The sequence below is a fragment of the Streptomyces sp. NPDC002896 genome, from assembly GCF_040295225.1.
Classification (GTDB): Bacteria; Actinomycetota; Actinomycetes; order Streptomycetales; family Streptomycetaceae; genus Streptomyces.
Genome location: NZ_JBEOVA010000002.1, coordinates 57,672 through 517,925, shown reverse-complemented (window position 1 = coordinate 517,925; position 460,254 = coordinate 57,672). Strand labels below are relative to the sequence as shown.

At 70.1% G+C, this 460,254-nt stretch carries 398 protein-coding genes and 11 pseudogenes (1 of these 409 cut by a window edge); 176 read left to right on the top strand and 233 right to left on the bottom strand.

Going from position 1 to position 460,254, the window contains the following annotated elements:
• Positions 1-115: 115 nt before the first annotated feature.
• From ABT009_RS04580 to ABT009_RS04550, 7 genes are all read right to left on the bottom strand, one after another.
• Complete coding sequence (locus ABT009_RS04580) at positions 116-1,441, bottom strand: MFS transporter (protein WP_351289441.1); 1,326 nt, start codon at positions 1,439-1,441, stop codon at positions 116-118.
• A 297-nt stretch (positions 1,442-1,738) separates the two neighbouring features.
• Positions 1,739-2,689 carry a catechol 2,3-dioxygenase gene (locus ABT009_RS04575; protein ID WP_351289439.1) on the bottom strand — a complete coding sequence of 317 codons (951 nt, stop codon included), beginning with the start codon at positions 2,687-2,689 and terminating at the stop codon, positions 1,739-1,741.
• Positions 2,686-3,771, bottom strand: a complete 1,086-nt coding sequence (locus ABT009_RS04570) for a 4-oxalomesaconate tautomerase (protein WP_351289560.1) — start codon at positions 3,769-3,771, stop codon at positions 2,686-2,688. The genes ABT009_RS04575 and ABT009_RS04570 overlap by 4 nt, the downstream gene beginning before the upstream one ends.
• A gap of 32 nt (positions 3,772-3,803) precedes the next feature.
• A complete protein-coding gene (locus ABT009_RS04565) occupies positions 3,804-4,508 on the bottom strand; it encodes a 4-carboxy-4-hydroxy-2-oxoadipate aldolase/oxaloacetate decarboxylase (RefSeq protein ID WP_351289437.1) in 705 nt (234 codons plus the stop codon).
• A 100-nt stretch (positions 4,509-4,608) separates the two neighbouring features.
• Complete coding sequence (locus ABT009_RS04560; RefSeq protein WP_351289435.1) at positions 4,609-5,358, bottom strand: PIG-L deacetylase family protein; 750 nt, start codon at positions 5,356-5,358, stop codon at positions 4,609-4,611.
• 77 nt (positions 5,359-5,435) lie between these two features.
• Positions 5,436-6,086: a GntR family transcriptional regulator gene (locus ABT009_RS04555; RefSeq protein ID WP_351289433.1), complete on the bottom strand. Its 651-nt coding sequence runs from the start codon at positions 6,084-6,086 to the stop codon at positions 5,436-5,438.
• Between the two features lie 108 nt (positions 6,087-6,194).
• Positions 6,195-7,118, bottom strand: coding sequence for an EamA family transporter (locus ABT009_RS04550; protein ID WP_351289431.1), 924 nt, complete (start codon positions 7,116-7,118; stop codon positions 6,195-6,197).
• Between the two features lie 68 nt (positions 7,119-7,186).
• Here ABT009_RS04550 and ABT009_RS04545 point away from each other — a divergent pair, with 68 nt between their 5' ends.
• Entirely contained in the window at positions 7,187-8,074 is an 888-nt protein-coding gene (locus tag ABT009_RS04545) for a LysR family transcriptional regulator (RefSeq protein WP_351289429.1), read from the top strand.
• 196 nt (positions 8,075-8,270) lie between these two features.
• Here ABT009_RS04545 and ABT009_RS04540 read toward each other — a convergent pair whose 3' ends face one another.
• Both ABT009_RS04540 and ABT009_RS04535 read right to left on the bottom strand, forming a co-directional pair.
• Entirely contained in the window at positions 8,271-9,719 is a 1,449-nt protein-coding gene (locus tag ABT009_RS04540) for a sensor histidine kinase (RefSeq protein ID WP_351289427.1), read from the bottom strand.
• Entirely contained in the window at positions 9,716-10,405 is a 690-nt protein-coding gene (locus ABT009_RS04535) for a response regulator transcription factor (protein WP_351289558.1), read from the bottom strand. Before ABT009_RS04535 ends, ABT009_RS04540 begins: the two co-directional genes overlap by 4 nt.
• Positions 10,406-10,580: 175 nt before the next feature.
• Here ABT009_RS04535 and ABT009_RS04530 point away from each other — a divergent pair, with 175 nt between their 5' ends.
• From ABT009_RS04530 to ABT009_RS04475, 12 genes are all read left to right on the top strand, one after another.
• Complete coding sequence (locus tag ABT009_RS04530) at positions 10,581-11,921, top strand: ferredoxin reductase family protein (RefSeq protein ID WP_351289556.1); 1,341 nt, start codon at positions 10,581-10,583, stop codon at positions 11,919-11,921.
• 10 nt (positions 11,922-11,931) lie between these two features.
• The gene (locus tag ABT009_RS04525) at positions 11,932-12,375 is read left to right on the top strand and encodes an FMN-binding protein (protein ID WP_351289425.1); all 444 of its coding nucleotides are present in this window, start codon (positions 11,932-11,934) and stop codon (positions 12,373-12,375) included.
• Position 12,376: 1 nt separating this feature from the next.
• Complete coding sequence (locus tag ABT009_RS04520) at positions 12,377-13,099, top strand: FAD:protein FMN transferase (RefSeq protein WP_351289423.1); 723 nt, start codon at positions 12,377-12,379, stop codon at positions 13,097-13,099.
• Positions 13,100-13,219: 120 nt separating this feature from the next.
• Positions 13,220-14,125: an aminoglycoside phosphotransferase family protein gene (locus ABT009_RS04515; RefSeq protein WP_351289421.1), complete on the top strand. Its 906-nt coding sequence runs from the start codon at positions 13,220-13,222 to the stop codon at positions 14,123-14,125.
• 231 nt (positions 14,126-14,356) lie between these two features.
• Entirely contained in the window at positions 14,357-15,112 is a 756-nt protein-coding gene (locus ABT009_RS04510) for an SDR family NAD(P)-dependent oxidoreductase (protein WP_351289419.1), read from the top strand.
• Positions 15,105-15,947: an SDR family oxidoreductase gene (locus ABT009_RS04505; RefSeq protein ID WP_351289417.1), complete on the top strand. Its 843-nt coding sequence runs from the start codon at positions 15,105-15,107 to the stop codon at positions 15,945-15,947. The genes ABT009_RS04510 and ABT009_RS04505 overlap by 8 nt, the downstream gene beginning before the upstream one ends.
• A gap of 265 nt (positions 15,948-16,212) precedes the next feature.
• Complete coding sequence (locus ABT009_RS04500) at positions 16,213-17,781, top strand: purine-cytosine permease family protein (RefSeq protein WP_351289415.1); 1,569 nt, start codon at positions 16,213-16,215, stop codon at positions 17,779-17,781.
• A 134-nt stretch (positions 17,782-17,915) separates the two neighbouring features.
• Positions 17,916-19,856 carry an oxidoreductase gene (locus ABT009_RS04495; RefSeq protein ID WP_351289413.1) on the top strand — a complete coding sequence of 647 codons (1,941 nt, stop codon included), beginning with the start codon at positions 17,916-17,918 and terminating at the stop codon, positions 19,854-19,856.
• A gap of 275 nt (positions 19,857-20,131) precedes the next feature.
• Positions 20,132-21,535: a glutamine synthetase family protein gene (locus tag ABT009_RS04490; RefSeq protein WP_351289411.1), complete on the top strand. Its 1,404-nt coding sequence runs from the start codon at positions 20,132-20,134 to the stop codon at positions 21,533-21,535.
• 4 nt (positions 21,536-21,539) lie between these two features.
• A complete protein-coding gene (locus ABT009_RS04485) occupies positions 21,540-22,790 on the top strand; it encodes an amidohydrolase family protein (RefSeq protein WP_351289409.1) in 1,251 nt (416 codons plus the stop codon).
• 193 nt (positions 22,791-22,983) lie between these two features.
• Positions 22,984-25,428, top strand: a complete 2,445-nt coding sequence (locus ABT009_RS04480; RefSeq protein WP_351289554.1) for a SpoIIE family protein phosphatase — start codon at positions 22,984-22,986, stop codon at positions 25,426-25,428.
• Between the two features lie 89 nt (positions 25,429-25,517).
• Positions 25,518-26,138: an L-threonylcarbamoyladenylate synthase gene (locus ABT009_RS04475; protein WP_351289407.1), complete on the top strand. Its 621-nt coding sequence runs from the start codon at positions 25,518-25,520 to the stop codon at positions 26,136-26,138.
• 18 nt (positions 26,139-26,156) lie between these two features.
• Here the strand turns inward: ABT009_RS04475 and ABT009_RS04470 are convergent, their stop codons facing one another.
• Both ABT009_RS04470 and ABT009_RS04465 read right to left on the bottom strand, forming a co-directional pair.
• Positions 26,157-28,367, bottom strand: coding sequence for a xanthine dehydrogenase family protein molybdopterin-binding subunit (locus tag ABT009_RS04470; protein ID WP_351289405.1), 2,211 nt, complete (start codon positions 28,365-28,367; stop codon positions 26,157-26,159).
• Positions 28,364-28,750, bottom strand: coding sequence for an FAD binding domain-containing protein (locus ABT009_RS04465; RefSeq protein WP_351289403.1), 387 nt, complete (start codon positions 28,748-28,750; stop codon positions 28,364-28,366). The genes ABT009_RS04470 and ABT009_RS04465 overlap by 4 nt, the downstream gene beginning before the upstream one ends.
• Before the next feature lie 86 nt (positions 28,751-28,836).
• Between ABT009_RS04465 and ABT009_RS04460 the strand changes: the two genes are divergently transcribed.
• Entirely contained in the window at positions 28,837-29,388 is a 552-nt protein-coding gene (locus ABT009_RS04460; RefSeq protein WP_351289401.1) for a hypothetical protein, read from the top strand.
• A 43-nt stretch (positions 29,389-29,431) separates the two neighbouring features.
• On the opposite strand, the gene ABT009_RS04455 is transcribed toward ABT009_RS04460, so the two are convergent.
• The 6 genes from ABT009_RS04455 to ABT009_RS04430 all read right to left on the bottom strand — a co-directional run bounded on the left by ABT009_RS04455 (position 29,432) and on the right by ABT009_RS04430 (position 36,707).
• Positions 29,432-30,418 carry a phosphotransferase family protein gene (locus tag ABT009_RS04455; protein WP_351289399.1) on the bottom strand — a complete coding sequence of 329 codons (987 nt, stop codon included), beginning with the start codon at positions 30,416-30,418 and terminating at the stop codon, positions 29,432-29,434.
• A gap of 372 nt (positions 30,419-30,790) precedes the next feature.
• Complete coding sequence (locus ABT009_RS04450; protein ID WP_351289552.1) at positions 30,791-32,629, bottom strand: ABC transporter permease subunit; 1,839 nt, start codon at positions 32,627-32,629, stop codon at positions 30,791-30,793.
• 68 nt (positions 32,630-32,697) lie between these two features.
• Entirely contained in the window at positions 32,698-34,203 is a 1,506-nt protein-coding gene (locus ABT009_RS04445) for an ABC transporter substrate-binding protein (RefSeq protein ID WP_351289397.1), read from the bottom strand.
• A 95-nt stretch (positions 34,204-34,298) separates the two neighbouring features.
• Positions 34,299-34,778 (bottom strand): GNAT family N-acetyltransferase, encoded by a 480-nt coding sequence (locus ABT009_RS04440; RefSeq protein WP_351289550.1) that lies wholly within the window; start codon positions 34,776-34,778, stop codon positions 34,299-34,301.
• A 109-nt stretch (positions 34,779-34,887) separates the two neighbouring features.
• Positions 34,888-35,625, bottom strand: coding sequence for a hypothetical protein (locus ABT009_RS04435; protein ID WP_351289395.1), 738 nt, complete (start codon positions 35,623-35,625; stop codon positions 34,888-34,890).
• 203 nt (positions 35,626-35,828) lie between these two features.
• Entirely contained in the window at positions 35,829-36,707 is an 879-nt protein-coding gene (locus tag ABT009_RS04430) for an LLM class flavin-dependent oxidoreductase (protein WP_351289548.1), read from the bottom strand.
• Positions 36,708-36,896: 189 nt separating this feature from the next.
• Between ABT009_RS04430 and ABT009_RS04425 the strand changes: the two genes are divergently transcribed.
• Positions 36,897-37,382 (top strand): MarR family winged helix-turn-helix transcriptional regulator, encoded by a 486-nt coding sequence (locus ABT009_RS04425; RefSeq protein WP_351289393.1) that lies wholly within the window; start codon positions 36,897-36,899, stop codon positions 37,380-37,382.
• A 55-nt stretch (positions 37,383-37,437) separates the two neighbouring features.
• Here ABT009_RS04425 and ABT009_RS04420 read toward each other — a convergent pair whose 3' ends face one another.
• The 3 genes from ABT009_RS04420 to ABT009_RS04410 all read right to left on the bottom strand — a co-directional run bounded on the left by ABT009_RS04420 (position 37,438) and on the right by ABT009_RS04410 (position 40,985).
• Positions 37,438-37,665 carry a GH32 C-terminal domain-containing protein gene (locus tag ABT009_RS04420; protein ID WP_351289391.1) on the bottom strand — a complete coding sequence of 76 codons (228 nt, stop codon included), beginning with the start codon at positions 37,663-37,665 and terminating at the stop codon, positions 37,438-37,440.
• 169 nt (positions 37,666-37,834) lie between these two features.
• Entirely contained in the window at positions 37,835-39,283 is a 1,449-nt protein-coding gene (locus tag ABT009_RS04415) for an FAD-dependent oxidoreductase (protein WP_351289389.1), read from the bottom strand.
• On the bottom strand, positions 39,261-40,985 hold the full coding sequence (locus ABT009_RS04410) for a polysaccharide pyruvyl transferase family protein (protein WP_502989812.1): 1,725 nt from the start codon (positions 40,983-40,985) through the stop codon (positions 39,261-39,263). The genes ABT009_RS04415 and ABT009_RS04410 overlap by 23 nt, the downstream gene beginning before the upstream one ends.
• A gap of 471 nt (positions 40,986-41,456) precedes the next feature.
• Here ABT009_RS04410 and ABT009_RS04405 point away from each other — a divergent pair, with 471 nt between their 5' ends.
• A complete protein-coding gene (locus ABT009_RS04405; RefSeq protein WP_351289387.1) occupies positions 41,457-42,428 on the top strand; it encodes a zinc-binding dehydrogenase in 972 nt (323 codons plus the stop codon).
• Between the two features lie 226 nt (positions 42,429-42,654).
• On the opposite strand, the gene ABT009_RS04400 is transcribed toward ABT009_RS04405, so the two are convergent.
• Positions 42,655-43,371, bottom strand: coding sequence for an SDR family oxidoreductase (locus tag ABT009_RS04400; protein WP_351289385.1), 717 nt, complete (start codon positions 43,369-43,371; stop codon positions 42,655-42,657).
• Between the two features lie 86 nt (positions 43,372-43,457).
• On the opposite strand from ABT009_RS04400, the gene ABT009_RS04395 reads away from it, so the two are divergent.
• Positions 43,458-44,270: a helix-turn-helix transcriptional regulator gene (locus tag ABT009_RS04395; RefSeq protein WP_351289383.1), complete on the top strand. Its 813-nt coding sequence runs from the start codon at positions 43,458-43,460 to the stop codon at positions 44,268-44,270.
• A gap of 155 nt (positions 44,271-44,425) precedes the next feature.
• Here the strand turns inward: ABT009_RS04395 and ABT009_RS04390 are convergent, their stop codons facing one another.
• The 3 genes from ABT009_RS04390 to ABT009_RS04380 all read right to left on the bottom strand — a co-directional run bounded on the left by ABT009_RS04390 (position 44,426) and on the right by ABT009_RS04380 (position 47,855).
• Positions 44,426-45,007: an RBBP9/YdeN family alpha/beta hydrolase gene (locus ABT009_RS04390; protein ID WP_351289381.1), complete on the bottom strand. Its 582-nt coding sequence runs from the start codon at positions 45,005-45,007 to the stop codon at positions 44,426-44,428.
• Between the two features lie 64 nt (positions 45,008-45,071).
• Entirely contained in the window at positions 45,072-46,301 is a 1,230-nt protein-coding gene (locus ABT009_RS04385) for a serine hydrolase domain-containing protein (RefSeq protein ID WP_502989811.1), read from the bottom strand.
• 465 nt (positions 46,302-46,766) lie between these two features.
• A complete protein-coding gene (locus ABT009_RS04380) occupies positions 46,767-47,855 on the bottom strand; it encodes a substrate-binding domain-containing protein (protein ID WP_351289377.1) in 1,089 nt (362 codons plus the stop codon).
• Between the two features lie 196 nt (positions 47,856-48,051).
• Here ABT009_RS04380 and ABT009_RS04375 point away from each other — a divergent pair, with 196 nt between their 5' ends.
• Positions 48,052-48,462, top strand: coding sequence for a hypothetical protein (locus tag ABT009_RS04375; protein WP_351289375.1), 411 nt, complete (start codon positions 48,052-48,054; stop codon positions 48,460-48,462).
• A gap of 15 nt (positions 48,463-48,477) precedes the next feature.
• Here ABT009_RS04375 and ABT009_RS04370 read toward each other — a convergent pair whose 3' ends face one another.
• The 8 genes from ABT009_RS04370 to ABT009_RS04335 all read right to left on the bottom strand — a co-directional run bounded on the left by ABT009_RS04370 (position 48,478) and on the right by ABT009_RS04335 (position 61,897).
• Positions 48,478-49,089, bottom strand: a complete 612-nt coding sequence (locus tag ABT009_RS04370; protein WP_351289373.1) for a sarcosine oxidase subunit gamma — start codon at positions 49,087-49,089, stop codon at positions 48,478-48,480.
• Positions 49,082-52,348 carry a sarcosine oxidase subunit alpha family protein gene (locus ABT009_RS04365; protein ID WP_351289371.1) on the bottom strand — a complete coding sequence of 1,089 codons (3,267 nt, stop codon included), beginning with the start codon at positions 52,346-52,348 and terminating at the stop codon, positions 49,082-49,084. The genes ABT009_RS04370 and ABT009_RS04365 overlap by 8 nt, the downstream gene beginning before the upstream one ends.
• A 12-nt stretch (positions 52,349-52,360) precedes the next feature.
• Entirely contained in the window at positions 52,361-53,593 is a 1,233-nt protein-coding gene (locus tag ABT009_RS04360) for a sarcosine oxidase subunit beta family protein (protein WP_351289369.1), read from the bottom strand.
• A gap of 127 nt (positions 53,594-53,720) precedes the next feature.
• Entirely contained in the window at positions 53,721-56,159 is a 2,439-nt protein-coding gene (locus tag ABT009_RS04355) for a GcvT family protein (RefSeq protein ID WP_351289367.1), read from the bottom strand.
• 202 nt (positions 56,160-56,361) lie between these two features.
• Positions 56,362-57,333: an ABC transporter substrate-binding protein gene (locus ABT009_RS04350; RefSeq protein WP_351289365.1), complete on the bottom strand. Its 972-nt coding sequence runs from the start codon at positions 57,331-57,333 to the stop codon at positions 56,362-56,364.
• A gap of 12 nt (positions 57,334-57,345) precedes the next feature.
• A complete protein-coding gene (locus ABT009_RS04345; RefSeq protein ID WP_351289363.1) occupies positions 57,346-59,319 on the bottom strand; it encodes an ABC transporter permease in 1,974 nt (657 codons plus the stop codon).
• A complete protein-coding gene (locus ABT009_RS04340; RefSeq protein WP_351289361.1) occupies positions 59,319-60,407 on the bottom strand; it encodes a quaternary amine ABC transporter ATP-binding protein in 1,089 nt (362 codons plus the stop codon). The genes ABT009_RS04345 and ABT009_RS04340 overlap by 1 nt, the downstream gene beginning before the upstream one ends.
• Positions 60,408-60,427: 20 nt before the next feature.
• The gene (locus ABT009_RS04335; protein WP_351289546.1) at positions 60,428-61,897 is read right to left on the bottom strand and encodes an aldehyde dehydrogenase family protein; all 1,470 of its coding nucleotides are present in this window, start codon (positions 61,895-61,897) and stop codon (positions 60,428-60,430) included.
• Between the two features lie 219 nt (positions 61,898-62,116).
• Between ABT009_RS04335 and purU the strand changes: the two genes are divergently transcribed.
• A complete protein-coding gene (purU, locus tag ABT009_RS04330; protein ID WP_351289359.1) occupies positions 62,117-62,989 on the top strand; it encodes a formyltetrahydrofolate deformylase in 873 nt (290 codons plus the stop codon).
• A 74-nt stretch (positions 62,990-63,063) separates the two neighbouring features.
• On the opposite strand, the gene ABT009_RS04325 is transcribed toward purU, so the two are convergent.
• Positions 63,064-63,900: a methylenetetrahydrofolate reductase gene (locus tag ABT009_RS04325; protein WP_351289357.1), complete on the bottom strand. Its 837-nt coding sequence runs from the start codon at positions 63,898-63,900 to the stop codon at positions 63,064-63,066.
• A gap of 3 nt (positions 63,901-63,903) precedes the next feature.
• The gene (gene betA, locus ABT009_RS04320; protein WP_351289355.1) at positions 63,904-65,589 is read right to left on the bottom strand and encodes a choline dehydrogenase; all 1,686 of its coding nucleotides are present in this window, start codon (positions 65,587-65,589) and stop codon (positions 63,904-63,906) included.
• Positions 65,590-65,791: 202 nt separating this feature from the next.
• On the opposite strand from betA, the gene ABT009_RS04315 reads away from it, so the two are divergent.
• On the top strand, positions 65,792-66,538 hold the full coding sequence (locus ABT009_RS04315; protein WP_351289353.1) for an IclR family transcriptional regulator: 747 nt from the start codon (positions 65,792-65,794) through the stop codon (positions 66,536-66,538).
• 30 nt (positions 66,539-66,568) lie between these two features.
• Here the strand turns inward: ABT009_RS04315 and ABT009_RS04310 are convergent, their stop codons facing one another.
• The 12 genes from ABT009_RS04310 to ABT009_RS04255 all read right to left on the bottom strand — a co-directional run bounded on the left by ABT009_RS04310 (position 66,569) and on the right by ABT009_RS04255 (position 77,085).
• Positions 66,569-67,702 carry an aromatic ring-hydroxylating oxygenase subunit alpha gene (locus ABT009_RS04310; protein WP_351289351.1) on the bottom strand — a complete coding sequence of 378 codons (1,134 nt, stop codon included), beginning with the start codon at positions 67,700-67,702 and terminating at the stop codon, positions 66,569-66,571.
• 169 nt (positions 67,703-67,871) lie between these two features.
• On the bottom strand, positions 67,872-69,035 hold the full coding sequence (locus ABT009_RS04305) for an NAD(P)/FAD-dependent oxidoreductase (protein ID WP_351289349.1): 1,164 nt from the start codon (positions 69,033-69,035) through the stop codon (positions 67,872-67,874).
• The gene (locus tag ABT009_RS04300; protein WP_351289347.1) at positions 69,032-69,394 is read right to left on the bottom strand and encodes a bifunctional 3-phenylpropionate/cinnamic acid dioxygenase ferredoxin subunit; all 363 of its coding nucleotides are present in this window, start codon (positions 69,392-69,394) and stop codon (positions 69,032-69,034) included. Before ABT009_RS04300 ends, ABT009_RS04305 begins: the two co-directional genes overlap by 4 nt.
• A gap of 218 nt (positions 69,395-69,612) precedes the next feature.
• Positions 69,613-70,245 (bottom strand): MBL fold metallo-hydrolase, encoded by a 633-nt coding sequence (locus tag ABT009_RS04295; RefSeq protein ID WP_351289345.1) that lies wholly within the window; start codon positions 70,243-70,245, stop codon positions 69,613-69,615.
• Complete coding sequence (locus tag ABT009_RS04290; RefSeq protein WP_351289343.1) at positions 70,245-71,330, bottom strand: S-(hydroxymethyl)mycothiol dehydrogenase; 1,086 nt, start codon at positions 71,328-71,330, stop codon at positions 70,245-70,247. Before ABT009_RS04290 ends, ABT009_RS04295 begins: the two co-directional genes overlap by 1 nt.
• 141 nt (positions 71,331-71,471) lie before the next feature.
• Entirely contained in the window at positions 71,472-72,692 is a 1,221-nt protein-coding gene (locus ABT009_RS04285) for a PQQ-like beta-propeller repeat protein (RefSeq protein WP_502989810.1), read from the bottom strand.
• A 37-nt stretch (positions 72,693-72,729) separates the two neighbouring features.
• Positions 72,730-73,146, bottom strand: a complete 417-nt coding sequence (locus ABT009_RS04280) for a YrdB family protein (RefSeq protein ID WP_351289341.1) — start codon at positions 73,144-73,146, stop codon at positions 72,730-72,732.
• 453 nt (positions 73,147-73,599) lie between these two features.
• A complete protein-coding gene (locus ABT009_RS04275) occupies positions 73,600-74,433 on the bottom strand; it encodes a class I SAM-dependent methyltransferase (protein WP_351289542.1) in 834 nt (277 codons plus the stop codon).
• 223 nt (positions 74,434-74,656) lie between these two features.
• Positions 74,657-74,932, bottom strand: coding sequence for a hypothetical protein (locus ABT009_RS04270; RefSeq protein ID WP_351289339.1), 276 nt, complete (start codon positions 74,930-74,932; stop codon positions 74,657-74,659).
• Between the two features lie 57 nt (positions 74,933-74,989).
• Positions 74,990-75,652, bottom strand: coding sequence for an HAD family hydrolase (locus tag ABT009_RS04265; RefSeq protein WP_351289337.1), 663 nt, complete (start codon positions 75,650-75,652; stop codon positions 74,990-74,992).
• A 58-nt stretch (positions 75,653-75,710) separates the two neighbouring features.
• Positions 75,711-76,427: an SDR family oxidoreductase gene (locus tag ABT009_RS04260; RefSeq protein WP_351289335.1), complete on the bottom strand. Its 717-nt coding sequence runs from the start codon at positions 76,425-76,427 to the stop codon at positions 75,711-75,713.
• Between the two features lie 280 nt (positions 76,428-76,707).
• A complete protein-coding gene (locus tag ABT009_RS04255; protein ID WP_351289333.1) occupies positions 76,708-77,085 on the bottom strand; it encodes a VOC family protein in 378 nt (125 codons plus the stop codon).
• Between the two features lie 55 nt (positions 77,086-77,140).
• Here ABT009_RS04255 and ABT009_RS04250 point away from each other — a divergent pair.
• The 3 genes and pseudogenes from ABT009_RS04250 to ABT009_RS04240 form a co-directional block, all read left to right on the top strand.
• A pseudogene (locus ABT009_RS04250) lies at positions 77,141-77,458 on the top strand (SDR family oxidoreductase); the annotation flags it as partial.
• A gap of 79 nt (positions 77,459-77,537) precedes the next feature.
• Positions 77,538-78,266, top strand: coding sequence for a YqjF family protein (locus ABT009_RS04245; protein WP_351289331.1), 729 nt, complete (start codon positions 77,538-77,540; stop codon positions 78,264-78,266).
• Positions 78,267-78,391: 125 nt separating this feature from the next.
• Complete coding sequence (locus ABT009_RS04240) at positions 78,392-78,796, top strand: ChaB family protein (protein WP_351289329.1); 405 nt, start codon at positions 78,392-78,394, stop codon at positions 78,794-78,796.
• A 139-nt stretch (positions 78,797-78,935) separates the two neighbouring features.
• Here the strand turns inward: ABT009_RS04240 and ABT009_RS04235 are convergent, their stop codons facing one another.
• The 11 genes and pseudogenes from ABT009_RS04235 to ABT009_RS04185 all read right to left on the bottom strand — a co-directional run bounded on the left by ABT009_RS04235 (position 78,936) and on the right by ABT009_RS04185 (position 86,226).
• On the bottom strand, positions 78,936-79,769 hold the full coding sequence (locus ABT009_RS04235; RefSeq protein ID WP_351289327.1) for an SDR family oxidoreductase: 834 nt from the start codon (positions 79,767-79,769) through the stop codon (positions 78,936-78,938).
• Positions 79,770-80,005: 236 nt separating this feature from the next.
• The gene (locus tag ABT009_RS04230) at positions 80,006-80,971 is read right to left on the bottom strand and encodes a glycosyltransferase (RefSeq protein ID WP_351289325.1); all 966 of its coding nucleotides are present in this window, start codon (positions 80,969-80,971) and stop codon (positions 80,006-80,008) included.
• Positions 80,972-80,975: 4 nt separating this feature from the next.
• Positions 80,976-81,182: pseudogene (locus ABT009_RS04225) on the bottom strand (glycosyltransferase family 9 protein); the annotation flags it as partial.
• A pseudogene (locus ABT009_RS04220) lies at positions 81,174-81,391 on the bottom strand (carbamoyltransferase N-terminal domain-containing protein); the annotation flags it as partial. The pseudogenes ABT009_RS04220 and ABT009_RS04225, both read right to left, overlap by 9 nt.
• A gap of 75 nt (positions 81,392-81,466) precedes the next feature.
• The gene (locus tag ABT009_RS04215) at positions 81,467-82,429 is read right to left on the bottom strand and encodes an NAD-dependent epimerase/dehydratase family protein (protein ID WP_351289323.1); all 963 of its coding nucleotides are present in this window, start codon (positions 82,427-82,429) and stop codon (positions 81,467-81,469) included.
• 25 nt (positions 82,430-82,454) lie between these two features.
• Positions 82,455-82,655, bottom strand: a complete 201-nt coding sequence (locus tag ABT009_RS04210; RefSeq protein WP_351289321.1) for a DUF2795 domain-containing protein — start codon at positions 82,653-82,655, stop codon at positions 82,455-82,457.
• A 123-nt stretch (positions 82,656-82,778) separates the two neighbouring features.
• Entirely contained in the window at positions 82,779-83,543 is a 765-nt protein-coding gene (locus ABT009_RS04205; RefSeq protein ID WP_351289319.1) for a metallophosphoesterase family protein, read from the bottom strand.
• Positions 83,540-83,830 (bottom strand): hypothetical protein, encoded by a 291-nt coding sequence (locus ABT009_RS04200; RefSeq protein ID WP_351289317.1) that lies wholly within the window; start codon positions 83,828-83,830, stop codon positions 83,540-83,542. The genes ABT009_RS04205 and ABT009_RS04200 overlap by 4 nt, the downstream gene beginning before the upstream one ends.
• On the bottom strand, positions 83,814-84,458 hold the full coding sequence (locus ABT009_RS04195; protein ID WP_351289315.1) for a nucleotidyltransferase family protein: 645 nt from the start codon (positions 84,456-84,458) through the stop codon (positions 83,814-83,816). Before ABT009_RS04195 ends, ABT009_RS04200 begins: the two co-directional genes overlap by 17 nt.
• A gap of 186 nt (positions 84,459-84,644) precedes the next feature.
• Positions 84,645-84,851 (bottom strand): hypothetical protein, encoded by a 207-nt coding sequence (locus tag ABT009_RS04190; RefSeq protein ID WP_351289313.1) that lies wholly within the window; start codon positions 84,849-84,851, stop codon positions 84,645-84,647.
• 589 nt (positions 84,852-85,440) lie between these two features.
• The gene (locus ABT009_RS04185) at positions 85,441-86,226 is read right to left on the bottom strand and encodes a MerR family transcriptional regulator (RefSeq protein ID WP_351289311.1); all 786 of its coding nucleotides are present in this window, start codon (positions 86,224-86,226) and stop codon (positions 85,441-85,443) included.
• Between the two features lie 161 nt (positions 86,227-86,387).
• Here ABT009_RS04185 and ABT009_RS04180 point away from each other — a divergent pair, with 161 nt between their 5' ends.
• Positions 86,388-86,726 carry a hypothetical protein gene (locus ABT009_RS04180; RefSeq protein ID WP_351289540.1) on the top strand — a complete coding sequence of 113 codons (339 nt, stop codon included), beginning with the start codon at positions 86,388-86,390 and terminating at the stop codon, positions 86,724-86,726.
• 27 nt (positions 86,727-86,753) lie between these two features.
• Here ABT009_RS04180 and ABT009_RS04175 read toward each other — a convergent pair whose 3' ends face one another.
• The 4 genes from ABT009_RS04175 to ABT009_RS04160 form a co-directional block, all read right to left on the bottom strand.
• Positions 86,754-87,128, bottom strand: a complete 375-nt coding sequence (locus tag ABT009_RS04175) for a roadblock/LC7 domain-containing protein (protein WP_351289309.1) — start codon at positions 87,126-87,128, stop codon at positions 86,754-86,756.
• Positions 87,129-87,212: 84 nt separating this feature from the next.
• Positions 87,213-87,743 carry a roadblock/LC7 domain-containing protein gene (locus tag ABT009_RS04170; RefSeq protein WP_351289307.1) on the bottom strand — a complete coding sequence of 177 codons (531 nt, stop codon included), beginning with the start codon at positions 87,741-87,743 and terminating at the stop codon, positions 87,213-87,215.
• Positions 87,744-87,781: 38 nt separating this feature from the next.
• Complete coding sequence (locus tag ABT009_RS04165; protein WP_351289306.1) at positions 87,782-88,525, bottom strand: transcriptional regulator; 744 nt, start codon at positions 88,523-88,525, stop codon at positions 87,782-87,784.
• A 95-nt stretch (positions 88,526-88,620) separates the two neighbouring features.
• Positions 88,621-89,019, bottom strand: coding sequence for a hypothetical protein (locus ABT009_RS04160; RefSeq protein WP_351289304.1), 399 nt, complete (start codon positions 89,017-89,019; stop codon positions 88,621-88,623).
• 358 nt (positions 89,020-89,377) lie between these two features.
• Between ABT009_RS04160 and ABT009_RS04155 the strand changes: the two genes are divergently transcribed.
• The 4 genes from ABT009_RS04155 to ABT009_RS04140 all read left to right on the top strand — a co-directional run bounded on the left by ABT009_RS04155 (position 89,378) and on the right by ABT009_RS04140 (position 93,244).
• Complete coding sequence (locus tag ABT009_RS04155) at positions 89,378-90,979, top strand: flavin monoamine oxidase family protein (protein ID WP_351289302.1); 1,602 nt, start codon at positions 89,378-89,380, stop codon at positions 90,977-90,979.
• Positions 90,976-91,617, top strand: a complete 642-nt coding sequence (locus ABT009_RS04150; RefSeq protein WP_351289300.1) for a Rid family hydrolase — start codon at positions 90,976-90,978, stop codon at positions 91,615-91,617. The genes ABT009_RS04155 and ABT009_RS04150 overlap by 4 nt, the downstream gene beginning before the upstream one ends.
• A 139-nt stretch (positions 91,618-91,756) precedes the next feature.
• Positions 91,757-92,653, top strand: coding sequence for a universal stress protein (locus ABT009_RS04145; RefSeq protein ID WP_351289538.1), 897 nt, complete (start codon positions 91,757-91,759; stop codon positions 92,651-92,653).
• Between the two features lie 24 nt (positions 92,654-92,677).
• Complete coding sequence (locus tag ABT009_RS04140; protein WP_351289298.1) at positions 92,678-93,244, top strand: Rv1733c family protein; 567 nt, start codon at positions 92,678-92,680, stop codon at positions 93,242-93,244.
• 31 nt (positions 93,245-93,275) lie between these two features.
• On the opposite strand, the gene ABT009_RS04135 is transcribed toward ABT009_RS04140, so the two are convergent.
• The 6 genes from ABT009_RS04135 to ABT009_RS04110 all read right to left on the bottom strand — a co-directional run bounded on the left by ABT009_RS04135 (position 93,276) and on the right by ABT009_RS04110 (position 102,667).
• Positions 93,276-94,268, bottom strand: a complete 993-nt coding sequence (locus ABT009_RS04135; protein WP_351289296.1) for a nucleotidyl transferase AbiEii/AbiGii toxin family protein — start codon at positions 94,266-94,268, stop codon at positions 93,276-93,278.
• Between the two features lie 146 nt (positions 94,269-94,414).
• Positions 94,415-95,989, bottom strand: a complete 1,575-nt coding sequence (locus tag ABT009_RS04130) for an alkaline phosphatase D family protein (RefSeq protein ID WP_351289294.1) — start codon at positions 95,987-95,989, stop codon at positions 94,415-94,417.
• Between the two features lie 213 nt (positions 95,990-96,202).
• On the bottom strand, positions 96,203-97,471 hold the full coding sequence (locus ABT009_RS04125; protein ID WP_351289292.1) for an alpha-L-fucosidase: 1,269 nt from the start codon (positions 97,469-97,471) through the stop codon (positions 96,203-96,205).
• Between the two features lie 3 nt (positions 97,472-97,474).
• Positions 97,475-100,537, bottom strand: coding sequence for an alpha-mannosidase (locus tag ABT009_RS04120; protein ID WP_351289290.1), 3,063 nt, complete (start codon positions 100,535-100,537; stop codon positions 97,475-97,477).
• Between the two features lie 10 nt (positions 100,538-100,547).
• Complete coding sequence (locus ABT009_RS04115) at positions 100,548-101,921, bottom strand: 6-phospho-beta-glucosidase (protein WP_351289288.1); 1,374 nt, start codon at positions 101,919-101,921, stop codon at positions 100,548-100,550.
• The gene (locus tag ABT009_RS04110) at positions 101,918-102,667 is read right to left on the bottom strand and encodes a DeoR/GlpR family DNA-binding transcription regulator (protein WP_351289286.1); all 750 of its coding nucleotides are present in this window, start codon (positions 102,665-102,667) and stop codon (positions 101,918-101,920) included. The genes ABT009_RS04115 and ABT009_RS04110 overlap by 4 nt, the downstream gene beginning before the upstream one ends.
• A gap of 214 nt (positions 102,668-102,881) precedes the next feature.
• On the opposite strand from ABT009_RS04110, the gene ABT009_RS04105 reads away from it, so the two are divergent.
• The 4 genes from ABT009_RS04105 (at position 102,882) to ABT009_RS04090 (ending at position 108,741) form a co-directional block, all read left to right on the top strand.
• Positions 102,882-103,859: a PfkB family carbohydrate kinase gene (locus ABT009_RS04105; RefSeq protein WP_351289536.1), complete on the top strand. Its 978-nt coding sequence runs from the start codon at positions 102,882-102,884 to the stop codon at positions 103,857-103,859.
• 204 nt (positions 103,860-104,063) lie between these two features.
• Positions 104,064-107,021 (top strand): glycoside hydrolase family 2 TIM barrel-domain containing protein, encoded by a 2,958-nt coding sequence (locus tag ABT009_RS04100; RefSeq protein WP_351289284.1) that lies wholly within the window; start codon positions 104,064-104,066, stop codon positions 107,019-107,021.
• A gap of 104 nt (positions 107,022-107,125) precedes the next feature.
• The gene (locus ABT009_RS04095) at positions 107,126-107,680 is read left to right on the top strand and encodes a hypothetical protein (RefSeq protein ID WP_351289282.1); all 555 of its coding nucleotides are present in this window, start codon (positions 107,126-107,128) and stop codon (positions 107,678-107,680) included.
• 5 nt (positions 107,681-107,685) lie between these two features.
• On the top strand, positions 107,686-108,741 hold the full coding sequence (locus ABT009_RS04090) for an SRPBCC family protein (protein ID WP_351289280.1): 1,056 nt from the start codon (positions 107,686-107,688) through the stop codon (positions 108,739-108,741).
• 90 nt (positions 108,742-108,831) lie between these two features.
• On the opposite strand, the gene ABT009_RS04085 is transcribed toward ABT009_RS04090, so the two are convergent.
• From ABT009_RS04085 to ABT009_RS04075, 3 genes are all read right to left on the bottom strand, one after another.
• Positions 108,832-109,800, bottom strand: coding sequence for an SDR family NAD(P)-dependent oxidoreductase (locus ABT009_RS04085; protein ID WP_351289278.1), 969 nt, complete (start codon positions 109,798-109,800; stop codon positions 108,832-108,834).
• Between the two features lie 119 nt (positions 109,801-109,919).
• The gene (locus ABT009_RS04080) at positions 109,920-111,578 is read right to left on the bottom strand and encodes an amidohydrolase (RefSeq protein ID WP_351289276.1); all 1,659 of its coding nucleotides are present in this window, start codon (positions 111,576-111,578) and stop codon (positions 109,920-109,922) included.
• Positions 111,579-111,774: 196 nt separating this feature from the next.
• The gene (locus tag ABT009_RS04075) at positions 111,775-113,286 is read right to left on the bottom strand and encodes an APC family permease (RefSeq protein WP_351289274.1); all 1,512 of its coding nucleotides are present in this window, start codon (positions 113,284-113,286) and stop codon (positions 111,775-111,777) included.
• A gap of 153 nt (positions 113,287-113,439) precedes the next feature.
• Here ABT009_RS04075 and ABT009_RS04070 point away from each other — a divergent pair, with 153 nt between their 5' ends.
• Entirely contained in the window at positions 113,440-114,138 is a 699-nt protein-coding gene (locus ABT009_RS04070) for a TetR/AcrR family transcriptional regulator (protein WP_351289272.1), read from the top strand.
• Positions 114,139-114,251: 113 nt separating this feature from the next.
• Positions 114,252-114,848, top strand: a complete 597-nt coding sequence (locus ABT009_RS04065) for a YdeI/OmpD-associated family protein (protein WP_351289270.1) — start codon at positions 114,252-114,254, stop codon at positions 114,846-114,848.
• 16 nt (positions 114,849-114,864) lie between these two features.
• Here the strand turns inward: ABT009_RS04065 and ABT009_RS04060 are convergent, their stop codons facing one another.
• Positions 114,865-119,196, bottom strand: a complete 4,332-nt coding sequence (locus tag ABT009_RS04060) for a cation-translocating P-type ATPase (RefSeq protein WP_351289268.1) — start codon at positions 119,194-119,196, stop codon at positions 114,865-114,867.
• A 221-nt stretch (positions 119,197-119,417) separates the two neighbouring features.
• On the opposite strand from ABT009_RS04060, the gene ABT009_RS04055 reads away from it, so the two are divergent.
• On the top strand, positions 119,418-119,897 hold the full coding sequence (locus tag ABT009_RS04055) for a hypothetical protein (protein WP_351289266.1): 480 nt from the start codon (positions 119,418-119,420) through the stop codon (positions 119,895-119,897).
• Positions 119,898-119,972: 75 nt separating this feature from the next.
• Here ABT009_RS04055 and ABT009_RS04050 read toward each other — a convergent pair whose 3' ends face one another.
• The 4 genes from ABT009_RS04050 to ABT009_RS04035 form a co-directional block, all read right to left on the bottom strand.
• Positions 119,973-120,110, bottom strand: coding sequence for a hypothetical protein (locus tag ABT009_RS04050; RefSeq protein WP_351289264.1), 138 nt, complete (start codon positions 120,108-120,110; stop codon positions 119,973-119,975).
• A 285-nt stretch (positions 120,111-120,395) separates the two neighbouring features.
• A complete protein-coding gene (locus ABT009_RS04045) occupies positions 120,396-120,782 on the bottom strand; it encodes a PPOX class F420-dependent oxidoreductase (protein ID WP_351289262.1) in 387 nt (128 codons plus the stop codon).
• A gap of 14 nt (positions 120,783-120,796) precedes the next feature.
• Positions 120,797-121,204: an SRPBCC family protein gene (locus ABT009_RS04040; RefSeq protein ID WP_351289260.1), complete on the bottom strand. Its 408-nt coding sequence runs from the start codon at positions 121,202-121,204 to the stop codon at positions 120,797-120,799.
• Entirely contained in the window at positions 121,201-121,515 is a 315-nt protein-coding gene (locus ABT009_RS04035) for an ArsR/SmtB family transcription factor (RefSeq protein ID WP_351289258.1), read from the bottom strand. Before ABT009_RS04035 ends, ABT009_RS04040 begins: the two co-directional genes overlap by 4 nt.
• Before the next feature lie 275 nt (positions 121,516-121,790).
• On the opposite strand from ABT009_RS04035, the gene ABT009_RS04030 reads away from it, so the two are divergent.
• The gene (locus tag ABT009_RS04030) at positions 121,791-122,207 is read left to right on the top strand and encodes an SHOCT domain-containing protein (protein WP_351289256.1); all 417 of its coding nucleotides are present in this window, start codon (positions 121,791-121,793) and stop codon (positions 122,205-122,207) included.
• 292 nt (positions 122,208-122,499) lie between these two features.
• Here ABT009_RS04030 and ABT009_RS04025 read toward each other — a convergent pair whose 3' ends face one another.
• Positions 122,500-123,228, bottom strand: coding sequence for a ribonuclease H family protein (locus ABT009_RS04025; protein ID WP_351289254.1), 729 nt, complete (start codon positions 123,226-123,228; stop codon positions 122,500-122,502).
• Between the two features lie 120 nt (positions 123,229-123,348).
• Here ABT009_RS04025 and ABT009_RS04020 point away from each other — a divergent pair.
• Positions 123,349-123,573, top strand: a pseudogene (locus tag ABT009_RS04020) (dihydrofolate reductase family protein); the annotation flags it as partial.
• 144 nt (positions 123,574-123,717) lie between these two features.
• Here ABT009_RS04020 and ABT009_RS04015 read toward each other — a convergent pair.
• Positions 123,718-125,148, bottom strand: a complete 1,431-nt coding sequence (locus ABT009_RS04015; RefSeq protein WP_351289252.1) for a purine-cytosine permease family protein — start codon at positions 125,146-125,148, stop codon at positions 123,718-123,720.
• Positions 125,149-125,194: 46 nt separating this feature from the next.
• Positions 125,195-126,127 (bottom strand): flavin reductase, encoded by a 933-nt coding sequence (locus ABT009_RS04010; RefSeq protein ID WP_351289250.1) that lies wholly within the window; start codon positions 126,125-126,127, stop codon positions 125,195-125,197.
• Positions 126,128-126,337: 210 nt separating this feature from the next.
• Between ABT009_RS04010 and ABT009_RS04005 the strand changes: the two genes are divergently transcribed.
• The 7 genes from ABT009_RS04005 to ABT009_RS03975 all read left to right on the top strand — a co-directional run bounded on the left by ABT009_RS04005 (position 126,338) and on the right by ABT009_RS03975 (position 133,726).
• Positions 126,338-127,462, top strand: a complete 1,125-nt coding sequence (locus tag ABT009_RS04005) for an LLM class flavin-dependent oxidoreductase (RefSeq protein WP_351289248.1) — start codon at positions 126,338-126,340, stop codon at positions 127,460-127,462.
• Complete coding sequence (locus ABT009_RS04000; protein ID WP_351289246.1) at positions 127,459-128,076, top strand: amino acid synthesis family protein; 618 nt, start codon at positions 127,459-127,461, stop codon at positions 128,074-128,076. Before ABT009_RS04005 ends, ABT009_RS04000 begins: the two co-directional genes overlap by 4 nt.
• Entirely contained in the window at positions 128,073-128,624 is a 552-nt protein-coding gene (locus ABT009_RS03995) for an amino acid synthesis family protein (protein WP_351289244.1), read from the top strand. The genes ABT009_RS04000 and ABT009_RS03995 overlap by 4 nt, the downstream gene beginning before the upstream one ends.
• 200 nt (positions 128,625-128,824) lie before the next feature.
• The gene (locus ABT009_RS03990; protein ID WP_351289242.1) at positions 128,825-129,589 is read left to right on the top strand and encodes an alpha/beta fold hydrolase; all 765 of its coding nucleotides are present in this window, start codon (positions 128,825-128,827) and stop codon (positions 129,587-129,589) included.
• A complete protein-coding gene (locus tag ABT009_RS03985; protein WP_351289240.1) occupies positions 129,586-131,076 on the top strand; it encodes an aldehyde dehydrogenase in 1,491 nt (496 codons plus the stop codon). Before ABT009_RS03990 ends, ABT009_RS03985 begins: the two co-directional genes overlap by 4 nt.
• Before the next feature lie 144 nt (positions 131,077-131,220).
• A complete protein-coding gene (locus ABT009_RS03980) occupies positions 131,221-131,910 on the top strand; it encodes a GntR family transcriptional regulator (RefSeq protein ID WP_351289238.1) in 690 nt (229 codons plus the stop codon).
• 160 nt (positions 131,911-132,070) lie between these two features.
• Complete coding sequence (locus ABT009_RS03975) at positions 132,071-133,726, top strand: protein kinase domain-containing protein (protein ID WP_351289236.1); 1,656 nt, start codon at positions 132,071-132,073, stop codon at positions 133,724-133,726.
• A 43-nt stretch (positions 133,727-133,769) separates the two neighbouring features.
• Here the strand turns inward: ABT009_RS03975 and ABT009_RS03970 are convergent, their stop codons facing one another.
• The 3 genes from ABT009_RS03970 to ABT009_RS03960 all read right to left on the bottom strand — a co-directional run bounded on the left by ABT009_RS03970 (position 133,770) and on the right by ABT009_RS03960 (position 136,743).
• The gene (locus tag ABT009_RS03970; RefSeq protein ID WP_351289234.1) at positions 133,770-135,350 is read right to left on the bottom strand and encodes an aspartate:alanine exchanger family transporter; all 1,581 of its coding nucleotides are present in this window, start codon (positions 135,348-135,350) and stop codon (positions 133,770-133,772) included.
• Positions 135,351-135,512: 162 nt separating this feature from the next.
• Positions 135,513-136,391, bottom strand: a complete 879-nt coding sequence (locus ABT009_RS03965; RefSeq protein ID WP_351289232.1) for a glutathione S-transferase C-terminal domain-containing protein — start codon at positions 136,389-136,391, stop codon at positions 135,513-135,515.
• A 232-nt stretch (positions 136,392-136,623) separates the two neighbouring features.
• Positions 136,624-136,743, bottom strand: a complete 120-nt coding sequence (locus ABT009_RS03960) for a putative leader peptide (RefSeq protein ID WP_351289230.1) — start codon at positions 136,741-136,743, stop codon at positions 136,624-136,626.
• Positions 136,744-136,957: 214 nt separating this feature from the next.
• Here ABT009_RS03960 and ABT009_RS03955 point away from each other — a divergent pair, with 214 nt between their 5' ends.
• Complete coding sequence (locus tag ABT009_RS03955) at positions 136,958-137,584, top strand: metallophosphoesterase family protein (protein WP_351289228.1); 627 nt, start codon at positions 136,958-136,960, stop codon at positions 137,582-137,584.
• Positions 137,585-137,710: 126 nt separating this feature from the next.
• Here ABT009_RS03955 and ABT009_RS03950 read toward each other — a convergent pair whose 3' ends face one another.
• The 3 genes from ABT009_RS03950 to ABT009_RS03940 form a co-directional block, all read right to left on the bottom strand.
• On the bottom strand, positions 137,711-138,169 hold the full coding sequence (locus ABT009_RS03950) for an RrF2 family transcriptional regulator (protein WP_351289226.1): 459 nt from the start codon (positions 138,167-138,169) through the stop codon (positions 137,711-137,713).
• A gap of 98 nt (positions 138,170-138,267) precedes the next feature.
• A complete protein-coding gene (locus ABT009_RS03945; protein WP_351289534.1) occupies positions 138,268-139,476 on the bottom strand; it encodes an acyl-CoA dehydrogenase family protein in 1,209 nt (402 codons plus the stop codon).
• A 384-nt stretch (positions 139,477-139,860) separates the two neighbouring features.
• A complete protein-coding gene (locus ABT009_RS03940; protein WP_351289224.1) occupies positions 139,861-139,956 on the bottom strand; it encodes a putative leader peptide in 96 nt (31 codons plus the stop codon).
• A 252-nt stretch (positions 139,957-140,208) separates the two neighbouring features.
• Here ABT009_RS03940 and ABT009_RS03935 point away from each other — a divergent pair, with 252 nt between their 5' ends.
• A complete protein-coding gene (locus tag ABT009_RS03935) occupies positions 140,209-142,206 on the top strand; it encodes an APC family permease (RefSeq protein ID WP_502989815.1) in 1,998 nt (665 codons plus the stop codon).
• Positions 142,207-142,240: 34 nt separating this feature from the next.
• Here the strand turns inward: ABT009_RS03935 and ABT009_RS03930 are convergent, their stop codons facing one another.
• The 8 genes from ABT009_RS03930 to ABT009_RS03895 form a co-directional block, all read right to left on the bottom strand.
• The gene (locus ABT009_RS03930; protein WP_351289220.1) at positions 142,241-143,320 is read right to left on the bottom strand and encodes an ABC transporter ATP-binding protein; all 1,080 of its coding nucleotides are present in this window, start codon (positions 143,318-143,320) and stop codon (positions 142,241-142,243) included.
• A complete protein-coding gene (locus ABT009_RS03925; RefSeq protein ID WP_351289218.1) occupies positions 143,317-144,237 on the bottom strand; it encodes an ABC transporter permease in 921 nt (306 codons plus the stop codon). Before ABT009_RS03925 ends, ABT009_RS03930 begins: the two co-directional genes overlap by 4 nt.
• Positions 144,234-145,079 (bottom strand): molybdate ABC transporter substrate-binding protein, encoded by an 846-nt coding sequence (modA, locus tag ABT009_RS03920; protein ID WP_351289216.1) that lies wholly within the window; start codon positions 145,077-145,079, stop codon positions 144,234-144,236. Before modA ends, ABT009_RS03925 begins: the two co-directional genes overlap by 4 nt.
• Positions 145,080-145,112: 33 nt before the next feature.
• Positions 145,113-145,499, bottom strand: a complete 387-nt coding sequence (locus ABT009_RS03915; RefSeq protein WP_351289214.1) for a TOBE domain-containing protein — start codon at positions 145,497-145,499, stop codon at positions 145,113-145,115.
• A gap of 93 nt (positions 145,500-145,592) precedes the next feature.
• Positions 145,593-149,654, bottom strand: coding sequence for a bifunctional nitrate reductase/sulfite reductase flavoprotein subunit alpha (locus ABT009_RS03910; RefSeq protein ID WP_502989814.1), 4,062 nt, complete (start codon positions 149,652-149,654; stop codon positions 145,593-145,595).
• 223 nt (positions 149,655-149,877) lie between these two features.
• Positions 149,878-150,447 carry a transcriptional regulator gene (locus tag ABT009_RS03905; RefSeq protein WP_351289210.1) on the bottom strand — a complete coding sequence of 190 codons (570 nt, stop codon included), beginning with the start codon at positions 150,445-150,447 and terminating at the stop codon, positions 149,878-149,880.
• The gene (locus ABT009_RS03900) at positions 150,440-152,137 is read right to left on the bottom strand and encodes a helix-turn-helix domain-containing protein (RefSeq protein ID WP_351289208.1); all 1,698 of its coding nucleotides are present in this window, start codon (positions 152,135-152,137) and stop codon (positions 150,440-150,442) included. The genes ABT009_RS03905 and ABT009_RS03900 overlap by 8 nt, the downstream gene beginning before the upstream one ends.
• The gene (locus tag ABT009_RS03895) at positions 152,134-152,454 is read right to left on the bottom strand and encodes a helix-turn-helix transcriptional regulator (RefSeq protein ID WP_351289206.1); all 321 of its coding nucleotides are present in this window, start codon (positions 152,452-152,454) and stop codon (positions 152,134-152,136) included. Before ABT009_RS03895 ends, ABT009_RS03900 begins: the two co-directional genes overlap by 4 nt.
• Before the next feature lie 451 nt (positions 152,455-152,905).
• On the opposite strand from ABT009_RS03895, the gene ABT009_RS03890 reads away from it, so the two are divergent.
• Positions 152,906-154,006, top strand: coding sequence for a baeRF3 domain-containing protein (locus ABT009_RS03890; RefSeq protein WP_351289204.1), 1,101 nt, complete (start codon positions 152,906-152,908; stop codon positions 154,004-154,006).
• A gap of 112 nt (positions 154,007-154,118) precedes the next feature.
• On the opposite strand, the gene ABT009_RS03885 is transcribed toward ABT009_RS03890, so the two are convergent.
• Both ABT009_RS03885 and ABT009_RS03880 read right to left on the bottom strand, forming a co-directional pair.
• Positions 154,119-156,482, bottom strand: coding sequence for a SpoIIE family protein phosphatase (locus ABT009_RS03885; protein ID WP_351289202.1), 2,364 nt, complete (start codon positions 156,480-156,482; stop codon positions 154,119-154,121).
• 248 nt (positions 156,483-156,730) lie between these two features.
• On the bottom strand, positions 156,731-157,090 hold the full coding sequence (locus ABT009_RS03880; protein ID WP_351289200.1) for an MFS transporter: 360 nt from the start codon (positions 157,088-157,090) through the stop codon (positions 156,731-156,733).
• A 227-nt stretch (positions 157,091-157,317) separates the two neighbouring features.
• On the opposite strand from ABT009_RS03880, the gene ABT009_RS03875 reads away from it, so the two are divergent.
• Entirely contained in the window at positions 157,318-157,809 is a 492-nt protein-coding gene (locus ABT009_RS03875) for an Lrp/AsnC family transcriptional regulator (RefSeq protein WP_351289198.1), read from the top strand.
• On the opposite strand, the gene ABT009_RS03870 is transcribed toward ABT009_RS03875, so the two are convergent.
• From ABT009_RS03870 to ABT009_RS03855, 4 genes are all read right to left on the bottom strand, one after another.
• Positions 157,790-158,815, bottom strand: coding sequence for a LacI family DNA-binding transcriptional regulator (locus tag ABT009_RS03870; RefSeq protein ID WP_351289196.1), 1,026 nt, complete (start codon positions 158,813-158,815; stop codon positions 157,790-157,792). The two genes, ABT009_RS03875 and ABT009_RS03870, sit on opposite strands and share 20 nt — an antisense overlap.
• 82 nt (positions 158,816-158,897) lie before the next feature.
• On the bottom strand, positions 158,898-159,803 hold the full coding sequence (locus ABT009_RS03865) for a carbohydrate ABC transporter permease (protein WP_351289194.1): 906 nt from the start codon (positions 159,801-159,803) through the stop codon (positions 158,898-158,900).
• Positions 159,800-160,723: a carbohydrate ABC transporter permease gene (locus ABT009_RS03860; RefSeq protein ID WP_351289192.1), complete on the bottom strand. Its 924-nt coding sequence runs from the start codon at positions 160,721-160,723 to the stop codon at positions 159,800-159,802. The genes ABT009_RS03865 and ABT009_RS03860 overlap by 4 nt, the downstream gene beginning before the upstream one ends.
• Positions 160,720-162,051: an extracellular solute-binding protein gene (locus tag ABT009_RS03855; RefSeq protein WP_351289190.1), complete on the bottom strand. Its 1,332-nt coding sequence runs from the start codon at positions 162,049-162,051 to the stop codon at positions 160,720-160,722. Before ABT009_RS03855 ends, ABT009_RS03860 begins: the two co-directional genes overlap by 4 nt.
• A 185-nt stretch (positions 162,052-162,236) precedes the next feature.
• Here ABT009_RS03855 and ABT009_RS03850 point away from each other — a divergent pair, with 185 nt between their 5' ends.
• The 3 genes from ABT009_RS03850 to ABT009_RS03840 all read left to right on the top strand — a co-directional run bounded on the left by ABT009_RS03850 (position 162,237) and on the right by ABT009_RS03840 (position 168,550).
• Complete coding sequence (locus ABT009_RS03850; RefSeq protein WP_351289188.1) at positions 162,237-164,312, top strand: beta-galactosidase; 2,076 nt, start codon at positions 162,237-162,239, stop codon at positions 164,310-164,312.
• Between the two features lie 222 nt (positions 164,313-164,534).
• Complete coding sequence (locus ABT009_RS03845; RefSeq protein ID WP_351289186.1) at positions 164,535-166,106, top strand: glycoside hydrolase family 53 protein; 1,572 nt, start codon at positions 164,535-164,537, stop codon at positions 166,104-166,106.
• A gap of 389 nt (positions 166,107-166,495) precedes the next feature.
• Positions 166,496-168,550: a GTP-binding protein gene (locus ABT009_RS03840; protein ID WP_351289184.1), complete on the top strand. Its 2,055-nt coding sequence runs from the start codon at positions 166,496-166,498 to the stop codon at positions 168,548-168,550.
• Between the two features lie 85 nt (positions 168,551-168,635).
• Here ABT009_RS03840 and ABT009_RS03835 read toward each other — a convergent pair whose 3' ends face one another.
• A complete protein-coding gene (locus tag ABT009_RS03835; RefSeq protein WP_351289182.1) occupies positions 168,636-169,046 on the bottom strand; it encodes a DUF3662 domain-containing protein in 411 nt (136 codons plus the stop codon).
• 195 nt (positions 169,047-169,241) lie between these two features.
• Here ABT009_RS03835 and ABT009_RS03830 point away from each other — a divergent pair, with 195 nt between their 5' ends.
• Entirely contained in the window at positions 169,242-169,541 is a 300-nt protein-coding gene (locus ABT009_RS03830) for a hypothetical protein (protein ID WP_351289180.1), read from the top strand.
• Positions 169,542-169,777: 236 nt separating this feature from the next.
• On the opposite strand, the gene ABT009_RS03825 is transcribed toward ABT009_RS03830, so the two are convergent.
• On the bottom strand, positions 169,778-170,143 hold the full coding sequence (locus ABT009_RS03825; RefSeq protein WP_351289178.1) for a hypothetical protein: 366 nt from the start codon (positions 170,141-170,143) through the stop codon (positions 169,778-169,780).
• 76 nt (positions 170,144-170,219) lie between these two features.
• Positions 170,220-171,191 carry a cation diffusion facilitator family transporter gene (locus tag ABT009_RS03820; RefSeq protein ID WP_351289176.1) on the bottom strand — a complete coding sequence of 324 codons (972 nt, stop codon included), beginning with the start codon at positions 171,189-171,191 and terminating at the stop codon, positions 170,220-170,222.
• Between the two features lie 297 nt (positions 171,192-171,488).
• Here ABT009_RS03820 and ABT009_RS03815 point away from each other — a divergent pair, with 297 nt between their 5' ends.
• From ABT009_RS03815 to ABT009_RS03805, 3 genes are all read left to right on the top strand, one after another.
• Positions 171,489-172,574: a glutathione S-transferase family protein gene (locus tag ABT009_RS03815; RefSeq protein ID WP_351289174.1), complete on the top strand. Its 1,086-nt coding sequence runs from the start codon at positions 171,489-171,491 to the stop codon at positions 172,572-172,574.
• A 28-nt stretch (positions 172,575-172,602) separates the two neighbouring features.
• Complete coding sequence (locus ABT009_RS03810; protein ID WP_351289172.1) at positions 172,603-172,908, top strand: DUF4235 domain-containing protein; 306 nt, start codon at positions 172,603-172,605, stop codon at positions 172,906-172,908.
• A gap of 226 nt (positions 172,909-173,134) precedes the next feature.
• Entirely contained in the window at positions 173,135-173,497 is a 363-nt protein-coding gene (locus tag ABT009_RS03805) for a four-helix bundle copper-binding protein (RefSeq protein WP_351289170.1), read from the top strand.
• Between the two features lie 97 nt (positions 173,498-173,594).
• Here the strand turns inward: ABT009_RS03805 and ABT009_RS03800 are convergent, their stop codons facing one another.
• Positions 173,595-174,119: a hypothetical protein gene (locus ABT009_RS03800; RefSeq protein WP_351289168.1), complete on the bottom strand. Its 525-nt coding sequence runs from the start codon at positions 174,117-174,119 to the stop codon at positions 173,595-173,597.
• 201 nt (positions 174,120-174,320) lie between these two features.
• The gene (locus ABT009_RS03795; RefSeq protein WP_351289166.1) at positions 174,321-174,701 is read right to left on the bottom strand and encodes a DNA topoisomerase IB-related protein; all 381 of its coding nucleotides are present in this window, start codon (positions 174,699-174,701) and stop codon (positions 174,321-174,323) included.
• A 187-nt stretch (positions 174,702-174,888) separates the two neighbouring features.
• Between ABT009_RS03795 and ABT009_RS03790 the strand changes: the two genes are divergently transcribed.
• From ABT009_RS03790 to qcrB, 4 genes are all read left to right on the top strand, one after another.
• Positions 174,889-175,950 (top strand): PHP domain-containing protein, encoded by a 1,062-nt coding sequence (locus tag ABT009_RS03790; RefSeq protein WP_351289164.1) that lies wholly within the window; start codon positions 174,889-174,891, stop codon positions 175,948-175,950.
• 174 nt (positions 175,951-176,124) lie between these two features.
• Complete coding sequence (locus ABT009_RS03785) at positions 176,125-176,640, top strand: SPW repeat protein (protein WP_502989809.1); 516 nt, start codon at positions 176,125-176,127, stop codon at positions 176,638-176,640.
• Between the two features lie 345 nt (positions 176,641-176,985).
• Positions 176,986-177,231: a DUF5133 domain-containing protein gene (locus ABT009_RS03780; RefSeq protein ID WP_351289162.1), complete on the top strand. Its 246-nt coding sequence runs from the start codon at positions 176,986-176,988 to the stop codon at positions 177,229-177,231.
• 207 nt (positions 177,232-177,438) lie between these two features.
• Complete coding sequence (gene qcrB / locus ABT009_RS03775; protein WP_351289160.1) at positions 177,439-179,073, top strand: cytochrome bc1 complex cytochrome b subunit; 1,635 nt, start codon at positions 177,439-177,441, stop codon at positions 179,071-179,073.
• 15 nt (positions 179,074-179,088) lie between these two features.
• Here the strand turns inward: qcrB and ctaF are convergent, their stop codons facing one another.
• From ctaF to ABT009_RS03755, 4 genes are all read right to left on the bottom strand, one after another.
• Positions 179,089-179,478: an aa3-type cytochrome oxidase subunit IV gene (gene ctaF / locus ABT009_RS03770; RefSeq protein ID WP_351289158.1), complete on the bottom strand. Its 390-nt coding sequence runs from the start codon at positions 179,476-179,478 to the stop codon at positions 179,089-179,091.
• Positions 179,475-181,217: an aa3-type cytochrome oxidase subunit I gene (ctaD, locus tag ABT009_RS03765; protein ID WP_351289156.1), complete on the bottom strand. Its 1,743-nt coding sequence runs from the start codon at positions 181,215-181,217 to the stop codon at positions 179,475-179,477. Before ctaD ends, ctaF begins: the two co-directional genes overlap by 4 nt.
• Positions 181,218-181,346: 129 nt before the next feature.
• Positions 181,347-182,180: a VOC family protein gene (locus tag ABT009_RS03760; RefSeq protein WP_351289154.1), complete on the bottom strand. Its 834-nt coding sequence runs from the start codon at positions 182,178-182,180 to the stop codon at positions 181,347-181,349.
• 255 nt (positions 182,181-182,435) lie between these two features.
• Positions 182,436-183,002 carry an ATP-binding protein gene (locus ABT009_RS03755; RefSeq protein ID WP_351289153.1) on the bottom strand — a complete coding sequence of 189 codons (567 nt, stop codon included), beginning with the start codon at positions 183,000-183,002 and terminating at the stop codon, positions 182,436-182,438.
• A 367-nt stretch (positions 183,003-183,369) separates the two neighbouring features.
• Here ABT009_RS03755 and ABT009_RS03750 point away from each other — a divergent pair, with 367 nt between their 5' ends.
• From ABT009_RS03750 to ABT009_RS03730, 5 genes are all read left to right on the top strand, one after another.
• Positions 183,370-184,854, top strand: a complete 1,485-nt coding sequence (locus ABT009_RS03750) for an aminotransferase class I/II-fold pyridoxal phosphate-dependent enzyme (RefSeq protein WP_351289151.1) — start codon at positions 183,370-183,372, stop codon at positions 184,852-184,854.
• A 128-nt stretch (positions 184,855-184,982) separates the two neighbouring features.
• Positions 184,983-185,669 (top strand): HemK2/MTQ2 family protein methyltransferase, encoded by a 687-nt coding sequence (locus ABT009_RS03745; RefSeq protein WP_351289149.1) that lies wholly within the window; start codon positions 184,983-184,985, stop codon positions 185,667-185,669.
• Positions 185,653-185,904, top strand: coding sequence for a CDGSH iron-sulfur domain-containing protein (locus ABT009_RS03740; RefSeq protein WP_351289147.1), 252 nt, complete (start codon positions 185,653-185,655; stop codon positions 185,902-185,904). The genes ABT009_RS03745 and ABT009_RS03740 overlap by 17 nt, the downstream gene beginning before the upstream one ends.
• Complete coding sequence (locus tag ABT009_RS03735; RefSeq protein ID WP_351289145.1) at positions 185,901-186,986, top strand: iron-containing redox enzyme family protein; 1,086 nt, start codon at positions 185,901-185,903, stop codon at positions 186,984-186,986. The genes ABT009_RS03740 and ABT009_RS03735 overlap by 4 nt, the downstream gene beginning before the upstream one ends.
• A gap of 119 nt (positions 186,987-187,105) precedes the next feature.
• Positions 187,106-187,552, top strand: coding sequence for a nitroreductase family deazaflavin-dependent oxidoreductase (locus ABT009_RS03730; protein ID WP_351289143.1), 447 nt, complete (start codon positions 187,106-187,108; stop codon positions 187,550-187,552).
• Here the strand turns inward: ABT009_RS03730 and ABT009_RS03725 are convergent.
• The 5 genes from ABT009_RS03725 to ABT009_RS03705 form a co-directional block, all read right to left on the bottom strand.
• On the bottom strand, positions 187,546-188,103 hold the full coding sequence (locus ABT009_RS03725) for a metallophosphoesterase family protein (RefSeq protein WP_351289532.1): 558 nt from the start codon (positions 188,101-188,103) through the stop codon (positions 187,546-187,548). The genes ABT009_RS03730 and ABT009_RS03725 overlap by 7 nt on opposite strands.
• 82 nt (positions 188,104-188,185) lie before the next feature.
• Complete coding sequence (locus tag ABT009_RS03720; protein ID WP_351289141.1) at positions 188,186-188,446, bottom strand: hypothetical protein; 261 nt, start codon at positions 188,444-188,446, stop codon at positions 188,186-188,188.
• A 141-nt stretch (positions 188,447-188,587) separates the two neighbouring features.
• Complete coding sequence (locus tag ABT009_RS03715; protein WP_502989808.1) at positions 188,588-191,191, bottom strand: SpoIIE family protein phosphatase; 2,604 nt, start codon at positions 191,189-191,191, stop codon at positions 188,588-188,590.
• A 187-nt stretch (positions 191,192-191,378) separates the two neighbouring features.
• Positions 191,379-192,398, bottom strand: a complete 1,020-nt coding sequence (locus ABT009_RS03710; RefSeq protein ID WP_351289137.1) for a zinc-dependent alcohol dehydrogenase family protein — start codon at positions 192,396-192,398, stop codon at positions 191,379-191,381.
• Positions 192,399-192,462: 64 nt separating this feature from the next.
• Positions 192,463-193,254: a maleylpyruvate isomerase family mycothiol-dependent enzyme gene (locus tag ABT009_RS03705; RefSeq protein ID WP_351289135.1), complete on the bottom strand. Its 792-nt coding sequence runs from the start codon at positions 193,252-193,254 to the stop codon at positions 192,463-192,465.
• A 179-nt stretch (positions 193,255-193,433) separates the two neighbouring features.
• Between ABT009_RS03705 and htpX the strand changes: the two genes are divergently transcribed.
• Both htpX and pspAB read left to right on the top strand, forming a co-directional pair.
• Positions 193,434-194,333 carry a zinc metalloprotease HtpX gene (htpX, locus tag ABT009_RS03700; protein ID WP_351289133.1) on the top strand — a complete coding sequence of 300 codons (900 nt, stop codon included), beginning with the start codon at positions 193,434-193,436 and terminating at the stop codon, positions 194,331-194,333.
• 110 nt (positions 194,334-194,443) lie between these two features.
• The gene (pspAB, locus tag ABT009_RS03695; RefSeq protein WP_351289131.1) at positions 194,444-195,022 is read left to right on the top strand and encodes a PspA-associated protein PspAB; all 579 of its coding nucleotides are present in this window, start codon (positions 194,444-194,446) and stop codon (positions 195,020-195,022) included.
• A 135-nt stretch (positions 195,023-195,157) separates the two neighbouring features.
• Here pspAB and ABT009_RS03690 read toward each other — a convergent pair whose 3' ends face one another.
• Positions 195,158-195,397, bottom strand: a complete 240-nt coding sequence (locus tag ABT009_RS03690) for a hypothetical protein (protein WP_351289129.1) — start codon at positions 195,395-195,397, stop codon at positions 195,158-195,160.
• A gap of 313 nt (positions 195,398-195,710) precedes the next feature.
• Here ABT009_RS03690 and ABT009_RS03685 point away from each other — a divergent pair, with 313 nt between their 5' ends.
• From ABT009_RS03685 to ABT009_RS03675, 3 genes are all read left to right on the top strand, one after another.
• Positions 195,711-196,190: a hypothetical protein gene (locus ABT009_RS03685; protein WP_351289127.1), complete on the top strand. Its 480-nt coding sequence runs from the start codon at positions 195,711-195,713 to the stop codon at positions 196,188-196,190.
• A gap of 65 nt (positions 196,191-196,255) precedes the next feature.
• Entirely contained in the window at positions 196,256-196,528 is a 273-nt protein-coding gene (locus ABT009_RS03680; protein ID WP_351289125.1) for a hypothetical protein, read from the top strand.
• Positions 196,529-196,979: 451 nt separating this feature from the next.
• The gene (locus ABT009_RS03675; RefSeq protein ID WP_351289123.1) at positions 196,980-198,665 is read left to right on the top strand and encodes an RICIN domain-containing protein; all 1,686 of its coding nucleotides are present in this window, start codon (positions 196,980-196,982) and stop codon (positions 198,663-198,665) included.
• On the opposite strand, the gene ABT009_RS03670 is transcribed toward ABT009_RS03675, so the two are convergent.
• Positions 198,662-198,898: a hypothetical protein gene (locus tag ABT009_RS03670; protein ID WP_351289121.1), complete on the bottom strand. Its 237-nt coding sequence runs from the start codon at positions 198,896-198,898 to the stop codon at positions 198,662-198,664. The genes ABT009_RS03675 and ABT009_RS03670 overlap by 4 nt on opposite strands.
• A 260-nt stretch (positions 198,899-199,158) precedes the next feature.
• On the opposite strand from ABT009_RS03670, the gene ABT009_RS03665 reads away from it, so the two are divergent.
• Positions 199,159-199,917 carry a hypothetical protein gene (locus ABT009_RS03665; protein ID WP_351289119.1) on the top strand — a complete coding sequence of 253 codons (759 nt, stop codon included), beginning with the start codon at positions 199,159-199,161 and terminating at the stop codon, positions 199,915-199,917.
• 152 nt (positions 199,918-200,069) lie between these two features.
• On the opposite strand, the gene ABT009_RS03660 is transcribed toward ABT009_RS03665, so the two are convergent.
• Positions 200,070-200,639 carry an SRPBCC family protein gene (locus ABT009_RS03660; protein WP_351289117.1) on the bottom strand — a complete coding sequence of 190 codons (570 nt, stop codon included), beginning with the start codon at positions 200,637-200,639 and terminating at the stop codon, positions 200,070-200,072.
• 171 nt (positions 200,640-200,810) lie between these two features.
• Here ABT009_RS03660 and ABT009_RS03655 point away from each other — a divergent pair, with 171 nt between their 5' ends.
• Positions 200,811-201,605 carry a class I SAM-dependent methyltransferase gene (locus tag ABT009_RS03655; RefSeq protein WP_351289115.1) on the top strand — a complete coding sequence of 265 codons (795 nt, stop codon included), beginning with the start codon at positions 200,811-200,813 and terminating at the stop codon, positions 201,603-201,605.
• Between the two features lie 44 nt (positions 201,606-201,649).
• Here the strand turns inward: ABT009_RS03655 and ABT009_RS03650 are convergent, their stop codons facing one another.
• The 5 genes from ABT009_RS03650 to ABT009_RS03630 all read right to left on the bottom strand — a co-directional run bounded on the left by ABT009_RS03650 (position 201,650) and on the right by ABT009_RS03630 (position 207,258).
• A complete protein-coding gene (locus ABT009_RS03650) occupies positions 201,650-202,426 on the bottom strand; it encodes an alpha/beta fold hydrolase (protein WP_351289113.1) in 777 nt (258 codons plus the stop codon).
• Positions 202,427-202,725: 299 nt separating this feature from the next.
• Positions 202,726-203,640 (bottom strand): YceI family protein, encoded by a 915-nt coding sequence (locus tag ABT009_RS03645; RefSeq protein ID WP_351289111.1) that lies wholly within the window; start codon positions 203,638-203,640, stop codon positions 202,726-202,728.
• A gap of 674 nt (positions 203,641-204,314) precedes the next feature.
• Positions 204,315-205,307, bottom strand: a complete 993-nt coding sequence (locus tag ABT009_RS03640) for an aldo/keto reductase (RefSeq protein WP_351289109.1) — start codon at positions 205,305-205,307, stop codon at positions 204,315-204,317.
• Positions 205,308-205,473: 166 nt separating this feature from the next.
• The gene (locus ABT009_RS03635; RefSeq protein WP_351289107.1) at positions 205,474-206,274 is read right to left on the bottom strand and encodes a VOC family protein; all 801 of its coding nucleotides are present in this window, start codon (positions 206,272-206,274) and stop codon (positions 205,474-205,476) included.
• A 234-nt stretch (positions 206,275-206,508) separates the two neighbouring features.
• Positions 206,509-207,258, bottom strand: a complete 750-nt coding sequence (locus ABT009_RS03630; RefSeq protein ID WP_351289105.1) for a chaplin — start codon at positions 207,256-207,258, stop codon at positions 206,509-206,511.
• Positions 207,259-207,595: 337 nt separating this feature from the next.
• Here ABT009_RS03630 and ABT009_RS03625 point away from each other — a divergent pair, with 337 nt between their 5' ends.
• From ABT009_RS03625 to ABT009_RS03615, 3 genes are all read left to right on the top strand, one after another.
• Complete coding sequence (locus ABT009_RS03625; protein ID WP_351289103.1) at positions 207,596-207,808, top strand: SRPBCC family protein; 213 nt, start codon at positions 207,596-207,598, stop codon at positions 207,806-207,808.
• Between the two features lies 1 nt (position 207,809).
• On the top strand, positions 207,810-208,040 hold the full coding sequence (locus tag ABT009_RS03620) for a hypothetical protein (RefSeq protein WP_351289101.1): 231 nt from the start codon (positions 207,810-207,812) through the stop codon (positions 208,038-208,040).
• A gap of 95 nt (positions 208,041-208,135) precedes the next feature.
• On the top strand, positions 208,136-209,659 hold the full coding sequence (locus tag ABT009_RS03615) for an MFS transporter (RefSeq protein ID WP_351289530.1): 1,524 nt from the start codon (positions 208,136-208,138) through the stop codon (positions 209,657-209,659).
• Positions 209,660-209,880: 221 nt separating this feature from the next.
• Here the strand turns inward: ABT009_RS03615 and ABT009_RS03610 are convergent, their stop codons facing one another.
• On the bottom strand, positions 209,881-210,351 hold the full coding sequence (locus tag ABT009_RS03610; protein WP_351289099.1) for a DUF5709 domain-containing protein: 471 nt from the start codon (positions 210,349-210,351) through the stop codon (positions 209,881-209,883).
• Positions 210,352-210,560: 209 nt separating this feature from the next.
• On the opposite strand from ABT009_RS03610, the gene ABT009_RS03605 reads away from it, so the two are divergent.
• Positions 210,561-211,829, top strand: a complete 1,269-nt coding sequence (locus ABT009_RS03605) for a DUF4032 domain-containing protein (RefSeq protein WP_351289097.1) — start codon at positions 210,561-210,563, stop codon at positions 211,827-211,829.
• A 750-nt stretch (positions 211,830-212,579) separates the two neighbouring features.
• Here ABT009_RS03605 and rocD read toward each other — a convergent pair.
• The 6 genes and pseudogenes from rocD to ABT009_RS03575 form a co-directional block, all read right to left on the bottom strand.
• Positions 212,580-213,827, bottom strand: a complete 1,248-nt coding sequence (gene rocD / locus ABT009_RS03600) for an ornithine--oxo-acid transaminase (protein ID WP_351289095.1) — start codon at positions 213,825-213,827, stop codon at positions 212,580-212,582.
• On the bottom strand, positions 213,824-214,669 hold the full coding sequence (gene ddaH, locus ABT009_RS03595) for a dimethylargininase (protein ID WP_351289093.1): 846 nt from the start codon (positions 214,667-214,669) through the stop codon (positions 213,824-213,826). The genes rocD and ddaH overlap by 4 nt, the downstream gene beginning before the upstream one ends.
• A 200-nt stretch (positions 214,670-214,869) precedes the next feature.
• Positions 214,870-215,508 (bottom strand): annotated as a pseudogene (locus tag ABT009_RS47395) (IS701 family transposase); the annotation flags it as partial.
• 94 nt (positions 215,509-215,602) lie between these two features.
• Positions 215,603-215,923: a GatB/YqeY domain-containing protein gene (locus tag ABT009_RS03585; protein WP_351289528.1), complete on the bottom strand. Its 321-nt coding sequence runs from the start codon at positions 215,921-215,923 to the stop codon at positions 215,603-215,605.
• Positions 215,924-216,082: 159 nt separating this feature from the next.
• The gene (locus tag ABT009_RS03580) at positions 216,083-216,682 is read right to left on the bottom strand and encodes an Lrp/AsnC family transcriptional regulator (protein ID WP_351289089.1); all 600 of its coding nucleotides are present in this window, start codon (positions 216,680-216,682) and stop codon (positions 216,083-216,085) included.
• A 27-nt stretch (positions 216,683-216,709) separates the two neighbouring features.
• The gene (locus tag ABT009_RS03575; RefSeq protein ID WP_351289087.1) at positions 216,710-217,615 is read right to left on the bottom strand and encodes a LysR family transcriptional regulator; all 906 of its coding nucleotides are present in this window, start codon (positions 217,613-217,615) and stop codon (positions 216,710-216,712) included.
• A gap of 136 nt (positions 217,616-217,751) precedes the next feature.
• Here ABT009_RS03575 and ABT009_RS03570 point away from each other — a divergent pair, with 136 nt between their 5' ends.
• Positions 217,752-217,991, top strand: a complete 240-nt coding sequence (locus tag ABT009_RS03570) for a hypothetical protein (protein WP_351289085.1) — start codon at positions 217,752-217,754, stop codon at positions 217,989-217,991.
• A gap of 131 nt (positions 217,992-218,122) precedes the next feature.
• Positions 218,123-219,259, top strand: coding sequence for a hypothetical protein (locus ABT009_RS03565; RefSeq protein WP_351289083.1), 1,137 nt, complete (start codon positions 218,123-218,125; stop codon positions 219,257-219,259).
• Positions 219,260-219,305: 46 nt separating this feature from the next.
• On the opposite strand, the gene ABT009_RS03560 is transcribed toward ABT009_RS03565, so the two are convergent.
• Positions 219,306-219,725: a TOBE domain-containing protein gene (locus ABT009_RS03560; RefSeq protein WP_351289081.1), complete on the bottom strand. Its 420-nt coding sequence runs from the start codon at positions 219,723-219,725 to the stop codon at positions 219,306-219,308.
• Positions 219,726-220,166: 441 nt separating this feature from the next.
• Here ABT009_RS03560 and ABT009_RS03555 point away from each other — a divergent pair, with 441 nt between their 5' ends.
• Complete coding sequence (locus tag ABT009_RS03555; RefSeq protein ID WP_351289079.1) at positions 220,167-221,591, top strand: PP2C family protein-serine/threonine phosphatase; 1,425 nt, start codon at positions 220,167-220,169, stop codon at positions 221,589-221,591.
• 164 nt (positions 221,592-221,755) lie between these two features.
• On the opposite strand, the gene ABT009_RS03550 is transcribed toward ABT009_RS03555, so the two are convergent.
• Positions 221,756-223,255, bottom strand: a complete 1,500-nt coding sequence (locus ABT009_RS03550; RefSeq protein WP_351289077.1) for a DNA-binding protein NsdB — start codon at positions 223,253-223,255, stop codon at positions 221,756-221,758.
• Positions 223,256-223,491: 236 nt separating this feature from the next.
• Here ABT009_RS03550 and ABT009_RS03545 point away from each other — a divergent pair, with 236 nt between their 5' ends.
• Positions 223,492-224,664 carry an aminoglycoside phosphotransferase family protein gene (locus ABT009_RS03545; protein ID WP_351289075.1) on the top strand — a complete coding sequence of 391 codons (1,173 nt, stop codon included), beginning with the start codon at positions 223,492-223,494 and terminating at the stop codon, positions 224,662-224,664.
• Positions 224,665-225,080: 416 nt separating this feature from the next.
• A complete protein-coding gene (locus ABT009_RS03540) occupies positions 225,081-227,069 on the top strand; it encodes an N-acetylmuramoyl-L-alanine amidase (protein WP_351289073.1) in 1,989 nt (662 codons plus the stop codon).
• 171 nt (positions 227,070-227,240) lie between these two features.
• On the opposite strand, the gene ABT009_RS03535 is transcribed toward ABT009_RS03540, so the two are convergent.
• The gene (locus ABT009_RS03535; RefSeq protein WP_351289071.1) at positions 227,241-227,741 is read right to left on the bottom strand and encodes a hypothetical protein; all 501 of its coding nucleotides are present in this window, start codon (positions 227,739-227,741) and stop codon (positions 227,241-227,243) included.
• 156 nt (positions 227,742-227,897) lie between these two features.
• On the opposite strand from ABT009_RS03535, the gene ABT009_RS03530 reads away from it, so the two are divergent.
• Entirely contained in the window at positions 227,898-228,647 is a 750-nt protein-coding gene (locus ABT009_RS03530) for a leucine-rich repeat domain-containing protein (RefSeq protein ID WP_351289069.1), read from the top strand.
• 95 nt (positions 228,648-228,742) lie between these two features.
• On the opposite strand, the gene ABT009_RS03525 is transcribed toward ABT009_RS03530, so the two are convergent.
• The 6 genes from ABT009_RS03525 to ABT009_RS03500 form a co-directional block, all read right to left on the bottom strand.
• Positions 228,743-229,657, bottom strand: coding sequence for a universal stress protein (locus tag ABT009_RS03525; protein WP_351289067.1), 915 nt, complete (start codon positions 229,655-229,657; stop codon positions 228,743-228,745).
• 229 nt (positions 229,658-229,886) lie between these two features.
• On the bottom strand, positions 229,887-230,132 hold the full coding sequence (locus tag ABT009_RS03520; RefSeq protein WP_351289065.1) for a DUF397 domain-containing protein: 246 nt from the start codon (positions 230,130-230,132) through the stop codon (positions 229,887-229,889).
• 105 nt (positions 230,133-230,237) lie between these two features.
• Complete coding sequence (locus ABT009_RS03515; protein ID WP_351289063.1) at positions 230,238-231,419, bottom strand: thiolase family protein; 1,182 nt, start codon at positions 231,417-231,419, stop codon at positions 230,238-230,240.
• A complete protein-coding gene (locus tag ABT009_RS03510; protein ID WP_351289061.1) occupies positions 231,416-232,480 on the bottom strand; it encodes a thiolase family protein in 1,065 nt (354 codons plus the stop codon). The genes ABT009_RS03515 and ABT009_RS03510 overlap by 4 nt, the downstream gene beginning before the upstream one ends.
• The gene (locus tag ABT009_RS03505; RefSeq protein WP_351289059.1) at positions 232,481-233,422 is read right to left on the bottom strand and encodes a Zn-ribbon domain-containing OB-fold protein; all 942 of its coding nucleotides are present in this window, start codon (positions 233,420-233,422) and stop codon (positions 232,481-232,483) included.
• A 41-nt stretch (positions 233,423-233,463) separates the two neighbouring features.
• Positions 233,464-234,264 (bottom strand): crotonase/enoyl-CoA hydratase family protein, encoded by an 801-nt coding sequence (locus tag ABT009_RS03500; protein WP_351289057.1) that lies wholly within the window; start codon positions 234,262-234,264, stop codon positions 233,464-233,466.
• A gap of 226 nt (positions 234,265-234,490) precedes the next feature.
• Between ABT009_RS03500 and ABT009_RS03495 the strand changes: the two genes are divergently transcribed.
• Both ABT009_RS03495 and ABT009_RS03490 read left to right on the top strand, forming a co-directional pair.
• Entirely contained in the window at positions 234,491-236,152 is a 1,662-nt protein-coding gene (locus ABT009_RS03495; protein WP_351289055.1) for an acyl-CoA synthetase, read from the top strand.
• Between the two features lie 226 nt (positions 236,153-236,378).
• Positions 236,379-237,743, top strand: coding sequence for an MBL fold metallo-hydrolase (locus ABT009_RS03490; protein WP_351289053.1), 1,365 nt, complete (start codon positions 236,379-236,381; stop codon positions 237,741-237,743).
• 117 nt (positions 237,744-237,860) lie between these two features.
• On the opposite strand, the gene ABT009_RS03485 is transcribed toward ABT009_RS03490, so the two are convergent.
• From ABT009_RS03485 to ABT009_RS03430, 12 genes and pseudogenes are all read right to left on the bottom strand, one after another.
• Complete coding sequence (locus ABT009_RS03485) at positions 237,861-238,565, bottom strand: alpha/beta fold hydrolase (RefSeq protein ID WP_351289051.1); 705 nt, start codon at positions 238,563-238,565, stop codon at positions 237,861-237,863.
• 154 nt (positions 238,566-238,719) lie between these two features.
• The gene (locus tag ABT009_RS03480) at positions 238,720-240,216 is read right to left on the bottom strand and encodes an acyl-CoA synthetase (protein ID WP_351289049.1); all 1,497 of its coding nucleotides are present in this window, start codon (positions 240,214-240,216) and stop codon (positions 238,720-238,722) included.
• Positions 240,217-240,298: 82 nt separating this feature from the next.
• The gene (locus ABT009_RS03475; RefSeq protein ID WP_351289047.1) at positions 240,299-241,567 is read right to left on the bottom strand and encodes a TerD family protein; all 1,269 of its coding nucleotides are present in this window, start codon (positions 241,565-241,567) and stop codon (positions 240,299-240,301) included.
• 252 nt (positions 241,568-241,819) lie between these two features.
• Positions 241,820-243,370: an acyl-CoA synthetase gene (locus ABT009_RS03470; protein ID WP_351289045.1), complete on the bottom strand. Its 1,551-nt coding sequence runs from the start codon at positions 243,368-243,370 to the stop codon at positions 241,820-241,822.
• Positions 243,367-244,476 (bottom strand): nitronate monooxygenase, encoded by a 1,110-nt coding sequence (locus tag ABT009_RS03465; RefSeq protein WP_351289043.1) that lies wholly within the window; start codon positions 244,474-244,476, stop codon positions 243,367-243,369. Before ABT009_RS03465 ends, ABT009_RS03470 begins: the two co-directional genes overlap by 4 nt.
• A 137-nt stretch (positions 244,477-244,613) precedes the next feature.
• Positions 244,614-246,176 carry a phytoene desaturase family protein gene (locus tag ABT009_RS03460; protein ID WP_351289041.1) on the bottom strand — a complete coding sequence of 521 codons (1,563 nt, stop codon included), beginning with the start codon at positions 246,174-246,176 and terminating at the stop codon, positions 244,614-244,616.
• Positions 246,177-246,434: 258 nt separating this feature from the next.
• Positions 246,435-248,759, bottom strand: coding sequence for a serine/threonine-protein kinase (locus tag ABT009_RS03455; RefSeq protein WP_351289039.1), 2,325 nt, complete (start codon positions 248,757-248,759; stop codon positions 246,435-246,437).
• A gap of 40 nt (positions 248,760-248,799) precedes the next feature.
• Entirely contained in the window at positions 248,800-249,687 is an 888-nt protein-coding gene (locus ABT009_RS03450; RefSeq protein WP_351289037.1) for an oxygenase MpaB family protein, read from the bottom strand.
• A gap of 289 nt (positions 249,688-249,976) precedes the next feature.
• Positions 249,977-250,634 (bottom strand): annotated as a pseudogene (locus ABT009_RS03445) (response regulator).
• Positions 250,631-251,284 (bottom strand): sensor histidine kinase, encoded by a 654-nt coding sequence (locus ABT009_RS03440; protein ID WP_351289526.1) that lies wholly within the window; start codon positions 251,282-251,284, stop codon positions 250,631-250,633. The pseudogene ABT009_RS03445 and the gene ABT009_RS03440 overlap by 4 nt, the downstream one beginning before the upstream one ends.
• Positions 251,285-251,293: 9 nt before the next feature.
• A complete protein-coding gene (locus ABT009_RS03435; RefSeq protein ID WP_351289035.1) occupies positions 251,294-251,605 on the bottom strand; it encodes a hypothetical protein in 312 nt (103 codons plus the stop codon).
• 247 nt (positions 251,606-251,852) lie between these two features.
• Positions 251,853-252,551: pseudogene (locus ABT009_RS03430) on the bottom strand (MMPL family transporter); the annotation flags it as partial.
• 599 nt (positions 252,552-253,150) lie between these two features.
• On the opposite strand from ABT009_RS03430, the gene ABT009_RS03425 reads away from it, so the two are divergent.
• From ABT009_RS03425 to ABT009_RS03415, 3 genes are all read left to right on the top strand, one after another.
• Positions 253,151-253,768 (top strand): Rv1733c family protein, encoded by a 618-nt coding sequence (locus ABT009_RS03425; protein WP_351289033.1) that lies wholly within the window; start codon positions 253,151-253,153, stop codon positions 253,766-253,768.
• Positions 253,769-253,879: 111 nt separating this feature from the next.
• Positions 253,880-254,143 (top strand): CBS domain-containing protein, encoded by a 264-nt coding sequence (locus ABT009_RS03420; protein ID WP_351289031.1) that lies wholly within the window; start codon positions 253,880-253,882, stop codon positions 254,141-254,143.
• Positions 254,122-254,997: a universal stress protein gene (locus ABT009_RS03415; protein ID WP_351289029.1), complete on the top strand. Its 876-nt coding sequence runs from the start codon at positions 254,122-254,124 to the stop codon at positions 254,995-254,997. Before ABT009_RS03420 ends, ABT009_RS03415 begins: the two co-directional genes overlap by 22 nt.
• A 148-nt stretch (positions 254,998-255,145) precedes the next feature.
• On the opposite strand, the gene ABT009_RS03410 is transcribed toward ABT009_RS03415, so the two are convergent.
• Together ABT009_RS03410 and ABT009_RS47390 are read right to left on the bottom strand one after the other, a co-directional pair.
• Positions 255,146-256,324, bottom strand: coding sequence for an acyl-CoA dehydrogenase family protein (locus tag ABT009_RS03410; RefSeq protein WP_351289027.1), 1,179 nt, complete (start codon positions 256,322-256,324; stop codon positions 255,146-255,148).
• Positions 256,325-256,421: 97 nt separating this feature from the next.
• Positions 256,422-257,417 carry a four-helix bundle copper-binding protein gene (locus ABT009_RS47390; RefSeq protein WP_502989807.1) on the bottom strand — a complete coding sequence of 332 codons (996 nt, stop codon included), beginning with the start codon at positions 257,415-257,417 and terminating at the stop codon, positions 256,422-256,424.
• Between the two features lie 171 nt (positions 257,418-257,588).
• Here ABT009_RS47390 and ABT009_RS03400 point away from each other — a divergent pair, with 171 nt between their 5' ends.
• Both ABT009_RS03400 and ABT009_RS03395 read left to right on the top strand, forming a co-directional pair.
• Entirely contained in the window at positions 257,589-258,275 is a 687-nt protein-coding gene (locus ABT009_RS03400) for a dienelactone hydrolase family protein (protein WP_351289026.1), read from the top strand.
• Positions 258,276-258,296: 21 nt separating this feature from the next.
• Positions 258,297-258,938 (top strand): phosphoribosyltransferase, encoded by a 642-nt coding sequence (locus ABT009_RS03395; protein ID WP_351289024.1) that lies wholly within the window; start codon positions 258,297-258,299, stop codon positions 258,936-258,938.
• Between the two features lie 131 nt (positions 258,939-259,069).
• Here ABT009_RS03395 and ABT009_RS03390 read toward each other — a convergent pair whose 3' ends face one another.
• The 6 genes from ABT009_RS03390 to ABT009_RS03365 form a co-directional block, all read right to left on the bottom strand.
• Positions 259,070-259,522, bottom strand: a complete 453-nt coding sequence (locus ABT009_RS03390; protein ID WP_351289022.1) for a YbhB/YbcL family Raf kinase inhibitor-like protein — start codon at positions 259,520-259,522, stop codon at positions 259,070-259,072.
• Positions 259,523-259,578: 56 nt separating this feature from the next.
• The gene (locus ABT009_RS03385) at positions 259,579-259,929 is read right to left on the bottom strand and encodes a DUF6479 family protein (protein WP_351289020.1); all 351 of its coding nucleotides are present in this window, start codon (positions 259,927-259,929) and stop codon (positions 259,579-259,581) included.
• 296 nt (positions 259,930-260,225) lie between these two features.
• On the bottom strand, positions 260,226-260,648 hold the full coding sequence (locus ABT009_RS03380; protein ID WP_351289018.1) for a DUF6479 family protein: 423 nt from the start codon (positions 260,646-260,648) through the stop codon (positions 260,226-260,228).
• A gap of 100 nt (positions 260,649-260,748) precedes the next feature.
• Positions 260,749-261,516 carry a cupin domain-containing protein gene (locus tag ABT009_RS03375; protein WP_351289016.1) on the bottom strand — a complete coding sequence of 256 codons (768 nt, stop codon included), beginning with the start codon at positions 261,514-261,516 and terminating at the stop codon, positions 260,749-260,751.
• Positions 261,510-262,457 carry a DUF6807 domain-containing protein gene (locus tag ABT009_RS03370; protein WP_351289014.1) on the bottom strand — a complete coding sequence of 316 codons (948 nt, stop codon included), beginning with the start codon at positions 262,455-262,457 and terminating at the stop codon, positions 261,510-261,512. Before ABT009_RS03370 ends, ABT009_RS03375 begins: the two co-directional genes overlap by 7 nt.
• Entirely contained in the window at positions 262,454-263,563 is a 1,110-nt protein-coding gene (locus ABT009_RS03365) for a Gfo/Idh/MocA family protein (protein ID WP_351289012.1), read from the bottom strand. The genes ABT009_RS03370 and ABT009_RS03365 overlap by 4 nt, the downstream gene beginning before the upstream one ends.
• A 265-nt stretch (positions 263,564-263,828) precedes the next feature.
• Here ABT009_RS03365 and ABT009_RS03360 point away from each other — a divergent pair, with 265 nt between their 5' ends.
• Positions 263,829-264,023, top strand: a complete 195-nt coding sequence (locus ABT009_RS03360; protein WP_351289010.1) for a hypothetical protein — start codon at positions 263,829-263,831, stop codon at positions 264,021-264,023.
• 56 nt (positions 264,024-264,079) lie between these two features.
• Positions 264,080-265,426, top strand: a complete 1,347-nt coding sequence (locus ABT009_RS03355) for an amidase (protein WP_351289008.1) — start codon at positions 264,080-264,082, stop codon at positions 265,424-265,426.
• A gap of 79 nt (positions 265,427-265,505) precedes the next feature.
• On the opposite strand, the gene ABT009_RS03350 is transcribed toward ABT009_RS03355, so the two are convergent.
• Together ABT009_RS03350 and ABT009_RS03345 are read right to left on the bottom strand one after the other, a co-directional pair.
• A complete protein-coding gene (locus ABT009_RS03350) occupies positions 265,506-266,048 on the bottom strand; it encodes a GNAT family N-acetyltransferase (RefSeq protein ID WP_351289006.1) in 543 nt (180 codons plus the stop codon).
• A 137-nt stretch (positions 266,049-266,185) separates the two neighbouring features.
• Positions 266,186-266,359 (bottom strand): hypothetical protein, encoded by a 174-nt coding sequence (locus ABT009_RS03345; protein WP_107441161.1) that lies wholly within the window; start codon positions 266,357-266,359, stop codon positions 266,186-266,188.
• Between the two features lie 580 nt (positions 266,360-266,939).
• On the opposite strand from ABT009_RS03345, the gene ABT009_RS03340 reads away from it, so the two are divergent.
• Entirely contained in the window at positions 266,940-267,530 is a 591-nt protein-coding gene (locus ABT009_RS03340) for an inositol oxygenase family protein (RefSeq protein WP_351289524.1), read from the top strand.
• A 97-nt stretch (positions 267,531-267,627) separates the two neighbouring features.
• Here the strand turns inward: ABT009_RS03340 and ABT009_RS03335 are convergent, their stop codons facing one another.
• The 4 genes from ABT009_RS03335 to glgA all read right to left on the bottom strand — a co-directional run bounded on the left by ABT009_RS03335 (position 267,628) and on the right by glgA (position 273,211).
• Complete coding sequence (locus ABT009_RS03335; protein ID WP_351289004.1) at positions 267,628-269,097, bottom strand: SDR family NAD(P)-dependent oxidoreductase; 1,470 nt, start codon at positions 269,095-269,097, stop codon at positions 267,628-267,630.
• An 84-nt stretch (positions 269,098-269,181) separates the two neighbouring features.
• Positions 269,182-270,564: a wax ester/triacylglycerol synthase family O-acyltransferase gene (locus ABT009_RS03330; protein WP_351289002.1), complete on the bottom strand. Its 1,383-nt coding sequence runs from the start codon at positions 270,562-270,564 to the stop codon at positions 269,182-269,184.
• Between the two features lie 239 nt (positions 270,565-270,803).
• Complete coding sequence (glgC, locus tag ABT009_RS03325; RefSeq protein WP_351289000.1) at positions 270,804-272,021, bottom strand: glucose-1-phosphate adenylyltransferase; 1,218 nt, start codon at positions 272,019-272,021, stop codon at positions 270,804-270,806.
• A 35-nt stretch (positions 272,022-272,056) separates the two neighbouring features.
• On the bottom strand, positions 272,057-273,211 hold the full coding sequence (gene glgA / locus ABT009_RS03320) for a glycogen synthase (protein WP_351289522.1): 1,155 nt from the start codon (positions 273,209-273,211) through the stop codon (positions 272,057-272,059).
• A 397-nt stretch (positions 273,212-273,608) separates the two neighbouring features.
• Between glgA and ABT009_RS03315 the strand changes: the two genes are divergently transcribed.
• The gene (locus tag ABT009_RS03315) at positions 273,609-274,694 is read left to right on the top strand and encodes a DMT family transporter (protein WP_351288998.1); all 1,086 of its coding nucleotides are present in this window, start codon (positions 273,609-273,611) and stop codon (positions 274,692-274,694) included.
• On the opposite strand, the gene ABT009_RS03310 is transcribed toward ABT009_RS03315, so the two are convergent.
• On the bottom strand, positions 274,684-275,910 hold the full coding sequence (locus ABT009_RS03310; RefSeq protein ID WP_351288996.1) for a transglycosylase family protein: 1,227 nt from the start codon (positions 275,908-275,910) through the stop codon (positions 274,684-274,686). The genes ABT009_RS03315 and ABT009_RS03310 overlap by 11 nt on opposite strands.
• A gap of 329 nt (positions 275,911-276,239) precedes the next feature.
• Here ABT009_RS03310 and gnd point away from each other — a divergent pair, with 329 nt between their 5' ends.
• Both gnd and ABT009_RS03300 read left to right on the top strand, forming a co-directional pair.
• Positions 276,240-277,679: an NADP-dependent phosphogluconate dehydrogenase gene (gene gnd / locus ABT009_RS03305; RefSeq protein WP_351288994.1), complete on the top strand. Its 1,440-nt coding sequence runs from the start codon at positions 276,240-276,242 to the stop codon at positions 277,677-277,679.
• Between the two features lie 787 nt (positions 277,680-278,466).
• Positions 278,467-278,613: a hypothetical protein gene (locus ABT009_RS03300; RefSeq protein WP_351288992.1), complete on the top strand. Its 147-nt coding sequence runs from the start codon at positions 278,467-278,469 to the stop codon at positions 278,611-278,613.
• Between the two features lie 15 nt (positions 278,614-278,628).
• Here ABT009_RS03300 and ABT009_RS03295 read toward each other — a convergent pair whose 3' ends face one another.
• From ABT009_RS03295 to ABT009_RS03285, 3 genes are all read right to left on the bottom strand, one after another.
• Positions 278,629-278,973, bottom strand: a complete 345-nt coding sequence (locus tag ABT009_RS03295; RefSeq protein WP_351288990.1) for a GNAT family N-acetyltransferase — start codon at positions 278,971-278,973, stop codon at positions 278,629-278,631.
• A gap of 46 nt (positions 278,974-279,019) precedes the next feature.
• Positions 279,020-279,469: an aspartate 1-decarboxylase gene (panD, locus tag ABT009_RS03290; RefSeq protein WP_351288988.1), complete on the bottom strand. Its 450-nt coding sequence runs from the start codon at positions 279,467-279,469 to the stop codon at positions 279,020-279,022.
• A gap of 323 nt (positions 279,470-279,792) precedes the next feature.
• Positions 279,793-280,353: an NAD(P)H-dependent oxidoreductase gene (locus ABT009_RS03285; protein WP_351288986.1), complete on the bottom strand. Its 561-nt coding sequence runs from the start codon at positions 280,351-280,353 to the stop codon at positions 279,793-279,795.
• A gap of 135 nt (positions 280,354-280,488) precedes the next feature.
• Here ABT009_RS03285 and ABT009_RS03280 point away from each other — a divergent pair, with 135 nt between their 5' ends.
• The gene (locus ABT009_RS03280; RefSeq protein ID WP_351288984.1) at positions 280,489-281,148 is read left to right on the top strand and encodes a TetR/AcrR family transcriptional regulator; all 660 of its coding nucleotides are present in this window, start codon (positions 280,489-280,491) and stop codon (positions 281,146-281,148) included.
• Positions 281,149-281,189: 41 nt separating this feature from the next.
• Here the strand turns inward: ABT009_RS03280 and ABT009_RS03275 are convergent, their stop codons facing one another.
• The 6 genes from ABT009_RS03275 to ABT009_RS03250 form a co-directional block, all read right to left on the bottom strand.
• Positions 281,190-282,263 carry a lactonase family protein gene (locus tag ABT009_RS03275; protein WP_351288982.1) on the bottom strand — a complete coding sequence of 358 codons (1,074 nt, stop codon included), beginning with the start codon at positions 282,261-282,263 and terminating at the stop codon, positions 281,190-281,192.
• 69 nt (positions 282,264-282,332) lie between these two features.
• Positions 282,333-283,292, bottom strand: coding sequence for a sugar kinase (locus ABT009_RS03270; protein ID WP_351288980.1), 960 nt, complete (start codon positions 283,290-283,292; stop codon positions 282,333-282,335).
• Positions 283,289-283,960 carry a bifunctional 4-hydroxy-2-oxoglutarate aldolase/2-dehydro-3-deoxy-phosphogluconate aldolase gene (locus tag ABT009_RS03265; RefSeq protein WP_351288978.1) on the bottom strand — a complete coding sequence of 224 codons (672 nt, stop codon included), beginning with the start codon at positions 283,958-283,960 and terminating at the stop codon, positions 283,289-283,291. Before ABT009_RS03265 ends, ABT009_RS03270 begins: the two co-directional genes overlap by 4 nt.
• Positions 283,961-284,173: 213 nt before the next feature.
• Positions 284,174-284,995, bottom strand: coding sequence for a carbohydrate ABC transporter permease (locus ABT009_RS03260; protein WP_351289520.1), 822 nt, complete (start codon positions 284,993-284,995; stop codon positions 284,174-284,176).
• Positions 284,995-286,023, bottom strand: a complete 1,029-nt coding sequence (locus ABT009_RS03255) for a carbohydrate ABC transporter permease (RefSeq protein WP_351288976.1) — start codon at positions 286,021-286,023, stop codon at positions 284,995-284,997. Before ABT009_RS03255 ends, ABT009_RS03260 begins: the two co-directional genes overlap by 1 nt.
• Positions 286,020-287,381, bottom strand: a complete 1,362-nt coding sequence (locus tag ABT009_RS03250) for an extracellular solute-binding protein (RefSeq protein ID WP_351288974.1) — start codon at positions 287,379-287,381, stop codon at positions 286,020-286,022. Before ABT009_RS03250 ends, ABT009_RS03255 begins: the two co-directional genes overlap by 4 nt.
• Before the next feature lie 865 nt (positions 287,382-288,246).
• On the opposite strand from ABT009_RS03250, the gene ABT009_RS03245 reads away from it, so the two are divergent.
• The 9 genes from ABT009_RS03245 (at position 288,247) to yjfF (ending at position 299,499) form a co-directional block, all read left to right on the top strand.
• On the top strand, positions 288,247-289,287 hold the full coding sequence (locus ABT009_RS03245) for a LacI family DNA-binding transcriptional regulator (RefSeq protein WP_351288972.1): 1,041 nt from the start codon (positions 288,247-288,249) through the stop codon (positions 289,285-289,287).
• Positions 289,284-290,048, top strand: coding sequence for an SDR family NAD(P)-dependent oxidoreductase (locus tag ABT009_RS03240; protein ID WP_351288970.1), 765 nt, complete (start codon positions 289,284-289,286; stop codon positions 290,046-290,048). Before ABT009_RS03245 ends, ABT009_RS03240 begins: the two co-directional genes overlap by 4 nt.
• Before the next feature lie 322 nt (positions 290,049-290,370).
• A complete protein-coding gene (dgoD, locus tag ABT009_RS03235) occupies positions 290,371-291,516 on the top strand; it encodes a galactonate dehydratase (protein WP_351288968.1) in 1,146 nt (381 codons plus the stop codon).
• A 214-nt stretch (positions 291,517-291,730) separates the two neighbouring features.
• Positions 291,731-292,768 carry a zinc-dependent alcohol dehydrogenase gene (locus ABT009_RS03230; protein WP_351288966.1) on the top strand — a complete coding sequence of 346 codons (1,038 nt, stop codon included), beginning with the start codon at positions 291,731-291,733 and terminating at the stop codon, positions 292,766-292,768.
• A gap of 723 nt (positions 292,769-293,491) precedes the next feature.
• The gene (locus tag ABT009_RS03225; RefSeq protein ID WP_351288964.1) at positions 293,492-294,520 is read left to right on the top strand and encodes a LacI family DNA-binding transcriptional regulator; all 1,029 of its coding nucleotides are present in this window, start codon (positions 293,492-293,494) and stop codon (positions 294,518-294,520) included.
• 157 nt (positions 294,521-294,677) lie between these two features.
• Complete coding sequence (locus tag ABT009_RS03220; RefSeq protein WP_351288962.1) at positions 294,678-295,685, top strand: ABC transporter substrate-binding protein; 1,008 nt, start codon at positions 294,678-294,680, stop codon at positions 295,683-295,685.
• 174 nt (positions 295,686-295,859) lie between these two features.
• Positions 295,860-297,395, top strand: a complete 1,536-nt coding sequence (locus tag ABT009_RS03215; RefSeq protein ID WP_351288960.1) for a sugar ABC transporter ATP-binding protein — start codon at positions 295,860-295,862, stop codon at positions 297,393-297,395.
• A complete protein-coding gene (locus ABT009_RS03210; protein ID WP_351288958.1) occupies positions 297,392-298,480 on the top strand; it encodes an ABC transporter permease in 1,089 nt (362 codons plus the stop codon). The genes ABT009_RS03215 and ABT009_RS03210 overlap by 4 nt, the downstream gene beginning before the upstream one ends.
• Positions 298,477-299,499 (top strand): galactofuranose ABC transporter, permease protein YjfF, encoded by a 1,023-nt coding sequence (yjfF, locus tag ABT009_RS03205; protein WP_351288956.1) that lies wholly within the window; start codon positions 298,477-298,479, stop codon positions 299,497-299,499. Before ABT009_RS03210 ends, yjfF begins: the two co-directional genes overlap by 4 nt.
• An 87-nt stretch (positions 299,500-299,586) precedes the next feature.
• Here yjfF and ABT009_RS03200 read toward each other — a convergent pair whose 3' ends face one another.
• The gene (locus ABT009_RS03200; protein ID WP_351288954.1) at positions 299,587-300,129 is read right to left on the bottom strand and encodes an MOSC domain-containing protein; all 543 of its coding nucleotides are present in this window, start codon (positions 300,127-300,129) and stop codon (positions 299,587-299,589) included.
• Positions 300,130-300,575: 446 nt separating this feature from the next.
• Positions 300,576-300,824: a hypothetical protein gene (locus ABT009_RS03195; RefSeq protein ID WP_351288952.1), complete on the bottom strand. Its 249-nt coding sequence runs from the start codon at positions 300,822-300,824 to the stop codon at positions 300,576-300,578.
• A 56-nt stretch (positions 300,825-300,880) separates the two neighbouring features.
• Between ABT009_RS03195 and ABT009_RS03190 the strand changes: the two genes are divergently transcribed.
• From ABT009_RS03190 to ABT009_RS03165, 6 genes and pseudogenes are all read left to right on the top strand, one after another.
• Positions 300,881-302,335, top strand: coding sequence for a family 43 glycosylhydrolase (locus tag ABT009_RS03190; RefSeq protein WP_351289518.1), 1,455 nt, complete (start codon positions 300,881-300,883; stop codon positions 302,333-302,335).
• Positions 302,336-302,388: 53 nt separating this feature from the next.
• The gene (locus tag ABT009_RS03185; protein WP_351288950.1) at positions 302,389-303,834 is read left to right on the top strand and encodes a family 43 glycosylhydrolase; all 1,446 of its coding nucleotides are present in this window, start codon (positions 302,389-302,391) and stop codon (positions 303,832-303,834) included.
• 36 nt (positions 303,835-303,870) lie between these two features.
• Positions 303,871-305,235: pseudogene (locus ABT009_RS03180) on the top strand (glycoside hydrolase family 43 protein).
• A gap of 241 nt (positions 305,236-305,476) precedes the next feature.
• Positions 305,477-307,693 carry an MMPL family transporter gene (locus ABT009_RS03175; RefSeq protein ID WP_351288948.1) on the top strand — a complete coding sequence of 739 codons (2,217 nt, stop codon included), beginning with the start codon at positions 305,477-305,479 and terminating at the stop codon, positions 307,691-307,693.
• A gap of 108 nt (positions 307,694-307,801) precedes the next feature.
• Complete coding sequence (locus ABT009_RS03170; RefSeq protein ID WP_351288946.1) at positions 307,802-309,013, top strand: sensor histidine kinase; 1,212 nt, start codon at positions 307,802-307,804, stop codon at positions 309,011-309,013.
• Positions 309,010-309,690: a response regulator transcription factor gene (locus ABT009_RS03165; protein WP_351288944.1), complete on the top strand. Its 681-nt coding sequence runs from the start codon at positions 309,010-309,012 to the stop codon at positions 309,688-309,690. The genes ABT009_RS03170 and ABT009_RS03165 overlap by 4 nt, the downstream gene beginning before the upstream one ends.
• 25 nt (positions 309,691-309,715) lie before the next feature.
• Here the strand turns inward: ABT009_RS03165 and ABT009_RS03160 are convergent, their stop codons facing one another.
• The 3 genes from ABT009_RS03160 to ABT009_RS03150 all read right to left on the bottom strand — a co-directional run bounded on the left by ABT009_RS03160 (position 309,716) and on the right by ABT009_RS03150 (position 314,117).
• Positions 309,716-311,377 (bottom strand): AMP-binding protein, encoded by a 1,662-nt coding sequence (locus ABT009_RS03160; protein ID WP_351288942.1) that lies wholly within the window; start codon positions 311,375-311,377, stop codon positions 309,716-309,718.
• An 85-nt stretch (positions 311,378-311,462) separates the two neighbouring features.
• The gene (gene paaI, locus ABT009_RS03155) at positions 311,463-311,915 is read right to left on the bottom strand and encodes a hydroxyphenylacetyl-CoA thioesterase PaaI (protein ID WP_351288940.1); all 453 of its coding nucleotides are present in this window, start codon (positions 311,913-311,915) and stop codon (positions 311,463-311,465) included.
• A gap of 246 nt (positions 311,916-312,161) precedes the next feature.
• Positions 312,162-314,117: an ABC transporter ATP-binding protein gene (locus ABT009_RS03150; protein ID WP_351289516.1), complete on the bottom strand. Its 1,956-nt coding sequence runs from the start codon at positions 314,115-314,117 to the stop codon at positions 312,162-312,164.
• A gap of 115 nt (positions 314,118-314,232) precedes the next feature.
• On the opposite strand from ABT009_RS03150, the gene ABT009_RS03145 reads away from it, so the two are divergent.
• A complete protein-coding gene (locus ABT009_RS03145) occupies positions 314,233-315,219 on the top strand; it encodes a lysylphosphatidylglycerol synthase transmembrane domain-containing protein (protein ID WP_351288938.1) in 987 nt (328 codons plus the stop codon).
• Between the two features lie 122 nt (positions 315,220-315,341).
• The gene (locus ABT009_RS03140; RefSeq protein WP_351288936.1) at positions 315,342-316,223 is read left to right on the top strand and encodes a universal stress protein; all 882 of its coding nucleotides are present in this window, start codon (positions 315,342-315,344) and stop codon (positions 316,221-316,223) included.
• A 68-nt stretch (positions 316,224-316,291) separates the two neighbouring features.
• Here the strand turns inward: ABT009_RS03140 and ABT009_RS03135 are convergent, their stop codons facing one another.
• A complete protein-coding gene (locus ABT009_RS03135; protein ID WP_351288934.1) occupies positions 316,292-316,984 on the bottom strand; it encodes a helix-turn-helix domain-containing protein in 693 nt (230 codons plus the stop codon).
• Between the two features lie 6 nt (positions 316,985-316,990).
• Positions 316,991-318,070 (bottom strand): zinc-dependent alcohol dehydrogenase family protein, encoded by a 1,080-nt coding sequence (locus ABT009_RS03130; protein ID WP_351288932.1) that lies wholly within the window; start codon positions 318,068-318,070, stop codon positions 316,991-316,993.
• 401 nt (positions 318,071-318,471) lie between these two features.
• Between ABT009_RS03130 and ABT009_RS03125 the strand changes: the two genes are divergently transcribed.
• The 5 genes and pseudogenes from ABT009_RS03125 (at position 318,472) to ABT009_RS03105 (ending at position 324,143) form a co-directional block, all read left to right on the top strand.
• Positions 318,472-318,906: a DUF7144 family membrane protein gene (locus tag ABT009_RS03125; protein ID WP_351288930.1), complete on the top strand. Its 435-nt coding sequence runs from the start codon at positions 318,472-318,474 to the stop codon at positions 318,904-318,906.
• 323 nt (positions 318,907-319,229) lie between these two features.
• Positions 319,230-321,083, top strand: a complete 1,854-nt coding sequence (locus tag ABT009_RS03120; RefSeq protein ID WP_351289514.1) for a glycoside hydrolase family 15 protein — start codon at positions 319,230-319,232, stop codon at positions 321,081-321,083.
• A gap of 219 nt (positions 321,084-321,302) precedes the next feature.
• Positions 321,303-322,301 carry an alpha/beta fold hydrolase gene (locus tag ABT009_RS03115; protein ID WP_351288928.1) on the top strand — a complete coding sequence of 333 codons (999 nt, stop codon included), beginning with the start codon at positions 321,303-321,305 and terminating at the stop codon, positions 322,299-322,301.
• A 315-nt stretch (positions 322,302-322,616) separates the two neighbouring features.
• Positions 322,617-322,760, top strand: a pseudogene (locus tag ABT009_RS03110) (Hsp20 family protein); the annotation flags it as partial.
• Positions 322,761-323,090: 330 nt separating this feature from the next.
• Positions 323,091-324,143 (top strand): hypothetical protein, encoded by a 1,053-nt coding sequence (locus ABT009_RS03105; RefSeq protein WP_351288926.1) that lies wholly within the window; start codon positions 323,091-323,093, stop codon positions 324,141-324,143.
• Between the two features lie 87 nt (positions 324,144-324,230).
• Here the strand turns inward: ABT009_RS03105 and ABT009_RS03100 are convergent, their stop codons facing one another.
• From ABT009_RS03100 to ABT009_RS03090, 3 genes are all read right to left on the bottom strand, one after another.
• The gene (locus ABT009_RS03100; protein WP_351288924.1) at positions 324,231-325,652 is read right to left on the bottom strand and encodes a hypothetical protein; all 1,422 of its coding nucleotides are present in this window, start codon (positions 325,650-325,652) and stop codon (positions 324,231-324,233) included.
• A 126-nt stretch (positions 325,653-325,778) separates the two neighbouring features.
• Complete coding sequence (locus ABT009_RS03095) at positions 325,779-327,848, bottom strand: pectinesterase family protein (RefSeq protein ID WP_351288922.1); 2,070 nt, start codon at positions 327,846-327,848, stop codon at positions 325,779-325,781.
• Between the two features lie 74 nt (positions 327,849-327,922).
• Positions 327,923-328,741 carry an esterase/lipase family protein gene (locus tag ABT009_RS03090; RefSeq protein WP_351288920.1) on the bottom strand — a complete coding sequence of 273 codons (819 nt, stop codon included), beginning with the start codon at positions 328,739-328,741 and terminating at the stop codon, positions 327,923-327,925.
• 593 nt (positions 328,742-329,334) lie between these two features.
• Here ABT009_RS03090 and ABT009_RS03085 point away from each other — a divergent pair.
• The 4 genes and pseudogenes from ABT009_RS03085 (at position 329,335) to ABT009_RS03070 (ending at position 332,483) form a co-directional block, all read left to right on the top strand.
• Complete coding sequence (locus ABT009_RS03085) at positions 329,335-330,897, top strand: hypothetical protein (protein WP_351288918.1); 1,563 nt, start codon at positions 329,335-329,337, stop codon at positions 330,895-330,897.
• 183 nt (positions 330,898-331,080) lie between these two features.
• Positions 331,081-331,257 (top strand): annotated as a pseudogene (locus tag ABT009_RS03080) (WGR domain-containing protein); the annotation flags it as partial.
• Positions 331,258-331,358: 101 nt separating this feature from the next.
• The gene (locus tag ABT009_RS03075) at positions 331,359-331,505 is read left to right on the top strand and encodes a hypothetical protein (protein WP_351289566.1); all 147 of its coding nucleotides are present in this window, start codon (positions 331,359-331,361) and stop codon (positions 331,503-331,505) included.
• A gap of 306 nt (positions 331,506-331,811) precedes the next feature.
• Positions 331,812-332,483, top strand: coding sequence for a YehQ C-terminal OB-fold domain-containing protein (locus tag ABT009_RS03070; RefSeq protein ID WP_351288916.1), 672 nt, complete (start codon positions 331,812-331,814; stop codon positions 332,481-332,483).
• 139 nt (positions 332,484-332,622) lie between these two features.
• Here the strand turns inward: ABT009_RS03070 and ABT009_RS03065 are convergent, their stop codons facing one another.
• The 3 genes from ABT009_RS03065 to ABT009_RS03055 are packed head-to-tail and all read right to left on the bottom strand — an operon-like array spanning position 332,623 to position 339,060.
• Positions 332,623-333,885, bottom strand: coding sequence for an alginate lyase family protein (locus tag ABT009_RS03065; protein WP_351288914.1), 1,263 nt, complete (start codon positions 333,883-333,885; stop codon positions 332,623-332,625).
• A gap of 30 nt (positions 333,886-333,915) precedes the next feature.
• Positions 333,916-337,245: a putative Ig domain-containing protein gene (locus tag ABT009_RS03060; RefSeq protein ID WP_351288912.1), complete on the bottom strand. Its 3,330-nt coding sequence runs from the start codon at positions 337,243-337,245 to the stop codon at positions 333,916-333,918.
• Positions 337,246-337,275: 30 nt separating this feature from the next.
• Positions 337,276-339,060, bottom strand: coding sequence for a glycosyl hydrolase family 28 protein (locus ABT009_RS03055; protein WP_351288910.1), 1,785 nt, complete (start codon positions 339,058-339,060; stop codon positions 337,276-337,278).
• 226 nt (positions 339,061-339,286) lie between these two features.
• Between ABT009_RS03055 and ABT009_RS03050 the strand changes: the two genes are divergently transcribed.
• The 9 genes from ABT009_RS03050 (at position 339,287) to ABT009_RS03010 (ending at position 350,747) form a co-directional block, all read left to right on the top strand.
• Positions 339,287-340,495, top strand: a complete 1,209-nt coding sequence (locus tag ABT009_RS03050) for an ROK family transcriptional regulator (protein ID WP_351288908.1) — start codon at positions 339,287-339,289, stop codon at positions 340,493-340,495.
• A gap of 380 nt (positions 340,496-340,875) precedes the next feature.
• Positions 340,876-341,889 carry a hydroxyacid dehydrogenase gene (locus tag ABT009_RS03045; RefSeq protein ID WP_351288906.1) on the top strand — a complete coding sequence of 338 codons (1,014 nt, stop codon included), beginning with the start codon at positions 340,876-340,878 and terminating at the stop codon, positions 341,887-341,889.
• Between the two features lie 120 nt (positions 341,890-342,009).
• A complete protein-coding gene (locus ABT009_RS03040) occupies positions 342,010-343,095 on the top strand; it encodes a LacI family DNA-binding transcriptional regulator (protein ID WP_351288904.1) in 1,086 nt (361 codons plus the stop codon).
• Positions 343,096-343,446: 351 nt separating this feature from the next.
• Entirely contained in the window at positions 343,447-344,790 is a 1,344-nt protein-coding gene (locus ABT009_RS03035) for an ABC transporter substrate-binding protein (protein WP_351288902.1), read from the top strand.
• Between the two features lie 10 nt (positions 344,791-344,800).
• A complete protein-coding gene (locus ABT009_RS03030; protein ID WP_351288900.1) occupies positions 344,801-345,685 on the top strand; it encodes a carbohydrate ABC transporter permease in 885 nt (294 codons plus the stop codon).
• Positions 345,685-346,623: a carbohydrate ABC transporter permease gene (locus ABT009_RS03025; protein WP_351288898.1), complete on the top strand. Its 939-nt coding sequence runs from the start codon at positions 345,685-345,687 to the stop codon at positions 346,621-346,623. The genes ABT009_RS03030 and ABT009_RS03025 overlap by 1 nt, the downstream gene beginning before the upstream one ends.
• A 235-nt stretch (positions 346,624-346,858) precedes the next feature.
• Positions 346,859-347,896 carry a LacI family DNA-binding transcriptional regulator gene (locus ABT009_RS03020; protein ID WP_351288896.1) on the top strand — a complete coding sequence of 346 codons (1,038 nt, stop codon included), beginning with the start codon at positions 346,859-346,861 and terminating at the stop codon, positions 347,894-347,896.
• Positions 347,897-348,159: 263 nt separating this feature from the next.
• Positions 348,160-349,749: a glycoside hydrolase family 43 protein gene (locus ABT009_RS03015; protein WP_351288894.1), complete on the top strand. Its 1,590-nt coding sequence runs from the start codon at positions 348,160-348,162 to the stop codon at positions 349,747-349,749.
• 59 nt (positions 349,750-349,808) lie between these two features.
• Entirely contained in the window at positions 349,809-350,747 is a 939-nt protein-coding gene (locus tag ABT009_RS03010) for a glycoside hydrolase family protein (protein ID WP_351288892.1), read from the top strand.
• A gap of 127 nt (positions 350,748-350,874) precedes the next feature.
• Here ABT009_RS03010 and ABT009_RS03005 read toward each other — a convergent pair whose 3' ends face one another.
• The 3 genes from ABT009_RS03005 to ABT009_RS02995 form a co-directional block, all read right to left on the bottom strand.
• Positions 350,875-351,651: an SDR family NAD(P)-dependent oxidoreductase gene (locus tag ABT009_RS03005; protein ID WP_351289512.1), complete on the bottom strand. Its 777-nt coding sequence runs from the start codon at positions 351,649-351,651 to the stop codon at positions 350,875-350,877.
• Positions 351,652-351,729: 78 nt separating this feature from the next.
• A complete protein-coding gene (locus ABT009_RS03000) occupies positions 351,730-352,770 on the bottom strand; it encodes an NAD(P)-dependent alcohol dehydrogenase (RefSeq protein WP_351288890.1) in 1,041 nt (346 codons plus the stop codon).
• Positions 352,767-353,492 carry a TetR/AcrR family transcriptional regulator gene (locus tag ABT009_RS02995; RefSeq protein ID WP_351288888.1) on the bottom strand — a complete coding sequence of 242 codons (726 nt, stop codon included), beginning with the start codon at positions 353,490-353,492 and terminating at the stop codon, positions 352,767-352,769. Before ABT009_RS02995 ends, ABT009_RS03000 begins: the two co-directional genes overlap by 4 nt.
• 122 nt (positions 353,493-353,614) lie before the next feature.
• Between ABT009_RS02995 and ABT009_RS02990 the strand changes: the two genes are divergently transcribed.
• A complete protein-coding gene (locus ABT009_RS02990) occupies positions 353,615-354,400 on the top strand; it encodes a glucose 1-dehydrogenase (protein ID WP_351288886.1) in 786 nt (261 codons plus the stop codon).
• Positions 354,401-354,424: 24 nt separating this feature from the next.
• On the opposite strand, the gene ABT009_RS02985 is transcribed toward ABT009_RS02990, so the two are convergent.
• Entirely contained in the window at positions 354,425-355,102 is a 678-nt protein-coding gene (locus ABT009_RS02985; protein ID WP_351288884.1) for a TetR/AcrR family transcriptional regulator, read from the bottom strand.
• Positions 355,103-355,236: 134 nt separating this feature from the next.
• Here ABT009_RS02985 and ABT009_RS02980 point away from each other — a divergent pair, with 134 nt between their 5' ends.
• Genes ABT009_RS02980 through ABT009_RS02970 form a run of 3 tightly spaced genes read left to right on the top strand, consistent with a single transcriptional unit; the run spans position 355,237 to position 358,249 of the window.
• Positions 355,237-356,439 (top strand): acyl-CoA dehydrogenase family protein, encoded by a 1,203-nt coding sequence (locus ABT009_RS02980; RefSeq protein WP_351288882.1) that lies wholly within the window; start codon positions 355,237-355,239, stop codon positions 356,437-356,439.
• Positions 356,436-357,458 (top strand): phosphotransferase family protein, encoded by a 1,023-nt coding sequence (locus ABT009_RS02975; RefSeq protein WP_351288880.1) that lies wholly within the window; start codon positions 356,436-356,438, stop codon positions 357,456-357,458. The genes ABT009_RS02980 and ABT009_RS02975 overlap by 4 nt, the downstream gene beginning before the upstream one ends.
• A 32-nt stretch (positions 357,459-357,490) precedes the next feature.
• The gene (locus ABT009_RS02970) at positions 357,491-358,249 is read left to right on the top strand and encodes an SDR family NAD(P)-dependent oxidoreductase (protein ID WP_351289510.1); all 759 of its coding nucleotides are present in this window, start codon (positions 357,491-357,493) and stop codon (positions 358,247-358,249) included.
• Between the two features lie 57 nt (positions 358,250-358,306).
• Here the strand turns inward: ABT009_RS02970 and ABT009_RS02965 are convergent, their stop codons facing one another.
• From ABT009_RS02965 to ABT009_RS02880, 18 genes are all read right to left on the bottom strand, one after another.
• Complete coding sequence (locus ABT009_RS02965; protein WP_351288878.1) at positions 358,307-359,347, bottom strand: MBL fold metallo-hydrolase; 1,041 nt, start codon at positions 359,345-359,347, stop codon at positions 358,307-358,309.
• A gap of 77 nt (positions 359,348-359,424) precedes the next feature.
• Entirely contained in the window at positions 359,425-360,927 is a 1,503-nt protein-coding gene (locus ABT009_RS02960) for a class I adenylate-forming enzyme family protein (protein ID WP_351288876.1), read from the bottom strand.
• A 113-nt stretch (positions 360,928-361,040) separates the two neighbouring features.
• Positions 361,041-361,361, bottom strand: coding sequence for an EthD domain-containing protein (locus ABT009_RS02955; RefSeq protein WP_351288874.1), 321 nt, complete (start codon positions 361,359-361,361; stop codon positions 361,041-361,043).
• A gap of 62 nt (positions 361,362-361,423) precedes the next feature.
• Complete coding sequence (locus ABT009_RS02950) at positions 361,424-361,807, bottom strand: hypothetical protein (protein ID WP_351288872.1); 384 nt, start codon at positions 361,805-361,807, stop codon at positions 361,424-361,426.
• 63 nt (positions 361,808-361,870) lie between these two features.
• On the bottom strand, positions 361,871-362,230 hold the full coding sequence (locus ABT009_RS02945; RefSeq protein WP_351288870.1) for a nuclear transport factor 2-like protein: 360 nt from the start codon (positions 362,228-362,230) through the stop codon (positions 361,871-361,873).
• Between the two features lie 50 nt (positions 362,231-362,280).
• Positions 362,281-363,474 carry an ABC transporter substrate-binding protein gene (locus ABT009_RS02940; RefSeq protein ID WP_351288868.1) on the bottom strand — a complete coding sequence of 398 codons (1,194 nt, stop codon included), beginning with the start codon at positions 363,472-363,474 and terminating at the stop codon, positions 362,281-362,283.
• A 182-nt stretch (positions 363,475-363,656) separates the two neighbouring features.
• Positions 363,657-364,277 (bottom strand): TetR/AcrR family transcriptional regulator, encoded by a 621-nt coding sequence (locus tag ABT009_RS02935; RefSeq protein WP_351288866.1) that lies wholly within the window; start codon positions 364,275-364,277, stop codon positions 363,657-363,659.
• A 77-nt stretch (positions 364,278-364,354) separates the two neighbouring features.
• Positions 364,355-365,503, bottom strand: a complete 1,149-nt coding sequence (locus ABT009_RS02930; protein WP_351288864.1) for an acetyl-CoA C-acetyltransferase — start codon at positions 365,501-365,503, stop codon at positions 364,355-364,357.
• Positions 365,504-365,534: 31 nt separating this feature from the next.
• Positions 365,535-366,341 (bottom strand): enoyl-CoA hydratase-related protein, encoded by an 807-nt coding sequence (locus tag ABT009_RS02925; RefSeq protein ID WP_351288862.1) that lies wholly within the window; start codon positions 366,339-366,341, stop codon positions 365,535-365,537.
• On the bottom strand, positions 366,326-367,099 hold the full coding sequence (locus ABT009_RS02920) for an SDR family NAD(P)-dependent oxidoreductase (RefSeq protein ID WP_351288860.1): 774 nt from the start codon (positions 367,097-367,099) through the stop codon (positions 366,326-366,328). The genes ABT009_RS02925 and ABT009_RS02920 overlap by 16 nt, the downstream gene beginning before the upstream one ends.
• The gene (locus ABT009_RS02915) at positions 367,096-367,872 is read right to left on the bottom strand and encodes an SDR family oxidoreductase (protein ID WP_351288858.1); all 777 of its coding nucleotides are present in this window, start codon (positions 367,870-367,872) and stop codon (positions 367,096-367,098) included. The genes ABT009_RS02920 and ABT009_RS02915 overlap by 4 nt, the downstream gene beginning before the upstream one ends.
• The gene (locus tag ABT009_RS02910) at positions 367,869-369,125 is read right to left on the bottom strand and encodes an acyl-CoA dehydrogenase family protein (RefSeq protein WP_351288856.1); all 1,257 of its coding nucleotides are present in this window, start codon (positions 369,123-369,125) and stop codon (positions 367,869-367,871) included. Before ABT009_RS02910 ends, ABT009_RS02915 begins: the two co-directional genes overlap by 4 nt.
• Before the next feature lie 129 nt (positions 369,126-369,254).
• Positions 369,255-370,229: a phosphotransferase family protein gene (locus ABT009_RS02905; RefSeq protein ID WP_351288855.1), complete on the bottom strand. Its 975-nt coding sequence runs from the start codon at positions 370,227-370,229 to the stop codon at positions 369,255-369,257.
• Positions 370,226-371,428, bottom strand: a complete 1,203-nt coding sequence (locus tag ABT009_RS02900; RefSeq protein WP_351288853.1) for an acyl-CoA dehydrogenase family protein — start codon at positions 371,426-371,428, stop codon at positions 370,226-370,228. The genes ABT009_RS02905 and ABT009_RS02900 overlap by 4 nt, the downstream gene beginning before the upstream one ends.
• A gap of 44 nt (positions 371,429-371,472) precedes the next feature.
• Complete coding sequence (locus ABT009_RS02895) at positions 371,473-372,618, bottom strand: thiolase family protein (protein WP_351288851.1); 1,146 nt, start codon at positions 372,616-372,618, stop codon at positions 371,473-371,475.
• Positions 372,615-372,995: a Zn-ribbon domain-containing OB-fold protein gene (locus tag ABT009_RS02890; RefSeq protein WP_351288849.1), complete on the bottom strand. Its 381-nt coding sequence runs from the start codon at positions 372,993-372,995 to the stop codon at positions 372,615-372,617. Before ABT009_RS02890 ends, ABT009_RS02895 begins: the two co-directional genes overlap by 4 nt.
• Positions 372,996-373,000: 5 nt before the next feature.
• The gene (locus tag ABT009_RS02885; protein WP_351288847.1) at positions 373,001-373,789 is read right to left on the bottom strand and encodes an enoyl-CoA hydratase/isomerase family protein; all 789 of its coding nucleotides are present in this window, start codon (positions 373,787-373,789) and stop codon (positions 373,001-373,003) included.
• A 122-nt stretch (positions 373,790-373,911) separates the two neighbouring features.
• Positions 373,912-374,967 (bottom strand): alcohol dehydrogenase catalytic domain-containing protein, encoded by a 1,056-nt coding sequence (locus ABT009_RS02880; protein WP_351288845.1) that lies wholly within the window; start codon positions 374,965-374,967, stop codon positions 373,912-373,914.
• 172 nt (positions 374,968-375,139) lie between these two features.
• Between ABT009_RS02880 and ABT009_RS02875 the strand changes: the two genes are divergently transcribed.
• Together ABT009_RS02875 and ABT009_RS02870 are read left to right on the top strand one after the other, a co-directional pair.
• Positions 375,140-376,003: a 3-hydroxybutyryl-CoA dehydrogenase gene (locus ABT009_RS02875; RefSeq protein WP_351288843.1), complete on the top strand. Its 864-nt coding sequence runs from the start codon at positions 375,140-375,142 to the stop codon at positions 376,001-376,003.
• A gap of 75 nt (positions 376,004-376,078) precedes the next feature.
• Positions 376,079-377,767 carry an AMP-binding protein gene (locus ABT009_RS02870; protein ID WP_351288841.1) on the top strand — a complete coding sequence of 563 codons (1,689 nt, stop codon included), beginning with the start codon at positions 376,079-376,081 and terminating at the stop codon, positions 377,765-377,767.
• 203 nt (positions 377,768-377,970) lie between these two features.
• Here the strand turns inward: ABT009_RS02870 and ABT009_RS02865 are convergent, their stop codons facing one another.
• The 4 genes from ABT009_RS02865 to ABT009_RS02850 form a co-directional block, all read right to left on the bottom strand.
• On the bottom strand, positions 377,971-379,917 hold the full coding sequence (locus ABT009_RS02865; RefSeq protein ID WP_351288839.1) for an oxidoreductase: 1,947 nt from the start codon (positions 379,915-379,917) through the stop codon (positions 377,971-377,973).
• 16 nt (positions 379,918-379,933) lie between these two features.
• Positions 379,934-381,067 carry an acyl-CoA dehydrogenase family protein gene (locus tag ABT009_RS02860; RefSeq protein WP_351288837.1) on the bottom strand — a complete coding sequence of 378 codons (1,134 nt, stop codon included), beginning with the start codon at positions 381,065-381,067 and terminating at the stop codon, positions 379,934-379,936.
• Positions 381,068-381,229: 162 nt separating this feature from the next.
• The gene (locus ABT009_RS02855) at positions 381,230-382,786 is read right to left on the bottom strand and encodes an aldehyde dehydrogenase (protein ID WP_351288835.1); all 1,557 of its coding nucleotides are present in this window, start codon (positions 382,784-382,786) and stop codon (positions 381,230-381,232) included.
• 42 nt (positions 382,787-382,828) lie between these two features.
• Positions 382,829-384,166 carry an FAD-dependent oxidoreductase gene (locus ABT009_RS02850; protein WP_351288833.1) on the bottom strand — a complete coding sequence of 446 codons (1,338 nt, stop codon included), beginning with the start codon at positions 384,164-384,166 and terminating at the stop codon, positions 382,829-382,831.
• Positions 384,167-384,503: 337 nt separating this feature from the next.
• Here ABT009_RS02850 and ABT009_RS02845 point away from each other — a divergent pair, with 337 nt between their 5' ends.
• On the top strand, positions 384,504-385,346 hold the full coding sequence (locus ABT009_RS02845) for a mycofactocin-coupled SDR family oxidoreductase (protein ID WP_351288831.1): 843 nt from the start codon (positions 384,504-384,506) through the stop codon (positions 385,344-385,346).
• Between the two features lie 99 nt (positions 385,347-385,445).
• Here ABT009_RS02845 and ABT009_RS02840 read toward each other — a convergent pair whose 3' ends face one another.
• The 3 genes from ABT009_RS02840 to ABT009_RS02830 form a co-directional block, all read right to left on the bottom strand.
• On the bottom strand, positions 385,446-387,947 hold the full coding sequence (locus ABT009_RS02840; RefSeq protein WP_351288829.1) for an ATP-binding cassette domain-containing protein: 2,502 nt from the start codon (positions 387,945-387,947) through the stop codon (positions 385,446-385,448).
• A gap of 11 nt (positions 387,948-387,958) precedes the next feature.
• Positions 387,959-388,828, bottom strand: coding sequence for a branched-chain amino acid ABC transporter permease (locus ABT009_RS02835; protein WP_351288827.1), 870 nt, complete (start codon positions 388,826-388,828; stop codon positions 387,959-387,961).
• A 154-nt stretch (positions 388,829-388,982) separates the two neighbouring features.
• Entirely contained in the window at positions 388,983-389,783 is an 801-nt protein-coding gene (locus tag ABT009_RS02830) for an SDR family NAD(P)-dependent oxidoreductase (protein WP_351288825.1), read from the bottom strand.
• A gap of 137 nt (positions 389,784-389,920) precedes the next feature.
• Between ABT009_RS02830 and ABT009_RS02825 the strand changes: the two genes are divergently transcribed.
• From ABT009_RS02825 to ABT009_RS02755, 15 genes are all read left to right on the top strand, one after another.
• Complete coding sequence (locus tag ABT009_RS02825; protein ID WP_351289508.1) at positions 389,921-390,961, top strand: NAD(P)-dependent alcohol dehydrogenase; 1,041 nt, start codon at positions 389,921-389,923, stop codon at positions 390,959-390,961.
• 514 nt (positions 390,962-391,475) lie between these two features.
• A complete protein-coding gene (locus ABT009_RS02820; RefSeq protein WP_351288823.1) occupies positions 391,476-394,100 on the top strand; it encodes a Pls/PosA family non-ribosomal peptide synthetase in 2,625 nt (874 codons plus the stop codon).
• A 147-nt stretch (positions 394,101-394,247) separates the two neighbouring features.
• The gene (locus tag ABT009_RS02815; RefSeq protein ID WP_351288821.1) at positions 394,248-397,535 is read left to right on the top strand and encodes a non-ribosomal peptide synthetase; all 3,288 of its coding nucleotides are present in this window, start codon (positions 394,248-394,250) and stop codon (positions 397,533-397,535) included.
• Between the two features lie 24 nt (positions 397,536-397,559).
• Entirely contained in the window at positions 397,560-398,564 is a 1,005-nt protein-coding gene (locus ABT009_RS02810; protein WP_351288819.1) for a TauD/TfdA family dioxygenase, read from the top strand.
• A gap of 35 nt (positions 398,565-398,599) precedes the next feature.
• Complete coding sequence (gene sbnB, locus ABT009_RS02805) at positions 398,600-399,634, top strand: 2,3-diaminopropionate biosynthesis protein SbnB (RefSeq protein ID WP_351289506.1); 1,035 nt, start codon at positions 398,600-398,602, stop codon at positions 399,632-399,634.
• A 177-nt stretch (positions 399,635-399,811) separates the two neighbouring features.
• Complete coding sequence (gene sbnA / locus ABT009_RS02800; RefSeq protein ID WP_351288817.1) at positions 399,812-400,891, top strand: 2,3-diaminopropionate biosynthesis protein SbnA; 1,080 nt, start codon at positions 399,812-399,814, stop codon at positions 400,889-400,891.
• Positions 400,892-401,017: 126 nt separating this feature from the next.
• On the top strand, positions 401,018-402,388 hold the full coding sequence (locus ABT009_RS02795; RefSeq protein ID WP_351288815.1) for an amidohydrolase: 1,371 nt from the start codon (positions 401,018-401,020) through the stop codon (positions 402,386-402,388).
• On the top strand, positions 402,378-403,424 hold the full coding sequence (locus ABT009_RS02790; protein WP_351288813.1) for a LacI family DNA-binding transcriptional regulator: 1,047 nt from the start codon (positions 402,378-402,380) through the stop codon (positions 403,422-403,424). Before ABT009_RS02795 ends, ABT009_RS02790 begins: the two co-directional genes overlap by 11 nt.
• 149 nt (positions 403,425-403,573) lie before the next feature.
• Positions 403,574-404,323 carry a glutamine amidotransferase gene (locus ABT009_RS02785; RefSeq protein ID WP_351288811.1) on the top strand — a complete coding sequence of 250 codons (750 nt, stop codon included), beginning with the start codon at positions 403,574-403,576 and terminating at the stop codon, positions 404,321-404,323.
• A complete protein-coding gene (deoD, locus tag ABT009_RS02780; protein ID WP_351288809.1) occupies positions 404,323-405,051 on the top strand; it encodes a purine-nucleoside phosphorylase in 729 nt (242 codons plus the stop codon). The genes ABT009_RS02785 and deoD overlap by 1 nt, the downstream gene beginning before the upstream one ends.
• Before the next feature lie 120 nt (positions 405,052-405,171).
• Positions 405,172-406,269 (top strand): BMP family lipoprotein, encoded by a 1,098-nt coding sequence (locus ABT009_RS02775; RefSeq protein WP_502989813.1) that lies wholly within the window; start codon positions 405,172-405,174, stop codon positions 406,267-406,269.
• A gap of 10 nt (positions 406,270-406,279) precedes the next feature.
• On the top strand, positions 406,280-407,860 hold the full coding sequence (locus ABT009_RS02770; RefSeq protein ID WP_351288805.1) for an ABC transporter ATP-binding protein: 1,581 nt from the start codon (positions 406,280-406,282) through the stop codon (positions 407,858-407,860).
• Entirely contained in the window at positions 407,857-408,969 is a 1,113-nt protein-coding gene (locus tag ABT009_RS02765) for an ABC transporter permease (RefSeq protein ID WP_351288803.1), read from the top strand. The genes ABT009_RS02770 and ABT009_RS02765 overlap by 4 nt, the downstream gene beginning before the upstream one ends.
• Positions 408,966-409,898: an ABC transporter permease gene (locus tag ABT009_RS02760; RefSeq protein ID WP_351288801.1), complete on the top strand. Its 933-nt coding sequence runs from the start codon at positions 408,966-408,968 to the stop codon at positions 409,896-409,898. Before ABT009_RS02765 ends, ABT009_RS02760 begins: the two co-directional genes overlap by 4 nt.
• A gap of 171 nt (positions 409,899-410,069) precedes the next feature.
• A complete protein-coding gene (locus ABT009_RS02755) occupies positions 410,070-413,048 on the top strand; it encodes an esterase-like activity of phytase family protein (protein ID WP_351288799.1) in 2,979 nt (992 codons plus the stop codon).
• Positions 413,049-413,194: 146 nt separating this feature from the next.
• On the opposite strand, the gene ABT009_RS02750 is transcribed toward ABT009_RS02755, so the two are convergent.
• Positions 413,195-413,770, bottom strand: coding sequence for a LuxR C-terminal-related transcriptional regulator (locus ABT009_RS02750; protein WP_351288797.1), 576 nt, complete (start codon positions 413,768-413,770; stop codon positions 413,195-413,197).
• 141 nt (positions 413,771-413,911) lie between these two features.
• Positions 413,912-414,430, bottom strand: coding sequence for a MarR family winged helix-turn-helix transcriptional regulator (locus ABT009_RS02745; RefSeq protein WP_351288795.1), 519 nt, complete (start codon positions 414,428-414,430; stop codon positions 413,912-413,914).
• Between the two features lie 182 nt (positions 414,431-414,612).
• On the opposite strand from ABT009_RS02745, the gene ABT009_RS02740 reads away from it, so the two are divergent.
• Positions 414,613-415,380 (top strand): SDR family NAD(P)-dependent oxidoreductase, encoded by a 768-nt coding sequence (locus ABT009_RS02740; protein WP_351288793.1) that lies wholly within the window; start codon positions 414,613-414,615, stop codon positions 415,378-415,380.
• A gap of 116 nt (positions 415,381-415,496) precedes the next feature.
• On the opposite strand, the gene ABT009_RS02735 is transcribed toward ABT009_RS02740, so the two are convergent.
• Both ABT009_RS02735 and ABT009_RS02730 read right to left on the bottom strand, forming a co-directional pair.
• On the bottom strand, positions 415,497-418,151 hold the full coding sequence (locus ABT009_RS02735; protein WP_351288791.1) for an ATP-binding protein: 2,655 nt from the start codon (positions 418,149-418,151) through the stop codon (positions 415,497-415,499).
• A 220-nt stretch (positions 418,152-418,371) separates the two neighbouring features.
• Entirely contained in the window at positions 418,372-419,361 is a 990-nt protein-coding gene (locus ABT009_RS02730; protein WP_351288789.1) for an acetylxylan esterase, read from the bottom strand.
• A gap of 352 nt (positions 419,362-419,713) precedes the next feature.
• Here ABT009_RS02730 and ABT009_RS02725 point away from each other — a divergent pair, with 352 nt between their 5' ends.
• From ABT009_RS02725 to ABT009_RS02680, 10 genes are all read left to right on the top strand, one after another.
• The gene (locus ABT009_RS02725; RefSeq protein WP_351288787.1) at positions 419,714-420,712 is read left to right on the top strand and encodes an ABC transporter permease; all 999 of its coding nucleotides are present in this window, start codon (positions 419,714-419,716) and stop codon (positions 420,710-420,712) included.
• 110 nt (positions 420,713-420,822) lie between these two features.
• On the top strand, positions 420,823-421,656 hold the full coding sequence (locus tag ABT009_RS02720) for a carbohydrate ABC transporter permease (protein WP_351289504.1): 834 nt from the start codon (positions 420,823-420,825) through the stop codon (positions 421,654-421,656).
• A 90-nt stretch (positions 421,657-421,746) separates the two neighbouring features.
• On the top strand, positions 421,747-423,405 hold the full coding sequence (locus tag ABT009_RS02715; protein WP_351288785.1) for an ABC transporter substrate-binding protein: 1,659 nt from the start codon (positions 421,747-421,749) through the stop codon (positions 423,403-423,405).
• Complete coding sequence (locus ABT009_RS02710) at positions 423,402-424,931, top strand: GH39 family glycosyl hydrolase (RefSeq protein WP_351288783.1); 1,530 nt, start codon at positions 423,402-423,404, stop codon at positions 424,929-424,931. The genes ABT009_RS02715 and ABT009_RS02710 overlap by 4 nt, the downstream gene beginning before the upstream one ends.
• On the top strand, positions 424,928-425,665 hold the full coding sequence (locus ABT009_RS02705; RefSeq protein ID WP_502989806.1) for a YesL family protein: 738 nt from the start codon (positions 424,928-424,930) through the stop codon (positions 425,663-425,665). Before ABT009_RS02710 ends, ABT009_RS02705 begins: the two co-directional genes overlap by 4 nt.
• On the top strand, positions 425,662-427,698 hold the full coding sequence (locus ABT009_RS02700) for a beta-galactosidase (protein ID WP_351288779.1): 2,037 nt from the start codon (positions 425,662-425,664) through the stop codon (positions 427,696-427,698). The genes ABT009_RS02705 and ABT009_RS02700 overlap by 4 nt, the downstream gene beginning before the upstream one ends.
• 89 nt (positions 427,699-427,787) lie before the next feature.
• Positions 427,788-429,818, top strand: a complete 2,031-nt coding sequence (locus ABT009_RS02695; RefSeq protein WP_351288777.1) for an alpha-glucuronidase — start codon at positions 427,788-427,790, stop codon at positions 429,816-429,818.
• A gap of 206 nt (positions 429,819-430,024) precedes the next feature.
• Positions 430,025-431,374: a TrkH family potassium uptake protein gene (locus ABT009_RS02690; RefSeq protein WP_351288776.1), complete on the top strand. Its 1,350-nt coding sequence runs from the start codon at positions 430,025-430,027 to the stop codon at positions 431,372-431,374.
• Positions 431,367-432,107 carry a potassium channel family protein gene (locus ABT009_RS02685; protein ID WP_351288774.1) on the top strand — a complete coding sequence of 247 codons (741 nt, stop codon included), beginning with the start codon at positions 431,367-431,369 and terminating at the stop codon, positions 432,105-432,107. Before ABT009_RS02690 ends, ABT009_RS02685 begins: the two co-directional genes overlap by 8 nt.
• Positions 432,108-432,261: 154 nt before the next feature.
• Positions 432,262-433,128, top strand: a complete 867-nt coding sequence (locus ABT009_RS02680) for a YhjD/YihY/BrkB family envelope integrity protein (RefSeq protein ID WP_351288772.1) — start codon at positions 432,262-432,264, stop codon at positions 433,126-433,128.
• A 75-nt stretch (positions 433,129-433,203) separates the two neighbouring features.
• Here the strand turns inward: ABT009_RS02680 and ABT009_RS02675 are convergent, their stop codons facing one another.
• The 9 genes from ABT009_RS02675 to ABT009_RS02635 all read right to left on the bottom strand — a co-directional run bounded on the left by ABT009_RS02675 (position 433,204) and on the right by ABT009_RS02635 (position 442,036).
• Entirely contained in the window at positions 433,204-434,475 is a 1,272-nt protein-coding gene (locus ABT009_RS02675; RefSeq protein WP_351288770.1) for an MFS transporter, read from the bottom strand.
• A gap of 37 nt (positions 434,476-434,512) precedes the next feature.
• Positions 434,513-434,983: a MarR family winged helix-turn-helix transcriptional regulator gene (locus tag ABT009_RS02670; protein ID WP_351288768.1), complete on the bottom strand. Its 471-nt coding sequence runs from the start codon at positions 434,981-434,983 to the stop codon at positions 434,513-434,515.
• 105 nt (positions 434,984-435,088) lie between these two features.
• Positions 435,089-435,883 (bottom strand): creatininase family protein, encoded by a 795-nt coding sequence (locus tag ABT009_RS02665; protein ID WP_351288766.1) that lies wholly within the window; start codon positions 435,881-435,883, stop codon positions 435,089-435,091.
• 21 nt (positions 435,884-435,904) lie between these two features.
• Positions 435,905-437,302, bottom strand: coding sequence for an FAD-binding oxidoreductase (locus tag ABT009_RS02660; RefSeq protein ID WP_351288764.1), 1,398 nt, complete (start codon positions 437,300-437,302; stop codon positions 435,905-435,907).
• Positions 437,302-438,441 carry a substrate-binding domain-containing protein gene (locus tag ABT009_RS02655; RefSeq protein WP_351288762.1) on the bottom strand — a complete coding sequence of 380 codons (1,140 nt, stop codon included), beginning with the start codon at positions 438,439-438,441 and terminating at the stop codon, positions 437,302-437,304. Before ABT009_RS02655 ends, ABT009_RS02660 begins: the two co-directional genes overlap by 1 nt.
• 58 nt (positions 438,442-438,499) lie before the next feature.
• A complete protein-coding gene (locus ABT009_RS02650) occupies positions 438,500-439,396 on the bottom strand; it encodes an ABC transporter permease (protein WP_351288760.1) in 897 nt (298 codons plus the stop codon).
• A complete protein-coding gene (locus ABT009_RS02645) occupies positions 439,393-440,139 on the bottom strand; it encodes an ABC transporter ATP-binding protein (RefSeq protein ID WP_351288758.1) in 747 nt (248 codons plus the stop codon). Before ABT009_RS02645 ends, ABT009_RS02650 begins: the two co-directional genes overlap by 4 nt.
• Positions 440,140-440,255: 116 nt before the next feature.
• Positions 440,256-441,452, bottom strand: a complete 1,197-nt coding sequence (locus ABT009_RS02640) for an amidohydrolase family protein (RefSeq protein WP_351288756.1) — start codon at positions 441,450-441,452, stop codon at positions 440,256-440,258.
• A gap of 71 nt (positions 441,453-441,523) precedes the next feature.
• The gene (locus ABT009_RS02635; RefSeq protein WP_351288754.1) at positions 441,524-442,036 is read right to left on the bottom strand and encodes a flavin reductase family protein; all 513 of its coding nucleotides are present in this window, start codon (positions 442,034-442,036) and stop codon (positions 441,524-441,526) included.
• 170 nt (positions 442,037-442,206) lie between these two features.
• On the opposite strand from ABT009_RS02635, the gene ABT009_RS02630 reads away from it, so the two are divergent.
• Together ABT009_RS02630 and ABT009_RS02625 are read left to right on the top strand one after the other, a co-directional pair.
• On the top strand, positions 442,207-442,881 hold the full coding sequence (locus ABT009_RS02630; protein WP_351288752.1) for a helix-turn-helix domain-containing protein: 675 nt from the start codon (positions 442,207-442,209) through the stop codon (positions 442,879-442,881).
• Between the two features lie 43 nt (positions 442,882-442,924).
• Positions 442,925-443,329, top strand: a complete 405-nt coding sequence (locus ABT009_RS02625) for a RidA family protein (protein ID WP_351288750.1) — start codon at positions 442,925-442,927, stop codon at positions 443,327-443,329.
• 66 nt (positions 443,330-443,395) lie between these two features.
• Here ABT009_RS02625 and ABT009_RS02620 read toward each other — a convergent pair whose 3' ends face one another.
• Together ABT009_RS02620 and ABT009_RS02615 are read right to left on the bottom strand one after the other, a co-directional pair.
• Positions 443,396-444,343 carry a quinone oxidoreductase family protein gene (locus tag ABT009_RS02620; RefSeq protein WP_351288748.1) on the bottom strand — a complete coding sequence of 316 codons (948 nt, stop codon included), beginning with the start codon at positions 444,341-444,343 and terminating at the stop codon, positions 443,396-443,398.
• A 106-nt stretch (positions 444,344-444,449) separates the two neighbouring features.
• Entirely contained in the window at positions 444,450-445,142 is a 693-nt protein-coding gene (locus ABT009_RS02615) for a FadR/GntR family transcriptional regulator (protein ID WP_351288746.1), read from the bottom strand.
• A gap of 176 nt (positions 445,143-445,318) precedes the next feature.
• Between ABT009_RS02615 and ABT009_RS02610 the strand changes: the two genes are divergently transcribed.
• The 7 genes from ABT009_RS02610 (at position 445,319) to ABT009_RS02580 (ending at position 452,331) form a co-directional block, all read left to right on the top strand.
• Positions 445,319-446,722, top strand: a complete 1,404-nt coding sequence (locus ABT009_RS02610) for an Nramp family divalent metal transporter (protein ID WP_351288744.1) — start codon at positions 445,319-445,321, stop codon at positions 446,720-446,722.
• Between the two features lie 64 nt (positions 446,723-446,786).
• The gene (locus ABT009_RS02605; RefSeq protein ID WP_351288742.1) at positions 446,787-448,523 is read left to right on the top strand and encodes an IlvD/Edd family dehydratase; all 1,737 of its coding nucleotides are present in this window, start codon (positions 446,787-446,789) and stop codon (positions 448,521-448,523) included.
• A gap of 56 nt (positions 448,524-448,579) precedes the next feature.
• A complete protein-coding gene (locus ABT009_RS02600) occupies positions 448,580-449,767 on the top strand; it encodes a fumarylacetoacetate hydrolase family protein (RefSeq protein WP_351288740.1) in 1,188 nt (395 codons plus the stop codon).
• Between the two features lie 92 nt (positions 449,768-449,859).
• Positions 449,860-451,263 (top strand): FAD-binding oxidoreductase, encoded by a 1,404-nt coding sequence (locus ABT009_RS02595; RefSeq protein ID WP_351288738.1) that lies wholly within the window; start codon positions 449,860-449,862, stop codon positions 451,261-451,263.
• 168 nt (positions 451,264-451,431) lie between these two features.
• A complete protein-coding gene (locus ABT009_RS02590) occupies positions 451,432-451,572 on the top strand; it encodes a hypothetical protein (RefSeq protein WP_351288736.1) in 141 nt (46 codons plus the stop codon).
• A gap of 26 nt (positions 451,573-451,598) precedes the next feature.
• Positions 451,599-451,889 carry a hypothetical protein gene (locus tag ABT009_RS02585; protein ID WP_351288735.1) on the top strand — a complete coding sequence of 97 codons (291 nt, stop codon included), beginning with the start codon at positions 451,599-451,601 and terminating at the stop codon, positions 451,887-451,889.
• Positions 451,890-452,157: 268 nt separating this feature from the next.
• Complete coding sequence (locus ABT009_RS02580; protein ID WP_351288733.1) at positions 452,158-452,331, top strand: hypothetical protein; 174 nt, start codon at positions 452,158-452,160, stop codon at positions 452,329-452,331.
• A gap of 385 nt (positions 452,332-452,716) precedes the next feature.
• Here the strand turns inward: ABT009_RS02580 and ABT009_RS02575 are convergent, their stop codons facing one another.
• Positions 452,717-453,151, bottom strand: a complete 435-nt coding sequence (locus ABT009_RS02575; RefSeq protein WP_351289502.1) for a TlpA family protein disulfide reductase — start codon at positions 453,149-453,151, stop codon at positions 452,717-452,719.
• A 240-nt stretch (positions 453,152-453,391) separates the two neighbouring features.
• Between ABT009_RS02575 and ABT009_RS02570 the strand changes: the two genes are divergently transcribed.
• Positions 453,392-453,802, top strand: coding sequence for a DUF4395 domain-containing protein (locus ABT009_RS02570; protein WP_351288731.1), 411 nt, complete (start codon positions 453,392-453,394; stop codon positions 453,800-453,802).
• A gap of 39 nt (positions 453,803-453,841) precedes the next feature.
• Here ABT009_RS02570 and ABT009_RS02565 read toward each other — a convergent pair.
• Together ABT009_RS02565 and ABT009_RS02560 are read right to left on the bottom strand one after the other, a co-directional pair.
• A pseudogene (locus tag ABT009_RS02565) lies at positions 453,842-454,075 on the bottom strand (LLM class flavin-dependent oxidoreductase); the annotation flags it as partial.
• Positions 454,076-454,497: 422 nt separating this feature from the next.
• Positions 454,498-455,109 (bottom strand): acyl-CoA-like ligand-binding transcription factor, encoded by a 612-nt coding sequence (locus ABT009_RS02560; protein ID WP_351288729.1) that lies wholly within the window; start codon positions 455,107-455,109, stop codon positions 454,498-454,500.
• A 153-nt stretch (positions 455,110-455,262) separates the two neighbouring features.
• Here ABT009_RS02560 and ABT009_RS02555 point away from each other — a divergent pair, with 153 nt between their 5' ends.
• From ABT009_RS02555 to ABT009_RS02545, 3 genes are all read left to right on the top strand, one after another.
• Positions 455,263-456,201 (top strand): zinc-binding dehydrogenase, encoded by a 939-nt coding sequence (locus tag ABT009_RS02555; protein ID WP_351288727.1) that lies wholly within the window; start codon positions 455,263-455,265, stop codon positions 456,199-456,201.
• 183 nt (positions 456,202-456,384) lie between these two features.
• Positions 456,385-458,406 (top strand): ATP-binding protein, encoded by a 2,022-nt coding sequence (locus ABT009_RS02550; RefSeq protein WP_351288725.1) that lies wholly within the window; start codon positions 456,385-456,387, stop codon positions 458,404-458,406.
• 2 nt (positions 458,407-458,408) lie between these two features.
• On the top strand, positions 458,409-459,941 hold the full coding sequence (locus ABT009_RS02545; RefSeq protein ID WP_351289500.1) for an ABC transporter substrate-binding protein: 1,533 nt from the start codon (positions 458,409-458,411) through the stop codon (positions 459,939-459,941).
• Between the two features lie 73 nt (positions 459,942-460,014).
• On the opposite strand, the gene ABT009_RS02540 is transcribed toward ABT009_RS02545, so the two are convergent.
• Positions 460,015-460,254, bottom strand: partial view of a hypothetical protein gene (locus ABT009_RS02540; RefSeq protein WP_351288724.1) — the 3' portion only. 147 nt of this gene lie beyond the right edge of the window; the window shows 240 of its 387 coding nt (coding positions 148-387); its start codon lies beyond the right edge, outside the window — the gene reads right to left on this strand; the stop codon is at positions 460,015-460,017.

Below are 460,254 nucleotides of genomic sequence, written 5' to 3'. Positions count from 1 at the left end.
CCCCTGCCCACACGCCGAACGCCGGCCCCCGCGTCTCGTGCGATGGCCGGTGTTCGTCCTTGCCCCCTGTGGTCCGCGGCCCCGGCAAGGGGCCGTCCGACGCAGGTCGGCCCGGTCAGTGTGTCGTGACCAGACCCTGCTGAGCGCCGCTCTGCGCGGCCGACTTCGAGGTGCGCAGGGCGGCGATGCCGATGAAGACCATGGAGGACACCCCGGCGATCGCGAAGGCGGTGAAGCCCCAGTCGCCGTGGCCCGCGGCGAGCAGCTGGCCGCCGAGCCACGGGCCGAAGACGGCACCGAAGCGGCCCATGCCGGAGGTCCAGCCGACGGCCGTGGCGCGGCTGTCGGGAGTGGAGCGGATCGACACCGTCGCGTAGATCATCGTCTGGGCGCTGTTGAGGAACACGCCGGTGAGGAAGACGACCAGGAAGGTCACGCCCAGCGGCATGTGGACGCTGAGCAGGAAGACACCGGCCGCCGTCAGCGCGAACCAGATCGCCGAGATGCGCGGGGCGCCGAAGCAGTCCGCGGCACGGCCGGCGACCAGCATGCCCACGATGCCGCCCAGGTTGAACAGCACGACAAAGGTCAGCGCCGAGCCGAGGTTGTAGCCCTCGCTGCGCATCAGGGTGGGCAGCCAGGTGGCAACGCCGTAGACGAGTAGCAGGCCGCCGAAGGAGGCCAGCCAGTACAGCAGGGTCTGCAGCCACTCGCCGCCGCGGAAGAGGTTGACAAGGGCGTTCCAGCGGTCGCCTGCGGCCTGCTTGCCGGACGCGGCCGGCAGCTCGACCTCGTAGCGGTCGGCCAGCGCTCGGGCCTCATCGGAGCGCCCCTTGGCGACCAGGAAGCTCAGCGACTCGGGCATGGCCTTGGCGAGCACCGGGACGAAGAGCAGCGGGGCCACGCAGACCCAGAAGGCGGCGCGCCAGCCGGCGGGTTCCACGAGCCACTTGGCGACGTAGGCGGAGAGGATGCCGCCGGCATGGTGGGCGGTCATCAGCACGCCGATGGTGAGGGCGCCGCGGCCGCGGCCGGCGTAGTCCGACACCATGCTGATCGCGGTCGGGAGCAGGCCGCCGAGGCCGACGCCGGCGAGGGTCCGGCCGAGTCCGAAGACCGACACGCTGCCCGCTATCGCGCACAGGCCGGAGGCCAGCGAGAAGAGCGTGACGCAGGCGACCATCAGCTTCTTGCGGCCGATCCGGTCGGCGACCGTCCCCGCGGTCAAAGCACCGACCAACATGCCGAAGGTGGCGTAACTGCCAAGGTCACCAGCCCGGTCCGGGGTGATGCCGAGAGCCTTGCTCTCCAGCATGTGGGGCAGCACCGAGCCGTAGATGAACATGTCGAGGCCGTCGAAGAGCACGGCCAGCCAGCACAGAACGACGACCAGTGCGGCCAATCTGCTGCCGCGGGCGGACAGCGCGGGGGAGGAGGACATCTTTGTTTTCCTCTCGTCCAAGGAGGCGGTTCCCTGGAGGGGATCAGTGAGGGGTCGACGCGGCTCGTGCGGCGGACCCGTTGGTGCTTGGTGCGCTAGACGCTAAGGACCCGTCCCCAAGAGTGTCAACGCTTTTGTCAACAATCTCATTCACGATCTGGCCGACACTGCCGGGACCGGCCGTGTGACCTGCCCGGAAGCTGGAGACGCGACCGGAGACACAGACCCGCAGCCGCGGGTACGGCAAGGGGGTGGGCGCGCACGGCTGTGCGCACCCACCCCCTTTGTGCGGTCCGGCTACGCGAGCGGCGGCGTGCCGTGCGTGTGGAAGGACTCGATGGTCTTCAGGCCCCACGCCTGCCCCTTGGCCCGCTCGGCCTCGGTCCAGGTGATCAGCGGCCAGTCGGGCGCCAGCACCAGACGCGTGAGCGGGTTGCACAGCTCGATGCGGTTGCCGCCCGGCTCGTAGACGTACAGGAAGAACGTCTGCTGGATGGCGTGCTTGTGCGGGCCGGTCTCGATGAACACACCGGCGTCGATGGCGAGGTCGGCGGCCCGCAGGATGTCCTCGCGGGTGTCGGTGGCGAAGGCGATGTGGTGCAGCCGCCCGCTGGAGCCGGTCCAGTCCGAGGTGTAGACGACGTCGTACGACTTGTTGGTGAAGGTCAGCCAACGCGCCGCGATCTTCCCGCTGTCGAGCCGGATCTGCTCGGTGGGCCTGGCCCCGAGGAGGTGTTCCTGGAACTCCGCGTTGGCGAGGACGTCGGAGGCGAGGAAGTTGATGTGGTCCAGGCGGCGCACGCCCACGCCTCGGTTGGGCTTGGCCTGCGGCTGGTTCTTCAGCGCGGGCTTCAGCTCGTCGGGCGCCTGGTAGTGCTCGCTCTCCCAGTACAGGGCGTGCTCATGGCCGTCCGGGTCGGTGGTGACATACAGCTTGCCGAGGCCGGGTTCGTCCTCGACCCACTGCCCGGTGCCGCCCGCCCCCTCGATCGCCTTCACCCGGCGATGGAGGGCCTCCTCGCTCGAGGTGCGCAGGGCGAGCCGGCCGAGGCCGGGCTGCTCACGGGCGGTGAGCACCAGGCTGTGGTGCTCGTAGTCGTCAAAGGTCCGCAGATAGACGGTGTCACCGTCCTGCCCGTTGACGGTGAGCCCCAGATAGTCGGTGAAGAAGGCGACACTGGCGTCCAGGTCCGGGGTGAACAGCTGCGTGTGGCCGATGTGGGCGATGTCGCCGAGCGGCGGAGTCATCGTTGACCTCCTGGGAGTTGGGGGGTTGTCGGTGCCGTCTCGGCGGACCTGGGGAACACGGTGCCGTCGAAGATCTTGCGGGCCGTACGGACCACAGCCGTGCGGCGCGCGGAGGGCAGCCCTTCGGCGGTGCTGCCGAGGCTGCTTTCGATGTCGAGGAATCCCGTGGGATGTTCGATACGGATTCGGTCGCTCTGGGCATTCGGGCCGGGAAGCTCGGCGAGCTCCGCACCGACTGCACCCTCGATTCGCAGACCAGCAGCGACACTCGCTGCGCCCAGGACACCGATCGAGGTGTGACAGCGCACTGGAATGAAGGTGCGGGTGGAGATCGCGCCGCCGTCGCGGGCCGCGGAGAGCAGGGTGAGCTTGGGCACGGTGGCGGCCGACACGTCACCGAGGCCCATCAGGCGGCCCGCCCCCAACCGGATCGTGCGCAGTCGATCGGCCAGTTCCTGGTCGGCCTCCAGCCCGGCGGGCGACTCGTACCCGGTCACCTTGAGCGAGGAGGCCGCGATCAGCACGGTCGGCATGCCGTTGTCCACGCAGGTCACCGGAGTGCCGTCGACCACGTCGCGGACGTTGCCGGTGGGCAGCAAGGGGCCGGCGCCGGGCGGGAACTCGATCACCACGGCAGCGGCCTTGCCTGGCACACCCGAGATCTCGGCGTCCCCGGTATACCGCACCCGACCGCCCGGGGTCGGGAAGGTCGCCGTGGCGTAGTCGCCGGAGTTGACCATCCGCATACGGACAGAGGTGCGCTCCTGCCCCGCCGTGACCAGACCGCGCTCGACGGCGAACGGTCCGACGCCGGCCAGGATGTTGCCGCAGTTCTGCCGATCGCTCACCTCGGGCTTGTCGACGACCACTTGGAGGAAGAGGTAGTCGACGTCGGCGCGCGGGTCGGACGACGGCGAGACCACGGCCACCTTGCTGGTGAGCGGGTGCGCGCCGCCCAGGCCGTCGATCTGCCGCTCGTCCGGGCTGCCCATGATGCGCAGCAGCAGCTCGTCGCGTACGGCCGGGTCGGCAGGCAGGTCCTCGGCCAGGAAGTAGGCGCCCTTGGAGGTGCCGCCCCGCATCAGCAGGCAGCGCACCTCCTCGGGCACGCGGGTCACGACCGCTCCCCCTCGTACTCCTCATACGTCTTGTACTCGACGCCGAGCCGCTTCAGCGTGTCCCTCAACCCATATCGGTCCAGGCCCAGTTCGCCGTCGAGGAAGGCGGCGCGGGACTTGGCCTCCTTGGCCTCGCGGGCCTCGGACGCCTCGACCGTGACACGGGCTCGCTCCCGGGGGACGACCACCACACCGTCGTCGTCGGCGAGGATCACGTCGCCGGGGCGGATCACCTGGCCGTCGATGGCGACCGGGACGTTCACGGAACCGCCGGTGGCCTTGACGGTGCCCTGCGCGGAGACGGCCCGGGACCAGGCCGGAAAGTCCATCTCGCGCAGCTCCTGGGTGTCCCGGATGCCCGCGTTGATGATCAGACCACGCACGCCGCGCCGGCGCAGCGCGGTGGCGAACAGCTCACCGAACAAGCCGTCGGTGGAGGGGGAGGTGGTGGTGACGACCAGGATGTCGCCCTCACCGCACTGCTCCACCGCGGCGTGGATCATGAGGTTGTCGCCGGGCCAGCTGAGCACGGTGACGGCGGTGCCGGCCGCCCGCACGCCCTGCTGGATGGGGCGGATCTCCGGACCGAGCAGACCGGTGCGGCCCATCGCCTCGCTGACGGTGGCCACGCCGAAGCCGGCCAGCGCCGCGACGTCATTCGCATCCGCCTTCGGCGGGTTGGTGACGATCACGCCGCTCATGCTTCCTCCTTCTGCAGAGCTCCGCTTCGGCTCCGCTGCGGCCGGGTACCCACTCCGCTTCGCTCCGCGGACCCCCAGCCTCCGCTGCACCTCAGCTCGCTCATGCCAGCTCCTTCGCGATCTGCGGGTAGGGGCGCATGTACGCCTCGGCCATGGTCTTGTGCGCGAGACCCAGGTTCGGGCCGGCGTTGCGCTTGAGCTGGACGCCGCGGCGGACGGCGAGGTCGGTGTAGTAGTCCCACAGGTGCTGCTGGGCGCCGAGGCACTCCATGGCCTTGCGCTTGGTCTCCCACTCCTCGGTGATGTCGAGCAGGACCTCGGGCTTGAAGCCGCTCATCTCCGGTTGGTGCGGCTCGAAGTAGAAGACCGGCGGGGCGCCGATGATCCCGCCGGGACCCGGGTAGCCGATGGCCTGGGCCAGCACGCGGGCCTCGAGCGCCATACGGTTGGCGGCCGGGTGGTCGCCGTTGTACGGGTCCTCGGTGGGGTGGGTGAGGACGACGTCCGGCTGGGTCTCGCGGTAGACCTCGACCAGCTTGTCGGTCAGCTCGGCCGTGGCGATCAGCGGGTAGTCGCCGGCGTCGAAGAAGCGGACCTCGGCACCGAGGGTGGCTGCGGCACGCTCCGCCTCGTCCCGGCGTATCGCCTTGATCTCCTCGAGCTTCTTGCCCTCGCGCCACGCCTTGGCGGACTCGCCGCGCTCGCCGAAGGTCAGGCACGCGATGGTGACCTTCTCGCCTCGCGATGCGGCCAGGGCGATGGCTCCCCCGGCCCGCCACACGAAGTCCCCGGCGTGCGCGGTGATGACGAGCGTCGATCGTGGGGTGGCGGGCGCGTTGCCGTGCGTCATTACTGCAATCTCCTTGGTGGACAGGTGTGCGCCCGCCTCGGCCTCGTCCGTCACACAGCGCGCCGCCGCGCAGTACGTCAGTCTCGCAGCGCTTCGATCACGCTGCCGAGGTGGGCGCGGACGGCCGCTTCGGCCGCCTGCGGGTCCCTGGCCCTGATCGCCTCGATCATGGCCAGGTGTTCACTCAGGGACTGCTGCGGACGACCCGGCCTGAGCGCCAACTGGAAACGGTGGCGCACCAGTTGGGCGTTGAGCCGCTCCAGGAGCTCCACGGCCACCTGCTGGTCGGAGAACTCCCTGATCCGGGCGTGGAGTTGCTGGTTGAGCTCCGAGTAGGTCACCGGCTCGCCGTCGGCCACTGCCTTGGACATCGCCGTGCCCAGATCAGCCAGCTCGGTCAGCTGCTCGTCGCCGGCCGCGACGGCCGCCTTGGCCGCGCACAGCCCTTCGAGGACCATGCGGCACTCGGTGATGGCGACCGCTTCCTCCACGGTCACCACCCGCACCCGCGAGCCGCGGTTGCGGATCCGCTCGACCAGTCCCTCCGACTCCAGCTCGATCAGCGCCGCCCGGACGCTGGCGCGCGTCACACCGAACTGCTCGGCGAGTTCGTTCTCCACCAGCCGCTGAGCCGGTGCCATCTCGCCGCGCAGAATCGCCTGCCGCAGCTGCGCCAGTGCATGCTGCTTGGCCTGCTCTCCGGTGCCTGGACGGGCTTCCTTCGGCATTCGTGCCCTCCCTGAGTGAGTGCCTGTCGAAGCTAAATCTAGGGCAACAGGATTGTCAACAATTTTGTTCTTCATGTTGCCGACGCGCTTCGGTTTCCACGGCCTTCCTCAGGTGCGCGACATGAGGATGCTGACGGCGTTGGCGGCGACCACGGCCGCGATGGCGGCCCACTCGATCCACCCCAGGCTCTGCCCAAGGACGATCCATCCGACCACGGCCGCGAGGACCGGGTTGACGCTCATGAAGAGCCCGAACGCCCGCGCCGGTACGCGGCGCAGGGTGAACAGGTCCGCGAGGTACGGCACGGCTGAGGAGAGAACGCCCGCGGCGACGGCGTACGCGGCGGCCCCGGCGGTAGGCGGGTGCTCGACGGCGACGAAGATTCCGACCGGCAGGAACATCAGGGCGGACAACCCGGCCGCGGCCGCCGATCCCTGTGCCCCGGGGATGCGTCGGCCGACGGTGCGGTTGAGCAGGATGTAGGACGCCCAGCAGACGGCGGCCAGCAGGCCCAGGCCCATCCCGAGGTAGTCGGCAGACGGTTGCGGGCGCATCAGGGTGACGACGCCTGCCGCGGCCATCACCGCGCAGCAGGCGTCCAGTCGGCGGCGTGAGGCGGCCAGGGCGATGGCGAGCGGGCCGAGGAACTCCAGGGTCACCGCCAGCCCGAGACCGATGCGGTCGATCGCGCTGTACAGGGACAGGTTCATCGTTCCGAACACCAGGGCCAGCAGCACCACAGGCCACCACTGCCGCCAGGTGAAGGTCCGCAGCCGAGGCCGTCCGACGGCGAACAGGACGATCGCGGCGACGTACTGGCGTACCGCTACGACACCGACTGGTCCGAGGACGGGGAAGGCGAGCGACCCGGTCGCGGCACCGATCTGGTTGGACAGGCCGCTGCCGACCATGGTGACGACACCGGCGAGGCGCTTTCCGCCGGGCTCCGGGGACGAAGGCTCCGGGGACGAAGGTGCCGAGGCAGAACGGTGCGCGGAAGCTGCTGCTGAGCGTGCGGATGCTGCATGCATGCCCGCATCGTGGGCCCACTTCATGCTTGCACAAAATGCATCATCGCGAGCATCTATACGCTTGCGTCATGGATGTGGAGCTGCGGCAGTTGCGCTGCCTCGTCGCGATCGTCGACGAGGGCGGTTTCACCGATGCCGCCATCGCGCTCGGGGTATCCCAGGCAGCCGTTTCCCGCACACTGGCTTCGCTCGAACGCAGCCTCGGGGTGCGGTTGTTGCGGCGGACCTCACGCGAGGTGACGCCGACCGGGACCGGGCTGCGCGTGGTCGCGCACGCCCGGCGTGTGCTCGGCGAGGTCGACGACCTGGTCCGGGAGGCGACGTCAGGCCATGTCCGGCTACGCGTCGGCTATGCGTGGTCGGCGATCGGCCGCCATACTCTCGCTTTTCAGCGTCGATGGGCGGACACACATCCCGAGACGGACCTGCAACTCGTCCGCGTCAACTCCGCCACGGCCGGGCTGGCGGAGGGTGCCTGCGATCTCGCGGTGGTACGCAGGCCGCTGGACGACCGCCGCTTCGGCTCTGCCATCGTGGGGCTGGAACGGCGCCTGTGCGCCATCGCCGCCGACGACCCGCTGGCCCGGCGCCGCTCGATCAGGCTGGCCGACATCAGCGGGCGCACGCTGCTGATTGACCGCAGGACCGGGACCACCACCACGGAACTGTGGCCCCCGGACGCCCGCCCGGCGACCGCGGAGACGCACGACGTCGACGACTGGCTCACCGTGATCTCCACGGGCCGCTGCGTCGGCATGACCGCCGAGTCCACCGCGAACCAGTACCCGCGCCCCGGCATCGTCTACCGGCCGGTGCGCGACGCCGAGCCGATCGCCGTACGGCTCGCCTGGTGGCGGGACGACCCGCACCCCGCAACGCAGGCCGCGATCGAACTGCTCACGGAGCTCTATCGCCAGGGCGCGGATCGGCTCTCAAGCGAGCGGAAGCGTCTCTGATTGGCTTAGTGAGCCTGAGCGTTGCTCAGCGTTGGGAGCCAATCGCCTTCGTGCCCTGGTACTGAACGGCAGGAGCCGTCAGCCCGCGTGACACGTCCCTCCGGACGCTGGTCGGTCAGGCCGCAGACCCAACCGAGGAGGGTGCCCGACGTCGCCTGGGCGCCGGGCGTGCGTGTAGCACTCTGCCACAGGTTCGCTACGTTTCGCTAATCCCGCTGGTGAGCCTGATGGTGAAGGCCGTGCAACCCGGCCGGCTGGTCAGCTCGACGGTGCCGCCGTGCGCCTGCACCAGTGACCGCGCGACCGCCAGGCCCAGGCCGCTGCCACCACGGTCGCGGCTGCGGGCCTTGTCCACGCGGTAGAAGCGGTCGAAGACCCGCTCCTGGTCGGCGGCCGGGATGCCCGGTCCGGTGTCGGCGACCCGCACCACCGCCGCGCCGGACGAGACGGACATCTCCAGGGACACCTTCGTGTCGGCCGGGGTGTGCACGGCGGCGTTGGTGAGCAGGTTGTCCAGCACCTGCCGGATACGCAGGGGGTCCAGTCGCAGCATCACGGGCTCGGGACCGGCCACCACCGACAAAGAGTGGTCCCGTCGGCCCGCGCAGAACGCGTCCGCCGCCTGACGCACCAGCTGCACCAGGTCCGCGTCCTCCAGCCGCAGCGGTGTCTCCACCTCCGCGGCGTCCAGGCGGGCGAGCAGCAGCAGGTCGTCAAGGAGCACGCCCATCCTGGCGGCCTCGGCGCGCAGCCGGGCCAGGTGCTTCTCCCGTTCCTCGGGCGCGTGGGCCGCTGCGTACTGGAACAGGTCCGCATAGCCGCGTACCGACATCAGGGGTGTGCGCAGCTCGTGCGACGCGTCCGCGACGAACCGGCGCAGCCGCTGTTCGGCCTCCGTGCGGACGGCGAGCGAGTCGTCGATGTGCTCCAGCATGGTGTTGAACGCGGTGCGCAGCTCCTCGACCTCCGGCCCGCCCCTCCCGCCGTCGGCACGCACCGGCAACCGCGCCGCCGAGTCGGTCAGGTCGTGCGAGGTGATGTCGTGGGCCGTGTGCGCCATGTCGCTGAGGGGCTTCAGGCCGCGCCGCAGCAGCGCCCGCCCGGCCAGTACGAGCCCCAGCAGCGCGAGCGCGAAGATGATCACCTGGACCGTGATCAGCTGCCGTACGGTCGCCTGGATGTCCGCCATGGGAGCGGCGCTGACCAGGACCACACCGGGCTCGACCTCGCAGGCGCGCAGCCGGTACACGCCCGCGCCCTTGAGGTCCTGGGTGCGTAGGACCTCGGTGCCCGCGGCGGTCTGCGCCCTGGCAACGTCGGTGAACTCGGCGACGTCCTTCGGCAGGTCGGTGGTGTCCTCGGGCTTGCGGAGTACGGGGGTGCCGTCGGTCACGTCGTACACGGCGTAGTACCAGCTGTAGTACTTCTTTCCCGCGAGGGTGCCCTGCTCCGCGATGCTCTTGGACTGGGCGACCTGGGCCAGCGTCAGCTGCTCGTTGAGCTGGGCCGACAGGTAGTCCCGCATGTACGTTGTCAGCGCCGTGCCGACCACGCCGAACACGACCAGCGCGAGCACGCCCAGGCCCAGGGCCAGCCGGGTGCCCAGGCGCAGCCTGCCGTAGGTCCCCCGCAGGCGCCTGATCACTCCGCGGCCTGCCGTATCACGTATCCGAATCCTCGGACGGTGTGGATCAACGGGGGGCCGCTGTCGTCGAGCTTGCGGCGCAGCCGGCTGACGACCAGCTCCACGACGTTCGAGCGGCCGCCGAAGCCGTACTCCCAGACGTGGTCGAGTATCTGCGCCTTGGTGAGCACGGTCGGCGACTTGCGCATCAGGTAGCGGAGCACCTCGTACTCGGTCGGGGTGAGTGTGAACAGCCGGTGGTCGCGGCGCACCTCGCGGGTGTCCTCGTCCATGGTCAGGTCGGCCACCTTCAGCACGGACCGCTGGAACCCGGGGCCCGTACTGCGCCGCAGCACGGTCCGCAGCCGGGCCATCAGCTCCTCCACCGCGAACGGCTTGACCAGGTAGTCGTCGCCGCCCCGCGTCAGGCCCGCGACCCGGTCGGCGACGCCGTCGCGCGCGGTGAGGAACACGACGGGCACCATCGTCCCGGCCCTGCGCAGCCGGTCGAGCACGCCGAACCCGTCGATGTCGGGCAGCATCAGGTCGAGCACCACGATGTCCGGACGGAACTCGGCGGCCAGGCGCAGCGCCTCCTCACCGGAGTACGCGGTGACCGCGTCCCAGCCCTCGTAGCGGGCGACCGTGGCGACGAGGTCGGCGATGGGCGGGTCGTCGTCCACGACGAGGAGTCGTACTTTTTCCACCCGCTCATAGTGCTTCACGCGGCTCCCGACGCCAGACCCGCCTGCCTGCCGGTTCCACATCGATACGTACTTGAAAGTCGGGCGACAGGAAAAAGACAGCTCCGGGCAGCGAAGCTCGGTGTCCAAGGACCAGATCAAGCTCGGTGTCCAGGACCCGATCAAGGAGTTGCCGGCCGTGACGACCGTCGAATCGCCACCTGCGCCGCCCGCGGCGATACGCCCCAGGGTGGTCGCCCGCACCGGCCTGTACGCCGTGCTGGCCGCGAACGCGGCCGCGGTGGCCGTGTTCTTCTTCCAGGCCGGGTTCGCCGGCTCGAACGCCCTCATCCTGCTGGGACGGCTGGCGGGGCTGTACGGCGCGCTCCTCATGGCCTTCCAGTTGCTGCTGGTCGCCAGGCTGCCGTGGCTCGACCGCCGCATCGGCATGGACCGGCTGACCTCCTGGCACCGCCGGGTCGGCTTCGGTCTGGTGTGGACGCTGATGACACACGCGGTGTTCATCACCTTCGGCTACGCGCAGCTGTCCTCGATGGGGCCGGTGGACGAGTTCGTGGAACTGGCCACGACCATCGAGGGCGTGCTGCGCGCGGTCGTCGCGTTGGTGCTGATCATGACGGTCGGCGCGGTGTCGGCGCGCTTCGCCCGGCGCCGGCTGGCGTACGAGACGTGGCACTTCATCCACCTCTACACCTACCTGGCGGTGCTGCTGGCGTTCACGCACCAGGTCACGGTGGGCACGACCTTCACCACGTCGCCCGCCGCCACCGCGTACTGGTGGGGCCTATGGGGCGTGGCGCTCGGCTCGGTGTTCCTCGGACGGGTGGCACTGCCGCTGTGGCGGAACCTGCGACACCAGCTGCGGGTCTCTGCCGTCGTACCCGAGTCCGACAACGTCGTGTCGATCTACGTCACGGGCCGCGACCTCGACCAACTGCCCGCGCGGGCAGGCCAGTTCTTCCTGTGGCGGTTCCTGACCAACGACCGGTGGTGGCAGGCCAACCCGTTCTCGCTGTCGGCCGCGCCGGACGGCAGGTCGCTGCGGCTGACCGCGAAGACCGCCGGAAACGGCACGGCGGCCCTGCGGCACATCCCGGTGGGCACGCGGGTGTTCGCGGAGGGCCCGTACGGCGCGTTCACCACCTTGCACCGCACCCGTCCCGACACCCTGCTCATCGCCGGCGGCGTCGGTATCACCCCCATCCGCGCCCTGCTGGAGGAGCTGCACGGCCACGCGGTGCTCATCTACCGGGTGGCCACCGACAGCGACGCGGTGCTCTACGGCGAACTGCTGGAACTCGCCGCCGCCAAGGGCGCCGAGCTGCACCTGGTCACCGGCCCGGCCACGCCGGACAAGCTGGGGGCGCAGGCGATCGCGCAGCTCGTGCCCGACGTGGGCGACCGGGACGTCTTCGTGTGCGGCCCGCCGGGGATGACCGGCGCGGTGCTGCGCACCCTGGGCGAGCTGGGCGTGCCCAAGCAGCAGATCCACTTCGAGCGCTTCAGCCTGGCGGGATGAGAGGGACATCGTGAAACGAGCACTGCCTGTCTTCCTCCTGACCGTCGCGGGCCTGATTCCGGTGTGGCGCTACGAACCGTCCACCGGCACGACGACCACGGAGGCCGCCGAGCCCGCCCCGTCGGCCTCATCGACTTCTTCGTCCTCTCCTTCGTCGTCGTCATCGGCCTCGTCGTCCGCGTCGGCCGCCGCCTCGCAGGTCGTCAAGGGCAGCACCGTCAACACGTCAAAGGGCGCCGTACAGGTGGAGGTGACCTTCGAAGGCGACAAGATCAGTTCCGTACGGATGGTCCAGCAGCCGAACCACCCGCAGACCACGGCCGCCGTGCCCAAACTGATCAAGGAGACGCTGAAGGCTCAGAGCGCCGACATCGACACGGTGTCCGGCGCCACGATCACCAGTGAGGGTTACGTCCAGTCGCTGCAGGCAGCCATCGACGCGAAGGTCGCCTGACGTGCGGCGCGTCGAGCACGTCATGGGGTTCCCGGTGTCACTGCGGATCGACGACGAGGACGTCCCCGAAGAGGCGGCGGACGCGCTGTTCGCGTGGCTGCGCGAGGTCGACGCACGGTTCAGCCCCTTCAAGCCCGACAGTGAGGTGTCCCGGCTGGACAAGGGCGAGCTCTCGGCCGACGACCTCAGCTCGGATCTGGTGGAGGTCCTCGGCCTCTGCGAGGAGTACCGGGTCGCGACCGGCGGCGCGTTCGACGCCCGGCTGCCCGGCCGGGGCCTCGACCCCTGCGCCGTGGTCAAGGGCTGGTCGGTGCAGCGGGCGGCGGAGCTGCTGACGGCCGCGGGGGCGACGCGGTTCTGCCTCAACGCCGGCGGTGACGTGGTCACGGCCGGCGGTCTGTGGCGGGTGGGCGTGCGGCACCCGGAGCGGGCCGACCGGCTGTGCACGGTCCTGGAGATCACCGACGGTGCGGTGGCCACCTCGGCTCAGTACGAACGGGGCGACCACATCCTCGACGGGCGCACCGGCCGCCCGGCGACCGAGCTGCTCAGCGTGACGGTCGTGGCGCGGTCGCTGACCGAGGCGGACGCGACCGCGACGGCGGCTTTCGCCATGGGCGCGGCGGGCATCGAGTGGGCCGCCGCGAGGGACGGGTGCGAGGTGTTCGCCGTGGATGCCGAACGCAGGGTTGTCCGCACCCCGGGGCTCCCCGTCGCGACCTGATCGCCTTAAGTCGCCTCGCGCCGCGGCCGGTGGGAGAAAACCGGTCGACAGGTGCGCCATGGACACACTGTGATGGTCCGGCTGTCCGCCACACGGAGCGGGCCGACGCAGGAGCTGCTCTTGGCGACCGAGACATCCGCGAACACCCGCCCGGCGATCGGTGCCGCACTGGTCAGGCGCCTGGTCGACACGCAGTTCCCGCAGTGGGCCCAGCTGCCCCTGGAGCTGCTCGACCCGGCCGGCTCGGACCATGTGATCTACCGCCTTGGCGAGGAGCTGTCCGTCCGGCTGCCCCGCCACGCCGGGGCCATCGCGCAGGCCCGGAAGGAGTCCGAGTGGCTGCCCCGACTCGCCCCGCACCTGCCGCTGGCCGTCCCGGTGCCGGTGGGGGTGGGTGAGCCCGACTTCGGCTATCCGTGGCAGTGGGCGGTGTCCCGCTGGTTGGACGGCGAGGTGGCGACCGTCGAGGCACTGGCCGAATCGACCGAGGCCGCCGTGGAACTGGCGGGGTTCCTGACCGCCTTGCAGCAGTTCGCCCCCGACGTCATTCCGGCCGTGGACGCCCGCGCCGACCTCACCGCCGGGCCACTGGCCGACCGGGACCGCTCGACGCGGGCCGCCATCACGGCCGTCGACGGTGCGTTCGACACCGCGGCCATGACGGAGCTGTGGGACGCGGCGCTGAGCGCCCCCGGATGGGATCGCCCTCCCGTCTGGTTCCACGGCGACTTCCACACCGGCAACCTGCTGACCGTCGTCGGCAGCCTCAGCGCTGTCATCGACTTCGGCAGCCTCGGCGTCGGCGACCCGGCCCCCGACCTGATGATCGCCTTCACCCTGATGTCGGCCGGGAGCCGGGCCGCCTTCCGTACCGCGCTCGGCGTGGACGACGCCACCTGGACCAGGGGCCGCGGCTGGGCGCTGACCACCGGCCTGAACGCCTACATCTCCTACGCGGCCGTCAGCCCCCGGATCGCCGCGCAGACCACGCGCCAGATCACGCAGGCCCTCATCGACCACGCCTGAGTCGTTGATGTGCTGGGCGCGTTGGGCGACCTGCGACGACGCCCAGCGGGATTTTTCGCAGTCGTAACACCCAAGGCGGTCCAGGGTGTTGCCCAACCCAGAAGTGCATGCAAAAGTGCACCCATTCTTGAGTGCACATTCGGAGGTCTCTGTGGGAGTACTTAACGGGCAGGTGGTGGCGTTCACCGGCGGCCGGGTCGGGCCGGGGGACTCGTCCGGCGGGGAGCGCCGATGACCGGCCCGGAGCTGTCCGGGCGCGTGGCGGTGGTCACCGGTGCCCGTCGGGGAATCGGCGCGGCGATCGCGGAGGTCCTGCTCGACCACGGTGCGACGGTGGTGACCAGCGGCCGAGACGAGGAGCAACTCGCCCTCCAGGCCGAGGTGTTGGGCAAGCGTGGACGTGTGATCCCCTGCGCTGGGGACCTGGGCACTGCGGAAGGACGGGCACGGCTGCTGGGGACGGCGGGCCCGGTGGACATCCTGGTCAACAACGCCGGAGGCTTCACCCACGCCTCGACCACGCTCGACTCGACCCCCGACGACTGGGGCCGGCAGATCGAGGTCAACCTGACCATCCCCTTCCTGCTGTGCCAGGCCGTGCTGCCGGGCATGGTCGAGCGGCAGTGGGGCCGCATTATCAACATCGGGTCGGTGGTCGCATCGGCCCCGCAGCTCGGCAACGCCATCGGGTACGTGGCGGCGAAGTCCGGGCTCGTCGGCTTCACCCGGCAGCTCGCCGCGGAGGTGGCCGGATCGGGTGTGACGGCCAACGTGCTCAATCCCGGGACGGTGAAGACGGAGCACCTTGAGGAGTACTTCGCCGCCTCGGACACCGTCTCGGAGCGGACGCTCAGCGCGGCCATTCCGGTCGGGCGGCTCGGGCGCCCCGACGAGATCGCCGCCCTCGTCCCGTACCTGGTCTCGGACGCGAGCGGTTTCCTCACCGGATCGGTGATCGACATCAACGGAGGAGCAATTCATGCGTAGTTCCACCCAGAGCGGCCCGCTGCCCCTGGCCGGGAAGGTCGCCCTGGTCACCGGGGGCGCGGCCGGTGTCGGACGGGCCGTGGTGCAGGGGTACGTGGAGGCGGGCGCGAAGGTCGCGGTGCTCGACCGCGACGCGGACCGCCTCGGCAAGCTGTGTGCGGAGTTCGGCCCTGACGTCCACGGCACGGTCGGCTCCGTCGAGAAGCTGGCCGACAACCAACGCGCCGTCAGCGAGGCGCTGGAGGCGTACGGCCGTCTCGACGTCTTCGTCGGCAACGCGGGCGTAGGAGCGGGCAACCTGCCTCTCGCCGAGGTGCCGGCCGACCGGCTGGAGGCGGCGATCGACGAGATCTTCGCGATCAACGTCAAGGGCTATCTGCTCGGCGCCCGCGCCGCCCTCGCCCCGCTGCTCCGGTCGAAGGGCAGCATGATCTTCTCCTGTTCCCTGGCCAGCTACCGCGCAGTCGACGACGGTGTCCTCTACGTCTCGACCAAGCACGCCAATCTCGGCATCGTGCGCCAACTGGCCTGGGAGTTCGCACCCCACGTACGGGTCAACGGCGTCGCGATCGGCGTGGCCCGCACCCGGATGGAGGGCCTGCGCAGCCTCGCCCAGGAGCCGGTCGACGCCGTCCTGCCGGGCGCCGAGCAGGTCATCCCGCAGGGCTTCATCCCCGAACCGGAGGACTACGCGGGCGCGTTCGTCTTCCTCGCATCGGACGCCGCCCGGGTCGCCACGGGTGAATGCCTGTGGGCCGACAGCGGGTTCGGCGTGCGCGGCATCGGCAGCCCGGCCGGGGGCAGGGAGTTGCGCGCCGACGCGGTGGAGCTGTGATCACGACCGCGGGAGCACCCGTCCACTGATCACCGACGCCCGCTGAGCTGCCCGGTCTCCCGATGCGCCGGGTAGCCCTTCGGCATGCCCTTACATCATCACTCCGGCGCAGGTTTTCCCAGGTCAGAGGCGTGTTTCCGCCAGGGAAATTCCTCTACACGATCATTGACGCGCCCCCCGGGGGATCACAGTATTCATTTGTGCATGCACTTCCGTGTGCACGCCAAGTCCGTCAACCGGACCCCACTTCCCTCTTGGAGCGGCCGTGTCGCTAGCCCAGGACGTCCCCCTTTCTCCACTGCGGATCAGCACCACTGACGATCCCGCCGTCGTGGCCGAGCAGCGCGCCGACGACTACAGCAACCATGTGGTTCCGCTGACCGCCCGTGTCGGGCGCTGGCAGCTGACGATGTCGTACTGGTCCCTGCTCAGCGCGATGGTCTGGCTGTTCTACGGAGCGCTGGCGGCCAGCCTGTACGGAACGGTCGACGCACTGATCGCCATCGGCGTCTCCGTCGTGAGCTACTCACTGATCAATGCCGTCTTCACCCGCTGGGGCCTGCGCAGCGGCCTGAACAGCACCCTGCTGTCGCGCCGCATGTTCGGGGTGCTCGGCGCCTCGCTCACAGCGCTGCTCATCGCGGCCAACACCACCTACTACGCGGTCTTCGAGAGCAGCACGCTCGCCGTCGCGTTCCACCACTACACCCCGGGCTGGGACATCCGCATCTGGTACGCGATCGTCGTGGTCGTGATGCTGCCGCTGATGCTCGGCGGTGTGCAGACCTGGATGGCGCGGCTCAACGGCGTCCTGCTGCCGCTCTACGTCATCGGCATCATCGCCGCGGTCGTGGCCGCCGCCGTCCGCTTCCCGGAGAGCTCGGACTGGCTCTCCTTCGGCGGTGTCGTCCCGGCCGAGGCGCGGGCTCTGCCGGGCTGGCTGCTGGGCGCGATCCTCTACATGGGCATCTACCTGTGCATGCCGACCACGGTGGACTTCGCGCGGTTCGCCAAGGTCGAGGACGACGGCTTCCACCGCAACATCACCTTCGGCTGGCTGTTCTACATCTGGCTCTTCGCCGCGAACGGCGCGGCAGGGATCTTCCTGGTCCGCGCGGCGATCCCGAACGAGCCCACCGCCGAGACGGGCGTGGTCCAGGCGATCCTGGCGAGCCTCGGCGTGGCCGGACTGATCCTGATCGTGGTGTCGCAGGCCCGGATCAACAGCCTGAACTACTACCAGGCGTCCGCGAACTGGGAGCGGCTGATCACCAACCTGACCGGCATTCGGCTCGGCCGCATCCTGCTGGTGGTCGCCACTTCCCTCGTCGTGTTCCTGCTCATGCTCACCGACGTCTTCAGCTACCTGCAGAACGCGCTGGCCTGGCAGGGCGTGTTCCTGGTCAGCTGGGTCGGGATCGCACTCACGCACTACGCGCTCGTACCCGAGGACCGCACCGCAGGGCCGGAGTTCCGCGCGCTGCGCCTGCCCAGGGTCACCTGGGGACTCGGCGCGTGGGTGCTCGCCTCCGCCGTCGGCATCTACCTCGTCGAGGCACCCGGGGTGCCCGCGGTTCTCGCCGGCGCTGCGCAGTTGGTCGCACTCGTGGTCAGCGCCGCACTGTACGCGGTCGTGGTGAAGCTGCGACCGGTGGCGGCGCCGGCCACCGCCGACCCGCGTGGCGAGGTGGCGGACCCGGCTGCCGCCTGGGCCGATTGCCACCGCTGCGAGAAGGCCTACGTGGTCCTGGAAATGGATCGCGAGCCGGCCGCGGGCGGCTCACCGGTCTGCGACGCCTGCGCCACGGCGAGTCTCGTCCCCGGACGTTCCTGACCTTCCCGAAGAGCTGTCCGACGACGTGCCCGAAGGCCCGGTCCAGGACTTGCCCAGACCTGTCCGACGACCTGCCAAGGACCCGTCCGACGACCTGCACGAAGATCTGCCCGAGTTCACAGGAGAGGTACCGAATGGCTTTCGACAGCCTGTTCCGCCCCGGCACCATCGGCGGCCTGACCGTGCGCAACCGTGTCGTCAAGTCACCCAACACGACCGCCACGTGCAACGCCGACGGCACGGTGAGCCGGCGCACGGTGAACCACTACCAGCGGCTCGGCGAGGGCGGTACCGGCCTCGTCATGGTCGAGTACACCTACGTCGACGACGACGCCAGCAAGTCCATCCACGGTCAGCCGGGGGCGAGCAACCAGAACCACGTCGCCGGGCTCGGCTGGCTCGCCGACGAGGTCCGCTCCACCGGCGCGGCGATCGGGTTGCAGCTGGTGCACGCCGGGCGGCAGCGCTTCCTGGGCACCAGCCCGATGAAGTCCGCGTCGTCCTCGTCCTGGGACGTGGCCGAGATGCCGTTCGGCGTCGTCCCCACGCCGCTCACGGTCGACGAGATCGCCGGCGTGGTCCGCAACTTCGGTGAGGCCGCAGCCCGCGCATACGCGGCGCGATTCGACCTGGTCGAGATCCACGCCGGCCACGGCTACATGATCACGAACTTCCTGTCCCCGCACACCAACGACCGCACGGACGACTACGGCGGCTCCTTCGAGAACCGCGCGCGGATCCTGCTGGAGATCGTCGACAGCGTCCGCGCACACGTGCCGCGAAGCTTCCCGCTGAGCGTGCGGCTCTCGGTGAGCGACTACGAGCCGGACGGCATCGTGATCGATGAGACAGTGGAACTGTGCCGGCTGCTGGAGCAGCACGGTGTGGACGTCATCCACGCCTCCGGCGGCCACCACGCCAAGCAGGAATGGGAGGCCAGCTCCTGGTACATGGCGCGGCAGCCGCACCGGTGGGGCTGGGAGAAGATCAAGCCCTCGGTGTCGATCCCGGTGATCGCTTCGGGCTCGCTGGTCACCCCTGAGATCGCCGATGACATCCTCAGTTCCGGCAGCGCCGACTTCGTCTCGCTCGGCCGCGCCATGCTGGCCGACCCCGACTGGGCCAACAAGGCGCGAGAGGGCCGGCAGCTGGAGATCGTGCCGTGCATCCGCTGCAACGACGGCTGTCTGGAGCGGGGGCTCGACCAGAAGCGCAGCGTGGGCTGCACCGTCAATCCCGAGGTGGCGGAGGAGGGCCGGTTCCCGCTCGGCACCGCCCCGGCCGCCAAGCGCGTGGCGGTCGCCGGAGGCGGCCCCGCCGGGCTGCGCGCGGCCGCTGCCCTGCATGACCGCGGACACACCGTCGTGCTCTTCGAACCCGGCGAGCTGGGCGGCGCGTTGAACCATGCCCGCGGGTCCACCGTGAAGCAGGATCTCGCCGGGCTGCGGGAACACCTGGTGCACGAGGTGACCCGCCGAGGAATCGAAGTCCGCCCGGTGGCCGCGGACACCGCCGCGGTCACCGACGGCTTCGACGAGGTCGTGGTCGCGACCGGAGCGCCGCAGCGCGCGTTCGACGGCCCCGTCGCCGAGGCGGCTCTCGTCCTGGAGCCCGGCGACATCTCGGCCAAGCGCGAGGACCTGGCGGGGCGCCGGGTCGTGGTGGTCGGCGGCGGCTTCCAGGGCTGCGAGTCGGCGCTGCGCCTGGCCGAACTGCCCGGCACCACCGTCCTCGTCCTCGAGCGCGGCGATCAGCTGATGTGCGGTGACGAGGTGAAGTACGACGCACTGGTGCTGCCCGGTCGGCTCGCGGAGGCGGGAGTAGAGGTGCGCACCGGTTGCGAGGTCGTCGCGGTCGAGGACAAGGGCGTGCGCGTGCGCGGTGCGGACGGCGCCGAGGAGGACGTCGAGACGGACGCGGTGGTGCTCGCGCTCGGCCGGGAGCCGTCGGCCGGCACCTTGGCGGACGAGGTGGGCGCGGCGGGCGTACCGGTCGTGACCATCGGTTCGGCGGCGGTGCCGGGCCGGGTCTACGACGCCCTGCACACGGCGTACTTCACGGCTCGCCGGATCTGACGGACCCGGTACCCGCAAGCAGTTGTCCGCCGGAACGCGCCTCCCGATGAGCGCGGCGGGCAGGCCCCGGCCCGGCTCGACCGGGCCGGGGCGGCGGCGCGCCACAGCCGTCCGCGGGAAACGCACTGATACCACCGAATCACGCACTCCCGGACGCCCGGCAGGAGACGATCGTCCTGGTACTCGGGCGGGTGCTTCCCGGGTGCAGCATGTACGTGAACCAGGACGGCCGGCCCGACGGCAGCCGTACTGCGGAACCTCGCCGAGGAGGACGTATGACCACCCTTGCCGACCCGGTTCCCGGCGGGCGTCCGGGCGACGTCGAACGGGCCACCGCGCTCAGCGCGGAGCTGTCCGGGCGGGGCGTGCACGGCATCGTGCTGGCCTACGTGGACACCGCGGGCATCGGCCGGGTGAAGACCGTCCCGACGGCCCGGCTCGCCTCGGCGGCCGCCTGGGGTGTCGGCATGTCACCGGTGTTCGACACCTTCCTGGCGAACGACTCCATCGTCTCCACCGACGTGCTCGGCTCGCCGGATGGCGATCTTCGCCTCTTCCCCGATCTCGACCAGTTGGTGGTGCTGGCCGGGCAGCCCGGCTGGGCGTGGGCCCCGGTCGACCGGGTCACGCAGGAGGGCGAGCGGCACCCGGGGTGCAGCCGCACGTTCCTGCGCCGGATCGTCGTGGACGCGGCCCGGCAACACGGGATCACGTTCAAGGCGGGCATCGAGGTCGAGTGGGCCGTCGGGCAGGGGTCGGCGCCCGGTGACGAGTTCGTCCCCGCGACCTCGGGCCCGGCCTACGGCACCACCCGGCAGATCGAAATGAGCGACTACACCGCCGAGTTGATGGAGGTTTTCGCGGCACAGGGCGTGGACGTCGACCAGATCCACCCCGAGTACGCGGCGGGTCAGTTCGAGGTCTCGGTGGGCCCGCTCGACCCGGTGGCCGCGGCGGACCGGAGCATGCTCGTGCGGCAGACGATCCGGGCGGTGTCGCAGCGCCACGCGCTGAAGGTCTCGTTCTCCCCCTCTGTCTTCGCCGAAGGCGTCGGTAACGGCGGCCACGTGCACATCTCGGCCTGGCGCGACGGGGTGAACCTGCACTCGGGTGGTGACCGCCGGTACGGCATGACGGCCGGGGCCGAGTCGTTCGCCGCGGGCGTGCTCGAACACTTGCCGGCTCTCACGGCGGTGACCGCCCCGAGCCCGGCAAGCTATCTGCGGCTCAAGCCCTCTCAGTGGGCCGGGGTGTTCACGGCCTGGGGCCGCGAGACGCGCGAGTCGGCGGTACGCGTCATCACCGGTACGGCGGGATGGCGGTACCAGGCGGCGAACCTCGAGGTGAAGCCGGTCGACCTGGCCGCCAACCCGTATCTCGCGGTCGGCTGCCTCATCGCCGCCGGGCTCGACGGAGTGGAATCGTCCGCGTCGCTGCCCGAGGAGATCACCGGGGATCCCGCGCGGTTCACCGCCGAGGATGCGGCGGCCCGGGGCGTGCGCCGCCTGCCGACGTCGCTGGACGAGGCCGTGGCGGAGTTCCGCAAGGACGAGCGGCTCCGAGCTGCGCTCGGACCTGTCCTGGCCGACGCCGTGATCGCCGTGCGCCTCGGTGAGATCGCGGCAGTGGCCGGCCTGGACGACGAGCTCATGGCAGCGGCCTACCGGTGGAAGTACTGACCCCGTGAGCAACCCATCACCCGTTTCCGGGCCGGTCCACGAGGCCCTCGCCGGCCTTGCGCTCGTGGATCACCACTGCCACGGCGTCGTCACCGCCGATCCGAGCCCGGAGAGGTTCGAGGCGCTGATCACCGAGAGCGAGGCATGGCCCGGCAGCGGGATCACGTCGTTCGACAGTCCCGTGGGCGTGGCCATCCGCCGGTACTGCGCTCCCGTGCTCGGCCTGCCGCGGCACACTCCCGCCGCTGAGTACCTGGCACGGCGGGCCGAGCTGGGCTGGCGCGAGGTGAACCGGAGGTTCGTCTCCGCGGCAGGAACAGGCGTGTTCTGCGTGGACACCGGCTACACGCCGGACCGCCTCACGACACCTGCGGAGCTCGCCGACTGCGCGGGCGGTGCGGCCACCGCGTACGGGGTCGTGCGCCTGGAGAGCGTCGCCGAGGCGGTGGCGGACGAGGGGGTGGAGCCGGGCGAGTACGCCGCCGTGTTCCGTGCGGCCGCACAGGCGGCCGTCGAGCGGCCGGGCACGGTGGCGGTGAAGTCGGTGGCCGCCTACCGCACCGGATTCGACCTGGACCCCGGCCGGCCTTCGGACTCGGACGTCACCGAAGCGGCCCGGCGCTGGCTGCGCACCGGGGAAGCCACCACGAAGACGCACAGGCCCAAGGAGGACGCACCTCGGCTGGACGACCCCGTGCTGATGCGGCACCTGCTCTGGACAGCAGTGGACCTGGGGCTCCCCCTCCAGCTCCACACCGGATTCGGGGACAACGACATCCGGATGCACCGGGTGGACCCCACCCATCTCACCGACTGGCTGCACCTGACCTCCGGCACGATTCCCGTGCTGCTGCTGCACTGCTGGCCCTATCAGCGCCAGGCCGCCTATCTGGCGACGGTCTTCGAGCAGGTGTACCTCGACGTGGGCCTCACCCTGCACTACGTCGGCCCGGCCCGCGCCCGGGCGATCCTGGAGGAGGCGCTCGAGATCACCCCGTTCCGCAAACTGCTCTACAGCTCCGACGCCTACGGGGTGGCGGAGTTCTACCAGCTCGGCGCGCTGGCCTTCCGCCAGGGCCTGGCCGGGCTGCTCCAGGACCGGGTGAACACCGACGATCTGAGCCTGGCCGACGCGCTCCGGATCGCCGCATGGACGGGGCGCGACAACGCCTTCCGCGTCTACGGACTCCCCGGACGCGATCCGGCCCCCGGCAACGACCGACCCGACCCGGCCCCTGACAGCGACCGCGGTTGAGCGGGAGCTGATGACCCGGTGTCGCGGGGGCCCTCATGGCCGCCCCAGCCAGTGCGCCGCGATAATACGTAATACAGGCATATAGCGACCTTTCGGGTGGCCGGCAGCGTACGGGTGTACGTGCCGTGCCCTGAGGGATGACGACCTCGACGGGCCTGAGGGCGAAGATCCCAACGAGAGCGAGATGGCTGCCATGGACCGGCGCATCACCGCCGACCGGGGAACGGGTCCCCTCGGAGACGTCGTGGGTGAGGCTCTGACCGCGCGCGTCACCGTCGACGGACACGGAACCGTGACCCGGTGGAACGGTGGTGCCGAGTCCCTGCTCGGGTACTCGGCGGCGCAGATCGTGGGACGTCCAGCGATCGCCCTCCTCGCCGATGAGGCCGCAGCGCGGGACCTGCCGCCGCTGGGCCGGCTGCCGAGGTGGCACGGCACGCTCGCGCTCAGGCACCGGGACGGCCACCGACTGGAGGCCCCGGTGCTGGCGCACCACAGGGCGCCGGACCGCGGGAGCCGTGAATGGCTGCTGGTCTCCCCGCTCACCGGGCGGCTGCCGCAGCCGGACGACGACACCCTCGTGAGCTGGAGCTTCACGCAGTCACCCTGCTGCGCGATGGCGCTGTACGACACGAGGCTCCGCCTGCGGCGGGCCAACGAGGCCATGGAGCGGTCCGTGGCCCTCTCCGAGGCGGAGATGCGCGGGTTGCGCGTACCGGAGATCGTGGACAACGAGGCGGGTGAGCTGGCCGAACAGGACATGCTGCAGGTGCTGGCGACCGGGGAGCCGCACTACCGCGAGAACTATCTGCGCGCCGCCGGTGAGACCCGCGAGCACGCCTGGTCGGTCTTCCTGGCGCCGCTGTGGGACCGGGACGGCCGGCTCCACGGCGTCTGCCTCTCCGCGCACGACAACACGGACCAGTACTGGGCCCGCAAACGGATCCAGCTGATAGCCGAGGCAGGCAAGCGCATCGGCAGCACCCTTGATGTGACGCGGACGGCGCAGGAGCTGGCCGACGTGGCGGTCCCGGAACTCGCCGACTTCATGAGCGTCGACCTGCTGGCCTCCCTCGAAGACCTGTACGAGTCGCCACCGGGAACGGTGACCACGAGCGGTCCCCTCGCGCTGCGGCGCATCGCCCACCAGTCCGTGTACCCGGGAGTCCCCGAAACGGTCGTCGCCCTCGGCGGGGTGGACGACTACCCGGAGCACTCCCCGCCTGCGGAGAGCCTGCGGGCGGGGCATGCCCTGCTGCACCAGGTGAGCGAGCCGGCGATCGCGGAATGGATCGCCCGGGACACGGTCCGGGCCGCCAGGGTCCGCGACTTCGGCATCCACTCGGTGATGACCGTGCCGCTGACGGCCCGCGGAACCACCCTGGGCGTCGCCGTGCTCTCCCGTTACCGGCAGCGGCACCCCGACCCGTTCCAGGAGGACGACCTGGTACTGGCCGAGGAACTGGCGGCCAGGGCGGCACTCTCCATCGACAACGCCCGGCGCTACACCCGTGAACGCAGCACTGCGGTGACCCTGCAGCGCAGTCTGCTGCCGCAGCGCCTGCCCGAGCAGGCCGCGGTGGAGGTCGCGTCCCGCTATCTTCCGGCCGGCGCGCAGGCCGGGGTCGGCGGGGACTGGTTCGACGTGATCCCGCTGTCCGGAGCCAGGGTGGCGCTGGTCGTGGGCGATGTCGTGGGCCGCGGCATCCATGCCTCCGCGACCATGGGACGGCTGCGTACGGCCGTACGCACCCTCGCCGACATCGATCTGCTCCCGGACGAGCTGCTCACCCACCTCGACGACCTGGTCGCCCGCCTGTCCACCGAGGCGGACGGCGCCGGGCGGGCCGCCGGGGAGGCGGAACCCGGAGACGTCGGAGCGACCTGTCTGTACGCCGTGTACGACCCGGTCACCCGCCGTTGCTCGCTCGCCCGCGCCGGGCATCCGCCGCCGGCCGTGGTGCGCCCGGACGGCACCGTGGAACTGCTCGACCTTCCGTCGGGACCCCCGCTGGGCCTGGGCGGACTGCCCTTCGAAGCGGTGGAGGCCGAACTGCCGGAGGGCAGCCTGCTCGCCCTCTACACCGACGGCCTGCTCGCATCGCGCGAGGGCGACATCGACGACGGTATCTCCCGGCTGCGCCAGGCCCTCGCCCGTCCCCCGGCCTCGCTGGACGCGCTGTGCGACACGGTTCTCGCCTCCGTGCTGCCCCAGCGGCCGGTCGACGACGTGGCCCTGCTCGTCGCACGCACCCGGTCACTCAAAGAGGACCAGGTCGCCACCTGGGACGTGGCCGCCGAGCCCGCAGCCGTCGCCCAGGCCCGCAAGAACGCCGTGGCACAACTGGTGGCCTGGAGCCTCGGCGACGCCGTCTTCGTCACCGAGCTGATCGTCAGCGAACTGGTCACCAACGCCATCCGGCACGCCGAGCCGCCCATCCAACTGCGTCTCATCCACGACAGGAACCTCATCTGCGAGGTCACGGACGCCAGCAGCACAGCCCCCCACATGCGCCGCGCCCGCACCTACGACGAGGGCGGCCGTGGACTGCTCCTGGTCGCACAGCTGACCCAGCACTGGGGCACCCGCCACACCGCCAAGGGCAAGACGATCTGGGCGGAGCAGACCCTGACGTGACGCCCTGGCATGACGTCGATCCCGCGGCACGTGCCCGCAACCGGCAGGATGAAGCCGTGAAGCCTCCGCTGCGGACCTAAGCTCAGCGCATGGCCAAGTACTTCGACGTGCATCCGGAGAATCCGCAGCGACGGACCATCAGTCAGGTGGCCGACATCATCCGCACGGGAGGTCTCGTCGTCTACCCGACGGACTCCTGTTTCGCACTCGGATGCCAGTTGGGCAACCGGGACGGACTCGACCGGATCCGCTCGATCCGCCAGCTCGACGAACGGCACCACTTCACGCTGATGTGCCAGGACTTCGCGCAGCTGGGCCAGTTCGTACGCCTCGACAACGCGGTGTTCCGCGAGGTCAAGGCGTTCACTCCCGGCAGCTACACCTTCATCCTGCCCGCGACGAAGGAGGCTCCGCGCAGGCTGCTGCACCCGAAGAAGAAGACCGTCGGCGTCAGGATTCCCGACCACGTCGTCGCGCAGGCCCTCCTCGCCGAACTCGGCGAGCCGCTGCTGTCCAGCACCCTGCTGCTGCCCGGGCAGGAGGAACCGCTCACCCAGGGCTGGGAGATCAAGGAGGAACTCGACCACGTGGTGGACGCGGTGATCGACTCCGGTGACTGCGGCACCGAACCGACGACCGTCGTCGACTTCTCCAGCGGGGAACCCGAAGTCGTCCGCCGAGGAGCGGGCGACCCGACACCATTCGAGTAGCACGGCCTCGGGCCGCGCCTACAGCAGCTTCTCGATGGTGATCGGCAGGGAACGGATGCGCCTGCCCGTCGCGTGGTACACCGCGTTGGCGATGGCCGCCGGAGCGCATGTGACGCCGACCTCGCCGATGCCCTTGGCGCCGATGGGGTTGTAGCGGTCGGGCTCGCCGACGAAGACGACGTCGAGGTCGGGGATGTCCGCGTTGACGGGGATCAGGTAGTCCCCGAACGTGGCGTTGGTGACGCGGCCGGTGGCCGGGTCGAACGCCGTCTCCTCGAACTGCGTCATGCCGATGGCCATGACCATGGCCCCGGCGACCTGGCTGCGGGCGGTCTTCTCGTTGAGGACCCGGCCCGCGTCGACCGCCGCCACCAGCCGTGTGACCTTCAGGATCCCGAGTTCCTCATGGACCCTGACCTCGGCGAATTGGGCGGCGAACGCCCCCGCGGGCGACATGGTCATGCCCTCGGCCTTCGGCGTGGGGTCCTTGTCGCCCTCGGCGGCGAGCTCGTCCATGCCGTGCCGCTGGAGGATGTCGGTGTACGGCTCTCCGACGCCGGGGTCGTCCGACAGCTGCAGACGCCCGTTCGTGGCGGTGACCGCGCCGGGGCTTCTTCCTCGGAGCGGCGACCGGTCGTCGTCGCGGACGAGGTCGAGGAAGGCCCGTACGAGGTTGGCGGCGGCGTCCTCGATGGCACCGCCGAGCGCGACCGCGAGGCCGGAGCCGCCCGACGCCGGGGCGAGCGGCAGGCCGCTGTCGCCGATCTCGACGTGCACCTGGCCGACCTCGAGGCCGAGCAGCTCGGCGACTATCTGTGCCGCGATCGTGTATGTGCCCGTGCCGATGTCCGTGGCCGCGGCGCGCAGGTGGGCGGTTCCGTCCCGGCGGAGGGACAGGGTGGCCCGGCAGTGCGCCGCCCACCAGCTGTAGGTGGCGCCCGCCATGCCGTGCCCGATCAGCCATTCGCCGTCCCGCGTGGATCCGGGTTCGGGGTTGCGGTGGTCCCAGCCGAAGCGTTCGGCGCCCGCCCGGTAGCACTCGCGCAGAGCGTTGCTCGACCAGGGCAGTCCTGTCTCGGGGCTGACTTCGGCGAAGTTGCGCAGCCGCAGTTCCAGTGGATCGATTCCCAGCCGATGGGACAGCTCGTCCATCGCCGACTCGAGCGCGAAGTTGCCCTCCGCGTGGCCGGGGGCGCGCATCGCCCCCGGGTTGGGGATGTTCAGGGCCACGAGGCGGTCGCGCGTGGCGAGGTTCGGACAGTCGTATGCCTCGCGGGTCACCGCCGTGATGGGTTCGATGTTGGGCTCTTCGGCTCCCGAAGTCGACGTGCCCTCATGGTCGATGGCCACCAGACGGCCGTCGGAGGTGGCGCCGATCCGCAGGCGCTGGACCGTCTGCGGCCGATGGCCGACGGACGTGAACATCTGGGGCCGCGGCACGACCAGCTTGACCGGGCGGTCCAGGATCCGCGCGGCGAGCGCGGTGAGCACCGTGTGCGGCCAGGTACGCAGTCCCGCCCCGAACCCGCCACCCAGGTACGGGACGAGAACCTGAACCGCCGACTCCTCGATCGAGAAGAGACCGGCGAGAACATGACGCTCCATCACGGGCCATTGGGTCGAACTGTGGATCAGCAACCTGCCGCCGTCCCAGCGGGCGACCGCGGCGAAGAGCCCGAGCGGACTGTTGGTGACCGGCACAGTGTGGAAGGTCTCGTCGTAGGCGACGTCGGCCGAGGCCAGGGCCGTGGTCACGTCGCCGCGCTCGGCGTCCGCCTTGTAGGGGTCCGTCGTAACCTGCGCCATGGGGTCGTCGATGTCCAGTACGGGCGCCGTTTCGTCGTACTCGACCCGCACGAGCCGGGAGGCCGCTCTGGCCTGTTCAGGGGTCTCCGCCACCACGACGGCGACGTGCTGCCCGTGGTGGACGATGCGGTCGTCCTTGAGCGGGAACCGGGGAGAGGGACCGAACGGCGTCATCACCTCGTAGACGAGCTCGGGGGCGTTCTCGTGGGTGATCACCGCGAGGACCCCGGGTGCGGCGAGCGCCTCCGCCGTGTCGATGGCGCGGATCGTGCCCGCGGCGATGGTCGACTGCACGAGCACGGCGTGCGCCATGTCCGGGTAGTCGACGTCCGACGGATAGCGGGCGCCTCCGGTGACCTTGGGCTGCGCGTCCACGCGGTCGACGGGCTCGCCGACGATCTTGTTGGGCGAGGGGGTGGTCATGCCTGCGCTCCCGAGACGTTCCGAAGTGCATGGACGATGACGCGCCGGGCCAGCTCCACCTTGAACTCGGTGCCGGGAACCGTGTACGGGTCCCGCAGCGGCACTTCGGCAGCCGCCCGGAAGTTCTCCTCGTCCGCCTGTCTCCCGCGCAGCAGGTCTTCCACTGCCCGGGCCCGCCACGGAACCGTCCCCACACCGCCCAGCGCGAGACGGGCCTCTCGGATCGCGCCCTCCTCGATGCGCAGCGCCGCCACCGCGGACACCAGGGCGAACTCGTACGAAGCCCGATCCCGGATCTTCACGTATCGGGCGCGCAGGCCCGCCGACGGCAACGGCACATCGACATGCGTAATCAACTCGCCATGCGTGAGTACGTTCTCCACGTCCGGCCGCTCGCCCGGCAGGACGTAGAACCACCTTCCAGCGTCTGCGGGTTCCCGCTGAGATCCGCGGAGCCTTCCTGCGCTCGGTGCTCACCGCGGGCTCCGGCTTCGCGGTCCTCGGCGTACTGGCCTCCATGACCGGGCTGTTCCTCACGGCCGAGCTGCACGTGCGCAACCACACCGTCGCCGGCGTCGTGGTCGCCCTCGCCTTCCTCGGTACCGGATCGGGTCAGCTCCTGGTCCGCGTTCTCAGCCCACGTAGCGCACTTCCGTGGGCGTGCACCGGCCTGATCGCCGCGGCGGCACTCCTCGCAGTCGCCATGCTCGCCACTCTCCTCGCCCCGTTGCTCGCCGCAGCCGTCCTCACCGGCCTGGCCACCGGAACCGCGGTCGGCGCCGGAGTCACCGGTATCGCCACCGGGGTGTCCCCCGAGCGGCGCGGCGCAGCATTCTCGACGTTCTTCGCGATCGTTTACGTGATGCTCGCCGTCCCGGCCGTCGGAGTCGGCGCCCTCGTCCTGGTGTGTGATCTGTCGACGGCCGGGACCGTCTTCGCCGGGCTGGTCGCCCTGCCGCCGATGGCCGTACTGGCCGGCCTCGTACGCCCAAGGACAACAGGAAGGGCCGGCAGCGCATGACCGGACCGTGGCTGGCGGATCGCTCGCTCCCGCACGTCAGGAGCTATGGGAGCAGGGCCAGCGCCTCCCGGAGATTGTGTTCGGCGATCCCCCGCATGGCCTTTCGGTCGGGGAAGTCCCCGTCCAGGAGGCAGAGAGGGCCGGCGACCAGGGAGAGACGCATGGCCAGCATGTAGAGGCCGAGGCGCTGCGGGTCGAGACCGGGCCGTGCGAGGGCCTCGTAGCGCTCGTTGAAACGAAGGTCGAGGAACACGTGCTCCCACTCGACGTCGAAGTACATCAGGTCCTCGATGTCGATGAGGACGGCACGCCCGTCAGGGTCCACCAAGACGTGGTCGGGGCCGAGTTCACCGTGGATCAGTCCGAATTCGTTGCGCGGGGTCACCAGCGCCGCCAGCTCCCGCAGACGCTCGTCTAGTCGGTTACGCGCCGCTTTGATCCTGGTGTCACGGCCCGCCGCCTCTTCCAGATGCCGGAGCGCGCGGTCGAGGACCAGCTGCTCGCAGGAGCTTCCTCGGGCGACGCCGCCCTTCTCCAGGAGGCCCACCTTCCCGTAATGCGGCGCTTGATGACGACCCATCAGATCGAGTGTCCGCGCCAGGTCGTCCAGGGTGGCGGCCGCGCGACCAGGGTCGGTTTCCAGCAGTGCTTCCAGCGTGCCACCGTCGATGTCCTCGACCACGGCGACGTCCGCCGCGAACCGCCGTCTGCTGTCATCTGCCAGCAGTACGCGGGGGACCCGCGCCCCGAGGCCGTCCAGCTTGCGCTGCGCGGTGAGGAAGTGCTCCAGGCCTGAGGCCGACGAGAACGGGTTCGCCGGATCGTGCACGGCGGCGCCAGGCCAGAAGTTCTCATCTTCCGCCCACCGGTAGACGATCACACTCGCCTCCGCGCTCCCGTCGAGGCGGACCCGGTACACCCCCTTCTTGCTTCCTCCGCGCAACCGGTCCACCCCGGTGATCCGGCATCCCGCCCCCAGCGCGTCGTGCACCACTGCTGGCAGGTCCTCGGTCTCGGCGAATCTACGCATCCGAGGAACGTACTGAAATCCGTGCCGATGCGCGCACTGTTATTCAGCGGGGCTGTGGACCTTTGCTCTGCTCGCTCCTGCGCGGCAGCAGTGCGATCGACGCTACGGCGACGGCCGCGAGTACGAACCAGGGCGCAGCGGGCGGGCGGCAGGCCGGTGTCGAGGAGCTATCCGGCGCCCGCACTGCCTGCCAGCACGATCAGGCCGGAGATCCTTGCGGCGCCAGGCGCGGCCGAAGCGTGAGCGGAGCCGGGCCTGGTAGACCAGCCGCAACGCACCGGCCTGGCCCGCGACCGGTGCGTTCGGGGTGGGCGTCGCCGCGGTCGGCCGTGTTCGGCCTGGGGCGGGCGGTGGCTCGGGAGGGCGGTTCGGTCATGAGGCGTTCCCGCGTACGGCTTCCTCACGGGGCGCCTGGGTCGCTTCGGCGAGGGGCTGTGCGGGCTCGGGGAGGGACCTGGGCGCGGCGCCGATGTCCGAGCAGCGGTCCCGGCGCGGCCTCGCCCGCCGGAAGGGCCCCGGCCACCGCACACCGTCCGCCGCCGTCACCGCCAGGGCCCCCAGCAGGGCGAGGACGGCGGCCGGGGCCAGGACCGCCCAGGGCGCGCGTTCGGCGTACGGCTGGTTCTCGGCGAGGAGCAGGCCCCACTCGGGGGACGGCGGCTGGGCGCCCAGGCCGAGGAAGCCCAGGGCGGCGAGGGCCAGGGCGGTTCCGGGAAGCCGGAGCAGGGCGTGGCGGGTGACGGGCGGCAGTACGGCGGGCAGCAGCTCGTACCGCAGGAGGTGCAGCGGGCGGGCGCCGAGGCCGCGGGTCGCGAGCAGGTGGGTGGTGGCGCGCTCCTGTCGCAACAGGGCGGAGGTGTGCGCGGCGAGTGGCGCCCAGGCGACGGCGGCAACGGCCAGGGCGGGCGTCGCGGAGCCGCTTCCCGCGACTGCGGTGACGAGGAGTGCGGCGAGTACGGGCGGAATCGCGTTGACGGTGTCGACGAGCGGCCCGGAGAAGCGGGGCAGGAAACCCAGGAGTACGCCGGTGAGCAGGGCGGCGCAGCTGATCGCGAGGGCGAGTATGAGGGTGTCGAGGGCGCCGTGGGCGATACGGGCCAGTACGTCGCGGCCCAGTGCGTCCGTGCCGAACGGGTGCTTCGGGGACGGGGGTTGGAGGCGCGCGATGGTGTCCAGGGCCAGCGGGTCGCGGGGCAGTCCGACCGCGATGACGGCGAGCAGAGCGGCGCCGTAGAGCAGAGGCTGCACCCGGCGCCCCGGCGGTGACGGGCGGTGGAGCGACTGGAGTGCGCCGTCCCGCAGCGCCGGGCCGATCAGGAGCCGCGCCGCGAGGCGGGCGAGTCCGGCTGCGGCAGCGGCGAGCACGACGAGGGCCAGGGTGCCGGCCTGGAGGACGGGCAGGTCCTGGGCGACGGCCGCCTGCAGGGTGGACCGCCCGAGCCCGGGGATGTCGAAGATCTGCTCCACGGCGACCGCGCCTCCGGTCAGGCCGACGACGAACAGCCCGAGGTTCGGCAGGAGCGCGGGGACACAGCGGCGCAGCGCGTGACGCGCGATGCTCCGGCCGGGCAGTCCGCGGGCGGCGGCGGCCAGGGCCCACGGCTCGGCGAAAGCGCCCGGCAGCAGGGCGTCGAGCATGCGTCCGATCACCGCCCCGGCGGGCAGTCCGAGCGAGAGCGCGGGCAGGACCATCCACTGCGGCCCGTACCAGCCGAGTGCGGGCAGCCAGCCGAGCTGGACCCCGACGACCGTGGCGAGCACGGACGCGGTCAGGAACTCCGGCAGCGCGGCCAGCAGAGCGGCTCCGCTCCCACCGGGTCGGCGCCCGGCGATCCGCCCCCGCGAGCCGAGCCACAGGGTGCGGGCGCACAGCGCGCCGACGGTGGCGCCCGCGACCGCCAGTGCCGCGGCCATCAGCGACAACGAGGCGCCGATGGCCTGGACGACGGAGGGCAGCACCTCTGCGCCGGAGATCCACGAGCGACCCGCGTCGCCGTGCAGCAGTCCGCCGAGCCACTGTCCGAGCAGCCGCAACGGCCCGGCGTCGAGGCCGAGTTCGTTCCGGATGGCCGTCAGCACCTCCGGCGTGGGGGCGCGATCCGCCGACCGGGCCTTGAGCACCGTGAGCGCCGGGTCGGTACGCGTCAGCCAGGGCAGCAGACCGATGCCGCACAGCACGAGAGCCACGAGGGCGACGCGCCAGATCACCACCGGCCCACCACTGCGGGCGAACACCCGCAGGGCCTTCCGTATGCCCGTGGTTTCGTCGCGTGCGCCGGTCACCGCCGCGTTCCGGTGCCGACGAGGGTGCGCTCGTACGGGTCGAGAAGCACGCCCTGCACGTTGGCGGCGACGCCGGTGATGATGCGCTGGTGGACGAGCGGAACGACCGCGTCGGTACGGAGAATCGCGGCCTCGGCCGCCATCGTCGCGTCCTGGCGTTTCGCGGTGTCGGCGACACTCTCGGCCCGGGCGACGGCCTGGTCGGCCTTCTCGTCGCACAGCAGCGCGAGGTTGTAGCTGCCGTCGCAGGAGTAGTCGGCGGCGAGGATCGAGACGGGATCGCCGGTGTCGAGCATGCTGTTGCGGGCGGAGACGAACGCGTCGAACTTCCCGGCCAACACGTCGCTTTCCAGGCGCGAGTACTCGCGGACCTCCAGCTTCACCGAGAAGCCCGCCTTCTCCAGCTGCTGCTTGAGCACTTGGGCGACCTCGGGCAGCTCGGGCCGGTTGTCGTACGTGGCCAGGGTGATCGAGGTGCCGTCGGGGTCCGTGGGCCGCGCGCGTACGGACGGCGTGACACGCTTGCCGTCCGCCCAGGTCAGGGCCGGTCCGAAGATGCCTTCGCCGGGGTCGGCGTGTCCCTCGTACACGCCCTTGGCGAGCGCGGAGGTGTCGACCGCCTCGCGCGCGGCGGCCCGCAGTTTCCCGTCGGAGAACGGGCCGGATTCGGTGTTGAGGAGCAGACTCGTGGTCCGCGTCGTGGCCGTCTCGCGGCCGGTGCCCTCGTCGAGGGACGCGGCCTGCGAGACCGGGACCGCCTCGACGATGTCCGCCTCGCCGGTGCGGAGCGCGTTCGTACGGGCGGTGCCGTCGGCTATGAACTTCGCGTCGATGCCGGCGGATTGGGCGCGGCCACCCCAGTAGTCGTCGAAGCGGTCGAGGGTGGCCCCGGTGGTGCCGTCGACCTCGGTGAGTTCGAAGGGTCCGGTGGCTGTGCCGACCGGGTCGGCGGCGCCCTTCGTCTCGTACGCCTTCTTCGACAGCACCGCCAGTCCGGGGCTGGACAGGCGTAGCGGCAGGACCGGGTCGGGCTCCGCGGTGGTGACCCGCACCTGCCGGCCGCCCGCGGCCTTGGCTGTGAGCGTGACACCGGCCAGCGCGGCGGGCGCGGGCTTCGCCCGAGTGGCATGGGTGAGGGAGGCGGCGACGGTGGAGGGCGTTACGTGGGTGCCGTCCTGGAACGCGGCCTCGCGCACGGTGAACAGCCAACTGCGGGCGTTCTCCCGCTTCCACGACTCGGCGAGTGCGGGCGCCGCGCTGCCGTTGGCGTCGAGCTTGGTCAGGCCCTCTGTGACGCCGAGTCGGCTGAGGAGGGTGGCGTCGGCGCCATACGGGGAGAAGCTCTCGGCGGGCGGGAAGGCGAGCGCCACGCGCATCCGCGTGCCGTCGGCGGAATCGGCATCGGAATCGGCTGACGAGGCGTCCCCGCCTGAAGCGAAGCAGCCGGAGAGAAGGGGCGAGAGCAGCAGGCCGGCGACGAGCCGACGGCGGACAGAGCGCATGGTCCTCGTTCTTCGCAGGGGGTGGTGGGGGTCGCGTCAGGGGGCGGGGCAGCTGACGCGCGAACAGCTTGGGAGCGCTGGGCGGTTGCTCGGTTTCAACCAGCGAGAGGGACCTCGGAGTGGACGACCCCGTTCCCGCGGCCGGGCTGCTCCTCCCGCTCGTCGCACACCACCTTGCCGAGCGATCGCCAGAAGGCCTCGGCGCCGGGCACAGCCGGATCCGTGTGCAGATACACAGCGCGGTAGCCACCGTCCGCGGCCGCGAAGTCCATCAGCTCACCGACCAGTTGGCGGGCAAGCCCGCGTCGCCGGTGCTCGGGGCGTACGTACACCCGCCGCAGTTGAGCGGTCTCCCCCGACGGGTAACGCTCGGCCAGCCACCGGGGGTTCGGCGGGTGGGCCGGCCCTCGGGAGTCCAGCGCAGCCGTCGCGACGACCGCGCCGTCCTGCTCGTCGACCGCGACGAGCAGGGTGTGCCGCGCAGGCGCGAGATAGGCGCTCTGCAGCTCGATGATGTCGCGGTGCCAGCGGGGCACGTATCCCGTACCGAACTCGCGGTAGACGGTGTCGAGCATCACGGCACGCGCGCCGTCGAGGTCGTCAGGGGTCGCGGTTCTAATGCGGATCACAGGCACCTGCACATCATATGCATTAAGGGCCGCGCCTCATCAGCGGCTGGCCTCGCTACTGCGGCCGCATCAGCTTCAGGTCCTCGCCCCATGCGTCCAGCACCGCGCCGTGCCCGGCGCCACGGGCCGCTGCCTCGACACGGGCGAAGAGGTTCCGCTGGAGGATTGGGTCGCCCGTTCCCGAGATCCGGTCCACGGCCTCCAGCAGCAGGCCGGTGTCCCAGCCCCGCAGTGGGTACCGGGCGAGCTCCCACTCCAGGTACTTGTTGTAGGGGCGGGGGCGACGGTCGAGCGCGAAGAGCAGCTCGAACAGAAAACGGATGCTGTCGGCGGCGTCGAGTCGGGCGGCGAGTGGCTGTCCGTCGCGGTCGTTCTTGAGGGAGCGGTACAGAGAGTTGGCGTAGGCATCGAGCCACTCATCGGCGTCGCGGAATGCTTCGTCGGCGTCGAGCCGCGCCTTCGCGGCCAGGACCTCAGCGATTTCTCCGCCGAGACGGTCCAGCACGAACCGGGCACGGGCGAGTGCGTAGCGCTCGAAGCCGGGCATTCCGGCTGCCCGGAATTCAGAGAGCGTGACGATGACCAGGTCGAGTTCGGCCGTGCGGTGGCCGGCGTATTGAGTCAGATTCGTCGTGGCGCCGTCGGCCAGGACTACATACAGGTCATGGTCGGAGTGGTCCGTGGTCATGCCCTCGTGGGCTTGGGAACCTTTGAGGACGAGACCGACGACGGCGGCGTCGGCGGTGGCGATTTCGACAAACCGGTCGTAGGTGAGGGGCCGCTGAGCAGTCATCGGAAATTCTCCGGTGGGACGAGGAAGGCGATGGGGTATGCCTGCCGGGCGGCCCCGTTTGACGGAGCCGCCCGCACGTCCGCGGCGGCACTCGGCCACCGCTCGGAGAATCAGCGCACGGGCGGACGATATCGTCCGGGCGGTGCACGAGCTACCGAGTTCTGAGGGCCTCGGGAGGAATTGAGGCCGCCGACCGTCGGCCTTCAGCCGCGTCGGGCTTCGTGCACGGGCGTGATGATCTCGTCGACGAGCCACTGCGCGATCTGTGGAGGGTGCGGCCTCCGCAGGCTGAGCACGATGTGCGTCAGGCCGGCGGCTATGAGATCCAGGATTGCCTTACGGTCACCGGCAGGGTCGTCGTAGGACACGATGTACTGCACGGAGCGGGTAATCGTCTTCGGGTCCCGTCCTATGGCCGCACAGTGGGTGTCGAGGACGCGGCTGCGTTCGGCGATGTAGTCGAGGGTGTTGTGCGGTGGGCCGGGGATGTTCCAGATGTCCGCCTGCTCGGCGACCAGACGCAGAGTCCTGGTTCCCCAGCCACCGACCAGCAGTGGTGGGCCGGGTCGCTGAACGGGTTTGGGCTCGTTGCGGTTGCCCTTGAGTGTGTAGTAGCGCCCGTGGAAGTCGAAGACCTCCTGCGTCCACATGTGCTTGAGGATGGTGATGGTCTCGGCCAGGCGCGCGACGCCCTCAGCCGGTGATACCAGGGTGAGGCCGTAGGCTTCGTACTCCGCGATGGCGGGGTTCTCGCCTGCGATACCCCCGGCGTTGGGCGGCTGATGCGTTCCTCCCACACCGAGGCCCATGACGAGGCGGCCTTGAGAGATCACGTCAACCGTTGTGGCGATCTTGCCCAGCACGGCGGGCTGACGGATCCGGTTGCTGGTGACCAGGAGCCCCAGCCGCAGTCGTTGCGTTTGTGCCGCGAGGGCGCTCAGGAGCGTCCAGCCTTCCAGGATCTGCCCGTCCTGTGGGCCTGCGATCGGCATCAGGTGGTCCCATAACCATGCGTCCGCGATCTGCGGCAGCGCGTCGGCCTCCTGCCACACGCGCAGGATCTCGTCGTAAGTGACATGCATCGGCGTGGTCTTGATGCCGAACGCCACCCGGCCCTCGTCCTCGTCCTCGTCCTCATCCTCGTGCTGGTGCTGGTGCTGGTGCTGGTGCTGGCCACTCATAGTGCACGCGCCCTTCGACTCGACGTGCTGCCACCAAGGTCGGCAACACTGTCACCCTAGCTGATCGTCAGCTCTGCTGACTATCAGTCCTTGGAATACGATGTCGACATGACGGGCGACGTAACCTCCAACCCCCTTGCTTCGCGATTGGGCTATCTGCTCAAGCACGCGCACCTGCAACTGATGGAGGCGTCTTCGCACGCGCTGGCGCCGTTCGAAATCGACGGCCGCGAACTGGCGGTCCTGGCCGTGCTGGCGACGGAGGTTCCGTTGTCCCAGTTGGAGGCGGCCCGCAGGCTGGGCGTCGACCGCACGACGATGGTGGCCCTCATTGACGCGCTGGAGGGCAAGGGCCACGTCGAACGCCGGCGCAGTGCGCAGGACCGGCGAAAGAACACGGTACGGCTGACGCCGGCAGGCCAGGACTGCCTGCACCGAGCCGAGCGCGCACGCGAGCAGACGGAACGTCAGTTCCTCGCGGCGCTCCCCGACGCGGACGCAGCCTGCTTGGTCCGCTCCCTGCAGGCCCTGGTCGTCACCCCGAAGATTTCTGGTGACGAGCAGGCATCGGCCTGACACACCTACTCGACAGTCAGCCTGGAACATAGCCCCGAATTCCCCTGGTCGTGGGTCAGGCGGTCACGGCCAGAGCGGCCGGCCCATTGGGGAGAACCGACGCCATCTTCCAGGCGTCGAACCGCTCCACGGTCACGTCACCGTCGGCTCCGATGCCGACACCGACGGCGTCGCCGGGGCGGGTGGGGTAGATGCGGGCGGCAAGCGGGCGCCCGTTCGCGAAGATCTCCAGTGCCGAGTGGTCGACGAGGACACGCAGGTCGACCCGGCCGTCCTCACCCAAAGGCACCTCTCCGCGGCTGGTCGAGATGGACACCGGCCACTGGCCGATGTTCGCGCAGCCGGGCGAACTGGCACGGATGCTGCATGGGGCGGTCGTGGAGTCCTGAGCCGGTTCCGCCGTTGCCTCGTGGCTCTCGGCGGAGCGCGCCGCTCGAGCCAGGTGGGCGTCCTCAGAGCAATGAGCCGATCTCCTCCCGGATGCCCTCGCGTACGTAGGCGCCCTGCTGGACCAGTTCACGCTGCACCAGCGCCGCGGGGACGTCGCGTGGGCTGCGGTTCATGCGCACCGCGAGGGCCGCGCACACGCCGGCGGCCTGTCCGGTGGCCATGGCGATGGGCATCACCCGGTACGAGGAGTGGGCCACATGCGTACCGGATATGCAGCGGCCGGCGACCAGGATCCGGTCGGTGTCGTGGGGCAGCAGGCAGCGCAGCGGTATGTCGTACATGCGACCGCGCGGCACACGCCGCAGCGTGGTGCCGGTGCCCCGCGGATTGTGGATGTCGACGGGGTAGGCGCCGTGGGCGATCGCGTCCGGGAAGGGCTTGGCGGCGAGGATGTCGTGGCCGGTGAGCTGGTAGTCGCCCCGGATGCGGCGGCTCTCGCGTACACCGATCTGAGTGCCGCTCTGCGCGATGTACGAGCGCTCGAAGCCCGGTACGTGGGTGCACAGGAAGCGGTCGATCTGCTCCATCTGGCGGCGCGCAACGTACTCGGCGCGGGTCAGATCCCAGACGCTCGTGCCGAACGCCCGGGTGAGGCGGGTGCTGTTGACGCTGACCTCGTGGGGGTGCGGTGTTGCGAAGAAGAGGATGTCCTCACGCGGCAAGACCAGTTCGCCGTGCTCCGTCGCCTCCTTGACGAGGTCCCACAGGCCATGGACGCCGCGCCACTGGTCGGGATGCTCGCGTACGTACGCGGCGAACTCCGGCTGCACGAAGTCCACGACGCGGAACATCAGCGTCATCGGCTGCACCAGGTGGTCCTCGGGCCGTCCGATCTCGTACCGGGCGCCGGCGGCCGCCGCGATGTCGCCGTCGCCGGTGCAGTCCACAACCACCTGTGCGTCGATCACGATGGGACCCGACTTGGTCTCGAAGACGACCCGGCGGCCCTCCGCCAGCGGCAGCACGGTGGACGCGAAGGCATGGAGCAGCAGCCGCACCCCCGCCTCGTCCAGCAGGTCCAGAGCGACGAGTTTGAAGATCTCGGGGTCGAACGGCACGGTGTAGCCCGTTTCGAGCGACGGCGGGATGGCGCCGCCGCGCTCGGTCAGCCGGTCGAGGAGCAGCGACACGACCCCGCCGACCACGGGATCTCCCCGGCCGTGGTCGGTGGGCAGCAGGCGGGTGGAGTCCCTCTCTACCTCTACGGCCTGCTGCATCTCGTTGTGGAACGACATCAGCGGCATGACGAGGGCCGCGGTCGCGTTGCCGCCGAGGAAGCCGTAGCGCTCGACGAGGATCACGTCGGCCCCGGCGTCCGCGGCGGCGAGCGCCGCGCCGATGCCGGACGGGCCGCCGCCGACGACGAGGACGTCGGCCGTGCCCCCGTGCGTGGCCTCGCGCGGCGGCAGGACGACGGTGCGCGGCCGCTCAGGTGGCTTCAGGACCGGCATCGGCCTCTCCTTCCGCCGGGGCCGGAGAGGCGGCGCCCGGGTCGGACATGGGCGCGTGGGGCACCGCCAGGGGCGGAGTTAGCGGAGTTACTGGAGCGACCGGCGCACCGTCGCCCGGCCTGTACATGTCCGCGCCGACGCCCGGCCCCCGCATCTCCGCACCGGACACGACCGGCGCGGGAGCCCCGGCGCTCAACTCGGGCTCGTCCGGGCCGACCGGTGGCCACCCACCCGAGGCGACTACGGACCGCTGACCTGGGTCGGCCAGAGACCGCTCACCCGAACCCATCGCCGACCGCTCCCCCAGGCTCTCCACCGGGCGTCCGCCCGAACCGACACCGACCACCGGCCGCTCACCCAGCGCGGCCGACGACTGCTGCCCCGGGCCGGCCACCCACCGCTCACCCACCGCGGCCGACGATGGTCCGCCCGAGCCTCCCACCGACCGTTCGCCAAGACCCGCCGGAGGCCGCTCGCCAAAACCCGCCAGCGGACGCTCGGCCAGACCTGCCGACGGCCCCTCGTCAGGCCCGGGCAAAGGCCATGACCCGGCCGCGTCGATGTCCGCCAGCAGTGCCGCGCAGCGGCCGCACGTCACCCTGGACAGCTCGCGCAGCTCCGCGACCCGCGCTCGGACATGGTCACGCTGTTTCGGATACTCGTCCCACAGCCGGTCCACCTCCGCGATCAGCAGGCCCGCTTGCTCCCTCGCCACCCCGACCAGCGCCGGAGCACCCAGCCTGCGGGCGAAGTCGAAGACCTTCCCCGCGTACGGAAGCGGCAGAAACGGCACACCGGACAGCGCCGCGAAGATCAGGAAGTGCAGCCGCATCCCTACGGCCAGGTCCACGTGCCGCATGAACCCCAGAAACTGCGCGGGACTGTACTGGCCGTGGAGGATGCGCCCCCGGTCCGGCGCTGTCATGTGCGAAAGGACCGCATGCGCATGGCGTACGTCCTGCCGCTCCATCGGCATGAAGACCACGTACGCCTCCAGACGGCGCACCAGGAAGTCGGCGACATCGGCGAGCAGCGCGTGATAGTCGCTCACGTCCAGATGCTCGGCCGCCCGGCCCGGCTCCCGTACGGACATCGCCACCAGGCGGGCACCGTCCGGAATGCCCTCGTACCGCAGCATCCGCTCGCTGAACTCTTCCGGCGCGAGCATCATCGCCGGGTCCGCGGTGACCGCGATGTCCCGCTGGACACCCGCCTCCTCCAGGACCAGCCGGGACTCGTCGTCACGCACCACCACGTCGTCCATCCGGGCCAGAGCGGTGCGTACGGCCTTTCGGTCTTCGGGCTCGCGCAGCGGTCCGGCGCCGACGGCGTAGGCGAAGGTGCGTACGCCCAGGTCCTGCGCGGCGCTCACGAGCCGCAGATAGCGGCGGGCCTCACTGTCGTACAGGACACCGCCGCCGCCGAGAACCAGCAGGTCCAGGCCGGACAGCGACTGACGCATCTGCTGCTGGCTGATCCCCTCCCAGCACGTCACGGCATCCGCGGAGGTGTGATGGGCCCTGGTGTGGTCGGGGTTCCGGCTGAAGACGACCAGCCGCGAGTCCGGACGGCAGGCGCGCAGGCACCCGAGCACGCAGGCCAGGATGGATTCGTCGCCGATGTTGATGCCGCCGTACGAGCCGAGCACCCCGATGGCGGGTGCCCGTGCGCCGGCTGCCCCTGTGCCCTGGTTCCCGGTCATCCGTACCTCCGACACGTGGCTCTGTGGTGGTGGGTGGACGGCTCCCTGACGCCTCCTGCCTTGCTGGTCAGCTGGTCGGTTTCAGCTGCTGAGCTGCTGGGCTGCTCTGCGCGGGCATCGTCCTGCGGCGATGGATGGCTGGAGGGGCAGCGGCCTGCACAGTGGCCCGCTGCTCGGGGAGAGCGGGTCCGCAGCGTGAGGAGGAGCGGGCCCACTGCGCCCTCATCGTGATCCTCAGCTACGGACCGACACCCGACGGCTGCCCCGTCGACGCACTCGGAAACAGGGTGGGAAGGGATGAACCGTCCGACGGCCGGTCCGTCCATGGCGCACGCCCGGCGGCCGGGCCCCTCAGCGGCGCACACGGCCCCCACACCACGCCTTGACCTCAAGTTGGGTCGAGGTTTGAGACTGGCACCCTGACCGAGCGGCCGTGCCGCCGGCACGGCCGAGACGAGGGGCGTGAACCGCATGCGTGCGATACGAGTGGCCGAATACGGAGGCCCCGAGGTCCTGGTACCGGTGGAGGTGCCGGACCCGGTGCCCGGGGAGGGAGAGGTCGTCGTACGCGCTGAGGCCGTCGACACCATCAACGTCGAGACGCAGATCCGCCGCGGACACTGGGGCGAGGCGTTCGGCATCACCCCGCCCTATGTGCCGGGCGGCGCGGCCGCAGGGACCGTCGTCTCGGTCGGCCCGAGCGTCGACCCGTCGTGGATCGGCCGTCGGGTCGTCGCCGGGGCCGGCACGAAGGGTGCGTACGCCGAGCTCGTCCGTACCGGCGTCGACCGGCTGGTGCCCGTACCGGAGGGCCTCGGGTCCCGGGAGGCGGCCGCCCTCGCGCACGACGGCGTGACCGGCATCGGCATCACGGAAGGCATCGCGATCAAGCCGGGCGAGCGGGTGCTGATTCTGGGGGCCGCGGGCGGCATGGGCACGCTGCTGGTCCAGCTCGCGCACGCGGTCGGCGCTCAGGTCGTCGGGGCCGCGCGAGGACCGCAGAAGCTGGCGCTGGTCAGGCGGTTGGGCGCCGACGCCGTCGTCGACTACACGGAGGACGACTGGACGCAGCAGGTACGGAACGTCTTTGGCGGACTGCCCGTGGACGTGCTGCTGGACGGGGTCGGCGGCGAACTCGGCACGCGGGCCTTCGAGTTGGTGGCGGACGGCGGGCGCGTATCCGCCCACGGCGCGCCGAGCGGCGGCTTCGCCGAACTCGACCAGGAGAGCGCAGGGAGGCGCGGCATCGCCCTGCGGGGCATCGCAGACGTGCAGTTCGAGACGCCGGAGATCGTACGGCTGGCCACGAAGGCACTCGCGGAGGCGGCAGCGGGGCGACTGCACCCGGTGATCGCACAGGAGTTCCCCCTGTCCCGGGCTGCCGACGCCCACCGCGCGATCGAGGCCCGCTCGGTCCCGGGCAAGGCCCTGCTCATCCCGTAACCGGCCCTGGCGGAGGCCCAGGTCTTTCTTTCGGATCGCGTAGCAGGCCTTCGTGTCGACGGCTGGACGGATCACGCAGCCGGCCTTCGTGTCGACGGCTGGACCAGCCACCGTCCGGTGATCCCGACGAAACCGCGGCACTGCTGTGGCGGCGACAGCCAGATGGTCGTGCGACGCGTCGGCCATGTGCCCGGTGGCGGCTGACCTGTCCCCGACGTCTGCGCGCTCACCACGGCACGGGCGTTCCGTCCCAGGAGAAGAACGCACCGGTGGGGCCTTCGTCCGGCAAGAGGGCCAGTCGGACAGCTCCCCGGGCGGCCTCGGCCGGGTCCCCGCCGGCGGCGGCCGCCCGGGGGTTGAGGTCGGTGGCTCGCAGGCCGGGGGCGAGGGCGTTGACCTTGAAGCCCTCATCGGCCAACGTCTGGGCGTAGAAGACGGTCAGGGCGTTGAGTGCGGCCTTCGACGATCGGTAGGCGGCGGCGCCACCGCTTCCGGGGGAGAACTGAGGGTTGGGGTTCGTGCTCCAGGTCAGCGATCCGGTGCCGCTGGAGATGTTGACGATGCGGGGGTGCGGAGATCGGCGCAGGACGGGCAGAAAGGCGTTGGTGACCGCGACAACCGCGAACACATTGGTCTCGTACGTGCGCCGGAAGTCCTCGACGCCGGCCTCGGTCGGCGGCGTGGAGGACGGGGAGATACCCGCGTTGTTGACCAGGACGTCCAGGCGGTCCACCAAGGCCGCGGCCTTGATGATGCTGTCGGGGTCCGTCAGGTCGAGGACCAGCAGGCGGGCGTCGCCGCCGATCTCCTTGACGGCCCGCTGCCCGCGCCCGGCGTCGCGGGAGGCCACGTACACGGTGAAGCCCTCTGCGGCGAGCTGGTTGGCGATGTGCTTGCCGATGCCCTTGTTGGCACCGGTGACCAAAGCTGTGCGATCGTTCATGACAGCTACGGTCCCCTGGCCCAGGGTGCCCCTGCCAGGGACAACCTGTACCAGGCAGTGGGACAGGCAAAGCGGGAGGAGGCAGCATGCCGCGGCAGGAGCTGGCCCGCTTCCTACGGGAGCACCGGGCGGGATTGCATCCGCATGAGGTCGGTCTGCCGACCAACACCCCTCGCCGTACACCGGGCCTACGCCGCGAAGAGGTGGCGGAACTGGCCCACATGTCGGTCGACTACTACACCCGGCTGGAACAGGCTCGCGGACCGCGGCCTTCGGCCCGGATCCTGGACGCGCTCGTCGGGGCCCTGCGGCTCACCCCAGTCGAACGCAGCCACTTGTTCCGCCTGGCGGGATCGAGCGCGCCGCCCGGCACCAACGCCGTGCGGAGGGTGCGCCCGCAGGTGACCCGGATGCTGCAGCGGCTGCCGGAGACCGGCGCGATCGTCACCGACGCGTCCTACGGCGTCGTCGCCTGGAACCCCCTGGCGCAGGCTCTGCTGGGCGGTGATCTCGGACGCCGGACGACGAACCTCGCCCGACGCCGCTTTCTCGGCCAGGGACGCATGTACGAGAGCGCCGGCGCCGAGGAATTCGGGCACATCGTGGTGGCGCGGCTGCGCCGGGCCGCCGACCGCTACCCGCACGACGCGCAGCTCGCCGCCCTGCTGGCCGAACTGCGCGCCGGCAGCGAGGAGTTCCGGCAGATCTGGGAGACGCGTCCGGTCCATGCTCCCGGGCACCGCATCAAGACCCTCGACCACCCGGTGGCGGGCAGACTGCGGCTGAACTGCGATGTACTGCTCGTGCCCGAGGACGACCAGGAAGTCGTCCTGATCACGGCGGATCCCGGAACCCCTTCGGCGCGGATCCTGCGGGGGCTCGCCGCACGGGCAGCCTGACGTGGCCGCGAGGCTGTCCGGCTGGTTGCGAGGCCGCCCGGCCCGATCCGCGGGACGCGGCACTTCTCTCAGCACCGCCTGGAACTGCGTGCAGTCCGCCCGCACGGGAGGAACGACCCCGACATAAGGCAGTCACATGATGGGACGGGCAAGTCCTAGTTGACCGTCAGTCGGGTGCCGGGATCCAGGCACCAGTCCAGTGCCGACGGCCAGGGACCGTATCCGTCCGGGATGGCCAGATGCCCGGCGCCCGTCAGGAGGTCGACGTCGCAGCCCAGCGGCCGACCGAAGACCTCGGCGGCGCCCTCCGGGCAGTACGGGTCGTTGTCGGAGCACACCAGCCGGGGCGTGGCCACGGCGAGCTTCAGCCGGGACAGGTCGAGGGGCTCGGGCGTGAACCCGGCGATGGCGTCCCAGGAGAACGCGCTCGGTCCGGGCGGGCCCACCAGGAGCACGCGGTCGGCGGCGGGCGTGTCGCCGCGCCTCGCCGAGACGTGGAACCATGCCGCGCATCCCAGGCTGTGGCACACGACGATGCGCTCACCGCGCATCATCCCCAGTTCGGCCTCGATCGCGTCGCCCCAGGCGTCGAGTGCCGGCTGGTCGGGATCGGGCAGTTGCGGATAGAAGACCTGCTCCCCGTGTTCCCTGAGCCGCAGCGCGAGGTCGTACTGCCAGTGCTCGGCCGGACGCCGGTTCTCGACGCCGTGGAGTATCAGAAAACTACGGTTCCACATGGGCGCACTCTACGGCAGGCACCGAACGTGTCCGGCACAGCCGTGTTCGGCAGGAAGTGACGGTTCACGGCGACGGCGACGCCGAGGAGGCCGACGTGGGCGGCACGTCGTAGACATTGCCGGGCGTCACGATGCCGGTGACGGCCTTCGCGAAGAGAGTGCTGTTCTCGTTGTTCTCGTAGGAGGTGTCGGTGTTGGTGAGGATCACCAGCGTCGCCTCGGCCGAGGGCAGATAGACCGTCACCGACTGGTAGCCGGGCAGCGAACCGTTGTGCCCGATCCAGCCGTGGCTGTTGAAGATGCCGAGGCCGTAGCTGGCCCCGGGGAAGCCGGTGGGCAGGGTCCGCAGTCGCTGTGCCTGCGTGGCGGGCTTGAGCAGCGTGCCCGTCGCGGCGATACGGGCCCATTCGCGGAGGTCGGACAGGTCCGAGATCATCGCTCCGGCGGCCCAGGCCCAGGACGGGTCCCAGTTCGTCGCGTCGGCGACCTCTCCGCCCAGCGTCTGGGTGGTGTAGCCGCGCGCGTGCGGCTGGGGGAACTCGGTTCCGGTGGGGAAGAGCGTGTGGTCCAGGTGGCTCGGCTCCAGGACGTGCTGCTGCAGATAGTCGCCGAAGCTCTGGCCACTCGCCTTCTCCACCACCAGGCCGAGCAGGATCGCGTTCGTGTTGGAGTACTGGAACTTCTGCCCCGGCTCGAAACCCACGGGGTGCTTGAAGGCGTAGTCGAGCAGTTGCTGCGGCGTGAACCTCCGGTCGGGATCGGAGAGGAAGGCCTTGCCGAAGTCCGGGTCGTCGGTGTACGGGTACAGCCCGCTGCGCATGTCGGCGAGTTGGCGCAGGGTGATGCGGTCCCCGTTGGGCACGCCCTCCACGTATTTCGACACCGGGTCGTCGAGACCGACCTTGCCCTCGTCGACCAGCCGCAGGATCGCGGTCACGGTGAAGGTCTTCGTCTCGCTGCCGATCCGCATCCGCAGCCCGTCGGACATGGGGGCGCCGCTGCTCTTGTCGGCGACGCCGAACGCACGGACGTAGCTGCCCTTTCCGGGAATCCACACCCCCACGATGACGCCGGGCACGCCCGCCTGATGCAGCGTCTGGGTGACGGCTTTGTCGAGTTGTTCCGCCACCGCGGGGGTCAGGGCGCGGACCGTGGCGCCGGGAGACTCGGGCGTCGCGACCGCCGCAGCCCGCGGGACCGACGTCGGCGTACCGGAGCACGCCGCGGATGTCAGCAGCGCACCAGCGGCCAGCGCTGCCGCAGCGATCCTGCCGTGTCTGCGCATGCGTACCATCCCAGGGTGTTTCTTCCGGCCTTGTTGTCTGCGGGCCGACGCGCGCACCGGAAGCCGGAGGAGGCCGCAGCGAACAGACGCCTGCCAGGCACAACGTACGTCGGGGGTAGGCGCCCCACGGCTCGACCGGGCCCGGGAACTGACCCGTTCGGCTGCACGGCCACCACCGACGCCCGGCCCGAGCGGCTCCGCCGAACGGAGTCTTCGCCGGGCGCGTCTCCCGGCGAGGACTTGGCATTCCACGTATGTTGATCTCAGACGCCTCCGGGAAACGGCGCCGCCTCGCGTTGGTGGTCCAAAGCAAGACGCTCCGCCCCCGGCGGGGAGATGCAGGTGCAAGACCTGCCCAACGCTCCACAGCCCTATAACCCAGAGGGTCCCGGGATTTCGCATCCCGGGACCTTCTGGTGTCCCGCTGTTTCGACGGCGGCCGCGGGCTCGGCCTGGGTGGCGCGGCTCGTCGGGTTACTTGGTCAGCCCGGCCGCGTCGCAGGCGGACCGGTACTCCGAGGCGCAGATCTCTTCGAGCGTGTACATGCCGTCCTTGAGGATGGTGTCCCTGATGTTGTCGACGGTCACGGACACCGGAGTGAGCAGGACGGCCGGGATGTCCTTGTCAGTGGCGCTGTCGACGGTGGTCTTGGCGATGCCGTCGATGTCCTCCCCGCGGCCCAGGGCGACGGCCATGGCGGCGGCGGCGTCGGCCTCGGGCTTGAAGGGCTTGTAGACGGTCATGTACTGGTCGCCGGTGATGATGCGCTGTACGGCCGCGAGATCGGCGTCCTGCCCGGTGACGGGCGGAAGGGGCGTGACCTCGGCGGCCTTGAGAGCGGCGATGACACCGGAGGCGATGCGGTCGTTGGCGGCGTAGACGCCGTCGATGCCGTCGACGCCCAGGGCGGCGATGGCACCGGACATGTTGGCGTGGGCGTTCTCCTCCCGCCACTCCACGGTGTCGTACATCTTGGCGATCTTCACCTTGTCGTCGAGGACGGACAGCGCGCCCCTCTTGAACCAGCCCGAATTGGGGTCGGTGACGGCGCCGTTCATCATCACGATCCGGCCGCCGTTCGCCTTGTCACCCATGGCGTCCAGGAGCGCTTCGGCCTGGATCTCGCCGACCTGCGCGCCGTCGAAGGTGACGTAGCCCGAGATCGGGCCCTCGGCGAGGCGGTCGTAGGCGACGATCGGGATGCCGGCCTCCTTCATGTCCTCGACGGAGGAACGGAGCGCCGTGGGGTCGACGGCATCGAGGATCAGGACCTTGACCCCCTTGTTGATCATGGAGTCCATCTGCTGGCGCTGGATCGCCACATCCGCCCTGGCGTTGGCGTATTCCACCGTGCAGTTGCCGCACAGCTCCTTGATCTTCTGCTCGATCAGGGGCTCGTCGAAATGCCCGAAGCGGGAGGTCCCGTTCGTCGGGAGCATCAGGCCGATGGCGAAGCCTCCGTTGTCGGAGCCCGAGCCGTCACTGCCGCCACAGGCGGCGACGCCGACCGCCAACGACAGCACGGTCATGACGACAGCAGCACGACCCGGCCAGCCGTTCATGCGAGGCACCTCCCTGAGGTCGTCTCACCGCTAACCAGACACTCCTACCGCTATCCAGACAATAGACCCATAACGGAATGGGTCAGCGGTGCTGTGGCCTCCGGTGGGCTGATGCGAGGGGCGCCTATGAGGCCAGCGGGACTGATGGTGGTGGGTGGTCTGCGCGGACGGGTTCCACGATGTGCGGGTAACCCGGGTGCCACGGCCGGCGCCGCACGCGCGGCGGTCGGAGTTTGTACGGATCGCTCCGGGCGACGCGGCGAAGTACGGGTACCTCCCTCCGCCGCCCTCCACGTCGTGGGCGCCCCAGGGCAAGGGGCGCAACATCGGCGGCTCGCCGGAAGAGGGCGCGGCTGCCACCGGCAAGGACATGGGCGTCGGCATCACGAAGGCGAACGGCAAGCCGCTGCTGAAGGGCGGCTGCGCGGCTGAGGCCGTGCGGCGGCCGTCCCCCGGCACGCCGCCCGAGTCCGCCCGGGCGCCGCAGGACGGTTCCCTCGAGCTGGCGACGTCCTTGGCGAAGAAGGGCATCGACGACAGGTTCGACATCTCGAGCGTCATGGACGCCGCCAACGCGGGAAAGGTCGTCGCCGAGCACGAGGGCTGAGAACCCGCGCACGTCTCAGTCCGGTCGGGCGTACTCCGTCGCCGCATCCAGCAGCCAGTCCGTCAGATATCCGGCGAAGGACGAGCGGACCAGCACCCAGAAGCCATGCTCGGGCTGTTCCCGGGCGACCAGCACGACCTGTGTGCGGGCCAGCGTGGTCTGGGCGCAGCGTCCGGCGCGGAAGGCGCGCGGGTGCAGGTCCAGCGGGCAGCCGTGGGCCAGCAGGTCACGGGCGCGCGGGCCGGAGACGAGCAGGGTGGTGCGCTGGGCCGAGACGTCGGTGACGGCTGCGGGCTCGTCGCCGGTGGCGGCGCGGATACGGCCCTCCAGGTCGCTCTGGCCGCCGGGCGGGCCCACGACGAGCCACTCGTCGGGGCCCAGCCAGAGCGCGGCCAGGTCCCCGGCGCGTACGACCGTGTTGGGTTCGATGGGCAGGTCGAGGCCCAGAGCGAGCCCGACGGCGTCCGCGGCCGCTCCCTTGGGGTCGAGGCGGACGTTGATCTGGGTGACGAAGGGGACCTCGGCCAGCCGTACGGCGCCGCCGGAGGCGCGGGTGGCGGCGGCGAGCCGGCCGGCGGCGCCGGACAGGGGGCTGCGGCGGGGGGTGCGACGTGCGGTGTCAGCCATCGCGGCGGGCTCCCTCGGGGTCGTAGAGGACGGGGCTTGCGACGGTCACCGGGACCAGTTGGTCGCCCACGGGCGCGTAGAGGCGCTCGCCGATGCGGTCGCGGCCGCCCTTGACCAGGGCGAGGGCGAAGGTCCGGCCGAGGGCCGCGCTGCGGTAGCTGGAGGTGACATGGCCGAGCATCGGCACCGGCGGTTGGGGCAGCACACTGTCGGCGACCAGGTGGGTGCCCTCGGGGAGGAAGGTGCCCGGGTCCTCGGGGAGCAGGCCGACGAGGTGCTTGCGGTCGGGGCGGACGGTGTCGGCCCGGGCGTAGGAGCGCTTGCCGATGAAGTCGGGCTTCTTCTTCGACACCGCCCAGCTCATGCCCAGGTCCTGGGGGGTGACGGTGCCGTCGGTATCCTGCCCGATGATCGGGTAGCCCTTCTCGGCGCGCAGGACGTGCATCGTCTCGGTGCCGTACGGGGTGATGCCGAGCGGGCCGCCCGCCTCGTACAACGCCTCCCAGAGGGCGAGGGCCTCCCACGGCGACACATTGATCTCGTACGCCAACTCGCCGGAGAAGCTGATCCGGCAGACGCGCGCCGGGATGTCGGCGACGGTCGTCTCGCGCCAGGCCATGAACGGGAAGCTGTCGTTGTCCACGGCGAGGTCCGGCGCGAGGGTGCCGAGCAGTTCGCGGGAGCGGGGGCCGACCAGGGCGACGGTGGCCCACTGCTCGGTCACGGAGGTGCAGTGGACGCGCAACTCTGGCCACTCGGTCTGCAGCCACTCCTCCATCCAGTCCAGCACGGTGGCCGCGTTGCCGGTCGTGGTGGTGACGAGGAAGCGGTCATCGGCGAGGCGGATGACAGTACCGTCGTCGAACACCATGCCGTCGAGACGGCACATCACGCCGTAGCGGATCATGCCGACCTTGAGGGTGCTCATCATGTTGGTGTAGAGCCGGTCGAGGAACACGGCGGCGTCTGGGCCCTGCACGTCGATCTTGCCGAGCGTGGAGGCGTCCATGAAGGCCACGCCCTCGCGGGCGGCGCGGCACTCGCGCAGCACGGCCGTCTCCATGTCCTCGCCGTCCTGCGGGTAGTACCAGGGACGCTTCCACTGGCCGACGTTCTCGAAGAGCGCGCCGTGGGCGGTATGCCAGTCGTGCAGGGCGGTGACGCGGACCGGGTCGTGGAGTACGCCCCGGTCGCGGCCCGCGAGGGTGGCGAAGGAGACGGGCGTGTACGGCGGGCGGAAGGTCGTGGTGCCGAGGGCGGAGATGTCGACGCCGAGGAGGTGGGCCACGGTGCCGCTGGCGAGTACGCCGGAGGTCTTGCCCTGGTCGTTGGCGGTTCCCGCGGTGGTGTAGCGCTTGGTGTGCTCCACCGAGCGCATTCCCGCGCCGGTCGCCCGGGCCAGGTCGTCGACGGTGACGTCTCGCTGGAGGTCCACGAAATGGGGTCCGGCGGCAGCGCCCGGGACGACGAAGACGTGCATGGGCGAGGACTGCGGGTCGGCGGTCACGTCGGGGAGCCGGGGCGCCTCGGCGGCGTAGCCCTCGGCCTCGATGGCGCGGGCGCCGGCCGTCGCGCCCTGGGCGAGTACGGAGGGCAGGTCGAAGACGCCGTTCGCGGAGCCCGCCACCTCTACCGCCTGGCGGCAGGTGTCGGGGACGAAGGTGCCGAGCGCCTCGTCGTAGCGCAGCTTTCCGCCCGCCTGGCTGAACAGGTGCGCTACGGGGTTCCAGCCGCCGGAGACGAGGAGGAGGTCGACGGCGAACTGGCGGTGTCCTGCCGGCTCTCCGTACGGGGCTGCGGTCACCGCGGTGAGGCGCGCCCCGCCTTCGGTGCCCACGACCGCGTGCCCGGTCAGCACCTCGATCCCGGCGGCCTGGGCGCGGCGCGCCCACTCCCCCGGTTCGGGGCGGGTGTCGATGATCGCTGCAACGTCCACGCCCGCTGCGGCCAGGTCGAGCGCGGCTGCGTAGGCGCTGTCGTTGGTGGTGAAGACGGCGGCGTGGCGGCCCGGGAGGACGCCGTAGCGGTTGACATACGTGCGGGCCGCGGCGGCCAGCATGATGCCCGGGCGGTCGTTGTCGGGGAACGCCAGCGAGCGCTCGTGGGCGCCGGTGGCGAGGACGACGCGGCGGGCGCGGATGCGCCAGACGCGTTCGCGGGAGACGTGCTCGGGGGCCTGGGCGCCGAGGTGGTTGGTGCGGCGCTCGACGGCGAGGAGGTGATTGTCGTCGTAGTAGCCGAAGACCGTGGTGCGGCGCAGCACGCGCACCTCGGGCTCGGCGTCCAGCAGTGCGGCGATCTCCTCGGTCCAGTCCGCGAGTTCGCCCGTGCCGAGAATGCTGCCGCCCAGCTCGGGCTGGTCGTCGGCGAGGATGACGCGTGCGCCGCTGCGCGCTGCGGCCGCCGCGGCGGCGAGGCCTGCCGGGCCCGCGCCGACGACCAGGAGGTCGCAGTGGGCGTGGACGGCGTCGTAGCGGGCGGGGTCGGGCTCGGTGGCGAGGCGGCCCTGGCCGGGGAGGCTGGTGGCTACGAGGCCGTCGTACAGCTCGACGGTCGTCGCCGGCAGCATCGGCTCGGGGAAGGGGGCCTCGATCTGAATGACGGCGTTGGGTTCTTCTACGCCGGCGGAGAAGATGCCGCGGGGGCGGCCGAGTCTGATGCTGGTGCCGGTCTGGATGACGCCGTTCGCCAGGAGGGCGGAGGCGAGGGTGTCGCCTCGGTGGCCCTCGTACGGGGTGCCGTCGAAGACGAAGGTGAGGGGTTCGTTGCGGTGGACTCGGCCGCCGGTGGGGAGGCGGAACGGCTGGGTACGCGTATCTGTGGCTGGAGCAGCGGTTTCTTCCCCTACGCCGCCCCTTCCCGCTGCATCCGATATGCGGCTGCCGCCGCGTGGCACGGGGCCAGCCCCCTGGACCCCCGCCGGGGGCTCCGCCACCAGACCCCCGGATCGCCCTTCGGGCTCGTCCTCAAACGCCGGACGGGCTGAAACTGCCGGGCGCGGCTCGCCCGTGCGGTAAACGGCGAGGATCTCGTTCGTCGCCGTGTCCCGTACCGCGTTGAACCAGCGGCGGCAGCCCGCCGAGTGGCTCCAGCGTTCCGCGAACGGGCCCTTGGAGTTGTCGCGGAAGAAGAGGTAGCGCGCCCACTCCTCGTCGGTCAAAGACGCGGGGTCCTCGGGGTAGGGGACGTGCGCCTGGCCGCCGTAGTGGAACTCGGCCTCGTCACGGGGCCCGCACCAGGGGCATGGGATGAGCAGCATCTGTTCGGCTCCTCAGTGGGCCACCGCGGCCGCGCCGTGCTCGTCGACGAGCGCGCCGGTGGTGAAACGGTCGAGCGAGAAGGGGGCGTTGAGCGGGTGGGGCGTGTCGTGGGCGATGGTGTGGGCGTAGACCCAGCCGACGCCGGGGGTTGCCTTGAATCCGCCGGTCCCCCAGCCGCAGTTGAGGTAGAGGTTGTCGACCGGGGTGAGTCCGATGATCGGTGACGCGTCGGGGCTGACGTCGACGATGCCGCCCCAGGTGCGCAGCACATGGGCGCGGGCGAAGACCGGGAAGAGCTCCAGGGCGGCGGACATCTGCTCTTCGATGATGTGGAAGGCGCCGCGCTGGGTGTAGGAGTTGTACGCGTCGATGCCCGCGCCCATCACCAGCTCGCCCTTGTGCGCCTGGCTGACGTACACGTGCACCGCGTTGGACATGACGACCGTCGGGTGCACCGGTTCAAGGAGTTCGGAGACCAGCGCCTGCAACGGGTGGCTCTGTAGGGGCAGTTCGATACCGGCCATGGCGGCGAGGACCGACGTGTGTCCGGCCGAGCAGAGCGCCACCTTCCCCGCCCCGATCGGGCCGAGCGTCGTCTGCACACCGACGACCCGGCCGCCGACGATGTCGAGGCCGGTGACCTCGCAGTTCTGGATGATGTCGATCCCAGCCGCGTCGGCGGAACGGGCGAGGCCCCAGGCGACGTGGTCGTGCTTGGCGATGCCGGCCCGCGGCTGGTAGGTGCCGCCCATCACCGGATAGCGCACGTCCGGTGAGATGTTGACGATCGGGCAGACGTCCTTGACCTGCTGCGGGTCGAGCCACTCGGCGTCGACGCCGTTGAGCCGGTTGGCCTCGACGCGGCGGACGCTGTCGCGGACGTCCTGCAGGCTGTGGGCGAGGTTCAGCACACCGCGCTGGGAGAAGAGGATCGGGTAGTCGAGCTCCTCCGCCAGTCCCTCCCACAGCTTGAGCGCGTGCTCGTAGATACCGGCGCTCTCGTCCCACAGGTAGTTGGAGCGGATGATGGTCGTGTTGCGGGCCATGTTGCCGCCCGCGAGCCAGCCCTTCTCCAGTACGGCGACGTTGGTGATGCCGTGGTTCTTCGCCAGGTAGTGCGCGGTGGCGAGTCCGTGACCGCCGCCGCCCACGATCACCACGTCGTACGACGCCCTGGGCTCGGGGGTGCGCCACAGCCAGTCGGGGTGCTCGGGGAGGTCGGCACCCGGGGTGCGGGGGCTCATCGGGCGTCTCCTGAGGGGTGCGGAGGGAGCGGGTGCTTGGCCGCCACCGCCTGCTGCGTACATGTGCACAGCTCCCTGATCTTGTCGGGAGCCGGACGGAGAGCGAGGGAAAGCAAGACCCAGCCTCCTAGCCGCGCAGTCGGGACATCGACGGGTCGAACAGAGGCTCGTCGGCGACGACTGCCGTGATGCGCTGGTCGAAGTAGCCGATGTGCACGGTGCGTCCGGTGGTCGCGAGGTCGGCGGGCAGCCACGCGTACGCGATGCCCTTGCCGATCGTGTAGCCGTACGCGGCGCTGGTGACGTAGCCGACGGGGCGGTCGCCGTCGTACACCGGCTCCTTGCCCATGACGACGGCCGCCGGGTCATCGATGGTGAGGCAGGTCAGCCGGCGCCGTACATCGGCCTTCCGCCGCTGAAGTGCGGCCTTGCCGATGAAGTCGTCCTTGTCGAGCTTCACCGCGAAGCCGACACCGGCCTCGTAGGGGTCGTGCTCGTACGTCATGTCGGTGCCGAAGGAACGGTAGCCCTTCTCCAGGCGGAGGCTGTTGAAGGCGCCGCGGCCGGCGGCGACACCGCCCAGCGGCCGGGCCGCCTGCCACAGCGTGTCCCACAGCTTCAGGCCCATGTCGGCGGTGGTGTACAGCTCCCAGCCGAGTTCGCCGACGTACGACAGGCGCATCGCGGTGACGGGGACGGAGCCGATGTGGGCGCGCTTGGCGCGGAAGTACTTCAGGCCGTCGCCCGAGAAGTCGGATTCGGTGAGCGGCTGCAGGACCTGGCGGGCCAGCGGGCCCCACAGTCCGATGCAGCAGGTGCCTGCCGTGATGTCGCGGACGGCGACCGACCCGTCGGCGGGCAGGTGGCGGGTGAACCAGTCGAGGTCCAGGTTGCCGTTGGCGCCGACCTGGAAGAGGTCGCGGGCGAGCCGGGCGACGGTGATGTCGCTGCGGATGCCGCCGTCCTCGTCGAGCAGCAGCGTGTACGTGACGGAGCCGACCGACTTGTCGACCTTGCCGGTGGACATCCGCTCCAGGAAGGCGGCGGCGCCGGGCCCGCCGACCTCGAGGCGCTTGAGGGCCGTCATGTCGTACATGGCCACGGTCTCGCGTGTCGCCTGCGCCTCGGCGCCGACGATCGGGGACCAGTATTGCGCCGCCCAGTCGTTGGGAGTCGGGATCGAACGGCCTTCTACCAGGCCCGCGTTGTCCTCGTACCACTGGGGGCGTTCCCAGCCCGTCGCCTCCAGAAAGAACGCGCCGAGCTCCTGCTGCCGGGCGTAGAACGGGCTGGTGCGGATCGGGCGCGGGTGCCCCGACGGCTGGAGGGGGTGGAGGATGTCGTAGACCTCGACGAAGTTCTGGCAGTCGCGGGCGAGGACGTACTCCGGCGAGAGCTGGTGCGGCTCGAAGCGGTTGACGTCGCACTCGTGCAGGTCGAAGGACGAGCAGTAGCCGTCGACCAGCCATTCGGCGACGGCCCGCCCCACGCCCGCGGAGTGCGTGACCCACACGGCCTCGGCGACCCAGAAGCCCTTGACGTCCGGTGACTCGCCGAGGAGCGGCAGGCCGTCCGTGGTGAAGGAGAACAGGCCGTTGATGCCCTCCTCGACCTTGGCCTCCCGGGTGGCGGGGAGGAGAGACTGGGTCTCGGTCCAGGCGTCCTCGAAGTCCTCCTCGGTGAACTTCAGCACCGACGGCATCGCGTCGGCCTCGTCCACGGAGAGGATGTCGTCTGCGGAGAGCGGCATGGGGCGGTGTCCGTAGTAGCCGATACCGAGGCCGTCGAAGCGGTCGCGGTAGTACAGGTCGGCGTCCTGGTGGCGCAGGATCGGGCGGACGGCTTCCTGCGTCTGGCCCGCCAGGGCCGGTACGGGGCCGGTCCACGCCAGCTGGTGGGCGAGCGGTGTGAGCGGCAGATTCATGCCGACCATACGGGCGATCTTCGGACCCCAGATGCCGGCGCAGCAGACGACGATGTCGGCGGGGATCTCGCCCTGATCGGTGAGGACGCCGGTGACGCGGCCGTCGCTCTGCCGCACGTCGAGGACTTCGTGGCGGGCGAGGAAGCGTACGCCGCGCTCGGTGGCGCGGCGGATCTGTGCCTCGACGGCGAGGACAGCCTTGGCGAGGCCGTCCGTCGGTACGAGCAGGCCACCGAGGATCTTGTCCTGGTCCACCAGCGGGTGCTGCTCGACGCATTCCTCCGGGCTGAGGATGCGGGCCTCGATCCCCCAGGCGGTGATCCAGCCGTGACGGCGGTGGATCTCGGCGAGGCGCTCGGGCGTGGTGGCCACTTCCAGGCCGCCCACCTGCAGGAAGCAGGGCTGGCCGTCGACGTCGAGCGAGCAGAGCTTCTCGACGGTGTAGCGGGCCAGCTCGGTCATCGTCTTGGAGGAGTTCGTCTGGAAGACCAGGCCCGGGGCGTGCGACGACGATCCCCCGGTGGCGGGGAGCGGGCCCTGGTCGACCACCGTCACTTCGGTCCAGCCGCGTGCGGAGATCTCGTCTGCCAGCGCCGCACCCACGACGCCTGCTCCGATGATCACCACTCGGGGTCCCGCCATCGCCGCACCTCCGAATTGAAACCAATCCAGTTGCTGTCTGCGCAACATGCTTCAGGTTGCGCAACTCAATGTGCCCGCCGTGGAGGTGGGTGTCAAGGGCTCCGTGACGTCGGAAAACAGCCCGCAACACGGCGATGCCCGGCGGGCCGTGCGCACAGTTGCGCACGGCCCGCCGGGCACGTCAGAAGCTTCCGGTCCGGTCCTACTTGAGCCAGGCGTCGACCTTGTCCTTGTTCGCCTCGACCCACTTCTTCGCCGCCGCCTCGGGCGACATCTTGTCCACCGCGATGTACTTGGCGACTACGTTCTGGTCGTCGTTCGTCCAGTTGAAGTTCTTCACCAGGTCATAGGCGGGGCTGCCGGACTTGGCGAACTTCGCGCTGACGATCTTGTCCAGGTTGTAGACGGGGTAGTCGCACGCGATCTTCGCCGCGTCGGCGTCACAGCCCGCCGTGTACTTCGGCAGGTCGACCTTGACCAGCGGCACCTCGGACAGGAACCACTGCGGCTCGTAGAAGTAGCCGATCACCCATTCCTTGTTCTTCTCGGCCTTGCGGTACGCCTGGATGAGCGCGGTCTCGCTGCCCGCGTACACCACCTTGAAGTCCAGCTTCAGGTTCTTCACCAGCGCCTCGTCGTTGGTGACGTACGACGGGTCGCCGTCGAGCAGCTGGCCCTTGCCGCCCGACTCCGAGGTCTTGAACTTGTCCGCGTACTTGTTGAGGTTCTTCCAGTCGGTGATGTCGGGGTGCGCCTTGGCGAGCCACGGCGGCACGTACCAGCCGATGATGCCTTTGTTGCCGGTCTGGCCGGCGTCGACGGCGGTCTTCTGCTGGGTGATGTACTTCTTCTTCAGGTCGTCGTGGCCCCAGTTCTCCAGGACGGCGTCGACCTCGCCCGTCCCGAACCCCTGCCAGGCGATCTCTTCCTTCAGGTCCTTCTTGTTGACCGTACAGCCGAGCTCGTGCTCGGCGACGTACGCGACGACCGCCGCGTCCGCCTCGTAGCCGACCCACGGGTTGACCGCCAGGTTGAAGGTGCCGCACTTGCCCGAGCTGCCCGAACTCGCGGAGCTGTCGTCGCCGACCTTCGCACCGCCGCAGGCGGTGAGGGTGAGGCCGAGGACCGCCATACCGGCCGCGCCGACTCTCCACTGTCTTGCTTGCCTTGCCATGGTCCGTGCTCCTTATGCCCTAGTGCGTCGCGCCGCAGCCTGAGTGATCCGGTCGAACATGACTCCGAGCAGTACGATGGCGAGCCCCGCCGCCAGCCCCTTGCCGTACAGCTCGCCCTGCGAGAATCCGGCCACGACGTCGTAGCCGAGGGCGCCGGCACCTACCAGGCCGCCCACAACAACCATCGACAGCACATAGATCAGGCCCTGGTTGGTCGCGAGGGTCAGGGCGCTGCGTGCCATCGGCAGTTGGACCTTGGTGATGATCTGCCAGGTGTTGCACCCGGCAGAGGTCGCCGCCTCGACCGTGGTCTCGGGCACGGTCCGCACCCCGTCCGCGATGATCTTCATCGCGACGGGCGCGGCGTAGACGACGGCGGCGACGATCGCCGTGAAGCGTGTCGCGCCGAACAGTGCGAGGAACGGCACGAGATAGACGAACGGCGGCATGACCTGGGCGGCGTCGAGGGTGGGCCGCATGATCCGGTCCACGAGTGCGCTGCGCCCCATCCACACCCCGAAGACGATGCCGAGCAGCATCACCAGGACCGTCGCCACGACGGTGGAGGCGAGCGTCGTCATGCTGTCCGACCACAGGCCCGTGCCGACCAGGAGGCCGACGCAGACGGCCGTCGTGACGCCGGCGCGCCAGCCGCCGAGGACCGTGCCGAGCCCGATCAGGGCCGCGCCGACCAGCCACCACGGGGAGTCGGTGAGCAGCGACTGGAAGGGGTTGAGCAGGCCGTTGGTGATGGCGTCGCGGAAGGCGTTGGTGATGCCGGAAAGGTTGTCCTGGGCCCAGGTGGTCGCGCTGTCCGCCGCGCTCGCGATGGCGCTGCCGGTGCCGCCCTCGCCGGGGAACTCCGCCGCCCATACGTAGGTGTGTGACAGGTAGGCGAGGACCGCTGCGGCGATTCCGCCCGCGCCCAGCAACGGCCGCCGCCACTTGGCGAATCGATTCCCCGAGCGCCGGGCAGCCTCAGCCCGTGCGCTGGCCGCGGTGGTGACCCGGTCCAGGACGATGGCCATGACGACGATGGCAAGACCCGCATTGAAGGCCGTGCCGACGTCCAGTGACTGCAGGGCCTGGACGACGGTCTTGCCGAGGCCGGGGGCGTCGATCAGGGCCGCGATGGTGACCATGGCCAGGGCGGCCATGATGGTCTGGTTGACGCCCATCACCACGGTCCGCTTGGACATCGGAAGCAGCACCTTCAGCAGTGCCTGCCGCCGCGTCGAGCCCAGTGAGTCGGCCGCCTCGACCGTCGTCTCCGGCACGGACCGGATGGCGTGCGCGGTGATACGGATGGCGGGCGGCGCCGCGTAGATCAGCGTGGCGATCGTGGCGGAGGCCGGGCCGATGAGGAAGAACAGGGTGAGCGGTGCCAGGTAGACGAAGGTCGGCATCGTCTGCATGAAGTCCAGGAAGGGCGTCATGATCCGGTTGACCCGGTCGGAGAGACCGGCCCACACGCCCAGCGGAATCCCGATCAGCAGCGCGACGAAGACCGCCGAGACGGTCAGCGCGAGGGTGTCCATGCTCTCCTGCCACAGGCCCTGCAGCCCGAGGAAGGTGAAGCCAGCCACGGCCAGGAGTGCGACGCGCCAGTTGCCGACGGCCCAGGAGACGTAGCCGACGAGGCCGACGACGCCGAGCCAGCCGACCTGCGGGACGGGGCGGCCGGCTGAGGGCTGGGAGATCAGCGCCTGGATGAAGGTCACCAGGTTGTCGATGACAAGGCGGATCTCGTTGAAGAAGTAGAGGAAGAGCGGGTTGGAGTTGCGGTTGGCGCCGATCGTGTCGTTGACGTCGTTGAACCAGCGGTGCAGATCGGTGAGGTCGGCCGCCGCGAGGGACAGGGTCTGCTTGCCGCGCAGCACGGCGAAGAGCAGCAGCCAGGCAACGAGGATCGCGGCCACCACCATGCGGCGGCTGACCTTGGCCACGCCCGCGACCGGCGCGGTCTTCTCTACGGCGACTGCCATCACATGTCGCCTTCCTGCCCGGCGACGACCGCGAGGATCTCTTCGTCGCCGACGATGCCGAGCAGCTTGCCGTTCTCGACGACCTTGACGGGCTTCTCGGCGGCCAGCACGGCGCGCGTGGCCTCCCGCACGACCACGTCCGGGCCCAACTCGGGGCCGTCGAGGGCGTCTTCGGGCTCCGCGGGGCGCATGATCCAGCGGAGGGTCAGTACGTCGCCGCGCGGCACGTCCTTGACGAATTCGCGTACGTAGTCGTCGGCGGGGGCGCCGACCAGTTCGTCGCCGGTGCCGCACTGGACCATCTTGCCGTCGCGCATGATGAGGATGCGGTCGCCGAGTTTGAGCGCCTCGGAGAGGTCGTGGGTGATGAACACCATGGTCTTGCCGACCTCGTGGTGCAGGCGGATGACCTCGTTCTGCATGTCGCGGCGGATCAGCGGGTCGAGCGCAGAGAACGGCTCGTCGAAGAAGAGCACGTCGGGGTCGCCGGCGAGCGCACGGGCAAGGCCGACGCGCTGCTGCATACCACCGGAGAGCTGGTCGGGGTAGGAGTTCTCGTATCCGGCGAGGCCGACCAGTTCGACGACTTCCAGGGCCCGCTTGGTGCGCTCCGCCTTGCTCATGCCGCGGATCTCCAGGCCGAACGCCACGTTGTCGACGACCTTGCGGTGAGGCAGCAGCCCGAAGTGCTGGAAGACCATGGAGAACTTGCGGCGCCGCAGGTCGCGCAGGCGTTTCGCGTCGGCGCCGCGGATGTCCTCGCCCTCGAAGACGATCTCGCCCGCGGTGGGTTCGATCAGCCGGGTGAGACATCGCACCAGCGTGGACTTGCCGGAGCCGGACAGGCCCATGACGACGAAGACCTCGCCGGGCGACACCTCGAAGTCGACGTCCCGTACGGCGGCGGTGCATCCGGTGCGGTCCATGAGCTCGCGGCGGGTGAGCCCGCACAGCTCGTCGGAGCCCGGGACCTGGTCGGCCTTCGGCCCGAACACCTTCCACAGCCTGCGCACGGATATGACCGGAGTGGGGGCCGAGTCCTGGGGTGTGCCGCGCCGCTGCGGCACCTCGGTCTGTGCTGGGGTCACGATCGACCTCTTTTCGGCGTTCAGCCGCGGAACCAGTGCTGCGGCCGGGGTTGGATGTTCTGCCAGATGTGCTTGGGCTCTCGGTACTCGTCCAGGCCGGTCGGTCCCAGCTCTCGGCCCACTCCGGAGTGCCCGAAGCCACCCCATTCCGCTTGCGGCACATAGGGGTGGTAGTCGTTGATCCACACGGTGCCGTGGCGCAGCCGCCGCGCGACCCGCTGGGCCTTGCCCGCGTCCTGCGTCCATACGGCTCCGGCGAGTCCGTACTCGGTGTCGTTGGCGATACGGACGGCGTCGTCCTCGTCGGTGAAGCGCTCGACGGTGAGCACCGGGCCGAAGGACTCTTCGTGAACCACACGCATGTCCTGCCGGCACTCGTCGAGGACGGTGGGCGGGTAGTAGTAGCCGCCCGAGAGCGCGGGGTCAGCGGGGCGTTCGCCGCCGCAGCGCAGTACAGCGCCTTCGGCGATGCCCGCCGCGACATACGCCTCGACCTTCTCGCGGTGCTGTGCGGAGATCAGCGGTCCGGTCTCGGCCTCGGGGTCGAAGGGCCCGCCTAGGCGGATCTGCCGTGCTCGGCGCACGAGTTCGTCGACGAAGGCGTCGTGCAGGGAGTCCTCGACGATCAGCCGGGCGCCGGCCGAGCAGACCTGCCCGGAGTGCAGGAAGACGGCCGTGAGGGCGAAGTCCACGGCCGTCTCGAAGTCGGCGTCGGCGAAGACGACGTTGGGGTTCTTGCCGCCGAGCTCCAGCGCGACCTTCTTCACGGTCGCCGCGGCCGTGGCCATGATCCTCTTGCCGGTCTCCAGGCCTCCGGTGAAGGAGACCATGTCGACGGCCGGGTCCTCGGAGAGCGGTGCGCCCACCTCCGGGCCGGTGCCCAGGACGAGGTTGGCGGCACCCGCCGGGAGCCCGGCCTCCTCCAGCGCCCGCATCAGCAGGATCGAGGTGGAGGGGGTGAGCTCGCTCGGCTTGAGGACGATCGTGTTGCCCGCGAGGAGGGCGGGTGCGACCTTCCAAGAAGCCTGCAGCAGCGGGTAGTTCCAGGGGGTGATCAGCCCGCACACGCCGACCGGTTCGTAGGTGACGCGACTGAGGGCGTCGTCGCGACCGGTGTCGACGACGCGGCCTGCGCTGGTGCCGGCGATGCCGCCGTAGTAGCGGAAGCAGGAGACGACGTCGGCGATGTCGTACTCGCTCTCCACCAGCCGCTTTCCGGTGTCCAGCGACTCGGCGCGGGCGAATTCCTTGGCGTCGCGCTCGAGGATGTCGGCGGTGCGCAGCAGCAGCGCGCCGCGCTCACGCTCGGGGGTGCGGGGCCAGGGCCCCTCGTCGAAGGCCCGGCGGGCGGCAGCGATGGCTGCCTCGGTGTCGGCGCGCGTCCCTTCGGATACGGTCGCAGTGAGCGTGCCGTCCGCGGGGCAGCGGATTTCCCGGCGGCCTCCGGCCACGGGCTCGCGCCATTCTCCGTCTGCATACAGGTCTGCCACGCGGGAGCCCTTCGACCAGAATTCGTTGCGCATCGTGCACTGAATTGCTCGTGGTGGAACACCTTGGCCGAATGAACAGACATACGTCAAGGGGTCAGAGGATGACGATTTCGGCATGGGAGCACTTGTCCGGCAACTCTTGACCGCGAGCCGCACGGAGCCCAACCATGTTGCGTATCGCTCACCATGTTGTGCAATACGCACCGACGGAGGCTGCACATGTCCCCTCGACCGCAACCTGGCCGTGAGTACGTCCTCACCCTCTCCTGTCCGGACACCGCAGGACTGGTCCACGCCGTGAGCGGCTTCCTCGTCAGGAATTCCGGCAACATCCTGGAGAGCCAGCAGTTCGATGATCGACTCCAGGGCCGTTTCTTCATGAGGGTCCACTTCGACGTGTCCGACCCGGACGCCGATTTGAAAAATCTGCGTTACCGATTCGGTCCCGTCGCCGAGGCCTACGGGATTTCCTGGACCATCCGCGACGCCTCCACGCCGACCCGGGCGCTCATCATGGTGTCCAAGTTCGGCCACTGCCTGAACGATCTGCTCTTCCGCCGGCGCACCGGCGCGCTCAACATCGAGATCCCCGCGATCGTCTCCAATCACCGGGACTTCGAGGGGCTGGCGGAGACCTACGGCGTCCCCTTCCACCACATCCCGGTCACCAAGGACACCAAGGCCGACGCCGAGGCGCGGCTGATGGAGCTGGTGCGCGAGCTGGACATCGACCTGGTGGTGCTGGCCCGCTACATGCAGGTCCTCTCCGACGACCTGTGCAAGGAGTTGGAGGGCCGCGCGATCAACATCCACCACTCCTTCCTGCCGAGCTTCAAGGGAGCGCGTCCCTACCAGCAGGCGTACGAGCGCGGCGTGAAGCTCGTCGGCGCGACGGCGCACTACGTGACGCCCGAGCTGGACGAGGGGCAGATCATCGAGCAGGACGTGGTGCGCGTCGACCACTCCCTCGACCCGGACGAGCTGGTCACGGTCGGGCGGGACGTGGAGGCGCAGGTGCTGGCGCACGCGGTGAAGTGGCACAGCGAGAGCCGCGTGATGGTGGAAGGGAACCGCACGATCGTCTTCCGCTGAGCGCTTGGTCGTACACAATTCGCGGGGCGGGCCGGATTCCGGCCCGCCCCGCGAATTGTGTACGGCTATGCGGGCTACCCACCGAGGCGGTCGAGCATGGAGCGGCGCCACCGCTCGGTCTCCGCGATCTGGTTGAAGGTGAACAGGTGCAGGCCCGCCACCCCCGCTGAGGGCGCGGTGAGCGCCGCGGCACTTCGGTCCAGCAGCCGCTCGGGCGAGTAACCGCCGGGTGCCGCGAACCGCAGGAACCACGAGGCGTGCTTGGTGAGAAAGCGCGTCGACTCCCCCACGCCGATCTTCGCCGCCATCGACAGCAGTTTCGCCCGCTGCACGGGCCCCGCGACGCCCACATGGACGGGCAGGGTGACGTCACGGCACCGTATCCGCGCCACCCAGTCCCCCAGCACGCGCGGGTCGAAGCACAGATTGCTGACGATGTACGTGGCGTGCGCGCGCTTGTCCCACATCGCCTGGATGGTGACGTCGTCGTGGATGAGCGGATGGCTCTCTGGATAGCCGGTGATGCCGACATGCGTGAAGGGGCCCCCGAACTCGCTCAGCCTGCGCAGCACGGGCAGGGCCCCGTCGTACGCCCCGGCCGGCGGGTCGGCGTCACCCGCCGGCACGAAGACGTCGTCGACGCCCACCGCACGCAGCCGATCGACGACGTCCTTCAGGTGCGCGTCGTCCCGCAGCAGCCGCGCGGGCACATGCGGGACGACGCGGTAGCCGTGCCCCGCGAGCCGGGTGGTGAGGTCGAGGGTCGGCTCCAGGCCCTTGACCGGCGACGCGGTCACGGTGACCACTATGTCGCGCGGGACATGGGCGAGGACCTTGTCCTCCGTCGACTTCGCGGGCAGCACCTCGTAGCGGACGCTGTCGAGCAGCGCACGGAAGCTTTCGGCGCCCAACGACTACCCGGCCTGCGTCGGGGCGCCGGCCTGCTTCTCGGCGTCGCGGTGCCGGTAGTACGCGGCCTTGGAGGGCGGCAGCGGCTCCTTGCCGAGGATGAGGTCGGCCGCCTTCTCGGCGACCATCATCACCGGCGCGTAGATGTTGCCGTTGGTGACGTACGGCATCACCGACGCGTCGACGACGCGCAGCCCCTCCACGCCGTGCACGCGCATGTTCGTGGGGTCGACGACGGACATCTCGTCGGTGCCCATCTTGCAGGTGCAGGACGGGTGGAGGGCGGTCTCGCCCTCCTTCGCCACCCAGGCGAGGATGTCCTCGTCCGTCTCGACGGACGGCCCGGGCGAGACCTCACCGTCGTTGTACGGGGCGAGAGCGGGCTGGTTGAGGAGCTTGCGGGCGACGCGGATCGCCTCGACCCACTCGCGGCGGTCCTGTTCGGTGGAGAGGTAGTTGAAGCGGAGCGCCGGGTGCTCCTCCGGGTCGCTGCTCTTGATCTTCACCGAGCCGATGGCGTCGGAGTACATGGGCCCGACGTGCACCTGGTAGCCGTGCCCGCCGGACGGCGAGGAGCCGTCGTAGCGGACCGCGATGGGCAGGAAGTGGAACATCAGGTTGGGGTAGTCCACGTCGTCGTTGCTGCGCGCGAAGCCGCCCGCCTCGAAGTGGTTGGTCGAGGCCGGGCCCTTGCGGAAGAGCCACTGCAGGCCGATGAAGGGAGCACGCCACTTCGCCATGTACGGCTGCATCGAGACGGGCTGCCTGCAGGCGTACTGGACGTACACCTCCAGGTGGTCCTGCATGTTCTCGCCGACGCCCGGAAGGTCGTGGACGACGTCGATGCCGAGCGCGCTCAGCTCCTCGGCGTTACCGACGCCGGAGAGCTGCAGCAACTGCGGGGAGTTGATAGCGCCGCCGCTCAGGATGACCTCTCCGGCGCGCACCTGCTGCGTCTTGCCCCCGCGCCGGTACTCGACGCCGACGGCACGCTTGCCCTCGAAGAGGACGCGGGTGACCAGGGCGCGGGTGGTGATGGTGAGGTTCGGCCGCTTCTTCGCGGGCTTGAGGTACGCCTTGGAGGCGGAGAGGCGGCGTCCCCGGTGGACGTTGCGGTCGAAGGGCGCGAAGCCCTCCTGCCGGTAGCCGTTGACGTCGTCGGTGCGTGCGTACCCGGCCTCCTGGACGGCCTCGAGGAAGGCGGAGAACAACGGGTTGGAGGCGGGGCCGCGCTCGAGGACGAGGGGGCCGTCGTGGCCGCGGAACTCGTCGTCGGGATCGGCCGCGAGACAGTTCTCCATGCGCCTGAAGTACGGCAGGCAGTGCGCGTAGTCCCAGGTGTCCATGCCGGGGTCGGCGGCCCAGCGCTCGTAGTCCATGGGGTTGCCGCGCTGGAAGATCATGCCGTTGATGCTGCTGGAGCCGCCCAGCACCTTGCCGCGGGCGTGGTAGACGCGCCGGCCGCCCATGTGCGGCTCGGGCTCGGACTCGTACTTCCAGTCGTAGAAGCGGCTGCCGATGGGATACGTCAGCGCCGCGGGCATGTGGATGAAGACGTCCCACGGGTAGTCGGGCCGGCCGGCCTCCAGTACCAGCACGCGGTTGCCCGGGTCGGCGGAGAGCCGGTTCGCCAGTGCGCTGCCGGCCGATCCACCGCCGACGATGACGAAGTCGTAGTGCAGGGGAGCCATGGTGCCTCGTCTCGCTCGCGCCGTCGATGTGCGCCGCATGCTAGTACGGGTAGCGCTATACGCACCAGGTTGCGAGAGGCGCAACTTGCAAGATCTGGGTTTCGCTCTCGTTACTTGCGCCGCTGTTGTTTACTGCGCGTATAGTTTCGCTGTGAGCAACTTCAGTTCAGATACCGAGACGACCAGTTCAGGGAGCGGCGGCGTGCAGTCCGTCGACCGCGCCATCAGCGTCCTGGAGATCCTGGCCCAGCGCGGCGAGGCGGGCGTCAGCGAGGTGGCTGCCGAGATCGATGTTCACAAGTCCACCGCGTTCCGCCTGCTCGGCGCCCTGGAGGCTCGCGGCCTGGTGGAGCAGGCGGGCGAGCGCGGCAAGTACCGGCTCGGGTTCGGCATCGTACGCCTGGCCGGCGCGGTCACGGGACGCATCGACATCACCCAGCAGGGGCGCCCGGTCTGCGAGCGCCTCGCGGAGGAGATCGGCGAGACCGTCAACATCGCCGTGATGCAGGAGCAGTACGCGATCAACCTGTACCAGGTGCGCGGTCCTGCGGCGGTCACCGCGCACAACTGGGTCGGCCAGCTGACCCCGTTGCACGCCACCTCCAGCGGCAAGATCCTGCTGGCCCATCTGCCCGCCAAGGAACGCGCCGCGCTGCTGTCCGACGCCGGCCTCGAGAAGCTGACCCCGCGCACGCTGACCTCGAAGACGAAGCTCGAGAAGAACCTCGCCGAGGCCCGGGAGCGCGGCTACGCGTACACCCTGGAGGAGCTGGAGATCGGGCTGCACGCCATGGCCGCCCCTGTCCGCAACCGGGACGGAGAGGTCATCGCGTCGCTCAGCGCCTCCGGCCCCTCGTACCGCTTCACCGAGGAGCGCATGCACGAGCTCTCTCCCGTGCTGCTCAAGGGCGCGGAGGAGATCAGCCACCGGATGGGCTTCCTGGGCTGATCCCCCACGCCGTGTCCTGCACGGCCGTCGCTACTCGGGCTGCCGGGTGCCGAGGCGCTCGTGGATCCAGTCGTGGAACGCGCCGATGTGGTGCTCGCTGGGCACGAGGACGCCGCCCTTGGCGTAGAGGCGGGAGCTCATCGCGGGCTGGCAGCGCTCGCAGGCGTCGAAGTCCTGGCGGTTGACGCGGTCGAAGAGCTCCACGGACCGGCTGACGTCCTTGCCGCTGTCCACGACGTGCTTCAGGTAGAGCCAGTCGCACTCGACGATGGTGCGGTCGGCGGCGACCGGGTACATCCGGTGGAAGATCACGTGGTCGGGGACGAGGTTGATGAACACCTGCGGCCTGACGGTGATCGCGTAGTAGCGGCGGTCCTGGTCCTCGGAGACGCCCGGAATGCGGTCCAGACCCTCGGAGCCGTCGACCGTGAAGCCCTTGACCTCCGCGCCGAACTCGGCTCCGTGGCCGACGTAGTACTGGGCGGCGTAGCCGTCGGCGAACTCCGGGAGCACCTCGGTGAGTTCGGGGTGGATCGTGGCGCAGTGGTAGCACTCCATGAAGTTCTCGATGATCAGCTTCCAGTTCGCCTTTACGTCGTAGACGATCCGCTTGCCGACCTCGAGGTTGTCTATGTCGTAGCGCTCGATGGACTCGGTGTCGCCGAGGCGCGTGATGACCTCTCCGATCACCTGCTCCTCGAAGGAGGGCGGGTTCTCCGCGAGGCAGACCCACACATAGCCGAGCCATTCGCGGGTCGCCACGTTCACCAGGCCGTACTCGGTGCGGCCGACGTCGGGCATCTTGGTGAGGTTGGGCGCCGCGACGAGCTTGCCCGTCAGGTCGTACGTCCAGGCGTGGTACGGGCACTGGAAGGCCCGCTTGACCTCGCCGCTCTCCTCCGTGCAGAGCTTGGCTCCGCGGTGCCGGCACACGTTGAAGAAGGCGCGGATCGAGTTGTCCCTGGCGCGGGTGACCAGGATGCTCTCGCGACCCACCTCGATGGTCCGGAACGCTCCAGGCTTGGCCAGCTCGGAGGAGCGCACGACGCAGAACCACATGTTCTCGAAGATCCGCTCCTGCTCCTGGGCGAAGATCGCGGGATCTGTGTAGTAGGAGCCGGGGAGAGTGGCGATCAGGCTGTCCGGCAGGCTGGTCGAGGTCACAGTGCACTCCTCGCGGGGAACGTCGTGGATCGGTCGTGAACGCGCCGGTGAAGAGCAAGACCGGACGGTGTGGTGCTGAGAGAAGAGCAGCATTCGCGTGCGCGTGTTGTGTATTGAGCAACGCTGCGTGTGATACGCAACTGCAGCATCCGATGCCGCACCGGTGGTGTCAAGACGTGGCGGCTGCGAGCTGCTTGCGCCAGCGGGTGAAGAGCCGCGGCTGGTTCATTCCGAGCACCGCGACGGGATGTCCGGCGCGGCGGTAGACGGCCAGGAAGCTCCGGCTGTCCGGGGAGCCCTCCTCGACCGTCACGCTGTCGGCCCCGGCGGAGTGCCCGGCGAACTGGATCTTCACGCCGTACTGGTCGGACCAGAAGTACGGCGGCTTGGGCACGCCCGGTTCCGCCGCGCCCCCGGAGAGCAGTGTGGCCACGGCCGCGTCGGGGCGCTCGCGGGCGCCGGTCCAGTGCTCGACGCGGCGATGGACTCCCGCGACCGGGTCGTACCAGTTGGCGCAGTCGCCGACCGCGACCACACCGGCGAGACTGGTACGGCCGTCCGCGCCGCACTTCACGCCGTTCTCGAGCACGACGCCCGAGCCCTCCAGCCAGTCGACGCAGGGGCGGGCACCCACTCCGACGACGACGATGTCGGCGGGCAGCGTGCGGCCGTCCTCGAGCAGGACCGCGTTGACGCGGGTCTCCCCGCTCAGCCCCTTGACGCCCACCCCGCACAACAGCCGTACGGCGTGGTCCGCGTGGAGCGCGGAGACGACGCCGCCCATGGTCTCGCCGAGCGGACCGGCCAGCGGTGTGGGTGCCGCCTCGACGACCGTCACGTCAAGGCCCATGCCGTAGGCGGTGGATGCCACCTCGGCGCCGATGAACCCGCCGCCGATGACGACGAGCCGCCCGCCCAGGGCGAGTTCGTCGCGCAGGGCGCGGGCGTCGTCCAGTGTGCGCAGCGTGTGCACTCCGGCGAGACCGTCCGTGCCCGGCAGCGCCCGCGCGGCCGCGCCGGTCGCGATGACGATGCCGTCGGCCCGTAGGGAGCGGCCGTCGGCGAGCTTCACCGAGCGGGTCTCGCGGTCGAGTCCGGTGGCCCGGACCCCGAACAGCCATTCCGCCTGCAGATCCTCGTCGTCCGTCTCCAGCGCGAGGTCCGCTTCGCCCATGTCGCCGGCGAGGAACTCCTTGGACAGCGGCGGCCTGTCGTAGGGGCGGTGCGGCTCGTCGCCGAGGACGACGAGCCGGCCGTCGTACCCCCGTTTCCGCAGTGAGCGCACCGCCGACAACCCGGCCAGCGAGGCGCCCACCACGGCCACCGTCCTCACGCGGCTCCTCCGGCGAGGCGGGAGGCGACGCAGGGCGGCAGGTTCGGCGCGTCGGTGGACGGCTGGACATAGACCATGCCGTCCTCGACCAGGACCTGGTGGGTGCGCACGGGCAGCTTCGCCGGCGGCGCGTCGACTGAGCCGGTCCGGAGGTCGAACTTCGAGGCGTGCAGCGGGCATTCGACCTCGCAGCCCTCCAGCCAGCCGTCGGCAAGCGAGGCGTCCTGGTGGGTGCAGGTGTCGTCTATCGCGAAGACCTCGCCGTCGTCGGTGTGGAACACCGATATCGGCGGGTCGATGTCGAGCCGGAAGGCCTCGCCTCGCGGCAGATCTGCGAGACGGCACGCGGGAATCATCATGACACCTCGGTGCGTATAGCGAAACGGATTGCGGTAAGCGCAACAACAGTCTGAGGTGCCCCCAAACCCTTGTCAAGGAGTTCCGGAGGCACTTCGAGCACAGCTCGACGCGCACGCGAAAACGCCGACGGCGGCCTCGCCGTGGGCGTCGTCGAGCGCCATTGCAGGCGTCGTCGAACGCTGGCGAGACCGCCGTTCCGTCCGTGATGCGGGTCTGGTCAGAAGCCTCGGTCGATCCACTCCTGCAGATGCGGGACCTCGGCGGCGATGGTGGTCGTCTCCCCGTGTCCCGTGTGCACGACGGTGTCCCCCGGCAGGGACAGCAGCCGGTCCCGGATGGAGTCGATGATGGTGCCGAAGTGGCTGTACGACCTTCCCGTCGCCCCCGGTCCGCCGGAGAAGAGGGTGTCACCGCTGAACAGCGCTTTCAGTTCCGGCGCGTACAGGCAGACCGCGCCAGGGGCGTGGCCCGGAGTGTGCAGCACGGTGAGATCGACGCCCGCCACCGTGACGACCTGGCCGTCGGACAGCGCGCCATCGGGCGAGCGGTCGGGATGGGTCTGCTTCCACAGCACCATGTCGTCGGCATGCAGCAGGATGGGCGCGCCCGTATGCGCTGCCAGTTCGGGTGCCGCGTCGATGTGGTCGTTGTGGGCGTGGGTGCACACGATGGCCCGCAGGGTGCGCTCGCCGACGGCTTCGGCGATGGCGTCGGCGTCATGGGCGGCGTCGATGACGATCGCCTCGCTGTCGTCGCCGATGATCCAGACATTGTTGTCGACGTCCCACGTGCCGCCGTCAAGCGAGAACGTGCCCGAGGTGACAAGGTGTTCGATGCGGGCGCCGGCCATCAGAAGACCACCACCGAGCGCAGCACATCGCCGCCGTGCATCCGCTCGAAGGCCTTCTCGACCTCGTCCAGGGCGATGGTCTCGGTGACGAACGCGTCCAGGTCCAGGCGGCCCTGCAGATAGAGATCGATGAGCATGGGGAAGTCCCGGGAGGGCAGGCAGTCGCCGTACCAGCTCGACTTCAGCGCACCGCCGCGGCCGAAGACGTCAAGCAGCGGCAGTTCGAGCTTCATCTCCGGGGTCGGTACGCCGACGAGGACGACCGTGCCCGCGAGGTCGCGGGCGTAGAAGGCCTGCTTGTACGTCTCGGGACGGCCGACCGCCTCGATGACGACGTCGGCGCCGAAGCCGCCGGTCAGGTTCTGGATCGCCTCGACCGCGTCGGTCTGCCTGGAGTTGACGGTGTGCGTCGCGCCGATCTTCTTCGCGGTCTCGAGCTTCCGGTCGTCGACGTCGACGGCGATGATCTTCGCCGCTCCGGCGAGCCGGGCGCCGGCGATCGCCGCGTCCCCGACACCTCCGCAGCCGATGACCGCCACGCTGTCGCCGCGCCCCACGTTGCCGGTGTTGATGGCGGCACCGATGCCGGCCATCACGCCGCAGCCGAGGAGACCGGCGGCCGCCGGGGACGCGGCCCGGTCGACCTTCGTACACTGTCCCGCCGCCACCAGCGTCTTCTCCGCGAACGCACCGATGCCCAGCGCCGGGGACAGCTCCGTGCCGTCGGCCAGGGTCATCTTCTGCTTCGCGTTGTGGGTGTTGAAGCAGTACCACGGCCGTCCGCGCAGACAGGCCCTGCACTGCCCGCACACGGCACGCCAATTCAGGATCACGAAGTCGCCCGGGGCGACGTCGGTGACGCCCTCCCCCACCGACTCCACGACGCCCGCGGCCTCGTGGCCCAGCAGGAACGGGAAGTCGTCGTTGATGCCGCCCTCCCGGTAGTGCAGATCGGTGTGGCAGACCCCACAGGCCTCGACCTTCACCAGCGCCTCGCCCGGACCGGGGTCGGGCACGTTGATCGTTTCCAGGCTGACGGGGGCGCCCTTCCCTCGCGCGACGACTGCACGGACCTGGTGAGCCATGGCCACTCCTCGACTGGTACGAAACCTGGTGGTACGAAACGTGGGCTGATGTTGCTCATTACGGTACTGATCTCACGTTCCGCAACAGTGCCCAGCATCGTGGAGGTCCGATCAGCGGTCAAGGATCGGTGGGCACGCTGCTCAGGAAAGCCGGCGGCCGGTTTCCGCCTCCGCGCAGTGCAGCCGGTCCCGCCTCGCTTTCCGGTTCGCGGACCGGAACAGCACACGGTCGGCGCCCAGCGGGACCGGCGGGTTGCCCCATACGTCCGTGGCCGCCACCCACAGCACCCGGCCGTCGCGGATCGCCGCCACCGAGTCCCGGTCGCTGACGAACAGATGCTCCGGCCCGGCCGCGATCTCGTTCGGCTCCCGCACGACCCGGCCGTCGGGGGCGACCACGGACAGCCGCCGCAGGCGTCGCCGCCCGCCGATCTCGGCCGCGTGGAGCCGATGGCGCCAGGTGAGGGCGTACACCCAGTCGCCGACGCACACCGCAGGATCGGAGAACGAGGTGAAGCGCAACCGGCTCAGCCGAGGACGTCCCAGCGACTCGGCCCGGTCCACACCCGCACAGGCGAAAACCCGGACGCGGCGGCCGAAGGTCTCGGAGAACAGGACACGGCCACCGTCGACGAGGGCGGGCGGCCTGGAGAAATGCTTCAGCGCCCGCTGGGGGAAACGGGTCGTGGACAGTGCCTTCCCGGTGTCGTACGCACGCACGGACAGTGTGGCAAGGCCACCGCCGCTCCAACTGTGGAAGAGGGCCGCATCACCCGTCGTCCCGTCCTGACCCAGGAGGTCGCCGTACCCCTCGTCCCAGACCTCTTCACCGGTGCGAGCGTCCAGGGCGCGGAAGCCCCCGGCGTCCAGGATCACCCGCTCCCCGCGCACGAGCACGCCCCATATCCGCTTGAACCCGTCCTCCCACAGGGTCTCCCCGGTCAGCGCGTCGACACCGGCGATCTCTCCCCGTTCCTCCCTGGTGTCGTTCCACAGCACCACGGTCGAACCGGCGGCCGCCATCCGGTCCAGCTCGCTCTTGCGGCGCGTCCACAGCACCTTCCCGGTCGCCGCGTCCAGAGCGGTGAATCCGCCGGGGTCGCGGTCCCGCAGCACGGGCACCACGACTGCACCGCCCGCGCACACCAGCCGTTCGGGCGCCGGCTTGGTGAGCGCCTCGCTGCACCAGCGGATCCGGCCCTCGTGCGCGTCGACGGCCGCGATCCGGTCGCCCGACACAGGTACGTAGACAGTGCCGCCGACGACGACCGGCTGCCCCAGCGTTCCGGTCGGCGCGCTCAGCGTCCACAGGCCCTTCCCGGCGGACGCCGTGATCGTCAATGGTGGTCTGTCGTCTACCACTTGGGCTCCTTCGGGCGAGATGGTCGGCGCACGGAGCTTAAGCCCTGCCGTCGAACTCCTGGCCGACCTGGGGCGGCCTGCGGCGCGAGATCTCGGCCACCGCTGTGTTCGCGACCATCACCGCAGCCAGGACCACGGCCGCGACAGGGTGGCCCACCCCGTACAGGCCGGCCGCGCCCCCGCCCAGAACCACCGCTTTGACCAGCAGCACCACCGCGAGCGGTGGCCGCAGCCTCGCCTTCGGAGCGGCGAACAGCGCCCACAGCACGACGGCGAGGAGCGGGGTGCCGAGGCCGAGCGCAATCCGGCCGAGTACGTTGCCGCCGGTGGCGAAGCCCCACCAGCCCAGCAGCGCCAGCGCGGTCAATTCGAGCAGGAACGCCAGCACCTCGTTGGCGGTGAACCAGGGCCGCCCACCCCACTCGACCACGGCGGTGCCGGAATCGCGCGCCATCGAGCCCTCCCCCCGCTCGGCTGTTCGACCCGGACCGCAGCATGGCACGAAACGTCCTGCGACGGCTGCCCGCCCCCGATACCGCAGGGAACCGCGGGCTGCCCCTGGGCAGCGGGCTGGCCGCACTGCGCCGCGCCTGCGCCACGCTCCCTCCGTCCGCACTGTCGGAGCCGAAGCACATCATCGACCGAGCCCTGCAACTGCTCGACGTACCCGGACGCGTCGATGACGACACGGCCCTGCTCGCCGCGTCGGTGGCGCCGGTCACTTTGCGCATGTCGGCGTTGTCGTCGACGAGCAGCATGCGGGCGCGGCGGGGCTGCCCGGCGCCGGGGCCGGGCGCAGTCACGCCGCAGACGCACCGTTCATCTCAAATATGCTCTACGTCCGGCCGGGGGTCGACCCAGGCGAGAACGGCAGCTCGTCGGCTTCCGGCGGCTGCGCATACCCGGGTCATTTCCAACAGACGAGGACCTCGGTGCTCGGCAGGCGTTCGGAGAACCGGCCCGACCGGGAGGCCTCCCGCAGCAGGCGATACAGGTCTGCTTGGAAGTCGTCGCGGCGCGCCGCGAAGAGGTGCGGAGCCGAGAACGACATCGAGAACACCCCCGCGACGACGTCGTCACACGTGCGTTCCAGCGCCTGCCCGCCGGGCACGATATGGCGCTGGGGACCGGAGAATCCCGCCCGGGTGAACACCGCCGCCTCATTTCCGGGCGTTCCGTGCCGCAGCACCCCCTGCCCGGCTCGTCGGACCGGTCCCAGGTACTGCCTGACCAGCTCCTCCACTGCCCCATAGGGCACCGCCGGATACGGAAGACAGTCGACGTTCCGGACCTCCGTCTTCAGGTCCGCGATGTGCACCAGCGCCCCGCCGGGCCGGAGCATGTCCATGACGGTTGCCGCCACCAGGTCGCGGTCCATCCAGTGGAAGGACTGGCCGAAGGTCGCGACGGTGAACGTGCCGAGATCTGCGGGCAGGTCCTCGGCCCGTGCCTGCACCCACTGGGACTTCCCGGTGACTCCTGCCTCGGCGGCCCCGCGCCTGGCTTCGGCGATCATCCCGCTGTCCGGGTCCACGCCGACGATCTCGCTGAACAGATGCGCAAGACTCAGGGCAACGGTGCCCGGTCCACACCCCACGTCGACGAGGCGCCCTCGCCCGTCGAGCTTCAGCACCTCGGCGAGCTCGTCCGCCAGCCCGGGGGCGTAAGGCAGCCTCCCGCGCTGGTAATAGGCGGCCGCGCCCGAGAACAACGTGTCGTCCCACTCCCAGCCGACAACCACATCCACCCACCACCTTCGTACGGCGCGCATCCGCGGTGGCGGTGCGGCACCGCCCAGCGTTGCTCAAGCCCTGCCGATCGCCTGCTGAATCGCTGCCAGCATCTCATCGCGATGCGGGCCGTTGTTGCGCGACCACACTGGCGTCCGCCAGCTCGCGGCCACCCCGAAATTGCGGCGCTTGCCGTCCTCAGTGGTGACACGGAGTGACGATCTGCCGACCGAGTCAACGGAAAGCGATGTTCTGAAGCGCCACGGCCCGCGCCTTGTTCGACCAGTCGACTATCAGGTCGATTGCCGTATCGGATCCTGTCGGCCCGGCCACGTTGGCCATCACACTGAGCAACCGGCCTGCGAGGCGCGTGTCCAACGGCCCTTGGTACAGGCGCTGGTTGGTGAGGACGAGCAGACCGCCGATCAACGCGAAGGGAGTCCCAGGGACGTTGACCGAACCGGTCTTCACGCACAGAACCAGTTCTCCAGGCTCCGGCGGCAACGTCACCCACAGCCTGATCCACGGTCTCCGCTCGAGACGAACCCGCTCAACTTACTGCGGCTGTCAACGACTGGCTGTGACCAGTCGGCTGAGAACGGGAAGCACGCTCCGCAGGTCGTCGCCGTCCACCGTGACCGTCGCTGCTGCCCGTGCTCCTGCCGAGGCGTTGAACGCCACGCTCAACCCCACGGACGCGAACAGCGGCAAGTCGGACCTGCTGTCTCCGACGGCCGCGCATGCATGGGGTGCCAGCCCGAGGTCTCGCACTTGCGCGAGGGCGAAGTCTCGCTTGTCGTACTCGTCGAAGTGCCGGGCGACGCGACCTGTGAACCGGCCGTCGGCTGTCTCCAGCCGAGGGCCGCTGAAGGCGTGGAAGCCGAAGCGGTTCGACAGGCAACTGCCGACCGTTTCCCAGGCCAGGGTTGCCAGCACAGGCACCAGCCCGTTCTGCCGGCACCAGTCGACGGCCTCCGTGATGCCCGAGACCAGGGGAAGCCCGCCGAGCCAGTCAGCGACCAGCTCTTGGCGCACACCCGCCCAGCCCGCCGCATCCAGTTCGGAGACTTGCCGATTGTCCAGGGCGCCGGCGGCATAGCCGTCCTCTGCCTTGGCCAACTCGTCCCGATGGCCAAGGAAATCGGCCAGGAAGACCGCCGAACTCGTGCGTGGCACAAGGGTGCCGTCGACGTCGAAGAACACAGCGCCTACATGATCGGAAGAGGACACCGCCCAAGAATGCCACCGCCATGCGAAACGCCGCACCAGGGCGTGTACGTGCTTTCGGTCAGCCGAAATCCGAGGTCGTCGGCATCACCACGACGTCTCGTACGCAGACACGCTGCGGTTGCTTCCAGCAGAACAGGATGATGTCGGCGAGCTGGTCCGCGCCGATGAAGTCGGGGTTGCCGAGCCGCTCGCAGTACTCCTCGAAGCTGATGCCCATCTCGGCGTGGATGTCGGTCCTGACGAATCCCGGCGCGACATTGATGACCCGGATGTTGTTCGCGGCCTGGCTCTTCTGCAGCGAGCCCGCGAGTGAGCGCAGCGCCGCTTTGCAGGCGTGGTAGACCTCGCCGTCCGGGCCGGGCACTCGGTCGCCGATCGAGCTCACATTGATGATCGTGCCGCTCTTGCGCGCCTTCATGGTGCCGAGAACCACGCGGATGCCGTTGAGTACGCCCTTGAGGAGCACGTCGACCTCGTAGGACACATCCGCCGGGGCCCGGGTCTCCAGCGGGCCGATCCTCAGGAATCCCGCGCAGTTGACGATGCATTCGGTCGGCCCGTAGCGGGCTTCCGCCGCCTGGACCGCCGCTTCGAGCGCGGCGTAGTCGGCGACGTCGACCGCCGCAGGCATGATCTGATCGGAGTGCGGCCCGTCGAGTGGCGTGGGATGCCGCGACACCAGCAGCAGGGGATGCTGCTCCGCCGCGAAGGCCGCCGCCACGGCCCGGCCGATACCGTGGCTGGCACCGGTCACCACGACGAGTGGTTTCGACATCAGACCCTCCGCGCGGGGGTGCAGTCCGTGACTGGGCAGTCTCACACGCCCGGGCCAAGGACATCGGCGCCGCGCCACAGTCCGCGTGAGACTTCAGCCATACCGCCGGACGACGGCGTATCCGCGGCAGCTCGGCGGCGAACGCCGTCCTGATCGGCCACGGCTCCCCGACGGACCGGCGCACGTGCCGGTCGCCGCCCACGACCGCCCGTCGCCCAGGCCCACCCGTGGCCCACGCCCGCCCGTCGCCCACGCGGCGATCCGCGCGCACACCCGCCGCTCATCCATCGGCTCCGCGACTGGTGTCGATGACGCAGAAGCGATTGCCGTCGGGGTCGGCGAGTACGACGAAATCGGGGTCGTCCGGATAGAGGTCCCAGTCCACACGCCGCGCGCCCAGCGACAGCAGCCGCTCGACCTCGGCGCTCTGGTCGGCCGCGTCCCCGGCGTACAGGTCCAGATGGACGCGCGGATGTTCCTGTACCGGCGTCTCGCTGAAGCCGAGCGACAGCTGAGGGCCGGGCCCCTCCGCCGGCACCAGCACCACCCAGTCGTCCTCCATCTCATCGCGCGGGACGTACCCCAGAGCCTCCATCCAGAACGCGGCCGCGCGCGGCACATCCGAGACGCCCAGCACCACGGATCCGATTCTCAGCATGAACCGATTCTCAGCATGAACCGATTCTGGCGAACGAAAGCATCATCAACAGCACGTGCAGGCGTACAAGCCGAAGCCGCATCTGCTCGACTACGCCACCACCAAGGGCGCCATCGTCACGTTCACCCAGGGCCTCGCCGCCCAGCTGGCTCCCCGGGGCATCCGCGTCAACGCCGTGGCGCCCGGCCCGGTATGGACGCCGCTCATCCCCGCGACGCTGCCCGACACCAGCGAGTTCGGGAAGCAGTCCCCGCTCCAGCGCCCGGCGCAGCCCGCGGAGATGGCGCCCGCCTATGTCTTCCTCGCGTCCGATGAGGCGAGCTACATCACGGCCGAGATCCTCAACGCCACGGGCATTGTCCCGCTGCCGTAGTGCGGCCTGCCGTAGTCCGGCGCCCGCCTCGCACTGCCGTACGAGGTTCGCCGCCGACGGGGCAGGGCACTCGTGCGCCGTGGTATCCACGGCGCCGGATCACCGCATCCGTCTCCCCGTCCTGCGAGCCGCACTGCTCAGACAGACGTTCGTTCACTGGCGTTTCCCGCCGGACGAAGTTCAGAGGCTGCTGCCCGACGGCCTCGTCGTGGACGAGTGGGACGGCGCGGCCTGGGTCAGTCTCACGCCGTTCCTCATGGCGGGGGTACGGCCGGCGTACGTCCCTCTGGCACCGGCCCTGGCCGCTTTCCCTGCGACCAACCTGCGCACCTATGTGCGGTGGCTGGGCGGGCGGGACGGGGTGTGGTTCCTGTCCAGCGAGGTCGCCAACCCCGTGATGCTGGCCGCCCGCCTGGTCGGCGCGCCGTACCACTTCGCCGACCTCAGTGTGACCACGGCGGATGACACCATGTCCTACGTGGGCACCCGGCGGGGCGGCAGCCCCTTCTACCGCCTGGTCGTCCGCCCCGGTCCGCGGATCAGCCCGTCGGAGCTCGACATCTGGCTCTGCGGGCGCTGGCGCGCCTACACCTGGCGACTGGGGACGGTCTTCGAGATTCCGATCCGGCACGACCCGTGGGCGCTGAGCAGCGCCACTCTGGAGGACCTGACCGAGAACCTGATCACCGCAGCGGGCCTGCCGCCGCCCGGCGGTGAGCCGCTCGTCCACTATTCCCGGGCCGTGGGAAACGTCCGCCTGGGGCCGGCGCGCCCGGCCTGGTTGCAGGACCTCATGTCCAGTACGTGACACCGGATGCCCGGAAAGTGGTACCCGACCTCGTCCCAGGGCCCCCGAGGCGGCGACGGACGCTCCGATTCGGCAGCAGACCGGCAGGGAACCCGGACCCCGTTCGGAGAAGGTAGGTGATCCCCGTGCCAGGCCGTGAAGAGCTCCCTTCGACGCTGCGGCGCTCGCCCGAGGACGCGCAGCGCACCTGGATCAAGGCGCACGATTCCGCCGTGGAGACGTACGGGGAAGGCGAGCGGTCCCACCGCGTGGCTTTCAGCGCGCTGAAGCACAAGTACGAGAACGTCGACGATCACTGGGAGCGGAAGGAGAAGGGCCGCAAGGGCCCGTCCGATCCCCGTGCCGCAACGCCCAGCGGGCAGAAGGCCCGCAGCGGTGAGGGTGTCGACGAACAGGCGTCGAAGCAGCGGCTGTACGAGGTGGCCGGCAAGCTGGACATCGAGGGCCGGTCCCGTATGAGCAGGGAAGAGCTGCTGGACGCCATTCGCAAGGAGAACCGCTCGCGGACACGCAAGGCGCGCGAGCGCTGACACAACTGACCGCGCTGACACCGGTGAAGGCCCGTGGCCCGGGCTGCTGGGCCGGCGGCCCGGGCCACGCTCCAACCACCAGCGAGGAACCTGCCAACCGAACCACGAACCGAGCCGACGAACCGGGCCGCAGACGCCGTCAGGGCCGGCGCCAGGAGTCGTTCTCCAGGTGGGACCCGGCCTGCGGGCCCATGCGGAGCATGCCGCCGTCCACGACCCAGGACGCGCCGGTGACATAGCTCGCAGCATCGCTCGCCAGGAAGGCGATCACGGCGGCGACCTCGCGGGCGTCGCCGGGCCGTCCGAGAGGTACGCCCGGCCGCCGCTCCGTCCGGACGTCCGTGTCCTCCTGACCCGTCATCGGCGTGGCGATCTCACCAGGTGCCACGGCGTTGGCGCGGATGCCGTGTTCGGCCAGTTCCAGCGCCATGACCTGGGTGAGCAGTCCGAGCCCGCCCTTCGCTGCGCAGTACGGCGCGGCGCCGACGCGCGGCTGATGCTCGTGGACGCTGGTCACGTTGACGACGGCGCCGCCGCTCCCCTGACGGATCATGCGGCGGGCCGCTCGCTGCGCGCACAGGAAGGGGCCGACGAGGTCGACGTCGATGACCTGCTGCACGGTGGCGTGGTCGAGGTCCAGGAACGGGGTCATGGTGCCGGTGCCCGCGTTGTTGACCAGCACGTCGATGCGGCCGAGTCGGTCGGCGAGACGGTCGACGGCCTCGGCCGCATCGGGTAGCTGGGTGAGGTCCATCTGTTCGAGTTCGGCGCGGCGGCCGAGTTCGCGTACCTCGGTGGCCGTTCGTTCCGCGCCTGCCAGGTCGCGGTGCCAGGTGATGCCGATGTCCATGCCGTGCGCCGCGAGGCGGACGGCGGTGGCGCGGCCGATTCCGGAGTCCGCGCCGGTGACCACCGCGACCCGGGTCACGGCTTCGCCAGTGGCCTCCGGCGGGCTCGTGTCGCTGGGGCTCATCCTTCCACTCCCGTCGCATGGTGCGGCGCACCCACGGGTTTGAACGTCGGGCGGCGCCCCGGCGAGTTGGGCGACGTGGACGGTCTGGCCGCCCGCGGTTCACACCGCCGAGGCCCGCGAGTGGGCTGGCGTGCTCCGAGACGAGCGCGATGGACAGGCCGCCGGCCCGGTCGTTGGGCGGACATTCCTCAGGTCGTTACGCAGGTGGTCGTTATGCAGGTCGTCATTGCGCGTCATCAGCGGGTCACCTCCTCCATCAGCCGCTCCCAGTCGTTCAGGAAGCGCTTCAGTCCGTACCGGTCGAGGGCCGCGCGGCGAGCCCGCGCTCCGGCCTCGGCCGCGGCTTGGGGATCGTGCAGATAGGTCCGGGCGGCCTGGGCGAGGACGTCCGGGCGCGTCGACAGCACGCCGGCGCCGGGCGGCACCGCATCGACCGCTTCGGTCGTGGCGAGGGCCACGACGGGCATCCCGAGGTGCATGGCCTCGAGGAGGGAGAGTCCGAGCGAGGTCCAGCGCACGGGGTGCAGGTAGAGGCGGCGCTGCGCCATGGCCGTGTGCAGCTGCGACTGCGGGAGGTCCTGAGCACGGCAGCGGTCGGGGGGCAGTCCGAGATGTCCGGCCAGCCCTTCGGTCCGCATGCCGAACACGTCGAGGGGCGCCGCCTCGCTGAGGGCGGGCAGCAGGTCGGTGCCGGTGTAACGACCGCGCCGTACGGGTTCGTTGACGACGACGGCGGCGCGCTCGAGCCGCCCCGTGTACTGGTGGCCGGGGTCGACGATGCCGTGTTCGATGACGGCGGTGCGGGTGCGGCCGTTGTCCCAGAAGAGACGGTTGAAGTGGGTGACGTGCACGAGGACGAGGTCGTCGCGCTCGGCGCAGGGGTGGCGGGTCTCGGGGACGTTCCGGTCCGGTGCGTCGTGCTCTAGGTAGATGGCCGGCACGTCGCGTCCCGGGCGGCGGCCGCCGAGCCAGCGCTCGGCCAGGGCGGCCTCGTGCGGCCGTTGCAGGATGACCAGGTCGACAGGCGTGTCGCGCAGTTGTTCCGGGGCGATTTCAACGGCGGAGGAGGGCCAGGAGAACGTACGGGCCCGGCCGCGGCCTTCCGGCCCGCGGTCTGGCAGGACCGGCAGCAGGTAGGTGTGCGGGCCCTGGACGAACGCCGTCGTCCAGGAGGCGCGCACATGCCAGATCAGGATGTTCATGCGGTCACCTCCGGATGGCTGCCGGACCGCCTTCCGCCGCCACCAGCGAGGTGACGGCATCGAGCACGTCCGCATCGGTCACCGAGTCGAAGCAGGCGTGTTCCGGTACCGGGCAGACGCGGGCGCGGGTGCCGGCGCACGGCGCGTCCTGCCGGCCCAGCAGGACGTGTGGTACGCGTTCGGCCGGTACGACGGGCGCGAAGTACGCGACGGCGTCCGGGTCCTCGGGCCTGAGGCCGGCCTGGCGCAGACACCACGAAGCCGCTTCTCCGGAAGTTCCCAGGCGGAGAACGGCACGGGTCGCTTGCCCTGCTTGCGCCGCATGAACCGCTCCTCCTCCGCGGCTGCGACGGTGTGCTGGTCGATGACCAGTGCGGCGGCCGGGTCGTGGAAGAGAGCGTTGATGCCGAGAACGCGCATAGGGGTGCCCTTTCGGCGGCCCGGTGGCCGCGGTCAGTCACTGACGGCGTGAGGGGCGGCGGGCGGCTCGGCGGATCAGCCGACCGTCTGCCCGCGGTACCAGCCGATGGTCCGGGCAAGGCCCTCGTCCGCGGAGATCCGCGGCTGCCACTGGAGCTTGTCGCGGGCGAGCGTGATGTCCGGGCAGCGCACGGCCGGATCGTCCGCGGGGCGCTCGATGAAGCGGATGGTGGAGTCCGATCCCGCCAGTTCGATGATCTTGTACGCCAGGTCGAGCATGGTGATCTCGTCCGGGTTGCCGATGTTGACGGGTCCGGGCAGATCGGATGCGGCCATGGCGAGGATGCCGCGCACGGTGTCGTCGACGTAGGCGAGGGAGCGGGTCTGCCCCCCGTCGCCGGTGACGGTGAGTGGCTCGCCGGCCAGGGCCTGGCGGACGAAGGTGGGCACCGCGCGGCCGTCGTACCCGCGCATGCGCGGGCCGTAGGTGTTGAACAGCCGCACGATGCCCGTTGCGGTGCCGTGCACCCCCGCCTCAGCTGTGGTGAGCGCCTCGCCGAAGCGCTTGGCCTCGTCGTACACGCTGCGCGGACCGACCGGGTTGACGTTGCCCCAGTAACTCTCACTCTGCGGATGCTGTCGCGGATCGCCGTACGCCCCTGATGTGGAGGCCAGCACGAAGCGCGCTCCGTGGCGGCGGGCGAGCCGCAGTGCGTTGCGGGTGCCGAGACTGCCGGTCTCGAGCGTGTGCAGCGGCAGGCGCAGATAGTCGGCGGGCGAGGCCGGGGACGCGAAGTGCAGGACGAGGTCGGTGTGCCGTGCGATGTCGAACGGCTCGGTGACGTCGGCCCGCAGCAGGCTGAACTCCGGTCGGCCCGCGAGATGGGCCACGTTCTCGGGCGTGCCGGTGCAGAAGTCGTCGACGCAGGTCACAGCGGTTCCCTCGGCGATCAGTGCCGTGCACAGGTGCGAGCCGACAAAGCCTGCTCCACCGGTGACCACGGCGTGTTCCCAGCGAGGCGAGGGTGCAGCAGCCATGGAATCTCCCTCCGGCGACGGTGACTCAGGTGCCCTTGCCCTTGAAGATGGCCTGCTGGACCTTGTCCGGTCCGTCGAACTCCTTCTCCCGCAGATGGGAGATCGTGTCGACGACCTTCTGGTCGGCCTTGTTCTTCCTCGCGAGTTCGGTCAGGTGTTCCCGGTCAGTGGGGTAGCTGGCGCCTTTCAGGGCTTTCTGCAGCTCGGTGGGGTTGATCTCGGCCATGACGTGCCTCCGAGAGTGCGGATGGTGCGCCGAGCGGAGCCGTGAGGTTCCGCTACGCGCTGTTGCGTTCCGCCGAGTACCCCCGCCTCTGTCATGAAATCACGCTTCTGCCACTTCTACCCCTTAGGCCACTTTTGCCCCTTTTTCCAGGGAGTTTTCGTGCGGGTGTTCGTGGAGGTGGTAGACGGCGAAGGCCCGCCGGATGACGGGCTGGGCGACGTTGCGGACCCGTATGCCGCCGCTGGTGATGCCATGCTCCGTGCCCTGGTGGGCATGCCCGTGGACGGCCAGGTCGGCCCCCGCCTCGTCCATCGCCTCGGCAAGCAGATAGCTGCCGAGGAAGGGGTAGATCTCCAGTGGCTCGCCAGCCAGGGTGTCCGGCACAGGCGAGAAGTGCGTGAGTGCGATGCGGAAGGCGCAGCCCGCCTGCTCGAGCTGTTCGAGGGCGGTGCGAAGACCGTCCGCGCAGCTTCGGGTGCGGCGCACGAAGGACTTCATCTCCGGCTCGCCGAACTCGCTGCCGCAGCGCCCGGCGAAGCCTCCGCCGAACCCCTTGGTTCCGGCAACGCCGACCAGTGCGCCGCCCACCTTGAAGACGGCGCCTTCGCCTTCAAGGACGGTCACGCCCGCGTTGCGCAGGATGGCCGTGACCTCCTCCGGTCGCTCGTCGTGGTGGTCGTGGTTGCCCAGCACGGCGACCACCGGCACCGGCAGCCCGGCCACCTCGTCGGCGACGACCTGCGCCTCGTCTGGCTTGCCGTGGCGGGTGAGGTCTCCGGCGAGCAGCAGCAGGTCCGCGCACTCGTGCAGGGTGTCGAAGGCCGGGCGGAACAGTCCGCGGCTGTCCTGCCCCATGTGGATGTCCCCGACGGCCGCGACCCGGATCATGAGATCTCCTCGGTGTGGTCTGGAGCAGAGGCGTCGGCCAGCCCGATGTCGGCCCGTACCGGCAGGTCCGGCAGCTCTTCGGCGGCGAGGCGGAGGATCGCCTCGCGTTCGTCCGCGGTGGGCGCGGTGCCGGTGATGTGGATGGCGTCGCCCCGGGCCTCGATGCGCATGCCGAGCTCGGCCAGCTCCTCTCCGACGAGCCGCTCCTGAAGGTGGGCGATGCGGTACTCGGTGTTCCGCGCCGTCGCGCCGGGCTTGCCGGCAGCGGCGTCAGGTCCGGTCGCCATGGCCGTCCTCCTCCGGCTCGATCACGTTCAGGCGTTCCAGCAGATACAGGAAGGCGTCGGGCATGGGTTCGTCGCGGCACTCGCTCCGTATCCGCGACCAGTCGATCTTCTCCCGCAGGGTCCGGGCGATCGGCAGCACGGCACCGAAGTCGCAGTGGTGCTCGGTGAACGCCTTGAGCCGCCCGAGGAGCATGTCGGTCGCGGTCAGGACGGGCATGCGGACGGACTCCACCATCAGCTCCTCGGCCCTGTTCAGCAGTTCACGGCTCACCGGATGGCGCGCCATCTGGAAGATCAGGTCGATGTGCTGGCCCCGGCAGCGGGCCTTGAGCAGCCAGTCCTCCGGCGGTTGGAAGACCTCCAGGCCGGCCTTGCGGAGCGTGGCGGCGACGGCCTCGGCATCCTCCGGCAGCACGCAGAAGTCGACGTCGTGCTGGAGCGTCGCCGGGCCGCCGTGGGCGTACGCCGCGACGCCGCCCGCCAGCGCGAAGGGGTGCTCGCCCGCCTTCAGGAGGCTCGCGACCTCCTTGGCCGCCTCGAGGATGGCCTGCGTGCGGTCCGGGGGCAGCTCGTCGACGTCCGGGCCGGCGTTGTCGCCGCCTGCACGGCCTGCGTCCCGTACCTTCATGGCGTCACTCCCGTACATCGATCGTGACTTCCGTGGCTCGGGTCCATGTCGTTGCGGTGTCCGGGTTTCAGGGCCAGGACAGTTCGCTCCGCGGAACCACCACGAGCTCCGGCACCTGCAGCTTCGAGGTGTCCGCGTCGGGAAAGCGCCCTTTCTCCGCCTCGTCCCGGCGGACGTCCGCCACCGTCACGGCCGCGCCGGCTGCCGCCAGGCACCGGGTGATGAACGCGCCGAGGCCGCGGGCACCGCCGGTGACCAGCGCATGACGGCCGCCGAGACCGGGCCGCTCTCCGCTCCCGAGTGGGCGCCGGGCTCCTGCTGGCTCCGCGCCCGCTCCCGCGCGCGAGCGCCCGGACGGGGCTCCTTCGGGTCCTTCGAGGACTTACGGCTCATGGCGTGCTCCTCACGTACGACGCGTACGACCGGCACGCAGCACGTACGAACGGCCGGTACGACCAGCCGTCGAGTTGCCCGCGGGCCGGTCTTGAAACGGGACACAGGCAGGCCGGCGCCTGACCCGTCCCTCACCATCTGTCGGCCCGGAGAATCCGGGCCCGGATACTGCAGGCATGGGGTTCGTCGTCTTCATGACCCTGCCCGGGCTGGTCATCCTCCTGACCTTGCCGGCCTTCGCCGACCAGTTGCTGCTACGCGCCGGACGGGCGGGCCTCCTGCCGTGACGGAACGGCGCGCGGCAGGGCCGATCTCGGCGACGGGTTCGAGCAGCTGCACGTCCGGGAAGCAGAACGAGCTCAAAGAGCGGCAGTCGGCGCTGGTCATGCGGGACGACGAGGAGGACGGGCACCGCCGAACCGGACGACGGTCGACCTGGAGCGCGGGACGGCGGTCGCTGCTCGAACACAGCACCATGGACCCGGCGTTCGGCGACCACGCCGAGCGCAGTCCGCAGCGGCAGGTGATCGCGCACCCGGTGATGAGCAGCGACGAGGTCTGTTCGGCACGGCGGGCTGCCGCCCGCCGACTACGCGTGGCGCTGTCCGCTCTGCCGGGCCCGCTCCACGTAGCCGACCAGTTCGCGCATGCCCTCCGCGGGCCACGGCAGGCTCCGGCTGATCTCGTCGCTGTTCTGCCGCCACATCGTCCGCGCAGCGGCCTTCGTCCCCTCACCCATGCCGCCGGCGGCATGGAACCGGTTGCCCAGTGCCTCCCAGCGGCCGGCCAGCGCCTGCACCTGCGGGTCGTCGACAGGCGTGTCGTCCTGTACGTGCCGGAGGAGTTCCTCCACGAGCGCGGCCCATTCCCTCTTGGCCGCTTCGACGCCCTCGGGGCCGAGTCCGGCCCTCCGCTCTGCCAGTTGCTCCCGCTGCTCGGGCGTGAACGAGGTCTCGAACACCGACATCACCTCCAAGGTCGTCATGAAATGGTCCGGATCAGGAATCGACGCGTCGTCGATCCGGCCCAGCAGCCCGTGGATCTGATGCTGAAGCTGCCGAATCCGCTCGGCGTGCGCCTCCAGCCCGCGCAGCTGGGCCGACAGCAACTCGCGCATCGCCACCAGATCGTCCGCCGGGTCCGCGAGCACGTCGGCGATCTCCTCCAGTGACAGCCCGAGGGCACGCAGCGCGCGTATCCGGTAGAGCCGACGCAGATCGGACTCGGTGTAGCGGCGGTGCCCCGAAGCGGTGCGTCGGCTCGCGCGCAGCAGGCCGATCTCGTCGTAGTGGTACAGCGCGCGTACGGTCAGCCCGCTTGCCTGTGCCAGCTCGCCGATGCTCCACCGGCGCCCGGTTCCGTTACTCCCGATCACGTCGGCAACGCTAGAACCTCCCGTCGCGGCAGGTTCAAGAGAGCACCGGATGGCGGCGCCGATGTCCGCCGCCATCCGATGATGCGGAATTGCAGGCTCCAATGAGGTTTCGCGCGGTCGCGCCGGGCAAGAAGCGGGCCGTGAACAATACCCATGGCCCCATGCCCGTAAGCGATCCCTACGGAAGCGGAAGCGGGCACCCCCATCGCCCCGAGAGAGACGGCACCGGAGCAAACCGGGCAGCCCTGATCATCCATACCATCGCAGACATCGCCGCAGCATTCCTGGTCCTGTGGATCCTGCTGTATCTGCTCGACGCCAACGGTGCGAACGTGTTCGTCAGCTTCGTCCACGATGTGGCGGATTTCCTGGCCGGATGGTCCCAGGACATCTTCACCATGGAGACCGAAGGACTGCGGGTGCTGCTCAACTACGGCCTGCCCGCTGTGATTTACCTGCTGATCGGGCACGGCCTGGCCGCGCGCCTCCGTCGCATGTGAGGCGTGGAAACTCCTGCCGCCGTCCTGTCAGACCTCCAGGTCCGCCTCGATCTTCTTCAGCTGGTGCCGGGCCATCGCCAGGTTCGCGCGGCCGGAGTCCAGCACCAGGTAGAGAAAGAGGCCGTTGCCGCCACGCCCCTTGAGCAGCCGGATCAGGTGGTACTGGCTGCCAAGGGTGATCAGGATGTCCTCGATCTCGTCCTGCAGACCGAGGTGCTCCATGGTGCGCAGCTTGGCGCGTACGACGTCGGTGTTGCCGGCTGCCGCGACATTGAGGTCGAAGCTCTTGCCGCCTCCGATCGTGCCCAGTGCCATTCCGCTCGTGTAGTCGACGAGTGCGGCTCCGGTCGCTCCCTCGATCGATGCCAGCGCGTCCTTCAGGGCGGTCTCGGTGTTGGCCATGAGAAATGGGTTCCTTTCAGCGGTTATTCAGCAGTTCTTGCCGTTTGGCTCGGTGGTGTCCCGGCCGCAGGAGGACCTGGGCGGTCATCCGGCCGGAGGTCCTTCGGTCGTCGGTCGTTTGGTGGCCGCGACCCGGCCGGAGGAAGTCCTTGCCGGGAGGGCCCGGCCGGAGGCGGCCCGGGCCGAATCCGTCGGTTCCCCGCCCGCCGCGGCCGTACGGGGGCGTTGGGGTTCGGCCCGGTCCATCGCCGCATCGACCAGCTCCCCGATCCGGATGCCGGCCCGGCGCCCCTCCAGATGCAGTCGGCCGACGTTCACACGGTCGTCGGCCAGCAGCGTCAGTACGGCGGACGAGCCCGCCGCGTACGTCGCCACGTAGCCGTTCACACCGCGGATGAGGAGCTCCCGGAAGTCGCCCCGCCCGGTGGCGTCGGCCATCCGCAGGGCCACCCCCAGCGCGGCCGCGGTGAGCGCGGCAACACCCCCGGGCTCGGCTCCCGGGGTGTCCTGTGCCAATACGAGGCCATCGACGCTGGCCGCGAGTGCGCCGGTCAGCTGGGGCACGCGGGATCTCAACCGGTGCAGTTCGTCGAGGACTTCGGCCTCGGCCGCCATGAGTTGTCTCCTCTCGGCACGCTGTCGCAGCGCGCGGATCACAGGGCCTCCAGTGCGTCTCTGAGGCGGCGCAGCAGGGCGATGTCGGGGTCCCCCTGCGCCTCCACGGGCCAGGCGGCCGCGGTGGCGACCCCCGGCTCCGGCTCCCGGCGAGCGGCCGTCGTCACGATTCCCGCAGCGGCGAGACGGCGGAGGTCGACGAGGGTGTGGAACGCGGGCCGGCCGATGACGGCGGAGATGTCCGACGCCGTGCGCGCCCCGTCCACGTGGTCCAGGACGGTGCGCTGGCGCCGCGGGACGGCCACATCGAGGGGACGCCCGGTCCGTACGAGCGGTTGGGTGTCCGTCGCCGGTTCGGGCCAGATGCGGTGCAGCAGCTCGCGGCGGCGCAGCGTCTCGCGCTCCACCGCGTCGACGGGCACCGGGTGGATGGTGCCGAGCCAGTGCGCGGCTCCGTACCGGAAGCGCCCGGGAGCGCTGGTGGGTCCGAGCGTGAAGAACGCCGCGTCGTACAGCGCCCCGAGGTGGCACAGTTCCAGCGCACCCCGGGGCACGCGGCCGCTGTCCACCAGGAACCGGCCCACGTGCCGCCCCGGCCCCGCCTCCGTCACGGCCTCCCACCAGCTTTCGGGGCGCAGGGCGCCATGGGCGGTGAGCAGGACGTCGAGCCCGGGTGCGGCGGGGCTCTCGGCGTGCACCACCTGACCGTCGGAGAGGAAGAGCGTGCCGCGTTCGCGCATCAGGACGCCGGTCGCCCGCTCGGCGGCGAGCCGGCTGAGCATGGGCGAGACCGCGCGCTGCGCGCCGTCGCGGGCTCTCGCTCGGGTGGCCGGACTCCGCGCGGGCAGGCGGTTGGGAGGAGGTGTCCGCACCGACGTCATCCCAGTACCAGTCGTTCCGCGATCTCACCCAGCCGTATGCGGGCGAGCGCGAGGTTGCCGTCCGCACGGCCCAACCACAGGTGCAGGAAGACGCTGCTGTCGAAGGTCGTACGGACGAAACGCAGGACGTGGTAGCTGTCGCGGTTGCTGACGATCAGGTCCTCGACCGGCGTTTCGCCGTCGGACCAGTCGGAGCCTTCGGCGGGGGCGAAGGCGACGTTCTCCGCCGCGGTCCGGGCGAGCTCCGCCGCCTCCGCCGCCGTGGCCTCGTGGTCTCCGTTGGGCGACTCCCCGACCGTGCCCAGAGCCAGCCCGCTGGTCCAGTCGACCACCGTGGCGCCCCGCGCGCCGGGCAGTCTCATGGCCTCCAGCAGGCACTCGTCGATTCCGGGCACGCCTCGGCTCCCTCCCAACTCAGTGATGTGGATGAGTAATGCAGAAACTACGGAACGTGTGGGCTCTGCGGGGGGATTCTGGCAAATTCCCTTGGAACATGCGGCAGTTGACTAAAGTTGATCGGTTTCCCTAAGGCCTCGGCCGCTCGGACTGTCCGGCGGCGACAGAGGCGAGCCGCTTGGCGTGCGCACGCCACATCAATGGATACGTCACTGGCATGACCCTGTAACACTCCTGACCGAAGCTCGTGGGGCACTTCCGGTCCCACCAGCAACTCACCCCCCACGTGGCCGGGTTGACAGAACCGACGCGCCCCGGCCGCCCCCGAGCCGCGGGCTGCGGGTGAGGAGAAATCTGATGGCTCAACAGGCATCCCGCCGCGACTTCCTGAGATCCGTCGGGGTCGCGGGCGGCGCCGGAGTGCTCTACTCGGCGATGGGCGCCCTGGGTCTGGCGCCGGTCCCCGATGTACGGGCGGAGGAGTACCGGGCGCCCCAGCGGGGCGACTTCGCACTGACGGGACGGAGCGGCAAGAAGGTCCTCATACTCGGCGGCGGCATAGCCGGCCTCGCGACGGCCTACGAGCTGGGCAAGGCGGGCTACGACTGCAGGATCCTGGAGGCGAAGGACCGCCCGGGCGGCCGCAACTGGACGGTACGCGGCGGCACCACGCTGACCGACCTGGACGGGCGCACCCAGACGGCGTCGTTCTCCAAGGGCCAGTACATGAACGCGGGCCCGGCCCGGCTGCCGCAGTCGCACGTCACGCTCGAGTACTGCCGTGAACTCGACGTACCACTCGAGGTGTTCACCAACCAGAACGCCAACGCGTACATCTACCACGACAACAGCGCCGCCCTCGCGGGCGAGGCGATCCGCTGGCGCACCGCGAAGGCCGACGTCTACGGCTACGTCTCCGAGCTGCTCGCCAAGGCCACCGACCGGGGCGCACTGGACCAGGAGCTCACCGCCGACGACAAGGAACGGCTGATCACGTTCCTGCGGAACTTCGGTGCCATCAAGGGCAAGGCCGACGGCTACGCCTACACGGGCTCCGATCGGCGCGGCTACTCGGTCGAGCCGGGTGCGGCCTTCGAGGAGGGCACGGTGCTCGGCCCGGTGCCGTCGCTGTCGGACGTCATCGCGAGCGGTGTCGGCCAGCGCTTCTCGTTCGAGTTCGGCTACGACCAGGCCATGCTGATGTTCCAGCCGGTGGGCGGGATGGACGCGATCCCGTACGCGCTGGCGAAGGCGATCGGCCAGGACCGGATCACGTACGGCGCCAAGGCGCTCGAGGTGAACGACCTCCAGGACGGGGCCGAGGTCACCTACGAGGACGCCCAGGGCCGCACGCGCACCCAGCGCGCCGACTTCGTCGTGGCGGCGGTCCCTCCCATGGTCATGGCCCGGATCAAGCACAACCTGGGCACGGACATCACCGCGGCGCTGAAGTACCCCGTCCCCAACCCCGTCGGCAAGATCGGACTCGAGTACCGCAGCCGCTGGTGGGAGACCGACCAGCACATCTACGGCGGCATCACGCCGACGGACATGGACCTGGCCACCATCTGGTACCCCTCGTACGGCTACCAGGGCCGCCGTGGCACGCTCATCGGCTACTACAACTTCGGGGCCAACGCCGTCGCGTACAGCGACCTGCCGCATGCGGAGCGGCTGGAGCGGGCGCTGAGCCGGGGCGTGAAGATCCACGGCGAGAAGTACCGCACCGAGCTCGACCAGTCCTTCAGCGTGGCCTGGCACCGCACGCCCCACATCGAGGCCGGCTGGGTGGGCTGGCCCTCGCAGAGCGGCCCGGAGTACGCGGTGCTCAACAAGCCCGCGGGCCATGTCTACTTCGCCGGCGACTGGCTCAGCCATGTCATCGCCTGGCAGCACGGCGCGTTCACCTCGGCCCGCAAGGTCGTGACGGACATCCACGAGAGGGTGATGGCTGCGTGAAGCGGTCTTCGAAGGTGCTGATCGGTGCGGCCCTGACCGGTTCGCTCCTCACGGGCGGCACCGCGCTGGCGGGCGCCCAGGGCTGGTGGCCCGGCCCGAAGGAGGTACGGGTCATGCTGCCCGACGGCCAGTCCAACCCGGCGATCGCGAACGGTGTGGCGACCGGCGGTGAGGTCGCCGTCTACCAGAGCAGCGGCCTTGGGCCGTCCGCGCTCAACCCGTCCGCGCCGGAGGGCACGCCCGAGCGCTACACCGACCCCTCCCTCACCGAGGGCGCCCAGGGCGTCACGGTCACCGAGGCGCAGGCGCTCGTGGTGCTGCGCAACATCAAGACGAACCTCGAGGCCGCGGGCCTGACACCGGCCGACGTCATCACGATGAAGTGCTACCTGATGAAGCCGCCGGGAGCCGACAGTGCGGACTACGCGGGCTGGAACCGCGCGTACCGGCAGTACTTCGCCAACGTCGACCTGACGTCGGACGAGGTGGTCCCGGTACCCATGGGCACCTCGCCCGCGAAGCCCCCGCTGCTCGCCAACAAGGCCCGCCCGGCCCGGGCCACGATGGAGGTCGCCTCACTCGCCGTGAAGGGGTGGCTGGTGGAGGTCGAGGTGACGGCGACGTACAAGAAGCGCTGATCAGCGCAGTCCCCTGCGGGGCGGAGCCCATGATCGGGCCCCGCCCCGCACGGGCGCGTTTGCGCATGTGCAGGGTTCCAATAGGGTGCTGGTGGGAACTCGTGTCGACGTCACCATGAGGGCGAAGGTGGTGGGCACGATGGAGTTGCCGCTGGTAGTAGGCGTCGACGGATCGGACTCCAGCCTCCGTGCCACGGACTGGGCCGTCGATCACGCGTTGCGCCATGGACTGCCGCTGCGCCTGGTCAACGCCTCCCTCTGGGAGCGCTACGAGATCGCGGCCGCGCAGGACAGCGGGAAGCGTCCGTCCGGGCAGGTGCTCGCCGAGAACATCGTCGCGGCCACCGCCGAACGCGCCCGGTACCGCAATCGCGATCTGAAGATATCGACCGAGGTGGTGCGCGAGGATCCGGTGCATGCGCTGCTGCAGGCAGGGGAGGACGCGTCCGCGCTGGTCCTCGGCTCGCACGGGCGCGGCGAGGTCGCCGACCTGCTGCTCGGCTCGGTCGGCCTGGCGGTGGCGGCGCGCGCACACTGCCCGGTGATCATCGTGCGCGGCGACGACTTCAGCGTGCACTCCGGGCACGGGCACATCCTTCTCGGTGTCGGTGACCGCTCCGCACCGGCGGCCGTGCAGTTCGCCTTCCGCGAGGCCGAGGCGCGCCGCTGCACCCTCGACGCAGTACGTGCCTGGCGCACCCCGGCCCTCGAGACGCTGGAACACCCCCTCGAGGCAGCTGCCGGTCACCCTCGCCTTGCCGCCGAGCACGACCGCCTCCACGAGAGCCAGGCGTCGGCCCGGCTCGACGAGGCGCTACGGGAGGCCGCCCGGGAGCATCCGGGGGTGCGGGTGCGCCGCGCCACCGTCGAAGGCCCGGCCCGCAAGGTGCTGGTGCGCCGCTCGGCAGCGGCGGACCTCCTGATCGTCGGGGCCCAGCGCCGCCCGGGGCATCTGGGTCTCCAGCTCGGTGTGGTCGGCCATGCGGTGCTGCACCACGCCGAGTGCCCGGTCGCCGTCGTACCTCAGCCGGCGTGACGCCTCCGAGAAGGGAATGCGGCCATGCGACAGAGCGGGACGGTCGGGTTCTGGCGGTGGCGGCGCAATCCGCTCAAACGCCGCTCCGACGTCGTCGAGGCATGGGTGGTCCTCATCGTCGCCGTGCTGATGGTGTTCGGCCTGCCTCTGATCGGTGTACTGGCCGGTCTGCGCGTCGACAGCGAACTGCAGCACCAGCGTGTGGAACGGCAGCACACCACCGCGGTGCTGGCCGAGGACGCGAGCGCGTGGCAGGCGGGCAGGTACGTACGCTTCCAGGCGACCGTGCGGTGGAGGGCACCGGACGGCTCGGAGCACACGGCGAAGGCGGACGTCGGGCCGGAGAGCCGGGCCGGTTCCACGATCTCGATATGGACCGACGGGAAGGGCGGACTCACCGGCGAGCCGCCCACCGAGGCCCAGGCCGCGAGCGCCTCCGCCCTGGCCGGAGTGCTGACGGTGGCCGGGGCGGGCGCGCTGGTGCTGGGTGCGCGCTGCATCATGCAGATGTGCATCGACCGGCACCGCGCCGTCGCGTGGGAGCAGGAATGGGCCCGTGTCGGACCGCAGTGGGGCACGCGGCGCGCCTGAGAGCACGACCGCCCGGCGGCAGAGGCGGCCGTCAGAGCCCGGCGAACACAGGTGCCAGAGCCATGCTGAGTCGCTGAAGCCAATCCTCTGCCGATCCCTGCACCCCGGGGTGGTCTGCACGAAACGCCGCCCAGTCGGTCTCCTCGAACTGCACCGTGTCCAGGCGGAGATCATCCGGTCCGGTGTGTACGGCGGGGTGGCGGAGAACCTTCCGCAGGAGCCGTGGCGAGAGCTTCGTGTGATCGTCCTCGGCCAGAAGGACGGCATCGTAGAGGTCCTTGCACTGCGCCGTGTCTCCGGCTGCGCCGTCGGCGTGCAACCACAGGATCTTCCAGGCCAGTGAGAGTTCCCGGCTCGCTGTCCGGACGACCGGCGGCGGGCCACCGTCCCCTCGGGGCACCCTCGTCCACACCGGGGGCTGGGGAAGCCTTTCGTCCAGCGCGAAATCGAGCTGCACCTCACCGGGAGACAGTGCCTCCGCCTGCCAGGGAATGACGACGCGGATCCCGGCGGTGTCGTACCCGCTGTAGGCGTACGCCCAGTTGCCGTCCTGCCGGGCGGCGTCCGCGTCGAGCACCACTCCCGGTGCCGCTTCCGGTTGCCGCCGCACCAAGTCGATCAGGTCGTCATACGCAGGGACCGACTCCATCGGGTCCGGGGCGATGTCCCAGCGGAGCCCCTCCGGTGGAACACGCGGCCGCGTTCCCTGGGTCTCGAATTCTTCCTCGCCGTCCTTCCAGATCTCGTACTGCGCTGCGCCGTCGGCGGCTTCCGGCCACTGCTGTATGACATCCATCCGCTCCAGATGCGGATAGGGATGCAGAGGATCGATGGGTATGGCCAGTTCCGGCAGGACCACGAAGTCGAGGTCGCCGGGCTCGCGTGCCGCGCTCCCCGCCCACGCGGACATGACCATGCTGCCGCGCAGTACCAGACTGTCGCTCCACGGAGCATCCGCGATGAGGCTCAGCACATGGTCAAGGGCGGCGCGGCGCGCTGTTCGCCGGCGGACTGCACTCTCCACGTCGGGGAAGTCTCGCACGGCTGCTCCGGTTGCCGTGCCCCGGGAGTCCGTCCGCCGGCCGTCCGCCGCGGGGGCGACGACCGGCGGCTCCGGACGACGCCCCACGGCAAACAGCAAGCCGGGTCAGCGGGCTCCGGAAGCGGATGTCAGACCTGCACGCCCGGTACGCCGTCCTCGACCACGACACTGGCCCGCGTGCTGATGGGCGCGCCGGGCCTGGTGACGTACGGCAACACCCGGAAGTCGCTGGTCCAGCGCTCCCGGTCGACGTGGACGCGCACATAGCCGCGCTGGCTGTTGAAGAGCTTCATGTGCGGGTTGGCCGCCAGGAACTGCTCGCCCTGGGGCGTCATGTCGGACCCGTCACCGCCGCTGGTGACGGACGTGCCGACGAACTCGCTGCCCACGGTGCGGGATTCGGGGTCCGCGAAGTCCCTCTTGAGGTCCACGGCGTAGTTCTGGTGGCGGTCGCCGGTGATGGCGACGAGGTTGCGTACGCCGCGTGCGTCGGCCTCGGCGAGCAGCCGGTTGCGCTCGGCGACATAGCCGTCCCAGGGGTCGAGCCAGACGAGGGTGTCGGGGCCCGGGTCGTGGTCGGTCTGCCCCATCGGGGCCTGGTTGCCGAGGATCTGCCAGCGGGCGGGTGAGTGGCTGAACCCCTTGAGCACCCAGTCGCGCTGGCGCCCGCCGAGGAGGGTGCGGTCGGGGTCGAAGCGGTCGGTGCAGGTCGCGGACATGCCGTCGCCGCAGGGCTGGTCGTCGCGGTACTGGCGGGTGTCGAGCATCGTGAAGTCGGCGAGCCGGCCGTAGGCAAGCCTGCGGTACATCTGCACGTCGGGACCCTGCGGCAGCTGGGTGTGGCGCAGCGGAGCGTGCTCGTACATGGCCTGGAAGGCGGCGGCCCTCCGCTGCATGAAGGTTTCGGGGTTCTCGTTGTTCTCGGAGATCTCGTCGGCCCAGTTGTTCTCGACCTCGTGGTCGTCGAACGTCATGATCCACGGGAAGCGGGCATGCGCCAGCTGGAGCGGCGCTTCGGACTTGTAAAGGCCGTACTGGAGGCGGTAGCGGGCGCGATCGACGGTCTCCGTGTGGAACTTGGGATCGGTGGTCACGCCGCGCTTGTTGGTCTTGACCCCGTACTCGTAGATGTAGTCGCCCAGGTGCACGACGAGGTCCAGGTCCTCGTCGGCCATGTGCTCGTAGGCGGTGAAGTAACCGTCCTGCCAGGCCTGGCAGGAGGCGAAGGCGAACTTCAGCTCGCGGGGATCGGAGCCGGCGGCGGGGGTGGTTCTGGTACGGCCTACGGGCGAGACCTCGCCGCCCACGCGGAAGCGGTAGTAGTACTCGCGGTCAGGCTCCAGGCCGCCGATCTCCGGGTGCACGGAGTGGGCGAGTTCGGGCGTGGCGACGGCGCTCCCCCGGCGCACCACCCGACGGAACCGCTCGTCCGCGGCCACCTCGTAGTGGACGCGCACGGGCGTGGCGGGCATGCCGCCCATGCCGTCCTCCGCGAACGGGTCGGGCGCCAGGCGCGTCCACAGCACCACGCCGTCGGGCAGCGGATCACCCGACGCAACGCCGAGCGTGAAGGGGTTGCCGGTCAGCGCCGGGGCGGCGTACGCGGAACCCGCGCCCCACGCACCCGTACCGAGCATCAGGGCGGCGGCACCCGCACCGCCGTAGCCGAATATCTGCCGCCGGGACACAGGACGTACGACCACAGGGTCCTCCTTGGCTGTTCGTTGCGAACCGCCAGAACCCTCGTGTCCGTTGATGTCATGTGCACGCCTGAGGCGTGACCGATTGCGGAGGAATACATGAACAGGACAGCTATCCCGGGGACAGCTGTCCCGCCCGGCTGCAGGTGCTTCCGCGGCCGTGGCGGCCGCTCGGGAGCGCTCAGTTCAGGGGCGCTTGGTTCAGCAGCGCTCAGTTCAGGAGCGGCCGCCTCCGCGGTAGAGGTCGAGTTCGCCGTCGAGTTCCACGGCGAGTACCGTCGCGTGCTCGTCCAGGTCGGCGGCGGCCGGAGCATCGATCCACAGCACGCCGGGCGCCTCGTGGAGGCCACCGATGACCTCGTGGCCGAGTTCGGTGCCGGTGCCGAGCACGTTCACGCGCCGTACGGGCGTGCGCAGGCCGCGTACGCCGATGGGGCCGCGCGGGATGTCGAAGACCGTCAGGTAGAGGGTGCGGCCGTCGGCCGACAGGGTGCTGGGGCCGTAGTGGTGCCCGGCGGGCAGGCCGCGGACCGTGCCGTACACCGCGTCCGCGTGCCTGGCGATCCAGGCGCCCAGGCCATCGAGGCGCTCGGCCTGTTCGGCCGGGATGGTGCCGTCCTCCTTGGGCCCTACGTCGAGGAGCAGGTTGCCGCCCGCCCCGATCGTTTCGGTGAAGTAGCGGATCAGCTGGCCGGTGGACTTGTGGTTGTGGTCGTGATGCTGGTAGCCCCACGAGTCGTTGATCGTCAGGCACAGTTCCCACGGGCCTTCCGGGGGCACGATCGGCACGCCCTGCTCGGGTGTCGCGTAGTCGCCGTAGCTGAGCATCCGTGCGTTCAGTACGCAGTCGGGAACCTCGGAGCGGATGAGCTCGGCCAGCTCGCGTATGCGCCACTGCTCCTCGGTGCGCTCCCACTCACCGTCGAACCAGAGGAGGTCGGGACGGTAGCGGGTGCAGAGTTCACGGACCTGTCCGTCGCGGTAGTCGAGGTAGCGCGACCAGGCCTCGAGGTCCTCCTGTTCCTTGGGGACTTCGGCGTACGGGTTGTTCTCCTGCTCGGGTGGCCGGCCCTCGTAGCGGGTGGAGGCGTAGTCGGGGTGGTTCCAGTCGCTGTGGGAGTAGTAGAGGCCGACCTTGAGGCCCTGCTCGCGCAGGGCCTCTGCGTAGGGGCCGACCAGGTCGCGGCCCGCCGGTGTGTGGCGGACGACGTTCAGGTCTCCCAGGGCGGTGTCCCACAGGGCGACGCCGTCGTGGTGACGGCTCGTCAGCACGGCGTAGCGGGCTCCGGCGCGCGCGAACAGCTCGGCCCACTCCCGCGGGTCGTACTTGGCAGCCGTGAAGCCGTCGAGCTGCGCCATGTACTGGTCGTGCGGGACGTCGCCCTCGAAGAACGACCACGACTCCTGTACGCCGTCGACGGCGTAGATGCCCCAGTGGATGAAGATCCCGAGCTTCGCGTCGGGGAACCACGGCTCCATGGGCATGCGTCAGCCCTTCCTGAAACGCAGTGTGAGGACCTGGAACGGGCGCAGGCTGACCGTGACGGTGCCGTCGCTGCCGGTCGTCAGCGGCTGCGCGTCGGCGAGCGGGCGCTCCAGCAGGTCGGTGACCGTGGCGCCGGTGTGCGGGAAACCGGGGCGCACCGTGGTGCGGGTACGGCCGCCGAGCGATTCGTAGAGGCGCACGATCACGTCTCCGGAGCGGTCGTCGGCGAGCTTGACCGCTTCGACCACGGCGGCCGGGCCGTCCGCGGTGACGAGCGGTTCCACGGCCGTACCGCTCTCGGCGACGCGCAGCGGCAGGTTGAGCGCGTACCCCTCGGCGATGGCGTCCTCGACCGTCGCGCCGGGCAGCAGGGCGTACGTGAAGCGGTGCTTGCCCTGGTCGGCCTCGGGGTCGGGAACGCGCGGGGCACGCACCAGGCTGAGGCGGACCGTCGTCGTCGTGCCGCCGTCCTCGCGGGTGGTGCGGCTGACGTCGTGCCCGTAGGTGGAGTCGTTGATGATCGCTACGCCGTAGCCGGGCTCGGCGACGTGCACCCAGCGGTGGCCGTAGACCTCGAAACGGGCTGATTCCCAGCTGGTGTTGGTGTGGGTCGGGCGGTGGACGTGGCCGAACTGGATCTCGGCCGTGGACCGGTCGGCGTGGATGTCGATCGGGAAGGCCGCCTTGAGGATCTTCTCGGCCTCGTGCCAGTCGATCTCGGTCTCGACGTCGATACGGCGGCTGCCGGCGCGGACCGTGACGGTCTGCACGATGCGGGAGCCCTTGCCGAAGGCGCGCTCCACGCGTACGGCGCCGAGCAGCGGGCCGTTCTCGGTGACGGTGACCGACTCGGCGTCGAGGAGGTCGGTGAAGCGGTGCTTGTAGTGCTTGTCGATGTCCCAGGCGTCCCAGTAGTTGGGGAGGTCGGTGTGGAGGCGGAGGAGGTTGCCTGCCGCGCCCGGGGGCAGGACCTCGCGGTCTGCGACGAGGTCTCGTACGGAGGCGAGGGTGCCGTTTTCGGCGAACTCGACTCGGACGAGTCCGTTGTCGAGGACTCCGTCCTCGGTCACCGTCACCTTCTGGGGCGGCTCGGAGTTTCCCAGCGGTGCGGTGCCGCTGCCTGGGACCTCTACGTACGTCGTGGTGCCCTCTGGTGTGCGGATGACCTCGGCGCGGCCGAAGGGGCTGGTGTTGTACGCAATGGCACCCGCCGTCGTGGGCACAGCGTGTACAGCGTCCTCAGTCAGCTGCTCCAGTTCCCGCGCCACGCGCGCGTACTCCGCCTCCGCCTCCCTGTGCACCCACGCGATCGACGAGCCCGGCAGGATGTCGTGGAACTGCAGGAGGAGGACCGTCTTCCACAGGCGGTCCAGTTTCTCGTACGGGTAGGCGTAGTCCGGCGCGTGAAGCGCCGCCGCCGTCGCCCACAGTTCGGCCTCGCGCAGCAGGTGTTCGCTGCGGCGGTTGCCCTGCTTGGTGCGGGCCTGCGAGGTGTACGTGGCCCGGTGCAGCTCCAGGTACAGCTCGCCCGACCAGACCGGCGCGTCCGGGTACTCGGCGCGGGCGGCGGCGAAGAAGTCGTCGGGGTGCTCGACGACGACCTTCGCCGAGCCCTCCAGGTTCGCGAGGCGGCGGGCGCGTTCCATCATCTCGCGGGTTGGGCCGCCACCGCCGTCGCCGTGCCCGAACGGCGCCAGAGAGCGCGTTCCGCGGCCCTTGTCGGCGTAGTTGCGGACGGCGTGCGCCATCTCCCTGCCGGAGAACTCGGCGTTGTAGGTGTCCACCGGCGGGAAGTGGGTGAAGATCCGGGTGCCGTCGATGCCCTCCCACCAGAAGGTGTGGTGGGGCAGCTTGTTGGTCTGGTTCCAGGACAGCTTCTGGGTCAGGAACCACTCGTTTCCGGCGAGCTTCGCGAGCTGCGGGTAGCAGGCGTTGTAGCCGAAGGAGTCCGGTACCCACACGCCCTTGGTCTCGATGCCGAACTCGTCCATGAAGAACCGCTTGCCGTGGACGAATTGGCGCGCGAGTGCCTCGCCGCCGGGCAGGTTGCCGTCGGCCTCCACCCACATGCCGCCGACGGGCGCCCACTGGCCGTTCTTCACGGCCTCCTGAATGCGCTCCCAGACCTTCGGGTAGTTGTCGCGGACCCATTCGTACTGCTGAGCCTGCGAGCAGGCGAAGATGAACTCCGGGTACTCCTTGGCCAGCGCGGTGACGTTGGAGAAGGTCCGGGACGTCTTGCGCTTGGTCTCGCGGATGGGCCAGAGCCAGGCGCTGTCGATGTGCGCGTGGCCGACGGCCGACATGGTGTGGGCGCTGGCGTGCGCGGGCCGCTCCAGGACGCCCTTCAGCAGCTCCCGTACGTCCGCGGCCGTGCCCGATACGTCGTCCAGGTCCAGCGCGTCGAGGGCACGGTCGAGGGCGTGCATGATCTCGTGGCGTCGCGGGTCGTGCTCGCCGAGCTCCAGCATCAGTTCGCGCAGCACCTGGAGGTCCAGGGAGAGGTGCCAGACGTTCTCGTCGAGGACGGCGAGGTCGGCGCGGGCGAAGGTGTAGAGCGGCTTGCGGCCGGCGGTGGTCTTGTCGCCGAGCGGGGTGGGACGGAACCCGTTGGCGAGGATGTCGGGGTTGGAGGCGGCCTCGATGAGGAAGTCGACCTGCTCGCCGCCGGCCGCAGGGTGCGCGATCGGTACGTACTGGTTCTGCGGGTTGACCGCCTTGAGGGGGCTGCCGTCGGGGGTGTGGACGAGGGCCTCGGCCTGGTTGCCCGGCCAGTCGCCCACGAATCCGAGGTCGAAGACGGCCTCGACCCGCTTGCCCGCCCACTCGGCGGGTACTTCGCCGCGGACCTTGAACCAGGTGGTGCCCCAGGGCGGGCCCCACGGGGTCCCCATGGCGAAGGGCTCATACGTCGCGGACTGCGCCTCGGTGAAGGGCACCGGCTCGTCCGGGACCTCCCACGCCTCGACCTCGAAGGGGACGGAAGCGGCGTGGACGGCGGGCTTGATGCGCTGGTCGAGGAGGCGCTCCACGCGCTCTTCTATACGCCGGCGTTCGTCGTGCATGAGGGGGCTCCTACTTCCGGTTCAGGTAGGCGAGACCAGGGTGCTCGCGCGTGTAGCGGTCGACGAGACGGCGGGCGACGGTGACGGAGTCGACGAGCGGGTGCAGGGCGAAGGCCTTGACCGCGGTGGTGCGGGAAGCACTCTCAGCGGCGGCCATGACCTCGCGCTCGACGGCCTTGACGCTGCACACGAGGCCGGTGGCGTGGTCCGGCAGGGGCGCCACCGAGACCGGGTGGGCACCGCCGGCGTCGACGAAGCACGGCACCTCGATGACGGCGTCCGAGTCGAGAGCAGACAGCGTGGTGCGGTTGCGGACGTTGAGGATGAGGGAGGTGCGCTCGTTCCTGGCGATGGCGCGCATCAGTGAGAGCGCGACCTGCTCGTACCCGCCGGACTCCAGGTCGCAGGCGTCCCGCTCGCCGACGCCCGCGACCTCGCGGTTCTCCGCCATGTATGTGGCTTCGCGCTCGGCGCGGGTCCGGTCCCAGGTGGCGAGGGCGGGGGCCGCTGGGTCCTTCATCTCCTCGTAGAACCGCGACTGCTGCTCGTGGAGGAAGGCGCCGCGAGTCTGGTCGGCGTGCTGGTAGGCGCTGACGGCTTCCCGGTTGAAGTAGTAGTAGTGCAGGTACTCGTTCGGGATCATGCCGAGGGACTGCAGCCACTCGGTGCCGAAGAGCTTGCCCTCCTCGAAGGACTCGAGGAGCGCCGGGTCGGCGAGCAGGCGGGGCAGCTCGTCGCGGCCGTCGATGGACAGGCCGCGCACCCAGCCGAGGTGGTTGAGGCCGACGTAGTCGATCCACGCCTTGTCCGGGTCGCCGCCAAGGACGCGCGCGATGCGGCGGCCGAGACCGACGGGCGAGTCGCAGATGCCGATGACGCGGTCGCCGAGGTACCGGGACATGGCCTCGGTGACCAGCCCGGCCGGGTTGGTGAAGTTGATGACCCAGGCGTCGGGCGCGAGACGGGCCACTCGCTGGGCGATGTCGACGGCGACGGGCACCGTGCGCAGGCCGTACGCGATGCCGCCCGCGCCGACCGTCTCCTGGCCCAGGACGCCCTCGGCCAGGGCCACGTGCTCGTCGGCCGCCCGCCCTGCCAGGCCGCCGACGCGGATCGCGGAGAAGACGAAGTCGGCGCCGGTGAGCGCCTCGTCGAGGTCGGTGGTGACGGTGACCTCAGGGGCTCCCCCATCCTCCGGCCGGGAGGTGCCCCCAGGGCTGCGTGCGGCCTGCTCGGCCAGCACCCGGGCGACGGCCGCGAGGCGTCCGGCGTCCAGGTCGTGGAGGGTGACATGCGTGACGCGGCCCTCGGCGTGATCGCCGAGCAGCGCCCCGTAGACCAGCGGCACCCGGAATCCACCGCCGCCGAGAATCGTCAGCCTCATGCCTGAACCACCTTTACGCCGGCCTCCTCGAACGCGGCGCAGGTGGCCGCGTCCGCGGAGGCGTTGGTCACTACTACGTTCAGCTCCTCGGGCCCGCAGACCTTCGCCATCCCCGTACCGGGGAACTTCCCCGCGTCGGCGAGGAGCACCACCTTCTCGCCGGCCTTGATCATCGCCCGCTTGACCGGTACCTCGACCACCGTGGTGTCCATGACCTGGCCGCCTGGGCGAACTCCGCTGGTGCCCATGAAGAGCCAGTCCGCGTGCAGCTGGCGGAGGTTGTCCTCGGTGAGGAAGCCGACGAGGGAGCGGTACTCGCGGCGGACCATGCCGCCGAGCAGCACCAGCTCGATGGCGGTGTCGTCGGCCAGTTCCTCGTACACCACGAGGTTGGACGTGATCACCGTCAGCCTGCGGCCGTGCAGCCGGCGGGCGAGGCGGAAGGCGGTGGTGCCGATGTCGAGGAGCACCGACTGGCCGTCCTCGATCATGTCCGCGGCGCGCGCCGCTACCGCGTCCTTCTCGGACACGCGGATCTCGGCGACCTCGGCGAAGGGCTGGTCGCCCTCCTCGACGACCGCACCGCCGTGGACACGGGTGAGGAGCCCCATCTCCTCCAGCTTCACCAGGTCGCGCCGCACGGTGGCGGGGCTGACCCCCAGTCGCTCGGAGAGATCCGCGACGGCCGCCGGGCCGCCGGATCGCAGGGCACGCAGGATCAGTTGGTGTCGTCGCTCAGCCAGCACGCGATGAACACTACTCGTCAATCCCAATCATTTCTATGCGCATGTTCGCTCAACTCTTGCCAAGCAGGCGTGCAGGGCGCACGATCCTGTGCACGCACTTGCAGATAGTTGACGAGAGGATGCGCTCGTGCATGAGCCGCCCCTGCTTTCGGACCGGGCCGAGGAGACCCGGCCGGACGTCCTTCTCACCGGGCTGCTCTTCTACGACGTCGTCATGACGGGACTGCCGAAGCAGCCGACCCCGGGCGAGGAGATCTGGACGGGCGGCATGGGCTCCGGCCCCGGCGGCATAGCCAATCTCGCGGTGGCCGCCGCCCGTTACGGCCTGACCACCTCGCTGGCCACCGTGTTCGGCGACGACTTCTACGGGACGTACTGCCGGAACATCCTCGCCGAACAAGAGGGCATCGACCTGTCCCTGTCCCGTACGGCACCGGGCTGGAACACACCCGTCACCTTCTCCCTGGCACAGGGCCACGACCGCGCCCTGGTCACACACGGCCAGGAACCCCCGTACTCCCAGGACCAGTTGATGCAGGGCATGCCGACCGCCCGGACCGCGATCGTGCACATCGACTCCGAGCCGCAGGAGTGGATCGCGAAGGCCTCGGCCGCCGGGACCCGGATCTTCGCGGACGTCGGCTGGGACCCCACCCAGCAGTGGTCCACCGGCATCCTGGACCAGCTCTCCCTCTGCCACGCCTTCATGCCCAACGACGGCGAGGCGATGGCCTACACACGCACGGACACCCCGGGCGCGGCACTCCGCCGGCTCGCCGAGCTCGTGCCGGTGGCGGTGGTCACCTGCGGGCGCGACGGAGCCCTCGCCATGGACCAGACGACGGGCGAGTTCGCGCAGGTCCGGGCCCTGGACATCGACGTCCTGGACGCCACGGGCGCCGGCGACGTCTTCGGTGCGAGCTTCGTCGCCGCCACCCTGGGCGGCTGGCCGCTCGCCGACCGGCTGCGCTTCGCGGGCCTCGCGGCGAGCCTGTCCGTACGGCACCACGGCGGAGCGCTCGCCGCGCCCGGCTGGTACGGCATCGACCAATGGTGGCGGACCACCGGCAGCAACGACCCCGAACTGTCCCGCGCCTACGGGTTCCTCGCCGACCGCATCCCGGCGGACCCCGGCGCGCCCGTGGGCCATGCACCTGTCACACCCCACTCCCCCAGAGACTCCGTCTCGTAGAGATCCAGCGCACACCCGAAAGGCGGTGGGAGCAGTGCACCTCCCGGCCTCGCACCGGCACGGCCTCGCCAAGGGGGCCGTCCGCTGATGGATGGGCAGCCGCCGACGCACAGACGCACTGGGGAACCACCCTCATGGACATCACAGCCCTGGGGGTTGCGCCCTTGGGAATCACCCGAGACCACCGGGTGGCAGCGGCTGCCCATGCACGCGGTGGACCGCAGGTCCGGCAGCCTCTCGCTGGATGGCAGATGGCGCTTCCAGCTGCTGCCATCGCCCGATGCGCCGCTCACCGGGGACTGGTCGGAGCTGGTGGTGCCGGGCTGCTGGACCATGCAGGACCCGCGCGATCTGCCGCAGTACACCAATGTCCAGATGCCCTGGCCGGAGTATCCGCCGTCCGTACCGGCCGCCAATCCGACAGGAGTGCATGAGAGGGATTTCGACGTCCCTGCCGACTGGGCGGGCCGCCGTATCGTGCTGCAGGTCGGCGCCGCTGAGAGCGTTCTCGTCGCCGAGGTGAACGGTCGGGCGGTGGGCATCGGCAAGGACTCGCATCTGGCGAGCGACTTCGACGTCACCGACGCAGTACGGCCCGGTGAGCGCAACACCGTACGGCTGACCGTGGTCAAGTGGTCCGACGCCTCGCACATCGAGGACCAGGATCACTGGTGGCACGGCGGCATCACCCGCTCCGTGCTCCTGTACACCACGGATCCGCTGTACCTCGCGGACGTGAGGGTGCAGGCGGAACAGGCCGGGGCGCTGCGGGTCGACTGCCAGGTGCGCGACGCACGGGGCCCGCTCCCCCAGGGCTGGTACCTCACCGGTGATCTGGACGGCATCACGCTGGCCCAGAACGCGGAACTCGACCGCGTCAACGAAGAGACCGAGCGGGTCTCGGACTTCCTCGGCGAGGCCCAGCTCTGCGCGCGCATCACGGATGTCAGGCCCTGGTCGGCCGAGTCACCCACCCTGTACGGCCTGACGGTACGGCTGCACCGCGCGGACGGGGGCGTCGCCGACACCTCGTACCACCGCATCGGCTTCCGTACGGTCGAGATCCGCGGCCGTGATCTGCTCGTCAACGGCGAGAGGGTGTTCATCCGGGGCGTCAACCGGCACGACTTCCACCCGCTCACCGGCCGCACGGTCACCCCCGCCGACATGCGGGCGGACCTGGAGACCATAAAGCGCTTCGGCTTCAACGCCGTCCGCACCTCGCACTATCCCAACGATCCGGCCCTCCTCGACCTGGCCGACGAGCTCGGCCTGTACGTCGTGGACGAGGCGAACATCGAAAGCCACGACCACGCCCATGAGATCGCCGACGACCCGCGCTATCTGCCGGCCTTCGTGGACCGGGTCTCCCGCATGGTGCTGCGCGACAAGAACCATCCGAGCGTCGTGATCTGGTCGCTGGGCAATGAGAGCGATTACGGCGCGAACCACGACGCGGCCGCGGGCTGGGTGCGCCGCCACGATCCGACGCGCCCCATCCAGTACGAGGGAGCGGCCAAGACCGACTGGTCGTCGCGCGACATAGCGAGCGACATCGTCTGCCCGATGTACGCCTCGATCGACGAGATCGTCGCCCACGCCACCTCCGGCGAGCAGACCAAGCCGCTGATCCTCTGCGAGTACTCGCACGCCATGGGCAACAGCAACGGCAGCCTCGCCGACTACTGGGAGGCCATCGAGTCCACTCCAGGGCTGCAGGGCGGCTTCGTCTGGGAGTTCTGGGACCACGGCATACTGCAGGACCTGTCCAACGGGCTCCCCGCAGGGCCGGGCACGGTCGGCGCTGGGAGGGCTTTCAGCGAAGGGGTCGCCGCTCCCGGCTACCGCTGGGCGTACGGCGGCGACTTCGGCGACACACCCAACGACGGCGTCTTCTGCGCGGACGGCATGGTCTTCCCCGACCGCACTCCGAAGCCCGCGATGTACGAACACCGTGAACTCGCCGCGCCCGTACGGCTGTCGTACGACGGCGGGCAGCTGCGGATCCACAACCGCCAGCACTTCCGCGACCTGTCCTGGCTGACCGCCGAGTGGGTGTTCTCCGCCGAGGCAGCGGGCACGCGGACCGCACCGGCCGAACTGCCGCATGTGCCGCCGGGTGAGTCCGCCGTCGTCGAGCCGCCCGCGGAGTTCCGAGCGGACCCCGGTGGCCATGGCGATGGCGAGGCCTGGCTGACGCTTCGCGTGACGACGGCGGGCGATGAGCCGTGGGCGCGACGCGGCACGGAAGTGTGCACTCCGCAGGTCCGGTTGCGGGAGCGGCCCGCGGCGCAGCCGCCGGTTCGGGTTGCGGCTCCGGCTCTGCCTGACGTAGACGTCCCGGCCGCGGCTCGGCAGATCTCCGTCACCGCACCGGTTTCCGCCGTCTCCCGCCCGGCGCTCGAGATCGATACGGACGGCCTGCTCGTCCATCCGCTGCTCACCGCGGCCCCCGTACTGAGCCTGTGGCGCGCGCCCACCGACAACGACCTGCTGGGAGGAGTCGCACAGCGCTGGCAGGAGCTGGGGCTCGACAGACTCGTACGCAAGCCGGTCTCGGCAGAGGGCCGGGCTGACCGCGTCACGGTGCTCGGCGCATACCCGACCGCCGCGGGCACGGTCGAGCACGAGCAAGTCTTCAGCCTGCTCCCCGACGGCGGACTTCTCATCGAGGAGACCGCCGTCCTCCCCGACGCGCTGACCGATGTCGCGCGGGTCGGCACGGTCTTCGAGACGGTGGAGGGCCTCGACCGGATGGAGTGGTACGGGCAGGGCCCTTGGGAGTCGTACCCGGACCGCAGAGCGGGCGCTCCCGTCGGTCACCACAGCTCCCGTGTGGACGCTCTCTTCACCCCGTATCTGCGGCCGCAGGAAAGCGGCGGACGGTGCGGCGTACGCCAGTTCTCCCTGCTGTCCGAGACGGGCGGCGGGCTCTCCGTACGGCTGGACGCCCCGCGGCAGGTCTCGGTCACCCGCTACCGGGCCGCTGATCTAGCCTCCGCCGCGCACCACGACGAGCTCGTGCCACTGCCCCGCTCCGTGGTCCACCTCGACGCGGCGCACCGCGGCCTCGGCACCGCGTCGTGCGGACCGGACACCCTTCCCAGCTACCAGGTAGGGCCCGGCGTCCACCGCTGGGCGTGGGTGCTTCGCTCACTGTGAAGATCGGCGCCTTGAACAGGTGACCCCGGACAGGAATGAAATGCGCATACTGGGACATAGAGAAATATCCCGCGTTCGTCTTTGACAAGAGTGAGGCGGCGATCATGAACAACGGCCAGGTGGCTCTGGCCTTCACCAGTGGCTATCTCTTCGGGCGCAACCACAGGACGCGATGGGCACTCGCCCTTGCCGGCGCAGCGGCAGGCAGGCGCCTCATGTCGGGCCACAGCCCGCTGGACACCAAGAAGCTGATGTCCTCTGAGGTCGGCAAGCTGACCGAGGACCTCCGCAGCCAGTTGATGTCCGCGGGCAAGTCGGCCGCTGTGGCTGCGGCCAGCCAGCGCATGGAAGCGCTGAGTGACCGACTGGAAGAGCGGACCTCGACGCTGCGCTCCCACGGGGCCGGCGAGAAGGCCGAGAAATCGAAGGGGCAAGGCACGGACCAAGCGGAAAAGTCAGGGCCTGAGCAGGTAGCGAAGTCCGGGGTCGAGCAAGTGAAGAAGACGGTACGCGGGCAGGCGGAGAAGGCGCGGCCCGCGGAACAGGCCAGGAGCGAGAAGAGCTCCGTCGGCAGCAAGCCGAGGAAGGCGGCCGACCGTCCTCCGAGGCCAACCAAGAAGGCCGCCACCGAAGACGCGCAGCAGCGAAGCCAGGGGTGAGGACCATGGCTGACCAATCGGACGGACAGCGCGCGGTCGGCGGGCTCGGCACCCTTGCCAAGGAACTGCCCACCGAGCGCCTGATCCACGACACGCAGGACCTGCTCGCCGCGATGAGCGGGCGAGCCGTGAGCAAACTGACCGAGCGTGTGACGGGCGGCACGTTGGCGGGCAAGGCGCTACTGAAGCCGCTCCTCAAAGCCGGCGTGCGCAAGGCCGCGGATAAGGCCAAGGAGGCCGTATCGGGCGCCCTGCCAGGTCGCAGCGACAAGAGCATATTCAAGGCCAGCAACATCGTCGAACAGATCGATGTCGGCGTGCCGATCTCCGTCGCCTACAACCAATGGACGGATTTCGAGCAGTTCCCTTCCTTCATGAAGAAGGTCCAGAAGGTCGAGGAGACCTCCGACACGGAACTCGAATGGAAGGCCAGGGTCTTCCTCTCCACCCGCGAATGGCATTCCGAGATCATCGAGCAGGTGCCTGACAAGCGGATCGTATGGCGCTCGAAGGCGGTTAAGGGATATGTGGACGGTGCGGTCACCTTCCACGAAGTAGCCCCCGAGCTCACGAGGATCCTGCTGGTTCTCGAGTACCACCCCAAGGGACTGTTCGAGCACACCGGAAACCTCTGGCGAGCCCCGGGGCGCCGGGCGCGTCTCGAGATGAAGCACTACCGCCGTCACGTCATGACCCGGACCCTGCTGCACCCCGAGAAGGTCGAGGGCCGGCGGGGCGAGGTGCACGAGGGAAAGGTCGTGCGCCGGGCCGAGGAGGCACGCGAGGAGCAGGAACCCGCGAAGGATCACGAGGAAGAAGCGGAAGAACAGGAAGAGGAGCCCGAGGAGACGCGAGCCGAAGGAGCGCCGGAGCCCGAGGAAGAGGAAGAGCCGGAGCGCGACTACGGAGAAGAGCCGGGCGACGAATACGAAGAGGAGCCTGAGGGCGAGGCGGAGGAAGGCGAGTACGAGGAGGAAGAGGGCGAGGGCGAAGCACAGCCGGAGGACGAGTACCCCGAGGAAGAGGACGAAGAGGACTACGTCGGGGAGGAGCGCCGGTAATGGAGAGCCGGCGCCGTGCTGGGCAGGTGGCCACCTCCTGCCCAGCACTTCGCCGATCGGCAGTTGGGCCGTCGTCCCGCATTCGCGGTGTCAGTCGGCCGCGGCGAACGCGTCCACTCCGGTGAGCTCGGCGGACAGTGCCCAAAGGCGCGCGGCCTGCTCGGGGTCGGTCGCGTAGTCCCGTACGCCGACCCGCTCGCCGTCGACCGGGGCGGGCTCGGCGATGTCGCAGTCCTCGCAGTACACGCCGCCCATGCCCTGCAGTTGCGGGGACGTCGCCGCCCACACCTGCGTCGCGGCTCCCTGCTGCGGCGTCTTGAACGCCGTCGGGTCGACCGGTTCGCCGGTCTCGTCGATCCAGCCGCGGTCGATCATTTCCTGCTTGTCGAGGTGACGCTGCAGTGGCGTGAGGATGCCGCCCGGATGCAGCGCGAACGCCCGCACACCGACGTCCCGGCCGAGGGTGTCGAGATGCACGGCGAACAGCACGTTGGCCGTCTTCGCCTGTCCGTATGCCTGCCACTTGTCGTAGCCGCGCTCGAAGTGGATGTCGTCCCAGCGGATGCCCGAGAAGTGGTGGCCTGCGGAGGAGACTGCGACGACGCGGGCCCCGCCCGGCACGATCGCCGGCCAGAGCCGGTTGACGAGCGCGTAGTGGCCCAGGTGGTTGGTCGCGAACTGGGCCTCCCAGCCGGGGCCGACCCGGGTCTCGGGACAGGCCATGACCCCGGCGTTGTCGATGACGATGTCGATCGTGCGGCCGGAGGCCAGAAAACGGTCGGAGAAGGCACGCACGCTGTCGAGGTCGGCGAGGTCCAGCTCGTCGACCTCCGCCCCCTCGATGTCCGCAACCGCATCACGGGCGGTCTCCGGCCGACGGGCCGGTACGACGACATGGGCGCCGGCGCGGGTGAGCGCACGCGTGGTCTCCAGCCCGAGGCCCGAGTAACCGCCGGTGACGACCGCGAGCTTCCCGGAGAGTTCGATTCCCTGCAGGACGTCGTCGGCGGTGCACCGCGCGCCGAATCCCGATCCGATCTTGTGCTGAGGAGTTGCCATGCCCCGGATGCTACGAATGTGAGTGCACTCCAGGGCAAGCCGACACCGCGGCACTGGCGACGCGACGCGGCACCGTCACGCGACGCGGCGCCGGACCCTCGATCAGCGCGCCAGGCCCCCTACGCGTCATCCGCCGCGTACACCCGGCGGCCCTCGACGAATGTCTGCAGGACCCGGGCCGTCGCGATCTCCTCGGGCGGCCCGGCGAAGGGGTCGCGGTCCAGGACGACGAGGTCGGCGAGCTTGCCGACGGCGATGCTGCCGGTGGTGTCGTCCAGGTGGTTCACATAGGCGCTGCCCGCCGTGTACGCGGCGATGGCGGCCCCGAGGTCGATGCGCTGCTCGGGCAGGAACACCCCGGTGCCGTCGGGCGCGGTGGGCGCGATCCGGTTGACGGCGACGTGGATGGCTGCCAGCGGGTCGGGGCTGCTGACCGGCCAGTCGCTGCCCGCCGCGAGGGTGGCGCCGGCGCGCAGCAGGTCGCCGAACGGATACTGCCACGTGCCGCGTTCGGCGCCGAGGAAGGGCAGGGTGAGCTCGTCCATCTGCGGTTCGTGGGCGGCCCAGAGCGCCTGGATGTTGGCGGTGGCGCACAGGGCGCGGAAGCGTGGGACGTCGTCGGGATGGACGACCTGGAGATGTGCCAGGTGGTGCCGCGTGTCGCGCCATCCGTTGGCGGCGCGGGCGGCCTCGACTGCGTCGAGTGCCTCGCGCACGGCGCGGTCACCGAGGGCGTGGAAGTGGACCTGGAAGCCGAGGGCGTCGAGTTCGGTGACGTACTTCCTCAGCTCGGCCGGCTCGACGAAGCTGATGCCGCTGTTGTCGGAGGCGCAGCCGCAGCCGGTGAGGTACGGATCCAGCATGGCGGCGGTGTGGTTCTCGGCGATGCCATCCTGCATGATCTTGACGGTGGTGGCCTGGAACCGGCCGCGGCTCAACTCCTTCCGCAGGGCGGCGAGTTCGGGGATCTGCTCGGCGCCCCGGCCGCGGTCCCACCACAGGGCGCCGACCACCCGGGCCGTGAGCAGCCCGTCCGCGAGGGCCGCGTGGTAAGCGGGGGCGGGGTCGGTCATGTTGGTGTAGGTGCCGATGATGGCGTCCTGCCATGCGGTGACCCCGTACGAGTGGAGTACGGCCTGAGCGCGCAGCAGTGCGGCGGTCTGTTCCTCAAGCGTGGGGTCGGGCACCAGCCGGCCCACGACGTTGGCCGCGCCTTCCTGGAGCATGCCGGTGGGGTTGCCGTCGGTGTCGCGTTCGATACGGCCGTCGGCGGGGTCCGGGGTGCGGGCATCGATGCCCGCCCGTTCCAGGGCTCGGGTGTTGACCCAGGCGCCGTGGTGGTCGCGGTTGGGCAGGAAGACGGGCCGGTCGGGGACGATCGCGTCGAGCAGGGCGGCGGTGGGGGTGCCGCCGGGGAATGCCTCCATGGACCAGCCGCCGCCGGTGATCCACTCGACGTCCGGGTGCTCGTCGGCGTATGCCTTGATGCGCCGCAGGTACTCCGCCGGGTCGACGGTGTCGCCGAGGTGGCACAGCCCCAGTTCGAGGCCCGCGCCCTGGGGGTGGACATGCGCGTCCTGGAAGCCGGGCAGCAGCAGCTTTCCGGCCAGGTCGACGACCTCGGTGCTGGGGCCGATCAGCTCGTGGACCTCGTCGTGGCCCACGGCTGCGATCCGCCCGCCGCGCACGGCCACTGCGGTGGCGCGGCTGCGGGCGGGATCGACGGTGTGGACGGGTCCGCCGGTGAGAACCAGATCGGCGGCCTGGGGGTGCGACATGAAGGTGAACTCCAGGTGGGTGCGGGTCGGACGGCCGTAGGGCCATGGGCAGGGTCGGACGGCCGCATGGTGCCATGGTCGAGGCGCGCGCCATACGGCCGTACGGTCCAAGGGCGGGACGGTAGTTGGACGACCGCACGGCGCCAAGGGCAGGACGGCGGTTGAACGACCGCACGGTGCTATGGGCTGGTCGGCGTCAGACGGCCGTACGGTCCATGGGCAGCGTGAGGGCGTCGGCGTCGGTGCCGCGTCCGGTGGTGAAGTACGGCGAGCGGCGGGCGTACTTGGCGACGGCGGCCATGACGAGTCCGGTGAAAACGATGGTGGCGGGCAGCGAGAACATGAACCAGCCGTTGTCGGGGCTGAGCTCGAAGTGGTCGCTCATGGTGAGGTACGAGTATCCGAGGTAGACGCCGAGGCCGAGCAGGACCAAGCCGGAGGCGGCAGGGACGCCGACCGCGAGCAGTGCCTCACGGAGTCCGTCGCGGCGGGCGGCGCGGAAGCGGACGGCACAGGCGAGGGCTGTGAGGCCGTAGTAGAGGGCGACGACGAGGCCGATGGCGTTGACGGCGGCCAGCAGCATGTCGCTGAGCTTGGGGATGGCCACGGCCAGCAGGGCGATTCCGGCAGCGATCGACATCACGATGACGGTTCCGGCGGCGGGGGTGCCGTACCTGGGATGGACGCGGGTCCAGACCGGGCCCAGGGTGCGGTCGCGGCCCATGGCCAGCAGCCCGCGGGCGGTGGGGATCACGGCTGCCTGAACGGAGGCGACGGCCGAGAACATCAGCGCGAGCAGGGGCAGGCTCGCCCACGGTTCGGCGGCCAGCTTGGCGCCGAGGTACGGGAGGGCCTGGGGGCCGTTCTTGATGAGTTCGGGCAGGCTCATCTCCCGCTGGAAGGCGATGGAGGCGAAGAGGAACAGGCCGAGCATGGCGAACAGGGCGATGAAACCGCCGCGGGCCGAGTCGCCGGGGCTCTTGGTCTCCTCGGTGACGCTGAAGGCCGCGTCCCAGCCCCAGAAGAAGAACACCGCGAGGACCAGGCCCTGAGCGAACGCCGTGCCGCTGGTCATCTCGAACGGGTTGAACCACGACAGCGAGAACTCCTGCGAGCCCGTGACCAGTGCCCACGTACAGAAGCCCAGCAGCACGGCGTACTCGAAGATCAGGAGGCCGAACTGCAGCCGGGTTGCGCTGCGCACCCCGGTCACGGCCAGGACCGTGACGGCCGTCAGGGTCACCAGTCCGACGCCGGTGCTGACGGCGGTGGACGTCGGGTCGAGAGCGATACCGGCGAGGCTGTCCAGGCCCGCCTTGTTGGCGAAGATCAGCACGACCGAGCCGGTGACCGCGCTGGTGTAGGCGAGGAAGATGATCGAGCCGACCAGGTTGACCCAGCCGGTCAGGAAGCCGGGCCAGGGGCCGAGGGACTTGCCGACCCATACGTAGCCGTTACCGCAGTTGGGTTCCGAGCGGTTGAGGCGGGCGTAGGCGGTGGCGATGCCGAGCACGGGCAGGAACGCCAGCAGCAGGAGGGCGGGGCCCTGGAGCCCCACGGTGGCGGCGATGGTGCCCATGCCGATGGCGATGCTGGTGGTGGCCGCCGTGCTGGAGGCGGCGATGGCGACGCCGTCGACGACGCCGAGGGAGCGGCGCAGTGGTGTGGGAGACGCCGGCGGGGCTGGTCTGGCTGCGTTGTGGGACATCAGGGGCTCCTCGCGAGGACGGGGACGGGCGGGGGAAGAGCCGTACGGGGATGTGATGGAACAACGGGGGCACACTTTGCGTCAACGGTGTTGACATAAGCGTTTACCGGGCCGTTCACTGCACCTGGCCGCCACAGAGCGAGAGGAGCTGCTATGCCCACCCGTGTCCCCAAGGAGAGCAGACGCCGTCGCCCCACCCGTTCGGGAGTGCTCCTGTCCCAGGACCTGATCGTGGGGACCGCGCTGCGGCTCATCGGCGAGCACGGCCCGGAGGCACTGAGCGTACGTCGTCTGGGCAGCGCCCTGGGATGCGACCCGAGCGCGCTCTACCGTTACTTCCGCAACACCGACGACCTGCTGCTGGCCGTCGCCGACCGGATCATCGGGGACTCCATGGAGGGGTTCACGCCCGGCCCCGACTGGGTCGCCTCGCTCCGCGAGATGGCGCTGCGGGTGCGCGCCGGATACCTCGCCCATCCGCGTGCGGCCGCCATGGCCTCGTACCGTGTGACCCGCCGCGAGAACGAGTTCCGTGCCGTGGAGACCGGCGTGGGCCTGCTGCTGTCGGCGGGCTTCGCCCCTGATCGCGCTGTCCGTCTCTACCTGGCGTTCATCGACACCGTCATCAGCCACGCGGCCATGGACGCCGCCTGCCTGGCGCTCCCCCGGCAACAGCGTGAAGCCGACGAGCAGGCATGGACGGAGGTCTACCAGGCCGCGGCCCCGGAGGCGTACCCGGCCCTGAGCACGGTACGTGGCGAGCTGCACGCCATGGCGGAGAGCTCGTTCGAGGAGGCGGTGGACCTGCTGCTGGCCGCCCTAGCCGCTCGTGCGCCGGCGGGGCACCGCTGACGGATCTCGTGCACCGACTGGGCACCGCTGACGGATCGGCAACGGCTTCGCACACGCGCGGCCCGGCAGCAACGTCGTTGCGCGACCCGCCCGTCTCCGCTTGGATTCCGCCCATGACGCCAGCGGAGCACGCCGGACCCGGACCCCAGCCCACCCACCGCTTCGCCGACCAGGAGGCCTGGACGGTGTGGCTGGAGGAGTACCACGACCAGAGCAGCGGCGTGTGGCTGCGCATAGCGAAGAAGGGCACGGGCGAGACGACGGTCACCGTTACCGAGGCCCTCGACATGGCCCTGTGCTTCGGGTGGATCGACGGGCAGCGCAAGCGGGAGGACGACACGTACTTCCTGCAGCGGTACTGCCCGCGCCGCCCGCGCAGCACGTGGTCGCAGATCAACCGGGAGAAGGTGCGGGTCCTCACCGAGCGGGGTCTGATGCGGCCGGCGGGGCTGCGCGAGGTGGAGCGGGCGAAGACGGACGGCCGCTGGGAGGCCGCGTACGCAGGTCAGGCCGCGGCGACCGTACCCGAGGACCTGCAGGCCGCGCTGGACGCCGACCCCGTGGCGGCCGCGTTCTATGCCGGCCTCGACAGCCGCAACCGCTACGCCCTGTACCACCGCCTGCAGACCGCGAAGCGTGCCGAGACGCGGGCCCGGCGCCTGGCGCAGTTCGTGGAGATGCTGCGCGAAGGGCGGAAGTTCTACGAGTAGTGCGCCCGTTGGCCCTTCAGAGCGCTGCGCGGACCCTGCTTACTACCTCCGGGGCCCTCCTGACCGCCGCCGGGAGAACGAGCGAGCTCGCGGTCGCGCCCGCCGCTGCGGACAGGGCGATGGCCCAACCGATCGGGCCGAGTGGGGTGCATCCGAAGAAGTGGCTGAGGCCGGGGGTCTGGACGACGGCCGCGAGTGCGGCCATGGAGCCGAGGGACGCGGCGACGATCGTCCGGCTGCGGCCGCCGGCCAGCAGCGTCTGCCCCAGTTGCGTGCCCACGAGCGCGACCAGGGCGACGGTGCGGGCGCGGGCGGCGCGGCCCGTGAATCGGGCGGCGAGCCAGCCGGCGGTGGCGCCCAGAGTGGTGGCCACGGCGCGTACGACGGTCTCCTCGGTGAGGGCCGAGCCGAGGGACGCCTCGGGCCCTTCGTGGAGCATGCGCTCGGCCGCCTCGGGGTGCGGCGGGCGCAGCGCGACGGCCATGGCCGGGGCGAGGTCGGTGAAGAGGTTGACCAGCAGGAGTTGACGGGCCGTCAGTGGAGAGGTGCCGGTGGCCGCCGCACCCAGCAGCGTGAAGGCGATCTCACCGAGGTTGCCGCCGACGAGGATCGCCAGGGCCTGGCGTACGGACGCCCACATGGCGCGGCCCTCCACGAGTGCGGCGAGGACCGTCTCCAGCTGGTTGTCGGTCACGACGAGGTCGGCGGCCGCGCGTGCGGCCGGGGTGGCCCGCTTCCCGAAGGCGATGCCGACGTCGGCGAGCCGGATGGCGGGGGCGTCGTTGGCGCCGTCGCCGGTCATGGCGACCGTCCGGCCGAGGCGCTGGAACGCCCGCACCACGCGGACCTTGTGGACCGGTGTGCCGCGGGCGACGACGCCGACCTCGGGCAGCAGCCTGTCCAGGGCGCGGTCGTCGAGCTCGTCGAGTTCGGCACCGGTCACCATCCGGCGGCCGTCCAGGACGCCGAGGTCCCTGGCCATGGCCTCGGCGGTGCCGGGGTGGTCGCCGGTGATCATCACGATGTGCACGCCGGCGTCAACGAGTCGGCGTACCGCGTCGGCGGCGGTGCCGCGCACGCGGTCGGCGAAGGGGAGGAAGCCGAGGAAGTCCAGTCCGGTGACCGCTTCGTCGGTGAGTTCGCCGTCGGTGGTGTCCCTCAACTCCGCTACGGCGAGGATGCGGTGGCCCTCGGCGGCCAGTTTCTCGCCGGCCGCCAGGATGGCGTCCCTGCCCTGCTGGTCCAGGGGCTTGCCGCCTCGGGTGGCGCATCGCTCCACAACCTCTTCCGGCGCTCCCTTCACCGACAGCATCCACCTCCCGCCGCAGCGGCCCAGGGTGGCGTGGAAGCCGCGGCTCGGCTCGAACGGCAGGCTGGCGGAACGCCGCCAGCCCGGCGCGGCGGTCGTGCGGCTCACGCCCGCCTCCTCGGCGCCCGCGACGACCGCGCCATCGGTGGCGTGTTCGAGGCCGTGGTCGCCGTGCGCGCGCGGCGTGGCCCGCAGCGCGGCGGCGAGTACGGCGCGCTGCGGTTCCGCCAGATCCTCGAGCGGGCGGCTGTCGCCGTCCGACGAGACGGCGACCAGCGAGATCCGGCCATGCGTGAGGGTGCCGGTCTTGTCGAAGCACAGCACGTCGGTGCGCCCGGCCGCCTCGATCGTACGGGGGTCGCGCACCAGGGCGCCTCGTGCGGACAGCCTGCGGGCGGCGGCGAGTTGGGCGGCCGACACGAGGAACGGCAGCCCTTCCGGCACGCTCGCCACCGCAAGCCCCACGCCCGCCCCGATGGTGTCGCGCGGGGGCCGGCCGCGCAGCAGGCCCGCGGCCATCACGGCCCCGGCCGAACCGAGCGCCACCGGCATCGTGGTGCGGGTGATATCGGCCAGGCGGCGTTCGACGCCGACGGACGGTGCTGCGCGCCGATCGCCCACCGTGGCACGGCCCGCCTCCGTGGCGGTACCGGTGGCGACGACCAGGGCCCGGCCTCGTCCGGCGGCCACGGTGGTGCCCTCGTAGACCATGGAGGTACGGTCCGCCACGGCCGATGCCAGCACGGGGGCTGGATCCTTGGCGACCGGCAGGGACTCGCCGGTGAGCGCGGACTCGTCAGCCTCGAAGTGGTGGGCCTCCAGAAGGCGGGAGTCAGCGGGTACGACATCGCCGGCGTTCAGGATCACCACGTCTCCCACGGCCAGTTCGTCGGCCGGGACGCTGATCTCCTGCCCGTCGCGTACCACTGTGGCCATGACCGCCGACTCACGGCGCAGCCGGGCGACGGCCCGGTCTGTCGAGTGGCGCTGGAGCGCTCCGATAAGCCCGGACAGGGCGGTGACGGCGATGATCAGCCCGGCGTCGAGGACCGCACCGACCGCCGCTGACAGGGCCGCTCCGGCTCCGAGGATCGGCGTGAGCGGGTTGGCCATTTCCGTGAGATAGGCCCTGAACAGCGAGGAGGCAGGGGCCTGTTCGCCCGTCGGGGCGGCGCGCGCTTCAGCTTCCTCGGCCGTAAGTCCGGTGTCCCGCGCGCCAGTTCGGGCAAGCACGGTGGCCGGGTCCATTGCATGCCAGGGGTGCCGACTGGTGGCTGGCGGGGCGGGGCGCCTCAACAGCCGCACGGCCGACCAGACGCCGGTCGCGATGCCGAGGGCGGCGGCTCCGTTGAAGGCCGTCATGCTGTTGGCGGCCGTACGCCGGGAGCGTCCGGCCATGGCCGTGGCCGCGCCTATGGCGGCCGACGCCTGTGCGAGCCGGACGCCGCGGTGTGCGGCTTCGCGTGCGGCGCGGCATGCTTCCACGACCACGACGGCCGCGGCGGGATCGGCGTCGACGTACAGGTCGGCGCCCCAGGGCGGCGCGCCGTCCGGGCCGGTCACCCCCACGCCGACGTCGGCGGCCTGTAGCGCGGCCCGGTGCCGGGAGATGACGAGCACGCCGGTGCCGTCCCGCTGCAGGGCCCGTACGGAGTCGGGCAGCCGGTCGCCGCCGTCCATCACGCCGTCGGCCTCGCGTACGGCCGCATCGGACGTGTGCTCGCCCGCGGCCAGGACGGTGAGCCCGGCTGCCTGGGCGGCGGGGACGAGAGCGCTCGCGGTGTCGTGGACCTCTGGTGTCACGCTGATGACGGCCATCAGACGCCGTTCGTGCGCCAGGCCCAGTACGAAGTGCGCGCCGCCGCGCCGGAGTCTGTTGCGGGCCTGGGCGCCCGTGCGTCCCTGGAGCGGCAGGCGCTCGATGGGCCCCAGCGACCAGGCGCCGTCCCGGTGGATCTGGTCGGGGGCGGAGCGGTCGAAGAGCCGGTGCGCCGTCGCGGCGAGTTCTCCGGGGGGCGCGTCCTCGTCGAGGGGCACCAGGTCGGCAAGGAGATACGCGCCCGTGCCCAGGATGTCCGTGTCGAGCAGGACGGGGCCGATCCGGTCCAGTTTCCGAAGCGCGTCCGGCCGCGCAATGACGGTGCCCTGGCGGGCCAGTCCCCGGCCCAGAACGCAGGCGAAGCCTTCGCGGGCCACCACCGGTGCTTTGGGGATCGCTGAGAGCGCTCCCGCCGCCGCTCGGGCGGGGCGCCGGGTCACGAGCAGCGAACCGGCGAAGGAGGCTGCCGCGACGGCTGCCGCCTGGTCCGCGTAGCGCTCGACCGGCCCGTCGTTCAGGGGCACTTCGCGTGGCGGGGGCGTTCCCGTCGCCCCGGTAGCGTCGGCTCCCTGCGGGGCACCCATGAGGCGGGACTCTGCCGCGGTCCAGGCCTCGCGCTCGGCGTCGGCTTCGAGCACGCGCAGGGCATGCCGGACGGTGTCCACGCCGATTCCGAAGAAACCGCCGGTGCCGGCCTGGAAGAGGGCGGCCGCGCCCGTCATCACCATGTTGGCGTGCCGGGCGCCGAGAGCGCTCTCCACGAGGCGCCGCAACCGGGGCTGGTAGTCGACCAGCGGGACGAGCGCCGCGACCCCGGCCGGGATGGGCGTGCGGCGGGTGAACCGTACCGCGGTGGCCAAGGGTGCGGCGGCGAGATGCAGGGCCATGGCGCCCACCGCGCGCCGGACCGGCCCTCCCGACTGCGGGTGCTCGGGCAGCGGCCCCTCGACGCCGTGCTTCTCCTCGACCGCCTCGACCGCGTCGATCAGTGCCTCCACGATCGCCTCGGCCTCGGCCTCGCCGTCGGTGGTGACGACGGCCTGCTCCAGGACGGTGTTCACCACGGCCCAGCGCACGGAGGGCACGGCGGAGAGCGCTTCCTCAAGGTCCCGCGCGAGCAGCGCCGCGTCGGCCTCACTGCGGTCACGCAGCCCGCGTACCGCGACGTGCATCCGCTCCTCGAAGGGCCGCACCCGCGGCTCGGTGGCGCCACTCAGCACACCGGCAGCGGACGACGCGACAGCGCGCAGTAGTCCGCTTGCCGGAATACCCACTGTGCGTCACCCGCTTTCTGGGCTTGGCGTGTCTCATTCGCCGTCACACGGGTAGCCGGGAATCACAGCTTCAATCGACGCGCTTTCGGTGGCGCTGTGCGTCCGAGAGCGCGCCAGAATTGAAAGTGGCGAATGACGCACCGGTCTCGGACGAAAGGAGGAGACGGATGCCCAGGACAGCCACGCGGAAGACTACGGCGTCGAAGACCACGACGCCGCGAGCCGCGCCGCGCAAGAGGGCCGAAGCGACGCAGGTGGAGGCGAAAGCGACGCGGGCCCAGGACAAGCAGACCGAAAGGAGCGAGGAGACCCAGGTTCACCAGGGGCCGGGGGGTCTGACGCTGCACACGCACACGTATCACCCTCCGATGCCGGTTCCGTATCTCACCCGGAAGGACCTGGCCGCCACCGCCCGAGCGGCTACGTCGATGCTGCCCGGCATGGCGGGACGGCCGCAGGGCAAGGACCTTCTCTTCTACGGCGGCCTGGGAGCGATGACCGTGGCCGGCGCCCTCGAGTGGCCGGTCGCCCTTGCCGTCGGCGGAGCCACCTGGCTGGTGCGCAGCAAGAGAAAGGAAGAGCGTAGGGCAGGCATGGAGTCGCGGGAGGAAAGCGGCTCCCGCAGGCCCGCCGGCAGGGCTGCCTGATCGATGTCACGTTCCGGCGCGCGGCGGCGTGGGCCTCGTCGTGCGCCGGGGAATTCAGACGGCGGCTGTGAGGAATCAGGCGGCGGCCATTACCGGTGCCGTGCGCAGTGACCGCGAGTACGCCGTCCACAGCTGCCACAGAACGCGAAGGATGATCGCCTCGGCAAGCGCGGCGCCGGCCTTCGCGAGTACTGCTACAAGAAACTCGCCCATGATGCTGTCTTTCTGTGTTCGGAATGCGGGTGTCCGCTTTCTGAATGTGGCTGCTTTGATGATCTCAGGGCCGTCATTCAGCCGTATGGCCGATGGCGCTTAGGTGAACGGAAGGTGTTTGCGGGTGCCCCGCGGCGGTGCGTGCCGCGGCAGGTACTGAGAGCTCACCTCGCAGGCACTGAGAGCTCACCCGGCACGCACTGAGAGCGCTCCCGGCGGGCACTGAAAGCGGCACTCGGCGTGGAATGAGAGCGCTTCCGGCAGGCACCGAGAGCGCTCCCGCCGTCACTCCGCGAGCGAGATACGGATACCGACCGTCCCGTTCACGCCGCGTCGCAGTCGGCTGCCAAGCAGCGTCAACCGGCCGATGAGGCCGTATTTCCGAGCGATCAGGCCCCGATAGCGGGCCGTGGCGGCCTGGTCGCAGATCTCAGCGGTGGCCGGGATCTGATCGCCGGTCGGATTCCCCCGCAGATCGCATGGGCCCACCAGCACATCGGCGCGGTGGCGGATCCGCTTCACCTTCCAGGAGTCCGCGGCCGTCCACACGCCGAGGGCGGTGCCGTCCCGGACCACCCATACGGGCGTGGACACGGGAGTGCCGTTCCTGCGGTAGCTGGTGACCAGAAGGTACTTACCGCTTGCGAGCCGTGTCGGCAGTGTCTCGTCCATGGCCGCCTGGCATATCACATACCGGCGAGTACGGGACCCATGCCGGCGAGCAGGCCAGGCCAGCCCTGCCCCATGCCGTCGAACGCCGCCTTGCCCATCGGCGAGTCGAGATCGAACCCGGCGTGCTCGAGGAACAGCCGGGTGCCGTTCCCCTCGGGTTCCAGGCGCCAGGTGATCGTGGTGTCGAGCGACCCCTCGGCGAAGGTGTAGCTGATCATGCGTTCCGGTTCGACGGCGATCACTTCGCACGGCTGCGAGCCCCACGGGCCCATGTCCAGGGTGAAGCGGTGCCCGACGACGGGCCGTACGTCTCCCTCGGCCCACCACCGTGCATGCAGCTGCGGATCGGTCAGGACCTGCCACACCTTCGCCGGAGGGTGGGCCAGGAACTGGTCGCATCGGATCACTGAGGGTTCGGTCATGGGTTTTCCTCGTCGAGCAGGTCACGGAGCGAGCGCATCCGTGCACGCCAGTAGTGTTCGAAGGGGTGGAGCCACTCGCGGACTTCGTCCAGCGGCTGCGGCTCGAGGTGGTAGTAGCGCTGCCGACCTCTGGGCTCCTCCCTCACCAGGTTGGCCTGGCGTAGGACCTGAAGGTGCTCCGAGACGGCAGGCCGGCTCAGCTCGAACTCGCTCACGAGGTCGTTGACCGCGCGCGGACCGTCGCGCAGCGCGTCGAGCAGCCGACGGCGCACCGGGTTGGCCAGTGCGCTGAAGACGTCGTGTGTCGCCACCCCCAGAAAATACGTCGGAAATCTCCGACACGTCAAACGCCGGCCGGCCCTGCCCAGGGCGACGTGGACGTTCGTCGCAGCTGCCCGTGGCTCGCGTAGCGATCACCGACCGGTCACGTGACCATGGGGGTGGGCCTCGGCACGCCCGGCCCACGCAGAGGCCGGCCCACCCGGGGCCCGGTGCAGCCCGGACCCGGCACATCCGGTGTCGCGGACGATCCGACCGGGTCGCGGACCATCCGACCGGTGGGGGATGGCGTGGACAGGAGAAAGCAATGGACGGCTACACGCACCTCGCGTACGACTACCCGGTACTGGGCGCGTTCTGGACGATGATGTGGATCTTCCTGTGGGTCATGTGGCTCTTCCTGCTCTTCCGGATCGTCTTCGACATCTTCCGCGACGACAGCATGAACGGGTGGGCGAAGGCGGGGTGGCTCCTTTTCGTACTGGTCCTCCCGTTCCTCGGCTGCTTCGTGTACCTCCTCGCCCGCGGCAAGGACATGGGCAAGCGTGAGATAGAGCAGGCACGGGCCCAGCAGAAGGCGTTCGACAGCTACATCCGCGAGACCGCGGCAGGCGCGGGCAAGCCGAGCGAGGTCGAGGAACTCGCGAGGCTGTCGGAGATCAAGGCCAGGGGCCACCTCTCGGAAGAGGAGTTCCAGCGGGCCAAGGAGAAGATCCTGCACTGAACCCGCAGGGCGTCCGCCGCACCACGTGCTCGGGGTGCGAGGAGCCGGGAGCGTGCGTCACCGCGATCGCCCAGGCCTCGCGGTCGGAGACGGCGGCGATGTCGAGCGCCCTGAAGGCCAGTTCCAGCCCGCCCTCGCCGTGACTCCGAAAGGCGGGGAACAGGACTCGATTCCCTCACGCGGACCACCCCTTGATCACAACCAAGAACGCGCCCTAGTGGCAGGGCGGTTCCCCGCTCCGCCTGCCGCCCGGGCACGGCACCCCGTGGTACGGCGAACACCCGCCGCCCGCCTATGCCGTACGGCACTCCGGGTGGCCCCACCCCTGCGCGTTCTTGGCGATGGACTCGCCCGCCGCGTACGAGCGGCCGCAGACGCACCGGCCCGGGAACTTCGCCTTGATCGTCCGCGAACCCCCCGAGCCGCGCTGCCGCGGCGCAGCGCTCGGCTGCGCCGGGCCGCTCGAGGAACCGCGGCGCGCACCACCCGAGCGCCCACCACCGGACGGGGCGACGTCGGGTGCGGTCGGCGGCTCCGGCGAGTCGTACTCGCTGCCCGCAGGTTGCTGGACGAGCGCTGCCTGGCTTGCGGCCCGGTCGGCGAAGTCGTTGAGCCTGTCGCCGTCGACCTGGTGCGCCGGGACGTAGCGGAACTCCACGGAGCGGCCGTCGAGCAGCGCGTCGATGCGCTCGACGAGCTCCTGGTTGGCGACCGGCTTGCCCGCGGCGGTCTTCCAGCCCTTGCGCTTCCAGCCGGGCAGCCATGTCGTGACGGCCTTCATCGCGTACTGGGAGTCCATCCGGATCTCCATCGGCACGGACGGGTCGACCGCCGCCAACAGGCGCTCCAGCGCGGTGAGTTCCGCGACGTTGTTCGTCGCCTTGCCCAGCGGGCCGGCCTCCCACCGGTCAGGGATCTCCTCGGCCCCGGCGATGACCCAGGCCCAGCCTGCGGGCCCCGGATTCCCCTTCGAGGCTCCGTCGCACGCGGCGACAACACGTTCCACCATGTCTCCGATCATGCCAGTACCGTGAGGGTGGCCCGGCCACATGGGCCGGACGCCGCCCGCCCCGACCGCCTCGTCGACTTCCGTGAGGACCGCGATGAGAAAGATCGTCCTGATGATGTCGGTGTCCCTCTGGCGCAGCCGGGCGGCGATCTGGCGCTGGGCGGTGCCGAGCTCGCCGCGGCCTTCATGGAGCACGATCTGATCGACGAGTACCGCATCTACGTCCATCCGGTCCTGATCGGGCGGGGCAGACCCCTGTTCCCGGAGACGGACGCCGTGACCCGTCTCCGCCTCGTCGAGACCCGGACTTTCGGCAACGGGGTCGTCCTGCTCCGCTACCAGCGCCCCGATGCCTGACAGGCGGCCTGGCGGGGCGGCCTCTCAGGAGACAGAGAAGTGGCCTGGTTCACCGCCGCACCGGAGCCGCGGTCAGCAGCAGCCGCATGCAGTCATGCCGACGGGCGGCACCGCTGCCATGGCACCGCCCGCCCGTCAAGCCCGTCAGAGCCCGGTGGCCACCGCCTCGCCCTGCTCCGTGTGCTGCCCGGCCACGCTCCCGTCGCCCCGCACCCACAGCGGCTTCAGCCGGTACGTCAGCAGATACAGCACCACGCCCGCACCGGCAGCGACGAACATACTCAGGTCGCCTGCTCCCGGGAACGCCACCGAGAACGGCCCGGTGTAGAAGCTGGACTGCCAGAACGGCACCGATGCCGCGACGCCGCCCGCCCAGGCCACGAAGCCCCAGCCCAACACCCGCCCCCGGTCGTACAGTTCGGCGATCCGACTCGGGTCGGATCGCCCCCCGAGGTAGAAGTCGAGGAGCAGCACGGCGGCGAAGGGTGCGATGAAGTACGCGGTGAGGTTCAGGAAGACCTTGAACTTGTCCTCCGTACCCGACTCGCCCCACAGGCTGATGGCGTAGGCCAGCAGACAGATGACGGTGACCGCCTGGGAGCGGGTGACCGGCACCTTCAGCGTCTGGACGGAGATCGCGCCGCCGTAGACGTTGAGGAAGTTCTGCGCGAGCGCCGACAGGCCGATGGCGAGCAGCGCGGGGACCGCGAACGGCCCGGCCAGCTCGTGCAGCGCGGTGATGGAGTCCGTACTGGTGGCGCTGCCGCCGACCACGACGCCCAGGATCCCGAGCCAGCAGATGGTGACGAAGTTGCCGAGGCCGGTGTACCAGGCGGTGCGGGTGACGACCTCGGGTGTGTCCGGCAGATAGCGCGAGTAGTCCGATGCGAAGGGCGCCCAAGCGACGAGGAACGACAGGAACCAGCCGCCGAAGGTGACCAGGCCGCCGGTGTCGCCGATGTACCCGTCCGCGTGCGGGTCGGCTCCGAAGACGCTTCCGCCGCGCACCACGGCCACCACCGTGATCAGGACGAAGAGCGGGGTGAGGACGTACGTCAGCACCTTCTGGAGGTAGTTGATCATGTTGTAGCCGTAGATGGACACCACCAGCTCGACCGCGGTGAGCAGCCCTGCGCAGAGCCAGAACGGCAGATGGGTCAGTTCGGCGAACGCCTTGCCGCCGAGGATGACGGTGACCGCGGCCCAGCCGATGCCGGCGAAGACGTTGATGTAGGCGACGGGCAGGAAGTTGCCGAAGAAGCCGAGCGGGCCGCGGGCCTGGATCTGCTGGGGCACGCCGAGCCGTACGCCCATGCGGGACATCACGGCCATCAGCAGTGAGCCGAGCGCCGCTCCGACGACGATGGCGATGACCGCGGCGGTGAAGCTCAGCCCGAACCATGCAGCGCTGAAGCCGAGCAGGATGATGGGGAAGTTGAGTCCGGCGGCGAACCAGACGAAGAACTGCGAGCTGGGCTTGCCGTGCCGCTCGTTGTCGGGGATGTGGTCGACCCCGAAGGGTTCGACCTTGGTGACCGCGCTGCCGTACACCGGCGCCGGGCCGTCGTGGGTCATGGCGTGCTCCTGGGGACGGAGGAGAGGGCGTGGTGGTGCGTGGGTCTCACCACGGCAGCGGTGCCGTGTGCGAGATGTCGAAGAATCCGCCGCCGCTGTAGACCAGCGGCGCCAGGTCGTCGTGGTGGGCGGAGACGACACGGCCGGTGAAGACGGTGTGGCTGCCGGCCTCCAGGCGCTCCCCGATCTCCACCTCCAGCTGGGCGCACGCCCCGTCGATCAGCGGAGCACCGTGGGCACCTGGGGTCCAGGACAGGCCGGCGAACTTGTCTCCGCCCTTGGAGGCGAAGATCTTAGCCACGTCGAGCTGGTCGGCGGCCAGGATGCTGATGCCGAGGTGGCTCGCCCGGTGCAGCGCGGGATGGGTGGTGGAGCTGCGCTGCACGCAGACCAGGACCATCGGCGGATCGAGCGAGATGCTGGAGAAGGCGTTGACGGCCAGGCCCTTGGGGGTGCCGTCGTCGTCCGTGGTCACGACCGTCACGCCGGTGATGAACTTGCGGTGCACACCGCGTACGAGGTCCGGGTCCACGGCTGCCCGCTGGGTCGTGGTGACGATCCCGAGCGCCTCAAGGAGCTGCCGGGAATCGAAGGTCACCCACTCCTCCGCCACCGCGCGGCCGTCGAAGCGGGCGAAGGTCGCGCCGGACACCTCGACCGGCTTACCGGTGGGCGGCACACCGAGGAAGGTCCCTGTGTGGCGGCCGGTGCTGCGCCAGCGGATGGCCATCCGGTCGCCGTCCGAGTCCTCGACGATCTCCTCGATCTCCGTGCGCAGATCGGGGAACGCCTCGCGGACGGCGCGGATCGAGTCCTTGAGGGTCTCCCGGTCCTGTGGAGTGGCAGCGGGGCCGCGGCGGCGTACGTAGGACGGGCTGAGCAGGTCGTCGAGCGCCTCGACCTGTCCGTGGTCCCAGGCGGCTCCCCAGGCGGAGCGGATACGGGCGGTGCGGTCGGCGCGGTCAAGAGTGTGGGTCATGGCGTTTCCCTCAATCAGCTCTTGTATGGCAGAGGACGGTAGGGAGGGCGCAGGTCGGTGTCAACACTTCGACGAAAAGAGCGTCAGAACCGCTGGTCAAGCGATCAAATACACAGGTCAAGCGTGTTTCGTCGGGGTTAACCCTTGACGGGCCCTATCCGGACTCCTAGCCTCGCTGCCATGGCACAGCGAGAGCGGGAAGGACACGGGATGCGATTCTCGATATTCCACAACCTCGGAGCGCCCGGACGGCTCGGCGAGTACGCCGAAGTCATGGACGAAGCCCGGGAGTTCGCGATCGCCGCGGAACAGGCGGGCTTCTGGTCCACCTGGTACACCGAGCACCACTTCGGGCACGAGGCCATCGAGATCACCCCGAACCCGGTCCTCATGGGCGCCGACATCGCCGCGCGCACCGAGCGGATCAGGATCGGCCAGGCCGCGAGCATCGCCACCTTCTGGCACCCGCTGCGGCTCGCCGAGGACATCGCGATGCTCGACCAGCTCTCCGGCGGCCGCGTCGAGGTCGGCCTCGGCCGCGGGCTCTACGGCCGCGAGGCGCTGAACCTCAACGCCCTCGCCGACCCGCGCGACCAGGAGCAGAACCGCGCTCTGTACGACGAGACGGTGGAGATCCTGCGCAAGGCGTGGAGCGGCGAGTTCTTCGCGCACAAGGGACGCTTCTACGAGTTCCCGGCCCCCGGCGTGAAGTGGAACCACCCGCTCTCGCCCGCGACGGACGAGTACACAGAGGCCGGCGTCATCACGAAGATGCAGGTCACGCCCGCTCCGCTGCAGCGCCCGCATCCTCCTCTGTGGCAGGTCATCGACAGTCCCCGGTCCATCCAGGCCGCCGCGGCGGATGGTGTCCAGGGCATGTTCTGGCTGCCCCCGGTCTCCGCGCTCAAGGAGCGTTTCGAGCTGTACCGCTCCACGGCGAGCGAGGCCTCGGGCCGTCCGTACGCGCTCGGCGAGGGCATCGGCCTCGTGCGCGACGTCTATGTCGCCGACACCATGGAGCAGGCGCGCGCCGACTTCGAGGAGGCGCTGATGACGACGTACCGGTGGATCATGCACTGGCGGGGCCTGAGCAACCTGATGGAGGCGGGCGAGGAACTCACCGACGCGCACGAGCTGTCCTTCGACTTCCTGCACTCCCGCAACCTGCTGGTCGGCACGCCCGAATACGTCGCCGAGAAGATCGCCGAACTGCGCGACGAGGTAGGCCTGGAGCACCTGCTGCTGTGGACCACCCACCCGGGGCTCGAGCACCGCAAGGCCATGCGCAGCCTGGAGCTGTTCGCCGAGAAGGTCATGCCGGAGTTCACCGCATGACGGGCGTGGGGTTTCACTTGACGGGCGTACGGAAGGTCGTGACCGTCGTCGACGAGGTGCTCCTGGAACTGGGCCGCCCGGTGGCGGTGCCAGTGCGCCGGGTCGCCGCGGCCGCGGTGATCCGTAACCCCTGGGCCGGACGCGGCTTCGTCGCCGACCTCCAGCCCGAGGTCGAGGCCGTGGCACCGGGCCTGGCCCGGCTGCTGACCGACCGGCTCACCGAAACGCTCGGCGGTACGGACCGGATCGAGTCCTTCGGCAAGGCGGCCATCGTGGGGCTCGACGGCGAGATCGAGCACGGCGGCGCGCTGATCCACACCCCGTTCTTCGGCAATGTGTTCCGTGAGCTGGCCGAGGGCACCTCGATCATCGTCTTCAGCGACGACCGACTGCCGGCCGGCGAGCAGCTCACCGTGCCGCTGTGGCACAAGACGGCCGCCGCCACCCGCTCCCACTACCAGACGTGCCACATCCGGATCCCCGACGCGCCGCGCCCCGACGAGATCGTCATCGTCGCGGCCGCAGCCTCCGGCCCCCGCCCCAACGCCCGGATCGGGGACCGCCTGACCGATCCCGTCGTCCGCCTCGCAGACCTGGAGACCGCCCGCTCATGAACATCCGCAAGATCATCACCTTCACTGAGGACATCCACTCCGAGGGCGGACGCCCGGTCGACCCGCCCGCCCGCACGGCAGTGGTGCTCGCGGTGGTCGAGAACCCCTGGGCGGGTCAGGGCTTCGTCGAGGACCTGCTGCCCGGGATCGACGAAGTCGCCCCGAAGCTCGGCGAGTTGCTGGCGCCGCGGGTCGTCGAGGCGCTCGGCGCACCGGTGGAGGCGTATGGAAAGGCCGCGATCGTGGGCCTGGACGGGGAGATCGAGCACGGCTCGGCGCTGATCCACACGCTCAAGTTCGGTGACCACTTCCGCAAGGCGGCGAACGCGACCACCCTGCTCCCCGCGGTGGAGAAGCGGGCGGCCGCTGGCACGGTCTTCGACATCCCGCTCAAGCACATCACGGACGCGACGATCCGCTCCCACCACCAGAGCATCGAGGCCCGGGTGCCGGACGGACCCCGCGCGGACGAGATCGTCATCGGCCTGGCCGCCGCGGCGCAGGGCCGGCCGCAGGCCCGGCTGGCGCCGCTGTCGACGGAGCGCTGACCGCGATGGGCGGGGCTGGAGCGGGTCCGGACGCGAGGCGCGAGTCGGGTGTGCGGCCCGGGCGCCCCGGCGCGGCGGCAGCGCGGCCGGAGCCTCTCGATCCCGCGCTCAGGGCGGACGGCCCTCCCTGCCCGTCCCGAGCGCGACCCGACGCGCCTGCGACGCTGAGCCACGAGAGCCACGGCAGTGGGCCCCCTCTCGTGCTGCTGCACGGCGTGGGACTGGACCGGGCCATGTGGGAACGGTGCCTGCCGTCGCTGGCGGCGCGGCACCGCGTCACGCTCGTCGACCTTCGCGGGCACGGCGCGTCGCCGGCAGCGGCGGCCGGTGTGTCCCTCGGCGAACTGACTGAGGACGTGGCCCAGTTGGTCGACGGCTGCTCGGGTCCTGGGGGGCCCTCGCACATCGTCGGCTTCTCACTGGGCGCTCTCGTCGCCCAGCAACTGGCGCTTGTAAGGCCGGAGTTGACGGCCTCGCTCACGCTTGTCAGTTCGGTCGCCGGTCGGTCCGGCGAGGAGCGCGCGGCGGTGGCCAGGCGCAGGGAGCGCGCCGCCGAGGACTTCGAGGCCTCCGCGCGGGCCGCCGTCGACCGCTGGTTCGCGCCGGAGTGGCTGGCCGAGGAGCCCGATCTGGCGACGGCCGTCCTGGACGCGCTGCTGCACAACGACCGCACCTCCTACCTCGCCTGCTACGACGTGTTCGCCACCGCCGACGCCGCCCTGTGGCCGCTGCTGCCGCGGATCACCGCACCCACCCTGGCGGTCACCGGCGCGAACGACCCCGGATCCACCCCGGCGATGACCCGCCTCCTGGCCGACCGGATACCCGGCGGCCGGGCGCTGATCGTCCCCGGCGGGCGCCATCTGCTGCCATTGGAGCGCCCGGACGACCTCACCGACGCGATCCTCACGCACACGGGAATGCACACCGGAACGCCCACCGGACAGGAGTGTCACCCCTCATGAACGCCCTGCCGCGCCACCAGCACTACATCGCCGGCGAGTGGACCGCCCCCGCCACCGGCGAGTACTTCCAGAGCCTCAACTCGACGACCGCTCTGCCGTGGTACGAGGCCGCGAACGGCACGGCCGCGGACATCGACCGGGCCGTCACCGCCGCCCGCACCGCCTTCGAGGACCCCCGCTGGCGCGACCTGAGCCAGACGCGGCGCGGCCGTCTGCTGCGGAACCTGGCGGACCTGATCGGCGAGCACGCCGAGGAACTGGCCCGCACCGAGACCCTCGACAACGGCAAGCTGCTGCGCGAGATGCGGGCCCAACTGGCCGGACTGCCCGAGTACTTCCACTACTACGCCGGGCTCGCCGACAAGATCCACGGCGAGGTCATCCCGGGCGCGAGCCGCGAACTGCTGAACTACACACTGCGCGAGCCGGTCGGCGTGGTCGGCGCCATCACCCCGTGGAACTCCCCACTGCTGCTGACCGCCACCAAACTCGCCCCGGCCCTGGCTGCCGGGAACACGGTGGTGGTCAAGCCGTCCGAGCACACCTCGGCCTCGCTGCTGGCGCTCGCCCCGCTGTTCGAGGAGGCGGGTTTCCCGCCGGGCGTGGTCAACGTGGTCACCGGCTTCGGTGCCACCGCGGGAGCGCCGCTGACCGAGCACGCGACCGTCGCGAAGGTGACGTTCACCGGTTCCACGGAGACCGGCCGCCGTATCGCCCGCACCTGCGCCGACCGCTTCGTACGCTGCACCCTGGAGCTCGGCGGGAAGTCGCCCAACATCGTCTTCCCGGACGCCGACCTCGGATCGGCCTCCATGGGTGTCATCGCGGGGATCTTCGCGGCCGCGGGCCAGACCTGCGTGGCGGGCAGCCGGGTGCTGGTGCACCGCGACGTGTACGACGAGGTTCTGGAGCGCGTGACGGCGCGGGCCGCGACCATCCGGATCGGCGACCCGCTGGACGAGGCCACCGAACTGGGACCGCTCGCCATAGCCGACCAGCTGGCGAAGGTCGAGTCGTACGTGGAACTGGGGCTGTCAGAGGGCGGCAAGGTGGTGTGCGGCGGGGCGCGGCCCGACACCGGCGACCTGGGCGGCTACTTCTACTCCCCCACCGTCTTCACGGGTACCGACAACTCGATGCGCATCTGCCAGGAGGAGATCTTCGGCCCGGTCGCCACGGTCATGCCGTTCGACTCCGAGGAGGAGGCACTAGCCATCGCCAACGACTCGGCGTACGGCCTGGCGGCGGGGGTCTGGACACGTGACGTGAACCGGGTGCACCGGATGGCCGCCCGGCTGGAGGCGGGCACGGTGTGGGCCAATACCTACCGGTCGATGTCACCGATGTCGCCACGGGCGGGGTTCAAGAGCAGCGGCTCCGGCACCGAGCACGGAACGGAGGTCATCCGGGAGTACACGCGGCTGAAGAGCGTATGGATCAACACGAGCGAGGAGCCGGCCGGTGATCCTTTCATCCTCCGGTCGTGACGATTGCCCTCCCCCGGTAGCGACGATCGCCGTCCTCCCGTCGTGACGACGGCGGCAGGGGCATACGGGCCGCTTGCATGGCAGAGGTTTGGGCGTGCGACGCCGGTTGACGTGAAGCGGAGGCCACACCTACTGTCACGTACCATGCAACGACCCACAGGACAGTCGGGGAAACGACTCGCGGGGACCAGCATGCAGGCGCGGGTCGCCGAGGAACTGCGGCAGATGATCATCAGCGGTGAGCTGCCGCCCCGCTCCAGCCTGTCGGAGATGGCCCTGTCGGAGACCTTCGGGGTCAGCCGCACCCCCATCCGCGAGGCCCTCAAGCAGCTGCAGATCGAGGGACTGGTGGAGGTGCGGCCGCGGGTCGGCACCTTCGTCGCCGTGCCGTCCCGACGAGAACTGACCGAGCTGTTCCAGATGAAGGAACTGCTGGAGGGCGCCGCCGCCCGCCTGCTCGCGTTCCGCGGACACGTCCCCGAGGTGGAGCGCCTCGAGGCCAACATGCGGGCGGCGGACGAGGCTGTGCGCGACGGCGACGCGGAGCGGTACGCGGAGCTGGTCCACGAGTTCCACGACCTGATCGTCGCAGGCGCGGACAACAGCAAGCTGGAGGCGCACTACCGCACGCTGATGAACCAGCTGGCCTACGCCCGCCTGGTCCGGACCTCGCTGTCCCAGCCGGGCCGTCTCAGCGAGTCCGACAACGAGCACCACCGCGTACTGGGCCTCATACTCGCCAAGGACGGCGACGGCGCGGAGCGGGTGATGCGTGAGCATGTCCGCCGCAGTCACCAGGCCCTCATGGCGGGCATCGACGAACGGCAGAACTGAGTCCTGGCGCCTCCGAAAGAGCCTGCTCCGTACAAGCACCTCAATATGCGGAAACGCACCGCCTGGCAGCGCAAGGTAACGCTTCGACCCTTGCTGATCGCCCCCACGATCACGCGTATATCGTGTCGCAACGAATCAAGCGCAGGTGGAGGGGTGTGCTGTGTCGGACGAGGGGCGGCTGGTCGCCGGGCGGTACCGGCTGACCGAACAGATCGGCCGTGGCGGCATGGGCACCGTGTGGCGTGCCCAGGACGAGCTGCTCGGCCGTCAGGTCGCGCTCAAGCGGCTGCATGTGCAGCCGCATCTCGCCGACGACGAGCTCATCACGCTCTATGAACGCACCCGCCGCGAGGCGCGCAGCGCCGCCCGCATCACTCACCCCAACGTGGTCGTCGTCCACGACGTCGTCGAGGACGACGGACTGCCGTGCATCGTCATGGAGTACGTGCCCTCGACCACCCTCGGCACGCTGCTCAAGGGCGGCAGGACCATCGCGCCCACGGAGGCGGCCCGTATCGGGCGCGGCATGATCGCCGCGCTCAGGGCCGCACACGCGGCCGGAGTACTGCACCGCGACGTCAAACCCGGCAACGTGCTGCTGGGCGCCGACGGCCGAATAGTCCTCACCGACTTCGGTATCGCCATGGCGACCGGAACCTCGACGCTCACGAAGCCCGGCGAGGTCGTCGGGTCCATCGACTTCATCGCGCCGGAGCGGATCAGGGGCAGGACGCCCGGTCCCGCCTCGGACCTGTGGGCGCTGGGTGCCACGCTGTACCAGGCGGTGGAGGGGCGGCCCCCGTTCCGCAAGGACACGGCGGTGGAGACGGCGTACGCGATCGCCGTCGACCCGGCGCAGCCCATGAAGCAGGCAGGTCCGCTGGAGCCGCTGATCGAGGCGCTGCTGGCCAAGGACCCGGACGAACGGCCTTCGGCGGAGGAGGTCGAGCGGGTGCTGCGGGCGCCCGAGTCGCAGGCGGCGACGGTGCTGCTGCCGGTCAGGACCCCGGTCTCGCAGCAGAACACCTCGGAGCGGGGAGCCTCGAGCCTGACGTGGGACGGCGTGACCGTCGCGGACGAGGCGGCCTCGGGCCGGCTCTCGTATGCGGCAGCGGGCCCGACGTCGGGCGGGAACGCGGCAATACCCGAGCCCGTACGGGGCGGTGGCGACGGCAGGAGCCGCCGCGATCGCCGGAGCCGTGCCCCGCTGTGGACCGGCGTGGCGGTGGTGGTCGTGGCCGCGGCCGTGGCGGGTGGGCTCTACGGAGCATCGCGCAGCCCGTCCGCCAATACGCACAGCTCATCCGGCAAGGGCACAGCGACGACCGCCGCGGCGACAACCCCCGCCGGCACACCGACGTCGTACGCACCCTCGCCCGTCCCGCAGGGCTACCACCTGATCGAGGAGCCGAAGCTCGGGGTCGCCTTCCCCGTACCGGACGACTGGAGGCCCGGCAAGCGGACGGCCGAGCAGGTCAACTACATCGACAGTTCAGGCCTGGTCGGCATCACGATCGGCGTCGTGGACCCCGCGGGCTCGGACCCCTTGGCGCACTTCGAGGACATCGAGGCGAACACGAAGATCAACTATTCCGTGTACCGGAGGCTGTACCTTCAGCACGCCACGTTCCGGGGGCAGCGCGCGGCGGTGTGGGCGTTCACGTTCCAGGGGCGGGTACGCGGGTTCCGCGCCGTCGAGCTCGGGTTCACGCAGGACGGCAAGGAGTACGACATCTATCTCTCGGCCCCCGAGAACGCGTGGGACACGTACCAGCCGGTCTTCGACAAGGTCAAGGACGGCTTCCGGGTGAGCTGAGTCCGTCCGCCGGCCCGCCCGTCCCGGCTGCCGGGAGAGCACTTCAAAGGCCGACGATGAGCTGGATGCAGACGATCTTCACCAGGATGGCGAGGGCGAACAGCGTCGAGTAGCCGGTGTTGACGCGGCTGTCGGTGACCCGGCTGTTGGCGTATGCGGTGATCGCCGGATTGCCGACGTACCCCGCGAGCAGGCCCATCGTGCGCTCGCGGCTCTGCCCGAGCAGTCGGCACGCCGCGACCAGCAGTGCGTAGCTGACGATGGCCCCGATCAGCAGAACGACCAGCAGTTTCAGACCGAACAGCGAGAAGGCGTCCCGTCTGAAGGAGTAGCCGGAGGTCAGGCCGACGCAGGCGAGGAAGACCAGCAGGCCGATCTGTCGCAAGGTCAGGTTGGCGCGGGTGGGCAGCGTCCACACCAGCGGGCCGGTACGGCGCCGCCAGCCCAGGACCATCGCCACGAGCAGCGGGCCGGCGGCGGTGCCGAGGGACAGCGTGGTGCCGCCGATCGTGAGGCTGGGGATGCCGATCAGGAAGCCCAGGGCGAGTCCGAGGCCGAGGCTCACGGCGCTGACCTCGCTGACCTTCGCCTCGGTGTCGCCGAGCAGTTCCGTCACCTCGGCGGCCTTGTCGCGCGGCATGACCACGCGTACGCGGTCGTCGAGTTGCAGCAGCAGCCCGTCGTGCGCCAGCAGGTCCACGTCACCGCGCCGCACCCGTGACGCCATGGCGCCGAAGCGGCCCTCGAGGTCCAGTTCGCCGACGGTGCGCCCGGCGAGGTCGGGGTTGGTGAGCAGCACTCGCCGGTAGTCGACGGTGTCGCGCCGGTCGAGGAGGTGGTCGGGCGCGTACTCGCCGAGGGCCTTGGCCCCCGCTTCGACCTCGTCGGGCCCGCCCACCAGCACCAGTTGGTCGCCGACGGCCAGGTGGTCGAGGCGGTGGGCGACCCTGGTGGTCCTTTCGCGGGGGCGGATGGCGCTGGCCCGCAGTCGCTTCTCTGCCACCCCGGGTACCTCGGCCCACTCGGTGGGTCGCGTCACGAGGACCGTTCGGGTGACGAGCCGGTCGGGCAGGCCCTCACCGGGATCGCGGCGGGCGGGCCAGTTGCGCCGTCCGGCGATCGCGGCGACGAACATGATGGTGACGATCACGGCCAGGGGGTAGCCGATCGCGTATCCGGTGGCGGGCTCGGTCGGGTCAGCCGAGGCGGCCTGGGCGGCGGCCAGGCCGGGTGTGGTGGTGCCGATGCCCGCGTAGCCGCCCGCGAGGAAGGGGCCGCTGATCCCGAACACCGAGTTGCCCAGCAGTCCTACCGCCAGGGCGGTGACGACGAGGGCCGCCACCGCGCCGATCATCACGACCAGTTGGGGCCTCAGTTCGCGGAAGAAGGCCGGCCCGGACTCCAATCCCACGGTGTACACGTACAGCGCCAGTCCGAACACCGACAGCCCCGCCGGTACCGCCGGACCGACGTCCGGATCCAGCGCCCCCACCAGCAGGCCGACGAACAGGACCCCCGCCGCCCCCAGCTTCACCGGCCCGAAACGCACCATGCCGAAGAGCGACCCCAAGGTGATCACTACGAAGAGCGTCTCCCAGGGATTGTCCGCGAAAAACTGCCACATACGCACACTCAGCCACACCGCCGGACGCTTCGCACGTCCACCCGGGCAGCCGAACGACGCGCGGGCCGCGGGCGTGCGGCGCACGTGCGCACCGCGGGTGCGCACTGCTCGCCGTGCCGTCCATCGAGCGCAACCGTCGCTACGGCCGCCTGGCCCCCTCCGTCAGCCCGCCTGCTCCCCGGCCGTCGCGGCCTCCCCCGATGCGTATGCCGCCGCCCAGTCCACGATCTGCACCGCCGCACCGGCGGACTCCAGGCCCTGGCAGTGTGCGTCGTGCCGGCGGTCGATGCCGTCCAGGTCGAGGTGGGAGCCGAAGGCGGGGAGTGATGCCAGGCGGCGGGCGTACGCCCACAGCCGGGGATGGCCGGCGATGCGGTGCACCGCTGCGACGTCCAAGTGGCGGCGGTGCACGGTGTCCAGCTGCAGCAGCGTGACCCACACCTGCACGTCGGCGGTGGTCAGTTCGCTGCCCAGGACGTGGTCCTGGAACGCGAGCCGCCGCTCCAGCTCGTCCAGCGCGCCGAAGAGGGTGCCCAGGGCGGCGTCGCGCGCCGTGCAGTCGATACCCGGCTGCCCGGCGCGCTGCGCGGCTTCGTTGATGCCCCGCTCGCAGAGGCGTCCGATGGCGTCGATCTCGTCCTCCGTGCCGTACGGCTGCAGCTCCGGGCCGCGGTCGCCGAACTGCCGGGCCAGGTCTCGCAGGATGTCCGGGGTGTGCGTACTCACGATCCGTCCGGTCCATCCGTCGCTGAGCACCGGTGGCGCGGCGGTTCCGGGGTACTGGTGCGCGCTGGCCTCGTACAGCGGGCGCAGGGCGGCGTGGCTGCCGTCGGGTCCGTCCGGCACGGACGGCAGCAGCGTGACGGGGAGCGCGTCGCCGAGGCCGAGCAGGCTGTGGGTGATGGCGATCTGGAGACAGTACGGGCAGGTGAGCGAGAGATGGAGGCGGTAGCGGTGCGGTGCGGCGTAGTAGCCGCTGCGTGTGTCGCAGCCGATCCTTCCGCGGAAGGGCGGCGTGGCTGTCGAAGGTGCGGCGAGCATGGGTCTCCCTCGGTCCGGTCCGGGTTGCGGCACGCGGCTCGTGGTGGGCGGTCTGCTGCGTCGGGTTCGGTACGCAGACATGCGGCAGGCATGGGGCGCGGCGGCGTCGGCGCGCGCCCATGCACCTGGGAATGCGGAGATCGCGATGAGAGGTGAGAGGGGTGAGGTGGCGCGGACGCGGTCGGGACGAGGCTGCATCTGCCCCACCGAAGCCGCCGCTGGCGCTACCGCCTCACGCGAGGGAACTTGCCGCGCTGCAGACGCGCAGCAGATCGACGTGGCGACGGGAGGTCAGCAACGGCAGCTGGAGCGCGCGTACCGCGCTGATGGTGTCCAGCTCCGAACGCCCCATGATCTCCTGCCCGTTCACTCGCCTTCTGCCCTGGAGTGTCGAACGGCTGGCGGCCCCCGTCAAGAGAGCCAACTCCTCCACTGATGCTCGCGGGGCCGTGACAGTGCGCTACTTCGCGGGCGGCTGGTGGCCGAATCGGGCGTCCGCCCAGGGGAGTCCGGCCACCTCGGGGTCGGGCCGCCGTTGCGCAGCGATGCGCGGAGGTGCGGGCTCGATGACGGCCTCGTCCTCGCCGGCGCGCTCCAGCCAGGCCCGAGCCGGGGACGTTCCGGACGGCACCGCGCGGCAGGGCGCCGTTCACCTTCACCAGTTTCGGGGACCAGGGAACACCGACGGTGGGTGGCTGCCGCTGTTCGACCAATACGGTGTCGACGTGGTCGTCTGCGGTCACGAACACCACTACGAGCGATCGCACCCCATTCGCGGGCATCAGCCCAACGACACGATGACGCCGGATCCGGCGGCCACCCGTACCGACCTCGTCGACACCACCGCAGGCACCGTCCACCTCGTCATCGGCGGAGGCGGCACCTCGATTCCGTCCATGGACGTGCTGTTCGACACCCCGCAGTGCAACGTCATCACCGGCGTCGGCCCCACCGGCTCGAACGGAAAGAAGCAGCCCGTCTACGTGACGGAAGCGGCACCGTGGTCGGCGTTCCGCGACCGCGTCAACCCCTACGGCTTCGTCGCCTTCTCCGTCGCCCCCGGCACGCACGCAGGCGGAATCACGAGCATGGCGGTCACTTATTACGCCGTAACCGGTCTGTACGGCCCGATCGAGCCGGTCGACACCTTCACACTGCGCCGCACCCGAAGCGACGGGGCCGGCAACGGCTGAGCTTGCCGGGATGCCCCGCAGTGGTTTCAGCAGGACGCGACATGGCCGGTCGGTGCCCGGGCCCGGTGCAGAGCCGGCCGCTCAGCTTGATCCTCGACCTCAGGCCTCGAACGGCGTCCCGTCCAGCTACGGGTTCGTCCAGGCCTCCGGGTCCTCGGCAAGGCCCAGTACCTCGTCGGGCAGCTTGGCCGCCGCCACCTCGGCGAGGGTGACCTCGCCGAGGATCTTGCGCACATTGGCGCGTACCGCGATCCACAGCGGCAGGAGTGCCTCCGCCGGCCCGCTGTACGAGAGCTCCGGCGGGCGCACGCCCCGCACGGACACCAGCGGGCCGTCCACGACGCGGATCACGTCGGCGATGGCGATCGAGTCCGCCGGGCGGGCCAGCCGGTAGCCGCCCTTGCCGCCGCGCTGGCTGGCCACCAGTCCGCCCCGGCGCATGTCGCCCAGGATGCCTTCGAGGAACTTGTGCGGGATGCCCTGCGCCGTGGCGATCGCCTCGGCCTTGACCGAGGTGTCATCGCCTGCCGCGGCCAGCTCCAACGCAGCCCGCACCGCATAGTCCGCCCTCGCAGAGATCCGCATGCCGCGATTATCCGACACCGGTGCGCGGGCGGATCGCGGGGCACGCGTGCGTGGCGGAGGCGGTGGTCCGGCGGGCACGAACACGTGGGTGCATGTGGTCAGGAGGGCAGGACGAAGGGAGGGTGTGAACCATTGAGGAAGTAGTCCCCGACCTCACGGAGTCTGTGGGCGACGGGCTCGTACAGGGTGTGTGTGCGGGCGTTGCGCCAGAAGCGGTCGAGGCCGTGGCGCGAGGAGGCGGAGCCGGCGCCGATGACGTCCAGGGCGCGTGCGGTGATCTGCTGGGCGGCCCGGGATGCGGCGGCCTCTGCCGCGGCGGCGAGTACGGCGATCTCGGCGCACTCGTCGTCGTTGAGGTCCTCTCCGCGCCCGAGCCCCTGGTCGAGGGCGTCCAGGGCCTGGTCGGCGAGGGCGGACGCGGCGCGCGCGGCCACGGCGAGCTCTCCGTAGGCGGTGAGCACGTAGGGGTCCTGGGGTGGGCTGTAGGGCTGGGCGGCTGAGTTGACCGGCCTGCTGTACTCACGGGCTTCGGCCAGTACGCCCTCGGCGATGCCGAGGCAGAGCTGGACGGAGACCAGACGTGCGGCCGGTGCGGCGAGGCCGGCGAAGGGCGGCAGAACGCCCTCGTCCGGGGAAAGGGAACCGAACACGTCGCCGTCCGCCACCGGCACGGAGTCGAACTCCACGCTGCCGCCGGCCGCCAGCCGCTGCCCGAACGTCTCCCCGTCGTCGCCGCATACGACGCCCGGGTGCGCGGGGTCCACGAGGACGGCCAGGGGCTCGCCGGTGTCGGACCGGACGGCACGGACCGCAAGCCGGTCAGCGACCCTGGCTCCGGTGGGATAGCTCTGGTGGCCGTCCAGCAGATAGCCGCCCCCGGTCGCCGTGAGGGTCAGATGCGGCTCGCCGGGGGCGAGGCCGCCTCCCCAGCACCACTGGCCGGCCGCGGACTCCCGCTCGACACGGGCGGACAGGGCGGGGCCGGCGAAGAACCGGGCGCTGGACGACAGGAAGTAGTGGCAGCCGAGCAGTTGGCCGATCGCGCCGTCGGCCGTGGCGATGCGCCGGACGACGGCGTAGGCCGTGCGCCAGTCCGCGCCTCCTCCGCCGTGTTCGCTCGGTATCAGCAGCGTCAGCAGTCCTGCCTCCCGCAACCTGGCCACCTCGTCGAACGGTGTTTTCCCGGCCTGTTCTCGGGCAACCGCGTCCATGGCCAGGTCGTCCGCCGCCTCACGGGCGATGTGCAGCCACCGTGCGGGGTCGGATGCCTCGTCCGCTGCCGGCTGCTCCACTGCCGTTTCCGTCATCGTCACGCCCGCTCTCCCGTGGTGAGGCGGCGTCGGCTCGTACAGCAGCCGTGGGCTCGGACCTCGCGGCTCCGGCGCGGGTGCGCCGTGTCGGCACAGGAGGGCGGCGCAGCAACGCCGGATGGAGCTGGGGCAGTGCCCACTGAGGCCTCCAAGACTGTTGGCAGGGGTGTGAATACGGCGGTCCGGTAGCTCGAACTCACCGGATTCGGGGACGGACGGCTCGGCCGTTGTCCGGCCTCCGTGCGTCTGCGCGCACGCCGCGCCGTGCCGATGCGGACGATGTCTCATCGCCCCCGGAACCCCGGAACCGCGGAACCGTGGAGCCCGCCTTGGGCGGTGCCGGACGGGGCAGGCCGGAGACGAGCGGCGCGCGGGAACGCTTCAGCCGCGGCTCGGCACGCAACAGCAGGCGGCGCTGGCGACGCGACAGAGGTCGACATGCCTGCGGCGAACGAGCGGCTGCTGCGTGTGGGGCATGCACCCATCCTGCTCAGCCCGCAGTCCCGCGTCAATGTTTCCCTAGTAAATCGATAGGAAAACTGGGAATCAGAACCAGCCAGGGGCACAACCAGCGCTTTTGCGCTGAATGATGGAATTCCGCGAAATCCTAACGGTGCCTTAACGCCCGTTTGCCCGCTCACTATTACGCCCGATGCCCATCTGCCGACTTACGCTCGCGCCGTGTTCAACGTGACGGCTGTCCTGAAACGTCTGGTGATCGGCCGGGCCATGCGCAGCGACGAGCTGCACGAGACGCTCCTGCCGAAGCGGCTCGCCCTGCCGATCTTCGCGTCCGACCCGCTGTCATCGGTGGCGTACGCGACCCAGGAGATCCTGCTGGTGCTGACGCTGGGCGGGCTGGCGTATCTGCACTTCACGCCGTGGATCGCGGCGGCCGTGGTGGCTCTGATGGCGGTCGTGGTGCTGTCCTACCGGCAGGTGGTGCACGCCTACCCCAGCGGCGGCGGGTCCTACGAGGTCGTCTCCACGAATCTCGGCCCGTCGGCCGGACTGGTGGTCGCCGCCTCGCTGCTGGTCGACTACGTGATGACGGTGGCCGTGTCGGTCGCCTCGGGCGTGGACAACATCATCTCGGCGCTGCCCGCGCTCGCCGAGCACCGCGTGGCCATGGCCATCGGCTTCGTCGCCCTGCTGACCGCCGTGAACCTGCGTGGCGTCCGCGAGTCCGGCCGGGCCTTCGCCGCACCCACGTACCTGTTCATCGGCGGCATCCTGATCATGGTCGTCACCGGCCTGATCCGCTACCTCCTCGGGGACGCGCCCGTCGCTGAGAGCGCTCACTACGGCATCGCGCCCGATCCCGCGGAGGCCCATCTCACCGGCCTGGCGCTGCTGATGCTGGTGCTGCGCGCCTTCTCCAGCGGCTGCACCGCGCTGACCGGCGTCGAGGCGATCTCCAACGGCGTACCGGCCTTCCGCAAGCCCAAGTCGGAGAACGCGGCCGCGACGATGACCGCGATGGGCGTCATCGCCATCACGATGTTCGCCGGCGTCACGGTGCTCGCACTCATCTCCAAGGTGCACATCACCGACGACGCATGCCGGCTGACGGGGCTGCGGGGCGACTGCGAGAGTTACACGCAGCGCACTGTCATCGCCCAGCTCGCCGCCTCGGTCTTCGGCGGCGAACACAGCGTCGGGTTCTTCTTCGTCCAGGCCGCCACCGCGCTGGTACTGGTCTTCGCCGCGAACACCGCCTTCAACGGCTTCCCGCTGCTCGCCTCGATCCTGGCCCAGCACCGCTATCTGCCCCGCCAGATGCACAGCCGCGGCGACCGGCTGGCGTTCTCCAACGGCATCCTGGCGCTCGCCGTCGTCGCCGCACTGCTGCTGTGGGGCTACCACGCCAACGTCACCAGCCTCATCCACCTGTACATCCTGGGCGTGTTCACCGCCTTCACCCTCTCCCAGCTGGGCATGGTGCGGCACTGGAACCGGGAGCTGCGCACCGAACGGGACCCCGCCGTGCGCCGCCGGTACCACTTCGCCCGCGTCATCAACGGGGTCGGCTCCCTCGTCACCGGACTCGTCCTGGTCATCGTGCTGGCCACCAAGTTCACCGAGGGAGCCTGGCTGGCGGTGCTCGCCGCGATCGTGCTGTGGGTGATGATGCGCGGCATCCGCCGCCACTACGACGCCATCGCCGCCGAGCTCGCCGTCACCGACCCCCACGGCGAACTCGTCGCCCCCTCCCGGGTGCTGGGCATCGTCCTCGTCTCCACCCTCCACAAACCGACCCTGCGCGCCCTCGCCTACGCCCGCGCCTTCCACCCCGACCAGCTCGAGGCCCTGACCGTGTCGGTCGACCGCGACGAGGCTGCCGCACTGCGCCGGCAGTGGGAGGAGTACGGCATCGAGGTGCCGTTGAAGGTCATCGACTCGCCCTACCGCGAGGTGACCCGGCCGGTCGTCGAATACGTACGCTCCATCCGTCGCGAGAGCCCACGCGACGTAGTCGCCGTGTTCATCCCCGAGTACGTCGTGGGCCGCTGGTGGGAGAACCTGCTGCACAACCAGTCCGCGCTGTGGCTCAAGAGCCGCCTGCTGTTCACCCCCGGCGTGATGGTCATCAGTGTCCCCTGGCAACTGACCTCCTCCGCCAGGGCCGACCACCCTGCCGCCCGGGCCCCCGGCTCGGTGCGCCGCGGCGAACCGCCGACCAGGGCCGCCCACGAGCACCACCGGGTCCGGTCGAGACAGCCGTAGACGGCGCGGCCGGCGCCGCGTGACGCATCACGCTTCAGGCCGGATAGGCGTGCGTCTGGGTCGCTTTGACGGTGGCCCAGACGTCGGCACCGGGATGGAGGCCGAGTTCCGCGGCGGCGACGGTGGTGAGGTCGGCGGCGAGGGGAAGGTCGCCGGTGAGGTCGGCGCGGATCTGGTCGCCGTGGGACTCGAGGCCCGCGACGTTGCACTGCCAGAGGTTGCGGGCGCTGGAGCCGGTGGGGCGGTCGCGGTGGAGGGTGACGGCGCTGGGCGGGAAGGCCACGAACGCCGGGCCCTTGAGCTCCTCGGTGGTGGTGATGACCGGACCGCTGTCGAGCCGGACGGTGTGACCGTCGGCCTGGCCGCGGTAGAGGTTGAGGCCGACCAGATGGGCGATGTAGTCGGTGCGCGGGTGGCGGGCGATGTCCGCGGGGGTTCCGTCCTGCACGGCGCGTCCGTGTTCGATCACGACGAGGCGGTCGGCGAGCACCATGGCGTCGAGCGGGTCGTGGGTGACCAGGATGGCGACTGCTTCGAAGTCGGCCAGGTGGTGGCGGAGTCGGGCTCGTACGTCGAGGCGGGTGCGGGCGTCGAGGGCGGCGAGCGGTTCGTCGAGCAGCAGCAGGCGCGGGCGGGTCGCCAGGGCGCGGGCGAGGGCGACGCGCTGCGCCTGGCCGCCCGACAGCCGCCGCGGCTTCGACGTCGCCTGGCCGGCCAGGCCCATCCTCTCCAGCCACTCGGCGGCCTGGGCGCGGGCCTCGGCCTTGGGCAGGCCGTGGCAGCGGGGCCCGAAGGCGATGTTGTCGAGGGCGGTGAGGTGTGGGAAGAGCAGGTAGTCCTGGAAGACGACGCCGACGGGGCGGGTTTCGGGCGGCGTACGGTCCAGGTCGCTTCCGTCCAGCCGCAGATGGCCGCCGGTGAGCGGGGTGAGTCCCGCCAGCGCCCGCAGGGCGGTGGTCTTGCCGGCGCCGTTGGGCCCGAGGAGGGCGACGACCTCGCCGGGTGCGGCGGTCAGTGCCACGTCCAGGTGGAACGTACCGCGGTCGACGACGAGGCGTGCGTCCAGGCCTTCGTCCAGGCTTTTGTTCAGGCCTTCGCTGGTGCGCATGGTCATGGGGCGGTCATCCATCGGTCGCGCAGTCCGGCGAGGACCGCGATGGACACGGCGAGCAGGACCAGGCTCAGCGTGATCGCCGCGGCCGGGTCGCTCTGCAGGGCGAGGTAGACGGCCAGCGGCATCGTCTGCGTACGGCCGGGGAAGTTGCCCGCGAAGGTGATGGTGGCGCCGAACTCGCCCAGCGCCCGGGCCCAGGCCAGTACGGCGCCGGCCGCGATGCCCGGCGCGATCAGCGGCAGGGTGACGCGGCGGAAGGCGGTGAACCGGGAGGCGCCGAGCGTCGTCGCGGCCTCCTCGTAACGGGGATCGGCCGCCCGCAGCGTGCCCTCGACGCTGATCACGAGGAACGGCATCGCCACGAACGCCTCCGCCACGACGACCCCCGCCGTCGTGAACGGCAGGGTCACGCCGAACCATGCCTCCAGCCACCGGCCGACGACGCCGTTGCGGCCCAGCGCCAGCAGCAGCGCCACACCGCCCACCACCGGGGGCAGGACGAGAGGGAGCGTCACCAGGGCCCGTACGAGACCGCGGCCCGGGAACTCGGTGCGGGCCAGCAGCCAGGCGAGCGGAACGCCCAGCACGATGCTCACGGCGGTGGCGGCCGTGGCCGTGACCAGGGACAACCGCAGGGCCTGCCAGACGCCTGGAGCGGCCAGCTGTTCGGGCAGGCTGCTCCACGGCGTGCGCAGCACCAACGCGATCAGCGGCAGAAGAAGGAAGGCGAGGCCCAGCAGCGCGGGCAGCAGCAGCGGCAAAGGGGTCCGGCCCCTGGCGCCGGACCGACCCCCTGCGCGTCGGCGGTAGGGGCGCTGCGGGCCGCCCGTGAGGGTGTCGGCCGAGGCGCCTGTACCGCCGGCATCGGCCGTGGTACGGCGGCCGACTGCAGTGCCGGGCTGATCCGGGCCGGTCATGGCTTGAGGAAACCCGCCGCGCTGAGAACCCGCTGCCCGTCGCCGGACCTCACAAGCGCGATGAACTGCTTGGCGGCGGCGGCGTTGGGCGCGTGCTTGAGCAGGACGATCGGGTAGCTGTTGATGGCCTCTGCCGACTCCGGGAACTCCACGCCCTCGACCTTGCCGCCCGCCGCCTTCACATCCGTCTTGTACACGACGGCCGCATCGACCTCCTTCAGCTCCACCTTCGTCAGGGCGCTCTTGACGTCCTGCTCGTAGCTGACGGGAGTGAGCTTCAGTCCGGCGGCGTCAAGGGCCTTCTGAGCGGCTGCACCGCACGGCACCTCCTTGTCGCACAGCGCGACCTTCAGCTTGGAGTCGGTGAGGTCCTTCAGCGAGGTGACCTTCTCCGGGTTGCCGGGCAGGGTGGCGATCTCCAGCTGGTTGCGTACGAAGGGCGCGGGCGTGCCCGAGGCGTCGCCGGCGTCCGTCACGGTCTTCATCGTCTTGTCGCTGGCGGCGGCGAAGACGTCGGCCGGGGCACCCGAGGTGATCGAGGCGGCAAGGGTGTCGCTGCCGCCGAAGTTGAAGGTGACCTTGGTACCCGGATGGGCCTTCTCGAACTCCTTGCCCAGGGTGGTGAAGCTCTCCTTCAGCGAGGCGGCCGCGAAGACGGTCACGGTGCCGGACAGCTTCGCCGACGAGGACGACGAACCGGAAGGACCAGTGGAGGACGAGGCGGAGGAAGAGCAGCCGCTGAGCGCCAGCAGCACGGCGGCACCTCCGCCTGCCAGCTGCAGCGTCCGTCGATTCCGAAGAGTCACGCGGGTGCGACGGGTGCGGCGTACGGAACGGTTCATCACGGGTCTGCTCCCCCAGGTTCTCTGCGGCCTCTACGGCCGCTCGACGACCACGTTGGTCGACTTGATCACGGCCACCGCCGGAACGCCCGGCTCGAGCCGCAGCTCCTCGGCCGACTCACGGCTGATGATCGACACCACCCGGAACGGCCCGGCCTGGATCTCGATCTGCGCCGACACGTCCCCGAGGATCACGTCGGTGACGATGCCCGAGAAGCGGTTGCGCGCCGATGAGCCGGTGTTCTCGCGCTCCATGCGGTGCAACTCCCGGGCGAACGCCGCCAGATCCGCTCCGCGGATGATGCGGCGGTCCTGCTCGTCGCGCTCGGCCGGCAGCCTCCCGCTGTCGACCCAGCGCCTGAGGGTGTCGGCGCTGACGCCCATCAGGGCGGCCGCGTCTCCGATCCGGTAGCTGTGCATGCGAGGATCATACTGCCGCAGATGCAAGCATGAAATCCATGAGGGATTCGCATGAGCCAGGCACTTCACACGTAAGCGCTGGCATGTGCGAGGTCAGTAAACGTCGCGGACGTATCGCTTGTCGGCGGCAAGCTGCTTGAGGTACGCCGCGGCGCCGTCCTCGTCCAGGCCGCCATGGGCGACGGCGATGTCCCGCAGCGCCCGGTCGACGTCCTTCGCCATACGGGACGCGTCGCCGCAGATGTAGAAGTGGGCGCCGTCCTGGAGCCAGGACCACAGCTGGGGGCCGTGCTCGCGCATCCGGTCCTGTACGTAGACCTTGGCGCGCTGGTCGCGGGAGAAGGCGGTGTCGAGGCGGGTGAGGGTGCCGTCGTCGAGCAGGGCCGTGAGCTCGTCCTCGTAGTAGAAGTCGGTGGCGCGGTGCTGCTCGCCGAAGAAGAGCCAGTTGCGGCCGCGGTGGCCGAGGTCGCGCCGCTCGTCGAGGAACCCGATGAAGGGGGCGACGCCGGTGCCGGGGCCCACCATCACCATCGGCGTCGCGGGGTCGACGGGCGGCCGGAAGTGCGGGGAGCGCTGGACGAAGACGGGCACCGGCGTGCCCGGCTCGGCGTCGGCGAGGAAGGGCGAGCAGACGCCCTGCCGAAGACGACCGCCCAGGTTCTCGTAGCGGACGACGGAGACCGTCAGCGAGACGAGGTTCGGGTCGACGAGCGGGCTGGACGATATGGAGTACAGGCGCGGCTGCAGCCGCTTGAAGACCCCGGCCCACTCCTGGGCGGGGGCCCGGACGGCGTACTCGGCGACGACGTCGACGGCCTGGCGGCCCCAGCACCACTGTGCGAGTCCGTCCTTGTTGTCCGGGCGGAGCAGCCTCTTCAGGTCGCGCGGGTCATGGGTGCGTTCGCTGACGAAGCGCAGCAGGTCGGGGGTGATCCTGGTGATGTCCAGGTGCTGGTGCAGTGCCTCGCCGAGGGGGATCTCGCCGACGCCGTTCACCTCCACGGCGGTGGCGGCGTCGAGGCCGGTGACGGCGAGCCACTCGGTCACGAGGTCTGGGTGGTTGACCGGTCGTACGCCGAGTGCGTCCCCGGCCGCATAGGTCAGCGGGGTCTCGCTGTCGCGGGTGTCGAAGGTGAAGCGCCGGACCTCCTTGCCCGCGCCGGGGAGGCTGAGCAGGCGGTTGCCGGTGAGACGGGCGGTGACGGGGACGGGCTTCCTGGAACTGGGAGTGGAGGACGGGGCGAGGACGGGGGTCGACCCCAGGCCCGGAGCAGAGGTGCCCGGAGCCGGAGCCGCCGGTGATCCGGTCAGAGCGGTGAGGATCTGATCGAGCCAGGCCTCGGCTGAGGGTTCGTAGTCGGGTTCGCAGTCGGTACGCGGGGCGAGACGCACGGCACCCAGCTCGTCCAAGCGCTGGTCCAGGCGTCGGCCGTGGCCGCAGAAGTCGTCGTACGAGGAGTCGCCGAAGGCGAGTACCGCGTACCGCAGGCCGTCGAGGCGCGGGGTGTCGGGCGCGGCCAGGGTGTCCCAGAAGCCGGCGCCGTTGTCGGGGGCGTCTCCGTCGCCGAAGGTGCTGGTGATCAGGAGGACGTCGGCGCCGGGTGGGAGGGCGCGCAGGTCGGTGTCGTCCATGCCGGCCAGGGTCGTCTTGTGGCCGGTCGCGGCGAGCCGCTCGGCGGTGGCCGCCGCGAAGTCCTCGGCGTTGCCGGTCTGCGAGGCCCACAGGACGACGACTTCCCGTACGGGAGTGTGGGGCGCTGCGGTCGTCGACGGGGTGGTGATGCGGGAGTACATCCCGGCCAGCACGCCGTTCACCCACAGCGCGTGTTCCGGGCTGAAGGGCGCCCCGGGCGGAAGCACGGGCACGCCGGGACTGCCGGAGCCGATTCCGGCGAGGAAACCGACCAGGTACTGGCGCTCCTGCGCGGTCAGCACGGGCGGCGGGCCGGGCTCCAGGCCGAAGACCCCCGCCGCCGCGCCGGGGGTGACGGCGGTGGGTATGACGGCCGCCGGGGTGACCGCGGAAGGTGCGACGGTGTCGGCCGTGACCGGATCCGCGGCGGCAGGCGCCGGCGCCGAGGCCACCTTCGTGAGCGACACCGCGCACACCTTCAGCTCCGGCTGGAAGGAGAGCGGGTCGACGGCGTCGCTGGTGACGGCGTTGACGCTCAGGTACTCCCCGAAGAGGTCGTTCCAGTGGAAGGGCGCGAAACAGCACCCGGGCTGCACCCGGTCGGTCAGCACCGCGGGCAGTACGGCCCGGCCGCGCCGCGAGGCGACCTCCACCGAGTCCCCCTCCGCGATGCCGAGCGCCTCGGCGTCCTGCGGATGCAGCTCGACGAACGGCCCGGGGTTGAGCTTGTTGAGCTTCGCGACCTTTCCCGTCTTGGTGAGGGTGTGCCACTGGTGCTGGAGCCGTCCGGTGTTCAGGACGTACGGGTAGTCGTCATCCGGCATCTCGGCGGCGGGGATGTGCGGCCTGGCGTAGAACACTGCCCGTCCGCTCGCCGTGGGAAAGACCGGCCCTCCGTCGCCGTCCACGTACCGGATGGGGTTGCGGTCCGGCCCGTCCTCGTCGGGGGCGGGCCACTGCACGGACGTGTCCCGAAGCCGTTCGTAGGTGACACCGCGCAGGTCGTAGCCGGTCTTGGGGTTCCAGGCGCGCTTGATCTCCTCGAAGATCTGCTCAGCGCTGTCGTACGAGAATCCCTTCTCGTAGCCCATCTCGCGGGCGACGGCCGCGATGATCCGCCAGTCCGCCAGTGCATCGCCCGGCGCGTCCGCCGCAGGCTGGGCGAGGGTGAGGTTGCGCTCGCTGTTGATCAGGACGCCCTCGGTCTCGGTCCAGAGGGCGCCGGGCAGTACGACGTCGGCGTACGCGTTCGTCTCGGTGTCGGCGAAGACGTCCTGTGCGACGACGAACTCGGCGGCCTCAAGGCCTTCGATGACCGTCCTGCGGTTGGCGACGGAGGCGACGGGGTTGGTGCAGATGATCCAGCACGCCTTGATGCGGCCGTCCGCCATCTGCTGGAACATCTCGACGGTGCCCTTGCCGACGCCGTCCTTCCTGATCGTCCCCGGAGGCAGCTCCCACAGGTCCTCGACGAAGGCACGCTCGTCGTCGACCAGCACTGATCGCTGGCCGGGGAGTCCGGGGCCCATGTAGCCCATTTCGCGGCCGCCCATGGCGTTGGGCTGGCCGGTCAGCGAGAACGGCCCGCTTCCCGGGCGGCAGATCGCACCGGTGGCGAGGTGGAGGTTGACCAGGGCGTTGGTGTTCCAGGTGCCGTGCGTTGACTGGTTGAGGCCCATGGTCCAGCAGCTCATCCAGTCCCCGGCCTCGCCGATCAGCTGGGCTGCCGCGCGGATGTGCTGCTCCGGGATTCCGGTGATCTCGGCGACGGCGGCGGGTGGGTAGTCGGCAAGGAACTCCGGCATCGCCTCCCAGCCCTCGGTGTGCTCGGCGATGAACGCCTCGTCCGTGTGCCCGTTCTCGTACAGCAGGTACAGCAGGCCGTTGAGCAGTGCCAGGTCGGTCCCCGGCTTGATCTGCAGAAACAGGTCGGCTTTGTCGGCGGTCGCAGTGCGTCGCGGGTCGACGACGATCAGCTTGGCGCCGGCCTTGACCCGGTCCATCATCCGCAGGAAGAGGATCGGGTGGCAGTCGGCCATGTTGGAGCCGATGACGAAGAAGACGTCGGCGTGATCGAAGTCCTGGTACGAGCCGGGCGGACCGTCCGCGCCCAGCGAGAGCTTGTAGCCGGTGCCGGCGCTGGCCATACACAGGCGCGAGTTCGACTCGATCTGGTTGGTGCGTACGAAGCCCTTGGCCAGCTTGTTCGCCAGGTACTGGGCCTCCAGGCTCATCTGCCCGGAGACGTAGAAGGCGACGGCGTCCGGCCCGTGCTCGTCGATGATCGCCCGGAACCGCCGCGCCGTCTCGCTGATCGCCGCGTCGACTGGAGTGGGCACGGGCTCCTCGTCGCGCCGTGCCCGCACGAGCGCGCCGCCAAGGCGTCCGGGGGCGGTGAGCATGTCGGCCGTGGTGGCGCCCTTCGTGCACAGCCGCCCGAAGTTCGCGGGGTGCGCCTTGTCGCCGTACGCCTTGAGGACCTTACGCCGCCCGTCAGGGCCCATGCCGATGTCGAGGACCATTCCGCAGCCCACGCCGCAGTACGAGCAGACCGTTCTCACCTGGTCGGTGGTCTCGGTCACGGGCGGCCCCTCTCGTGCGGTTTCTGCAGGTCGAGCGTACGAAATGCCCGTTACGCCGATGTGACACGAGTGGATCATGAGCGGTTACGCCGTCTGCACAGCGGGGGGCCAGGGTGTGTGAGCGGCGTGCGTCTTCGGGCCCCGGAAGCCCCGGAAACCGTACCTACGCCGCGAAGCCGACGTTCGTGACGAACTCGTACTGGCCCCACTCGGAGCCCAGGTCGACGATCTGGTCGGTCCATGCGTCGTCGAGTGCCTGCGCGTCGCCTGCCACCCAGGCCTCGACGATGCGGTCCCAGTGGCGGATGTTGAGGCTGCGGAACTCGACGACCCGCTGGCGTGTGCGGATGACCTGGGACTGGTTGAGGGGGTGCAGTTCGACGCGGGTGCCGCCGCGGGCGTTGAGGCGGGCCAGGAGATAGCGGGCGACGTTGCGGCGGCGCACCGCGCGGTAGGCGGTGTCGATCGTCTCCAGGTTCTTCTTCGTGGGGCTGCGTCTGCCCTCGAGCCATGCCTTGAGCGTGCGGTCCGTCACCGTCAGGCCCGCCTCGCGGGCCGCGGCGCGGGCGTGGTCGGACCTGGTGAGGTAGTGCAGACGGGCCAGCAGACCGCGACGGCTGGTGACGGGGGTGGCGACGAAGCCGGCGAGAGCGTCGAGCTGCCGGGCCACGGCCTCGCTGCCCTTGATGCCGCGGGCACCGTACTTGCCGAACTCGATGGTGCGCTCAGGCACGTGCGGTTCCTTCCGTCGCCCCGGTGTCGGTGTGCTCGTCGTCGGCGGACGCTGTCGCCGGGTCGGGGTCCGTGCCGACGGTGTAGACGTCCTTCACCTTCACCTCGGCGACGCCGCGGCCCTCGGCGAAGACACGCCGCCAGTCACCGATGACGTGCAGCTCGTCGGTGCCCATCGCGCGCACCACGGTGAGTCCTTCGCCGTGGGCCTTGTACGCCTTCATCCACAGGTTGGCGAAGGCCTGGGAGCGGATGAGGTGCATCCAGTCGGGCCGGTACAGCTCCCGGTTGAAGTTCGACTCCCCCATCGTCGCGACGAACTTGGAGTACATCGCCTTCACATACTCCAGCGTCACCTCGTCCTCGTCGGCGATCGCCCCGTCCCGGGCGTCCTTGAGCGCGACACGGAACTTCTCCAGCAGGTTCTCCGTCGCGCCGGAGGTGAACGACTCGTGGATCACCGGCGGTTCGCACAAGCCGTACTCTGGGCCGGACAGGCGCAGCAGCAGGCGCAGGGTGGGTTCCGTGACCCACAGCGGGCCGGGTTCGTCGCGGTTGCCCAGCGGGTTGGGCAGGACCGCTTCGTGCTCCCATTCGGGCGGCGTGATCAGGTGCACGCCGGCGCGGCGGCGGTCGTGGTCGAAGCCGGTGGAGTGCTCGAGCTGGCCGATCGGCAGATGGGTCTTGAGCGCCGAGAGGTACGCGCCGTTGATGTCCAGCGCGGTCACCTCATGGTGACCGGCGGGCAGTTCGGGCCGCGCCCACTTGGGACGGGCCTCCCAGATCTGATCGGCTCCGCGGGACGTCTGCTTGCGCAGGATGTCCGGGATCCAGGGGTACGCCACGATGTCGTACCGCCCGCCCTTTCGCGTCTCGTCCAACAGCGCCATCGCGTCCGGGATGGCGCGCTTCACCAGAGCGCCGGTCGCCGCCTCCACGTCACCGGCGTGCTGGGCGAGCGCCGCAGCGACCGCCTCGCCGATCACGTCCCGCGTCTCGGACGCCTCCTGCATCCGGCGGCCGACGGGCACCACCCTCACCGGCCGGTGCCCGGCTCGGTCGCCTCCATCACTTCGATGTGTCCGGTCGGCTTGATCCGTTCGGTCTGGTCGGTCCGCCCTCTCGGCCAGGTCCGTTCGGCCGGGATCGACTGATCCTGCGGTCGGCGATGCGGCAGCCCGGCCGACCGCTCCCACGGGCGGCGTCGAAGCGGTCTGCTCGGTGGCTCCGGCGCATTCGGCCGGGTCGAGGTGCTGAGCGAATCCGGCGACCTGATGGGCGGCGGGCTGCCCGCACAGTACGCACGGCTGGGGCACCCCCAGCGTCTCGACCTCGTCGGCTCCCGCCGACGCCACTACCTCGTCGGGTTCGTGCTCGTCGTTGGTGGCGCCATGAGCCGCTTCGTGCTCATCCTCGGTGGCATCATGAGCCGCCGATGCCGCCGCCTCGGCGTCCAGCTTGGCCTGCGCGCCCTGCAGGAAGTACGCGTATTTCTCGCGTGCTTCACCGCTGGGGTCACGGCCCGCCTCCCAGCCGCCCACCGTCGACGGGCTCACCCCGAGGGCCTGCGCCACCTGCGTGCGCGACAGCCCCAGCGCGTCCCGCAGCGCGCGCCGCCGCTCGGGCGCGGGCAGCTCGGCCTCCTGCCGGACGCCGGCCAGCAGTGCGTCGATCGCCTGGAAGTCCGTCACCGTGCAGCCGCCCCCTTCGTCGCGCCCACATGACGCCGACGGCCCGGCATCGTACGCGCAGAGCTGCGCCGACGCCTGACGGGGAGGGCTTCACAGGCCCGCGTGGGGCCGGCCAGCAGGTCGAGCACGTCGATCCCGTAGTGCGCGGCCAGCGCGTCACAGTCGTCCAGGCTCCATGCGGCACTGCCCGTCTGACGGCGGCTCACCTGCGTCTGGTTCACGCCGAGTGCGGCGGCGAGCCCCGCCTGGGACTCGCCGGTGATCTGCATCAGGGCCGCCACGGTGGCCCGCACTCGCTCGCCAAGAGACATTCCCACGGCACAGACTTTAGCAAGTGACATGCGAAAAACGCCTGAATATCGCGTACTGAGCATCGTTTTCTCGGTGCGGGGAATCAGCCGCCGACCAGTGACGGTCCGTACCGCCGCACGACGGGCGGCCAGCGCCTCGAACCCGGTCGGACCGTGGCGGGCAGCGCACCGCAGGCATGATCACCGAATCAGACATATGGTGCATATTGGCTAGTCGGTAGCGCGGGAGGCACCATGTCAGAACCCATCGTGATCAGCTCTCGTCAAGCCCGGCACCACAGCCAGGAACTCGCCGCCCAGCTCACCGGCGCGGACCGCTGAGGAACGCAGGCCGCGGGCGGGCCCTCCGCCCACCAGGGCCCGAGCCAACCCGCCGAACACGGCGCGCGCCACACACGGCGCGCGTCCAGCGCCCCCGGCCATGCGTCACCGACCCTCTGAACCCGGAAGGAGCGTCATGCAGCCCGCTCTCAGCCCCTCCGCCCTTGCCCGACTGCGCCAGCCGCGGCCGTATCCGGCGGTGTCCCTGCTGATGCCGACACACCGCCGGGAGCCGGACAACGCCCAGGACCCCGTCCGCCTGCGCAACCTGCTGGCCGAGGCGAAGAAGCAGCTGGACGCCGACCCCGCCGTCACCCGGGACCGGCGAAACGACGTCATCCAGCAGCTCGAGAGGGCCACGGCCGACATCGACCTGGTCCATGCCGAGGACGGCCTGGTCATCTTCGCCGCTCCCGGAGAGCACGAGGTCTGGTACCTGGCCCGCTCCGTGCCCGAGCGGGTCGTGCTCTCCGACACGTACCTGACCCGCAACCTCGTCGCCGCTCGGGCCTCCGAGCGCACGTTCTGGCTGCTGGCCGTCTCGGCCGGCCGCGTCACCCTCTGGAACGGCGGCCCGGACCGCGTCGTCGAGGAGCGCAGGGGCGGCTTCCCGCTGACCCGGAGCCTCCAGGATCCGGACGCCGAGCCGCGGGGCCAGCAGCAGATCGGCGACGTGCCGAGCACGTTCCGTGACGAGGCGTCGCGCCTGTTCCTGCGGGACGCCGACAACGCGCTCGGCCGCATCCTCGAAGCCGAGCCGCGCCCCCTGTACATCACCGGCGAAACGGCGGCGCTCTCCCTCCTCCGCGAGGCCGGCACGGCAGCCAAGAACGCGACCCCCATCCCGCACGGCGGGCTCGCACACCGCACTCCCGAAGCGGTGTGGCAGGCGATCCAACCCGTCATCGCCGCCGAGGAGAAGAAGGAGGTCGCCTCCGTACTTGAGGACCTGGGGAAGGCCCGCGGCCGGAAGGAGTTCGCCGCCGGCGTCGACGAGGTCTGGCAGGAGGCGAACGCCGGCCGGCTCCGCCTGCTCGCCGTCGAGGAGAACTACCGCCTCACGGTCCGCGACGACGGTGACCATCTGGTCCCTGCCGAGAGCACGGACCTGGACGCCCGCGACGACATCATCGACGAGATCGTCGAACAGGCCCTGGAGACCGGCGCCGATGTCCGCTTCGTCCCGGACGGCACGCTCGACGAGACACAGCACATCGCAGGCGCCCTGCGGTACTGACCTCCAGCGGCACCCACCTGGGCCATGCCCGGCGAGAGCGCACGACGGCGCGAGGCGCCCCACCCCGACTAGGGGCAGGGCGCCTCAGCACATCAGCAAAGAGTCGGCGACGTCAGTAGTCGGTGAGGCTCTGCTCAGCCCAGATCGTCTTGCCCGCGGACGTCTGGCGCGTCCCCCACGCCTGGGTGAGCTGCGCGACCAGCAGCAGGCCGCGCCCGCCCTCGTCGAAGACCCGGGCGCGGCGCAGGTGCGGAGCGGCGCTGTTGGCGTCCGACACCTCGCAGATCAGCGTGCGGTCGTGGATCAGGCGCAGCTGGATGGGCGAGCTGCCGTAGCGGATGGCGTTGGTGACGAGTTCGCTGACCACCAGCTCGGTGACGTACGCCGCCGCCTCGCCGAGGCCCCATGTCGCCAGCTGACTCGCGACGAGCGAGCGTGCCTCGGAGACCACGGCAGGCTCGGAGGGGAGCGTCCAGGTGGCGACCTGGTCCGCGGTCAGGGCCCGGGTACGGACGGTGAGCAGGGCGACGTCGTCAGAGGGGCGGTCGGACAGCAGGGCCTTGAGCGCCGACTCGCAGGTGGCCTCGAGGGACGGAGCCGGTTCCGCGAGGGCGTGCAGCAGTTCGTTCAGGCGGGCACCGAGGTCGCCGTCCCGTGACTCGATGAGCCCGTCCGTGTAGAGCGCCAGCAGACTCCCCTCGGCCAGTTCGATCTCCGTGGATTCGAAGGGGATGCCGCCGAGCCCCAGGGGCGGGCCCGCGGGCATACGGATATAGCGGGCCGTTCCGTCCGGTGTGACGAGGGCGGGTTCGGGGTGGCCCGCACGGGCGAGGGTGCAGCGGCGGGAGATCGGGTCGTAGACCGCGTACAGGCAGGAGGCGCCGATGTCGCCGCGGGTGCCACCCGGCTCCTGTTCGGCGTTGAGGCGGCTGACCACGTCGTCCAGGTGGGTGAGGAGCTCGTCCGGCGGCAGGTCGACGTCGGCGAGGGTGCGTACGGCGGTGCGCAGCAGGCCCATCGTCGCGGAGGCGTGGATGCCGTGGCCCACCACGTCGCCGACGACGAGGGCGACCCGGGTGCCCGACAGCGGGATGACGTCGAACCAGTCGCCGCCGACGCCGATCTGGGGCCCAGCGGGCAGGTAGCGGGACGCGACCTCGACGGCCGCCTGGGGCGGCAGGTGGCCTGGCAGCAGGCTGCGCTGGAGCGTGACGGCCGTACTGCGCTCACGCGTGTAGCGACGGGCGTTGTCGATGCAGACGGCGGCTCGCGCGGCGACCTCCTCGGCGAGGAACAGGTCGTCGTCGTCGAAGGGGAGCGGCTGCTCGTGGCGCATGAACAGCAGGAGCCCGAGGGTCGTGCCGCGTGCCCGCAGCGGCACGCTCATCATCGAGTGGATCCCGTACCGGCGCACGCTCGCCTCGCGCTGCGGACTGGCGTGGAGCCAGGCGTGGATCTCGGGATCACCCACGTAGTGGCGTGTGGCGCGGCCGGTGACCAGGCAGCGGGCGAGCGGTGAGATGGCAGGGTACTCGTCCGCCTCTCCCGACGCGACCACCGATTCGGGGTATCCCTCGAGGACCGACTCCTGGGCCATGCGGATCAGCGTGACCGAGCCGTCCGGCGGAGGCACCGCGCCCGGGGGCTCCAGCTCATGTTCGAGCAGGTCGACGGTCGCGAAGTCGGCGAGCATCGGCACCACCAGCTGCACCGTCTCCTCGGCCGTGCGGTGCACGTCCAGCACTCCGCCGATTCGGGTGCTGGCCTCGTTGAGCACCGTGAGCCGCCGGCGGGCCCGGTACTGCTCGGTGACGTCGAACAGTGCGGTGCAGGCGGCGCGCACCTTTCCGGTCGGGTCCTTCAGTGGCGAGATCACCGTGGTCCACGCCCGCACCTGGGTCTCCGGCGGCACGCGGTCCAGGATCTCCTCCATGGAGGGCTCGCCCGTCCGCAGCGCGAGTTCGATGGCCCGGTCGAGGCGCGTGGCGGTGCGGGTCGCCGGGGCGATGTCCGGGGCTCTCAGGCCGCGCATCTGCTCCTCGGAGCGGCCCAGGATCCGTGTCATCTCACTGTTCGCCCGGATCATCCGCCGTTCACCGTCGTGCAGGGTCATGGCGATCGGGGACTGGTTGAAGACCCATTCCAGGAGCTCGGCGACATCGTCGCACGTGGCCGGCTGCGCCGGCTGCCGCAGGGAGAGGAACCACTGCGGCCGGCCCTCGCCGTCCAGCAGCTGCACACCCCGCAGGCACACATCCAGACGGCGGCCGTTGCGGTGCACCAAGGTGACCGCATCGGTCCACTCGCCCGCCTGCCCGGCCGCCGGGAACCCCGCCATCGCGGCCTCGCGGCCCTCCGCGTCGATCAGTCCGGCCAGCGGGCGGCCCACGACGTCCGCCGGTGCATGACCCAGCAGTCGCTGGGCCCCGGCGCTCCAGGCCGTGACGTTCCCCTGCGCATCGACTGCGACGGACACAGGTTCCGGACCGGCCGTCCGCTCTCCCACGTTGTCCCGCCCTGTCATACGAGGGCCCATCTCGTATCGCCGATCTTTCCTCGATGTGCTCCGGTCCAGGCACCAACCACGCGCCACCAACACCAACACTCGGCACTAACCATGCTGCCTCGCCACCGCCGGATCGGCCGCTCGGCGGCTGCTGCGGACGGCGTCCGGGCGCGGCACGGCGGCGCGCGCACGGCGGCGCGCGCCCGCCTCGGATCAACTCAACGTGGAGTCGAAGGTCCGCCGAAGTCGCCTTCCGCTTGCAGGTGGCGGCCCAGCATGAGGGACGCGGTCATCGTGGTGGCGGCGAGAAGCCCGGCTGCCAGCCAGAAGGCGACCTGGGCGGCGTGGACTACGCCGGCCGCGCGGACCGCACCGACGCCGATGGTGCGGAGGAAAGCAGTACCGAGGACGGCGGTCCCGAGCGTCGCACCCAGTTGCTGGACGGCGTTGAGCAGACCGGCGGCGGAGCCGGTCTCGTGGGGCCGGACACGGGACAGGGCTGTGGTGAACAGTCTGTTGCCGGTCCCAACGGCAGTGAGAGGTGCCAGGCCGTGCGGTGTGGTACATGGCGCTGGCACCGTCCAGGCCCACGAGCATGACGGCCAGCCCGGCAAACATCATCCGTGGTCCGTAGTGAGGCACCAAATACGCACCCGAGACCACGATGCGATGGCCCTCCTGCCGTCCACGGCAGGAGGGCGAGCCCGGCGATCAGGGCCTGCTGCACACATACCTGGGCGGGCCCACAGCATGGCATGGCCGCCTTCAGACACTCAGCCGCCGCCAGCAAGAACAGCTCCGCCCGGTGCTCCCGACCCCGGCCGGCCATGGACCGCTGACCAGCGCGGACCATGCGCTCATCGACGCCCTGCGCCATGACGGCCGCGCCTCGTACGCTCAACTGGCCGCAGCCACCGGCTGGTCACAGGCCACGGTTGCCCGGCGCCTGAGTGATCTACGCGCCCGCGGCACCGTCTTCCTCGACGTGGAGATCGACGTCGCCGCATACGGCGTCAGAACGCAGGCGCTCCTCTGGATGGCCGTCGCACCCGCGGAGCTCGACCATGTCGCGACCACGCTCGCCACCCACCACGAACTCGCCGTGGTCGTCGCCACCACCGGGCCGACCAACCTCCTCGCCCAGGCATTGTGCTCCGACCCCGCCGACCTGCACCGCTACCTGACCCGCCGGCTCGGCACCCTCGACGGGATCCGCACCCTCGAGAGCGCCCCCGTCCTCCGCACGCTCAAGGCCGCCGGCCACGTCACCCTCACCGTCAGGCCGACTCCCGCTTGACCAGCTCGGTCGGGAGTATCACCGCGGACGGGTCCTCGCCGCCGATCTGCGCGAGCAGCACCCGTACCATCTCGGCGCTGATGCGGTCCCACGGCTGGCGGATCGTGGTGAGGGCCGGGCTGGCCGCGGTGGCCGCAGGCGAGTCGTCGAAGCCGCCGACCGCGACGTCCTCCGGCACGCGCCGGCCCGCCCGCTGCAGCGCGCTCAGCGCACCCTGGGCCATGAGGTCGGAGGCGACGAACAGTGCGTCCAGGTCCGGTACGCGGGCGAGGAGTTCGGCCGCTCCGGCCTCTCCCCCGGCGCGGCTGTAGTCGCCGGGGACGATGAGGCGTTCGTCGACCTCGACGCCCGCCTCGCCGAGCACCTCGCGGTAGCCCGCGAGGCGTTCGACGCCGCCCGGGGTGTCGAGCGGACCGGTGATCATGCCGATGCGCCGACGGCCCAGCGACAGCAGGTGCCGGACCATGTCGCGGGCGCCGTCCCGGTCGTCAGCGGCGACGTAACTCACCTTGGACGCCTGCCCGATGGGCTTGCCGCAGGCCACCAGCGGGACCCCGGCGTCGCGCAGTTCGGCGGCGACCGGGTCGCCGGAGTGGCTGGAGACCAGCAGTACTCCGTCGACGTGGCCGGCGGTGATGTACCGGCTGATCCGCCGGCGTTCGTCCTCCGTTCCCGCGATCATGAGCAGCAGCGGGATGTCGTGTGCGGCCAGCGCCTGCGTGCATCCCCGCAGCAGCACGTTGAAGTTGGGGTCCTCGAAGAACTTCTCCTGCGGCTCCGTGAGCAGGAAGCCCACGGAGTCCGAACGGCCCGTGATCAGCGACCGGGCGTGCCGGTTGACGACGTACCCGGTCTTGCGGATCGCGGCGTTGACCGCTTCCTGCGCGGCGGGGCTGACGTAGTGCCCGCCGTTGAGGACACGGGACACCGTGCCCCGCGAGACTCCGGCCTCGCGGGCCACGTCATGGATCGTCGGCGGCTTGCGCCTGCCCCCCGTCTGGGTCACAGGGAATCACCTCTTGTGGGCGCGCCGAGTGCGCCTTTCCGGCCGGGGGTCCGGGGGGTGTCCCCCAGGGGATGCAGCATGGTCACGACTTTACGGCCCCGGACAGCAGGTCCAGGCTCCAGAACCGCTGGATGACCAGGAACAGCGCGATGAGCGGGACGACCGCAAGCAGGGCACCGGTGATGACCAGGGTGTACAGCACCGGGGTGTTGGAGCCCTGTTCGAGGAGCGTGAACAGCCCGAGGGTGATCGGGAACTTCTCGTCGTCGCTGAGCATGATGTACGGCAGCAGGAAGTTGTTCCAGATGGCTACGAACTGGAACAGGAAGACCGTCACCAGTCCGGGGATCATCATCGGCAGCGCGATCCTGGTGAAGATCCGCCACTCGCTCGCGTTGTCCATCCGGCCCGCCTCGACCACATCGCTGGGTACGGCCGCGGCGGCGTAGATCCGCGCGAGATACACCCCGTACGGGGAGAGGATGAGCGGAAGGAGCACCGACGCGTAGGAGTCGGTGAGGTCCACCTTGGCGAGCAGCAGATACTGGGGCACGGCGAGGATCACCGGCGGCATCAGCACCCCGGCGAGCAGGATGTTGAAGATGGTCTCGCGGCCGCGGAAGCGGTAGATGGCGAGGGCGTAGCCGCTGACGGCCGAGACGGCCGTGGACAGCAGGGCGCCGAGGCCCGCGTACAGAGCGGAGTTGCCCATCCACTCCCAGTAGATGCCGTCGCGGTACGCCGACAGGTCCTTGACGTTGTCGGCGAATCCGGTGCCCGGCAGGAACGTGAAGGTGGAGAACAACTCACGGCCCGACTTGGTGGAGGCGACCACCACCCACGCGACGGGCAGCAGGCAGTAGAGCGCTCCGAGAAACAGGGTGACGGTCGGGACCAGGGCGATACGGCGGCGCCGCGGCGGCCCCTGGGCGGTGCCGGGCGTCGTGCCGGCGGCCGGTGCGGCCTTGCGCAGGGCGACAGAGCTCATCGTGTTTCCTCCTGCTTGTTGCGGGAGTTCGCGGCGCGCAGGAAGCCGAAGGACAGGACGAGCGTGACGACGGCGATGATCACGGCGGTGGCGGCCGCCGAGTACGTGTCGCCCTTGCCGAAGGCGTCCTGGTACACCTTCATGAGCGGACTCCAGGTGGTGGAGAGGGAGTTGGTGAGGGGTCGGAGGGTGGTCGGCTCGCTGAAGACCTGCAGCGTCGCGATGATCGAGAAGAAGAAGGTCAGCACCAGCGAGGGCGCCACCATCGGGATCTTGATCCGCAGCGCGATCTGCAGCTGCGAGCAGCCGTCCAGCTTGGCCGCCTCGTACACCTCGGCGGGTATCGCCCGCAGCGAGGTGTAGATGACGATCATGTTGAAGCCGGTGCCGCCCCAGACCGCGATGTTCGACAGGGAGAGGTACAGCGGCCCGCCGTCCAGCAGGTCCGGCTGCGGCAGCCCCAGCTTGTCGAGGACGAAGTGGAAGGGGCTGAGGTCCGGGAGGTAGAGGAAGCCCCACAGGAGTGCTGCGATGACACCGGGGATGGCGTAGGGCAGGAAGATCGCGAGTCGGCTGAACGGTGCGAGCCGTACCCGGTCGGTGTCGAGCATCAGCGCGAAGAGCAGGGCGAGGCCGAGCATCACCGGGACCACGATCGCGCCGTAGCCGAGGACGCGCAGGGCGCCGTCGAGGAGTTCGGGGTCGGAGAGCGCGTCGGCGTAGTTGCCGAAGCCCGCCCAGGCCTCGTGACGGGCGCCCTTGCCCAAGCCGAGGCCCTTGACCTCGATCTTGTGCAGGCTGAGCCACAGCGCGTACCCGATGGGGAGCGCGAAGAACAGGGCGAAGAGCAGGGTTGCCGGGACGAGGAAGAGGTACGGGGCGCCCTTCACCCCGTACGTCTTCCGGCGTGCGCTGGTCACTCAGCGACCTCGAAGCCCTGCTTCTTGAGGTCCGCGACGGTGGCGTCCTGCATGGTCGTCAGGGCGGCACCGAAGTCGGACTTGTTCTTGGCGGCCTTGCCGAAGGCGTCCTTGAAGGAGGTGTAGGCGACGTTCACGTTGGGACCCCAGGCCGCGGGCGCCGTGTTCTTCGCGATCTCGGCGGCCTCGGTGTAGAAGTCGGGCTGGTTCGAGAAGAACTCGGGGGCCTGGGACAGCGCGTCACCGGTCTGGGCGGCGGTAGCGGCCGGGTAGATGCCGCTCTCCTTCACCAGCGCTGCGAGCGCCTCGGGGGAGGTGTTGAGCCAGGTGGAGAACTTGGCGGCGGCGTCCTTGTGCTTGCTGTCGTTGGTGACGGCGATGGTGGATCCGCCCCAGCTGCCGGTCACCGACTCGCCCTCGGTCCACTGCGGGAGCGGCGCCATGGCCCACTTGCCCTTGGTGTCGGGGGCCGCGGTGGTGAGGGTGCCGGGCGCCCAGACCGCGCTCACCCAGGCGATCTGCTTGCCGGTGTTGAGCGCCTTGTTCCAGGCCGGGGTGTACATCGGCTGGTTGTCGATGACGTCGTCCTTGACGAGGCCGCCCCAGAAGTCGGCGACCTTCTGCGTCGCGGTGTCGTCGATGCCGACCTTCCACTTCTCGCCGTCGATGGTCCACCACTTCGCGCCGGCCTGCTGGGAGAGTCCGGCGAACAGACCGGAGTCGTTGGCGGAGAACGTGGTGAGGTCCTTGTCCGGGGCCTTCTTCTTCAGCTTGCGCGCGGTCTCGGCGAACTCGTCCCAGGTCTTCGGGACCTCGAGGCCGTACTTCTTGAAGAGGTCCTCGCGGTAGTAGAAGGCCATCGGTGCGGAGTCCTGCGGGATCGCGTAGACGGCGTCCGAGCCGAGCGTGACCTGCTGCCAGATGCCGGGGGCGAACTTCTTGTCGACCCCCTTGACCTCGCCGGATATGTCGGCGAGCACGTCGTTGCTGACGAGGGTCGCCAGCGCCTGGTACTCGGCCTGGACCAGGTCGGGGGCCTTGTGGGCCTTGGCCGCGGTCAGGATCTTGGTGACGAGCGTGTCACCGGACGCCTGCTTCTTCACCACGACCTTGATCTGCGCCTTCTTGCCCGGACCCTTGTTCCAGATGTCCGCGACCTTGTCCATCCCCGGCGCCCAGGTCCAGTACGTGAGCGAGACCGGCCCCGACTGGGCCTCGTCGCTGTCGTCGTCGGACGAGCCGCAGGCGGCGAGCGTGGAAGCGCCGAGAGCGACGGCGACGGCGGTGGCGGCTGCTTGACGGAGCCGACGGTGCGACGTGAACGGCATGGATGTATCTCCCCTGACCTGGGTCTCCGCCTGCTGCGGAGACCTGCCATGCTTCTGTGAGCGTTCACAGTAGAGAAACATCCAGGACACTTGTCAATGGTTGTTGCTGTGCGGTTATGTTTGGCTGACGTCGCCACCGCCGTGTGTGCACGTTCCCAATTGATCGATAATTTCAGGAGACATCCATGCCGGACGGCTCGGAAGCGGCGCAGACCGCGAAGTCGGCTTCCCCTGCGGTCGCGGGGGCCGCAGCACCCAAGGGCCTCACCCGGCTGGCCTTCGGCGGGGACTACAACCCCGAGCAGTGGCCGGAGAGCGTCTGGCACGAGGACGTCGCGCTGATGCGTGAGGCCGGCGTGACCATGGTCAGCGTCGGGATCTTCTCCTGGGCCCTGCTGGAGCCCGAACCGGGCGTCCACGACTTCGGCTGGCTCGACCGCCTCCTGGACCTGCTGCACGAGAACGGCATCCGCGCCGACCTCGGCACGCCCACCGTCTGCCCGCCGGCCTGGTTCTACCGGTCCCACCCCGACGCGCTGCCGGTGACCCGCGAGGGCGTCCGCCTCGCGTTCGGCTCACGCGGCGCGATCTGCCACAGCAACCCGGCCTACCGCGACGCGGCGGCCGGCATCACCACGCAGCTGGCCCAGCGCTACGGAGCGCATCCGGCCGTCGCCATGTGGCACGTCCACAACGAGTACGGCGTTCCCGTCTCGGCCTGCTACTGCGACACCTGCGCGGAACACTTCCGCCGCTGGCTGGACACCACGTACGGATCGGTCGAGGCGGTCAACGAGGCCTGGGGAACGACATTCTGGGGCCAGCGCTACACCGCCTTCGACCAGATCGACCCGCCCCGGCTGACGCCCACCGCGGCCAACCCGGCCCAGCAGCTGGACTACCGCCGCTTCGCCGACGCCACGATGCGCGAGAACTTCGTACGAGAGCGCGACATCCTGCACCGCCTCTCCCCCGGCGTCCCGGTCACGACCAACTTCATGACGGCGCTCAGCCAGTGCGACTCCGTCGACTACTGGGCGTGGGGCCGCGAGGTCGACATCGTCACCAACGACCACTACCTGATCACCGACGGCCGCCGTACGCACGTCAACCTCGCGATGGCCGCCGACATCACCCGCTCCGTGGGCGGCGGCGCCCCGTGGCTGCTCCTGGAGCACTCCACGTCCGGCGTCAACTGGCAGCCGCGCAACCCGGCCAAGGCGCCCGGCCAGATGGCCCGCAACTCCCTCACGCATGTCGCGCGCGGCTCCGACGGCGCGATGTTCTTCCAGTGGCGGCAGTCCCGGCGCGGCGCCGAGAAGTTCCACTCGGCGATGCTGCCGCACGCGGGTACCGACTCGCGGGTGTGGCGCGAGGTGGTCCGACTGGGTGCGGATGTCGATGCGTTGGGCTCGCTGCGCGGTACGCGCACGGTCGCCGACGTCGCGATGGTGTGGGACTGGCAGTCCTGGTGGGCGCAGTCCCTGGAGTGGCGGCCCAGCGAAGACCATGACGCGCGCGAGCGCGCCGACGCGTTCTACGAGGCGCTGTACGACCGGCACCTCACGGTCGACTTCGCCCACCCGGAAAGCGACTTGTCGGCGTATCCCCTTGTCGTCGTCCCGGCGCTCTACCTGGCCACCGAGGCCGCGGGCCGGAACCTCCGCGCGTACGTGGAGAACGGCGGCACCCTCGTCGTCTCGTACTTCTCCGGCATCGTCGACGAGCACGACGCCGTCCACGAGGGCCCGTACCCGGGCGTCCTGCGGGACGTACTCGGCCTGACCGTCGAGGAGTTCTCACCGCTCCTCCAGGGAGAGCAGGTACGGATCACGGCGGCGGACGGTTCCGAGCTCTCGGGTGACGTCTGGACGGAGTTCGTCACCCCGCGCGGCGCCGACACCGTATGGACGTACGCGGACGGGCTCGCCGCCGGAGGCCCGGCCGTCACCCGCAACCGCCTCGGCGAGGGCACGGCCTGGTACGTCTCCACGCGTCTCGCGCCCCGCGACCTCGACGTCCTTCTGGGCTGGGCCTGCGAGGACGCCCGGATCGCGCCGCGCGCCGACCTCCCGCGCGACGTGGAGGTGGTGACCCGCTCAGGCGAGTCCGGCCGCTACCTCTTCGTGATCAACCACACCGCGTCGGACGCCAAGGTGCCACTGGAGGCTCACGGCACCGAGCTGCTGACGGGCGAGCGCGCCGCGGGCCGTCTCGCGGTGCCCGCGGGCGCCGTACGGGTCGTACGCCTCGACGGCTGACCGCACGGGATGTGCGCCTCGACGGCTGACCGTCGAGGCGCACGCCGCAAGGGCCGACCGCAGCGGTTCGTACGCGCTCGGGCGGCCGCCCCCTTTGATCGCCGGCCGGGACCGTGGGGGGATCCCCGGCCGGTACGTGCGGCGTCTTGTCCGGCTCCGGGCAGGACGCCGCCACTCCAACCCACCCCCCGCCTCAATTGAATCTCGTCGAAGGGACCAACGATGTTCCATCCGAGACGCACCCTGCGGGCCCTGCTCCTCCCGCTGGCAGCCGGCCTCGCCTTCACGGCACTTCCCGCAACCGCCGCCCACGCGGCATCCACGCTCACCAACGGCGGCTTCGAGTCGAACGGCACCGGTACGGCAACCCCGACCGGCTGGTCGACCTACTCCGCGGCCGGCCAGAACTCCGCCTCCTTCACCGAAGCCGGCGGCCACAGCGGCAGCTACCGCCTCACCCACTGGTCGTCGTCCGCGTACAAGGTGGAGACGTACCAGTACCTGTCCGGGCTGACCAACGGGAACTACACCCTCACGGCGTGGGTGCGTTCGGGCGGCGGCCAGAACTCCGCGTACATCGCGCTGAAGAACTGCGGAAGTTCGGAACAGCGCACGGACCTGCCGGTCTCCTCGAGCGGCTGGATACGGATCGTCACCTCCATCGCGGTGACGAACACCCAGTGCACGATCAGCATCAATTCCGACGCCAACGCGGGCAACTGGATCAACGTGGACGACCTGACGTTCACGTCGGGCAAGACCGGCCTGTCCATCAAGGGCTCCGACGTCTCGTCACTCGCGAAGAGCGAGGCCCTCGGCGGTGCCTACAAGACCAGCTCCGGCACGACCGGCGACGCGCTCGCCATCCTGAAGTCCGCCGGTCAGAACTACGCCCGCCTCAAGGTATGGGTGAACCCGGCCGACGGCTACAACAACAAGACGCGCGTGCTGGCGATGGCCAAGCGCATCAAGACGCAGGGCATGAAGTTGCTCGTCGACTTCCACTACTCGGACACCTGGGCCGACCCGGGCGCGCAGACCAAGCCGGCCGCCTGGTCCGGGCACTCGTACAGCCAGCTGAAGACGGACGTCTACAACCACACGTACGACGTCCTGAACGCTCTCAAGGCCCAGGGCACGACGGCCGACATGGTGCAGGTCGGCAACGAGATCAACGGCGGCATGCTGTGGTCCGAGGGCTCCACCGACAATTGGTCGCAGCTCGCCGGTCTGCTCAACTCGGGCTACGACGCGGTCAAGGCGGTCAGCTCGTCCACGACCGTGGCGCTGCACCTCGCCAAGGGCGGTGACCTGTCGGGCACCCGCTGGTGGTTCGACAACGCGGTCGCCAACGGCGTGAAGTTCGACGCCATCGGCCTGTCGTACTACGGCTACTGGCACGGTTCGCTCTACGACTTCCAGACCACGCTGGACGACGCTGCGTCCCGTTACGGGAAGCCCGTCTTCGTCGCCGAGACGGCCTACCCGTTCCGGCTGGACAGCGAGGACTCGCACGAGAACATCATCGACACGACCGGTGAGCTGGTGTCCGGGTACGCGGCCTCGACGGCCGGCCAGTCCGCCTGGCTGCGGGACATCATGAACATCGTGGAGGCCGTCCCGAACGGCCGCGGCCTCGGTGTCTTCTACTGGGAGTCCACCTGGACCGCGGTCACCGGCAATGGCTGGGACCCGACGGACTCGACCTCCGGCAACGGCTGGGAGAACCAGGCGCTGTTCGGCTACGACGACAAGGCGCTTCCGGCGATGTCCTGGTTCGGGGCGCACCGGTAATAACCCGACAGGCGGCTGCCGTCCGCTGTCCCGAGCCGGATCCGAGCCGGGCGGGCGACGGCCGCCGCTGAGCCGGAATCCACTGTCCGGGTGCGTCGTGGGCGCGCCCGGACAGCGGCGTCCGAGACCGCTCTCAGGGCCCGGTCGACCTCAGGGCCCAGCCAGCTGGAAATGCCAGATGATCATGATCACCGGCGTGACGGTAGCGACGTCATCCCCCACAACGCCACCGAATTGGAGCGGAACAATTCGGTTGCCCGCCGGTGGGCCCGTCTGCTGCACTACCGAAGACCGAACTACCGGCTGACCCACCAAGGAGCAGTAGATGCGCACTGCGTTCATGTCCACGAAGAACGGAATCGTCACGCATCCGAAGGACATGGCACGCAGTGAAAACACTGAACTTGGGAATTCTCGCGCACGTCGACGCCGGTAAGACGAGCCTGACCGAGCGGCTGCTGCACGCCGCCGGTGTCATCGACGAGATCGGCAGCGTCGACCAGGGCAGCACTCAGACGGATTCCCTGGCCCTGGAACGGCAACGCGGCATCACGATCAAGTCCGCCGTCGTCTCCTTCGCCATCGACGACATCACGGTGAATCTGATCGACACCCCCGGCCACCCGGATTTCATCGCCGAGGTGGAGCGGGTACTCAATGTGCTCGACGGTGCGGTGCTCGTCGTCTCCGCTGTGGAAGGCGTACAGGCGCAGACCCGCGTACTGATGCGGACGCTGCAGCGGTTGCGCATTCCCACGCTCGTTTTCGTGAACAAGATCGACCGCAGCGGCGCACAATACGACCGCGTGCTGCGGCATATCTCCGAGAAACTCGCCCCGTCGTCGGTCCCGATGGGCTCGACGGACGGGCTCGGCACCCGCGACGCCCGGTACACACCCTATGCCGCCGACGACAAGGAATTCAGGTCCCTGCTGGTAGACGTGCTCGCCGATCAGGACGACGCGCTCCTTGCCGCGTATGTCGAGGACGAGACGACCCTTTCGTACGAACGGCTCCGGGACCAGCTGGCGGCACAGACCCGGCAGGCGTTCGTCCACCCGGTGTTCTTCGGCTCGGCCATCACCGGCGCGGGTGTGGGTGCGCTGATGGACGGCATCAGGGAACTGCTGCCTGCGGCGCAGGGCGATGTGGACGGGCCTGTCTCCGGCACCGTGTTCAAGGTCGAGCGCGGTCCGGCCGGGGAGAAGATCGCGTACGTGCGGATGCTCTCCGGAACCGTGCGCACGCGGGACAGGCTGAACTTCCGCAGCGACCACGGGAAACACGACGGCGATCTCGGAAACCCACATGAATGGAACCCGGTGGGAAACCGGACTGACGAGGCGGCGAAAGTCACCGCGATCAGTGTGTTCGAGCACGGCTCGGCCGTCCGGCGATCGTCCGTCACCGCTGGGCAGATCGGGAAACTCTGGGGACTCGGCGACATCCGAATCGGCGACGAGATCGGTATGCCGCGAAAGACACCCGCGGAGGGCGGCCATTTCGCTCCGCCGACTCTCGAAACGGTCGTGATTCCCGGCCACCCCACCGACAAGGGTGCGTTGCATACCGCACTGGCCCAGCTCGCCGAGCAGGATCCGCTGATCAATCTGCGGCAGGACGACATGCGGCAAGAGGTGTCTGTCTCGCTCTACGGCGAAGTGCAGAAAGAGGTCATCCAGGCGACGCTGGCGAACGACTTCGGCCTGGACGTCTCTTTCCGCGAGTCGACGACCATCTGCATCGAACGGCCGACGGGTACGGGTTCTGCTGCCGAGATGATCGGCAAGCAGCCAAATCCGTTTCTCGCCACGGTCGGGCTCCGGATCGATCCGGCACCCATCGGCTCCGGGATCGCCTTCCGCTTGGAGGTCGAACTCGGCTCCATGCCGTTCTCGTTCATCAAGGCGGTGGAGGAAACCGTCCACGACACCCTGCGCGAGGGAATTCACGGCTGGCACGTGACCGACTGCACGGTCACCATGACGCACTCCGGTTACTGGGCGCGGCAGAGCCATTCACACGGCGTCTTCGACAAGAGCATGTCGAGTACGGCCGGTGACTTCCGCAATCTGACACCGCTCGTCCTGATGACCGCCCTGCGGCAGGCCGGCACCACGGTGTACGAACCTATGCACCGGTTCCGGCTCGAGATCCCAGCCGACCTGTTCGGACCGCTGCTGCCAGTACTGGCTCGGCTGCGTGCCTTCCCACGTACACCTTCCACCCACGGGACGACCACCGCGCTGGAGGGCGACATCCCCGCGGCCCGGGTGCACGAACTGGAGCAGCTGCTGCCGGGCCTGACGCGCGGTGAGGGCGTACTGGAATGCGCCTTCGACCGCTACGAACCGGTCCGGGGCACTCCACCGACACGCCCGCGCACCGACCACAACCCGCTCAACCGCAAGGAATACCTGATCCATGTGGTGCGCCGGGTCTGACTGCCAAGCGGCACGGGTGGGCGCAGCGGCACCGGGGCGCTCCACCGCCGCACCACACACCATCTGCCGCTGCGCCAAACCCGCTTCAAGCCCCCGGGTGCACGGCACCGGTGTGCGCGGGCGCGATGCCGTGACTCCTGGCATTGCTCACCACGCGGTACCGGCCGTTGGGCGGACGACGGACCCTGGTCACGTGGACGGTGAGCGGACCCGCCCATTCATAGCCGTTCGTGTCAGCGTGCCGGTCCAGGACATCCGTGAGCACTTGGCCCACCTCGCCGCGTCGTCCGGCCAGTTCGTCGTGGATGGACCCGACGAGTTCGACTCTGTAGACGTTGGGGACCAGTACACGGCTCTCGCTGCACACCACAGCGTGGTCATCGCACTCCCGCCGCAGAGCGTCGAGCAGTTGGACGGGGTCGCTCCGGAAAACCTTGGCCAGCAGAGCGCTTTCCCAGCGCTCCACCCTCCGTTCCCATCGGCTCAGCGTTCCCATGCCGCACCGGGTTCCCCTGGAGGATCCATGCATGCGTCTCGTACGACCTCAACTGCCCGCCGCGACAAGGGGGCAGCGCCCGGCTCGCTCAGGCGTACGTCGAGTGATCGACAAAAATCGAGACCTTGATAACGGGACGGTTGCAGAACCGGCCGGATGCATTGCCGCGCGATCGCGAAGGACGTTGGTCAAAGCATGAACGCTTCTGCTGGTAATCCGATTCCGACGCCCGACGCGCAGCTTACAGGGGCCTACTGGCTGGACAGCCCAGTCGGTCATGCGGAGGACTGCCCGTGGTGTGAAGAGCTGCGCGAGTCGGAGAAACGTCGCACCGATGATCAGACAGTACGCAGTAACCTTTCCGCCCCTGGCAGGACCACGGTTGCGTACTCGCCGCGGCCGGGCGAGCTGAACTGCCTCACCGTCCGAGCGGCCATGCTCGCGACCGCACTCGCCACCATCATCGCGGCGGCCGCCTCGGTGGTACTGGGCTGAGCAACGGGACTGACGGGTACGGGCGACCGGCAGGAGCACCGGTATCGCCCGCCCGCCGCGGACCGGTCCGCATCGGCGTCCGGTCGCGATGCCTTCCGCAGACCGGGCCTTTCGACGTCCGCCTTCGCAGCCTTCCACGGACCGGCCCGCTGAGACGCACGGCTTCGCAGCCTTCCACGGACCGGCCCGCTGAGACGCACGGCTTCGCAGCCCTCCGCGCCTCCGGGCGGCGACGCTCAGTCCTCCCAGTCCAGCTGCTGTTCGGGAACGCCGACCGAGCGGCCGTATGCCTGCACCTGGGTGCGCGAGGCGGCATCCCCTCGTGGGTAGCGGAAGACACGACCGGCGAACACCACGAACGCCTCCGTCGTCGTGTTGTAGTTGACGTACCACGCACCCGGCTCCAGGCACCCGGCGATCGCCTCAGCCAGCCGCTCGGCGTCGGCCTCCGCGGCCTGGAAGTCCAGCAGGGTCCACCGTCCGGGCTGCCCGGCCGCCGCACTGCCGACCTCGATCCTCCGCACCGTTGTGACCTGCAACGGAACGCTGTTCAGCTCGCTGCCCACACGCAGGCTCTCTCCGATCAGCACGCCACTGAGCACGCCCCACTCCTCGTCATCTCGTCATCGACCACACGACATCAGCAGGACCACGCTACGACGTCGACGGGAGAGCGCTTCACCCGCGCCGTGCAGCACCAGCACGTCCCTGAACCAAGGGCTTTCCAGGCTCCTTCGGCGGTGGGGCCTCGGTGATGTCGAGGAAGATCTGGTCGGCCTCCGGCACGACGTTGGACACGGAGCGCTTGATGCGAACAGCGACGAGTTCGATCTCCTCGCTGTCCAGACCGGGAGTCAGATCGATCCGGGCGGCGACCAGCATCGAGTCGAGGCCCAGCTGCATGGTGAGAAGTGACTCCACGTTGTCGATCTCGGGCTGCGCGTCCAGGAGGGCACGGATCCTGCGGCTCGGTTCCTGGCCCGCAGCGCGTCCGATCAGATGTTCCCGAGAGTCGCGGCCCAGCAGGTACGCGACGTAGACCAGAAGCATCCCGATGGCGAGCGAGGCGGACGCCTCCCATACGACCTGTCCGGTGATCATATGGAGCACCATGCCGGTGATCGCCAGGACGACGCCCAGCACGGCCGTGCCGTCCTCGGCGAGGACCGTGCGCAGGGCAGGGTCGCGCGCCACCGTCTCGGCGGAACGCCCCTCCACACGCACCTGGTGAAGGGCACGCAGCAACGACGCGCCCTCGGCCGCCAACGCCACCCCCAGGACGACAAGCCCCGCCGCGTACCCGCTGCGGGACTCATGGGCGCCGTTACGCAGGGCCTCGACCCCCTGGAAGAAGGAGAAGCAGCCGCCCGTCAAGAAAATGCCGACGGCCGCCAGCAACGACCAGGAGAAACGCTCCTTGCCGTAGCCGAAGGGGTGCCGGCTGTCGGCGGGCCGGCGGCTGCGGCGCAGTGCGGCGAGGAGAAAGACCTCGTTGAAGCTGTCGGCCACGGAGTGGGCCGCCTCCGACAGCAGAGCCGGTGATCCGGTCAGAGCTCCGCCCGCCGCCTTGGCTACGGCGATCAGTAGGTTGGCGCCGAGTGCGACGAGCACGGTGACACGTGTCTTCCGGTCCGACGACGTCTCGCTCACTTCACTTTTCCTTCGCCTGCCTTCGCCTTCTGCCTTCTTCGTCCGCGGCCTTCGCCTGCGTCCTCGCGTCGCTTCCGGCCGAATGCCCCGACGGCACGGCCTCACACGGTCATCGAGCGGAACGAAGAGGCGAAAGAAGGCGTAATAGGGGCACTCGTCCTGCGACGCCTTCCGGACCGAGCTCCGGGACGGCCGTCCAGGAGCACGATCGGCGACGCGCCACAACAGCCGCCACAGTGCACTGCAGACGTCACGAGCCGCATTCGTCTCACATGCACCAGGAGGGAGAGACCAGGAATGAGCCGTACCGACCAAGGCAGGAGCCGCCACAGCGTCAGCGACGGCTACAACGACAGCGACGGCAACGGCGGTAGCAGCGGCGGCAACACCGAATACGGGCGCAAGGCCTTCACCCGGTCCAGGAGCCACTTCACGGACCGCATCACCGCGGACGAAAGGGACGGCTGGCCGGTCGAGGCAGGCCGCTACCGCCTGGTCGTCAGCCGTGCCTGCCCATGGGCGAGCCGTGCCGTGGTCTCGCGTCGCCTGCTGGGGCTGGAGAGCGCGCTCTCCCTGGCCATCGCGGATCCCATCCAGGACGACCGCAGCTGGCGGTTCACCCTTGACCCCGACGGCCGCGATCCCGTGCTCGGCATCCGCTACCTCAGCGAGGCCTACGACGCCCGGGAGACCGGCTACCCCGGCGGCGTCAGCGTGCCGGCGATCGTGGACGTACCCAGCGGCCGGCTGGTCACGAACGACTTCCGGCAGATCACGCTGGACTTCGCCACCGAGTGGACGGCGTTGCACCGCCCGGGCGCACCCGACCTCTATCCGGAAGGGCTGCGAGACGAGATCGACGAGGTCATGGCGGACGTCTACCACGACGTCAACAACGGCGTGTACCGGGCGGGGTTCGCGAAGCGCCAGAGCGAGTACGAAGAAGCCTGCGCGGGTGTCTTCCGGCGCCTGGAAGCGCTCTCGAAGCGGCTCGCCGACAGCCGTTACCTCGTCGGAGACACGCTCACGGAGGCGGACATCCGGTTGTTCACCACGCTGGTCCGCTTCGATGCCGTCTACCACGGCCACTTCAAGTGCAACCGGTGGAAGCTGGCGGAGGATCCCGTCCTGTGGGCGTACGCCCGCGACCTCTATCAGACGCCCGGCTTCGGTGACACCGTCGACTTCGATCACATCAAGCGGCACTACTACCGCGTGCACACCGGCATCAACCCGACCCGCATCGTGCCCGTCGGCCCGGATCTGGCCGGGTGGCTCACGCCCCATCACCGGCAGGAGCTGGGCGGGCGGCCGTTCGGCGACGGTACGCCGCCAGGACCGGTGCCTGCGGGCGAGGAGGTCCCGGCAACCGGACGTCCCTGACGCCCCGAACCGAGCGAAGGAGATCCAGGTGCGCAAGAAGAAGAAGCTTCCGGTCGTCTACAAACCGTTCGGCTTCGTGCTCGGCTGGGCGAGTGGAGCGCTGGCCGGTCTGACCTTCCAGGCGATGTGGAAGGCGCTGCGCCACGAGGAGGACGCCCCGGACGCCCTCGACAGGGAACGGACCTGGCGCGAGGTACTGCTGGCGGCCGCCGTTCAGGGAGCGATCTTCGCCGTCGTCCGCAGTGCGGTAGACCGGGCCGGCGCCAAGGCCATCGAACGCACGACCGGCGTCTGGCCGGAGAGCGGAAAGGACAGCAAGGGCGGCAGGCACTGACACCGCCGGGCCGGAGTATGCCCCGCGTCAGACGGTGCCCGGACTCCCTAGCGGAGGGAAGCGGACGCCGTAGCGGAGTGGAACGGATGCCGTAGCGGAGGGGAGCACACGCCGTACCGGAGGATGTGGACTGTTTGCGTCCGCCCGATGGCGCGCGGTGGCCGGGAGGCGTACGACGGAGGGGCGAGGGGACCCGGTTCGGGTCCCGGCAACCCGAGGAGGAATCATGCAGCAGCCCCAAACGGCCACGGCACTGAGCAAGGAGATGCAGGACTGCGTCGAGGCGTGCATGTCGTGCCACAGCATCTGCGAGGAGACCATGAGCTCCTGCCTGCAGATGGGTGGTCAGGCCCAGATGCAGATCATGCGGGCGCTGATGGACTGCACCGAGATGACCCGCATATGCGCGGACATGACAATGCGCAGGTCGCCCATGGCGGCCGAGATGTGCAGGATGTGCGCCAAGGCATGCGACATGTGCGCGGAGGCGTGTATGGCCATGCCGGAGGATCCGCAGATGATGCGGTGCGCGGAAGCCTGTCGCCGCTGCGCGGAGATGTGCCGCACGATGGCGGGTGCCGCGGCCTGAGCCCCTGACCCGCGATCGACCGCGAGTCGCGCGGCCGGTGCCGGAGGCGTCGCGCGCCTTCGGCACCGGCCGGTGCCGGGCTCACGGAATCAGGCCGTCAGGCCGTTCCCGTCTCCCCTTCGAGGAAGCGGCTGACCTGCGCTGCGATGCTGTCTTTGGCGGCGCCGGGCCGCTTCCCCCCGCACGCCGAAGGCTGTGGCACGCCGATGCCGCCGGCCCACACACAACGACGGGTCCATTCCTCGTCGGCCCTCAACTGGATCTGAACGTCGACGATCTCCAGCTGGTCTTCCCGACCGGCCGCGAAGATCGTGGCTGTTGCTCGGCGCAGCGGGTAGACGTCGAAGCCCTCGATGAACTGGGAATTCCGCCAGTCGAGAAACGCGCCTTCGCCGTCGCTGCCGATCCGGACGTCCAGTTGACCGTCCTCGAGCTGAATGGCGATCGATTGCCCGGTGCGATTCTCCACGGTGACGCGGAAGCTGAAGTAAACGAGATCTTTCGCGTGGTCGTCGCGACCCCGCGGCGGCTCGTCCTTTTTCAGGTCATGGACACGAACCCGGAGACCTGGGTGCTCGTCGTCGTACTCCTGCCAGTCCCCCACGATGTTCGGTTCGTGCACAATTCACCCCTCGGCTCCACAGAGCTGTTTCCTACCCGCGCGCGCAGCGGGGTGTCAAATACCCGAATCCAACATCGTTCCGCACTTTTTTCGGTTCCGTACCCGGTGACCAGGGCATCCGGTCGGGAACTGATCAATTAGAGTCGCTTTCTGCTCGAGTCCCGGTGTCGCACATCACTTACGGTCTCTTGATCCCCTCTGCTATGGGCGTAATGACACGCGGCTCAGCAGTTCCAGTACCGCCGCCTCCACCGCTCCCTTGGTGGCAGGCAGCCCGAACCGGCCGCGCTCTCCGAGCCGGCTCAACGCGGGGCGGTCGGCGACCGCGACCGCGGTGAGCACGGTCGCATAGAAGTACTGGCGGCGGCCGGCGTCGTCGGTCCCGACGGACTGAAGGTGGCCGCTGGGCCACGGGCAGTTCCATACGTCGCGCCAGGCGGGCGGAATCGCGAGCGCGCGTATCCGCGACAGCTGATCGGGGTCTGCGAGCGCCGCACCGGTGGGGTCCTGGTAGCGGAAGCCGCGACCGCACCGTACGCGGCGGAGGCCGGCTCGGTGGATATCGCTGGTCCGCAGTCGCACGGGCCTCCGGATCCCGGCCCGGCTGGTGCGCTCGAGCTGTGCCGTCCGTGTCGCCCTGCCGGGCCCGGCACCGCGAGCGGCAATGCTCACGCCGTGCAGGCCCGAGACCGCTGAGCGAACCTGTAGCCGCGGGCCCGCGACACAGCGGGCCGGGTGGGAGAGGCCGGACCGCCGGGAGGAGGTGCCCATGGATCCCGTCGAGGCACTCAAGCGGATCGCGTTCCTCCTGGAGCGGACCCAGGCTCCCACCTACCGCGTACGGGCCTTTCGCACCGCTGCCGACGCCGTCGCCGCCATGACGGACGAAGAGTTGGCGGACCGTCTCGCCGCCGGGACGCTGGAAGCGGTGAAGGGCATCGGGCCCAAGACGGCGAACGTGGTGCGCGAGGCGCTGGCCGGTGAAGTACCCGGCTATCTGGAGCGGCTCGAGCAGGAGGGCGCGTCGCCGCACCGGACCGACGGCGGCACGGACGGTGGCGGTGGGCGCCCCGGTGAGCGGTTGCGTGCGCTGCTGCGCGGCGACTGCCATATGCATTCCGACTGGTCCGACGGCGGCAGCCCCATCGCGGAGATGGGGCGGACGGCGGCGCAGCTGGGACACGAGTGGGCGGTGCTCACCGACCACTCCCCGCGGCTGACCGTGGCACGCGGCCTGTCGGCCGAGCGGCTGCGGGAGCAGCTACATGTGGTGGCCGAACTCAACGCGACATGGGCGCCGTTCCGGCTGCTCACCGGTATCGAGTGCGACATCCTTCCGGACGGGTCGCTCGACCAGGAGCCCGAACTGCTCGGACTTCTCGACGTCGTGGTCGTGTCCGTCCACTCCAAACTCCGCATGGACGCCCCCTCGATGACGCGCCGTATGGTCGCAGCCGTGCGCAACCCGTTGGCGGACGTGCTCGGACACTGCACGGGACGGCTGGTCTCGGGTCGCGGGCGGGCCGAGTCGGAGTTCGATGCGGACGAGGTCTTCGCCGCGTGCGCCGAGTCGGGCACGGCCGTGGAGATCAACAGCCGTCCGGAGCGGCTCGATCCGCCGCGGCGGCTGCTGCGCCAGGCCGTCGAGGCGGGCGTGCTGTTCTCCGTCGACACGGACGCGCACGCACCGGGCCAGCTCGACTGGCAGATCCTGGGCTGCGCCCGTGCCGAGGAGTGCGGGGTGCCCGCCGAGCGCGTCATCACCGGCTGGACGGCCGAGGAGCTGCTCACCTGGACGCGTACGCGCGAGACGCCTCATCGCGCTCACTGAGAGCGCTCAGAGCCCTCTGAGCGCGCTCACCGGCCCGCCACCCGGTGACCCACCGTGACGATTTGCCCTGTTTCTACGCTCTATCCATAAAGAAGAAATAAGCGCAGAATGAACATGTGCGGCATCCCGCCGCGACGCGGTCAGACTTGCAGGAACGGTAAGGAGACGAGTCTTATGGCCGACGTTTCGCACCGGGGCGACATAACCGCCCACCCCGACGTTTCCGAGATGCGGGACCGATACGCCCGCATACTGGGCGGACGTGATGTGGTACTCGTGGATGCGCCGGTGTTCCTCATCGGCCTGTACTGTGCCGCATCCCCGTGGATTCTCCACTTCGGCGCCAGCCAGCCCGCGCTCCTGGGGCACAACCTCATCATGGGGGTGGCCATCGGCCTGCTGGCCCTGGGCTTCACTGTCAACCCCGCCAGGATGTACGGCCTGAGCTGGGCCATGTGCGCTATCGGCGTCTGGATGATCATCTCTCCGTGGGTGGTCGGCCGGAGCCCCGACGCCGGCGTCATCGTCAACAACGTCATCATCGGCGCCCTCACCGTCCTGCTCGGCCTCGTCTGCGCCGGAGCAGCAGCGAAGACCAGCCGCGAGGCGAAGACCAGCCGCGAGGCGACGACAGGCCGGGCACCAGTGGCCGAGCCGTACGGCCGGACGGAGGCGCGACCCGACGTGTGAGGCGGGAGGCGCTGAAGCCCGAGGTGTGAAGCATCCACCCACGTTCGAAGGAGGAGTCAGCCGCGTACCACGGAGCCTGCGGCCCGGGAGTACGCGGCTGCTCTGCTGTGCGGCTGCCTTGCCCTGCTCGGCGTGGCGAGCCGTCTCGCACCATGCAGGAAGTGAAGTTGAAGCGCCAACAAGAGGCATTCGGGTGAAGGCGCGAAAATTACTCGTGGAGCAGCCTGGCTGGCGTACAGCCCGGCGCACGGCCTGGCGTAACGACATGGCCCGCAAGGCAAGGGTCCCTCCCGCGCTCGGCGCCCGGCACAACGAATCCCAATCCGTCCGGAGGGGAGCAGTGCAATGCTTCAGCCCGACAAGGCACGGGTCGCCCGCCTTCTCAACCGTTATCGCGCCTGGGAACGCATGATGCTCGCTGATCCGTCCAATCTCACGGTGCGCCGAAGGTTCGAGGACACCGCCTACACCTTGTGCGTACTCATGGGCCGGCGCAACGCACGCGAGGCCGCCCTGGCTGCGGAGAGCTACCTGTGGCCGCCGCACCGCGCGCAGGCTCAGACCCAGATCCCCCACGAAGCCGACACATAGGAGGAAGACACAAGGACGCGCAGGCCGCGTCGGCCGGTGGATGCCCGGTCAGGTCCGCGCTTCGACACCGTAAGTGACCGCTTGTACGTTTGCCGCTGTTCTGCCTAATCCCCGCAGTCCGCACGATTGGCCGGACCGCTCCCCGGTTACCCATCAGCACACCTGAACACTCAGCGCATCCGTGGTGACCAGGAGTGATGGTGACGCATGCTGTTCCGCAGGCGGAGGGAGAGGCTGACAGCGTCCGCGAAATCGGCGGCGGTCACGGGTTTCGAGGCGCTTGACGCCCGGCTGCCGGCATCCGAGGCGGGCCGGGGCCTGATGCGGAAAGCGTTCCCGGACCACTGGTCCTTCCTGCTCGGCGAGCTCGCGCTGTACAGCTTCGTGGTCCTCGTCCTGACGGGCACCTATCTCACCTTCTTCTTCGACCCGGGCATGACCCCGAGCGTCTATGAGGGGAGCTACGAGCCTCTGCGGGGCCAGGCCATGACGCAGGCCTACGCCTCCACGCTCGACATCAGCTTCGACGTCCGCGGTGGGCTGCTGATCCGGCAGATCCACCATTGGGCGGCGCTGGTGTTCGTCGCCGCCATCGGGCTGCACATGCTGCGGATCTTCTTCACCGGTGCCTTCCGCAAGCCGCGCGAGGTCAACTGGATCATCGGGATTACCCTGTTCCTCCTCGCCCTTCTGGAGGGCTTCGCCGGCTACTCGCTGCCGGACGATCTGCTGTCGGGCACCGGAATGCGCACGGCGCACACCATCGTCATGTCGATTCCGGTCCTCGGCACCTACCTCAGCTTCTTCATCTGGGGCGGCCCGTTCCCCGGTGAGGACATCCTTCCCCGGCTCTACGCCATCCACATTCTGCTGGTACCAGGCCTGCTGGTGGCGCTGATCATCGTGCACCTGATTCTGATCGTGTATCTCAAGCACACGCAGTGGGCCGCGCGTGGCCGGACCAACCGCAATGTGGTCGGTCAGCCGATGTTTCCTCAGTTCACTGCCAAGTCCACGGGCCTGTTCCTGATGGTCTCCGGTCTGCTGGCCGGACTGTCGGGGGTCGCGCAGATCAACCCCGTCTGGCTGTACGGCCCCTACCGCGCCGACCAGGTGGCCACGGGCGCGCAGCCCGACTGGTACGTCGGTTTTCTGGAGGGGGCCATGCGCATCATGCCGCCGTGGCAGACCACGGTGGCCGGGCACACGGTGATGTGGAACGTGTTCCTTCCCGCGGTGGTCCTGCCGGGCGTGCTTTTCCTGGTGCTGTTCGTGTATCCGTTCTTCGAGCGGTGGGTGACGGGCGACCGGCGGGAGCACCACCTGTGCGACCGGCCTCGCAACCGGCCCACCCGTACGGCTCTGGGCGTCGCCGGCGTCGTGTTCTACGCCGTTCTGCTGCTGGCGGGCGGCAATGACGTGATCGCGTTTTCCTTCCTCGTCTCCGTCAATGCGCTGACGTGGATTTTCCGTATCGGGGTCTTCGTCGGCCCTGTTGTGGCCTTCGTCGTCACGAAACGGCTCTGTCTGGCTCTGCAGGACCACGAGCGGCGGCTGCTGCTCGAAGGGGAGGAGACCGGCGAGGTGAGCCAGAGCGTCTACGGCGGGATCAGCGAGAGCCACCGCCCGCTTGACGCGGGCCGGCGCTACCGCATCCTGGTGCGCGACATCCCTCGCCCGCTGCCACCGCCGCAGGTCCCCGCAACGCGTCTGCAGCGGCTGCGGTCCGGCTTGAGCTCCTGGTACTACGGCGACCGCGTGGAGATGCCGATGACGCCCGAGCAGCAGCGCCGTGTCGAGGAGATCCTCGCCGAACCGTCCACCGGCGAGGCCAGGAAGTAGCGCCAGGAGCCGACTTCACTCGCCTCTGTGGACGTACTCGAAAACCATCCCGATCACACCGCCGCCGAGGATTCCCAGCCCGATGACGAAAAGCCACAGGCCGTACACGACGCCCAGGGCCGCCACCGCCACGCCCAGAGCGGTCACCGGCGGATAGGCACTACGTGGCGGGAAGAAGTCCAACGCGCCCACGCGTTCGGCCACTTCCCCGCGCTTGCGGTCCTCCGGCCGGGTCCCGCCGAGCCGGTACTTCCGCGTGAAGAAGAGCGCGATCAGGCCGGACATCAGGAACGAGACCGTCAATGCCGCAGTGCCGGCCGGGTCCTGGGCGGACCAGGCGTAGCCGAGGCCCGTGACGAAGAAGAATCCCGCGACCCCGGCGAAGAGCCAGGCTTCGGTTTTCACACGCTGTACCTTCCGTGGGAATCGGGGCTCGGTCTCTCCCTGTCCTCTCCCGTCGGTTCCTCCCTGCCGACCTCGGTGCGGATCCTCGTCCTGGCCTCGGGGTGATGCAGGTCGAAGGCGGGCGAGTCCGAGCGGATTCTGGGCAGCGCAACGAAGTTGTGTCGCGGCGGAGGACAGGACGTCGCCCACTCGAGGGAACGCCCGAATCCCCAGGGATCGTCCGTGTCGACCCTGGGGCCGTGTTTCGCGGTCTTCCAGAGGTTGTAAAGGAATGGCAGCGTGGACAGGCCCACCAGAAAGGCACCGATGGAGGAGATGCTGTTCAGGACGGTGAATCCGTCCGCGGCGAGGTAGTCGGCGTAGCGCCGCGGCATGCCCATCTCACCGAGCCAGTGCTGGACGAGGAACGTCACCTGGAATCCGATGAACAGCGTCCAGAACTGGATCTTTCCGAGGCGTTCGTCGAGCATGCGGCCGGTCCACTTCGGCCACCAGAAGAAGAACCCGCCGAACATCGCGAAGACCACGGTGCCGAACAGCACGTAGTGCAGATGCGCCACGACGAAATACGTGTCGGTGAGCTGGAAGTCCAGCGGCGGCGAGGCGACCAGCACACCGCTGAGTCCGCCGAGCAGAAAGGTGACCAGAAATCCGACCGCCCACAGCATCGGTGTTTCGAACGAGACGCTGCCGCGCCACATCGTGCCGATCCAGTTGAAGAACTTCACCCCCGTGGGTACCGCGATCAGAAACGACATGAGGGCGAAGAACGGCAGCAGCACCGCTCCCGTGGCGAACATGTGGTGGGCCCAGACGACCGCGGAGAGCATGGTGATGACGATGGTGGCTCCGACCATGCCCAGATAGCCGAACATCGGCTTGCGGCTGAACACCGGAATGATCTCACTGACCACACCGAAGAACGGCAGGGCGACGATATAGACCTCGGGGTGGCCGAAGAACCAGAACAAGTGCTGCCAGAGGATCGCGCCCCCGTTGGCCGCGTCGAAGATATGGGCACCGAATTTCCGGTCCGCGACCAGGCAGAGCAGCGCCGCCGCCAGTACGGGAAATGCCAGCAGCGCCAGGATGGACGTGAACAGGATGTTCCAGGTGAAGATCGGCATCCGGAACATCGTCATGCCCGGCGCCCGCAGGCACACGATGGTGGCGATGAAGTTCACCGACCCCAGCGTGGTGCTGAGGCCTGCCAGCACCAGCCCCATCGCCCACAGGTTCCCGCCGGCGCCAGGCTCGTAGATGCCGCTGTTGAGCGGCGCGTACGCGAACCAGCCGAAGGAGGCCGCTCCGCCCGGGACCACGAATCCGGAGACCACGATCAGCCCTCCGAACAGGAACAGCCAGTAGGTCAGTGCGTTCAGTCGCGGGAAGGCCACATCGGGTGCCCCGATCTGCAGCGGCATCACGGCGTTGGCGAAGCCGGCGAACATCGGTGTGGCGAAGAGCAGCATCATGACCGTGCCGTGGATGGTGAACAGCTGGTTGTACTGCTCCGAGGACATCAACTGCAGCCCCGGCCGGGCGAGTTCGGCCCGCATCAGCATCGCCAGGAAACCGCCCAGCAGGAAGAACCCGAAGGCGGTCACCATGTACATGTTGCCGATGACCTTGTGGTCGGTGGTCGTCAGGTAGGTCAGCAGCCTGTTCCCCGCGCCGACCCGGCGGCTCGGCCCCGCCTCCGGAGCCGGTTGCGCCACCTCTTGACCGAGCTGGGGCATGCACCCTCCGTACGCCGAGGACAGGCCTGACGCCACCACGGCATCAGCGCGGCAGGTGCTTAGCCGCGGCCGGGCGGCCGCAAACCTGCGCTCGGCCGTTCGGTCCAGCGCGCCGGCACGCGTCCGGCGTCACTTGCGGAGCGCGCCATGACCCCCGTCGGCGGAGCGGGGTGCGATGGTGAACAGCCCGCCCTCCGGGTCGCGCAGAGTGATCTCCTCGCCGAGGTTCGTCTTCTGCTCCTCCATGATCGTGCCGCCGAGCTTGACCGCGACCTTCGCCGCCTCGTCCACGTCGGGGACGGTGAAGATGACCTGCCAGCGGGGTCTGATCGTGGGGTCCGACGCGGCTTCGAGGGCACCGGAACTCAGACGGGCGAGGATGTGCCCGCCGCAGCGCAGGAGGACTTCCTCGTCCTGGTAGTCGGTCTCGCAGCAGCCCGGCTTGCCGCCGGACCATTCCAGGACCTGTCCGTAGAAGATGGCCGCCTCGAAGGCGTCCCGGGTGCGCAGCCGCAGCCAGGCCGGCACTTCGTCCTGCCAGGTCCCCCAGCCGGCGAAGAGCTCGCCCTCCCAGATGCCGAAGACGGCGCCGTCACGGTCGGCCGCGAGCGCACCGCGTCCCGCTGAGAAGGTCATCGGCCCGACCGCGATCGTGCCGCTGCGCTCCCTGATGCGCGCGGCGGCCTCGTCGGCGTTGCTGACGGCGAAGTACGGCGTCCAGGCCACGGCCACCTGCAGTGCTTGCGCGAGTGCGCCGATGCCGGCGACCGGCCTGCCGTCCTGGAGGGCGATGCTGAACTCGTCGCCGAGCCTGGCCGACCGGAACTTCCATCCGAGGACCGCGCTGTAGAACTCCTGCGCGTCCTCGAGATCGCGGGTCATCAGGCTCACCCAGCAGGGGGCGCCGTAGACGGCATGGCTCGTGGTCGTCGGTGCGGGGTGTGCCGTGGTTTTCTTGTCCATCGCAGTCAGCGTCTCGCTCGTATGAAGGCTCGCCGGGCCCTTGGGACCGACGATCACCTCTGTCTTCCGGCCGAGGGCGTCCCCCGGGGCCGCTTCCCCGGGGAAGTCGGGTGCGGGACGCCCATCGTCCGTCGGGAGGCCGTGCGGCGCTCGTCGGCGGCACTGAGCCTATGGGCAAGTACCCACTTCCGGGCGCCGGACACGGACGGGCATTCCGTAACGAATGCGCCATGAATGCACCACGGCCCCGGGCCGTCAGGCCCGCTGTCGCACCAGGCGGGCGGCGGGCACGACCTCGACGAGCTCACGCTCCGGCTCCTCGCCGTCGCCGAGGCCGATGAGCGGCATGCCGACCGGGACCAGCGACGGGCTATCCGGAGCCCGCTTCGCCTCCTGCAGGAACGGCGCGGGCCTGGACCAGGCCAGCGGTTCGCGGTCGAGGGCCTTGACGCGCCTGGAGAACCAGACGAGCTTGCCGTCGGGGGTTCCGTAGGCGCCCCAGCCGTCACTCATGGCCGCGATCCGTGCGAGACCACCCCGCGCGGGGCCCAGCAGCCGCGGCATACGGCGGTCGTAGTCGGCCACGGCGGCTATCAGGTTCTTGCCGTTCCACCACAGCTCGACGACACAGCGCTTGTCGTCGCCGGTGTGCTCCACGACGTTCAGCATCAGCTCGTCGACGCCGCGGCACATCGGGCCGATGTGGTTCTGCAGCCGCCAGTACCTGAGATGCGCGGCCACGATGCGCCTGATCTGCGGAACCCGTTCGCGGCGCGCCTCTACTTCGACTATGTAGTAGCTGCTGTTGACCGGAACGTTCATTGTCTTGGCTCCTCACCCGCGAAGCTCACTGAGTTTGCCTCGCCCGACTGGGCGAGCCCCGAACACGAAGCGTGAGCAGTGGTCGCTTCTGAGTTGCCTCCAGCGTGGGGGCATGACTCCACTCCTGCAACAGGAGCACCCTCGGTAGCCGACCACGCCTCTGGCCTGCGGACTTTCTCATCACCAAACTACTCGATCCACCACGCTGTGTAACTCGCCTGCAACATTGAGTGGCCGTTCGGTCCGGCGCGGCGCTCCCCATACGGAGTAGGGGGTGTGGCGAACGCGCAACCGCGCAGTCGGGCGCGTGCCCCGTACCGGGCGAACCGCGGTGTTCGAAACGGCCGCACCGAGGAAGTCATCCCCCATGGACCACACACAAGCCCCGATACTGGAGGCCCTGCACCGCTACCACCAGCACGGCGAGCTGGCCTTCACTCCACCGGGACACAAGCAGGCACGCGGAGCGGACCCCGAGGCCCGGGAGGTGCTGGGGGACTCGGTGTTCCACTCCGACGTCCTCGCCTCCGGCGGCCTCGACGACCGGCGTACCAGCGGCGACGTGCTGCTCCGTGCCGAGCGGCTGATGGCGGACGCCGTCCATGCCGAGCACACCTTCTTCACCACCTGTGGCAGTTCCCTGTCCGTGAAGGCGGCGATGCTCGCGGTGGCGGGTCCGCACGAGAAGCTGCTGGTGGGGCGCGACGCGCACAAGTCGGTGATCGCCGGGCTGATCCTCTCCGGCATCGAACCCGTATGGGTCGACCCGCAGTGGGACGCCCGGATGCGGCTGGCCCACGCTCCCACACCCGCGGCCTTCGAATCGGCGTTCTCCCGCCATCCCGACGCCCAGGGCGCGCTGGTGACCAGCCCGACGCCGTACGGAAGCTGCGCGGACCTCGAAGGCATCGCCGAGGTCTGCCATGCGCGCTCCGTGCCCCTGATCGTGGACGAGGCGTGGGGCGCGCATCTGCCGTTCCATCCGGACCTGCCCTCCTGGGCGATGGACGCGGGCGCCGATGTCTGCGTCACCAGCATCCACAAGATGGGCAGCGGTCTGGAACAGGGCTCGGTCTTCCATCTGCAGGGGGCTCTGATCGACCCCACGCACCTGAAGTCCCGGGCCGATCTGTTCGGCACCACCAGCCCCTCCGTGCTGATCTTCGCCGGTCTCGACGCCTGGCGCCGGCAGATGGTGCTGCGCGGCGAGGCCCTTCTGGAGAGCGCTCTCACACTGGTCCGCGAGGTGCGTGCCGACATCGAGGCGATCCCCGGCCTGCACGTGCTCGACCATTGCGACTTCGTCGCCAGCGGCCTGGCGGCCGACATCGACATCCTGCCCGTGGTCATCGACGTCACCGGACTGGGCACGAGCGGCTATCGCGCGGGGGACTGGCTGCGCGACCGGCGAGGCATGGACATGCATCTCGTGGACCACCGGCGCATCAGTGCCCAGCTCACCCATGCGGACTCGACGGCCACCACGGGGCCGCTGCTGAGCGCGCTGCGGGACCTGGCCGATCACGCGGGTGACCTCGCGGGCGCACCCGACGTAGCGGTGCCGAGCGGCGACGACATGCGCATGGAGCAGACGTGCCTGCCACGCGACGCGTACTTCGGTGAGGTGGAGGACGTGCTGGTGGAGGAAGCCGCCGGACGCGTCGCGGCCGAAATGCTCACCCCCTACCCACCGGGCATCCCGGCCGCGCTGCCCGGGGAGCGACTCACCGACGACGTCGTGCGCTATCTGCGGACCGGTGTCGAAGCCGGTATGCACCTGCCCGACGCGGCGGATCCCAAGCTGGGCACCATCCGGGTCCGGTCGGTCCGGGACCCGCACGGACCCGGATGAGGGCGCGGAGGCTCTCACACCGCGTAGAGCGCTCTCACACCGCGGCCCGACGTGTGGCTTACTCCCGACGGGGCACCCGCAGCCCGACGGAAACGAGTGGCCGGTGTGCCGCGTGACGGAGGTGTCGGATGACCACGGCAGCAGCCGTGCGGCTGCCCGGAATGGACCATGTCCTTACGCTGCCGGGGGTGTACGCGCCGCAGTACGACACGTATCTGCTGGCTGAGGCCCTGCGCCGGGAAGCCGCGGGAGCCGGCACGGACGTGCTCGACGTGGGCACCGGAAGCGGAGCTCTGGCCCTGTACGCCGCGCGCCTGGGCGCCCGAGTCACCGCCACGGACATCTCCCGGCGGGCCGTTGTGACGGCTCGGCTGAACGCGCTGCTGGCCGGGCGGCACATCTCCGTACACCGAGGGGACCTGCTGGAGCCGGTGCGCGGCCGGTCGTACGACATCGTCCTCAGCAACCCTCCCTACGTGCCGACGCCCCCCGGATCCCTGCCTCGGAACGGCGCGGCCCGCTCATGGGACGCCGGTCCCGACGGGCGGGCGTTCGTGGACCGCATCTGCGACGCGGCGCCGTCCCTGTTGCGCCCGCACGGCGCGCTGCTCCTCGTGCACTCGGCCCTGTGCGGGACCGAGGCCACCCTGCAGCGCCTCTCCGCCGCCGGGCTGTGGGCCGAGGTCACCGACCGGATGTCCGTCCCGTTCGGGCCGGTCGTCCGCTCCCGGCTGTCGTGGCTTCGCTCGCGCGGCCTGCTGGACATCAACGACGAGCAGGAAGAGCTGGTGGTCGTCCGTGCCGAACGCATCTGACCGCCCCCGCCGTGTCACCATCGAGCGAGACGGGCCCATCGTGGTGGAGGGACCCGTGGAGGTCGTCCTGGAGGACGGCAGCGTGGTCACCTCGCAGCGGTTCGCCGTAGCGGTCTGCACCTGCCGGCGCAGCCGTACGTATCCGTGGTGCGACACCAGCCACCGCCGCCGCGTCAGCCGAGTCAGGGGCGAACCGCGGCAGCCGGGCTCCAGGCCGGACGGAGCCGCAGAATGACCACCTCGCAGGAAGGCCGCCCGGTGACCTCGCCACGGGAAGAACGGCGCAGGCTGGTGCAGTCGCTGCGCAGGCGGCCCGCCGGTACCGTACTTCCGCAGCCGCGCGGCGCCCTGTCCGCCTCCGTGATCCCGGCGCTGCAAGGCGCCGCGCACCCCCTGCCGGGGCACGCGGACGTGGCCCGCGCCGACCCGTACGGCGAGGATCTGCATCTGGCCCTCTACATCCTGTACGAAATGCACTACAGGGGCTTCGAGGGAGTCGACGACCACCTCGAGTGGAACGCCGGTCTGCTGGGTCTGCGCGGCATCCTGGAGGACCGCTTCCTCACCGCCCTGCGGAAGGACACTCCGCACGGCAGGAGCGTGGACGACGCGCTCGCGGACCTGCTCGTAGAGCCGGTCGCTGACGACGGCACCAGCGTCACCCACTTCCTCAGGAAGCACGGGCAGTTGTGGCACCTGCGCGAGTATGCGGCGGTGCGTTCGCTCTACCACCTCAAGGAAGCCGACCCGCACGCCTGGGTCATCCCGCGGCTGCGGGGCCGGGCCAAGGCCGCCATGGTGGCCGTCGAGTACGACGAGTTCGGCGCCGGCCATGCGGAGGACATCCATGCCCGGCTCTTCGCCGACCTGATGGCGGACCTGGGTCTGGACACCACCTACGGCCACTACGTCGACGTCGCACCCGCCGAGGGCCTGGCCACGGTCAACCTGATGTCGCTGTTCGGACTGCACCGGGTCCTGCGCGGTGCGCTGGTCGGGCACTTCGCGTTCGTCGAGGTGACGTCGTCGCCCGGTTCACGGCGGCTCGCGGAGGCCATGCGCCGTACGGGCGCGGGTCCCGCCGCGGAGCGCTTCTACGACGAGCACGTGGAGGCCGACGCCGTGCACGAACAGGTGGTCCGTCATGACGTCATCGGCGGCCTGCTCGCCGACGAGCCCGCGCTCGCGCCCGACGTGGCCTTCGGCGTCGACGCCACCGGTCTGCTCGAGGACCGGCTCGGGCGACGGCTTCTCGAGGCCTGGCACGACAACCGCACCGCCCTGCGCACCCCGCTCCCGGACGTCTCGTCCTCATGAACTCCCTTTCAGGGAGTGAACCGATCTCCTCGAGTCCGTCTCGTGGAATCGCCCCGAGGACGATCGCGCGCGAGGATGATGGGACATCAGTGAAGAGAAGCGGAACGACGGAGGAAACTGTGCCTCTTGAGGGCGAGTACGAGCCGAGCCCGACCCGGTGGGCGCGTGATCAGGTCGAGCTCTACGAGAGCTCGGGCGGCACCGAGGGCACGACGATGCGCGGCAAGCCAGTGATCATCCTGACGACCCGTGGCGCCAGGAGCGGCAAGATCCGCAAGTCCCCGCTGATGCGGGTGGAGCACGACGGCATCTACGCCGTGGTCGCCTCACTGGGCGGCGCCCCCAAGCACCCGGTCTGGTACCACAACATCGTGGCCGACCCCAGGGTCGAGCTCCAGGACGGCCCGGTGCGCCAGGACATGACGGCGCGTGAGGTCATGGGCGAGGAGAAGGCCCTGTGGTGGGAGCGCGCGGTCGAGGCATGGCCGGACTACGCCGAGTACCAGAAGAAGACCGACCGGGTGATCCCCGTCTTCGTGCTGGAACCGGCGGCAAAGGATCACTGAACGGGCGGCGCCGGCCGTCGCGCGACGGAAGGGCGGCGAGCCGCTTCCGCGGTCCGCGGCGGCAACCGGTGCAGCCGCACCTCGGTCAGCCGGCCCTCCTCCACGACAGCGGTCATGTACGTGCAGTGGGGCTGGCGGCGCCGGTCCGTGGGCGAACCCGGGTTCAGCAGCCGCAGACCGCCGGACGCCGTGGTGTCCCACGGGATGTGGCTGTGGCCGAACACCAGGACATCCAGGTCGGGGAACCGCTCACTGCAGCGGCGTTCCCGTCCCTCGGCCGCGCCCGTCTCGTGGACGACTCCGAAACGCAGACCGCCGAGCTCCGCCCGCGCCACCTCGGGCAGCCGTGCCCGCAACTCGGGCCCGTCGTTGTTGCCGTACACGCCGATGACCCGCTGCGCGCGGCTCTCCAGCAGGTCCAGGGTGGCCGTGTCCACCCAGTCACCGGCGTGGATCACCACGTCGGCGCCCGGGAGCTCGGCGAGGAGCTCCGGGGGAAGTTCCCTGGCCCGGCGGGGCAGATGCGTGTCGGACATCAGCAGCAGGCGCACGCTCTCCACCGTATCCGCCGCCCTGCCGGCTGCGGTGCCGCAGAGCGCGTTGAGCACGACGGCACCACAGCCGGCCGGGTGGTCACCCGGTGGGACCCGTGGGACAGGTGTAGGTGAAGTCCGGATCAAACGCCTGGATCACCCCGACCACGGCGTTGCACACGTCGGTCGGCAAGTTGACGAGGTCATCGGGCAAGACGATCGAAGGGATGGTGATCGAGAATCCCGGGATATCGATGTCGATGTCCCTGTTGGTGCTGGTGTCGGCGGCTGCGGCGCCTGCGCCGCCGATGATCGCGCCGGCGGCCAGGACGGCCGCGGCGACCGTGGTACGGATCCGCATGTGAATCTCCCAAGGTCAGGGGGAATGTGCGGATCCATACGACAGCAGGAGCTGAGCGGCACAGCCGTGTTGATCCAGGCGTGGGCATGGCGATGACGGTCAGCTGGAGCACAGCGTCCCGACCGCAGCGAGGACGGGACGTCACCCCACGTCGATCTCACACCAGACCTGTTTGCCACCGCTGGCGGGGACGGTGCCCCAGGCCGCCGACATGGCCTCGACGAGGAGGATGCCGCGTCCTCCGGTGGCCTCCCAGCCGATGTTCGCCGGCTTGACCGGGGTACGCGGTGAGGCGTCGGCGACCGCGACGCGCAACCGGTCCTCGATGCGTGTGAGGTCGAGCCGTACCGGGCCGTCGGTGTGCACCAAGGCGTTCGTGACCAGCTCGGACACGACCAGCAGCACGGTGTCGGTCTCACGTGTCACCGCCCATTTCCGCAGGGTGCGCCTGGTGAAGCGGCGGGCGTGGCGGACCGCTTCCGGTACCCGCCACACCGTCCAGGTCTCACGGGCGGGGCGTATGGCCATGCCGTCGTAGCGCATCAGCAGCAGTGCCACGTCGTCGCCCCGGTGCGCGTTGCCGAGGAGTACGTCGGCCATGAGGCCCAGGTCGTCCTGGTCCGCGGCAGCCAGTGCACTGCTCAGCCGGCGCATGCCCTCGTCGAATTCGAGGTCGGCCGACTCGACCAGGCCGTCGGTGGTGAGTGCCAGGAGCGTGCCGGGCCCCAGCCGCAGCGGGGTCATCGGGAACTCGGCCTCGGTGATCACACCGAGCGGCGGCCCGCCCTCGGTCTCGACCGCCTCGGCGGTTCCGTCCGGGTGGCGCAGCACCGGGGGCAGATGACCTGCCCGTACGCACCAGGCGGTGCCCTCCTCCATGTCGACGTCGACGTAGCAGCAGGTGGCGAAGAGGTCGGTCTCCATGCCCATCAGCAGGCGGTTGGCGTGGGAGACGACGACGTCCGGGGGGTGTCCTTCGATGGCGTAGGCGCGCAGGGCCGTGCGCATCTGGCCCATGAGGGTCGCGGCTCCGGCGTTGTGTCCCTGGACGTCCCCGATGACGAGGGCCACGTGGTTGTCGGGCAGCGGGATCACGTCGTACCAGTCCCCGCCCACCTCCAGGCCCGCCGTGGCCGGGAGATAGCGGGCGACGGCTTCGCCTCCCGGCAGGATCGGCAGCCTGCGCGGCAGCAGGGTCCGCTGCAGCATGCCGACCAGTTCGTGCTCGGCGTCGAGGGCGTGGACCCGCATCAGCGCCTGCCCCGCGAGACCGGCGACCGCCGTGAGCAGGGCGCGCTCGTCGGCGCCGAAGTCGTGCGGGGTGTCCCAGCCGATGAGGCAGACTCCCACCATCCGGTCGTCGGCGGGCAACGGGAGAACGGCGAGCCCGCCACGTCCCACCTCGGCGAGCGGCGGCTCCAGCTCGGTCCCGGCCGGCCAGACCGCGGCGCGCCCCTCCCGGAGCGCCGCCGCCAGCGTGGGCATGGCGCGCACCGGGGCGTCCGGCCATTCCGAGCGCCACTCGCTGCGCCACACCTCGGGCCAGGCCTCCGGCTCGGGCGGATCCAGGACGGTGACCACCAGCCGGTCGCCTTCCAGCTCGGCCAGTGCCATCCGGTCGGCCTCCATCGGCGCCCGCAGGGCGGCCACGACCGCCTGGCTGACCTCGCGGACGGTGGCCGCCGTGGCCAGCACCGCGGCCAGCCGCTGCACGCGGGCGACGTCGTTGCCCCGCGTCCTCAGATCGGAGGCGTCGACGACGGTGCCGAGCAGCCGGGACGGACGGCCGTCTCCGGCGGAGAAGAGCTGGCCGCGCAGCCGCAGCCACCGCTGCTCGCCGGAGGGCTGCCGGATACGGAACTCCAGCTCACGGTCGCCGATGGTCATGTGGTCCGCTTCGACCACGGACATCAGGGTGGGGAGGTCCTCCGGAACGGTCAGCGCCAGCAGTGTCTCCACCTTCCCGTCGAACTCCGTCGCCGCCAGACCGAAAAGATCGAGAACCTGCTCGTCGACATCGATGCGCCCGCTGTCCATCGCGAGGCTGAACGAGCTGGCCCGCCCGGCACCGGCCACGCGGACGTCGGACGGGTGCGCCGGAGCCCCGTCGGTCCGCGCGGTGGGCGTCGCAGACGGCAGCTCCGGCAGCGGGGAATCGGGCACATGCGGGGCCGCGGACTGCGACGGGACGTGGGAGGAGACCGGGAACGGCGACACCGACGTGACCGCGGGTGCGGGCACGTGCGGAGACGGGGAGAGACCCGTGACGGCCGTGGCGAACAGCTCCAGGCAGCGCCGCTCATCGGTGCCGAAGCCGGCCGGAGTGTCGGTCACGGCGAGCAGGCACCCGGCCGTGCGCCTGCCATCCCCCAGCGGCAGGACGGCCAACGAGAAGTCATCGGCAGGCACACCTTCGGCGCGCACCGCCACGGCGAGCTCCTCGGGGGTCAGCCACAGCGGCCCACCGGAACGGTGCGCGGCGGCCACCGGTGATCCTCCCGATACGGGATAGACCTCCCGCAGCCCGTACAGGGCCCGTGGCACGCCGACCGACTCGACCAGGCGCAGTGCGCCGGCCGTGCCGTCGGTTGCGTACACGGCCACAAGTGTCGCGCCGGAGAAGACCAGTGCCTGCTCGACGACCGAGCGGAGCCGCTCTCGGGGACCGGCGTCGGCGGAGAGTGCCTTGAGGGCGAGTTCGGCACGCAGGGTCCGCGATCGGCGGTCCGCTGCACCCTCACTCACCACGTCGCACCCTCACTCACCACGTCCGCAATTACAGCGCTTTCAGGGCAGTTGCGCAGCCCTTGTGACCATTTCTCGAACACACTGCGTCCACACCGTGTCGCATGCTGCAGCGGGCAGCGGGACATGTCGCCGAAAGTCCGGAAGGCCGCTCAGTCCGCGACCAGCACTGTGCCGGTCGGGCCGCTCAATCCGCGACCAGCACGCCGACTCCTGTGATGCGTCCATGGGCGAGGTCCGCCAGCGCCCGGTCGGCCACCCGCATGGGGTAGCGCACCAGCCGGACGCTGGGCCGCAGCCGCTTCGCCTCCGCGATGAAGGCTCGCCCGTCCTCGCGCGTGTTGGCGGTGACGCTGCGCAGGGTGCGTTCCTGGTACAGGTGGCGTTCGTAGTCGAGCCCGGGCACCGCGGTCAGATGGATGCCGGCCACCGCAAGCGTCCCGCCCCGGTCGAGTGCTGTGAGCGCGGCGGGCACAAGGCCGCCGGCCGGCGCGAAGAGGATGGCGGCGTCCAGCGGCTCCGGCGGCCCGTCCGCCGCGGCCGATGCGGCTCCCAGCTCGAGCGCGAGCCGCTGGGCTCCGGCGGAGCGGGTTACCACGTGCACGGTGGCTCCGCGGGCGATCGCGAGCTGGGCCGTCAGATGCGCGGAGGCACCGAAGCCGTAGATGCCGAGCCGCCCACCGGCGGGCAGGTCGGCCCTGAGCAATGCGCGGTAGCCGATGATTCCGGCGCAGAGCAGGGGCGCGGCCTCCTCGTCGGTCCATCCCTGCGGCAGCTCGTAGACGTACCGGAAGTCGACGACCGTGTGTCCGGCGTAGCCACCGTGGATGTCCCAGCCGGTGTACCGGGAACGCGGGCACAGGTTCTCCCGTCCCGAGCGGCAGTAGCGGCACTCTCCGCAGGTCCCCGCCAGCCAGGCGGCCCCCACCCGGTCTCCGGCGCGCACCCCTTCCGCGGCCTCCCCCGCGGCGACGACGCGTCCGACGACCTCGTGGCCGGGAGTGCACTGCGGCATCCGAGGGGCCAGGTCGCCTTCCGCCAGGTGCAGATCCGTACGGCACACGCCGCACGCACGGACCTCCAGCAGCAGCTCGTACGGTCCCGGCGCCGGTACGTCCCGCTCGACGCGGCGCAGGGGGCCGTCGTCGATCGGCCCGGGCCGGTCGACGATCCAGGCGGAGGTGGTCAGGACACCCCGCGGTGCCATGCCTCCATCATGTCGCCCACGCTCACGACACGTCGTACGAGTCCGCGGCCGCCGCCGTCGAGCCTCACCCGAAGCCGACCCGCTCCCACCAGAGGTCCAGCAGCTGCGCGTCACCGAAGACCTCGAAGGCCCCGCTGTCCGCGGGCAGTCGGCGGTAGACGAGCAGCAGCAGGTCGGCGAGTCGGCCCCGCACGGCGACGGCGGCCTTCTCGTGTGAGCGACGCCAGACGATGGCGTCACCGGTGAGATCGACCAGCCACTCCGCGGACGACTCCGGCGAGGTGTCGGTGGCATGGAGGTGGAGCGTGCGGCCGGGGCCCAGCAGCTCGCGCATCTCCGGGTGGTACTCGAACATCTCGGGCAGCGAGCCGAGCTCCATCCACTCGTCGAGGGCGTCGAGGGCGACCTCCTCGTCCACCGTGAAGTCGCTGCCGAGCGCCAGGGTGGCGTCGGCGCTGTGGATGAGCGTCTCGTGCGCGAAGCGGCGGGCGTAGAACCGGGCGGTCCGACCCGCGACCGGGGTCCACATCTGCGCATCGGGCCCGGCGGCGCGCAGCGTGTCCGCCAGTTGCGCGGCGCCCTTCGCCAGCCAGGGTCCGAGCACGGCGGGGTCCTCGTCGGTATATCCGTCCAGGTCGCGGAAGTGCTCGTCGGAAGGGGGCTCCGCCGCGCGTGTTCGTACGATCTCCTCGGCCCAGCGTTGTCCGCCGCCGAGATGCCGCAGGAGTTGTCCGACATTCCAGCCGGGGCAGGAGGGCACGGCGACCGTGAGATCCGCGTCGTCGATACGGGATCTCAACAGGTCCGTCTGCCTGACGATTTCGGCACAGTGACGCTCGTAGTTCAGGGCGCGCATGGGGGCCACGATAGACCCGCCCACCGACAGACCGACCACCCAAAGCAACATGCAGGTCACCGTGTGCGAACCGCCGGCGCTCGAGACCGCATCGCCGCGGATGCGCGATGATGGAGTGGACGCCGCGAGGCCGCCGCAACCCGGCGGCTGTTTCACGGGGTGACTGGGGTGATGACGACATGCGCTCCCGATTCGAGCCGGACCGGCAGCTGACCGCCCGCATGGGGCTGACGCTGTTCCTGCTCGGCCTGCTGTACGTGGCCTTCGTGGCCGCGCTGATCGTGCTCCTCAAGTCGTGGGTCCTGGTGGTCGTCATCGCGGCGGCGATGCTCGGCGCCCAGTACTGGTACTCCGACCGCATCGCCATGTACGCGATGCGCGGACGCCTGGTGAGCCGCGAAGAGGAGCCGCAACTGCACGGCATCGTTGACCGGTTGTGTGCGACGGCGGACATGCCCAAACCACGGCTGGCCGTCTCCGGCATGGACCTGCCGAACGCGTTCGCCACCGGCCGCAACGCGGATCATGCGGTGCTCTGTGTGACGACGGGGCTGCAGCGCCGCCTGGAGCCGGAGGAACTGGAGGGCGTGCTCGCCCATGAGCTCTCGCACGTGGCCCACCGCGATGTCGCGGTGATCACCATCGCCTCATTCTTGGGCGTCATCGCCGGGCTGATCGTGCGCTTCGCGTTCTACTCCCAGCTGTTCGGGGGGCGCCGCGACCAGAACACGGCTGTCGTGCTCCTGGGCGTCATAGGAGTCTCCGCTCTCGTCTACGCGCTCAGCTTCGTCCTCATCCGTGCGCTGTCGCGCTACCGCGAGCTGGCCGCGGACCGGGCCGCCGCCCTGCTCACGGGCCGCCCATCCGCTCTTGCGTCGGCGCTGACCCGGCTCGAGAGCGACATCGCCCGGATCCCGACGAAGGACCTGCGTACCGCGCAGGCGTTCAACGCCTTCTACTTCATCCCCGCGCTCGGGGCGGGAGCCTGGGTGGGACGCCTGTTCTCCACGCACCCCACCCTGGAGCAGCGCCTGGACCAGCTGGCGAAGATCTCCGCGCAACTGGGCCGACCGGCCTGATGCCGCGTGTACGCAGCGATCCGGCCTGTACGCACCGACCCGGCCCCTACGCGCTGACCTCGCCCGTACGCACTGATCTCGCCCGGACGCACCGAGGAGTTGACGACGCTGTGGGTTTCCTGGACGTACTGCTGGGCCGCAGCAAACCGGCGCTGCCCGATCTCGACCGGCTCTTCGGGCTGCCGTCGGCGGCGGTCACCCTGCAGGCCGCTGTCGGGTTCACACCCACCGGGCGCGGTTCGGTGTGCTTCGCCACCGCCGAGGGCGCGGCCTTCGAGCAGATCCGGCAGGACGTCCGGGAACTGCTCAACGCGGACACCGGCCGGGGCGGCATCCCCGTGGCGTTCAGCCGCGACGAGTACGGCTACACGTGGCTGCTCTCGCAGCGGGACCCCGACGACCTGCCCGGCCTGGTCGGGGATCTGCACGCGGTCAACAGCACCCTCCAGGACAGCGGTTTCGCCACCGGGCTGCTGTGCTCACTGGTGGGTTTCCGCGACGCGGAGCAACGGACGCTCGCGCTCGTCTATCTGTACAAGCGGGGCACGTTCTACCCCTTCGCGCCGCTGCCGGGCGAGCGCCGCGACCACGCCCTGGAACTGCAGGTCAGGGCGGCGGTCGCGGACGATCTGCGGCTCGAGCAGGATCTGACGCGCTGGTTCCCGGTGTGGGGGGCGCCCGGGCTGTAAGGGCAAGGACGCGCTGCAAAGGGACGCGCTGAAAGGGTGAGGACGCGGCCGGCGGCTCGCACGGTCCCCTGGGACCGGGGCCCGCCGACCGGCCGCTCCTCGCCGTGACGGCGGCGTCACCGGTGCCCGACGGGCTCAGTCGGCGGCGTATACCGCTGTGTGGTGGATCTTCGGATGCGGGTTGTGCTGCGGCTCTTCTTCCCCGTCTTGCCCCTCTTCCGCGTATGCCTCGTCTCCCGCGGCCTCATCCACGGCGTACCGGCTGTGGGTGTATATCGGCGGCTCGAGCCAGTAGGCGTCGGTGAGTTCGGCGTAGGTCGCGTGGTGGTGCGTGTGTCCTGGCAGGCACCCAGGGGTGGCGGATGTACTGTCCATGGCCTCATCCAACGCGCTGTGGGGGCCGGTGAGGCGACGCCTTCGTGCCGCTCCACCGGAAGCAGTGAATGCACTGAATGTTACCCCGATCGTGTTACGCGCCCCTTTCGCGCCCCGCGCCCGGGAGTGTTGCGCGGCGGACCGCGCGCTCCCCCTCACAGGTAACTCACAGGGAAACGCCATGTTGCGCCACCCCTTCCGGGCCGGAGAAGGATGGATCACCCCGGGATCCACGTCGGTGGGGACGACCACCGACGTGAGCCTTCGAGGGGTGCGTCCGTCATGTTCAGGGGCACAGTCAGACGGGAGAACGATGAAGCGAACAGCCTCGAAGAGAGCGGTGGAGTGGCTTGCAGCCGCCGCGCCCGATCCGAGGAAGTGCAAACGCGACTGGGAACACGGGGAGTCCGGCACCACACTCCTTGCGGCCGGGCGGCTCTGGGACGTGCTGATCGTCCCGGAAGACCTCGGCCTGTTCACCCTCGACGTCCTGCTTCGCCTGCCCCTTTTCGACCCGGGTCCGGTCCTGGCCGACTTCGACTCGCACCGGATCGGTTTCTTCCTTCCGCCGGACACCTCAAGCCTCTGGACCGGCGCAGGCGTTCGCTACGCCCGCAAGGGGACATGGATCGTCGCTCCGGCCCCCATGCGGACCACCGGGGCCATCCGCTGGCTGGAGCCGCCCGACGGCAGCGGACTGCTCAACTCCCCGGACATCCTCGAACTCGCACTCCGCAGGGCCGCCGTGCAGCTGGCCACCACGCTCGAGGGATCCGGCACGGGCGCCCACTGACCGCCACTCGGGTGACGATGGGGTGAGGTGAGCCTCGACGCCGTTGCCCGGCAGGCAGGAAGCCGTTGGCCAAAGGTATGGACGGCTTCGACAGAAACGACGACATCCAGGCCTCCGGCATCCGTCCGCCACGCGCGCGTACGGAGCCCGCACCGCCGGCACACGCGGCGGACGAATGCATCTGGTGCGTCCAGCTCCGCGAGGCGACATACACGCGCGACGATTACCGCGAAGCACCCCATCGCGGCGGATCCGCAGCCTTCTGGATGCACGCGGGGATGGCCGGCATGGCGACCGTCGCGATCACCGCGGCCGTCGTGTGGATGATGCTCTACTGAGAGCCGTACGGCCGGGCGGCCGAGCCTTCGGCAGCGGGCCGCAGCCCCAACTCCCCCGGCTTCGAAAGCCGGTACGAATAACTGCGGCAGCGGGCGCCCTCAACTCCCTGGCATAAACCATGGTTGCCCGAATCCCTTGTTGCGCCAGAGGACCCTGTGCAAGGGTGAGGACTTGTTCGCGCAGGAAAAGGACCGAGTTGAACAACCCCGCAAGCCGGGGCCGCTTTCCCCGTTCCGCATTGCCTAAAGGCTTGCACCAAGCGGGGCTTCTTTTCCTCGGTCAGAGCTTCTGCGTGCCACATAGTGCTGCCCCGGAAGGAATGTCCCTGTGCGCACCCCCCACCCCCCTCACCCGCCATATCCACCCACCCCCGGTCCGGCACCCGCGGATACCGAGGCGCGCCTTGCGGCCGTACTGCGGGAGCCCGCCGAAACCGACGACACACATGCCGTGGCCGTCCTGCTGGTACGGCACTGGGAACCGGTCCGCGACTACGCCGCCATCTGCACCGCCTCCTCGGAGAACGCGGCGGCGGTACTGGCCACCGCGGCATTCGACAAGGTGTTGCAGACCCTTCGACAGTCGGAGCCCACCGCCGCCCTTCGCCCCCAACTCCTTGTGGCCGTACGGGACATCGCCAAGGCATGGTCCACCGATCAGCACGTCTCCGCACTTCTGCCAGAGCCCAGAAAACCGGTCAACGGCCGTGAGATGAGGACGTCGAAAGTCACGGCTCCGGAGAACCGTATCCTCGCCTGGCGATCCTTTCAGGCAATACCGGCGGACGCACAGTGCCTCTTGTGGCACACCGAGGTCGAAGCCGAACCGATATCGTCACCCGCGGCACTCCTCGGCATGGATACCGACACCGCACTGGCCGAACTCGAGCAGGCCCGCGAACAATTCCGATCAGCCTGCCTCCGCACCCATGCAGAACTCGCCACGAACCCGGAATGCCGCCACTACAGCCGACTGCTCGACGTCCCCATTCGCCGCGGCGGCGCGCTGCTGCCCGACGTACAACGGCATGTGGCCGAATGCCGGCACTGCCGGTACGCGGCCGAGCAACTCGGCCACTTCGACGGAAGGCTGGGCGTCCTGCTGGCCGAGTCGGTGCTCGCCTGGGGCGCCAGGCGATATCTCGACACGCGGCCCACCCGCCGCCGTCCCGGAGCGGGACCCGCGCGGCCCGAACCCTCCCCCGTGCCCCCACGCCGACATTCGGGACCCGGACGCCATCGTCACCTGCCGCGCGTCACCGCCGCAGGCATGCGCTCCGTTCTGGCCCGGGACAACTCGAGGGCGGTGATCACAGGGATAGGTGTCGGGTCGGCAGTTCTGCTGGCCGGACTGCTCGCCGCGAGCCTCTGGCCGGACAGCGGCAATGACGCCGGACCGGCCTTCCCCGGCGGAGCCACCGCCACTACGGCCGCCCCCGGCTCCCAGGCACCCACCGCTTCATCCACACTCCCGCCGTCCTCCACCGGGATCTCCACGTCCCCTCTGCGCACCAGGCTGCGCAATGCCGCCGCCGGGCTGTGCCTCGACATCCAGGGCCGGGCACCGAAGGTGGGCACGGCGACGAAGCTGGCGACGTGCTCGTCCGCAACCGCACAGCAGTGGTCTTACGAGAGTGACGGGCTGCTGCGCAGCGTGGCCGAGCCCGATCTCTGCCTGGACTCCCATGCGGTCGACGGGGTGGTCGCGCTGGGTGACTGCGCGGGACCGAAGACACCGGACGCCGCGGATGTGCGCTACGACCTCACCCTGCAGGGCCGGCTGATCCCCCGCTGGCGCGCGGAGCTGGCCGTGGCCCCGGCGTCGCCGACCGGGGGCTCCGAGGTCGTGGTCAAGCTCCGGGACGAATCCGAGGGGCAGGTGTGGCTGATCGACGCCGCGACGGCCTCGCCGGCGTCGCGAACGGTTGCCGGGGCCGCCTCGCCACCAGTCCGGAGCGCCGCCGCCCGGCCGTCGGCAGGCCGCGGCAGCTTCGCCCCTCCGCTGTGTCGTCCGCCCACGGCCGGGAACGGTTGTGCACTCCCGGGGCCGCTGTTCCCGGCCGAGGCGGGCACGCAGGGCACGTACGGCACCTGGCAGGCAGAGGCAGCCGGTGGTCACCGACCAGAGGAGATCTAGTGCACCTTCCAGGTGTACTTGCCACCGCCCACCCAGCGCACCACGTCCGGATCGTCGAGGTCATGGACCGTGATGCCGGCGACCGCAGCTTGGAACAGCACGTCCGTGATGGTCCTGGCCTGACCGACCACCTCTCCGTCGATCTCAACGATGCGGAAGGGGGGATCACCGGGCTGCACTGCCAGCACGACAATCCGAGGGTTCGAAATGTAGGGGCTCGCACTTTCGGTCATGCATAGACCGGTTCCACGCAGATGGCACCAGTATGCCCGGCAGTGGACACCGCCGCTGCCGGGCAGCACCTCGGCTGCCTCCGACCCTGGGTGGGCGGCGTGGTGGGCTGTCCCGACCCCCGAGCGGCGTCACCGTGACGCCACGATGACAACACTCGGGCGGGTGGGCATCGCGTACACCGTCCCCTCGCGTGCCGTAGGTGAGTACCATCCCGCACTAACACCCACATCATTTCCACACACCAGGGAAGAAGGCCGTTATGCCAGAAGACACGTTGGACGCCACGAACCTCAAGTCCCAGTACGTCACCCAGGTTGCGGGTGACCTCGAGCGCAACGTCAAGGAGCAGGAACGTATCGGCGCCGAACTGGCCGCTCTCGATGACCAGTTGCAGGCTCTGCGACGTGACCACGCGCTGCTCGTGAGCGTGCAGCAGGCCCTCACGGACGAGTCGTCCGCGCCCCTGTCCGACGACGGGGCGGTCACTGCCTCGCCGGAGCCCGTGGTGGCCCCGAAGCCGGCCGCGGTGCCGACCGCACGCAAACCGAAGGACGCTGGGAAGGCCGCCGCGACGAAGGACGGTGGGAAGACCACCGGGACCAAGGACGGTGGGAAGACCACCGAGACCAAGACGGCCGGGCGCAAGGCGGCTGCGGGCAAGGCGGCCGCGAAGGGCAGCAAGAAGACGCAGCCCGCAACGGACTCGGCCAAGCAGACGAAGGCCGCCGGGGCGCCCACGCTCCGCGAACTCGTACTCGGTCACCTCGACGGGCAGAGCGAACCGCGCTCGTCCGCCGAAGTCACCACGGGCCTGGAAGCGGCGCACCCGGACCGCACCTTCCAGGGCACCGTGGTACGCAACACCCTCGAGGCTCTCGTCGCCAAGGGTCAGGTCCAGCGGAACAAGCAGCAGAAGTCCGTCTTCTACTTCGCCGCCGGCAACACGCCCGACACCGCCTCACCGGCCGCTGCGGAGAAGGACGACACGGCTCAGAAGGACGACGGGGTCACCGCCTGACGCGCCACGCCGGATTCACGCTCAGCGGATCACTCTGAGGGACGGATCGACCTCAGAACGCAGCCGGAGGGTTTCAGGACGCTGCAGGACGATGGAGCAGGCTCCCGCCTGGAGGGCACCGGACGTCGGTGCACATCAGGACCGGGCGGCGCTCAGGAGTCGTCCTTCGGCATACCCTCGGGCCAGCCGGTGCTGGGAATGCCGAGCGTCTCCGCGTAGGAGTCGTTCAGCTCGAGCCAGCCGTACTTCCCGGCCGCCGCTCCCCGGATCGGCGGGATGGGTTGTCCGTCGAGCAGGCGCTCGGCGACGTCGAGGCACAGGTGCCAGCCTGCCGCGACCCTGGGCACCCACTCGCGGTCCTCGAGCGAGTGCCGGAGTGTCAGCCGTGTACCGGTACTACTCGCTTCCAGGGTCCAGCGCAGCTGGGCGGTGCCCCAGGTGTACTCCAGGAGGGTCTGTGGCTCGGCCCGGAGCACCTCGGCCGCCATGTCCTGGGGCGATTCGTCGTCGATCATCGTGAGGGTGAAGGCGCCGGTGCCGGTGAGGTTCCGGTCCGCGGTGTAGGGCGCCCATGCGGCGAGCCGCTCGGGCTCGGTGAGGGCGTCCCACACCTTCTGGGGCGGGTGGCGCAGTTCGCGGGTGAAGACCAGGGTCCAGCGGCCCTGGTCGGCCTGGCACTCGACCTCGGCTAGCGGACTGGGGGTGAACGATGCCGGGTCCATGACCACTCCTGGTTGTCTCGAGGTGACACCCAAAGGGTGACTCCCAAGGCGTCGGGGTGCCTCTCGGGCGTGAGAGCGATGAGAGCGCTTCCACCATGCGTTCAAGGCATACACAGGGGGCCGTCTCGCGCATCTCGTCCGGCCTGCCATGCATGAGTACGCTGATCACTGATGTTCACTCCACAGGGCCCCACCTTCCTCGAGCTCGCCGTGCAGGCGCTGTCGTCCACCGAGCGCGGCTACGACCTGCTCGCGCCGAAGTTCGACCAGACGCCGTTCCGGACCCCCGACCGGCTGCTGGACGCGGTGGTGAGCGCTCTCCGGCCGCTCGGCCCCTTCCAGAAGGGCCTCGACGTCTGCTGCGGCACCGGCGCCGGTGTAGGCGTACTGCGGGAGCTGTGCGAGGACCGGGTCACCGGGGTGGACTTCAGTGCCGGCATGCTGTCCGCCGCACGGTCTGCCGTTTGCCACGGCCGACGCGGTATGGATGATCACGGCGGTGGTGGCGAGCCAGGCGCTCCGGGCGATCAGCTCCGTACGGACGGCGGCCCCGCGGTGGACTGGGTCCGTGCCGACGCGCGGGCCCTGCCCTTCCGGCCGGAGTTCGATCTGGCGGTGAGCTTCGGGGCGTTCGGGCACTTCCTGCCCAGCGAGCACGGTCTGCTGTTCACGCAGGTGCACGCCGCACTGCGGCCGGGCGGCCGGTTCGCCTTCCCCATCGTGGCACCGCCCCGGGTGGGATCACGGCTCTACTGGGCACTGTGGTCCTTCGACGTGGCCATGCGCGTGCGCAACGCCCTGTGGCGGCCGCGTTTCGTCATGTATTACCGCACGTTCCGGCTGCCCGACGTGTCCCGGGAGTTGAGGGCCGCCGGGTTCGCGGTGGAGTTGCTGCCCCTGTCGGACCTCGGCCGGCAGCCGGACGGAAGTCCGCGCTGCCGGCTAGTCGTGGCGCGCCGAGTGTGAACAGGCGCTCACGAAGCCCGAGGACGATCACTTGAACAAGCGGTTCACTGGGACTGGACCCAGTCACTGATGAGCCGGGAGGTGCGCTTCGGACGCTCCTCGTGCAGATAGTGACCGGTGGCCGCCCAGTGCTCGACGCGGGACCCCGCCACGTGCAAGGTGGTGCGCTCCCAGGCGGCCATCGCCTCGGACGTCCACACGGTCAGCGACGGGCAGGACCGCATGTGCAGATACTGCTCCGAGTACGGGCGGATGCCGACGGCACCCGCGTCCAGGTACATGCCCGCGTACGACTGCGCGATGACATGCCCGGGCGTGCCGAGGATCGACCGCACGTGCGCGGCGCGCAGGCCGGGCGGCGCCGTCTTGGCCAAGGCGGCCTCGATGAAGTCGGCCGCTTCCTCGGAGCCGTTCTTCTCGTAGGCGGCGAGGTTCGGCCGGATGAAGGCGAGGTCGGCTTCCGGTGCGCCATGGGCGGGGTCGAGGGCGATCACGGAATGCACCACGTCGGGGTGGTGAACGGCCATCAGGTTGACCACCTGCCCACCCATCGAGTGACCGACGGCGACGACGGGCCCGCAACCCAGGCGTGCCACGAGCACCGCCAGGTCGTGCGCCATATCGAGGGGTGTGTTGTGCTTCTCCAGCACCGGTGAGCGGCCGTGGCCGCGCAGATCCGGCACGATCACCCGGAAGTCGTCCTCAAGTGCTTCCGAGTGCCAGGACCACTCCCGGCCGTCGCTGCCCCAGCCGTGCACCAGGAGCACGGCGGGCGCGTCTTCGGGACCCAGGTCTGTGTGGAAAAGGTCGACGGTCGTCATGGCTGCCCGCTCCGGTAGGTGATCAGCGCGAATTCTGTGTGACGTGATGGCTCACATCACGTACGGCGCATACGAGTTGCACCCGACACCGGCGGCACAGTACCCGAGTGCGGGCCGCCGGGGAGCGTCCGTTGCGTGAGCCGTTCCGCTCATGGTGGGATGGACATCCGGAGTGTGCCCGCGGTTCTTGCCGTCGACGGGCGGGACTACCGTTGTGCTCGTGCGAAGTCGGCCGAACACAGGCCGAGGCCCCGCCAACTGCTCGGCGGGGCCTCGTGGTTCAGTGAAGAAGCAGATGCCTACTCCGGCGGGGTCGGGGTGTCGTGGCTGCGGTACATCGCCTGGACGTCCAGCTCCAGCTTGATGGTCGGGCCGACGACGGCGATGCCGCGGGCCAGCATGCTCCGCCAGTTCAGCGTGTAGTCCTCGCGGTGCAGTTCGGCCTTGGCCAGGGCGGCGCAGCGCAGCTCCTCGCCGTATCCGCCGTTGACCGCGCCCAGGTAGGTGGTGTCGAGCGCCACCGTACGGCTCACGCCGTGCATGGTGAGTGAGCCCTGCACCGTCCACTTCGTTCCGCCGCGGTAGATGAAGCGGTTGCTGGCGAAGTGGATGTGCGGGAAGTTCTCCACGTCGAGGAAGTCGGCCGACCGCAGATGGTTGTCGCGGGTCTTGTTGCCGGTGTTGATGCTCGAGGCGTCGATCCTCACCTCGACCGAGGAGCGCTCCATCTCGTGCTCGACGCGTATGCCGCCGTCGAAGCGCGTGAAGCGGCCGTGGACGTTCGCCATGCCGACGTGCTTGGCGATGAACCGGATCGCGGTGTGCGGGGGGTCGAAGAGCCAGGTGCCGGGCGGCGGCAGTTCGAGCTGAGGGGCTGACGTCATCGGCACGGTGTCCATCGGCAGCATCACGTCGGGCACGATGTCCACGCTCTCACGATGCGGCTGCAGGCCTTCCGCGGTGATCATCACGCTGTAGCTGCCCGGGGGCAGCATAGCGCTGAACACGCCGTACGGATCGGTCGTGCCCTGCGCGGCGACGCGCTGCGATTCCGTCGAGGTCACCGTGACGTCGGCGCCGCCCAGCGACTGGCCCAGCGGGTCCACCACCGTTCGGCTGAAGCCGCCCGCTCCGGCCGGGAGGGGAAGCACAAGCCCCGCTCCGCCGCGAGATCCGCCCAGAGGGCGCCTTCGTCGGAACAGTGCCAGGGCCATGTCGTTCACCTTTCTTCGTGCTGCGTACGCTGTACTACGTGCGCGGAGGGGGGCCAGGGACGGGGTCTGTCCTTGTATGCGGCCCGCAGCAGGGCGAGCACACCGTCCGGTGCGGACCTCCCGCGGGGCGGCTTACGGCACCGCCGCAGGACGGCCGGGCCGCGGGGCCCACGTCCGCGGAGGTCGGTCCGAGGTCCGCTAGGGGCGAGGGGCGCATGGCCGGCTCCCCTCAGCGCCGTGTGGGGCGTCGCTGGGGTCCAGCCGACCTCGACATGAGGCAGACCCGACGAACCCGTCGAGTACATGACGCATCCTATGGGGTTGCCCCACGGTGGTCGCACCCGGGCAGGTTCCGCACAGTCAGGCACCGTGCGGGGCGGGTGTGCGCATATGGCCGGTCAGCCGGGCAGCATGCGGAGGCGGCTGGGCGCATCTGGCCGGTCAGGGACTCCGCGACGAGTAGGGCATCGCGCGGCGCGGCAGGCGCATCCGCGCGAACGCATCCGAGAACTACGGGAGTTGGGGAGCCTGGCCGCTGGTCCGGACCCGGGGCCGACGGTCGCGGCACGGCCATCGGCCGTGCCGCGCTCTCCCGGAGTCGGCCCTCTTCCCGGACTTCCCCTCTGCCAGGAGCGGCCTCCGGCCGGCCCTCAGAGCCACCGGAGGCCTACCGCCTACCAGCGGTGGTGCACCTGAGGCCGGATCCGCGTGTCGTACAGCTCCCGCACCGCCGTCAGCGTGGCCTCGGGGAGCGGGGGCAGCTGCGCGGCCTCCGCGTTGGCGCGGGCCTGGGCCACCGAGCGGGCACCCGGGATCACGCTGGTCACACCAGCCTGCTGGATGATCCACCGCAGAGCCGTCTGCGCCGGCGTGGCGCCCTCGGGGGCAAGCGCTGAGAACTCGGCGGCCGCCTCGAGACCGCTCTCGTACTCGACTCCGGAGAACGTCTCGCCCTGGTCGAAGGACTCGCCGTGCCGGTTGTACGTCCGGTGGTCGTCGGGCGCGAACACGGTGTCCTTCGTGTACTTGCCGGACAGCAGTCCGGACGCGAGGGGCACGCGCGCGATGATGCCCACTCCGGCCTCGGCGGCGGCCAGCAGGACCTCCTCGAGCGGCTTGAGCCGGAACGGGTTCAGGATGATCTGGACGCTGGCCGTGCCCGGCCGGGCGATCGCGGTCAGCGCTTCGGCGCACGTCTCGACGCTCACGCCGTACGCGGCGATGCGCTCTTCGGCGACGAGGGTGTCGAGCGCGTCGAAGACCGCGTCGGACGAGTACACCGCCGTGGGCGGGCAGTGCAGCTGTACGAGATCGAGGGTGTCGACGCCGAGGTTCTTGCGCGAACGGTCGTTCCAGGCGCGGAAGTTGTCGAGCACGTAGTTCTCGGGGATCTGCTCGACGCGGCGGCCCATCTTCGTCGCGACGAACACCCCGGCGTCCGGCCGCTCCCGCAGATAGCGTCCGATCAGCTGCTCGCTGCGGCCGTCGCCGTACACGTCTGCCGTGTCGAAGAACGTGACGCCCGCGTCGACGGCCGCGTCGAGGACGGCCAGCGCGTCCTCTTCCCGTACGTCGCCCCAGTCGGCGCCAAGCTGCCAAGTGCCCAGCCCGACCACGGAAACGTTCCGGCCCGTCCTGCCCAGTACTCGCTGTTCCATGACCGGCATCGTACGTCGTGGGCCTGGGCCGCACGTCGTCCGGCCCGGGCCTGGTGAGAGCGCTCTCACGGACCGCAGATCACGGAACACAGGACCGGCGCGCGCCATGCGGAGCAGTCCGCACGGTCCGCGGTGCCCGGTCCTGCCCGGTCCGGGATTCGAAGATAGGGGCTACTCAGGACGACGCGTCTGACATCTTGGGCATATCACCCTTGGCCGTGCCCATGTCGATCACGGAGAACGACGCCCCCTGCGGGTCGCTGAGCGCCGCGAAGCGGCCGAACGGGCTGTCCATCGGCCCGAACCTGAGCACTCCGCCACGCTCGGTGGCCTTCGCCACGGCCGCGTCGCAGTCGTCGACGCTGAAGTAGACGTTGATGTACGGAGGCACTTCGGGAGGGAACTCCTCCGTCATCTTCATCCGTCCCAGGACCGTCTCGTCACCCACGTTGAAGAGCTTGAAGTCGACCGCGTCGTCCTCCAGGCGCATCACGCTGTACGGGAAGACGGCGGGGAAGAAGGCGTCCGACTTGTCGGGCTCCCGGGTGAAGACCTCGGCCCAGCAGTACGTGCCCGGTTCGCCCTTGGCCTCGAAGCCCTCGTGGGTTCCCGCCTGCCACACCCCGAAGGCCACGCCGCTGGGGTCGCGGGCCAGGAGCATCGAACCGAACTCCCCCACCTGCATCGGCTCCATCAGCACCTGACCGCCGGCTTCGCGGATCTTCTCGGCGGTGGCGGCGACATCCGGTGACGCCAGATACAGGCACCAGGCCGACTGGCCTTCCTGGCCGGGCATCGGAGGCACGACGGCGGCCACCGCCTTGCCGTTCGAGTACGCCTGCGTGTAGTTGCCGTACTCCGACGACGACTCGCCGAACGTCCAGCCCAGCACGTCACCGTAGAAGCTCTTCGCTCCCTCGAGATCGCTGAACATCGCATCGGCCCAGCACGGTGTGCCCTCAGGTTCTACGGCCATGACTCTGCACTCTCCTGGTCGGGGATCGGTCCTCGGCTGTTCGGTCCTGCGCGACGGCGGCTCCCCTTCGCCCGTTCGGCGGCTCCTCTGCCACGCTAGCCAGTCACCCGGCGCCCCGCGCGCCGAACACGCGACCCACCGGTCCCGCCGGAAGTAAAAAGCGCGGGCCCCACCGCCATGCGGCGACCGGTGGGGCCCGACCCGTACGGCGCTGTGCCGTCGGGTGCTACGGGGTTACGCCAGGCTCGCGGGCCTGAAGCGCCGGTACAGAATGGTTCCGCCGAGCAGAGCCAGACCGGCCGGGAACGCCAGGATCAGCGGGTTCGCGCCGGTCTGTGCGAGGGTCCCGGCCGAGTTTCCCAGCGGGTGCCCCGCCGAGACCAGCTGCGACTCGTCGCCGCCGTCAGGCGACGCAACCGTCTCCGGCGTGCCGTCCTCGTCCGGCACCGAGACCGGCGTCGGCGACTGCGGCTGATCGTTGCCGCACGACACCGAAGATCCGTCCCCGCACGTCACCGGCGGATTCGCGGGCTCGGCCACCGGCTCCGAGACGCTGTCGGAGCCGCTGTCGGAGCCGTTAGAGGACTCGTTGCCGGTGGCGGCGTTGCCGATCCCGACGACGTTCACCGAGTTACCGGTGGCGTTGACCGGCACGTCGATCGGCACCTGCACCACGTTTCCGGACACCACCCCCGGCGAATCCTGCGCCTGGCCCTGTGCGATGGCGCCGCCACCGCTCTGACCCGCCCCGTTCGTGCAGGTGTTGTCCGCGGCAGGGTTCAGCACCCCCACGACGTTGACCGTGTTGCCGCACACATTGAGCGGCACGTGCACGGGGATCTGGACCGTGTTGCCTGAGATCACACCCGGTGAGCCCGTCGTGCTGCCGCTCGCCCCGGCGTCGGCGTATGCCGCCCCCACCGAGGCCATGGCGCCTCCGGCAACAGCTACGGCGATCAGTCCATTACGGGCAACCCGTTTCATCGGTTTCCCTGCCTTCCAGACATCGTCGCGAGCACTCGCTCGCACCGGAGAAAACGCCCAAGAGCCAACGGAGTTATGGCCAAGGGGCCTCACTCCATCGAGTGGCCCATTTGTCGAACTGGGGATGCGGGGAAGAGTGCAGGGAAGGCGAGCAGCGGCCACCCGCGTGATCCACCAGCATGTATTCAGCAGCTTCAGGTGCTGTGAGCCGCCGGGAGCAGCGGCTGGACGCGCTCGGCACCGAACCGGCCCGGGGCCGGCGAACGATGATCAACAGCGACAAGCGTGGTCACCTACGAGCGACATCGTCGACCAGATCAGTGAGATGCACCGTGAGGTGGACAGCCGGACAGTCCCGGAGGGCCACGCACGGACCGTGCTGGTGCGGCGCACCTACGACGCCGCGATCGAGGACGCGTGGGACGCCTGTACCGATCCCCGGCGGATCAGCCGCTGGTTTCTGCCGGTCAGCGGTGATCTGCGGCTCGGCGGCCACTATCGGCCGGAGGGCAACGCGAGCGGTGGGATCCTGTCCCCCTCGGCGCTCTGATATGACCCTGCTGGGCCTCGGCCTGCATCTGAGCGGCAGGTCCGTCGGCGATCCGTCGGTATGGCAGGTCTCGGACGAGGCGCGGGAGTTCATGGCGCGCAGCAGCGAGGCGTGGGGCACCGCCTACGAGGCGTCAGGAGCGCCGGCCGATGCGGTGGCAGCGGCGGTACGCGGGACCACTCGCTTCTATGTGCCCGAAAAAATAGCTGGCCATAGCCTGAGTGGTGAGTGACCGCAACGCGTCCCGCCCGAGGGGCGCCGGTACCCGGACAGGACAGTGACGCCGATGGAGCCCCTCGCGTGCCACAGGCGCCCAGCAGGCAGGTCATGAGCGCCGCGGAGCCCGACGGCGCCGGCGGCGTCAGGCTGTCCTCGGCACGCGGGCGCTGGGTGCTGGGCTGCGTGGTGCTGGCCTCCGGAATGGCGATGCTGGACGGCACCGTCGTCAACGTCGCTCTCCCGAGGATGGGCCGGGACCTCGACGCGTCGCTGTCGGCACTGCAGTGGGTCGTGAACGCGTACATGCTCACGCTGTCGGCGCTGCTGCTGTGGGGCGGTGCCATGGGCGACCGTATGGGCCGCCGGCGCACGCTCGTGCTCGGCGTCGCGTGGTTCGCGGTAGCGTCCGCGCTGTGCGGGCTGGCACCCGACGAGGGCACGCTCATCGCCGCGCGTGCGTTGCAGGGAGTGGGCGGTGCCCTGCTGACACCGGGATCGCTCGCTCTGGTGCGCTCCGTCTTCCACCCCGACGACCAGTCGCGCGCCGTCGGCGCGTGGTCGGGCCTCACGGGTGTCGCCGGGGCGCTCGGGCCGTTCCTGGGCGGCTGGCTGATCGACGGCCCCGGCTGGCGGTGGATCTTCCTGATCAACGTTCCGCTGGCCGCGCTGGTACTGGCCGTCGCCCTGCGCCACGTACCGGAGAGCCGGGACACCGAGGCCGCGGCGAAGCCCTTCGACGTCCTGGGCGCCTGTCTCGGCGCGCTGTTCCTCGCGGGGGTCAGCTACGCGCTCATCGGCGCCTCGGGAAACCCGTCCCCCGCCGGCATCGTCCTGCCCGCGCTGCTCGGCCTCGGGGCGGGCGTCGCCTTCATCGTCGTGGAGCGCAGGCGGCCCAACCCCATGCTGCCGCTCTCGCTGTTCCGGTCCCGGCTGTTCAGCGCCACCAACGCGATGACCTTGGGGCTCTACGCGGGCATCGGCGGCATCCTGTTCTTCCTGCCCGTGCAGCTGCAGACGGCACTGGGGTACGACGCGCTGCAGGCCGGCGTCGCGACGCTTCCAGTGACGGTGCTGATGCTGCTGCTGTCCGCGCGGGCCGGCGATCTCGCCCGGCGGGTGGGACCCGCGCTGCCGCTGACGGTGGGGCCGCTGATCGCCGCGGCCGGGGTTCTGCTGATGCTGCGGGTGCGGCCCGGATCCCCGTACGCCACGGACGTGCTCCCAGCCGTCGTGGCTCTGGGCCTCGGCATGAGCATCTTCGTGGCGCCGCTGACGGCCACCGTGCTGGCGTCCGTGGAGGCCGACCGGGCCGGGCTGGCCAGCGGGGTGAACAACACCGCGGCGCGTATCGCACAGCTCCTCGTCGTCGCCGGGCTGCCGCTCGCGGTCGGCCTGTCGGGCGACGCCTACCAGGACGCCCAGGCCGTGAACACGTCGTTCCACCGCGCCGCTGTGGGCTGTGCGCTGCTGTTCGTGCTCAGCTCGGCCGTGGCGGTGCTCTTCGTCAGGCCGCACGGCCGCAGGTGCCTGCGCGGGGCGCCGCAACCGATGTGCCGCTCCCACCTCGGGGTGAACGCCCCGGCCCTGGAGCCGGGCTCCGCCGCCGGACGGCCGTCATACGGGGCGGACTGAGCGCGGGGCGGGCACGGATGCCCACGCGCGCGTGGGCACGCATGTGTGCGGCTACGCGGGCGTCGGACGCAGGTGTTTCGGTGCCGTGCCAGGCCCGCCTGCCTGCCTGCCAAACGCGCTCGGCGGCGCCCACGCGGGCGTGGGACATGGGCTGGCGGCGGCGCGCTCGTGGCATACGGCCTCGGGCGGCGCCCAGGCACGCGCATGCCACACGGATCCGCTCACTCCGTCTCGACGGTCTCCTCGACGACATGTACGGCGGCTTCCTCTGCCGACGCGGCAGCCCCGTCGATACCCACGTCGTACGCAATCAGGTGGCTCTCGTAGTCCTCGCGGACCCCTTCGTCGGGCGCCACGAGGCGCCCGGCTCGTGCCCCGCCGACTTCGTTGTCGAGCACCTCGCCGTCGGTGTCCCAGGTGTCCCCGATGTCGTCGCCCTCCAGCGGGGCGACGTCCGGCAACTCCTTGGCCAGGCGTTCGTCGAGCGATTCGCCGTGTTGCTGCTCCGCGGCGGTGACGCCGGTGCTCTCGACGGCCCGCGGGCGTTCGGGCGGCGAGTAGCCCTCGTCGAAGGGGTCACGCACGCCCTCGTCGATCAACGTGTCCTCGGCGTCGAGCAGGCCTTCGTCGTCCTGCACCTCGGACCCGTCGGGCTGATAGACGTCGTCTCCCCATGCTGCGTCGGTCTCCATGCGCACCTCCTCCGGAGCGTCGGGCTGACCATGGCGCCGTCTACGACCATTGTGGAGCGTCCCGGGCCGCATTGGCCTGCCGGAGCGGCCACGGCCCGCCACCTGCCCGTATGGCATACCGGCGGCGTACCGGGACCCCCGTCGCACCCTCGGCAGGCCACCGAGCCACACTAGTGGCCTCTGCCCCCGAGCAGCCACGCGAGGCATGGATGGCTTTGCAGATCAGCGCCACGAATCCCGAACACCCGGCGCTCCTCCTCGAGCTGCCGTGGCATGTGCCGCTCGAGGAGTGGCCGGAGGAATACCTGGTACCGCTCCCGCGCGGCATCTCGCGGCATGTCGTGCGCTACGCGCGCGCGGGGGCCGAGGTGGTGGCAGTCAAGGAGCTCGCCGAGCGGCCCGCCGTGCGCGAGTACGAGCTGCTGCGCACCCTCGACCGGCTGGGCATCCCCTCCGTGGATCCCCTGGCGGTGGTCACGGGCCGGACCGACGAGGACGGCGAGCCGCTCGAGCCCGTGCTGATCACCCGCCATCTGGGCGGCTCGATGCCCTACCGCTCGATGTTCGAGACGACGATGCGGCCGACCACAGTGCACCGGCTCATGGACGCGCTCGCCGTGCTCCTCGTCCGGCTGCATCTGGCGGGTTTCGCCTGGGGCGACTGTTCGCTGTCCAACACGCTCTTCAGGCGTGACGCCGGCGCCTACGCCGCGTACCTGGTCGACGCGGAGACCGGCGATCTGCACCCGAGCCTCAGCCGGGGACAGCGCGAGTACGACATCGACCTCGCTCGCGTGAACATCAGCGGCGAGATGCTGGACCTGGAGGCGGCCGGTGCCCTCCACCCCTCCGTGGACCCGATCTCTTTCGGGCACGAGATATGCGAGCGCTACAACGCTCTCTGGGACGAGCTGACGCGTACATCCGTCTATCCGGCGGGCAAGCACCACTACATGGAGCGCCGTATCCGCCGCCTGAACGATCTCGGCTTCGACGTCGCCGAGATGCAGATCGAGCACTCCTCGAACGGCGACACCGTCACCTTCGTCCCCAAGGTCGTCGACGCAGGCCACCACCAACGCCAACTGCTGCGCCTGACCGGTCTCGACGCCGAGGAGAACCAAGCCCGCCGGCTCCTCAACGATTTGGAGAGCTGGATGGCCACGCAGGACGACTACGCCCCCGGCGATGCGCTCGGCGCCCGTCCCGAGGTGCTCGCCCACCGCTGGGTCCGCGACGTCTTCCGTCCCACTGTGCGCGTCGTCCCGCAGGACCTCCGCGCTTCCATGGACCCGGCCGAGCTGTACCACGAACTGCTCGAGCACCGCTGGTACCTGTCGGAGCGCGCCCAGCACGACATCGGGCTCGACGCGGCCGTCGAGGACTACGTCACCAACGTCCTGCCGCGCCAGCCAGGCACCGTCCCGCACTCCCCGGACGAGGACGAGGCGCCGGACGGCACGCCGACGCCGGTGTGACGGAGCGGGCTCCGGACGCGAGAACGCGGCGGTGCAACCGCTCTCACCAACCACGGTCTGACGCTTGCATGCCAGTCTGGGGCATCCTGGCCGGTGTCAGTGCCTGGCTGGGCGAGGTGAGCGGGCCCAGCAGACCGAATAGGCCGAGCGGGCCGCCCGAGCAGGCCGAGCTGCATAAGGAGGTGCCGTGGCGATCACAGTCCGCCCGTTCCGCTCCGGCGATGCCCCGCGACTCGCCGAGATCGTCCGCCGCTGCCTGCGCGAGGTGAACAGTCGTGACTACCCGGCCGACATCATCGACAGGATGTGCGCGCACTTCACGGCCGAACGGTTCATCGACCTGTCAAGATGCCGCCTCGTCTACCTTGGATCTTGCGCAGTGCTCCTTCGTTCGCCAAGGGCGTCTAGCGCATCCCTTGACAAGGCGACGCGGAGCGTCGCCGCTTCTTGCTAGAGAGCTCAACGCGCGGCAACGACAACCAAGTTGCTGAGCTTCTGGGCGGATCTCGCATTCGCCCCGGTTGCGGGAAGCGCAGTCGTAAGGCGGACCTGAGAGCCGTCCAACTCCCCGGAGTGATCTAGGGGAGAATCTCCAGGTTCACCTGGGAGAGATCTTCAAGTTGCGGTGGATGACGGCGTCGCGGAGGACGATCGAGTCGTCGGAACCGTCTCGCGGGACGGCGACAAGGGCGGCCTCCCGCGGCCTCCTGTCGCACCCGTTCGTGACAGGAGGCGCACCGCAGAGGACGCTCAGCCGCCGAGCACCTTCCCCAACGCGCCGACGGCCGAGTTCAGTTCCTCCCGGGTGATGGTCAGCGGCGGTGCGATACGGATCGTCGAGCCGTGGGTGTCCTTGACCAGGATGCCCTCGGTGAGAAGGCGTTCACTGATCTCGCGTCCGGTACCGATGGCCGGGTCCACGTCGACGCCCGCCCACAGGCCGCGCGCCCGGTAGCGCAGCACACCCCGGCCGACGAGACCCGCCAGGCCCTCCGCCAGGACCGCGCCGAGTGTCCGGGCACGCTCCTGGAACTCGCCGGTGCGCAGCAGGTCGATGACCGCCGAGCCGACTGCCGCGGCCAGCGGGTTGCCGCCGAAGGTGGAGCCGTGCTCGCCGGGGCGCAGCACGCCCATGACGGCGCGGCGGCCCACGACCGCGGACACAGGCACGATGCCGCCACCCAGGGCCTTGCCGAGAAGCAGCAGGTCGGGCAGTACGTCTTCGTGCGCCACGGCCAGGGTGGTGCCGGTGCGCCCGAGACCGGACTGGATCTCGTCGGCGATGAACAGCACGCCTTTGCGCTGGGTCAGTTCGCGTACGCCGGCGAGATAGCCGTCGGTCGCGATGAGGACGCCGGCCTCGCCCTGGATCGGCTCGATGAGCACGGCCGCCGTGGTGTCGTCGATCGCCGCTTCGACGGCGGCGAGATCGTCGTACGGCACCGTGCGGAAGCCGGGTGTGAAGGGTCCGAAGCCGGTTCGCGCGACGGGATCGTCGGAGAAGCTGACGATGGTGGTGGTCCGGCCGTGGAAGTTGCCCGCCGCGACGACGATGGTGGCCTGGTCGGGGGCCACGCCCTTCACCTCGTACGCCCACTTCCGGGCGATCTTGAGAGCGCTCTCAACAGCCTCGGCGCCGGTGTTCATGGGCAGCGTCATGTCGAGGCCGGTGAGGTCTGCGAGCGCTTCCGCGAAGCCGGCGAGCCGGTCGTTGTGGAACGCGCGCGATGTCAGCGTGACCTGCTCCAGCTGGTCGCGTGCCGCCGCGATGAGTGCCGGATGGCGGTGACCGAAGTTGAGGGCCGAGTAGCCGGCGAGCATGTCGAGATAGCGGCGCCCTTCCACGTCCTCGACCCACGTGCCCTCGGCGCGCGCGACCACGACGGGCAGCGGATGGTAGTTGTGCGCGACGGTCGCGTCCTCGGCCCGGATGAGTTCGGCCGACGAGCGGGGGGCGGTGGACAGCGGCGCGCCGGTGGTGTGAGTGGTCGCGGTCATACGGAACGTACCTCCTGGGTACAGCACTTGGCCCCTCCGCCTGCCTTGTGCAGTTCGGACAGGTCGACGGGGACGGGGATGTATCCGCGGTCGGCGAGCTGGGCGATGAGGCCGGTGGCCCGGGGCGCGATGACGACATGCCTGCCGTCGGACACGGAGTTCAGCCCGAAGGCCATGGCATCGTCGCGGGTGGCGGTGACCGCGTCCGGGAACAGCCGGCGCAGCACGTCCCGGCTGCCGGGCGTGAACGCGTCCGGATAGTAGGCGATGTTGTCGTCGTCGAGGGCGAACAGTGCGGTGTCGAGGTGGTAGAAGTACGGGTCGGTCAGCCGCAGCGTCACCGTCGGCGTGCCGAAGTACTCCTGGGCCTGCTGGTGTGCCGCGGGTGTCGTACGGAAGCCGGTCCCCGCCAGCAGAAACGGGCCGACCGGAACGAGGTCGCCCTCCCCCTCGCAGACCGCTTCCGGTTCGCGGACGTCGAATCCGGCCGCCTTGAACCACGCCTGGTACGCGGCGGCCTCCGGCTGTCGCTGCACTGCGTGGAACCGCGACCCGAGGACGCGGCCGCCGACGACGAGGGCGCCGTTGGCGGCGAACACCATGTCGGGCAGGCCCGGCACCGGGTCGATCGTCTCGACGATGTGACCGAGCCCTCGATAGGTGTCGACCAGGCACTGCCACTGCGTCAGGGCCTTCGCCGGATCGACGTCAGTGACGTCCTGCATCCAGGGGTTGATGGCGTACTCGACGGCGAAATACCTGGGCTGGCACAAAAGATAGCGGCGCGTGCGCGCGGGACGCGTGGGTATGGGACGCGCGGGCGCGGGACGGGTGAGCGGCACCAGTGCTTCCTTTCCGCGAAGTGCTGACACCGGGTGATCCGGGGGTTGCAACAAACGGTAGAAACACCGGGAAACACCGCACAACCAGCGGCGATTGCGTGTTCGCGCAGGAGTTTTGCGTTCTCGGCGGTTCAGCGGCGGTTCTTTTCGCCGGGTGGTCGGTCCGGGGCCCTGTTAGTACTCCAGTGCGGTTTTGTGATCTATCCAGTGGATTCGTCGATGGATCGTCGTCGGTAGTGGCTGCGTCGGGCTGTTGCCTGGTGGCGTCTGCGACAGGTGGACCGGTGCAGCAGCCGCGCCACAGAGATTGCCGGTGGCTGGAAGACGGCGGTGAGCAGGTGACGGATCTCAGGGACGGTCAACGTGATCGGATCGCGGCTGCGGGCGGGGTGATGCGGATCGGCGGACCGGTCCGGGGCCGCGTCGGCGGCGACGGCGGCCAGGAAGGCCAGGGCGAGCACGGCAAGCGCGATGTGCCGATGCCATGAGGTCCAGGGCCTGACCTGGTAGTGGTCGAGCCCGATCTGGCTCTTGGCGGCCTGCAAGCACTCCTCTACGCTCCCGCGGATGCCGGCGACGCGCACCAGCTCCGACAACGGCACCTTGGTGGGGCGACCAGCACAGGTAGAAGGCGAGTTCGCGTGTGGTCCGGTTGCGGCGGATCAGCAGGTGGCGGTGACCGCCGCTGCCGGCGTGCACCCAGGCCAAGTCGTAGTAACGCAGCCCCTTTGCGCCATTGCCGGCGCTGTGGCGCTGTGGCGCTGCCGAGCAGTGGCGGGCTGGCGGCCAGCGAGGACATCCGCGCGGATGGGAGTGCGGCCGGAATTGATACGCATCTTCCGGAGTCCACACAACCCCCGATGATCACGCGGTGGCCGCACCCATTCCGGGCCGTGTTCCTGCGTCGGTTCGGGGGCGATGCGGCGCCGTGTCCTATGCGGTGCCGGGACCATCGAGGAACCGAAGCAGCACGGCGGCCTCCGAGCGGAGCCGCGCGGCTCGCTCAGCATGCGCGGGCGCAGTCAACTGCGCTGCGACCTCCAGCCGTTCGGCGGCCTCGGCGCGCACGACATCAACCACACTGCGCTCGCTCAGCTCACGCCGCGCTGCTTCGGTGGCGCCGGCACCGACCGGCGACTGCTCAAGGGCCACACCGCGGAGCTCGGCTTCGTCCACGGGCACCGCCTCAGCGTTGTCCAGCGCGGCAAGCGTTGCGCGCAGCGCACTCACCGCGGCCTTGTCACGGGCGCGCATCGCTTCCGGCAGTGCTTGACGCATACGAAGACGCAAAGACATACCGGTGACCTTATGGCCGTACCCCTGGACCGACAACGCGATATACGTGCAGCACCAGGCTTCCCGCCAACTGGGGCGCTACACCCCCCGACAAGAACGCGAAGTGAGACTGGAGTATCAGGACGGTCCGGCCGGGGCTGAGCCGGATGGCCGGGGTGAAGCTGTGTCGGACGGCATGGCGGAGGGGCCGTCGGCAGGCCCGGCCGATGCGCCGCCGGTCAGCGCGGCGGAGACGTCGGCGGACGGTTCGGTCGAGGCGGCCTCCGGGCTGCCCGGCAGCAGATGGCTGAGGACGATGACGCTGTTGGTGCGCTGGACGAAGGATTCCGCCCGAATGCGCTCGAGCACCTCCTCGAAGTGCTCGATGTCGGCCGCGCGGATGTGCAGCAGTGCGTCGGCATCGCCGGTGACCGTCATGGCCGCCACGACTTCGGGATAGGTGCGGGCGACCTCGGCCAGCCGTCGCGGCGGCGCGGCGCTGTCGCAGTACACCTCGACGTATGCCTCCGTGCGCCAGCCCAGCACGCTGGGCCGGACGAGGGTGGTGAAACCCGTGATGATCTCGGCCTCCCGCATCCGGTCGACACGCCGCTTCACGGCTGCCGGGGACAGGCCGATGTCGTGGCCGATCTCCACGAAACTCGTTCTGGCGTTGGCTACGAGAGCCGAAAGGATCTTGCGGTCGAGGTCGTCCAGGGAGGTCGACTGGTGCGCCATGGAGGTTGAGGTCCCTTTCTTGCTCTGTCAGGCCACGGCGGTGGGCGCATGCGCGCGCAGCTCCTCCAGGGCAGCCGCGACGGCAGGGCGCTGCCGCGCCCCGTTGCGCGTGCACGTGAGGAGTTTCCGGTGCGGCGTGCTCGCGCAGGCCACGCGGGTGACGGGCAGATGCGGCGGAATGAGGGCCAGGCGGGGGACGAGGGCCACGCCGAGGCCATGGGCGACCATATGGGCGGTGGCGTTCCACTCCTCGGCCCGGTGGACGACGTTCGGCGTGAACCCCGCGGCGCTGCAGGCGGCAACGACGTGCGGCCAGCACGGGCAGGTGGGCAGCGGCACGACCCAGGCCTCTGCCACGCATTCGGCGAGCCGGACGCGGTCGCGAGCGGCGAAGGGGTGGTTGTCGGGGACGACGAGGTCGAACGGGTCGTCCATCAGCGGTTGCTGGTCGAAGCGTCCGTCGCTGCGCGGTGGATTCTCGGGTGTGGCCTCGATGATCGCGAGATCGACCTCCCCTTCGAACAACAGGTTGAAGCTCTCGGGGACCTCGGCCTCCTGGATGCGTACGGTCAGCCGCGGATGACGCGCACTCAGCGTGGCCGCGAGCGGAGCCAGCAGGTTGGAGATGGCCACAGCAAACCCGCTCAGACGCAGCAGTCCGGCAGGTTGGTCGTCACCGTCGCGCAGTTCGTGCTCGGCCTGCTCCCAGCGTGCCTCGATGGCGTCGGCGTGCGCGAGCAGGCTGCGCGCGGCGGGCGTGAGCCGTACTCCTCGGCCCTGCGGCTCGAGGAGTACGACGTCCAGTTCGCGGGCGAGCTGGCGTATCTGCTGGGAGGCGGCGGACGGTGTGAAGTGCAGGGCCTGTGCGGCGGCGGTGACCGTGCCGTAGTGGTCGACCGCGCGCAGCACGTGCAGACGGCGCAAGTCAATCATGTAGTCCACGCTTCAAGGTCCGCTCCAGAAAGTCAACCTGGACGAACAGGAAGGGAGTGACCAGGCTTGTCGTAGCGGGGATCCGAAGCACCCGCCGATCCGAGGCATCAATCGATACGACGAAGGAGAAAAGGCCATGACGAACCACTGCCCGCACTGCGGGTGGCCGGACGCCCAGCCGTACGAGGTGCTGTCCCGGCACGCGACCGCCCAGGGACAGACGGTGTGGACGCGTTGCGCCTGCGGCTCCCTGCAGGTACGCGTCGTGCGTCACTCGGACCGCGCGGAGGACACCGACGTACGGATCGTGTCACGCGGCCGTCCGGCAATGGACCGCCCGGTATGCGCACCGCCCCAGGAGCCCTGCGGGCTGTGAACCGCAGGCCGGCACCCCGACACGTCAGCGGCCACCGGGAACCGCCCGCGCCAGGCCATCGTGGTACGTGCGGAAGCGGTACCGGAGCCGAAGCACCGGTACGGGGAAGCGGTAGGGAAGGGGAGCTCACCGTGGCGGACACCACCGTGCGGATCGACGGAGACAGGCTTCTGTTGCCGGGAGGCGTGAAGGTCCGGTTCGTGCGGACGCTGCGGCTGCCGGAGACAGGCACGCATCCACTGCCGCCGGGGCTGGGCAGTTTCCCGATCCGCAGGGTCGAGGACTACGCCGACACGGTGCCTCCGCAGTGGCGTCGGCGCGGCGGAGTGATGCTGCCGGTCTACCTGCGGGAGGCCATGTGGCTCAGCTTCTCCGGCACCGTCGAGCCCGCCGCGCTGCAGGTCGGGGTGGGCAAGGTGTGCGCCGTGTCCGGCAAGCCGTGGAGCGACCGGCTGACACGGGATCCGCAGAACTATGTGGTGCTCCCACGCCAGCCGTGGCTCGACGGCATCAACTCCGGGAAAGGCACCGTACGCCAGTTCGTGGAAGTGCCGTTGGGCCTGGGCGCCACGGTGGAGGGACAGGTCACCGGCGAGGAGACATGGGGTGGGGTGCAGCTGCAGTCCTTCCCCCTGAAGGAGCCCGCACTGGCGGCATGGCGGGAGGAGCAGCGCAGGCTCGCCGAACTCGCGGCCATGCGGCCGCCGGGCTTCCAGAACGCGATGGGGGCGGCTCCCGGTGGGTTCGAGGCAATGGCCCCCGGAGGGTACGGCGCGCCTGTGCCCATGGCTGCAGGGGGGCCGGCCACGCCGGGTGCCGTCCCTCCTCCCCCGGCTGCGCCTCCGGGTTCCATGCCGCCTGCTCCCGGTGCCGCGCCGCGGTCCGCGGTCGCGATGGGGCTCGGGGCGGGCGGCACCATGCGGCAGCAGGTCTACCGGGACGACCGGCCCGCCGGCGACTGGGCGCAGGAGCCGGCCGCACGTGTGTTCGTCCACCTGATGACGCCTCCCGAGTGGCGGCGCGTCACCGGCGAGGAGCCACCGCCGTCGCCCGTCGACCGGGCCGCGTACACGAGGGCTGGACTGCCCTGGTTCGACTACTACGACGAGGACGGCGCGGACCTTGCGCCCACCGACACCCTCGGCGAGGTCAAGCCGGTCGGGGACTGGCTGGGCGCCGACCATGAACCCTGGCAGGAGCCCTCGCCGGGCCAGGTGAAGCCGCTGGGCGACGCGCCCGGCAGTCCTGTCGCGGACGGTGAGTGGTGAGGCTTCGTCACTGACCCAGGAGGCCAGAAGGCCCGTACCCTCGAGATCAGGCGGCAGCCAGTGCGATCTCGGTCGACTTGATCAGCGCGACGACGGCGGAGCCGCTGGTCAGGCCGAGTTCGTCGACGGCCTCTCGGGTGATGGCCGCGGTGAGCTCACCGCCCTCGACGCTCACTCTGACGCAGGCCATGGCGCCACCGACACGGACGGCGGCCACCGTGCCCGGGAGCTGGTTGCGGATGCTGATCCCTGTGACCGGTCCCGTCGCGAGCGCGACCTCTGTCGACTTGAAGAGCGCGCGGACCGAGGAGCCCTCGACGAGACCGAGTTCACCGACCGCCTCCTGGGTGATGGCGGCGGTGATGTGCCGGCCGCCGGCGAGGCCGACCCTCACGGTGGCCATGGCCGCCCCGGAGGTGATGGAGACGACGGTGCCGGGGATCTGGTTGCGAATGCTCAAGGTCACGGCTGCTGGCCTCGTCTGACGCTCGGAAGCGGGCGGGCGAAGGGATCTTCTCTCGTCCACTCTTGCGCGGGCACTGTACGCACACTCCCTGCCGGGGTGCGAGGACGGAGACGCAAGGTCTCAAGCGTGTCGCGGGACGGCTGTATCGCGCTCGCGGACAGGCAGTCGGCACGCGGCTGACAGACACCTGCACCCCGCACCGCCCGCGGCGTCCCAGGGCGCCCACTCACCGGGTCACTGCTGCTGCATGACCGACGCCCAACTCCTTTTTCTCATAGGCCTGTTCAGCAGAAGGCTGTCAACCAGGGACTTTGACATATGCCAGAAGCATCACCGAATCGTGTGTTGCCAAATCCCTTACATGAGGTACCAGGCTGTGCGACAGTCATAACCGGTCCTTCTTCCAGCGTTTGGTCGTACCGTCCTGCATCGGAGTACGTCATGCCGTCCCATGTCTCTGCGGACCGCTCAGCCACCCAGCCGCCCCAGCGCGGCCCGGTCGACGCGTTGATCTCGCAGACCCGTAGGCTCCTCGGCGATGTCGACGCCGTACGGCGCGAGGGGCTGGTGGACGACAGCGACCCCGAAGGCCGCTGGCAGCGGGCGCTGTGCGACCTGGCGGTGCATCAGCTCAACGATCTGGACGAGCACCTCGCACAGCTGCGGGACGGCCCTGAGCCGGCGGTCCCCGAGACGGCACCGCCCTCCCCCCGGACCGCGCCCGGCGATCCCCGTCACGAATCGCTGCTGAGCCGGGTGGGCAGCGCGGAGTGGAATCTGCTGACGGACGAGGCGACTTGGTCCGGGGAGTTGTACCAGATCCTCGGCCGCGACCCCGCCGCTCCCCCGCTCACGCTCGACGAGCTCCCGGCGCTGGTGCACGAGGACGACCAGGCCGGACTGACCGCGATGGTGACGGACTGCCTCATCGACGGGAAGCCCATCGACGGGGAGTTCCGCATCGTGCGCCCCGACGGGGGTCTGCGGACCGTGCACATGATGGGCGAGCCAGTGCTCGACTCCGACGGCACCACCGCCTCCATGTGGGCGGTCCTGCGTGACGTCAGCGAGCTGCGCCGCAGCCAACGGGCGGTGAGCGAGACCCGTGACTCGCTGCAACGCCAGCGGCACATCGCGCAGACCGAGCACCGGCTTGCGGTCGAACTGCAGGAAGCCGTGCTGCCGCCGTGGCGCGGCGCCCTGCGGTTCCCGCACGGCGGCCCCGAAACCCTGGACCTCGCCGCGCACTATCTGCCCTCGTCCGAGAGCGCACTGATCGGCGGCGACTGGTTCGACGCACTGGAACTGTCCGACGGCCAGTCGCTGTTAAGCGTCGGCGATCTCACCGGACAGGGCGTCACCGTCACCTCCGGCATGGCAATGCTCCTGGGCGCCCTCCGCGGCATGGCGGTAGCCGGAGCGGAGCCGGGCCAGCTGATGGGTTTGCTCAACCAGCTGCTGGATGCCTCCGTCCAGCCCACTCTCGCCAGCGCCGTCTGCTGCCGCTACACGCCCGGGACCCGCACCCTCGTATGGGCCCAAGCAGGCCATCCCGCCCCGCTGCTGTTCCGCAGCGGAACGGGATGTGTGTTGGCGCCCCCGCCCGGTGTGCTGTTGGGAGCCACCTCCGGCGCGACGTACGAGCAGGCCGAAGAGACCCTCGAGCCCGGCGATCTGCTCCTGCTGCACACCGACGGGCTGGTCCCGCGGCACACCGGCGCCGCCGCCCAGCACAGACTGCTCGCACTCGCACCGCGCTTCGCCGAGGCCCGCACCGCCCAGGACTGTGTGCGGACGGTGGTCGAGGAGTTCGGCGAGACCCAGCGCGAGGACGACGCCTGCGTACTGATCGCAAGGATCTACTGAGAGAGTCGTGCGCGCGGAGTCCGAGGGCGTCCAGCAACCTGAGTCCGGTTACCTGAGTCCCGTGACCGGCTGAACCCAAGGCCGCACTGGCCGTGGACTTGGTCGATCCCGTTTCCGTGGACTTCGTGCGTCCCGTCCCGAGGCTTGCTGCTCGGCTCTCTCCGTCAGGCCTGCGCCCTGCGTCCGCCTTTGGGTTTCAGAGTGCCCTTGGGCAGGGCGAGTTGGATCTCCTCGCGCAGGTCCTCGATCTTCGGATAGCCGGCGTAGTGAGCCGTGAGACGGTACATCTCGCGCAGCCGGTCCCAGGTGCGCTGGGAGGAGTTCGACCCCATCGACACCAGTGCCAGCCGTGCGTACCGGTCCGCCTGCTCAGGGTCGTCCGCGATGAAGCAGGCCGACGCCAGCGAGATGAAGTCGAAGATCTGCGACCGCTGCCGTCCGTTCGCCCGAAGGTCCAGGGCCTCCTTGGCGTGGCGCTGTGCCGTGCCGGCCGCGGCCGGATCGTGTTCGGCGAGGGTGCGGAAGGCGAGGGCCTGCATACCGTGCAGGTCCGCCTCGTCGAACATCTGCATCCAGCTCGGCGGCGGTACGTCGCCCTTGTCGGAGACGAAGAGTTCCTCCGCCTGGCCGAGGGTGCGCCGCATGGCCTGGCCGCGTCCCATCGACGCCTGAGCCCAGGCCTCGATGGTGTACAGCATGGCCTTGGTGCGCGGCAGGGTCTCCTGGCCCGAGCCGGACTTGGCGAGCTTCATCAGGTCGAGGGCGTCGTCGGGCCGGCCGAGGTGCACCATCTGACGGGCGGCGCGGGAGAGCGCCTCCCCGGCGCGCGGCCGGTCACCGCCCTCACGGGCCGCGTGGGCCGCGATGACGAAGTACTTCTGGGCGGTGGGTTCGAGGCCGACGTCGTGGGACATCCAGCCCGCGAGGACGGCGAGATTGGCGGCGACGCCCCACAGGCGGCGCTGCAGATGGTCGGGGTGTCGGTAGGCGAGCATGCCGCCCACTTCGTTGAGCTGGCCCACCACAGCCTTGCGCTGCAGCCCGCCGCCGCGGGCCGCGTCCCAGGCTCGGAACACCTCGACCGAGCGCTCCAGCTCCTCGATCTCCTGGGACCCGATGGGGGCGGCCTCATAGCGGTCGAAACCAGCGGGTTCGGCGTACAGGGGGTCGTTGAAGCCGGGAGAGTCGGCCGTGAGGGCCGGATCGGTGTGCAGCCAGTCGTGCATGGCGCTGCTGAGTGCGGATCCTGCGGCGAGCGCGGCACCCGCGCCCACCAAGCCGCGTCGGTTGAGCATGAGGTCCATTCCCGTGAATTCGGTGAGGACCTGAGCGGTCCGCTCGGGCGCCCACGGCACTCCGTCGGGATGCTCCACACTCCCGTCATCACGCCGTTTCCCCGTGCGCCCGTGCCTGACCAGACCGAGGTCCTCGATGGTCACGACACGGCCGAGTCGCTCCGTGAACAGCGCCGCCAGCACCCTCGGCACCGGATCGCGCGGGATCTCTCCCATGTCGATCCAACGCCGCACCCGCGAGGTGTCGGTGGCCAGCTGGGGGTGGCCCATGGCCGCCGCCTGCCGGTTCACCAGTCTCGCGAGCTCGCCCTTCGACCAGCCGGCGAGGCCGAACAGGTCCGAAAGACGGGTGTTGGGTTGTCCGCTCACGTCAAGCCCCCAGGTTCTCGGCTGAGTTGACAGTAGCCCGCTGTCAGTTGCTGGGCGACTATTCGCCACGCTTCGCCAGGGTGCGCCAGATGGTCTGCCACTGGGCATCCGGTGTCAGGTAGATGTGCGCCACCCCGACCCGGCGGCCCCAGGGACATTCCCCAGGGTGCACCGAGGCGGCCGGGGAAAGGGCGGCGTCAGCTATTCGCAGGCACACGAAGGGATCTGTTTCGCCCATGTACACAGCATCGTCCTCCGTGTCCGCACCCCCTCGGCCGCTGCGCAGCTACCCTCCTGCCCCGAGAACGCGGGAGATGCCTTCCCCGCAGGGCAGCGGCCCGTATCTCGACCCCGCACGCACAGGGGCCGGGACACTCGGTGCCGGCCGCACGCGGCGCGCACCGGGGTTCGGCACCCAACCGCTCAGCGGGAGACTCGACTTGTCCGGCCCTCAGGGCGCGCAGCTGCGCACGGCCATCGCGTCGGTGCACCGGATCTGCCCGGAGTTCAGCCCCGTGCAGGTACTGCGGCGCAGCGCACGCTCCGTGCTGCTCATCGGTACGACGGGGCGCAGCACCGCCGTCGCCAAGTGTTTAGTGGACCAGGCGCCGGCCTGGGTGGAGCGGATCCGCCATGAGATAGCGACATACCGCTCGTTCGTCCGGCACCGGCCGCCGGTACGGGTGCCCCGGCTGATCGCCGCGGATCCGGACAACTGCACGCTGGTGCTCGAGCGGATGCCAGGCCGGGTTGCGGCATTGCAGCGCCACCCCCTGGAGGCGCCCCCGCGCGCGGACATCCGCGCGGCGCTCGGTGCGATCTGCCGGCTGAATCAGTGGCAGCCGCCCGAGTCTACGTTCGGCAGGCCTCTCGACTACGGACGGCAGATCTCGCGATATCACGATCTGGGGCTGCTCACCGATCGGGACATGGGCGATCTGCAGAAGCTGCTGCACGCGGTCGCGAAGTCGGCGGGCAGGCAGGGACTCTGGCAGTTCTGCCACGGTGATGCACTGCTGTCGAACATCTTGCTGTCGCCCCCGGGTCCGGTGCTCGTCGACTGGGAGCATGCGGGCTGGTATCTGCCGGGTTACGACCTGGCGACCCTGTGGACGGTGCTCGGCGACGCACCGGTGGCGCGGCGGCAGATCAGTCAGCTGGCGCAGTCCGCCGGTCCGGCCTCACGCGACGCGTTCCTCATCAATCTGATGCTCATCCTGACGCGTGAGATCCGGACGTACGAGACGGCTGTGCAGCGTTCGATGCACGATGCGACCCCGGCGGCACCGGGTCCTGCCCACCCGGGTGCCGTACCGTCCGGCGAGGAACAGCGGCTGCTGCTCAGGCGGCTGCACGACGACTGCCAGATGGCCCGCCGGGCCGTGCGTGCGGCGGTCGGCACTCGCTGACGGGGACGGAGGTCCGCGGTACGCCCTTGGGGCGTACCGCGGACCTCCGTGTGTGTGCGGCACCGCGAGCGCGCACTGTGCCCGGCACGCCGGCGGCACGATTCCCCCTTGCGCCCTCGCGGTACGTGGACTCCCCCGTACAGGTGGACGTCTTCGCTTCGTTCATCGCTGCGCGAGGCGCCCTGCGGACGCGCCGTGCGGGCGGGCCGCCAGACGCCGTCTGCGCCGCTCATTGGTCCACTCCACTGACGCACCGCTGGCCGTGGCACCCTCCCTGCGAAAACCCCACCGACAGGCACTGACTTGGGAAAACCCATGCGATGGGGCGTGATTGACGGATCGTCGGAGAGCCGATACCACTGACGCACGTCCGGCCCCGCACGCACCAGAACGCTCGACCGTCCCGGGAGGCTGCATTGCGAGGATCCGCCCCTGTCCGCACCCTGGCCGCACACAGAGGTGCGCGTCGCACGGCGGGAGCCGTCGCGTCAGTGGCCCTGTTACTGCCCCTGCTGGGTGCCGCACCGTCCGGCACAGCCGAACAGGCCTCCGATGCGGGTCTGCAGAACGCCTTCGCCGCGGCAGCCGCCGAGTACCACGTGCCGCAGAGCGTGCTGCTCGGGGTCTCGTATCTGCAGTCGCGCTGGGACACCCACGGCGCGTCTCCCAGTGTGGCCGGCGGCTACGGTCCCATGCACCTCACGGACGCCCGCACCGCGCTCGCCGAGGCCACCCAGCACCACAGCGAGGGCGGCGAGGACGCTCGCGGCGACTCCTCACGTCCCGCCCGGGCCCCGGAGGCGTCCGCGGAGGCTGTCCCGGAGAACTCCCAACTCCCCGCGCGTCTCAAGACGTTGTCCAAGGCAGCCGAGCTCACCGGGCTCTCCGCCGAGGAGTTGCGCTCGGATGCGGCCGCTAACGTACGGGGCGGCGCTGCGCTGCTCGCCGCCGCGCAGAAGCAGCTGGACCAGCCGCTCAGTGATGACGCGACCGATTGGTACGGGGCGGTGGCCCGCTTCTCCGGCGCGGACGACAGCGCGACCGCGGCGACGTACGCCAACGACGTGTTCGCCGTGATCCAGGACGGCGAACAGCGCACCAACGACGAGGGCCAGCGCGTCGAACTCGCGCCCTCCCCCGGGCTGCGGACGGACGCGGCCCAGATCGAGCGGATGGGCCTGCGCAAGGCGGACGAGGGCGACACGGAGTGTCCGGAGACCGTGGCGTGCGAGTGGATCCCGGCGCCCTACGAGGAGTTCGGCGACGGCGACTACGGCAACCACGACCTGTCCGACCGGCCCGCGTCCCAGAGCATCGACTACATCGTCATCCACGACACCGAGGGCAGCTGGGCCACCACCCTGAAGCTGGTGCAGGACCCGACCTATGTGTCGTGGAACTACACGCTGCGGTCGACTGATGGGCACATCGCCCAGCACGTGAAGGCCAAGGACGTCGCCTGGCACGCGGGCAACTGGTTCGTCAACGCCAAGTCGATCGGCCTGGAGCACGAGGGCTTCCTCGCCGATCCCGACGCCTGGTACACGGAGGCGATGTACCGCACGTCGGCGCGGCTGGTGAAGTACCTGGCCAAGAAGTACGACATCCCGCTGGACCGGCAGCACATCCTCGGGCACGACACCGTCCCCGGGCCGACCACGTCCAACATCCGGTCGATGCACACCGACCCGGGCCCGTACTGGGACTGGCAGCACTACTTCACGCTCATGGGGAAGCCGTTCCACGCCACGGCGAGCGCGAACGGCGGGCTCGTGACCGTACTGCCGGAATTCACCGAGAACCAGCCGGAGTTCACGGGCTGCACCGCAAAGGGCGAGCCCTGCGCGGCGCACGGGTCCAGTGCCGTGCGGCTGCACACCCAGCCCAGCGAGGACGCTCCGCTGATCAAGGACATCGGCCTGCGGCCGGGCGGTGAGGACTCCACGATCGACGTGAACGACATGGCGTCGCGTGTCTCCACCGGGCAGCAGTACGCCGTCGCCGGCCGGGAGGGCGACTGGACGGCGATCTGGTACCTGGGGCAGAAGGCCTGGTTCAGGAACTCGAAGCAGCAGCCGACCGCCGTCAACGCGGCGGGGCTGGTGGTGACGCCGAAGGCCGGTGCGGTGGACGTTCCCGTGTACGGGCGGGCGTACCCGGAGAAGGAGGCGTACCCGACGGGCGTGCCCGCTCAGGCGGTCTCACCGCTGCCGTACAAGCTGCTCGCCGGGCAGAGGTACGTGGTGGGTGACAAGGTGCCTGGCGAGTACTACTACTCGACGACCTTCGACACGGCGGCGCACAAGGTCGTGCGGGGCGCGGACGAGTACTACGAGATCCAGTTCGGGCACCGGGTGGCGTTCGTGCGGGCGGCCGACGTGGATGTGGTGCCGTCGGGGTCGTAGGGCTGTTGTCCGCTGCGCACAACAGATGGGGCCGGGTCTGCCCTGGGGCGGACCCGGCCCGTTCGTACATCCGGTGGTTCGGGCAGATCACGAAGCGATCCGCGCCGGCCGGGGACGCAGCGCCGTGCGAGTTCTCATCAGCGCTGATCAGCGCTGTGGTGGAGCTGGAAGTCAGCCCTGCTGGAACAGCTCGGCCGGCAGGGGCTTGAGCAGCGCGTACAGATCCTCGGTGATCGGCCGGTCCCAGGCGGCGATGGTCACGAGCACACCGTCGCTGCGGTCGAACTGCACGCAGGAGATGCGGCTCTCGGAGAGCTTCAGGCGACGGACGATCAAGAGGTTGTCGCCCTGCATCACCGGCATGTCCTCGGTGTCGAGGACGGTGACCTCTTCGTCGTTCTCCAGCGCCAGCAGCAGCTGCGCGACCTCGAACGGGATCTGCGCCTCGATGGTCTCGCGGGCCGGCGAGCCCTCGGGCAGATTGCCGATGATCATCGCGGGGCCGCGACCACCGAACAGGTCGTAACGCAGGAACACTCCCTGGCAGCTGCCGTCCGGTGCGGGCAGCAGGCCCGCGCCGAGATTGCCCGGCCAGTCGCCCGGGTCCATGGCCAGGACGTCGAAGTCCGGGCCCGCGGGTGTGGCGGCGCTGCGGCGGCGGAGGAAGGACATGCGGCCATGGTACGTGGCCGCGGCGGCTTTGCGGCGGCGGGGGCGATCCGATCAGCGAGGCTCCGCCGTGGTGGGCGGTGGTCGCGTGACCTGCCTCTGCGAGGGTGGGGCTATTCGTGTACATGACCCATGAACGGCCGGAACGGAGCCATTGGTGTGACCGCGAATGATCACGAGGACGTGGCCGGTGAGAACGTTCTCAGCTACTGGCGGGCGGGGCTGAACGCCGTGCCCGAAAAGGTCTGGCTCCATCCTGATCTCACAGTCCTGCTGCTGCCTGACAACGCTCTCACCCAGATCCCTGCGCGCATCGGCATGCTCAAGGCGCTGCACACCCTGGACCTGGGGCACAACCAGCTCACCCATGTGCCGGACGCACTGGGCGACCTCGTCGGACTCGACCGGTTCCTTTATCTGCACGACAACGAACTCGTCTCGCTCCCGGAGTCCTTGGGTCGCCTGACCCGGCTGGGTTATCTGAACGTCGGCGAGAACGCTCTCACCGAGCTGCCCGAGTCGCTCGGCTCGATGACCGGTCTGGTGGAGCTGCGCGCCCAGCACAACCGGCTGACCAAGCTCCCGCCCTCCATCGGCCGCCTGTCGCAGCTGCGCGACCTGTGGCTGCGCGGCAACAGCCTCACGGGCCTCCCCGACTCCGTACGGCATCTTGAGCAGCTGCGGGAACTGGAGCTGCGCGAGAACGAGTTCACGGCCGTGCCGGAAACGCTGCGTGGGCTGCCTTGGCTGCGGCGGCTCGATCTGCGCAGCAACCGACTGCGCGAGCTGCCGGGCTGGATCGCCGAGCTACCCGCGCTGGAGAAGCTGGATCTGCGGTGGAACGACGTCCAGGTCCCGCGCGATGTGCTGCGGGACCTCGAGAGAACGGGCTGCGTGGTGCTGCGCTGAGCGCCCGGCGCGGGCGAGTACACGGCCGGGCGGTCAGTCAGCGATCTGCCGCCCGGCCGTGCCGCCCGCTCCGTCGAGCAGCCCTCAGTCGTTCCTCAGTCCTCGTCCTCCGCTGCCGGCGGCACCACCGCCACCGGGCTCACCGCGTGCAGCAGCACCGCATGGGTGACCGAGCCGAGCATCCGGGCGGGCTGGAGCAGCCGCCTGCGGTGGCGGCCCACCACCACCAGGTCCGCGCCCTGGGACGCGGCGACGACATGGCCTGCCGCGTCACCGCCCAGCACGGACACGTCCACGCGCAGGTCCGGGTGTTCCTTGCGGTGGGTGGCGAGGATGCCGTCCAGAACGCGGTTCGTGTCGGCTTCGACCGCATCCTTGTCGACGACGGCCAGCGCCGCGAAGTCGGTGGGCACCGACCATGCGTAGAAGGGCCAGGGGTAGGCGGAGACCACCTCGAGGCGGGCGCCGCGGCGGGCGGCCGCGGCGAACGCGAACGCCAGGGCCTCGTGGTCGGGCGACTCCGCCGAGACAGCGACCACGACGCGCGGGCCGGGCTCGGCCGGGCCGTTCCCGTGCACCTCGCGTCCGGGGCGCGGTACCACCACGACAGGGCAGACGGCGTCACGTGCGGTGGCGATTCCGTTCGAGCCGAGCAGCAGGCTGGCGAATCCGCCCCGGCCGCGCGAGCCCATGACGATCAGCTGGGCGTCGGAACTGAGCTCCGGCAGTATGACGGAAGGCGCACCGTCCAGCGTCAGGTACTCGACAGGAGGAAGAGCGTCACGGTCGGCGAGCGAGGCGCGGACCTGGTCCACGACCTGATCGCCCTCCGGAACCGGGGGTGGGGCCATCACCACCGTGGCGCCGGGCTGTGTCCACTCGGTGTACTGCCGCACGTGCACGACCCGTAGCGGCGCGTCCCGCAGCCGTGCTTCTGCAAGGCCCCACTCCAGGGCTCGCAGGCTGTCTTCCGATCCGTCGACTGCCGCGATGACCGGCAGGGTGCTCATGGTTCCTCGTCTCCGGCGCTGTGCCACGATCGACCTGTTCCTCGGGCCAGACTCGCTCAGGCGAGTACCCGAGAAAAGGGTCAAAGGTCACACGTCCGGAAGAATCGATGCCCCATGGCGCCCTGCCGTGATCGGCGCCTCCCGGGCGAGAGCGTTTTCAAGGAACCGGCGATTCCGGCAACCCGCTCCAAGCTCCTGTCTCCGGGAAGCAGCGCTCACCGATCGACGCTCAGGTGAGGTCGAACTCCCCTTCGCGTGCCCCCAGCACGAATGCCCCCCACTCGGCCGGACTGAAGATCAGGGACGGGCTCTCCGGGCGGCCGCTGTTGCGCATCGCGATGAAGCCCTCCACGAAAGCGATCTCGACGTCCCCCATCCCTCGGCTGCTGGAGCGCCACTCGGCGCCGCTCAGGTCCAGCTGCTCCGGCTTCTCCCAGCCCGCACGCGGATGCTGCGTGATGGTGCTCTCGGCCACGTCCCTGCTCCTCCCGGTTCGTCGTCCGCGGCCAGACTAGCGAGCGGTTCGCACGCCGGACAGGCCACCGGCGGGGACGCGGCCGCGTCCGGCCCTCCAGTCCGCTCAGACGGTCGGTGGCTCTGCTCCGACCAGCCACATGGAGAAGAACTGGGAGCCGCCTCCGTAGGCGTGTCCGAGGACCCTGCGGGCGCCGTCGACCTGGTGCTCCCCCGCCTGTCCGCGCACCTGGAGCGCGGCCTCGGCGAACCGGAGCATGCCGGAGGCGCCGATGGGGTTGGTGGACAGGACTCCCCCTGACATGTTCACCGGAAGATCGCCGTCCAGTTCCGTGACCCCGGACTCGGTGAGCTTCCAGCCCTCGCCCTCGTCGGCGAAGCCGAGGTTCTCCAGCCACATCGGCTCGTACCAGGAGAACGGCACGTACATCTCGACGGCGTCGATCTCCCGCCGCGGATCGGCGATGCCCGCCTGCCGGTACACGTCCGCCGCGCAGTCCGTGCCGGCCTGGGGCGAAACGAACTGCTTGCCGACGAAGAGCGTCGGTTCGCTGCGCATCGCCCCGCCCAGCATCCAGGCCGGTGGGCGCGGTGAACGGGCGGCGCCCGAGCGGTCGGTGAGGATCATGGCGCACGCGCCGTCGGACGAGGGGCAGGTCTCCGAGTAGCGGATCGGATCCCACAGCATCGGGGACGCCTGGACCTTCTCCAGAGTGATGTCGTGCTCGTGGAGATGTGCGTAGGGGTTCTTGAGCGCGTTTCGCCGGTCCTTGTACGCAACGAGGGAGCCGACCGTGTCGGGCGCGCCGCTGCGTCGCATGTAGGCGCGCACGTGCGGGGCGAAGAAGCCGCCGGCGCCGGCGAGCAGCGGCTGCTGGAAGGGGATCGGCAGGGACAGGCCCCACATGGCGTTGGATTCGGACTGTTTTTCGAAGGCGAGGGTCAGGACCGTGCCGTGGACGCGGGCCGCGATCAGATTGGCGGCCACGAGCGCGGTGGAGCCGCCGACCGAGCCCGCCGTGTGCACCCGGAGCATGGGTTTCCCGACGGCGCCCAGCGCGTCGGCGAGATACAGCTCGGGCATCATGACGCCCTCGAAGAAGTCGGGAGCCTTGCCGATCACCACGGCATCGATGTCCGCCCAGCTCAGCTCGGCGTCTTCGAGAGCGCGCCCGGCGGCCTCGCGGACGAGTCCCGCGATGGACACGTCATGGCGCGCGGCGACGTGTTTGGTCTGGCCGATGCCGACGACGGCCACGGGCTCCTTCCCTGTCTTGCCTGTGCTCATCGCGGGTCTCCCTCCAGTACGGCGACCAGGTTCTGCTGCAGGCACGGTCCGGACGTTGCGTGACCGAGTGCGCGGTCCGATTCGCCGCGGTGGATGCGTGCGGCGGCCTCGCCGATCCGGATGAGACCCGCGGCCATCAGGGGGTTGGCTGAGAGCGCTCCACCGGACGGGTTGACGTTGACCGTGTCGTCGAGCCTGAGCGCCTTGCGCAGCACCACCTCCTGGGAGGAGAAGGGCGTGTGCAACTCCGCTGTGTCCACCGGGCGTTCGAAGGCCCCGGCCCGTTCCGCGGCCAGCCGCGTCGACGGCGAGTCCGTGAGATCACGTACGCCCAGGCTGTGCGCCTCGATGCGGTGGTCGATCCCGCGGATCCAGGCGGGCCGCTCGCACAGGTCGCGGGCCCGGTCGCCCGCGGCGAGGATCACGGCCGCCGCTCCGTCGCTCAACGGGGGACAGTCCCCGGTACGCAGGGGACTTACGACGTACTCGCCCTGGGGGCGCGCGCCGGGCACCTGGGCGTGCGGGTTGTCCGTGGCGGCCGCGCGGCTACGGGCGGCTACGCCCGCGAGAGCGCTCTCATCCGTGTCCCCGGCATCGATCAGTGCCCTCGCCTGCAGGGCGGCCAGCGCCACCGAGTCCGGCCACAGCGGCGCCACGTAGTACGGATCGAGCTGCCGGGTCAGCACGTCCCGCACAGACCCCGGCGACGACTTGCCGTATGCGTACACGAGTGCCGTGTCGGCCTCGCCGGTCAGCAGCTTGATCCATGCCTCGTACAGCGCCCAGGCGCCGTCCATCTCTACGTGCGACTCGGAGATGGGTGGCCAGGCTCCGACTCCGTCGAGCGCCATGGTGAAGGAGAAGGGGCGTCCGGCCAGGTAGTCGCTGGAGCCGGAGCAGGTGAACCCGATGTCGCTGGTCCTGAGGCCGGTGGTGCCCAGGACCTCGTGCAGCACCGGCATGAGCATCTCGACCTCGGAGAGCTCGTCGGTGGTGCGCAGGTGGTCCGTCTGCCCGAAGGCGACGACGGCGATCTCGCGCGCCGGTGATGTGCCTGGCATCTAGACCAGCTCCTTGTACGTCTCGTAGTCCGCGTCGGGTTCGCCGGTGGGCCGGTAGTGGTCCGGGTAGCGGCCGCCCTCGGTCCACACCGGCTCCACGCGCAGGCCCATCCGCACCTGGTCGTAGGGGATGCCGGCGATGCGTCCGTGCAGGGCGAGATCGGCGCCGTCGAGGGCGATGTGCGCGTAGACGTATGGCACCTCGATGTCGAGGTTCTTCGCCTTGATGTTGACGATGCAGTAGGTGGTGACGGTGCCTCGCGGACCGACCTCGACCTGTTCCGATGTGGCGACACCGCAAGTCGGGCATGCGCCCCGCGGCGGTATGTACACCTTGAGGCAGGACGGACAGCGCTCTCCGACCGTCTTCTGCTCCGCGAGGGCTTGGATGTAGCGGGACTGGGCGCGGCCCGGCGAATAGGTGTAGTCGAGGCGGGCGGGCGCGACGATGCCGGTCACCGGCTCGGCGAAGTCCCCGGCGTGGCCCGCGAGTTCGGGTGCCGCGCCGTCGTACGGCTCGAAGCAGGCGATGTCCGTGATGGCGCCGGATCGTTCGCCGGCCCAGCGGATGCGGACGCGCATGCCCGTGTGCACGGCTTCGGGTCCTGGTGCGTCGAGAGCGTGCAGGAGAGCGGTGTCAGCGCCGTCGAGTTTCACGAGGACCCAGGCGAACGGCCCCTCGAGGGGCTGGCCTCGGCGGGGCTCGTGGTTCCAGGCCCAAGTGGTGACGGTGCCGGTGGGGGCGACCTCGACGAGGTCGCGTATGTCCTCGGCGGTCACGGGGTCGTACTCGACGGGAGGCACCAGGGTCCTGCCGTCGGCGGTCTTGACGCCGAGCACGACGCGTTCGCGCAGCCCGGTGAGGAAAGCGCTCTGAACGGGACCGAGGGAGCGGGTGAACGGGAACTCGACGACGACGGGGGCCTTGAGGACTTCGGGCACGGGATCTCCTCGTGGGAGGGTCGGGGGTGCGTCGGCCTGGGTCAGGCGCGCCGGTAGACGGGCGGGCGTTTCTCGGCGAAGGCGCGGGCGCCTTCCTTGGCGTCGGCGGTGTCGAAGATCGGCCAGCCGCGTTCGAGTTCGGACTTCAGCCCGTCCGCTTCGGTCATCTCGGCGGTCTCGTAGACGGAGGCCTTGACCGCCTCGACGGCGAGCGGGCCGCAGGCGTTGATCTGCTCGGCGATGGCGAGAGCGCTCTCCAGCGCGGTGCCGTCGGGGACGACGTGCCCGATCAGCCCGATGCGCGCGGCCTCCTCGGCGGTGTACGGGCGCCCCGTGAGCAGCATCTCGAGAGCGTGCGTACGAGGGATCTGCCGCTGCAGACGTACCGTGGAGCCGCCGATGGGAAAGAGACCGCGCTTGACCTCGAAGAGCCCGAAGGTCGCGGACTCGCCCGCGACCCGGATGTCGGTGCCCTGGAGGATCTCGGTGCCGCCCGCGACGCAGTGTCCCTCGATGGCGGCGATGACCGGTTTGCGCGGGCGGTGGTGGCGCAGCATCGCCTTCCAGTGCAGATCCGGGTCGGCCTTGAGCCGGTCCCGGTACTGCTGGCCCTCCATCCCCTTGCCCGAGAGTGCTTTCAGGTCCATGCCCGCGCAGAACGCGCCGCCGGCGCCGGTGAGTACGACGGAGCGGACCGTGTCGTCCTCGTCGGCCTCGACCCATCCGTCGTACAGGCCGACCAGCATCGGCAGTGAGAGCGCGTTCTTGGCCTCCGGCCTGTTGAGCGTGAGCACCAGTGTGGCGCCTTCGCGCTGCACGGTGAGGTGTTCTGTCCCACCCATTGCGTCCTCCCGTCTTCAGACTGGAACAGGTTGCAGTAGGCGCCGGTCCAGTTCAATAGTTTTCTGACAGACAGTCAGATTTCTTGTGCGAGGGGCCTTCCCAGTTGTGGGTGCCTCTGCTCTGATGACCGCCGGGTCAGTTGGAACGGTCAGCTGAAACGGTCGCTGGAACGGTCAGTTGGAAGGTCTCGGTCACGGTCCTTTGACGCCGGGGTCAGGAGGAGCGGTGGAGTACAACCTTGCCGATCTGTTCGAATCGGTCGTCGATGTGGTGCCCGACCGCGAGGCGCTCGTGTACATCGACCACCCTGGCACGGGGGCGGAGCGCAGACTCACCTACGCCGAACTGGACTCGGCCGCCAATCACATCGCCCACCATCTGATCGACAGCGGCATCCGGCCGGGCGAGCACCTCGGGCTCCACCTCTACAACGGCATCGAGTACCTGCAGACGGTGCTCGCGTGCCTCAAAGCGCGGATCGTGCCGGTGAACGTCAACTACCGGTATGTGGAGGACGAGCTCGTCTACCTGTACCGGGACGCGGACCTGGTGGCCCTCGTCTTCGACGCGGAGTTCACCGGGCGGGTCGCGGCCGCGCTGCCGCACACCGAGAAGCTGCGGCACCTGCTGCGCGTCGGCGCCCCGCCGGAGGGCACACCCGACGTACCGGCGGTGCCCTTCGCGGAGGCCGAGGCGGCCGGCTCCCCCGAGCGCGGTTTCCCAGCCCGCTCCGCCGACGACCTCTTCATCATCTACACCGGCGGCACGACCGGTATGCCCAAGGGCGTGATGTGGCGCCAGGAGGACCTGTTCTTCTCCGGTCTCGGCGGCGGCGCACCGACCGGCGAGCCCGTGAAGAAGCCGGAGGAGCTGGCCGAACGCGTCGCGGCGGGCGGCGAGGGCATCACCTTCTTCCCCACTCCCCCGCTGATGCACGGCACCTCGACGCTGACCGCGTTCATCGGCTTCAACTTCGGTCAGCGCGTCGTGGTACACCGCAAGTTCGTGCCCGAGGAAGTGCTGCGTACCGTCGAGAAGGAGAAAGTCACCAGCATGGCGCTGGTGGGCGACGCGATGCTGCGGCCGCTGATCGACGCTCTCAACGGCCCGCTGAAGGGCACCGACTGCTCCTCCTTGTTCAGCGTGTCGTCCTCGGGCGCCGTCCTGTCGGAGACGGTGCGGGAGCAGTTCCTCGCGCTCGTCCCGAACGTGATGCTGCTGAACAACTTCGGGTCGTCCGAATCCGGTTTCAACGGCACGGCGACGGCCGACGCGGGGCCGGACACGGGCTTCCGGATCCGCGTCAACGCCCGTACGCAGGTGGTGGACCCCGTGACGTACGAGCCCGTGGCGCCCGGCGAGACGGGGCGCGTCGCACAGCGCGGCCACGTGCCCCTCGGCTACTACAACGACCCGCGGAAGACCGCCGAGACGTTCTTCCGCAAGGGCGACGAGCGGTGGGTGCTGCTCGGCGACATGGCGACGATCGACGACGACGGCATCGTCACCGTCCTCGGCCGGGGCTCGCAGTGCATCAACACTGGCGGCGAGAAGGTCTATCCGGACGAAGTCGAGGAAGCGCTCAAGGCCCATCCGGACGTGTACGACGCACTGGTGGCCGGCGTGCCGGACGCGACGTGGGGCCATCACGTGGCGGCCGTGGTCGAGCTGCGCGAGGGCGCGGCGCGGCCCTCCCTGGACGACATCCAGTCCCACTGCCGCACCCGTCTCGCGGGCTACAAGATCCCGCGCCAGTTGGTGCTCACTGACCACATCCAGCGCTCGCCGAGCGGCAAGGCGGACTATCGGTGGGCGAGGGCGGTGGCGCTGGCGGCGGACGGGTCGGCAGGGGCGAGCAGGGCAGACGGGTCGGCAGGGGGCGAGTAGGGCACACGGGTCGGCAGGGGGCGAGTACGGCAGACGGAGGCGAGCACCTGACCCGTGGGCTCGGCCGTCCGATCGGGGAGATCTTCGTGCCGTCGGGCCCTCGCCCGACGCCGCAAGGGCGCGCCTCATGCGCCATGCCTACGCTGTGGTAGGGACCGCCACGGAGGGTACTGAGCCCTCAGAGGGTGCTGGAGCGCCGGGACAGCCGTGGCACCTGGAGGACCCGATGGGCTTCACCGACGATCATCTGATTCCGCTGGTCGACACCGGTCTCGGCAACAGCGCCTATCTCATCGACCTCGGCGACGGGCGGGCCCTGGCCGTGGACGCGAGCCGGGACCTGCGTGCCCTGCGGAGGGCGGCGGAGCGGCACGAGGTGCGAGTCGCGTTCGCGGCCGACACCCACCTGCACGCCGACTTCCTGACCGGGTCCCTTCAGCTGGCCTATGACGAGGGCGCGACCGTCCTCGCGTCCGCCGACGGGCACCGCGCGTACCCTCACCGTGCCCTGCGCGACGGCGACGAGATCGACATGAGCGGACTGACCCTGCGGACGCTGGCCACGCCCGGCCACACCGACGAGCACCTGTCCTATCTGCTGCTGGACGGTGCCCGCGCGCTCGGCGTGTTCACCGGCGGATCGCTGATCGTCGGCTCCGCCGCCCGCACCGATCTGCTCGGCGCCGACCGCACGGAGGAGCTCGCCCGCGCTCAGTACCGCTCGCTCAGGCGGCTCGCCAGGCTGCCGGACGAGGTCGCCGTGTGGCCCACGCACGGCGCGGGATCGTTCTGCTCGGCCCCGCCCGGCATCGAGCGCACCACGACCATCGGCGCCCAGCGCCGCTCCAACCCGCTGCTCGCGGCCCCTGACGAGGACGCCTTCGTACGGCAGATGCTGGGGAGCCTCGGTTCCTACCCGGCGTACTTCGGCAGGCTCGCCGAGATCAACCGGCGCGGACCGGCGGTCCTCCGCTCCCAGCCCGGGCTCGCCCGTCTGACGCCCGGCGGGGTACGGGCCGCGGCCGCCCAGGGCGCGCAGATCGTGGACGTCCGCCCGGTGGCGGACTTCGCGGCGGGGCACATCCCGGGAGCGCTCTCCATCCGGCTGCGCGACCAGTTCGCCACCTGGCTCGGCTGGCTGCTGCCCCCGGACGCCCCTCTGGTCTTCGTCACCGCACCCGGGCAGGACCTCGCGGACCTCACCTGGCAGGCCCTCAAGATCGGATACGAGCGACTCGCCGGACATCTCGCGGGCGGCATGGACGCCTGGGTCTCCGACGGCGGAGAGCAGCAGACCGTCGAGCTGGTGACGGCCGACGAGATCGCCGACCGTCCGGTCCTCGACATCCGGCAGCGCTCCGAGCACGTGGCCGGACACATCTCCGGCGCGGTCAGCATCGAACTCGGCGAGCTGCCGACCCGGGCGCGCGAGGCGCCCGCCGGTGTGGTGGTCGCATGCGGGCGGGGCCTGCGCGCCATGACCGCCGCGAGCATCCTGCAACGCGCCGGTCGGCACGACGTCGCCGCCCTCGTCGGCGGGCCCGAGGACTGGGCCCGCGCCACGGGGCTGCCGTTGCAGGCAGGCGAGTGACCGCTTACAGGAAGGCGGGGAGCGCTCTCAGAAAGGTCAGGTGACCGCTTATAGGAAGGCAGGGAGCGCTCTCAGAAGGGCGAGTGAGCGCTTTCAGGAGGCGGGTGTCCGCCTACCTCACAGGCCGAGGAACGCCTCCACGGCCACCAGGAACTCCTTCGGCCGGGTCTCGTGTACGAGGTGGCCCGCGTCGATCGTGATCAGCCGGGCGTCGAGGAGAAGGTCCGCCAGGACGGCGATGTGGTCCTGCGGGATGAGGCTCGTCGCGCCGCCGCCGATGAGCAGCGTGGGCATGGTGATCCTCCCCATGTGCTCCCACCACACAGGATCGGGCGTGTTGCGCTGCTCATCGGTCTGGAGCACCATCGCCCAGTCGAAGGCCAGGTCGCCGTCCGGGCGTTCCGCCGGCGGGCGTGGCGGGTCCAGCGGGAAGGGGGCCGGCACGTCCTCCAGTACGAGGCGGCGTACGCACTCGGGGTGCTGCTGCGCAAGGAGGTACGCGGCGGCTCCGCCGAGGGAGTGCCCGACGAGATCGGTGCGTTCGATGCCGAGGGCGGTGAGGAAGGCGAGCACGTCGTCGCGCATCGACTCGTATGTGTATGTGCCGGGCCAGTCGCTGCGGCCGTGCCCGCGCAGATCCAGGGCGTAGACGCGGCGGGCGGCGGACAACGGGCCGGCGATCCGGTCCCAGTCCGTGCTGTCGGCGCCACGGCAGTGGAGCAGCACGACAGGCGGGGCATCGTCCGGGGCCTGGTCGGGTCCCCACGTACGGTAGGCCAGCGTGATCCCGTTCGCCTGGACGGTCCTGAGAGCGTTCTCCATCCGGTCAACGTAGTGCGCTCGGTGTAAGAGACCGGCCGAGTACGCCGTGAGCGCAGCGGTTCCGGCTCCGGCGAAAAAGGGCTGCGGTGCGCCGGGCGGCTCGTTGCGCGGGGCTCGCGGAGAGAGCTCTCGCCACGCGCCCTTTCACGACCCGTCACTTACTGAAGCGGTCCCGCAGCTCCCTCTTGAGGATCTTCCCGCTGGCGTTGCGCGGCAGTTCGTCCACGAACAGGACGCGCTTGGGCGCTTTGAAGTGGGCGAGCTTCTCGCGTGCGTGGGCGATGAGTTCGGCCTCGGTGACCTCGCCGCGCGATACGACCACCGCGGTGACCGCCTCGATCCACCGCTCGTCCGGGAGGCCGATCACGGCGGTCTCGGCGACCGCGGGGTGCTCGTACAACGCGTCCTCGACCTGGCGGGAAGCGACCAGGACGCCACCGGAGTTGATGACGTCCTTCACGCGGTCGACGACGGTGAAGTAGCCCTCGGCGTCCCGGACGACGAGGTCGCCGGAGTGGAACCAGCCGTCCCGGAACGCTTCGGCGGTCTCCTCCGGCTTGTCCCAGTAGCCCTCGCACAACTGCGGGGAGCGGTAACAGACCTCGCCCGGTGTGCCGTCCGGCACCTCCTTGCCCGACTCGTCGACGACCCGTGCCTCGACGAACAGCACCGGGCGGCCGCACGAGTCCATGCGGCCGTCGTGCTCGTCGGGTCCGAGCACGGTGGCCAGCGGTCCGATCTCGCTCTGCCCGAAGCAGTTGTAGAAGGCGAGCCGGGACAGCCGTCCGCGCAACCGCTCCAGAACGGGGACGGGCATGATCGACGCCCCGTAGTAGGCCTTTCTGAGAGCGCTCAGATCCCGCGTGGCGAAGTCGGGGTGGTTGGACAGTCCGATCCACACGGTGGGCGGCGCGAACAGGCTGTCCGCGCGGCCCGCCTCGACCAGGTCGAAGATCTGGCCGGCATCGGGCGCGTCCAGGATGGTGTTCTCGGCGCCCACAGCCAGATACGGGAGCAGGAACACGTGCATCTGCGCCGAGTGGTAGAGCGGGAGCGAGTGGACGGGCCGGTCGCCGCCGTCGAGTTCCAGCGCGTGGATGGCGCTGACGTACTCGTGGACGAGGGCGCGTTGCGTCATCATCGCGCCCTTCGGCAGTGCAGTGGTACCGGAGGTGTAGAGCAGCTGCACGAGGTCCTCGGCCGCCGGCTCCGGCCCGTCGTACGGTGCCGTGGACGCCAGCCGGGCGAGCAGCGACTCGTCCGTGTCGCGCAGGGCGAGGGTGCGTGCGCCGGTGGGGAGCCGGCCGGCGAGATCGGGGTCGGCGAGCACGAGAGCGCTCCCAGACTGGCGCACGATGTACGCCAGGTCGTCGCCGGTGAGGTTCTGGTTGATGGGGACGTGTACGAGCCCGGCCCGGGAGCAGGCGAGGAAACCGATCAGATAGGCGTCCGAGTTGTGCCCGTACGCTCCGACTCGGTCCCCCGGAACGAGCCCCGACTCGCGCAGCACGCCCGCCGCGCGGGAAACCGCCTCATCGAGTTCGGCGTACGTCCAGGTCCGGTCCCGGTACCGGACGGCGGTCCGGTCCGGCGTACGCCGTGCGCTGCGCCGGACCATTCCGTCTACCGTGCTGCTGCGTCCACCACTCATGGCGCGATCTTCTGGGCCGCCGTGCGGCTGGTCAAGACGTCTGCACGTACGGCACGGCACATGGCGGTGGACGGACTGCGGATCAGTCCTTGAACTCTATGGGGCCGCGGTCCATCTTGAACTCCCCGTCGCTGTAGAGCATGGGGCGGGACTCGGAGTGGCGCTTGCTGTACTTCTCGACCTGGGAGATCTTCACGCCCGCGGGATCCGTGAAGTCGACGAGGGCGATGGCCACCCAGTAGGCGTTGTCGTTCTCGGAGTACAGCGGGACGGTGACCGTGGAGCCGGCTCCGTCGCTGACCACAGCCCTGGCGCCGAAACTCTTGAAACTGCCGGTGCCGTTGGAGACCGCGCTGTAGGCACAGATCAGCAGGTATCCCTGCTGATCCGGGCGCTTGATGCGCACCGTCTCGCACCCGGGCTTCTTCGCGTCCTGGTCGAGTGCGATGTACGGGGGCTTGTCGAGGAAGCCGCGGTTGTTCCAGTAGACCGAGCCGGCGGCCGGGTCGTCCTCGGCCTCGTCCTCCTCACGCCGCCGGTCGTCGCGCCGCACATCGTCCCTGACCGTGGAGGCGGGGACGAAGAGCGCGTACAGGTCGAGGTCTGCGCCACGGCTGCCGCGGGTGCCGCCGTCCCATTCGAGGGACGCCGTGACGAGGACCGCCGGATCCGCCTTGTTGAGGCTGATCGTCGCGGCTCCCGCCTTGGTCAGTTCGATCTTGCCGAGGGGCACCTTGGACACGGCGGGCTGGGCCAGGGGCGCGAGCGGTGCTGCCGTGGGGGTCGGCTGAGGAACCGGCGAAGGAAGCGTCTGCGGCGTGACCGGCGCGGCAGGGGGCTCCGGGGCGGGTTCGTCCCCGACGACGATCCCGAAGTCGGCGGCGACTCCGGCCAGCCCGTTCGCGTACCCCTGCCCGACCGCGCGGACCTTCCACCCGTCGCCGCGCCGGTACAACTCGGCGATGACCAGGACCGTCTCACCCGACGTCAGGGGCGGCGGTGCGAAGGACAGCCTGTTGTGAGCGCTCTCAATCTCCACTCGTGGGGTGGAGGACGCCTCGAAGGACGTGCCTGGCTGGTCGACATCGATGCTGGCCGTGAGGGCGACGGTCTGTATCTCCCCCGGTATGCGGGCGAGGTCCGCGGTCATCGTCAGGCCGTCGACCGCGATGCCGTCCTGCTCCGGATGGTTGAAGAAGACCAGGTCGTCGTCGCCCCGGACCTTGCCCTCGCTCGTGAGCAGCAGCGCGGACACGTCGACCGGCACGGAGGTGTGCACGGTGAGCACGGCCCGAGGGCCCGGCAGAGGCGTATTACCGCCCTTGAGTAGCTCGTTGCGAGCACTTCCCATGAATCCTCCCCCATTTCTTCACAGCACAGGTGAGGGGGAGCGTAACTGAGCGGATGCGCTGTCAGACACCCAATGCGCCGTTCGAAGTGGCGAGATCGGCCCCGGTCGGCACCGGCGAGGGCTGCGCTGACGCACGGCGAGGACGTCTGACGGACGGCCGGTGACCGCCCCCAGCGCGCGCCGTGACGGCGAACGCGAAGGGGCGGCGAACGCGAACGGACGGCGAAGAGGGCGATCACATCGGCACGTGCATCACAAGGCCCGGGTGCGGCCTTCCCAGTACGGATCGCGCAGCCGCCGCTTGTACAGCTTGCCGTTCGGGTCGCGCGGCATCGACGCGATGAAGTCGACGCTCTTGGGGCGCTTGTAGCCGGCGAGCTGCCGCTCGCAGTGGGCGAGGATGTCAGCGGCCAGCGACTCCCCCGGCTCGTGGTCTTCGGCGGCTTGGACGACGGCTTTCACCTCCTCGCCCCAGTCGTCGTGCGGGATGCCGAAGGCGGCGGCGTCGGCCACCGCGGGGTGAGTGAGGAGGGCGGCCTCGATCTCGGCCGGGTAGATGTTGACCCCGCCCGAGATGATCAGGTCGATCTTCCGGTCGCGGAGGTAGAGGTACCCGTCCTCGTCGAGGTAACCGAGATCGCCGACGGTGAAGAAGTCACCGATGCGGTTCTTCTTCGTCTTGGACTCGTCCTTGTGGTAACTGAAGCCGCCGGTGGACATCGTCATGTAGACCGTGCCGAGTTCGCCGGGCGGCAGCCGGTTGCCGTCGTCATCGAAGATCGCGAGCTGGCTGATGGGCCAGGCCTTGCCGACCGTGCCGGGCTTCTTCAGCCAGTCCTCGGCGGTGGCGAAGGCCCCGCCGCCCTCGCTGGCCGCGTAGTACTCCTCCACGCAGTTCCCCCACCAGTCGATCATCGCCCGCTTCACGTGGTCGGGGCAGGGCGCGGCACCGTGGATGGCGTGCCGCATGGACGACACGTCGTACGCGGCCCGCACCGCGTCCGGCAACGCGAGCAGGCGGTGGAACTGGGTGGGGACCATGTGCGTGTGGGTGCACCGGTACTGGTCGATGAGGCGGAGCATCTCCTCGGGTGTCCACTTGTCCATCAGCACCAGCTGGTGCCCGATGTGCAGCGAGGAGCCCGCGAACTGGAGTACCGCCGTGTGGTAGAGCGGCGAGCATACGAGATGCACGTTGCCGTCGAACGGCTTGATGCCGAAGATGCCGAGGAAGCCGCCGAGATGCGCCTCCTCGGGGAGCTTTCCGGGCAGTGGCCTGCGGATGCCGCGCGGGCGTCCTGTGGTGCCCGAGGTGTAGTTCATGACCCAGCCCAGGGTGCGGTCAGCCGGCGCGGACTCGGGCTGTCCGTCGAGGAGTTCGGCGAAGGGACGGAAGCGTTCGACGGCGCCCACGGCGTACCGCCGGCCGGGCGGGAGCTTCGCCTCGTCGGCGGCCTGACGTGCGGGGCCGGCGAACCGTTCGTGGGCGATGAGCACCTTGGCGCCGGAGTCGGCGATGATCCAGGCGATCTCGGGCCCGACGAGGTGGTGGTTGACGGGTACGAGGTAGAAACCGGCCTGCTGGGCTGCCAGATACGCGGTGAAGAACTCGACGCCGTTGGGCAGCACGACAGCGAACGCGTCGCCCCGCTCGAGGCCGGCCGCGCGCAGCCCGTGCACCAGGCGGTTGGCGGCGGCGAGCAGGCGTCCGGCGGTCCACGGCTCGCCGTCGGGCGCGATGAGGATCGTACGGTCCGGGTTCGCGGCCGCCTGCGCCCAGAAACCTTTCGGACGCCCGCTCATGGCCGCCCCCTTCCCGCGATGCGGTCGAGGCGGTCGACGGCGCCCTCGAAGCCGCAGGTCAGATCGTCGAAGACGGCCTGAACGCTGCGTTCGCTGTTCATACGGCCGACGATCTGCCCGACGGGCGTGCCGAGCAGCGGCTCGACCTCGTACTTCTGGATACGCGAGACGGCTTCCGCGACGAGCAGACCCTGGAGGGGCATGGGAAGCGGGCCGGGTCCGGCTGGATCGTCCCAGGCGTCGGTCCACAGGGTGCGCAGCTGCCGGGCGGGCTTGCCGGTGAGGGCTCGGGAGCGGACCGTGTCGCCCGATCCGGCGGCCAGGAGCTTCTGCGTGAGCGCCCGCGAGTGCAGCTCGGCCTCTGTAGTGGTCAGCCATATAGAGCCGAGCCACACCCCTTGGGCGCCGAGAGTGAGCGCGGCCGCCACCTGCTCGCCGCTGCCGATGCCGCCCGCGGCCAGTACGGGCAACGGTGAAACGGCCTCGGCGACTTCGGGGGTGAGCACCATGGAGGCGATCTCGCCGGTATGGCCGCCCGCTTCGTACCCCTGGGCCACCACGATGTCGATGCCGGCGTCGGCGTGTTTGCGTGCGTGCCGTGCGCTGCCCGCGAGGGCGGCCACCAGCACGCCCTGGTCGTGGGCGCGCGCGACGACATCCGCGGGCGGTGAGCCGAGCGCGTTGGCGAGGAGTCTGATCGGGTATTCGAAGGCGACGTCGAGCTGGGTGCGCGCGACCTGTTCCATCCAGCCGGTGATGCGCCACCCGGAGGCCTCGCCCTCGGCGAGTTCGGGTACGCCGTGCTTGGCGAGGGTGTCCTTGACGAACTGCCGGTGCCCTTCCGGGATCATCGCCTCGACGTCGGCCTCCGTGACCCCGTCGACCTTCTTGGCGGGCATGACGACGTCGAGGCCGTAGGGCTTGCCGTCGACATGGGCCTCGATCCAGTCGAGGTCGCGTTTCAGCTCGTCGGGGGCCGTGTAGCGGACCGCGCCGAGCACCCCGAATCCGCCTGCCCTGCTGATGGCGGCGGCCACCGCCGGGAACGGCGTGAAGCCGAAGATGGCGTGCTCGATCCCCAGTTTCTTGCTCAGCTCCGTCTCCATGGGCGCAGGATGCCGCAGCAGCCCGGACGACGGAAGAGATTTTCTGATGCAGTGTCAGATTCTTTGCGCCGGCGGATGCTTGCGGATGTTTGCCACGCGGGGCCTTCACGAGCCGAGTTACTACAGCCCCCGAGTTACTACAGCCCCAGTACGGCCATGGCCGCGTTGTGACCCGGGATGCCGCTGACGCCGCCGCCCCGCACGGCGCCCGCGCCGCAGAGCAGGACGTTCGCGTGCCGGGTCTCCACGCCCCACCGCCCCGTGCCCTCCTGGGCGTACGGGAAGGCGAGGTCGCGGTGGAAGATGTTGCCGCCGGGCAGCCGCAGGTCCCGCTCCAGGTCGAGCGGGGTCTTGGCCTCGATGCACGGCCTGCCGTCCGCGTCGGTGGCGAGGCAGTCCGCGAGAGGTTCGGAGAGGTGGGCGTCCAGCTGGGCCAGGGTCGACTTCAACAGGTCCTCGCGGGCGGCGTCGTTGTCGCGCTCGAAGAGCCTCGCCGGCGTGTGCAGGCCGAAGAGGGTGAGGGTCTGGTAGCCGCGCTCCACGAGATCCGGTCCGAGGATGGTCGGGTCCGTGAGCGAGTGGCAGTAGATCTCGGAGGGCGGGGCGGAGGGCAGCCGTCCGTCCGCGGCCTCCGCGTACGCGCTCGCCAGCTGTTCGTAGCCCTCGGCGATGTGGAAGGTCCCGGAGAACGCCTCGCGCGGGTCGACGGCGGTGTCGCGCAGCCGGGGCAGCCGCTTCAGGAGCATGTTGACCTTGAGCTGCGCTCCCTCGGCGGGGGTGGGCGGCTCGTCGCCGAGCAGGGTTGCCAGCACCTGGGGTGAGGCGCCCACGAGGACGTGCCGGGCGGCGACGGTGCCGGGCCGCTCCTCGCCTCCCCCGGTCTGGTACGTCACCTCGGCGTGCTGCCGTCCGTCGGTCTCGACACGGGTCACCTCATGGCCGGTGAGGATCTCGGCGCCGGCCGTACGCGCGGCCGAGGCGAGGGCGTCCGTCAGGGCTCCCATGCCGCCGACGGGCACGTCCCAGTCGCCGGTACCGCCGCCGATGACGTGGTAAAGGAAGCAGCGGTTCTGTTTCAGGGACGGGTCGTGGGCGTCGGCGAAGGTGCCGATGAGGGCGTCGGTGAGGACGACGCCGCGGACCAGGTCGTCGGAGAACCGCGCCTCGATCGCGGTAGCGATGGGCTCTTCGAAGAGCATGCGCCAGGCCGCGTCGTCGTCGATGCGGCGGCGCAGCTCGTCGCGGTCGGGCAGCGGCTCCGTGAGGGTCGGGAAGACGCGTTCGGCGACGCGGCCGGTCATGCCGTAGAAGTCCAGCCAGGACGCGTACTCGGTGGAGCCGCCGGTGAGCTGCTCGAACGACTCCCGTGTGCGGTCTGGGCCGCCGCCGACGAGCAGTCCCGTCGCGCGGCCGCCGCGCTCGACGGGGGTGTACGAGGAGACGGTGCGCTTCCGGGTGGCGAAGGTCAGGTCCAGGTCGCGGACGATCTTCTGCGGGAGCAGGCTCACCAGGTACGAGTAGCGGGAGAGGCGGGCGTCGACTCCGGCGAAGGGCTTGGTCGACACGGCGGCGCCGCCCGTGGTGCCGAGGCGCTCGAGCAGCAGCACGGTGCGGCCGGCCTGGGCGAGGTAGGCGGCGGCGACGAGGCCGTTGTGGCCACCGCCGACGATGACGACGTCGTAGTGCGCGCGTGCGGGCATGGTTCTTCGTAACACGGGAGTGCGTGTTGTGGGCAGTCGCTCCGTGACCGTTGTGGGCAGGTGTTCCGCAGGGCGAAACGGGTGGGCACAACGCACGACGGCGGGTGCCCTTCACGCGAGGGCGCTGCCGACCGCAGGGGTGCCCGGGGGTACGACTACGGTGCCCGACGTCATCGGGGTGCCGCTGTGCCCACCCGTGCCGCCCCAGCGGCACGACTGCCCACAGCGACGGCGGCCCGGTACGGCAGAGGCGGCAGCCTAGCTGTGCCCGCCCGCCCTCTGCCGTAGCGCCGCCACCCGGCGGTACAGCTCCACCGCCTCCGTGTGCCGCCCGAGCTGCTCCAGGCAGTGGGCCTCGTCGTTGCGGCTGGCGAGGGCGTCGGGGTGGTCGGCGCCGAGGACGCGCTCGCGGGCCGCAGCGACCCGGCGGTACTCGGTGAGCGCGTCGGCCCAGCGCCCGAGCCAGCCGAGGCCGACGGCCACCTCGCGGTGGCTGACGAGCGTGTCGGGATGGTCTGTCCCCAGCACGCGCTCGCGGATCGCGCACACGTCGCGGGCCTCGGCGAGCGCCTCCTCCCAGCGACCGAGCCGCCCGAGATTGACGCCGAGGCCGTGCCGGGCGCGCAGCGTCTCGGGATGGGCGGGCCCGTGCACGCGCGTGCGGTCGTCGACGAGGCCGCGGTAGAGCGTCAGTGCCTCCGCGCTGCGCCCGAGCCGGCCGAGGCTGATGCCCACCTCGTAGCGCGCCGCGAGGGTGTCCGGGTGATCGGGGCCGAGCGCCTGGGCACGCGCGTCGGCGACCTCCCGGTAGGTCTGGAGAGCCTCCGTCCAGCGGCCCAGCTGGCCCAGCGCATAGGCGACCTCGTAGCGCGTGACGAGCGTGTCGGGGTGGTTGGCGCCGAGCACGCGCGCGCGGGCCGAGGCGACCAGGTGCGCCATGCGGTAGGAGTCCTCGAGCCTGCCGAGCCGGCCGAGGTTGAAGGCGAGGTTGTGGCGGCATCGCAGCGTGTCGGGGTGGTCGGGCCCCATACTGCGCTCCCGCTGGGCGAGCACCGCCGTGTACACCTGGTGCGCCTCGAAGTGGCGTCCGAGCTGGCCGAGGGCGTACGCCGTCTCCTGGCGGGCGGCGAGGGTGTCCGGGTGGTCCTCGCCCATGGTGCGCGCGCGGCCCTGGGCGACCCGCTCGTAGTGCCGCAGTGCGTCGGCGGCCCGGCCGGTGCGGCTGAGGGTGAAACCGACCTCGTAGAGGCTGGCGAGGGTGTCGGGGTGGTCGGGCCCGAGCAGGTGTTCGCGTTCCGCGGCGACGGCGCGGTGCACCTCGCCCGCCTCGTCCCATCGGCCGAGCCGTCCCAGACTGAGGCCCGCGTTGTGCCGGGAGACGAGCGCGGCGAGCACCTCGGGGGGCGGCGTCGGCCGCTCGGGCTGCACCGGTTCGGCGGGCCGCCGGGCATCGCCGCGCGGGATCCACTCACCGGTGAGTCCCGCCGCCGCGTCGGGCGGTGTCGTACGGAGTGAGGCGGCGGCGCTCGCCTTGTGGCCCGTGGTCATGCCGCGGGTCCACGACGGCAGGCGGGGCTCGCGGGACGCCGGCTGCTGCGGGCGCTCGGCGGGCGACCGCAGAGGCACTTCATCGGCGGAAGGAGACAGGCGCGCATCGTCGGTGGACGGCCGCACGCCGGGGTCTCCGGTCCCGTGCACCGGTGGTGACACGACGGTCGGGACGTACGTTGAGCCGCTGCGGCCCGACGCGATGCTGCGCGCCAGTTCACGGGCGTCGCGGGGCCGCCCGCCGGGTTCCTTGGCGAGCAGGCCGAGGATGAGTTCCTCGACGAATCCGGGCAGTTCCGCCCGGTGCCGACGGGGCGGCTCCGGCGGGGTGTCCCGGTGCCCGACGAGCACGGCCCAGGCGTCGTCGAGGTCGAACGGCGGTGCTCCGGTGGCGAGTTCGTACAGCACGCAGCCGAAGGAGTACAGGTCGCTGCGCTGGTCGACGTTGGTGCCGCTGATCTGCTCCGGCGACATGTAGTGCGGAGTGCCCATCGCGATCCCGGTACCGGTGAGCCGCGAGGTGAATCCGATGTCGTGGCCGAGCCGGGCGATGCCGAAGTCGCAGATCTTCACCGAGCCGTCGATGAGCCGCATGATGTTGGCGGGCTTCAAATCCCGGTGGACGATGCCCTGTTCATGCGTGTACGCGAGGGCGGCCGCGACCTGTTCGGCGATGTCCAGGATGTCGGGCACGGGCAGCGGGTGGTGCTTGTTGTCCTCCAGGAGCTGGCTGAGGTTGCGGCCTTCCAGGAGCTCCATCACCAGATAGAGCACACCGTCGTGCTCGCCGAAGTCGTGCACCACGGTGACCCCGCGGTGCTGCAGCGCGGCCGCGACGCGCGCCTCGCGGCGGAACCGCTCCCGCAGCACGCGCGTGAAGGACTGGTCGTGACCGGGACTCAGCGGCTTCAGGCACTTCACGGCGACTCTGCGGCCCAGGGACTCGTCTCGCGCACGCCACACCTCGCCCATGCCACCACGACCGATCAGGTCGAGCAGCCGGTACCGGCCCTGGATCAGCCTGGTGTCCGCCATCTTTGCGCCGTCGCCCCCGTCAGCTCTCAGCTCTCAGCTCTCAGCTCTCGCCCTCCCCGGGCCTGTCCAGTATGGCGACCCGTCTGTGGAGTTTGTATGGGGCCGGTCGGCTGCCGGGCCCGAGCCGCGCCACCGCCCGAAGGATGTGTTTGGGCGGCAGTTGCCAGCGCACACCTGCGGGAACGCAGCGCAAAAGGGTGCCGGTGAGACGCAGGCGCCGGGTGACCACAGCGGGTGGCGGGGCCGCCCGTCCGTACAGCTCATGGGCGTACGGCGGCAGGGAGGCGTACGCCAGGTTCGCCACGCGCCGCCAGATGATCGCGCGCGCCGGGATCATCAGTGCGGGGACCGGAGGCTGCCGCAGGAAGTCGTCGACGTCGCGTGCCTCGGGCCCGGCGGCCAGCTCGGGCCGCATCTTCTCGAAGTATCCAGCCAGCTCACCGGTGTTCGCCGGTACGCGGTCGGGGTCGAGGCCGACGAGCCGGGCGCTGACCCGATGCTCGTCGACGTACCGGTCGGCCTGCCCATCCGTGAGACGGATCCCGGAACGGCGTACGACGTGCAGATACGAGTCGATCTCGGCACAGTGCACCCACAGCAGCAACTCGGGCTCGTCGACGCCGTAGCGCTCCCCGGTGTCCGGGTCCGTCGCCCCCAGCATGCTGTGGATCTTCCGTACGCGGGCACCGGCCCGCTCGGCGGCCTCCGTCGTGCCGTACGTGGTGGTGCCGACGAAGTTCGCGGTGCGCATCAGCCGGCCCCATGCGTCCTTGCGAAAGTCGGAGTTCTGCATGACGCCGCGTACGGCGCGCGGAAGCAGCGCCTGCAGGTAGAGAGCGCGCACACCGGCCACCCACATCATGGGGTCGCCGTGCAACTGCCAGGTCACCGAGGACGGCCCGAAGAGACCCGGATCGGCGTCACGCATGCTCCCACCTCCCGCTTGCAGGCTCACCAGTTGGATTAGCGAAGCGTAGCGAACCTGTGGCAGGGTGCTACATGCACGCCCGGTGCCCAGGCGACATCGGACACCCTCCTCGGTTGGGTCTGCGGCCTGACGGACCAGCGTCCGGAGGGCCGTGTCACGCGGGCTGACGGCTCCTGTCGTTCAGTACCAGGACACGAAGGCGATTGGCTCCCAACACTGAGCAACGCTCAGGCTCACTAAGCCAGTCAGAGACGTTACGCGTTCTCGGATGGTTCGGCCTTCAAGGGCCTCATGCAGGCCGGGCCAGTCCTGCGTCGTACGCGAAGATCACCGCCTGGACCCGGTCCCGGGCGCCGATCTTCGTGAGGATGCGGCTGACGTGGGACTTCACGGTGGTTTCCGCCACGGAGAGGTGAGCGGCGATCTCGGCGTTGCTCAGGCCGGTCGCGATGGCGGTGAGGACCTCGCGTTCGCGCTCGGTGAGGGTGGACAACTGGCGCTGCTGCCCGTGCGTGTGGCCCGGGAGACGGTCGGAGAAGGCGTCGATGAGTTTGCGGGTCAGGCCCGGCGAGATCACCGCGTCTCCGGCGGCCACAGCTCGAATGCCGGTGACCAACTCGTCGGGCGGCACGTGCTTGAGGAGGAAGCCGCTGGCTCCGGCGCGCAATGCGTCGTAGGCGTACTCGTCCAGGTCGAAGGTGGTGAGCACCAGGACGCGTGAGCGGCCGCCGGACTCGACGATGCGGCGGGTGGCCTCGATGCCGTCCATGCCGGGCATGCGGACGTCCATCAGGACGACGTCGGGGCGTAGTTCGGGCGGTCTTGCGGACCGCCTCGGCGCCATGGGCGGCTTCGCCCACGACCGTCATGTCGGGGTGCTGTTCGAGGATCATGCCGAAGCCGAGGCGTTGCAGGGCCTGGTCGTCGACGATGAGCACGGTGGTCATGCCGGGTTCTTCTCCGTGGTCGTGCTGGCGGCAGTGTGAGGCAGGGCGGTGGTGAGGAGGGCGCGGACGGTCCAGCCGCCGCGGGAGTTTGGGCCGGCGTCAAGGCTGCCGTCGTAGAGGGCGGCGCGTTCGCGCATACCGACCACCCCGTGGCCGCTACCGCGGCTCCTGCGGCCCTGCTTCGGGATGTGGAGCGGGCCGGTGTCCTCGACGGTGACGCGGACCAAGTCGCCGTCGGCGACGACGGAGACGGTGACCGTGGTGTCGGGGCCGGCGTACTTGAGGGTGTTGGTGAGGGCTTCCTGGACGATGCGGTAGACGGCGAGTTGCAGGCCCTGGGTGAGGCCGTGCAGTTCTCCCTCGGTGTGCAGGGTGGCGGTCGGACCGGCGGCCCGCAACCGGTCCAGCAGGGCATCGAGGTCGGACACGCCGGGCTGGGGAGCGAGCGGGGCGTCCGTGCCGGGCTTGTCGTCGATGACGGCGAGCAGGCGGGTCAGCTCGCCGAGGGCGCCGCGTCCGCTGTCGGCGATGATGCGCAGGGTGTCCGCGCCGCGCTTGGGGTTGGACTCGGCGAGCCCGGAGGCGCCGTCCGCAAGGGTGACGATGACGGCGAGGGTGTGGCCGAGGATGTCGTGCATCTCGCGGGAGATGCGGGCGCGTTAGGTGGCGGCGGCCAGGCGGGCCTTCTGGTCGCGGTCCTCCTCCAGGTGGATCGCGTGTTCCTCCAGGGCCGCGACGTAGGCGTCGACCAGCTTGCCGGCCGTGCCCAACGCGCTGATCAGCAGCACCGCGGTCCCCGACAGGAACGACAGGATCACGGCCTGCGGGATGGCCTGTGCCGATTCGTCGGTCCAGAAGAAGATGCCGGACACCGTCGTCTGCACCAGGTTCACGAGGGCGCAGACGACCAGCTGCATCGGGGTGCCGAAGCGGGCCACGTTCAGCAGTGCGGTGAGCCGCGCGGCACCCACACCCGTGATGATCAGGTCGCGTGAGCGGGCCGTTGTAGCCGTCGCCGAAGCCCTTGGTGACGGTGTCGCACGCGATTCGCTCGCTGCTGCCGGGCGCGGCCATGCTGTCGTCGGGCAGCGTCAGCTTCAGTGACATCGCCGGAAGGGCCAGGAGTGCCAGGGTGGCTAGCGCGACGGCGAGCATCTTCACCGGGTTGCGGGTGACGAACTTCGCCCAGCGCACGCCCAGCGACTCGCCCTCGCCACGCTCCAGCGCCCGCAGACGGCGGGTCTTGAGCCGGCCCTTCGTGACCCGCGTCCCGACGAAGCCCAGGACGGCGGGCAGCAGGGTCAGCGCGATGACGACCGCGACGACGACCGCGACGACGACCGCGAAAGTGGCGGCCAGACCGATGGCGGTCAGCTTCTGGATGCCGATGACGCTCAGGCCCGCCAGCGCGATGACCACGGTCAGACCGGCGAACACCACCGCCGAACCGGCCGTGCCCAGCGCTCGCCCGGCGGCCTCCTCCGGCTCGTGGCCGTCCCGGATCTCGCTGCGGTAGCGGGAGACGATGAACAGGGCGTAGTCGATGGCCACCGCCAGACCCAGCATCAGGGCCAGTGTCGAGGCGCTGGAGCTCATGTCGAAAACCGCGGTGGCCATCGTCAGGGCGAAGATCGCCGTCCCCACGCCGAAGATCGCGGTCAGCAGTGGCAGTCCGGCCGCGAGCAGCGAACCGAAAGTGATCACCAAGGTGACGGCGGCGACCGCGACACCGAGCAGCTCGGCCAGTCCGCCTCCCGCGTTGCCCTGTACGGCGTTGCCGCCGAGGTTGACCGCGAGGCCCGCCTTCTCGCCCCGGTCGACGACACGGTCCAGGGCATCGTGCGCCGCGCTGCTGACGTCGGACTGACCGACCTTGTACGTCACCTGCGTGTACGCGATGCTGCCCGACTTGCTCACCAGATGGTTGGCATACGGGTCGGCGACGTTCGCCACCTGCGGCGCCGTCTGCAGAAAGTAGGAACGGCGCTCATCCTCTGAGCGCACGGACAGGTCGCGCGGCACCTCGACGCCGGACCTTGCAGCGGCTACCCGGGCCGCTCACGTGGGTTGAGGCCGACACGGGGCAGCGCCGAGGCATCACAGGGGAATGTCAGCGTTCCCGCAGGGCGACGTATGCCTCGCGCACCGTCGGGTAAACGGGCAGCTGGAACACCGAGAGTCGCACCCGCACCGCGTGCGGATGCTCACCGCCGTGAACGTCATGGTCGCCGGCGTCGACGAGGGGCGACCGCCATAACCCTCGTGGACGTCACCAGGGCGAACACCACCATCGCCCCACCGCGGTGTAGAGACCGGCCACCGGCTGCAAACCCGCTACCTGCACATACGCCAGTCCCTGCGGCACCAGCGACTGGCGGCTTCGCGCCGCCCACCGCACCGTTCCGGCCCGTCATTGCATGGGGGGACCTTCATCCCATGGCGGACGGGTTGCCGAAGGCCGACCGTAGGAGGAGAGAGACCACCGCTTCGGCGTTCAGCACCGGAAGGAGCAGACCGTGGAAGCGCACCAGCCGTTCGGGCAGCCAGACCCCAAGGCGCGCGTCCATCCGGCACGCGTCCGCAACCCCCTACGACGCACCTCCGACCGGCTGCGGACATGGGTCGCACGGGGTCTTCTGGTGATCGTCGTCGTAGGACTCCCCGCGGCAGGGATGACCACAGGATTGATGTCGTACGAGTCCCGCATGCGTGCCGTGCAGACCGAAGCCGCAGCCCGGCACCCGGTGGACGCGCGGCTCGTGGCTGTCGCACCCGAGGCAGCGCCGACCAGCGACGGCACGAGCCTCGCCAAGGTACCCGCGCAGGTGCGGTGGACAGGATCGGACGGCGCAGTGCGGACGGACACCGCACAGGTGGAGCCAGGTACCACGGCAGGCACAACCGTACGGCTGTGGGTGGACGACCATGACCGGATCGCCCTGGCACCGACCACTCCCGGACAGGCCGTCGTCAGTGGCTGGACGACCGGAGTGACCGTCTCGGTCGCGGTCGCTGTAACCACCGTGCTTGTGTGGCGGGGCTTCACACGTCTGCTCGACCGCAGGGCATACGCCCACTGGGACGCCGAGTGGGAGCAGGTGGAGCCCGGGTGGTCCCGACGGCCCCGTGAGTGAACAGCCCCTGACCCCCGGCCAGTAGAGCACCGCCTGCCGCCACGAGCTCCGATGGCTGCGGGAATCTCAAGCACCGCTCTTCGGCCGGACGAGTCAGGAGAGGAGCCGGTCATGAAGGTCTCCGAACTGATGAGCTCTCCTGCGGTGGCCACCTCGCCGAGTGCGTCCATCAGGGACGTTGCTGGCAAGATGGAGGAGTACGGCGTCGGCAGCGTCGTGACCATGGAGCACGGATCCCTCCGCGGCATCGTGACGGACCGCGATCTCGCGGTGCGCTGTCTGACCGGCAGCGTGGCTCCAAAGTCTCCCGTGCGCGAAGTGATGTCCACTCAAGTGATCAGGCGGTGGGAACCATGGAGCTCCCCCTGGTCGTAGGCGTCGACGGATCGGAATCCAGTCTGCAGACGGTTGACTGGGCCGTGGACGAGGCCGCACGCCACGGGGTGCCGCTCCGCGTGATCTACGCCTCCTTGTGGGAGCGCTACGAGGGAGCCCACCCCTTCGACATCGCGCGCCCGTCCGAGGAGATCATGGCCGAGCACATCATCGCCTCCGGCACGGAACGGGCCCGGCGCCGCAATCCAGATGTGAAAGTGTCGGGCGAGATGGTGCCGGAGGACGCCGTGTCCGCGCTGCTGCAGGCGGGCCACGAAGCGTTCGGCCTGGTCATGGGCTCCCGTGGCCGCGGCGAGCTCGCCGGGCTGCTGCTGGGGTCGGTCAGCCTGACCGTCGCTGCCCGTGCTGCCGTGTGCCCGGTCATCGTGGTCCGCGGTTCGGAACCGAACCGGCAAGGGGCCTTCCAGCGGGTCGTGGTCGGCGTCGGAGACCCGCCCGAGAACCTGGCTGCCGTGCGGTTCGCCTTGCGTGAGGCCGAGGCGCGCGGCGCTTCACTCCACGCCGTACGGGCCTGGCGCTGCCCGGCGTATGAGCACTTCGATCATCCCCTCATCGCGGACAACGCCGCGCAGGTACACGAGGAACGGGCCTCCTCCGCACTCAACGACGCACTGCGCGAGGCACTGCGGGAGCACCCGCAAGTCAAGGTGCACGCGCAGACAGTCGAGGGCGCCGCTCACCGGGCGCTGCTGAAAACATCAGCTGACGCGGACCTACTGGTCGTCGGAGCGCTGCGGAGCCATGGCCACTTCGGCCTGCAGCTCGGTCGCGTCGCTCACGCCGCACTGCACCACTCGGACTGCCCGGTCGCCGTCGTCCCGCACCGGGCATGAACCCCGGCACGTCCGCCGCACTCCCATTGGCAGGCCTGGTGCACTGCCCCGGGGCCTACGCGGCCGGGTGCTACAACCGTCTGGTGACCCGCGGTCGCAGGTCGCGTCCGGCAGGGTCGTGGGCGGCGTAGTCCTGGAGTCCGCCCTCCTAACGGCGTACGCGCGGCATCCCCAGGCCGATCCAGGAGATGATTTCGCGCTGGATCTCGTTGTTTCCGCCGCCGAAGGTGAAGATCACGGCGGACCGGTAGCCGCGCTCCAGTTCGCCGTGCAGGACGGCGCCCGCGGATCCCTCCTTGAGGGCTCCGGCCACCCCCACGACCTCCATCAGCCATGCGTACGCGTCGCGGCGCGCCTCGGAGCCGTAGACCTTGACGGCGGAGGCGTCCTGCGGGGTGAGCTTGCCCTCCTGGACGGCGTTCACCATCTGCCAGTTCATGAGTTTCATCGCGTCCAGCCTGGTGTGGGTCTGGGCGAGGCGGCGGCGCACCCAGCCGAGGTCGATCACGCGGCGGCCGTCGGCGAGTTTGGTGTCCATGGCCCAGCGCTGTACGTCGTGCAGGGCGCGGATCGCCATGGTGCCGTGTGCGGCGAGGGTGACGCGCTCGTGGTTGAGCTGGTTGGTGATGAGCCGCCAGCCCTTGTTCTCGTCGCCGACGCGGCGGGAGACGGGGACGCGGATGTTCTCGTAGTAGCTGGCCGTGGTGTCGTGCGAGGCGAGGGTGTTGATGACGGTGCACGAGTAGCCGGGGTCGGAGGTCGGCACTAGCAGCATCGTGATGCCCTTGTGGGGTGGCGCGTCGGGGTCGGTGCGCACGGCGAGCCAGACCCAGTCGGCGGTGTCGCCGTTGGTGGTCCAGATCTTCTGGCCGTTCACGACGTACTCATCGCCCTCGCGTACGGCCTTCGTCTTCAGCGCGGCCAGATCGGTCCCGGCGTCCGGCTCGCTGTAGCCGATCGCGAAGTCGATCTCGCCGGAGAGGATCTTCGGCAGGAAGTAGGCCTTCTGCTCGTCGGTGCCGAACTGCATGATCGTCGGTCCGACCGTGTTGAGGGCCATCAAGGGCAGCGGTACGCCTGCCTGGGCGGCCTCGTCGAAGAAGATGAACTGCTCCATGGGCGTGAGGCCGCGGCCGCCGTACTCCTTCGGCCAGCCCACGCCGAGCCAGCCGTCCGCGCCGAGGCGGCGGATCGTTTCGCGGTAGAACCGCTTCTGGGCCGCGGGTTCGGCGTACCGGGCATGGGCGGTGTCGGGTACCAGCCCGGTGAAGTATGCACGCAGTTCCGCGCGCAACCGCTGCTGCTCGGGCGTGTATTCGAGGTGCACGGCGCCTCCTGGCTCCCTGGCTCGCTGACCCGGACCTGACGGCGCACACAGTAGAACTCGTTCCAGAAATAAGGAATGGGAGCGGCGTGGAAGTCAGTCAGCCGAGGGTGGACAGGAAGTCCGCGCAGGCGCGCGCACAGCGGCGGCAGGCTTCGGCGCAACCCTCCGCCCCCGGGTGGCCGTCGAGCAACCGCGCGCAGTCCAGGCTGACCGACCGGCACATTTCGAGCTGGAAGCGGAGCTCGTACTCGTCCTGGCGCGCGTCCTCGGACAGCGTCCGGCAGGTCTCGTCGCACACCGTCGCACACGACATGGCCCTGCGGCGGAGCTCGTCCGCGCCCGGGTCGTCGACCGCATCGGGCTCGGCGCCGGCCTCCGGACCCGCGCTCGTCAGGCTGGCCTGCAGCGCGCACAAGCGCGCGCATTCGGTGCAGGCCTGCGCGCAGGCGAAGCGATCCTCGAGAAAGCGGACAAGGTCCTGGCGGCTGACGGCCTGTTCCTCGCCCGCGGTCGCCCTGACGGCGGCACGGTCCGGACCCGCGCCTGCGGCGGACTGGTCCGGGCGCGCGCCCGCGCCCGCGGCAGCCTCATCCCGGTCCAGACCCGCACCGGCGGCAGCCTCGTCCCGCCCCGCACCCGCGGCGGACTGGTCCCGCGCCAGACCCGCACCGCCAACAGCCCGGTCCCGGTCCAGACCCGCACCGACAGCAGCCCAGTCCCGGCTCACCCCGACCTCGTGATGGCCGAGTCCGGCCCGATCCTCCCGGCCAGTCGCCTCCTCGTGTCCGGCGGCCGCGGGGGCCTGCTCGACGTCGGCCGGGTTCCGCCCGGCGGTGTCCTGGGCCTGGTGCGCCCGAGTCTCGTCGGGTCCGACAGCGGCCGGATCTTGCCCGAGGTCGGCCGGCTTCGCCCGGACACCGGGCGTGTCCTGCCCGTCGACAGCCGGGTTCGGCCGGGCAGCGGGCGTGTCCTGCCCATCGACGGTCGCGTTCGGCCGGGCAGCGGTCTCGGCCCCTTGGGCCGGAGCCTCGTCCTCCCCGGCGGCGGCCTGCCCCTGCCGCTCCGTCGCCTGGTCTGCCGCTGTGTACGACACAGCGCCCCTCCTTTCCGCAGACATGCGCACACGCTTCGCGGGCCCGCGACGGTGCGGGCCCACGGTCCCTGGCGGGTAGCCGTGCGCCGCGCGGCCAAACCCGCATAGCCGCCGCACTCGGGGTACTCGATGCGTGCCCGGTATCGGACCCGAGAGGACCGGGAGGGTGTCATGCTGTCCACACCCGTGGCTGTGACGAGCGGCGAGGTGTCTCTTGCCGGAGACCTGACCGTGCCGGACGCCGCCACCGGCGTCGTGCTCTTCGCCCATGGCAGCGGCAGCTCCCGCCAGAGCCCGCGCAACCAGGCCGTCGCCGCCACGCTCCGCGAGGCCGGCCTCGGCACGCTGCTGTTCGACCTGCTGACGCCGGACGAGGAGGCCGAGGACGCGGTTACCGGCATCCACCGGTTCGACATCGCCCTTCTCGGCCGGCGGCTGACCGGCGCGGTGGACTGGCTGGCGGCCAGGGCCAGTGATGTGCCGCTGGGCCTCTTCGGTGCGAGCACGGGCGCCGCGGCCGCGCTGGTCACCGGCGCCGAGCGGCCCGAACTCGTCCGAGCCGTGGTCTCCCGGGGCGGCCGTCCCGACCTCGCCGGAGATCAGGCCCTGGAACAGGTCCGGGCGCCCGTCCTGCTGCTCGTGGGCGGACGCGACGAGGTCGTACTCCAGCTGAATCGCGAAGCACAAGCCAAGCTGCGTGCCCCCAGCCGGCTGCAGGTGATCGAGGGAGCGACCCATCTCTTCGAGGAGCCCGGAGCGCTGGACCAGGTCGCCGTCGCCGCCGCGCGCTGGTTCAGCGACATGGGACGGGCACCGGACACGGACCGGGGCGACGACGAGGGACGCGCTCAGCAGTAGCGCTCGGAAGGAGTGGAGTCCATGCAATTCCGTGACCGGAGGGAGGCCGGCCAGATACTGGCCGAACGGCTCCGCGTACTGCAGGAGAAGGGTGCTCTGCCGGAGCCGGTCGTCCTGGCCCTGCCACGCGGCGGCGTCATCGTGGCCGACGAGGTCGCGCGGGCGCTCCAGGCCCCGCTCGATGTGCTCGTCGCCCGCAAGATCGGGGCACCCTTCCAGCCTGAGCTGGGGGTGGGCGCCATCGCGGGCGACGATGCGCCGCTCTTCGACAAGCGAACGCTGGACCAGCTCGGCCTGAGCGAGGCGGAGCTGGCCCCCGTGGTCGCACGCGAGCGCGAGGAACTGCACCGGCGCGAGGAGCTGTACCGCCAGGGCAGGCCCGCCCCCGAACTGGAAGGCCACACGGCCGTCGTCGTGGACGACGGGGTCGCCACCGGAGTCACGGCCCGGGCCGCGCTGCGTTCCCTGCACCAGCAGCATCCCGAGCGCATCGCCCTGGCGGTCCCGGTGTGTTCGCCGGAGGCATTCAGCCTCCTGCGCCACGAGGCCGACGACGTCGTATGCCTGGACCGGCCCAGCCCCTTCACGGCGGTCGGGCTCTGGTACGAGGACTTCGAACAGGTGACGGACGACGACGTACTGGCGGTGCTGCGGCGGCAGTGACGGCCGGGCCGGCAGACCGGCGGCAGTGACGGACACGGCGGTGCCCGTCACTGCCGTCACTTCAGCCGCTCTTCAGTCGGGTCTCGGCTCAGTCGGGTCTCGGCTCAGTCGGGTCTCGGCTCAGTCGGGGTTCAGCGCTGATAGAGACCGACCAGCGTGCCGCTGGCCACTTGCTCCCGGTCGAGCACGCCGTGGATGTCGTCGGCGGTCGCGTCGTCGGGGAGCGACACGGGTGCCGGGAGGGCGTACAGCCGGAAGAAGTAGTGATGCGCCTTGTCCCCCGCCGGGGGGTTCGGGCCGCCCCAGCCGCGGCCTCCGTAGCCGTTGCGGTGGGCGCGGCTGCCGGGCTTCGTCTCGCCGGTGTCCAGGCCGTCGCTGCGGGGATCGATCCCGGTCACCAGCCAGTGGACGAAGGTCCCCGACGGCGCGTCGGGATCTTCGCACAGCACGGCCAGCTCCGCCGCGTCGTCCGGCACTCCGGACCAGGTCAGAGGCGGCGAGACGTCGTCGCCCTCCTTCGCGTACCGCCGCGGGATCACCGCCTGATCCGTGAACGCGGCGCTCTTGAGTTCGATACCAGCCATGCCGCCCGCAGTACCCCGGAAAGCGGCACGCATGCGCCCTCACGCTGTACGACGCGTCATCCCGTGCGGCCGATGCCGCCGCTGCCGAAGCCGCCGCTGGAACCGATACTCCAGCGTCTGCGGTACTGGGTCGTGCTGCGCTTGTTGGGCGTGCGGCCGAGTTCGTAGGGCATGAGGCGACCCTGGTCCGTGGGCACCTCGTCAGGCTCGCGTACCTCCCACAGGTCGAGCGGGCCCTCGTCTTCGGCGGTCACACGCGGGCCCTCGCCCCGGGACGCCCCGGCGGTACGTCGCCGGTTTCTCAGACTCATCCGCACCACCCAGACCAGAGCCGCGGCGGCGAAGAGTCCGGTCACCAGGGGCGCGACCCTGACGGACGTCGGCGCATGAAGTGGCATGTTGTCCATTTTTGTTACCTTCATGCCCACCTTGTACCCGGCACCTCGGGCACCACTCAGGTAACGTCCCGCATCCACTCCGGTACGGTCAGTCTCCCTCCGCCTCGCCCTCCCGCCTCAACGCGTTCGCCTCCCGCTGCTGGACGACCGCGCGGGGTCCTCGGCCGAGGCGATCCCCACGGCGAAGACGCCGAAGCGGAGGGCCGCTGAGCCGGCCAGCAGGGCGAGCCCGCCGACGGCGGCAGCGGCGCGGCTGCGGCCGCCCCCTCGCCGGCGCGGCGGACCGGGGGGTCAGCGCGCCGCTGTCACGGCTTGCTGCCGTGGCCGCCGCTGCCGAACGCACCGCTGGAACCGCTGCTCCAGCGCCTGCGCCGCTGCTCCCCGCCCGGTTTGCCGGACACGTTGCCGAAGCCCGGGAAGTCGTGAGGGGTGAGGCGCGTGTCTCCCCTGGGCACCTCGTGGGGCTCCCGGCTCTCGGAGACCTCGCGAACGGGCCCCGACGCGGGCGGCCTCGGCTGCTCCTCAGGGCGCGGCGGGGCGGATTCGCGGTCCCGCACCCTGATGCCGAGCCAGACGGCGGCGATCAGGACGGCGACGATGACCAGCCCGATCACGAAGGGGACGATGCCGCCCAGCAGGGGATTCGCGGCTGTGGTGTCCAGGCCCGGTGCCGTCGTGTCCAGGCCCTGCACGGTCATGCCCAGGCTCTGTGCGGTCTGTGCAAACATGCGCCGCGAGTACCCGGCCGCGGCGGGTCCACCCACCGTGCGCGTCGTCGGCGGGTTAATCCCCCGTGCGCGCGCCCGCGCACGGGGATCCGGCTGCCCGCTATTCGCCGCGGTACGGCAGCGTCGTTCCCGGCAGTTCGTACTCGTCGCGGCGCCCGCACATGCCGTAGCCGCCGTGCCGGGTGGGGCCGGCGTCGTAGGCGTCCGCGTCGGCGAGGTAGGCGGGGTCGCCGGATTCGAGGGCGTCGAGCTGGACCCCCGTGCGCTCGGCGGCGGCCAGTGCACCGGCCCGCCACAGCTCGCGCCAGGCGGGCACCTTGGCGCGTACGAGCCGGGCCGCGGCCCGCTGGAACTCCAGGTACGGGCCGTTGTCGCCCTTCTCAAGGGCCTCTCGCAGCACGAGATAGCCCTCGACGGCCAGGTCACGCCGCTTGCGGGCGGCTTCTTCGGCCTCGGGCCCGGTCTTCGCGGGCAGCGCCGCGGCGGCCGCGTACCGCTCGGGGTCGGCGAGCACCTCGGGCGGGAACGTGAAGACGGCGTCACCGGCCTCCGGCAGGCCGCTGTTCTGCATCAGCACGGTGATGCGCAGCCCGCCGCCCTGCACCATGCGGTGCACGGTGCCCGGCGTGAACCACGCGACGGAGCCGGGCTCCAGCGGGGTCTCCCGGTACCCGGCCGGGCTGAGCGTCTGGACCGCTCCCCGGCCGCCCGTGACGACGTACGCCTCGCTGCACACGAGGTGCAGATGCGGGCTCCCGCCGCACACGCCGTCCGCGGCCTCCCAGTCATACGCACTCAGGTGCGACAGCCCCACGGCCCCCGGCAACGGGTGCGGAAGCGCGGGGCTCACCGGGTCGGGGTTCACCATGGCAGGGCCTCCAGATGCGCGGCGACCCGGTCGCGGTCCCACGCGCCGTCCGCGACGACCACGCGGTAGCGGTAGGTGAAGGACTCGCCGGGCGGGAGCGCGAACTCCTCGAAGAACGCCCAGGAGAACGCGACCGTCGGGATGGGTTGCGAGCGTACGAACCAGTGTGAGTCGTGGATCGCGGTCGACGCGTCGAGGTTCTCCGGCGCATGGGCGAAGACCAGGGTCGAGTGGGCGTCGACGTCGTCGCGCTCGGCGGTGAATGCGAGCCACGGGCCCTGGGTGCCCATCAGCTTGCCCGCGTCCGCGCCGTCGGCGCCCTCCGCGCGGTCGGGGCCTTCGGGGCCGAAGACGGCGCCGCCAGTGAAGTCGCGGGGTCCCCGCCACTGCAGCCCGGTATAGCCGGCCATCTCGCGGCCCGCGGTGGTCGGGGAGCCGAAGTGCAGCGGTTCGTCACGGATGTTGGTGAGCTTGATGACCCAGTCGAGGGCCCAGGCGCCTGCCTCCTCGTCGACCGAGTGGACGATGATGCCGCGCTGCTCGCGGGCCCACTCCTGACCGCTGTGCGCGACCCAGGTGAGGTCCTCGGCGAGGGTGAAGCGGTCGTCCTCCAGCGCGAGGACGGGGAATCCGTCGTGGCGCATCGAGCCGACCCGCTCGGGCAGCTCCTGGTACCCCTCGCCGTGTATGTAGCTGTTGCCGCCCCAGAAGTTCTGCCCCGACAGATGGCTGGCGGTCATCTGCAGACCCTTGTGCCAGCGGTGGTCGTTGGGCCGGTAGCCGGTGACCTGGTGTCCGGCGAGGGTGCGCAGCGGATGAATGTACGGCTTGCGGGACTCGAAGGCGACCGGGTCCGGCTTGTACACGTACCGCAGCAGCTCGACGCCGCCGGCCTCGACCGAGAGGTGCTCGCCGTGGGTGTGGATGAGCTTGATCGTCATCGCGCGGGGCTCCAGTCGGGGTGGTTGCCGTGCATGGCCGTGTAGTACGGGTCGCCGGGACGGATCTCGCCCGCGTGCACCGGGGACCCGGTGAAGGCCGCCTTGTAGAGGGCTGCCGCGAATTCGAGCGTGCCGCGCGCGTCGGTGCCGCTGCCCGGGGGCCGTACGCCCGCCTCGTAGGAATCGAGGAACGCGCCCAGCTGTGCACCGTGCGAGCTCGGGACGTCCGCCGCGGGCGTGCGCCAGGAGTCGGTGCGCTGGGCGGGGATGTGCGGCGCTGCGGTGTAGACCCAGTCGTCGTTGGTGTGGCCGTACAGGTGCGTGAGCTCGACCGTCGCGTTGGCGCAGTCGATGCGGATACGGCTGACCTCGTCCGGGGACACGACGCTGTTGACGACGGTGGCGAGGGCGCCGTTCGCGAAGCGCACCAGCGCCGTCGAGACGTCCTCGCTCTCGGTGTCGTGGACGAGCCGGGACGCCATGGCGCGGACCTCAGTCCACTCGCCGAGCAGGTGCAGCAGCAGGTCGTACTGGTGGATACCGTGGCCCATGGTGGGGCCGCCGCCCTCGGTGGCCCAGCGGCCACGCCACGGCACCGCGTAATAGTCGCTGTCGCGGTGCCAGGTCGTCTGGCAGTGGGCGACCAGCGGGGCGCCGAGTTCACCGCTCGTGATCAGTTCGCGGGCGTGCACGGCACCGGAGCCATAGCGGTGCTGGAAGACGACCGAGGCATACGCGCCCGAGGCCTGCTCGGCCGCGGCGATGTCGTCGTACTCGGCGAGGGAGAGGCACAGCGGCTTCTCGCACAGCACCCAGGCGCCCGACTTCAGCGCCGCCACCGTCTGCTCGCGGTGCAGGGACGGCGGGGTGCCGATCAGGACGACATCGGGGCGCTCGGCGTCGAGCATGCCGCCGAGGTCGGTGTATCCGGTGACGTCATCACCCGCGAGGCCGCGGAAGGCTTCGAGCCGGTCGGGGTCGATGTCGACGGCCGCGACCAGCTCGGTCCGGTCGGCGTGGGCCCGTAGCGCTGTCAGATGACTGCCGCTGACGATGCCTCCGGTACCGACGACGGCGACACGGAGGCGACGGGGCTGGGCGGGCATGGAGGGGGCTCCTCGAACGGCTCGATCCAATTAACGCGCCATGAAAGCGCTTGCTATGGAGGACCCTAGGCATTGAGTGATCGTTCACACAAGACCCGTGCAGCGATCCGGAGGGACGGCTCTCCCCTGACGCTGCCTGCACGGTTGCCCACCTCGAATCGCGTCAGGTGACGTTTCGAGAGGTTGCAAGGGCGGCGGGGTTCTCCCGGCCAGTGTCGCGCGGTCGGTACCGGACCGGACGGTGAATTCGGACACACTGGGGCGGGTGCCGGCCAGCCGGTACTGCGCCCGAGCGCGGGCCTCAGCCCGCATCGCGTGGGCGGGCGCCTGCTTCCGGCAGTGGGCGAAAGCCGGGGTCCCGGCGGGCTGGGCGGACGCCGCGCGCGGGCTGGTGGCTCCGCGCATCCCGGGGGCGCGCGCCCCCACCCTCGACGCGGCCCCCGCGGCCACGGCACAGTGATCTCCGCACCCCGCCCGGGGCACCCGAGTGCCCGCCCCCATGCCCGAGGAGCCACCGTGACCACCTGGGTCGGCCGTACCGCCGCCGAGATCGCCGCTGCCGTACGCGAGGGGCGGGTCGCGCCGCGCGACGTGGTTGCGGAACATCTCGCGAGGATCGAGCAGGTCGACGGGCGGATCGGGGCGTTCCGTCACGTGCGCGCCAAGGAGGCCCTTGCGGAGGCCGACGAGGTGGGGGCGCGTCCCGATCTGCCGGACCTTCCCCTTGCGGGCGTGCCCGTGGCCGTCAAGGACAACCTCGCGGTACGCGGCGAGGCCACCCGTATCGGCTCCGCTGCCACCGACGAGACCCCGGCGGCGAACGACCACCCCACCGTGGCCCGGCTCCGCGCGGCCGGCGCCGTGGTCGTGGGGCTGACCAACGTGCCCGAGCTGTGCGTCTTCGGAACCACCGAGGGGGTGCACGGCACGGCCCGCAATCCGTGGGACCCCACGCGCACGGCGGGCGGTTCGTCGGGCGGCTCCGCGGCCGCCGTCGCCGCGGGCATGGTGCCCGTCGCCCTTGGCAACGACGGCATGGGTTCGCTGCGCATCCCGGCCGCCAACTGCGGACTCATCGGACTGAAGCCGGGCCCCAAGACGGTCCCGGCGGGCATCAGCAACGGCGACTGGTTCGGGATGTCCGAAAACGGCCCGTTGGCGACCACAGTGGAGGACGCACGACTGCTGCTCTCCGTACTCGCGGGTGCCGATCCGACACCCGGACCCGGGCCGTCGTCTCCGCGGAAGATCGCCGTGTCCGTACGCAGCCCGCTGTTGGGCGTGCCCGTCACCCGTCCGTACGCGGCCGCGGCACGCGAGGCGGCTGCGGTGCTGTCGGGCGCGGGCCACGAGGTTCGGCGCGCCGACCCGCCGTACCCCTGGTGGCTGGCCACGACCTCGCTCGCGCACTGGACCGCGGGTACCGCCGTGGACGCCCAAGACCTCGATCCGCGGAGGCTGACCCGGCGGACGCGCGTCCATGCGGCGATCGGACGGCGTTGCCTGGGAGCGGTGCAGCGCGGCGATCGCCGGGAGCAGCTGCGCAGGCTGATGGAGCCGTTCTTCGAGGAGCACGACGTGCTGCTCACTCCCGCGCTGGCCCGGCGCGGCCCGGCGGCCGCGCCCTGGCACGAGCGCGGCTGGCTGCGGAACGTGCTGGCCAACACCCGGTACTCCCCGCTGACTCCACCGTGGAATCTGACCGGGTGGCCCGCGATGTCGGTCCCGTTCGGGACGCTCCCCTCTGGCGCGCCCTGCGCCGTCCAGCTGGTGGGGGCGCCCGGGTACGAGCAGGGCCTGCTGGATCTGGCCGGGCGGCTGGAGGAGCTGCGTCCGTGGGCGCGCACGGCGCCGTCGGCGTGATCGCCGCGCGGCGCCCGCGCCGTGCCGGGCCCAGAGCAGCACGGCGCCGTCGTTGTGATCGCCGCGCTCCGTACCGGCCTCAGAGCGCGCGGTACATGATGTGCAGGCCCACCCGGCCGTGCCGCGCGTGCTCGTACGCGTCCGGGACGGTGCCCAGGATCGTGAAGCCGAACGAGGTCCACAGCCGGACCGCCGGGTTGGTCTCCACTACGGCGTTGAAGACCATGCCGGTGTAGCCGTCGGCCTTCGCCTGTTCCAGGACGTGCTCGGCGAGGCGGCGTCCGACGCCCCGGCCCGCGTGATCGGGGTCGACCATGAAGCCGGCGTTGGCGATGTGGGCAGCCGGGCCGCCGACGCCGTAGTTGGGTCCGACCGACGCGGTGGCGACGATGACGCCGTCCTCGTCCTCCACGACGTGGACGCGCTTGCCCGCGCCCATCCACAGGGCGCGGGCCTTCTCCTCGGGGGTGTCGGGGGCCCAGGCGTAGGTCTCCCGGGCGGCGACGATCTTCCGCCAGAACGGCCAGATCTGTGACCAGTCGGCGTCCAGGCCGTCCTGGCTGCTGCGGCCGTTCCCGTCGAGTCCGCCGTTCTTTCCGGTCCCTGCGTCTCTGATCAGCATGGACCCGAGTCTGGCACGTTCATGCTGGTCAGCGGAGGCCGGGACCACTCCGGGGGATCGCCGGGCATGCGAAGCCGGTCGGCGGGCTGCCCGCCGACCGGCACGGATCGCGTGCGATCAGTGAGTGCGGATGACGCTCAATCGACGCTCGGCAGGATGTGCGGCTCCGCGAGGTCGTCCTCGTAGCCCGCAAGCCGGATCGGGGCCGACCTGGCCCACACGTCGAGGCTGCCGAGTTCTTCGGGTCGGCGGCCCGCGCGCTCCGTACGTTCCTTCGGGCGCTTGTCGCTCTTCGCCTTCTCTGGTGTCACCGCGCACTCCTTCTGTGTCGGGTAACCCCCGGACGTACCGCCATGGCCCGCCATTGCCGGGCGCCGGCTCCGCCCGATGGGGCTGCAAATTCTGGGCAGTTCGGACGCGGTGGCGCCGGTTTCTGGTGGGAATGGGCCGTGGTGGCCGGCTTGTCCCGGGACGGACCATGGGTGTTGGTGGAACCCACTGGAAGGTCCGTCCCCTCCAGGGTAACCAAATGAGCGGGTGCCCGCTCGATGGGGCTGAAAACAGGCGTGACCGTGTCCGGTTGCCTGGACTTCATTCAGCCATGGTCTGATTCTCACCCAACTGCGCCCGATCCGCTTGCTCATCGCCGAGCCGGGAAGCGCCGCGCCGGATCGCTCGGGCGCCATGCGCACGCAGAGAGCGGGAGCGCACGGACGGCATGCGCATGCAGAGAGCGGAAGCGCACAGGCGGCATGCGCATGCAGACAGCGAAGGCGCACCGTTAAGGCGCCGTTGGCTGCCTCGAAAGACGGCCGTGCTGTCCTGACCGTACCGGCGGTCCGGAACCCGTGGGAGGAGTCGCGCATGGAGCGGATGAAGAGCACGGAGGACATCGAACTGCGCAGCGTCGAGGAGCTGATGGACGTCCTGTACGCCTGCCGTGGCGCATGGGACGCACCGGACCGCACCGGCGATCCGGTCGATCTCCACGACCACGCGCTGCAGACCGCCGCGCTGCTGCGCCGCTCCCACCCCAGCGACAAGGAACTCCAGGTGGCCGGCCTGGTGCACGACATCGGGTACCTACTGTGTCCGGGCGACGAGGCCGGACATGCGGATCATGCAGCGGCTGCGGTGCGGCCGCTGCTGGGTCACCGCGTGGCGCGCCTCGTACGGCTCCATGTGCCGGCCAAGCGCTATCTGGCGGCGACGGATCCCTGGCACGGACTGTCGCCGCAGAGCGCTCTCACGCTGGAGCTGCAGGGTGGCGCGATGACGCCGGCCGAGGCGAGGGCGTTCGAAGCCGACCCGATGGCCGAGGACGCGGTGACGCTGCGGCAGGCGGACGACTCCGCGAAGGTCGTCGGGCTCGACGCGGGGATCATGGAGGATTGGCGGCCGGTGCTGGAACTGGTGGCGGCGGCCCGGCGCTTCCCGCCCGGAGGAGCGACGTTTCGAGCCAACTCCACCCCGGCTCCCTGATATTGACGGCCGCTCAGACCAGATCCCCTGAGCGGCCGCTGCTTTTCCTGGGCGCCGTCACCGACTCCCAAGCGCCCTTACCGACTCCCGGGCGCCGTCACCACTTCCCGGGCGCGTAGTCCTTCATGAAGACGCCGTACAGGTCCTCGCCCGCCTCGCCGCGCACGATCGGGTCGTACACGCGCGCCGCGCCGTCGATGAGGTCGAGCGGGGCGTGGAAGCCGGCATCGGCGAGGCGGATCTTGTCGGGGTGCGGGCGCTCGTCGGTGATCCAGCCGGTGTCGACCGCGGTCATCAGGATGCGGTCCGTGTCGAACATCTCCTTGGCGCTGGTGCGCGTCAGCATGTTCAGCGCGGCCTTGGCCATGTTGGTGTGCGGGTGGCCCGCGCCCTTGTAGCCGCGGTCGAAGACGCCCTCCATGGCGGAGACGTTCACAACGTACGCGCGGCCGCCGTTGGTGCGGGCCGCCGCTGCCATCGCCGGGCGGAGTCGGCTGATCAGGATGAAGGGCGCCGTGGAGTTGCAGAGCTGAACCTCGAGCAGCTCGACCGGGTCGACCTCCTCGACGGTCTGGATCCAGCTGTTGGTGTCGTGCAGGTCGGGCACCAGGCCGCCCGCGTCGATCGCCGTACCGGCCGCGATCCGCTCAAGGGACGCCGAGCCGGAGACGAGCGCGAGCTCGGTGACGTCCTGCGCGGTGAGCGCCCCTCCCCCGGCCGCCGGGAGCGCGGCCACGGCGCCGGAGCCGAAGGTGCCGATCACCTCGGCTGAGGGCAGCTCACCGGCCGGCAGCGGCGCCGACTCGGCGACCACGAGTTCGCTGTAGGCCTGCGGAGAGCGGCGTACGGTCTGCGCCGCGTTGTTGATCAGGATGTCGAGCGGGCCCTCGGCGGCGACGGAGTCGGCCAGCGCCACGACCTGCGCCGGGTCGCGCAGGTCGATGCCGACGATCTTCAGCCGGTGGATCCACTCGTCGCTGTCCGGCATCGCCTTGAAGCGGCGGATCGCGTCGTTGGGGAAGCGCGTGGTGATCGTGGTGTGCGCGCCGTCACGCAGCAGCCGCAGCGCGATGTACATACCGATCTTGGCGCGGCCTCCGGTGAGCAGCGCACGCTTGCCGGTGAGGTCGGCGCGGGCGTCGCGGCAGGCCCGGTTCTCGGCCGCGCACGTCTGGCACAGCTGGTGATAGAAGACGTCGACCTCGACGTATCGCTGCTTGCAGATGTAGCAGGACCGCGGGCGCTGGAGTATGCCCGCGATCTCGCCCTTCGCGCTGGACGAGGGCAGGATGCCCTGCGTCTCGTCGTCGATGCGCTCCGCCGAGCCGGTCGCTGTGGCTTCCGTCACGGCTTTGTCGTGTGCGGTCTTGGCGGCCCGCCGCTCCTGGCGGCGGCGCTGCTTCACGGTGCGGTAGATGCCGGAGGTGGCACGCCGCACCGCGATCGCGTCAGGGTGGTCGACCTCGATCTTGTCGAGCTCCTCGAGCACCGCGAGGCAGACCGCGAGACGGTCGGGGTCGATGCCGGGACCGTACTCCTGGCCCTGGCTGTCCTGTGTCACCGTCATCGCTGTCTGTCCTCGTATTGCTCGCGCACCCTGACGTTCCAAGAGCCGAACTTTACGTAGGCACGCGTGTTCCCACCAAACCGCTCACTCCACGGCGACCCTCTTCCGCGCCTCGGCCTCGGCAAGCTCGGCCAGTTCCGCCAGCTCGTCGCGCAGGGCCTGGGCGAGCCGGTCCAGGTCGGGCACGGCGGCCGCGTCGGCCACCAGGCCGTAGTGCACCTGGCTGCGGTACGTCGACACGGCGACCGCGAGGGACTGGCCGCGGGCCAGCGGCGCGAGCGGATAGACCTCGGCGAGCGCGCAGCCGCCGAGCTTCAGGCCGAGGCTGGGCAGCGGCACGCTGGTGACCAGGATGTCGAACCACAACCGGGCCGCCTGTCCGACGACCGGCCCGCCCAGCTTGTGGCCGAGCGCCGGGACATGGTCGGCCAGCAGCGCGACGGCGCCCGCGCCCCGGTTGGGGCCGGCGTCCTTGTTGCGGTCCATGGCGGTACGCACGGTCCGCAGCCGCTCGAGCGGATCCGGATCGGCGACCGGAAGCCGTATCAGGTACCCGGAGAGCCGGTTGCCCTGCGGGTGCGCGGTGCGCGGCCTGCGCCGGGAGACGGGGATGAGCGCGCGGGGTTCGACGCCCTCGCTGCCGTCGCCGCGCTGGTCCAGCCAGCGGCGCAGCGCTCCGGCTACAACGGCGATCAGCACGTCGTTGACGGTGCCGCCGGCCGCCTTGCGCACGCGGTGGACGTCGTCGATGTCGAGGGCGACCCCGGCGGTGCGCCGCGTGCCGCTGGCCCGCGAGGTGAGTGCCGGAGAGGAGCGCACGTCCAAGGTGGCGCGGGCCACCGAGGCGCCGATGTCGAGCGCCTGCGTGACATCGGCGACGGCCCCCTTCAACAGCCCCGGCAGTCTGCGCGGGGTCAGGTCGCCGAGGGTGATCGGGCGCACGCCCGGCAGCGGCAGCCGGAGTCCGCGCGGGGGCTCCTCCGCCGGACGGGGGCGGGCCGGGGGCAGATCGACGGGGTCCATCACGGCCGCTGCGAGTGTCAGGGCGCGCAGCCCGTCGGCGAGCGCGTGGTGGAACTTGAACAGCACAGCGAAGGACGCGCCCTCGGCGGCGGGCAGGACGTGCGCCTCCCACGGTGGCCGGGACCGGTCCAGCGGGCGCTCCATCAGGGCGCCCGCGGCCGCGTGGAAGTCCCGCACGGGCCCGGTGAGGCGGACGTGGTCGAGCGGGTCGAAGCCGGGGTCGGGGACACGGGCCGCCCCGCCGACCGGCAGCAGGACGTCGCGGATTCGCATCCGCAGGCCGGGGACGGCGGCGGCACGGGTGGCCAGGAGTTCGGCCGCGTGCTGGGCGGCGGAGGGCGAGTCGGCCGTGAACACACCGAGCGCACCGAGGTGCATCGGGTGCTGCGCGGACTCGATGTTCCAGAAAGCCAGGTCGAGTGGTGCAAGCAGGTCAGAAGTCAATGGCTTGCCTCGCGTGGACGACGGGGAAGCAGCAGTCAATCGCCGACAAGCGATTACAGTCAAGTATGATCAGGCTACGCTCAGTTAACAGCAGATTAAGACCCGCTCCTGCGGGAGCGGTGTGATGCATGGGACCCATGAAATGGGTATCGGCCGTGAACCGCGGCTTCTCCACGGTTCACGGCCGACCGGCCTACGAGAGCCACTCCCCGGGCTTGACTGCCGATCCCGGGGGTTGACTAGAGCACCTGCTGCCCCTTCCCCAGCGCGATGACGCCACCCTTGGAGACGGTGTACAGCTCCTGGTCCCGCTGAGCGTTGATCCCGATGGCCGCGCCCGCCGGAACATCCACGTTCTTGTCGAGCACGGCGCCGCGTACGACGGCGCCGCGCCCGACGTGGACGTTGTCGTGCAGCACCGAGCCCTGGACGACGGCGCCCTCCTCCACGACCACGCCCGGCGAGAGCACGGACCGGGTGACCTGGCCGCGGATGACGCAGCCGGGGCTGACGATCGACTCGCTCGCGATGCCGCCCGCGACGAACTTGGCGGGCGCCAGCTGGCCCGAGTGCGTGTAGATGGGCCACTTCCGGTTGTCGAGGTTGAAGACCGGCTGGTCGGCGATCAGGTCCATGTGGGCCTCGTAGTACGCGTCGAGGGTCCCCACGTCGCGCCAGTAGCCGTGGTCGCGCGGAGTCTCGCCGGGCACGTGGTTGCCGTCGAAGTCGTAGACGTGGGCGACGCCCTGCTCGGTGAGCATCGGCAGGATGGAGCCGCCCATGTCGTGCACCGAGTCCTCGATCTCCGCGTCCTGCTGGAGCGCATCGATGAGGGTCTTCGTGGTGAAGATGTAGTTGCCCATGGACGCGAACACCTTGTCCGGGGCGTCCGGCAGACCGGGCGGGTCCGCGGGCTTCTCCAGGAAGTTCCCCACGCGGATGCCGTCAGGGGCCGGCTGGATGACGCCGAAGGCCGAGGCCTCGGCGCGCGGCACCCGGATGCCGGCGACGGTGACTCCGGCACCGCTCTCGATGTGCTGGGTCAGCATCTGCCGCGGGTCCATGCGGTACACGTGGTCGGCGCCGAACACCACGATGTAGTCCGGCTGCTCGTCGTACACGAGGTTCAGGGACTGCAGGATGGCGTCCGCGCTGCCCAGGTACCAGCGGGGGCCGAGCCGCTGCTGGGCGGGGACCGGGGTGACGTAGTTGCCGAGGAGGCTCGACATCCGCCAGGTCGTGGTGATGTGCCGGTCCAGTGAGTGCGACTTGTACTGCGTCAGGACGCAGATGCGCATCATGCCGCCGTTGACCAGGTTGGAGAGCACGAAGTCGACCAGCCTGTACGTGCCGCCGAACGTGACCGCCGGTTTGGCCCGGTCGGCGGTCAGCGGCATAAGCCGTTTGCCCTCTCCGCCTGCCAGGACGATTCCCAGCACATTGGGTCCACCGCGCATCGCGCCCCCTCAGCCGCCTACGCCGTCGCCGGCGTTCATACCGTTTTCTCGTACACCTCGACCGTGCGTCGGGCCACCGTGTCCCAGCCGAACTCGCGCACGGCCCGCTCTCGTCCGGCCTCGCCCATGCGTGCCGCTTCCCCGGCATCCCCGACGAGCCGGTTCAGGGCCTCCGCGAGACCCTCTTCAAAACGTTCCTGCTCGGTCGGCACGTAGGGCACGAGGAGACCGCTCGTACCGTCCGCGACGACCTCGGGTATGCCGCCGACCGCCGACGCCACGACGGCCGTGCCGCACGCCATCGCCTCCAGGTTCACGATGCCCAGTGGCTCGTACACCGAAGGGCAGACGAATGCCCGCGCATGCGTGAGGAGTTGGACGACCTCGCCGCGCGGCAGCATCTCGGGGATCCAGAACACCCCGTCCCGCACCGGCCTCAGCTCGTCCACCAGGGCGCGGAACTCCTGGCCGATCGCCGGGGTGTCGGGGGCGCCCGCGCACAGGACGAGCTGGGCGGCCGGGTCCAGTCGGCGCGCGGCGCGCAGCAGATGGGGCACGCCCTTCTGCCGCGTGATCCGGCCGACGAAGAGGACGTACGGCCGGTCCGGGTCGATGCCGATGCGTTCCAGGACGTCCGTGTCGTGGTCGGGGCGGTACAGCTCGGAGTCGATGCCGTTGTGGACCACGTGCACCTTCGCCGGGTCCAGGGCCGGGTAGCAGGTGAGGATGTCCTCGCGCATGCCGCCGGAGACGGCGATCACGGCGTCCGCGGCCTCTATCGCGGTGCGCTCGGCCCAGCCGGACAGGGCGTATCCGCCGCCGAGCTGCTCGGCCTTCCAGGGGCGCAGGGGCTCGAGCGAGTGCGAGGTCACCACGTGCGGGACGCCGTACAGCAGCTTGGCGAGATGGCCCGCCAGGTTCGCGTACCAGGTGTGCGAGTGGACGATGTCGCGGCCCTCGAGCGCGGCCGCCATCGACAGGTCCACGGAGAAGGTGCGCAGGGCGTCGTTGGACGCGTCCAGGACGGGCCACGGGCGGTGACGGTGGACTCCGTCGGCGGCGCCCTCGCCCCAGCAGTGCACCTGCAGGTCGGTGAGGGCCCTCAGCTCGCGGGCGAGGAACTCGACGTGGACCCCGGCGCCGCCGTAGACGTCCGGCGGATACTCCCGGGTGATCAGCCCTACTTTCACGCAGAACCCCCAGTCCTCAGCCGGTTCCTCCTTCATGGTCACCCACATACGGCCGTTGCGGAAGAGCGCAACGGAGCCTGTTCGCCGCCGGGCCGCCCGCAGCGCCGCCCGGGATCCGGCTGTTGCGGGCGACGACGCGAGGCCGCTGCGACGACGCCGGGGCGGACGGGGTGGTGAGGCACGACAGCAGTAGAGCAAGCGCCGGCAGGCACGTCGCCTGTCACGGGCGGGCCCGCTGTCCGTGTCACCCACCCAGGGGAGGACCCGTGGCCATTCGTACTCCATCGGCAGTACGAGTCAATGCCTGCCCAGGGACGACGACGTGAACGATCTCGGACGGCATCGTGGAAGGCATGACAGACGACCGTGCGCCGCAGCCCGTGACGAGGAGCGCCCCATGAGTGGCCTCGCGCTGTCCGTGCTGCTCTCCCTCGTCTCCGCCGTGGCCTATGCCGGCGGAGCGATCGTGCAGGAGCGGGTCGCGGCGGGTACGCCGGACCAGCCGTACGCGCCGATGCGCAGCCCGGGCTGGTGGGCGGCGGTCGCTCTCAGCGGCATCGGCGGCCTGCTGCACGTGGTCGCGCTCGCCTACGGCCCGTTGAGCCTCGTACAGCCCCTGGGCGCGCTCACGATCGTCTTCGCACTGCCCATGGCCGCCCTGTTCGTTCGCCGCCGTGCCGGGGCCACTGCCTGGCGCGGCGCCATCATGGCGACCGTCGGCCTCGCCGGCCTGCTGTCCCTGACCGGTACGGCCGGATCGCACTCGCTGGACGGCACGCAGCGACTCGTCGTGGCGCTGGCCACCGCGGGCGGGATCGCGGCGCTGATGGCCGCGGCACGCGCTGCGCACCGGCACCCCGCGGTGCGCAGCGCGCTGCTCGCGGGAGCGGCGGGTGTCGCGTTCGGCGTCTCCTCGGTGTTCACGAAGACGGTCACGGTGGACTGGACCGCCGCCTCGCCGACGGCGGAACTGCCGAGCCTGCTGGTGATAGCCGTGCTGGCGGCGGCGGGGATGCTGCTGTCGCAGGCCTCCTACCGCGGTGCGGGGCTCGCCGCGCCGCTGGCCACCCTCACCGTCGTCAACCCGGTCGTCGCGGCCGCGGTCGGCATCACGATGTTCGGCGAGTCCTTCCGCTATGGCACGACGGGGACGGTGGTCGCACTGGCCTGCGGCGTCGTGGCAGCGGGCGGGCTGATCCTGCTCACGACGGAACGGATCGCCGGCGACGCCAAGCGCCAGGCCGGCGCGACGACGCCGGTGGCGGCCGGAGGGCCGGTGGTCTCAGCCGAGCCGGTGGTCTCCGCCGTGCCGGTGATCTTGGCCCGGCCGGAGGTCTCCGCGCAGCCGATGGTCGGCGGCTGGCCCGTGGGCGAGCCGCTGCCTGCGGTTCCGGTGCTTCCGGGACTTCCGGTGGTGCCGGTTGTGCCGGCGCCGGTCACCGTCCCTTCCACCGCGGCGATTCCGGTGTCGCTCAGATCCTGACGCCGCCGGCCCGCAGGTAGGCGAGCGGGTCGATGTCGGAGCCGAAACCGGGCCCGGTCCGCACTTCGAAGTGCAGATGCGGGCCCGTGCTGTTGCCCGTGGAACCGGAGCGCGCTATGCGCTGGCCGCTCACCACGTTCTGCCCGGCCTTCACGGTGAGCGCCGACAGATGGGCGTACTGGCTGTACTTGCCGTCCGCGTGCCGGATCACCACCTGGTAGCCGTAGGCGCCGCCCCATCCCGCGGACACGACACGCCCGGCGGCGACGGCCTTGACGGAAGTGCCGGTGGGCACGGGGAAGTCGACACCCGTGTGGTAGCCCTTCGACCAGGAACCGCCGGCGGCGCGGTACGCCGTGCTGGGCGAGGCGGCAACGGGTGCGGCGAGCCGGTGCGTCTCGTGCGCCGTGCCCGTCCCTGCGCTCGTGCCGCTGCCACTCGGCGCCTGCGAGGGCACGGTGGCCTTCTGGTCGGACTTCTGGTCGTCGGAGTCCTTGCTTTTGTCGTCCTTGCTCTTGTCCTTGTCGTCCTGCTTGTCGGAGACCTGTGCGTCCTCCGTGCCCGGTGTGGCCGAAACCCGTAGGGCGAGCCGCTGTCCGGGGATGATCAGGTTCGGGTCGGATCCGACGGCCCTGCGGTTGGCCGCGTACAGCCGCTGCCAGCCGCCCCGCACATGCCGCGCCTGGGCGATCCCGGAGAGTGTGTCGCCGCGGACGACGGTGTACATCTCGGCAGTTCCGGCGTTCGACTGCGGTGTGGTCTCCGGTCTGACGTCCTTGACGTCGCGTTTCTTGTCGCTCTGTGGGCTGCTCGCCGTGCCGGTTTCGGAGGTGTCTCCGCCGCGCGTGAGGCCCGCGCGCACCGAGCAGACAGGCCAGGCGCCGGGCCCTTGTCCCTTGAGCACCTTCTCGGCGACGGCGATCTGCTGCTCCTTGGTGGCCTGGTCGGCGCGCGGCGCGTACGCTCTGCCGCCGTAGGCCTCCCAGGTGGACTGGCTGAACTGGAGTCCGCCGTAATAGCCGTTTCCGGTGTTGACGTCCCAGTCGTTGCTCGACTCGCAGGCCGCAACCTTGTTCCAGGTGTCCACGTCGGCGGCGTGCGCCGCGCCGGTGCCGATCAGCGGGATGGCCATTCCGGCGCTGCCCGCGGTGACGGTGAGCGACGCGCGGTTGATCCGGTTCGGCTGGTGACGGCGGTGGCGACCGCGTACGGCCATGGGAAGCCCCCCTTGCTTCTCACTGCGACGTACGAGGGCCGTCCCGCACCCCCGAGGCATCAGGAGCCGCAAAAGTAGACGCCGGGAACACGCCATGACAAGACGGCAATCGGCCGCTCAAATCACCTTGCATAAAAGCGAATTGCCGGAAACGCCCGCCTGCACTGAACGGTCCGGCGGCGCCCGACGTATGGCCGGACAGCGGGCCCGAGGAATTCCACTGCGTGCGGTTACCGCCCTCGGCGGCACAGTGTCGCCCCGGGAGGAAAGCACGCCGCGGAGCCATACTGGCCGTCACGACCGGTATTCCGATTCCAGGAGCGACAGGCATGAGCACTTCAGCCCAGATCGGCGTTACGGGGCTCGCGGTCATGGGGCGCAATCTCGCCCGCAATTTCGCACGGAACGGCTACACCGTCGCCGTGCACAACCGCACCGTTTCCCGGACACAGGCCCTCATGAACGAGTTCGGGCACGAGGGGGACTTCATCGCCGCCGAATCGGCCAAGGAGTTCGTCGCCGCGCTGGAACGCCCGCGCCGTCTAGTGATCATGGTCAAGGCGGGCGGCCCGACCGACGCGGTGATCCATGAGTTCGCCCCTCTACTGGAGTCCGGCGACATGATCATCGACGGCGGCAACGCACACTTCGAGGACACCAGGCGCCGCGAGAAGGAACTGCGCGAGCGCGGGATCCACTTCGTCGGCACCGGCATCTCCGGCGGCGAGGAGGGCGCGCTGCACGGGCCGAGCATCATGCCGGGCGGCTCGGAGGAGTCGTACGCCTCGCTCGGTCCGATGCTGGAGAAGATCGCCGCGAAGGCCCCGGACGGCGCGCCCTGCGTGACACACGTCGGCCCCGACGGCGCCGGGCACTTCGTGAAGATGGTGCACAACGGCATCGAGTACGCGGACATGCAGCTGATCGCGGAGGCGTACCAGCTGCTGAGGGACGTCGCCGGCTACTCCCCCGCGCAGATCGCCGAGATCTTCCGCACCTGGAACCAGGGGCGCCTCGACTCGTATCTGATCGAGATCACGGCGGAGGTCCTGTCGCACAAGGACGTCATGACAGACCAGCCGTTCGTGGACGTGGTGCAGGACCAGGCCGAGCAGAAGGGCACCGGCCGCTGGACCGTGCAGATCGCGCTCGATCTGGGTGTGCCGGTGTCGGGTATCGCAGAGGCGGTGTTCGCGCGGTCGCTCTCCGGCCACACGGACCTGCGGAAGGCAGCGCGCGGACTCGCGGGCCCGAAGCCGCAGCCGCTGGACAGGACCGAGGCGGAGCGGTTCGCCGACCAGGTCGAGCAGGCGCTGTACGCATCGAAGATCGTGTCGTACACGCAGGGCTTCCACGAGATCGCGGCGGGCAGCCAGGAGTACGGCTGGGGCATCGACCTCGGCGCGACCGCCTCGATCTGGCGCGGCGGCTGCATCATCCGTGCGGCGTTCCTGGACCGCATCCGGGCCGCGTACGACGCCCGTCCGGACCTGCCGAGCCTCCTCGCCGACCACGGCTTCGCGCGGGAGATCGGCATGGCGCAGGACGACTGGCGCGCGGTGCTGGTCGCGGCGACGCAGCAGGGCGTGCCGACGCCCGGCTTCTCTGCGGCGCTCGCGTACTACGACGCACTGCGCGCCGAACGGCTGCCGGCCGCGCTCACGCAGGGCCAGCGGGACTTCTTCGGTGCGCACACCTACCGGCGTACGGACCGTGAGGGTTCGTTCCACACGCGATGGGGCGGGGACAGGTCCGAGGTCCCGGCGTAGGACTCAGCCGGGCCAGGAGACGGGCCCGGGCTCCGGGTCAGGTACCGGGTCGGGGCCCGGCGGTTTGGGGATCGGGGACGGTGGCGGTTGCGGCACGGGGTCGGGTTGCGGGCCAGGTCCTGGACCGGGTCCCGGCCCCGGACTCGGACCTGGGCCGGGCCCTGGACCAGGCCCTGGTCCTGGCCCTGGACCCGGTCCAGGCCCGGGCGCCGGGTCCGGGCCCGGGTGGGGCTCAGGACTCGGCGCCGGGTCCGGGTCGGGGACGGGGCCGGGCGGCGGATCGGGGTGCCCGGGGCCTGGGGTCGGGCCAGGCCGGACGGGGTCGGGGAACGGGTGGGTCATGGCGGGCCTCCAGCCGGTCGACACGGCGCCTTTCTGGACTTGTCCCCCGCGTACCCTGCGGTTTGCCGCCCACTCACTCCGTCGACGGAACGCGCTGCGTCCGCCCGGAGGTGTGCTCAGGCCGTCGCGAGGGCACTGGCGGCCGTGGGTTGTGCCCACACTCCCGATAATCGCCCTCGTGCCGAAGGGGACGTGGCGGGATGCGCGCCCGCAGCGGCTGGCGCAAACGTACGGCTCATCTGACCGTGACGGTCCGGCGCCAGATCGAGGACGTACATCCCGGCGCGGCCCCGACCCGCCCACCGGCGGGTGTCGAACCAGCGACCAGCCGCAGGCCGCACGCGTACCCCGGCCCACCACCTGCCGCAGGCGCACCGCGCACCGCGCACCGACGAGGTTCAACGCCCCGCCCTCCCCGCAGCGCCGCCGCCGCCCCGTTCGGCGGGTGGACAGCACCGGAACCTCACGCCCGGTCAGTGCCTCCGCGTACCCGTCCGCATCCCCCGTCTCGAACCCCGCGATGCGCGCTCCGGCGGCCACCGCCGCGGCCGCCATGAGCCGGTCCACGCGCAGTACGGGCGAGCAGGAGTGATGACGCCGCGGGGCGTCACCACCGCTCCGGATGCGCCGTCGCATACCGCTTGGCTGCCTGGATCAGTTCCGGCGCGGCCGTGGGCGCCTCGTCGCGATGCCGTTCGGCCCACTTCGTGACGTACGGGCACAGCGGCGCGACCGGGACGCCTTCGCGCCGTGCGATGGCGAACAGCTCCCGCGCCAGCGACCCGGCGATGCCCTGTCCCTCGTGGGCGGGGTCCACGACCGTGTGCACCGGTACGAGGGCGTGCCGCGGCGACTCCAGCTTCAGGTAGACGATGTGGCCCACCACGTCGCCACCCGCATACGCCTCGAGCCGGCCCTGCGGACGATCGTCACGAATCTCGATGTCGCTCATCGGCTCTCCTCAGCAGTACAGCCGTACGGCGGGTAGGTGAGGACGGTCAGGCCGTGGTGGCCGCCATGGCCTGGGCCGGTGCCGCCACGGCCTGCGGGCTGCGCTCCGTTCCGCTGCCAGGCACCGGCTCCGAGGGGTCCGCGCCGAGTGCCACGATCCGGTTGCCCTCGTCCACGTGCACGACACGCGGCCGCAGCGCACGGGCCTCGGCGTCGTCGACCTGAGCGTAACTGATGATGATCACGAGGTCGCCCGGGTGGACGAGATGGGCCGCGGCACCGTTGATCCCGATGACGCCGGAGCCGCGCTCCCCCTCTATGACGTACGTCTCGAGCCGGGCGCCGTTGGTGATGTCGACGATGTGCACGAGTTCGCCGGGCAGCAGGTCGGCGGCGTCCAGGAGGTCGGCGTCGATGGTGACGGACCCGACGTAGTGCAGGTCGGCCTGAGTCACCGTGGCACGGTGGATCTTGGACTTGAACATGGTACGGAACACAGCGGCAACTCCCGGTCTAGGCTCCCTGCCTGCGTCGTCGCAGGTCAAGGGCGTTTCCTCACCCAACGTCCAGTCACAACCGCGAGCAGCCCGAGCCGGTGACACCAGGGACGTCCGAACCGAGGCCGACCAGTTGCTGACTTTGCGGATTCCACCCCGGCTGAGTACAGAGGCGCCGCCTTCCGCCCCATCCGATGTGGACCGCCCAAAGCCTACGCAACCACATACGCCGAGTCACGAGATGGTTCTCAGCTCTCAGCGGCTCGAACGCACAGCGACGCCGCGGCGCATACCCGCGCCGCGGCGTCACATTGTCCCTACGGTCAGGCCGCGGCGGGGGCAGCCTGCGCGGTCAGGCTCTGGATGACCTCGGTCAGCCCGGTGACGACCTCCTCGTCGTCAGCGGGGTGGGTGTCGGCGAAGCGGGTCACGGAGCCGGGGATGGACAGCTTGACGTCCTCCAGGACGGCGGCGCCGGCGATGCCCGCGGACTTGCGGACGTCGTCCTGCGCCCAGACGCCACCGTACTGACCGAAGGCGGTGCCGATCGCGGCGACCGGCTTGCCGGACAGCGCACCGGCGCCGTACGGACGGGACAGCCAGTCGATCGCGTTCTTCAGAACGGCCGGCATCGTGCCGTTGTACTCCGGCGAGAAGAGCAGGAAGGCGTCGGCCTGGCCCGCCGCGGCACGCAGCCGCACGGCGGCGTCCGGCACGGTCGCCTCCACGTCGATGTCCTCGTTGTAGAAGGGCACGTCGGCGAGGCCCTCGAACAGCTCGACCTCGACGCCCTCCGGGGCGTGCTTGACGGCGGCCTCGGCCAGCTGACGGTTGTGGGAGCCGGCGCGGAGGCTGCCGACGAGCGCGAGGATGCGTACAGACATGGGGATGAGCTCCTGAGGCAGGGGGAGTCTTATCGGACCGCGGTCCGGTCCAGCGCCGACCGCGGTACGGTTCAATGTTGTACCACTTATCCGGACCGTGGTCCACTTTCTGCCTTCTGACGCTACGCTTGGGTAATGACCGCCACGCCCTCGCCTCCTCTCGACGGACGATGTCTCCCTGCCGGATGCAAGGAGCTCGGCCTCGCCTCGCCGGACGAGCAGCCCCAGTTGCGTGCCGATGCCGCACGCAACCGCGCGCTCCTGCTGGAGGCCGCGTCGCGGCTGGTGGCCGAGGAGGGTATGGCGAACCTGACCATGGAGGCCGTCGCCGCGGCCGCCAAGGTCGGCAAGGGCACCGTATTCAGGCGCTTCGGCGACCGCTTCGGCCTCCTGCTTGCCCTCCTGAACCAGCGCGAGGAGCAGCTCCAGGCCGCCTTCATTACCGGCCCGCCCCCACTGGGTCCCGAGGCCCCCGCCCTGGAGCGCCTGCACGCCTTCGGGCCGGCCGTCATCCGTCACGAACACACGCACAGCGACCTGTACATGGCCGCACGGACCGACGCCGCCCGGCACTACACCGTGCCCGCCCACCGACTCCGCCTCACCCACATCGCCATGCTGCTGCGCCAGATCGGGGCGGGCGGCGACACCGAACTGCTCGCGCAGAGCCTGCTCAGCTATCTCGACCCCACCCTCGTCCACCACCTGCTCACCCAGCGCGGCATGTCCGTCGAGCGCCTGGATGCCGGCTGGCACGACCTTGTCGCTCGCCTGACGGCGGGAGCGAAAGGGTAAGGCTCGCCACCAACTCACCCCGCCGCCCAGCCTTTTACTCGTCAGAGGACCAGCGCGCAGACGACCGAGGGAAGGGCCGCTGCCGGGCGGGGCTGCTCGAGGGCCCCGGTGTCGAGGATGCGCAGCGCGGCGAGTGTGCCGCTGTGCTGGTTGGCGACCACCAGATGGCCGGCCGCCAGGGTCAGACCACGCGGCCAGGCGCCGCCGCTCGGGACCTCACCGATCGGCTCCAGGTCGGTGCCGGTGACCCGGAACGCGGCCACGGTTTCCGCGCCGCGGTTGGTCACCCATACGAAGCGGCCGCAGGGCGAGGCGACGATTCCGCCGGGCTGGTTGGTGATGTCCTTGGCCGCTGTGGCCGGAACGCTGGAGACCGCGGTCAGGGTTCCGGTCTCGGCGTCGTAGCGGTGGCCGGTGACGGTCGAGGACAACTCGTCGGCGCTCCACACCAGCTCACCGCTGGGCGAGAAGGCGAGGTGACGGGGGCCCGATCCGGCATGGAGCCGGTTCACCGCGGTCTGCTCCAGGGTTCCGGTACGGGTGTCGAGGCGGTACGTGAACACGACGTCCGCCCCCAGGTCGGTGGCCAGGACGAAACGCCCCGCCGGGTCGACGAGGATCTGATGGGCGTGGCTGCCTTCCTGCCGTCCAATCACCGGGCCGGAGCCCTCGTGGATGGCGACGTCGGTCAGACCGCTCACGCGCCCGTCCGCGTCGAGCCGGTGCACGGCCACGCTGCCGGGCGTCGTGTCGCTGCCGTAGTTCGCCGTGAGCAGCCACTGTCCCCCGGGGTGGACGGTGAGATGGCAGGGGTTCGCGCCGCCGCTTCCGACCGGGTCTCCGAGTGGCACGAGTACGCCGTCGCTCTGCCGGGCGACGCCGCTGACGGCTCCGAAATCGCCCTCGTTCGTGCTGTAGACGACGTCCAGGGAAGGGTGCGCCGCCAGGAAGGAGGCGCCGCTGACAGGCACCGGCGGCAGACTGCTGTCGGGTGTCAGGGAGCCGGTCTCCGGATCGAGGCGCACGGCGGCGAGCCCGGCACCCTCACCACCCGTGTCCGGCGTGTAGGAGCCGGTGAGGACGAGGATTCCGTCGGCGGAGGAGCGCGTTGACATGGAACTTCCTTGGGCGGTGGGCGAAGTGGTGGGTGCGGTGGCGTTCAGCGGATGACGTCGTCGTGGCGTTCAGCGGACGACGTCGTCGTGGTGGTCGAGGAGGGCCAGCTCGGAACGGTTCGGCAGGCCTTCCCAGTCGCCGGTGGTGCTGACCGCGAAGGCGCCGAGCAGGGCCGCTGTGCGCAGCCGCCGCTCCGGCGGTTCCCCCGTGAGCAGTTCGGCCAGGTACCCCGCGGCGAACGCGTCTCCCGCGCCGACCGAGTCGTGTACGCGGACGGGCACGGCGGGCTGCCGGTACTGCTTGCCGTCGAGCAGGGCGTACGCTCCGTCCACGCCCAGTTTGATCACGGCCCCGGCGGGACCGAGGTCGCAGATTCCCTTGGCGAGCGCTTCGGGGTCGTCGGCATCGGGAACCGCCAGCCGGGCCTCGTGCGGTCCTGCGAACACGAGGTCGCTCATGCGCAGCAGGGGCAGGAGGGTCGTACGGGCTTCCGCCTCGTTCCACAGCAGTGAGCGGAAGTTGATGTCCAGGGAGACCGGTACTCCGGCGTCGGCGGCGATGTCCACCGCTCTGCGGACGGCTCCCGCAGGGCCGGGGCCCAGGGCAGGCGTGATCCCGGTGATGTGCAGGACGGCCGCGCGGGCGACGATGTGCTCGGGGATGTCCTCCGCGGTCAGCCGGGAACCGGCTGTGTGGGTGCGGTAGTAGCGTGCGCGGCTGTGCGTGGAGGTGCGCCGTTCCTTCAGCAGCAGCGAGGTGGGGGCGGGGTCCCGTGTCGCGACGGTGGTGACGCCTTCCGCCCGCATCTCGCGGAGGATGAGCTCGCCGAGTTGGTCGTCACTGACGCGGCCGATCCAGGTGGCGGACCCGCCGAGCCTGCTGATGCCGACGGCGACGTTCGACTCCGCTCCGGCGATGCCGAGGCGCAGTCCGGTTCCCAGGGCGAGTGGGCCTGGTTCCGGGGCGGACAGGACCCCGAGGACCTCGCCGACGGTGACGAGGTAGGGCTCCTCGGAGGGGCTGTTCACGAGCGGGCCTCCTCGGCGCGCGGGGTGGCCCCGACTGCTTCCAGCAATGTGAGCGCCCTTCCGGTGAGGGAGTCCAGGGTCTCCGGGGTCGGGTTCTCGTCTGCTCCGCGCAGCAGTGGGGAGCCGACGCCCACGGCGTACGCCCCGGCGTCGATGTAGTCCCGCGCCTGGGCGATGCCGACTCCGCCGACGGCGATCAGCGGAACCTCCGGCAGGGGCGCCCGCAACTGTCGCAGGTGCCCCGGACCGCCGGTGGAGGCGGGGAACAGTTTGACCGCGGCGGCACCGGCCTGCCAGGCCGTGAACACCTCGGTCGCCGTCCACGCGCCCGGATAGAAGGGGGTGCCGCCTTCCGCGGCGCCTCGGATGACCTCGGTGTCCACGTTCGGGGAGACCAGGAACTCGGCTCCGGCCGCCACAGCGTCCTTCGCTTGCGCGGCGGTGAGTACGGTGCCGGCGCCGACCGCGACCTCGAGCCCCAGTTCGTCCCGGATGCGGGCCAGGGCGTCGAGGGCGCCGGCGGTGGTGAGGGTGACCTCGAGGCACGTGATGCCCCCGGCCGCGAGCGCCCGGGCCGCCGCGGGCAGCCCCGACGCGTCCGCCGAGCGGAGGATGGCCATGACCCGGGTCCGGCTCAGCTGCGGCGTGATGCCGGGACGCTGCGTCATGACGCCACCGCCGCGGCGGACTTGCCGGCGACCGGGCGACGGCCGGGCCACGTCGGCGTGCCGGGAGGCATCGGGCGGTTGAGCGGTAGCAAAAGTGACTCCTCGTCAGGTGTTTTGCACGGTGAGCTGGGTGGGAGGTGCGGTCACGGGGGACCGGCCCGGCGGGTCACGTGAGTCCGATACCGATGGGTCACGTGAGCCCGGACCGGTCCGTTACTTGAGTCCCGAGGTGGCGATGCCCGAGATGAATCCGCGCTGCATGATCAGGAAGAGCGCGAGGACGGGTAGGACGTACATCACGGCGCCCGCAGCGACGAGGTTGCCCATCGGTTCGCCGTGTGAGTTGACGTAGCCGGTGGCGAGCTTGACCGCGAGGGTGGTATGGGCATCGTCCAGCAGCAGGGCGGGGCCGATGTAGTCGCCCCATGTCCAGGCGAAGGACATGATCAGGCTGGTGGCGATGACCGGCCAGGACTGCGGCAGGAAGATCCGGAAGAAGATGCGGATGGTCCCGCAGCCGTCGACGATCGCCGCCTCCTCCAGTTCCTTGGGCATGTTGCTGAAGAACTGCCGGAACAGGAAGATCAGGTACGGAGCGCCGCACAGCCCCCAGATCACCCACGGCATATAGGTGTTCACCAGGTGGAATTTGGCGAACATCAGATACGTCGGGATCAGGGTGATGACCGTCGGCAGCATCATCGTCGACATCAGGACGCCGAAGATCAACCGTTTTCCCGGGGCGTCCAGCCGGGCGAAGCCGAACCCGGCCCAGGCCGAGGCGAGGGTCACCAGGACCGCGTAGATCGCCGCGATCGTCAGGGAGTTGCGGGCGTAACCGAGGTAGTCGAACGTGGTCAGGGCATCGACAAAGTTGCCCAGGCTGGGGTTGTGCGGCCACCAGTGGATGGGCAGGACACGCAGCTCCGCCGGACCCTTGAGCGCGGTGACCGCGAGCCAGCCGAAAGGGCTGAGGAAGAGCACGAGGAGCGCCACCAGGAGCATGTAGACGCCGCTGCGCCGGGGGAACACCATCACGCGCCTCCGATCGTCCGGGACTTGGTCTTCGCCTGCTCCGGTTCCACGGAGTAGAAGACGGCACCCTTGCTCACCTTGAAGAGCAGGAAGGTGACGGCGACGATGATCAGGAAGAGCACCCACAGCATGGCGGAGGCATAGCCGTAGCGTCCGTTGGCGAAGAACTGGGCGAAGACGTCGATCATGTAGAAGTAGTTGCTCTGGGGGACGGACGTGACGCCCGCGGGGGTGGGGTTGAGTGCGATCAGCAGCGGCGCGAAGCTCTGCAGCGATCCGATGATTCCGGTGACGACCTGGAAGAAGATCACCGGGGAGAGCAGCGGCAGGGTGATCCGGGTGAAGGACTGCCAGGGGCTCGCCCCGTCCACCCGGGCCGCCTCATGCAGCTCCTTGGGCATGTCCTGCAGGCCCGCGAGGGAGACGATCATGACGTTGCCCACGCCCCACATCGTCAGCACGATCAGCACCCAGCGGGCATACGGATCAACCAGCCAGGGCACCCCGTCGACGTGGAAGAGGTCCAGGAGGCCGTTGGCGGACCCGGAGTCCCGGTCGAAGATCAGCTTGAAGGTGAGCGCCGCACCGACCGGCGGCACGACGGCGGGCAGATACAGCAGCGTGCGGAACACGCCGCGGGCCCGTATCGGCTGGTTGACCAGCACCGCGAGGAGTAGTCCCGCCACGATCGACAGCGGCACCGTGATCCCGGTGAACAGCGCGGTACGCCCCAGGGAGGCCATCGTGTCCGGGTCGGAGAAGACCTCACGGTAATTGTCCAGGCCGACGAATCTGGAGTGGCTGGAGAGCCCGTCGGAGTTGGTGAAGCTCAGCCACAGCGCGTACCCGAGCGGGTAGCCCGTCAGTGCCAGAAAGCCCAGCACCCAGGGGCCGACGAACACGTAGAAGGCCCCGGCCCTGCGCCGCCTGAGTGAGAGGGGCCTGCGCCCCGGGCGGGCGGCCGCCCCCGAGGAAGGGGACGGCACGCGCGGCGCGGCGGTCTGTCCGGTGAGCTGGCCAGTACTCACCCCACGAGCTCCTTGCCCTTGGCGATCTGCGCGTTCATCTGCGAGTTCAGCTGATCGGCGATCTTGCCCGCGGAGGTCCCGGACTTGATGGCGCCCGGCAGTACCTTGTTGATCACCGCGTCCAGGGCGGTCCCCTGCACATACGGGGTGAAGGTCATCACCTGGAGGTACGGGAGCTCCTGCTCCTGCACCTTGTAGGCCTGCTTCTGGAACGCCGTCGTCTGCGGCATCTGCGAGCGCAGCGACTTCAGGGTCGGGATGCCCCAGCCGCTGCTGGCCCGGTCCTGGGCGGGCTTGCCGCCGAAGTACCACTCGAAGAACTTCCAGGCCGCGTCCTTGTTCTTGGCCTCCTTGGGGATCCAGTAGCCGGTGGCGCCGAAGCACGGGCTGATGCGGTGGCTGCCCAGCTGGGGCGCGGGCGCGAACCGCGACACCTTGGCGATCTTGGCATCGCTGCCGATCTGCCCGCCGAACCAGTAGCCGTCGTTGGCCATCGCCATCCGGTTGGCCTGGTAGGTGGGCCCGTCCCAGCCGTCCGGGTTCGGGTTGGCGACGCTCGGGCCGATGTCGGCCTTCGCGTACTCCAGGTACCAGTTCAGTGCCTTGATGGCCTCGGGCGAGGAGAAGTCGACGGAGGCGAGGTCGTCGGCGAGCAGTTTGCCGCCGGCCGAGGCGGTCATGTTCATGAACATCGTGAAGGGGCCGAGACCCGCGCCGTTCATTCCGTACACCTTGACCTTGCCGAGCCTGCGCTTGACCAGGTGCTTGCCGAGGTCCAGCCACTCGTCGTAGGAGAGCGGCTTGGTCTCGCTGGGGTAGTCCAGCTTCGCAGCGTCGAACATGTCAGTGCGGTACCAGAACATCGCGTCCTGGGAGTAGTCCTTGGCCATGCCGTAGCGGGGGCCCGCGCCCTGCTTCTTGCCGTCGAAGCGCCAGACGTCGTTGACCGGGTCGAGGTCGGAGACCTTGAGCGCCGTGCTCTTGGCGAAGTACGGGTCCAGATCGGTCATCACCCCGCGCGCGGCGAAGTACGGCGTGTCCAGCGCGCCACTGCCGCGCACCAGGTCCGGCGGGTTCTTGCTGGCCAGCATGGCATTGAGCTTGGTGGCGTCGAAGGTGATGAGGCTGACCTTCACGCCCAGCGCCTGTTCGGCGGCCTTGATGGTCGGCTTGTCTATCTCGCCGTTGGACATGATGGTGAGGGTCGTCTGGCCGCTCTTCCCGCTCTTCGAACCGCCGCCGTCCGAGCCGTCGTCGACGGATGCGGCACAGCCGGGCAGGGCCGTCGCGGCGAGCGCCGCGCCGGCGGAGGCGACGAGGAATTGGCGCCGTCCCAGGGACGTACCAGAAATGGACATGTTTGTCGGCCTTTCGTGCGGTATGTGCTGTTGCTGGGGGATGAAAGGGGGATGCATGCGGCACGAGACGTCGGCAGGCCTCGCAGTGGTGAGGCGTCTGCGGTCAGGAGCGGACGCGGCCACCGCGCCTTCCTGCCGCAGCCGTTCAACTCACAGGGGGTACGTGAGGCGTACGGAGGCACAGTCGACCGAAGCCGCCGTCGGCGGGCACGCGGTCACTGCGACCGGGGATCGCGGTGTTCTGCCTGGTACGGGGCAACGGGTGTCGCTGCCTTGGATGCACTCGGTGTACGGCACGTGGTGGCCGAAGTTGTACGTGGCCACGTACTGCGCCGCCTCCATGAAGCTGTTGTCGCCGTGGTCGTCACGGCGTTCTCGCCCGGGTCCACGCCGTCTCGTCGGCGTGCCCGGCTGTCGGATCACGTCAGGGAGCGGCTCGGGTTACGGCCGACTCCGGGGAAGCGGGCGAGGTCCTGAGGAGGTCATGCACAGGTGCCGGTCGGCCCTGTCCGCCGAGGCCGGAACCGACGAACAGCCCGCCGGAACCGACCACCAGCCCGAGACCGCGAACAGCTGGATGGAGATCGCGGGACGGCGGTGGCGACCGCCGGGAGTCTTCGGGAGCGCTTCATTGCACACCTCACCCATCGTCGGCTTCCGCCGACACGTCATGCCTGTTGTGGACCAACCGGCTTCTGGGGTTCTGCGTAGGTATATCCGCAGATTCCCTTCCAAGGAAACCGGTTGACTGAAGCTGCGGTGGAAGTTAGGTTGCGGCGCCAGAAGGTGTCAAGAGGTCTGTACGCGGCAAGTCGGACTTCGAAAGTTTCGCCGCGTGTAGGTCCACCGACAGGGAGGGTGCGAGATGCCGGAACAGCCCGTCAGGGCAAGGCTGGTGGACGTCGCGCGGGTGGCCGGGGTCTCCAAGGCCACGGTCTCCAAGGTGCTCAACGGCCGGCAGGACCTGTCCGTCCGGCCGGAGACCCGGCAGCGCGTCCACGAGGCCGCCGAATCGCTGGGCTACCGCCCCCATTCCGGAGCGCGGGCGCTTGCGGGCGCAAGCACGCACGCCCTCGCGCTGCTGGTCCCCGCCCTGGCCAACCCCACGTATGTCACGATCGCCCGCGGTGCCTACCAGCGGGCGCGTGAACTGGGCTATCTTTCCCTGCTGGCCGAGGACTTCGACGGGCAGGAGGCCGACGAGTCGTTCAACGACCTGGTGCAGGAGGGCCGGGTCGACGGACTGCTCATCGCCTCCGCCCGGCCGGGTCACCCCCTGCTGGACGCCCTGAGCCGCAGCCCCGTCCCGCACGTCTTCCTGAACCGGTCGGTCGAGGGATCCGGCCGGAACGTCACCATGGACGTGGCGCGTTCCAGTGTCACCGCCCTCGAACACCTCCACAGCCTCGGCCACCAGGCCGTCGGCCATATCGCGGGTCCGCCCGGCATAACCCCGAGCGAGGACCGGAAGCAGGCGTTCCTGCAACATGCCGAGAAACTGGGGCTGTCCGCCGCTCCGGTCGCCTCCGGGGACTTCACCGAGGAGGGCGGCGTGGCCGCGACGCTCGAACTGCTGCGTACCGACGCGGGCGGTTCCGGCCCGCCGGTCACCGCGATCTACACCAGCTCGCTCGCCCAGGCGATCGGCGCGATGTCGGCGATCCGCGACCTCGGGCTGCGGATTCCCGAGGACATCTCCGTGGTGGGCAATGACGACCTGCCCATCGCCGGCCATCTCGTCCCGGCGCTGACGACCGTGGCGATGCCGCTGTACGAGCTGGGGACCGCGGCCGTGGACGCCCTGGTGGCCGCCATCCAGGGGGCGCCCTTGGGCGACGTCGTCGTACCCACCGAGCCGCATCTGGTGCTGCGCGGCTCCACGGCAAGACCGGAGGGAACAGCATGACCGCCGCCGGACTGGCGCGCTTCACGGGCCGCACGGCCCTGCTGTCCGCGGCCGCCTCCGGGATCGGAGAGGCCACCGCCCACCGCCTCGCCGACGAGGGCGCCTCCGTCCTCGTCACGGACGTCGACGGCAAGGGTGCGCACCGCGTGGCCGAGGAGATCCGCGCCAAGGGAGGACAGGCGCGCGACCTGCAGCTCGACGCGACCTCGCCGGCGGACTGGGCCGCGGCCGTCGCGGAGGTCGAGTCCTGGACGGGACGCCTGGACGTGGTGCATCTCAACGCCGGCCGGAACTTCCCCGGTGCGGCGCACGAGCTGGACGACGCCTCCTGGCACGACCAGTTGCGGCTCTCCCTGGACTCGGTCTTCTTCGGTGTCCGGGCCGCGGTGCCCCTGCTCAGGGCCGCCCGGGGCGCGATGGTGATCACGTCCTCCGTGCACGCGGCCATCGGCTTCAAGGGCTACCCCGCGTATGCGGCAGCGAAGGGCGGGATCGGCGCCCTGGTGCGCCAGCTCGCCGTCGAGTACGCCGGTGAGGTCAGGTTCAACGCCGTTCTGCCGGGAGCCGTGGTCACGGCGCTGTGGGCGAGAACGCCGCCGGAAGCCAAGGCCCGGATCAGCGCGCGCACGCCGGTCGGCAGGCTCGGAGTGCCGGAGGACATCGCGGCGGCCGTGGCCTTCCTCGCCTCCGACGACGCGTCGTTCATCACCGGCCAGAACCTGCTCGTGGACGGCGGCCGCAGCATCACCTCCCACGAGTAGCCACCGGCACTCCCCCACACCGGGGGCCGCCTCGGCTCCCGGCATCCCGAGCCGCCTCGGCTCCCGAGATCCCGAGCAGTCCCGGTTCCCGACATCCCGAGCAGTCCCGGCTCCCGACATCCCGGACAGCTTCGAGTCCCCAGCCCCGAGCCGCACACCCCTGGCACAACCACCCTCGAGCCGCACACCCCTCGCACATGCGAACAACCTCCACCCCACACGGGCCGAGCAACTCTGCGCCACACCCCGGAGCGCTCTCATCCATCCGACAACTGCAGGCATCGGCCCCCGAGCCGTGTACCAGGACCCGGAGGTCCACACCATGAAGATCACTGGATACGAACTCTTCCTCGTCGAACCGCGCTGGGTCTTCCTGCGCATCGACACCGACGAGGGCATCTCCGGCTGGGGCGAACCCATCGTCGAGGGCAAGGCGGCCACCGTCGCCCGTTGCGTGGAGGAGATGTTCGACTACCTCGTCGGGCAGGACCCCGCCCGTATCGAGGAGCACTGGCAGGTCCTTGCCAAGAGCGGCTTCTACCGGGGCGGCCCCGTGCTCAGCAGCGCGCTGGCCGGCATCGACCAGGCCCTGTGGGACATCGCCGGCAAGACCCATGGCGTCCCCGTGCACCAGCTCCTCGGCGGCCATGTGCGCGACCGGGTACGCATCTACGGCTGGATAGGCGGGGCGACGCCGCAGGAGATGGCCGATTCGGCGGCCGAGCAGGTCGCCAAGGGCCTGACCGCCGTCAAGCTGAACCCGTGCGGACAGCTGGAACCGCTCGACACGCCCGCCGCGATCCACGCCATCGTGGAGCGGGTGACCGCGGTGCGCGAGGCCATCGGCCCGGACCGCGACCTGGCGCTGGACTTCCACGGCCGCTTCACGGGCGCGATGTCCCGTCGCGTGCTGCCGCTCCTGGAGCCCCTGCTGCCGATGTTCGTGGAGGAACCGGTGCTGCCGGAGTTCACCCAGGACCTCGGCGCCGTCGTACGGTCGACGTCGATCCCGATCGCCACCGGCGAGCGGCTCTACTCCCGATGGGACTACCGTTCCGTGCTCGCGGACGGCATCGCCGTGGCCCAGCCGGACATCAGCCACGCCGGAGGCATCTCCGAGAGCCGGCGCATCGCGGCGATGGCGGAGACGTACGACGTCCTGGTGGCGCCGCACTGCCCGCTCGGCCCGATCGCGCTGGCCGCCAGCCTGCAGCTCGACTTCGCCGTCCCCAACTTCCTCATCCAGGAGCAGGCACTCGGCATCGGCTACGGCGACAGCAGCGGACTTCTGGACTATCTCGTCGACGCCGAGCCCTTCACGTTCCGGGACGGCTATATCCACCGCCTGACCGCACCCGGCCTCGGCATCACCATCGACGAGGACGCGGTACGTGCGGCGGCCGAACGCGGGCACCGCTGGCGCAACCCTGTGTGGCGCAACGCGGACGGCTCGCTGGCGGCCTGGTAGCGGCCCGTCGGCTTCCTTCCAGCAAGCGGGCCGGTCACCAGGGCGGCCTGTCATGCCCGCGGACGACGGTCCCGGCAGCACGTACGGCGTTCTCAGTAGCCGGGATTGTCGGCAGAGGCACGACGACGGGCCGGGGCCCGCCGGGAGAGCCTGGGGCGGTACCCGAAACCGGGTGTGGCGACCCCGTGCCGCCTGCGAGAAGGAGAGTCATTCCATGGCAACGATGAAGTCCGTACAGACCGGCGCGGTGGGCACGGTCGACGTCATCGACATCGAACGCCCGGTTCCCGGCCCCAAGGACGCGCTGCTGCGGATACGCGCCTGCGGGATCTGCGGCACCGATGTGGCCTTCCTGCACATGGGAGGCGTGCCGTTCGGGCCGGGCGGGGAGATGATCTCGCTGCCGCTCGGGCACGAGCCGGCGGGCGAGATCGTCGAGGTGGGCGCCGGGGTCACCGGCCTGAAGGCAGGCGACCGGGTGGTCGTCAACCCGCAGGGCGCTCCTTCGGGCATCATCGGCTGCGGCGGTGCGCTGGGCGGCATGCGCGAGTACCTGCTCATCGAGAACGCCGTCGTGGGGAAGAGTGTGGCGGTCATTCCCGACTCGGTACCCTTCGACGTCGCCGCGCTCAACGAGCCCATGGCGGTCGCGCGGCACTGTGTCAATCGCTCCGAGGCGCGGGCGACGGACAAGGTCGTGGTGTTCGGGGCCGGGCCCATCGGGCTCGGAGCCACGATCTGGCTGAAGCTTCGCGGGGTGAAGCACGTGACCGTCGCGGACGTCATGCCCGAGCGCCTCGAGACGGCGCTGGCAGTCGGGGCCGACGCCGTCATCGACTCATCCCGCGAGGACGTGACGGCGCGCCTGACGGAGCTGCACGGCCAGGGCGCCAACGCACTCGGCCAGCCCCGCCCCGACACCGACATCTACATCGACGCGGCAGGCGTCGCCGTAGTCGCCAACACCGCGCTGCAGTCGGCGAAGTGGGGCGCCAAGCTCGTCGTCGTGGCCGCCCACAAGAAGCCCGAACCCATCGATCTCGGCGCGATGCTCAGGAGCGAGATGACCATCATCGCGTCCCAGGGCTACCCCACGGAGATCTTCGAGGTGACCGAGGAGATCGCCGAGCACCAGGAGCTCTTCGCGCGACTGATCAGTCACCGCGTTCCCTTCTCCGACGTCGAGCGGGCCTTCGAGCTGACGCTGACGCCGGGGGCGGCGGAGAAGGTCGTCGTCACCTTCGACGAATAATTCTGGGCGGGCGCAGCGCTCGGCCAGGCGGACAGGGCTCGATCCCGTGCGGGATCGAGCCCTGACGCATCGCGGCGATCGCTCACGAGCAGCACGGCGCGGATCAGCGCGTCTTCGCACCGACGCCCTGCGCGTGGGCCGTACGCCTTGAGGGCCATGCGGTTCCTTCCCGAGGCAGGAAAACCGATCCCGCGCCACGACTGGTCGATATATCGCACATCGATCGGATTGCCGAACCGATCGGCGCTGAAAATAAAGGCATCGCCACACGGAAGTCAACGCACAGGCGGCACTTAGTGTTTCGGGGCGCCGGAACCGGCCACACACCGCGGCCCCAAGCCGCCCAGCACGCCACCCTGCGTTACTCAAACGTGACATCGCGCTGGCGCATCGCTTCTTGACTGCCGCGGATTGTTAGCGCTCACAATGACCCTTGCATCCGCCCGGTTCGGCTTCCAAGGAGGAACTGTGGTGACACGACGGGGAGTTGTGCCGCCTTCATGACCAGTGCTGTTTGAACTTCCTGGATCAACGCCGGTCCTTCCTGGCCGGCACGCTTACAGCCCGCTATCCGACGATGCCTCGGATACGGAACCGACCGCACCTTTCCAGAGCATTACTTGACGGACAGTCACCATCGGGGGATGGGCCGCAAGCCCCTTGGCGCCACCTTCTCCACCGATGCCGCATACCTGCCCCACGACCGCCCAAGGAGGTGCGGCCATGGCACAACCATCGCTTCGGCCGCCCACCATGACGGATGTCGCCCGGCGTGCGGGGGTGTCCCACCAGACCGTTTCGCGTGTGCTGGGGGACCACCCCAACGTGCGGGACGACACACGCGCCAAGGTGCTGAACGCGATCGGAGAACTGGGCTACCGCCGCAACTCCTCCGCACGGGCCTTGGTCACCCGGCGCACGCGGACCCTGGGAGTCGTCGCCTCCAACAGCACCCTGTACGGCCCGGCCAGCACACTGTTCGCACTCGAGGAGGCAGCACGCGCCAAGGGCTATCTCGTCTCCACGGTCAGTCTGCGCAAGTTGACCGTGAAGACGCTGTCCGAGGCCCTGGACCGCCTCATCGAGGGCGGCGTGGACGGGTTGCTCACCGTCGCCCCGCAGCAGTCCGCGGCAGCCGCCCTCACCGAACTCAGCACCCCCTTCCCGGTCGTGACCGTGGGGAGCGGGAGCGGAGCGGGAATTCCCGGCGTCACCGTCGATCAGCACCTGGGCGCGCGGCTGGCCACCGGCCATCTGCTGGACGCCGGCCACCGCAGGGTCTGGCATGTCGCCGGACCGGAGGACTGGCAGGAGGCTCAGGACCGGGCCGACGGCTGGCGAGCGGCACTCGCAGCGGCGGGGATCGAGCCGCCTGAGCCGCCGCTGAGTGGCGACTGGAGCCCGCTGTCGGGCTATCGGGCAGGCCAGGAGCTCGTCGTACGAGCGGGCCGGGAGCTGACTGCGGTCTTCGTGGCCAACGACCAGATGGCACTGGGGGTGTTGCGGGCTCTGCGGGAGGCGGGGCTGCGAACTCCCCACGATGTGGCGGTGGTCGGCTTCGACGACATCCCGGAGGCGGAGTTCTTCGCTCCACCGCTCACCACCGTCCGCCAGGACTTCACGGCGGTGGGCAGGCGAAGTATCACCCTGCTTCTCGACCGGATCGAAGGCCGGGAATCCTCCCCACCCCGGATCGTCATCGAGCCTCAGCTCATCATCCGCACCAGCACCTCTCCGTCCCCTCCACCCTGACTCGGCGTCACCCTCCGCGCCCCTCCGACCTGGCCGTACGCCACGGACACGCATGACCGGTATGTCGAACACCGACCGACCAATTGAACACAGTCCAGCCTTTCCCCGACAATCACCAGCAGGTCCTTCCCGGACCGGCTCCTCAAAGGAGAAGCACATGCTCAACAGGCGCAACTTCATCGCGGCGGCAGTCGGCGTGGCGGCCGCGGGCGGGCTGGCTGCCTGCGCCAAGAAGGACGACTCCTCCTCCGACTCCTCCGGCAGCGGCGGGGACAAGGCGATCACCCTTGGCTTCTCCCAGGTCGGTTCGGAGAGCGGCTGGCGCACCGCCAACACCGACTCGGTGAAGGAGGCGGCCAAGGAGGCGGGTTACACCCTGAAGTTCTCCGACGCCCAGCAGAAGCAGGAGAACCAGATCTCCGCGATCCGCAGCTTCATCGCCCAGAACGTGGACGTCATAGCCTTCTCGCCGGTGGTCGTCACCGGCTGGGACGCGGTGCTGAAGGAGGCCAAGGCCAAGAAGATCCCGGTCGTCCTCACCGACCGCTCCGTCGAGACCTCCGACGAGTCCCTGTACGTGACCCTGGTCGGCTCCGACTTCACGGACGAGGGCAGGCGCGCGGCCCGGATCCTGGAGAAGGTCCTCGAGAAGGCCGGCCACAAGGGCGCCGTGAAGATCGCGCAGCTGGAGGGCACCACCGGTGCCGCGCCGGCGATCGAGCGCGCCAAGGGCTTCAAGGAGGTCATGGAGGCGGACCACAAGGACGACTGGAAGATCGTCGTCAGCCAGACCGGCGACTTCACGCGGGCCGGCGGCAAGCAGGTCATGGCGGCCTTCCTGCAGTCCCACCCGGAGATCAACGTGCTGTTCGCGCACAACGACGACATGGCCATCGGCGCCATCCAGTCCATCGAGGCGGCGGGCAAGAAGCCCGGCAAGGACATCCTGATCGTCTCGATCGACGGCGTCCACGACGGCTTCGTGGCCATGTCCGAGGGCAAGATCAACGCGATCGTCGAGTGCAACCCGCTGCTGGGCCCCCAGCTCATGGAGGTCGTGAAGAAGGTCCACGACGGCGAGTCGGTCGAGCAGTGGATCAAGACCAAGGAGGGCGACTTCATGCAGGACCAGGCCAAGGCCGCGCTCCCGGACCGCAAGTACTGACCGAACCGCGCGTACTGACCATCCGCAAAGTACGACCAACCGCAAAGTACTGACCGGACTGCAGGTACCAACCGGACCACCGGCAGGAGCCCCCGAGCCGAACCCTTCGGCCGAGGGGGCTCCCTGCGGACCGGCTCTCTGCGGTCCTGAACGAAATCCATGAGGAGCGCTGCCATGGCAGAGCCGCGGCCCGTCCTGGAGATGACGGGCATAGTCAAAGAGTTTCCGGGGGTACGGGCTCTGTCGGGTGTCGACTTCCGGCTCTTCCCCGGCGAGATCCACGCCCTGCTCGGCGAGAACGGCGCCGGGAAGTCCACCCTCATCAAGGTGCTGACCGGGGTCCACTCCCTGGACGGCGGCACGATCACCCTCGACGGGCAGTCCGTGCGGTTCGCCAGCCCCCTGCAGGCGCAGCAGGCCGGTATCAGCACGGTCTACCAGGAGGTCAACCTCTGCCCCAACCTGTCGGTGGCGGAGAACATCTTCATCGGACGCGAACCGACCCGCGCGGGCCGCATCCAGTGGAAGCAACTGCGCCGGAAGGCAGCGGAGTTGGTCGACCGGCTCGGCCTCGACATCGACGTCACCGCACCCCTGTCCTCGTACCCGCTCGCCGTACAGCAACTCGTCGCGATCGTACGGTCGGTGGGCACAAGCGACCGCGGCGAGGGATCGGGCACCAAGGTGCTGATCCTGGACGAGCCGACATCCAGCCTCGACCGCGACGAGGTCCTCGAACTCTTCGCTCTGATGCGGAGGTTGAAGGAGGAGGGCGTCGCGATCCTGTTCGTCTCGCACTTCCTCGACCAGATCTACGAGGTCTGCGACCGGATGACCGTACTGCGCAACGGCACCCTGGTCGGCGAGCACATGGTCACCGACCTCGACCAGGTCGGTCTCGTCCAGTTGATGATCGGCAAGGCCCTGGACCAGCTGGAGGAGCTCCACGACCACCAGTTGCACTCCGACGTCGGTGAGCCGCTGCTCCAGGCGGACGGCCTCGGCAGGACCGGCGGCATCGCCCCCTTCGACCTGGAGATCAAGAAGGGCGAGGTGATCGGGCTCGCCGGTCTGCTCGGGTCGGGCCGTACCGAACTCGCCCGGCTGCTCTTCGGCGCCGACCAGCCGGACAGCGGCAAGGTGACGGTCGGCGGCAAGCAGGTCTCGATGAGCGCCCCGAACGACGCGATCGGCGCGGGCATCGCGTTCTGCTCGGAGAACCGCAAGACCGAGGGCCTCGTACCGGATCTGACGGTGCGGGAGAACATCATCCTCGCCCTGCAGGCGGCGCGCGGCTGGACACGGCCCATCCCGGTCTCCCAGCGCGACGAACTCGTCGCCAAGTACATCAGGGCGCTGGACATCCGCCCTGCCAACCCGGAGGCCCGCGTCGGTCAGCTCAGTGGCGGGAACCAGCAGAAGGTGCTGCTGGCCCGCTGGCTGATCACCCAGCCGAAGCTGCTGATCCTGGACGAGCCGACGCGCGGCATCGACATCGGCGCGAAGGCGGAGATCCAGAAACTCGTGGTCTCGCTCTCCGAGGACGGCATGTCCGTGCTGTACATCGCGGCGGAGCTGGAGGAGGTACTCCGGCTCAGTCACACCATCGGAGTGCTGCGCGACCGCCGGCTGGTGGCGCAGCTCGCCAACGGGCCCGATATCACCACCAGCCGGATCCTGGAGACCATCGCGAGCGGAGAGCACCAGTGACCACCACTTCCCGATGGCGAGCGCTGACGCACCACCAGCTGTTCTGGCCGGTCGCGGTCCTGGTCGTGCTGCTGCTCGTCAACGTCCCCTTCACCCCGGACTTCTTCTCGGTCAAGATGTCGAACGGCCACCTTTACGGCAGCCTCGTCTCGATCGTGCTGTTCGGCTCGCCCCTGATCCTGGTGGCGGTCGGCATGACGCTGGTGATCGCCACCGGCGGCATCGACCTCTCCGTCGGTGCGGTGGTCGCGATCGCCGGGGCGCTGGCCTGCTCCTACGTCAGCGACCAGGCCGACCAGAGCGCCCTCTCCGGGGTGCTGCTCGCGATGGGCCTCGCGCTCCTTGCCGCGCTCGTCTGCGGCCTGTGGAACGGCTTCCTGGTCGCCAGGATGGGCATCCAGCCGATCATCGCCACGCTGATCATCATGGTCGCCGGGCGCGGTGTGGCCCAGCTGATCACCGACGGGCAGATCATCACCGTCAACAGCGAGCCGTACAAGCTGATCGGCGGCGGCTACTGGCTGACGCTGCCGTTCTCCATCTTCGTGGTGGCCGTCGTCGTGGCCGTCACCGTGGTGCTGACCCGCCGCACGGCTCTCGGGCTGCTCGTCGAGTCGGTCGGAGGCAACGCCGAGGCCAGCCGCCTGGTCGGTATCAGGTCCCGGCGGATCAAGATCATGGTCTATGTGTTCTGCGCGCTGTGCGCGGGCATCGCGGGCCTGATGATCAGCTCCAACACCTCGGCCGCCGACGGCAACAACGCCGGTCTGTGGATCGAGCTGGACGCGATCCTGGCGGTGGTCATAGGCGGCACCTCGCTGCTGGGCGGCCGGTTCTCCATCGGCGGCACGGTCGTCGGAGCCCTGGTCATCCAGACCCTGACCACCACGATCTACACCATCGGCGTGCCAACCCAGACCAACCTGGTCTTCAAGGCCGCCGTCGTCATCGTCGTCTGCCTGCTGCAGTCCCCGAAGTTCCGCGCCAAGGTCCTCGGCGCGAAGGCAGGCGGTAAGCGGGCCGCGGCCCCGGCGGAGACCGCCGGGACGACCGAGGCCGCACCCAAGATGGAGGTGTCGTCGTGAGTGCGACCACCCAGAGGCGCCCGGCGGCGGACAGCCGCCCGACAAGCAAGACCGCGCGACTGCTCGGCGACCGGCGCCTGCCCGTCCTGGTGACGGCCGCGCTGTTCCTGTTGATGTACGCCGCCGGGCTGAGCCGGTACCAGAACTACGGGTTCGCCGAAGCGCAGGTCTTCCTGAACTTGTTCATCGACAACGGCTATCTGCTGGTCGCCGCCGTGGGTGCCACCTTCGTCATCCTGTCCGGCGGGATCGACCTATCCGTCGGCTCGGTCATCGGCTTCACGACCATGTTCACCGCGTGGCTGGTGGAGCGTCAGGGTCTGCCCATCATGCTCGTCATCCCCATGGCCCTGGCTGTGGGCGCCTTCGGCGGTTTCCTGATGGGCTATGTGATCCACAACTTCGAGATCCAGCCCTTCATCGTGACTCTCGCCGGCCTCTTCCTCTTCCGCGGCCTGTGCCTGGTCATCAGCAAGGAGTCGATCTCCATCAGCGACTCCTCCGTGAGCAGCATGGCCCAGGCACAGGTGTCGCTGGGCGCGGGATTCCTGTCGGTCGGCGCGATCGTGTCCCTGGTCGTCCTAGGCGCCGCGTTCTACGTCCTGCACTACACCCGCTTCGGACGCCGGGTGTACGCCATCGGCGGCAACGAGCAGTCCGCCCTGCTGATGGGTCTTCCGCAGGGCGGCACGAAGATCGCCGTGTACACGGTGAGCGGTTTCTGCTCGGCGCTCGCCGGACTGCTGTTCACCCTGTACATCCAGTCCGGTGACCCGTTGCACGCCACCGGCATGGAACTCGACGCGATCGCGGCGGTGGTCATCGGCGGCACGCTGCTCACGGGCGGCACCGGCTATGTGCTGGGCACCCTGTTCGGTGTGCTCGTCCTCGGCCTGATCAAGAGCATCATCCAGTTCGAGGGCACGCTCAGCTCCTGGTGGACGAAGATCGCCACGGGTGTGCTGCTGTGCGTGTTCATTCTGATTCAGCGCGCGATGACGGCGCGTAAGAAGACCTGAGCGGGGACGGTCACCGCGCCGCACCCCCATGAGATGGGGCCCGGTCCTGCGGGACCGGGCCCCATCTCATCTCACTGGGAAGCGGGATCAGACCCGATCGAGCGGCCGATGCGGCTCGGCCGGGAGCTCGGCGCGGATCGTGTCGCCGGGCCGAATCTCGCCGCCCCGCAGGACGATGCCCATGATTCCGGCTTTGCGTACGACGTTGCCGGATTCGTCGCGGCCGACCACCTGCTTCAGCAGGCCGATCTGGAAGGCGTCGATCTGCAGGCAGGGGTTGCGCAGGCCGGTCACCTCCACGGTCGCTTCCTCGCCGATGTGCAGCACCGTGCCGACGGGCAGACCGAGCAGGTCGATGCCGCTGGTGGTGATGTTCTCGCCGAGCTGTCCCGGGGACACCTTGAACCCCTCCTCGGCGACTTCGGCGAAGAGCTCCTCGTGGATGAGGTGCACTTGCCGCAGGTTGGGCTGAGTGGGGTCCTGGGCGACCCGCGAACGGTGCTTGACCGTCACCCCGGCGTGTACGTCTCCCTCGACACCGAGCCCGGCAAGCAACGTGATGCCGTCCCGGTTCGGTTTGGTGAACGAGTATTCGCTGTTGCTGCTGACAGCCGTGACCGTTCCCTGCACCGCAGTGCCCTCCCATTCCAATGGTGACGTCCCGCCAGAAGCGTACGCGGAGGTAGTCGCCGAGGACGTCGCCAGTGCCGTGCAGCGTCTACGAGGACACGTCGGCGGTCGTGCTGCTGGTCTCGATCCAGCCGAAGGCCGTGAGTTCGTCGACGAGCCGGGCGACTGGCGCGACGGCGTCGTCGGTGTCGCAGTCGGCCGCGTCGGCGAGGATGGTCTACCAGATCCTGCTCGCTACGCGGCTCGTGCAGGGCCTCCAGGAGGATGCGCGCCGCCTTGTTGACGCTCGATCTCCACGGAGGCACGGCTATCCGCATTTCTTCGGCGATTTCGGCCGCCTCGGCGAATTGGTCGACTCTGGCGCCTTTCAATCGCGGTGTTTGGCAACGAGTACCGAGTCGATCCGAGTGTCCCCGAAACCGAAAGGGACGTGTCGACGCGACCGGCTAGTCCAGCGGCACCGCGACGGCCCGGGGCGGCGGCGCGTCGCGGCCGGACAGCAGCCCGTCGAAGGTCGCGGCCGGCACGCCGTTCGCCGTCAGCCAGTCCGCCAGGTGCACGTCGTCCGTGACAACACCCGGTCCTTTACGCAACGGAAAACCGAGAAAACCAAATCTGTCAGAACTGTTGACGCGTACACCACCCGTCCCTATCTTCTGCTCGAAGTTACGCACATTGTTCGAAATTTCGGGCATTCGTGCCGTCAGAGAAGGGGACCCGCGTGTTCCGCACCCGTCACTGGCTCACCCTCATGGCCGCACTTCTGGCGATGTTCGTTCCGGTCGTCGTCCAGCCGGCGGCCGCCGCGGAGGGGCGGCCGTACACGAACCCCATCAAGTCGGTGAAGGGCGCCGACCCCTGGCTGGAGTACTACAACGGCAACTACTACCTGGTCACCACGTCCTTCACCGGCGTGCTGACGATGCGTAAGTCACCGACGCTGGCCGGGCTTTCCACGGCACCCAGCGTCCAGGTCTGGAGCGACACCACGTCCACCCGGAACACCAACTTCTGGGCACCGGAGATCCACTTCTTCGACGGCCACTGGTACCTGTACTACTCCGCCGGGCAGAGCGGTGTCGCCTGCTGCGACTCCCAGCGCACCTACGTCCTGGAGAGCGCGGGCACCGACCCGATGGGCCCGTACACCTTCAAGAACCAGCTCACCGGCTCCAATCTCGACCCCGGCGGCTGGCTCATCGACGCCAGCGTCCTGCAGCACGGCAACAGCCTGTACCTGGTGGGCAGCGGCTTCATCAACGGCAGTACGCAGAGCCTGGTCATCGCGCCGATGAGCAACCCGTACACGCTGAGCAGCTCCACGTTCACCATCATCTCCAGCCCGACTCTGAGCTGGGAGACGTCCGGCAGCCCGGTCAACGAGGGTCCCCAGCCGCTGTACCACGGCGGCAGGACGTTCCTCACCTACTCGGCAAGCTCCTGCCAGACCGCGGACTACAAGCTGGGCCAGTTGGAACTGACGGGCAGCGACCCGCTCAATCCCGCTGCCTGGACGAAGAAGCAGAGCCCGGTGTTCCAGCGCAACGACGCGGCCGGGGTGTACGGGCCGGGGCACAACGGGTTCTTCACGTCGCCGGACGGCACCGAGAACTGGATCGTCTACCACGCCAACGACTCCGCGAGCGGCGGCTGCGGCAACGGCCGTACGACGCGGGCGCAGAAGTTCACGTGGAACGCCGACGGTACGCCGAACTTCGGCACGCCGGTCGCGACCGGAACCACCCTCGCGGGTCCTTCGGGGGAGACGGCGGCGACGCCGACGGCGTACACGCTGGTGAACCGCAACAGCGGAAAGTGCCTGGATGTGGAGGGCGGCAACACCGCGGACGGCACCAACATCTTCCAGTGGACCTGCACCGGCGGGGCCAACCAGAAGTGGCGGATCGAGGACCTCGGCAACGACACCAGCCGACTGGTGAACGTGGCCACCGGCAAGGTCGTGGACACCGCCGACTGCTCGACTGCCGACGGCGCCGACATCCGCCAGTGGTCCTGGCTGAACAACAACTGCCAGAAGTCCCGCCTCGTGTACACGGCCACCGGTAACTACGTGCGGATCGTCAACGCGAACAGCGGCAAGGTCGCGGACGTCGCCAACTGCGGTACCGCCGACGGCACCGACGTACGCCAGTGGACCTGGCTCAACAACAACTGCCAGCAGTGGCAGCTTCGCCCCACCACCTGAGTCGCATCACCTGAATCTCGCTTCACCACCCGAACCAGGAGACGCCACCCCCCATGAGACGCCTCATCGCCCGTGTGGTGACGGCTGTGCTCGCCGCACTCGCCGTACTGACCACCGGAACCCCTGCGCACGCGGCCGCGCCCGCCTCGCCCGCCGTGACGTTCACCAACCCGATCGCCGAACAGCGCGCCGACCCGCACATCTACAAGCACACCGACGGCTACTACTACTTCACCGCAACCGTCCCCGCGTACGACAAGATCGTCCTGCGCCGGGCCACCACCCTCCAGGGCCTGTCCACGGCCCCTGAGACCACCATCTGGACCAAGCATGCCAGCGGCGTCATGGGCGCCCACATCTGGGCGCCGGAGATCCACTTCATCGACGGCAAGTGGTACGTGTACTTCGCCGCCGGGTCGACCAGTGACCAGTGGGCCATCCGGATGTACGTACTGGAGAGCTCGGCCGCGAACCCCCTGACCGGCACCTGGACCGAGAAGGGACAGATCAAGACGCAGTGGGAGAGCTTCTCGCTCGACTCCACGACGTTCGTCGTGGGTGGCGTGCGCTATCTGGCCTGGGCCCAGCGCAATCCCGCGGAGAACAACAACACCAGCCTGTTCATCGCCAAGATGTCCAACCCCTGGACCATCAGCGGCACTCCGGCGGAGATCTCCCAGCCCACGCTGTCCTGGGAGACCGTCGGCTACAAGGTCAACGAAGGTCCGGCCGTCATCCAGAAGAACGGCAAGGTCTTCATGAGCTACTCGGCCAGCGCCACCGACAGCAACTACTGCCTCGGCCTGCTGACCGCATCCGCCTCGGCCGATCTGCTCGACCCCGCCTCCTGGAGCAAGAGCCAGCAGCCGGTCTTCAAGAGCAACGACGCCACCGGCCAGTACGGCCCCGGCCACAACTCGTTCACCGTCTCCGAGGACGGCAAGTCGGACATCCTCGTCTACCACGACCGCAACTACAAGGACATCTCCGGCGACCCTCTGAACGACCCCAACCGCCGCACCCGCATCCAGAAGCTGTACTGGAACGCCGACGGCACGCCCAACTTCGGCATCCCCGTCGCCGACGGCGCCACCCCGGTCCGCTTCTCCTCGTACAACTTCCCCGACCGGTTCATCCGCCACTGGGAGTTCCGCGGCAAGCTCGAACCCAACGTCACCAACCTCGCCGACTCCCAGTTCCGCGTGGTGACCGGCCTCGCCGGGAGCGGCACCGTCTCCCTCGAATCGGCCAACTACCCCGGCTACTACCTCCGCCACAAGAACTTCGAGGTCTGGGTGGAGAAGAACGACGGGACCACGACCTTCAAGAACGACGCCAGCTTCAACCAGCGCGCGGGCCTCGCCGACACGGCCGCCGGGGTCTCCTTCGAGTCGTACAACTACCCGGGCCGCTACATCCGGCATTACGACTACCTGCTCTACGTCCAGCCCGCCGACACGACGACCGCCAAGGCTGACGCGACCTTCTACGCCGAGTGACGCGTATTCAGGGCCCTTTTCCACAAGGAGGTTTCAATGAAGAGACCCATGCGAGGCCTGCTCGCCCTCGTCGCAACCCTGGCGGCCGTGCTGCTCGGCATCACCGCCCCTGCCGCGCAGGCTGCGCACCCGGCGCCGGGTTCGGCGACGCGGTACACGATGACCGCGTTCACCAACAGCAGCGAGTCCAACATGTACGTCTACGACTCGCCCGACGCCACCGGCTTCACGCTCCGGAAGGGCCCGGCGTACACCCCGCCGTCCGGCCTGATCCGTGACCCCAGCATCTTCAAGCACACCGACGGCTACTACTACCTGACCTACACCACCCGCACCTGGTCCGCGCTGTCCACCACCATCGGCTTCGCCCGCTCCACCGACCGCCTCAACTGGACATTCCTGTACGACTACACGGTCCCCATCAGCGGTCTGCAGCGCGCCTGGGCGCCCGAGTGGTTCGTCGACACGGACGGCAGCGTCAACATCATCCTGTCGGCTTCCGTCGCGGCCGACGGCGAGTGGATCTTCAAGCCGTACAAGCTCACCGCGACCAACGCATCGCTGACGGCCTGGTCCGCTCCGACGCTGCTGTCCGGCATCGGTCCGAACTACATCGACACCTTCATCGTCAAGATCGGCTCCACGTACCACGCGTTCACCAAGAACGAGACGACGAAGTACATCGAGTACGCCACCGCCTCCAGCCTCACCGGCCCGTACACCTTGCGGAAGACGGGCAACTGGGCGGGCTTCGGCTCCGGCGTCGAGGGCCCGGCTCTGGTCCAGCTCGACAACGGCGGCTGGCGGATCTACTTCGACGGGTACTCCGCAGGGAAGTACTGGTACAGCGACAGCTACGACAACTTCGCCACCTGGTCGACGCCCACCGAACTGCCCGGGCTGACCGGCTTCGTACGTCATCTCACCGTGCTCAAGGAGACGGTCGCCGGCGGAGTCACCCTCCCGACGAACACCTCGCGGTCGCTGCAGTCGGTGAACTAGCCGAGCCGTTACGGCGTCGTCCGCTCGGACAGCCTCGGTTATGTCGACCCGGTGACGTCCTCCAGCACTGCGGCCGTCAAGCAGAGCGCCACGTGGACGATCGTGCCCGGCCTGGCCGACGCCAACTGCTACTCCTTCCGCGACTCGGCCGGCCGCTATCTGAGGCACTACGCGTTCCGGGCCCGCTTCGACACGAGCAACGGCACGTCGACGTTCAACAAGGACGCGACGTTCTGCGCCCGCCCCGGCACGGCCGGCGGCTCCGTGCGGCTGGAGTCGTACAACTACCCGGGCCGCTATCTGCGCCACTACAACTTCGAGTTGCGGGTGGACCTCTATCAGGACTCGGACACCTTCCGCGCGGACAGCTCGTTCACGGCGGTCACGCCCTGGGCGTGACCGGCCCCGACCCACACCGCCGAGAGACTCGGGCGGGCTGGATCTTCCAGCCCGCCCGGGTCTCTGAGCACCCGCCCCGTGGTCAAGAGAAGGCGGGGCGGTCGTGCCCCCGGAGGACGTGCGGACGCCCGGCGTACTGCGTTCTCAGTAGCCGGGATTGTCGGTAGGCGCACGACGACGCGACGGGCCCTGGCCGGAGAACCTGTGGAGGTCCCGAAACCAGATGTGGAGGCCTCCTGCCGTGGCTGCTTTCCTGTACCGACTGGGCCGTGTGGCCTTCCGGTGGCGTTGGTTCGTCACCCTGCTGTGGGTGGCGGTGCTGACCGCCGTCGGCTTCGCCGCCGCCAAGGCGCCCGCCGCTCCCGACGACGGCTTCTCCATGCCGGGCATCGAGTCGCAGAAGGCCTTCGACCTGCTCGAGCAGCGCTTCCCCGGCTCCACGGCCGACGCGGCGGTCGCCCGGATCGTCTTCGTCGCTCCGACCGGCGAGAAGATCACCGCGGCCGACAACCGCGTAGTGATCAAGAAGACCGTGACCGAGGCGGCCGACGGCTCCCAGGTCGCCGCCGCGGTGAACCCCTTCCAGGCCAAGGCCGTCAGCAAGGACGCCTCCACCGCCTACGCCACCGTCACCTTCAAGGCCAAGGCCGACGATCTCACCGACGCCGCCAAGAACCACCTTCAGCACGCCATCGACCAGGCCCGCGACGCCGGCCTGACCGTCGAGGTCGGCGGGAACGCGCTGGCCACCCAGCCCGCGGCGGGCGGGCCGGCCGAGGTCATCGGCATCGCCATCGCCGCCGTCGTCCTGCTGATCACCTTCGGCTCACTGGCCGCCGCCGGGCTGCCTCTGCTGACCGCCATCCTCGGCGTGGGCATCAGCATGGCCGCCATCCTCGCCCTGGGCAGCGCCTTCGGGCTCTCGGAGACGACCGGCACCCTGGCCACCATGCTGGGCCTGGCCTGCGGCATCGACTACGCCCTCTTCGTCGTCTCCCGCTACCGGGAAGAGCGCGCCAAGGGCCACGCACCCCGGGAAGCGGCCGGTCTGGCCGCCGGTACGGCCGGATCGGCAGTCGTCTTCGCCGGGCTCACCGTCGTCATCGCCCTCGCCGGGCTGTCGGTGGTCGGCATCCCGATGCTCACCAAGATGGGCCTGGCCGCCGCCGGCGCCGTCGTCATCGCCGTCCTGATCTCCCTCACCCTCGTACCCGCCATCCTCGGGTTCTGGCCCAACGCCGCCCTGTCACGCTCCGCTCGCAAACGCGGCACGATCCAGCCCGCCGACGCACACAACGGCGGCAGCCGCTGGGCCCGGATCGTGGTGCGCCACCCCCTCCCCGTGCTGCTGCTCGGTGTCGTGGGCCTGGGCGCCATCGCCACCCCCGTCATGGACCTCCAGCTCGGCATGCCCGGCGACGAGGCGAAGCCCACCTCCACCACCGAACGCCGCGCCTACGACGCCCTCGCCGACGGCTTCGGCCCCGGCTTCAACGGACCGCTGACCATCGTCGTCGACGCCCGTGCGGCCGAGCACCCGAAGACGGCCGTGTCCACCATCGCCAAGAAGATCGCGGCCACTGACGGAGTCGTCTCCGTCTCCCCCGCCCGCTTCAACCCCGACGGCGACACCGCCGTCTTCACCGCCATCCCCACCACCAGCCCCACAGACGAGAAGACCAAAACCCTCGTCCACACCATCCGCGACAACCGGCCCGCCATCGAGAGCCGAGCGGGGGCGAGCTTCGAGGTCACCGGCACCACCGCCCTGAACATCGACGTCGCCCAGAAGGTCCAGGACGCCCTCATCCCCTACCTCGCCGTCGTCGTAGGCCTGGCCGTCGTCCTGCTCCTGCTGGTCTTCCGCTCCCTCCTCGTCCCCCTCAAGGCAGCCCTCGGCTTCCTCCTCTCCGTCCTGGCCGCCCTCGGCTCGGTCATCGCCGTCTTCCAGCAGGGCCACGGCGCCGACCTCCTCGGCGTCGAACAGACCGGCCCCATCATGAGCCTCATGCCGATCTTCCTCGTCGGCATCGTCTTCGGCCTCGCCATGGACTACGAGGTGTTCCTGGTCTCCCGGATGCGCGAGGCGTACGTCCACGGTGACCGGCCCGCCCAGGCCATCGTCACCGGCTTCCGCTACAGCGCCCGCGTGGTGGTCGCCGCCGCACTGATCATGATGGCCGTCTTCTCCGGCTTCGTCGGCGCCCAGGAATCCATGATCAAGATGATCGGGTTCGGCCTCGCCATCGCCGTCCTCTTCGACGCCTTCATCGTCCGCATGGCCATCGTCCCGGCCATCCTCGCCCTCCTCGGAGACAAGGCCTGGTACCTACCCCGCTGGCTCGACCGGCTCCTGCCGAACGTCGACGTCGAGGGCGACGCACTCAGCCGCCGGGACTCCACGAACCCGGCCTCTGCTCCGGGTGACACGGCCGACCGGGAGGTGGCTCGCGTCTGATCACGACCCCCGGCCTGGCTGAGGGCCGTCCGTGATGTGAACCACACGGGCGGCCCACAGCCGACCGAATCGTCCACCATTGTCCAAGCCCCCAACCGGAGAACCCGAATGACCCCCAACCTGGAGGAGTACGCAGCCCGCTATCCCCGTGCCGGGGAAGTGGCCGTGTCCATGGTGATGTTCGGCCTCGCGGTCTTCGGCAGCTCCCTCACCACGCCGGAAACCGACCAGCCCACCAGCATGTGGCCCGCCGTACTGCTCGCGGGGATCGCCTGCCTCGCCCTGCTGAGGCATCGCACCCATCCCCGTACAGCGGTCGTCGTGTCCGCGGTCTGCACCATGACCACGAGCGCACTGGGCTACCTGCTCACCCCCATGCTGCTCGCACCGGTCATGGCAGCGCTCTACTGGCTGGCCGCTCTCACCGACCGGAAGACCACACGTGTCTACGCCGTCGCCACCACCGCACTGCTGGTGGTCACGGCGTTCTTCGCCGACCCCGTCAACCATCCGCTGGTGCTCAGGACGATCGGCCCCGCCTTCTGGCTGCTGGTGCCGGTCGCCGGCGGCACCGCGTCACGGCTGCGGCGCGCCTACGTCGGGGCCATTCAGGCCCGCGCCGAGTACGCCGAGCGGACCCGCGAGGAGGAGGCACGCCACCGGGTGTCCGAGGAGCGCATCCGTATCGCCCGCGAGCTGCACGACGTCGTCGCCCACCATCTGGCCCTGGCCAATGCACAGGCCGGCACCGCCAAGCACCTGGCGCGTACCAATCCCGAGCAGATGCAGAAGATCCTGAACGATCTCGCCGCCACGACCTCCTCGGCGCTGCGCGAGATGAAGGCGACGGTCGGCGTCCTGCGCCAGGCGGACGACCCCGACACGTCGCTGGAGCCGTCGCCGGGACTCGCCCGGCTTCCCGAGCTGATCTCCGCATGCGAGTCCGCCGGGCTCAAAGTCACGGTCACCACCGAAGGCGAACCGCGGCCACTCTCCCCTGGCGTGGACCTGACAGCGTTCCGAATCGTGCAGGAGGCGCTCACCAACGTCACCAAGCACGCTGCCGCGGCGGCGGCGCACGTTCGACTCACGTACTCGTACGACCGGCTGACCATCACGGTCGCCGACGACGGGACCTCCACCTCCCCCACCACTCCCGCGCCGGGCAAGGGCTTCGGCCTCATCGGCATGCGGGAACGCGCCCACTCGGTCGGCGGCGACCTGCAGGCCGGCCACCGCCCGGAGGGCGGTTTCGAAGTCACCACCGCACTGCCGCTGCACCCCTTCGACACGGAACCGGAAGAGGCCAGAACCACATGACCATTCGCGTGCTACTCGCCGACGACCAGGCCCTCCTCCGGGCGACCTTCCGGATCCTGATCGACTCCTGCGCCGACATGGAGGTGATCGACGAGGCCGCTGACGGCAAGGAGGCGGTCGAGCTCGCCCGCACCCACCGCCCCGACATCGTCCTCATGGACATCCGCATGCCCGGCACGGACGGACTCGCCGCGACCGCCGCCCTCTGCGCCGATCCGGACCTGTCCGCCACCCGCGTCCTCATCCTCACCACCTTCGAGACCGACGAGTACGTGGCCCAGGCACTGCGCGCGGGGGCGAGCGGCTTCCTCGGCAAGGACGTGGGGGCCGACGAGCTCCTCACCGGCATCCGCACCGTGGCTGCCGGCGAGTCGCTCCTCTCCCCCATGGCGACACGCAGCCTCATCACCCGCTTCCTCGCCACCCCCGAACCCGGGAACCAGCTCGCGCCGCCCGAGCGCCTCGCCGCTCTCACCGACCGCGAGCGCGAGGTGATGGCGCTTGCCGCGGAGGGCAAGTCCAATGACGAGATCGCCGAGGAGCTCTTCGTCAGCCCGCTGACGGTACGCACCCACGTCCACCGCGCCATGACGAAGCTCGCCGCCCGAGACCGGGCCCAACTGGTCGTCATCGCCTACCAGTCGGGCCTGGTCCGTCCCGCACCGCCTCCGCAGTGAACGCCGGTGTCCGCCGGCAGCGGTGTCAGCCGGCGGCGGCGTGGCGCAGTGCGCGCCGGAGGATCTTGCCGCTGGTGGTCTTCGGCAGCTCCGTCAGCAGCTCGACGCGCCGGGGCGCCTTGTACGCGGCGAGGCGGGCGCGGCAGTGCCCGACCAGGTCCTCGGCGGTCGCCGTGTGCCCAGGCCGCAGACTGACGTATGCCGCGACGGTCTCCCCGCGGTAGGCGTCGGGCTCCCCCACCACGGCGGCCTCCTGGACACCGGGGTGCGTGTAGAGGACGTCCTCGACCTCGCGTGGCCACACCTTGAAGCCCGACGCGTTGATCATGTCCTTCTTGCGGTCGACGACGTAGAACCAGCCCTCGCCGTCCATGAACCCGACGTCGCCGGTGAGCAGCCGTCCGCCGGGGAGTGCCTCGGCGGTCGCGTCCGGCCGGTTCCAGTAGCCGGGTACGACCATGGGGCCCTCGACGGCGATCTCGCCGATGCTGCCGGGCGGCAGGTCCTCGCCGTTCTCGCCGACGATGCGGGCGCCCACGCTCGGCATGGGCAGACCGATCGAGACGGTCCCGGAGTCCGGGTCGACGGGTGCCTCACGGCCCGGGGGGACGTTGATGCAGGGGGCCGTGCACTCCGTGAGCCCATACCCGTTCAGGATGGGCCGGCCGGTGAGGTCGCGGAAGCGGCTCACCACGGCCTCCGGCAGCGGCGCTCCCCCGGAGTGGATGACGCGCAGCGAGGAGAAGGCGTCGGCCTCGAAGTCGGGGTGGGACATGAGCGCGATGAACGCCGTGGAGGGGCCGACCATGTACGCCGGGCGTTCGCGACGGAGCGTCTCCAGCATGACGCCCGGCTCGAAGCGGCCGGACAGGGCCAGGGTGCCGGTCAGGTCGATCGCGGCGAGCAACTGGCAGACCATGCCGGTGATATGGAACAGCGGCGCCATGGCGAGCACGGTGGAGCCCGTCGGGACGCCGAGGTAGAGCCGGTGCATGGCGGCGTTGACCGTGAGGTTGCGGTGGGTGTTGGTGGCGCCCTTGGGGGTGCCGCTGGTTCCGGACGTGTAGGAGATCAGGCCGATGTCGTCGGGGACGGTGCCCGGGTCGGCGACATTTGCGCCGGTGCGGGACCGGGCGGCCTCGAGCAGGTCCTCGACACCTTCGTCGGCACCTTCACCGGCCGGAACCGCGCCCCTGTCACGGCCGTTGGCGGCCGCCGTGTCGGACTCACGGACCGTGAGGGCGATGCGTACGCCCGCGGCGGTGGCCGTGGCGCCGACATGCTCGGCCCATGGGCCCTCGCCGCTGACCAGGGCGGTCACACCGGCGTCCCGCAGCATGTGGTCGAGCTCCTGGCGGTACATCGGGTTGAGCGGTACGACGACGCCCCCGGCCTTCCATGCGCCGAGCAGGGCGAGGACGAAGTGCGGGGTGTTCTGCAGGTAGAGCCCGAGCCGGTCGCCCTTGCGGAATCCGCGCTCCAGCAGATACGCGGCGACGCCGGTGCTCAGCTCATCGACCTGACGGTACGTCAGCGGCGCGCCGAAGGAGGTCAGCGCCGGGCGTTCGGGGGCGGCGGCCACCGCGTCGGCGAACATCTCGAGTGCCGTACGGGGTGACGCCGTTCCGGCCCGGCGGGCCGTCTCGGAGTGCAACACCATCCAGGGTTTGTCGTCGTACCAGCTCATTGCGGCTCGGGTTACCTTTCGCTGGGCCTCCCCCGGGCGGCGACACGGGGGCGGATTCGGTGGGGCGGGGGGACGTGCCGGACGGTCAGGCCGGGTCCTGGGGCAGGACCGGTCCCCCGATGCGGCGCGAGTGGCCCCGGTATAGGGCGACGAGCGTGCCGTCCTGCGTGCGCACGTCGACGTCGTAGACCCCCGAGCGGTGACCCTGGTGGGCCGCGCGGGCCTCGGCGGTCAGGACGTCGCCGGGCTTGGCGGGTGCGGGGTAGGAGATGGTCGCCGACGTCGACACGGTGACGTGGTTGCCGGCGTTGGCCGCGTACGCGAGTGCCGTGTCGGCGAGCAGATAGGTCATCCCGCCGTGGCAGATCCCGTGGCTGTTGAGCATGTCCGGACGGACCGTCATGACCATGCGGGCGTAGCCGTCGGCCACTTCTTCGACGCGGATGCCGTGCGCCTGGGCGCAGGCGTCGCCGTCCATGAGGTGGACCGCCACGCGGGCCGCGAGGGAGTCGTTCACCGGTTCCTGAGAGACGAGCACAGCCCCGCCTTTCCCGTGTCTGCGAACGACCCCGGGAGTGGCCGGTCCATCCCGTGAACCCGGCTCCGGAATTCAATAATCGCTCGCCATCGTGCGTTAACTGCTACATCTTCACGCCGATGGCCGTATCACTGTCAAGGGTGTCGAGGATCACGAATGAGCTTTGAGCTGTGGTTTCCCAGGGTCCGGCACATCCGGCTGCCCCATTGCAGCCGGATGTGCCGCTTGCCGCCCGATGTGCCGCCCTCAAACCGCCTCAACGACCTCCCCGGGCTCCCTGTCCTCCGCGGCGTCCAATGCCGCTTCAGAGGCGGCCACCGCCGCCACTTCTGATGTCACCCCCGCAGCGGCGTTCTGGAACTGCGTCCGGTGCAGTTCCGCATACCGCCCGTCCGCCGCCAGCAGCTCCTCGTGGGTGCCGCGCTCCACGATCCGCCCGTCCTCGACGACGAGGATCAGGTCGGCGGCGCGCACCGTGGACAGCCGGTGGGCGATCACGACGGCGGTGCGGCCGTCCAAGGCCTCGGTGAGGGCCTCCTGCACGGCGGCCTCCGAGGTGTTGTCGAGGTGGGCCGTGGCCTCGTCCAGGATGACGACGCGCTGTCGGGCGAGCAGCAGGCGGGCGATGGTCAGGCGCTGGCGTTCGCCGCCGGAGAGCCGGTAGCCGCGTTCGCCGACCACGGTGTCCAGGCCGTCGGGCAGCGAGCGGACGAGGTCCTCGAGGCGGGCGCGCCGCAGCACGTCCCACAGTTCGTCGTCTCCGGCGTCGGGCCGGGCGAGCAGCAGGTTGGCGCGGACCGTGTCGTGGAAGAGGTGGCCGTCCTGGGTGACCATGCCGAGGGTCCCGCGCAGGGACACGGCGGACAGGTCGCGTACGTCGACTCCGCCGATGCGTACGGCCCCTTCGTCGGCGTCGTACAGGCGCGGCAGCAGCTGCGCGATGGTCGACTTTCCCGCTCCCGACGACCCGACGAGTGCGACGGTCTGGCCCGGCTCGGCGCGGAAGGAGACGCCGTGCAGCACCTCGGCGCCGCCGCGGGTGTCCAGCGAGGCGACCTCCTCGAGGGATGCGAGGGAGACCTTGTCCGCGGACGGATAGCCGAAGCGGACGCCGTCGAACTCGACCGACACCGGTCCCTCCGGGATGCTCCGGGCGTCCGGCTTCTCCTCGATCAGCGGCTTGAGGTCGAGGACTTCGAAGACCCTCTCGAAGCTGACGAGTGCGCTCATGACCTCGACGCGGGCGCCTGCGAGGGAGGTGAGCGGCGCGTAGAGGCGGGTCAGCAGCAGGGCGAGCGAGACGACCGCGCCCGGCTCCAGGCTGCCGCGCAGCGCGTAGAACCCGCCCAGGCCGTAGACCAGCGCGAGAGCGAGCGCGGAGACCAGCGTGAGGGCGGTCATGAAGGCCGACTGCGCCATGGCCGTGCGCACGCCGATGTCCCGTACACGGCTGGCGCGGGCAGCGAACTCGGCGGACTCCTCGTCCGGCCGCCCGAACAGCTTGACGAGGGTGGCGCCGGGTGCCGAGAACCGCTCGGTCATCCGGGTGCCCATGGCGGCGTTGAGGTTGGCTGCCTCCCTCTGCATCTTCGCCATCCGGCTGCCCATACGGCGTGCGGGCACGACGAAGATCGGCAGCAGGACGAGCGCGAGCAGGGTGATCTGCCAGGACAGGGTGAGCATGACGGCGAGCGTGAGCAGCAGCGTGACGATGTTGGCTACCACCCCGGAGAGGGTGTTGCTGAACGCCCGCTGCGCGCCGATCACGTCGTTGTTGAGCCGGCTGACGAGCGCCCCCGTACGTGTGCGTGTGAAGAAAGCGACCGGCATCCGCTGCACATGGTCGAAGACCGCCGAACGCAGATCGAGGATCAGCCCTTCGCCGAGGGTCGCCGACAGCCAGCGGCCGAGCAGGCCGAGCCCCGCCTCGGCGAGCGCGATGAGGGCGATGAGCCCGGCGAGCCGGACGACCGTGCCGGAGTCCTTCCCGGACACGATCGCGTCGACGACGCGTCCCGCCAGGACCGGCGTGGCCACGGCGAGCAGCGCGGTGGCGATGCTGAGCAGCACGAACAGTCCTATGCGCCGCCGGTGGGGGCGGGCGAAGGCGGCGATACGGCGCAGTGTGGCGCGGGCGAAGGGGCGGCGGTCCTGCTGCGCGTTCATGACGCTGTGCAGCTGCATCCAGGCGGTGGTCTCCATGCTCATGAGTAGGACGGTAGAACCTCAAGCAACCTCGAGGTCAAGTGGCCGGGGAAAGGTCGTGACCCGGACGTCAGCCCCTGTCTGCGCGCCCGCAACCCGGAGTTGGGACGGTATGGGAACCTCTGGCGATGTGACCGCCGTACGAGTGCGACGCCCTGAAGGGCTCCCCCGGCGCCTGCCCGTGCGGGAGGTGCTCTGCCTGCTTCCCCTGGCCCTGGTGCTGGTCGTCGCGGTGCGCCACTGGCCGGTGCTCGTGGAGGGGTTCCGCAGGCTGGCGGGCGCCGAGTGGCCGTGGTTGCTCGCTGCGGTCGGGGCCACCTGTCTCACGTGGGTCGCCGCGGCGTTCACACGGCAGGGCGCGCTGGTCGAGCGGCTGCCGTCGCTCCGGCTGCTCGCCACGCAGTTCGCGGCGGGCGCGGCGAACCATCTTCTGCCGTCGGGGCTCGGCGCGGGCGCGGTGAATCTGCGGTTCATGGCGGTGTGCGGGGTGCCGCTCGCCCGTTCATCGGCCGCCCTGGCGCTGTATCTGCTGGCCGAGTCGGTCGGCCGCGTCGGCCTGCTGCTGATGCTGCTGTTCGCGTTTCCCAACGCGCTGCGGCTGGGGACTCTCCTCCCCGACGGGGCCGTGGGACCGCTGCTGGCCGCCGCCGGTGCGGTGCTCTGTGCCGCGGTCGTGGTGCTTCTTGTCGTACGCCGCCTTCGTACGGCCGTGTTCTCCTTCCTCCGCACCGCCCTCGGCGAGGCTCGCGGTGTGCACACCCGGCCGGCCCGTGCCCTGGCGCTGTGGGGCGGCTCGCTGGCCTTTCCCGCGCTGCAGGCGGCCGTTCTCGTGGCGGTCGGACAGGCGCTGGGGCTGCGGATTCCGGTGGCGCACATGGCGGTCGCGTATCTCGCGGCGACGGTCGCGGTCGCCCTGGTGCCCACACCGGGCGGCCTCGGCTCGGTCGAGGCCGCGCTCGTGGTGGCGCTGGTCGCGGCGGGCGCGCCGGCGGCCGTGGCGACCGCCGTGGTCCTGGCGTTCCGGATCATCACGGTCTGGCTGCCGCTGCTGCCGGGGGCGTTGGTGCTCGGCGCGCTGGTACGGCTCAAGGTCATCTGAGCCGTACGAACGCCCGCAGCCGTTGGCGGAAAGCGGTGCGGCGGTGACGCGCGGATACTGGACGGCGAGTGGACGAGGACGACGCCGGTGACCGGCCGTCCCGGACGCGGAGGTGTCCTTCGATGTCTGATCACCTGCCCATCGCCGTCGGCGTGGACGGTTCCCCCGAGAGTCTGGCCGCCGCGGACTGGGCGGCGCGCGAGGCGCGGCGCCGCTCGCTCGCGCTCCGTCTGGTGCACGGCTGGATCTGGCAGGCGCACGACATGCCCGCTCCGCGAGACCTCCAAGCCCAGAAGCAGTGGGCCCGCACCATGCTGAGCGACGCCGAGTTCGCTCTGCGGGCCCGTCATCCCGGGCTGACGATCACCTCCGAGGAGCTCTCCGGCCCGGCGTCCGAGGCACTGGCGGAGCACGCGGAGCACGCCGAGATGCTGGTACTGGGCTCCAGCGGGCACGGAGCCGTCGCCGGCTTCGTGCTGGGGTCCGTCGGCCTGCGGGTGCTCGCCAGGGCGAAGGGTCCGGTGGTGATGGTGCGGGCCAACGAGCAGTCCACCGCCGAGCACGACGCCGACGAAGTGGTCGTCGGCGTCCAGGATCTCGCCGAGCCCGCCGGACCGCTGCTGGACTTCGCGTTCGCCGCGGCGGCCGCCCGCGGGGCGACGCTGCGCGCCGTGCACGCCTGGCGTCTGCGGCCCGTGTACGGATACGGCGAATCCGCCGAGGAGATGTCCGCCGGCGGGAGGGAAGGCGTGCCCGCGCAGAAGGAGCGCGCCCTCGCCGCGGTCCTGGAGCCGTGGCGGAAGAAGTATCCCCAAATCGATGTGGAACAGACCGTCGACCTGGCCTACCCGTCCGGGGTCATGCTGGACGCCGCAGCCCAGGCCGGGCTCCTGGTCGTCGGCCGCCGGATACGCCGCCTCCGTCTCGGCATGCGGCTCGGCGTGGTCGCCCATGCGGTGCTGCACCATGCGGCCGCGCCTGTGGCGGTCGTTCCGCACGCCTGACAGTGACCGCCGAGCGGCCGGGTGCTCCGTAGAGGACCCGGCCGCGGGCATCCGCGTAGTCCGCCTCGTCAGGAGCCGCGCACCGCGATCTCCCGGCCGGAGATGCTCACCGTCTCGATCCGCACCCACATGTCGCTTTCGCCGCCCGCCCAGGGCGCGGTGTACGCCCGCTCCTGAAGCCGGCGTACGTCATCGGGGTCCGTCACGGCCCGGGCGTGGCCCCGGACGAGCACGCTCCAGCCCTGGCTGAGCGCGTCGTCGATCCGGTCGATCTCGAAGCCGACCTCGGTACCGGCGGCGGCCGCCGGCTCCGTGCCGTGCGCGGTGCAGTAGACGACCGCCCCGTCGATGACGCTGTAGTTGACCGGCATGATGACCGGCCCCATGGGGGTGGGTATCGCGAGTCGCCCGACGCCGTGCGTGGCCAACCGCGCCCGGCACTCCTCGGGGCTCAGCTCGACCAGCTCGGGGTGGTAGGCCGCCCGGCCGGTGCCCGGTGGGAGATCGGCGTCGCCGCCGCACAGGGCGGCCACCGTGGTGTGCAGAACGTCGGCCAGCCTGATGAGGATGCCGATGCCGGGGGCCGCTGCGGGATTCTCCTCCAGGTACTGCAGATATCCGGGCGCCGTGCCCGCCCGGACGGCCGTTCCCTTCCGGGTGAGCCCGAGTTCCTCGCGTCGCCGCTGGATGCGGCGCCCGATGTCACCCCGGGCCGTCCTCGCCCCCGCGGACCCCGCGTTCGAACGCGTCTGCTCGGACACGGCCGGTCACTTCCTTTCGTCGGACCCTCTGACCAGCAGGGCGTCGTGCTGCTCCGCGAGGACGACCTTGAGCGCGCCGGTCTCGGCGGCCCGGGCGAAGACGTCGTACGCCTCCTCCATGGCGTCCGGCGGGAAGGTGTGCGTGACCAGGGACGACACGGGCAGGCGTCCGGCGGCCAGCATGCGCAGCAGGGTCGGCGTCGAGTGCGTGTCGACCAGCCCGGTGGTGATCGTCACGTCCTTGATCCACAGGTCTTCGAGATGCAGGGTCGCGGGCTTGCCGTGTACGCCGACGTTGGCCACGTGCCCGCCGGGGCGCACCATGCGGGTGCACAGCTCGAAGCTCTCCGGCTCGCCCACCGCTTCGATGACCACGTCGGCCCCGAGGCCGTCGGTGAGGTCGGAGACCAGCTCGTCGGGCCCCTCTTCGGGGGCGGCCACCGCGTCGGCGCCGAGGTGTTTGGCCGCGTCGAGGCGGGTGGGCGCGAGGTCCACGGCGATGATCCGCTCGGGCGAGTACAGCCCGGCCGCGGCGATCGCGGCGAGCCCGACGGGTCCGGCGCCGACGACGGCGACGGTGTCCCCGGGGCGTACGCAGCCCTTCAGCACGCCGACCTCGTAGGCCGTGGGGAAGATGTCCGCAAGCAGCACGGCGTCCCTGCTGTCCATTGCGCCGGGCAGGACGTGCAGGGACATGTCGGCGTGGGGCACGCGGACGTACTCGGCCTGCGTGCCGTTGATCAGGTGGCCGAGGATCCAGCCCCCGCCGCCGCGGCACTGCCCGTACATCCCTTCGCGGCAGAAGCGGCAGCGGCCGCAGGCCGTGATGCAGGAGACCAGCACCCGGTCACCGGGGCGGACCGAGCGTACGTCGCCGCCCACCTCGACGACCTCGCCGACCGCTTCGTGCCCGAGGACCGTACCGGGCTGCACCTCCGGCACGTCGCCCTTGAGGATGTGCAGATCGGTGCCGCAGATGGTGACAACGTCGACGCGCACGACAGCATCGGTGGCGTCCTCGACGTCGGGATCGGGAACGTCCTCCCAGGCGAACTGCCCGGGGCCGTGGAAAACCATTGCCTTCATGACGCCCTCCTCCTCCCCCTCCGACCCTCCGTCCCTCCGTCGAAGCCGCCCGCACAAGCACCGCGTCCGGGTGCCGACTACAGGGCCTCCCCCGCATCCGAGAGGCACATGAACAGGCTCCCACTGGCCACCGAAGGGGACCATTCGGCCCTTTTCAGATTTTCCGGCCTCCCACCGACCCCGGCTTCCCCGGTGGCCAGGCCCGACACCTGGATCCAGCCGTCGGACCGCCTGCGATCAGGAGGTACGTGGGGCGGCACGTGGCACCCCACCTGGCATGGTCCTCGCCGAGATGCCGAGCAGGTGGAGCGGTGCCAGCCTGGAGACGCAATGGCACGTTCGGAGCAACCGTCCGAGAGAGCGGGCGCTTCTCAGGGCGTTTCTGCGGAAGGAGCCACGACATGGCCACTCATGTCAGCGGCGCAGGCAGGGGACAGGGCCGCGCGGCAGCGGGCGTAAGTCCCTGGGTAACCGGGTGGACCGCTGCCGCCGCGGTTTTGATGGTGTTCGGCGGCATCATGGCGATCTTCGCGGGCATTGCGGCGATCGCCAACGACAACGTCTTTATCGTCAACGACAGCTTCGTGTACGCGTTCAACCTCACCGGCTGGGGCTGGGTCCACATGATTCTCGGTGTGGTCATCACCATCGCCGGTGTCGCGCTGTTCACCGGCGCCCCCTGGGCCCGGGTCACCGGCGTGGTACTCGCCGGCCTCAGCATGATCGCCAACTTCGTCTGGCTGCCCTATGCCCCTGTCTGGTCGATCGTGCTGATCGTCATGGACGGCTTCATCATCTGGGCGCTGTGCTCACCGCGCCGCGAGGAGGCGACCTAGAGCCGTACTGCCGTCCGTTGCTCTGACCCCGGCAGAACCACGGCCACCGCCACCGCCGCCGGGCTCCCGCCACGCCGTCCCGGGCGCTGAAGCGAGACCGCTTCCCGAACCGAGCAAGGCCCAAGTCAGGCAAGGAGATGCCGACATGCGGGCACGGCTCTGTCCGTGTCCGCATGTCGGCTGTCCGGAGCTGTCGGTTGTCCGGGGGGCGTGCCCGGCCGAGTGGAAGCCCCTCGCTCGACGGCTCCCTGCGACGGCTCGCCACCAAGAAGCCCGTACCGGACAATGAGGACACCTCGGGGGTCTCGACGAGAGACAGTCGCATGGACCGCTATCCGCCCATCGCCGACCACGGCCTCGTGGGAGATCTGCAGACCGCCGCGCTCATCTCGGCGCAGGGAGTCGTGGACTGGTTCCCGGCACCGCGCTTCGACTCGCCCAGCATCTTCGCCGCCCTGCTCGACCACGACGACGGGGGCCACTTCGGCTTCGCCCCCGATCTGCGCGGCAGCAGCTGCAAGCAGCTCTACTTCCCCGACAGTGCCGTGCTCGTGACCCGTTTCCTGTCCCCCGACGGGGTCGGCGAGGTCTTCGACTTCATGCCGCCGAACGACACGGACACACCGTCCGACCGGCACACCCTGTTCCGGCTCGTACGGGCGGTACGCGGCACGGTCCACTTCGAGCTGGAGTGCCGGCCGCGGTTCGACTACGCCCGGGCCCGCCACGAACTATCCCTGGACGGGGAAGCGAACGGCGAATCCGTGGCCATGTTCCGCGGCCCGGGCATCACCGCGTATCTGCAGAGCAGCTTTCCGCTCGAGCGCGACCAGGACGACGTCCGCGGCCGGGTCACCCTGAACGGCGGCGAGTCCGCGGCCGCCGTGTTCACCGTGTGCGCCCCGGACAGCCCGCCGCCCCCGCCCGTCACGGCCCATTCGGCCACCGAGCAGCTGTGGGCGACCGTCGACTTCTGGCAGTACTGGATCCGTACCTCCCGCTACCGCGGCCGGTGGCCGGACATGGTCCACCGCTCCGCCATCACACTCAAGCTCCTGACGTACGCGCCGACCGGCGCCCCCGTGGCGGCGGCCACCACCGGCCTGCCCGAGCAGGTGGGCGGCCAGCGCAACTGGGACTATCGCTACACGTGGATCCGGGACGGTGCACTGTCCGTACGAGCCCTGCTGGACCTCGGGTTCGTCGACGAGGCGGCCCGCTTCACCCGCTGGCTCGGCGACCGGATGCGCGCGGAGGCGGACGGCGGCGGCGAACGCCTGCAGATCATGTACCGCGTCGACGGGGATCCCCGGCTGCCCGAGGAGCTCCTGCCCCACCTGGAGGGCTACCGCGGCTCCTACCCGGTGCGCGTCGGCAACGCGGCGACCGGGCAGTTGCAGCTCGACATCTACGGAGAGGCGCTGTACGCGCTCACCGAGGGCCGGGGGGTGGGGGTTCAGGTTGATTACCACGACTGGAAGGGCCTCGCCTCGACCCTGGACTGGCTCGCGGACCACTGGGACCGGCCCGACGAGGGCGTATGGGAGACGCGCGGCGGGCGCAAGGACTTCACCTTCAGCCGCGTCATGTGCTGGGTCGCCTTCGACCGGGGACTGAAACTGGCCGCCGAGTACAGCCGTCCGGCCGACACCGCGCGCTGGACGGCCGCTCGCGACACGATTCTCGACCAGGTGATGGAACGCGCCTGGAGCGACAAGGAACAGGCTCTCGTCCAGCACTACGGCGATGACGTACTGGACGCCTCCCTCCTGCTCATCCCCCGGCTCGGCTTCCTCGCCCCCAGGAGTCCGAGCTGGCTCTCGACGCTCGACGCCATCGACCGCACGCTCGTCTCGGACAGCCTCGTCCACCGCTACGACCCGGCCGCCTCACCCGACGGCCTGCAGGGCTCGGAGGGCACGTTCAGCCTCTGCACCTATCTGTACGTCGACGCCCTCGCGCAGGCGGGCCGGCTGCGCCAGGCCCGGTACGCCTTCGAGAAGATGCACACCTACGCCAACCACGTCGGCCTCTTCGCGGAGGAGATCGGCCCCAGCGGGGAGCAGCTGGGCAACTTCCCGCAGGCGTTCACCCACCTCGCGCTCATCATGGCCGCCACGACGCTCGACAGGGCGCTCGACGAGGCGTGGTACGGGCCCGGCGCGACCCGTCGGTGAGGCCCTCGCCCGGGAGTCCCTCGCCCGGGTCAGGGGAATGCCCGAGTGGCCCGACCACGTTGAGGATCATAGGGTGAGCTGGAGATCTACCATTGAGTAGGAACGTTCTCCCGTGAAGGACTTTCACAGGGCTCCGCGAAGGGGTACCGCAGGCTTCCGTGGAGGAGCGCCGAAGGTCTCCTTTGGAGGAGCGCCCTCAGGGCGAGGTAGGTGCTGGCGATGGCGCTGCTGTCTTCCTTCATCGCAGTCGCGGACCGGCCGGGCCGCACGGCGCGAGCGGCGGCGGCGTACGTCCGTCGCCACCTGATCGCCGGACAGCCCCAGTCCGATGGTGCGGGCCGCCATGAGGCGGGGACCGTTGTGGTTCCGCCGAGCGCGGCGTCCTTCGTGGAGGGCCGTGCCGCAGGCCTCGGGCCGGTGACTGTGGCGTACGAGCGGCAGGGCGCCGGGGAGCCTCTGGTCCTGCTGCACGGACTCGGCTACCACCGGCAGGCCTGGGGCGCGGTCGTGCCGCTGCTGGCCGACTCGCACGACACGATCGCCCTGGATCTTCCGGGCTTCGGAGAGTCACCGGACCTCGATCCGACCGTGCCGCGCGACCTGGAGACGGCTGCGGCCTGGCTGGGTGCCGTATTCGAGGAGCTGGGAGTGACCAGGCCGCATGTGGCCGGTCACTCGCTCGGCGGACTGATCGCGCTCCGCCTGGGCCAGGCCGGGCTGGCACGCAGCGTGACGGCAGTGGCCCCGGCCGGGTTCTGGACCGGCGCCGAGCGGCGGTACGCCTACGCCATGCTGACCGCGGCACGGCAGGGCGTGCGGTTGCTGCCCGACGAGGCCGTGGCCTGGCTGGCGCGGAGCCCGGCCGGACGCGCCGCCCTGACCGGCACCCTCTACGGCAAGTCCGGCGTGTGCCCGCAGGAGACGGTGCTGGCTTCCCTGCGAGCGCTGCGGGACGCGGCGGCGTTCGGGTCGACCCTCCGGGCCGGCCGCGACGGAGTGCTGTTCAGCGGCGACATCCCCGGTGTGCCGGTCACCATCGCCTGGGGCACCTGGGACCGTGTCCTGCCGCCCTGGCAGGCCTACCGGGTCAAGGCCATGATCCCCGACGCACGGCTGGTGCCGCTGCCCGGCTGCGGTCACGTGCCGATGAACGATGCTCCCGAGCTGGTCGCCCGCGTCATCCTGGAAGCAGCCGGCCTTCCGCAGGACGCTCACTAGTTCAACCAGTTCGCCCAGCTCAACAGTTCAACCAGTTCGCCCGGTTCAACAGTTCAAGCACGTACGCCCAGTTCAGCGGCGAACGGTCCTGGCTGCCCCCCTCACGAACTGAGGGTCCGCCAGATCCGCCGATTCCGGTGTGGTGCTCACGCTAAGGGGTACCCAATCGCCGCACAGCCGGACAAATCTCCGACGGAGGTGAGCTGTATGACTCATCGAGATGGGCGAACGGGAACTGACCGTCAGCGGTGAGTTCAGGGAGCGCGGGGACGCCGGCAGCGGCGCCGCGGCACCCGCCGCACCGGCCGCACCGGCCGCTTCGAGTACCGGACCGTGCTGCCCGGCGACATGACCCCAAAGTGCGTCAACGCGCCACTCCGCGACGGCGCACTGACCATCACCGTCCCCACGGCGGAGACGACGAAGCCCCGCCACACCGAGATCACAGCCGGAGACTGACACCGACACCCCGGTGCGTCCTGACAGCCGGTACGGATCCCTGCCCTGGCGGCCCCCACCCTCAGCGGTCACCATGCAGGGCACCGCCACTCGGCGGTGGCGCAACCACCGCAGCCCACGCGCACATCCCCCGGCACAGCACCATGGCCACAGCCCACAACAAGAGGCCGTCAGGGATGCGCCGAATACCGACCATCTGCTCGCCGAGCGGTCCTCGGCAGCTGCCACCGGACGGAACCGTGCCACGACCGCACGGCTGTGCCGTACGGACAGCCGCTCCTCGCACACGGCGGGCACACCAGCCGCCCGAGACCACCAGGGAAACACGCCATGACAGTGACGACCGATGTCCTCATACCGGCGTTGGAAGACGCCCGCGAGGCCCATGCCGCGGTCATCGACCGGTTCCGCTCCGACATGGCCCTCACCCCCGACGGCCCGCACCGGCAGGCGCTGGAACGCCACGTCGCCGACGCACAGGACCACATCACCCGTATCGACCACCATGTCAGCGACATCCGCCCCCACAACCCGCTGCGCAACGCCGCCGGCACGGTCCGCACCATCGCCAGAGCCACCGTCCGCACGACCACACTGCCGCTCGAGATCGGCGCGTCGATCGCGGGCCGGACCCTGCACGGCAGGCACCAGGCGGACGAACGCCGCCTGCTGAAGAACGCCGAGGACGAGTACGCGATCACGGCCCGGGCAGTGGCCACCTGCCGTGCCGGGGAGAGCATCGCCGCCCAGACCGACGACGGAGAGGCTGCCCGCCTGCTCGCCTCTCTGCGTCGCCAGGACGAGAAACTCCTGGACGCCCTCAAGGACAGCGTCGTCGAGCACGCACGTGCCGTGGCGACGACCGACGGCGGCCGAGCGGAGGAGTCCGACGGAGGCCTGACCGGGGCGGCCACCCGTGTGGTGCTCACCGCTGTCGAGCGACTGCGCGACGCCGCCCAGACCGGTGGGAGGCAGACGGCACGCACGGCCACCGACGCCATACGCAAGGTGCCCGGCATGACCGGAATGGCCAAGGAGGTCCAGGGCGCCGCGGCCCGCGAGGACGACCTGCCGCTTGCCGACTACGGCGCGCTCACCGTCGCCGACATCACCCAGCGGCTGCGTACGCTCCCCCAGGACGATCTCACCGTGGTCGAGGGCTACGAGCGTGCCCACGCCAACCGGGCGGGTGTCCTCAACGCCATCGAGCGGCTGCGCGGCGACCAGCCGTGGCCCGACTACGACACCATGAACCTCGACCAGGTCCACCGGCGGCTGCGGACCGCCGACCCGGCCCTCGCCCTGGAGACCCTGGACTACGAACGGCGCCACCGGCAGCGCAAGTCGGTGATCAGCGCCGCCCGACAGCGCACCACCACCTGACCGTGCGCGGTCGCGGGACGGCCGGCCGCATCGCGCCCGGCCGTCCGAAGACCCGACGTCGCGGGCTTGGCGCCGGCCGTCCTCCGGTCACCCGGCGGGCCCGAGCAGGGACTCCACCGGAGCCGCCCGGTATGCCGCGGTGCCGCGCATCCCGGCGAGGAACTCGTCGAGTTCTGCCATGCCGACGGGAGGCGGGATCGGATGCCGCTCGGGGAGGGCGGCGAGCGCGCGCCGGCAGGTCAGCGTACTTCCGAGATCCCCCGGATAGGCCCGCTCGTCCACGCCGATGGTCCCCCCACTCGTCCGGGCGTACCGTCGGGCGAGCCCGCGCCAGTGCTCCACCGGGACCAGACCCGCCGAGCGCAGTCCGTTGGAGAACAGGTTCACATGAATGCGCTGGTACGGGTCGGCGTGCGTCAGGTAGTCGGTGGCGCAGCGGTACGAGGGCCGGGTGGTGAACTGGAGCCAGAAGGGCACGACACCGAGGCGCAGCGCCCAGTACGGCTCCCACTGGTTGTACGTCTCGATGAGCAGCCGGTCATCCGGCAGGCCGCGCCTGCGGTACCACCAGCGGTGGAACTCGGCGACGAGCGGGCTGAGATGCTCGGGCTCGCCGATGGTGATGCGGCGCACCTGGTATCCGCAGCGGCGCGCCAGCTCCAGGACGTCGTCGGTGAGCGCGGCGTCGTAGCCCCATTCGGCCTCCGGATACAGCTCGTCCGGCGGCGGTGCGTCCCACTGCCGGACGCTCGCGCCCTGCTCGGCGAGGTGCCGGGCGATCCGTTCGCTGCCGCCCATGTACTCGTCGGCTGTCATCCCGCCCAGCGCGCCGAACTGGAACCGGTACCGCTCGCCCAGCACGGACATCGGCCAGGTCAGGGTGCAGTCGACGACGAAGATCGCCGCACCGGGGGCGAGTCGGCGCTCGAGAAAGCTCTGCAGGGTGACCCCGAGCCTGAGCCGCTTGAAGCGGAAGTAGGCGAACCGCACGATCATCGCCCGGTCCTGGTTCGGGTCGTGCATATGGCACAGCGCCAGGTCGGGGTTGGCCTCCACCATCCGGCGGCCGAGTTCCCGGCCGGCCACCATCGCCGCCCGGGGCCGGTCGGGATCGAGCCGGGTCCGCACCGGCACGAGGTAGGTCTGTGGAAGCACGGGCGCACCCAGGGCTGCGGCCAGGTGGACGGCGGCACCGCTGCTTGCCCCGATGAACACGGCCGGGTAGGGGCCGGTCCCGTACTGCCGGGCGGTCCACGCCGCCAGGTCCTCACTGGTCAGCCCCTGCACGGTGGAGCCAGGCGCGCCCTGCATACCCGCAAGGAGGACGTACGCGCGGCGCCGCGCGCGTGAGGGGAGGCGGGAGAGCACGTCGGCCAGCCACGCGGAGCCCGGTCCCATGGCGAGGGCGGGGAAGTCCTGGCCGCGCAGAGACCGGCTCACGGCCCGCACCTCCGCCACGGAGGAGTCGAAGTCGCACAGGCAGCGGGCCGTCCGCAGGTGCTGGAGCACGTGGACCGGGTTCCCCCCTCACGGGGGCAAAACTGGCCACATCGGTCCCACAAAGGCACGTGCGCACAAGCAGCGACGGCCCGCCGGGGCGATCGGCGGGCCGTCTTTCATGTGGGGTGGTGGCGTCTAGGAGGCGGTGGGAGTCCAGTTGCCCAGCCAGTCGGCGATCTCCTGGTCGGCGGCCTGCGCGTCCGTCAACTGCGGGCGGTCGCTGCTCGCGGCGCCCGCGCCGGGGCCGGTGTTCTTGTACTCGGCGAAGCGGTCGTCCTTCCAGGAGAAGCCGCCCATGTCCGACCACGGCGTCGACTTGACGGCGTTGCTGAGGGTCGAGTTGCGGACGGTGGTCTGCGGGTCGAGGGACGCGTCGCCGCCCGCGTGCCAGTTACGGCCGAGGTAGAAGCTCCCGGCGGACACGTCACCGTTCACCGTGGAGTTGGTGATCAGGAACCCCTTGCGGTCGGCGGGGGTGCTGGGCGCCGTGACGTAGCCCGCCGAGGTGCCGTCCCAGCGCTTCTTCAGGGTGATCACGGAACGGTCGATGACGGCACTGGCCCGGCCGAAGATGAAGTCGACGTTCCCGACGACGTAGGAGTTCCTGACGTAGACCCGGCCGAGCTTGTCCGAAGCGGCGGTCTCCAGTTCGAGGGTGTCCTGGTCTCCCGTGATGATCACGCTGTCGAGGAAGACCTTGTCGGCGCCGGTGCGCAGGGCGACGGCCTGGTGTCCGGCCGCGTTCTGGTTGGCCTTCTCGTCGAAGTCGTTGGACACCGTGAGGTTGCGGGCCTGGAAGTCGTCGGCCTCCACCGCGACGGTGGCGCTTCCGGGCGTGCCGTAGGTGCCGCCGCCGGGCTTGGTGGTGCCCGCTGAGTTGTTGTAGACGATGACGGTGTCCTTGCGGCTGCCGCCCGTGCCCTGGAGGGTGACGTGGGGCTTGGTGGACGGAATCTTCACCGTCTCCCGGTAGGTGCCGGGCTTGATGGAGATGACGACCCGTGAGGTGTTGTTCGCCGGTACGGCGTCGACGGCGGCCTGCACGGTCTTGTACTGGCCGGAGCCGTCCTGGGCCACGGTGAGGGTGGTCGCCGCAGCGGCGGTGGTCGTGGCCGTGGCCGTGGCCGTGCCGATGGTGGAGCGTGGCCCTGCACCCGACTTCACCTTCGACGGGACGTCGGCGGCGCTGTCGAGGGTGTAGCTGTAGTACGTCTTCGGGTCGAAGGCCGTGCCGCCGCTCTCGTTGCGGCCGCTGGTGCCGGAGAACACGTTGCCGCGCTGCACCAGAGTGGCCGTGCTGTCCTTGATGACGGGGTTGTTGAAGCCCTGGAAATAGCTGTTCTCCAGGACCATCTTGGTATTGCCGCGGGAGTAGTTGCCGTAGGACGAGGTGATGTCCGTGCCCGGGTCGTCCTGCAGGTAGTTGTTGTACAGGTGCGCGTGCGCCGCGTTGTCCGTGGACGGGTTGCGCTGTTCGGTCTCGCGGAACCAGTTGTGGTGGATGGTGATGTCGGTGACGACGTTCTCGGTCCAGCCGATGCCGAAGGTCTTGTTGTTGTTGCTCAGCTTGTTCCAGGACACCGTCACGTCGGTGGAGTCCTTGCGGACGTCGATCAGGCCGTCGGCCATGTGCCGCAGGTCGTTGTGGTCGATCCAGACGTGGTGCGCGCCGTCCATCTGAATGGCGTCGAAATCGTGTTCCTTGTCGTTCCAGATGCCCTGGTAGGAGTCCCGGATCGTCAGGTTGCGGATGATGACGTTGTGCACGCCCTGGCCGAGGAAGAAGCCGCCGCCGACGATGTGGCCCGATGTGCCCGAGCCCACGATCGTCTTGTCGGAGGCGACCTTGATCTCCTTGCCGACGGGGTCCATGTTGATCGTCGCGGCCACGACGATGACGTACGGCTCCGAGGCCGTGGCGTACTTCTCCAGGTCGGCGAGGGTCTTCACTGTGACGGTGTCGCCGTCCCGCCCGCCGTACGTTCCGTTCTGGCCCAGCGCGTTGACGGAGGCGAAGCCGTCGGCGACGTCGTCGGCCCAGGCTGCGGTCGTGGCCGCCGAGGCCTTGGGCTGTGCGTCCTCGCCGAAGACACCGAAGACCGTGCCGTACGACAGGCCGACCGCGGCGACCAGCGCCATCGGCACACCGACCGTCAGACCGAGCCTGCGCCTGCGGTGCCGCGCCTTGTCCTGAGTTCTTTCCATAGCGTCGTCTGCCCTGCTGTGTATGGGGGGTGATTACGCAGGGCAGTCGCCGCCGGGTGGCGGAAGGTTGCCGCTCAGGCCGCGGCCGTGGCCTCGGGCCGGTGAGCGTCGTGGAGGACTCGGCAGACTTCGCTCACGACCCTGCGGTGCAGCGGAAGCGACACGTGGCCCACGGCCCGTACCGGGATGTTGCTGGTTTGCAGGTCCGGATGGTCAAGCCTGGCGCTGGAGGTGGGGATGACCAGCTCGTCGAGATCGCTGTGAAACGCGACGAAGCGGGTCGGGCATCCGGGAGCCGGCTCCGCGAGCTCGGTGAGCAGGTCACTGCCCGGCCTGAGCTGCCGTATCACCGGGTGCGGCAGCGGCAGCATGGCGACCAGCGTGCCGTGATGCGGCGCGCCGAGGGTGACGAGTGTGTCCACGCGCGCGTGGCCGCCCAGACGTTGCACGTAGTAGCGGGCGATCAGCCCGCCGAGGCTGTGCCCGATCACATGGACTCGCTCGTGCCCTCCGCGCTCGCACAGCCGCTCCACCTCCGCGGCCAGTCTCCTTGCGGCGCTTCGGACGTCGGTGGTGAGCCAGCTGTAGTTGGGCACGGTCACGTGCGGGAAGCCCGCTCGGCGCAGGTCACGCCGGAGGACGTGGAAGATCGCCCTGTTGCTGCTCATGCCGTGCACCAGCACGACGGGGATGTCATCGGCGGCGGCCCGCTCACGGGCCGTACGGGCCGGCGGAGCAGCGTCGTCCGACGGCTGGACGGCCCGGAGGCCGGGTGTTGCCTCCTCCTCGCCGAATCCGAACGGATACAGGGCCAGTGCCGTGGTCATCGCCGCCATCTCCACGGCCGCGGCGCACACGGCACCGGTGAGCACGCGGAGCGGGAAGACGCTCATGGCGCGGAAGTACAGGCAGACGGGGACACGGCGTCGGCGGCGCCCGCGGCGGTGATGCCGCGGAACGTTCGTCTGTCTCGCGTGTTGGGGCATGCGAAAAGAAGCATGGGGCGACTCCCTGCTGCCTGTCGGATGAGGTGCCGGATGCGGACCGGGACCGGAATGGGCCGGCGCGCGAGGGGCGTGTCTCCGAGCCGGAGCCTTCCGGTGCCGTGCGCGTGTGTGGGGCGCGGACGGGGGAGGGCTGGGCGGCGACGGGTCAGGGTGCCCCGCTGATTTTCACGTTGCGCTCGGGGGTCCACCGGGCAGAGATGAGGACTCGACATCCGGCCGTGGCGGTTCCGCTCGAGCAGGTTGCGAGGACGTTAACCACGAGTTTCAGGCGTCGACAAGAAGACGTGATCCACCTCACGCCAGAGCCTTTTGCCGTGCCTGAATTGGCATTTGACATCCGATTTGTCGCCTCACGATCTGGAGCGGGCCGCGGGCTGTGTGTCACCGCTGCCGCGTGTTCCCCCGACCGCCGCTCGCTGTTCATGCTCACGTCAGTCTTGGGGAAGAGGCGATCAAGCACCCGGCGACACAATCCGCGGGTGGCCGAAAATCCAATCCCCCTGCCGCCGGAGGCAGTTCCCTCGGATGCTCCTGCCTGGCTCTCCCCTGACGCCGACCGCTGGCGCGCGCTGGCGCCCGGTCGATGGGCGCACCCGTTTCCGGCCGTGCTCGCCTTGGCGCTCGCCTGCTTGGCCGCGCTCCGGCTCGCCGGGGACGATGCGTACGTCTGCGACGACGCGGGCGCGTGCACTGCCGACTGGCTCGGCACGGTCATGGCGGCGCTGATGTTCACCGTCCTGTACCGCGGCATCTGGCGGCTGCCCCTGCCGACAGCCGTGATCCTGCCCGTCCTGACCCTGTGGGTGCTCCTCGATCCGGACACTCCCACCGCCGCCGGCGTCGCCGTGGCCGTTGGGGCCTGCTACGCCTGGCTCGGCTGTGTGCGACGGCTCGCCGCCGCCCGCCGGCAGCGGCAGCTCGCGCTGGAGATCGCGGGCCCCGGCCGGTATCCACTGCCCGAAGCGGCGACGACGATCCGGGCCGATGGCGACCAGCTCGGCTGCGGCATCGTCGTCGGCGTCGTCGCTCTCCTCGGGCTCGCTGTCGGCACACTTGGCAGCACACCGTTCATGGATGCCGGGTCCTGGCAGGCGATCGCGGTCGTGGGCACCGTCGCCGGCTGCCTGAGCATGGCGCACTACGTGCGGGACCGGCATGGCGCCGTTGCACTCCGCCGCGGCCCGCTGCCCGCGCTGCGTGTGCTCGTACGCGAAGGCGGCGGTCACAACGACCGGCGCACGTACGTCTTCCCGGCGGACGACCTGGATGGCCGCCGTCCGGTCCTCGGCTGTTACACCCGGCTCGCCGGCAGGGAGTTCAGGGCTCCCGTGCACAACCGGCTGCGTGAGGCGGTGCTGTTCGGCCCGCCCCACCCCGGCGGCGGCCTCGTCCTCGTCTCGTCCGACGGGCAGGAGACTCCGCGGCTGTGCGTCGAGTACGCCACCGCATCGGCGCGCCAGGAACCGCCGACGGGCCTGCCCGAGCAACCGGAGCCCGGCGCCGCCCCGGTGAGCTGGGGGCCGGGTACCGGAAACCGGCTGTTCGCATTGGTCCTCGAAGCCGCGGTGATCTCCGTCGTGGCCGCTCTCTCGGTTCATTCCGGTGTGGTGCCCTTTCCGGCCCGCGTGTTCCTCGCCTTCCTCGTCCTCGGCGGGACGTACTACATCGCGACCCAGTTCAGTTGGCGTGTCACGGCGGACGGTTCGGGCCTGTGGGTGGTGAGAATGCGTCGGGTCAAGCACGTGCCCTGGAGCGAGCTCAGCCATGTCTGGCTGAGGGACCGAGGGTTCAACATCCAGTACTCCGCGGGCGGAGACCGCAGCATCGAGGTCTACGGCGTCGTCGCAGCGTCCTGGCTCAATCGCCGCTTCCGCCGCAGGCCCGAGGCCCTGCGGGCCGTCGACGGCATCCGTGCGATGCAGGCCGACCCCGCCCTGCGCCCCACCGAGGAGAGCGCCCCTGAGGACAGGGGCAGGCCCGTGGGGGTGCCCCTGCTCGTCATCCATGCTGTGGCAGCGCTCGCGCTGCTGGTGTACGGCTGATCCGCGCGGATTCAGGGGCTCTGGAGGCGGGTTGCGGCCCCGTCAGGCGCAGCCCCGACGGCGTTGTCAGTGGCTCCCTCTAATGTGGTGATCACTGCTGAACCGCGGCGGGAAACCGCTGGTCAGCGGCTGATTCTGCATGGGGTGGACCGGTGCGCCGGTGGACGTGGAAAGGGTGGGGCGATGCGGCGCTGGGAGTATGCCGAAGCAGGCTCGTCGAAGTTCTGGGAGGCCGAGGCCGACGGCGCCAACGTGACCGTGCGCTACGGGCGTTGCGGCACCGAGGGACGGACGCAGATCAAGGAGTGCGCGTCCTCCGAGGAGGCAGCGGCACACTTGCGGAAGAGCATCGCGGCCAAGGAGCGCAGGGGTATCGGGAGGTCGGTGCGGCTTCTTCCGCCGCACAGCAGGGCGCCCCGGGGGCGGACGAAGGTGACGCGGCCTCGCCGAGCAGCGAGCCGGTGGCCGACGAGGACACCTTCGTACTGCCGAGCGCGTGGCGCCGGCACCTGCACCCGCGCCGGGGCGGGATCCGCCGGAAGCCCGCGGCGCCGGTCAAGGGCGCGGCCTGGGAAGCGGACCGGCGGCTCCGCCACGGGGCGGGCTGAGTGTAGGAGTTCCTGGACAGCCCCTCAGCGACGCGGACCTGGTGGAGGCCGCCGTGGTGCATCGCGGCGGGGCGGCCGACCCGGTGGGGGCGGCCGTGCTGGCGGCCACCTCCGCCCCCAGGCCCCGCCCTCGCGTCCCGCCACCTGCTCGGCACCACGCTGTCCGCGCTGGCCACGGGCAATCTGGTCAGCGAGACCGCACGCCGCACGCCGAGCCGGAGGCTGCCGCTGACCCGTGGTCGCCTGGCCGCCACCACAGTCACGCCGGTCGGCCGGGCCTGGTCGGAGCTGCCCGAGCCGCTCCTCGTGCGTGATGTCGCGCGGCACGCGGCATCGGTCGGCGGACGGCCGCCACGGTTGATCCGGGCACGGGTCGAAGCGGAGTCGGTGCGGGTCGTGGAGCTCTCGGAGGTCGAGCGGATCGGCTACGACCCGGCCGAGCAGCACCTGGAGGCGACCGTCCGGGACGCCACCGGCCATCCGGTGCTCGTCCACGCCACCCACAATCCACTGTGCCCTGACGCTCTGGATGCCCTCGCCGAGGCCCTCACCAGGGACGACGTGCAGTACGTGAGCGGAGCCCTGCACCATGCGCGGGGCCGGGTCGGCATCACCCCGTTCGCCCTCCTCAGCCCCGAAGGAGTGCTCGTCCCCGACCTCGCCACCGCAGCGGCAGCGCCTGCGCTCCCGCCCACCGAACCCGCCCCGCCCGACCCCACAGCCACGGCCCTCGAAGAGGCCGTCACCGCTCTGGCCGACGCGGCCCACCACGGCCTGCGCCACGTTCCCCGCTCGGCGCTCGACCGGCTCCGCGAAGCCGCGGACCATCTGACCCGCACCGGCCTTGCCGAGTCGTCGGCACGGCTGAGAGCGCTCCTCGACGCGCTGCGGCACGAGGACCGCGACATGGTCACGAAGGCATGGACCGATGCCTGCATACGCCTGCATATAGCCGCCGAGGTCACGGCTCAGGAGTGACCTGACCCGGCACAGGACGCCCCACAAAGCACTGCAGGGTGGTACGGCGTGCCGGTGAAGGCAGCCGTACCACCCTGTGCCGACGGACAGCCGTCCCGTTGGCTGCCGTGCGCCGGCTCTCCTCGGCGGTTCGGAGGTCCTACTTGGCGTACATCAGAGTGCCGAAGCCGAGCTGGTCGTAACCGCCGCTCGTGGAGCCGTAGTCACCGCCGCCGCCCTCGGGGGCGACGAGGTCGTAGTACATCTGCGAGATGTACTTGTCGTCCAGGTACAGGCGCCGGTTGTAGTGGAAGTGGAGCATCGCCCACACCGGGCGGATCTGTCCCCGCGACGCGGACGAGATCACCGTCTGCGAGTTCTGGGAGCAGTTCTGGCCGCTGCCCCACGTGTAGGTGGTGAATGGCACGTCCTGGCCGATGTTGTACTTGGCGACGTACTGGGCCGCCTTGAAGAACCTCCTGCTGTCGTAGCTGTACAGGTCGTCTCCCTGGTTCCAGGCCATCTCGCAGATCGCGCCCATCTGGCCCATGCCCATGACGGTGTGGCCCTGGTCTCGGCCCGACTCCTGCCACTGGCCGAGGTCGTATCCGTCCGAGTCGGTGTAGAGGTACGGCACCGCGTGCTGGATGGAGCCGTTGCCCGCGCCGGTCTTGAAGTAGTTGACGGCCTGGTCGTACTTGGCGCCGTCGTCGCACAGGATCCCGATGGCCAAGATCGAGGCCATGTTGCACAGGTCCCAGTTCGCCCAGTAGTTGGTGATGCAGGCGTCGTTGTGGTTGGTCAGGAACTGGTTGTTGAGGGGATAGAAGACGTTGAGCATCATCTGCTGGAACGCGGAGAGGTCGAACCCCGCGTAGCCGCGCATGAGCTCGGCGGCGTTGGCGAACTGCCAGCCGTAGATCCCAGCGGCGAGGAAGCGGTCGGCGTTGCCCTGGATGGAGGTCAGGGTGTTCGCCCAGGCGTTGAGGATGTTGACGGCGCAGTCGCCGTTCGCGGCGGTGCCGGCGACCTGCCAGCGCAGGGCGTTCTGGTAGGCGGCGGCGATGTCGTTGTAGAGAGTGCCGTAGTTCTCGGGGTAGCCCGATCCCCGGTAGACCGTGGCCTGCGGGTTGGGCGTCCAGGTGGACTGCGAGTGCGAGTTGGCGGTCAGCTTGTTCCAGCCGGACAGCCAGGGGTCGTCGCCCGCGGCGACCCTGGTTTTGGCCCGGTTGATGTCACCCCAGTTGTGCAGCATCCCGGGGTGGGTGAACGTCGCGGGTGCGGCGCTCGCGGTGCCGCCGGTCAGCGCCGCGGTGGCGCCGCCGACGGCGAGGGCGGCGGTGAGACCGCCCGCGGTCCGCAGGAGACCGCGGCGGCTCACCTCTCTTTGCAGGTTGTTCGTGTGGGGGTGTGTGCGGCTCATTGCTGTGCATCTCCAATCCCGTTGGAGGTTTTACGTGGGGGTGATGCTCACCTCGCTGAAGCGCGTGGTGCTGCGGGCCAGGGGTGCGCGGGAGCACACCACGAGACCCACGTAGTAGGGGGCGTCACCGAAGCCGGGGATCTCTCCCGCGGCGACGGACGTCCAGGTGGCGCCGTCATCGGTGGAGACGGCTGCGCTGAAGGTGGTCCCGGTGCGCTTCAGTCGCAGCAGGCACGGGAGCCCGACGGTCCCGGTGCCGGTGAAGGCGGAGGCTCCCGCCACGGTCTTGCGCAGCATGAGCTGCGCGGTTGTCCCGCCCGTGACGATCGCCCCGGCCGCCTGGTCGAACGGCGACAGGGACTTGGCCATGAGCAGCCCCACCCGGTCGCCGGTGGCGCCGTCGCGTGAGACCAGCCGGGCGGTGATCTCGCAGTCGCCGGTGACGGGCTGTCGTACGAACTGGCCCGTCATTCCCTGACCGTTGACGGTGAGATCCGTGCCGGCACCACGCACGACGAAGGTCCCGTCTTCGTATGCGGTGATCCCGGGGGTACGGATCGCCACGACCCCGAAGGTCCCGAAAGCACGGTCGTCGAAGACCACGTCTCCGAGGTCGCCGTACGTCCAGGGGTCCGGCGGAGGAGTGCCGACCGTGAGGGTGAGGGTGTCCGTCGCCGTACCGGTCGCGTTGCCCGCGGTGGTGGTGACGGTGAACTCGCCGGTCTCGTTGGACGTTCCGGAGATGAGCCCGGTGCGCTTGTCGATGCGGAGGCCGTCGGGCAGGCCGTCCGCGGTGAACCGTATGGGCTCGTGCGAGGCCCTCAGCAGATGGCGGAACGCGCTGCCCTGGTTCGCGAACGCGGTGGCCGCGGAGGTGATCACCGGAACGGAGGGTGTCGGCATCTGCGCCGAGGCCGACTCGGAGAGCGGGCCGCGTCCGCCGCAGTTGGTCTTGGCGACTGCGTAGTGGTACGTCGTACCGGGCGTTCCGGTCGCGTCCGCGTACTGGATGCGGGTACCGAAGCCCACCGGGCCGACGCCGGTCGCGATGGTCACATAAGGCCCGTCGGCGTCCGGCGCCCGCAGCACCTTGTACTGCGCCGAGAGGTCCGGGTCCGTCCAGGCCAGCTCGACGGCGTCGGCGCCTGCGGTCGCCCGCAGGTCGGACGTGGTGCGCGCCGGGCGCGGCACCGACCAGACCTCGCCGGACGAGGAGGAGACCACGCTGACGTTGTCGAAGGCACCGGTTCCGGTTTCGGCGTACTCCTCGTCGACGCCCAGGCAGGAGGTGAGGACGAGGCCCGCGTACGCCGTGTGCCCCAGGTCGACCTCGGTGGAGCCGACGTCGGTCCACCGGATGCCGTCCGGGGAGATCGCTCCGGTGAGGCGCTTGCCCTTCCGGGTGACGCGCACCCAGTACGGCATGCGCAGCCGGTAGCCGTCGCCGGCGCCCTCCACATACGGCGCCTCGAGCGGTGTCGCCGACTCCGGCAGGGTGCCGAGGCTGGAGATCGGGAAGGCGGCGGAGGTGGTGATGGACTGCTGCTGGGACGGCGGTACCGGTGTGCTGCCGGTGGCGGAGACGTCCGCTCCGGTCGACGGGCGCACGGTCCACACGCCGCTCCAGGTGTGCAGCGGCAGTCCCTGGATCAGCATGGAGGCGTGCGGGGCGTCGGCGTCGAGGGAGTCGCGCAGGGTGACGCCGATCTTGGAGTACTGCGAGCTCAGCGGATACACGACCCGCGCGGTGACGGTGCCGTCGCCGCTCAGCGGCAGGTGCACCAGCCAGTAGGTGTCCGCGGTGCCGCTCGCCTCCAGCACGAAGCGCTCGCCGTCGAAGAGGGCGGAACCGGGGATCTTCACATCGCCCACGTCCCGGGTCGACCACGGCTCGGGGAGCGCCGCGGTCGCCGCAGCCCACGCCGAACTCTCGCTCTCGCCCTGGGAGTTCGAGGCGCTGACCGTGTAGTAGTACCTCCGGCTCCCGCGTGCGTCGTGGTCCGTGTACGTCGGCGTGTCGATGCCGGACGCAACGGTCTCGTACTCCCCGTCGGGGCTGGTGGCCCGCCGAACCGTGTAGCCGGTCGCCCACGCGGACGGCAGCCAGGACACGGTGACCGCGTCGCCCGAGCCCACCGCCGTGACACCCGCCGGAGCCGTCGGCACGCTCGACGAGGAGGCCGTCGCACCGGCGTAGGCGAAGGTGCCCCAGCTCGGCAGGTCGTCGTTGCTGCCCTCCACCACGCGGGCACCGCCGGTGCCGCGGAAGACGGCGTTCTTGGTGTACTGGGCGTCCAGGCCGCGTACTCCGACGTAGTGCGCGTACGCCATCTCGTAGATCGGCGGCATGTTGCCGCGCCCGTTGGCGGAGACGGTCTGCTTGATGTACTTGCCGGTGCGGTCGAGGTCGGGGGTGAAGGGGACGTCACCGCCGAGGTTGTAGCGGGCGGCGTACTCGAAGTTCGCGAGGATGCGGTTGTCGTCGAAGCCCCACAGGTCGACGCCCTGGTTCCAGGCGACCTGCGCCGCGTCGGCGAGCAGGCCGACGGCGAGCTGCTCGTGGCCCTGGTCGCGGCCGCTCTCCTGGCCCTGGCCCGCGTCGGTGACGATGCGGTGCGGGACGCTGCCGTTGCCGGCGCCGGCCGCGGCGAAGCGCAGGGCGTCCTCGAAGAGCGTCCACTCCTCGCAGAACACGCCGAGGGCCAGGATGGACTGGACGGACGTCAGGTCCCAGTTGCCGTTGGCGTAGAGCATGTAGCCGGAGATCGCCGGATACCAGACGTTCAGGAACGAGTCCTCGCATCGCGCGATGTCCGCGTCGGCCCAGCCGTCGTAGTCGCTGTGCCGCAGCAGCTCGGCCGCGTTGACGAACTTGAAGGCCTGGAGGCCGGCGCCGAGCGGGCCGTCGGCTCCGGTGATGCCGGTCAGCGAGGCCGACCAGGCGTTGAGGATGTCGCGTGCCTTGTCGGCGTTGGCGCGGTTACCGGTGACGCACCACATGAGGGCGTTCTGGTAGGCGGCGGCCGAGTCGGCGACGGCCTGGTTCTGGAAGTTGGTGGGGCCGCGGCCCCAGGTGGTGATCTGGCCGGTGTTCTGGATCGTGTACGTGGCCTTCGACCGGGCGTGGGCCGCGAACGTCACGTATCCGTCGTAGATGGGCGATTCCTGCGCGGCGACCGCGACTTTCATGCGCGCGAGGTCGGCGGTGCTGTGCAGCAGTCCGGGGTGGGTGAAGGCCCGGAGCCCGGTCTTGTCGTCCTGGGCCCATGCCGCCGTGGCGGAGGCGGACAGCAGTCCGCCTCCGGCCACGGCCACGAGCCCCGCCGCGCCGAGGAAGGACCGTCGGCTGAGAGGAAGCACGGGGGTGACTCCTAGTTCAGAGGTGCCGCGTCACGCGTGCTGGATGGTGAGAGTGACGGTCTGCGTCGCGGTGCCCACGCTGTTGGTGGCCGAGACGGTGGCCGTGAAGGTGCCGACGTTGTCCACGGCGGTGCCGGAGATCAGACCGGTGGCGGTGTCGATGTCCAGACCCTTCGGCAGCCCGTCGGCGTTGAACGACGTCGGCAGCGCGGAGGCCGTGATCAGGTAGTTGAAGACCTGGTTCTTGGTGGCCGTGGCCTGGTCCGGGCTGGTGATCTTGGGCGCGTCGGTGGACGTGGCCTCGGTGGAGTTCAGGAACCGAGGGTTGATCACGTGCTCGTTGGCGTAGGCCGGCATCATGTCCGTGAACTTGTACCAGCCGGGCTTCTTCATCCCGTTGCCGATGAACTTGCCGTTGATGACGAGGTTCTGGAAGGTCACGTTCTTGATGGCGTGGTCCGCGTCGTAACCGACCATGATGGACGGGTTGGCGTGCGTCCCGGTGTACGTCATGTTCCGGATGTACACCCCGTCGATGCCCCGGCCGACCGAGGTGTTGTACGACTTGTTGAACATGACCCGCATGTTGATCAGCTGGCCCCAGCGGAAGTCCTCAACGCGGATGTCCTGGGCGCGGACGTTGCTCACCAGGTTGCTGTCGCCGGGGTTGAGCGCGATGCAGCCCTGGTAGTCCATCTGCGGTTCGCGGTGGTCGAGGATGTCGATGTTGCTGAAGACGAGGTTCTCGATGGTCTCCGGCTTGTCGGTGTTGCCGTGCGTGCCGACGTTGATCGGATGCGCGACGTCCGCCCAGAGGGTTGAGTTGCGGACGGTGATGTTGCGGCAGTCGCCGTAGTAGTCCCAGCGGTGGGCGTAGATCGCGATGCAGTCGTCGGCGTTGCGCATCCAGACGTTGTCGATGAGGACGTCCTCGCTGGAGAAGACGTCGATGCCGTCGCCCCACTGCCCGTGGCTGTAGGAGTGGAAGTTACGGATGGTGACCTGCTGGGACTGGCCGATGGTGGCCGCGTAGCCGCTGCTCGGGTTGAGCACCATGACGCCGTCGATCTCGATGTTCTTGGAGTACTCGACGAGGACGCCGTTCGCGGAGTTGTAGATCACGCCGCGGCCGCGCAGGCGGGCGTTCTCGACCTCGTGGAACTCCACTCGGGACGTCAGCACCGCACCGCCGGCGAGGTAGACCGTCTTGCCGCTGGGCACCTTCACCACGTTGTCGGTGGTCTTGTGCAGGCCGGGGCCGAAGTAGATGACGTCCTCGTCGTCGGGGTCGGGCGCGTTCGACTCGATCGGGTTGGCGTGCAGCTGCAGGTTGTTGAAGATCTCACCGTCGATCTCGATGGAGAGGTTGCGCGGCTCGGTGAGGGTGAAGCTCACCGTGGCGCCGTCCACCGTGAACTGGGTGTTGTACGACAGCGGGCGGATCCGCGCGGAGCCGATGGTGCCCTTGGACGAGGTGACGGCGACCTCCACTGTGCCGTCGAAGTCGAACGTGGCGACGGAGGAGTTGTAGACCGGACCGCTGCCCGTGTTCGCGTCGATCATCTTCGCCCTGGCGCGGTAGACGGGCACCGTCTGCCATTCGCCGCCCGGCGTACGGGCCTTGACGGAGAAGCTCGAGTTGGTCGGGACCCCGCTCGGGATGGGGTACACCACCAGCTTGTCGGGCGCTCCGGGCGTGTCGTCGGCTCTCGCGGTACCGGCCGCCGCGCCTATCAGGGAGTACGCCGCGGCGGTGGCACCCGCGGCCTGGAGGAGGGTGCGCCGGGTCAGTCCAGTGCCCTGGGTGTCGTTCATGGAGGAGTTCCTTCGTAAAGCGGGGGAGGTGAGGTGGTCTTCCTTGAGGCCGGAGGTGGACATCCTGCTTCGAGCTGTACGAGATATCGGCCAAGGGTCGGCACTTCGACGGCATCCGATGAGCTAGGCAACCGGTTGCCGTGCGATGGGGCAGAGCTTCTTCCTGTCCGGAAACTGCGTCAAGAGTCTTGACGAACTTTCGAAAAGACTGAGTAACCTCCTTGTCATGAGCCGAAAGCCCGGAGGGTCACTGCGGAGCCTGCGGCGATCGAACGAAGAGCAGGTCATCGCCCTGCTGATAGCCCAAGGCCCCTTGCACCGGGCCGAGCTGGCACGACAGGCGGGCGTTTCCCGGACCACCGTCTCGACGATCGTCAGCGAGCTGCTGGCACGCGGCCTGATCACCGAGTCCGACGAGGAGCCGGACGGCGACCTCGACGGCCGGGCCGGAAACCGGTTGTCGGTGAACCCGCGGGCTGCCGTCGTGGCCGGGATGAACCACACCTTCGACGGCGTCTGGGTGCACCTCAGCGACCTGGCCGCGCGGGAGGTCGCCAGCTCCGGGGCGCCCCTCGACCCGGGCACGGGGCCTGCCGAGCGCATCAAGGCCGGCGTTTCGATCCTCCAGCGGCTCCTGGCCGCGGCGGATCTGGAGAGACAGCAGGTCATCGGCGTCGGTGTCGGCGTGCCCGGCCCCATCCACCGCGGGACCGGAGTAGTCGGAGTGTCCCTGCCGGGCCAGCCCTGGTCTCATGTGCACGCCGCCGAGGAGCTGCAGCGGGCGCTCGACCTGCCGGTCGTCGTGGAGAACAACACCCGCCTCGAAGGCGTGGCCGAGGCCCGCTGGGGCGCGGGCCGCGACGTGGCGAACCTGCTGTACTTCGGCCTGTCCAGCGGCATCGGCTCCGGGCTGATCCTCGACGGACGGCTGTACCGCGGAGCGGTCGGCGCCGCGGGCGAGCTGGGCCATGTGTCGGTGAACGTCGACGGGCCGCTCTGTCCGTGCGGCAACCGGGGCTGCCTGGTCCTGCGGGCCGGCCTCCCGGCCGTGCTGACCGCACTGCGACCGGCTTTCGGCCAGGACGCAGGCCTGGACGAGATACTGGCCCGCACCGCGACCGGGGACCACGCCGGCGAGCAGGTGTTCACCGACGTGGGCACAGTCGTGGGCCAGGTCCTCGCCAACCTGTGCAATCTCCTCAACCCCGAACGCATCGTGGTGGGCGGCGAACTGTCCCGGGCCGGTGAGGCGCTCCTCGCCCCGATGCGGGACGCGGTACGCCGCCATGCCCTGTCCCTCGTCCGGGACGTGGACCTCGTACCCGCGGAGTTGGGGCTCGGCGCACGCGTCGGCGCGCTCGGCGGCGCCGCTCTGGTCCTCAGTGAGACGCCTGACCTGGCCGCCGCGCTCAACCGCATGAACGGCATCACCTGAAGCCGCTGCCCGCCGTCGGCGCCGAGGCCCCCGAACTGGTCCCGCCGCTCGGCTCTCCGCCAAGCTGGTCGGCGCCGGGCTGAAACAGCCGCCGGACGGCGCGCCAGGCACGGCCGCCGCCAGTCTCGCGAGAGCCCCAGGAAACCGATTACGAGAAATCGCCTATACCTGCCACCACCAGCCGCAAGCGTTCGGACCGCCCCAGTTCCGGCAAGACGTCCGAACTTGCCGCTCCACCTGCGACGACCTGGGCATATTCCGCCGAGCCCGGCCACGCACTGCCAACACCCGGCGATCGTCACGCTCATTGACCGGCGCTCCGCATCAGATCTACGGTAGAAGACGGTTTCTAAAACGTTTCCGACTGCCTCAGGAGAGTCATGCCCAGCGCCCAGCCGCCGAGGGCCGTGTTCGCCATGGATCCGGTGCACCTCCCGCTGCTCTTCCCTCCGCCCCTCATGGCACGACTCCAGGAGCTGACCGAGGTCGACACCGCGCTCGTCGTGCAGGACTTCACCGAACCGTCCGCCGCCGCGGCACTGGCCCGGGCGGAGGTGCTGATCACCGGCTGGGGCTGCCCCCACCTGGACGCGGACGTCCTCGCCGCGGCACCGCAGTTGCACACCGTCCTGCACGCCGCGGGCTCCGTCCGCTCGCTGGTCGGCGAGGCCCTGTGGGAGGACGGAATCACCGTCTGCAGTGCGGTTACGGGCAACGCGCTGCCCGTCGCGGAGTACACGCTCGCCATGATCCTTCTCGCCGGGAAGGACACCTTCGCCCACCGCGAGCGCTTCCGGGCGACCCACACCTACCCGTCCCCCGCAGAGACCGCGGCCACGGGCAACCTCGGCCGCCAGGTGGGGATCATCGGCGCCTCACGTGTGGGCCGCCGGCTCCTGCAACTGCTGCAGCCGCTCGACCTCGCGGTCGCGTTGTACGACCCCTACGTCGACGCCGGTGAAGCAGCCGCCCTGGGCGCCGAACTCCTCTCGCTGGAGGACCTGTTGCGCGGCAGCGACATCGTCAGCCTGCACGCTCCCGACATCCCCGAGACCTACCGCATGCTGGACCGCGACAGGCTCGCCCTCATCAGGGACGGCGGCATACTGATCAACACCTCCCGCGGCGCCCTGGTCGACCCGGTCGCGCTCACCGACGAGCTGGTCTCCGGCCGCCTCAGCGCGGTGCTGGACGTCACCGAACCCGAGCCGCTGCCCACCGGATCCCCGCTGTACACCCTCCCCAACGTCTTCCTCACACCGCACATCGCAGGCTCGCTCGGCAACGAGCTGGGACGCCTCGGGCGCATCGTCGTCGAGGAACTGGAACGCCTTGTCGCGGGTTTGCCACCGGCCCACGAGGTGCGGCACACGGATCTGTCCCGTGTCGCCTGAACCCCGCACCGGCACCCCGCTCTGCCTTGGTGAAACGATGGGATACGGTTTCCGCACGGGCGGGCGGCGGGACCCCGGCCCGTCCGGTGCGGGAGTCGCTACGGTGAAGGAGCCGCAACGGTGAGTGAGCGCAAGGCGTCGGGCGACTCCGGACGAGCGACCATCCGGGACGTGGCCGAGCGGGCGGGCGTCTCGGTCGCCAGCGTGTCGCGCGTGCTGTCCGGCAACTACCCGGTCTCGGACGAACTGCGCCGCCGGGTGATGAAGGTCGTACGGGACCTGGACTACGTGACCAACGCCCACGCCCGTTCACTCGCGGGCGGCGGCACGCCGACGGTGGCCATCCTCATCAACAACATCACCGGCGCCGCCTTCACACACGTGGCCAAGGGGGTCGAGGGCGCCGCATCGCTGCGCGGCTGGCTCTCACTGGTCGGCACGACCGGAGACGACCCGGAACGGGAACTCGCGCTGGTGAACCTCATGCGCCAGCAGGGCGTCGCCGCGGTGATCCTGCTCGGCGGCGCCTACGACTACGACGAGTACCAGATGCGAATGGCCCGGTTCGCCCGCTCCCTGGACGCGGCCGGCTCGCATCTCGTACTGGTGGGCAGGCCTCCGCTCGAGGGCGACGTACCGGCGACGACGGTCGACTACGACAACGAGGGCGGCGCCTACGCCATGGCCAGCCATCTGCTGTCCGCCGGTCACCGCCGCGTCCTGGTGCTGCCGGGCCACGCGGAACTCACCACGGCCCAGGGCCGGTTGAAGGGCGCACAGCGGGCCTTCGAGGCGTACGGCGTGCCGTTCGATCCGGACATGGTGCTGCACGGCCCCTACGACTACGAGCACGGATACGACGCCGTTGAGGAAAGCCTGCAGCGCAAGCTGGACTTCACGGCGGTGCTCGCGGGAACCGACGTGGTCGCCGCGGGCGCCATGCAGGCCCTGCGCGCGGCAGGGCTCAGGGTGCCCGAGGACGTGTCGATCGTCGGCTACGACGACATCCCGCTGGCCTCCCAGCTCACTCCCCAACTGACCACCGTTCATGTGCCGTACGAGGAGATGGGCCGTGTGGCGCTGCGCGCGGTGGCCGACCGGCGCGAGCGAGGCGCCGGCCGCCGCAAGGGCGACGGCGACCACTTGGTGCTGGGCACGCATGTCGTCGTGCGGCAGTCCGTCCAGCCGCCTGCCCTGCAGTCGTAGCGCCTGATGACTTCTGTTACGTAAGCGTTTTCGACGACGTCCTGAAGCGCCGTGCACCGTCCGCCCGGCGCCATGGATCCGGCCCTGCACGTCTCTGACCTGCGCTGACGTGGCGTCATGCCGATCAGGCAGGGCAACATCGGCGCGCAACGTGGCGGACAATCCGGCGTAACAATTTGCCGTACGCCTCTTGCGTGAAGCGGAGCACGCCACCTACGTTTCACAGCAACCGTTTTCTACACCTTCCGCAGGGGTTTCGAGACGCGAGCCGACGGTTGCCTCGCTCGCTGTCGCCCCACCGAGCTGCCCCTCTCTTCCGCGATCGTCTACGTCTCTAAGGATGACCGTACGATGAACTCCACCAGCCCCCGGAGAAGGTTCGCCCACGTCGCAGTCGCGAGCCTCGCGCTGACAGGTCTGCTCTCCGCCTGTGGCGGATCCGATTCCGGAGACTCCGACTCCGAGTCCAAGTCCGCCGGTCCGGTCACCCTCGACTTCTGGGGCTGGGCCAACGGCCAGGAGGCCGTCGTCAAGGCGTTCAACGCCAGCCACAAGGACGTACAGCTCAAGTACACCAAGGTCACCGACCAGCTCACCATGCAGAAGCAGCTGACGAACGCCGTCAAGGCCGGCAACGCGCCCTGCCTGCTGCAGAACACCGGCGAGTACGTCACGAGCTGGGTCTCGCAGGGCGCCCTCGCCGACATCACCAAGTACGTCGAGTCCAGCAAGGACAAGTTCAACCCCGGCTCGTGGGCCGTCGGCCAGGTCCAGGGCAAGGTCTACGGCGTCCCCACCGCCTCGGCGCCCGCCTTCACCATCTACCGCACCGACATATTCAAGAAGTACGACCTGGAGCCGCCCAAGACCTGGGACGACTTCATCGCCGCGGGCAAGGTACTGAAGAAGCACGACATCAAGATCACCAACTACGCCGGTGAGGACCCGAGCACTCTTGAGGTGCTCGCCATGCAGGCCGGGGCGCACTGGTACTCCGTCGACGGAGACTCCTGGGTGGTCAACTTCCAGGACGAGGGCAGCCTCAAGGCGGCGAAGGTGATCCAGGAGATCATCGACAACGACCTGAACTCCAAGCTCTCGTTCGCGGACTACGCGGCCGTGCAGCGCAACTACGACAATGCCGGCACCGTGACCCGCCAGATCTCCACCTGGCAGATGTCCGGCATGGTGCAGAACTTCACCAAGTCCTTCGGCAAGTGGGCGCTGGCCCCCTGGCCCACATACAAGGGCGAGGCGCCCAAGACGCCGGCCGGGACCAACCAGAGCGGCAACCTGACCCTGGTGACCGAGCAGTGCAAGAACAAGGAGCAGGCCGCTGAGGCGGCGCTGTGGATGTCCACCGACCCCGGTGCGGTCAAGACCATGGCGAGCCCCGAGACCGGTAGCGGTGTGATGCCCGCGCTGGCCGACACCAGCGCGTACGTCCCTCAGGCGATCCCCGAGAAGCTGCTCGGCAAGAACTACGAGCCGGCCCAGAAGGTCGTCACAGACAGCATGAGCACCATCACCGACGACTGGACCTTCGGCCCGAACTGGACCGCGATGTTCACGGAGATGCAGGACGAGTGGGCCAAGGTCGTCAGCAAGAAGGAGAAGGTCACCGACCTCCTGGCGCACATGCAGGAGTGGACGGTCAACGACCTGAAGCAGCGCGGCATCAGCGTCAAGGGCTGAGGCACACTCGATGATTCGCTCCCAGCGCTGGAAGGGTGCCGCGTTCACGGTGCCCTTCCAGCTCGGCTTCGTCTTCCTCTACCTGCTCCCGATCGGTTACGCGGTCTACCAGTCGCTGTTCCTGCAGAAGCAGTCCGGGCTGGGGCTCGGCGGCGCGACCACGGAGTTCGTCGGGCTGGAGAACTACCGACACGGCCTGACCGACTCGGCGTTCATGACCTCCATCCTGCGGGTGGTGCTGTTCGCCTGTGTCCAGATCCCGTTCATGCTGCTCATCAGCCTGGTGCTGGCGCTCCTCCTGGACGCGGTCACCTCGAAGGTGGCCGGCCGGTTCCGGATCCTGCTGCTGGTCCCGTACATGATCCCCGGGGTGGTCGCGGCCATCGTGTGGATCAACCTGTACAGCCCTGAAGTGGGCCCCCTGACGCCGCTCGGCGACCTGTTCGGGTTCCACTGGAACTTCTTCGCGCCCTCGATGGTGTGGCCGGCCATCGGCAACCTGCTGACCTGGCACGGCATCGGCTACAACATGGTGATCATCTACTCGGCGCTCCAGGGCGTGCCCCGTGAACTCTTCGAGGCCGCGCGGCTGGACGGCGCCTCGGAGCTGCGGATCGCGCTGAGCATCAAGGTCCCATTCGTGCGCGGCGCGCTCGTCCTGACCGCTCTGCTGTCGATCATCCAGATGCTGCAGATCTTCAACGAGCCCGCACTGTTCCGCAACGTGACCCCGCAGACGGTCAGCGACAGCTTCACCCCGATCATGATCATCTACAACCAGGCGTTCAACGCCGCCAACTACCACTACGCCGCGGCCCTGTCGGTGCTGCTCGCCCTGATCCTCGGTGTCGCATCCTTCCTCTTCTACCGGCTGACCTCGAGGGAGGCGGACTGATGGCGCTGACAGAAAACCGTAAGGAAAACGGCACGGAAACCGGCACCGTGCCCCCCCGCGGGCGCACCGTTCGGCGGCGCACCCGCCCGGACCCTGCCGCGCGCTCCCGGGGCGGCCAGCGCTTCCTTCTCGTCGGTCTGGTCCTGGCCAGCGTCTACAGCCTGTTCCCGGTGTACTGGCTGATGGTCGCCGCGACCAAGGACCGCGTCGGGCTGTACCAGAGCAACGGGCTGTGGTTCTCGGGCTGGCACCTATGGGACAACCTGCACCAGGTGTTCACGTACGAGGACGGCATCTTCCTGCGCTGGACCGCCAACTCGTTCCTGTACGCGGGGGTCGGCTCCCTCGGCGGCACCCTCATCGCCCTCGCCACGGGCTACGGGCTGGCCCGCTTCGACTTCCCCGGGCGGGGCGTGGTGTTCGCGGCCGTGGTGGGCTCCTTCCTCATCCCGATCGCGCTGCTCACCCTGCCGCTGTACCTGCTGTTCTCGGCGATCGGTCTGGTCGACACCCCCTGGGCAATGCTGATCCCCTGCCTGATCAACCCGTTCAGCGTGTACCTGGCCAAGGTCTACACCGAGGCCACGATCCCGTTCGAGCTCCTCGAGGCGGCCCGCATCGACGGCGCCGGTGAGCTGCGGATCTTCTTCAGCATCGTGCTGCGGATGATGACCACGGGCGGCGCGACGGTGTTTCTACTGGCCTTCGTCAACACCTGGAACGCGTTCTTCCTCCCGCTGACAGTACTGCGCGGCGAGGAGAACTGGACGCTCAATCTGGGTCTGTACAACTGGACCGGCAAGCGCCTGGAGTCGGGCGTCGACGTGACCAGCCTCGTGCTGACGGGCGCGCTGCTGTCCATCGTTCCGATGGCCATCATGATGATCGCGATGCGCCGCTACTGGCGGAGCGGCGTCACGCTGGGAGCCCTCAAGTGACCCTGAGGGCAACCCGTTTCACTGATGGGCCCTGCGGGGCGGTGGCGAAGCCTTCGTTGTTCGAGGTTTCGAAGCCTTGGTCCGGGCGCAACCCTGTGAATTCCCTCTTCTTCACGCGACGTTGAGGCGGGCTTAGTGTAGGTAACGGTTGCTACGCGGCGTGTGTCTGCGCCGTGAGCGACGCGTTCGTCGATTTCGCCGGCCCTCGGGACGGGGCCTGGGAGGTGGAGCCGCGATGGTGCGTGGCGGGAGCGCGACGACCGGGCCGACGCTGGCGGTCGTGGCTCGCGAGGCCGGGGTGTCCGTGCCGACCGCGTCGAAGGTCGTCAACGGCCGGGAGGACGTGGCGCCGGAGACGCGCCGCCGGGTCACCGAGGCGCTCGAAAGGCTCGGTTACGTCCGCAGACCCCGGCTGGACGCGACGAGGACGCCCGGCCTGGTCGACCTCGTCGTGCACTCGCTGGAGAGCTCCTGGTCCGCCGCGGTACTGCACGGCGTGGAGGAGGCGGCGCACGACGCGGGCCTGGAGGTGGTGGTCTCGGCGGGCCTGAACCGTACTTGGGGCGGGCGGCCGGAGCGCGGCTGGCTGGACAAGCTCACCGCGCGCGGCTCGTCCGGAGTGCTCTTCAACCTCGCCGAGCTGACCCCGTCCCAGTACGCCTGGCTCGAGCAGCACCGCATCCCGTTCGTGATGATCGACCCGGCCCACGAGCCGCCGCCGGGCGTGGTGTCCGTGGGCGCGGCCAACCACCAAGGCGGCGCCCGCGCCACCGAGCACCTCCTCTCCCTCGGGCATGAGCGCATCGCCGTCATCGGCGGCTACCAGCGCAAGCTGTGCAGCAGCGCTCGCGTCGCCGGCTATCGCTCCGCGCTCGCGGCGGCGGGTGTGCGCCACCGCCCCGAGTACCTCCGCTACGGCGACTTCGACGAGGTCGTCGCCCAACGCCGGATGCTCGAGCTCCTCGATCTGCCCGAGCCGCCGACCGCCGTCTTCGTCTGCTCCGACAAGATGGCCCTCGGTGCCTACGAGGCCGTGGCCCTGCGCGGCCTGCGGGTGCCGGACGACATCAGCGTGGTCGGCTTCGACGATCTCCCCGAGGCACGCTGGGCGACGCCGGCCCTGACGACCGTGCGGCAGCCGCTCTCGGAGATGGCCGCCACGGCGGTACGCCATCTGGTCGGGCTCATGGTGGGCCAGGAACCGGAGAGCGCCCGCACGGAGCTGCCGACGCGGCTGGTCGAGCGTGCGAGCACGGCTCCGCCGCGCACGTAGTCCGGGCCGCGCCGCAGCTGACACGCGCGTCGTCAGGTTGCCTACGCCGCCGTCGGCCGCGGCTCCGGAGGCGTCGGCGGCAGCGAAATTTTCGAATGACCGCAGGCGGCCGTGAGGGCGTTGACTCGACAGCAACCGGTTTCTAGATTGATTCCGTGTCACGGCTGCCCGGGGCTTCGGCAGTTCACGGGGCGCCGGGGCTCGGAACTTCGACGCATCGGGCCGGCACCTACTGATGACCGGGGCCGGACGAAAGGACTCGTATGCCTTCGGGCCAGATACACAACCCGGTGCTGCCCGGATTCCATCCGGACCCGAGCATCCTGCGCGTCGGTGGCGAGTACTTTCTCGCCACGTCGACTTTCGAGTGGTACCCCGGCGTGCCCGTGCACCGTTCGACGGACCTCGTGAACTGGGAGCCGGCCGGTCACATCCTGGACCGCCCGGATCTGCTCGATCTGCACGGAGTCGCCGACTCGGCCGGGGTGTGGGCGCCGTCGCTGTCGTACCACGACGGCCGGTTCTGGCTCGTCTACACCATCGTGCGGACCGTCGGGAGTCCGTACAAGGACGTCGACAACTATCTGATCACCGCCCCCTCCATCGAGGGCCCCTGGTCGGAGCCGGTCTTCCTGAACTCCTCCGGATTCGACCCGTCCCTCTTCCACGACGAGGACGGCCGGACCTGGCTGCTGAACATGCAGTGGGACCACCGCGACGGGCACCCGTCGTTCGCCGGGATCCTGCTCCAGGAGTACGACGCCGAGAAGAAGGCCCTGATCGGGCAGGCGCGCACGATCCTCACGCACGACGAACTCATCGAGGGGCCCAACGTCTACCGCCGCGACGGCTGGTACCACCTGATGCTCGCCGAGGGCGGCACCGGCTGGAACCACGGCATCCTGATGGCCCGCTCGCGCGAACTGACCGGCCCCTACGAGCTCGACCCCCGGGGCTCGCTCCTCACGACCCGGGACGTCCCGGACTGGCCGCTGCAGAAGGCGGGGCACGGCGAACTGGTCGAGACACCGGACGGCGAGTGGTACCTCGTCCATCTGGCCTCCCGCCCGGTTCAGACGCCCGACGGCCCGCGCTGCGTCCTCGGCCGCGAGAGCTGTCTGCAGCGCGTGACCTGGACGGACGACGGGTGGCTGCGCCTCGCCCACGGCGACAACCGGCCCCGCGTGGAGGTTCCGTCGCCCACAGGGGTCGAGCCGGGACCGGCCGTCCCGCCCGCCGTGCGCGACGACTTCGGCACCCCGGCTCTCGGGGCGGAGTGGAGCACTCTGCGCGTCCCCGCCGACGACTCCTGGCTGAGCCTGACCGAACGCCCCGGATGGCTGCGGCTGCGCGGCCGGCAGAGCCTCCACTCACGCTTCGACCAGAGCCTGGTCGCCCGGCGGCTCACCTCGGTGCACTGCGAGGCCACCACGGTCGTCGACTTCCGTCCGTCGCACTTCTCCCAGCTCGCGGGCCTGATCTGCTGGTACGACACCACCACCCACTACTACCTGCGGATCACCCACGCGGAGGGGCGCGGCCGCGTCCTCGGGATCACCGTGGCCGACGACGGCAGGTACCACGAACTCCCCGACGCCGGCATCGACATCGACGCATGGCCGCAGGTCCATCTGCGTGCCCGCTTCGACGGTGCCGAACTGCGCTTCTCCGCTTCGCCCGACGGGTCCGTGTGGCAGCGGATCGGCCCCGTCCTGGATGCCACCAAGCTGTCCGACGACTACGGCGACCGGCTCAGGTTCACCGGTGCGTTCGTCGGCGTCTGCGCCCAGGATCTCGGCGGCACCCGAACCGAGGCGGACTTCGACTTCTTCGAGCTGCGCGAACTCCCATGAGGCTCCGAACCGCGCCGGCTCCTTGGTGAACGCCGGCTCCTTCGAGGAACAGTGAGGCCATGTACCGGGACCCCGTACACGACGGAGCCACCGACCCCACGCTCATCCGGCACCGTGCGACCGGCGAGTGGTGGATGTTCTACACCGCACGCCGCCCGCATCTGGAGTGCGACGGTGCCGAATGGGTGCACGGCACCGACATCGGCATCGCGACCAGCGCGGACGGCGGCCGCACCTGGACGCATCGCGGAACGGCCGAGGGCCTGGAGTTCGAGCCGGGCCGCAACACCTACTGGGCGCCGGAAGTCCTGTGGCACGACGGGACGTACCACATGTACGTCTCCTACCTGAGCGGCGTACGGTCCGACTGGAGCGGCGACGCGCAGATCCTGCACTACACATCGCAGGACTTGGCCCACTGGGACGTCGCGTCCGTACTCGACCTCGGCAGTGAGCGGGTGATCGACGCCGCCGTGTACGGACTGCCCGGCGGCGGCTGGCGGCTGTGGTTCAAGGACGAGCGCGACGGCAGCCGCATCCACGGCGCCGACTCGTCCGATCTGTACTCCTGGAAGCGGCGCCCCGGTCCGGCCGCGGGCGACCAGCCCCAGGAGGGGCCGAGCGTGTTCCGGCTGGTGGGCTCGTACTGGATGGTCACCGACAACTGGTCGGGCCTGTCCGTCTACCGCTCCGACGACCTCGACACCTGGGCGCGTCAGCCGTACCAGTTGCTCGCGCCCCACGGCCATCACGCCATGGCTGTCGAGCAGGGCGATGACCGGGCGCTTCTCGTCTACTTCAGCCATGTGGGCGACGAGCACGTCACGCATGCCGCCGACGGGCGCCGCTCAGTTGTCCGCGCGACACCGTTGACGGTCAGCGCCGGCCGGCTGGTCTGCACCCCGGACACCGCTGACGGCGCCGCCTTCCCGCCGCTGCGAGCGAAGCTCACGTCAGTCATGCGCGGCGGCACCCGCCCGGAGGACCGCACCGGCTGACGGCTCCCGGCCCGGTACCGCGGCTCCGTACGTCGTCGCCCGGAAATGCGTGAGGGGCCACTCCTCGGTGGCCCCTCACGTGCAGTTGATGTCGCCGGGAAACGACGACCCCCGCGACGTGCCCGGTTCAGCGGGCGGTGTACGCGCCGTCGACCAGGTGGTAGCTGCCGTGCACGAAGGACGCGCGGTCGGAGAGCAGGAAGGCGACCAGTTCGGCGACCTCCTCGGGGCGGCCGAGGCGGCCGGTGGCGTGCAGGGCGGTGAGGCCGGCGTAAGCCTCCTGGTCCATGGCCTGCAGGGCAGGGGTCTCGATGAAGCCGGGACCGACCGCGTTGATGCGGATGCCCTTGTCTGCGTACTCGAGGGCCGCGGTCTTCGTCAGGCCGATGACGCCGTGCTTGGCGGCGACGTAGGCGGAGGAGCCGGCCCAGGCGACGGAGCCGAGGATGGACGCGACGTTGACGATGGCGCCGCCGCCCGCGGCCTGCAGGGCGGGGATCTCATAGCGCATCGAGAAGAAGACGCCGTCGAGGTCGGTGCGGACCACACGGTTCCAGACGTCGATGTCGTACTCGCCGACGGGGGTGCCGTCGGCGCCGATGCCGGCGTTGTTCACCGCCAGGTGCAGGGCGCCGAAGGTGTCGACGGCGAAGCGTACGCCGGCCTCGACCGATGCGGCGTCGGAGACGTCGACGCGCACGGCGGCCGCCTTGATGCCCTCCGACTTGAGCTGCTCGGCGGCCTGTTCGGCGCCCTCGAGGTTGTAGTCGGCGATGACGACGGCCGCGCCTGCCTGGCCGAGGCGGCGGGCCACGGCGAGGCCGATGCCCGAGGCGGAGCCGGTGACGATCGCGGTCTTGCCGTCGAACTCGGTGGCGTATTCGGTGGTGTTCAAGGTACCCAGTGCTTCTTTCTGCTTCTTTGTCGCTTTAGGGCTTTAGTGCTTGAGTGCGCGCTGCGCGTCGAGGTGAGGGGGAACGGATCAGCCGTTGGGGAGGATCACGGCGCGGCCGTTGATCTTGCCTGCGTGCAGTCGCTCGTACGCGAGGGGCGCCTCGTCGAGCGAGAACGTCTCGGTGTGCACGGAGACGGCGCCCGCCCGGGCGAGGTCCAGGACCTCGAAGAGCTCGCCGCGGCTGCCCCAGTACGGGGCGGCGACGGAGACCTCGAACGGCAGGTGGCCGAAGCCGACGGGAAGCCCGGCCCCGCCGATGCCGACGATGGTCACGTCGGCCTCGACGGCGGCGACGGCACCGGCGGTCTTCACGGTGGGCTCCACGCCGACGAAGTCGAAGACGGCCTGCGCGCCGAGGCCACCGGTCAGCTCGCGGACCTTCGCGGCCGCCTGCGCGTCGGACAGTACGGCCTCGTGGGCGCCGACGGTGCGGGCGAGGGCGAGCTTGTCCTCACTGACGTCCAGGGCGATGACGCGCGCCGCGGTCATGGCGCGCAGCAGCTGGATGGCGACGTGTCCGAGGCCGCCGGTGCCGATGACGACCGCGGTCGAGCCGGGCACCAGCTTGGGCAGCGACTTCTTGATCGCGTGGTACGGGGTAAGGCCGGCATCGGTCAGCGGCACGGTGGCGACCGGGTCGAGACCGCCGATCGGCACCAGGTGCCGCGCGTCGTCGACCAGCATGTACTCGGCCATCGAGCCGGGAGCGCCGAGCCCGGGCGGGAAGATGCCCAGCTCGCCGGCGCGCAGGCAGTAGTTCTCCTTGCCCTCGGCGCACTTGGCGCAGGTCCCGCAGCCCCACGGGCCGTACACGGCGACCGCGTCGCCCTCCGCGAGACCGGTCACGCCCGCGCCCAGCGCGGCCACCGTGCCGACGCCTTCATGGCCGAGCGTCAGCGGCAGCTCGTACGGGAAGCCCTCGGCGGGCCACTCCATCACCGCGATGTCGGAGTGGCACACGCCCGCGGCGGTGACCTTGAGCAGAACCTGTCCGGGGCCCGGCTCGGGATCGGGGACGGTGACGACCTCGGGTGCTGCGCCTATCTCCCGGTACTGCAGTGCCTTCATGATTCGACCTCTTTGTCCATGGTCACTTCGTTGTTTTCGACGGTCACGTCGGGGCCGGCCGCTCCGGCCGCCTGTTCCTTGAGGGCGTCGTAGGCCTGGTTCACCCACGTCACAAGGCCCCGGCCGTCCTCGTGCTCCTGGCGCGCCCAGGTACGCAGGGCCGCGGTGAGCACTCCTGCGGCGGCGCCCACCACGACGGCGGGACGCAGGTCCCGGTCGGGATCGGTGCCGAGCCGTTCGGCGATGATCGCCACGGACTCGTCCTGGGCATCGACCCGGATCCGCTCGTACGCGGCGAAGAGCGCCGGTTCGGTGTCGGTGAGCCGCAGCAGTGCCTGCCACCGCGCGTAGGGCTGCCCGCCGAGAGTCTCCCGCGCGGCAAGCCACTCCTGCACGGCGTTGCGGTAAGCGACGAACGGCGGCTCGTCGGCCGGACGCGCACGCAGGGCGGCGTTGATGTGGTCCCCGTCCGCCCGGGTGAAGTCGAGCGCCGCGTCCTCCTTGCCCTTGAAGTGGCGGCTGAACGTGCGCCGGGTGACGTCGGCACGCTCGGCGATCGCCTCGACGGTGACGGCCGCGAGGCCGCGCTCGAGGATCAGATCGATGGCCGCGGCGGCCATCGCTTCCCGGGTCTGCCGGGCCTTTCGCTGCCTGCGGTCCTCGACCGGAGGCGTGCCGCGTGTGGTGCGGCTGGAGGGCTTGGAGGGCTTCGTCGCCGTCATGCCCTCGATCATACTCCCGTCATGTCCCAATGGGACATGAGTCCCGAGAGGACTTGTGTCTCACTGGGACATCATCGCGTTAGGCTCGGTACCGAAGATCCGATCTCGAGGAAGAGACAGCTGTGCGCAACAGATTCACCAACCGGGCCGTGCTGATCACGGGAGCCGCTTCGGGCCTCGGGCAGGCCGCCGCGCTCCAGCTCGCCGACGAGGGCGCCCGTCTTTCGCTGGTCGACGTCAACGAGAAGGGGCTCGCCGAGACCGCCGCGGCCGTCGAGAAGTCCTCCCCCGGCACCGAGGTGATCACGGTCACCGCCGACGTCTCCTCCGAGGAGGACGTCGAGCGCTACGTCGCCGAGACCCTGGCCGCCTACGGCCGCATCGACGGCTTCTTCAACAACGCCGGCATCGAGGGCAAGCAGAACCTGACCGAGGACTTCGGCTCGGACGAGTTCGACCGGGTCCTGTCGATCAATCTGCGCGGCGTCTTCCTGGGCCTGAAGCACGTCCTCGCCGTCATGAAGAAGCAGGGCTCCGGCAGCGTGGTCAACACCGCCTCCGTCGGTGGTATCCGCGGCGTCGGCAACCAGTCCGGGTACGCCGCGGCCAAGCACGGCGTCGTCGGTCTCACCCGCAACTCCGCCATTGAATACGGCCAGTTCGGAGTGTCGGTCAAGGCGATAGCGCCGGGCGCGATCATGACGCCCATGGTTGAGGCCTCTTTGCGGCAGCTCGACCCGGAGAACCCGGAAGAGGCCGGCAAGCAGTTCGTCAGCGTGAACCCGATGAAGCGCTTCGGCAGGCCCGAGGAGGTCGCCCACCTCGTGGCGTTCCTGCTGTCGGACGACGCCCAGTTCATCAACGCGGCGGTCGTTCCGATCGATGGCGGGCAGTCCTACAAGTACTGAGCCTTCAGCGAGGGACACGCAGGTTCACGGGCGCGCCGGGTCGCTCTCCTCGTATGAGACGACCGGGGGCCGCGCGCCCACGATCCGCAGCGCGATGTCGCCGTACTGGTACGCGAGTTGGTCGACGGAGAACTCGCCACCCTCGTGGAACCAGCTGGCCACGCCGATGCCCATGTCGAGGATCGAGTACGAGGCGATCCTGGCCGACTGGACGTGGAAGGCACCCTCAGCGGCACCCCGCTCGATGAGCTCGCGGAAGCGGCGCTCGTAGTCGCTGCGGCGCTTGAGCACCCGCTCCTGGTCGGGCTGTTCCAGGCTGCCGATTTCCCGGTTGCCGACGAAGGCCTCCAGGCGATGGCGCGCGTGGTAGCGGATGTGCGCCTCCACGGCGCGCCGCAGCTGATCCCGCACATCGTCGGCGCCGGCGACGGCCGCCGTGTTGTCCGCGATGAGCTGCTCCATCGTTCCGATCATGATCTCGGCCAGCAGCTCGTGCTTGGAAGCCACGTGTTTGTAGAGGCTCGGACCGCGGATGCCGACGGCGGCGCCGATGTCGGTCATGGTGGTGGACCGGTAGCCCTGCTCGGCGAAGAGACGCAGCGCCGCCTGCCGGATCGCCGACCGGCGGTCGGCCGTGGGCGCGCCCTCCGGCCGCGCGGGCCGGTGCGGACGCTCGTAGGGCCCGCCCTCAGATGCGCTCACACGACCCCCTGAAGCTACTGGCAATTAGCCAATCTTATCTGCCTGGGCCAGCCACTATAGCCCGCACCCTTGACACAACGCTCCCTCCACCCCTGTCATGGCTAATGGTCAGTAGCCAAGATCAGGGGTGAGAAGTGTCCATCAGCTTCGAGATCGACGAACGGGTCGCCGGCATCGCGCGGCGCACCACCGAGTTCGTACGCGATGTGGTCATACCCGAGGAGCAGACGTGCGGCGGGAACGTCCACGACGGACCGGAACCGCTGCGGCGGCGCCTGCAGGAGGCGGCCCGTGCGGCGGGGGTGTTCGCTCCGCATGTCGGCGAGGAGTTCGGCGGACTCGGGCTTGACCTGCGCGGGCAGGCGGTGGTGTTCGAGGCGGCCGGGTACTCGCTGCTCGGGCCGCTCGCGCTGAACTGCGCGGCGCCCGACGAGGGCAACATGCACCTGCTCGAGGTGGTGGCCACCGAGGAGCAGAAGGAGCGGTTTCTGCGCCCATTGGCCGCCGGTGAGGTGCGTTCCTGCTTCGCGATGACCGAGCCGGCGCCCGGCGCGGGATCCGACCCGCGTGCGCTCACCACGACGGCGACGAAGACGGACGGCGGCTGGCGGATCGACGGCCGCAAGTGGTTCATCAGCGGCGCCGACGGAGCGGCCTTCGCCATCTGCATGGCACGCACCAGCGGCGGGCCCGGCGACGCGGGCGGCGCGACGATGTTCCTCGTGGATGCCGGCAACCCGGGTATGAAGATCGTCCGGAACATCGACACTCTGGACCAGGGCCTGTTCGGCGGACACAGCGAGGTCGTCTTCGAGGGCTGCGAGGTCGCGGACAGCGATGTGCTGGGCGAGGTCGACCAGGGCTTCAGGTATGCGCAGGTGCGCCTCGGCCCCGCGCGTATGACCCACTGCATGCGCTGGCTCGGGGTGGCGCGCCGGGCCCAGGACATCGCCCTCGAGCGCGCGGCGAACCGCTCGGCCTTCGGCGGACCGCTGGCCGAACTGGGCATGGTGCAGCAGCTGCTGGCCGACTCCGAGATCGACATCGAGACCAGCCGTGCGGTGCTGTGGCGCGCCTGCTGGGAACTGGACCAGGGCCGCTCGGCCGCCCAGCACACCTCGATCGCCAAGACGTACGTCTCCGAGGCGGTGAACCGGGTGGTCGACCGCGCCGTCCAGGTGTGCGGCGCGCTCGGTATCTCGGGGGACGCGCCGCTGTCGCGGCTGTACCGGGAGGTGCGTCCGTTCCGTATCTACGACGGCCCCTCCGAGACCCACCGCTGGGCCATCGCCAAACGCGCGGTGCGGGCGGCAAAGGACCGGAGGGCCGCGCAGTGACGGAGACGGCCGTGGTCGGGGTCGACGTGCCCGCTCTGCAGGACTACTTCGAACGCAACGTGCCAGCCTGCGCGGGCCCGTTGACGGTGCGTTTGATGCACGGTGGCCGGTCCAACCTGACGTACGAGGTGACGGACGGGACTCACCGCTGGGTGCTGCGCCGGCCGCCGCTGGGGGTGCTGACGCCGACCGCGCACGACATGGACCGCGAGTACCGCGTCGTCGCCTCGCTCGGCGACACCGGCGTGCCGGTCGCCCGGGCCGTGCTGTCGTGCACGGACCCGGAGGTGATCGGAGCGCCGTTCTGCGTGGTCGACTTCGTGGAGGGCCCCGTGCTGCGCGACGGCGACGAGGCCGTCGCGCTGGCGCCCGGCGATGCCCGGCGCGCCGCCGAAGCGCTCGTGGACGCCCTGGTGGCACTCCACGCGGTCGACGCCTCCGACGTCGGGCTCGGCGACTTCGGCCACCCCGACGGCTATCTGGAACGGCAGGTGCGACGGTGGCGCGGGCAGTGGGACAGAGTCGCCACGCGCGCGCTGCCGGACCTCGACGAGCTGCACGGCAGGCTCGCCCGCGCCCTGCCCGCGAGCGGCGCCCCGGCGATCGTGCACGGCGACTACCGCCTGGACAACACCATCCTCGCGCCCGGCGACCTCGGGCGGATCGCGGCGATCGTCGACTGGGAGATGGCCACCCTCGGTGATCCTCTCGCTGATCTCGGGATGCTGCTCATGTACTGGGATCCGGCCTGCGAACCGGTCCTCGGAGCACGCCACGTCCCGACGGCCAACCCGGGATTCCCCTCGGGCCGCGAGCTGGCCGAACGGTACGCCGAGAAGTCCGGCCGGGACATCGAAGCCGTCGACTACTACCAGGCGCTGGGGTGCTTCAAGCTCGCCGTGATCGCGGAGGGCATCCACGCCCGCTACCTCGCGGGACAGACCGTCGGCGCCGGCTTCGAGCGCGTCGGCTCCGCGGTGCCCGCACTGCTGCGCTCGGGCTTGGAACTGCTGCCATGACCACTGACGCGTCGACCGGAAGGAAAGAACTCGTGCACGAACGGCTGTCCGGACATGTAGCACTGATCACGGGCGCGACCGGCGGCATAGGAGATGCCGTCTCGCGCCGGCTGGCCGCCGAGGGCGCCGCGGTCGTGGTGACCGACGTCGATGCCGGCCGCTGCGAGGAGCTGGCGAAGGAGCTGTCGGCCGAGGGGGCGCGTGCGCTCGGCCTCGCGCTGGACGTCAGCGACGAGGAGGCGTGGCGCGGGGTGGTCGAGCGGGTGGTCGCCGAACTGGGCGGCCTGTCCGTGCTCGTCAACAACGCGGGTATCGCCGAGATGCGGACCGTGGAGACGGAGACCCGGGAGTCCTGGGACAAGGTCATCGCGGTCACCCAGACCGGTGTCTGGCTCGGCATGAAGCACGGTGGGCCCGCGATCGAACGGTCCGGTGGCGGCTCCATCGTCAACATCGCATCGATCTTCGGCACGGTCGGCGGCTTCGGAAGCCAGTTCTCGTACCACGCCGCGAAGGGCGCGGTACGGCTGATGACGAAGAACGCCGCACTGCACTGGGCCACGCGCGGCGTGCGCGTCAACTCGATCCACCCCGGCTTCATCGAGACGCCCCGCTCGCGCGAGCTCTGGCAAGGCACGCCCCGGCACACCGCCATGGTCGAGGGCACTCCCCTGGGCCGGCTGGGCAGGCCCGACGAGGTCGCGGGAGCGGTGGCGTTCCTCGCTTCCCAGGACGCGAGCTTCGTCACCGGCTCCGAGCTGTATGTGGACGGCGGCTGGACGGCCCGCTGACATCAAAAGAGGGGGCCGCAGCGACTGCTGCGGCCCCCTTTTCGGCTCAGTGCGGCGTCACTGCACGCGCGTGTACTGGTTCACCCCGTCAACGAACGCCACCGCGACCTGCCCCCGCAGCACCAGGACGTCCAGGTGCGCTGCCGTCTCGTTCACCGCGAGCATCTGGTTGAAGGCGCTGAGCTCGCCGAACGGCACCTCCCGGCGCGTCCAGCCCAGCTCGCGCGCCACCGCGTGCGCGTCGCGTGTGCCTTCACCCAGCGCCGTCAGGCTCTGCGCCAGCCGGTTGTCGTGGTGCGTGAGCAGCTCGGCGACGCGCGTGTGGGCGCTGTCGGCGACCGGGCCGTGCGCGGGCATCAGGCGGGCGTCGGCGTACCGGGTCATCAGCCGGAGCGAGTCCAGGTAGTCGGCGAGCGGCCGGCCACCGGGCTCGGCCAGTTCGAAGCCGATGGACGGGGTGATGTGCGGCAGGACGTGATCCCCGGAGAACAGCAGTCCGCGCTGCTCGTCCAGGTAGACCACGTGTCCCTTGGTGTGACCGGGCGTCGGTACGACGTGCAGCTCGTGGTCGCCGAAGCGGAGGGTCTCCGCGCCGAGCCAGCGGTCGGGGGTCTCCCACACGCTCGGGTCGTAGCCGCCGTGGTCCATCGCCTGGATGCGGTCGGCCAGTTCGCCGGCGCCCGCCCTGCGCAACGTCTCCAGTGAGCCGGCGGGTTCGTCGCTGCGCAGCCGGTCGAGCATCTCCAGGCCCGGCCGTTCGCCCGCGCCCAGGTACACGCGTGAGCCGAGCAGCCGGCGCAACTCCACGGCGTTCGTGTAGTGGTCGCGGTGGATGTGGGTGACCAGGATGTGGCTGATGTCGCCGAGGTCGCGGCCGATGGCGGCCATGGCCTCCTCGAGCGCCTTGCGTGCCTCCGGGATCGCCCAGCCGCCGTCGATCATGACGATGCCGTCGTCGTCCGCGAGGTTCTCCAGCAGATAGACATTGACCGCGTGAAGGCCGTCGTTGGGCAGCGGCAGAGGAACGCGGTGCACCCCGGGCTGCACGGTCTGGACTCCGGCTGCGGCCCATGGGCCCTGGTCGAACCGCGTTGTCATGACTCTCCCTTGCTCGTGTGCCGCTGTGGTTCAGGGCCGGGGGTGCGTGTGAGCCTGCCGACCGGTGTGTCCTTGTGTCAGGCCGGATCGGGGGTGCGCGCATGCATTCGGCGAGCCAGTTCGCGGGCACCGAACCGGTCGAGCTTTCCGACCTTGGTCTGCGGCAGTTCCTCGATGCCGTACACGTACTCGGGCCACTTGGTCTTGGACAGGCCGACGCTCTCCAGGTGCCCGGTCACCTCCGCGAGGTCGATGCCGCCGCCGTCCTCGGTGACGACGAGGAGCGCCACACGTTCGCCCAGCACCTCGTCCGGGACGGCCGCCACGCAGGCCCTGGCCACGCGCGGATAGCTGGCGACCGCCCGTTCTATCTCGGTGATGTCGATGTTGCGGCCGCCGCGGATGATGACGTCCTTCTCGCGGCCCATGATGCTGATGGTGCCGTCCTCGTGGGTCATCAGCAGGTCGCCGGTGGGGAAGTAGCCGTCGTCCGTGAGCGCGGGCGGCTCGACCCTGCCGTCGCGAGCGTAGCCGAGGAAGAGGGAGGGACCGCGGACCTGTGCGCGGCCGGACGTGCCCGGTCCGGCTTCGATCCCCTCGGGCGTGATGGCGCGGAGGTCGGTTCCAGGGAAGGGACGGCCGTCCCTGCCGAGCCGGATCTCCTCGGGGTCGTCGGGACCGGGCGAGGTGTGGCCGAGGCACTCGGACATGCCGAAGACCCGGAGAATCTTCGTGCCCAGGGACTGTTCGGCGCGCGCGAGAGCTCCACGATCCATGGGGCCGCCGCCCACGGTGATCGCGCGGACTCCCGCGAGGATCCCGGAACCGGCCGCCTCGGCGCCCATCTGCAGCGCCATCGTGGGCACGCACATGGTCCAGCGGACCTCGGCATCGGCCATCCGCCGCAGCGCTACGGCGCGGTCCCACTTCGCCGTCAGAACGAGCGGGCCGCCCAGCAGAAGCGAGAGGTAGACGCCGAAGCAGTACGCGGCCGTCGATGACAGCGGCACGATCGCGGCCACCGCGTCGCCGCGGGTCAGGCCGTTGATCTCGATGGTGCACGAGCCGGCGTAGCGCAGGGCCTCCTCGGACTGCACGACGCCCTTGGGCCGTCCGGTCGAGCCGGAGGTCAGGCCGATGAGGACGCCACCCGACCAGCGTGAGACATCAGGCTGCCCGGCCGCGGAGAGGCAGGTCCAGCCGTCGAGCACCGTGCCGTCCGCCCGTCCCGGCAGCAGCCCGGGCACCGCCCATTCGTCCATCGCCGAGGGCTCGGCGACGACGGCGTCGGGACGGATGTCCTCGAAGGCCGCGGCGAACTCTGCACGAGTGTTATGCCGGTTCACCACGGCGAGTACCCCGCCGCTCATTCCCACCGCGAGGGAGGCGGCGACGGTACGCCACGAGTTGTCGGCCTGGACCATGACGGTGCCGCCGGCCCCGTCGGGGAACATCACCTCGGCGAGCCGCGCCGCTTCGGCGAGCAGCTTGCGCGCCGTATGGCTGCCTTCGTCGTCGATCACTGCGACGAAGTCCGCCTGCTCGGCGTTCTGTTGGAACTCCCGCACTACCTGTCGCATCCCGCTTCCTCGCTACGCTGTGCCGAACTCCGTCATGAACCCTGCTGTGAACGGCTGCTGTCGATGCCGTGCCGCGACCCCCGACGAACTGGTCAACGGTGGATTCGCGTGCCTCAGCCGGTGAACATCTCCGCCTCGTGACCCATCACCGCGATACGGCGGCCCTTCATGTCCCCCACCTGTGCGACCGCATCCGCCCACTCCTGGCTCGCGAGGGCCTTCTTCAGGTCCTCCGGCGAGTCGAAGCTGAGCACGGAGATCCCGTCCCAGCCCTCGGAGCGCTTCTCCATGGCCTGGTCGATCTCGGTGTGCCGCCAGGCGCGGAGGCCGGGCAGATGGTAGGTCAGCTCGGCGTGGTCGCCGCGCCACCAGTCGATGAACTGCTCGTGCGTCCACTCGGGGGGCCGGGCTGCCAGCAGGACGAGGTTGTACATGACTGTCCTCCGTACGAGGTCGGTTGCAACGTGTTCAACGGAAGGTGTTCAACGGGTCGTGTTCAGTCGAATCGGATCTCGGACGACCGGCCGATCAGCAGACGGCTCAGGCGGCCGTTGTCGTCCACCCGCCCGGCGGCGACGAAACTCGCCTCGGGAACGCCCCCGCGCCGCACCTCTCCGAGGAAGAGCTCGTCCTGGCCGAGGGTGGTCGCGGACAGCAGATGGTGGGTGCGTGTGCCCTTCTCGCGCTGCTCGAGGTAGCCGACCAGTGCGGCGCGGTCTCCGGCGAAGTCGCTCGCGTTGCCGTCGCCGGTGGAGAACAGGATGGAGAGGGAGAAGTCGTCGCTGATCAGGTCGAGGATCCGGTTCGGCTCGTCACTGTCGAGGATCTCGAACCATGCGGTGAGGAAGGGTGCGGCGGCAGCGGTGGCGGTGTCGGTCATGTCAGCCTCCTTGCGGCTCCGTTGGTGCGGGTGTGGTGCGGCGTACGGCGTACGGCCCGGCGGCTACTCCGGCTGATCGATGAGGTCGAACGTCGTCGTGAAGAAGGACTGGTAACGCGCCATCTGGCCGTCGGGCGTGACAACCGCCGCCGACAGGAAGGACCCGACGGGCTTCCCGGACTCCTTCACCACTCCGTACGCGGTCTCCAGATCACCGTCGGAGCTGTACCTGAGGATTTCGTGGACCCTCTCGACCGCGTTGCGGCCCGCGATGTAGTCCGCGAAGTCGACCTTGGACCAGCCCGTCGCCTCGCGGCCCGGCAAGGCGATCAGGAAGCGGAAGTCGGGTGCGATGAGTTCGAGCGCCTGCTCGGGGTGGTCGCTGTCCATACGTGCCATGTAGGCGCGCAACGCGCTGGCCATGGGTGTCCTCTCGCTGGTGGGAAGGTTGCAACCGTGGTCGGGGAAAGACATCAGCCGCGGGCAGGCGGCGTGAAGAAGTCACCCAGCGACTCCCAACGGCCGTTCCTGGCCACGATCTTCTGTACGTCGCGGGTGCCCAGGTGACGGTCGGCGGAGTAGGTGAGCACCGGCCCCACGCCCGTGTCGACGTGGCGCGCGTTTTGGTAGGCCCGGGTCAGCGACGCGGCGGTGACCGGCCCGTCGATGGTAGCTGCGACCTCCACGAACGCCTTGGCCGCTTCCCAGCCCCACAAGGTGATGAAGTCGGCAGGCTGTCCGGGCTCGTACTTCGCCATCGCCCTGCGGAACTCCTTGATGGCCGGGTCGTCGTCGTGCGGCGACTTGACCAGCTGCACCGACTTGAGGCCTTCGGCCGCCTTGCCGGCCAGCGTCAGCGTGGACTGTGCCGCCACGGGTGCATAGCCGTACGAGGGGACGTCCAGTCCTTGCAGCTTGGCTTCCTTCAGGTAGGACGCGGCTTCCGAGGCTTGCAGGATCAGGACGACGGCGTCGGGCCGCTGGGCCTTCACCTTGCTGATCACCGGGCTGTAGTCGGTGGTCGCGAGCTTGACCTTCAGGCGTTTCACCTGGACGGACGGATCGGCGTTGCGGGCAGCGGGGCCGACCTGCTTGGCGACGTTCACGAAAGCCGCCGGGTCGCTGTGCACGACCAGCACCTTCTTCGCTCCGTCGCGCGCCACCCAGTCCCCCAGCGCGGCCGCCTGGTCCTCGTACAGGGTCTGCAGCCCGAACAGTCCGTCGCGGGCCGGCCGGTACCAGGACGCGTCTCCGCCGAGCGTGTTGAGGATCGGCACCTTCGACTGCTCGAGCACGAAGGGGAACGTGGCCTGGGTCTGGGACGTGCCGTTCGCGGCGACGATGGCCACGACCCCGTCCTGGTCGACGAGTCGACGGGCGATCTGGACCGTCTGCTGCGGGTCGGCGGCGCTGTCCTTGACGATCCACTTGATCCTGCGGCCGTTGATCCCGCCCTGTGCGTTGACGGACTTGAAGTACGCGTCGGCACCGGCCCTCTCAGGAACCCCGAAAGTGGCCTGTGGTCCAGTGAGCGGTAGCCACGCACCGATTTTGATGATCTTGTCGTCCCCTGCCGCCGAGGGGCCTCCGGTGCCGCAGGCACTCGCCACCACGGCGAGCATGGCGGCGAGTACGGCGATGAGCGCGCGTGTCGTGCGTCGTCGCATGACCCCTCCTCAGATCAACCTGAGTTAAGTTCAATTCAGTTGGGATTTTAATCCTGGGGAAACACAGCTGGCAATGGCTGGTTACGTTCTCGATCACTGCGAATGCGCACGGGACAACAGAGCGGCCCCCTGACGGACAACCGTCCGTCAGGGGGCCGCGAAGTACAGCTCCGCTCAGCGCATCAGGAGGCGACCATCCGCACGCAGGCGCCCTCGATCAGCTCACTGATCTCCGAAAGCGGCGTCGGTCCGGACGGCCGGTACCACCGCCACACGCTGACGATCAGGCCGAGTACGCTCGCGCCGAGCAGCTGGGCGTCCCGCAGCGGGAAGGCGCCCTGGGACATGCCCTTCACCAGCAGGGTCGTCCAGTCCCTCTCGACGACCTGCACCAACTGCCGGGCCGCGACCCGCTCTGCCTCCTCGCGCTTGGACCTGCGCGACCCCGACAGCAGGTCCATGTGGTTCTGCAGGATGCGCATCTGCAGGACCTCGTGCGGGGAGACGTCGTACGCCGCGCGGACCGCGGCCCGCAGCGCCTCGACCGGGTCCGCCTTGTCCGTGGTGGCCTCGACGAACCGGTCGTGGGAGCGCTGCAGTTCGAGCCGCATGATCGTCAGCAGGCAGTGGGTCTTCGACTCGAAGTAGTGGTAGAGGGCGGTCTGTCCGATGCCGACCCGCTCGGCCACCGTGGACCACTTGGTGGCCTCGAAACCGGTCTCGCCGAAGCAGTCGACGGCCGCCGTGAGAATGGCCGCGCGCTTGGACCGCGGTCCCGCCTCCGGTTCAACGATCCTTGTCATGACCTCTCTCCTGGCCGTCACACACCGTGTCCGTACACCGAGAGTAAACCCAAGTTGAACTCAGTTGCCAATCGCCTTCACAGAGTCTCGACCACGGTTGCGTTCGCCATCCCGCCCCCCTCGCACATCGTCTGCAGACCGTAGCGCCCGCCGGTCCTGCGCAGCTGGTGGACGAGCGTGGTCATGAGCCGGGCGCCCGTGGCGCCGAGCGGATGGCCGAGTGCTATGGCACCGCCGAAGGCGTTGACTCGCTCCGGGGCGACCTCGATCTCCTTCTGCCAGGCGAGGACGACGGAGGCGAAGGCCTCGTTGATCTCGACGAGGTCGATATCGTCGATCGAAAGCCCGGCCTTGTCCAGCACCTTCTCGGTGGCGGGGATCGGACCGGTCAGCATGAGGATCGGGTCCGAGCCGACCACGGCCATGGTGTGCACGCGCGCGAGCGGGGTCAGACCGTGGCGGCGCACCGCATCCTCGGAGGCGATGAGCAGGGCGGCGGCGCCGTCGGAGATCTGACTGGAGACGGCTGCGGTCAGCCGGCCGTCCTCGGTGAGGGTCTTCAGTCCCGCCATCTTTTCGAGCGTGGTATCGGCGCGCGGACCCTCGTCGGCGGTCAGCCCGAAGGCCGGGACGATCTCCTCGTCGAATGCCCCGCCGGCCTGGGCCGCAAGGGCACGCTGGTGGCTGGTGAGCGCGAACTGCTCCATGTCCGCGCGGGAGATGCCCCACTTCTCGGCGATCAGCTCGGCCCCGCGGAACTGCGAGACCTCTTGGTCCCCGAAGTGCTCGCGCCAGCCGTCCCCCGCGTACGGACTGCCCAGGCCGGCCTGCTCGCCTACGAACATCGGGCTGGCGATGGGCACCAGGCTCATCACCTCCACGCCACCGGCGACGACGAGGTCGGCGGCGCCCGAGCCGACCGCCTGGGCGGCGAAGTGCACGGCCTGCTGGGAGGAGCCGCACTGGCGGTCGATGGTGGTGCCGGGGACGTGCTGCGGCAGCCCGGCCGACAGCCACGCGGTGCGGGCGATGTTCCCGGTCTGTGCGCCGATCTGGCCGACGCAACCGAAGAACACGTCGTCGACCGCGCCCGGGTCGACACCGGTGCGCTCCAGCAGGGCGCGCAGCACATGGCCGCCGAGGTCGGCGGGGTGCACGCCGCTGAGCGCGCCCTTGCGGCGGCCGACAGGGGTGCGGACGGCGCCGACGATGAATGCTTCCGACACGGTGGACTCCATTTGGGATTCGAGTACGGGATCAGGGCCGGGGCCGGGTGCGCGTGAAGTCGGGCGCCCGCTTGCCGAGGAACGCGGCGACGCCCTCACGGCCCTCGTCGGAGGCGGCCGCGGCGGCGAGCGCGCGGGCCTCGCGGTCCAGGTGCGGGCCGAGGTCCGCGGTCAGTCCGGCGGCGACGAGCCGACGGGTGGCGCCGAAGGCCCCCGTGGGCCCACGGCGCAGGGCTTCGGCCGTGCGCGCGGCCTCCGCGGCCAGCTCGTCGGCCGCGACCACCCGGCTCACCAGACCGATCGCCGCGGCTTCGGCCGCCTGGATGCGACGGTTCGTCAGCAGCAGGTCCAGGGCCCGTTTGGGTCCGATGAGGCGGGGCAGTGACCAGCTCGCTCCGGCGTCCGGTGAGTAGCCGATGCCGGTGTACGCGGCGGTGAACGAGGCGTTGTCGGCGGCGAGGGTCACATCGGCGGCCGCGGCCAGTCCGATGCCCGCGCCGGCGACGGCGCCCTGCACGGCGGCCACCAGGGGCGCGTCGATCGCGGCGAACGTGCGCAGGGCATCGTGCAGCGCGTCGGTCACCGCGATGAGGTGCTTCTGCAGCGCCTCACCAGAGAGCTGCGAGAACTCCCTGAGGTCGCCGCCGACGCAGAAGGACTTCCCCTCGCCGGTGAGCAGCACGGCCCGTACGGGCTCACGAGCGCAGGCCCGGGCTGCCTCCAGCAGTCCGCGCGCCATCTCCAGGTCGATGGCGTTTCCGGCCTCGCCCCGGCGCAGGGTGACGCGGGCGAGACCGCCGTCCCGTATGTCGATGCCGACCCTCATCGCGCCGTCCATCCACCGTCGACGGTCAGGACCTGGCCGGTGCAGTACGTGGAGGCGTCCGAGGCGAGGAACAGCAGCGCGCCGTCGAGTTCGTGGGCGTCGCCGCCGCGGCGCAGCAGCGTGTTGCGGTCGACCCAGCGGCTGGAGCGCTCGTCGCCGAAGAGGTCCGCGGTCATCTCGGTGCGGAACCACCCCGGGGCGAGGGCGTTCACGCGGATTCCGTCACGGCCCCACTGTCCGGCCAGCTCGCGGGTCAGGCCGATGAGTCCGGCCTTGGACGCGGAGTAGCTCGCGCCGCCGAGCGGTGCGGCTGTGACGAGGCCGAGGATGGAGGAGACGTTGATGATGCTCTTGCCCGTGGTCTGGGAGGGCGTCTCGGCGGTGAGCCGGGCGAGGTGGAAGGGCGCGGTGAGGTTGACGCCGAGCACATCGGCGAAGGCGTCCGACGACTCGTCCTCGGCACGTGTCTCGCCGGAGCTGGCCGCGTTGTTGACCAGGACGTCGATGCGGCCGGTTCCGGCCAGCGCGGTCTCGGCCAGCCGCGTGCGGTCGGCCTCGAGCGAGACGTCGCAGGCCACGGGGTGGATGCGTGCGTCGGAGTCGGCGAGTTCCTTCAGCCGGTCGATGCGGCGGGCGGCGGCGAAGACAGTGGCGCCTGCCTGCGCGAGGACGGCGGCGAAGCGGGCGCCGAGCCCCGCGGAGGCACCCGTGACGATGGCTGTCCTGCCCTCCAGCGAGAACAGCTCGGCGGCGGATCGAGGCGCGCTCACTCGTCAACGCCGATCGGCAGGGCGGTCGCGCCGCCGTCGAGCACCAGGGTCTGGCCGGTCATCCAGGAGGAGGCGTCGGAGGCCAGGAAAAGGGCCGCGTTCGCCACGTCCTCCACCGTGCCGAGGCGCCGCAGCGGCAGCTTGGCGGTGAGGATGGGTTCGCGGACCTCCCACACGGCCCGCGCCAGCTCCGTCTTGATCAGTCCGGGGGCGATGGCGTTCACCCTTGCCCGCGGCCCGAGTTCGTACGCGAGCTGTCGGGTCATGTGCAGCATGGCGGCCTTGGTGGCGTTGTAGTAGCCGATGTGCGGGTCGACGATCAGCCCGCCGACGGAGGCGATGTTGATGACCGCTCCCCCGTGCTCGGCCATCCAGGCCCGCCAGGCGCACCGGGTCCAGGCGATCATGCCGTACTGGTTGACGCGGACGGTCTTCTCGGCGCGCGGCAGGTCGAGATCGAGCAGGTCGCCGTTGTACGGGTTGGTCGCCGCGTTGTTGACGAGGACGTCGACCTGGCCGAAGCGCGTCATGGTCTCGTCGATGCAGGCCTCGGCCTGGTCGGGTTCGCCGGCGTTGGCGACCACCGTGTGGATGTCGCCGTCGCCCTTGACGCGCAGCAGCTCCTCGCGGGCCTCGGCGAGTCCGGCCGCCTTCCGGGCGGCGATGACCACGTGAGCGCCCGCTGTCCGGTAGGCGGTGGCGATGCCGAGGCCGATGCCGCGGGATCCGCCGGTGATGACGGCGACCTTGCCGTCGAGGGTGTTGGCGCTCACGCTGCTCCTGCCTTCGTGTCGGTCTTCTGCTGCTCGGCCTTCGGGTGGCTCTGCTTGTACTTGGCGAGTTCCTGGCGGGCCACCGTCCGTAGATGCACCTCGTCGGGGCCGTCGGCGATGCGCAGCGCCCGCGTGATGGCGTACAGCCGGGCCAGTACGGTGTCGTCGCTGACGCCCGCCGCGCCGTGCGCCTGCACCGCGCGGTCGACGACCTTATGGGCGACCTCCAGTGCCGCCACCTTGATCGCGGCGACTTCCATACGGGCGGCGGCGTTGCCGACGGTGTCCATCAGCCAGGCGGACTTCAGGACGAGGAGGCGCAGCTGCTCGATCTCGATGCGGCTGCGGGCGATCCACTCGCGTACGACGCCCCGGTCGGCGAGCGGCCCTCCGAAGGCGACGCGCTCGGTGACTCGCTCGCACATCAGCTGCAGGGCGCGCTCCGCAAAGCCGACGGCGCGCATGGCGTAGTGCATGCGCCCCGGGCCGAGCCGCCCCTGGGCGAGCGCGAAGCCCTCCCCTTCGCCGCTGAGGATGTTCTCCACCGGTACGCGGACGTTCTCGAAGAGCACCTCGCCGTGCCCGCACCGGTCGGTGTAGCCGAACATCGGCAGGTCGCGCACGACCGTGACGCCCGGGGTGTCACGGGGGATGAGCAGCATGCTCTGCTGCCGGTAGGTGGGCGCGTCCGGGTCGGTCTTGCCCATCAGGATGATCAGCTTGCAGTCCGGGTCGAGGATCCCGGAGGTGTACCACTTGCGGCCGTTGACGACGTAGTGGTCGCCGTCGCGGGTGATGCGGGTGCGGATGTTGCGGGCGTCGGAGCTGGCGACCTCGGGCTCGGTCATGGCGAAGCACGAGCGGATCTCCGCCTCCAGCAGGGGCTTCAGCCAGCGCTCCTGCTGCTCGGGCGTGCCGTACAGCGCGAGCAGCTCCATATTGCCGGTGTCGGGCGCCGAGCAGTTGAACACCTCGGGACCGATGATGGACCGGCCCGCCAGCTCCATGAGCGGCGCGTACTCGAGGTTGGTGAGCCCCGCGCCCCAGTCGCCGTGCGCCATGAAGAGGTTCCACAGGCCGTCGGCGCGCGCCTTCTCCTTCAGTTCGGTCATCACCGGCGGCAGCGCGTGCGGATCGTCGGCCTCGGCGAGCTGCCGGTCGTAGACGGCTTCCGCCGGATAGACGTGCTGTTCCATGAACGACCGCATGCGGTCCTGGAGTTCACTCGCCCGTGGCGAGAATCCGAAGTCCACGATTGCTCCTCTTCGCCGAGGGCCTGGCCGGCTCGGCGTACGTCCCAAGTGCTGTGGCGTGTGCGGTGCGTCCGCTTGTGCGGGCGGCCCGCGTGTGGTCGTTCCGGCGGCTTGTGTAGCCGTTCCGGATCAGCCGAGGATGTCGCGCGCCGTGCGGATCATCGCGGCGATGGTGGGCGGCAGGCGCTCCTGGTCCGGGTCGTGGTGCTTGCCCTCGCGGTGCCGGCGCAGGTTGTGGCCCATGATCGCGGCCATCTTCATGCGGCCCAGCGCCCGGAACCAGTCCATCGAGGGCAGGGCGGGCCGGCCGTCGAGGTAGGTGTCCAGCAGCTCGGCCTCGGTGGGCAGGCCGGGCACGGCGCGGCCCAGTTGCGGAAAGTTGCGGTGGTCGGCGAAGAGCAGGAACCAGCCGAGGTCGATGCGCGGGTCCCCGACGCTCCAGATCTCCCAGTCGACGACGGCCACCGGGCGCTCACCGGCGCACAGCACGTTCCCGAGGCGGAAGTCGCCGTGCAGCAGCACCGGAGCGAGGCCGCCGGGCACCTCGTCGGCGAGGCGTGTCAGCAACTCCTCGCCACCGGGGCGGAGTTCGGCCGGTACGGCGTGCATGGTGCGGCTCCACCGCTCCAGCTCGCCGGCCGCGTCAAGTGGTTCCGGCGCGTCCAGCCCGGGCGTACGGACGTCGGTGTCGTGCAGCCGCCGCAACACCGAAGCAACCTCCAGCATCCGCGCCCGCGCCGTCGCGGGAGCCACCTCGGGCTCATCGAGTACGGGCTCGACAGCCTCCCCGGCGGCGAAATCCATGGCGAACCAGGCAGGTTGTGTCTCATCGACGGCCCCGACACCCGGCACCGGCACCGGCGAGCCAGACAGCGCTCTCAGTACGCGCGCCTGACGCAGCACATCGTTGCGCCCGACGGGCCGCTGCCCGGGAGGCACCGCCTTCACGACGTACTTCGTGTCCCCCGCCGTGACCGAGTACGTCAGCCCCGAGTGCCCGCCCGGCAGGGTCCGCAACTCACCGATCGGCGCCCCTGGATGGCGGCGGGCGAGACGGTCGCGGACGCGGACGGCCAGCTCCGGCACCTGGGTCGCCGTGCTCATCGGACGGGCTCCTTGGGCAGTCCGAGCACTCGCTCGGCGAGGATGTTGTGCTGGATCTCGTCGGTGCCGCCCGCGATGCTGTAGCCGGGCGCCCCGAGGAGGTGCTCCGTCCAGGCGTACGTCCCCCACTCCCCCGTGTCGGCGACGAGGCGAGAACCGAGCAGCTCCGACACCAGGTCGCTCGTACGCCGCATGGTTTCGGTGGCGTAGAGCTTGCCGACCGAAGCCTCCGCGCCGGGCTCGCGTCCGGCGACGAGGGCGGCGGTCACCCGCAGTCCGATGAGCCGCTGGACGAGGGTGCGGATGTACAGGTCGGCGGCCTGCTGCTGTTCACTGCCGGTGAAGGGGCGGCCCAGGTTCCCGGCCAGGTCCAGCGCGCGGTCGGCGTTGTCCAGGCCGAGGTTGCCGGAGTCGAGCCGTTCGGCGGCCAGCACGCTGAGGGTGACCCGCCAGCCCTCACCGACGGGTCCGAGCCGGTCGGTGTCGGGCACGACCACGCCGTCGAGATAGACCTCGTTGAAGCTGGCGCCGCCGGTCATCTGCTGGATGGGCCGCACGGTGACGCCGGGCGCGTCCATGCGCACCAGGAAGACGGTGATCCCCGCGTGCTTGCGGACGTCCGGGTCGGTGCGGCACACCGCGACTCCCCAGGTCGCGACCCGGGCCCCGGAGGTCCACACCTTGTGGCCCTGCAGCACCCAGTTGTCGCCGTCGCGCACCGCCCTGGTGCGCACCGCGGCGAGGTCGGAGCCCGCCTCGGTCTCGGAGAACAGCTGGCAGGCCAGCTCGTCGGTGCGCAGCATGGGGCGCAGCCAGCGCTGCTTCTGCTCCTCGGTGCCCCAGATGCCGATCGCCGGGGCGACGAGCTGCTGCGTCACCGGGAAGATCTCGGTGCGGTGCGGCACGTCGAAGGCCGCCTCTTCGGCGCGGTAGAGCTGCTCGTAGTACGCGGGCAGGCCACGACCCCCGTACGCCTCCTGCCAGTTGAGCGCACCCCACCCCTGGTCGTAGCGGGTGCGCTCCCACTCCTGGGTGCGGGCGGTGTGCTCGCGCTCCTGCTCCTCGGTCCAGTTCTCGAACACGGCGACCGAGTCGGAGCCGCTGCCCCACTCTCCGTCGGCGGCGCGGGGCCGGGCGACCGTGGCGAGCCACTGCCGGGCCTGGGCGCGGAACTCGTCGGGCTCCGGGATGCCGCTCATCTCTGTCTCCACCTCCTCGTTCAGCGGGACTCTCATCGGGACGTTCAGCGGGACAGCACCGTGCAGGCGCTCACGCCGGGTGCGCCGTACACATGGGTGAAGCCGATCCTCGGTTCGCCGGGGACCTGGCGTTCACCGGCCCGGCCGCGCAGCTGCTGGACGACTTCGTAGACCTGGCGCAGCCCCGATGCGCCGATGGGTTCGCCGTTGGCGATGCAGCCGCCGTCGGTGTTGACCGGCAGGTCGCCGCCGATCTCCGTGGCGCCGGAGGCGATCAGCCGTTCCTGCTCGCCGTCCTCGCAGAACCCGCACTCGGCCATGTGCATGACCTCGGCGCCGCTCTCGGTGTCCTGGAGCTGGCAGACGTCGACGTCGCCTGGGCCGATCCCGGCCTCCTCGAACGCGGCCGCCGACGCGTCACGGCTGACGCTGGTCAGGTCGCCGCCGGGGATCCAGGGGCTGAACACCTCGAACGAGCCGAAGCGCCGAGTGCGTACGGCCGCCGAGCGCAGGGTGACCGAGGGGCCGTCCAGGGTGCGGGCGACCTCGGGCGAGCAGAGTACGAGCGCGGCCGCGCCCGCTCCCGGGGAGCAGAACATGTAGCGGGTCAGCGGATCGCTGACCATGCCCGAGTCGAGGATCTCGGTGGCGGACAGCGGCTTGCGCCGCCATGCCTCGGGGGTCAGGACCCCGTTGCGGTACGCCTTCTCGGCGACCAGCGCGAGAGTCCCCGGCGTGATCCCGTGGTCGTGCATATAGCGCTGGATCTTCATGCCGAAGAACTGGGTGGTCACCATCAGCCCGTCGCTGCCGTACTCATCGCCCAGCCCCCAGTCCTCGGGCCTCGGGTCGAAGGCGCCGCGCGGATGCTTGTCGAATCCGACGGCGAGGACGACGTCCGCCATGCCGGAACGGATCGCGTTCACGGCGGAGATCAGCGCGCTGCCGCCGGTAGCACAGCCGTTCTTGACGTTGACGAACGGCAGCCCTGTCAGGCCGAGTTGGGCCACCAGGGTGTCGGCGAGCCCGGCGCTGTCGCTGCCGCCGAATGCGGCCCGCACCCGTGACCACTCGATCCCGGCGTCCGCCAGCGCGGCGTTCACCGCGCTGACGGCCAGCTGACGGCCGCTCGCCTCCGACCGGCCGAACGGGGTGCGCCCGGCACCGCAGATCAGGACGTCGCTGTTCATGAGCCCTCCTCGCCGGGCGTTGCGGGCCTGGCCCGCGGGACGCCGTGGCCCGCGGTCACCGTGAGAGGCATGCCGATACGGACGTCGTCGAGGTCGTCGACCTCCAGTACGGCGGCCACCCGTACGCCTTCCTGCAGCTCGACGTAGCCGACCGCGAACGGCTCGAAGCCCGCAGGCGGGATCTGGTACGGCGGGGACTTGGGTGCGTACCGCTGCACGGTCCAGGTCCACAGGGTGCCCGCGCCGGACAGGGCCGCCGGATCGGCCGGCCCCCCGCAGCGCGGGCACGCCGCGTCCGCGGGGTAGACCGTCACCGAGCAGCCGGAGCAGCGTGCACCCTGGAGCCCGGTGGCCGGACTCCGCGGATCCGTGGTCATCCGGATCAGCGCCCCTGCCACTTGGGCTCGCGCTTCTCCAGGAACGCCGACACGCCCTCGGCGGCGTCCTCCGAGTTGAGCGCCACACCCACAGCGAGGTGCTCCATCACCATCAGCGACTGGGTGTCTGCGTCCAGGCTGCGGTCGATCGTCATCTTGGTGAGCCACATCGTGAACGGGCTCTTGTCGGTGAGGTCACCGATGAAGTCCTCGACCGTCTCGTCCAGCTTGTCGGCCGGCGCGGACTTGTTGATCAGGCCGAACTCGGCAGCCTCGACGCCCGAGAGCAGCTTGCCGGTGAGCATCAGCTCCTTGGTCTTGCGGATGCCGATCATGCGCGGCACCCGGTAGATCGGACCCGCGCCGCCGAACAGCGAGCGGCGGATGTGGAAGTCGCCGATCTTGGCATCGTCCGCGGCGATCGCGAAGTCGCAGGAGATCATGATCTCGAAGCCGCCCGCGGTGACGTAGCCCTCCAGGACCGCGACCGAGGGGGTCTTCATCGAGTAGAGGCGGTCGCACACCTTCGCGGACTTCACCGCGACATCGATGGCGTTCGACTTGCCGACGAAGTCGGCCTTCAGGCTGTCGAGGTCGAAGCCCGAGCAGAAGGTGCCGCCGCGGCCGCGGAACACCAGGACGCGCAGCTCGGGGTCCTCGTCGACCTCGGTGATGATCTCGTCGAGCCGGTCCAGGATCGGCACCGTGACGCAGTTCTTCTTCCACGGGCGGTTGAGCCAGACGCGGGCGACATGACCGTCACGCTCGAACTGGATCTCGTCCTCAACTGCCATCGCTTGGTCCCTCCGATTTCCGAAACTGAACTGAATTCACTACGAGTCTGGGGAGCTGGTGATCCACTGTCAACCCCTGGACCGAGATTGGTTCAGTGGACACACACCGGCCCCGCGCCGGCTCAACTCCGACTGTCCGCCGGGATGTCGACGAGGACCTTGACGCGCCGCCCGTCGCGTACGTCGTGCAGCCCCGCGACGGTGTCGGCGAGCGGGATGTGGTCGAGCCAGCCGTCGGTCGGGTAGCTCCCGGCGGCCATGTGGCCGATGACGCGCTCGAAGACGCCGTCGGGGTACGCCTCCGAGCCGAGCAGGGCGAGTTCGGCCAGGCGCACGACGGAGGCGTCGATGGCGACCGGGCCCGAGTACAGGGCCACCATCACGATCGGAGCCTGGGCGGCCACCGAGCGGATGGCGGTGTTCAACGCCTCCGGCCGGCCCGAGCACTCGACGGCGGCGTCCACACCGCGGCCTCGGGTGTGGCTCATCACCTCCTCGACCACGTCGACGGCGCCCGGATCGAGTACGCGGGCGCCATGCCGTTCGGCCGCCGCGCGCCTGGACGGCGAAGGCTCCACCACCAGCACGTCATGGAGTCCGTGCGCCCTGAGCGCGAACAGCGCGCCCATGCCGACCGCACCCGCGCCCGTCACCAGGGCACTTCCACCGGCGGGCACACGGGCCCGCTCCACGGCGTTCAGAGCCACCGCCATGGGCTCGACCAGGGCTCCCCGTTCCAGCGACACGGCGTCGGGCAGCGGATGCACGGATCCGGCCGGAACGACCACGTACTGGGCGAGTCCGCCCCCGGGGGACGTCACCCCGATCGCCGCCAGGGCCCTGCACAGATGGGACAGTCCGGACGTGCATCGCGGACACGTTCCGCAGGTGCGGATCGGCCGCACGCAGACCCGGCTGCCAGGGGCCACCCGGTCGACACCTTCACCGCAGGCCACGACGGTACCGGCGAACTCGTGCCCCAGAGTCTGCGGCAGCGTGGCGCCGGTCAGCGGATTGGGCTCATGCGTGGCGCGCGGGGTCTCGAAGTACTCGTGGACGTCGGTTCCGCAGATCCCCGCGTACGCCACGCGGATCTTCACCTCGCCCGGCCCCGGCTCGGGTTCGGGCATCTCCTCGATCCGCAGGTCCTTGGCTCCGTACAGCCTGGCAGCAAGCATTGGCTCCTCCTCGGCGTCATTCCCGAACGACACCCTCGAGCCTGCCACCGAACTGAACTGACTTCAATGGATCTGCTTGAGACCCGCACCTACTTCGGTTCAGTATGGAGAAGTCTTTTGGTGCGTACGTCTGTTGGTGCGTACGTCTGTTGGTGCGGGTGGAAGGATCTTCATGTCTGACATGACACGTCTTGGCGTCGTCGGCTGCGGCCTCATGGGCTCCGGCATCGCCGAGGTCGCCGCACTGCGCGGCCTCGACGTCACCGTCGCGGAGTCGACCCCGGAGCTGGCCGCCGCCGGGCGCGACCGCGTCACCGCGTCCCTGGACCGCGGTCTGCGGCGCGGCAAGCTCAGCGAGGCCGCCCGCGAACAGGCCCTGGCCCGGCTCTCGTTCACCCACGATCTGGGCGAGCTTGCGGACCGGCAGTTCGTCATCGAGGCCGTCGCCGAGAACCGGGAGGCGAAGCTCGAGGTCTTCCGTCAGCTGGACAAGGTGGTCACCGATCCTGACGCCGTCCTCGCCACCAACACCTCTTCGCTACCCGTCGTCGACCTCGCCGTCGCCACGGGCCGGGCCGCGCAGGTCGTGGGCCTGCACTTCTTCAACCCCGTACCGGTGCAGAAGCTGGTCGAGGTGATCCCCGCCCTCACCACCAGCGCCGACACGCTGGCCCGCGCCCGGGACTTCGCCGGCCGGCGGCTCGGCAAGAAGGTCATCCAGGCACCCGACCGCTCGGGCTTCGTGGTCAACGCGCTGCTCGTGCCGTATCTGCTCTCCGCGATCCGCATGGTGGAGTCCGGCGCGGCGCGTCCCGAGGACGTCGACAGCGGCATGGAGCTGGGCTGCGCCCACCCGATGGGCCCGCTGCGGCTGCTCGACCTGATCGGCCTGGACACGGCCCAGGCCGTCGCCGACTCGATGTACGAGGAGTTCAAGGAACCGCTGTACGCCGCTCCTCCGCTGCTTCAGCGGATGGTCGCCGCGGGGCATCTGGGGCGTAAGAGCGGACGCGGGTTCTACGAGTACGACGCCTGACCGCATGTGCCAGCCCCTGGTTCGCAGGTTCGTTGCATAACCATCCCCGACTGATGACATCCCAGGAGGCAATCGATGTGGCCGACGCATCCCCCCATGGTCGAACTCGCCGCGCAGTACCGAGCTATTGGGGCATGGCGGGATCGCCCGGTCGGCTGGTACCTGACGCGGGCAGCCGCCCTGTGGCCGGACGCGCTCGCCGTGGTCGACGGTGACCGCCACCTCACATTCGCCGAAGTCGACCGGCAGGCGGCGGCGCTGGCCGCGGCCCTCCACGCTCGCGGTATCGGTCAGGATGACGTCGTCTCGTTCCAGTTGCCCAACCGAGCCGAAGCGGTCGTGTTGTTCCAGGCGATCATGAAGGTGGGTGCCGTCGCCAACCCGATCGTGCCCATCTATCGCGGTCACGAGCTCCGCTTCATCCTCGGCCAGGCGCAAACGAAGATCGTGTTTGTGCCGAGCCGTTACCGGGGCTTCGACTATCCAGAGCTCTACAAGGGTCTGGGCGGTGACCTTCCCGAGCTGCGGGACGTGGTGGTCGTCGGCGGCCGCACCGGTGACAGCACGGGAGAGTCCCTCACGATCTCCTGGGAGGCGTTCCTCGACTCTGCCGGCCCCGATCCGGCAGCCACAGTGCGTGCCCTGCCCGAGCCCGATCCCGACCAGGTTTGCCTGCTGCTCTACACCTCGGGTACGACCGCAGACCCCAAGGGGGCGCTGCACAGCCACAACACGCTGGTGTTCGAGAACTTCTCCATGATCGACCAGTTCACGTTGAACGAACGCGACGTGATTTTCAACCCGTCCCCGGTCACCCATGTCACGGGGGTGAACTGCGCCCTCATTCTGCCGTTCCTGCTCGGCGCTCCGGTGGTCCTCCAGGACCTGTGGGACCCGAAACTCGCGTTGCACCGGATCACCACCAGCGGAGCGAGCTTCATGATCTTCTCGACGCCCTTCCTGACCGACCTGCTTTGCGCCGCCGAGGCCGCGGACGTGATAACGCCGACGATCCGCTACATCGTCTGCGGCGGCGCGGACATCCCCGACGAGCTCACCCGCCGGGCCACTGATCGGCTCGGTGTGGTGACCCGAATGTACGGGGCGACCGAAGGCCCCTCAGTGACCGCGGCCAACCGCTGGGACCCGTCCGGGATCCGCACCCACACCGACGGTGTGCCCCTCGCCCCGACCGAGGTCGTAATCTCGGACGGGGCGGGCGCATCGGTCCAGCAGGGCGTCATCGGGGAGGTGCTGTGGCGCGGGCCGGACACCTGCCTCGGATATCTCGACAGCCAGCTGAACGAAGCCGCATTCACCTCGGACGGCTGGTTCCGCAGCGGCGACCTGGCCCGGTTCGACGCGCACGGCGCAATCCATATCGAGGGGCGGATCAAGGACATCATCACCCGCTCGGGCGAGAAGATCAGCGTCCACGAAGTGGAGAACCTGCTCGGCGAGCATCCCGCTGTCGCCGAGGTTGCCGTCGTTGCCGGACCCGACCGCCGGACAGGCGAGCGGGGCTGCGCGTTCGTGGTGACCACCGAGGGACGGGAGCTCACTCTCGAGGAGGTCAGGGCCCACCTGACTGAGCGTGAAATTGCCACCCAGAAGATCCCTGAGAGCCTCATTGTCGTCGACGCCCTGCCACACACGGCAAGCGGCAAGATCAAAAAGTTCGCCCTCCGGGAGTGGCTGCACAGCCGCGGAAAGATGCCGCAGCGGATGGCCGACATGACAGTCCTTGCCGTCCACGAAAGGTGAGATGAAACAACCGCGCGGTGATCGCAGCGGTGCACGGGCCGGCACTCGGCTGCGCCTGGGCTTGGTGGCCTGGTGCGGATGCGGCAAAGGAGCACCGCACCCGCACCCCCAGCCAGTCGCTCACGGCTGCGAGCCGCCGACGTGGAACCACGCGGGTACCCGCCGACCCAGCGCCCAGCCGACGTCTGGTCTCTGGTGCGGGGTCACAGCGGCCTCACCGCGACCGCCTCCGCCGCCGCCCGGCCCTCCGCGACCGCGTGCGCGATGCGGCGCGGCACGACGCAGTCACCGACCGCGCGGACGGTCTGGCCGTCAGCCGGAGTGAAGTCGGGGCGCCGAGGGAGGCGTTCGCCGACGGTCACCAGGACGTCGGCGGCGAGGTCCGTCTCCTGGCCGTCCAGCACATGGCGCAGCCGCACACTGTCGGTAGTCGTCGAGGTCACGGTGCTCATTGCGACGACGCGCAGGGGCGCACCGGTGAGGCGGTTCATCAGCTGGGTGCGGTTCTCCGGCGACAGGCCCGTCGCGAAACCGTTGCCGGGCGTGATGACCGTGACCTCACGGGCGCCGGCCGCCAGCGCGCTCTCGACGGCGCTGATGCCCTGCCACCAGCCGAACCCGTCGTCGAGCACGGCGACCCTGGGCGCGCTCGGTACCACCTCGGCGTACCGGTGGAGGAAGTCCGTGCTGGTGAGCGTGGGGAGTTCGCCCGGCACGGGCACGACCGCCTCCTCCGCCCCGGTGGCGAGCACGATCTGGGAGTACTCGGCGAGTTCGGCGGACGTCGGTGACGTACCGAGAACCACGCGGACGCCAAGGTCGGCGAGCTGGTCTCGCTGGTAGTCCACCAACTTCTGCCACCCGGAGCGGTGTGCGGCGAGGGACGCGAGGCGCGCCTGGCCGCCGACTTCCCCAGCGGAGTCGAAGACGACCACCCTGCCGCCGCTGCGGGCGAGCGCCATCGCGCACTCCATGCCCGCGGGGCCCGCGCCCAGGACGGCGACGGAGCCGGTGCGGGAGCCCGGCCGCGTGATCATCAGCGGAACGGCCGGGCGGGTCGCGGCACCCGGCGGGCCGAGTTCGGGATTCACCGAGCAGGACCCGGTGGGTTCGAAGGTCCGGCAGCCCTCGTTGCAGCCCGTGCAGGGGCGTACGGAGCGCTCGTCGCCGGCGATCACCTTGCGGGCGAAGTCCGGGTCGGCGATGAACGGCCGCGCCATGCCGACCAGATCAGCCCCCGAGTCCAGCGCCCGCTCGATGTCGGCGCCCGACCGGAACCCCTGGCTGACCAGCAACGGCAGTGCGACCGCCGCGCGCAGCCGGGCCACGGCGTCCAGCAGCGGCGGACGGGCGGTGGCCATGCCGGGGACGTAGGTGTTGCGGACGCCGGTGGTGACGTTGACGTACGCGAAGGGGGAGGCGGCGCTCAGGCGCGGGAGGAGTTCGATCAGGTCGTCGAGGCCGAGTCCGGAGTCCTCGCCGGGCTCCACCGAGACCCGTACGCCGATGGGGAGTTCACCGATCTCGGTGCGGATCGCGTCGATCACCTGGGCGAGCAGGGCGATCCGGTCGCCGTACTCGTCGTCGCGGGTGTTGTTGACGCGGGAGAGGAACTGGGCGAGCAGATAGCCGTGTCCGGCGTGCAGCTCGACGCCGTGGAAGCCGGCCTGCACGCTGTTGGCCGCCGAGACACGGAAGGCGTCGACGACACGGCGTACCTCTTCGGTGCTCAGCGCGTGCGGCGCGGTCGCCTCACGGGGTGAGCGGACGGCGGCCGCGGACACCGGCGCGTAGTACGTACCCGCGCCCAGGGTCTCCCGGCCGAGGTGGACGAGCTGGGCGATGGCCACCGCACCGCCGTCGGTGATGGCCTCGGCCCGCCGGCGCACGGAGTCCTTGATCTCGGGGCGCCATGCCTCGGTCAGGTAGCGCTGCGGCAGTGTCGACTCCGGGGCCACGGCGGTGCCACCGGTGATCACCATGCCCACCCCGCCCTGTGCCAGGCGCCGCCAGTAGGCCGCATCGGCCTCGGTGGGGGCGCCGTCGGCGACGGCGGCGGTGGCGTGGGCGGTGGCGACCAGGCGGTTGCGGAGGGTGAGACCGCCGAGCGTGAACGGCGTGGCGAGGGCGAGGTCGATGGGTTGCGTCATGTGGCTCACTTCCTGCTCAGGCGGCGGACCGGGTGGCGAGACCGATGAGTTCGGCGAGCCGGGCCCGGTGCCGGTCCGCCGTGCCGAACAGCACCTCACTGCTGCGCGCCCGGCGCACGTACAGATGCGCCGGATGCTCCCAGGTGAAGCCGATCCCGCCGTGCAGCTGGACGTACTCGGCGGTCGCCAGGCGGAAGGTCTCGGAGCAGACAGCGGCGGCGGCGCTCGCGGCCACCGGCAGCTGCGGTGACGCGGTGGCCACGCAGGCGGTCGCGTACGAGGATGCCGAGCGGGCGGCCTCGAGGACGACCAGTACGTCGGCCAGCCGGTGCTTGACCGCCTGGAAGGAGCCGATGGGGCGCCCGAACTGCTGGCGTTGCGCGACAAATTCGACGGTTGCGTCGAGCGCATGGCCGCTTCCGCCGATCTGCTCGGCGGCGAGCGCTGCCCGCCCGGCGTCGAGGGTCGCCGTCACCTCACCCGAGTCACCCACCGGTGTGGCGGGTGCGCCGCGGAACTCCACGAGGGCCTGGCGTCGCGTCTCGTCCAGGACGCGACGCGGTGTCCGCGTGCAGGTGTCCCCGTTCGGCTCGCATGCGAACAGCCGTGGGCCGTCGGTGGTCCGTGCCCGTACCACGATCAAATCTGCACCGGCTCCGTCGAGCACGAAGCCCGCTGCGCCACGCAGCACCCAGCCCGAGGCGCCGCGCTCGGCGCTGATGAGGGGCTCGTCGTCGTGGAAACCGGCCACCGTCGCGGTGAGCGTGCCGTCGGCGATCCGCGGCAGGTAGCGCTCGCATGCCTGCCGGTCACCGCTGTTCAGCAGGGCGTACCCGGCGAGCACCACGGTGGGCAGCAGCGGGGCGCAGCACAGGGCGCGCCCGGACTCCTCCAGTGCCACGGCGAGTTCGGCGAAGGTGAAGCCGGATCCGCCGTACTCATCGGGGATCGCGAGCCCGTGCACACCGATCTCGCCGGCCATCCGTGCCCACAGGGCTTCGTCGTGTCCGCGCGGGGTGGCCAGATGCTTGCGGACGTCCTCGGGTCCGCTCGCTTCGGTGAAGAAGTCACGCAGGACCGTGCGGAGTTCCCGTTGTTCCTCGGTCTCGGACAGCAGCTGGGGGTCGATCTCGGGATGACGACGGTGCATGGGGCCTCCAAGGCAGGAAACTGGTTGAACGGTCTGGTGGCCGCGCGCCGACGGCGGGGACAGGCGGTGATCCGAGGGCGCTCTGCCGCCGGGGCTCGGCCGCGGCGGTGATCCGAGGGCGCTCTGCCGCCGGGGCTCGGCCGCGGCGGCGAGCCGGGCGGGTCAGCGCGCCCCGGGTCCGGTTCCGTGCGGAACGTTCCGGGTCACCGACTGCGGAAGCTCTTGGCTCGGGTCGATCGAGATCGTCTTCGTCAGCAGGTACTCTTCGACGGCGTCCGGGCCGTGTTCGCGCCCGAGCCCCGACTTCTTGAAGCCGCCGAACGGCGAGCCCAGGTCGGCCGCGAAGGTATTGACCGAGAACGTGCCCGTGCGCACCCGCCGGGCGATCTCGAACCCGTGTGTCGTGTCCGCCGTGAACACGGAGCCCGCCAGCCCCAGATCACTGTCGTTGGCGATACGCACGGCGTCGTCCTCGCCGCGGTGCGGGATGAGGGAGGCCACGGGCCCGAAGATCTCCTCCCTCGACACCCTCATCCCGTTGTGTGCATCGGTGATGAGGGTCGGCTCGAAGTACCACCCACGGTTCAGGTGCGATGGCCGACGGCCGCCCGAGGCGATGGTCGCGCCCTCCTTGCGGGCCACGTCCACGTAGTACTCGGCGCGGTCACGCTGGCGGGATGTGACCAGCGGGCCGACCACCGTGTCGGCTTCCATGGGGTCGCCGACCTTGAGCGAGGCGAACGCGTCGGCCAGGGCCTCCGCGTAGGCCGGGTACTGGGATTCGGGAACCAGCAGTCGTGTCTGGGCGACACAGCTCTGGCCCGAATTGGTGCCGACGCTGGCCCCGACAAGGGTGGGCAGCACGTCCTCCATCTTTGCGTCCTCGAGCACGATGGCCGCGGACTTGCCGCCGAGCTCCAGCACGCACGGCCGTACGAGTTCTCCGCAGGCCGCAGCGATCCTGGCGCCGACGTCGACGGAGCCGGTGAAGCTGACCATGTCCACACCGGGGTGGCGGACCAGGTACTCGGACTCGGGTGCCCGCGCAGCGACGACGTTGAGGACACCGGGAGGCAGGCCGATCTCCTCGCAGATCTCGCCGACCACGAATGTCGCCAGCGGGTTGGGCTCGGTGACCTTGACGATGACGGTGCAGCCCGCGATCAGCGCCGGTCCGGCCTTCTGGCCGATCGCGGGCAGCGCGAAGTTGTACGCCGGGAAGGCGGCGACCAAGCCGACGGGCTCCTTGACGACCAGGCTGGACCCGGCCATGGGGATGATGCTTCCTCCTGCCGACTTGCCCGAGAGCGGGGAGAGGTCGCTGATGCGCACCTCGTCCGTCTGCAGGCTCCGGCCGATCTCGGCGGAGTAGTTGAAGCTCATGACGGGCGACACCGTCTGGTAGACCTGCGACAGGAACAGCGTGCAGCCGAGCTCTTCGGTGATCAGCTCGGCCAGCTCGTTCCGTCGCCTCTCGATCCCGTCCGCCAGACGGGAGACGTAGTCGGCTCGCTCTGCCGGGGTGAGCCTGGGCCACTCCCCTTCGTCGAACGCGTGCCTGGCCGCGGCGACCGCGGCGTCGATGTCCTCCTTCGAGGCGGCGGGGACCCGCCCGATGCGCTGCTCGGACCTCGGGGAGATCACGTCGAAGTTGTCCGTGCCCTCGGCCGCTCGCCAGGACCCGTTGATGAAGAAGGCCTTGTGATCGATGGCTGTCATCTTTCCCTCCCGCAGGGCAGTAGTGGTGACGACGGGTCCTGCTCAGGAGCGGTGTGCCGTCTCGGTGGCCGTGTCGGCGGCTGTCAGCCCGAAGACGAGGGCTGAGGCGAGGCCGCCCGCGTAGGCGCGGTGCCACAGGCCGCCGGTATCCGATCCGGCGGCGAGGAGCCCTCCGATCGGCCGGCCGTCCTCGCCCAGCACGCGAGCCCGGTCGTCGATGCGCACGCCGTGGAACGGGAAAGTGATGGCCGGCACCGTCTCGATGACGTAGTACGGCGGTTCGTCCAGCGGCAGGCGGTCCAGTTCCCGGCCGGGCACCGGCTCCGCTCCTACGGAGGCCTGCTCGTTGAAAAGCTTGACGGCGTTGCGGATGGCCTCGCCCCGGTAGCCCCATTCCTCGGGCAGGTAGGCCAGTTCGTCGAGGTCTTCGGCGAGTCCGACGCGGCCGCCTCGTTTGCTGGCCAGGGCGAACTTGTCGACGGCTACGGCGCCCTCGACGTACGAGCCGACGATCCAGTCGCGGAACACCCGGGCATCGGCGATGAGCAGACCGCGGCCTTCGGGCTGTTCCAGCAGGGCCATGGCCGTGAGGTGGTCGCCCAGCGTCTCGTCCACGAACCTATCGCTCTGCAGATTGAACAGCAGGGCGTGTTCGCTGTAGTAGAGCGACATGTCGACGAAGTCGGCCGGGTCGGCGAAGGGGATGCCGCTGGGGATGAGGTGGCCGTAGAAACCGGCGTCGTCGCCGCCGGTGGCCGCGCCGGCCTGGGTGGCCAAGCGGTAGCCGCCGCGGCTGTGGGGGTTGGAGCGGAGCTGCATGCGGTCGGCGTGGGGGTGCACATGCGCGGTACGCAGGGCGAGGTCGCCCTGGAATCCGCCGGTCGCCATGAGCGTGGTGCGGGCCCGCACGTGCCTGCGCGTGCCGTCGGCTGCCGTCAGGTCGGCGCCGACCACGACTCCGTGCTCGACCACCAGCCGTTCGGTGTCGGTCCCGAGCAGCAGCTCGCCACCGCCTTCGACGATGAGTCGTCGGCAGGTGTCGACGTAGTGGTTGGTGTCGAACTGGTGCCCGCGGCCGAAGCTGAGGATCCGTTGGGCGTCCTTGGCCTCGACGCCGATGGAGCGGATCCAGGCGATACCGTCGGCGAACCTGTCCACCAGCGCGCGCTTGAGCGCGATGTCGCCGCGCGGATTGTGCTCGTCCATGACGTCGTGGCTCGGAGCGGTCCACGCGTAGCCGGCGAAGCGTGCGGAGCCACCGACGTCCGTACCGATCTCGACAATCACCACGGACAGGCCGTTGCGGACTGCGCGGGCGCCGGCGGTGAGCCCCGCCATTCCCGCACCGATGATCAGCAGGTCGACGTCGTCCGTGTGCACGCGGCTCTCCTCCGGGCCAAGGGATCGGCTCTCCAGCGAGTCCCGCTGGTGTTCGCCCTGACAACCAGCTAGCAAAACCGAATCCAATTCAAAGTGCAACAGTCGTGCTCGGATCAGTGCATGCTACTTCTACCGGCAAAGCGCAGAACACACTGCGTTGTGGGGGCACAAGTCTCGGTTCGCCAGCCCGGGCGACCGAAAACCGGCTCCGGCACACTTCTTGACGCCAGTTCAGTTCAATTCCTAGCTTGAGGGGCCTGCCAGGGATCCATTTCGCGCGGCGCTGTCCGCACGACCGGACCGGCATCTCGGGTCGCCATCTGCGGAGGAGAAGAGAATGGGAACCCTCGACGGAAAAGTCGCCTTCATCACGGGAGCCGGCCGCGGCCAGGGAAGGTCGCATGCCTGCCGGCTGGCGGAGGAGGGCGCTGACGTCATCGTGCTGGACATCTGCGCGGACGCCGTGGAGACGGTCGGCTATCCGCTGGCCACCAGCGATGATCTCAAGGAGACCGTCGCGCAGGTCGAGGCACGAGGGCGTCGCGCGTTCGCGGGCACAGCGGACGTACGCGACCTCGGTCAGGTTCAGAAGGTCGTCGACGGCGGCCTCGCCGAGTTCGGCAAGATCGACATCGTCTGCGCCAACGCGGGCATCGGGTCGTGGTCCGTCAGCTGGGAGATGCCCGAGCGCGTGTGGAAGGACATGATCGACGTCAACCTGACCGGTGTCTTCAACACCGTCCGTGCGGCGCTCCCCTCGATGGTCGAGCGCGGAGAGGGCGGCTCGGTCGTCCTGACCAGCTCGACGGCAGGCCTCCTCGGCTACCTCAACACGGCGCACTACACGGCGGCCAAGCACGGGGTCATCGGGTTCATGAAGGTGCTCGCACAGGAGCTGGGGCCGCACGGCATCCGCGTGAACGCCGTCTGTCCCACGACCGTGAACACACCCCTCGTCGTGAACGCCCCCACCTTCGAACTCTTCGCCCCCGCCGTCACCAATCCGACGGCAGCCGACGTCCACGAGCCCTTCGCGGCCCTCAACATCCTTCCGGACGTCCCGTGGATCGAGCCCGAGGACGTCTCGGAGGCCGTGGCCTGGCTGTGTTCCAAGTCTGCGCGTTACATCACGGGCGTCGCCCTGCCCGTCGATGCCGGCAACACCGTCAAGAAGGGCTGACAAAGAGAGCGGCGAAGGCGGATGCTCCTGGAGGCCGCTCACGGCACAAGACCGTGAGCGGCCTCCGCTTGCCTCCGGGCGTCTCGCCGGGCGTCGGCTTCACCCCTGTGCGGCGGCCATGGGAGCGTCGTCCTGCCCGTCGAAGTAGGCCTGTTCGGCGCGGGCGAGGAACGCCGGGTCTGCGGGTTCGCCGCGGACGGCGATGCCGCCTTCGTGCAGCACGACCACCTCGTGGCAGGCGGACGCGGCGCGGCCGAGTGACTGCTCGAGGAGGACGACGGTCATGCCCTCGCGGGCGAGCCGGCCGACGCGGGCGTACACCTCGTCGACCATCGCAGGGGACAGGCCGAGCGCCGGTTCGTCGACGATCAGCAGGTCCGGCCGCGCCATCAGGGCGCGGGCGATCGCCAGGATCTGCTGCTCGCCCCCGGAGAGGCCGGCGGCGGGTACGCCCATCCGGTCGCGCAGTCGCGGCGGCAGCCACTCGGCGGTCTCCTCGAGGCGTGCCTTGAGATCTGCTCCCTTGATGCCGGCGGCGTATGCGGCCACCTCCAGGTTCTCCCGCAGCGACAGCGTCTTGAACAGGGCGCGGCCCTCGGGCACCAGCGCGGTGCGCAAGTCCTGGGCTGCCGCGCGCTTGCCACGGGTGGGCGGGAGTGTGCCGTGCAGGATGCGGCCGAGCGTGCTCTTGCCCGCGCCGTTGGCACCGACGACGCCGACGATGCTGCCCTGCGGAATGGTGAGGTCGACCCCGTGCAGCGCGGTCACCCCGCCGTAAGCGTGGTCCACGCCGTCCAGGTGCACGGCGGCCCGCTCGGTGCCGCCCAGGTGCGGGAGTTCCTCCCGCGCACCGCCTTCGCCCAGGTATGAGGACCGCACCCGGGGATCATCCAGGATCTTGCCGGGCTCGCCCTCGCCGATGGGCCGGCCGAAGTCGAAGGCGACCACGCGGTGGGCCACGGCGAACAGGTCGTCGAGGACGTGGTCGATGATCACGACGGCGGTGCCGCGCTGCTGCTGCCGTACGATCTGCCGCGCCAGCAGGGTGCGTTCACTGGCGTCGAGACCGCCGAACGGCTCGTCCAGGATGAGCAGTTCGGGCTCCTCGGCGAGCGCCCTGGCCAGGTCGAGGCGCTTGTGGAGGCCGAACGGGAGCTCGCCCGGGTAGCGGTCCGCGACATGCGCGAGGCCGACCCTCTCCAGGAGTTCCGCGGCTCTGGCCCGGTTGTGCGCGGTGATACGGCGACGGGTGCAGAGCACGTTCTCCTGGACGGTCAGCTCGGGGAACGTCTCGGCGTGCTGGAAGGTTCGGCCGATGCCGAGCCTCCGGCGGGCGGTGGCACGAGATTTCAGCAGGGGCTTGCCGCCGTACCGGGCGCTGCCCGCGACGCGTCCGCCTCCGACCAGCCCGGACAGCACGTTCAGCAGTGTCGTCTTGCCCGCGCCGTTGGGCCCGATGATCGCGAGGGTCTCGCCCGCCCGTACCGACATCGAAGCGCCTTCGAGTGCCTTGAGGCCCCCGAAGGTGACGGACACCTCGTCAAGTTGCAGCAGCTCCGGGCCGGCTGTGGTGGGAGCGGGCACGTGCGGCACGGGCTCTTCGGGCGGTTCGACGAGGGTGGAGGTCTGCGGCGCGGGCCGCCGCACCAGCCTGCGCGCCATCCGCCCGAGGAAGAGCACCACGCCACCCGGCAGGAACAGCAATGCGGCGATGAGTACGACGCCTTGGAGGATCGGCTGCGGAACCCCTGCGCTCTCGGCGGCCGTCGGAGCCCAGGTCAGATACGCGCCACCGACGACGGCGCCCAGCAGCGTGCCCGCGCCGCCGAGTACGCACGCGGCGATCAGGGAGATGGCCAGGGCCAGCGAGAACGGGTCCGGGCTGACGAACCCGACGACCAGGGCCAGCAGTACCCCCGCCAGCGCGGCGAACGCGGCGCTGACCGCGAAGGCGAGCGCCGACTGGGCCTCCGGCGCGATGCCGATCGAACGTGCTGCCATGGGGTGGGACTTGGCGGCGACGAGGCGCATCCGCAGTGCGCTGGGCCGGGCGAGCGCGGCCACCGCCAGGGCGATTCCGGCCACGCCGACAGCGATGTACTGCGCCTGTGAGCCGGCGCTGGCCAGCGTGCCAAGGCCCAGGGCGCTGTCCAGCTTCTCCATCGGAATGCCCTGGTCACCGCCGGTCACGGTGGTCCACTGGCCCATCACCTCCAGCGACACCATCGTGAACGCGAGGGTCAGCAGAGCCACGTACAGCATCGAGAACCGGGCGCCCGCAGACCCCAGAAATGCCCCGAAAGCCGCACTGCACGCGATCGCGCCGAGCACCACGGTCTCCAGCGACCAGCCGTGCGTACTGCCGTAGGCGGCGAAGTAGGCGCCCATGGCGAAGAACGCGGGATGGGCGATCGACCAGATGCCGGCCCAGCCCGCGAGCAGACTGACCGAGAGGACGAGGACGGTGTAGACGGCCGCGAGCCCTACGGAGTACGCCTGGTACGGCGGGATGGCCCCCGCGGCAAGCACGGCTATGAGCGCGGCCGCGGCGAGCGGCCCGAGCGCCGCCCTGGCGAGGTTGGAACGACTGAAGACAGACATGGACCGCTCCCTCAGACCCGCTGGAACGTACGTACGCCGAACAGCCCCTGCGGGCGTATCAGCAGCACGAGGATGGTGAACGTGAACACGAAGGTGTCGCGGTAGCCGGCCGAGACGTAGCTCGCGGCCAGGTTGTCCAGCACGCCGACCGTCAGCCCGCCGATGACGGCTCCGTACATGCTGGTCAGTCCGCCGAGGAAGATCCCGGCGAAGGCGCGGAACAGGGGTGCGCTGAGCACCGTCGGCACCAGGCCGGCGCGGGGCGCGTAGAGGAAGGCTGCGAGCGCCGCGAGGCCGAGCCCCAGCGCCCAGGAGATCCGGGCGATGCGCTGCGAACCGAGGCCGAGAATCTGCGCGGTGTCGGCGGACTCGGCGACGGCACGCATCGCGGACCCGATGGTCGTACGTCCGAAGAGATACGCGACCAATGCCATCGCGACCGCTGCCACGGCGATGGTCAGGAGGCTCTGGGCCGGTATCGCCGAGCCTCCGAACGAGACGGATCCCTCCACCAGGCTGGGAAAGAGCCGCGGCTGGTCGTCCCAGATCGTGCTGATGACGCTCTCCGCGATGAGCGAGACGCCCATGGTCATGACGAGTGCCGAAAGCAACTCCCCCTGCGCGAGCGGCCTGATCACCGTCTCGCGGGCGGCCAGGCCGGTCGCCACTGTCACCGCGATGGCGGCCACGGCCGCCAGGAGCAGCGGCAGTCCGCTGTCGTGCAATGTCAGCGCGGCGTACAGCCCGACGGTCGCCAGGCTGGCGAGGGCGAAGTTGACCACGTCCGTCGCCCGATAAATGATCACCAGCCCGAGGCCCATCAGGCCGTACACCGCACCACTGGCGAGACCACTCACCAGTACGAGCAGAAACTGATCCACGTCGACCGTCTCCTCGTGCCGAGCGCCCGCGGGCCCGGCACCTCGGCGCCACCGGGGCGCATTGCAAACTGAACTCAATTCGTGAACCGTAAGCATCGAGCTGCGGGCGGGCAATACCTGTGCACGAGTTGATTCGGCCGGGCGCGGAAGCCGGTCAGGCCGTGAAACGGCCGCCGTTGGCGAGCAGCACCGCGCCGACCAGGTTCGCCGCGGCGTCGCTCGCCAGGAACAACGCGATGTCGGCTATCTCCTCCGGCGTCGCGTAGGGACGCACCCTGGCGTCGGCGAGGCCGGTGCGCAGCGCCGCCGGGGTACGCGCCGCCATGCCGGTCTCGGTCGGGCCGGGCGCGACCACGTTCACCCGGATCCCGGACGCGATGACCTCCTTGGCCACGGCCTGGCTCATGGCGTGGACACCCGCCTTGGACGCGGCGTAGTGGGGGTAACCGACCGGGGTGTCGAAGGCCGAGGAGGAGCCGATGACGACGATCGCCCCCTCCCTGGCGGCCCGCATCGCCCGTACCGCGGCACGCAGCACGTGGAAGGTGCCGTCCAGGTTGACCCGCATCACACGCCGCCAGGCCGCGTCTGCGAGCCGGTCGGTCACCTCGGGCGGACGCCCCTCGGCCAGCGCGTCCGCGATCCACTGCTTGGCCTCCGGGTCGTCGACCCCGGCAGCGTGCACCAGTAGGTCGAGCCGCCCGTGCTCGCGCAGTACGTCCTCGACGGCGCCGTCGACCGCGGCAGCGTCCGCCACATCGAGTGCCAGCGCCCGACCGGCCGGCAGGTCCTTGGCGACGACTTCGGCGGCCTCGCCGTTCACGTCGGCCAGGACCACGGCCCTCGCCCCCTCTGCGGCCAACTGCCTGGCGACAGCCGCGCCCATGCCCGATCCGGCTCCCGTCACCATCGCGACCTTGTCCGCGAACCGGCCCGGTTGTGCGTCCTTGCTCATCCTCGTGCTCCTTCTCCTGTGCCCTGAGTACGTGCGCCCTGATACCTGCGCCCGGATACGTGCACCATGAATACTGAACTGACTTCGTCTCTGTTATCGTCGCCGGCGTCGAACTGACAAGACCCTGGACGGTGACCATGAAGGCGGTGCGGCTGACAGCGTGGGGACGGGAACCGGCGCTCTGCGAAGTCGAGCGGCCGGTCCCCCACGGGGCCGACGTGCTGGTACGGGTGGAGGCGGCGGGGCTCTGCCACTCCGACGTCCACGTCATCGACAGCTCCCCGGGCGCACTCCCCTACCGGCCGCCGTTCACCCTCGGCCACGAGGTCGCCGGGCACGTCGCGGCCCTCGGCCCTCACGCCGAGAGTCCGGCGGTCGGCGAACGGGTGGTGCTCTACGGGCCGTGGGGATGCGGGTCCTGCGCTCGCTGCGCCGCGGGCCGGGACAACTACTGCGATCGGCGCGAGGATCTCGGCTGGCACGGGGTCGGACTGGGCCGGGACGGCGGGATGGCCGAGTACGTGCTCGTACCGGCAGGCCGACATCTGGTGCCGATCGGTGACTTGCCGGCCGACCAGGCGGCGCCTCTCTCGGACGCGGGCCTGACCTCGCACCATGCCGTCGCCGGAGTCCGCCATGCCCTCGGTGATGACAGCACCGCGGCGGTCATCGGTGTCGGCGGCCTCGGCCACCTCGCCGTCCAGATACTCCGCGCAACCACGCCGAGCCGCGTTCTGGCAGTCGACATCCGTGAGGAGGCCCTTGCGCTCGCCCGACGCAGTGGCGCGCACGCCGGCACTCTGATGCGAGCGGACACCGCCCGCGTGCTGAGGACGCGAACCGGAGGCGTGGGGGTGGACGCCGTTCTCGACTTCGTCGGCAACAGCGCAACCCTTGAACTCGCCGCTGACATCCTCCGCCCGGGTGGGGAACTGGCGCTCGTCGGCAGCGGCGGAGGGCAGATGACGGTACGCAAGCCGGGCTTTCTGCCGCCGGGGTTCCGGCTTTCGCTGCCGTTCTGGGGCACCCGGCCCGAGCTCGCCGAGGTCATCGCACTGGCACGCTCGGGAGCGCTGCACGTCGAGGCGGAGCGCTTCCCGCTGTCCGCCGCACCGGAGGCATTCGACCGTCTACGGCGGGGCCGGGTGTCGGGGCGGGCTGTGCTGATACCCGGCTGACAGGTGCCGGGGTGAAATTCAAGGTTCCGAAGTCCGGTTTTTTCTAGGCATTCCTCTGTTCACTTCTCTATTTCATTCCTCTGCGCACAAAATGCCGCCTCCATATTCGCTCAATTCCGCCTCGAGCGCCCAGGCGCGAACCGAATGCGCTGCGGGCCGCCAGGTCCGCCCCGGCTCACCTCCCCTCCGGAGCAGGCTCCCTCCACCCACCCGCATGCAGTAATGCGAAACCGGGGCGCCTGACCTGCGCGGAGGCGCCTGAGCAGCGTCGGCCCGCCACACCCACGAGCCTCGTGTCGTGCCGACGCGCTCGCGCCCGGTCCAGGCCGAGTGGCACCCCGACCGTGGACGACGGAAACTGATCGCAATGGTTTCGTGAAGGCAATCACTCACGACCTCGTGGCTTCCGAATCCTTTCAAATTGCTTTAGCTGCTCGGCGCTCATCCTTCAGCGCGAGGACATCGAGCGTCGGTCCCCCGGCCGATGGTGGTCGAGATTCCTCAAGGAGCTTGCATGGTAGAGAAGTCTGCCGAGGTCCTCACGACCGGGCCGGATGAATCTGCAGTCATCAAGCGCGGTACGGGTACGACCGGCCTGTCGACAGACAACGCCCCGTCGACAGACAACGCTCCGTCGACAGACAACGCCCCGTCGACGGACACCGAGAGGAACTTCGCAGAGATCCTGGCCGGCGTCGTACGCGTCGAGCGGGTGTCGGTCGACAGTAATTTCTTCCATGACCTCGGCGCTAATTCGTTGGTTATGGCTCAGTTCTGTGCACGAGTCAGGAAGCGGGCGGATTTGCCGTCCGTGTCGATGAAGGACGTCTACAGCCACCAGACGATCCGGAGCCTGGCCACGGCGCTGGCCCACGCCGCACCGACCGAACCAGCCGAAACCGCCTCCGCCCCCGCCTCCGTACGCTCGTCGGTCGCGGCATCATCGGAAGCGAAACCGGCCGGAACTCTGCAATACACCCTTTGCGGAACGATGCAGCTGCTGCTTTTCCTGGGGTATTCGTACCTGGCCGCGCTCGTCACCGCCCGAGGCTATTCATGGATAGCCGCCGGGGCAAATACGATCGATATCTATCTGCGGTCGGTCGTGTTCGGCGGCGCCGGTTTCATCGCTCTGTGCACCTTCCCGATCGTGGCCAAATGGATTCTGATCGGCCGCTGGAAGACACGTGAGTTCCCCGTCTGGGGCCTCACCTATCTGCGCTTCTGGACCGTCAAGGTGCTGCTCCACGCCAATCCGATGGTCTTCCTCGTCGGCAATCCCCTGTATGTGCTGTATCTGAGGGCGCTCGGCGCGCGGATCGGCAAGGGTGTCACGATCCTCTCCCGCAACGTTCCGGTCTGCACCGACCTGCTCACCATCGGCGCCGGCACGGTGATCCGCAAGGACTCGTTCTTCCACTGCTACCGGGCGCACGCCGGCCGTATCCAGACGGGCCCGGTCATCCTCGGCCGGGACGTGTTCATCGGCGAGAAGACCGTGCTCGACATCGACACGTCGATGGGTGACGGGTCGCAGCTCGGTCACACGTCCTCGCTGCACAGCGGCCAGGCGGTCCCGGACGGCCAGCGGTGGCACGGCTCCCCGGCGCAGGCCACGGAGCTCGACTATGTGAGGGTTCCGCCCGCCAAGTGCGGCACGCTGCGGCGGGCCGGCTTCGGCCTCGTCACCGTGGGGCAGCTGTTCCTCCTCGGCGTGCCACTGGCCGTCGGGGGCCTGTACATGCTGCTGACGGAGATCCCGGTACTGAGCGACCGGCTGCGCCCGGGCTCGGCGGGGCTCACGTCGCGGGAGCTCTACGTCGACGCGCTGATCGTGTCCGCCATGCTGTTCTTCGGCTTCGTCGCCTTGGGCCTCGCCCTGTTGTTCACCGTTCCGCGTCTGCTGAACCTTGTCGTCAAGCCGGACAAGGTCTATCCGCTGTACGGCTTTCACTACTCGACGCACCGGGCGATCGCGCGCATGACGAACGTGAAGTTCTTCAAATGGCTCTTCGGTGACAGCTCTTACATCGTCCACTATCTGCGCGGCCTCGGATACGGCCTGTCCCGGGTCGAGCAGACCGGGTCGAACTTCGGCACGGAAGTGCAGCATGAGACCCCGTATCTGGTCTCTGTCGGCAGCGGCACGATGGTCGCCGACGGTCTGTCGATCGTCAATGCCGACTTCTCGAGCACGTCCTTCCGGGTGTCCCGGGCATCGATCGGGCAGCACAACTTCCTCGGGAACAACATCGCCTATCCGTCAGGGGCGAAGACAGGCGCCAACTGCCTCCTCGCGACGAAAGTGATGGTCCCGCTCGACGGCGAAGTACGCGAGGGTGTGGGTCTGCTCGGCTCGCCGTGCTTCGAGATTCCCCGTTCGGTGGAGCGCGACTCACGGTTCGACCACATGCGGACCGGCGACGAATTGCGCCGCAACCTCGCCGCGAAGAACCGCTACAACATCCGGTCGATGGTCTTCCACCTGCTTGTGCGGTGGCTGTACTTCTTCGTGCTCACGGTCATCGCCCTCGCGGACGTCGATCTGTATGCCGCCTCTTACGGGCACGTACTGATCGCTGCGTTCCTGGTGTTCTCCCTTGCGTTCACTCCCCTGTACTTCGTACTCGTGGAGCGCGCCATCGTGGCGTTCCGCGGGCTGCAACCGCGGTTGTGCTCCATCTACGACCCGTACTTCTGGTGGCATGAACGGCTGTGGAAGGTGCCCGACGAATGGCTCAACGTGTTCAACGGAACCCCTTTCAAGAACGTGATCTGGCGGCTGCTTGGGGTGCGGATCGGCAGCAGGGTCTTCGATGACGGCTGCTATCTGACGGAGCGGATGCTCACCACCATCGGGAACGACTGCACCCTCAATGCGGGTAGCAAGATCCAGTGCCATTCGCAGGAGGACGGCACCTTCAAGTCCGACCGCAGCACGATCGGCGACGGCTGCACCCTCGGTGTCGGCTCCCACGTCCACTACGGCGTGACGATGGGCGACGGCGCACTGCTCGCGGCCGACTCCTTTCTCATGAAGGGCGAGGAAGTCCCACAGCACGCACGGTGGAGCGGAAATCCGGCCGCGGAGATGCGAGATGCCATCCGTCAGCCCCCGGCACTCGTACAGAAGGGGTAGCCGGACCGTCTCGGTCGGCGGGCTCGACTGGGTGGACGACACGGTCGACCCGCCGTTCTGCCGGGAGACAACGACGACAGACGGAGCCGCCCAGACCGGCGGCGGCCAACAACACGGTGGCAACGGTGAGCGGAGAGGGACGGATCGATGGCAACGCGAGTGGATGCTGACCGGGAGTTCTGGCGCGGTGTGCTCGTCGCCGGTGGATCCACCACGATCCCGCGGTGGACGCTCCATCCGGTGCCGGGCGTCGGCGAGTACGAGGCCACGGTCCCGGACGATGTCGCCGGGGCAGTGCGCCGGTTGGCTGACGACCTCACGGTGCCGCTCGACTCCGTGCTGCTGGCCGCGCACGCCAAGGTGCTCGCCGCGTTGTCCGGCGAGCACGAGGTCACGACCGGCTACATAGCCGAGGAGCGCGGCCGGCCGTTGCCCTGCCGGCTGACGACCGAGCCCGGCTCGTGGCGGGCGCTGCTGCTCGACACCCATCGAGCGGCGTCGGAACTGCTGTCGCACAAGGACTTTCCGGTCGACGGTCTCAGGCGTGAGCTCGGCCTGACAGAACCGTCGATCGAGACGGTGATCGAACCGAATGCGACCGGAGTCGGCGGCGATCCCACCGGAGACGGTGATCTCGCCGACGACACCGTGCTGTGGCTTGGAGCCTCCCACCACGGTGACCGGCTCATACTGCGGCTGCGATACCGGACCGACGCGCTCGACACGGACTGCGCCACCAGGATCGCCGGTTATCACCTCTCCGCGCTCGCGCTCATCGCCGCGGACCCGGATGCCGAGCACGGGCGGGTGAGCCTGCTCCCCGCCGACGAACTCCGGTTCCAGCTGGAAGGGCTCGCCGGACCGCGCCGGGACCTGCCCGACGCCCGTGTGCACGAGCTGTTCGAGCAGCAGGTACGAGCGCACCCGGACGCCGTCGCAGCCATACACGGCGACCGGCAGTGGACGTACCGGGAGCTCAACTCCCGTGCCAACCGGCTGGGTCGGGCCCTGTTGGCGCGAGGACTGCGGCGCGAAAGCGTCGTCGCCGTGGTGACCGAGCGGAACCTGGACTGGATGGCCGCCGTCCTCGCGGTCTTCAAGGCCGGAGGCGTCTACCTGCCCATCGAGCCGCATTTCCCGGCCGACCGCATCGGGGCCATGCTCTCCCGCGCGGAGTGCGGGCTTGTACTGACCGAACCCGGCAGCACCACCACCCTCGACCAGGCCCTCGACTCCCTGCCGGGAGTCACGAAGCTCTTCATCGGCAGTGCCTGCGACGAGGACCATGCCGACGACGACCTCGGCATCGCGGTCGCGCCGGACCAGCTGGCCTACATCTACTTCACCTCCGGTTCCACCGGTGAGCCCAAGGGCGCGATGTGCGAGCACGCCGGCATGCTCAACCACCTCTACGCCAAGATCGACGACCTGGAGATCGCCGAGGGGCAGGTGGTCGCCCAGACCGCGCCGCAGTGCTTCGACATCTCGCTGTGGCAACTGGTCTCCGCGCTCCTGGTCGGCGGGCGGACGCTGCTGGTCGAGCAGGACGTGATCCTCGACGTCGAGCGGTTCGTCGACAAGATCGTCCGCGGCCGGGTCTCCGTGCTCCAGGTCGTGCCGTCGTACCTCGAAGTCGTACTGACGTACCTGGAGCAGCACCCGCGTGAACTGCCGGACCTGCGGTGCGTGTCCGTCACCGGTGAGGCGCTGAAGAAGGAGCTCACGCAGCGCTGGTTCACGGCCGAGCCCGACATCAAGCTGGTCAACGCCTACGGCCTGACCGAGACCTCGGACGACACCAACCACGAGGTCATGGACCACGTGCCGGACCGTGAACGGGTCCCGCTCGGTCTCCCCGTCAGCAACGTGCACGTCTACATCGTCGACGAGCACCTGAACCCCGTGCCGCTCGGCGCCCCCGGCGAGATCGTCTTCTCCGGGATCTGCGTCGGCCGCGGTTACGTCAACGACCCCGACCGCACCAAGCAGGCGTTCATGCCCGATCCGCACCGCGAGGGCGCCCGGCTCTACCGGAGCGGTGACCACGGCCGCTGGCTGCCCGAGGGCAAGCTGGAGTTCCTCGGCCGCCGCGACACCCAGGTCAAGATCCGCGGGTTCAGGATCGAGATCGGTGAGATCGAGAACACCCTGCTGCAGGTGCCCGGTGTCCGCGACGGTGCGGTGGTGGTGGCCGAGCGGGCCGACCAGAGCAAGCACCTGGTGGCCTTCTACTCAGGCCCACAGGCGCTCCCGGTCGACGTCCTGCGGGACCGGCTGGGTGAGTCGCTGCCCGCGTACATGGTGCCGTCGGCCTTCCACTGGCGGGAGAGTCTGCCGCTGACCGCCAACGGCAAGATCGACAAGAGGGCGCTGGCGTCGCTCGCGGGAGAGCTCGACGTCGTCGAGGAGTACGAGGAAGACGATCACGCGCCGAGTACGCCGACCGAGCAGCGGCTGGCCGCCGCCTGGGCGGAGGTGCTCGGCATGCCGCAGACGCAGATCGGCCGGCGGGACCATTTCTTCGACCGGGGCGGCACATCGCTGTCGGCGGTGAAGCTGGCGATCACCCTGGACCGCGCGGTGTCCCTCAAGGACGTCACCCGTCACCCGGTCCTCGCCGATCTGGCCGCGCTGGTCGACGGCAGGTCCGAGCGGCGCTCCGGGCTGCTCCAGTCCCTTTCGGAGCCGGACGGAACACCGGCCGGTGCCCTGGTGTGCTTCCCCTACGCCGGCGGCAACGCGGTGAACTTCCAGCCGATGGCCAAGGCGCTGCGGAGCAGTGGGATCGCGGTCCACGCCGTGGAGCTGCCCGGTCACGACGTGGCCGCCCACAGCGAGCCCTTCGCATCGATGGCAGACGTCGTCGAGCAGGTCGTCGCCGAGATCACCGAGCGCGGGCTGACCGGGATCATGCTGTGGGGTCACTCCTCGGGCACCGCCTTCGCCGTGGAGACGGCCAGGCAGCTTCAGGAGCGCGGGGTGGACGTGCAGCGGGTGTTCCTGGCCGCGCAGTTGCTCGGTGATGCCGCCGAGCGGCGCGACGCCGTCACCGAGCTGACCGGGCAGAGCGACACCGAGATCGCCGCGAGGCTGAGCACGGACCGCGGCTACACCGAACTCCATGAGCTGGACGCGCAGCGCGCCGAGCATGTCGGTGCCGCCTACCGGCACGACTGCGTGTCGGCACACCGCTACTTCGCCGATGCCCTCGACACTCCCCCGGCCGTGAAGGTGTCCGCGCCGGTCACCGTGGTCGTCGCCGACGACGACCCGATCACGGCGGACCACCCGCGCCGCCACCGCGACTGGCGGCTTCTGGCCGACCACGTCGACCTGCACGAGCTCGCCGAGGGGGGCCACTACTTCCTGCGTACCTGTCCGACCGAAGCGGCACAGGCCGTGTTGCGCACCGCCGAACTGCTGCCTTCTTCCTGAGCGGCACGCTGAAAGGAAACCACGATGTCGTCCATATCCCCGGAATCGGTGCTCGACGTGGAGTTGCAACCGGGCAGACCTCCGATGCTGCGGGCCGACGCCGGCGGCGACGCGCCGGGCTGGGCAGCCGGGCACCGGGACGCGCTGCGTGCCGTCGTCGCCGAGCACGGCGCGGTCCTGGTGCGCGGCCTCGGGCTGCGCGACGTGGCCGCGTCCGGAGCCGTCTTCGGGCGGCTCAGCACCGGACTGATGGCGGAGAGGGAGGCATTCGCGCCCCGGCAGACCTACGCCGACGGCGTGTACTCCTCGGCGCAGTGGCCGCCCAACCAGCCGATGTGCATGCACCACGAGCTGAGCTACACGCTCGAGTTCCCCGGCATGATGATGTTCGCGTGTCTCACCGCGCCCGCCCAAGGCGGGGCGACCGGCGTTGCCGACGCGGCGACTGTGCTCGACGCGCTGCCCGCCGAGTTGACCGACCGGTTCGAGCGGGAGGGCTGGCTGCTCACCCGCAGCTACAACGACGAGATCGGGTCGTCCGTCGCCGAGGCGTTCGGCACCGACGACCGCACGGCCGTCGAAAACTACTGTCGTGCCAACGCGATCGACTTCGAGTGGCAGCCCGACGGATCCCTGCGCACGCGCCAGCGGCGCAGCGCCGTGGTGCGCCACCCGGTCACCGGCCGCCGCTGCTGGTTCAACCAGATCGCGTTCCTCAACGAGTGGACGCTGGCGCCCGAGGTCCGCGAGTACCTCGTCGAGGTCTACGGCGCCGACGGCCTGCCGTTCAACACCCGCTTCGGAGGCGGCGACCCGATCGGCGAGGACGTGGTGCAGCTGCTCAACGAGGTCTACGAAGCCAAGACCGCACGCGAGCCGTGGCAGGCCGGCGACCTGATGCTCGTCGACAACATCCGCTGCGCACACAGCCGGGAGCCGTTCGAGGGGCCGCGCGAAGTGCTCGTCGCGATGGCCGACAAGGTGCACCTGTCCGACTGCTCGCCGACCATCGAGGTGGCCGCACGATGACCACCACCGTCCGTCACGCCGCAATGGAGTCCCCCATGCCCGAGCCGACCACTGTGCGACCGTTCGCGGTGATCTCCGGTGCCCAGGTCCAGAAGGTGCTGGAGGGCCACGAGAAACAGGTCGTCGAAATGGTCGAGGCCACCTACCGGTTGCACGGCGCCGGTGATTCGGTGAACCCGCCGTCGTACTTCCTGCGCTTCCCCGACCGGCCGTCCTCCCGGATCATCGCGCTGCCCGCCTCGATCGGCGGGCAAATAGCGGTGGACGGACTGAAGTGGATCTCCAGCTTCCCGGAGAACGTGCAGGCCGGGATCCCGCGGGCGTCTGCCGTGCTGATCCTCAACGACCACGACACCGGCTATCCGTTCGCCTGCCTGGAGAGCTCCATCATCAGTGCCACCAGGACGGCCGCGTCGGCGGCGCTGGCGGCCGACCGGCTCACCAGAAACCGGCCTCGGCCCACGCGCGTAGGGTTCCTCGGGGTCGGCCTGATCGCCCGCTACATCCATACGTTCCTGGCCGGCAGCGGCTGGTCGTTCGACGAGATCGGCGTGCACGACCTGTCCGCCGACAGCGCGTCCGGCTTCCGTTGCTACCTCGAGCAGTCGGGCACCACAGGCCACATCACCGTGCACGACAGCGCCGAGGAGCTGATCCGCCTCAGCGACCTGGTGGTCTTCGCCACCGTCGCCGGTGAGCCGCACGTCAGCGACCCTGCGTGGTTCGCCCACAATCCCGTGGTCCTGCACGTGTCGCTGCGCGACCTCGCGCCGGAGATCATCCTCGCCTCGGCCAACTTCGTCGACGACGTCGAGCACTGCCTGAAGGCCAACACGTCGCCGCATCTTGCCGAGCAGCTCACGGGCAACCGGGACTTCCTGGACGGCACGTTGAACGACGTGATGTCCAGAGAGGTCACGGTGCCGACGGACCGGCCGGTGGTGTTCTCGCCCTTCGGCCTCGGGGTGCTCGACCTCGCGGTCGGCAAGTACGTCTACGACGAGGTGGTCCGCTCCGGAGAGCTTCATGTCATCGACGACTTCTTCCACGAACTGCGCCGGTACGGATGAACGGCCGACGGCCCTTTGCGTCAGCTCCGGCATCCGATGCGCGGTCCCAGCCCTCAGCGACGCGCAGGGCTCCCCCGTTTGCTCGGGTCGGCCACAGGTCTCGCCCAGCAAGCGTGACACCCAACGCCATAGCGGATGGATGTTCGGAAGAGTCCTGCTGCACATGAGGAGGCCATTGTGCCTGTCATATCCGCTCCCCATGCCTTTAACGAAGCACAGCTCTATGTCGACCTTCGTCCCATCTTCGGGCGCTCCCTCTATCTGAAGTGCGAGGGCTTCAACTTCGCCGGCTCGATCAAGCTGAAGGCGGCGACCGAGATGGTGGAGACCGCCGAGCGGGAAGGGGTGCTCAAACCGGATTCGATCCTGGTCGAGTCCTCGTCCGGGAACCTCGGCGTGGCGCTCAGCATGATCGCGGCGAGCAAGGGCTACCGGTTTCTGTGTGTGACGGACTCCCGCTGCAATCTGTCGACCAGGCTGCTGATGGAGGCATTGGGCAGTGAGGTGCACGTCATCGCGGACCTGGATGCCAACGGCGGCTTCCTGGGCGCGCGGATCGACTACGTCCGCGCGCTGGTCGACTCCGATGACCGGTACGTGTGGCTCAGTCAGTACACCAATCCCGGCAACTGGAAGGCGCACTACCGCAAGACGGCGCCGGAGATAGCCCAGCGCTTCCCGCGCCTGGACGTGCTGTTCGTCGGGGCCGGCACCACCGGAACCCTGATGGGCTGCGCGCGCTACTTCCGGCGGTGGCACCGGCCGGTGCGGATCATCGCGGTGGACAGCGTCGGCTCGGTGATCTTCGGTGGTGAGCCGGGCCGCCGCATGATCCCCGGTCTCGGCATGAGCATGCGTCCGCCGCTGCTCGACGAGTCCTATGTGGACGAGGTGATACACGTCGAGGAGACGGACACCATCCGTGCCTGCCATCGTCTGGCCAGACGCGGATTCCTGTTCGGCGGCTCCACCGGCACGGTGGTCAGCGGCGCGATGCGCTGGCTGGCGGAGAACGACTCGCGTGGCCTCACCGCGGTCGCAATCGCCCCGGACCTCGGCGAGCGCTACCTCGACACCATCTACCAGGCCAACTGGCTGCAGGATCTCTACGGCGAGGACGTGCTCAACTCCGAGGAAATGGACGACGGTTCGCGGGCGGCGGATTCCGCGCCTACACGGTCGCCTGGCCGGGGGCCGCATCTGCAGACCGGCGACCACGGTGGTGCCCGGCGCCATCGCCACCGGGACCGCGAGTGAGCAGGTGCATGCCGAGCGCCAGCCGTTCCGCCCCGACGCGTCCCTGACGAGGAACGCCTCCACAGCTTGGCTTTGCCCTCGGGATACCCGTTGTGCAAAGCGTTTTGCATCTCTACCTTGTGCCGCATGAACCAAGGGATGAGTGCGAGCACGTCGGCAGGGCGCCTGCTGGTGACCGGCTGCGACGTGCTGCGCGTCCCCGTGGAGGGCGAGTGCGAGGTCCTGCGCGGGCAGGACATCATGGTGGCGGGCGGTGTCATCGAGGACATACGGCCCACTGGTCCGGTGGAGCCGGCGGCCGGTGCGGACGTGGTCGACGGCCGTGGCCTGCTGGCCGTACCCGGCCTGGTCAACGCGCACACCCACAGCCCGATGGTGCTGATGCGCGGTGCGGCCGAGGACGTGACGGTCGAGGCGTGGTTCAACGAGCGTGTCTGGCCGATGGAGAGCAACCTCACCGCGGCGGACGTCCGGCTCGGCGCCCGGCTGGCCTGTGCGGAGATGATCCGCTCAGGTGTCACGACCTTCGCCGACCACTACTTCTTCCCGGAGCAGATCGCCGAGGCGGTCGCGGAGACGGGACTGCGGGCGGACATCGCGCCGACATACTTCAGCAGCCGCGGCCAGGAGGCGCTGGAGGCGACGGTGAAGTTCGCGGAGGCCTGGCACGGTGCCGCGGACGGGCGCATCACCGTCTCGCTCGGCCCGCACGCCCCGTACACCGTGAACGACGCGGACCTGCGGACGCTGGCCGGGCATGCCCGGCGGCTCGGTCTGCGGACGCACATCCACGCCGCAGAGCACCTGGAGCAGACGCAGTCCAGCCTGGAGCGCCGCGGCAGCACGCCGATCGGTGTGCTGTACGAGACGGGGGTGCTGGAGGCCGGCGCCCTGATCGCGCACGGCTGCGGCATCGTCGAGCAGGACCTGCCGCTGCTGGCGGAGTTCGCATCGACGACCGGGGTGGCCTGCTGTCCCAAGGTCTATCTCAAACACGCGCTGTCCCCGCTCACTCCCGTCCGGGAGCTGCTCGACGCCGGGGTCGCGGTGGCGGTGGGGACGGACGGCGCCGCCGGTCACAACACCCTCGACGTGTGGGAGGCGCTGCGTCTGGTCGCGCTCACGCAGAAGCAGGCGGTGCGGGACGCCACCTGGATGACCGTGTCCGACACTCTTCGGCTGGCCTTCCGAGGAGGCGCCCGCGCCCTGGGACTCGCGGACCGGGTCGGAGCGCTGGAGCCCAGCATGCGGGCCGACATCGTGCTCACCGACCTGTCCGGGCTGCACTGCCGTCCGCTCCACGACCCGCGGGCCGCGCTCGTCTACAGCGCCCGCGCGAGCGATGTCCGTACGGTCGTCGTCGACGGCCGGGTCCTGATGCGCGACGGCGTGCTGCTGACCGTCGACGTTCCCGCCCTGTTGGAGGAGACCGACGCCCGGGTGGCCCGGATCCTCGACACCTCCCACGGAAGGGCGGTGCAGCACTATGACCCGTGAGCCCCATGGACCCGACGGCGGCAGATCCGCGGTCCGCAAGCCCGCTTCCATCAAGGACGTGGCCGCGGCGGCCCGGGTCAGTCCGACCACGGTCTCCCATGTCCTCAGCGGCAACCGGCCGGTCAACGAGCAGACCGCCGCCCGGGTGCGCAGCGTCGTCAACCGGCTCGGGTACGTCCCGGCGTCGCTGGCCCGCAGCCTCCAGGCCGGCTCCACGTCGGTGATCGGCCTGATGATCCCCGACATCAGCAACACGTTCTTCGCCGAGCTCGCCAAGGGCGCCGAGGACGCCGCGCACGATCTCGGCTACGGCGTGATCCTGTGCAACACGGAGTTCGACGCGGAGCGCGAGGACCGCTACCTCGGCATGATCCGCAGCCGGTTCATCGACGGCATGGTGTACGCCTCGGGCTCACCGCCGTCGCGGCGGCGGCTGGAGTCGCTGCTGGGCCGGTTCCCGATCGCGCTCGCCGACGAGGAGGTCGACGGGCTGGAGGGGGCACTCATCGCCACCGCCGACCACGAGGCGGGCGGGCGGCTGGTCGGGGAGCATCTCAGAGTGCTCGGCCACCGCCGGGCGCTGATGGTGACCGGTCCGCTCGAACTGAAGAGCGGTGTCGCCCGTGCCGGCGGCTTCGTCAAAGCCTTCCAGGGGCATGTCACCGAGCGGGTGGGCGACTTCAAGGAACACTCCGGCTACCGCCTCGTATCCGAACTCCTCGCTGCAGGGCATCCGGACTTCACGGCCGTGTTCGCAGCGAACGACCTCATGGCCTTCGGAGCCCTCATGGCCCTGCGCGAAGCGGGACTGTCGGTGCCGCGGGACGTGTCGGTGGTCGGCTTCGACGACATCCGCGCGGCCTCGCTCGCCCATCCCTCGCTGACCACCGTCCACCAGCCTGCCTACGACGTGGGCCGTACCGCCACCGCGCAGCTGCTCCAGTACGTCTGCCGGGGCGAGGTACCGCCCGCATCCCGGCACACCCTGCCCGTCGAACTCAAGGTGAGGGCCAGCACGGCGCCGCCCGCCCGCTGACGGCTCCGGCCGTCCTCGCTCTCGTCCTCAACTCCCGGCCCGTACGTACGCGTCGTCCTGGCCGCACCTGCCGCAACCTGTCGCTCCCGACCCGCTCCATGCCAACTGCGGGCCGGTTCTCCCCTCACGCCCCGAAAGGACGGTTCCGCATGCCCAGAGTGCTCGTCGTCGGCGAGTCCTGGTTCACGTACACGGTGCACCAGAAAGGTTTCGACGCCTTCCACACCGCGGAGTACACGGAGGGCGGAGGCGTGTTCCTCGACGCGCTGCGCTCCCGTGGTCACGACGTGACGTACGTGCCGTCGCACGAGATCCCGACCCGGGTTCCCGGCTCGGCCGACGGCTTCGACCGGTTCGACGTGGTGGTCATAAGCGACGTGGGCGCCAACAGTTTCCAGCTGCCGCCCGAGACCTTCGGCCGCTCCATCCCCGCTCCCGACCGGTCGGAGCTGGTGCGCGCCTTCGTCGAGCGGGGCGGCGGCGTGCTCATGATCGGCGGCTATCTGACCTTCAGCGGCATCGACGCCCGCGCGCGGTGGGGACGGTCCCCGCTGGCGGCCGCCCTGCCGGTGGTGATGGCGGACCGGGACGACCGGGTGGAGCTTCCGGCGGGAGCCGTGCCCGAGGTCGTGGGCGAGCACGGAATCGTACGGGGACTGGAGCGGCTCTGGCCCGCGCTGCTCGGTCTCAACGAGGTGACGGCGAAGCCCGATGCGTCGCTGCTGGTCGAGTGCGCCGGGCATCCGCTGCTCGTCGTGGGCGGGCACGGCTCCGGCCGGTCCGCGGCGTTCACCTCGGATGTGGCGCCGCACTGGGCACCGCCGCCGTTCCTGGCCTGGGAGGGGTACGTCGAGCTGTGGGACCGGCTGGTGCGCTGGCTCGACGGATCGGACCTGTGATGGCGACGCCCCATATCGCTGCCGCGCCCGGCGACCTGGCCCCGCTCGTGCTCATGCCCGGCGATCCGAATCGCGCCCGGCGGATAGCCGAGACGCTGCTCGACGACGCCCGGCTGGTCACCGAGGTACGCGGCATCCTCGGCTACACCGGCAGCTTCCAGGGCGAGCCGGTGTCGGTCCTCGCCTCCGGCATGGGGATCCCGTCCATCACGATCTATGCGACGGAGCTGTTCCGTCACTACGGCGTCCGCAGGATCGCCCGGATCGGCACGGCCGGTGCGATCACGGCCTCGGTGTCCGTACGGGACGTCGTCATCGCCTCCGCCGCACACACCGACTCCAGCGTCAGCAGGCTGCTGGTGGAGGGGGTGACACTCGGGCTGGCCCCGTCCTACCGGCTGCTGCGCGCGGCGGCCGACGCAGCCGAGCGGATGGTGACGGAGCCCGGCGGCGGCGCGGTGCACATCGGCCCGGTGTTCAGCAGTGACCACTTCTACCTCGACCGCCCCGCCGTCTTCGACGCCCTGGACCGCCGGGGCACACTCGCCGTCGAGATGGAGGCGGCGGGACTGTTCGCGGTGGCGTCCGCGGAGGGCGGCGAGGCCCTCGCCGTGCTGACCGTCAGCGATCATCTGCGCACGGGCGAGGCCCTGTCGTCAGAGGAACGCGAGACGTATTTCACACGGGCTCTGCGTATCGCGGCCGAGGCGCTGCTCGACGACGCCTGAAGTTTCCCGAGCGGAAATAGAACGGCAACACATCACTCATAGCCAAAACGTTTTGCACATCTTACTGTCGGGCGCAGCCAGGCAGGAGATAAACCGAATCAAGCGAATGGGAGGTCGATGATGAGATCCGTGAAGGGCACCGCCCTGGTGATCGCGAGTATGGTCGCGCTGGCGGCGTGCGGGAGTTCGGGCGGGGACGGTGACAAGTCCGGCTCGCAGTCCTCTGGCAAGCCGCGCATCAAATTGGTGATCAATGGCGGGCTGGGCGACAAGTCGTTCTTCGACTCGGCCTACGCGGGTCTCAAGAAGGCTCAGAAAGACCTCGGCTACGAGCTCAAGGTGGTGGAGCTCGGCTCCGACCGCACCAAGTGGGAGCCCGGCTTCGAGGACGCCGCCGCGGCCGACGACTACGACATCCTCGCCGCCGGCACCTTCGACGTCACCGACTACATCGGGAAACTCGCCCCGGAATACCCGGACAAGAAGTTCTGGGTCTTCGACGCCCCTGTCGACTACAGCGGCAAGAACGGCACCTGTTCCAACAAATGCGAGAACGTGTACTCCGTCACCTTCAAGCAGAACGAGGCCGGTTATCTCGCCGGATTCCTCGCCGAGAAGCTGGTGGCGGCCAAGGCCCTGAAGGGTACGGAAAAGCTGTCGAAGGTCGGTGTCATAGGCGGTGTCAAGATACCCGTCATCGACGACTTCATCGTCGGCTTCAAGGAGGGATTCAAGGACGCGGGCGGAAGGAAGTCGGGCGTGCTCGTGCAGTACGTCGGCGGTGACAAGCCGTTCGGTGACCCGGCCAAGGGCAAGGAGATCAGCACCTCGATGTACGGCCAGGGCGCCGCTCTGGTGTGGCCGGTCGCGGGCCTGTCCGGGCTCGGCACCTTCGAGTCGGCGGTCACCGCGAAGCGCTACACGTTCGGGGTCGACTCGGACCAGTACCAGACCCTCACCGAGGACGCGCAGAAGAACACGGTCGTCACCTCGATCCTCAAGAACGTCGGCAACGCGCTGTACAAGGCGGCGCAGGAGGACCAGTCGGACTCGCTGAAGTACGGCGCCGTGGACAGTGTCGGCCTCAAGGACGACGCCGTCGGCTACGTGGACGACGACCACTTCGAGCAGCTGGTGCCGGAGAAGATCCGCACCGAGCTCCAGAAGGCCGCCGACGAGGTCAAGTCCGGCTCCGTCTCGGTGCCTTCCGCCTTCTAGGCGCACGACGATGCAGAGGGAATGGGATGCGTCCGGGCCGGCCATCGGTGCCCGCGCGGTGACCAAGACGTACGGCAACGGGGTCCGCGCCGTCCGCGGTGTGGACCTCGATGTCCCGGTCGGTGAGATCCGCGCTGTCGTGGGCGAGAACGGTGCCGGCAAGTCGACGCTGATGAAGATGTTCTACGGCCTGGAGCAGCCCAGTTCCGGAGAGGTCCTGGTCGGTGGGCGGCCGCGTGTACTCAACGGTCCCGCGTCGGCCATCGGGTTGGGCGTGGGGATGGTGCACCAGAACCTGATGCTGGTGCCCTCCTTCACGGTCGCGCAGAACGTCGTACTCGGCGTCGAGCCCGGCCGCCGCGGCCGCGTCGACCTCAAGGCGGCGGCCGAGACGACGGCCCGGCTCGCGGAGGAGTCCGGGCTCGCCGTCGACCCGAACGCCCGCGTGGACGAGGTGTCGGTCGGGATGCGGCAGCGCACGGAAATCCTCAAGGTGCTCCACCGGGGCGCGCGCGTCCTGATCCTCGACGAACCCACCGCCGTCCTCACCCCGCAGGAGACAGAGGACCTCTTCGCGGCCGTCCGCCGGCTGCGCGACGGCGGGATGACGGTGCTGTTCATCTCGCACAAGCTGCGCGAGGTGCGGGAGATCAGCGACCGGGTCAGTGTGATGCGGGCCGGTTCCCTCGTGGGGACCGTCGACACGGCCGACGCCACGGAGCGGTCGCTGGCCGCCATGATGGTCGGCCGCGATCTCTCCCTCGACGTGGACCGGGCCCCGGCCCGCCGGACCGGCGTCGCCCTCCAGGTCCGCGACGTGCAGTACGCGGCGCCTACCGGGCAGTCCTTGCACGGCATCGAATTCGACGTGGCCGCCGGGGAGATCGTCGGCCTGGCCGGCATCGAGGGCAACGGCCAGACGGAGCTGGCCGAGATCCTGGCGGGGCTGCGGCGCCCCACCTCGGGCGCGATACGCGTCGGCGGCATCGACACCGCCGGGCTCGACGTGGCCGGTCACCGCAGGGCGGGCATCGGCTACGTACCGGAGGACCGGCTGCGCAACGGCGCCGCGCTGGACGAGTCGATCGCCGACAACCTCGTCGTCGACCGGCACGACCGGGCCCCTTTGGCCCGGCGCGGCCTGCTGCGGCCGCGCGCCGTGCGGGACCACGCCGAGCGGCTGATCGAGGACTACGCGATCCGCACCCCCGACGCCTCTGTCCCGGTCCGGGCGCTGTCGGGCGGCAACATGCAGAAGGTGATCGTCGCCCGTGAACTGTCCGCACATCCCAGGCTGTTGATCGCTTCGCAGGTCACTCGCGGCGTCGACATCGGCGCGATGCGGTTCATGTACGAGCGGCTGGTCGAGGCGCGCGACGCGGGCGCCGGCGTGCTGCTGATCTCCGCGGACCTGACCGAACTGCTCGCACTCGCAGACCGGTTGCTGGTGATCAAGGACGGCCGTCTGGTGGCCCGTTTCGACGACACCGGCGGCCTCACCGAGAAGCGGGTGGGGCTCTACATGCTCGGCGTGGAGTGCCACGAACGCGACCACATCACTACCGGCCTCGAGGAGGTGAACGCAGCATGACCGGCACCCTGATCGAGACCGAGGACCGCCGCGAGTACAAGGCGACCCGCCGGCGCGACTTCGCCATCGACCTCAGCATGACCCTGGCCACCATCCTGGCCGCCCTGGTCATCGGCTTCCTCGTCATGCTGCTGACCGGCAGCGACCCGGTACGGGCGTACGAGGCGATGCTCACGGGACCGCTGGAGCGCTCCTTCCGCGTCGGGCGCTGGCTGGAGGACGCCACCACGCTGACCCTGCTGGGCCTGTCGGTGGCCATCCCGTTCCGGGCCCGGCAGATCAGCCTCGGCGCCGAAAGCCAGCTCTACGCCGGTGCGCTCGCGGCCGCCGTCGTCGCGGTCTTCGTGCCGCTGCCGCCGCTCGTCGCCGTGATCGTCCCGCTCGTCGCGGCCGCCGCGGCCGGGGCCGGGATGGGTCTGGTCCCGGGCTCGCTGAAGGCCCGGCTCGGCGCCAACGAGATAGTCGCCACGCTGATGCTCAACGCCATCGTCGTACGGGTCTACGACTACCTGGTCAACGGCCCGCTGAAGGAGCCCGGCAGCAGCGCCGTGCACTCGAAGTCCATCCAGCCGGACTCCGCGCTCACCCCGCTGAGCGACTGGTTCGGGATGCCTCTGGGCAGGGCCAACGTGGGCCTGCTGCTGATGGTTTTGACGGCTGTCGCACTGTGGCTGCTGATCACCCGCACACCGCTCGGCTACCGCATCCGGATGACCGGCTCGAACCCGGAGTTCGCCGAGTACGGCGGCATTCGCGTGCCCCGCGTCATCGAGTGGAGCTTCGTCATCGGCGGCGCCGTCGCCGGACTCGCCGGAGCCCACCTCGTGCAGGGCGTGTACGGCCGCCTGGAACCGGGCCTCGCCGGAAGCCTCGCCTTCGAGGGGATCGTGGTGGCCCTGCTCGCGAGGAACAACCCCCTGGTCGTCGTGGTCGCCGGCCTCTTCTACTCCTACCTGCGCGCCGGGGGAGACATCATGGAACAGCAGACGGACGTCGGCACCGAGATCGTGGTGGTCATCCAGGCAGTCATCGTGCTGCTCGTCACCGCCCAGGCCCTGCCCGACCTGCTCAAGCGGCGGCTCGCCCGGAGGCAGGTGGCGGCCCGATGAGCGCGGTCCTCGACGTCGTCCTCAGCAGCGCCTTCCTCGCTGCCGTCCTGCGGGTCTCGACTCCGTACCTCCTCGCGGCCTTCGGCGGCCTTGTCGCCGAGCGGGCAGGGGTCAGCAACATCGCCCTGGAGGGCCAGATGCTGAGCGCCGCCTGCACCGGCGCGCTGGTCGCCGGCTACAGCGGGTCGGTCGCTGTCGGCGCGCTGTGCGGCGTCGGCGTGGCGACGCTGCTCGGTCTGCTCCTCGCGGCGCTGCGGCTGGAGCTGGGCGCCGACGTGATCATCGCCGGCATCGGCCTCAACCTGCTGGCCTCCGGGGCCACCGCCTATGCGGTGTTCACGCTCCTCGACGACAAGGGCGGCACGTCGGGTCTGAAGAGCGGGAGCCTGCCCGCGGTGCGCCTTCCGGGCGTCGAGAGCATCCCCGTCCTGGGCGACGCGATCAGCGGTCAGAACCTGGTCACCTGGCTGGCGTTCCTGACGGCGCCCGTCATCGCCTGGCTGTTCTACCGGGCCCGCTTCGGCTTCCATCTGCGCGCGGTCGGCGAGATGCCGGACGCCGCGGCGTCGGTGGGCATCCCCGTCCGGCGCGTGCAGTACGCGGGCCTCGCGCTCAGCGGCGCCCTCGCGGGGCTCGCCGGGGTCTTCCTCAGCATGGGTTATGTGTCCTTCTTCGTACGGGACATGACGGCGGGCCGCGGCTTCATCGCACTCGCCGCCGTCTTCCTCGGCGGGCTACGGCCATGGGGCGTCTTCCTCGCCGCACTCGGCTTCGGCGCGGCGGAGGCACTGGCCGTACAACTCGGCACGCTCGATGTGCCGCCGCAGCTGGTCTCGACGATTCCGTACGCGATGACGCTGGTGGCGCTGGCGGTGTACGCCTGGCGCCGCAGGAGGCATGCGGGCGGGGAGGTGGCCGCCTCAGTCTGACGCCCGGGGATTCCGGGCGCCTCCGCCAAACCGCCTGTTCTGAACGCCGTACCACGTGAGCACCGTGCGGTGGCGATACCGCACGCCCTCATTACCTCTCATCCGTCACCCCCCATTTCGTCATGCCCTCGTCTTCTCATCCCGAGGCACCCTCACGACCTGGAGCAACGCATGCGACACAGACACCGGGCGCGCCGCAGACGCGCCCTGCTCGCCGCCCTCGCCGCCACGGCACTGCTCGGCGGCCTCGCCCTCGCGAACAGTTTCGCCGCCGAGACGGAAGCGGCGGAGCAGCCGGACGTCCGCCTGCTCGACACCCTCACCGTCCCTGCCGGGACCACCGAGTTCGACATGCCCTTCGGCGGCCTGTCCGGCATCGACTACGACCCGGAATCCGGCGAGTACGCGGCTCTCAGCGACGACCGCTCGGAGAACGGCAAGGCCCGCTTCTACACGCTGCGGCTGCCGCTGGACGACAGCGGCTTCGCCGACGACAAACCCGCACTGGACGGCCTGACCGTCCTCAAGGACACCACCGGCGAGCCCTTCGCCACCAAGGCCGTCGACCCCGAGGCCATCAGATGGGCACCGGACCGCAAGAGCCTGCTGTGGACCAGCGAGGGCGCGTCCTCCTCGGGCCAGCCCGCATTCGTCCGCGAGACATCCCCGTCCGGCGCGTACGTGCGCGAACTGCCGCTCCCGAAGGCGTACGCCCCGGTCCGCTCGGCCTCGGGCACGCTGACCGCGGGCGTCCGCAACAACCAGGCGCTCGAGGGGCTCACCTACTCCCCCGACGGCACCAAGGCCGTCGCCATCACCGAGAACGCCCTCGTCCAGGACGGCCCTGCCGCAAGCCTGACGGCGAAGAGTCCGTCCCGCCTGCTCGTCATGGACGCCGCGACGGGCAAGCCGGAGGCCGAGCACGTCTACGAGGTCGACCCGATCTCGGACGCGCCGAGCGCCCCGCTGCCCTCGCCCGTCGGCGTCTACTCGGCGGACCGCGGAGTCTCCGAGATCCTCGCGATCAACGAGACCGACTACATCACCGTCGAGCGCTCCTTCGCCTCCGGCGTCGGCTTCTCCATCCGCCTGTACTGGACCAGCACCATCGGCGCCACCGACGTGAACGGCAAGGACGCCCTGTCCGGCGACGAGAAGCCCATGCCGAAGAAGCTGCTCTACGACTTCACCACGTCCGGCACCGACGCCGACAACGTCGAGGGCATCACCTGGGGCCCGAAGCTGCCCGACGGCTCCCGCTCGCTCGTGCTCGTCTCCGACGACAATTTCGGCTTCAACGGGGGCATCACCAAGTTCCATCTGCTGTCCGTCCGTCCGGACCTGCTCGCGACCCGGACCCCGGACGTGAACGGCGACGGCACCGTCAACGCCAAGGACGTCGCCGCCATCCCGACCGCCGGCCGGGCAGGGGACCTCGACGGCAACGGCAAGACGGACGCCCGGGACGTCAAGCTGTGGACCTCGTACACACACACCTTCCCCACGGCCCAGGCAGGCCCGTCCACGGCCACCGTCCAGCTCCTGTCCTTCAACGACTTCCACGGCAATCTCGAACCGCCCTCCGGCCGTGACGCCACGCTCGGCAGCAAGCTCGACGCAAAGTCGACGCAGGTCGGCGGGGCCGAGTACCTCGCGGCCCGGCTCGAGCAGCTGCGCCAGGGCACCGAGGGGTCGCTGACCGTCGCCGCTGGCGACATCATCGGCGCCAGCCCCTTCCTTTCGGGCCTCTTCCACGACGAACCGACCGTGGAGTCCATGGAGAAGCTGCACCTGGACGTCACCAGCGTCGGCAACCACGAGTTCGACGAGGGCACCGACGAACTGCTGCGCATGCAGAACGGCGGCTGCCACCCCGACGACGGCTGCTACATCAAGGACGAGCCGTACGACGGCGCGAAGTTCCCGTGGCTGGCCGCCAACGTCATCGACCGCTCCACCGGCAAGCCCCTCCTTGCGCCCACCTGGGTCAAGAAGGTGGACGGGGTGAAGATCGGCTTCATCGGCATGACCCTCGAGGGCACGCCCGAGGTCACCGGCCAGTCCGGCATAAAGTCCGTGCGCTTCCTGGACGAGGTCGAAACCGCCAATGCGTCCGCTCGCCGGCTGCAGAAGCAAGGCGTCGAGGCGATCGTCGTCCTGCTCCACGAGGGCGGCGTGCAGGCCGGCTCGTACGGCCAGTGCGACGGGATCTCCGGGCCGATCGTCGAGATCGCGAAGCACCTGGCCCCGTCGATCGACGCCGTCGTGACCGGCCACACCCACCAGCCCTACATCTGCACGATCCTCGACCCGGACGGCAACCCGCGCTCGGTCACGTCGGCGTCGTCGTTCGGCCGCGTGGTCACCGAGACACGGCTGCCCGTCGACCGGGGCACCGGAGACGTCGTACGGGATCAGGTCGCCGCGATGAACCACCTCGTCACGCGCACCGGCCCCAAGGACGCCGACCAGACCGCGGTCATCGCCAAGTGGAAGGAGCTGTCGGCACCGCTCGCCAACCGGGTCGTCGGCCGCGTCACCGCCGACATCACCCGGTCCGAGACCCGGGACGCCGAGTCGGACCTGGCCAACCTGGTCGCCGACGCGCAGCTCGCCGCGACCTCGTCGGCCGACCGCAGCGGCGCCCAGATCGCCCTGATGAACCCGGGCGGCGTGCGCGCCGACCTGACGTACGCGTCCTCCTCGGGCGATGAGGAACCGGGCGAGATCACCTACGCGGAGGCGTTCGCCGTACAGCCCTTCGCAGGATCCCTGGTGTCCCTGGACCTGACAGGGGCTCAGATCGAGCAGATCCTGGAGGAGCAGTTCAACGACTCCGGCACCCGCGCACCCACCCTCATGCTGGGCGTCTCCAAGGGTCTGACGTACTCCTTCTCCCGCAGCGCCCCGGTCGGCGACCGTATCGACCCGGCATCCGTCAAGCTCAACGGCGAGACGCTGAAGCCGGACGCCACCTACCGGGTCACCGCCAACACCTTCCTGGCCGCAGGCGGCGACGGGTTCACCACCTTCGCCAAGGGCACCGACCTCGTCGGCGGCGGGGACGACATCGACGCGCTGACCGACTACCTCACCGCCGACAGCCCGGTAGCCCCGCCCGGCACGGACCGGGTGAACGAACTGCCGTAGCTGCCCAGCCCCGCCCAACCCTACGTATCGAATACGCGGGTTCGCCGACGCTTTCAGAGACGCGTCTCTGAGAGCGTCGGCATCCGTGTCACTACCGGGAACGGGGGATATGCGGGGTGGCGCAAGGCATTTGGCGCGGGACGCCGTCAGTCTCCGCTGCGCAGGAGGTGCAGCAGGGCGACGCGCGATGACACGCCGAGTTTGCGATAGACGCGGGCCAGGTGCGTGTCCACGGTGCGCGGGCCGAGGAAGAGCCGCTCCGCTATCTCGCGCGTACGCAGTCCCGTCGCCGCGAGTTCGGCGATCTCGCGTTCGCGGCTGCTGAGGAGGGCGAGGGCCCCCGAGGCCTGGTTGTTCTCGGACAGTTCCGCGCGTACGCGGGCCGCCTGCTCCTGTACGAGCAGCGTTCCGAAGGTACGGGAGACCGTCTCGGCGGCGTCCAGCTGCCGGTGTGCTGCGGCCTGGCCCTGGGCTTCGTGGGTGGAGCGGGCGCCGATCGCCAGCGTCCAGGCATAGTGGACCGGCATGTCGGCGCGCCGGAAGGCGTCCGCCGACAGTTCGAACAGTTTGGCCGCCGCGTCGTGTTCACCGTCGGCCATGTGCAGCAGGGCACGGGCCCGGCGTACACACGCTTCCTGGGCCGGCAGCCCGAGCCGCTCGGCGTCCGCCTCGGCGTCCCGGATCAGGCGGCGCGCCTGCTCGCGGTCTCCGGCCGCCAGCACGGCTGTCGCTGAAGGCCGAGCAGGCATCAGTAAGTTCGCGGACTTGGTTACGTAATTCGGGCTGTCGAGGCGCTCAACAGGCGGCGGGGCCGAGCCTGTACGGCACGGGGCGCGGCAGAGGTGGGGGACCTTCCAGCGCGCTCAGACGGCGGCTGACGCCTCTGTGCCTTCCTGGGTCTCCTCCCCGCCCTTGTAGGCGAGGAAGTCGTCGACCATCCGGTGGAACAGGGTGGCAAGCTGCTGCAGCTCCTCGGGCGACCACCCCGCCAACGCCCCCGCCATACCCCGGCGGCTGACGTCGCGGACGCGCGCGACGGCATCGCGGCCGAGGGGGGTGAGCTGGATGAGCTGTGCGCGGCGGTCGTCGGGGTCCGGGACGCGGGTCAGGTAGCCGGCCTTCTGCAGGTGCTGTACCTGCCGGGTGACATGAGACGCCTCCACGGCCAGCCGACCGGCCAGCTCGCTGGGGCGGAGAGGCTCGGCATCGTCGACCTGCCGCAGGAGCGCCACGGCCGCACGGTCGAGCGGCACTCCGGCCCGGGCCATGATGCGGTCGTGCTCCCGGACTCGGCTGGTCAGGTACACGATGCGGCTGAGGGCTCGCTCGATCTCGACCACATCCGTCGAGACGGGTGTGGTTGCTCGCGGCGCTGTGGTCATGTTTCACATTCTACATTACTTGCTTGACTCAAGTAATACGCCCATGCTTACTTGACTCAAGTAAGCGAGCTGTAGCCTCGTCCCACCGCGGGCGACACCTGCAGGGCGATCGTCTCCTGCGCCACGCACAGCGCACCCGGCGCACGCAGAGCGACACCAAGCACGACAACAAGGAGCACCATATGAGCACCACCGGCCTTCAGGGACGCGGCGTCATCGTCACCGGAGCGGGATCGGGGATCGGCCGGGCCGCGGCCCTGAAGTTCGCCGTGGAGGGCGCGAAGGTCCTCGTCGCGGATCTGAACCGGGACAGCGCCGAGGAGACCGTCAAGGCGATCAAGGACGTGGGGGGCGCCGCCCACGCGGTCGTCGGTGACCTCAGCGACCAGCAGGTGGTGGACCAGGTCGTCGCCTCGGCCGTGGAGACGTTCGGCGGCGTGGACGTGCTGGTGAACAACGCCGGAATCATGGACCGCATGTCGGCCCTCGGGGAGACCGACGACGCCGAGTGGGAGCGCGTCATCCGGGTCAACCTGACCGCGCCGTTCCTGCTGACCCGCGCCGTGCTGCCGCACATGCTGTCCGCGAGCAGCGGCTCGATCGTCTTCACCGCGTCCGAGGCCGGCCTGCGCGGCAGCGCGGCGGGCGCCGCCTACACCGCCTCCAAGCACGGCATCGTCGGCCTGGTGAAGAACCTCGCCGTCCTGTACCGCAAGCAGGGCATCCGGGCCAACGCCATCGCCCCCGGCCCCACGATGACCAGCATCCAGGTCGACGCCAGCCCGGAGGCCCACGGCCCCGCCCTGATCGGCCAGTTCGTCGGCGGCAACATCGGCAGGATGGGCACCGCCGAGGAGCAGGCCGACGCCATCGTCTTCCTCGCCTCCGACGCCGCCGCCTTCGTCAACGGCGTCATCCTCCCCGTCGACGACGGCTGGGCCGCCGTCTGACGCACGGCACCCGGGGTCGGTACGGGCGACGGCGGTGCCGAAGCCGTGCCGACCCTCCCCTCCATGGGTGCGCTATAGGCGGGTGTTCCCCGTGATCGCGCGGGCTGAACGTTTCCTCAGGGAAGCGACTGCTCCGAGGCCAGCGCCTGCGAGGCCCGGGCGGCGAGAGCGTCGGCGCCGCAGGTCTCGGCCAGCTCGAGGCCCCGGCGGAGCTCGGCGGGGCTGCGGACCAGCAGGCCGTACTCGACGCGCGCGAGGGCATGTTCGTACGCCGACGGGGACGCGGCGAGGCGGGCGACGGCCTGGGCCAGGAGCGAGGCGGCGTCGTCCGGGCCCGCCACGGCGGCGGCGCAGCGCAGCGCTTCGCCCACGGCGGTGTCGGTGCCGAAGCGCTCTGCGTGCTGCCGGGCTTGGGCAGCGAGCGACGCGGCGCGGCCGGGGTCCTCGTGGGCGAGAGCCCGGGCCAGTTCGAGGGCCCAGGGGGCGCACACGGTGTTGTGGTGGCCGCGGGCCTCGAGGGCGGCTCCGGCCGCCTCGAGTTCCACGACCGCGTCCTTGGTGCGGCCTTGGGCGAGCAGCAGCCTGCCGCGGACGGTGCGGACGTCGGGACACACGAGCAAGTCGGGGTACGGGGGTCCGAAGTCGTACTCGTCGGCGATCCGCTGCGCCTCGTCGGTGTGTCCGCGGGCCAGCAGGGTGTCGATGAGCGTGCATACCGCGTCCCAGTGGACCGGCAGTCCGCCCCCGACCCGGTCGGCATGGCACAGACCCTCCCGCAGGAAGGTTTCTGCTTCGGCGAGCCTGCCACGGCGCCGGTGCACGCCGCCCATGAGCGTGTACACCAGCGCCAGGTGAACGCCTTTCCAGCCGGATATCTCGTACGAGAGCAGGGCTTCGGTGAACAGGTCCTCGGCCCGGTCCAGCTGGTCGGTGTGGGTACAGGTGATGCCGATCAGCACGGGGTATTCGCTGCCCCACTCGGTGTTCGTCCAGCCGAGGCCGCGCGGCGGGCGCCCTGAGTCGAGGACTCGGTCGCAGAGCCCTGCGACATGGGCGGCGTCCTCGCCGCGCAGCATCGCGTCGAAGGCGCGGACGGTGAGCAGGGCTCGTTCGGCGTTGGTGTTGCCGGGCAGGTGGTCGGCGAGGGCGGCCAGCCGCCGTGAGCGGCCCGGGCCGTCGTCCTCTTCGCCGCGGCACGCCTCGTACATGAAGTGCGCGGCCTGCAAGCGTATCCGGCCGAGCCCGGGCGGAGTGTGGGCGAGAGCTGCCTTGACGGAGGCGGCGGCCTCGCGCATCTCGTTGTTGTGGGCGAGGGTCTGGGCGAGGCGGCAGGTGGCGTCGACGCGCACGTCGTCGTCGAGGCCCGGCAGATCAAGGGCGGCGCGCAGGTGGCGCACCGTGGCCGGCAGCGAGGTGTGGAGCGTGGCGCAGCCCAGTTCGTAGTGGACGTGGGCGCGCACGCGTGCGTGCGGGGGTTCGCGCAGGGCCCGCTCCAGGCAGCGCCGGGCGGCGTCCGGGGCGCCGACCGCGAGGTGTTCGGCGGCAGCCGCGCGCAACTGCTGTACGACTTCGGGGTCGTCGTCCGGCTGTACCTCCAGGAGGTGGCGGGACGCGGCTGCCGGACCGAGGCCCGCCTGGGTGGTGAGCCAGGCGGCACGGCCGTGCATGGCGGTGCGGGTGGCCGGCGGGATCGCGCGGTACACGGCGGTGGCGATGAGCGGGTGCACGAACTCCAGCGGGTCGGTGCCCGTCAGTATGCGGGCGGCGCGCAGCCTGGCCAGGCAGTCGGCGGCCTGCGTCTGTGCCATCCCGGCCAGGCTCTGGACCAGTGCCGGCGAGATGTCCGTGCCGAGAACGGCTGCGGCCCACGCGAATCTGGTGGCGTCGGCGCCGATCTGCTCGAGCCTGTCGATGAGCCCGCGTCCGCGGGCCGTGGCGCCGATCCCGCGCAGCAGATCAGCGGATTCCGCGATGGGCTTGATGGCGCGGGCCCGGATCTTCTCCAGCAGTTCGACGGTTTCGTACGGGTTGCCGCCGGTGACCGCCCACACCTCGCGGCAGAAGGAGGCGTCGGCACCTGCGCCGAGCGCGTCGCGCACCAGTTCCGCGGTGGCCTCCGGAGTGAAGGCCCGCAGGGCGACGCGCAACCGTGCGGCCTCTCCCACGGCGGCGAGATGCGCGAGCTCGCTGCCGTACAGCTCCGGGGGGCGGTGTGCGACGACGAGCAGCAGGGGCTGACCGGACAGGTCCGCGCTGAACGACGACAGCCAGCACAGAGATTCGGTGTCGGCCCAGTGGGCGTCGTCGACGATGAGGACGAGGGGGCCGTGGCTGCGCGCGAGCCGGCCGACGAGCCGGTCGAGGCCGTCGCATACGCCCTGCGGGCAGGCGGGCGGACCGCTTGCGGCGGCCAGGCCCACGGCGGGGCCCGCGATCTCGTAGTCCTCGCCGAGCAGTTCGCGTGCCTCGTCCGGGGCGAGCCCGTCGATGACGGGGTGCAGCAGTCGTCGTAGGAGGTGGAAAGGAACCGACGTGGTCGCCTGGCTGCCGCGGGCCGACCACACCGTGCAGCGGTCCTCGGCCGTGGCGCGCACCACGCCGAGCAGTGACGTTTTTCCGACGCCTGCCTCTCCTGTGTAGACGAGCACGCCACCTTCCGGGCGAGCGGGGCACAGGAGGGTGTCGACGGCTCGGGCTGCCGCGGCGAGCTCCAGTTCGCGTTCGAGCAGCAGGGGCGGCGTGGGCGGCTGAACGAGCGGAGTGGCGGTCATGCTGTCCCAACGAAGCCGGTACGGACGGACGTTGTGGGGATATTGAGGGTAGCCCGGCAGGACGGTGTGAGGACAGGGGTGTTGCGCGCGGGGGTGGACTTGGCGTAATGGCGGCTTTCGCGCTGACCGCCGCGCGCCCCTGCTCGGCGGGGCGACCGCCGCCGATTCTCGGCCGGCGCGGCCCCGGACCGTGCTCCAGGGCCGGCGGGCGTCGGCCGTCTCAGTCGCCCAGGACCTCGCGCAGCCAGGACAGTTGGTTGCGTACGTGTACCGCGTCGCCGTGCTCGTGGCCGTTGAAGGGATAGGTGTGTATCTCCCGGGACGGGGTGCTGCCGCTCAGTTCGCCATAGCGGTTGAAGGCGGAGTACGCGCCGCTGGGCGGGCAGACCGTGTCGCGCAGGCCGACGCCGAAGTGGACCGGGGCGTGGGCGCGGCGGGCGAAGGAGGCGCCCTCCATATAGGAGAGGGTGCGCATGGCGGCGTCGACGGCCTCGCGGTGTACCGAGAGGTAGGCCGAGATCTCGCCGTACGGAGGGGCGTCCGTGAGGTTCAGCGCCCGGTGGATGCCGCACAGGAACGGGGCGCTCACCGCCACCGCCGCCAGGTCCGGGACGAGTCCGGCGACGGCCAGTGCGAGGCCGCCGCCCTGGCTGTTGCCGACAGCGGCCACGCGCGTGCCGTCCACGCCCGGCAGCGCGCGCACGGCGGCGACCGCGCGCACCGCGTCCGTGATGAGCCGCCGGTAGTGGTAGTCGTGTGGTGAGAGCAGGCCGCGCGCGGCCGGTCCCGGGCCGCCGGGCGCGGAGGCGTGCGGGTCCGGAGTGTCGCCGCCGCAGCCGTACTGGTCGCCCTGGCCCCTGTTGTCCATGAGCAGGTGCGCGTACCCGGCGGCGGCCCAGGTGAGCCGTTCGTGCGCGAGGCCGCGCCCGCGCCCGTAGCCGGCGTACTCGACGACGGCGGGCAGGGCGTCCGGCACCCCGGCGGGGCGGCTGTACCAGGCGCGCACCGGTTCGCCGGCGAATCCGCGGAACGTCACGTCCCAGCCGTCCACCAACCGAAGGCCGTTGTCCACGGGATGCACCGAAACAAGCGGTTCGTCTTGTTCCGCCTGCTTCAAGGTGTCCTGCCAGAAGGCGTCGAAGTCGGCGGGCTCGTCGAGTGCGGGGCGGTGTCGCTCCAGCTCGTCCGGGGGGAGGTCGAAGGCGGGCACGGAACCTCGCAGGCGATCGGGGACGGCGGGCGGTCGTCCGGTCGTTACGGTCACTGATCAAAAATTTCCGGAAGACAGTAACAGCACCGCCCGGGATCCGACCCTTCCGTGAAACGTTGCAGTTAGGGCACGGTCCGCTCAACATCCCTGCTTGTGAGCACCATTGACAAGCGCGCGGAGCCGCCCCTAAGTTGCCGCCACGTTACCGGAAAGCTTCTGAAAACGTATCGGTCCCGGGATCCCTGTGATGCCAGATGCCTCCGGACGTGCCCGCATGTCGCGCACCACCCCCTTCCCACCTGGGCCCATCGGGCCCGTCAGCCCGTCCCGCACACGCCACGGAGGCCTGAGCATGAGCACCTCCACTGCCCTGGATCCGCCGCACGGCACCGAGGATCCGCCGTCGGCCGGTTCCCCGGCCCCGCCCCGCCGGCCGCTGCCGCCCGCGCGCCGCACCTGGCGGCAGGCGCTGGGCCGTGACTGGCAGCTGTACTCGCTCGCGGTGCTGCCGCTGCTCTTCTTCCTGATCTTCCGGTACTTGCCGATGATCGGGAACGTGATCGCTTTTCGGCGGTTCGAGCCGGGGGGTTCGATCTTCGGCGAGGAGTGGGTGGGCCTCCAGTACGTCCGGATGTTCCTCTCGGACCCCACGTTCTGGCAGGTCTTCACCAACACCCTCGTCATCGGGCTACTCACTCTGGTCTTCTGCTTCCCGGTGCCGATCGTGCTGGCGTTGCTGCTCAACGAGGTCCGCACCCGCGCACTGAAGCGCTTCGTCCAGTCGGTTTCGTACCTGCCGCACTTCCTCTCGATGGTGATCGTCGCGGGCATCGTGATGCAGGTCCTGGCCTCCGACGGCCCGGTCAACCAGGGGCTGAAGGCGCTCGGCCACCAGCCGATCACCTTCCTGCAGGAGCCCGAGTGGTTCCGCACGATCTACGTCGGCTCCGAGATCTGGCAGACCGCCGGCTGGGGCACGATCCTCTACCTCGCCGCCCTCACCACCATCGACGAGGACCTCTACGAGGCCGCCCGGATCGACGGCGCCAACCGCTGGCAGCAGATCTGGCACGTCACCCTGCCCGGCATTCGCCCCACCATGATCACGCTGCTGATCCTCAACATCGGCACGTTCATGGCGGTCGGCTTCGAGAAGGTCCTGCTGCTGTACAACCCGCTGACCTACCCGACCGCCGACGTCATCTCGACATACCTGTATCGCACGGGACTTGAGTCCAACAGCTTCAGCTACGCGGCCGCGATCGGCCTCTTCGAGGCGATCATCGGCCTGATCCTGATCACTACCGCGAACCAGGCTTCGCGCCGAGCCGTGGGGACGAGCCTGTGGTAACGCTGGCCCATGACACCGATCGCCGCCCCGACCCGAAGCCGACCGGCAAGGCGCCCCGGCGCCGCGGCTCCGTCCACCAGGTCAGCCGCGGCTACCGGGTCTTCCAGGGGATCAACGCCCTGATCCTCACCGGCGTGGTCGCGGTGACGTTGTACCCGTTCCTGAACATCCTTGCCCGCTCCTTCAGTTCGGAGGAGCACATCCGGGCCGGCGATGTGCAGCTGTGGCCCGTGGGCTTCAACCTCACCACGTATGACCTCGTCGTGTCCGACGGCATGTTCTGGCGCAATTACGGCAACACCGTGCTGTACACGGTGGTCGGCACCGTGGTGTCGATGATCTTCACCACGATGTACGCCTACGTCCTGTCGAAGCGGCATCTGCGGGGCCACGGGGCACTGGTGGGTATCGCCGTCTTCACGATGTTCTTCTCCGGCGGCCTGATTCCGAACTACATCCTGATCAGCGAGCTGGGCCTGAAGAACAGCGTGTGGGCCCTGGTGCTGCCGAACGCGATCAGCGTCTTCAACCTGCTGGTGATGCGGGCGTTCTTCGAGAACCTGCCGCGCGAGCTTGAGGAGGCCGCCGAGATCGACGGACTGTCCACGTACGGCATCCTGCTGCGCATCGTCCTGCCGCTTTCCAAGGCGGTGATCGCGACGATGACGCTCTTCTACTCGGTCTCGTACTGGAACTCCTGGTTCGGCGCGTTCCTGTACATGGACGAGCGGGAGATGATGCCGGTCACTGTCTACCTGCGGAACATGATCGCGGGCGCCACCGGCGGTGCCTCCGTCGGCGCCGACACCGAGCAGATGATGGAAGTCGCCGCGAACATCCAGTCCGTGACGATCATCCTGACCGCGCTGCCGATCCTCCTGGTCTACCCCTTCGTCCAGCGCTACTTCGTGTCCGGCGTGATGCTCGGCGCCGTCAAGGGCTGACCTCGGGCAATCGCCCACCCACCATCAGATCCATTTCATGAGCAAGTCCTTCTTCAGCAGCAAGACCCTACGGAGACAAGGGAGTTATCGGTGCAGAACACCGGAGGGCTTTCCCGCAGACAACTGCTCGGCGCCGCGCTCTTCGCCGGCCTGAGCGTCACCACGCTGTCCGCCTGCGGCAGCGGTGAGAACGACGAAGGCGGCAAGAGCCTGGACAAGAAGCGCGTCGGCGCCATGGACAAGTACGGCACCGGCGACCAGTTCAAGGCCACGAAGGCGCTGACCTTCTCCCTCCTGCACCTCGACATGCCGCACTACCCGCGCAAGGACAGCTGGCTGCTGTGGAAGGAGGTCACCCGCCGCACGAACGTCACTTTCAAGGTCACAGGCGTCCCCGCCAGCGACTGGGACAAGAAGAAGAGCCTGCTGATCGGTGCCGGTGACGCGCCGCTGATCATTTCCAAGACGTACCCGGGCCAGGAGTCGCAGTTCGTCGCCTCCAAGGCGATCCTCCCGGTCAGCGAGTACCTCGACCTCATGCCCAACTTCCAGGAGAAGGTGAAGAAGTGGGGTCTTGAGGGGGACCTGGACAGCATCCGCCAGGCCGACGGCAATTTCTACCTGCTGCCCGGCCTGCACGAGAAGGTCAAGGTCGGCTACTCGCTGACGATCCGCGGCGACATCCTGGAGAAGGAGGGCCTGTCCGCCCCCACCACCTGGGACGAGGTGCACACCGTCTTCAAGGCCCTGCGCGAGGCCTACCCCGACGTCTACCCGATGTCCGACCGCTGGGGCCAGCCCAACCCTGGCGGCGCTTTCCTCAACTACCTCGGCCAGGCGTACGACACTGCGGGCGGCTGGGGCTACATCTCCAACGCCGGCTGGGACCCGGACACCAAGAAGTTCGTCTTCACGGGCGCCACCGACCAGTACAAGAAGATGCTGACCTTCCTGCACCAGATGGTCAGCGAGAAGCTCATCGACCCCGAGGGCTTCACCCAGTCCGACGACGACGCGAAGAAGAAGCTGCTCAACGGGAACTCCTTCGCCATCAGCGGCAACCCGCAGGAGCTCGTCACTTACAACACCGACATCGCCAAGAAGATCAAGGGCGCCCGGATGGACCTGCTGCCGCTCCCCGTCGGCCCGGCCGGGGAGGTCCTCGCCGGCAGCCGCCTGGAGAACGGCATCATGATCAACGCCGACGCGCTGAAGCGGGACGACTTCGTCGCCCTGATGCAGTTCGTCGACTGGCTCTGGTACTCGGACGCGGGCCAGGAGTTCACCAAGTGGGGCGTCGAGGGGACCACGTACAACAAGGCCGGGGCGGGCTCGTACACGCTCGGCAAGGGCGTGAACTTCCTCAATCTCAACCCCGATGGCGGTGACAAGGACCTCCAGCGCGACTTCGGCTTCACCGACGGCGTGTTCTCCTACGGCGGCAAGTGGTCCCTGGTCTCCTCGTCCTTCACCGACGCGGAGAAGAAGTTCCAGGAGTCCATGGCGAACCGCAAGCTGCTGCCCATCGCGCCGCCGCACCCGCTGCAGGCCACCGAGCAGGAGCAGGCCGCCCTGTGGGAGACCCCGCTCAAGGCCCACGTCGACCAGAACACCCTCAAGTTCATCCTCGGCAAGCGCCCGCTGTCCGAGTGGGACAAGTACGTCGCCGAGCTGAAGGCCAAGAACTCCGACCGCCTGATCGACATGCACAACAAGGCGTACGAACGCTTCCAGAAGGAGCATGGATGACCACCTCGGCCACCGAGGTCCCCGTGCAGGCGTCCGGGATCTTCCCGGACGCCTGGCGGCGCTGCGTCGGCACCGGCCGCATGGAGCTGGCCCTGCGCCGCGACTACCAGGACTCCCTCGCCGTGATCCAGCGGGAGATCGGCTTCCGGCACATCCGTGGCCACGGCCTGTTCAGCGACGGCATGGGCATCCACCGGCCCTACACCTGGCAGGGCGAGGAGCGCACGCACCACTCCTTCACCTATCTCGACCAGGTCGTCGACGCCTATCTGGAGCTCGGCATCCGCCCGTTCCTCGAGCTGGGCTTCATGCCCGAGGCGCTGGCCTCGGGCGGCCAGACGGTGTTCTGGTGGCGGGGCAACGTCACGCCGCCGCGCGACATGGGCGAATGGACCGCCATGGTCCGCGCCACGCTGCGGCACCTCATCGACCGGTACGGCCTGGACGAGGTCCGCACCTGGCCGATCGAGGTCTGGAACGAGCCGAACCTGAAGGACTTCTGGGAGGGCGCGGACGAAGCGGCGTACCACCGGCTCTACGAGGCGACCGCGCATGCGGTGAAGGAGGTGGACGCCGCCCTCCAGGTCGGCGGCCCGGCGATCTCGCCGGGTTCGGACGAGTGGATGGTGCGGTTCGCGGAGTTCGCCGAGAAGCGGGAGGTTCCCGTCGACTTCGTCTCCCGGCACGCCTACACCTCGGGCCCGGCCCAGCACGTGCCGTTCGGTGTCCACCAGACGCTCGCCCCGGCAGAGCGGCTGCTTGAGCAGTTCGCGACCCCGCGGCGTCAGCTCCAGGGGACCCGGTTCGCGGACGTCCCCGTCCACATCACCGAGTTCAACTCCTCGTACCGCCCCGACAACCCGATCCACGACACCGCGTTCCACGCCGCGTATATGGCTCCGGTCCTCGCGAACGGCGGCGACCTGGTGGACTCCTTCTCGTACTGGACGTTCAGCGACATGTTCGAGGAGGTGGGGATCCCGACTGCGCTCTTCCATGGCGGTTTCGGTCTCTTGACGCATCGCCAGGTCAAGAAGCCGACCTTCCACCTGTACGCGTTCCTGGCGCGGATGGGCGAGCAGCTGCTCGCGCGCGGGGACGACCACCTGGTGACCAGGGACACGGCGAGCGGCCGGGTCACGGTGCTGGCCTGGGCGCCGGTCGACGAGACGGCCGTGAGTGCCGGCCCCGAGCGGCACCAGGTGCGCCTTTCCGTGCCGGTCGGCGGCGCGGGCGTGTACGCCCACCGCTCCAGCGTCGACGAGGAGCGCGGCAACGCGTACGCGGCCTGGCGCGAGCTCGGCAGCCCGCGTTCGCCCGGCAGCCGCGCGCTCGACCTGCTCCACGAGGCCGCCGAGCCGGCCCGCACCCACTGGCGCCCCGCCGTCACCGCCGACGGTCGCGTCGACCTCGATCTGACGCTCGCCCGGCACGAGGTCACCCTGGTCGAGCTGGAACCGGCCGCGGACGAGACGCCCGAATGGTGGGACGAGCGGCGGCTGCTGGGGCGGGAGGCGCAGGCGTGAGCACGGTCGAGGCGCGGGCGGACGCGGAGGCAGAGGTGCAGGCTCAAGGCGCGCGGGGCGGGAAGGGGCAGGGTTTCGGTACCGGGCTGCTGTCCCGGGGGTCGGCCTTCGTCCACACCCTGCTCATCATTGAGGCGCTGCTGCTCGCAGCCGCCTCGCCCGGCCTGGTCCCCCTGCTGTTCCTCGGCGCAGACCCGTCCAACCTGCCGCTCGCCGCCGTCTGTCTGGTGCCGCTCGGCCCCGCTCTGTCCGCCGCTCTGTACGCTCTCCACCACCGCAGCCGCGACCTCACCGAACTCCACCCGGCCCGGGCCTTCTGGCGCGGCTGGCGGCTCAACGCCCTGCCGGTGCTGAAGCTGTGGGCGCCGCTGCTCGCCTGGCTCACCGTCATCGCCGTATCGCTAGCCCACTTCCATGCCACGGGCCTGCCGGGCTGGTGGGCGGTGCTGCTCGTGGTGATCGGCCTGGCCTCGCTCCTGTGGGGTGCGCACGCGCTCGTGCTCACCTCGCTGTTCGCCTTCCGCGGCCGCGACACCGCGCGCCTCGCCGCGTATTTCCTGTTCCGGCATGGCAAGGCCACCCTGGGCGCACTCTCGCTGCTCGTCCTGGCAGGCGGGCTGACGGTGCTGCTCACCGAGGCTCTGCCCGCCCTGCTGGCCGCCCCACTGCTGCTGTCCCTGCTGAACACCAGCCGCCCGGTGATCGCCGAAACCCAGGAGGACTTCACCGCATGACCGTGCCCCGCTCCGACAAGATCCCCTACGGCGGCGACTACAACCCCGAGCAGTGGCCCGAACCCGTCTGGGACGAGGACCACCGCCTTTTCGACCAGGCCCGCATCGACACCCTCACGGTCGGTGTCTTCTCCTGGTCGCTAACGCAGCCCGCCGAGGACGCCTACGACTTCACCGTCCTCGACCGCATCCTCGACCGGGCGGCCGCCGAGGGCCGGCGCGTGTGCCTCGCCACCGGCACCGCCGCCCTCCCGCCCTGGCTGGCCCTCGCTCACCCCGAGGTCAACCGCACCGATTTCGAAGGCCGCCGGCACGGCTACGGCCAGCGGCACAACTTCTGCCCCAGCTCACCGGCGTACCGCCGGCTCTCCACCGCGATCGCGGGCCGCCTCGCCGAGCGCTACGCCGACCACCCGGCCCTGCTCGCCTGGCACATCAACAACGAGTACGGCGGCGCCTGCTACTGCGACCTGTGCGCCGCCGCTTTCCGCACCTGGCTGCGCGAGCAGTACGTCACGCTCGACGCCCTCAACGACGCCTGGTGCACGACCTTCTGGTCGCACCGCTTCACCGACTGGTTCGAGATCGAGCCGCCGAGCGCCCTCACCGAGCACTGGCGGGGCCCCGACCACACCGCATTCCAGGGCATCACCCTCGACTACCACCGCTTCATGACGGACGCCCTCCTCGGCTGCTTCCGCGCCGAGAAGGAGGCGATCCGCCGCCACGACGCGGAAACCCCGGTCACCACCAACTTCATGGGCATGTACCGTCCGCTGGACTACCACCGCTGGGCGCCCCATCTCGACTTCGCGTCCTGGGACAGCTACCCGCCGCTCGACGCCCCGCCCACCATCGCCGCCCTCGGGCACGACCTGATGCGCGGCCTCAAGGACGGTGCGCCCTTCTGGCTCATGGAGCAGACGCCGTCCACGACCGCCTGCCGCGATGTGAACCCGCTCAGGCGCCCGGGTGAGCTGCGTCTTGCGACCTGGCAGGCCGTCGCCCACGGCGCGGACGCCGCCCTCTACTTCCAGATGCGCGCCTCGCGCGGGGCCTGCGAGAAGTACCACGGGGCGGTCATCGGCCACGCCGGACGTGACGACACCCGCGTGTTCAGCGAGGTCGCCGAGGTGGGACGGGAGCTGGAGGAGCTGGGGACGGTCGCGCTCGGCGCCCGCACCCCGGCCCGTACTGCCCTGCTTTTCGACTGGGACAGCTGGTGGGCCCTGGAGATCTCCGACGGGCCGTCCCGCCTGGTCCGCTACCAGCAGGTCGTCCACGCGTACTACCGCGCCGCCCGTGAGGCGGGCGCGGACGTGGACGTCGTCCCGGTCACGGCCGATCTCACGCCGTACGACGTGGTCCTCGCACCCGCCCTGCACATGGTGAAGGGCGATCTCGCCACCCGTCTGGAGGCCGTGGCGGAGCGCGGCGGCACCGTCCTGACGACCTTCCTCTCCGGCCGCGTCGACGAGCACGACAACGCCTTCCTCACCGACGTCCCCGGACCGCTGGCCGGCCTGATGGGCGTCCGTGTGGACGAGTGGGACTCGCGCCCGGCCGAGGTCGTCAACCCGGTCGTGCTCGGGACCGGCGACGAGGCGCTGAGCACCGACGCACGCCTGGTGTTCGAGATCGTGCTGCCGCAGGGCGCCGAGCCGGTCGGCACCTACCAGGACGACTTCTACGCGGGCACCCCGGCCGTGACCCGGCACCCGTTCGGTGAGAGCGGTGGCGAGGGTTGGTACGTCGCGACCGCGCTCGACCAGCCCGGCGTCGACTGGGTGGTACGCCGCGTCCTCGCCCGCCACGACCTGGTCGGCCCGTACGCCGACCACTCCTCCGTCGAGACCGCGTCCCGCACCGCGCCCGACGGCACCCGTCTGTTCTTCCTGCTCAACCACGCGCCCGACTCGGTGTCCGTGACCACGCACGCGCCCGCCGTGGACCTGCTCACCGGCAAGCAGGTGGAGCGCGGGGAGGCGATCACGCTGGATCCGCGCGGGGTGTCCGTCCTGCGCCTTCAGTAGTTCCAGGGCCTTCAGTAGTTCCACCGCTTTCTCCCGGGGCTGAGCCGCTCGGCCCAGTCCCATCAAGCACGCATTGACCAGGGGTTTTCGTGACTGCACCCATACCCGTACCCGCGCTGCCCAGCGGCGTCGCCCCGGCGTGGCTGCCGCCCACCGCGTTCCGCCCGCTCGGCTCCCGGAGGACGCTGATCTCCGGGACGGGCCCGCTGGTGGACACGGTGCACGGTGAAGTGGCGTACGCCTGCGACCGGTTCGGAGGTCAGGTCGTACGAGACGGGCAGGAGCCGGACGCGCCGTATGACCTGGTGCTGGAGCTGGTCGAGGGCGACCCGGACGGGCTCGGGGACGAGGGGTTCGCACTCGTGCGGGCCGACGGCGTCACATCGGTGACGGCGGCCGGTCAGGCCGGGCTGCTGTACGGGCTGTTCCACGTGGTGCGGCTCGGCGAGGCCGTCTTCCAGGGCGAGCGGACGCGCGAGGTGCACCGTCCGGCCCTGGCGCTGCGGATGCTCGACCACTGGGACAACGTGGCCGTGCATCCGGTGATGGGCCAGGTGGAGCGCGGCTATTCGGGCGGCTCGCTGTTCTGGCAGGACGGGCGCGCGCGGGGCTCGCGGGACGAACTGGAGCGGGTGCGCTGCTACGGCAGGCTGCTGGCGGCGTGCGGCATCAACGCGGTCTCCGTGAACAACGTGAACGTGCACGAGGCGGAGGCGCACCTGCTGACCGACCGTATCGGCGAGGTGGCCGCGATCGCGGACGCCCTGCGCCCGTACGGAATCCGGGCGCACCTGTCCGTCTCCTTCGCAGCGCCCGTCGTACTCAGCGGCCTGACCACCGCCGACCCGCTGGACGAGGGGGTGCGTCGCTGGTGGGCGGAGGCGACCGGCCGGGTGTACGAGGCGATTCCCGACTTCGGCGGGTACGTGGTGAAGGCCGACTCCGAGGGGCAGCCGGGCCCGTTCAGCTACGGCCGCAGCCACGCGGACGGCGCCAACATGCTGGCGGCAGCCCTCGCCCCGTACGGCGGGACGGTGCACTGGCGGGCCTTCGTCTACAACCACCGGCAGGACTGGCGGGACCGTTCGACGGACCGGGCGCGCGCGGCGTACGACCACTTCGCGCCGCTGGACGGAGAGTTCGCGCCGAACGCGGTGCTCCAGGTGAAGCACGGGCCGATGGACTTCCAGACGCGCGAGCCCGTATCGCCGGTGATCGGAGCGATGCCGAACACCCGGCTCGCGGTCGAGATTCAGGCCACCCAGGAGTACACGGGACAGCAGCGGCACGTGTGCTGGCTCGGGCCGATGTGGAGCGAGGCGCTGCGGTTCCAGCCCGAGGGCGGGGATGGGCCGAGCGTCGGGGACCTTGCGCGCGGCGGCGGACTTGTCGCGGTGTCGAGCTCCGGCGACGACCCGTTCTGGACGGGGCATCCCCTGGCGCAGGCGAACCTGTACGCGGTCGGCCGGCTGGCCTGGCGGCCGGACGCGGACGCCCGCGCCGTCCTGGACGAGTGGATCGAGCTGACGTTCGCTCCGGAGGAGAGCGCCGATCCCGCGCGGCTGCGGAGCGGGCTGCACGCGGTCCTGGACGGCTCCTGGCCGACGTACGAGAAGTACACGGCGCCGCTCGGCGTGGGCTTCATGGTGCAGCCGGGCCACCACTACGGGCCGAGCGTGGACGGCTACGAGTACAGCCCCTGGGGCACCTACCACTTCGCCGACCGGGACGGGATCGGTGTCGACCGCAGCCAGGCGACCGGCACCGGGTTCGCCGGGCAGTACGCCAAGCCGTGGGCTGAGGTGTACGAGTCGCCCGCGACATGTCCGGACGAGTTGCTGCTCTTCTTCCACCACGTGCCGTACGAGCATGTGCTGCACGGCGGTGAAACGGTGATCCAGCACATCTACGACACGCACTTCGACGGCGTGGAGGAGGTCGAGGAGGCACGCCGGGTGTGGGCCGGGCTGGCGGGCCTGGTGGACCCGGCGGGGCACGCGCGGGCGGCGGAGCGCTACGAGGAGCAGATCCGCAGCGCCCGGGAGTGGCGCGATCAGATCAACACGTACTTCTTCCGGAAGTCCGGGGTGCCGGACGCTCGGGGGCGCCGCATCCACTGAAGGCGCTACCCCGCCGGTTCTTCTCGTGATCTTCGGTGCCTCTCGACGCCGTGCCGCGTTCCATATGCCCCTTTTAGCAGAGATGCTGTCCAGTACTGCCCCCGCCGCAGTGATCACTGACCAGGCGGCGGGGCAGGGCAGCACCGCCGAGGTATGGCGTCGGGAAGTCCGGGAGGTGGGTGGTGGCCGCGGGTGCGACTCGGGCCTTGTGGTCTCGGCTGGCCGCGCAACCGACCCGTGCCGCTGTACTGGCCCTGGCGCTCTTCATCGTCGTGGGTGCGGCCCTGTTGATGCTCCCGGCCGCCACCGCGCCCGGCAGAAGCACCACCGTGCTGACCGCCCTGTTCACCTCCACGGGAGCGGCCAGCGGCGCCATCGCCATCGTCCCCACCGGCAGTCACTGGAGCGTGTTCGGCGAAGTCGTGGTCATCGCCCTGATCCAGGTCGGCGGGTTCGGGATCATGACGCTCGCCTCCCTCCTCGGCCTGCTCGTGGCGGGCCGGCTCCGGCTGGGTGCGCAGCTCAGCACGCAGGCCGAGACCGGGACGGTCGGCGTGGCCGACATCCGCCGAGTGCTCCTGGGCATCGCGGGTACCACGCTCGTCATCGAGTTCGCCCTGGCCGCGTATCTGACGACTCGGTTCCACTTCGGCCACGGAGAAGCGCCCGGCGAAGCCGTCTACCACGGCGTCTTCTACTCGATCTCCGCCTTCAACAACGCCGGTTTCGCGCTGCGCGATGACAACCTCATCGGTTATGCGCACGACGGCTGGATCATCGTGCCGATCGCCGCCGTCTGCCTGCTCGGCGCCCTCGGTTTCCCCGTGCTGCTGGAGCTCTTTCGGGTCGGCCAGGCCGGCGTACGCGGCGGGGTCAGGCACCGCTGGTCCCTGCACACCCGGCTCACGCTCGCCACCTACGCGGCTCTGCTCGTCGTCGGCACCGTGATGACCTGCCTACTGGAGTGGAACAACGCCGGGACGCTCGGCCCCATGACCTGGGGGGACAAGCTGCTCAACGGGTTCTTCGCCGCCGCCAGTGCGCGTACCGCGGGCTTCAACACCGTGGACACCGGCGCGATGCACCCGGCCACCCTGCTGGGTATCTGTGTGCTGATGTTCATCGGCGGCGGCAGCGCGGGCACCGCGGGCGGCATCAAGGTCACCACGTTCGCGGTGCTGGGGGCTGCGATCCTGGCCGAGATCCGCGGGCGTACCGCCGTGGACGTCATGGGCCGCCGGATCCCGGAGTCGGCGCTGCGCCAGGCCCTCACCGTGGCGCTCCTGGGCGTGGCGCTCGTCATGTCGGGCACGCTGGTCCTGCTCACCACGACGGCGGAACCGCCCGAGGCGGTCCTGTTCGAGTCCGTGTCGGCCTTCGGCACGGTCGGGCTGAGCACCGGCATCACTGGCGACCTGTCCGCGGCAGGCCAACTCACCGTCATCGTCCTGATGTTCGCCGGGCGCCTCGGCCCGATCACTCTCGCCTCCGCACTCGCCCTCCGAGCGCGTGACCGCCGCTACACACTTCCCGAGGAGCGACCCGTCATTGGCTGACCACCTCAAGAACCTGCGTGTGCGGCGCCGTCGGCACCCCGTCCCAGGCGAGCGTCCGGCCGGCGACTCCAAGGTCGCCGTGCTCGGCCTCGGCCGCTTCGGCCGCTCGCTGGCACTGGAGCTGATGCGGCGCGGGTGGGACGTGCTCGGCATCGACTTCGCCACCGGCATCGTGCAGAAGACGGGCGACCAGCTGACCCACGTCGCCGCCGCGGACTGCACCGACCCTCAGGCGCTGGAACAGCTCGGCATCGGGCAGTTCTCCCGGGCGGTGGTCGGCATCGGTACCGACCTGGAGGCGAGCATCCTGGCCACGTCCAACCTCGTCGACGCGGGCGTGCCCAACATCTGGGCCCGGGCGACCACCCGCCAGCACGGCCAGATCCTCGAACGCATCGGGGCGCACCATGTCGTCCTGCCGGAGCACGAGATGGGCGAGCGAGTCGCCCACCTGGTCACCGGCCGCATGATGGACTTCATCGCGTTCGACAGCGACTACGCCCTGATCAAGACGCTCGCCCCGAGGGTCGTCGGCGGGGTGCCGCTCGGGGAGAGCCGGGTGCGCAGCACGTACGGGGTGACGGTCGTCGGCATCAAACGCCCCGGTGCCGACTTCACCCATGCGACCGCGGAGACGGTCGTCCAGCCGGGCGACGTCATCATCGTCACGGGCAAGACGCGGGCCGTGGAGGCGTTCGCGGAGCTGGAGTCGATCGGCCCGGCGCCCGGGTGAGTACGGCACCAGAGCCGCATGGACGCTCCGCGAACCCGAAGTGCAGAGGCAGTGCCCCGGGTGCCGGACCCGTCACGCCAAACGGCCGTGCGCGTTCACCCGACCCCCCGTCCGCCCGGTGCGGCGGCAGCGCTCAGCGGGTTCACTTCCTTGCATGACAGGCCGCAGGATGCCCCACGGCCCGCGCGAGTGGTGGCGCGGGCGCAAGCTCGTCATGCGGATGGATCTCGACCGGAGGTACGAGGATGCGGCCCAGCGCCTGAGAGCGAGCGAGGTGGGCACGCTGTGGAGCCGGCTGAACGCTCTCGACTTCCTGGGCAACTCGTTTCAGCTGTCCGCGCTCGCACTGATGTGCTTCTTCCCTTCCCTCATCGTCGTCACTGCGGCAGCCGGTACTGACGCCGCTGTTGTGGTCGCCAAGTGGCTCGGCCTGAACCATGAGGCGGCTCAGGCCGTGGCATCCCTCTTCACACACGGCGACGGCGGAGTCACACTCACGGCGGCGAGCGCCGCCCTCCTGGTCGTCGGCGCCGTGGCGGTCGTCGGGGTCCTGCAGACCTGGTACCAGAAGGTTTTCGACGTCCCGGTCCGGGGCTGGCGGGACGTCGTGGCACAGCTCTGCTGGCTCGCATCCCTGCTCGCCTACGCTGCGGTACAGACCGCGATCGGCAGGGCGCTCGGCGGCGCGATCGGCGGGGCGCTGCTGCAGACCCTGTTCGGCCTCGTCATGGCGACGCTGTTCTGGTGGTGGAGCATGGACGTGCTGTTGGCGGGAGCGGTCCGTTGGCGCACCCTGTTCCCGGCGGCCCTGGCCACCGGCGTCTGCTGGGCGGGACTCGGGGTCTTCTCCTCCTTCTACTTCTCCTCGGCGATCGTGGTCAACGAGAAGAAGTACGGCCCCATCGGCGTCGTGATGATCATCCTGTCCTGGCTGGTGGCGGTGGGCGTGGTCATCCATCTCGGGGTGGTCGTGGGCCGTCTGTACGTCGACCGCCGCTCACGACGTCGCCCACGGGAATAGCCCGGGGACAGCCAGTGCAGACGCAGGGGGCCCGGCGTGCTGCCGGACCCCCTGCGTCAGATCGTCCTCATCCTCTCAGCTGGCCGAGCCGACGTCCTCCGCCACGGCCTGCCGCTCCAGCGTCTCGTGTTCCCGCTGTTCGGGGGCCTGGCCCGCGGCCTCGGCGACCTGGGCGCGCTCGGCCGCGGCGAGCAGCTTGTGGCCGGTGGCGAGTACGGCGATGCCGAGTGCCACTGCCAGGGCACCGACGTAGAACGGCGCATGGATGTCGTAGTGCTCGGCGAGCTTGCCCGCGGCGTACGGGGCGAGGCCGCCGCCGATGAAGCGGACGAAGCCGTAGGAGGCCGAGGCGACGGGCCGTTCGACCGGTGCCACGGTCATCACTGCCTGGGTGGTGATGGTGTTGTTCACGCCGATGAAGGCACCCGCCACGATCACCGCGATGATCAGCGTCGCAAGGGAGTCGGTGAACAGGGCGATGACCAGGATGTCCACGGCGAAGAGCGCCAGGTTGAGGTAGAGAGCCTTGGCGATGCCGAGACGCGCCTGCAGCCAGGGAGCGCCCCAGACGGAGAAGACGGCGACCATCAACCCCCATCCGGTGAAGACCCAGCCGAGCTGCAGGGTGCCCAGGTCCATGGGGAAGGGCGCGTAGCCGAGGACCGTGAAGAAGCCCCAGTTGTAGAGGAGTGCCGTCAGGCCCATGGTCAGCAGGCCGCGGTGGCGCAGGGCCTTGAGCGGGGCGGCGATCGACGTCTTGCGGGCGGGAGTCGGCGTGGGCTCGACGAGGACCAGGGTGGCGATGAGGGCGATCGCCATCAGCACGGCGACCCCGAAGAACGGCCCGCGCCAGCTGATGCCGCCGAGCACACCGCCCAGCAGCGGGCCGACGGCGATGCCGACGCCCAGCGCCGTCTCGTAGAGGATGATCGCCCCGGCGAAGCCACCGCTCGCGGACGCGACGATGACCGCGAGGGACGTGGCGATGAACAGGGCGTTGCCCAGGCCCCAGCCGGCCCGGAAACCGACGATGCCGCTGATGCTGCCGGAGGCTCCGGCGAGGGCGCTGAAGACCACGATCACGGTCAGGCCCGCGACGAGGGTGCGCTTGGCGCCTATCCGGCTGGAGACGAAGCCGGTGAACAGCATGGCGACGGCGGTGACCACGAGGTAGCTGGTGAACAGCAACGACACCTGGCTGGGTGTGGCGTGCAGGTCGTGTGAGAGGGACGGCAGGATGGGGTCGACGAGGCCGATGCCCATGAACGAGATCACGCAGGCGAATGCCACGGCCCACACGGCTTTGGGCTGCCGGAACGGGCTGACGGTGCCTTGATGCGAAGACAAGCGAATCTCCAGTCGGCGTGCGTGTACTGGCGTTGGGTCAGGAAGAGGTGTCGTCGGCTGGGTTCTCGGCGCGCAGAGCGCTCTCCACCAGCCGCCCGAGCACGGGCAGCCCGACCCGGGCCGCGTCGGCGAGTGCCTGCCTGTCCTCGGCCGGCAGGGTCTCGAGGAGGTCGGCAAACCTTTCGCCACGCTTGCGCCGGCGCTCCTCCGAGAGCCGGCGGCCGCTGTCGGTGATGCTCACCAGCACGACCCGCCCGTCGTCGGGATCGCTGATCCGCTTCACCAGGCCCTGCTTCGTCAGGCGTTGGACCAGCTGCGTCATCGACGGCTGGGAGACCCCTTCACTCTCGGCCAGTTTCGTCAGCCGAACGGGGCCGCTACGGGCCAGGCGGCTCAGCGTCGCCGCCGCCGTGATGCTCATGTCCCGGACCGTGAGATGCCGGACGGCCAGCAGCGCCAGACCGTCCAGGAACGCGACCACATCGCCCGCCTGGTGTTCCTCTTCCATAAATGAAGATGTATCACGCACCTATATAGACTGCCAGTGTTTTCCGCCACCAGGCCGCCGCCAGACGCCGGCCGAGGAGGCCCCGTCGGCGAGCCCGCCACAAGCTCACATGGTTCGCCGCGCACCGCCCGCGCCGGGCAGGAACCGGGCGCATTCACGCAAGGCAGCGGCGCTCTGCGCGACGGCGGCCTCGATGAGTTTGCGCCCGGACTCCGCGTCGGCGCCGGTCGGGTCGCCGATGACGCCGTTGCCCGTCTCGAAGTCGTCGCTCGTCCAGCCGAACGACACGGACTTGCCGAATCCGATGTGCTCGTACGCCGTGAGGTGCTCCGGGACGCTGCGCCGGGCGAGCTCCATGTCGACCAGATCGGGGTGCAGATGGAGCATGGCGGAGGTCTCCTTGAGCCCGCCGTGCACGCCGAGCCCGAGTTCACCGGCGGCCGAGGCGCCGCCCTGGTCGGCCGGGAGGCTGGCGTGCAGCAGGAAGGTGCGCAGACCGTGGTGGGTACGCAGCTCGCGCAGCGCGACACCCAGCAGGGCGCTGTTGCCGCCGTGGGCGTTGAGGAAGGCGAGTCGGCGGATCGGGCCCGCGGCCAGGGAGCGGCCGATGTCGTCGAGGACCGCAAGCAGCGTACGGGCGGTGAGCCACAGCGTGCCGCCCGACCAGGCGTGTTCGTCGGACTTGGTATAGGCGAGGCCGGGCAGCAGCGTGACGTCGCAGGTCTCACCGGCCGCGCGGGCGGCTCCCTCGGCGACGGCCTGGGCGATGTAGTAGTCGGTGGCGACCGGCAGATGGGGACCGTGCTGCTCGATCGCGCCGACTGGCAGGACGGCCACCGTGTCCTCGCCGAGCTGCTCGACGGCCGGTCCGCTGAGGTCGATGAAGTTCGTGAACGCCATGGTGCTCAGCTCCGTTGCAAGTCAGGGGGTGGGGGCAGCGGGCAGCTTGCCGGGGTTGAGCAGCCCCAGCGGGTCGGTCGCGCGTGCTGCTTGCCGGACGAGCTCGATGCGGCGGTCCACGTACCAGTTGTGCGGGTCGTGCACCCCGACCCCCAGGGCGGCAAGGGCAGCGATGCCTTCGTACACCGTCCGTTCGTCCTCGTACCGCGCCATGAGCATCCCTACCGTGCCGGAGCGCATCCCTTCGAGGTGCAGCAGGGTGTCCGGGAAGACCTTCCTCACCTCGGCCGGGTCCCCGAGGAGTGCGTCACCGGAGATCTCCAGATGGAAGTAGCCGTCCTTGGCCTTCATCAGGTGGTACGTGGGGTGGTTGAAGGAGAGTGAGCTGATCAGCGCGGGTCCCTCGGGGGCCGGACGGACCTCGAGGACGCGTCCTCCGTGCCGGAGGACGATCTTCCGGGCAGCCGGTTCTGCCTCGGCCTCGATGATGGCGCGGACGCTGAGCGCGGCCGGGTCGAGGGCGGGGTCGGGCTGGAACGTCTCGACCAGTCCTGCCTCGTCCAGCGACACCAGGCGCGGGGCGGGTTCGAGACGCACCAGGTCCGCGAGGGCGGCGGTCGCGGATGGCCAGTCGTCGAACGCCGCGAACAACCCGGTCCAGTCACGGGCCCGCTGCAGGCTGACGGTCGCGGTGGCGATGACGCCGGAGGTTCCGTACGCATGGATGTACGGCAGCGCGTCCTGGCCATTCATCGTGAACGGCTCCGCGTTCTCGGTGCACGGCACCACCGTCAGTTCCCGTACGAAGCCTTCGGCGTTGGTGCGGTGCACCAGCGAGCCCGTACCGCCGCTGCCGCCTGCCAGGAAGCCGCCGACCGTCGTACCGAACGTGGACGGGAACATCCACAGCTCCTGCCCGAGGCTCCGGGCATGCGCCTCGAGGTCGGACATCTTCGCCCCGGCCTCGGCGCGGATCCAGCCGTCGCCGGCGTCCAGGATGCGACCGCAGCCGGTGAGGTCGAGGACCACTCCCCCGCGCAGCGGGATCGCCTGCCCGTAGTTGCCGGTGCCCTTGCCCCGCGCGGTGACCGGCACACGGTGGCGGTGGGCCAGAGCGAGGATGCCTGGGATCTGCTCGTGCGACGTGGGGCGCAGCACGACTTCGGCGCGCCCGGCAGGCAGCTTCGCCGACAGGATCGGCGACATGTGCGCCCAGTCGACCGACGCCTTGTCCAGGGACGTGTCGTCGCGCACGACGGCGTCGGCGCCGATCAGTTCGGCGGCGGCCGCGCAGAACTCCTCGAGCCCCGGTGTCGCCCGGTCGGCAGCGGCGGCGACGGGCTGCTCGTCGGCGACCAGGCCGGTCAGCCGTTGCAGTTCCTCTTCGGAGAGTGCGGCAGGGGTGCGGGGCTCGGCCATTACTTCAACCCAATCGATGTGTCGATGAACCGGTTGGTGGCGAGGTCGTCGGCGGTCAGGTCCGCGGGGACCTTGACGCCGTCCTTGGTGAGCAGCGGAGTGACGGTGTCGAGGATCTTGCCGACCCGGTCCATGTCGAAGCTGCCGATGCTGCCGTCGGACTCGTTGGCGAGGATGCCGAGCTTCACCATCTCCTTGGCGGCGTACTCTCCGGTGCCCTTGCTGTAGACCCAGCTGGTGTTGTACTGCTTCACCAGGTCGTCGATCAGGCCGATGGCGGCATCCGGCTTCGCCGCGAAGTCGGCGGCGGACTGCTGCACGATGGGGACGAGCTTCTTCAGGCAGGGGGCGAGCTCGTCGACCGCGCCGCTGCGCACGGACAGCGCCTGCGGGTAGACGTTGTAGCCGACGTCGGCGAGCAACTGGTACTTCACCGGCTTCTTCCAGGCGGCGACCTCGTGCTCGTAGATATACGGCTCGGCCGTCGCGAAGCCCTGCTGCACGATGTCCGGGTTCGCGACGAAGCGCGACGGCGAGCCGTCGTAACTGGCGTCGAGCTGGCTCTTCTTGATCAGGCCCTTGTCGACCAGCATCGGAATGAAGACGTTGCCGTCGCGGTAGACGACCTTGGCGTTCGACTTGCCGATGTCGGCGACGGTGCGCCAGTCGGGATGGGTCTTCGGGTCCCACATCAGGATCTGCGGGCTCTTCTTCATCAGTGCGGCGACCGCCGTGACCGGGCGTTCGGCGGAGGACTCGATGGCCGCGTCCGTGGTGACGGTCGCCAGGGTGATGCTCTTGTCGAGGTAGAGCTGGGAGGTGACGCTCTGGTAGCCGATCGCCGAGCCTCCCGCGCGTATCTCGATCTTCACGCCGGTGTCCTTGCCGCCGATGACGAGCGGCCCGGTGACGCGCTTCTTGTCGGTGTCGACGGTGTAGCCGGGGCCGACCAGGTTGTAGAGCGGCCCGTGCTCGGCCTCCGGCTCCCAGTCGATCTGGACGACGACCTTGTCGGGACACACACCGTCGAGGCGCTGCGCAGCAGGGGCCGCCTTGAGATCCTCGGTGGATCCCGTGGCCGCTCCGGCACCGCAGGCGGTCGCCGACAGCAGGACGAATATGGAGGAAACGCCCGTCAAGGCAAGGCGTTTGGAGGAAGGTGGCAAGGAAGTCTCCATGGAGAGGTGGGGCGGCGGTTCAGCGCTCGTCCGCCGAGGCGGAGGCGTGCCAGGAGCCGACGGCGAGGCGGCCGATCAGGCTGAAGACGGCGAAGACGGTGACGCCGAAGAGCGAGGCGAGGATGATCGAGGCGAACAGCTCCTCGGACTGGAGCCGGGAGCGGTAGACGTCGAGCAGCGTTCCGATTCCCGGGCTGCCCTGCTTGAAGAACATGTCGCCGACGATCGCGCCGATCACCGACAGGCCGGACGAGGTCCGCAGGCCGGTGAAGACAGAGGGCAGCGCGGCCGGCATCTCCAGTTTGCGCAGGCGGTCCCAGCGGCTTGCCTTCTGCAGGGTGAACAGGTCGTGGAGGGACCGGTCCACGGACTGCAGCCCGAACAGGGTGTTGGCGATCATCGGGAAGAGCGCGATCAGGACGCAGACCACCACGCGGCTGGTGAAACCGAAACCGAACCACAGGCCGATCAACGGCACGATCGCCAGGATCGGCACCGTCTGGAGCACGACGGCATACGGGTACAGCGACCGCTCCAGCCAGGACGCCCGGCTCATCAGCACCGCAGCCGTGATACCCAGAGCCGCGGCGATCACCAGACCGACGAGGGCCACCTGCGCGGTCAGCGACAACGCGAGCAGCATCGGCTCCAGCCGCGCCCAGTCCAGGAACGCCACGCTCAGCACCTGGTGGGGCGGTGGGACGAGGAAGCGGCGCTCGGGCGTGAGCAGCAGGTAGCTGACGGCGTACCAGATGCCGACGAACACGGCCAGCGAGGCGACGGGGGCGAGGCGCACCACCCGCTGGCGACCCGTGCGCGCCGTGTCGGGACCGGGCGGCCCGGAGGGCGCTCCATGATCCGTTCCTGGGGCGGTTTTCGTGACGGCATCCGCTGCGGGAGTCGTGTCCGTGCTCACTGGCTTCCTCCTCGCAGTGCGGCCGACACTTCGCCCGCGATACGCGCGAACCCCGGGTCGTACCGCAGCTCCGGCGGCCTCGGATGGGGGAACGGCACATCGAATTCGGCGACGATGCGGCCGGGTCGCGCCGACATGACCAGGACACGGTTCGAGAGGAACACCGCCTCCGTCACCGAGTGGGTGATGAAGAGCCCGGCGAACCCGGTCTCCGCGAAGATGCGCTGCAACTCCTCCTGCATACGCATACGGGTCATCTCGTCCAGCGCACCGAACGGTTCGTCGAAGAGGAACAGCGTCGGCTGCATCATCAGCGCCCTCGCCAGCGAGACCCGCATCCGCATGCCACCGGACAGCTGTCCCGGCAGTTGCTTCTCGAACCCCTCGAGCCCGACGAGCCGGATCACGTCCCTGGCACGCTCGCGGCGCTCCGCCTTGTCGGCTCCGGCCAGCTCGGCCGGGAGTTCGACGTTGGCCAGGACGCTGCGCCACGGCAGCAGGGTGGCGTCCTGGAAGACGTAACCGACCCGGTCTCCGGAGGTGTGCACCGTGCCGGCCGTCGGCTGGTCGAGCCCGGAGGCAAGTCGCAGCAGGGTGGACTTGCCGCAGCCGGAGGGCCCGACGATGGAGACGAAGTCCCCGGGGGCGACGGCGAGTTCCACCTTCTCCAGGGCCGTCGTCCCGTTGGCGAAGCGCTTTTCGACGCCGTCGAGGCGCAGCGCCGTCCCGAGTGTGGCCACCATGTCATCCCCATTCCGACGGCCCGTTGGACGAATACGTTGGACGAATGTTGATAGCATGAACATTCATTGTTTCGCCGCGATGTCTCCGACGTGACCGTCGTCGACTTGGACGATGGCTAGAAGAACTCGCGAACCATCGTCGTACGACTGATGATTCGGCCCGCCTTGAACACGATGCGATCCGGGCACGCGGCTCCGAGCGCCTCCGAGAGAGAGCCCGCGCGCACGGCCAACAGGTCGGCGACGGCACCCTCGTACGGACCGGCCGCAGGCAACCCCAGCACGGACCTGGCCCCGTGCGTCACCGCGTGGGCCGCTTCGTCCAGGGTTAGGTGCCCCGCCGTCACCAGCAGCCCCGCGGTCTCGAGAGGGTCTGCGCGGCCGACCGGGTTGAAGGGGTCGCGGATGTTGTCGCCGCCGGCGGCGAGTGTCACTCCCGCCTCGAGCAGGGGGCGAACGGCCGTCAGTCCACGAGGAGTCAGCGACGGACGGTCGCGCCCCTGGAGGTAGAGGTTCGTGATCGGCAGTGCTACGACGCCGATCCCGGCCTGGGCAGTCTCCTTGGCGATATGCGCGGCCTTCTGCGGATCAGTGGCCCCCAAGCTGACGCAGTGACTGGCGGTCACCGGCCCCGCGAAAGGGCGTCGCCGCACGGCATCCGCCAGCAGCCGCAGATCCGTCGCACCCGGGGACAGGTTCTCGTCCGCGTGAAGGTCCACACCCACGCCGTACTGCTCGGCGAGCCGCAGCACGCGCTCGATGGCCGCAGCGGGGTCCGCGGACAGGTGCGGACAGCCGCCCAGCAGGTCGGCCCCCAACTCGACCGCCTGGCAGAGCACTTCGTCGGGCGCGTCGGTGTGCAGCACGGCGACCTGCAGATCGATCCGGCCGCGCAGCTCCTCGCGCAGCCTGACCAGGGCCCGCAGGCCGCGCAGCGGGTCGGCACCGGGCAGCACATCGGCGTGGGTGCGTACGGCCGTCACGCCGTTGGCCAGCATGTCGTCGAGTGTGCGCCGGGCCCGAACGCGTACGTCCTCCTCGGTGACGTACTCGGCGTAGTGGCGCCAGGCGGCGACTGCGGAGGGCAGATCGCAGGGCGGTGCGCCGGCCAGATCCCAGGTCCCGGCTTTGTCCAGGTGGGCGTGGGGCTCGGCCGGGGCGGGCAGCAGGAGGTATCCGGAGAGGTCCAGTTCGGACGGGCCGGAGGGAAGCTCGCCGGGAGGGGCGACGGCCGTCACCCGGCCACCGTCGAGGAGTAGATCGCAGATGGAGCGGTCGGGGAGCAGTGCGCCGCGAATCGTCGTGGGCGTCATCTTGTCGCTGTGCCTTTCGCCGGGGGCTGGTGCGCGAAGCCGCCGAAGCGCTCTCTGAGGGGGTCGGAGGTCTACGGGATCGTGTGGTACCGACGGCCGAGGTGAACCAGCGCTGTCGCCCCGCCCAGCCCGGGCGTGATCGCCTCCACGGCCGCGATCAGGAGACGATGGTCGCCGGCCGGCACGTCGTCCTCGACGCGGCAGGCGAGGACGTGCGAGCTGTACTCGGTCAGCAGCGGCAGGCCGTTGTGGTCCGGTGTCCATTCGAGCCCTGCGAATCGGTCCGCGGTGCGGCCGGCGAACCGCCGGGCGACGCTTTCCCCGTCCGCGCCCAGGATGTTGAGGGCGAACCGGCCGCTGCGCCGGATGAGCGGAAGCGTACGGCCGGCGCCGTCCACGCCTATCGCCAGCAACTGCGGACTGCGGCTCAGACTCATGGCGGCGGTACTCGTGAACCCCGCCGGGCGGCCGCCCTCGCCGAGGGTGGTGACGATGCAGACGCCCCCGGCGAGGGCGGCCATGGCATCGAGGAAACCGGCGTCCATGGATGCGCTCGGCGGGCGGTCGGCGGTGGCCGGGGGCATGCGAACTCCTCGTGGCTGGGAGGCAGGAGCGGCGAGCGACCTATGTCTAGAATGTTGGTCACATCAACATTGACCGTAGCGGTCGGCTGTTTCCTGGGAGTAACACATTCCCGGTAGTACGTAGTACGCAGTCCCGACCGGAGCGCTCACCGAGACCGCAAGGATGCGCCATGCCAGCACAGTCCGCAGGTCGTAAGGACCGCACCACGGGCACCAAGTCACAGGCGGATCTGGACATGGCGATGCGCACCGAGCTCGGTGCGGCCATCCGCCGGCTACGCAAGGAGGGCGGGCTGACGCTGGTGGAACTCGCCGAACGATCGGAGCTGTCCCACCCCTTCCTCAGCCAGCTCGAGCGCGGCCTGGCCCGCCCCAGCATGCAGTCGCTGCACCGCATCGCCAGGGCTCTGGGCACGAGCCAGCAGGCCCTCCTGGCGCTGTCGGCCGGGCCGCCCGCGACCGGCAGGGCGGAGGAGGGGGTCCACCTGGTCCGCAGCGGAGAAGGGATGCCGGTGGCGGCCAGCTCGTCCGGTGTCGCCCGTGTGCTCGGCGCTGCCGGCTTCGCTGTGCACCCTGTGGAGTTCACCCGCGCTCCGTCGGTCTTCGAGGAGTACTACGACCACGCGGGCGACGAGTTCCTCTACGTGGTGGACGGCGCGATCGAGGTCGACCTGAAGACCTCTCGAGGGCAGCAAGTGCACCGCCTGGGCCCGGGCGACAGCCTCTGCTACACGGGGCGTACTCCGCATCGGTGGCGTGCGGTGGGCGACGCCGACTGCGTACGCGTCCTCATGGTGCAGAACGTCGCGGGTTCCCCGGCCGAGGCGCACGGGGATGCCAAGTGAGGTCCGTCAACGGGCGGACCGACGACGCAAGAAGGGGTGTTGCATGACGAAGCGAGGGCTCGGTGCACTGACCTATGGAGGCGTTGTGCAGCCGTGGGGCCGGGGCGCCGCGGCAGGAGGCTTCGTCTTCCTCAGCGGGATCGACGGTGTGACCGACGAGCAGGGCGATCCGGTGCACGGAGTCGCCGCGCAGACCTGGGTCACCCTCGACCGGGTGCGCGCGCTGCTCGCCGACGCGGGCGCGAGCATGGACGACATCGTCCAGTTCGACCAGTACGTGGCCGACCCCGCGGAGCGGACGGAGTACATGCGCGCTCGCGACGCCTGGTTGTCCGAGCACGCGCCCCGGTTGCTCGACGAGCGGTCCTACGCGTCGCTGCTGATCTATCCACGACTTGCCACTCCGGAGATGCGCGTCGAGATCCGCGCTGTGGCCTACGTCGGCTGAGCGGGGACCGGCCGGACGGCGGCCGTCTACGCCGGCTGGAGCGCGCACCGGCCGGACAGCCGCCGCCTACAGAGTGACGGCGACGGTGCCCGTGCTGCCGCCCGTGCGCCGCGCCTCGATGGCATCGGCGAGCCGGTCGAAGGGGAACGCCGTCGCGTTCAGCCTGAGGCGGCTCTCGGTCAGGTCGGTCAGGAGCGCCGAGAATGTGGCGTCGGGAACGGGCTGGCGGACCATGCTGACGGGCAGGAGGCGGACGTCGGCCGCGAAGAGGCTGGGCAGGTCGACGGTGAGGGTCTTGCCGCGCACGTAACCGATGAGGACGGCTCGGGCGCCCGGGTTGAGCGCGGGCAGGAACACGGGGACGGTGTCGCCTCCGACCGGATCGAGGAGCACATCGGCTCCGCCGGCCTCCTTGATGCGGGTGACGGTGTCCTCGTTCCAGCCGACCAGGATCTCGTCGGCGGCTTCGGGTACGGCCGCGGTCCGGGCTTCCCGGCTGACGACGGCCGTGACATGGGCTCCAACCCGGGCGGCCATCTGGACGCACATCGAGCCGACGGCCCCGGAGGCACCGGTTACGACGACGCGTTCTCCACTGCGAATCTTCCCGACGACCTCGACAGCGGCCCACGCAGTGGTCAGCGGCGAGTAGCAGGTGGCGGTCAGCGGTGCGTCCGCCTTCGCGGGGACCTCGCGCAACGCGGTGACGGGGACGGTGACGTGCTGCGCCCAGGTGCCGTCGCGCTCCAGGCCGATGCCGCCGCCACGGACCAGGACCCGACGGCCACGCCAGGTGTCGTCGCCTGCGACGACAGTGCCGACGCCGGAGGTACCCGGGGTGAAAGGGAGAGCGGGCCGGTAGGCGAAGGTCCCGGACATCAACGTCAGATCGAGGTGGGTGACCGCGGCCGCCTCCATCTCCACCACGGCCTCGCCGTGCGCGGGCGGTACCGGGTCCGGCACGTCCTCGATCTTGGCCCCGACACCCCACTCATGCAGCCGGGCTGCCCGCATCGGACGTCACCTCGTCTTCCCGCTCTTTCAGAATGCGAACGACGCCAACCGTACAACTGGCCGTCGCCCCGGCACTGCGGAGGGCCGGGTTCAGCAGGCCGAGTCCTCAGCCCTGCGCCAGCCCGGGCGACTCCGCGATCTCCCGCTCTGCGGAGTCGATGATCCCCAGCACGGCCGCCGACGCCGCCGCGGGATCGCCGCCCTCGACGGCCTCCACTACGGCGCGATGGGCCGGCAGCGAGGCTTCGACAGCGCCGGGCGTCTGCGTGCTCACCGCGAAGCTGTGTTCCAGCGCGATGTCGATCGCCCGGCCCAGCGAGCCGAGGAGACGGTTGCCGCTCGCGTCCAGCAAGGCGCGGTGGAAGGCCGTGTCGGCCTCGACATAGCCGCTGCGCCCGGGCCGGGCCGCCGCGGCTTCCATGGCCGCCAAGGCGTCGTACAGGGCCTGTATGTCCCCGGGGTCGGCCCTTCCGGCCGCGAGCCGGGCGGCCTCCGGCTCGACGATCCGCCGCAGTTCACCGGTGTCGCGCAGCAAGGCCGCGGAGTCACCGGCCTGTTGCCAGCGCAGCACGTCGCGGTCCAGGTGGTTCCAGTGCTCGGGTGGCAGCACGCGCGTGCCCGTGCGCGGGCGTACGTCCAGCATTCCCTTGGCCACGAGGGCCTTGACCGCCTCCCGCAACGCACCGCGGCTGACGCCGATTTCGGTGGCGAGCACGTCCTCGACGGGCAGTGGCTGCCCCGGCTCCCACGCGCCGCCCACGATGCGCAGGCCGAGCTCGTCGACCACGCGCTGATGCATGGTCCGGTACTGCACCACGATCTCTGCACACCCCCTGGACGAGTTTCGTCGAATCATTTAATGATTGCTGTCATGTTACGTGGCCGCCAGTCCGACCGGACGAAGAGAGGCGTTCCCCAATGACGCACGCGGACGACGAAATAGGCACGCCCCACCGTGCCGCCGCACCTTTCCCCTTGAACAGCCGCCACCTGCCGCTGCCCGAAGTGCGCACGCTGCCCGCCCCGCCGCTCAAGACCTGGCGCATCATCGGCCCGGGCATCGTCGCGGCCGGAGTGGGCCTGTCCTCGGGCGAGTTCATCCTCTGGCCGTACATCGCGTCTCAGGCCGGACTCGTCTTCCTGTGGGGAGCGGTCGTAGGCGTTGTCACCCAGTGGTTTCTCAACATGGAGATCGAGCGCTACACGCTCGCCACCGGAGAGACGGCCATGACCGGCTTCAACCGCTACTGGCGGCACTGGGGCGCGGTACTGGCAGCGCTGACGTACGCGGCGAACCTGTGGCCGGGCTGGGCCACCGGCTCCGCCACCATGCTCTCCTACGTCTTCGGCGGCGAGCCGACCGTCATCGCCGTGTGCCTGCTGCTGCTCATCGGCGCGATCCTCACCCTCGCCCCGGTCGTCTACACAGCGCTGGAGCGGCTGCTGTTCGTCAAGGTCGCTCTGATCGGCGGGTTCTTCGTCCTTGCGGTGATCTTCGCGATCAAGGCGGCGAGCTGGAAGGAACTGCCGCAGGCCGCTACCCACATCGGTCGGTTCCCCAGTGAACTCGGCGTCGCCGTGCTGATGGGAGCGCTCGCCTACGCCGGTGCCGGCGGCGGGCAGAACCTGTGCCAGAGCAACTGGATCCGCGACAAGGACTTCGGCATGGGCCACTACGTGCCCCGGCTGGTCAGCCCGGTGACCGGCAAGGAGGACGCCGGGTCGGGTTCGGCCGCCGGATACGTCTTCGTCCCGGAAGGCGAGAACCTCCTGCGGTGGAAGCGCTGGTGGCGCTTCGCCAACACCGAGCAGGCCATCACCTTCGGCCTCACCACCATCGTCACCATCGTGCTCGCCTCGCTGCTGGCGCACTCCACGCTCTTCGGCACGCCGGGTCTCTCCAACGATGTGGGCTTCATACGGGAGGAAGGCGAGGCGCTACAGGGCCAGGTGGGCAGCTGGTTCGGGGTGCTGTTCTGGCTGATCGGCGCGTTCTCCCTGTTCTGCGCGGCGACCGGGATCGTCGACTACACCAGCCGGCTCGCTGCGGACGTCCTCAAGTCGACATATCTGCGCGGTTCGCGGCTGCCGGAGAGCCGGCTGTACTTCTGGCTCGTGTGGGGGCTCGTCGCCATCGGCGTCGCCATTCTGGCGCTCGGCCTCGACCAGCCGCTGGTCCTGCTGGTGGTGTCCGCCTGCGTGGCCGGGCTGATGATGTTCGTCTACTCCGGCCTGCTGCTCTACATGAACCGCAAGGCGCTGCCGGCACCGCTGAAGGTGCGCAGCTATCGGGCGGCCGCCCTGGTGTGGGCGGTCGGCCTCTTCGGCGTGCTGTCCGTTCTGACCGTACGGCAGCAGATCGAGAACCTCTTCGGCTGACGGCTACTGAAGTCACGTGAGCCGACCGCAAACCGAGCGACACGAGAACCACGGGAGTGCGTACATGACCGACGGGAAGCAGACGGGCCGCCGCAGCCAGGCGTGGTTCGGGGCGAGTGGCCGCAGCGGGATGGTGTACCGGTCCTGGATGCGCAACCAGGGCTTCGGTCCCGAGGTGTTCGACGGGCGTCCGGTCGTCGGCATCGCGACCAGCGCCTCCGAACTCGCCCCGTGCAACGCCCATCTGACGCGCGTCGCCGAGGCGGTGAAGCGCGGCGTGTGGCAGGCCGGCGGCTTCCCGCTGCAGTTCCCCACCATGGCCACCGGCGAGACGCTGATGCGGCCCACCGCGATGCTCTACCGCAACCTCATGGCCATGGAGGTCGAGGAGCTCATCCGCGCCAACCCGCTGGACGGCGTCGTGCTGCTGTCCGGCTGCGACAAGACGACGCCCGCCATGCTCATGGGCGCCGCCAGCGTCGACCTGCCCGCCGTCATGGTCACCGGCGGGCCGATGCTCAACGGCAAGTACCGGGGCCAGGACGTCGGTTCCGGCACGCACGTGTGGAAGTTCGAAGAGGACCTGAAGACCGGCCGGATGACCCAGGAGGAGTGCTTCTTCGCCGAGGGCTGCATGGCCCGCTCCAACGGCCACTGCATGACGATGGGCACGGCCTCCACGATGGCGTGCATGGCGGAGGCGCTCGGCATGCAGCTGCCGGGCTCCGCGAGCTGGCCCGCCGTCGACTCCCGGCGTATGGAGACCGCGCAGGCGGCGGGGCGGCGCATTGTGGAGATGGTCTACGAGGAGTTGCGGCCCTCGCAGATCCTGACCCGGGACGCGTTCGAGAACGCCATCCGCGTCAACGCGGCCATCGGCGGCTCCACGAACGCCATCATCCACCTCACCGCACTCGCGGGGCGTGTGGGCGTCGGCCTGACCCCCGAGGACTTCGACACGCTGGCCCGTGTGGTGCCGACGCTGGTCAACCTGATGCCCAGCGGAAAGTACCTGATGGAGGACTTCTGCTACGCGGGCGGGCTGCCCGCGGTCATGAACGAACTCCTCGGCGGCGGACTGCTGCACGGCGAGCAGATCACCGTCACCGGCCGGGACATCGCCGAGAACGTGGCGGACGCCGAGCGCATCGATTCCGACGTCATCACCGGCCTGGACGCACCGTTCCAGCCGCCGGGCTCCGGCACCGCCGTCCTGCGCGGCAACCTGTGCCCCGACGGCGCGGTGATCAAGCAGTCCGCCGCGTCACCGCATCTGCTCACCCACCGTGGCCCCGCGCGTGTCTTCGACTCCCCCGAGGCGTACCACGAGGTCGCCGACGACCCAGATCTCGACGTCGACGAGAACACGGTGATCGTCATCCGCAACGCAGGACCGAAGGGCTACCCCGGCATGCCGGAGGTCTCCAACGTGCCGCTGCCCGCGAAGCTGTTGAAGGCGGGCGTCACCGACATGGTGCGTGTCTGCGACGGCCGGATGAGCGGTACCGGCTACGGCACCGTGGTGCTGCACGTGGCGCCCGAGGCCGCCGTCGGCGGCCCCCTCGCGCTCGTACGCGACGGGGACCTGATCGTTCTCGATGTTCCGAACCGCACTCTGCGCCTGGACGTGGACGACGCCGAGCTGGAGCGGCGCCGGGCCGAGTGGAAGCCGCCCGCGCCACAGCACACCAGCGGTTACGCCTGGCTCTACACCCAGCACGTCGAACAGGCCGACCAAGGCGCCGACTTCGGCTTCCTGCGCGGGTGCCGCGGCCACGACGTACCCCGCGACTCCCACTGAGCGCGCGCCCAGCGACCTTTTGAGCCCTCGCCCCCCACGACTCCAGGAGAAACACCGTGGAATCGGCAGCCCGTCCCCGACTGTCCCTGACCCCCGACTCCGTCCTGCCGGAGGACGCCGGCCAGGCCGCCCTCATCGCGCGCGTCCAGGAGCCGGAGTGGGCCGGACCGTGTGTGGCCGCGGTGCGCGGCGAGCACGTCGTCGACCTGACCGCCATCGCCCCAACCGTCTCCGACCTGCTGGAACGCGACGACGCGGAGGCGATCGTACGGGAGGCGCCCGGCGGACGCGCGTGGCGCCTGGCCGAGCTGCTGGACGCGACCGCCGGGGGCCGCCGGGACCGCCCGCACCTGCTCGCCCCCATCGACCTGCAGGTGATCAAGGCCGCGGGCGTCACCTTCGCCCGGAGCCTGCTGGAGCGCGTCATCGAAGAGCGCACGGGCGGCGATCCGGCGCAGGCCGCCCGGGTACGCGCACGTATCGGGCAGGTGGTGGGCGGTGCCGTCGACCGTATCCGCCCGGGGTCGCCAGAGGCCGAGAAAGCCAGGGAGCTGCTGGTCTCCGAAGGGTTGTGGTCGCAGTATCTGGAGGTCGGGATCGGCCCGGACGCGGAGGTGTTCACGAAGGCGCCGGTGCTGTCCGCGGTCGGCACGGGAGCCGACATCGGCGTGCTCGCCGCCTCCATGTGGAACAACCCGGAGCCCGAGGCCGTGCTCGTCGTGGACTCGCGCGGCCGGGTGCGGGGCGCCACGCTGGGCAACGACGTCAATCTCCGGGACGTCGAAGGGCGCAGCGCGCTGCTGCTGTCCCGGGCCAAGGACAACAACGCCTCATGCGCGATCGGCCCGTTCGTCCGCCTGCTCGACGACGACTTCGACCTCGACGCCGTGCGCGAACTGGACATCGAGCTGCGGATCGACGGCCCGGACGGTTACGTACTGCACGGCAGCAGCTCGATGCGTGAGATCAGCCGCGACGTGCTGGATCTCGTCGCCGCCGTGCACGGTGCGCACCACCAGCACCCCGACGGCTTCGTGCTGTTCACCGGGACGCTCTTCGCCCCCACCGATGACCGGCAGGCACCTGGAGCCGGCTTCACCCACGAGCGCGACGACATCGTGCGGATCTCCAGTGCGCGGCTGGGTGCGCTGGTCAACACCGTCAACTCCAGCGAGCAGGCGCCGCCGTGGGAGTACGGCCTGCGCGCGCTGATGCGCAACCTGGCCGGGCGCGGCGTGCTTTAGGGCCGCCCGCGTCGGGCCCGTCCGCGTCGGGCTCGCCCAGTTCACCGTACGTCCTGATCGCCGCATGTCCCGTTCTCCGTAGGAGGTCCTCCGTGCACACCGCGAGCCACACGTCCGGCACGGCCGCGGCGCTGGCCGCCCTCGCCGCTCGGCTTCCGCCGCACGCGCTGATGACCGATCCCGACGTGCTCGAAGCGCACCGCACCGACCACGCCCCGTTCTGCCCCAGCGGCTCCCCCGCCGCCCTGGTACGCGCGCACAGCACCGAGGAGGTCTCCTTCGTCCTGCGGACGGCCAACGACCACCGCGTCCCCGTGGTCCCGCAGGGTGCCAGGACGGGTCTCGCCGGGGGCGCCAACGCGGTCGACGGCTGCATCCTGCTGTCCGTGGAGCGCATGGACCGCATCCTGGAGATCGACACCGCCGACCAGGTCGCCGTCGTCGAGGCCGGGGTGGTCAACGCCGTGTTCTCGCGGGCCGTCGCCGAGCAGGGCCTGTTCTACCCGCCGGACCCGTCGTCGTGGGAGATGTCGACGCTGGGCGGTAACGCCGCGACGAACGCCGGGGGCCTGTGCTGCGTGAAATACGGAGTCACCGGCGACTTCGTGCGCGGCCTGACCGTCGTACTCGCCGACGGCACCGTGCTGCGGACCGGCCGCCGCACCGCCAAGGGCGTGGCCGGCTACGACCTCACCCACCTGTTCGTGGGCTCCGAGGGCACGTTGGGCGTCATCACCGAAGTCGTCCTGGCGCTGCGGCCTGCCGCGCAGGCACCGCTTACCGCGGTCGCGTTCTTCCCGACACCGGCTGAGGCGTGCGCCGCCGTCGCCGACTACATGGCGGACGGCACACGGCCCAGCCTGCTGGAGCTGATGGACCGTCCGACGATCGACGTGGTTTCGGCCTACCGCGACCTCGGTTTCCCGCCGGAGGCGGGCGCGGTGCTCATCGCCCAGTCGGATCGGGGTGATCAGGCCGCCGAGGATCTGAAACGGTTCGCACGTATCGCGCAGGCGCACAGGGGTGACGCCGTGGTGGCCGACGATCCGGCGGAGGCCGACATGCTGCTGGAGGCCCGTCGCGTGGTCGGCATCGCGACCCAGAGCCTCGGTGCCTACCTGGCCGAAGACGTGTGCGTGCCGCGCCGCGTGCTGGCGGACCTCGTCGACGGCGTGGCGGACATCGCCCGCCGCCACCGTGTCCTCATCACGTGCGTCGCACACGCCGGGGACGGAAACCTGCACCCCCATGTGATCTTCGATCCGGCCAGGAAGGACGAGGTGGAACGGGCGCAGCAGGCCTTCGGCGCGGTGATGGACCTGGGCCTGGCACTGGGCGGCACGATCACCGGCGAGCACGGTGTCGGCGTACTCAAACGCGACTGGCTCACCAAGGAGCTCGGCCCGGCCGGCCTGCGCGTCCACCACAGCATCAAGGACGCCCTGGACCCGCGCGGCATCCTGAACCCGGGCAAGGTTCTCGCCGATCGGGTGTGAGAGCAGGTCGGTTGTTGATCACAACCGAGGTGACCCTGGACGAGATCGCCGCCTACTTCGAGGACACAACTAAGGACACAACTGTGCAGACCACGCACCCTGTACGCCTGTTCCGGCGCGCAGGACGTCGCACGGCTGCACGGCCTGCGGGACGGCAACTGGTCGTAGATGCCGGACGCCATCCCGACCTGGTTTTTCGATCTCAAGGCGCTCGCTGCTCAGACCGGCCATCCTGAGCTGCCGGAGCAAGTTGCCGACGAGCACCACCCGCTCGACGAAGCCCGTCACAACGGGGCGAAACACCAGTAGTTGCTGACTCTGAAGGAGAACCGACCATGCGTATCCGCCTTGCCCTTGCTGTCACCACGGCCGCCACCCTCGCCCTCGGCCTCACCGGCTGTTCTGAGCAGCACGATGCCGGCCCCGCAGGGAAGGTCATAGCGAAGGACACCGACCGGGAGTGCAAGAGGACGGGAACAGGCAAGAAGAAGCGCCGCTCGTGCCACACCGAGTACGAGCTGACCGTCCGTACGCCCAAGGGCGACGAGGTCGAGTTCGATGTGTCTAGTTCGGACTACGACAAGTGCTTCCGGGGTTCGTCGTACCCGAAGTGCACGAAGCGGTGACAGCCTACGACGGCCTGTGCATCACCGGCATCGGCGGACCGGGTCGCCGACCCTGACGCCTGAACTATGCCCCGCTGGTTTCGTAAGCGAGAGCGAGAAACGTTTATCGACGGTATTGGGCATACTCAGCGATCAGACAGCTCGAAAATGTCGTTGCGGACTGGCAACGCTGGGGGCCGGGCCTCACCCAGGTGCGGCCTCCGGCGACCGCGGCGCCGGATCGCTGGATGGCGTCCGCGTATCCTGGCGCGACCAAGGGGGGAATCTGATGGTGGTGCTGCTCGGTGTGGTCCTGGCTCTCACGGTGGCCGGGTGTGGCGCGGTGGTGTGGGCGGCGCGCGGCGGCCCTCGGTGGGTGCGTGTTGTGGCGACCGCGACCCTTGTAGCGGGCGAACTGGTGAGGCGCTCCGGTAAGAGCAGCAAGCGGAGCATCGAGGAGTAGGGCCGTTCCTCGATGCCAGGGATGTCGGCCGACCTCAGGACCATGTCAAGATCGCACGTCCTCGCACTGGCCGACACCGCCATCTCGGGCCTCGATTACAGGCTCGTGCCCGCAAGCTGGCACCCTGACCCCGACTGCAATCACTGCTGCGCGTTCGCAGGAGCCGGGCCCTTCTGTGTTTCGGGGGCGCACGGCGAGTCGTGCCGCCTGGCGTGGCACGGAGGACGGCGAAGGATCCGGGATTATCACGCCGTGACAATCCCGCTGTCCTGTCCCAGATAAGTCTGGGCAACGCCAGAGGTCGGCGTCAGCCGTCGTCGGACGCTCAAAGTAGGCTCGCGGGCAGAAGGTGGGACGCGGAAGGTGGGACGCGCCTATTGCTTGATCACGACGGGTTCGCGGAGACTCCGGTCGCCTTGCCGATGGCCTCCATCACGTCCGCACGCCTGGGTTGCCCGGACGCCCTGCCGACAACCCGGCCGTGCGGGTCGAGGACGAGCACGGTCGGTGTGCGCAGGATGTCCAGCCGTTTGACCAGATCAAGGCGGGCCTCTGCATCGATCTCCACGTGCGCCGCTCCCGGCACCGTCCCGGCGACCTCGGTCAGCAGCCGACGCGTGGCCCGGCAAGGCGAGCAGAAGGCGGTGGAGAACTGAACCAGCGTCACCCGCTCCCCCAGCTCGGCCTCGAGCTCCTCCGCCGACAGACACACCTCACCGTCGCCGGCCCGCTCCCGGACCCTGCCGTTGCGCGCAGCCCGCACCAGCCCGAAGACGCTCGCCAGAACGAGCACCGCGACGCACACCACCAACCCGGTCATACGACCAGTCTCCACCACCCTCAAGCCCTCCGAACCCTCCGCCCCCTGCGAACCGTAGGCGCCAACCGGCCATCGACCGCTAGGTACCGCACCGCTACCATGACGGCCATGGACTCCCCTCCCCGGCCGCTGCGGCTGACCACCCGTCGCGTGGTCGACCTCTGCCGGGTCACAGCCTGCCGCTGTCGCTGACACCTGTGCCGGCCCGATCGCCATCCCCCTCCTCCCGGAGTCCCCCTCATGCAGATCGACCCGCGCGGCCCGCGCTTCGCCGCCGCGCTCACCACACTTGTCCTCTGCGCGGTGCTGATCACCGGCAGCGGCACCCTGCTGGCCGTACAGACCGCGGTCTTCGCGCTCGGAGCGTTCGCCGGCCTGCAGTACTCCCCGTACGGCTGGCTGTACCGGGTCGCCGTCCGGCCCAGGCTCGCCCCGCCGCGCGAGCTGGAGGACGTCCGGCCGCCCCGTTTCGCGCAGGGCGTCGGCTTCGGCTTCGGCCTGGTCGGCACCGTCGGCTATCTGGCCGGCGCCGAGTGGCTGGGCCTCGCCGCGACCGCGCTCGCCCTGGCCGCAGCCTTCCTCAACGCGGCCTTCGGCTACTGCCTCGGCTGCGAGATGTACCTGATCATCCGCCGCCTCCGAAGCGCCTGAACGAGCGGGAGGCCGGTGACGGCGCCCCGTCGCGACGGTACGGTCGGTTTCCGACCACGCCTTGGCGGCGGTGTCGCGGGGGATGACGCGCAGCCGGAGGCCGAAGCGCAGAGTGCGGCCCACGTGTGCGGCTTTGGCCCGCACCCTGCGATGGGCTCGGCGAGCGCGGCCGGGGGTTCGCCCCCACAGCAGCTGCACCTCGGCGTGGCGCGCCGCGACGTCCTCGGCGGCCGGGGACGCGCCGCCGAAGTAGAAGGGGGCGCGCGACTCCACAGCGGTCGCATCCAGGCGAGCACCCTCCGCCCGCACATGGCGGCCCCAGGAAATCGATGAGTTTACCGTCGAGCAGTTCGCCTACCACGTACACGAGTTCGCCGCGCCCGAAGTACCGCTCGTCCTTGGGCAGATGGTCGCCGTACCGGGCTGAGGCTCGGGCTCGCACAAGACTGGCTCTTCCTCGTCGCGGCGGAACTCATCGCGCTCTCCATGGGGTTGGGCTTCCTGCTGATCGACAGCGAGAACACCGGCCGCACGGACATCCTGCTGCTCGCGATCGTGCTGCTGGCCTTGGCAAGGCGAGCGACCCCCTTCTGGGGGTGGCGGAGCGCGGAGTCGTACGACGGTGTAGCTAGCCGCCCGTTCCGCGCCTGGACGGGGGGCGGGTCATGCTCTGGCTACGAGGGGCGCCGCCCGTTTCAGCGCCGGTCCAGCCACTCCTGCAGGATGTCGCAGAGGGGCTTCAGGTCCGCGTCCAGGCGCCGCGCGAACGCGGGCGCGGGATCGGCGGCGGTGCGCCACCCGCGGAGGGTGGCGAGGAAGGCGGCTTGGACGGCGCCGCCGATGCTCGCCGGGGCCAGGGCCCCCGGGTCGTCTTCGGTCCGCCGGGCCACGTGCTCGGCCACGGCCCCAGCCCAGCTGATCCACTGGGCGGACTCCTCGGCGCGCAGTGCCGGGGAGGTGTCGAGAATGACGAAGCGCTTCATCCAGGTGCCCTCGTCGTCCATCGAGGCCCGGAAGGCTTCGACGACGGCGGTACGGACGGCGGTCATGACGGGGACGCGGGGGTCCGCCTCGCGGAGCAGTCGTCGCAGGATCGCGGTGTGCTCCTCGAAGGCGGACCAGATGATCGCGGCCTTCGAGGTGTAGTAACGGAAGAAGGTCGTCTTGCTCACGCCGCACGCGTCGGTGATCGCCCCGAGGGTGGTGCCTTCGTAGCCGTGCTCGAGAAACAGTGCGATCGCCCTGGTCTCGATGTCCTGCCGTGACGACACCGCGGGACGCCCCCGGGACCGCTTGCCCGTGACCACGTGGACGCTCCTCCTCTTCTCGGCCTCCGGTGGGCCGTCGTGAGCCTAGCGGGCCCTGCGCTCTGCCACCGGCGCTATTTTCGGTACCGAGTACCATTATTCCTGAGGACGCGGCACGAGCGCGGACCGGCAGGCATCGGAAGGACCGGAAGCATGAAGGCATGGCAGTTCACGGAGGTCGGAGCACCTCTGGCCCTCCACGAGGTCCCGGAGCCGGACCCACAGGAAGGCGAGATCGTCATCGAGGTCAGGGCGGCGGGGCTGTGCCACAGCGACGTGGGTTTCCTCGACGGCACCCTCACCCCGCTCCTTCCGTACCGGCCGATCACCCTCGGCCATGAGATCGCGGGCGTGGTCGCAGCGGTCGGCCCCGACGTGACCCGGTTCGCGGTGGGCGACAAGGTCGTCGTGCCGGCCGCGATCGAGGGCCCCGGGACCTCCTCCCACGGCGGATTCCAGAGCAAGGTGCCGGTGCGTGAGTCCCTCGTCATCCCGATGCCGGACGGCATCGCCTGGGACCAGGCGGCCGCCGCGAGCGACGCGGGCATGACCTCGTACCACGCGATCATGGTCCAGGGCGGCGTGCGCGCCGGACAGAAGGTCGGCATCATCGGGCTGGGCGGGCTCGGCTCCCTCGGCGCCCAGATCGCCCGCGGCGTGGGCGCCGAGGTCTATGTGGCCGAGAAGAACGAGAAGGTGCACGACTTCGCCCGCGAGCTTGGTGCCGCCGACGTCGCCACGAGCATCAAGGCGTTCGCCGACCTGCAACTGGACGTGGTCGTCGACTTCGCGGGCTTCGGCGTGACCACGTCCGAGGCGGTGGAGACCGTGCGCCGCGGCGGACGCGTGGTGCAGGTCGGCCTCGGCGTCGCCGAGGGCACCATCAACCTGCAGGCTCTCACCCTCAACGAGGTCGAACTCTTCGGCTCCCAGGCCGGCACCCTCCAGGACTGCGCCGACGTCCTCGACCTCATCGCGGCAGGCAAGGTCACCTCGCGGATCACCCAGATCGGCTTCGACGAGATCGGCGACGGTGTCGGCAAGCTGGAGCGTGGCGAGGTCATCGGGCGACTCGTCGCCGTCTACGCCTGAGGCGGAGCTGCGACCGGCACCGGCCACGGTGACGGTCGCAGCCAGGTGTTTGCCGCCGAAGCCCCAACCCCACACTCCCCCGATCACCGCACTCCAAGGCTCGAAACTCGCCGAATACCCTTACGAATAAAGGGAATTGATACCTACTCGAACCGTCAGGCGAGGCCGGTCGAGGGGAGTGGGGTGGCTGACGACAGAGCCGGCAGAACCGAGCGGGATGCCGCCATACGCCGGCATCTCGCCGAGAACCTGCACAGACCGCAGGGACCGCTGCGACCGCTGCCTGCGCTCGTGCTGCTCGGCGCGCGCGGCAGTGGCAAGTCGGCGCTCACGGGGCAGCTGCGCGAGTGGGCACAGCGCATCCCGCTGGCCGCGCTCGATCTGGCGCCCATCGGCGAGCGCGGCGGCACCAGGATCGACGTACTGACCGAGCTGGCCTTCCAGCTCAGCGCTCACCGCGACGGGCTGCCGCAGCTGGGCTTTCCCGCGCTGGGCTCGCTGCTGGCCGCGGTGGGCACCGCGGTCGACGTACGCAGCCGCGAGCGCGCCGTGCGCGACATGGCCGAGGCCCTGCGGCAGGGCCGCGCCCGCGAGCACTCGTACGAGGAACTGCAGGGCATCGCCGACGGGATCGCCCAGCTCGCCGGGCTGCCCGGGTGGACGTCCGCCGTTCTGCCTCTGGTCCAGGGCGGAATGCGGATGGGCCGCTGGATGCGGCTGCGCCGTCGCTTCTCGGAGACCTCCGCTGCCGGACCGGGCCGAGGCTCCACGGCCGACTTCCTGGTCGGCGTCAACCGTCTCTACCACGGCTATCCGGCCCAGCGCGCCGAGGCCGAGCGGGTGCTGCTCGACGCCTTCCTGGCCGATCTGCGCGGCGCCTACGCGACGAAGCGCGCCGACCGGCTGCGCACCACGCACTGCCTCGCCCTGCTCGACAACGTCGACTCGCCCGTCGGCGAGTCCTTCCTCAACCTGCTGCTCGACGCCCGTACCCGTTCCGGCCGCCCCGATCCGCTGCTCGTGGTCGCCACGGCCCGCCGTCGGCCCGAGGCCCTGGTGCGAGCCGAGACCGGCGGCGGCCGCCGCCTCGACTACCGTGAGAGCTGGTCGCAGGACGGGGAGTTCCAGCCCCTGTCGGCGGGCCTGTTGAGTGCCGGACGGTTGCGCGACCTGGAGCGGCGCGAGGTCGAGGCCCAGGCCGCCACCGCGCTCGACTCGCTGCCGCCCGGCTCTGTGCTGCCCCGCGCCGACAACGCGGTGCGCTGGCTCGGCTGGATCATGTTCGAGCTCACGCGCGGGCACCCGGCCGGTACCGCCGTCGTCCTCGACACCCTGCGCCGCATGCCCGCCGACATGCCCTGGGACGAGCGGGTACGCCAGTGCCTCGCCCCGCTTGACGGCAGTGTCCAGCCGCACCCGGTGCTGTCCGCCGCGCCCGCCCTGCTCGACCTGCTGCTGCGCGACTGCTCCGCACAACTGGCCCGCGTCCTGCCGCGCACCGCCGCCTGCACCACCTTGGGCCGCGCCGAGACCTGCGAAGGGCTGTGGGAGGGGCAGGAGCCGGTGCTGCGCGAGTTCGTCAGCCTCAGCGCCGACGACCTGCGCACCGTGCCCGATCCGGACGAAGAGCTGCCGGCGCTGCACCGCCTTACCCGCTTCCTGCTGCTGCGCCGCCTCGACGCCGTGCAGGGTGACGCCGTCCAGCCGGACACCTGGACGGGCGCGCACCACGCGCTGCGCGCGGCCGCCCGCGCCCGCGGCGACCTGCGCGCCGTCGCCTACCACGATCTGGCCCTGGGTGACCTGGGCGCCGCGGCGGACTACTTGAGGGAGCGGTTCGACGAGTGCGGCGCCGACGACTGGTGCGCCGACCTGGCCTGGATCCAGCGGGCCCCCGCCCGCTGGGGCGGCGCCCTGCCCGAGCCGGCGCGCGAGCGCTACGAACGCCTCGTCGGGGTCGCCGAGGGCGACGCCGCGCGGCGCGCCATCACCCGCCTTCTCGCGGCCGGCTGGATCACCGCGCACCCGCGGCACGACGGTATGGGCCCGCAGCCGTACGCGGATCCGCTCGGCGATCCCTACGCCGAGCTGTACCCGGACATCGCCGAGGAGTTCCTCACCCTGCGCCGGCCCATCGGCAACGAGCACGACCGTCATGTGCTGCTGCGCATGGCCCAGCGGTACGAAAGGAAGCCCTGGTGGTAGCGATGACCGACGACCGCCCCTTCGTCCCGCAACCCCCGCGGCGCCGCACGGCCCTCTGGATCGCCGTGGGCGCCGTGGTCCTGGCGGCCGCGGGGTGGGGCCTCTGGAAGGCGTACGAGATCTGGCAGCACAACCAGAAGGAGTGCGCGCCGGGCATCCTCAAGCAGGGCCCGCGCGAGGAGTGCATCGGTGTCAGCGACGGCTCGTATCGCTTCGACGACTCCCTCGCGGACGTCATGGGCAAGATCGAGGCGGAGAACCGCCGGGTCGAGAAGTCCGACGCCCCGTACGTGTCGATCGCCTATGTCGAACCGCTGACCACCGTGAAGGGCGAGGAGGAGGCGAAGTACGGGCTGCGCGGCGAGCTGGTGGGCGCCTATCTCGCCCAACGTGAGCTGAACGACCCGGAGTTGGGTGCGGGCCGCGGCGACCTTCCGCAGATCCGGCTCCTCGTCGGCAACCTCGGTCTGCGCTCCGAGCAGTGGAAGCCGCTCACCGACGACCTGATCGCCATGTCCAAGGACGACAAACACCTCGTCGCCGTCGCGGGTTTCGGCCAGAGCCGCGGCGGCACACAGAACGCGGTCGACGCGCTGCGCACCGCCGGCATCCCCATGATGGGCGCGACGGTGACCGCCGACAGTCTCAGCAGCGCCGCCAAGCCGGGCTTCTTCCGGGTCTCGGCACCCAACCGGGACCAGGCGAGCGGCGCCGTCAACTACCTCAAGGAACAGCAGAAGAAGGACCGCGACTACAAGGTCGCGGTGATCCGCGACCGCAACACGGACGACATCTACAACACCTCCCTTTCCGCGTCCTTCGAGTCAGCCGCGAAGAAGCGCGGGCTGCGGCTGCAGGGCGCGCCGCTGGAATTCCTCTCCGGAGTCGACGGCGTCTCGAACGCGTTCTCGTCCGTCGCCGACAAGGTGTGTGCCCTCAAGCCCGATGCGGTGTTCTTCGCGGGCCGCGGCATCAACATCCGCAATTTCATCAACTCGATGTCGGCACCGGACCGCCGCTGTCCGGTGACCCTGCTGACCGGGGATGATGCGGTCGGCGCGTACTACGGCTCCTTGGCGAGCGACTCGCAGCGAGAGAAATTCCGTACGGAATGGCAGGACAGCCGGGTCACCGTCCTCTACACGGCGCTCGGCCACCCCGATCTCGCCAGGGAGCTGTACGCCAAGACCAACAACCCGCTGCCCGACTTCCTGAACCTGTACCACGAGGAGTTCGGCGGTGCCTCCGACGACGACCAACGAGTCCTCCAGGACGGTCAGATCATCCTCGGTCACGACGCGCTGTGGACGGTCGGGGTCGCAGTGCGCAACGCGGCGGGGCCCGACGGCAAGGGCGAGGTGAACCCGGGAGCCACCTTGCAGATGCTGCTTCAACTCGGTGGTTCCAAGGCCGTGTCCGGGCTGAGCGGCCCGATCTCCTTCGGCTCGGACGGCAACCCGGACGACAAGCCGATGGCCCTGGTACGGATGGAGCCGAACGGCACGTACACGTTCCGGGGCGTGCTGCGGCCGTAGCGGTCGGGGCGCGCCAGCGGCCACCGCGCCCAGGTGGGCCCCGCCTCTTCCGGTGGTTCTCCGTCGCACGACGCTAACGGCGCCACCGAGAGCCGCGCTGAGCGCGCTTCGCCGCCTTGTCGGCGGCCTTCTGCGTGGCACGCTGCTGCCGCTCCGCCTCGCGGGCGGCCGCTGCCGCCTGCTGCTCCTCCACGCTGTCGTAGAGCAGTTCGGCGACAGAGAAGCGGCAGCCATAGCCGCGCATGGAACCCTCGTTGACCAGTAGAAAACCCTCGCTGGTCCGGTACAGCCGGGTGCTGACAGGGTTCATCGG

What these genes read in the sequence shown, in the direction of transcription:
- ABT009_RS04580 (WP_351289441.1), bottom strand. Translation starts at nt 1,441, where the DNA reads ATGTCCTCCTCCCCCGCGCTGTCCGCCCGCGGCAGCAGATTGGCCGCA.
- ABT009_RS04575 (WP_351289439.1), bottom strand. Translation starts at nt 2,689, where the DNA reads ATGACTCCGCCGCTCGGCGACATCGCCCACATCGGCCACACGCAGCTG.
- ABT009_RS04570 (WP_351289560.1), bottom strand. Translation starts at nt 3,771, where the DNA reads ATGCGGGGCGGCACCTCCAAGGGCGCCTACTTCCTGGCCGAGGACCTG.
- ABT009_RS04565 (WP_351289437.1), bottom strand. Translation starts at nt 4,508, where the DNA reads ATGAGCGGCGTGATCGTCACCAACCCGCCGAAGGCGGATGCGAATGAC.
- ABT009_RS04560 (WP_351289435.1), bottom strand. Translation starts at nt 5,358, where the DNA reads ATGACGCACGGCAACGCGCCCGCCACCCCACGATCGACGCTCGTCATC.
- ABT009_RS04555 (WP_351289433.1), bottom strand. Translation starts at nt 6,086, where the DNA reads ATGCCGAAGGAAGCCCGTCCAGGCACCGGAGAGCAGGCCAAGCAGCAT.
- ABT009_RS04550 (WP_351289431.1), bottom strand. Translation starts at nt 7,118, where the DNA reads ATGCATGCAGCATCCGCACGCTCAGCAGCAGCTTCCGCGCACCGTTCT.
- ABT009_RS04545 (WP_351289429.1), top strand. Translation starts at nt 7,187, where the DNA reads ATGGATGTGGAGCTGCGGCAGTTGCGCTGCCTCGTCGCGATCGTCGAC.
- ABT009_RS04510 (WP_351289419.1), top strand. Translation starts at nt 14,357, where the DNA reads ATGACCGGCCCGGAGCTGTCCGGGCGCGTGGCGGTGGTCACCGGTGCC.
- ABT009_RS04505 (WP_351289417.1), top strand. Translation starts at nt 15,105, where the DNA reads ATGCGTAGTTCCACCCAGAGCGGCCCGCTGCCCCTGGCCGGGAAGGTC.
- ABT009_RS04495 (WP_351289413.1), top strand. Translation starts at nt 17,916, where the DNA reads ATGGCTTTCGACAGCCTGTTCCGCCCCGGCACCATCGGCGGCCTGACC.
- ABT009_RS04490 (WP_351289411.1), top strand. Translation starts at nt 20,132, where the DNA reads ATGACCACCCTTGCCGACCCGGTTCCCGGCGGGCGTCCGGGCGACGTC.
- ABT009_RS04480 (WP_351289554.1), top strand. Translation starts at nt 22,984, where the DNA reads ATGGACCGGCGCATCACCGCCGACCGGGGAACGGGTCCCCTCGGAGAC.
- ABT009_RS04475 (WP_351289407.1), top strand. Translation starts at nt 25,518, where the DNA reads ATGGCCAAGTACTTCGACGTGCATCCGGAGAATCCGCAGCGACGGACC.
- ABT009_RS04470 (WP_351289405.1), bottom strand. Translation starts at nt 28,367, where the DNA reads ATGACCACCCCCTCGCCCAACAAGATCGTCGGCGAGCCCGTCGACCGC.
- ABT009_RS04455 (WP_351289399.1), bottom strand. Translation starts at nt 30,418, where the DNA reads ATGCGTAGATTCGCCGAGACCGAGGACCTGCCAGCAGTGGTGCACGAC.
- ABT009_RS04445 (WP_351289397.1), bottom strand. Translation starts at nt 34,203, where the DNA reads ATGCGCTCTGTCCGCCGTCGGCTCGTCGCCGGCCTGCTGCTCTCGCCC.
- ABT009_RS04440 (WP_351289550.1), bottom strand. Translation starts at nt 34,778, where the DNA reads ATGCTCGACACCGTCTACCGCGAGTTCGGTACGGGATACGTGCCCCGC.
- ABT009_RS04435 (WP_351289395.1), bottom strand. Translation starts at nt 35,625, where the DNA reads ATGACTGCTCAGCGGCCCCTCACCTACGACCGGTTTGTCGAAATCGCC.
- ABT009_RS04430 (WP_351289548.1), bottom strand. Translation starts at nt 36,707, where the DNA reads ATGCATGTCACTTACGACGAGATCCTGCGCGTGTGGCAGGAGGCCGAC.
- ABT009_RS04415 (WP_351289389.1), bottom strand. Translation starts at nt 39,283, where the DNA reads ATGCCGGTCCTGAAGCCACCTGAGCGGCCGCGCACCGTCGTCCTGCCG.
- ABT009_RS04410 (WP_502989812.1), bottom strand. Translation starts at nt 40,985, where the DNA reads ATGACCGGGAACCAGGGCACAGGGGCAGCCGGCGCACGGGCACCCGCC.
- ABT009_RS04405 (WP_351289387.1), top strand. Translation starts at nt 41,457, where the DNA reads ATGCGTGCGATACGAGTGGCCGAATACGGAGGCCCCGAGGTCCTGGTA.
- ABT009_RS04400 (WP_351289385.1), bottom strand. Translation starts at nt 43,371, where the DNA reads ATGAACGATCGCACAGCTTTGGTCACCGGTGCCAACAAGGGCATCGGC.
- ABT009_RS04395 (WP_351289383.1), top strand. Translation starts at nt 43,458, where the DNA reads ATGCCGCGGCAGGAGCTGGCCCGCTTCCTACGGGAGCACCGGGCGGGA.
- ABT009_RS04390 (WP_351289381.1), bottom strand. Translation starts at nt 45,007, where the DNA reads ATGTGGAACCGTAGTTTTCTGATACTCCACGGCGTCGAGAACCGGCGT.
- ABT009_RS04385 (WP_502989811.1), bottom strand. Translation starts at nt 46,301, where the DNA reads ATGGTACGCATGCGCAGACACGGCAGGATCGCTGCGGCAGCGCTGGCC.
- ABT009_RS04380 (WP_351289377.1), bottom strand. Translation starts at nt 47,855, where the DNA reads ATGAACGGCTGGCCGGGTCGTGCTGCTGTCGTCATGACCGTGCTGTCG.
- ABT009_RS04370 (WP_351289373.1), bottom strand. Translation starts at nt 49,089, where the DNA reads ATGGCTGACACCGCACGTCGCACCCCCCGCCGCAGCCCCCTGTCCGGC.
- ABT009_RS04365 (WP_351289371.1), bottom strand. Translation starts at nt 52,348, where the DNA reads ATGCTGCTCATCCCATGCCCCTGGTGCGGGCCCCGTGACGAGGCCGAG.
- ABT009_RS04360 (WP_351289369.1), bottom strand. Translation starts at nt 53,593, where the DNA reads ATGAGCCCCCGCACCCCGGGTGCCGACCTCCCCGAGCACCCCGACTGG.
- ABT009_RS04355 (WP_351289367.1), bottom strand. Translation starts at nt 56,159, where the DNA reads ATGGCGGGACCCCGAGTGGTGATCATCGGAGCAGGCGTCGTGGGTGCG.
- ABT009_RS04350 (WP_351289365.1), bottom strand. Translation starts at nt 57,333, where the DNA reads ATGGCAAGGCAAGCAAGACAGTGGAGAGTCGGCGCGGCCGGTATGGCG.
- ABT009_RS04345 (WP_351289363.1), bottom strand. Translation starts at nt 59,319, where the DNA reads ATGGCAGTCGCCGTAGAGAAGACCGCGCCGGTCGCGGGCGTGGCCAAG.
- purU (WP_351289359.1), top strand. Translation starts at nt 62,117, where the DNA reads ATGTCCCCTCGACCGCAACCTGGCCGTGAGTACGTCCTCACCCTCTCC.
- betA (WP_351289355.1), bottom strand. Translation starts at nt 65,589, where the DNA reads ATGGCTCCCCTGCACTACGACTTCGTCATCGTCGGCGGTGGATCGGCC.
- ABT009_RS04300 (WP_351289347.1), bottom strand. Translation starts at nt 69,394, where the DNA reads ATGATGATTCCCGCGTGCCGTCTCGCAGATCTGCCGCGAGGCGAGGCC.
- ABT009_RS04295 (WP_351289345.1), bottom strand. Translation starts at nt 70,245, where the DNA reads ATGGCCGGCGCCCGCATCGAACACCTTGTCACCTCGGGCACGTTCTCG.
- ABT009_RS04290 (WP_351289343.1), bottom strand. Translation starts at nt 71,330, where the DNA reads ATGGCTCACCAGGTCCGTGCAGTCGTCGCGCGAGGGAAGGGCGCCCCC.
- ABT009_RS04280 (WP_351289341.1), bottom strand. Translation starts at nt 73,146, where the DNA reads ATGGCGCGCGATTCCGGCACCGCCGTGGTCGAGTGGGGTGGGCGGCCC.
- ABT009_RS04260 (WP_351289335.1), bottom strand. Translation starts at nt 76,427, where the DNA reads ATGTCGAAACCACTCGTCGTGGTGACCGGTGCCAGCCACGGTATCGGC.
- ABT009_RS04255 (WP_351289333.1), bottom strand. Translation starts at nt 77,085, where the DNA reads ATGCTGAGAATCGGATCCGTGGTGCTGGGCGTCTCGGATGTGCCGCGC.
- ABT009_RS04235 (WP_351289327.1), bottom strand. Translation starts at nt 79,769, where the DNA reads ATGAGCCCCAGCGACACGAGCCCGCCGGAGGCCACTGGCGAAGCCGTG.
- ABT009_RS04230 (WP_351289325.1), bottom strand. Translation starts at nt 80,971, where the DNA reads ATGAACATCCTGATCTGGCATGTGCGCGCCTCCTGGACGACGGCGTTC.
- ABT009_RS04215 (WP_351289323.1), bottom strand. Translation starts at nt 82,429, where the DNA reads ATGGCTGCTGCACCCTCGCCTCGCTGGGAACACGCCGTGGTCACCGGT.
- ABT009_RS04210 (WP_351289321.1), bottom strand. Translation starts at nt 82,655, where the DNA reads ATGGCCGAGATCAACCCCACCGAGCTGCAGAAAGCCCTGAAAGGCGCC.
- ABT009_RS04205 (WP_351289319.1), bottom strand. Translation starts at nt 83,543, where the DNA reads ATGATCCGGGTCGCGGCCGTCGGGGACATCCACATGGGGCAGGACAGC.
- ABT009_RS04200 (WP_351289317.1), bottom strand. Translation starts at nt 83,830, where the DNA reads ATGGCGACCGGACCTGACGCCGCTGCCGGCAAGCCCGGCGCGACGGCG.
- ABT009_RS04195 (WP_351289315.1), bottom strand. Translation starts at nt 84,458, where the DNA reads ATGAAGGTACGGGACGCAGGCCGTGCAGGCGGCGACAACGCCGGCCCG.
- ABT009_RS04190 (WP_351289313.1), bottom strand. Translation starts at nt 84,851, where the DNA reads ATGAGCCGTAAGTCCTCGAAGGACCCGAAGGAGCCCCGTCCGGGCGCT.
- ABT009_RS04180 (WP_351289540.1), top strand. Translation starts at nt 86,388, where the DNA reads ATGCCCGTAAGCGATCCCTACGGAAGCGGAAGCGGGCACCCCCATCGC.
- ABT009_RS04175 (WP_351289309.1), bottom strand. Translation starts at nt 87,128, where the DNA reads ATGGCCAACACCGAGACCGCCCTGAAGGACGCGCTGGCATCGATCGAG.
- ABT009_RS04170 (WP_351289307.1), bottom strand. Translation starts at nt 87,743, where the DNA reads ATGGCGGCCGAGGCCGAAGTCCTCGACGAACTGCACCGGTTGAGATCC.
- ABT009_RS04165 (WP_351289306.1), bottom strand. Translation starts at nt 88,525, where the DNA reads ATGCTCAGCCGGCTCGCCGCCGAGCGGGCGACCGGCGTCCTGATGCGC.
- ABT009_RS04155 (WP_351289302.1), top strand. Translation starts at nt 89,378, where the DNA reads ATGGCTCAACAGGCATCCCGCCGCGACTTCCTGAGATCCGTCGGGGTC.
- ABT009_RS04145 (WP_351289538.1), top strand. Translation starts at nt 91,757, where the DNA reads ATGGAGTTGCCGCTGGTAGTAGGCGTCGACGGATCGGACTCCAGCCTC.
- ABT009_RS04140 (WP_351289298.1), top strand. Translation starts at nt 92,678, where the DNA reads ATGCGACAGAGCGGGACGGTCGGGTTCTGGCGGTGGCGGCGCAATCCG.
- ABT009_RS04125 (WP_351289292.1), bottom strand. Translation starts at nt 97,471, where the DNA reads ATGCCCATGGAGCCGTGGTTCCCCGACGCGAAGCTCGGGATCTTCATC.
- ABT009_RS04120 (WP_351289290.1), bottom strand. Translation starts at nt 100,537, where the DNA reads ATGCACGACGAACGCCGGCGTATAGAAGAGCGCGTGGAGCGCCTCCTC.
- ABT009_RS04115 (WP_351289288.1), bottom strand. Translation starts at nt 101,921, where the DNA reads ATGAGGCTGACGATTCTCGGCGGCGGTGGATTCCGGGTGCCGCTGGTC.
- ABT009_RS04105 (WP_351289536.1), top strand. Translation starts at nt 102,882, where the DNA reads ATGACGGGACTGCCGAAGCAGCCGACCCCGGGCGAGGAGATCTGGACG.
- ABT009_RS04100 (WP_351289284.1), top strand. Translation starts at nt 104,064, where the DNA reads ATGCACGCGGTGGACCGCAGGTCCGGCAGCCTCTCGCTGGATGGCAGA.
- ABT009_RS04095 (WP_351289282.1), top strand. Translation starts at nt 107,126, where the DNA reads ATGAACAACGGCCAGGTGGCTCTGGCCTTCACCAGTGGCTATCTCTTC.
- ABT009_RS04090 (WP_351289280.1), top strand. Translation starts at nt 107,686, where the DNA reads ATGGCTGACCAATCGGACGGACAGCGCGCGGTCGGCGGGCTCGGCACC.
- ABT009_RS04085 (WP_351289278.1), bottom strand. Translation starts at nt 109,800, where the DNA reads ATGGCAACTCCTCAGCACAAGATCGGATCGGGATTCGGCGCGCGGTGC.
- ABT009_RS04080 (WP_351289276.1), bottom strand. Translation starts at nt 111,578, where the DNA reads ATGTCGCACCCCCAGGCCGCCGATCTGGTTCTCACCGGCGGACCCGTC.
- ABT009_RS04075 (WP_351289274.1), bottom strand. Translation starts at nt 113,286, where the DNA reads ATGTCCCACAACGCAGCCAGACCAGCCCCGCCGGCGTCTCCCACACCA.
- ABT009_RS04070 (WP_351289272.1), top strand. Translation starts at nt 113,440, where the DNA reads ATGCCCACCCGTGTCCCCAAGGAGAGCAGACGCCGTCGCCCCACCCGT.
- ABT009_RS04065 (WP_351289270.1), top strand. Translation starts at nt 114,252, where the DNA reads ATGACGCCAGCGGAGCACGCCGGACCCGGACCCCAGCCCACCCACCGC.
- ABT009_RS04055 (WP_351289266.1), top strand. Translation starts at nt 119,418, where the DNA reads ATGCCCAGGACAGCCACGCGGAAGACTACGGCGTCGAAGACCACGACG.
- ABT009_RS04050 (WP_351289264.1), bottom strand. Translation starts at nt 120,110, where the DNA reads ATGGGCGAGTTTCTTGTAGCAGTACTCGCGAAGGCCGGCGCCGCGCTT.
- ABT009_RS04045 (WP_351289262.1), bottom strand. Translation starts at nt 120,782, where the DNA reads ATGGACGAGACACTGCCGACACGGCTCGCAAGCGGTAAGTACCTTCTG.
- ABT009_RS04040 (WP_351289260.1), bottom strand. Translation starts at nt 121,204, where the DNA reads ATGACCGAACCCTCAGTGATCCGATGCGACCAGTTCCTGGCCCACCCT.
- ABT009_RS04030 (WP_351289256.1), top strand. Translation starts at nt 121,791, where the DNA reads ATGGACGGCTACACGCACCTCGCGTACGACTACCCGGTACTGGGCGCG.
- ABT009_RS04025 (WP_351289254.1), bottom strand. Translation starts at nt 123,228, where the DNA reads ATGATCGGAGACATGGTGGAACGTGTTGTCGCCGCGTGCGACGGAGCC.
- ABT009_RS04015 (WP_351289252.1), bottom strand. Translation starts at nt 125,148, where the DNA reads ATGACCCACGACGGCCCGGCGCCGGTGTACGGCAGCGCGGTCACCAAG.
- ABT009_RS04010 (WP_351289250.1), bottom strand. Translation starts at nt 126,127, where the DNA reads ATGACCCACACTCTTGACCGCGCCGACCGCACCGCCCGTATCCGCTCC.
- ABT009_RS04005 (WP_351289248.1), top strand. Translation starts at nt 126,338, where the DNA reads ATGCGATTCTCGATATTCCACAACCTCGGAGCGCCCGGACGGCTCGGC.
- ABT009_RS04000 (WP_351289246.1), top strand. Translation starts at nt 127,459, where the DNA reads ATGACGGGCGTGGGGTTTCACTTGACGGGCGTACGGAAGGTCGTGACC.
- ABT009_RS03995 (WP_351289244.1), top strand. Translation starts at nt 128,073, where the DNA reads ATGAACATCCGCAAGATCATCACCTTCACTGAGGACATCCACTCCGAG.
- ABT009_RS03985 (WP_351289240.1), top strand. Translation starts at nt 129,586, where the DNA reads ATGAACGCCCTGCCGCGCCACCAGCACTACATCGCCGGCGAGTGGACC.
- ABT009_RS03980 (WP_351289238.1), top strand. Translation starts at nt 131,221, where the DNA reads ATGCAACGACCCACAGGACAGTCGGGGAAACGACTCGCGGGGACCAGC.
- ABT009_RS03970 (WP_351289234.1), bottom strand. Translation starts at nt 135,350, where the DNA reads ATGTGGCAGTTTTTCGCGGACAATCCCTGGGAGACGCTCTTCGTAGTG.
- ABT009_RS03965 (WP_351289232.1), bottom strand. Translation starts at nt 136,391, where the DNA reads ATGCTCGCCGCACCTTCGACAGCCACGCCGCCCTTCCGCGGAAGGATC.
- ABT009_RS03960 (WP_351289230.1), bottom strand. Translation starts at nt 136,743, where the DNA reads ATGGGGCGTTCGGAGCTGGACACCATCAGCGCGGTACGCGCGCTCCAG.
- ABT009_RS03955 (WP_351289228.1), top strand. Translation starts at nt 136,958, where the DNA reads ATGACGGCCTCGTCCTCGCCGGCGCGCTCCAGCCAGGCCCGAGCCGGG.
- ABT009_RS03950 (WP_351289226.1), bottom strand. Translation starts at nt 138,169, where the DNA reads ATGCGGATCTCTGCGAGGGCGGACTATGCGGTGCGGGCTGCGTTGGAG.
- ABT009_RS03945 (WP_351289534.1), bottom strand. Translation starts at nt 139,476, where the DNA reads ATGACGGAAACGGCAGTGGAGCAGCCGGCAGCGGACGAGGCATCCGAC.
- ABT009_RS03940 (WP_351289224.1), bottom strand. Translation starts at nt 139,956, where the DNA reads ATGCCCCACACGCAGCAGCCGCTCGTTCGCCGCAGGCATGTCGACCTC.
- ABT009_RS03935 (WP_502989815.1), top strand. Translation starts at nt 140,209, where the DNA reads ATGCGCAGCGACGAGCTGCACGAGACGCTCCTGCCGAAGCGGCTCGCC.
- ABT009_RS03930 (WP_351289220.1), bottom strand. Translation starts at nt 143,320, where the DNA reads ATGACCATGCGCACCAGCGAAGGCCTGAACAAAAGCCTGGACGAAGGC.
- ABT009_RS03925 (WP_351289218.1), bottom strand. Translation starts at nt 144,237, where the DNA reads ATGACCGGCCCGGATCAGCCCGGCACTGCAGTCGGCCGCCGTACCACG.
- modA (WP_351289216.1), bottom strand. Translation starts at nt 145,079, where the DNA reads ATGAACCGTTCCGTACGCCGCACCCGTCGCACCCGCGTGACTCTTCGG.
- ABT009_RS03915 (WP_351289214.1), bottom strand. Translation starts at nt 145,499, where the DNA reads ATGCACAGCTACCGGATCGGAGACGCGGCCGCCCTGATGGGCGTCAGC.
- ABT009_RS03910 (WP_502989814.1), bottom strand. Translation starts at nt 149,654, where the DNA reads ATGGTCCTCGACATCGGCATGGGCCCTGACGGGCGGCGTAAGGTCCTC.
- ABT009_RS03890 (WP_351289204.1), top strand. Translation starts at nt 152,906, where the DNA reads ATGCAGCCCGCTCTCAGCCCCTCCGCCCTTGCCCGACTGCGCCAGCCG.
- ABT009_RS03865 (WP_351289194.1), bottom strand. Translation starts at nt 159,803, where the DNA reads ATGAGCTCTGTCGCCCTGCGCAAGGCCGCACCGGCCGCCGGCACGACG.
- ABT009_RS03855 (WP_351289190.1), bottom strand. Translation starts at nt 162,051, where the DNA reads ATGCCGTTCACGTCGCACCGTCGGCTCCGTCAAGCAGCCGCCACCGCC.
- ABT009_RS03850 (WP_351289188.1), top strand. Translation starts at nt 162,237, where the DNA reads ATGCCGGACGGCTCGGAAGCGGCGCAGACCGCGAAGTCGGCTTCCCCT.
- ABT009_RS03845 (WP_351289186.1), top strand. Translation starts at nt 164,535, where the DNA reads ATGTTCCATCCGAGACGCACCCTGCGGGCCCTGCTCCTCCCGCTGGCA.
- ABT009_RS03835 (WP_351289182.1), bottom strand. Translation starts at nt 169,046, where the DNA reads ATGGGAACGCTGAGCCGATGGGAACGGAGGGTGGAGCGCTGGGAAAGC.
- ABT009_RS03830 (WP_351289180.1), top strand. Translation starts at nt 169,242, where the DNA reads ATGAACGCTTCTGCTGGTAATCCGATTCCGACGCCCGACGCGCAGCTT.
- ABT009_RS03815 (WP_351289174.1), top strand. Translation starts at nt 171,489, where the DNA reads ATGAGCCGTACCGACCAAGGCAGGAGCCGCCACAGCGTCAGCGACGGC.
- ABT009_RS03805 (WP_351289170.1), top strand. Translation starts at nt 173,135, where the DNA reads ATGCAGCAGCCCCAAACGGCCACGGCACTGAGCAAGGAGATGCAGGAC.
- ABT009_RS03790 (WP_351289164.1), top strand. Translation starts at nt 174,889, where the DNA reads ATGGATCCCGTCGAGGCACTCAAGCGGATCGCGTTCCTCCTGGAGCGG.
- ABT009_RS03785 (WP_502989809.1), top strand. Translation starts at nt 176,125, where the DNA reads ATGGCCGACGTTTCGCACCGGGGCGACATAACCGCCCACCCCGACGTT.
- ABT009_RS03780 (WP_351289162.1), top strand. Translation starts at nt 176,986, where the DNA reads ATGCTTCAGCCCGACAAGGCACGGGTCGCCCGCCTTCTCAACCGTTAT.
- qcrB (WP_351289160.1), top strand. Translation starts at nt 177,439, where the DNA reads ATGCTGTTCCGCAGGCGGAGGGAGAGGCTGACAGCGTCCGCGAAATCG.
- ctaD (WP_351289156.1), bottom strand. Translation starts at nt 181,217, where the DNA reads ATGCCCCAGCTCGGTCAAGAGGTGGCGCAACCGGCTCCGGAGGCGGGG.
- ABT009_RS03760 (WP_351289154.1), bottom strand. Translation starts at nt 182,180, where the DNA reads ATGGACAAGAAAACCACGGCACACCCCGCACCGACGACCACGAGCCAT.
- ABT009_RS03755 (WP_351289153.1), bottom strand. Translation starts at nt 183,002, where the DNA reads ATGAACGTTCCGGTCAACAGCAGCTACTACATAGTCGAAGTAGAGGCG.
- ABT009_RS03750 (WP_351289151.1), top strand. Translation starts at nt 183,370, where the DNA reads ATGGACCACACACAAGCCCCGATACTGGAGGCCCTGCACCGCTACCAC.
- ABT009_RS03745 (WP_351289149.1), top strand. Translation starts at nt 184,983, where the DNA reads ATGACCACGGCAGCAGCCGTGCGGCTGCCCGGAATGGACCATGTCCTT.
- ABT009_RS03735 (WP_351289145.1), top strand. Translation starts at nt 185,901, where the DNA reads ATGACCACCTCGCAGGAAGGCCGCCCGGTGACCTCGCCACGGGAAGAA.
- ABT009_RS03720 (WP_351289141.1), bottom strand. Translation starts at nt 188,446, where the DNA reads ATGCGGATCCGTACCACGGTCGCCGCGGCCGTCCTGGCCGCCGGCGCG.
- ABT009_RS03710 (WP_351289137.1), bottom strand. Translation starts at nt 192,398, where the DNA reads ATGGCACCGCGGGGTGTCCTGACCACCTCCGCCTGGATCGTCGACCGG.
- ABT009_RS03705 (WP_351289135.1), bottom strand. Translation starts at nt 193,254, where the DNA reads ATGCGCGCCCTGAACTACGAGCGTCACTGTGCCGAAATCGTCAGGCAG.
- htpX (WP_351289133.1), top strand. Translation starts at nt 193,434, where the DNA reads ATGCGCTCCCGATTCGAGCCGGACCGGCAGCTGACCGCCCGCATGGGG.
- ABT009_RS03690 (WP_351289129.1), bottom strand. Translation starts at nt 195,397, where the DNA reads ATGGACAGTACATCCGCCACCCCTGGGTGCCTGCCAGGACACACGCAC.
- ABT009_RS03685 (WP_351289127.1), top strand. Translation starts at nt 195,711, where the DNA reads ATGAAGCGAACAGCCTCGAAGAGAGCGGTGGAGTGGCTTGCAGCCGCC.
- ABT009_RS03670 (WP_351289121.1), bottom strand. Translation starts at nt 198,898, where the DNA reads ATGACCGAAAGTGCGAGCCCCTACATTTCGAACCCTCGGATTGTCGTG.
- ABT009_RS03665 (WP_351289119.1), top strand. Translation starts at nt 199,159, where the DNA reads ATGCCAGAAGACACGTTGGACGCCACGAACCTCAAGTCCCAGTACGTC.
- ABT009_RS03660 (WP_351289117.1), bottom strand. Translation starts at nt 200,639, where the DNA reads ATGGACCCGGCATCGTTCACCCCCAGTCCGCTAGCCGAGGTCGAGTGC.
- ABT009_RS03655 (WP_351289115.1), top strand. Translation starts at nt 200,811, where the DNA reads ATGTTCACTCCACAGGGCCCCACCTTCCTCGAGCTCGCCGTGCAGGCG.
- ABT009_RS03650 (WP_351289113.1), bottom strand. Translation starts at nt 202,426, where the DNA reads ATGACGACCGTCGACCTTTTCCACACAGACCTGGGTCCCGAAGACGCG.
- ABT009_RS03645 (WP_351289111.1), bottom strand. Translation starts at nt 203,640, where the DNA reads ATGGCCCTGGCACTGTTCCGACGAAGGCGCCCTCTGGGCGGATCTCGC.
- ABT009_RS03640 (WP_351289109.1), bottom strand. Translation starts at nt 205,307, where the DNA reads ATGCCGGTCATGGAACAGCGAGTACTGGGCAGGACGGGCCGGAACGTT.
- ABT009_RS03635 (WP_351289107.1), bottom strand. Translation starts at nt 206,274, where the DNA reads ATGGCCGTAGAACCTGAGGGCACACCGTGCTGGGCCGATGCGATGTTC.
- ABT009_RS03630 (WP_351289105.1), bottom strand. Translation starts at nt 207,258, where the DNA reads ATGAAACGGGTTGCCCGTAATGGACTGATCGCCGTAGCTGTTGCCGGA.
- ABT009_RS03620 (WP_351289101.1), top strand. Translation starts at nt 207,810, where the DNA reads ATGACCCTGCTGGGCCTCGGCCTGCATCTGAGCGGCAGGTCCGTCGGC.
- ABT009_RS03615 (WP_351289530.1), top strand. Translation starts at nt 208,136, where the DNA reads ATGAGCGCCGCGGAGCCCGACGGCGCCGGCGGCGTCAGGCTGTCCTCG.
- ABT009_RS03610 (WP_351289099.1), bottom strand. Translation starts at nt 210,351, where the DNA reads ATGGAGACCGACGCAGCATGGGGAGACGACGTCTATCAGCCCGACGGG.
- ABT009_RS03605 (WP_351289097.1), top strand. Translation starts at nt 210,561, where the DNA reads ATGGCTTTGCAGATCAGCGCCACGAATCCCGAACACCCGGCGCTCCTC.
- rocD (WP_351289095.1), bottom strand. Translation starts at nt 213,827, where the DNA reads ATGACCGCGACCACTCACACCACCGGCGCGCCGCTGTCCACCGCCCCC.
- ABT009_RS03585 (WP_351289528.1), bottom strand. Translation starts at nt 215,923, where the DNA reads ATGCGCGCCCGTGACAAGGCCGCGGTGAGTGCGCTGCGCGCAACGCTT.
- ABT009_RS03580 (WP_351289089.1), bottom strand. Translation starts at nt 216,682, where the DNA reads ATGGCGCACCAGTCGACCTCCCTGGACGACCTCGACCGCAAGATCCTT.
- ABT009_RS03575 (WP_351289087.1), bottom strand. Translation starts at nt 217,615, where the DNA reads ATGATTGACTTGCGCCGTCTGCACGTGCTGCGCGCGGTCGACCACTAC.
- ABT009_RS03570 (WP_351289085.1), top strand. Translation starts at nt 217,752, where the DNA reads ATGACGAACCACTGCCCGCACTGCGGGTGGCCGGACGCCCAGCCGTAC.
- ABT009_RS03555 (WP_351289079.1), top strand. Translation starts at nt 220,167, where the DNA reads ATGCCGTCCCATGTCTCTGCGGACCGCTCAGCCACCCAGCCGCCCCAG.
- ABT009_RS03545 (WP_351289075.1), top strand. Translation starts at nt 223,492, where the DNA reads ATGTACACAGCATCGTCCTCCGTGTCCGCACCCCCTCGGCCGCTGCGC.
- ABT009_RS03535 (WP_351289071.1), bottom strand. Translation starts at nt 227,741, where the DNA reads ATGTCCTTCCTCCGCCGCCGCAGCGCCGCCACACCCGCGGGCCCGGAC.
- ABT009_RS03525 (WP_351289067.1), bottom strand. Translation starts at nt 229,657, where the DNA reads ATGAGCACCCTGCCGGTCATCGCGGCAGTCGACGGATCGGAAGACAGC.
- ABT009_RS03515 (WP_351289063.1), bottom strand. Translation starts at nt 231,419, where the DNA reads ATGAGCACAGGCAAGACAGGGAAGGAGCCCGTGGCCGTCGTCGGCATC.
- ABT009_RS03510 (WP_351289061.1), bottom strand. Translation starts at nt 232,480, where the DNA reads ATGCCAGGCACATCACCGGCGCGCGAGATCGCCGTCGTCGCCTTCGGG.
- ABT009_RS03500 (WP_351289057.1), bottom strand. Translation starts at nt 234,264, where the DNA reads ATGGGTGGGACAGAACACCTCACCGTGCAGCGCGAAGGCGCCACACTG.
- ABT009_RS03490 (WP_351289053.1), top strand. Translation starts at nt 236,379, where the DNA reads ATGGGCTTCACCGACGATCATCTGATTCCGCTGGTCGACACCGGTCTC.
- ABT009_RS03485 (WP_351289051.1), bottom strand. Translation starts at nt 238,565, where the DNA reads ATGGAGAACGCTCTCAGGACCGTCCAGGCGAACGGGATCACGCTGGCC.
- ABT009_RS03480 (WP_351289049.1), bottom strand. Translation starts at nt 240,216, where the DNA reads ATGAGTGGTGGACGCAGCAGCACGGTAGACGGAATGGTCCGGCGCAGC.
- ABT009_RS03475 (WP_351289047.1), bottom strand. Translation starts at nt 241,567, where the DNA reads ATGGGAAGTGCTCGCAACGAGCTACTCAAGGGCGGTAATACGCCTCTG.
- ABT009_RS03470 (WP_351289045.1), bottom strand. Translation starts at nt 243,370, where the DNA reads ATGAGCGGGCGTCCGAAAGGTTTCTGGGCGCAGGCGGCCGCGAACCCG.
- ABT009_RS03465 (WP_351289043.1), bottom strand. Translation starts at nt 244,476, where the DNA reads ATGGAGACGGAGCTGAGCAAGAAACTGGGGATCGAGCACGCCATCTTC.
- ABT009_RS03460 (WP_351289041.1), bottom strand. Translation starts at nt 246,176, where the DNA reads ATGCCCGCACGCGCGCACTACGACGTCGTCATCGTCGGCGGTGGCCAC.
- ABT009_RS03455 (WP_351289039.1), bottom strand. Translation starts at nt 248,759, where the DNA reads ATGGCGGACACCAGGCTGATCCAGGGCCGGTACCGGCTGCTCGACCTG.
- ABT009_RS03450 (WP_351289037.1), bottom strand. Translation starts at nt 249,687, where the DNA reads ATGCGTGACGCCGATCCGGGTCTCTTCGGGCCGTCCTCGGTGACCTGG.
- ABT009_RS03420 (WP_351289031.1), top strand. Translation starts at nt 253,880, where the DNA reads ATGAAGGTCTCCGAACTGATGAGCTCTCCTGCGGTGGCCACCTCGCCG.
- ABT009_RS03415 (WP_351289029.1), top strand. Translation starts at nt 254,122, where the DNA reads ATGGAGCTCCCCCTGGTCGTAGGCGTCGACGGATCGGAATCCAGTCTG.
- ABT009_RS03400 (WP_351289026.1), top strand. Translation starts at nt 257,589, where the DNA reads ATGCTGTCCACACCCGTGGCTGTGACGAGCGGCGAGGTGTCTCTTGCC.
- ABT009_RS03395 (WP_351289024.1), top strand. Translation starts at nt 258,297, where the DNA reads ATGCAATTCCGTGACCGGAGGGAGGCCGGCCAGATACTGGCCGAACGG.
- ABT009_RS03390 (WP_351289022.1), bottom strand. Translation starts at nt 259,522, where the DNA reads ATGGCTGGTATCGAACTCAAGAGCGCCGCGTTCACGGATCAGGCGGTG.
- ABT009_RS03385 (WP_351289020.1), bottom strand. Translation starts at nt 259,929, where the DNA reads ATGGACAACATGCCACTTCATGCGCCGACGTCCGTCAGGGTCGCGCCC.
- ABT009_RS03380 (WP_351289018.1), bottom strand. Translation starts at nt 260,648, where the DNA reads ATGTTTGCACAGACCGCACAGAGCCTGGGCATGACCGTGCAGGGCCTG.
- ABT009_RS03375 (WP_351289016.1), bottom strand. Translation starts at nt 261,516, where the DNA reads ATGGTGAACCCCGACCCGGTGAGCCCCGCGCTTCCGCACCCGTTGCCG.
- ABT009_RS03370 (WP_351289014.1), bottom strand. Translation starts at nt 262,457, where the DNA reads ATGACGATCAAGCTCATCCACACCCACGGCGAGCACCTCTCGGTCGAG.
- ABT009_RS03365 (WP_351289012.1), bottom strand. Translation starts at nt 263,563, where the DNA reads ATGCCCGCCCAGCCCCGTCGCCTCCGTGTCGCCGTCGTCGGTACCGGA.
- ABT009_RS03350 (WP_351289006.1), bottom strand. Translation starts at nt 266,048, where the DNA reads ATGCTGATCAGAGACGCAGGGACCGGAAAGAACGGCGGACTCGACGGG.
- ABT009_RS03335 (WP_351289004.1), bottom strand. Translation starts at nt 269,097, where the DNA reads ATGACGGTGACACAGGACAGCCAGGGCCAGGAGTACGGTCCCGGCATC.
- glgC (WP_351289000.1), bottom strand. Translation starts at nt 272,021, where the DNA reads ATGCGCGGTGGACCCAATGTGCTGGGAATCGTCCTGGCAGGCGGAGAG.
- ABT009_RS03315 (WP_351288998.1), top strand. Translation starts at nt 273,609, where the DNA reads ATGAGTGGCCTCGCGCTGTCCGTGCTGCTCTCCCTCGTCTCCGCCGTG.
- ABT009_RS03310 (WP_351288996.1), bottom strand. Translation starts at nt 275,910, where the DNA reads ATGGCCGTACGCGGTCGCCACCGCCGTCACCAGCCGAACCGGATCAAC.
- gnd (WP_351288994.1), top strand. Translation starts at nt 276,240, where the DNA reads ATGAGCACTTCAGCCCAGATCGGCGTTACGGGGCTCGCGGTCATGGGG.
- ABT009_RS03295 (WP_351288990.1), bottom strand. Translation starts at nt 278,973, where the DNA reads ATGAGCGACATCGAGATTCGTGACGATCGTCCGCAGGGCCGGCTCGAG.
- ABT009_RS03285 (WP_351288986.1), bottom strand. Translation starts at nt 280,353, where the DNA reads ATGTCTGTACGCATCCTCGCGCTCGTCGGCAGCCTCCGCGCCGGCTCC.
- ABT009_RS03280 (WP_351288984.1), top strand. Translation starts at nt 280,489, where the DNA reads ATGACCGCCACGCCCTCGCCTCCTCTCGACGGACGATGTCTCCCTGCC.
- ABT009_RS03275 (WP_351288982.1), bottom strand. Translation starts at nt 282,263, where the DNA reads ATGTCAACGCGCTCCTCCGCCGACGGAATCCTCGTCCTCACCGGCTCC.
- ABT009_RS03265 (WP_351288978.1), bottom strand. Translation starts at nt 283,960, where the DNA reads ATGACGCAGCGTCCCGGCATCACGCCGCAGCTGAGCCGGACCCGGGTC.
- ABT009_RS03260 (WP_351289520.1), bottom strand. Translation starts at nt 284,995, where the DNA reads ATGGTGTTCCCCCGGCGCAGCGGCGTCTACATGCTCCTGGTGGCGCTC.
- ABT009_RS03250 (WP_351288974.1), bottom strand. Translation starts at nt 287,381, where the DNA reads ATGTCCATTTCTGGTACGTCCCTGGGACGGCGCCAATTCCTCGTCGCC.
- ABT009_RS03245 (WP_351288972.1), top strand. Translation starts at nt 288,247, where the DNA reads ATGCCGGAACAGCCCGTCAGGGCAAGGCTGGTGGACGTCGCGCGGGTG.
- ABT009_RS03240 (WP_351288970.1), top strand. Translation starts at nt 289,284, where the DNA reads ATGACCGCCGCCGGACTGGCGCGCTTCACGGGCCGCACGGCCCTGCTG.
- dgoD (WP_351288968.1), top strand. Translation starts at nt 290,371, where the DNA reads ATGAAGATCACTGGATACGAACTCTTCCTCGTCGAACCGCGCTGGGTC.
- ABT009_RS03230 (WP_351288966.1), top strand. Translation starts at nt 291,731, where the DNA reads ATGGCAACGATGAAGTCCGTACAGACCGGCGCGGTGGGCACGGTCGAC.
- ABT009_RS03225 (WP_351288964.1), top strand. Translation starts at nt 293,492, where the DNA reads ATGGCACAACCATCGCTTCGGCCGCCCACCATGACGGATGTCGCCCGG.
- ABT009_RS03220 (WP_351288962.1), top strand. Translation starts at nt 294,678, where the DNA reads ATGCTCAACAGGCGCAACTTCATCGCGGCGGCAGTCGGCGTGGCGGCC.
- ABT009_RS03215 (WP_351288960.1), top strand. Translation starts at nt 295,860, where the DNA reads ATGGCAGAGCCGCGGCCCGTCCTGGAGATGACGGGCATAGTCAAAGAG.
- ABT009_RS03195 (WP_351288952.1), bottom strand. Translation starts at nt 300,824, where the DNA reads ATGCCCGAAATTTCGAACAATGTGCGTAACTTCGAGCAGAAGATAGGG.
- ABT009_RS03190 (WP_351289518.1), top strand. Translation starts at nt 300,881, where the DNA reads ATGGCCGCACTTCTGGCGATGTTCGTTCCGGTCGTCGTCCAGCCGGCG.
- ABT009_RS03185 (WP_351288950.1), top strand. Translation starts at nt 302,389, where the DNA reads ATGAGACGCCTCATCGCCCGTGTGGTGACGGCTGTGCTCGCCGCACTC.
- ABT009_RS03170 (WP_351288946.1), top strand. Translation starts at nt 307,802, where the DNA reads ATGACCCCCAACCTGGAGGAGTACGCAGCCCGCTATCCCCGTGCCGGG.
- ABT009_RS03165 (WP_351288944.1), top strand. Translation starts at nt 309,010, where the DNA reads ATGACCATTCGCGTGCTACTCGCCGACGACCAGGCCCTCCTCCGGGCG.
- ABT009_RS03160 (WP_351288942.1), bottom strand. Translation starts at nt 311,377, where the DNA reads ATGAGCTGGTACGACGACAAACCCTGGATGGTGTTGCACTCCGAGACG.
- ABT009_RS03150 (WP_351289516.1), bottom strand. Translation starts at nt 314,117, where the DNA reads ATGGAGACCACCGCCTGGATGCAGCTGCACAGCGTCATGAACGCGCAG.
- ABT009_RS03145 (WP_351288938.1), top strand. Translation starts at nt 314,233, where the DNA reads ATGGGAACCTCTGGCGATGTGACCGCCGTACGAGTGCGACGCCCTGAA.
- ABT009_RS03140 (WP_351288936.1), top strand. Translation starts at nt 315,342, where the DNA reads ATGTCTGATCACCTGCCCATCGCCGTCGGCGTGGACGGTTCCCCCGAG.
- ABT009_RS03130 (WP_351288932.1), bottom strand. Translation starts at nt 318,070, where the DNA reads ATGAAGGCAATGGTTTTCCACGGCCCCGGGCAGTTCGCCTGGGAGGAC.
- ABT009_RS03125 (WP_351288930.1), top strand. Translation starts at nt 318,472, where the DNA reads ATGGCCACTCATGTCAGCGGCGCAGGCAGGGGACAGGGCCGCGCGGCA.
- ABT009_RS03120 (WP_351289514.1), top strand. Translation starts at nt 319,230, where the DNA reads ATGGACCGCTATCCGCCCATCGCCGACCACGGCCTCGTGGGAGATCTG.
- ABT009_RS03115 (WP_351288928.1), top strand. Translation starts at nt 321,303, where the DNA reads ATGGCGCTGCTGTCTTCCTTCATCGCAGTCGCGGACCGGCCGGGCCGC.
- ABT009_RS03105 (WP_351288926.1), top strand. Translation starts at nt 323,091, where the DNA reads ATGACAGTGACGACCGATGTCCTCATACCGGCGTTGGAAGACGCCCGC.
- ABT009_RS03095 (WP_351288922.1), bottom strand. Translation starts at nt 327,848, where the DNA reads ATGGAAAGAACTCAGGACAAGGCGCGGCACCGCAGGCGCAGGCTCGGT.
- ABT009_RS03090 (WP_351288920.1), bottom strand. Translation starts at nt 328,741, where the DNA reads ATGAGCGTCTTCCCGCTCCGCGTGCTCACCGGTGCCGTGTGCGCCGCG.
- ABT009_RS03065 (WP_351288914.1), bottom strand. Translation starts at nt 333,885, where the DNA reads ATGAGCCGCACACACCCCCACACGAACAACCTGCAAAGAGAGGTGAGC.
- ABT009_RS03055 (WP_351288910.1), bottom strand. Translation starts at nt 339,060, where the DNA reads ATGAACGACACCCAGGGCACTGGACTGACCCGGCGCACCCTCCTCCAG.
- ABT009_RS03050 (WP_351288908.1), top strand. Translation starts at nt 339,287, where the DNA reads ATGAGCCGAAAGCCCGGAGGGTCACTGCGGAGCCTGCGGCGATCGAAC.
- ABT009_RS03045 (WP_351288906.1), top strand. Translation starts at nt 340,876, where the DNA reads ATGCCCAGCGCCCAGCCGCCGAGGGCCGTGTTCGCCATGGATCCGGTG.
- ABT009_RS03035 (WP_351288902.1), top strand. Translation starts at nt 343,447, where the DNA reads ATGAACTCCACCAGCCCCCGGAGAAGGTTCGCCCACGTCGCAGTCGCG.
- ABT009_RS03030 (WP_351288900.1), top strand. Translation starts at nt 344,801, where the DNA reads ATGATTCGCTCCCAGCGCTGGAAGGGTGCCGCGTTCACGGTGCCCTTC.
- ABT009_RS03025 (WP_351288898.1), top strand. Translation starts at nt 345,685, where the DNA reads ATGGCGCTGACAGAAAACCGTAAGGAAAACGGCACGGAAACCGGCACC.
- ABT009_RS03020 (WP_351288896.1), top strand. Translation starts at nt 346,859, where the DNA reads ATGGTGCGTGGCGGGAGCGCGACGACCGGGCCGACGCTGGCGGTCGTG.
- ABT009_RS03015 (WP_351288894.1), top strand. Translation starts at nt 348,160, where the DNA reads ATGCCTTCGGGCCAGATACACAACCCGGTGCTGCCCGGATTCCATCCG.
- ABT009_RS03010 (WP_351288892.1), top strand. Translation starts at nt 349,809, where the DNA reads ATGTACCGGGACCCCGTACACGACGGAGCCACCGACCCCACGCTCATC.
- ABT009_RS03000 (WP_351288890.1), bottom strand. Translation starts at nt 352,770, where the DNA reads ATGAAGGCACTGCAGTACCGGGAGATAGGCGCAGCACCCGAGGTCGTC.
- ABT009_RS02995 (WP_351288888.1), bottom strand. Translation starts at nt 353,492, where the DNA reads ATGACGGCGACGAAGCCCTCCAAGCCCTCCAGCCGCACCACACGCGGC.
- ABT009_RS02965 (WP_351288878.1), bottom strand. Translation starts at nt 359,347, where the DNA reads ATGACAACGCGGTTCGACCAGGGCCCATGGGCCGCAGCCGGAGTCCAG.
- ABT009_RS02960 (WP_351288876.1), bottom strand. Translation starts at nt 360,927, where the DNA reads ATGCGACAGGTAGTGCGGGAGTTCCAACAGAACGCCGAGCAGGCGGAC.
- ABT009_RS02955 (WP_351288874.1), bottom strand. Translation starts at nt 361,361, where the DNA reads ATGTACAACCTCGTCCTGCTGGCAGCCCGGCCCCCCGAGTGGACGCAC.
- ABT009_RS02950 (WP_351288872.1), bottom strand. Translation starts at nt 361,807, where the DNA reads ATGACCGACACCGCCACCGCTGCCGCCGCACCCTTCCTCACCGCATGG.
- ABT009_RS02945 (WP_351288870.1), bottom strand. Translation starts at nt 362,230, where the DNA reads ATGGCCAGCGCGTTGCGCGCCTACATGGCACGTATGGACAGCGACCAC.
- ABT009_RS02940 (WP_351288868.1), bottom strand. Translation starts at nt 363,474, where the DNA reads ATGCGACGACGCACGACACGCGCGCTCATCGCCGTACTCGCCGCCATG.
- ABT009_RS02935 (WP_351288866.1), bottom strand. Translation starts at nt 364,277, where the DNA reads ATGACAAGGATCGTTGAACCGGAGGCGGGACCGCGGTCCAAGCGCGCG.
- ABT009_RS02925 (WP_351288862.1), bottom strand. Translation starts at nt 366,341, where the DNA reads ATGGACGGCGCGATGAGGGTCGGCATCGACATACGGGACGGCGGTCTC.
- ABT009_RS02905 (WP_351288855.1), bottom strand. Translation starts at nt 370,229, where the DNA reads ATGAGCACGGCGACCCAGGTGCCGGAGCTGGCCGTCCGCGTCCGCGAC.
- ABT009_RS02900 (WP_351288853.1), bottom strand. Translation starts at nt 371,428, where the DNA reads ATGAGCGGCATCCCGGAGCCCGACGAGTTCCGCGCCCAGGCCCGGCAG.
- ABT009_RS02895 (WP_351288851.1), bottom strand. Translation starts at nt 372,618, where the DNA reads ATGAACAGCGACGTCCTGATCTGCGGTGCCGGGCGCACCCCGTTCGGC.
- ABT009_RS02890 (WP_351288849.1), bottom strand. Translation starts at nt 372,995, where the DNA reads ATGACCACGGATCCGCGGAGTCCGGCCACCGGGCTCCAGGGTGCACGC.
- ABT009_RS02885 (WP_351288847.1), bottom strand. Translation starts at nt 373,789, where the DNA reads ATGGCAGTTGAGGACGAGATCCAGTTCGAGCGTGACGGTCATGTCGCC.
- ABT009_RS02880 (WP_351288845.1), bottom strand. Translation starts at nt 374,967, where the DNA reads ATGCTTGCTGCCAGGCTGTACGGAGCCAAGGACCTGCGGATCGAGGAG.
- ABT009_RS02875 (WP_351288843.1), top strand. Translation starts at nt 375,140, where the DNA reads ATGTCTGACATGACACGTCTTGGCGTCGTCGGCTGCGGCCTCATGGGC.
- ABT009_RS02870 (WP_351288841.1), top strand. Translation starts at nt 376,079, where the DNA reads ATGTGGCCGACGCATCCCCCCATGGTCGAACTCGCCGCGCAGTACCGA.
- ABT009_RS02865 (WP_351288839.1), bottom strand. Translation starts at nt 379,917, where the DNA reads ATGACGCAACCCATCGACCTCGCCCTCGCCACGCCGTTCACGCTCGGC.
- ABT009_RS02860 (WP_351288837.1), bottom strand. Translation starts at nt 381,067, where the DNA reads ATGCACCGTCGTCATCCCGAGATCGACCCCCAGCTGCTGTCCGAGACC.
- ABT009_RS02855 (WP_351288835.1), bottom strand. Translation starts at nt 382,786, where the DNA reads ATGACAGCCATCGATCACAAGGCCTTCTTCATCAACGGGTCCTGGCGA.
- ABT009_RS02845 (WP_351288831.1), top strand. Translation starts at nt 384,504, where the DNA reads ATGGGAACCCTCGACGGAAAAGTCGCCTTCATCACGGGAGCCGGCCGC.
- ABT009_RS02840 (WP_351288829.1), bottom strand. Translation starts at nt 387,947, where the DNA reads ATGTCTGTCTTCAGTCGTTCCAACCTCGCCAGGGCGGCGCTCGGGCCG.
- ABT009_RS02830 (WP_351288825.1), bottom strand. Translation starts at nt 389,783, where the DNA reads ATGAGCAAGGACGCACAACCGGGCCGGTTCGCGGACAAGGTCGCGATG.
- ABT009_RS02825 (WP_351289508.1), top strand. Translation starts at nt 389,921, where the DNA reads ATGAAGGCGGTGCGGCTGACAGCGTGGGGACGGGAACCGGCGCTCTGC.
- ABT009_RS02820 (WP_351288823.1), top strand. Translation starts at nt 391,476, where the DNA reads ATGGTAGAGAAGTCTGCCGAGGTCCTCACGACCGGGCCGGATGAATCT.
- ABT009_RS02815 (WP_351288821.1), top strand. Translation starts at nt 394,248, where the DNA reads ATGGCAACGCGAGTGGATGCTGACCGGGAGTTCTGGCGCGGTGTGCTC.
- ABT009_RS02810 (WP_351288819.1), top strand. Translation starts at nt 397,560, where the DNA reads ATGTCGTCCATATCCCCGGAATCGGTGCTCGACGTGGAGTTGCAACCG.
- sbnB (WP_351289506.1), top strand. Translation starts at nt 398,600, where the DNA reads ATGCCCGAGCCGACCACTGTGCGACCGTTCGCGGTGATCTCCGGTGCC.
- ABT009_RS02795 (WP_351288815.1), top strand. Translation starts at nt 401,018, where the DNA reads ATGAACCAAGGGATGAGTGCGAGCACGTCGGCAGGGCGCCTGCTGGTG.
- ABT009_RS02790 (WP_351288813.1), top strand. Translation starts at nt 402,378, where the DNA reads ATGACCCGTGAGCCCCATGGACCCGACGGCGGCAGATCCGCGGTCCGC.
- ABT009_RS02785 (WP_351288811.1), top strand. Translation starts at nt 403,574, where the DNA reads ATGCCCAGAGTGCTCGTCGTCGGCGAGTCCTGGTTCACGTACACGGTG.
- deoD (WP_351288809.1), top strand. Translation starts at nt 404,323, where the DNA reads ATGGCGACGCCCCATATCGCTGCCGCGCCCGGCGACCTGGCCCCGCTC.
- ABT009_RS02775 (WP_502989813.1), top strand. Translation starts at nt 405,172, where the DNA reads ATGAGATCCGTGAAGGGCACCGCCCTGGTGATCGCGAGTATGGTCGCG.
- ABT009_RS02770 (WP_351288805.1), top strand. Translation starts at nt 406,280, where the DNA reads ATGCAGAGGGAATGGGATGCGTCCGGGCCGGCCATCGGTGCCCGCGCG.
- ABT009_RS02765 (WP_351288803.1), top strand. Translation starts at nt 407,857, where the DNA reads ATGACCGGCACCCTGATCGAGACCGAGGACCGCCGCGAGTACAAGGCG.
- ABT009_RS02760 (WP_351288801.1), top strand. Translation starts at nt 408,966, where the DNA reads ATGAGCGCGGTCCTCGACGTCGTCCTCAGCAGCGCCTTCCTCGCTGCC.
- ABT009_RS02755 (WP_351288799.1), top strand. Translation starts at nt 410,070, where the DNA reads ATGCGACACAGACACCGGGCGCGCCGCAGACGCGCCCTGCTCGCCGCC.
- ABT009_RS02745 (WP_351288795.1), bottom strand. Translation starts at nt 414,430, where the DNA reads ATGACCACAGCGCCGCGAGCAACCACACCCGTCTCGACGGATGTGGTC.
- ABT009_RS02740 (WP_351288793.1), top strand. Translation starts at nt 414,613, where the DNA reads ATGAGCACCACCGGCCTTCAGGGACGCGGCGTCATCGTCACCGGAGCG.
- ABT009_RS02735 (WP_351288791.1), bottom strand. Translation starts at nt 418,151, where the DNA reads ATGACCGCCACTCCGCTCGTTCAGCCGCCCACGCCGCCCCTGCTGCTC.
- ABT009_RS02725 (WP_351288787.1), top strand. Translation starts at nt 419,714, where the DNA reads ATGAGCACCTCCACTGCCCTGGATCCGCCGCACGGCACCGAGGATCCG.
- ABT009_RS02710 (WP_351288783.1), top strand. Translation starts at nt 423,402, where the DNA reads ATGACCACCTCGGCCACCGAGGTCCCCGTGCAGGCGTCCGGGATCTTC.
- ABT009_RS02700 (WP_351288779.1), top strand. Translation starts at nt 425,662, where the DNA reads ATGACCGTGCCCCGCTCCGACAAGATCCCCTACGGCGGCGACTACAAC.
- ABT009_RS02680 (WP_351288772.1), top strand. Translation starts at nt 432,262, where the DNA reads ATGACAGGCCGCAGGATGCCCCACGGCCCGCGCGAGTGGTGGCGCGGG.
- ABT009_RS02670 (WP_351288768.1), bottom strand. Translation starts at nt 434,983, where the DNA reads ATGGAAGAGGAACACCAGGCGGGCGATGTGGTCGCGTTCCTGGACGGT.
- ABT009_RS02665 (WP_351288766.1), bottom strand. Translation starts at nt 435,883, where the DNA reads ATGGCGTTCACGAACTTCATCGACCTCAGCGGACCGGCCGTCGAGCAG.
- ABT009_RS02660 (WP_351288764.1), bottom strand. Translation starts at nt 437,302, where the DNA reads ATGGCCGAGCCCCGCACCCCTGCCGCACTCTCCGAAGAGGAACTGCAA.
- ABT009_RS02645 (WP_351288758.1), bottom strand. Translation starts at nt 440,139, where the DNA reads ATGGTGGCCACACTCGGGACGGCGCTGCGCCTCGACGGCGTCGAAAAG.
- ABT009_RS02640 (WP_351288756.1), bottom strand. Translation starts at nt 441,452, where the DNA reads ATGACGCCCACGACGATTCGCGGCGCACTGCTCCCCGACCGCTCCATC.
- ABT009_RS02635 (WP_351288754.1), bottom strand. Translation starts at nt 442,036, where the DNA reads ATGCCCCCGGCCACCGCCGACCGCCCGCCGAGCGCATCCATGGACGCC.
- ABT009_RS02630 (WP_351288752.1), top strand. Translation starts at nt 442,207, where the DNA reads ATGCCAGCACAGTCCGCAGGTCGTAAGGACCGCACCACGGGCACCAAG.
- ABT009_RS02625 (WP_351288750.1), top strand. Translation starts at nt 442,925, where the DNA reads ATGACGAAGCGAGGGCTCGGTGCACTGACCTATGGAGGCGTTGTGCAG.
- ABT009_RS02620 (WP_351288748.1), bottom strand. Translation starts at nt 444,343, where the DNA reads ATGCGGGCAGCCCGGCTGCATGAGTGGGGTGTCGGGGCCAAGATCGAG.
- ABT009_RS02615 (WP_351288746.1), bottom strand. Translation starts at nt 445,142, where the DNA reads ATGCATCAGCGCGTGGTCGACGAGCTCGGCCTGCGCATCGTGGGCGGC.
- ABT009_RS02605 (WP_351288742.1), top strand. Translation starts at nt 446,787, where the DNA reads ATGACCGACGGGAAGCAGACGGGCCGCCGCAGCCAGGCGTGGTTCGGG.
- ABT009_RS02590 (WP_351288736.1), top strand. Translation starts at nt 451,432, where the DNA reads ATGCCGGACGCCATCCCGACCTGGTTTTTCGATCTCAAGGCGCTCGCT.
- ABT009_RS02585 (WP_351288735.1), top strand. Translation starts at nt 451,599, where the DNA reads ATGCGTATCCGCCTTGCCCTTGCTGTCACCACGGCCGCCACCCTCGCC.
- ABT009_RS02580 (WP_351288733.1), top strand. Translation starts at nt 452,158, where the DNA reads ATGGTGGTGCTGCTCGGTGTGGTCCTGGCTCTCACGGTGGCCGGGTGT.
- ABT009_RS02575 (WP_351289502.1), bottom strand. Translation starts at nt 453,151, where the DNA reads ATGACCGGGTTGGTGGTGTGCGTCGCGGTGCTCGTTCTGGCGAGCGTC.
- ABT009_RS02570 (WP_351288731.1), top strand. Translation starts at nt 453,392, where the DNA reads ATGCAGATCGACCCGCGCGGCCCGCGCTTCGCCGCCGCGCTCACCACA.
- ABT009_RS02555 (WP_351288727.1), top strand. Translation starts at nt 455,263, where the DNA reads ATGAAGGCATGGCAGTTCACGGAGGTCGGAGCACCTCTGGCCCTCCAC.
- ABT009_RS02545 (WP_351289500.1), top strand. Translation starts at nt 458,409, where the DNA reads ATGACCGACGACCGCCCCTTCGTCCCGCAACCCCCGCGGCGCCGCACG.